Source organism: Enterococcus sp. DIV1279b (assembly GCF_050531515.1).
In the GTDB taxonomy this organism is placed as follows: domain Bacteria; phylum Bacillota; class Bacilli; order Lactobacillales; family Enterococcaceae; genus Enterococcus_D; species Enterococcus_D casseliflavus.
The window spans coordinates 2,037,672-2,499,044 of the sequence record NZ_CP172891.1; the positions used below are offsets into that span (position 1 = coordinate 2,037,672).

General features: G+C 42.2%; 415 protein-coding genes, 2 tRNA genes, 5 pseudogenes, 5 riboswitches and 4 other annotated features (2 of these 431 running past the window's edge). Of the genes and pseudogenes, 93 read left to right on the plus strand and 329 right to left on the minus strand.

Going from position 1 to position 461,373, the window contains the following annotated elements; all coding sequences use genetic code 11:
* From IGI71_RS09625 to IGI71_RS09715, 19 genes are all read right to left on the minus strand, one after another.
* Positions 1–434: the 5' portion of a M23 family metallopeptidase gene (locus IGI71_RS09625; RefSeq protein WP_430615545.1), read on the minus strand. Its footprint begins 259 nt before the window's first position; the window shows 434 of its 693 coding nt (coding positions 1–434); it begins with the start codon at positions 432–434; its stop codon lies beyond the left edge, outside the window.
* Between the two features lie 323 nt (positions 435–757).
* Positions 758–2,731 carry an ABC transporter permease gene (locus IGI71_RS09630; protein WP_270275805.1) on the minus strand — a complete coding sequence of 658 codons (1,974 nt, stop codon included), beginning with the start codon at positions 2,729–2,731 and terminating at the stop codon, positions 758–760.
* Between the two features lie 3 nt (positions 2,732–2,734).
* Positions 2,735–3,493 (minus strand): ABC transporter ATP-binding protein, encoded by a 759-nt coding sequence (locus tag IGI71_RS09635; RefSeq protein ID WP_430615549.1) that lies wholly within the window; start codon positions 3,491–3,493, stop codon positions 2,735–2,737.
* A 93-nt stretch (positions 3,494–3,586) separates the two neighbouring features.
* Complete coding sequence (locus IGI71_RS09640; protein WP_121261140.1) at positions 3,587–4,570, minus strand: sensor histidine kinase; 984 nt, start codon at positions 4,568–4,570, stop codon at positions 3,587–3,589.
* Positions 4,563–5,255, minus strand: coding sequence for a response regulator transcription factor (locus tag IGI71_RS09645; protein WP_016611088.1), 693 nt, complete (start codon positions 5,253–5,255; stop codon positions 4,563–4,565). Before IGI71_RS09645 ends, IGI71_RS09640 begins: the two co-directional genes overlap by 8 nt.
* 109 nt (positions 5,256–5,364) lie before the next feature.
* Positions 5,365–6,195: a prenyltransferase gene (locus IGI71_RS09650; RefSeq protein ID WP_430615553.1), complete on the minus strand. Its 831-nt coding sequence runs from the start codon at positions 6,193–6,195 to the stop codon at positions 5,365–5,367.
* Positions 6,196–6,530: 335 nt separating this feature from the next.
* Positions 6,531–6,959: a VOC family protein gene (locus IGI71_RS09655; protein ID WP_115232443.1), complete on the minus strand. Its 429-nt coding sequence runs from the start codon at positions 6,957–6,959 to the stop codon at positions 6,531–6,533.
* 74 nt (positions 6,960–7,033) lie between these two features.
* Positions 7,034–8,695, minus strand: coding sequence for a phosphoenolpyruvate carboxykinase (ATP) (locus tag IGI71_RS09660; protein ID WP_128432673.1), 1,662 nt, complete (start codon positions 8,693–8,695; stop codon positions 7,034–7,036).
* A 423-nt stretch (positions 8,696–9,118) separates the two neighbouring features.
* Positions 9,119–10,486 carry a 23S rRNA (uracil(1939)-C(5))-methyltransferase RlmD gene (rlmD, locus tag IGI71_RS09665; protein ID WP_128432674.1) on the minus strand — a complete coding sequence of 456 codons (1,368 nt, stop codon included), beginning with the start codon at positions 10,484–10,486 and terminating at the stop codon, positions 9,119–9,121.
* 238 nt (positions 10,487–10,724) lie between these two features.
* Positions 10,725–12,563, minus strand: a complete 1,839-nt coding sequence (gene typA / locus IGI71_RS09670; protein ID WP_016611080.1) for a translational GTPase TypA — start codon at positions 12,561–12,563, stop codon at positions 10,725–10,727.
* A 127-nt stretch (positions 12,564–12,690) separates the two neighbouring features.
* Positions 12,691–14,028, minus strand: a complete 1,338-nt coding sequence (locus IGI71_RS09675) for a sensor histidine kinase (RefSeq protein WP_087627604.1) — start codon at positions 14,026–14,028, stop codon at positions 12,691–12,693.
* 27 nt (positions 14,029–14,055) lie between these two features.
* Positions 14,056–14,757 carry a LytR/AlgR family response regulator transcription factor gene (locus IGI71_RS09680; RefSeq protein ID WP_087627605.1) on the minus strand — a complete coding sequence of 234 codons (702 nt, stop codon included), beginning with the start codon at positions 14,755–14,757 and terminating at the stop codon, positions 14,056–14,058.
* 196 nt (positions 14,758–14,953) lie between these two features.
* Complete coding sequence (locus IGI71_RS09685; protein WP_128488913.1) at positions 14,954–15,415, minus strand: hypothetical protein; 462 nt, start codon at positions 15,413–15,415, stop codon at positions 14,954–14,956.
* Positions 15,412–18,483 (minus strand): glycoside hydrolase family 3 protein, encoded by a 3,072-nt coding sequence (locus IGI71_RS09690; RefSeq protein WP_034858565.1) that lies wholly within the window; start codon positions 18,481–18,483, stop codon positions 15,412–15,414. Before IGI71_RS09690 ends, IGI71_RS09685 begins: the two co-directional genes overlap by 4 nt.
* A gap of 80 nt (positions 18,484–18,563) precedes the next feature.
* Positions 18,564–20,138, minus strand: coding sequence for an MFS transporter (locus tag IGI71_RS09695; protein WP_016611074.1), 1,575 nt, complete (start codon positions 20,136–20,138; stop codon positions 18,564–18,566).
* Complete coding sequence (locus IGI71_RS09700; RefSeq protein ID WP_430615563.1) at positions 20,135–22,696, minus strand: family 78 glycoside hydrolase catalytic domain; 2,562 nt, start codon at positions 22,694–22,696, stop codon at positions 20,135–20,137. Before IGI71_RS09700 ends, IGI71_RS09695 begins: the two co-directional genes overlap by 4 nt.
* A 10-nt stretch (positions 22,697–22,706) precedes the next feature.
* On the minus strand, positions 22,707–25,091 hold the full coding sequence (locus IGI71_RS09705) for a glycoside hydrolase family 2 TIM barrel-domain containing protein (RefSeq protein ID WP_430615566.1): 2,385 nt from the start codon (positions 25,089–25,091) through the stop codon (positions 22,707–22,709).
* Positions 25,092–25,284: 193 nt separating this feature from the next.
* On the minus strand, positions 25,285–26,295 hold the full coding sequence (locus tag IGI71_RS09710; protein ID WP_144809155.1) for a glycosyltransferase family 2 protein: 1,011 nt from the start codon (positions 26,293–26,295) through the stop codon (positions 25,285–25,287).
* A 91-nt stretch (positions 26,296–26,386) separates the two neighbouring features.
* Positions 26,387–28,819: a glycoside hydrolase family 3 C-terminal domain-containing protein gene (locus IGI71_RS09715; protein ID WP_144809158.1), complete on the minus strand. Its 2,433-nt coding sequence runs from the start codon at positions 28,817–28,819 to the stop codon at positions 26,387–26,389.
* Positions 28,820–29,053: 234 nt separating this feature from the next.
* Here IGI71_RS09715 and glf point away from each other — a divergent pair, with 234 nt between their 5' ends.
* Complete coding sequence (gene glf / locus IGI71_RS09720) at positions 29,054–30,181, plus strand: UDP-galactopyranose mutase (protein WP_430615569.1); 1,128 nt, start codon at positions 29,054–29,056, stop codon at positions 30,179–30,181.
* 135 nt (positions 30,182–30,316) lie between these two features.
* Here the strand turns inward: glf and IGI71_RS09725 are convergent, their stop codons facing one another.
* The 3 genes from IGI71_RS09725 to IGI71_RS09735 all read right to left on the minus strand — a co-directional run bounded on the left by IGI71_RS09725 (position 30,317) and on the right by IGI71_RS09735 (position 32,478).
* A complete protein-coding gene (locus IGI71_RS09725) occupies positions 30,317–31,084 on the minus strand; it encodes an inositol monophosphatase family protein (RefSeq protein ID WP_016611043.1) in 768 nt (255 codons plus the stop codon).
* Positions 31,085–31,092: 8 nt separating this feature from the next.
* On the minus strand, positions 31,093–31,365 hold the full coding sequence (locus IGI71_RS09730; RefSeq protein ID WP_008381425.1) for a UPF0223 family protein: 273 nt from the start codon (positions 31,363–31,365) through the stop codon (positions 31,093–31,095).
* Between the two features lie 207 nt (positions 31,366–31,572).
* On the minus strand, positions 31,573–32,478 hold the full coding sequence (locus IGI71_RS09735) for a hypothetical protein (RefSeq protein ID WP_087627612.1): 906 nt from the start codon (positions 32,476–32,478) through the stop codon (positions 31,573–31,575).
* 188 nt (positions 32,479–32,666) lie between these two features.
* Here IGI71_RS09735 and IGI71_RS09740 point away from each other — a divergent pair, with 188 nt between their 5' ends.
* A complete protein-coding gene (locus tag IGI71_RS09740; RefSeq protein ID WP_005230058.1) occupies positions 32,667–33,191 on the plus strand; it encodes a type 1 glutamine amidotransferase domain-containing protein in 525 nt (174 codons plus the stop codon).
* Positions 33,192–33,263: 72 nt separating this feature from the next.
* On the opposite strand, the gene IGI71_RS09745 is transcribed toward IGI71_RS09740, so the two are convergent.
* From IGI71_RS09745 to purC, 19 genes are all read right to left on the minus strand, one after another.
* The gene (locus IGI71_RS09745; RefSeq protein ID WP_430615573.1) at positions 33,264–34,463 is read right to left on the minus strand and encodes an MFS transporter; all 1,200 of its coding nucleotides are present in this window, start codon (positions 34,461–34,463) and stop codon (positions 33,264–33,266) included.
* Between the two features lie 162 nt (positions 34,464–34,625).
* Positions 34,626–35,897: an O-acetylhomoserine aminocarboxypropyltransferase/cysteine synthase family protein gene (locus IGI71_RS09750; RefSeq protein ID WP_430615576.1), complete on the minus strand. Its 1,272-nt coding sequence runs from the start codon at positions 35,895–35,897 to the stop codon at positions 34,626–34,628.
* 50 nt (positions 35,898–35,947) lie between these two features.
* Positions 35,948–36,201 (minus strand) — a binding site (T-box leader).
* Positions 36,202–36,311: 110 nt separating this feature from the next.
* Positions 36,312–37,718 (minus strand): dihydrolipoyl dehydrogenase, encoded by a 1,407-nt coding sequence (gene lpdA, locus IGI71_RS09755; protein ID WP_005230052.1) that lies wholly within the window; start codon positions 37,716–37,718, stop codon positions 36,312–36,314.
* 7 nt (positions 37,719–37,725) lie between these two features.
* Positions 37,726–39,372, minus strand: a complete 1,647-nt coding sequence (locus IGI71_RS09760; protein WP_074932650.1) for a dihydrolipoyllysine-residue acetyltransferase — start codon at positions 39,370–39,372, stop codon at positions 37,726–37,728.
* A 25-nt stretch (positions 39,373–39,397) separates the two neighbouring features.
* Positions 39,398–40,375, minus strand: coding sequence for an alpha-ketoacid dehydrogenase subunit beta (locus IGI71_RS09765; RefSeq protein ID WP_005230047.1), 978 nt, complete (start codon positions 40,373–40,375; stop codon positions 39,398–39,400).
* A gap of 2 nt (positions 40,376–40,377) precedes the next feature.
* Positions 40,378–41,487, minus strand: a complete 1,110-nt coding sequence (pdhA, locus tag IGI71_RS09770) for a pyruvate dehydrogenase (acetyl-transferring) E1 component subunit alpha (RefSeq protein ID WP_005231936.1) — start codon at positions 41,485–41,487, stop codon at positions 40,378–40,380.
* A gap of 434 nt (positions 41,488–41,921) precedes the next feature.
* The gene (gene mgtA / locus IGI71_RS09775) at positions 41,922–44,513 is read right to left on the minus strand and encodes a magnesium-translocating P-type ATPase (RefSeq protein ID WP_010749598.1); all 2,592 of its coding nucleotides are present in this window, start codon (positions 44,511–44,513) and stop codon (positions 41,922–41,924) included.
* Positions 44,514–44,700: 187 nt separating this feature from the next.
* A riboswitch (M-box (ykoK) riboswitch) is annotated at positions 44,701–44,872 on the minus strand.
* A 390-nt stretch (positions 44,873–45,262) separates the two neighbouring features.
* Positions 45,263–46,363: a non-hydrolyzing UDP-N-acetylglucosamine 2-epimerase gene (gene wecB, locus IGI71_RS09780; protein WP_010749597.1), complete on the minus strand. Its 1,101-nt coding sequence runs from the start codon at positions 46,361–46,363 to the stop codon at positions 45,263–45,265.
* Positions 46,364–46,484: 121 nt separating this feature from the next.
* On the minus strand, positions 46,485–47,462 hold the full coding sequence (gene guaC, locus IGI71_RS09785; RefSeq protein ID WP_005230038.1) for a GMP reductase: 978 nt from the start codon (positions 47,460–47,462) through the stop codon (positions 46,485–46,487).
* A gap of 210 nt (positions 47,463–47,672) precedes the next feature.
* Positions 47,673–48,587 (minus strand): aldo/keto reductase, encoded by a 915-nt coding sequence (locus tag IGI71_RS09790; RefSeq protein WP_016611032.1) that lies wholly within the window; start codon positions 48,585–48,587, stop codon positions 47,673–47,675.
* 169 nt (positions 48,588–48,756) lie between these two features.
* Positions 48,757–50,043 (minus strand): phosphoribosylamine--glycine ligase, encoded by a 1,287-nt coding sequence (purD, locus tag IGI71_RS09795; RefSeq protein ID WP_128488416.1) that lies wholly within the window; start codon positions 50,041–50,043, stop codon positions 48,757–48,759.
* Between the two features lie 16 nt (positions 50,044–50,059).
* On the minus strand, positions 50,060–51,595 hold the full coding sequence (gene purH / locus IGI71_RS09800; protein WP_430615582.1) for a bifunctional phosphoribosylaminoimidazolecarboxamide formyltransferase/IMP cyclohydrolase: 1,536 nt from the start codon (positions 51,593–51,595) through the stop codon (positions 50,060–50,062).
* The gene (gene purN / locus IGI71_RS09805; RefSeq protein WP_016611029.1) at positions 51,588–52,172 is read right to left on the minus strand and encodes a phosphoribosylglycinamide formyltransferase; all 585 of its coding nucleotides are present in this window, start codon (positions 52,170–52,172) and stop codon (positions 51,588–51,590) included. The genes purH and purN overlap by 8 nt, the downstream gene beginning before the upstream one ends.
* On the minus strand, positions 52,169–53,215 hold the full coding sequence (gene purM / locus IGI71_RS09810; protein ID WP_074932664.1) for a phosphoribosylformylglycinamidine cyclo-ligase: 1,047 nt from the start codon (positions 53,213–53,215) through the stop codon (positions 52,169–52,171). The genes purN and purM overlap by 4 nt, the downstream gene beginning before the upstream one ends.
* Before the next feature lie 115 nt (positions 53,216–53,330).
* Positions 53,331–54,755 (minus strand): amidophosphoribosyltransferase, encoded by a 1,425-nt coding sequence (gene purF / locus IGI71_RS09815; RefSeq protein WP_016611027.1) that lies wholly within the window; start codon positions 54,753–54,755, stop codon positions 53,331–53,333.
* A complete protein-coding gene (gene purL, locus IGI71_RS09820; RefSeq protein WP_430615587.1) occupies positions 54,740–56,968 on the minus strand; it encodes a phosphoribosylformylglycinamidine synthase subunit PurL in 2,229 nt (742 codons plus the stop codon). The genes purF and purL overlap by 16 nt, the downstream gene beginning before the upstream one ends.
* Complete coding sequence (gene purQ / locus IGI71_RS09825; RefSeq protein ID WP_010749588.1) at positions 56,961–57,638, minus strand: phosphoribosylformylglycinamidine synthase subunit PurQ; 678 nt, start codon at positions 57,636–57,638, stop codon at positions 56,961–56,963. The genes purL and purQ overlap by 8 nt, the downstream gene beginning before the upstream one ends.
* Positions 57,635–57,907 (minus strand): phosphoribosylformylglycinamidine synthase subunit PurS, encoded by a 273-nt coding sequence (gene purS, locus IGI71_RS09830; protein ID WP_010749587.1) that lies wholly within the window; start codon positions 57,905–57,907, stop codon positions 57,635–57,637. The genes purQ and purS overlap by 4 nt, the downstream gene beginning before the upstream one ends.
* Complete coding sequence (gene purC, locus IGI71_RS09835; protein ID WP_010749586.1) at positions 57,898–58,623, minus strand: phosphoribosylaminoimidazolesuccinocarboxamide synthase; 726 nt, start codon at positions 58,621–58,623, stop codon at positions 57,898–57,900. Before purC ends, purS begins: the two co-directional genes overlap by 10 nt.
* Positions 58,624–58,837: 214 nt before the next feature.
* Between purC and IGI71_RS09840 the strand changes: the two genes are divergently transcribed.
* The 3 genes from IGI71_RS09840 to IGI71_RS09850 all read left to right on the plus strand — a co-directional run bounded on the left by IGI71_RS09840 (position 58,838) and on the right by IGI71_RS09850 (position 62,028).
* Positions 58,838–59,272: a hypothetical protein gene (locus IGI71_RS09840; protein WP_016611022.1), complete on the plus strand. Its 435-nt coding sequence runs from the start codon at positions 58,838–58,840 to the stop codon at positions 59,270–59,272.
* Between the two features lie 100 nt (positions 59,273–59,372).
* Entirely contained in the window at positions 59,373–59,978 is a 606-nt protein-coding gene (locus IGI71_RS09845; protein WP_074932671.1) for a DUF1054 domain-containing protein, read from the plus strand.
* 1 nt (position 59,979) lies between these two features.
* Entirely contained in the window at positions 59,980–62,028 is a 2,049-nt protein-coding gene (locus IGI71_RS09850; RefSeq protein ID WP_074932674.1) for a penicillin-binding transpeptidase domain-containing protein, read from the plus strand.
* A gap of 48 nt (positions 62,029–62,076) precedes the next feature.
* On the opposite strand, the gene purB is transcribed toward IGI71_RS09850, so the two are convergent.
* The 9 genes from purB to IGI71_RS09895 form a co-directional block, all read right to left on the minus strand.
* Entirely contained in the window at positions 62,077–63,375 is a 1,299-nt protein-coding gene (gene purB, locus IGI71_RS09855; RefSeq protein ID WP_077453800.1) for an adenylosuccinate lyase, read from the minus strand.
* A gap of 13 nt (positions 63,376–63,388) precedes the next feature.
* The gene (gene purK / locus IGI71_RS09860; RefSeq protein WP_015509893.1) at positions 63,389–64,516 is read right to left on the minus strand and encodes a 5-(carboxyamino)imidazole ribonucleotide synthase; all 1,128 of its coding nucleotides are present in this window, start codon (positions 64,514–64,516) and stop codon (positions 63,389–63,391) included.
* Positions 64,500–64,988 carry a 5-(carboxyamino)imidazole ribonucleotide mutase gene (purE, locus tag IGI71_RS09865; RefSeq protein WP_010749580.1) on the minus strand — a complete coding sequence of 163 codons (489 nt, stop codon included), beginning with the start codon at positions 64,986–64,988 and terminating at the stop codon, positions 64,500–64,502. The genes purK and purE overlap by 17 nt, the downstream gene beginning before the upstream one ends.
* A gap of 329 nt (positions 64,989–65,317) precedes the next feature.
* A complete protein-coding gene (locus tag IGI71_RS09870) occupies positions 65,318–66,622 on the minus strand; it encodes a nucleobase:cation symporter-2 family protein (protein ID WP_010749579.1) in 1,305 nt (434 codons plus the stop codon).
* On the minus strand, positions 66,622–67,203 hold the full coding sequence (locus IGI71_RS09875; protein ID WP_010749578.1) for a xanthine phosphoribosyltransferase: 582 nt from the start codon (positions 67,201–67,203) through the stop codon (positions 66,622–66,624). The genes IGI71_RS09870 and IGI71_RS09875 overlap by 1 nt, the downstream gene beginning before the upstream one ends.
* A 76-nt stretch (positions 67,204–67,279) precedes the next feature.
* A riboswitch (purine riboswitch) is annotated at positions 67,280–67,377 on the minus strand.
* A gap of 82 nt (positions 67,378–67,459) precedes the next feature.
* Positions 67,460–68,137 carry a hypothetical protein gene (locus tag IGI71_RS09880; protein ID WP_010749577.1) on the minus strand — a complete coding sequence of 226 codons (678 nt, stop codon included), beginning with the start codon at positions 68,135–68,137 and terminating at the stop codon, positions 67,460–67,462.
* Between the two features lie 20 nt (positions 68,138–68,157).
* Complete coding sequence (locus tag IGI71_RS09885) at positions 68,158–68,763, minus strand: glycoside hydrolase family 73 protein (protein WP_005229997.1); 606 nt, start codon at positions 68,761–68,763, stop codon at positions 68,158–68,160.
* A complete protein-coding gene (locus IGI71_RS09890) occupies positions 68,760–69,770 on the minus strand; it encodes a M15 family metallopeptidase (protein WP_430616352.1) in 1,011 nt (336 codons plus the stop codon). The genes IGI71_RS09885 and IGI71_RS09890 overlap by 4 nt, the downstream gene beginning before the upstream one ends.
* A gap of 32 nt (positions 69,771–69,802) precedes the next feature.
* The gene (locus tag IGI71_RS09895; protein ID WP_005229993.1) at positions 69,803–70,306 is read right to left on the minus strand and encodes a hypothetical protein; all 504 of its coding nucleotides are present in this window, start codon (positions 70,304–70,306) and stop codon (positions 69,803–69,805) included.
* Between the two features lie 123 nt (positions 70,307–70,429).
* On the opposite strand from IGI71_RS09895, the gene IGI71_RS09900 reads away from it, so the two are divergent.
* Positions 70,430–71,386 carry a Gfo/Idh/MocA family protein gene (locus IGI71_RS09900; RefSeq protein ID WP_430615595.1) on the plus strand — a complete coding sequence of 319 codons (957 nt, stop codon included), beginning with the start codon at positions 70,430–70,432 and terminating at the stop codon, positions 71,384–71,386.
* A gap of 32 nt (positions 71,387–71,418) precedes the next feature.
* Here the strand turns inward: IGI71_RS09900 and IGI71_RS09905 are convergent, their stop codons facing one another.
* Entirely contained in the window at positions 71,419–72,381 is a 963-nt protein-coding gene (locus tag IGI71_RS09905; protein WP_016611010.1) for an aromatic acid exporter family protein, read from the minus strand.
* A 98-nt stretch (positions 72,382–72,479) separates the two neighbouring features.
* Here IGI71_RS09905 and IGI71_RS09910 point away from each other — a divergent pair, with 98 nt between their 5' ends.
* A complete protein-coding gene (locus IGI71_RS09910) occupies positions 72,480–73,079 on the plus strand; it encodes an FUSC family protein (protein WP_005231932.1) in 600 nt (199 codons plus the stop codon).
* Between the two features lie 44 nt (positions 73,080–73,123).
* On the opposite strand, the gene IGI71_RS09915 is transcribed toward IGI71_RS09910, so the two are convergent.
* The 5 genes from IGI71_RS09915 to IGI71_RS09935 form a co-directional block, all read right to left on the minus strand.
* Positions 73,124–76,546, minus strand: coding sequence for an FtsX-like permease family protein (locus IGI71_RS09915; protein WP_430615598.1), 3,423 nt, complete (start codon positions 76,544–76,546; stop codon positions 73,124–73,126).
* Positions 76,547–77,248: an ABC transporter ATP-binding protein gene (locus IGI71_RS09920; RefSeq protein WP_270288046.1), complete on the minus strand. Its 702-nt coding sequence runs from the start codon at positions 77,246–77,248 to the stop codon at positions 76,547–76,549.
* A 195-nt stretch (positions 77,249–77,443) separates the two neighbouring features.
* A complete protein-coding gene (locus IGI71_RS09925; RefSeq protein ID WP_115232458.1) occupies positions 77,444–78,283 on the minus strand; it encodes an SDR family oxidoreductase in 840 nt (279 codons plus the stop codon).
* Between the two features lie 122 nt (positions 78,284–78,405).
* Positions 78,406–79,551 (minus strand): N-acetylglucosamine-6-phosphate deacetylase, encoded by a 1,146-nt coding sequence (gene nagA, locus IGI71_RS09930; RefSeq protein WP_430615603.1) that lies wholly within the window; start codon positions 79,549–79,551, stop codon positions 78,406–78,408.
* Between the two features lie 68 nt (positions 79,552–79,619).
* Positions 79,620–80,465 carry a helix-turn-helix domain-containing protein gene (locus IGI71_RS09935; protein ID WP_015509901.1) on the minus strand — a complete coding sequence of 282 codons (846 nt, stop codon included), beginning with the start codon at positions 80,463–80,465 and terminating at the stop codon, positions 79,620–79,622.
* 159 nt (positions 80,466–80,624) lie between these two features.
* Between IGI71_RS09935 and IGI71_RS09940 the strand changes: the two genes are divergently transcribed.
* On the plus strand, positions 80,625–80,804 hold the full coding sequence (locus IGI71_RS09940; protein WP_005229977.1) for a hypothetical protein: 180 nt from the start codon (positions 80,625–80,627) through the stop codon (positions 80,802–80,804).
* A 55-nt stretch (positions 80,805–80,859) separates the two neighbouring features.
* Here IGI71_RS09940 and IGI71_RS09945 read toward each other — a convergent pair whose 3' ends face one another.
* From IGI71_RS09945 to IGI71_RS09960, 4 genes are all read right to left on the minus strand, one after another.
* Positions 80,860–82,077, minus strand: coding sequence for a pyridoxal phosphate-dependent aminotransferase (locus IGI71_RS09945; RefSeq protein ID WP_375838677.1), 1,218 nt, complete (start codon positions 82,075–82,077; stop codon positions 80,860–80,862).
* A 167-nt stretch (positions 82,078–82,244) separates the two neighbouring features.
* On the minus strand, positions 82,245–83,120 hold the full coding sequence (locus IGI71_RS09950) for an ABC transporter ATP-binding protein (protein WP_144809191.1): 876 nt from the start codon (positions 83,118–83,120) through the stop codon (positions 82,245–82,247).
* Between the two features lie 10 nt (positions 83,121–83,130).
* Positions 83,131–84,345, minus strand: coding sequence for an ABC transporter permease (locus IGI71_RS09955; protein ID WP_430615608.1), 1,215 nt, complete (start codon positions 84,343–84,345; stop codon positions 83,131–83,133).
* Positions 84,342–85,454 (minus strand): hypothetical protein, encoded by a 1,113-nt coding sequence (locus tag IGI71_RS09960; RefSeq protein ID WP_430615611.1) that lies wholly within the window; start codon positions 85,452–85,454, stop codon positions 84,342–84,344. Before IGI71_RS09960 ends, IGI71_RS09955 begins: the two co-directional genes overlap by 4 nt.
* Positions 85,455–85,648: 194 nt before the next feature.
* Between IGI71_RS09960 and IGI71_RS09965 the strand changes: the two genes are divergently transcribed.
* The 3 genes from IGI71_RS09965 (at position 85,649) to IGI71_RS09975 (ending at position 88,836) form a co-directional block, all read left to right on the plus strand.
* Positions 85,649–85,731, plus strand: a tRNA-Leu gene (locus tag IGI71_RS09965).
* A 405-nt stretch (positions 85,732–86,136) separates the two neighbouring features.
* Positions 86,137–87,363: an Ltp family lipoprotein gene (locus tag IGI71_RS09970; protein WP_156235882.1), complete on the plus strand. Its 1,227-nt coding sequence runs from the start codon at positions 86,137–86,139 to the stop codon at positions 87,361–87,363.
* A gap of 201 nt (positions 87,364–87,564) precedes the next feature.
* Entirely contained in the window at positions 87,565–88,836 is a 1,272-nt protein-coding gene (locus tag IGI71_RS09975) for a hypothetical protein (protein ID WP_430615614.1), read from the plus strand.
* Between the two features lie 88 nt (positions 88,837–88,924).
* On the opposite strand, the gene IGI71_RS09980 is transcribed toward IGI71_RS09975, so the two are convergent.
* The 12 genes and pseudogenes from IGI71_RS09980 to IGI71_RS10035 form a co-directional block, all read right to left on the minus strand.
* Positions 88,925–89,152: a hypothetical protein gene (locus IGI71_RS09980; protein WP_005229963.1), complete on the minus strand. Its 228-nt coding sequence runs from the start codon at positions 89,150–89,152 to the stop codon at positions 88,925–88,927.
* Positions 89,153–89,216: 64 nt separating this feature from the next.
* Complete coding sequence (locus tag IGI71_RS09985) at positions 89,217–90,089, minus strand: VOC family protein (RefSeq protein ID WP_430615617.1); 873 nt, start codon at positions 90,087–90,089, stop codon at positions 89,217–89,219.
* Between the two features lie 165 nt (positions 90,090–90,254).
* Positions 90,255–91,088: a sugar phosphate isomerase/epimerase family protein gene (locus IGI71_RS09990; RefSeq protein WP_430615620.1), complete on the minus strand. Its 834-nt coding sequence runs from the start codon at positions 91,086–91,088 to the stop codon at positions 90,255–90,257.
* A 149-nt stretch (positions 91,089–91,237) separates the two neighbouring features.
* Positions 91,238–92,731: an extracellular solute-binding protein gene (locus tag IGI71_RS09995; RefSeq protein ID WP_015509909.1), complete on the minus strand. Its 1,494-nt coding sequence runs from the start codon at positions 92,729–92,731 to the stop codon at positions 91,238–91,240.
* A gap of 3 nt (positions 92,732–92,734) precedes the next feature.
* Positions 92,735–94,328: pseudogene (locus IGI71_RS10000) on the minus strand (glycoside hydrolase family 43 protein).
* Entirely contained in the window at positions 94,325–94,771 is a 447-nt protein-coding gene (locus IGI71_RS10005; RefSeq protein WP_118215156.1) for a DUF4064 domain-containing protein, read from the minus strand. The pseudogene IGI71_RS10000 and the gene IGI71_RS10005 overlap by 4 nt, the downstream one beginning before the upstream one ends.
* Positions 94,768–95,685, minus strand: coding sequence for a pectinesterase family protein (locus IGI71_RS10010; protein WP_118215157.1), 918 nt, complete (start codon positions 95,683–95,685; stop codon positions 94,768–94,770). The genes IGI71_RS10005 and IGI71_RS10010 overlap by 4 nt, the downstream gene beginning before the upstream one ends.
* Entirely contained in the window at positions 95,646–96,536 is an 891-nt protein-coding gene (locus IGI71_RS10015; RefSeq protein WP_128488411.1) for a dienelactone hydrolase family protein, read from the minus strand. Before IGI71_RS10015 ends, IGI71_RS10010 begins: the two co-directional genes overlap by 40 nt.
* Positions 96,533–97,849, minus strand: a complete 1,317-nt coding sequence (locus IGI71_RS10020; protein ID WP_128488409.1) for a glycoside hydrolase family 28 protein — start codon at positions 97,847–97,849, stop codon at positions 96,533–96,535. The genes IGI71_RS10015 and IGI71_RS10020 overlap by 4 nt, the downstream gene beginning before the upstream one ends.
* Positions 97,846–98,967 carry a glycoside hydrolase family 88/105 protein gene (locus IGI71_RS10025; RefSeq protein ID WP_128488408.1) on the minus strand — a complete coding sequence of 374 codons (1,122 nt, stop codon included), beginning with the start codon at positions 98,965–98,967 and terminating at the stop codon, positions 97,846–97,848. Before IGI71_RS10025 ends, IGI71_RS10020 begins: the two co-directional genes overlap by 4 nt.
* 165 nt (positions 98,968–99,132) lie before the next feature.
* Entirely contained in the window at positions 99,133–99,810 is a 678-nt protein-coding gene (locus IGI71_RS10030) for a YesL family protein (RefSeq protein WP_005229936.1), read from the minus strand.
* Positions 99,811–99,825: 15 nt separating this feature from the next.
* A complete protein-coding gene (locus tag IGI71_RS10035; protein ID WP_005229934.1) occupies positions 99,826–100,794 on the minus strand; it encodes an ABC transporter permease in 969 nt (322 codons plus the stop codon).
* Between the two features lie 259 nt (positions 100,795–101,053).
* On the opposite strand from IGI71_RS10035, the gene IGI71_RS10040 reads away from it, so the two are divergent.
* Positions 101,054–101,941, plus strand: a complete 888-nt coding sequence (locus IGI71_RS10040; RefSeq protein WP_015509917.1) for a carbohydrate ABC transporter permease — start codon at positions 101,054–101,056, stop codon at positions 101,939–101,941.
* A gap of 60 nt (positions 101,942–102,001) precedes the next feature.
* Here the strand turns inward: IGI71_RS10040 and IGI71_RS10045 are convergent, their stop codons facing one another.
* Positions 102,002–104,215, minus strand: a complete 2,214-nt coding sequence (locus IGI71_RS10045; RefSeq protein WP_144809207.1) for an AraC family transcriptional regulator — start codon at positions 104,213–104,215, stop codon at positions 102,002–102,004.
* Between the two features lie 162 nt (positions 104,216–104,377).
* Here IGI71_RS10045 and IGI71_RS10050 point away from each other — a divergent pair, with 162 nt between their 5' ends.
* The 5 genes from IGI71_RS10050 to IGI71_RS10070 all read left to right on the plus strand — a co-directional run bounded on the left by IGI71_RS10050 (position 104,378) and on the right by IGI71_RS10070 (position 110,447).
* Positions 104,378–105,358, plus strand: coding sequence for a LacI family DNA-binding transcriptional regulator (locus IGI71_RS10050; protein WP_128488404.1), 981 nt, complete (start codon positions 104,378–104,380; stop codon positions 105,356–105,358).
* Positions 105,359–105,428: 70 nt separating this feature from the next.
* On the plus strand, positions 105,429–106,832 hold the full coding sequence (locus IGI71_RS10055) for a tagaturonate reductase (RefSeq protein WP_128488402.1): 1,404 nt from the start codon (positions 105,429–105,431) through the stop codon (positions 106,830–106,832).
* Between the two features lie 12 nt (positions 106,833–106,844).
* Positions 106,845–108,356, plus strand: coding sequence for a UxaA family hydrolase (locus IGI71_RS10060; RefSeq protein ID WP_430615629.1), 1,512 nt, complete (start codon positions 106,845–106,847; stop codon positions 108,354–108,356).
* 20 nt (positions 108,357–108,376) lie between these two features.
* The gene (gene uxaC / locus IGI71_RS10065) at positions 108,377–109,765 is read left to right on the plus strand and encodes a glucuronate isomerase (protein WP_128488398.1); all 1,389 of its coding nucleotides are present in this window, start codon (positions 108,377–108,379) and stop codon (positions 109,763–109,765) included.
* Positions 109,766–109,775: 10 nt separating this feature from the next.
* Complete coding sequence (locus IGI71_RS10070) at positions 109,776–110,447, plus strand: rhamnogalacturonan acetylesterase (RefSeq protein WP_015509923.1); 672 nt, start codon at positions 109,776–109,778, stop codon at positions 110,445–110,447.
* Positions 110,448–110,707: 260 nt separating this feature from the next.
* Here IGI71_RS10070 and IGI71_RS10075 read toward each other — a convergent pair whose 3' ends face one another.
* From IGI71_RS10075 to IGI71_RS10095, 5 genes are all read right to left on the minus strand, one after another.
* A complete protein-coding gene (locus IGI71_RS10075; RefSeq protein WP_005229917.1) occupies positions 110,708–111,514 on the minus strand; it encodes a gluconate 5-dehydrogenase in 807 nt (268 codons plus the stop codon).
* Positions 111,515–111,536: 22 nt separating this feature from the next.
* Positions 111,537–112,379 carry a 5-dehydro-4-deoxy-D-glucuronate isomerase gene (gene kduI, locus IGI71_RS10080; protein ID WP_005229915.1) on the minus strand — a complete coding sequence of 281 codons (843 nt, stop codon included), beginning with the start codon at positions 112,377–112,379 and terminating at the stop codon, positions 111,537–111,539.
* Positions 112,380–112,391: 12 nt separating this feature from the next.
* Complete coding sequence (locus IGI71_RS10085) at positions 112,392–113,390, minus strand: sugar kinase (RefSeq protein WP_128488396.1); 999 nt, start codon at positions 113,388–113,390, stop codon at positions 112,392–112,394.
* A gap of 1 nt (position 113,391) precedes the next feature.
* Positions 113,392–114,039 (minus strand): bifunctional 4-hydroxy-2-oxoglutarate aldolase/2-dehydro-3-deoxy-phosphogluconate aldolase, encoded by a 648-nt coding sequence (locus IGI71_RS10090; RefSeq protein ID WP_128488394.1) that lies wholly within the window; start codon positions 114,037–114,039, stop codon positions 113,392–113,394.
* Positions 114,040–114,149: 110 nt separating this feature from the next.
* Positions 114,150–114,902: an IclR family transcriptional regulator gene (locus IGI71_RS10095; protein ID WP_026008086.1), complete on the minus strand. Its 753-nt coding sequence runs from the start codon at positions 114,900–114,902 to the stop codon at positions 114,150–114,152.
* Positions 114,903–115,053: 151 nt separating this feature from the next.
* Here IGI71_RS10095 and IGI71_RS10100 point away from each other — a divergent pair, with 151 nt between their 5' ends.
* The gene (locus tag IGI71_RS10100; protein ID WP_128489256.1) at positions 115,054–115,794 is read left to right on the plus strand and encodes a MurR/RpiR family transcriptional regulator; all 741 of its coding nucleotides are present in this window, start codon (positions 115,054–115,056) and stop codon (positions 115,792–115,794) included.
* An 18-nt stretch (positions 115,795–115,812) separates the two neighbouring features.
* Here IGI71_RS10100 and IGI71_RS10105 read toward each other — a convergent pair whose 3' ends face one another.
* The 15 genes from IGI71_RS10105 to recQ all read right to left on the minus strand — a co-directional run bounded on the left by IGI71_RS10105 (position 115,813) and on the right by recQ (position 135,605).
* Complete coding sequence (locus tag IGI71_RS10105; protein ID WP_231435620.1) at positions 115,813–117,186, minus strand: gluconokinase; 1,374 nt, start codon at positions 117,184–117,186, stop codon at positions 115,813–115,815.
* Between the two features lie 220 nt (positions 117,187–117,406).
* Complete coding sequence (locus IGI71_RS10110; RefSeq protein ID WP_034858513.1) at positions 117,407–118,738, minus strand: 6-phospho-alpha-glucosidase; 1,332 nt, start codon at positions 118,736–118,738, stop codon at positions 117,407–117,409.
* Positions 118,738–120,366, minus strand: coding sequence for a PTS transporter subunit EIIC (locus IGI71_RS10115; RefSeq protein ID WP_128432151.1), 1,629 nt, complete (start codon positions 120,364–120,366; stop codon positions 118,738–118,740). The genes IGI71_RS10110 and IGI71_RS10115 overlap by 1 nt, the downstream gene beginning before the upstream one ends.
* Before the next feature lie 161 nt (positions 120,367–120,527).
* Complete coding sequence (locus tag IGI71_RS10120; protein ID WP_060792112.1) at positions 120,528–121,106, minus strand: hypothetical protein; 579 nt, start codon at positions 121,104–121,106, stop codon at positions 120,528–120,530.
* A gap of 13 nt (positions 121,107–121,119) precedes the next feature.
* On the minus strand, positions 121,120–122,763 hold the full coding sequence (locus tag IGI71_RS10125) for an ABC transporter (protein WP_128489250.1): 1,644 nt from the start codon (positions 122,761–122,763) through the stop codon (positions 121,120–121,122).
* An 18-nt stretch (positions 122,764–122,781) separates the two neighbouring features.
* On the minus strand, positions 122,782–123,657 hold the full coding sequence (locus tag IGI71_RS10130; RefSeq protein ID WP_005236529.1) for a carbohydrate ABC transporter permease: 876 nt from the start codon (positions 123,655–123,657) through the stop codon (positions 122,782–122,784).
* A 12-nt stretch (positions 123,658–123,669) separates the two neighbouring features.
* Positions 123,670–124,617, minus strand: a complete 948-nt coding sequence (locus IGI71_RS10135) for an ABC transporter permease (RefSeq protein WP_016610970.1) — start codon at positions 124,615–124,617, stop codon at positions 123,670–123,672.
* Between the two features lie 48 nt (positions 124,618–124,665).
* Entirely contained in the window at positions 124,666–125,592 is a 927-nt protein-coding gene (locus IGI71_RS10140) for an ROK family protein (RefSeq protein ID WP_164890382.1), read from the minus strand.
* A gap of 13 nt (positions 125,593–125,605) precedes the next feature.
* Entirely contained in the window at positions 125,606–126,607 is a 1,002-nt protein-coding gene (locus IGI71_RS10145) for a LacI family DNA-binding transcriptional regulator (protein WP_128489244.1), read from the minus strand.
* 221 nt (positions 126,608–126,828) lie between these two features.
* Positions 126,829–128,973 (minus strand): glycoside hydrolase family 3 N-terminal domain-containing protein, encoded by a 2,145-nt coding sequence (locus IGI71_RS10150; protein WP_128489242.1) that lies wholly within the window; start codon positions 128,971–128,973, stop codon positions 126,829–126,831.
* A gap of 302 nt (positions 128,974–129,275) precedes the next feature.
* A complete protein-coding gene (locus IGI71_RS10155) occupies positions 129,276–131,609 on the minus strand; it encodes a WxL domain-containing protein (RefSeq protein WP_128489240.1) in 2,334 nt (777 codons plus the stop codon).
* A gap of 44 nt (positions 131,610–131,653) precedes the next feature.
* Positions 131,654–132,019 (minus strand): hypothetical protein, encoded by a 366-nt coding sequence (locus tag IGI71_RS10160; RefSeq protein WP_016610961.1) that lies wholly within the window; start codon positions 132,017–132,019, stop codon positions 131,654–131,656.
* A gap of 542 nt (positions 132,020–132,561) precedes the next feature.
* Positions 132,562–133,305, minus strand: coding sequence for a MurR/RpiR family transcriptional regulator (locus IGI71_RS10165; protein ID WP_015509932.1), 744 nt, complete (start codon positions 133,303–133,305; stop codon positions 132,562–132,564).
* A 57-nt stretch (positions 133,306–133,362) separates the two neighbouring features.
* A complete protein-coding gene (locus IGI71_RS10170) occupies positions 133,363–133,782 on the minus strand; it encodes a GNAT family N-acetyltransferase (RefSeq protein ID WP_060793049.1) in 420 nt (139 codons plus the stop codon).
* A gap of 56 nt (positions 133,783–133,838) precedes the next feature.
* Positions 133,839–135,605 carry a DNA helicase RecQ gene (recQ, locus tag IGI71_RS10175; protein ID WP_010749536.1) on the minus strand — a complete coding sequence of 589 codons (1,767 nt, stop codon included), beginning with the start codon at positions 135,603–135,605 and terminating at the stop codon, positions 133,839–133,841.
* A 118-nt stretch (positions 135,606–135,723) separates the two neighbouring features.
* Between recQ and IGI71_RS10180 the strand changes: the two genes are divergently transcribed.
* The gene (locus IGI71_RS10180) at positions 135,724–136,839 is read left to right on the plus strand and encodes an NAD(P)/FAD-dependent oxidoreductase (protein WP_128489236.1); all 1,116 of its coding nucleotides are present in this window, start codon (positions 135,724–135,726) and stop codon (positions 136,837–136,839) included.
* Between the two features lie 90 nt (positions 136,840–136,929).
* Here IGI71_RS10180 and IGI71_RS10185 read toward each other — a convergent pair whose 3' ends face one another.
* Together IGI71_RS10185 and IGI71_RS10190 are read right to left on the minus strand one after the other, a co-directional pair.
* Positions 136,930–137,940 (minus strand): plasmid pRiA4b ORF-3 family protein, encoded by a 1,011-nt coding sequence (locus IGI71_RS10185; protein WP_060793052.1) that lies wholly within the window; start codon positions 137,938–137,940, stop codon positions 136,930–136,932.
* Positions 137,941–138,006: 66 nt separating this feature from the next.
* The gene (locus tag IGI71_RS10190; protein ID WP_015509936.1) at positions 138,007–139,545 is read right to left on the minus strand and encodes a zinc ABC transporter substrate-binding protein AdcA; all 1,539 of its coding nucleotides are present in this window, start codon (positions 139,543–139,545) and stop codon (positions 138,007–138,009) included.
* A gap of 322 nt (positions 139,546–139,867) precedes the next feature.
* Positions 139,868–139,967, plus strand: a riboswitch (TPP riboswitch).
* A 93-nt stretch (positions 139,968–140,060) separates the two neighbouring features.
* On the opposite strand from IGI71_RS10190, the gene IGI71_RS10195 reads away from it, so the two are divergent.
* From IGI71_RS10195 to IGI71_RS10210, 4 genes are read left to right on the plus strand one after another with little or no spacing between them, the layout of a single operon-like run.
* A complete protein-coding gene (locus tag IGI71_RS10195; protein WP_128489234.1) occupies positions 140,061–140,684 on the plus strand; it encodes a YkoF family thiamine/hydroxymethylpyrimidine-binding protein in 624 nt (207 codons plus the stop codon).
* The gene (locus IGI71_RS10200; RefSeq protein ID WP_010749530.1) at positions 140,677–141,279 is read left to right on the plus strand and encodes an ECF transporter S component; all 603 of its coding nucleotides are present in this window, start codon (positions 140,677–140,679) and stop codon (positions 141,277–141,279) included. The genes IGI71_RS10195 and IGI71_RS10200 overlap by 8 nt, the downstream gene beginning before the upstream one ends.
* Complete coding sequence (locus tag IGI71_RS10205; protein WP_123833666.1) at positions 141,276–142,688, plus strand: ABC transporter ATP-binding protein; 1,413 nt, start codon at positions 141,276–141,278, stop codon at positions 142,686–142,688. Before IGI71_RS10200 ends, IGI71_RS10205 begins: the two co-directional genes overlap by 4 nt.
* Entirely contained in the window at positions 142,615–143,295 is a 681-nt protein-coding gene (locus IGI71_RS10210; RefSeq protein ID WP_128489232.1) for an energy-coupling factor transporter transmembrane component T, read from the plus strand. The genes IGI71_RS10205 and IGI71_RS10210 overlap by 74 nt, the downstream gene beginning before the upstream one ends.
* A 62-nt stretch (positions 143,296–143,357) precedes the next feature.
* On the opposite strand, the gene IGI71_RS10215 is transcribed toward IGI71_RS10210, so the two are convergent.
* A complete protein-coding gene (locus IGI71_RS10215) occupies positions 143,358–143,876 on the minus strand; it encodes a S24/S26 family peptidase (RefSeq protein ID WP_128489230.1) in 519 nt (172 codons plus the stop codon).
* 178 nt (positions 143,877–144,054) lie between these two features.
* Between IGI71_RS10215 and IGI71_RS10220 the strand changes: the two genes are divergently transcribed.
* The 3 genes from IGI71_RS10220 (at position 144,055) to proS (ending at position 147,672) form a co-directional block, all read left to right on the plus strand.
* Positions 144,055–144,498 (plus strand): hypothetical protein, encoded by a 444-nt coding sequence (locus IGI71_RS10220; protein ID WP_430615648.1) that lies wholly within the window; start codon positions 144,055–144,057, stop codon positions 144,496–144,498.
* Entirely contained in the window at positions 144,499–145,896 is a 1,398-nt protein-coding gene (locus tag IGI71_RS10225; RefSeq protein ID WP_430615651.1) for a hypothetical protein, read from the plus strand.
* A gap of 96 nt (positions 145,897–145,992) precedes the next feature.
* Positions 145,993–146,197: a binding site (T-box leader), on the plus strand.
* Between the two features lie 41 nt (positions 146,198–146,238).
* A complete protein-coding gene (gene proS / locus IGI71_RS10230) occupies positions 146,239–147,672 on the plus strand; it encodes a proline--tRNA ligase (RefSeq protein WP_010749526.1) in 1,434 nt (477 codons plus the stop codon).
* Positions 147,673–147,717: 45 nt separating this feature from the next.
* On the opposite strand, the gene IGI71_RS10235 is transcribed toward proS, so the two are convergent.
* The 6 genes from IGI71_RS10235 to IGI71_RS10260 all read right to left on the minus strand — a co-directional run bounded on the left by IGI71_RS10235 (position 147,718) and on the right by IGI71_RS10260 (position 154,562).
* Positions 147,718–148,722, minus strand: a complete 1,005-nt coding sequence (locus IGI71_RS10235) for a lipoate--protein ligase (RefSeq protein WP_015509943.1) — start codon at positions 148,720–148,722, stop codon at positions 147,718–147,720.
* An 18-nt stretch (positions 148,723–148,740) separates the two neighbouring features.
* Positions 148,741–149,481, minus strand: coding sequence for an MBL fold metallo-hydrolase (locus IGI71_RS10240; RefSeq protein WP_060793059.1), 741 nt, complete (start codon positions 149,479–149,481; stop codon positions 148,741–148,743).
* A 206-nt stretch (positions 149,482–149,687) separates the two neighbouring features.
* A complete protein-coding gene (locus IGI71_RS10245; RefSeq protein WP_230319135.1) occupies positions 149,688–150,473 on the minus strand; it encodes a DUF975 family protein in 786 nt (261 codons plus the stop codon).
* A 9-nt stretch (positions 150,474–150,482) separates the two neighbouring features.
* On the minus strand, positions 150,483–151,565 hold the full coding sequence (locus tag IGI71_RS10250) for a M42 family metallopeptidase (RefSeq protein WP_010749523.1): 1,083 nt from the start codon (positions 151,563–151,565) through the stop codon (positions 150,483–150,485).
* Between the two features lie 188 nt (positions 151,566–151,753).
* Complete coding sequence (locus tag IGI71_RS10255; RefSeq protein ID WP_128489228.1) at positions 151,754–153,808, minus strand: FtsX-like permease family protein; 2,055 nt, start codon at positions 153,806–153,808, stop codon at positions 151,754–151,756.
* Positions 153,798–154,562, minus strand: coding sequence for an ABC transporter ATP-binding protein (locus IGI71_RS10260; protein ID WP_128489226.1), 765 nt, complete (start codon positions 154,560–154,562; stop codon positions 153,798–153,800). Before IGI71_RS10260 ends, IGI71_RS10255 begins: the two co-directional genes overlap by 11 nt.
* Before the next feature lie 287 nt (positions 154,563–154,849).
* On the opposite strand from IGI71_RS10260, the gene nrdD reads away from it, so the two are divergent.
* Both nrdD and nrdG read left to right on the plus strand, forming a co-directional pair.
* Entirely contained in the window at positions 154,850–157,045 is a 2,196-nt protein-coding gene (gene nrdD, locus IGI71_RS10265) for an anaerobic ribonucleoside-triphosphate reductase (protein WP_034869343.1), read from the plus strand.
* A gap of 83 nt (positions 157,046–157,128) precedes the next feature.
* Positions 157,129–157,725 carry an anaerobic ribonucleoside-triphosphate reductase activating protein gene (gene nrdG, locus IGI71_RS10270; protein WP_005229836.1) on the plus strand — a complete coding sequence of 199 codons (597 nt, stop codon included), beginning with the start codon at positions 157,129–157,131 and terminating at the stop codon, positions 157,723–157,725.
* A 137-nt stretch (positions 157,726–157,862) separates the two neighbouring features.
* On the opposite strand, the gene IGI71_RS10275 is transcribed toward nrdG, so the two are convergent.
* From IGI71_RS10275 to dnaX, 13 genes are all read right to left on the minus strand, one after another.
* Complete coding sequence (locus tag IGI71_RS10275; protein WP_016610941.1) at positions 157,863–158,519, minus strand: DNA alkylation repair protein; 657 nt, start codon at positions 158,517–158,519, stop codon at positions 157,863–157,865.
* Between the two features lie 19 nt (positions 158,520–158,538).
* Positions 158,539–159,663, minus strand: coding sequence for a DNA polymerase IV (gene dinB / locus IGI71_RS10280; RefSeq protein ID WP_005229832.1), 1,125 nt, complete (start codon positions 159,661–159,663; stop codon positions 158,539–158,541).
* 150 nt (positions 159,664–159,813) lie between these two features.
* Complete coding sequence (locus IGI71_RS10285; RefSeq protein ID WP_421757909.1) at positions 159,814–160,155, minus strand: P-II family nitrogen regulator; 342 nt, start codon at positions 160,153–160,155, stop codon at positions 159,814–159,816.
* A 16-nt stretch (positions 160,156–160,171) separates the two neighbouring features.
* Positions 160,172–161,389 (minus strand): ammonium transporter, encoded by a 1,218-nt coding sequence (locus IGI71_RS10290; protein WP_016610939.1) that lies wholly within the window; start codon positions 161,387–161,389, stop codon positions 160,172–160,174.
* A gap of 171 nt (positions 161,390–161,560) precedes the next feature.
* The gene (rsmI, locus tag IGI71_RS10295) at positions 161,561–162,421 is read right to left on the minus strand and encodes a 16S rRNA (cytidine(1402)-2'-O)-methyltransferase (protein WP_016610938.1); all 861 of its coding nucleotides are present in this window, start codon (positions 162,419–162,421) and stop codon (positions 161,561–161,563) included.
* A 70-nt stretch (positions 162,422–162,491) separates the two neighbouring features.
* On the minus strand, positions 162,492–162,839 hold the full coding sequence (locus tag IGI71_RS10300; RefSeq protein WP_430616353.1) for a DNA replication initiation control protein YabA: 348 nt from the start codon (positions 162,837–162,839) through the stop codon (positions 162,492–162,494).
* A gap of 19 nt (positions 162,840–162,858) precedes the next feature.
* Complete coding sequence (locus IGI71_RS10305; protein ID WP_005229821.1) at positions 162,859–163,659, minus strand: PSP1 domain-containing protein; 801 nt, start codon at positions 163,657–163,659, stop codon at positions 162,859–162,861.
* Between the two features lie 29 nt (positions 163,660–163,688).
* Positions 163,689–164,621 (minus strand): DNA polymerase III subunit delta', encoded by a 933-nt coding sequence (gene holB, locus IGI71_RS10310; RefSeq protein WP_015509950.1) that lies wholly within the window; start codon positions 164,619–164,621, stop codon positions 163,689–163,691.
* Between the two features lie 14 nt (positions 164,622–164,635).
* Complete coding sequence (locus IGI71_RS10315; RefSeq protein WP_005229817.1) at positions 164,636–164,965, minus strand: cyclic-di-AMP receptor; 330 nt, start codon at positions 164,963–164,965, stop codon at positions 164,636–164,638.
* A gap of 32 nt (positions 164,966–164,997) precedes the next feature.
* Positions 164,998–165,645: a dTMP kinase gene (tmk, locus tag IGI71_RS10320; RefSeq protein ID WP_005229815.1), complete on the minus strand. Its 648-nt coding sequence runs from the start codon at positions 165,643–165,645 to the stop codon at positions 164,998–165,000.
* A gap of 20 nt (positions 165,646–165,665) precedes the next feature.
* Positions 165,666–166,262, minus strand: coding sequence for a recombination mediator RecR (gene recR, locus IGI71_RS10325; protein WP_005229813.1), 597 nt, complete (start codon positions 166,260–166,262; stop codon positions 165,666–165,668).
* Positions 166,263–166,276: 14 nt separating this feature from the next.
* Positions 166,277–166,591, minus strand: a complete 315-nt coding sequence (locus tag IGI71_RS10330) for a YbaB/EbfC family nucleoid-associated protein (protein WP_005229811.1) — start codon at positions 166,589–166,591, stop codon at positions 166,277–166,279.
* 20 nt (positions 166,592–166,611) lie between these two features.
* Complete coding sequence (dnaX, locus tag IGI71_RS10335; protein WP_060792260.1) at positions 166,612–168,333, minus strand: DNA polymerase III subunit gamma/tau; 1,722 nt, start codon at positions 168,331–168,333, stop codon at positions 166,612–166,614.
* 283 nt (positions 168,334–168,616) lie between these two features.
* Here dnaX and IGI71_RS10340 point away from each other — a divergent pair, with 283 nt between their 5' ends.
* Genes IGI71_RS10340 through IGI71_RS10350 form a run of 3 tightly spaced genes read left to right on the plus strand, consistent with a single transcriptional unit; the run spans position 168,617 to position 171,805 of the window.
* Complete coding sequence (locus IGI71_RS10340) at positions 168,617–169,846, plus strand: SPFH domain-containing protein (protein ID WP_430615661.1); 1,230 nt, start codon at positions 168,617–168,619, stop codon at positions 169,844–169,846.
* 16 nt (positions 169,847–169,862) lie between these two features.
* The gene (locus tag IGI71_RS10345) at positions 169,863–170,984 is read left to right on the plus strand and encodes a hypothetical protein (protein ID WP_015509952.1); all 1,122 of its coding nucleotides are present in this window, start codon (positions 169,863–169,865) and stop codon (positions 170,982–170,984) included.
* Positions 170,981–171,805 carry a TPM domain-containing protein gene (locus IGI71_RS10350; protein WP_016610936.1) on the plus strand — a complete coding sequence of 275 codons (825 nt, stop codon included), beginning with the start codon at positions 170,981–170,983 and terminating at the stop codon, positions 171,803–171,805. The genes IGI71_RS10345 and IGI71_RS10350 overlap by 4 nt, the downstream gene beginning before the upstream one ends.
* A 199-nt stretch (positions 171,806–172,004) precedes the next feature.
* Here IGI71_RS10350 and IGI71_RS10355 read toward each other — a convergent pair whose 3' ends face one another.
* A complete protein-coding gene (locus IGI71_RS10355) occupies positions 172,005–172,973 on the minus strand; it encodes a pyridoxal-phosphate dependent enzyme (RefSeq protein WP_175496481.1) in 969 nt (322 codons plus the stop codon).
* Positions 172,974–173,183: 210 nt separating this feature from the next.
* On the opposite strand from IGI71_RS10355, the gene IGI71_RS10360 reads away from it, so the two are divergent.
* On the plus strand, positions 173,184–174,203 hold the full coding sequence (locus IGI71_RS10360; protein WP_005229799.1) for a branched-chain amino acid aminotransferase: 1,020 nt from the start codon (positions 173,184–173,186) through the stop codon (positions 174,201–174,203).
* Positions 174,204–174,351: 148 nt separating this feature from the next.
* Positions 174,352–174,525: a hypothetical protein gene (locus tag IGI71_RS10365; protein ID WP_005231922.1), complete on the plus strand. Its 174-nt coding sequence runs from the start codon at positions 174,352–174,354 to the stop codon at positions 174,523–174,525.
* A 116-nt stretch (positions 174,526–174,641) separates the two neighbouring features.
* Here IGI71_RS10365 and rplL read toward each other — a convergent pair whose 3' ends face one another.
* From rplL to rplK, 4 genes are all read right to left on the minus strand, one after another.
* Complete coding sequence (gene rplL / locus IGI71_RS10370) at positions 174,642–175,013, minus strand: 50S ribosomal protein L7/L12 (RefSeq protein WP_003127081.1); 372 nt, start codon at positions 175,011–175,013, stop codon at positions 174,642–174,644.
* Between the two features lie 61 nt (positions 175,014–175,074).
* Positions 175,075–175,575, minus strand: coding sequence for a 50S ribosomal protein L10 (rplJ, locus tag IGI71_RS10375; protein WP_016610861.1), 501 nt, complete (start codon positions 175,573–175,575; stop codon positions 175,075–175,077).
* Between the two features lie 65 nt (positions 175,576–175,640).
* Positions 175,641–175,767 (minus strand) — a sequence feature (ribosomal protein L10 leader region).
* 63 nt (positions 175,768–175,830) lie between these two features.
* Positions 175,831–176,520, minus strand: a complete 690-nt coding sequence (gene rplA / locus IGI71_RS10380; RefSeq protein ID WP_005229790.1) for a 50S ribosomal protein L1 — start codon at positions 176,518–176,520, stop codon at positions 175,831–175,833.
* Positions 176,521–176,620: 100 nt separating this feature from the next.
* Positions 176,621–177,043 carry a 50S ribosomal protein L11 gene (rplK, locus tag IGI71_RS10385; protein WP_005229787.1) on the minus strand — a complete coding sequence of 141 codons (423 nt, stop codon included), beginning with the start codon at positions 177,041–177,043 and terminating at the stop codon, positions 176,621–176,623.
* 318 nt (positions 177,044–177,361) lie between these two features.
* On the opposite strand from rplK, the gene sdaAB reads away from it, so the two are divergent.
* A complete protein-coding gene (gene sdaAB, locus IGI71_RS10390; RefSeq protein WP_005229781.1) occupies positions 177,362–178,027 on the plus strand; it encodes an L-serine ammonia-lyase, iron-sulfur-dependent subunit beta in 666 nt (221 codons plus the stop codon).
* A 14-nt stretch (positions 178,028–178,041) separates the two neighbouring features.
* Positions 178,042–178,914, plus strand: a complete 873-nt coding sequence (sdaAA, locus tag IGI71_RS10395; protein WP_074932907.1) for an L-serine ammonia-lyase, iron-sulfur-dependent, subunit alpha — start codon at positions 178,042–178,044, stop codon at positions 178,912–178,914.
* Between the two features lie 153 nt (positions 178,915–179,067).
* Here sdaAA and IGI71_RS10400 read toward each other — a convergent pair whose 3' ends face one another.
* From IGI71_RS10400 to rpmG (IGI71_RS10415), 4 genes are all read right to left on the minus strand, one after another.
* The gene (locus IGI71_RS10400) at positions 179,068–180,558 is read right to left on the minus strand and encodes a DUF1576 domain-containing protein (protein WP_430615665.1); all 1,491 of its coding nucleotides are present in this window, start codon (positions 180,556–180,558) and stop codon (positions 179,068–179,070) included.
* A 128-nt stretch (positions 180,559–180,686) separates the two neighbouring features.
* A complete protein-coding gene (gene nusG, locus IGI71_RS10405) occupies positions 180,687–181,229 on the minus strand; it encodes a transcription termination/antitermination protein NusG (protein WP_005229769.1) in 543 nt (180 codons plus the stop codon).
* 118 nt (positions 181,230–181,347) lie between these two features.
* Positions 181,348–181,518 carry a preprotein translocase subunit SecE gene (secE, locus tag IGI71_RS10410; protein WP_005229766.1) on the minus strand — a complete coding sequence of 57 codons (171 nt, stop codon included), beginning with the start codon at positions 181,516–181,518 and terminating at the stop codon, positions 181,348–181,350.
* A 12-nt stretch (positions 181,519–181,530) separates the two neighbouring features.
* A complete protein-coding gene (gene rpmG / locus IGI71_RS10415; RefSeq protein ID WP_005229764.1) occupies positions 181,531–181,683 on the minus strand; it encodes a 50S ribosomal protein L33 in 153 nt (50 codons plus the stop codon).
* Positions 181,684–181,838: 155 nt separating this feature from the next.
* Here rpmG (IGI71_RS10415) and cbpA point away from each other — a divergent pair, with 155 nt between their 5' ends.
* A complete protein-coding gene (gene cbpA / locus IGI71_RS10420; RefSeq protein WP_005229762.1) occupies positions 181,839–182,477 on the plus strand; it encodes a cyclic di-AMP binding protein CbpA in 639 nt (212 codons plus the stop codon).
* Between the two features lie 84 nt (positions 182,478–182,561).
* Here the strand turns inward: cbpA and IGI71_RS10425 are convergent, their stop codons facing one another.
* The gene (locus IGI71_RS10425) at positions 182,562–183,071 is read right to left on the minus strand and encodes a QueT transporter family protein (protein WP_231435430.1); all 510 of its coding nucleotides are present in this window, start codon (positions 183,069–183,071) and stop codon (positions 182,562–182,564) included.
* A 505-nt stretch (positions 183,072–183,576) separates the two neighbouring features.
* Here IGI71_RS10425 and IGI71_RS10430 point away from each other — a divergent pair.
* Complete coding sequence (locus tag IGI71_RS10430) at positions 183,577–184,029, plus strand: hypothetical protein (protein WP_231435428.1); 453 nt, start codon at positions 183,577–183,579, stop codon at positions 184,027–184,029.
* Positions 184,030–184,203: 174 nt separating this feature from the next.
* On the opposite strand, the gene IGI71_RS10435 is transcribed toward IGI71_RS10430, so the two are convergent.
* Positions 184,204–184,902, minus strand: a complete 699-nt coding sequence (locus tag IGI71_RS10435; protein ID WP_118215482.1) for an Ig domain-containing protein — start codon at positions 184,900–184,902, stop codon at positions 184,204–184,206.
* 390 nt (positions 184,903–185,292) lie between these two features.
* Between IGI71_RS10435 and IGI71_RS10440 the strand changes: the two genes are divergently transcribed.
* Positions 185,293–185,820, plus strand: a complete 528-nt coding sequence (locus IGI71_RS10440; protein ID WP_034858419.1) for an FUSC family protein — start codon at positions 185,293–185,295, stop codon at positions 185,818–185,820.
* A 60-nt stretch (positions 185,821–185,880) separates the two neighbouring features.
* On the opposite strand, the gene bsh is transcribed toward IGI71_RS10440, so the two are convergent.
* Positions 185,881–186,855 carry a choloylglycine hydrolase gene (gene bsh / locus IGI71_RS10445; RefSeq protein ID WP_153883783.1) on the minus strand — a complete coding sequence of 325 codons (975 nt, stop codon included), beginning with the start codon at positions 186,853–186,855 and terminating at the stop codon, positions 185,881–185,883.
* 389 nt (positions 186,856–187,244) lie between these two features.
* Between bsh and IGI71_RS10450 the strand changes: the two genes are divergently transcribed.
* The 3 genes from IGI71_RS10450 to IGI71_RS10460 all read left to right on the plus strand — a co-directional run bounded on the left by IGI71_RS10450 (position 187,245) and on the right by IGI71_RS10460 (position 189,472).
* On the plus strand, positions 187,245–187,766 hold the full coding sequence (locus tag IGI71_RS10450; protein ID WP_153883784.1) for a hypothetical protein: 522 nt from the start codon (positions 187,245–187,247) through the stop codon (positions 187,764–187,766).
* A 16-nt stretch (positions 187,767–187,782) separates the two neighbouring features.
* The gene (locus tag IGI71_RS10455; protein ID WP_074932921.1) at positions 187,783–188,028 is read left to right on the plus strand and encodes a spermidine/putrescine ABC transporter permease; all 246 of its coding nucleotides are present in this window, start codon (positions 187,783–187,785) and stop codon (positions 188,026–188,028) included.
* A gap of 472 nt (positions 188,029–188,500) precedes the next feature.
* Complete coding sequence (locus IGI71_RS10460; RefSeq protein ID WP_153883785.1) at positions 188,501–189,472, plus strand: diacylglycerol/lipid kinase family protein; 972 nt, start codon at positions 188,501–188,503, stop codon at positions 189,470–189,472.
* 54 nt (positions 189,473–189,526) lie between these two features.
* Here IGI71_RS10460 and IGI71_RS10465 read toward each other — a convergent pair whose 3' ends face one another.
* Genes IGI71_RS10465 through IGI71_RS10475 form a run of 3 tightly spaced genes read right to left on the minus strand, consistent with a single transcriptional unit; the run spans position 189,527 to position 192,778 of the window.
* A complete protein-coding gene (locus tag IGI71_RS10465; protein WP_231435426.1) occupies positions 189,527–190,699 on the minus strand; it encodes an ABC transporter permease in 1,173 nt (390 codons plus the stop codon).
* Positions 190,686–191,831: an ABC transporter permease gene (locus IGI71_RS10470; RefSeq protein WP_231435424.1), complete on the minus strand. Its 1,146-nt coding sequence runs from the start codon at positions 191,829–191,831 to the stop codon at positions 190,686–190,688. Before IGI71_RS10470 ends, IGI71_RS10465 begins: the two co-directional genes overlap by 14 nt.
* A gap of 14 nt (positions 191,832–191,845) precedes the next feature.
* On the minus strand, positions 191,846–192,778 hold the full coding sequence (locus tag IGI71_RS10475) for an ABC transporter ATP-binding protein (protein ID WP_015509966.1): 933 nt from the start codon (positions 192,776–192,778) through the stop codon (positions 191,846–191,848).
* An 86-nt stretch (positions 192,779–192,864) separates the two neighbouring features.
* Here IGI71_RS10475 and IGI71_RS10480 point away from each other — a divergent pair, with 86 nt between their 5' ends.
* Positions 192,865–193,974: a sensor histidine kinase gene (locus IGI71_RS10480; RefSeq protein WP_375354794.1), complete on the plus strand. Its 1,110-nt coding sequence runs from the start codon at positions 192,865–192,867 to the stop codon at positions 193,972–193,974.
* Entirely contained in the window at positions 193,971–194,594 is a 624-nt protein-coding gene (locus tag IGI71_RS10485) for a response regulator transcription factor (RefSeq protein WP_010749438.1), read from the plus strand. The genes IGI71_RS10480 and IGI71_RS10485 overlap by 4 nt, the downstream gene beginning before the upstream one ends.
* Before the next feature lie 103 nt (positions 194,595–194,697).
* Here IGI71_RS10485 and IGI71_RS10490 read toward each other — a convergent pair whose 3' ends face one another.
* From IGI71_RS10490 to IGI71_RS10510, 5 genes are all read right to left on the minus strand, one after another.
* Positions 194,698–194,925, minus strand: a complete 228-nt coding sequence (locus IGI71_RS10490) for a hypothetical protein (RefSeq protein ID WP_005229738.1) — start codon at positions 194,923–194,925, stop codon at positions 194,698–194,700.
* A 101-nt stretch (positions 194,926–195,026) separates the two neighbouring features.
* On the minus strand, positions 195,027–197,681 hold the full coding sequence (gene recD2, locus IGI71_RS10495) for an SF1B family DNA helicase RecD2 (protein ID WP_231434803.1): 2,655 nt from the start codon (positions 197,679–197,681) through the stop codon (positions 195,027–195,029).
* 20 nt (positions 197,682–197,701) lie between these two features.
* Positions 197,702–198,355: a histidine phosphatase family protein gene (locus IGI71_RS10500; RefSeq protein WP_015509969.1), complete on the minus strand. Its 654-nt coding sequence runs from the start codon at positions 198,353–198,355 to the stop codon at positions 197,702–197,704.
* Between the two features lie 17 nt (positions 198,356–198,372).
* Positions 198,373–198,876, minus strand: coding sequence for a tRNA (uridine(34)/cytosine(34)/5-carboxymethylaminomethyluridine(34)-2'-O)-methyltransferase TrmL (gene trmL / locus IGI71_RS10505; RefSeq protein ID WP_430615675.1), 504 nt, complete (start codon positions 198,874–198,876; stop codon positions 198,373–198,375).
* Between the two features lie 353 nt (positions 198,877–199,229).
* Positions 199,230–200,072, minus strand: coding sequence for a methyltransferase domain-containing protein (locus IGI71_RS10510; protein ID WP_231434804.1), 843 nt, complete (start codon positions 200,070–200,072; stop codon positions 199,230–199,232).
* A 102-nt stretch (positions 200,073–200,174) separates the two neighbouring features.
* On the opposite strand from IGI71_RS10510, the gene IGI71_RS10515 reads away from it, so the two are divergent.
* Positions 200,175–200,816, plus strand: a complete 642-nt coding sequence (locus IGI71_RS10515; protein ID WP_015509972.1) for a copper homeostasis protein CutC — start codon at positions 200,175–200,177, stop codon at positions 200,814–200,816.
* 61 nt (positions 200,817–200,877) lie between these two features.
* Here IGI71_RS10515 and IGI71_RS10520 read toward each other — a convergent pair whose 3' ends face one another.
* Together IGI71_RS10520 and IGI71_RS10525 are read right to left on the minus strand one after the other, a co-directional pair.
* On the minus strand, positions 200,878–202,659 hold the full coding sequence (locus IGI71_RS10520) for an ABC transporter ATP-binding protein (RefSeq protein WP_060792246.1): 1,782 nt from the start codon (positions 202,657–202,659) through the stop codon (positions 200,878–200,880).
* Positions 202,646–204,397: an ABC transporter ATP-binding protein gene (locus tag IGI71_RS10525; RefSeq protein ID WP_010749432.1), complete on the minus strand. Its 1,752-nt coding sequence runs from the start codon at positions 204,395–204,397 to the stop codon at positions 202,646–202,648. The genes IGI71_RS10520 and IGI71_RS10525 overlap by 14 nt, the downstream gene beginning before the upstream one ends.
* 144 nt (positions 204,398–204,541) lie before the next feature.
* Here IGI71_RS10525 and IGI71_RS10530 point away from each other — a divergent pair, with 144 nt between their 5' ends.
* A complete protein-coding gene (locus IGI71_RS10530; RefSeq protein ID WP_010749431.1) occupies positions 204,542–205,378 on the plus strand; it encodes an AraC family transcriptional regulator in 837 nt (278 codons plus the stop codon).
* A 56-nt stretch (positions 205,379–205,434) separates the two neighbouring features.
* Here the strand turns inward: IGI71_RS10530 and mgtE are convergent, their stop codons facing one another.
* From mgtE to IGI71_RS10550, 4 genes are read right to left on the minus strand one after another with little or no spacing between them, the layout of a single operon-like run.
* On the minus strand, positions 205,435–206,799 hold the full coding sequence (gene mgtE / locus IGI71_RS10535) for a magnesium transporter (RefSeq protein WP_010749430.1): 1,365 nt from the start codon (positions 206,797–206,799) through the stop codon (positions 205,435–205,437).
* 17 nt (positions 206,800–206,816) lie between these two features.
* Entirely contained in the window at positions 206,817–207,716 is a 900-nt protein-coding gene (locus IGI71_RS10540) for an RluA family pseudouridine synthase (protein WP_034858411.1), read from the minus strand.
* A 4-nt stretch (positions 207,717–207,720) separates the two neighbouring features.
* The gene (locus IGI71_RS10545; protein ID WP_026008090.1) at positions 207,721–208,518 is read right to left on the minus strand and encodes an NAD kinase; all 798 of its coding nucleotides are present in this window, start codon (positions 208,516–208,518) and stop codon (positions 207,721–207,723) included.
* A gap of 5 nt (positions 208,519–208,523) precedes the next feature.
* Positions 208,524–209,192 (minus strand): GTP pyrophosphokinase, encoded by a 669-nt coding sequence (locus IGI71_RS10550; protein WP_005229708.1) that lies wholly within the window; start codon positions 209,190–209,192, stop codon positions 208,524–208,526.
* Between the two features lie 196 nt (positions 209,193–209,388).
* On the opposite strand from IGI71_RS10550, the gene IGI71_RS10555 reads away from it, so the two are divergent.
* A complete protein-coding gene (locus IGI71_RS10555; protein ID WP_016610835.1) occupies positions 209,389–209,964 on the plus strand; it encodes a CYTH domain-containing protein in 576 nt (191 codons plus the stop codon).
* A gap of 108 nt (positions 209,965–210,072) precedes the next feature.
* A complete protein-coding gene (locus IGI71_RS10560; protein WP_005229705.1) occupies positions 210,073–210,729 on the plus strand; it encodes a ClpXP adapter SpxH family protein in 657 nt (218 codons plus the stop codon).
* Between the two features lie 130 nt (positions 210,730–210,859).
* On the opposite strand, the gene pepF is transcribed toward IGI71_RS10560, so the two are convergent.
* The 5 genes from pepF to IGI71_RS10585 form a co-directional block, all read right to left on the minus strand.
* The gene (gene pepF / locus IGI71_RS10565; RefSeq protein ID WP_016610833.1) at positions 210,860–212,677 is read right to left on the minus strand and encodes an oligoendopeptidase F; all 1,818 of its coding nucleotides are present in this window, start codon (positions 212,675–212,677) and stop codon (positions 210,860–210,862) included.
* A gap of 68 nt (positions 212,678–212,745) precedes the next feature.
* The gene (locus IGI71_RS10570; RefSeq protein WP_231434805.1) at positions 212,746–213,735 is read right to left on the minus strand and encodes a competence protein CoiA; all 990 of its coding nucleotides are present in this window, start codon (positions 213,733–213,735) and stop codon (positions 212,746–212,748) included.
* A gap of 100 nt (positions 213,736–213,835) precedes the next feature.
* Entirely contained in the window at positions 213,836–214,486 is a 651-nt protein-coding gene (locus IGI71_RS10575) for an adaptor protein MecA (RefSeq protein ID WP_231434806.1), read from the minus strand.
* A gap of 152 nt (positions 214,487–214,638) precedes the next feature.
* Entirely contained in the window at positions 214,639–215,037 is a 399-nt protein-coding gene (spxA, locus tag IGI71_RS10580; RefSeq protein ID WP_003127030.1) for a transcriptional regulator SpxA, read from the minus strand.
* Between the two features lie 709 nt (positions 215,038–215,746).
* Positions 215,747–217,483, minus strand: coding sequence for an ABC transporter ATP-binding protein (locus tag IGI71_RS10585; protein WP_142968251.1), 1,737 nt, complete (start codon positions 217,481–217,483; stop codon positions 215,747–215,749).
* A gap of 244 nt (positions 217,484–217,727) precedes the next feature.
* Between IGI71_RS10585 and IGI71_RS10590 the strand changes: the two genes are divergently transcribed.
* Positions 217,728–218,462, plus strand: coding sequence for an HAD family hydrolase (locus IGI71_RS10590; protein WP_231434807.1), 735 nt, complete (start codon positions 217,728–217,730; stop codon positions 218,460–218,462).
* 47 nt (positions 218,463–218,509) lie between these two features.
* Here the strand turns inward: IGI71_RS10590 and IGI71_RS10595 are convergent, their stop codons facing one another.
* From IGI71_RS10595 to IGI71_RS10605, 3 genes are read right to left on the minus strand one after another with little or no spacing between them, the layout of a single operon-like run.
* Positions 218,510–221,674: an SNF2 helicase associated domain-containing protein gene (locus IGI71_RS10595; protein WP_430615683.1), complete on the minus strand. Its 3,165-nt coding sequence runs from the start codon at positions 221,672–221,674 to the stop codon at positions 218,510–218,512.
* A 16-nt stretch (positions 221,675–221,690) separates the two neighbouring features.
* A complete protein-coding gene (locus IGI71_RS10600) occupies positions 221,691–224,819 on the minus strand; it encodes an AAA family ATPase (RefSeq protein WP_231434809.1) in 3,129 nt (1,042 codons plus the stop codon).
* A 2-nt stretch (positions 224,820–224,821) separates the two neighbouring features.
* The gene (locus tag IGI71_RS10605; RefSeq protein WP_231434810.1) at positions 224,822–225,943 is read right to left on the minus strand and encodes an exonuclease SbcCD subunit D; all 1,122 of its coding nucleotides are present in this window, start codon (positions 225,941–225,943) and stop codon (positions 224,822–224,824) included.
* A 254-nt stretch (positions 225,944–226,197) separates the two neighbouring features.
* Here IGI71_RS10605 and anmK point away from each other — a divergent pair, with 254 nt between their 5' ends.
* From anmK to IGI71_RS10620, 3 genes are all read left to right on the plus strand, one after another.
* Positions 226,198–227,358, plus strand: coding sequence for an anhydro-N-acetylmuramic acid kinase AnmK (gene anmK / locus IGI71_RS10610; RefSeq protein WP_231434811.1), 1,161 nt, complete (start codon positions 226,198–226,200; stop codon positions 227,356–227,358).
* 21 nt (positions 227,359–227,379) lie between these two features.
* Positions 227,380–228,675, plus strand: coding sequence for a PTS sugar transporter subunit IIC (locus IGI71_RS10615; RefSeq protein ID WP_231434812.1), 1,296 nt, complete (start codon positions 227,380–227,382; stop codon positions 228,673–228,675).
* A gap of 117 nt (positions 228,676–228,792) precedes the next feature.
* Complete coding sequence (locus tag IGI71_RS10620; RefSeq protein WP_231434813.1) at positions 228,793–229,884, plus strand: DUF871 domain-containing protein; 1,092 nt, start codon at positions 228,793–228,795, stop codon at positions 229,882–229,884.
* 53 nt (positions 229,885–229,937) lie between these two features.
* Here IGI71_RS10620 and IGI71_RS10625 read toward each other — a convergent pair whose 3' ends face one another.
* On the minus strand, positions 229,938–230,573 hold the full coding sequence (locus IGI71_RS10625; RefSeq protein ID WP_005229679.1) for a lysophospholipid acyltransferase family protein: 636 nt from the start codon (positions 230,571–230,573) through the stop codon (positions 229,938–229,940).
* A gap of 137 nt (positions 230,574–230,710) precedes the next feature.
* On the opposite strand from IGI71_RS10625, the gene IGI71_RS10630 reads away from it, so the two are divergent.
* Together IGI71_RS10630 and IGI71_RS10635 are read left to right on the plus strand one after the other, a co-directional pair.
* On the plus strand, positions 230,711–231,445 hold the full coding sequence (locus IGI71_RS10630) for a tRNA1(Val) (adenine(37)-N6)-methyltransferase (RefSeq protein ID WP_005229677.1): 735 nt from the start codon (positions 230,711–230,713) through the stop codon (positions 231,443–231,445).
* Positions 231,435–231,713, plus strand: coding sequence for a GIY-YIG nuclease family protein (locus IGI71_RS10635; protein ID WP_005229675.1), 279 nt, complete (start codon positions 231,435–231,437; stop codon positions 231,711–231,713). Before IGI71_RS10630 ends, IGI71_RS10635 begins: the two co-directional genes overlap by 11 nt.
* Positions 231,714–231,799: 86 nt before the next feature.
* Here the strand turns inward: IGI71_RS10635 and IGI71_RS10640 are convergent, their stop codons facing one another.
* Positions 231,800–232,492: a hypothetical protein gene (locus IGI71_RS10640; protein ID WP_005229673.1), complete on the minus strand. Its 693-nt coding sequence runs from the start codon at positions 232,490–232,492 to the stop codon at positions 231,800–231,802.
* A 231-nt stretch (positions 232,493–232,723) separates the two neighbouring features.
* Positions 232,724–232,796: riboswitch (Fluoride riboswitch) on the plus strand.
* A 92-nt stretch (positions 232,797–232,888) separates the two neighbouring features.
* On the opposite strand from IGI71_RS10640, the gene IGI71_RS10645 reads away from it, so the two are divergent.
* Positions 232,889–234,100 (plus strand): chloride channel protein, encoded by a 1,212-nt coding sequence (locus tag IGI71_RS10645; protein WP_121260985.1) that lies wholly within the window; start codon positions 232,889–232,891, stop codon positions 234,098–234,100.
* 59 nt (positions 234,101–234,159) lie between these two features.
* Here the strand turns inward: IGI71_RS10645 and efp are convergent, their stop codons facing one another.
* The 19 genes from efp to parE all read right to left on the minus strand — a co-directional run bounded on the left by efp (position 234,160) and on the right by parE (position 260,412).
* The gene (gene efp / locus IGI71_RS10650) at positions 234,160–234,720 is read right to left on the minus strand and encodes an elongation factor P (protein WP_005229668.1); all 561 of its coding nucleotides are present in this window, start codon (positions 234,718–234,720) and stop codon (positions 234,160–234,162) included.
* A 74-nt stretch (positions 234,721–234,794) separates the two neighbouring features.
* Positions 234,795–235,733, minus strand: coding sequence for a cation diffusion facilitator family transporter (locus IGI71_RS10655; RefSeq protein WP_233784951.1), 939 nt, complete (start codon positions 235,731–235,733; stop codon positions 234,795–234,797).
* 103 nt (positions 235,734–235,836) lie between these two features.
* Positions 235,837–236,406 (minus strand): DUF2179 domain-containing protein, encoded by a 570-nt coding sequence (locus tag IGI71_RS10660; protein ID WP_005229664.1) that lies wholly within the window; start codon positions 236,404–236,406, stop codon positions 235,837–235,839.
* 362 nt (positions 236,407–236,768) lie between these two features.
* Positions 236,769–238,340: a WxL domain-containing protein gene (locus tag IGI71_RS10665; RefSeq protein WP_430615691.1), complete on the minus strand. Its 1,572-nt coding sequence runs from the start codon at positions 238,338–238,340 to the stop codon at positions 236,769–236,771.
* A 14-nt stretch (positions 238,341–238,354) separates the two neighbouring features.
* Positions 238,355–239,779 (minus strand): pectate lyase-like adhesive domain-containing protein, encoded by a 1,425-nt coding sequence (locus IGI71_RS10670; RefSeq protein WP_430615694.1) that lies wholly within the window; start codon positions 239,777–239,779, stop codon positions 238,355–238,357.
* A gap of 424 nt (positions 239,780–240,203) precedes the next feature.
* Positions 240,204–240,965: a hypothetical protein gene (locus IGI71_RS10675; protein ID WP_231434817.1), complete on the minus strand. Its 762-nt coding sequence runs from the start codon at positions 240,963–240,965 to the stop codon at positions 240,204–240,206.
* 81 nt (positions 240,966–241,046) lie between these two features.
* A complete protein-coding gene (locus IGI71_RS10680) occupies positions 241,047–243,500 on the minus strand; it encodes a glycogen/starch/alpha-glucan phosphorylase (protein ID WP_231434818.1) in 2,454 nt (817 codons plus the stop codon).
* A gap of 117 nt (positions 243,501–243,617) precedes the next feature.
* The gene (gene glgA, locus IGI71_RS10685) at positions 243,618–245,051 is read right to left on the minus strand and encodes a glycogen synthase GlgA (protein ID WP_231434819.1); all 1,434 of its coding nucleotides are present in this window, start codon (positions 245,049–245,051) and stop codon (positions 243,618–243,620) included.
* Complete coding sequence (glgD, locus tag IGI71_RS10690; RefSeq protein WP_016610808.1) at positions 245,048–246,199, minus strand: glucose-1-phosphate adenylyltransferase subunit GlgD; 1,152 nt, start codon at positions 246,197–246,199, stop codon at positions 245,048–245,050. Before glgD ends, glgA begins: the two co-directional genes overlap by 4 nt.
* Entirely contained in the window at positions 246,189–247,331 is a 1,143-nt protein-coding gene (locus IGI71_RS10695) for a glucose-1-phosphate adenylyltransferase (RefSeq protein WP_016610807.1), read from the minus strand. The genes glgD and IGI71_RS10695 overlap by 11 nt, the downstream gene beginning before the upstream one ends.
* A 31-nt stretch (positions 247,332–247,362) precedes the next feature.
* Entirely contained in the window at positions 247,363–249,309 is a 1,947-nt protein-coding gene (gene glgB, locus IGI71_RS10700) for a 1,4-alpha-glucan branching protein GlgB (RefSeq protein WP_231434841.1), read from the minus strand.
* Between the two features lie 176 nt (positions 249,310–249,485).
* The gene (locus IGI71_RS10705) at positions 249,486–249,893 is read right to left on the minus strand and encodes a hypothetical protein (RefSeq protein WP_060792227.1); all 408 of its coding nucleotides are present in this window, start codon (positions 249,891–249,893) and stop codon (positions 249,486–249,488) included.
* A 94-nt stretch (positions 249,894–249,987) separates the two neighbouring features.
* A complete protein-coding gene (locus IGI71_RS10710; RefSeq protein WP_060792226.1) occupies positions 249,988–250,434 on the minus strand; it encodes a hypothetical protein in 447 nt (148 codons plus the stop codon).
* A gap of 187 nt (positions 250,435–250,621) precedes the next feature.
* Entirely contained in the window at positions 250,622–251,440 is an 819-nt protein-coding gene (locus IGI71_RS10715) for a DUF1803 domain-containing protein (RefSeq protein ID WP_430615700.1), read from the minus strand.
* Positions 251,441–251,528: 88 nt separating this feature from the next.
* A complete protein-coding gene (locus IGI71_RS10720) occupies positions 251,529–252,458 on the minus strand; it encodes a manganese-dependent inorganic pyrophosphatase (protein WP_086295537.1) in 930 nt (309 codons plus the stop codon).
* Between the two features lie 94 nt (positions 252,459–252,552).
* Positions 252,553–253,308, minus strand: coding sequence for a pyruvate formate-lyase-activating protein (pflA, locus tag IGI71_RS10725; protein ID WP_010749400.1), 756 nt, complete (start codon positions 253,306–253,308; stop codon positions 252,553–252,555).
* 104 nt (positions 253,309–253,412) lie between these two features.
* A complete protein-coding gene (gene pflB, locus IGI71_RS10730) occupies positions 253,413–255,641 on the minus strand; it encodes a formate C-acetyltransferase (protein ID WP_010749399.1) in 2,229 nt (742 codons plus the stop codon).
* A gap of 269 nt (positions 255,642–255,910) precedes the next feature.
* Positions 255,911–258,373, minus strand: coding sequence for a DNA topoisomerase IV subunit A (parC, locus tag IGI71_RS10735; RefSeq protein ID WP_016610800.1), 2,463 nt, complete (start codon positions 258,371–258,373; stop codon positions 255,911–255,913).
* A gap of 11 nt (positions 258,374–258,384) precedes the next feature.
* Positions 258,385–260,412 (minus strand): DNA topoisomerase IV subunit B, encoded by a 2,028-nt coding sequence (gene parE, locus IGI71_RS10740; protein WP_074535153.1) that lies wholly within the window; start codon positions 260,410–260,412, stop codon positions 258,385–258,387.
* A 284-nt stretch (positions 260,413–260,696) separates the two neighbouring features.
* Here parE and plsY point away from each other — a divergent pair, with 284 nt between their 5' ends.
* Complete coding sequence (gene plsY, locus IGI71_RS10745) at positions 260,697–261,335, plus strand: glycerol-3-phosphate 1-O-acyltransferase PlsY (RefSeq protein WP_015510003.1); 639 nt, start codon at positions 260,697–260,699, stop codon at positions 261,333–261,335.
* 52 nt (positions 261,336–261,387) lie between these two features.
* On the opposite strand, the gene IGI71_RS10750 is transcribed toward plsY, so the two are convergent.
* The 17 genes and pseudogenes from IGI71_RS10750 to IGI71_RS10830 form a co-directional block, all read right to left on the minus strand.
* On the minus strand, positions 261,388–262,263 hold the full coding sequence (locus IGI71_RS10750) for an aldose 1-epimerase family protein (protein WP_231434821.1): 876 nt from the start codon (positions 262,261–262,263) through the stop codon (positions 261,388–261,390).
* An 11-nt stretch (positions 262,264–262,274) separates the two neighbouring features.
* On the minus strand, positions 262,275–263,066 hold the full coding sequence (gene codY / locus IGI71_RS10755; RefSeq protein WP_231434822.1) for a GTP-sensing pleiotropic transcriptional regulator CodY: 792 nt from the start codon (positions 263,064–263,066) through the stop codon (positions 262,275–262,277).
* Between the two features lie 13 nt (positions 263,067–263,079).
* Positions 263,080–264,477 carry an ATP-dependent protease ATPase subunit HslU gene (gene hslU, locus IGI71_RS10760; RefSeq protein ID WP_010749393.1) on the minus strand — a complete coding sequence of 466 codons (1,398 nt, stop codon included), beginning with the start codon at positions 264,475–264,477 and terminating at the stop codon, positions 263,080–263,082.
* A 14-nt stretch (positions 264,478–264,491) separates the two neighbouring features.
* Positions 264,492–265,034 (minus strand): ATP-dependent protease subunit HslV, encoded by a 543-nt coding sequence (gene hslV, locus IGI71_RS10765; RefSeq protein WP_005229630.1) that lies wholly within the window; start codon positions 265,032–265,034, stop codon positions 264,492–264,494.
* Between the two features lie 22 nt (positions 265,035–265,056).
* Entirely contained in the window at positions 265,057–265,995 is a 939-nt protein-coding gene (xerC, locus tag IGI71_RS10770) for a tyrosine recombinase XerC (protein ID WP_081091721.1), read from the minus strand.
* 195 nt (positions 265,996–266,190) lie between these two features.
* The gene (locus IGI71_RS10775) at positions 266,191–267,627 is read right to left on the minus strand and encodes a flotillin family protein (RefSeq protein ID WP_010749391.1); all 1,437 of its coding nucleotides are present in this window, start codon (positions 267,625–267,627) and stop codon (positions 266,191–266,193) included.
* A 13-nt stretch (positions 267,628–267,640) separates the two neighbouring features.
* Positions 267,641–268,066 (minus strand): hypothetical protein, encoded by a 426-nt coding sequence (locus tag IGI71_RS10780; protein ID WP_231434823.1) that lies wholly within the window; start codon positions 268,064–268,066, stop codon positions 267,641–267,643.
* A gap of 119 nt (positions 268,067–268,185) precedes the next feature.
* Positions 268,186–269,487 carry an FADH(2)-oxidizing methylenetetrahydrofolate--tRNA-(uracil(54)-C(5))-methyltransferase TrmFO gene (gene trmFO / locus IGI71_RS10785; RefSeq protein WP_005229622.1) on the minus strand — a complete coding sequence of 434 codons (1,302 nt, stop codon included), beginning with the start codon at positions 269,485–269,487 and terminating at the stop codon, positions 268,186–268,188.
* 151 nt (positions 269,488–269,638) lie between these two features.
* Positions 269,639–271,717, minus strand: a complete 2,079-nt coding sequence (topA, locus tag IGI71_RS10790) for a type I DNA topoisomerase (protein WP_005229621.1) — start codon at positions 271,715–271,717, stop codon at positions 269,639–269,641.
* A 142-nt stretch (positions 271,718–271,859) separates the two neighbouring features.
* Positions 271,860–272,492, minus strand: a pseudogene (gene dprA / locus IGI71_RS10795) (DNA-processing protein DprA); the annotation flags it as partial.
* 122 nt (positions 272,493–272,614) lie between these two features.
* Entirely contained in the window at positions 272,615–273,802 is a 1,188-nt protein-coding gene (locus IGI71_RS10800) for an IS110 family transposase (protein WP_010748508.1), read from the minus strand.
* Between the two features lie 283 nt (positions 273,803–274,085).
* On the minus strand, positions 274,086–274,358 hold the full coding sequence (locus tag IGI71_RS10805; RefSeq protein WP_430615709.1) for a hypothetical protein: 273 nt from the start codon (positions 274,356–274,358) through the stop codon (positions 274,086–274,088).
* 68 nt (positions 274,359–274,426) lie between these two features.
* The gene (locus IGI71_RS10810; RefSeq protein ID WP_231434824.1) at positions 274,427–275,191 is read right to left on the minus strand and encodes a ribonuclease HII; all 765 of its coding nucleotides are present in this window, start codon (positions 275,189–275,191) and stop codon (positions 274,427–274,429) included.
* Positions 275,175–276,041, minus strand: coding sequence for a ribosome biogenesis GTPase YlqF (ylqF, locus tag IGI71_RS10815; protein WP_231434825.1), 867 nt, complete (start codon positions 276,039–276,041; stop codon positions 275,175–275,177). The genes IGI71_RS10810 and ylqF overlap by 17 nt, the downstream gene beginning before the upstream one ends.
* 421 nt (positions 276,042–276,462) lie before the next feature.
* Positions 276,463–277,362, minus strand: a complete 900-nt coding sequence (locus tag IGI71_RS10820) for a class C sortase (protein WP_179190642.1) — start codon at positions 277,360–277,362, stop codon at positions 276,463–276,465.
* A 19-nt stretch (positions 277,363–277,381) separates the two neighbouring features.
* A complete protein-coding gene (locus IGI71_RS10825; protein ID WP_231434826.1) occupies positions 277,382–279,250 on the minus strand; it encodes a SpaH/EbpB family LPXTG-anchored major pilin in 1,869 nt (622 codons plus the stop codon).
* A 54-nt stretch (positions 279,251–279,304) separates the two neighbouring features.
* The gene (locus tag IGI71_RS10830; RefSeq protein ID WP_231434827.1) at positions 279,305–282,880 is read right to left on the minus strand and encodes a SpaA isopeptide-forming pilin-related protein; all 3,576 of its coding nucleotides are present in this window, start codon (positions 282,878–282,880) and stop codon (positions 279,305–279,307) included.
* Positions 282,881–283,223: 343 nt separating this feature from the next.
* On the opposite strand from IGI71_RS10830, the gene IGI71_RS10835 reads away from it, so the two are divergent.
* A complete protein-coding gene (locus IGI71_RS10835; RefSeq protein ID WP_081116400.1) occupies positions 283,224–284,717 on the plus strand; it encodes a helix-turn-helix domain-containing protein in 1,494 nt (497 codons plus the stop codon).
* 129 nt (positions 284,718–284,846) lie between these two features.
* Here IGI71_RS10835 and lepB read toward each other — a convergent pair whose 3' ends face one another.
* From lepB to IGI71_RS10870, 7 genes are all read right to left on the minus strand, one after another.
* Positions 284,847–285,395: a signal peptidase I gene (gene lepB / locus IGI71_RS10840; RefSeq protein ID WP_005229602.1), complete on the minus strand. Its 549-nt coding sequence runs from the start codon at positions 285,393–285,395 to the stop codon at positions 284,847–284,849.
* A 31-nt stretch (positions 285,396–285,426) separates the two neighbouring features.
* Positions 285,427–286,857 (minus strand): S41 family peptidase, encoded by a 1,431-nt coding sequence (locus IGI71_RS10845; protein ID WP_010749383.1) that lies wholly within the window; start codon positions 286,855–286,857, stop codon positions 285,427–285,429.
* 68 nt (positions 286,858–286,925) lie between these two features.
* Entirely contained in the window at positions 286,926–287,147 is a 222-nt protein-coding gene (locus IGI71_RS10850; RefSeq protein WP_005229600.1) for a YozE family protein, read from the minus strand.
* A complete protein-coding gene (gene msrA / locus IGI71_RS10855; protein ID WP_231434828.1) occupies positions 287,140–287,661 on the minus strand; it encodes a peptide-methionine (S)-S-oxide reductase MsrA in 522 nt (173 codons plus the stop codon). The genes IGI71_RS10850 and msrA overlap by 8 nt, the downstream gene beginning before the upstream one ends.
* Positions 287,661–288,311: a YpmS family protein gene (locus IGI71_RS10860; RefSeq protein WP_010749381.1), complete on the minus strand. Its 651-nt coding sequence runs from the start codon at positions 288,309–288,311 to the stop codon at positions 287,661–287,663. The genes msrA and IGI71_RS10860 overlap by 1 nt, the downstream gene beginning before the upstream one ends.
* The gene (locus IGI71_RS10865) at positions 288,308–289,294 is read right to left on the minus strand and encodes an SGNH/GDSL hydrolase family protein (RefSeq protein WP_121260961.1); all 987 of its coding nucleotides are present in this window, start codon (positions 289,292–289,294) and stop codon (positions 288,308–288,310) included. The genes IGI71_RS10860 and IGI71_RS10865 overlap by 4 nt, the downstream gene beginning before the upstream one ends.
* Before the next feature lie 211 nt (positions 289,295–289,505).
* Positions 289,506–290,348 carry a DegV family protein gene (locus IGI71_RS10870; RefSeq protein WP_231434829.1) on the minus strand — a complete coding sequence of 281 codons (843 nt, stop codon included), beginning with the start codon at positions 290,346–290,348 and terminating at the stop codon, positions 289,506–289,508.
* A 126-nt stretch (positions 290,349–290,474) separates the two neighbouring features.
* Between IGI71_RS10870 and trhA the strand changes: the two genes are divergently transcribed.
* Positions 290,475–291,128 carry a PAQR family membrane homeostasis protein TrhA gene (gene trhA / locus IGI71_RS10875; RefSeq protein WP_005229593.1) on the plus strand — a complete coding sequence of 218 codons (654 nt, stop codon included), beginning with the start codon at positions 290,475–290,477 and terminating at the stop codon, positions 291,126–291,128.
* Between the two features lie 64 nt (positions 291,129–291,192).
* On the opposite strand, the gene IGI71_RS10880 is transcribed toward trhA, so the two are convergent.
* The 11 genes from IGI71_RS10880 to IGI71_RS10930 all read right to left on the minus strand — a co-directional run bounded on the left by IGI71_RS10880 (position 291,193) and on the right by IGI71_RS10930 (position 303,337).
* The gene (locus IGI71_RS10880; RefSeq protein ID WP_005229592.1) at positions 291,193–291,681 is read right to left on the minus strand and encodes a dihydrofolate reductase; all 489 of its coding nucleotides are present in this window, start codon (positions 291,679–291,681) and stop codon (positions 291,193–291,195) included.
* A 5-nt stretch (positions 291,682–291,686) separates the two neighbouring features.
* Entirely contained in the window at positions 291,687–292,433 is a 747-nt protein-coding gene (locus IGI71_RS10885) for a hypothetical protein (RefSeq protein ID WP_231434830.1), read from the minus strand.
* A 44-nt stretch (positions 292,434–292,477) separates the two neighbouring features.
* Positions 292,478–293,425, minus strand: a complete 948-nt coding sequence (locus tag IGI71_RS10890) for a thymidylate synthase (protein ID WP_010749378.1) — start codon at positions 293,423–293,425, stop codon at positions 292,478–292,480.
* A gap of 16 nt (positions 293,426–293,441) precedes the next feature.
* Positions 293,442–295,349, minus strand: coding sequence for an ABC-F family ATP-binding cassette domain-containing protein (locus IGI71_RS10895; RefSeq protein WP_121260955.1), 1,908 nt, complete (start codon positions 295,347–295,349; stop codon positions 293,442–293,444).
* Between the two features lie 203 nt (positions 295,350–295,552).
* A complete protein-coding gene (locus IGI71_RS10900; protein ID WP_005229585.1) occupies positions 295,553–297,589 on the minus strand; it encodes a cation:proton antiporter in 2,037 nt (678 codons plus the stop codon).
* Between the two features lie 3 nt (positions 297,590–297,592).
* On the minus strand, positions 297,593–297,874 hold the full coding sequence (locus tag IGI71_RS10905; protein WP_010749375.1) for a hypothetical protein: 282 nt from the start codon (positions 297,872–297,874) through the stop codon (positions 297,593–297,595).
* 188 nt (positions 297,875–298,062) lie between these two features.
* The gene (locus IGI71_RS10910) at positions 298,063–300,183 is read right to left on the minus strand and encodes a peptidoglycan D,D-transpeptidase FtsI family protein (protein WP_086295557.1); all 2,121 of its coding nucleotides are present in this window, start codon (positions 300,181–300,183) and stop codon (positions 298,063–298,065) included.
* Positions 300,184–300,590: 407 nt separating this feature from the next.
* Positions 300,591–301,616, minus strand: a complete 1,026-nt coding sequence (locus IGI71_RS10915; protein WP_074535133.1) for an LCP family protein — start codon at positions 301,614–301,616, stop codon at positions 300,591–300,593.
* 254 nt (positions 301,617–301,870) lie between these two features.
* Positions 301,871–302,071, minus strand: a complete 201-nt coding sequence (locus tag IGI71_RS10920; RefSeq protein WP_005229578.1) for a cold-shock protein — start codon at positions 302,069–302,071, stop codon at positions 301,871–301,873.
* Positions 302,072–302,212: 141 nt separating this feature from the next.
* A complete protein-coding gene (locus IGI71_RS10925; RefSeq protein ID WP_060792203.1) occupies positions 302,213–302,818 on the minus strand; it encodes a superoxide dismutase in 606 nt (201 codons plus the stop codon).
* 75 nt (positions 302,819–302,893) lie between these two features.
* Positions 302,894–303,337 carry a GtrA family protein gene (locus IGI71_RS10930; RefSeq protein ID WP_010749371.1) on the minus strand — a complete coding sequence of 148 codons (444 nt, stop codon included), beginning with the start codon at positions 303,335–303,337 and terminating at the stop codon, positions 302,894–302,896.
* A gap of 132 nt (positions 303,338–303,469) precedes the next feature.
* On the opposite strand from IGI71_RS10930, the gene IGI71_RS10935 reads away from it, so the two are divergent.
* Positions 303,470–304,279, plus strand: a complete 810-nt coding sequence (locus tag IGI71_RS10935; RefSeq protein WP_231434831.1) for a DUF1189 family protein — start codon at positions 303,470–303,472, stop codon at positions 304,277–304,279.
* Positions 304,280–304,305: 26 nt separating this feature from the next.
* Complete coding sequence (locus tag IGI71_RS10940) at positions 304,306–305,301, plus strand: phosphoglycerate dehydrogenase (protein WP_121262294.1); 996 nt, start codon at positions 304,306–304,308, stop codon at positions 305,299–305,301.
* Between the two features lie 64 nt (positions 305,302–305,365).
* Here the strand turns inward: IGI71_RS10940 and IGI71_RS10945 are convergent, their stop codons facing one another.
* The 13 genes from IGI71_RS10945 to IGI71_RS11005 all read right to left on the minus strand — a co-directional run bounded on the left by IGI71_RS10945 (position 305,366) and on the right by IGI71_RS11005 (position 316,621).
* Complete coding sequence (locus IGI71_RS10945; RefSeq protein WP_162985184.1) at positions 305,366–306,310, minus strand: glycosyltransferase family 2 protein; 945 nt, start codon at positions 306,308–306,310, stop codon at positions 305,366–305,368.
* Positions 306,311–306,367: 57 nt separating this feature from the next.
* The gene (locus tag IGI71_RS10950; protein WP_005229567.1) at positions 306,368–306,667 is read right to left on the minus strand and encodes a HesB/YadR/YfhF family protein; all 300 of its coding nucleotides are present in this window, start codon (positions 306,665–306,667) and stop codon (positions 306,368–306,370) included.
* An 11-nt stretch (positions 306,668–306,678) separates the two neighbouring features.
* On the minus strand, positions 306,679–307,344 hold the full coding sequence (locus tag IGI71_RS10955; protein ID WP_005229566.1) for a potassium channel family protein: 666 nt from the start codon (positions 307,342–307,344) through the stop codon (positions 306,679–306,681).
* Between the two features lie 86 nt (positions 307,345–307,430).
* Positions 307,431–308,060 (minus strand): response regulator transcription factor, encoded by a 630-nt coding sequence (locus IGI71_RS10960; RefSeq protein WP_005236913.1) that lies wholly within the window; start codon positions 308,058–308,060, stop codon positions 307,431–307,433.
* A 3-nt stretch (positions 308,061–308,063) separates the two neighbouring features.
* Positions 308,064–309,131: a sensor histidine kinase gene (locus tag IGI71_RS10965; protein WP_201689550.1), complete on the minus strand. Its 1,068-nt coding sequence runs from the start codon at positions 309,129–309,131 to the stop codon at positions 308,064–308,066.
* Entirely contained in the window at positions 309,128–309,859 is a 732-nt protein-coding gene (gene liaF, locus IGI71_RS10970) for a cell wall-active antibiotics response protein LiaF (protein WP_010749367.1), read from the minus strand. The genes IGI71_RS10965 and liaF overlap by 4 nt, the downstream gene beginning before the upstream one ends.
* Before the next feature lie 152 nt (positions 309,860–310,011).
* The gene (gene greA / locus IGI71_RS10975; protein WP_005229556.1) at positions 310,012–310,491 is read right to left on the minus strand and encodes a transcription elongation factor GreA; all 480 of its coding nucleotides are present in this window, start codon (positions 310,489–310,491) and stop codon (positions 310,012–310,014) included.
* 115 nt (positions 310,492–310,606) lie between these two features.
* Entirely contained in the window at positions 310,607–311,950 is a 1,344-nt protein-coding gene (gene mltG / locus IGI71_RS10980) for an endolytic transglycosylase MltG (RefSeq protein ID WP_231434832.1), read from the minus strand.
* Between the two features lie 61 nt (positions 311,951–312,011).
* Positions 312,012–313,544: a lipopolysaccharide biosynthesis protein gene (locus IGI71_RS10985; protein ID WP_010749364.1), complete on the minus strand. Its 1,533-nt coding sequence runs from the start codon at positions 313,542–313,544 to the stop codon at positions 312,012–312,014.
* A gap of 88 nt (positions 313,545–313,632) precedes the next feature.
* Complete coding sequence (locus IGI71_RS10990; protein WP_060792199.1) at positions 313,633–314,739, minus strand: glycosyltransferase; 1,107 nt, start codon at positions 314,737–314,739, stop codon at positions 313,633–313,635.
* Entirely contained in the window at positions 314,736–315,092 is a 357-nt protein-coding gene (locus IGI71_RS10995; protein ID WP_060792198.1) for a DUF2304 domain-containing protein, read from the minus strand. The genes IGI71_RS10990 and IGI71_RS10995 overlap by 4 nt, the downstream gene beginning before the upstream one ends.
* A gap of 1 nt (position 315,093) precedes the next feature.
* Positions 315,094–315,870 (minus strand): glycosyltransferase family 2 protein, encoded by a 777-nt coding sequence (locus tag IGI71_RS11000; RefSeq protein WP_051095375.1) that lies wholly within the window; start codon positions 315,868–315,870, stop codon positions 315,094–315,096.
* The gene (locus IGI71_RS11005; protein ID WP_060792197.1) at positions 315,839–316,621 is read right to left on the minus strand and encodes a glycosyltransferase family 2 protein; all 783 of its coding nucleotides are present in this window, start codon (positions 316,619–316,621) and stop codon (positions 315,839–315,841) included. The genes IGI71_RS11000 and IGI71_RS11005 overlap by 32 nt, the downstream gene beginning before the upstream one ends.
* A gap of 236 nt (positions 316,622–316,857) precedes the next feature.
* On the opposite strand from IGI71_RS11005, the gene IGI71_RS11010 reads away from it, so the two are divergent.
* From IGI71_RS11010 to IGI71_RS11020, 3 genes and pseudogenes are all read left to right on the plus strand, one after another.
* Positions 316,858–318,660, plus strand: coding sequence for an LTA synthase family protein (locus tag IGI71_RS11010; protein ID WP_071859262.1), 1,803 nt, complete (start codon positions 316,858–316,860; stop codon positions 318,658–318,660).
* Between the two features lie 806 nt (positions 318,661–319,466).
* A pseudogene (locus tag IGI71_RS11015) lies at positions 319,467–319,820 on the plus strand (transposase); the annotation flags it as partial.
* A gap of 146 nt (positions 319,821–319,966) precedes the next feature.
* Positions 319,967–321,261 (plus strand): annotated as a pseudogene (locus IGI71_RS11020) (ISL3 family transposase).
* 169 nt (positions 321,262–321,430) lie between these two features.
* On the opposite strand, the gene IGI71_RS11025 reads toward IGI71_RS11020, so the two are convergent.
* The 17 genes from IGI71_RS11025 to IGI71_RS11105 form a co-directional block, all read right to left on the minus strand.
* Positions 321,431–322,741: a DUF2142 domain-containing protein gene (locus IGI71_RS11025; protein ID WP_060792928.1), complete on the minus strand. Its 1,311-nt coding sequence runs from the start codon at positions 322,739–322,741 to the stop codon at positions 321,431–321,433.
* 20 nt (positions 322,742–322,761) lie between these two features.
* A complete protein-coding gene (locus IGI71_RS11030) occupies positions 322,762–324,009 on the minus strand; it encodes a glycosyltransferase family 4 protein (RefSeq protein ID WP_060792927.1) in 1,248 nt (415 codons plus the stop codon).
* Between the two features lie 46 nt (positions 324,010–324,055).
* Positions 324,056–327,130, minus strand: coding sequence for a rhamnan synthesis F family protein (locus tag IGI71_RS11035; protein ID WP_086295562.1), 3,075 nt, complete (start codon positions 327,128–327,130; stop codon positions 324,056–324,058).
* 26 nt (positions 327,131–327,156) lie between these two features.
* Positions 327,157–328,386, minus strand: a complete 1,230-nt coding sequence (locus IGI71_RS11040) for an ABC transporter ATP-binding protein (RefSeq protein ID WP_010749353.1) — start codon at positions 328,384–328,386, stop codon at positions 327,157–327,159.
* A 1-nt stretch (position 328,387) separates the two neighbouring features.
* Positions 328,388–329,188, minus strand: a complete 801-nt coding sequence (locus tag IGI71_RS11045; RefSeq protein ID WP_005229524.1) for an ABC transporter permease — start codon at positions 329,186–329,188, stop codon at positions 328,388–328,390.
* A 209-nt stretch (positions 329,189–329,397) separates the two neighbouring features.
* Positions 329,398–330,564 carry a nucleotide sugar dehydrogenase gene (locus IGI71_RS11050; protein ID WP_060792925.1) on the minus strand — a complete coding sequence of 389 codons (1,167 nt, stop codon included), beginning with the start codon at positions 330,562–330,564 and terminating at the stop codon, positions 329,398–329,400.
* A 16-nt stretch (positions 330,565–330,580) separates the two neighbouring features.
* Positions 330,581–331,432: a dTDP-4-dehydrorhamnose reductase gene (gene rfbD, locus IGI71_RS11055; RefSeq protein ID WP_060792924.1), complete on the minus strand. Its 852-nt coding sequence runs from the start codon at positions 331,430–331,432 to the stop codon at positions 330,581–330,583.
* A gap of 42 nt (positions 331,433–331,474) precedes the next feature.
* Positions 331,475–332,503, minus strand: a complete 1,029-nt coding sequence (gene rfbB / locus IGI71_RS11060) for a dTDP-glucose 4,6-dehydratase (RefSeq protein WP_060792923.1) — start codon at positions 332,501–332,503, stop codon at positions 331,475–331,477.
* A 12-nt stretch (positions 332,504–332,515) separates the two neighbouring features.
* The gene (gene rfbC / locus IGI71_RS11065; RefSeq protein ID WP_060792922.1) at positions 332,516–333,088 is read right to left on the minus strand and encodes a dTDP-4-dehydrorhamnose 3,5-epimerase; all 573 of its coding nucleotides are present in this window, start codon (positions 333,086–333,088) and stop codon (positions 332,516–332,518) included.
* Between the two features lie 15 nt (positions 333,089–333,103).
* Positions 333,104–333,970, minus strand: a complete 867-nt coding sequence (rfbA, locus tag IGI71_RS11070) for a glucose-1-phosphate thymidylyltransferase RfbA (RefSeq protein WP_060792921.1) — start codon at positions 333,968–333,970, stop codon at positions 333,104–333,106.
* Between the two features lie 106 nt (positions 333,971–334,076).
* Positions 334,077–334,781 carry a glycosyltransferase family 2 protein gene (locus tag IGI71_RS11075; RefSeq protein ID WP_086295564.1) on the minus strand — a complete coding sequence of 235 codons (705 nt, stop codon included), beginning with the start codon at positions 334,779–334,781 and terminating at the stop codon, positions 334,077–334,079.
* Complete coding sequence (locus tag IGI71_RS11080; protein ID WP_060792919.1) at positions 334,778–335,608, minus strand: glycosyltransferase; 831 nt, start codon at positions 335,606–335,608, stop codon at positions 334,778–334,780. Before IGI71_RS11080 ends, IGI71_RS11075 begins: the two co-directional genes overlap by 4 nt.
* Complete coding sequence (locus IGI71_RS11085) at positions 335,608–336,396, minus strand: glycosyltransferase family 2 protein (protein WP_005229506.1); 789 nt, start codon at positions 336,394–336,396, stop codon at positions 335,608–335,610. The genes IGI71_RS11080 and IGI71_RS11085 overlap by 1 nt, the downstream gene beginning before the upstream one ends.
* A gap of 268 nt (positions 336,397–336,664) precedes the next feature.
* Entirely contained in the window at positions 336,665–337,963 is a 1,299-nt protein-coding gene (gene asnS, locus IGI71_RS11090; protein ID WP_005229504.1) for an asparagine--tRNA ligase, read from the minus strand.
* A gap of 43 nt (positions 337,964–338,006) precedes the next feature.
* Positions 338,007–339,200, minus strand: coding sequence for a pyridoxal phosphate-dependent aminotransferase (locus tag IGI71_RS11095; protein WP_086295567.1), 1,194 nt, complete (start codon positions 339,198–339,200; stop codon positions 338,007–338,009).
* 50 nt (positions 339,201–339,250) lie between these two features.
* A complete protein-coding gene (locus tag IGI71_RS11100) occupies positions 339,251–339,751 on the minus strand; it encodes a DUF5590 domain-containing protein (RefSeq protein ID WP_010749344.1) in 501 nt (166 codons plus the stop codon).
* Between the two features lie 48 nt (positions 339,752–339,799).
* Entirely contained in the window at positions 339,800–342,556 is a 2,757-nt protein-coding gene (locus IGI71_RS11105; protein ID WP_231434834.1) for a helicase C-terminal domain-containing protein, read from the minus strand.
* Positions 342,557–342,768: 212 nt separating this feature from the next.
* Here IGI71_RS11105 and IGI71_RS11110 point away from each other — a divergent pair, with 212 nt between their 5' ends.
* Positions 342,769–343,539: an SDR family oxidoreductase gene (locus tag IGI71_RS11110; protein WP_015510036.1), complete on the plus strand. Its 771-nt coding sequence runs from the start codon at positions 342,769–342,771 to the stop codon at positions 343,537–343,539.
* A gap of 99 nt (positions 343,540–343,638) precedes the next feature.
* On the opposite strand, the gene IGI71_RS11115 is transcribed toward IGI71_RS11110, so the two are convergent.
* From IGI71_RS11115 to IGI71_RS11135, 5 genes and pseudogenes are all read right to left on the minus strand, one after another.
* Complete coding sequence (locus tag IGI71_RS11115) at positions 343,639–344,271, minus strand: HD domain-containing protein (RefSeq protein ID WP_010749341.1); 633 nt, start codon at positions 344,269–344,271, stop codon at positions 343,639–343,641.
* Positions 344,272–344,382: 111 nt separating this feature from the next.
* Positions 344,383–344,583, minus strand: coding sequence for a cold-shock protein (locus IGI71_RS11120; protein ID WP_003126918.1), 201 nt, complete (start codon positions 344,581–344,583; stop codon positions 344,383–344,385).
* A 278-nt stretch (positions 344,584–344,861) separates the two neighbouring features.
* On the minus strand, positions 344,862–345,986 hold the full coding sequence (locus IGI71_RS11125) for a hypothetical protein (protein WP_005229492.1): 1,125 nt from the start codon (positions 345,984–345,986) through the stop codon (positions 344,862–344,864).
* Positions 345,987–346,093: 107 nt separating this feature from the next.
* Complete coding sequence (locus IGI71_RS11130) at positions 346,094–346,789, minus strand: ThuA domain-containing protein (protein WP_231434835.1); 696 nt, start codon at positions 346,787–346,789, stop codon at positions 346,094–346,096.
* Positions 346,790–346,885: 96 nt separating this feature from the next.
* Positions 346,886–347,818, minus strand: a pseudogene (locus IGI71_RS11135) (haloacid dehalogenase-like hydrolase).
* Between the two features lie 69 nt (positions 347,819–347,887).
* Here IGI71_RS11135 and IGI71_RS11140 point away from each other — a divergent pair.
* Positions 347,888–347,959, plus strand: a tRNA-Arg gene (locus IGI71_RS11140).
* Between the two features lie 76 nt (positions 347,960–348,035).
* Here the strand turns inward: IGI71_RS11140 and IGI71_RS11145 are convergent.
* The 11 genes from IGI71_RS11145 to sfsA all read right to left on the minus strand — a co-directional run bounded on the left by IGI71_RS11145 (position 348,036) and on the right by sfsA (position 358,276).
* On the minus strand, positions 348,036–349,217 hold the full coding sequence (locus IGI71_RS11145; protein WP_231435397.1) for a GNAT family N-acetyltransferase: 1,182 nt from the start codon (positions 349,215–349,217) through the stop codon (positions 348,036–348,038).
* Between the two features lie 60 nt (positions 349,218–349,277).
* Positions 349,278–349,691: a DUF3284 domain-containing protein gene (locus tag IGI71_RS11150; protein ID WP_005229481.1), complete on the minus strand. Its 414-nt coding sequence runs from the start codon at positions 349,689–349,691 to the stop codon at positions 349,278–349,280.
* The gene (locus IGI71_RS11155; RefSeq protein WP_005236946.1) at positions 349,678–349,872 is read right to left on the minus strand and encodes a hypothetical protein; all 195 of its coding nucleotides are present in this window, start codon (positions 349,870–349,872) and stop codon (positions 349,678–349,680) included. The genes IGI71_RS11150 and IGI71_RS11155 overlap by 14 nt, the downstream gene beginning before the upstream one ends.
* 12 nt (positions 349,873–349,884) lie before the next feature.
* A complete protein-coding gene (locus IGI71_RS11160) occupies positions 349,885–350,106 on the minus strand; it encodes a hypothetical protein (protein ID WP_005231914.1) in 222 nt (73 codons plus the stop codon).
* 68 nt (positions 350,107–350,174) lie between these two features.
* Positions 350,175–351,572 (minus strand): PTS sugar transporter subunit IIC, encoded by a 1,398-nt coding sequence (locus tag IGI71_RS11165; protein ID WP_081116262.1) that lies wholly within the window; start codon positions 351,570–351,572, stop codon positions 350,175–350,177.
* Positions 351,573–351,653: 81 nt separating this feature from the next.
* Positions 351,654–351,971, minus strand: coding sequence for a PTS lactose/cellobiose transporter subunit IIA (locus IGI71_RS11170; RefSeq protein ID WP_005229473.1), 318 nt, complete (start codon positions 351,969–351,971; stop codon positions 351,654–351,656).
* A gap of 37 nt (positions 351,972–352,008) precedes the next feature.
* Complete coding sequence (locus IGI71_RS11175; RefSeq protein ID WP_005229471.1) at positions 352,009–352,326, minus strand: PTS sugar transporter subunit IIB; 318 nt, start codon at positions 352,324–352,326, stop codon at positions 352,009–352,011.
* A gap of 134 nt (positions 352,327–352,460) precedes the next feature.
* Complete coding sequence (locus tag IGI71_RS11180; protein WP_005229469.1) at positions 352,461–355,175, minus strand: sigma 54-interacting transcriptional regulator; 2,715 nt, start codon at positions 355,173–355,175, stop codon at positions 352,461–352,463.
* A 66-nt stretch (positions 355,176–355,241) separates the two neighbouring features.
* Positions 355,242–356,516 (minus strand): DEAD/DEAH box helicase, encoded by a 1,275-nt coding sequence (locus tag IGI71_RS11185; RefSeq protein ID WP_430615726.1) that lies wholly within the window; start codon positions 356,514–356,516, stop codon positions 355,242–355,244.
* Positions 356,517–356,530: 14 nt separating this feature from the next.
* Entirely contained in the window at positions 356,531–357,532 is a 1,002-nt protein-coding gene (locus IGI71_RS11190) for a Gfo/Idh/MocA family protein (protein WP_081116266.1), read from the minus strand.
* A gap of 18 nt (positions 357,533–357,550) precedes the next feature.
* Positions 357,551–358,276, minus strand: a complete 726-nt coding sequence (gene sfsA, locus IGI71_RS11195; protein WP_060792906.1) for a DNA/RNA nuclease SfsA — start codon at positions 358,274–358,276, stop codon at positions 357,551–357,553.
* A 183-nt stretch (positions 358,277–358,459) separates the two neighbouring features.
* Between sfsA and IGI71_RS11200 the strand changes: the two genes are divergently transcribed.
* The 3 genes from IGI71_RS11200 (at position 358,460) to IGI71_RS11210 (ending at position 360,763) form a co-directional block, all read left to right on the plus strand.
* Positions 358,460–358,804 (plus strand): DUF4828 domain-containing protein, encoded by a 345-nt coding sequence (locus IGI71_RS11200; RefSeq protein WP_016610747.1) that lies wholly within the window; start codon positions 358,460–358,462, stop codon positions 358,802–358,804.
* Positions 358,805–359,018: 214 nt separating this feature from the next.
* Positions 359,019–359,183, plus strand: coding sequence for a hypothetical protein (locus IGI71_RS11205; RefSeq protein WP_005229460.1), 165 nt, complete (start codon positions 359,019–359,021; stop codon positions 359,181–359,183).
* Between the two features lie 245 nt (positions 359,184–359,428).
* Positions 359,429–360,763, plus strand: coding sequence for a serine hydrolase (locus IGI71_RS11210; protein WP_016610746.1), 1,335 nt, complete (start codon positions 359,429–359,431; stop codon positions 360,761–360,763).
* Positions 360,764–360,816: 53 nt separating this feature from the next.
* On the opposite strand, the gene IGI71_RS11215 is transcribed toward IGI71_RS11210, so the two are convergent.
* On the minus strand, positions 360,817–361,329 hold the full coding sequence (locus tag IGI71_RS11215) for a GyrI-like domain-containing protein (protein ID WP_231435401.1): 513 nt from the start codon (positions 361,327–361,329) through the stop codon (positions 360,817–360,819).
* A gap of 124 nt (positions 361,330–361,453) precedes the next feature.
* Here IGI71_RS11215 and IGI71_RS11220 point away from each other — a divergent pair, with 124 nt between their 5' ends.
* Entirely contained in the window at positions 361,454–362,653 is a 1,200-nt protein-coding gene (locus IGI71_RS11220) for a YdcF family protein (protein WP_016610745.1), read from the plus strand.
* Between the two features lie 48 nt (positions 362,654–362,701).
* Here IGI71_RS11220 and IGI71_RS11225 read toward each other — a convergent pair whose 3' ends face one another.
* Both IGI71_RS11225 and IGI71_RS11230 read right to left on the minus strand, forming a co-directional pair.
* Positions 362,702–363,211 (minus strand): HD domain-containing protein, encoded by a 510-nt coding sequence (locus tag IGI71_RS11225; protein WP_005229452.1) that lies wholly within the window; start codon positions 363,209–363,211, stop codon positions 362,702–362,704.
* Positions 363,212–363,334: 123 nt separating this feature from the next.
* Complete coding sequence (locus tag IGI71_RS11230; protein WP_231435403.1) at positions 363,335–364,096, minus strand: TrmH family RNA methyltransferase; 762 nt, start codon at positions 364,094–364,096, stop codon at positions 363,335–363,337.
* Between the two features lie 95 nt (positions 364,097–364,191).
* Between IGI71_RS11230 and IGI71_RS11235 the strand changes: the two genes are divergently transcribed.
* The 3 genes from IGI71_RS11235 to IGI71_RS11245 all read left to right on the plus strand — a co-directional run bounded on the left by IGI71_RS11235 (position 364,192) and on the right by IGI71_RS11245 (position 366,572).
* Positions 364,192–364,470 carry an acylphosphatase gene (locus tag IGI71_RS11235; RefSeq protein WP_005236969.1) on the plus strand — a complete coding sequence of 93 codons (279 nt, stop codon included), beginning with the start codon at positions 364,192–364,194 and terminating at the stop codon, positions 364,468–364,470.
* Positions 364,471–364,594: 124 nt separating this feature from the next.
* On the plus strand, positions 364,595–365,524 hold the full coding sequence (gene yidC, locus IGI71_RS11240) for a membrane protein insertase YidC (protein WP_231435405.1): 930 nt from the start codon (positions 364,595–364,597) through the stop codon (positions 365,522–365,524).
* Positions 365,525–365,630: 106 nt separating this feature from the next.
* Positions 365,631–366,572, plus strand: a complete 942-nt coding sequence (locus IGI71_RS11245; RefSeq protein ID WP_123834134.1) for an AEC family transporter — start codon at positions 365,631–365,633, stop codon at positions 366,570–366,572.
* A gap of 126 nt (positions 366,573–366,698) precedes the next feature.
* Here the strand turns inward: IGI71_RS11245 and IGI71_RS11250 are convergent, their stop codons facing one another.
* Positions 366,699–367,049: a hypothetical protein gene (locus IGI71_RS11250; protein ID WP_270792548.1), complete on the minus strand. Its 351-nt coding sequence runs from the start codon at positions 367,047–367,049 to the stop codon at positions 366,699–366,701.
* Between the two features lie 26 nt (positions 367,050–367,075).
* The gene (locus IGI71_RS11255) at positions 367,076–367,276 is read right to left on the minus strand and encodes a helix-turn-helix transcriptional regulator (RefSeq protein ID WP_231435407.1); all 201 of its coding nucleotides are present in this window, start codon (positions 367,274–367,276) and stop codon (positions 367,076–367,078) included.
* Positions 367,277–367,574: 298 nt separating this feature from the next.
* Here IGI71_RS11255 and IGI71_RS11260 point away from each other — a divergent pair, with 298 nt between their 5' ends.
* Both IGI71_RS11260 and IGI71_RS11265 read left to right on the plus strand, forming a co-directional pair.
* Positions 367,575–368,141, plus strand: a complete 567-nt coding sequence (locus IGI71_RS11260) for an IS3 family transposase (RefSeq protein ID WP_016609770.1) — start codon at positions 367,575–367,577, stop codon at positions 368,139–368,141.
* Positions 368,111–368,986 (plus strand): IS3 family transposase, encoded by an 876-nt coding sequence (locus IGI71_RS11265; protein ID WP_430616354.1) that lies wholly within the window; start codon positions 368,111–368,113, stop codon positions 368,984–368,986. The genes IGI71_RS11260 and IGI71_RS11265 overlap by 31 nt, the downstream gene beginning before the upstream one ends.
* Positions 368,987–369,112: 126 nt before the next feature.
* Here IGI71_RS11265 and IGI71_RS11270 read toward each other — a convergent pair whose 3' ends face one another.
* From IGI71_RS11270 to rpsB, 9 genes are all read right to left on the minus strand, one after another.
* A complete protein-coding gene (locus tag IGI71_RS11270; RefSeq protein ID WP_231435235.1) occupies positions 369,113–373,462 on the minus strand; it encodes a PolC-type DNA polymerase III in 4,350 nt (1,449 codons plus the stop codon).
* Positions 373,463–373,580: 118 nt separating this feature from the next.
* Positions 373,581–375,290: a proline--tRNA ligase gene (locus IGI71_RS11275; protein ID WP_005229438.1), complete on the minus strand. Its 1,710-nt coding sequence runs from the start codon at positions 375,288–375,290 to the stop codon at positions 373,581–373,583.
* A 69-nt stretch (positions 375,291–375,359) separates the two neighbouring features.
* Positions 375,360–376,628, minus strand: a complete 1,269-nt coding sequence (rseP, locus tag IGI71_RS11280) for an RIP metalloprotease RseP (RefSeq protein ID WP_231435236.1) — start codon at positions 376,626–376,628, stop codon at positions 375,360–375,362.
* A gap of 149 nt (positions 376,629–376,777) precedes the next feature.
* Positions 376,778–377,584, minus strand: coding sequence for a phosphatidate cytidylyltransferase (locus tag IGI71_RS11285; protein ID WP_010749318.1), 807 nt, complete (start codon positions 377,582–377,584; stop codon positions 376,778–376,780).
* Positions 377,581–378,381, minus strand: coding sequence for an isoprenyl transferase (locus IGI71_RS11290; protein ID WP_015510051.1), 801 nt, complete (start codon positions 378,379–378,381; stop codon positions 377,581–377,583). The genes IGI71_RS11285 and IGI71_RS11290 overlap by 4 nt, the downstream gene beginning before the upstream one ends.
* Positions 378,382–378,572: 191 nt before the next feature.
* On the minus strand, positions 378,573–379,130 hold the full coding sequence (frr, locus tag IGI71_RS11295; RefSeq protein WP_005229434.1) for a ribosome recycling factor: 558 nt from the start codon (positions 379,128–379,130) through the stop codon (positions 378,573–378,575).
* A 1-nt stretch (position 379,131) separates the two neighbouring features.
* Positions 379,132–379,854: a UMP kinase gene (gene pyrH / locus IGI71_RS11300; RefSeq protein WP_005229433.1), complete on the minus strand. Its 723-nt coding sequence runs from the start codon at positions 379,852–379,854 to the stop codon at positions 379,132–379,134.
* A 147-nt stretch (positions 379,855–380,001) separates the two neighbouring features.
* On the minus strand, positions 380,002–380,883 hold the full coding sequence (gene tsf / locus IGI71_RS11305; RefSeq protein ID WP_005229432.1) for a translation elongation factor Ts: 882 nt from the start codon (positions 380,881–380,883) through the stop codon (positions 380,002–380,004).
* A gap of 110 nt (positions 380,884–380,993) precedes the next feature.
* The gene (gene rpsB, locus IGI71_RS11310) at positions 380,994–381,782 is read right to left on the minus strand and encodes a 30S ribosomal protein S2 (protein WP_005229426.1); all 789 of its coding nucleotides are present in this window, start codon (positions 381,780–381,782) and stop codon (positions 380,994–380,996) included.
* A 302-nt stretch (positions 381,783–382,084) separates the two neighbouring features.
* On the opposite strand from rpsB, the gene IGI71_RS11315 reads away from it, so the two are divergent.
* Entirely contained in the window at positions 382,085–382,555 is a 471-nt protein-coding gene (locus IGI71_RS11315) for an arginine repressor (RefSeq protein WP_005229424.1), read from the plus strand.
* An 82-nt stretch (positions 382,556–382,637) separates the two neighbouring features.
* Here IGI71_RS11315 and argS read toward each other — a convergent pair whose 3' ends face one another.
* The 10 genes from argS to IGI71_RS11365 all read right to left on the minus strand — a co-directional run bounded on the left by argS (position 382,638) and on the right by IGI71_RS11365 (position 393,573).
* Positions 382,638–384,329 (minus strand): arginine--tRNA ligase, encoded by a 1,692-nt coding sequence (gene argS / locus IGI71_RS11320; RefSeq protein ID WP_086338047.1) that lies wholly within the window; start codon positions 384,327–384,329, stop codon positions 382,638–382,640.
* A 127-nt stretch (positions 384,330–384,456) separates the two neighbouring features.
* Positions 384,457–384,650: a binding site (T-box leader), on the minus strand.
* A gap of 80 nt (positions 384,651–384,730) precedes the next feature.
* A complete protein-coding gene (gene argF, locus IGI71_RS11325) occupies positions 384,731–385,744 on the minus strand; it encodes an ornithine carbamoyltransferase (protein ID WP_231435238.1) in 1,014 nt (337 codons plus the stop codon).
* Positions 385,745–385,881: 137 nt separating this feature from the next.
* Positions 385,882–386,901 (minus strand): tRNA (adenosine(37)-N6)-threonylcarbamoyltransferase complex transferase subunit TsaD, encoded by a 1,020-nt coding sequence (gene tsaD / locus IGI71_RS11330; RefSeq protein WP_015510054.1) that lies wholly within the window; start codon positions 386,899–386,901, stop codon positions 385,882–385,884.
* Positions 386,894–387,367, minus strand: a complete 474-nt coding sequence (gene rimI, locus IGI71_RS11335) for a ribosomal protein S18-alanine N-acetyltransferase (RefSeq protein ID WP_010749314.1) — start codon at positions 387,365–387,367, stop codon at positions 386,894–386,896. The genes tsaD and rimI (IGI71_RS11335) overlap by 8 nt, the downstream gene beginning before the upstream one ends.
* Positions 387,360–387,902: a ribosomal protein S18-alanine N-acetyltransferase gene (gene rimI / locus IGI71_RS11340; protein WP_142968309.1), complete on the minus strand. Its 543-nt coding sequence runs from the start codon at positions 387,900–387,902 to the stop codon at positions 387,360–387,362. Before rimI (IGI71_RS11340) ends, rimI (IGI71_RS11335) begins: the two co-directional genes overlap by 8 nt.
* Entirely contained in the window at positions 387,886–388,611 is a 726-nt protein-coding gene (tsaB, locus tag IGI71_RS11345) for a tRNA (adenosine(37)-N6)-threonylcarbamoyltransferase complex dimerization subunit type 1 TsaB (protein ID WP_010749312.1), read from the minus strand. The genes rimI (IGI71_RS11340) and tsaB overlap by 17 nt, the downstream gene beginning before the upstream one ends.
* 263 nt (positions 388,612–388,874) lie before the next feature.
* Positions 388,875–389,855, minus strand: coding sequence for a LacI family DNA-binding transcriptional regulator (locus IGI71_RS11350; RefSeq protein ID WP_005229404.1), 981 nt, complete (start codon positions 389,853–389,855; stop codon positions 388,875–388,877).
* Positions 389,856–389,887: 32 nt separating this feature from the next.
* Positions 389,888–391,372 carry a UDP-glucose--hexose-1-phosphate uridylyltransferase gene (galT, locus tag IGI71_RS11355; RefSeq protein WP_430615733.1) on the minus strand — a complete coding sequence of 495 codons (1,485 nt, stop codon included), beginning with the start codon at positions 391,370–391,372 and terminating at the stop codon, positions 389,888–389,890.
* 3 nt (positions 391,373–391,375) lie between these two features.
* Positions 391,376–392,374: a UDP-glucose 4-epimerase GalE gene (galE, locus tag IGI71_RS11360; protein WP_231435241.1), complete on the minus strand. Its 999-nt coding sequence runs from the start codon at positions 392,372–392,374 to the stop codon at positions 391,376–391,378.
* Positions 392,375–392,415: 41 nt separating this feature from the next.
* Complete coding sequence (locus tag IGI71_RS11365; protein ID WP_430615735.1) at positions 392,416–393,573, minus strand: galactokinase; 1,158 nt, start codon at positions 393,571–393,573, stop codon at positions 392,416–392,418.
* 150 nt (positions 393,574–393,723) lie between these two features.
* Between IGI71_RS11365 and IGI71_RS11370 the strand changes: the two genes are divergently transcribed.
* A complete protein-coding gene (locus IGI71_RS11370; protein WP_017144401.1) occupies positions 393,724–393,891 on the plus strand; it encodes a DUF3042 family protein in 168 nt (55 codons plus the stop codon).
* 56 nt (positions 393,892–393,947) lie between these two features.
* Here the strand turns inward: IGI71_RS11370 and IGI71_RS11375 are convergent, their stop codons facing one another.
* The 9 genes from IGI71_RS11375 to IGI71_RS11415 form a co-directional block, all read right to left on the minus strand.
* Positions 393,948–394,304, minus strand: a complete 357-nt coding sequence (locus tag IGI71_RS11375; RefSeq protein WP_016610725.1) for a DUF488 domain-containing protein — start codon at positions 394,302–394,304, stop codon at positions 393,948–393,950.
* Between the two features lie 148 nt (positions 394,305–394,452).
* Positions 394,453–394,854 (minus strand): rhodanese-like domain-containing protein, encoded by a 402-nt coding sequence (locus IGI71_RS11380; protein ID WP_005229396.1) that lies wholly within the window; start codon positions 394,852–394,854, stop codon positions 394,453–394,455.
* A gap of 83 nt (positions 394,855–394,937) precedes the next feature.
* Positions 394,938–395,909, minus strand: a complete 972-nt coding sequence (locus tag IGI71_RS11385) for an ROK family glucokinase (protein WP_005229395.1) — start codon at positions 395,907–395,909, stop codon at positions 394,938–394,940.
* On the minus strand, positions 395,909–396,118 hold the full coding sequence (locus IGI71_RS11390; protein ID WP_005229394.1) for a YqgQ family protein: 210 nt from the start codon (positions 396,116–396,118) through the stop codon (positions 395,909–395,911). The genes IGI71_RS11385 and IGI71_RS11390 overlap by 1 nt, the downstream gene beginning before the upstream one ends.
* Before the next feature lie 30 nt (positions 396,119–396,148).
* Complete coding sequence (locus tag IGI71_RS11395; RefSeq protein WP_096742436.1) at positions 396,149–396,817, minus strand: rhomboid family intramembrane serine protease; 669 nt, start codon at positions 396,815–396,817, stop codon at positions 396,149–396,151.
* Between the two features lie 12 nt (positions 396,818–396,829).
* Complete coding sequence (locus IGI71_RS11400) at positions 396,830–397,369, minus strand: 5-formyltetrahydrofolate cyclo-ligase (protein WP_231435243.1); 540 nt, start codon at positions 397,367–397,369, stop codon at positions 396,830–396,832.
* A 90-nt stretch (positions 397,370–397,459) separates the two neighbouring features.
* On the minus strand, positions 397,460–398,437 hold the full coding sequence (locus IGI71_RS11405) for a FecCD family ABC transporter permease (RefSeq protein WP_060792277.1): 978 nt from the start codon (positions 398,435–398,437) through the stop codon (positions 397,460–397,462).
* Positions 398,437–399,417 (minus strand): FecCD family ABC transporter permease, encoded by a 981-nt coding sequence (locus IGI71_RS11410; protein WP_060792278.1) that lies wholly within the window; start codon positions 399,415–399,417, stop codon positions 398,437–398,439. Before IGI71_RS11410 ends, IGI71_RS11405 begins: the two co-directional genes overlap by 1 nt.
* Positions 399,414–400,205, minus strand: coding sequence for an ABC transporter ATP-binding protein (locus tag IGI71_RS11415; RefSeq protein ID WP_060792279.1), 792 nt, complete (start codon positions 400,203–400,205; stop codon positions 399,414–399,416). The genes IGI71_RS11410 and IGI71_RS11415 overlap by 4 nt, the downstream gene beginning before the upstream one ends.
* Positions 400,206–400,407: 202 nt before the next feature.
* Between IGI71_RS11415 and IGI71_RS11420 the strand changes: the two genes are divergently transcribed.
* The 8 genes from IGI71_RS11420 to IGI71_RS11455 all read left to right on the plus strand — a co-directional run bounded on the left by IGI71_RS11420 (position 400,408) and on the right by IGI71_RS11455 (position 405,701).
* A complete protein-coding gene (locus tag IGI71_RS11420) occupies positions 400,408–401,367 on the plus strand; it encodes an ABC transporter substrate-binding protein (protein ID WP_060792280.1) in 960 nt (319 codons plus the stop codon).
* A gap of 137 nt (positions 401,368–401,504) precedes the next feature.
* Positions 401,505–401,654, plus strand: coding sequence for a 50S ribosomal protein L33 (rpmG, locus tag IGI71_RS11425; protein WP_005229384.1), 150 nt, complete (start codon positions 401,505–401,507; stop codon positions 401,652–401,654).
* Positions 401,655–401,925: 271 nt separating this feature from the next.
* Entirely contained in the window at positions 401,926–402,129 is a 204-nt protein-coding gene (locus IGI71_RS11430) for a hypothetical protein (protein ID WP_060792281.1), read from the plus strand.
* A 320-nt stretch (positions 402,130–402,449) separates the two neighbouring features.
* On the plus strand, positions 402,450–402,701 hold the full coding sequence (locus tag IGI71_RS11435) for a hypothetical protein (protein ID WP_005229381.1): 252 nt from the start codon (positions 402,450–402,452) through the stop codon (positions 402,699–402,701).
* Between the two features lie 70 nt (positions 402,702–402,771).
* Positions 402,772–403,182 carry a FosX/FosE/FosI family fosfomycin resistance hydrolase gene (fosX, locus tag IGI71_RS11440; protein ID WP_060792282.1) on the plus strand — a complete coding sequence of 137 codons (411 nt, stop codon included), beginning with the start codon at positions 402,772–402,774 and terminating at the stop codon, positions 403,180–403,182.
* A 64-nt stretch (positions 403,183–403,246) separates the two neighbouring features.
* On the plus strand, positions 403,247–403,633 hold the full coding sequence (locus tag IGI71_RS11445) for a VOC family protein (protein WP_086338038.1): 387 nt from the start codon (positions 403,247–403,249) through the stop codon (positions 403,631–403,633).
* 254 nt (positions 403,634–403,887) lie between these two features.
* Entirely contained in the window at positions 403,888–405,282 is a 1,395-nt protein-coding gene (locus IGI71_RS11450) for a Y-family DNA polymerase (protein ID WP_060792284.1), read from the plus strand.
* Positions 405,283–405,425: 143 nt separating this feature from the next.
* On the plus strand, positions 405,426–405,701 hold the full coding sequence (locus IGI71_RS11455) for a hypothetical protein (RefSeq protein WP_005229370.1): 276 nt from the start codon (positions 405,426–405,428) through the stop codon (positions 405,699–405,701).
* Positions 405,702–405,736: 35 nt separating this feature from the next.
* Here IGI71_RS11455 and IGI71_RS11460 read toward each other — a convergent pair whose 3' ends face one another.
* The 4 genes from IGI71_RS11460 to IGI71_RS11475 all read right to left on the minus strand — a co-directional run bounded on the left by IGI71_RS11460 (position 405,737) and on the right by IGI71_RS11475 (position 408,190).
* Positions 405,737–406,195, minus strand: coding sequence for a hypothetical protein (locus IGI71_RS11460; RefSeq protein WP_005229368.1), 459 nt, complete (start codon positions 406,193–406,195; stop codon positions 405,737–405,739).
* A gap of 67 nt (positions 406,196–406,262) precedes the next feature.
* Complete coding sequence (locus IGI71_RS11465) at positions 406,263–406,631, minus strand: thioesterase family protein (protein ID WP_005229366.1); 369 nt, start codon at positions 406,629–406,631, stop codon at positions 406,263–406,265.
* 7 nt (positions 406,632–406,638) lie between these two features.
* On the minus strand, positions 406,639–407,853 hold the full coding sequence (locus IGI71_RS11470; protein WP_005229364.1) for a CCA tRNA nucleotidyltransferase: 1,215 nt from the start codon (positions 407,851–407,853) through the stop codon (positions 406,639–406,641).
* Positions 407,840–408,190, minus strand: coding sequence for a nucleotide pyrophosphohydrolase (locus tag IGI71_RS11475; RefSeq protein WP_005231912.1), 351 nt, complete (start codon positions 408,188–408,190; stop codon positions 407,840–407,842). The genes IGI71_RS11470 and IGI71_RS11475 overlap by 14 nt, the downstream gene beginning before the upstream one ends.
* A 137-nt stretch (positions 408,191–408,327) precedes the next feature.
* Here IGI71_RS11475 and IGI71_RS11480 point away from each other — a divergent pair, with 137 nt between their 5' ends.
* Positions 408,328–409,233 (plus strand): YitT family protein, encoded by a 906-nt coding sequence (locus IGI71_RS11480; RefSeq protein WP_060792285.1) that lies wholly within the window; start codon positions 408,328–408,330, stop codon positions 409,231–409,233.
* A 44-nt stretch (positions 409,234–409,277) separates the two neighbouring features.
* Here IGI71_RS11480 and IGI71_RS11485 read toward each other — a convergent pair whose 3' ends face one another.
* From IGI71_RS11485 to IGI71_RS11555, 15 genes are all read right to left on the minus strand, one after another.
* Positions 409,278–409,835, minus strand: a complete 558-nt coding sequence (locus tag IGI71_RS11485; RefSeq protein WP_005229358.1) for a YpiB family protein — start codon at positions 409,833–409,835, stop codon at positions 409,278–409,280.
* Between the two features lie 9 nt (positions 409,836–409,844).
* The gene (locus IGI71_RS11490) at positions 409,845–411,104 is read right to left on the minus strand and encodes a tetratricopeptide repeat protein (RefSeq protein WP_060792286.1); all 1,260 of its coding nucleotides are present in this window, start codon (positions 411,102–411,104) and stop codon (positions 409,845–409,847) included.
* Complete coding sequence (locus IGI71_RS11495; RefSeq protein WP_010749294.1) at positions 411,105–412,151, minus strand: hypothetical protein; 1,047 nt, start codon at positions 412,149–412,151, stop codon at positions 411,105–411,107.
* A gap of 163 nt (positions 412,152–412,314) precedes the next feature.
* Positions 412,315–413,568 (minus strand): threonine ammonia-lyase IlvA, encoded by a 1,254-nt coding sequence (gene ilvA, locus IGI71_RS11500; RefSeq protein WP_430615740.1) that lies wholly within the window; start codon positions 413,566–413,568, stop codon positions 412,315–412,317.
* A gap of 11 nt (positions 413,569–413,579) precedes the next feature.
* Entirely contained in the window at positions 413,580–414,569 is a 990-nt protein-coding gene (gene ilvC, locus IGI71_RS11505) for a ketol-acid reductoisomerase (RefSeq protein ID WP_005229350.1), read from the minus strand.
* A gap of 50 nt (positions 414,570–414,619) precedes the next feature.
* Positions 414,620–415,096 carry an acetolactate synthase small subunit gene (gene ilvN / locus IGI71_RS11510; protein WP_005229349.1) on the minus strand — a complete coding sequence of 159 codons (477 nt, stop codon included), beginning with the start codon at positions 415,094–415,096 and terminating at the stop codon, positions 414,620–414,622.
* A gap of 4 nt (positions 415,097–415,100) precedes the next feature.
* Entirely contained in the window at positions 415,101–416,801 is a 1,701-nt protein-coding gene (gene ilvB / locus IGI71_RS11515; RefSeq protein ID WP_010749292.1) for a biosynthetic-type acetolactate synthase large subunit, read from the minus strand.
* A gap of 2 nt (positions 416,802–416,803) precedes the next feature.
* A complete protein-coding gene (gene ilvD, locus IGI71_RS11520; RefSeq protein WP_010749291.1) occupies positions 416,804–418,492 on the minus strand; it encodes a dihydroxy-acid dehydratase in 1,689 nt (562 codons plus the stop codon).
* A gap of 568 nt (positions 418,493–419,060) precedes the next feature.
* A complete protein-coding gene (locus tag IGI71_RS11525) occupies positions 419,061–419,336 on the minus strand; it encodes an HU family DNA-binding protein (protein ID WP_003126821.1) in 276 nt (91 codons plus the stop codon).
* Positions 419,337–419,570: 234 nt separating this feature from the next.
* Positions 419,571–420,881, minus strand: a complete 1,311-nt coding sequence (gene der / locus IGI71_RS11530) for a ribosome biogenesis GTPase Der (RefSeq protein ID WP_005231911.1) — start codon at positions 420,879–420,881, stop codon at positions 419,571–419,573.
* 163 nt (positions 420,882–421,044) lie between these two features.
* Positions 421,045–422,259, minus strand: coding sequence for a 30S ribosomal protein S1 (gene rpsA, locus IGI71_RS11535; protein WP_005229333.1), 1,215 nt, complete (start codon positions 422,257–422,259; stop codon positions 421,045–421,047).
* Between the two features lie 212 nt (positions 422,260–422,471).
* On the minus strand, positions 422,472–423,143 hold the full coding sequence (gene cmk, locus IGI71_RS11540; protein WP_010749236.1) for a (d)CMP kinase: 672 nt from the start codon (positions 423,141–423,143) through the stop codon (positions 422,472–422,474).
* A gap of 105 nt (positions 423,144–423,248) precedes the next feature.
* Entirely contained in the window at positions 423,249–423,866 is a 618-nt protein-coding gene (locus tag IGI71_RS11545; RefSeq protein ID WP_010749235.1) for a LysM peptidoglycan-binding domain-containing protein, read from the minus strand.
* 72 nt (positions 423,867–423,938) lie between these two features.
* A complete protein-coding gene (locus IGI71_RS11550) occupies positions 423,939–425,321 on the minus strand; it encodes a RecQ family ATP-dependent DNA helicase (RefSeq protein WP_010749234.1) in 1,383 nt (460 codons plus the stop codon).
* Complete coding sequence (locus tag IGI71_RS11555; protein ID WP_194194029.1) at positions 425,315–426,310, minus strand: helix-turn-helix domain-containing protein; 996 nt, start codon at positions 426,308–426,310, stop codon at positions 425,315–425,317. Before IGI71_RS11555 ends, IGI71_RS11550 begins: the two co-directional genes overlap by 7 nt.
* A 26-nt stretch (positions 426,311–426,336) precedes the next feature.
* Between IGI71_RS11555 and IGI71_RS11560 the strand changes: the two genes are divergently transcribed.
* Complete coding sequence (locus IGI71_RS11560) at positions 426,337–426,552, plus strand: ferredoxin (RefSeq protein WP_005229322.1); 216 nt, start codon at positions 426,337–426,339, stop codon at positions 426,550–426,552.
* Between the two features lie 59 nt (positions 426,553–426,611).
* Here the strand turns inward: IGI71_RS11560 and IGI71_RS11565 are convergent, their stop codons facing one another.
* The 14 genes from IGI71_RS11565 to tuf form a co-directional block, all read right to left on the minus strand.
* Positions 426,612–427,205: an ECF transporter S component gene (locus IGI71_RS11565; protein ID WP_010749232.1), complete on the minus strand. Its 594-nt coding sequence runs from the start codon at positions 427,203–427,205 to the stop codon at positions 426,612–426,614.
* 150 nt (positions 427,206–427,355) lie between these two features.
* Positions 427,356–427,480, minus strand: a riboswitch (FMN riboswitch).
* 79 nt (positions 427,481–427,559) lie between these two features.
* The gene (locus IGI71_RS11570) at positions 427,560–428,276 is read right to left on the minus strand and encodes a pseudouridine synthase (RefSeq protein ID WP_010749231.1); all 717 of its coding nucleotides are present in this window, start codon (positions 428,274–428,276) and stop codon (positions 427,560–427,562) included.
* 2 nt (positions 428,277–428,278) lie between these two features.
* Positions 428,279–428,863 carry an SMC-Scp complex subunit ScpB gene (gene scpB, locus IGI71_RS11575; protein ID WP_005229316.1) on the minus strand — a complete coding sequence of 195 codons (585 nt, stop codon included), beginning with the start codon at positions 428,861–428,863 and terminating at the stop codon, positions 428,279–428,281.
* Positions 428,856–429,605, minus strand: a complete 750-nt coding sequence (locus IGI71_RS11580; protein WP_005229314.1) for a segregation/condensation protein A — start codon at positions 429,603–429,605, stop codon at positions 428,856–428,858. Before IGI71_RS11580 ends, scpB begins: the two co-directional genes overlap by 8 nt.
* Positions 429,606–429,619: 14 nt before the next feature.
* Complete coding sequence (gene xerD, locus IGI71_RS11585; protein WP_128488653.1) at positions 429,620–430,510, minus strand: site-specific tyrosine recombinase XerD; 891 nt, start codon at positions 430,508–430,510, stop codon at positions 429,620–429,622.
* A gap of 233 nt (positions 430,511–430,743) precedes the next feature.
* Positions 430,744–431,193, minus strand: a complete 450-nt coding sequence (locus IGI71_RS11590; RefSeq protein ID WP_010749227.1) for a Fur family transcriptional regulator — start codon at positions 431,191–431,193, stop codon at positions 430,744–430,746.
* Between the two features lie 109 nt (positions 431,194–431,302).
* On the minus strand, positions 431,303–432,166 hold the full coding sequence (locus tag IGI71_RS11595) for a CvfB family protein (RefSeq protein WP_231435154.1): 864 nt from the start codon (positions 432,164–432,166) through the stop codon (positions 431,303–431,305).
* 34 nt (positions 432,167–432,200) lie between these two features.
* Positions 432,201–432,518 carry an AzlD domain-containing protein gene (locus IGI71_RS11600; protein ID WP_010749225.1) on the minus strand — a complete coding sequence of 106 codons (318 nt, stop codon included), beginning with the start codon at positions 432,516–432,518 and terminating at the stop codon, positions 432,201–432,203.
* Positions 432,511–433,218: an AzlC family ABC transporter permease gene (locus tag IGI71_RS11605; protein ID WP_231435155.1), complete on the minus strand. Its 708-nt coding sequence runs from the start codon at positions 433,216–433,218 to the stop codon at positions 432,511–432,513. The genes IGI71_RS11600 and IGI71_RS11605 overlap by 8 nt, the downstream gene beginning before the upstream one ends.
* A gap of 118 nt (positions 433,219–433,336) precedes the next feature.
* The gene (locus tag IGI71_RS11610) at positions 433,337–435,232 is read right to left on the minus strand and encodes a cell division site-positioning protein MapZ family protein (protein ID WP_231435156.1); all 1,896 of its coding nucleotides are present in this window, start codon (positions 435,230–435,232) and stop codon (positions 433,337–433,339) included.
* 308 nt (positions 435,233–435,540) lie between these two features.
* Entirely contained in the window at positions 435,541–436,647 is a 1,107-nt protein-coding gene (gene rpoD, locus IGI71_RS11615; RefSeq protein ID WP_005229298.1) for an RNA polymerase sigma factor RpoD, read from the minus strand.
* A 23-nt stretch (positions 436,648–436,670) separates the two neighbouring features.
* Entirely contained in the window at positions 436,671–438,509 is a 1,839-nt protein-coding gene (dnaG, locus tag IGI71_RS11620; RefSeq protein WP_015510081.1) for a DNA primase, read from the minus strand.
* Positions 438,510–438,667: 158 nt separating this feature from the next.
* On the minus strand, positions 438,668–439,297 hold the full coding sequence (locus tag IGI71_RS11625; RefSeq protein WP_231435157.1) for a lysozyme family protein: 630 nt from the start codon (positions 439,295–439,297) through the stop codon (positions 438,668–438,670).
* Between the two features lie 216 nt (positions 439,298–439,513).
* Positions 439,514–440,701: an elongation factor Tu gene (gene tuf / locus IGI71_RS11630; RefSeq protein WP_231435158.1), complete on the minus strand. Its 1,188-nt coding sequence runs from the start codon at positions 440,699–440,701 to the stop codon at positions 439,514–439,516.
* Positions 440,702–440,947: 246 nt separating this feature from the next.
* Here tuf and IGI71_RS11635 point away from each other — a divergent pair, with 246 nt between their 5' ends.
* Entirely contained in the window at positions 440,948–441,307 is a 360-nt protein-coding gene (locus tag IGI71_RS11635; RefSeq protein ID WP_231435159.1) for a YxeA family protein, read from the plus strand.
* 195 nt (positions 441,308–441,502) lie between these two features.
* On the opposite strand, the gene IGI71_RS11640 is transcribed toward IGI71_RS11635, so the two are convergent.
* A complete protein-coding gene (locus tag IGI71_RS11640) occupies positions 441,503–442,507 on the minus strand; it encodes a nucleoid-associated protein (RefSeq protein WP_231435160.1) in 1,005 nt (334 codons plus the stop codon).
* A gap of 163 nt (positions 442,508–442,670) precedes the next feature.
* On the opposite strand from IGI71_RS11640, the gene IGI71_RS11645 reads away from it, so the two are divergent.
* The 3 genes from IGI71_RS11645 to IGI71_RS11655 all read left to right on the plus strand — a co-directional run bounded on the left by IGI71_RS11645 (position 442,671) and on the right by IGI71_RS11655 (position 444,658).
* The gene (locus IGI71_RS11645) at positions 442,671–443,516 is read left to right on the plus strand and encodes an aldo/keto reductase (protein ID WP_376717225.1); all 846 of its coding nucleotides are present in this window, start codon (positions 442,671–442,673) and stop codon (positions 443,514–443,516) included.
* A gap of 26 nt (positions 443,517–443,542) precedes the next feature.
* Positions 443,543–443,824 (plus strand): hypothetical protein, encoded by a 282-nt coding sequence (locus IGI71_RS11650; RefSeq protein ID WP_015510084.1) that lies wholly within the window; start codon positions 443,543–443,545, stop codon positions 443,822–443,824.
* A gap of 114 nt (positions 443,825–443,938) precedes the next feature.
* The gene (locus IGI71_RS11655) at positions 443,939–444,658 is read left to right on the plus strand and encodes a hypothetical protein (protein ID WP_231435162.1); all 720 of its coding nucleotides are present in this window, start codon (positions 443,939–443,941) and stop codon (positions 444,656–444,658) included.
* A 143-nt stretch (positions 444,659–444,801) separates the two neighbouring features.
* Here the strand turns inward: IGI71_RS11655 and IGI71_RS11660 are convergent, their stop codons facing one another.
* The 8 genes from IGI71_RS11660 to IGI71_RS11695 all read right to left on the minus strand — a co-directional run bounded on the left by IGI71_RS11660 (position 444,802) and on the right by IGI71_RS11695 (position 454,089).
* On the minus strand, positions 444,802–445,296 hold the full coding sequence (locus IGI71_RS11660) for a hypothetical protein (RefSeq protein ID WP_430615745.1): 495 nt from the start codon (positions 445,294–445,296) through the stop codon (positions 444,802–444,804).
* 18 nt (positions 445,297–445,314) lie between these two features.
* Entirely contained in the window at positions 445,315–446,463 is a 1,149-nt protein-coding gene (gene dgoD / locus IGI71_RS11665; protein WP_430615746.1) for a galactonate dehydratase, read from the minus strand.
* A 30-nt stretch (positions 446,464–446,493) separates the two neighbouring features.
* Complete coding sequence (locus IGI71_RS11670) at positions 446,494–447,849, minus strand: PTS galactitol transporter subunit IIC (RefSeq protein ID WP_333718633.1); 1,356 nt, start codon at positions 447,847–447,849, stop codon at positions 446,494–446,496.
* 21 nt (positions 447,850–447,870) lie between these two features.
* Entirely contained in the window at positions 447,871–448,149 is a 279-nt protein-coding gene (locus tag IGI71_RS11675; RefSeq protein ID WP_005229267.1) for a PTS sugar transporter subunit IIB, read from the minus strand.
* 19 nt (positions 448,150–448,168) lie between these two features.
* Positions 448,169–448,627 (minus strand): PTS sugar transporter subunit IIA, encoded by a 459-nt coding sequence (locus tag IGI71_RS11680; protein WP_005229265.1) that lies wholly within the window; start codon positions 448,625–448,627, stop codon positions 448,169–448,171.
* 12 nt (positions 448,628–448,639) lie between these two features.
* Complete coding sequence (locus IGI71_RS11685) at positions 448,640–449,257, minus strand: bifunctional 4-hydroxy-2-oxoglutarate aldolase/2-dehydro-3-deoxy-phosphogluconate aldolase (RefSeq protein WP_060792350.1); 618 nt, start codon at positions 449,255–449,257, stop codon at positions 448,640–448,642.
* A gap of 10 nt (positions 449,258–449,267) precedes the next feature.
* Positions 449,268–451,316: a BglG family transcription antiterminator gene (locus tag IGI71_RS11690; protein WP_430615747.1), complete on the minus strand. Its 2,049-nt coding sequence runs from the start codon at positions 451,314–451,316 to the stop codon at positions 449,268–449,270.
* 298 nt (positions 451,317–451,614) lie between these two features.
* Positions 451,615–454,089 carry a hydroxymethylglutaryl-CoA reductase, degradative gene (locus IGI71_RS11695; RefSeq protein ID WP_231473489.1) on the minus strand — a complete coding sequence of 825 codons (2,475 nt, stop codon included), beginning with the start codon at positions 454,087–454,089 and terminating at the stop codon, positions 451,615–451,617.
* Between the two features lie 192 nt (positions 454,090–454,281).
* Here IGI71_RS11695 and IGI71_RS11700 point away from each other — a divergent pair, with 192 nt between their 5' ends.
* From IGI71_RS11700 to IGI71_RS11715, 4 genes are all read left to right on the plus strand, one after another.
* On the plus strand, positions 454,282–455,442 hold the full coding sequence (locus tag IGI71_RS11700; protein WP_074536687.1) for a hydroxymethylglutaryl-CoA synthase: 1,161 nt from the start codon (positions 454,282–454,284) through the stop codon (positions 455,440–455,442).
* A gap of 498 nt (positions 455,443–455,940) precedes the next feature.
* Complete coding sequence (locus tag IGI71_RS11705; RefSeq protein ID WP_151195644.1) at positions 455,941–456,918, plus strand: ABC transporter substrate-binding protein; 978 nt, start codon at positions 455,941–455,943, stop codon at positions 456,916–456,918.
* A gap of 29 nt (positions 456,919–456,947) precedes the next feature.
* Positions 456,948–457,868, plus strand: coding sequence for an ABC transporter permease (locus tag IGI71_RS11710; protein ID WP_005229245.1), 921 nt, complete (start codon positions 456,948–456,950; stop codon positions 457,866–457,868).
* Positions 457,868–458,674 (plus strand): ABC transporter ATP-binding protein, encoded by an 807-nt coding sequence (locus IGI71_RS11715; RefSeq protein WP_005237149.1) that lies wholly within the window; start codon positions 457,868–457,870, stop codon positions 458,672–458,674. The genes IGI71_RS11710 and IGI71_RS11715 overlap by 1 nt, the downstream gene beginning before the upstream one ends.
* Before the next feature lie 75 nt (positions 458,675–458,749).
* On the opposite strand, the gene IGI71_RS11720 is transcribed toward IGI71_RS11715, so the two are convergent.
* The 3 genes in view from IGI71_RS11720 to IGI71_RS11730 are tightly spaced (each overlapping or abutting the next) and all read right to left on the minus strand, a layout consistent with a single transcriptional unit that may run on beyond the window.
* The gene (locus IGI71_RS11720; protein ID WP_005229243.1) at positions 458,750–459,394 is read right to left on the minus strand and encodes a V-type ATP synthase subunit D; all 645 of its coding nucleotides are present in this window, start codon (positions 459,392–459,394) and stop codon (positions 458,750–458,752) included.
* Positions 459,394–460,782, minus strand: coding sequence for a V-type ATP synthase subunit B (locus IGI71_RS11725; protein WP_005237151.1), 1,389 nt, complete (start codon positions 460,780–460,782; stop codon positions 459,394–459,396). Before IGI71_RS11725 ends, IGI71_RS11720 begins: the two co-directional genes overlap by 1 nt.
* Positions 460,782–461,373 carry the 3' portion of a V-type ATP synthase subunit A gene (locus IGI71_RS11730; protein ID WP_231435168.1) on the minus strand. It continues 1,184 nt past the right edge of the window, so 592 of the gene's 1,776 nt are visible here — the last part of the coding sequence; the start codon falls outside the window, past its right edge — the gene reads right to left on this strand; the stop codon is at positions 460,782–460,784. The genes IGI71_RS11725 and IGI71_RS11730 overlap by 1 nt, the downstream gene beginning before the upstream one ends.

Genomic DNA, 461,373 nt, shown 5'->3' on the forward strand with positions numbered 1-461,373 from the left:
TGGACAAATGCCATATAAACGCCCTCAGAAGCTTTTATCACAATGTAGTTGCCAGCTATTTGTTGATAATCATCTTTCTGTTCATTAAAAAACAAACCATTTTTTACAGCGATCGAAAAATCTCTGATCCAGTGAACGATTTTCCGTTCCCGATAGCCATCTCTTGCAACAATTACTTCGCCATCACAAGGCGCATAGATTTTTTCGCCCCAACAATAACAGCTCTCCAGCGGAACCCCTAAGAAGAAATAGCGCAGAAAGCTTCGATTATGAAAAGCTTTGGTTTTCCCCTCAAAATTAACTTGTAAAAAATCAAAGGCATAACGCAACCCCATTCGATCGGTACCATGGCTAGGAATCTTCTCGGCTGGTGTAGTCGGCGCAAGCCACTCACCTCTTAAGGGGAATCCAATGGTTATCGGCTGCTCTTTCATAAGGCTCTCTCCTTTTTGGATCACATGATCTCTTTTATTTTGAAATGACTATCAATCGCGCGGCACTCTATACCCGTGCTTTACTCCTTTTCACTATAGGTCACCTAAGGCTTTTTTTCAACTCTAAAAAAGTGGGCTAGCGGGCGTGCCTATCAAAAAAACACCTCAATCATGTAGTGATTCCAAACTGTTAGACCAAAAATTCTAACTTTTGAGCGTCGCTTCATGGATGAGGTGTTCTTACATTTTATTTTTTTGTAGCTCTTGGCGGTGACGACTAATCCATCTAGCTATCGTCTGACAAAATAACATTTGTCCATCCTCTACTGTTTGCGCTCCACCAATCGATAGTAGACTCTTGCGGTGATGAAATACACCAGCAGATAAATCATTGTAAACAACAGGACAGAAATAATCGTTACCGTAATCAATAAGTTACGATCCGTCAGACCAAAAAGAATCAGTAATTTTCGAATCATTGGTAAAGCAAACGCCAAATGGATGATCGCTGCCACCAAAGGAAATGAGAAGATCATCAAAACTTGCTGCTGGATCACTTGCTTGACTTCCTTATGGCTTAACCCAACTTTTTGCAAGATCTCGAAACGTTCTTTGTCCTCCATCCCTTCGGAAACTTGTTTATAATAAATGATCAATGCAGCAGCTAAAATAAAGATCACACCAAAAATCAAGCCTAAGAAGAAGAAGCCACCTGTAAAGGTTTTTGTTTGAACTTCAAAAAGATCTTTTGACTGAACGCTCGCATGAGCATCTGCTGCTAGAAGTTCGCTGCGAATCTCTTTTGCGATGGCTTCTCGATCGCTTGCTTCTGCTGCTTGAAAATTAAAGACTGTTGTTGTCACTGGTTGCTGGTAAAGTTGAAACTCTTCGTTTTGATACCAAGAGCTTAGCTTTTCGGCAAGCCACTGATCATCCACCACGAGAACAAGATGCTGAACGGGGTTTTCTGTTTTCGTGAATGTTGGCAGTTCTTTCAATTCCCGCAAGCGAAATTGACGATCATCGATCGTCGTCTTTTCTGGTAACGCTTGATGCGTCCAGGTGGCGGGAAAAACGAATAGTTCGTCGTCAGCGGGTCCTGTTTTCCCAGTGATTTCATGGTATTCAGAACTGGTAAGAAAAATAAGATACACGGCTTTATCTAAACTACCGCTATTTTCTTCAAAAGTGGTTGAGGGAACAAAATTTGGTTCCTCAAAGGTATAAAGCAACGGTCTTGTTGTAGTGACTTGCTGGCGCTCTTTGATCGTTAGCTTCTCTTCAAGTCCATCAATTGCTGTGTTGATTTGCTGGGAATCAGCCGCTGACTCAATTTGAACATCGTAAGGAAAACGGGTTTCGATCACATTCTTTTGTCCAAAATAAAGACTGGCGGTCGTAGCAACGGTCACTAACACCATCGTTGATAAAATACAAATGCTTGCTAAACCAGCCGCATTTTGCTTCATCCGATACAACATGGTAGAGACATTGATAAAATGGGTCGTTTGATAATAATAGGTCGTTCGTTTTCTTAAAAACTGCAATGCTTTGATACTGCCCGCAATAAACAACAAATAGGTAGCCAAGATTACGAGGACGACGGCGACAAAGAACAGGCCTAATGCACTGATAGGAGACTTGATCGTCACAGAGATCGTATAGCCTGCCACTAAACAAAGGACACCTAATAGTGCCAAAATACCTTTTGCTCGTGGTTCTTTTTCATTTCGCTTGCTTCCCTGCAGTAATTGAAGTGGATTGGTTTTGCGTACTTGCAGTATGTCAAATAAAAATAAACAACCAAAGACGAACATAAAATACAGGATCACCAAGCCAATACTCTCAAATGACAGTTTGAAGACAAAGAACTCGCCTACGGCTAAGATTTTCTTCAGTATCAAAAATCCTAATCGTGCAAACAATAAGCCACTGATCAGTCCGGCGGCAAGGCTAATGAGAAAACTGTAAAAGAGTTCCCAAAAGACCACGAAGGCGATCTCACGTTTTCCTAGTCCTAAAACATTGTAGAGACCAAATTCTTTTTTTCGCTGCTTGATCAAAAAGTTATTGGTGTAAAAGGAAAAGATCGCCGCAAAAATCATGAGGATGATATTTCCTAAACGAAACATGAAGATGGCGCTTTGACTACTAGGAAGTTCCTTCATTCCTGGATTGTTCACGATGATTTGCGTCATCATCAAAACAGCCACCAAGAAACTCATAGATAATAAAAAGGGTGTGTAAGCTTTGGCATTTTTACGCAAATTGGAGAAGGCGATTTTTTGAAAGAACATTCGTTACTCCTCCTTTGCAAAGACAGCAGTCATTGTTTCGGCGATTGCTTCTAGAAAAGCGGTATTGCTGCGATCCCCTCGATACAGCTGGTGAAACACATACCCGTCTTTGATAAACAAGACGCGTTGTGCGCGACTGGCTGCGATCGAACTGTGAGTGACCATCACGATTGTCTGTCCATTTTGATTGATCTGTTGAAATAATGTCAGTAATTGATCAGAGGTTTTCGAATCCAGCGCTCCGGTTGGCTCATCTGCTAATAGCAGTTCCGGTTTTGTGATGATTGCTCGTGCGACAGCAACTCGTTGTTTTTGTCCGCCAGACAATTCATACGGATAGTGCTGCAATAAATCGGCGATCCCTAAAGTTTGTACGATGGGCTGAAGCTGCTTTTCCATTTGTTTGACGGAAACTTTCGATAAAACTAATGGCAATAAAATATTGTCCTTTACCGAAAAGGTGTCCAATAAATTAAAGTCTTGAAAAACAAAGCCTAAGTGATCCCGTCGAAAACTCGCTGCGTCTTTTTCTTTGATCGTGGACAGATCGATGCCATTCAGCTGCATTTCACCCGCTGTTGGTTGGTCTAACGTCGCCATCAAGTTCAGCAACGTACTCTTTCCCGAACCTGATTCCCCCATGATAGCGACATATTCCCCTTCTTCTACCATAAAGGTAATATTTTTCAACGCTTCAACGGGTTGTCCGTTCAGCTGGCTTTGATAGATTTTTTTTACTTGTTGAATGTTTAAAAGTGTCATCTTGTTCCCTCCTTCCTTTTTAGAATAAGCTGACTGGCAGAAAAAAGCGACTTACAATAAAAACCGCAAACTTACAGTGTTGAAAGTTTGCGGCTATCGGTTATTTGTGGTGGGAAAATGAAGTGTGACGATGGTTCCCTGTCCCACTTCAGAATCAATCGCTAAACGGCAGCCGATTTTTTCAGCCGCTTGTTGACTCATGTATAAGCCTAGCCCGCTCGCTCGTTGCTGAAAGCGACCATTTTGTCCCGTATATCCTTTCTCAAACACCCTTGGCAAGTCTTCCTTACGAATACCAATGCCGCTATCTTGAATCACTAAGGCATTGTCTTTAGTGAAAACGTTGATGCCACCAGTTTCGGTATACTTCAAGCTGTTGAAAAGAACCTGTTCAAAAATAAAAACGAGCCACTTTCGATCGGATGTCACCGTCAAATCCACCGCCATGTCCAGTTGCAGATTCTTTTTCGAGAAAAACAAGGCATACTTTTTGATCGTTTGACGAACGAGGGGCGCTAAAGCAATCGACTCAAAGACAAAATCTTCATTCGCTAAATTTTGTCGTAAATAATTCAACATCATTTGCAAGTAATCATTCACCTTAAATAATTCCGCTTTGACCTCCGTCGGTGACAACGAATCGCTTTGGACCAAAAGATCCAGCGCAGCTAGAGGCGTTTTGATTTGATGAAGCCACAAGCCGAAATCTTCATAAATTTCTTCATTTTTTAACGCTGCCTTGTAATCAGAAGTGGTTTTTTCTCTTGCCAATTGTTTAAGAAGGGCTTGGTATTCGTCTTCTAAACGATTTCCAGTGGCAGGCAAGAACGCCAACGCCGCTTCCGTCATACGTTCTTTTCTTAATAAATGCTGCAGCTGCTTTCTTTTTTGTGCGTAACGAAAATAATGAAAAAGGGAAAGTCCCCCTAAGATCACCCCTGAAAAGACCACATAGTCAATGAAGGGCTCCAACGAAAGGCTGTGGAGAAAGAATAGCCCAAATAGGCCCGCACTAAACAGCAGGTAAACGAGATAAAACTTTCCATAAAGGACGAAATATTCTTTCACGTTAGTCATAGGCGTGTTCCTTTTCTATCAAATACCCTTTATTCTTTACCGTCTGGATCAAATCGGATAGTTCGATCTGGCTTAATTTTTTTCGCAAGCGGGTCATATTGACCGCTAATGTGTTATTATCGATGAATTCTTCACTATTCCAGAGCATTTCAATGATGGTCTCTTTGGCTACGATCTTCCCTCGATGCTGCAAAAGCAAGGAAAGAATCCGAGCTTCATTTGGAGACAGCGGCAACTGTTCCCCCTGTTTTTTTAATACATTTTCTGTTGGATAAAAGGTTACTTGCCCTATCTCAAAGGTCAGCGCTTGTTGGTGGCTATACTGATAGCTGCGCCGCAGCAATGCTTGGATTTTTGCCAAAACGAAGGCTAAATCAAAGGGTTTTGTTAAATAATCATCTGCTCCCATGTTCATCGCCATGATCTGATTCATCTGTTGATCCATCGACGAAAGGAAAATGATCGGCACTTCTGACGTCTTGCGAATTTCTTGGCACCAATGATACCCGTTGTAATAAGGCAGCGAAATATCTAAAAGAACGAGATCCGGTTTGATCTCATGAAACTCTTGCAAGATGCTAGCAAAATTCTTCGCGGAAACACATTCGTACCCCCATTGCTGCAAATATTCTGCTAGAACAGAGACGATCGTTGCATCATCTTCAACAAGATATATTTTTTGCATGTCTTTCTCCTCTCTGTTGATTAATCACTTGCTTCTTTACAGACAGTGTACCAGAAAAGAAAAAGAATCGTCTAGATGGGGGGAACCTTTCAAAAAGCTGTTTTTTTCCTCAATCCTCTTCCAATCGAGCAAGAATTTCTTGGTAACGCTGTGTGGCAAAGGGACTGATATGCCCTTTTTGGCAAAAATTCAGTTTCCCCAGTTTGGGTACGACCCGTTCTACGATGACATTGCCATTTTGAACTTTCGATTCAAACTGCTGCAAAGCCTCCAAAAATCGTGCGTCTTTTCTGGCAGAAGGATAAAAAGACAAGACATACAGATAATAAAAAAGACTGTACCCTCTAAAGGGATATTCTGTTTGCATAAATAATGTGCCTATCCCATAATGACAGGGACTGATTGGCTGACGGATCTCCCAATGAGCAAGCAAAAATTCGCTTGCTTGCTTAAGCGTTTCCATTTGTTCACGATCATGAGTATAGCGAAAAGCATCAAGGACCGTTAACGTCGTCATTGGCGTGGAAAAGTGGGTCTCAGGGCCGCGACCAAAACTATACTTATTGCACTTCCAGCCGCCATCTGCTTCCTGAGTAGCAAGAAAATAGTGAAAGGTCTGTTGCAGCCTCTGGTCCCTTGTGTAACCAAGAGCACACAGCGTTCGCAAAGCCAACGCCGTATGACATGGATAGATCCCCCCTGACGGAGAAATTTTAAATCTGCCGTCTTCTCTCCATCCTTGAAAGATTAATGCGGCTGTCTCTTTTAATAAGTTCTCCTCACGCGACATGCCAAGTTCAAGTAAATAAAGAGGACTTTCTAAGGTCGTAAAGGGTGCTCCTTTTAGTAATTTATGGTCTGGCGTCGACCATAAATCGGCGCCATGATCATATTGATGGGAAATGATTGCTTCGATGTCTTGCTGAACCCTCTGATCCATATTGATCTTCCTCCATCTCTTAAGTGTCGTGCAATCACCCCAATAATCCTCATTGACCCACGGTGCACTCGCTTCTAGAATGATAAAAATTCGAACGTTTTTTAACACATGAGTTAAGTTTTTGTTTTTGAATTGTCCAAATGAATTTTAGAAATCAAATAGTTTTTTCCCGACGGACGTACTTTTAAAAAGAATGTTCTAGTATTCCTGATGACAGGTTTTAAAAAAGTTTGTCTCTGAAATCGCATGATCATCCGAACCCCATAATGAAAGATCACCTGAATAGGAACACGCTCACGCAACAAGTTCATGTCACGCTCTTTTTGTTCAAGGAATCAGGCATAATGAAATAGTTCAAAACGAATGCCTTCTGGGCTTTCAAAAAATAAGGCATAGTAGTTAGGGGCGATGCGCTCTTTGTATTCCATTGGTCGATCATGAAGGATCTTTACCCCTAAAGCTTTTATTTTGGGAAAGATCGCGTCTACGACTTCGCGGCTTTCCGCCTTAAATGCTATGTGCTGAACAGAGCCAGGTTTTCTTGAATCGATTTTCTGGTTCTTCCATTCTTTTCGTGGGGAACAAATGCCGAAATCAAATGAATCGCCTATATATTCTACTACTTCCATATCGGCATGTTCTAAATACCCAGAATATTTCTTCTGGAGGTCAAAACCTAATAGTGCAAATAATTGATCATAAAAGCCTTCTGCTTTTTTTACATCATTGACTGTAATTTGGATATGGTGAAACTGAATGTTCATATTCGCTCCTTTCTGGCAAACAAAATAAGTGTTTCAGGAAGAAAAAACGTTTGTGGGAGATTGATTCAACTAAATTAGCTAGGAAGCTCACTAAATGTAGAAATCACCTTTTCCATTGCCGTTGCTACTTCTTTAGGCAACTTATTATAGCCATCATTTTCTGTCTCTTGAGACAAAATAAAGTCCAGCCGTCCTTGCATCCGCTCTCTTAAATGAGCAACATAGGAGGCATCTTGAAAATCGACTTTAAAGCCTGTTACTGGCAGGAAACTCATTTCGGTGATCCCTCCGAATTTTTTAAATTTAGCCTCACCTTCCACAATTTTTTCAATCGATGTCAGCGTGACTTCAGGCGTGACTTTCTTGTCTTTGTAAAAGCCTGTATTTAGAATGTAACAAGCCGTTTGGTTTTCTTTAAACAAGTGCATGAAATGGGCAAAATCTTCCCCTAAAGGATAGACTCTAAATGGATTGGCATAAGGTTCGATGACCAGTTTATCTATATCCGTGGTCTCGACAATATGTTCAGCTGTCGTGCGCTTCGTAGCTAAGGTCAACCCAAAAACAGCGGCTAAAATCGGATCGTCAATTTTTACTACAGGAGGCAGCGTGTCATCTTTCATGATCCAAAATACTGCATCGATCGGCGAATCTAAATGGTCCACCCGATTAGGTGTGACATATCGTGATTTGACAGTTCGACCATTCCCATTACGAATATCTTGGGTCACGAGGACCTTTTTTCCTTTCTCGTCTAAAGTAACCCCAACATTTTGACAGGTGATAAAGTAGCGGACATTTGGGTTGGTTAATGGATAGTCTTGCGTTTTATCAAAATAAGAAGGTTCCAGAGCAGTGGAGGCACCATTTGTTTGATTAATCACAAATGCATCGTCATGCAGAACCTTGATCTCATATTTGCCACCATGTTCTGCCAATGTGATGGTCGATTTTCCTGATCCTGAAAGACCAAAAGCAGCCATCGTAAATGTTCGATTCGGTAACTGATACTGCTTCATTCCCCCATGACACGCCACAAAGCCATGGCGATGCGCGGTAGCCCAAGCCAAAGTTAATGTCGCTTTTTTCAATTCACCAAAATAGTTTAAACCTAAGACTGCCGCAACATTGTGTTCAGGATCAAAAAGAGACAGTCCATAAGGAAAATCAGGATGAGACCAATCTGGATCAGCGTACAAAAAAATGTCCGTCTCTGGATATTCTTTGGAACGTTGGTACCTTTCTTCCCATGATTTCGTCATCAATTGAAAATTCAACAAATAAGAGTAAAAGTTGGTTTCATAGTGCTCTGGTATCAACAGGTGAGCTTTGACCATAAACGCTTCATCTAATCCTACAACAACTTCACCACCATAAAATTGCTTGCGGGTTCCTTGGTATAAGGCATCTCGCAAAATGTCTTCATATAATTCTCGCTGGATTCCAGGATGCCCGATGATGCGTCGAGCTGCCGCTGTCCGTCCAACCACTTTTCCGTCATTAAACACGATGACTTTTGCATCCTCTGGTAGTCCTAACTCCTTGGTGTGTGTTACCGGCATATCCGTAAGAATAGCGCCAGAAGATTCTTTTGCTAAGTGATAGGCAGTGGCTAGATCATGAATCCAAGTGACATTGTTCCCATAAAAAGCTGACTCTATCAACACTTTAAAACTCGACAAATGCGTATTTTGCGGTGTAATCTCTTTGTGTGAAAATGCACGAATCGTTGCCATGTGCAATCCCTCCTAACAAAAATTTTCTATTCACTACGTTTATTATAATACTTTCTAATCACGCCACGCCATATTTTTATACACATTAACTATAAATTGCTGACAAACCATTTTGTTAAGGATTTGGCTGTCTGCATATTTGTAGCTTCCCTGCTTTTTGCATTGATTTTGTCCCCGCTCATCAATAGTGAGAAAGAACAAAAAAACTGGAACAAAAAAGAATGTCTTTCTGTTCCAGTTTCTGGTTTTATATTTCATCCATTCCAAACGTCACAATCGACGTAATTAGATAGACAGATGGGTTATAGTTGCTTATTTCTCAATTGATTCGCCTTCTCTAATAACTTTGTTATCGTAAGACTTTATGACAATTACCATAAAAAGAACTCACGGTCAAAATCACTGAAAAGAACTCGTTTTTTCTTAACGACGCTCTAACAACACGACACACTCCACATGGGTCGTTTGTGGGAACAAATCAACAGGTTGGACTTCTTTTGTCACATATCCTTCTTCTTCAAACAACGCGAGGTCACGAGCCAAGGTTGCTGGATTGCAGGAAATGTAAACGATGCGCTCTGGTTTAACTGCAGCGGTCGTTTCAATAAAGCTGGCATCTAAACCTTTGCGAGGTGGATCAACGAAGACGACTGTCGGTTGAATGCCTTCGCGTAGCCATTGCGGCATGATTTTTTCGGCTTTACCGATAAAGTAATGCACGTTTTCGACACCATTTCTTTTGGCATTGGCTTTGGCATCGTTCACTGCTTCAGGAATGACTTCCATCCCTAACACTTCTTTCACGCGATCAGCCAAACTGATCCCTATCGTTCCGATTCCTGCATAAGCATCCACAACGACATCATTTTCAGACAGTTGCGCCATCTCGAAGGCGGTTTGATACAAGACTTCTGTTTGCGCTGTGTTGACTTGGTAGAAAGATTTCGCTGAGATTTGGAAGGTTTTGCCTAATAATTGATCATCGATCGATGACTTGCCATACAAGACACGCTCGAACTCGCCCATGATCACATTGGTTTTTTCTTCATTGATGTTTTGAATGACAGAAACAACTTCTGGAATCTCTTCGTGGATCACTTCCGCGATCTCTTCTCCCTTGAAGAATTTCGGTTTACGTGTCACTAATACGACCATCATTTCACCTGAGTGATGCCCACGACGAACGACAATGTGGCGTAAGAACCCTTCGTGGGCTTCTTCATTGTAGGCTTTGACATTGAAGCGCTGCAAAATATCTCTGACTTTGATGATTGCTTGATCGATGTTTGGATCTTGAATATAAAAGTCTTCGATCGGTACCAGAGTATGGCTGTTTTTGCGGTAAAATCCAGTCGTTAATTTTCCATGAATCTTTTGCACAGGGATTTGCGCTTTGTTGCGATAACCAAATGGTTTTTCCATTCCGATTGGTGCATTGACCTTGATTTCAGGCAGTTTGGCGATTTTAGCCAAAACATTCTCTACTTGCTGCTGTTTGAAGGCTAATTGTTTGTCATAGCTCAAATGACTCAATGGGGCGATCCCGGTGCGCAACAATGCTTCATTCGGTAATTCTTGCCGATCAGGACTCGCTTGCAACAGCTTCATCACTTTGGCAAAACCAAATTTGTTGCCGACTTTCAACACTTTGACTAAGGCACGTTCATTTGGCAGGGTGTTTTCAATAAATAATAAGTACCCATCGACTTTGGCGATCCCATTTCCTTCATGGGAAAGGTCCAAAATATCGACTTCAAGTTCCTGATTCTTTTTAACAGGATAATTTTTCATAGATTTCTCCTTTGTGCTTACTTTCTCCATTTTAAAAAGGAATGGTCGAAATTGCAAGCGCTGCTTATTTTAACGGTTCAACAGATCGGGTAGACGTGCAAAAAAGAACCGAAGGAGGGAAATCGGCTGATTGCTTTTCTAGGGGTTGCGGCGAAGAGCCGCTGCACCACAGGAGCAATCCCTTTTCCATCCTTCGGAAAATCGAACAGATCAAAGTTGGTAAAACCTCGATCATTGTTTATTTGTCAGCTGTTTTTTTCTTTTTCTGTGATTTTTCCCGTTCGCTCTTGTTTAAGATTTGTTTTCTCAAACGAATGCTTTCTGGTGTTACTTCACAGTATTCGTCATCGTTCAAGAACTCCAATGATTCTTCTAGTGAAAGGATTCTTGGTTTCTTGATGACAGATGTTTGGTCTTTCGTCGCTGAACGAACGTTGGTCATTTGTTTTGCCTTCGTAATATTGACCGTTAAGTCATTGTCACGAGAGTTTTCGCCGACGATCATTCCTTCATATACTTCAGTACCTGGTTCAACGAAGACCGTTCCACGTTCTTCAATACTCATGATTGAGTAAGTCGTTGCTTTTCCTGTATCGATCGATACAAGTGCGCCGTGGTGGCGTCCGCCGATTTGCCCTTGAATCATTGGCAAGTACTGGTCGAAGGTGTGGTGCATGATACCGTAGCCGCGAGTCATTGATAGGAATTCTGTCGTATAGCCGATCAAGCCACGAGCAGGTGCTAAGAAAATGATCCGTACTTGTCCATTTCCTGTATTGATCATGTCTTGCATTTCTGCTTTACGAATTCCTAGTGATTCAATCACTGAACCCATGTATTCTTCTGGTGTGTCGATTTGCACCCGTTCAAATGGTTCGCATTTCACGCCATCAATTTCGCGTTCGATAACTTCTGGACGAGAAACTTGCAATTCAAAACCTTCACGACGCATGTTTTCAATCAAGATCGACAAATGAAGTTCGCCACGTCCTGAAACAGTCCAAGAATCTGGTCCGATTGGTTCAACACGTAGAGACACATCTGTTTGTAGTTGCGCCATCAAGCGTTCTTCAATTTTACGAGCGGTTACGAATTTCCCTTCACGACCTGCAAATGGTGAGTTGTTCACGACAAAGGTCATTTGTAACGTTGGCTCATCAATGTGTAAAACAGGCAATGAATCTTGGTGATCGATCGGTGTGACTGTTTCACCAACGAAGATGTCTTCCATCCCAGAAACAGCGATCAAATCGCCAGCTTTCGCTTCTTGGATCTCTAAACGTTTCAAACCGAAGAAACCGAATAATTTTGTGACACGGAATTTCTTCACTTGGCCATCAAGTTTCATCAAAGCAACTTGGTCACCAACTTTGATCGTTCCACGGAAGACACGTCCGATTCCGATACGTCCAACGTAGTCATTGTAATCAAGTAAAGATACTTGGAATTGCAATGGCTCATCGCTGTTGTCGATTGGCGCTGGAATATGTTCGATAATCGTATCAAACAATGGTGCCATCGTTTTTTGTTGATCGGCAGGATCATCTGATTCACTTGAGGTCCCGTTGATCGCTGAAGCGTAGATCACTGGGAAATCCAATTGGTCATCGTCTGCACCTAATTCGATAAATAGTTCTAATACTTCATCTACCACGTGCTCAGGACGAGCAGATGGTTTGTCGATTTTGTTAACAACAACGATTGGGACTAAATGTTGTTCCAACGCTTTTTTCAATACGAAACGTGTTTGAGGCATCGTTCCTTCATAAGCATCAACAACTAAAACAACACCATCGACCATTTTCATGATCCGCTCTACTTCACCACCGAAGTCCGCGTGTCCTGGGGTATCCATGATATTGATTTTGGTTCCGTTGTATTCAACCGCTGTATTTTTCGCTAAGATCGTGATACCACGTTCTTTTTCGATCGCATTTGAATCCATCGCCCGTTCTTGTAATTGGGTATGGCTATCTAACGTTTGGGATTGTTTCAATAATTCATCAACTAATGTAGTTTTTCCATGGTCAACGTGGGCAATAATAGCGACGTTGCGGATATCATTTCTAATATTCAATTTATAAACTCCTTTTTTGGTGACATTGCACTCGACAAGCCATTATACCAGAATTTCTTTCTGAAATATAGTGCAAAGTTTTCATTTTTACAGAAAAAGCAGACATCTTGTCGATATCTGCTCCAATTCATCCTCGTTTTGGCATAGAATGCTTAACGGGAAACAGCAATTTCAGTTCAAACCAGCCATCTTCTGTTTGGATCACCATCGTTCCTTTGTATTTATTCACCGTTTCGCGAACACTTTTTAACCCATACCCATGAAAATGTTTGTCTTTCTTGGTGGTGATCGGCAAGCCGTTTTCAAATGTCAAGGGTTCTTCGTAACGATTTTCTAGGCAGATCAAAAGCATCTCCCCTTTACGGCTGATTTTCAATTGAATCAAGCGATTATCTTCTTTGGTGATTTTGCGGACACTTTCAATGGCGTTATCGATAATATTACCGAAAAGCGTACTGATATCCACTGAATTCATAAAAGAAAGGCTTGCCCCATCTGCAATCACGGTGAAGGTGATTTTTTCTTTCTGACAAAAGATTTGTTTTCCTGTCAAAACAATATCTAACACACTATTGCCGGTGTCCATCCTTAAGTCGTACGAGTTGATTTCTTTTTCCATGACAGCCAAATAATCCTGTGTCTCCTGTGAGAGAGGATCATTTTTCAAAACATTGATCAAATGTTTCAGGTCGTGATACTTTTGATTGATGATCTCAATGCTTCTTTCCGAGGTTTGATAATTGATCATTTGATTTTTTAGCAAGCTTTCTAACTTCTGTACTTCAAACTTTTGTTTCATTTCATTCAATTGAACGTGGTAGGCAAATAGCAGCGCCACTCCCCCAAAATCCACCATCGTTCGAATATTAAAAATATCTCTAGCCATACTCCCACTAAAAGGGGTATTTTGATACACATAGCTGATATTGCTCATGGTGAATACCACGATCACGATAATCATCACCGAAGCGATTTCTCGATAGGTGATCACTTGTTCGGCACTTTCGATCACAAATCGTTTTTCCAATTTGTACAAAAGGCCTAACAGCATACTGCATCCCAAAAAAATAAACGCATAGGTTCCGATATAATCGAAGGAAACTTTGAAATCCAATACAAGAAAATAGTAGATTTGATACGTGAGTGATGCAGCAAATTCACCTACGATAAATGCCCGTGCAGTGAAATACAAGGCATTTTTCCACGGAATCTCAGCAGTGGTAAAAAGAAATAGAAACATTATAAGTGCTGAAATGATAATGATCGGAATAAAATAGACTTGTGAGACATCGGAATTAATGATTTCCATATGCAGATACAAGATCAAAAGGAATACAAAAACCCGTCCAATTTTTTTCTTGGTTAGCTTCTCTGTTTTCGTCAGTAATACGAAAAGTAAGGTACTCATCCAATAAGCGATCGCATAAAAAATACCTGGAGTTTCTGATAGTTGATACGGGGACAAAATTGCTTCACCTCATCTAATAGTCATTTAGACATGCCATTGTTTCGCCAGTGTATCCATGATCAATTTGCGTTTTCCTCGGCTGATAGGCAACTCTGCTTCTCCAACGATCACAGTCGAATGATTAATACCCGTGATATGCCTCAGATTGACAATAAACCCGCGATGGATTCTCAAAAAACGATCCGGTTGTAACTGCTGCTCCAATTCCCGCATGACACCGATCGATTCCAATTCTTGATCAGTTAATTTAAAAATCAATTTATGTCCTTGGCTTTCCACGTACTGAATCGCATCTTGATTGACGCGATAATAATTCTGTCCGGCTTTGATACGCAGAAAACTGTCTTCTTTCATCTTCAGTCGCTTGATTGTTTTTTTTAAATACTCCGACAACGAATAATAATTAAAGGGTTTAAGGATATAGCCAATTGCATTGACATCATAGCCTTTGACTGCATATTGCGCCGTACTGGTAATAAAAATGACGAAGACATCAGAATCCCGCTTGCGAATTTCCTCGATCGCTGACATTCCATCGATCAATGGTAGATGGATATCCATCAGCAGCAAATCAAATTCCGAGTCATAACGTTCTACGAAATCATACCCATCATGAAAGGTTTCTACTTGAAAAACGACTCCTTCTTTTTCTTGAAATGTCTGTAAATATGACAAGAGCTGTTGCCGATATTCTTCTTGATCTTCCACGATTCCAACACGGATCATGCGCTCACCAGCCCGCTGCGTTTTTTTATAGTCATAGTGTTTAATCTCCCTTCTTTAAAAAAGTAAAGCGTTTTTTTCGTCGTTTTTCTTCTTTTATTTTAACATAATTTGTTATTTATGAAGCGATTATTTTTACGCAGGAAAAGCATAGAGAACGAGCGCTTTCACGTCTTCTCTATGCTTTATTTTTATCGCTTTACTCGGTAACTGTTTTCTTCTGTCCAACATCGAAAAAGGCTGCGATGACAGAGATCAACCAAGTGGCTACGAAGATAACAATAATCATGATGGCTTGAGAGCCAGCATCGAACGCCGCTTCATTGTTCATTTCAAGGTTAGAACCGAAAATATAGCCAAAGGATTCAAGTCGCATGCTGATGAAGCGCACACCACCTAAGATAATCAATAAACTAGCTACGATACGGCTGATATCAGCTGCCATTAACAGTGATTTGGTTTTTGCATGAAAGGATAGCCCAATCGTCAAAAGCAGGAATACTAGCGCTGCTGCTAACAAATACAAAACATTGACTTGCATGTCTTGATAATACGCTTTATTAACGTTGGAGATATACAAGAAGACCAAACTCGTCGTAAGGACGAAAACCAGCAGATAGATATACAAACTGATTTTTTGTTTCTTTAGCATTGTCATCATTGTTCCGCTCCCTTCTTCTTCATTGAAATAAAGACATAGCCACCAAAGCTAATAACTGCTACTGCAAGGCCACCATAGATTCCGACGGTCATGGCTGTCTCCCACCATGGTGTAATTCGGATCGTCTGAACATTTTGGGCGGCACTTTGGGCATAGGCATATAATTGATACTTCATGTTTTCTCTCGCTTGTTCAACAAATTGCGCATCTTGGGCTGCCAAATCAACGGTCAGATAAGGCCAAGCCTCTAAGACATTCGCCATCGTCTCATTTGAGGCAAAATCTGCCATCATCGTAACGCCTGCCATAATAATGGATTCTGGACGGAAGTAGCCGTTGTTGTTGACCATATCTGTCGTCAGTAAGCCATTGAAGCCCCACTCTTCTCGTAAAATATTGATCAACATTGGGACAGAATTATTCCCGTTCGTTGCACCGATCCGGCTGAAGGTCACCATTGCGCCTAACGCGCCGGCATCTTCAAATGATCCTTGGAAGGCACGTAAATCACCTTCACGGGCTTTTTGCTCCGTCATATAAGGCGCGATGCCACTTCGTTGTGTTTCTTGATCATTAAATGCCAGATGTTTTGGACCAATAATGATTCCGTAGTCCAAGGCACCTTTGACTGTATTTGCCGACATATAATTAGACAACATTGGGTCTTCAGAATAGTATTCATGGTTTCTTCCGTTGTAAGGGGTCCGATGAATATTAGCTGCTGTGCCCCAAATCAAGTAATTCCCACTCCATAGACCGTCATTACCAAGTAAGTTGCCCCATTCTTCTGCCAGCTCATGACTAAAGGTGCTGCCGATGATCGTAGCATTTGCCATCGTTCCTAGATGGTAATCTGCATTTTCATCCTCTTCATTTAACCCTCGACCACTTAGCGTTGTGCCGAAACCATTCGGACCGTCATTTTGATAAACGAGTGGCGAATTGATTTCTTCAATGACATCACTCGTACTTCCACCTTTAGCGATTCGCGGTATCAAGATGTCTAAAGGAATCTGATTAACTAGCTGATCCCAACGAATATCATCAATGTCAGTAACCCCTGCCATATCAGAAAACATCAATGGGTCTTCGATTCCATCTACATTGGCTTCCCCATTTTCTGTAAATTGATAGTTTTCATTCGCAAGGTTTTGGACCCATTCTTCCACTTTGTCACCGTCGATCGTCAAATCGTCATAGGTTCGAGGAAAAGTTCCTGCCCAATCTTGTCGAGTAAGATAGGTGGCATAGTCTGGTTTGTAGTAGTTGATGTCGGCATCTTCCAGCTGATTCACGATCGCTGTGCCATTTTCAGAATAAGCAAATGTTTCTTCGTCAACGGTTCCTTCTTCACCGATCGCCACACTCACAACCTGAGCTTCATTTCCATCGGTATCATGCCCTTTAGCTGCCAATACTGCATTGACGGCTTCGTGTGCTCCATCACCAACAGCAAAATAATAATCGCCGCCATCTAAAATATACCCGCCTAATCCGTCTTTCGCTGTCGAATCCCAGCTAGCCATATATTTCATGTCAACTTCGATCGTAACTGTTTGCGATTCAGAAGGCTCTAATAGCTCTGTTTTCTCAAATCCGATGAGATTGACAGCTGCCTTTTCGATGTTTTGCTCACGATTATAGTCCGTGTATGGCGCATTAAAGTATAGCTGGCTAGCAAATTTACCGCTTACATTTCCTGTATTGGTAACAGTCACTGTCGCAGTTACTTTATTGTTTTCTTCGTCGATATCGATCGCATCTAAACGCTGGTCAAAGGTCGTATAAGAAAGACCAAACCCAAAATCATAGGTCACTTCATTGGCATAATCCCAAACGTCTGCCCCATCGATCGCACCGACGTTGCTATCGGCTTGTCCAGCACCGACCACTGTATCATAATAGCGGGTTTCATAATATTTATAACCGGTATAAATTCCTTCGGCTTGGATCAAGTAGTGGTCGGCAGCTAATGACGCATCCCCACCAAAGCTTCCTAAAGGAGAAGTTGCTGGCAGTTCCCCCATCAAGGATTCCTCAAAACGAATTTGAGATAGATCATCCAACTCAATTTTACCAAAATTCTGCATCGCAGGGGAATTCGCAGTTGCAACAGCATAGGTGTCCGTCAAGCGTCCTGAAGGATTGACTGCTCCCGTCAAAATATCGGCAACACCTAAGAAGCCATAAGCACCAGGGAACCCAACGTACAAAATAGCATCAATGGCATCGTCTTTTTCAAGCTCGTCGATTTCCATCGTCGAACTGCTGTTGATCATAACGATCACGCGATCGAAGTTTTCTTTCGCAAGCTCAATCAAGGCTTTCTCGTTTTCAACTAGACCTAACGGCGTATCCGTACCATAAACTTCTTGATCGATGCCTTTTTCTCCAGGATAGTAATCACTGCCCTCAGAGCCTGGTCGTGAAATCACCACAATGGCGGCATCATTATACTCAGCAAAGCTTTCTGTAAAGTCGGAATCATCATTTTGCGCCGTCTCATAAAGATCTGTTGCTGGTTCAGATGGTTCATAAGGGGTTGAAAAATTAGCTGGACGATGCCCGTAGATCGGAACGGTATTCCCAAAACGCTCAAAAGAGCCGGTCTGGATCTCCCCCAGACCATTGTAGATCTCCGTCATCGTAGGATTTAATTCAAATCCTCGTTCCTCTAAAGCTTCTTGCAGATTGATTTGGGAATCGCCAACAACGGTACTCCCCATTGTCCCACCTAAAAATGGATAAGCACTCCCCATCCCCAACAAGGTGACCCGATTCTCTGTTTCCGCTAGGGGCAACGCTTGATTTTGATTTTTTAATAAAACGGTCCCTTCTGCTGACATTCGTTCACCCAGGTCACGATGTGCTTGGATCAGCTCCGCACTAGTTTCGTAATCAGAAGTGAATTTGTCATCATTGATGATTTTGGTACTTGAAGTCCCAAGGGCACCATCAATGATCGGGCGCCACTGATCCGCAACGCCGGTCAAGCCCATCAAAGCACCTGACATCGATAATGACAGTGCAGTCATCCCTCTGCATAGTCGTGATAGATTTTGATTCATGTAGATTTCCTCCTTTTTTCAACTCATGTTTTCCCTTTGGATATGTTTCTTGAATGGTATTTTCTTATCTACTCCCTCCTTTAGGTTTTCATCGCTTCTTGCGATTGTTTTGCCCGTTGTTCTTCTAAAATCAATCGTTCTTGGGGATCGATCCATTCTCCGCCAGATTGGAGAACCTTTTCCTTCTGACTAGCTAAGATCAGCGCCTGATCTTCTTTCGTGTGCTTTTCTACGGTTAGAAAAAGGAGCAAGATCGCAATACCCGCATAACAAATCAACTCAAACCCTAAAAATGCCCAAACAAGAACGGACGAAACTTGTGCGTTTTGGGTGACAGCAGTCGGGTCATAGCCGCTGAGCGTCAGCAAACTGTTGACTAAGGCATTCCCAACCCCTGTCAGACCTACCATGATCGAACCGTAAACAGACATCGTAAACCCATCGCTACGAAAGCCATTTTTGGCTTCTAAGTGATCCAGTACATCTGAAAGCAGCGCTAGTGTCACAAACATCGCAGGCACAGCACCGATTCCTTTTAAAACCAAACCGATGGCAACCGTTGTGAAATCATGGACATCGATAAAACTGATCAGGCCACCTACCACAGCAAAAACGATCCCTAGCAAAACGGAATTGCGTTTACCCAGTTTGTTTGCCAGCGGCCATGCCACCAACATCCCAATTGCGGTCGGTAAACCAGCGATCAAACCTAGTGAGCCCATTGCGACACCGGCAGAGGCTTCGTCGACCACGGAACTAAACATCCAGCGAGCGTAATACCCCATCGATCCGTTTTTTACGAGCCCACCGAACTGGAACAAGAAGAAATAAGAGATGATCAACCACCAATACTTATCCGAAATACAGGCGGAGAACTGCTTTTTCAAAGAAATCTTCTCTTCTTTGATCGCTAGTTTGGCGTTTTCTTCAGTGATTCGTTCTCGGGTAAAGTAATACTCTAAGAAAATGGCTAGAAACGTCGTGACACATAAAAAGATCATCATCACGCGCCAGTTGTTATAGCTAGCTGCTCGATCGATCACACCCTCCGTCGAAACGAAAAGATAGCTTTGTAACAAGATCGGCACTAAGATACTTCCGCCTAACCCGACAGCCGCTACACCCGAGGCATTAGAAAATGTCGCTAATTTTCCGCGCTGATTACTATCTCGTGTGGATAAGGCGACCATGGAACTATGTGCTGTGTAAAAGAATGGATAGGCTACGGCGTAATAAAAATTATAGGAAAACGCCAGCCAGATCATCTGTAACGTCGGAGATGCATTCGTTGGTGTAATGAATAGAAATACGATCGCTATCACCAATAACGGTGCAGAAATCAACATATACGGTCGAGCTTTTCCCTGGCTGGTTCGCGTATTATCGATCAATCGACCAACGAATAAGTTACCCAAAATGACAAAGACCACTGAGATTAATGGTAATAAGGCTGAAAAATGCCCGAACTGATTTGTATCTGTCCAACCAATCACATCTGAATAATAACGGTTCAAATAGGCACCGAAGATCGCATTGGAAAGCAATGCCAAAAAAGGCCCAATAAAATATCCTAGAAAAACTTCTTTCTTTTCGACTTTTGCGGTGGTGATTTTGGTCTTGAAGGCGGGCGCTTCAAAGAGTGTTTTGACTTTCATGCGCTGCTTCCTCCTATTGCTTCTGAAAAATGATACTGCCCGTTGGTCAACTGATGGCGCTGACCACTAGGCATTTGTAAATGAGCGGTCGTCCCGATAGGTACCTGCACTTCAATCGAAAAGTAACCATCAGCGATCTGCCAATTGCTGATAATTTCGCCATAACTACACCTTACTTTCGTCTTGGCAAAGGTCAGATCACCACCAATGATCGGTCGCACAGTGAACGCTTGATAGCCGCCTTTGATCGGTTCGATCCCGGCGATCCGCCGATAGAAAAAGTCACCGACTGCCCCGCTGGCATAATGATTGAAGGAAACCATTCCATTGGTTCCATCATCGGCACCCGTATTACTAGTACCGTCTTCTCTCAAGGCATCCCAGCGTTCCCAAATCGTCGTGCCGCCAGCTTTTACTTGAAAAAGCCAAGATGGGCAGGTATCTGTTAAAAGCATTCGATAGGCTTCTTCTACATACCCATTATCTGCCAATGCAAACAAAATATACGGGGTACCAGGAAAACCGGTGCCGATATGATACTCGTTTTCTCGTACCAAACGTGCCAGGTTGGCTGCCGCTTTTTTCGCATCTGTCTCTGAAAGCATTTGGTAATACAGCGGTAAGACGTACGCAGTTTGAAATTCTTTTTTCACACGGGCATCTTTGTCCATCAGTAATTGGCGATAAGCAGTGGATGTTTCATGAAAAATTTTCTGATAGTACGTGCTATCTTCAGAATAGCCCAAGATCGCTGCAATCTGTGCTAAAAGATTGCTGGTGTTGGCAAGGCTAGCCGTGCCTGTCCATTTGCCCCGCAGCATCCACGTCCAAAGTTTGCCTTCAGGTGCGACCCAATCGCCATAATGATGCAGCAAACGCCAAATTCTTCGGTGCTTGCCAAAGGAAAATAGTTGTGCCCAAAACAGACACGCTTTGTGGTATTTCTTCATCGCATGGTATGTGGTGCGCAGGATTTCTGGATCACCACTACTTAAGTACTCCGCCCATGGAACCAAAATCACGGCATCTCCCCAGTGATCAACGGCCATTGGGATCATGATCTCCCATTGAAAAGGCACGACCACCAGCGGTACGGTTACTGGAATTCCGCCACTTTTTCTTTGTTCTGAACGGACATCTTGAAGCCACTTCTCATAAAAACGGCGCATATCAAAGTTAGTTGAAGCCGTTCGAGCAAACAAAGCAATATCCCCGGTCCAGCCCATTCGTTCATCCCGTTGGGGGCAATCGGTGGGAATATCGACAAAATTAGATTTTGCTCCCCACAAAATGTTGCTTTGCAGCTGATTCAACTGAGGATTAGAACAAGTAAAAGAGCCGGTTTCCCTTACGTCAGAATACAAAGCGATTCCTTCAATGGTGATTGCTTCCGGATCGATTCCTTCGACACTCAGATAGCGAAAGCCCATGTAGGTCAACCGTGGCTGATAGACTTGCTTTCCCTCCTTGCAGGTGTAAATAATTGCTTGCTTCGCAGTCCTGAGCGGTTCGGTAAACAGTTCGCCATCCATCAAAATTTCAGCATGTCTGATCGTTAGTTTCTGGCCTTCATTTCCTTGAATGGTCAGCTTGACAATACCGGCAAAATTTTGCCCCATGTCATAGAGCCATTTTCCACTCGGTGATCGTGTAATTGACTTTGGCTCAAAAACCTCATGCTCTCGCACAGGTACACCAATTTGGGCAATGATCCGCGGCTTGATTTTGACTGTTTCAAGGGAAGCTGGATGCCACGAGCGTTGCGTTTCATGGAACCGTGCATCGTAAATTTCGCCGTTGTAAAATTCCGCCTCTTTTAGTGGACCCTCCATTGCTGTTTGCCAGTTTGTATCAGTAACGATCTTCTCAAAAGACCCATCACTGTATTCAATGTGAACCTCCGCTAAAAAGGCTTGTCTTTTGGCATAGACGCGGTTGCGTCGTGCGTAGGTAAACGCACCAGAAGCCCATCCTCCTGCCACGACAACTTCCATTTCGTTGCTCTTTGCCAACTGTTTTGTGATGTCATATGTTTGATACTGCAACTGATGTTTATAAGAGGTGAAACCTGGAGCAAAATAGTCGCGACCAATTTTTTCTCCATTCAGGGTCATCTCATAGATCCCTAACGCTGTGGCATAAATCCGTGCCTTGACAACTGACTTTTGACAGGAAAAGGTATGTTTGAAGTACATCGGTTTTGGCGATGCTTTCTTCTCCGTAAAACGATAACTTCCATTGGTGATCCATGATGCTGAAAATGAACCGTCCATCTTCCCCGTCTCAAAATCGCAACTGGCTGCTGCTTGATTTCCTTGATCATCTTCTACTGTCAAATGGACGGTATAGGTGGCGAAAGGCTCCAATGGCGGACCATCGTAATAATGATGGTTCCCACTGGTCGCATCACACGTCCATTCCCCCAGCGTTAAGACTGCTTTTTTGATCGTTGTATTTTGTCTTTGACTGGCAACGGTATAGGAAAAACAAGGATTGGACTTATCAGTGACGCATTCTTTTTCTAAATCTTCAACAGTAAAACGCGTAATCTCTAGCATACATCCTCCTTCATTTCGTGTCATTGCTTTTTTTCACTACTTCGTTTATCTGAATGGCTGTACGCTCAGACCTACTTCCGTCAGCTGCCATCAGTTCGATTTCGTTTGCTTCAGAATCAGCTTGCACGATCGCTAGTGCTTCGCCATAATAGGTTTTCGTTTTCGAACCAGTATAGCCTTCTGGGTTGTAAGGACAAGCATGACCTAACCCTAATAGCTTACCGCCTTTGACAGAAACCGCGACTTCATGGTTTTCCATCGGCTTTAAAATGCCGTTGCGATCGGTATACCGCAAACGAATAAAGGCCAGCCCTCGAGGAGAAACAGTACTACTTTCAGGTTCAAGCGTTAACTGAGTTTCTTTTTGTGCGGTCACTAAAGAACTACGGCCAATTTCTTGCTCATTTTCGTCATAAGCAACAACGGTCAATGTGCCACTTTGATAAGTGGTCTTGACGACAGTTCGACAATCGTTTTTCATTTTTTTCTTAACGACAAGCTGATCATTCAAATAAAGAGCGATTTGAGCCGCTCGAGCATAGACTTCGACTTCGGCTTTCTGACCTTCGCAGCCCGGCCATGTCCAAGAAGGCATCGCATCCGTCAATTTCCATGCGGATGGTGAATGTTTGCCTTTTTGATAAACGGGCTTCACCGCTAAAAGAGGCGTTGTGGTTTTTTCGAATGCCACTTTTGTGTAAAGGGTTTCGCCACCTGCTGCACCAGTGATATCCAAGCGACCGCTTCCAGCGGTCAACCAACCAGCTGGACTGGCATTTTTAGGATAGGCATCTTCATAAACCCACGAACCAATACCGGCTTCACCGATATAGTCCATACCTGCCCACACGAAATCTCCAATAATTCGAGGGTGTTTTTTTGCCAGTTCCAAGAAATAAAAAGCATCCTTACAGAAAGTTTCTGTCCCTAAAATCAGCCGCTTCGGATATTTTTTCAAGTCTTTTTTATAGCGTAAAATGCCGTAATTGTAGCCGGCTATGTCCATATTGGCAAATGATTCATAGGTCGTACGGTCACTTCCTCTGAGGGTTGCCCCCAACTTCATGGTCTTATCGCCCAACAAACCAGCCAGCTTATTATAAAACTCACTTCCGACAGCTTTTTTCTTTTCTTTTTGGGCTTTTTCATCAGTATAGACCCCAAAGCCTAGTGAGCTTAGATAATTGAAAAAGATGTTGACACCACATGTTACCGGTCGCGTTGGGTCCAACCCATGCAAGTGTTCCGTTAACTCTTTCGTCAGCTCGATTCCCCGTGGCTCGGCTGTTTCCGAGACTTCATTCCCCGTCGAATAGAGGATCACGCTAGGATGATTAAAATCTTTGTCCACCATATCAGCAAGATCCTGACGCCACCAATCACTAAAATCATTGGCATAATCGTAACGGGTTTTATGGGTGTACCACATGTCGACATATTCATCCATGACCAGCATTCCCAACTCGTCACAAGCATCAAGTAGTGCTTTTGAGCAAGGATTATGGGCTGAACGAATCGCATTATAGCCAGCTTCTTGCAAGAGTTTGACTTTTCGTCTTTCGGCATCTGGAAAAGCAGCTGCGCCTAACAAACCGTTGTCATGATGTATACAGGCACCTTTTAAAATGCGACGAACCCCATTAATCAAAAGCCCCGCTTCCGAATCCCATGTCAGCGTTCGTAAGCCGAATCGAGTTTGATACTGACTGCCTTCATACTCAATTTGACACTGGTATAAGTTCGGCTCTTCTGGTGACCATGCCTTTGCATTGGGCAGCGGTAGGTTGATCTGTGCTGATCTGTCGATCGAGACATTTGACCTTGCAATCACTTCCTCCCCATCGATAATCGAGACCAGCGCTTCGCCTTTACTGTTGGATTTTAAAGTCAATGAAATGACCGGTGGTTTTGTTGATACAGTAGTGATTTTTATGCCATTTAGCAAAAGATGCTTTTTCGGTAAAACGAGTAGATTGACGGGACGGTAAATCCCTGTACCCGTATACCAGCGACTATTTGGCTGATCGGAATTTCGAGCAATGACCTCTATAGTATTTTCCGATCCAAAATGCAAAAACGCATCCGCTTCAACATAAAAGTTGGTGTATCCGTATGGACGAAAACCAGCCTTTTTTCCGTTGATGATCACTTCGGCGTTGCGATAGACTCCTTCAAATTCAAAAACGACTTTTTTTTCTTGGTAGTCCTCAGGCACGAAAAATGTTTTCTTATAGAGGTAATCAAGTCCTTCATACCAGCCGATGTTGGCAGCGCCTAAACTCGATTCGCTTCGTGGCTCTTCGCGCATTGCATCATGTGGGATGGAAACAGGTTTCTGATTGTTTGTGCCTAAAACACCACAGACCCAACCTTCATTAAAATTTATGATCTCCAAAAGAATCCCTCTTTCTTCCTCAATTCTTTACGAAACCAATTATAGCGTGCACAACAAGCGAAAAAACGCTTTCTCACGAATGGTCGACTTTTTTGCACGAACGGTTATGATTCTAAAAATAAAAAGGACAAACCTCATTTATCCGTAAGGTTTGTCCATAGTATTGAAACGATCTCATCTAATATAAGTTGCATCAATTAAAGCCATAAAATTTTTGAGCAAGGTGGTAAAAGCCTAAGGAAGCTTTTCGCCCGATGGCTCCTGGAAAATGGACGCCGTGTCCTAAGAGACCGAACCGTAAACGAAAATACAACAGCTGATCTCGAGAGCGAATCAACTTCCAAAGATCCTTTTTCTTTAGCAAACTTTCTTTCGACCCTTCTTTGATCAACAAAATCGTTGAAACAGTTGTGATTGCTTCTAAATATCGTCGCATATAACGAGTGACTTCTTTGCCAGCTTGATCCAGTGAAAGATAGTAATCGATCATTGTCCGATTGACTTTCAATTGCTGGTCGATACGACTGATCATCACTTTTTCATTGACGGACTGATCCGATCGACCAATATAATAGCGATAAAAATCGACATTTAAGTAGACCATTTTTTTGACGTACGGCAATGGTTCATAGACATACAGATTATCTACATAAAAGGTATGTTTGGGCAACTGTAGGTTTGCTTTTTCTAATACGCTTTTGCGATAGATCACTGAGTGCATCAATAGGTACTTACTGAACGGAAAACGCACGTCCGCCCAGCCGAATGGTTCATTTTCTGGCAAGAAGCGCTGATAATGGATGCAACGCTTGTTTTTCTTCCACTGGGTTTCATAGACGTAATTACTGATAACCATATCGATCGAATTTGCCTGTGAATCGCTTGTCAAAAAGGTCAAAATTTGTCGATACGCCTCTTCATCTACCCAATCGTCGCTATCTACGATTTTGATGAAGGTGCCACTAGCAACTTCTAAGCCCGTATTGATCGCTTGACCATGTCCGCCGTTTTCTTGATGGACTGCTTTGATTTGCTTTGGGTAAGAACGCTGATAGCGTTCAGCGATCGCTCCGGTTTGATCATGGGACCCGTCATTTACAATAATGATCTCAACGGTTTCCCCTCCTACTAATAATGAATCAATACAGCGTTCCATATAATCTTGCGAATTATAGCATGGAACAATTATACTTAAAGTTTTCACGCTTGATCCCTTCCCCACATTTAACTTTTTTGCTTCTTTCCCCAAAGTGTTGCAGCAGATTTATTTTTGTCTTTTGAAAAACATGAAACCATCAGTGAAGCTGCGATAGTTGTTTCTTATACTTTCTTTGTAGCTTTTTGTTGCGGATAAATGCCCGACAAAGCCCGAAGCTTCCTTTGAAGAAGTGCCCGTTGCATATAATCAACAATTGGTCGATCATTGCCATGCTGACCATCCCATTGGTCATTTTGGCGATGCCACGAAACGGCATGTTCCAAATGAATAATAAGTTTAGATCCAATTTTCCTTTTTTTTCGTTGCGCTTCCTCATGGTATTCAAGACAAGAAAAACCAAACGACCTAGAGGACTTTTTGCCTGCTGCAACTCTGCAATAGTACTGTTTTTGGCTAATGGCTGATCGCTTGATTCTTGCGGTAATGGATGGTTCAAAAACTGTACAAAATCATGTAGCGTTGCTTGTTCGATCCGCTCAGGATAAATAGCTTGTTCGTTCACCGTTCTTGGTCGTAAAGTGGCGGCTTTCTGATCGATCAAAAGCGTGCCTTGAAGTTGGCTCTCTTCACAATTCCCACCAATAAATAGGGTATATTCTCCTGCCTCAACTGCCCAGCAATTTTGTTGGCTGTCATAAACACGAAAGGTCTTATCATCAAAAGGCAATGTGACCGTGCGTTTTTCACCACTGGCTAAGGCTACTTTTTTGAATCCTTTTAATTCTTTTTTCGGTCGCATCAGTTGACTTTCTTTCAAACCAACATACAATTGGACTACTTCTTCACCATCTCTGTCTCCAACATTTTCAATTGTAAATTTTACCTGATTTTCTTCAATGATTAAACCACTATAAGCAAATTCCGTATAACTTAGACCGTAGCCAAACGGAAACAAAATTGGTTTTTTAAACGTGTCATAATAGCGATAGCCGACAAACAGTCGCTCTTTGTAATAGGCAAAGCGGCTTGTTGCTGGGAATTCTTGACCGAACAAAACGTCGTCATAGGAATATGGATAACTTTCTGCTAGTTTTCCGCTCGGATTATATCGACCGAAGATCACATCCAGCATCGCAGAAGCGCCTGCTTGTCCACCTAAGTATCCATGAAGCACACCAGCAGCTTTTTCCAGCCAGGGCATTTCAACAACCCCTCCCGCAGATAAAACAACGATTACTTTTGCAGTCGTCTGACAAAGTTTTTCAATCAACTGATTTTGATTTGCGGGCATCGCCAACGTCTCACGATCGATCCCTTCACTTTCATAACTCTCATCAAGTCCGGCAAAGACCAGCACAACCTCACAGTCATCTGCTAAAGAAACAGCTTCTTCGATCAATGCTGCTTGTTCTGTTGCAGTTTTACTACTACTTTTTCGGACATAGCCTTGTGCATAACCTGCCATTTCAGGAGTATAATCGCCAATCTTTTCTAAAATCGACTCGACTTGTTTCGCATTTACCATCGAAGACCCCGCACCTTGGTACCGAGGTGTTTGAGCAAAATCGCCAATAATTCCGACCTTTTGCTTAGGATTTAAAGGCAAGCAGTTGTCATCATTTTTAAGCAGAACCACGCTGCTTCTAGCTGCTTCCCTTGCGACTGTATGATGGTGTGCCCAATCGATCGCATCTGTTCCAGATTGCTTCTTCGTCTCTGAGAAGACCGCTGCTAGTTCAGCAACCCGTACATCAAGCTCCGACTCAGTCAAACGATTCCTTTCAATTGCTTCAATAATTTCTTGTGCGCCAGCGATCCCTTGCCCTGGCATCGCCAAATGACAGCCATTTCTGACCCCTTCGACATGGTCATTATCTCCGCCCCAGTCGGAGACAACAAAGCCAGCAAATCCCCATTCATCTCGGAGAATCTCTTGTAATAAGCGTTTGTTTTCATTGGCGTAAATGCCATTGATCATATTATAGGCGCTCATGATACTTTTAGGTTTTCCTTCAGTGACGGCGATTTCAAAATTTGTTAAATACATTTCTCGTAATGTCCGCTCATCAACGATGGAATCCGATGCCATTCGTCTCGTTTCTTGACTATTGACAGCAAAATGCTTCGGGCAGGCAATCGTCCCGTTTTCTTGAATACCTCTGATATTTGCAGCCGCCATTTTCCCTGCCAAATAAGGGTCCTCACTGAAATACTCAAAATTGCGCCCGCCTTTAGGATTTCGCTTGATGTTCAGACCTGGACCCAAAACGACATCAACCTCTAACGCTTTTGCTTCTGATCCAATACATTCACCAACCTTCGCAGCAAGTTCACAGTCCCAGCTGTTTGCAATTGTTGCCGCCGGCGGAAAACAAGTTGCTGGAACGCTTTCATTCAGTCCCAGGTGATCTGCTTCTCCCATTTGTTTACGAATACCGTGCGGACCATCTGCCATAAAAATCGATGGACAGATCGCTGGCAGCTCATGTGTCTCCCAAGTATTTTTTCCTGAAACAAACAATGCCTTTTGTAAACGTGTTAATTCTGCGATTTTTTCTTGGCTATTCATCTAAACCCAACTTTCTGCTATGTATAAATCATACGTCTATAAATCTACTAGCAGTAGTTTATCATGGAAACGCCAAGCAATGAGCGCCCTTTCATGAACGGTCGCTTTTTGCTCATGAATAACCAGCCAATTATAAAGATTCTTTGACTCTTTTAGAAAACGCTTGCTTTGATCGGTGGCAGCCTTTATCTTAGAATTTGTATATCTTAAACAAAAGCTGAGAGGAGCGAACACATGAAGACTGGCAACTACCAGTACTTGATCGTTGGTGCGGGCTTATTCGGGTCGATCTTTGCCCATGAAGCAGCCAGAAAAGGGCATCGTTGTCTGGTGATCGATAAGCGTGACCACATCGGAGGCAACTTATATACTTATCAAGAAGACGGCATCACCGTTCATCAATACGGCGCCCATATTTTCCACACGGATAGTAAACATATTTGGGCATACATGCATCGCTTTGCTGACTTCATTCCTTTTACCAATCAAGTCTTAGCGAACTATCAAGATCAATTTTATAATTTGCCTTTTAATATGAACACCTTTTATCAACTCTGGGGGGTACGAACACCGACAGAGGCACAAGCGATGATCGCTCAACAGATTGAAAGTGCTGGAGTGAAAGGAAAGCCTAAAAATCTTGAAGAACAGGCGATCCAATTAGTGGGAACCGATATTTATCGTAAGCTGATTGCCGGCTATACTCAGAAGCAATGGGGAAAGCCCCCTCGCGAGCTGCCGAGCTTTATCATTCGTCGACTGCCGATTCGTTTCACCTATGATAACAATTATTTCAATCATCGGTTTCAAGGAATTCCCGAAGGCGGCTATACGCCGATTTTTCAGAAATTATTAGATGATGATCGGATCGATGTTTGTTTGAAAACGGACTTTGAAGCTGAAAAATCAGCCTATTTAGCACGTTTTCCTAAAATAATCTATACAGGACCGATCGATGCCTTTTTCGACCAAAGATACGGTCCTCTAGATTATCGTTCGCTACGTTTTGAAACAACCAAACATCCATCACCAAACCTTCAAGGAAATCCCGTGATCAATTACACGGATGAACGGATTCCCTATACGCGCAGCATGGAATGGAAACACTTCGATAAGCAAGGTGATCCTGGCACATCCATTCTGACCAAGGAATATCCAGCGCCATTCACGACGGATGCTGAGCCCTACTATCCAATCAATGACGAAAAAAATAACCAGCTGTATAAAAAATACAAACAGCTGGCAGCGAAACAGTCGCAAGTCTTATTCGGGGGACGTCTCGGCTCCTATCGGTATTTAGATATGGATCAAATCGTCAGTGAAGCATTAAAGCTGGTACAAAAAGAACTTACTGCGAACTAAAAAGGCTGGGCTACCGTTTTCGCTACTTAAGGACAGCGTTGACTCCCACCAGGTCCAACGAGTGGGAAACGGAGTTTCCAGCCTTTTTTTCTATGCGTATCAGTTCATCGATTATCAGATAGTACGCAAGCTTTCTTATTGATTGACGATCGCCAATAATTCTTCAAAAGCTTTCGGTGTACCGCCTACGAACAATTCCCGTCCATTCAAGGATAGCGGCTCTCCTTTGATGTTTGCCATTTTTAATCCAAGGGTTTCTAACAAAACGCCCCCTGGCGCATAATCCCATGGCGCAAGATGAGAAAGATAGCCTGCTCTTTGTCCTTTAGCGAGGGCAATCAGCTCTACCCCAGCACAGCCAGTCATACGAATGCCTAATGCTTTGTCACTGACCTCGGTTTCGTGGTGGCGGTTATGGATCAACATGGGTGAATTCAAGCCAACGAGACCTTCGGATAAGGCAATATCTTTCGGCGGTTCGATCTTCTCGCCATTGTTATAGACACCAATCTCTGGACCACCCCATAAGAATTCATCTTTCATAACATTATAGACAAAGCCAAAGCGCCCTTTGCCCTCTTCGTAAATCGCGATCATGATACAAAAGTTTTCTTTTTCTAACACGAAATTCATCGTTCCATCGATCGGATCAATGATGAAGACCCGCCCACTCATGTCGGCAAGTGTGTCCAGTCCGTTTTCTTCACCTAAAATTTTGGCATCCGGATCATAGGATTGGATCTTACCAATCAGAAAATCTTGCGTGGCTTTATCCAATTCTGTCACTAAGTCTTTCCGTCCTGATTTTGTCTCGACCACTAAGTCTTCTTTATTTAAATTGTCTTTGATCGTTTCACCTGCAGCGATCATCCACTGGCGAACTTCATTAACGATTTCATGCATTCGTTGATCTACCCTTTCATTTTTAGTTTTCCCTCAGTCTTTTTCGCTGCCTGCACAGCATGGTACAGCGAATAGCCTGATAGTTCTTCAAATTCTCTGCCTAAACGGCGTTCCTCGCCAATGCTAGGAACGACTTTCTTAAAGGCTTGATACGCCTCAAGAAACGTGCTACTAGGAAGGCCTTTTTCATAGGCTTGTTCTAATCGTTCCCACATCTTCATGACGACGACCATTTCATCTGTCGACCAATCTAAGTCAAGAGGATATTGATAATCCCGCATATTACCACTCCTATTCATCTTATTCAGTGTACCACAAAATTAAAAATAGGTCAGAGCCTCCGCTGCAAAAAAGGTACATCCTAGCAATGAATGTACCTCTTGTATACAAACTATTGAGATTTTTAGAAGCTGAAACCCATGAATCTCAAATAAGAAGGAAATTCCTTTGTTCTTTCAACGAGATTGCTTATTAGAAAATGACCGATTTCAAAAAGGTTCGTCTAGAAAAGCCTGCAAAAACAAAAAATTTTTAATGATAGTAATTGATTTCCACCACTGTTTACTTATGAAAAACTCTGGGTAATCCGTTCCCCATTGCCATGGAATGACAAATGATCCATCTTCTTGTTGGTATTTTAAAATTTCTTGGGCTTCTTTTTTACATAATTCTTCACTAAAGATCCCAAGCAGCTGCTCTCTTGTAAAGAAAAAATTTGAAGGTTTGCTGACATAAGACGTGAACCACTCTTCTGGCTCGTTTGAGACAGTATGGCGAATTTGCTGGAATAAGATCTCGCGAAAGCGTTCATTTGCTAAAACAGGCTGATACTGGATTTCTTCACAGTCTTGTAATAATTCTAGATAGACGACTAATGTGTGCATTTCACTGGTTGGCTCCTTAAGGAAACTTGCAACTGCTGTTTCGACGATTTCTTGTGCTTTTTGATAGAGGGTAGCTTCCCCTGTTTTTAAGATCATACCAGCTAGACTTACTGTTGGATTGTCTGCTGGCACGCCTACAGGACTCTCCCACCAAATCGCATGCGGATAGGATACCGTTGACGGCACTTGGTTGAACCATTTCCCTTCAGAAAACTCTTTTCCACTAGCTAAATACCTTAAAATCCCTTGGACTTGTGGATTTGTCGAATGAAGGCATTCAAGCTCTCTTAAAATTCGACATGCCTCCCACACTGCAATCGGTGTACTGTTGGGATTCCAATGATCAGGTTCCAAACCATGCCCATACCCACCATCTTCATTTTGGTAGAATTGTAACGCCTGTAATACAGCCTCGCGAGATCCATTTTCAAAATGATACTGCCAACGAGCAAGGTCTAAAGGGCGCGCGTTTTTGTAAATAAATTTTCGAGCATTTTCGAATGCTTCCACATCTTCGCCTCCTTTGGCTTTCTTTCATTATCTCTTACTTTCCTAATGATTACAACGCTTACATCAATACCATTTCTCTGAATGACCATTCTCAAAATAGCTTCTTGGCATTTTTTAAGAAGCATACTTTTGGTGTTTCTCTTTGCATGATGTTACAGTAAGAATAACAAGAAAAAGGAGGAATTCTCTTGCGTTTAGAAAACAAAAAAATCATTGCCTTAGTCGACAATGATTTCGAAGATTTAGAACTGTGGTACCCGGTCCATCGGTTACGGGAAGAAGGCGCGCAAGTCGATTTAGTCGGTGAAGAAGCGCATAAAACGTATATTGGCAAATACGGTGTACCCGCAGAATCAGCCTATGCTTTTTCTGATATTCATGCCGATGACTACGATGCCATCTTAGTTCCAGGTGGTTGGGCGCCTGATAAATTACGACGTTTCCCAGAGGTCATCTCTTTCGTGCAAACGATGGACAAAGACGAAAAAGTCATTGGTCAAATCTGTCATGCAGGCTGGGTCTTGATTTCTGCGAATATCCTGCAAGGCAAGACGGTCACCAGTACACCAGGCATCAAAGATGATATGACAAATGCTGGAGCCACATGGGTCGATACACCTGTGGTTACGGATGGACATATCGTTTCCAGCCGCCGTCCCCCAGATCTACCAGACTATATGCGGGAATTTATCGCTGTATTAGAAAAGAAATAGTACCCGTTGATCAGATTCAAAAGAGTTGCGACCGAAGCAAATACGGCCGCAACTCTTTTTTCTACCTATCGATCATTCGCTTAGGATCGCTAGTTTCTTGTTACTTTTAGGGATTTTTTTCACACCGATAAAGGTCAATGCAGCACCTAGAACGGCAAACCCAGTCCCAATCAAAAGCATTTCCCAAACACCGAAGCTTTGGATCAGCATCCCGCCCAAAAGATTGCCAATCACTCCACCGATCGTGGTAGCAATGATAATAATCGTTTGTCCAAAAACCCGATCTTCATCTGCCAAACTATGGTTGAACAAATAAGCCGAAGCTGGAATAAACAAAGCAAAACTAACCCCTTGCATCAAATGGCTCAATTCCATCAAGATGATGGAGCTGATCAACAGCATGAGCACCCCACGAATGGCAAAGGCAACACTGGAAAACAACAGCCAAAAACGGCTAGACCGTATCCTCACTAACTGTTCAAAGAAAATCATGCCAGGCAATTCGCATAACGCCGCAACCATCAGGGCGATGCCAACTTCCTTACTGCCACCGCCAATATCGGCAAAAATTTGTGCCAAAAAGCTGTTGATCATCGTGTGGAAGCTGAAAAGAAAGCTAAACCCGACAAAGAGAAAGAGTAAAAAAGGATATTTTTTCAAAAAGGCACCTGAATGACTTTGTTCTGTATGCATCACGGGCATTTCTGGCTTCTTGATCGCTGGCAGCAAAAGCAAAATAATGAGAAACAAAACGGCCTGCCCGATAGCGATCATTGGCAAAAGGGCTGCCGAAAACTCCTCCAAGAGCTGCCCCAGTAAAAAGGAGGTCCCCGCAAATCCTAGTGACCCACCCGCACGCGAAAAGCCAAAATTGATTTTGTTGCCGCTATTCGTGTATTCAAACGCCAAGGCGTTGAGAAAGGACTGCATGGAAATGAGCAAAATCCCTCCTAAGACATAGGTCAGTATTGATAATGCAGGGAAAATCACACCTGCTAAGAGCACCGCGACCACGCCGATTGTCATCGTTTTCAAGACAACGATCAGCGGTACTTTACTTTTTTTGATAATGACTTGACTGATGAAGGGCTGCAAAATCGTAGACGCAATATTGACTAAGGCTAAAATACCGCCAATTTTTGCTGGATCGACCTTGAAATAAATCAAAAAAAGGGTCGCAAAGCCATAAATTGAGCAAAACATCATCCAATAAAGAAATTGCAAACTTGTGTAGTAAAACCGAATCCTCTTGTCACTTGCATGATTACGCATACATCCCCCACCTTATCCATATTCCTTAGCAACTAAATATAGCATAGAACCGATGGATTTACTATCCTTCTAACAACAGAAACCGCAGTTTTATTTGAAACACTAACCGACAACAAAAAAGCGCAGCATAGTATCCTGCGCTTTTCCTACTGCTTCAACTATTTAGAGCTGTTGGAAGGCTTGCGTGAGATCTTCCAATAGATCGTTGATGTTTTCCAATCCAATGGATAGGCGAATCGTCTCTGGACGAATTTTGGCTGCTGCAAATTCTTCTACGCTAAGCTGGGAATGGGTCGTCGAAGCTGGATGGATGATCAAGGACTTTGCATCCCCGACATTTGCCAGCAAAGAGAAGAGCTTGGTTGCGCCACAAAAGGTTTTGCTTGCTTCTGATCCATCCTTTAATCCAAAGGAAAAGACGGAACTGGTCCCTTTGGGGAAATACTCCTGCGCCCGTTCAAAATAGGGGCTGTCCGGCAGTGTTGGGAAGTGAACCCAAGAGACTTCCGAGTGCTTGGCTAAAAATTCAGCAACTTGTTGCGCATTTTCTACATGACGTTCCATCCGCAACGAAAGCGTCTCGATGCCTAACAGCAACACCCATGAATTGAAGGGAGAAATCGCAGCGCCTGTATCCCGTAAAAGAATCGTTCGTGCTCGAGTGATATAGACAGCGTTACCAGCGGCTTCTACCCATGAGATTCCATGGTAGCTATGATCGGGATCGACCAGCTTGGGAAATTTGCCATTTGTCCAATCAAAGTTGCCGCTGTCGATAATGGCCCCTCCCAAAGCAGCACCGTGACCACCGAGGTATTTTGTCGTGGAATAAACGACGATGTCCGCCCCATGCTCAAATCCTCGAAACAGATATGGAGTCGCAAAGGTATTGTCAATGATGAGGGGAATCCCTGCTTCATGAGCGATCGCTGCAATCTTTTTAAAGTCGGCAATATCAATATCTGGATTGCCTAAAGACTCTAGAAAAACTGCTTTAGTATTTTCTTGGATGGCTGCTTTTAGTGCTGCCAGATCTTCACTATCAACAAAGCTTGTAGTGATGCCAAAATCTGGCAACGTATGAGCGAATAAATTATAGGTCCCCCCATAAATTGAAGCAGCAGAAACGATATGATCTCCTGCTTGTGCAAGATTTAAAATCGCATAGGTGATCGCTGCTGAGCCAGAAGCCGTTGCTAACGCACCGACACCGCCTTCTAAGAGGGCTAGTCGTTCTTCTAGAACAGCCGTTGTCGGATTGGTAATACGGGTATAGATATTGCCATTCTCACTAAGACTAAATCTCGCTGCCGCTTGATCTGCGTCCTCAAACACATACGATGTGGTTTGATAAATGGGTACGGCGCGACTCCCTGTAGTAGGATCTGGTGTTTGTCCTCCGTGTAATTGAATCGTCTCAAATCTTTCTGTCATACTATTCCTCCTTAATAATACAAATAAAAAAGCCCTCTGATATCGAGATATCAAAGGACGTGTTTACGTGTTACCACCTTTATTCAAGCAGACTTTCCAGCATGCTTCTCAGCAAGTACGCGACAAATTAACGTCGTTATACTCTGACGCGATAGCGGGCGCACCCGGATCTTCTTATCTTTCGTACAAGTTCAGAAGATCACCTCTGAGGCCATTTTCGATTGATTCTACAAGTTCTTCTTGCACCCTACGAAGACTCTCTAGGCTTGCCAAATCAATGTACTTTCCTCATCAACGGTTGAAATATTAAGAGCATCGTATCATTTACAGAAGATTCTGTCAATAGCTTAGGATCGCTTTATTTTTGGTGATAAAAAAACTCGTTCACCAAATAATGAACGAGTTTCAAAAAGCTTAAATGTGGATTGGTAAACCTAGAGCTAACTCAGCAGCATCCATTGTGATCTCACCTAGAGATGGATGTGGATGGATGGTTAACGCGATATCTTCTGCGTTCATGCCAGATTCAATAGCAAGAGCAAGTTCTGAAACCATATCGCTTGCTCCTAAACCAGCAATTTGCGCACCGATGATCACATTGTCTTCAACCGTTGTTACTAAGCGAATGAATCCTTCGGTTTTTCCTAGAGATAACGCACGACCGTTACCTGAGAATGGGAATTTGAATGCTTTTGCTTCAATTCCAGCATCCTTGGCATCTTTGATCGTCATACCGACAGAAGCCAATTCTGGGTCAGTAAAGGCAACTGCAGGCATCGCTTTGTAATCAACGGCAACTTTTTTGCCAGAGATTGCTTCAGCAGCGATTTTTGCTTCGTAGCTGGCTTTATGTGCTAATGCAGCACCAGGAACGATATCACCAATTGCGTAGATGTTTGATACGTTGGTACGGCCTTGTTTGTCAACCGTGATCAATCCGCGTTCGCCTACTTCAACACCTGCTTGTTCCAAGCCCATGTCATCAGTATTTGGACGACGGCCAACAGTAACCATCACGTAATCAGCAGTAACTGATTCTTCTTTACCATCTACGGCATATTTCACAGTTACGCTGTCGCCATTGTCAATTGCTTCTTTCGCCATTGCGTTGGTAACGACTGTTACACCTTTTTTCGCAAAGTCTTCTTCAACCAATTTGACCATGTCTTTTTCATAGGTTGGCAAGATTTGAGGAGAACCTTCAAGGATCGTTACTTCTGCACCTAGGTTTGCATACGCTGCACCTAGTTCAGAACCGATGACACCGCCACCGATAACAACGAATTTTTTAGGAACTTCTTTTAATGCCAATCCACCAGTTGAATCAAGGACACGTCCGCCGAATTTGAAACCAGGGATTTCAATTGGACGAGAACCTGTTGCGATGATTGCATTGTTGAAAGAGTAAGTTTGTGCTGAATCTGGGTGGATGACACGCAATGTGTGATCATCAACGAAGAAAGCTTCTCCTTCAATTGTTTCAACTTTATGTTTTTTCAATAGGAAACCAACACCAGAAGTTAACGTTTTAACGACTTTGTTGTCTTTCCATTCTTGTGTTTTGGTAAAATCAAGGGAAACATTTTCACTTGTTACACCAAACATTGTTGAATCCAAAGATTCTTGGTAATGATGACCTGCAGCGATCAAGGCTTTTGAAGGGATACAACCAACGTTTAAACAAACGCCGCCGATGTATTCTCTTTCAATGATTGCTACTTTTTGTCCCATTTCAGCAGCGCGGATGGCAGCTACATAGCCGCCAGGTCCCGCACCGATTACAACTGTATCTAATTCAACAGCAAAATCTCCAACTACCATTTGTTAATCATCCTTCCATCATTAATAGCTCTGGATCAGCTAATAGACGTTTGATATTATTCATTGCTTGTTGCGCTGTTGCGCCATCAACGATACGGTGGTCGAAGCTTAATGAAAGTTTCATCACACGTCCGACAACGATTTCGCCTTCAGCGTTTACGATTGGTTGTTGCGCGATCGTACCTACACCCAAAATAGCTACTTCAGGGTAGTTGATTACTGGTGTGAACCAGCCGCCACCAACTGAACCGATGTTACTGATCGTGATGGTACCATTACGCATATCATCTGCAGCTAATTTGCCGTCATGAGCAAGTTTTGCTTTTTCGTTGATTTCATCAGCGATAGCAAACATGCCTTTACGATCTGCATCTTTTACGTTTGGTACATACAAACCATGGTCAGTATCTGTTGCGATACCGATGTTGTAATAGTTTTTGTATACGATCTCTTGTTTTGCATCATCGATCGACGCATTCAAGATAGGGAATTTTTTCACTGTTGCAGTCAATGCTTTCACAACATATGGTAAGAAAGTAAGTTTTGTGCCGTTTGCAGCAGCAACTTCTTTAAATTTCTTACGGTTATCCCATAGGTTTGTTACTTCAACTTCATCATGCAAGGTTACATGAGGTGCTGTTTGTTTGCTGTTTACCATCGCTTTAGCGATTGCCTTACGTGTAGGTGTTAAGGCAACACGTTCTTCTAAATCACCTAAGTTTGATTTGAAGGCTTTTGCTGGAGCTGCTGGTTTGCTTTCAGTTGCTGCAGCTTTTGTTTCTTCTTTCGCAGGAGCTTGAGTTTCAGCTTTTGCAGCTTGTCCGCCACCTGATAGGAAGTTTTCGATGTCTTCTTTTGTTACACGGCCGCCTTTACCTGTTGCTGATACTTGAGAAATATCAACATCTTTTTCACGAGCAAATTGACGTACAGAAGGCATAGCCAAGACGCGTTTGTTAGGATCTGCTGCTTCAACAACACTTGCTGAACCAGAAGTTTCCACTTTTTCTTTTGGTTCTTCTGCAGATGTGCTTGATGAAGCAGGCGCACTGTTGTGACCAGGTGCGTCGATTTCAACTAAAACATCCCCAACATTTGCGACTGTTCCTTCAGCAACAACGATGTTTTTCACTGTTCCTGTTACTGGAGATGGAATTTCTTCCACTGATTTGTCGTTTTGAACTTCAAGCAACGTATCATCTTCATTGATGGTATCTCCTGCTTTAACGAACCATTTTACGATTTCGCCTTCTGCAATTCCTTCACCGATGTCTGGTAATTTGAATTGGAAAACGCCTGAACCTTCAGAAGAACCAGCTGATGCTTCAGCCGTTTCCGTTGTAGGTTCTGCCGCTGGTTTTGCTGGTGTTTGAGACTCTGCTGCTACACCTTCATCGCCTTCGTTGTCTTCATGTCCTGGTGCATCGATCTCAACAAGGACATCCCCAACGTTTGCGACTGTACCTTCAGGGACAACGATGTTTTTCACTGTTCCTGTTACTGGAGATGGAATTTCTTCCACTGATTTATCATTTTGAACTTCTAGTAAGGTATCATCTTCATTGATGGTATCCCCTGCTTTGACGAACCATTTTACGATTTCGCCTTCTGCAATTCCTTCACCGATATCCGGTAATTTAAATTGAAATGCCATTTTCTATTCTTCCCTTCTTCAACTATTAAAAGTTCACGATTTCTTTCACTTTGTCTTCGATGTCTTTTGCATTTGGCAACCAAATGTTTTCAGCTTGACCGAATGGGAAGATCGTATCTGGTGCAGACACGCGTCCGATTGGAGCTTCTAGTGATAGAACCGCACGTTCAGAAATTTCAGAAACGACTTGAGCGCCAACACCTGCTTGTTTTTGTGCTTCTTGAACGACAACCACACGACCAGTTTTTTCAACTGATTTGATGATCGTTTCAACATCAAGAGGAGCAACTGTACGCAAGTCGATGATTTCAGCGTTGATGTTTTCTTTCGCTAAGTTGTCAGCAGCTTTGATTGCTTCACGAACCATCGCACCATAAGTGATGATGGAAACATCAGAACCTTCACGAGTTACTGCTGCTTTGTCTAAAGGAACTTCGTATGCTTCTTCTGGCACTTCTTCACGGAATGAACGGTAAAGTTTCATGTGCTCTAAGAAAACAACTGGGTCATTGCTGCGGATAGAAGCAATCAATAATCCTTTTGCATCATATGGGTTTGATGGAATAACGACACGGATACCAGGTGATTGAGCGATCAATCCTTCCAAGTTATCTGAGTGCAATTCTGGTGTGTGCACACCGCCACCAAATGGTGAACGAATAGTGATTGGTAAATTACGTGTACCACCCATACGGTAACGAGTACGCGCCATTTGACCAACGATTTCGTCAAAGGTTTCAAATACGAAACCAAAGAATTGGATTTCTGGAACTGGACGGAAACCTTCTAATGCTAAACCGAAAGCCAAGCCGCCGATACCAGATTCAGCAAGAGGGGTATCGAAGACACGATCTTCGCCGAATTTTTCTTGTAAACCTTCTGTTGCACGGAAAACCCCGCCGTTTTTACCGACATCTTCACCAAAGACTAAAATCTCTTTGTCATTTTCCATTTCAACAGCTAAGGCATCTGTAATTGCTTGAATCATTGTTTTTTGTGCCATGACTATTTCGACTCCTTCGCTTCGTAAGTTGCAATTTGTTCTTTAATGTTTTGTGGTTGAACTTCAAACATGTTTTTCAAGAAATCTGAAACTTTTTGTTTTGGCACGCGGTCAGCTTCAGCGATCGCTGCTTTGATTTCTTCTTTTGTTTGTTCAATGACTTGTTCTTCTTTTTCTTCAGACCAAAGTCCTTTTTCAGTTAGGTAAGTACGGAAACGTACCAATGGATCTTTTTGTTGCCATTCGCTGTCCATGTCTTTTGAACGGTAACGGGTTGGATCATCACCAGACAATGTATGTGGACCGTAACGGTAAGTCAAGGTTTCGATCAATACAGGACCGTTGCCGTTTGCTGCCCATTCACGAGCTGCTTTAGAAACATAGTACACTGCCAATGGATCCATACCGTCAACTTGGATACCAGGGATCCCAGCTGCTGCTGCTTTTTGTGCCAATGTTGGTGCCGCACTTTGTACTTCACGAGGTGTAGAGATCGCAAAACCATTGTTTTGGATGTAGAATACAGCGTTTGCATGGTATGCCCCTGCAAAGTTGATTGCTTCATAGAAGTCCCCTTGTGAAGAACCGCCATCACCTGTATAAGTGAATACAACATTTTTCTTATTGCGTTTTTTCAATCCTAAAGCAACGCCGGCTGCTTGGACGTATTGTGCACCGATGATGATTTGTGGTGGCAATGCTTTTAAATCTTCTGGGTAAAGGTTCCCAGCAACGTGACCACGTGACCATAAGAACGCTTCTTTCAATGGCAGACCGTGTTGGATCAATTGTGGTACATCACGGTAACCTGGTAATAGAACGTCTTCTTTTTCAAAAGCAAATTGACTTGCTAATTGGCTTGCTTCTTGTCCAGCAGTTGGCGCGAAGAAACCTAGACGACCTTGACGGTTTAACGCAGTTGAGCGTTGGTCTAATACACGAGACCATACCATACGAGTCATCAATTCAACTAATTCGTCGTCACTTAAATCTGGTACTAACTCTTGATTTACAATTTTCCCGTCTTTGTCCAAAGCTTGGTAAGTTGGAAAATCCGCATTGACTTGCTCCAAAATCGCTTGGAAATCAAGTGCTTTTTGTTTTTTTGCCATCTTGACACACTTTCCTCTCTGATATAAAAATTCACTTTCGTATGTAACAGGGTTTAAATCTGTACTATCGAAATTTCATTTACTCTTATAAATTATCATTTAACTTCGAAAATGACAAGTGAAAAGGGTATTTTTTTTAATAAAACAATTCCCACTGTAGCAACTCTAAAGAAAACATTAGTGAAATTAATCACATTAAAGCAATCGCTTTCTTCAATTTTTTCTTTTCAGATTCTTTTTTTTATTTAAGAATAGTACAGCAATAATCATTTGACTAAACAGATTTACCATTAACCTCCTTTTATTACTTGTGAAGGATTCGACTTGAATCAAAAAGAATTTTCTTAAGATGAGAAAAAAATAATACAGAGATCGGATAAAAAGAAACAGATCGGCAATTCTCCCCTCCATAGGAAGAACGCCGACCTGTTTTTTTAAATCCATTCTTTCGTTACATGAATGTAAATGCGTTTGGCAAATTCAACTGTTACTAAATAAGCGAAATTGATACCAATAAACCATGGCCAGTAGCTTGATGGCAGCGCCGCAAAATCGAAGACTGTGTGCAATGGCGTCAAGATAACTAAGAAGCCAACTGCAATTGCTAGGACGCTGGAGATCAGGACTGCCGGTGAAGCAATACTATTGATAAATGGTAATTTTCTTGTTCGGATCATGTGAACAACTAAGGTTTGTGTCGTTAAGCCGATCATAAACCATCCTGCTTGGAACAAGGCTTGCTCTTGGATCGTATTTGCACTGAAGACATGCCACATCACAAAGAAGGTCAAAATATCAAAGATGCTGCTGACCGGTCCAATGCCGACCGTAAACTTCAATAGTCCGCCCACTTGCCATTTGACTGGTTTTTCTAACTCTGCTTTGTCTACGTTGTCCCATGGAATCGTCAATTGTGCCATATCGTACACCAAGTTTTGAACCAACAATTGAATGGACAACATTGGTAAGAAAGGTAAAAAGGCACTAGCAACTAAGATCGAGAAGACATTCCCGAAGTTCGAACTCAACGTCATTTTGATGTACTTCATCATATTGGTAAATACTTTGCGCCCTTCGATGACCCCTTTATCAAGGACATTCAAACTTTTTTCTAATAAAATGATCGAGCTGGCATCTTTGGTGATATCCGCTGCTGTATCAACTGAGATGCCAACATCTGCCGTGCGTAAAGCAGGCGCATCGTTGATGCCATCTCCCATAAAGCCGACTGTATGGCCTGCTGCTTGAATGGTTTCAATGATTCGTGATTTTTGCATTGGGTTTAATTTTGCAAACAGATTGGTTTTTGCAGCTTTCGCTGCTAACTCTTCATCTGATAGATGATCAATATCGGTTCCCAATAAGTATTCATCTGCATCGATACCAACATCTCGGCAAACTTTTTGCGCAACGATCGCATTATCTCCAGTCAACACTTTGACATTGATGCCATGACCGTGTAAAGAAGCAATCGCTGTTTTGGCTGTTTCTTTTGCTGGATCTAAGAAGCCCATAAAGCCAATCATGATCATGTCTTGTTCGTCTGCTACAGAATAAACGGCATCTGCGTGAGCATCGCGTTTTACGGCAACTGTCAACACGCGCATTCCTTGTTTATTCAAGCGCAGGTTCACTTGACGTAATTGCTCTCTCAATTGAGGAGTCAATTCCATCACTTTGCCATCAACTTCTACGTATTTGCAGACTTGTTCCATTTCTTCAGCTGCACCTTTTGTGACCATCAGTTGATGACCATCCGCATTGACAACAACCGTCAAGCGACGACGTGAAAAGTCAAAAGGAATCTCATCGATTTTTGTCACATCGTTAAATGGCGCTGCCAAACCTTCTTCTTCATAGTAGTTTAGCACTGCGATATCCATCAGGTTTTTCCATCCTGTTTGATAGTAAGAATTTAAATAGGTCATATCAAGAACCTGTTTATCTTCTACGCCAAACGGGTTTAAATGTTGTACCAGCACGACACGATCTTCGGTGATCGTACCCGTTTTATCGGTACATAGGACATCCATTGCACCTAAGTTTTGAATCGAAGGCAATTCTTTGACGATCACTTTTTCTTTTGACAAAGAGATCGCCCCTTTGGCTAAGTTACTGGTAACGATCATTGGTAGCATTTCTGGCGTCAAACCAACTGCTACTGCAATCGCGAAGAACAACGCTTCGCCCCAATCACCCTTGGTTAATCCATTGATCAGTAAAACGATTGGGAAAAGAACCATGACCATTCGCAACAATAGTTTGCTGACTTTCGTTAAGCCATCTTCAAAGGTTGTTTTGCCGCGTTTCGTGGTCGCATTTTTAGCAATATCGCCAAAGAATGTACTTTGACCGGTTTTCAAAATAATGGCTTTTCCTTGACCACTTAAGACATCGGTACCCATGAAAACAAGATCTTGCATATCTAGTGCAGAAATTTGTTCATCGCTTTCTTTGATCCCAGCATCGACAAATTTTTCAACGGGCATTGATTCGCCTGTTAATGAAGATTGATTGATAAATAAATCTTTGGTCCAAATCAAGATCGCATCCGCAGGGATCATGTCGCCAGTTGCTAAGGTGACGATGTCTCCAGGAACGACTTCATCCATTGGAATTTCTCTCGTGATTCCATCTCTGGTTACGGAACAAGTATTTTCAATAAGTTCTTTTAACGCTAAGCTTGCTTTTTGGGAACGGTATTCTTGGACGAAAGTAATCATAACACTGGCTAAAATCATGATTCCCATCACGATCACAGCTTCAATATCGCCTGTTACAAAAGAAATAATCATTAATAGGGCTAAAACTAACACAAAGGGATCTTTAAAAGCGCCTAAGATCATCAACCAAGCGGGTGTTGGTTTTTGTGCGTCGACTTTGTTTGGACCATACTCTGCTAAACGTTCTGCAGCATCTTCTTCCGATAACCCTTGGAAGGAGGTCCGCATCTCCATCAATAATTCTCTTTCGGTCAATTTTGCAAGTAATTTTAGTTCTTGATCTTTCGATAGTTTTTTTAACATCTTTTTTTCCTCCTAGCACTTAGGAGTTGCTTACGCCACCCCTAGCGATTCGATAACTACTCCGCTGTTTCATCTGGGGACTGGGGTATTCCATGTGAATCTTCCTTTCTTTTTATTAGGTAAGTCACTGTGGAACGCGCGCAAAAGACACAAAAAAACGCACGCTCCCAATAAGCATGCGTAAAAAACTCATGATCATTGTAGAGCTTTAGCACTATAGGGCGTAGATAGCAAATTTGCTATCAGCTGCTTTGGGTTTAACCTTCACGATTAGACCTGTCCTACCAACTAAGCATCTCTCGATGCTTTTGCGGCAGCAGCTTGTGTCCATATAGGAGCCTCACCTAACAATTATTTGTATAAAATGTCAGTTCGTCGGAAGTCTTTCTTCCAACTACCCACATAATAACTGCTATCCTAACCAATGTCAACAGCATCTAAGGAAAAAAGTACCCTTTTTTCAAAGTTTTCCATAGGTTTTCAAATGAAAGGTCTTAAAATAAAATAACAACATTAAAGAACCGATGTGATTTTATACTTGATAAACCTTTATATACGAGCAGATGAACAGAAATCCTTTCAAAGCGAAACTCACACTTAATCAAGCTTCTTCGTTTGTCACAATCAACGAAAAAATGGAAACGGCGTTCCCGCAGGTTTCATGTATATAAAAAGACAGCCATGTAACAAACAGCTGCCTCTTTCTCTATGTTCCCCTATACTGGGAGAATTATTATTCACTCTAGCTCTCACGAAAAATGATCGGCTAAAATTTGCAGGATTCGCTGGCTTGCTTTCCCATCGCCGTATGGATTTTCTGCATGTGCCATGGCATTGTAAGCTTCTGGATCTTCTAGCAGTCGCTTTGTTTCTTGATAAACCGCAGCTTCAGACGTACCGATCAGTTTTAACGTACCTGCAGCAATGCCTTCTGGACGCTCTGTTGTATCTCGCAAGACCAAAACAGGAACGCCTAATGACGGCGCTTCTTCTTGGACACCACCGGAATCCGTCAAAATCAAGGTACTTTGATTCGCAACGTTATGAAAATCAATGACATCTAAAGGCTCAATCAACGTAACATTTGCTAGTTCCCCAAGAATCTCCTGAGCAATCCCTCGGACTTGGGGATTCTTGTGCATAGGGAAAACCACTTTGATCGTTGGCTTCTCCTTTGCGATCTGTGCTAAAGCACGAAAGACCTGCTGCATCGGAGCACCTAAGTTTTCTCGACGATGCATTGTTAGTAGGATCATGGTTTGATCTGCTGCGGAAAGTTCTGGATGCTGGTATTCCTCCGAGATCGTATAACGCATCGCATCAATGGCGGTATTACCTGTTACATAAATCGCAGCCTCATTGCGGTTTTCAGCCAGCAGATTTTTTTTGCTTTGGGAAGTTGGCGCAAAGTAAAAATCAGCTAAGACATCGATCAACTGACGATTGGCTTCCTCTGGATAAGGAGATTTTTTGTTCCATGTGCGCAAACCGGCTTCCACATGACCCACAGGAATTTGCTGATAAAAGGCGGCCGTCGCGGCTGCATAAGCGGTGGTCGTATCCCCATGAACCAGCACGATATCAGGAGTTTCTTTTTGCAGGATCGGTTCTAGATCCAGTAAAACTTTGGTGGTGATCCCTGTCAAGGTTTGCCCTAAAGTCATAATATCCAGATCATAGTCTGGTGTGATCTCAAAAACCGTTAATACTTGATCCAACATTTCTCGATGCTGCGCCGTCACCACAACGATCGATTCAAAACGCGGGTCGTTTTCCAATTCCTTTACTAGTGGCGCCATTTTGATGGCTTCCGGTCTGGTACCGAACACTGACATCACTTTGATTGTCATTTGGTCACCCGCTCCTCTACTCTTCGTTGCTTCTATTATAACGAAGAAAACAGAAAAACAAAATGGTTCTTCTTACAAAAAAAGAAACGACCAATAAAAGGTCGCTTCTTTAGTATCCTGTTTAGATCGTATCTCCATTAAAAATCGAATTTTTCACGATTACGTAATCCACTTTACGAATCGATTCTAAATCTTTTCCACCTGCATAAGAGATCGATGACTGCAAGTCTTGCTGCATTTCAACTAACGTGTCTTTCAAAGAACCTTTGTATTGAATCCAAATTTTCTTTCCTTCCACGTTTTTCTTTTCACCTTTTTGAAATTCTGATGCAGAACCAAAGTATTCTTTCATCACAACGCCGTTTTCTACTTTCGTTTCACCAGGTGATTCTTCATGACCTGCAAACAATGAACCGATCATGACCATTGTTGCACCGAAACGGACAGATTTAGCGATATCGCCGTGTGTCCGAATGCCGCCATCTGCAATGATTGGTTTGCGAGCAGCTTTGGCACACCAGCGTAGTGCTGCTAACTGCCAGCCGCCAGTCCCGAAACCAGTTTTGATTTTTGTGATACACACTTTCCCAGGTCCAATGCCGACTTTCGTTGCATCTGCACCAGCGTTTTCCAATTCACGAACTGCTTCTGGCGTTCCAACATTTCCAGCGATCACAAACGTTGCTGGCAAATGCTTCTTGATATGTTGGATCATATTGATCACGGCGTTTGAGTGGCCATGAGCAATATCGATCGTAATAAAATCAGGAACAAGCTCTTTGTCAGCTAGTTCTTCCACAAAGGCATATTCATTTTCTTTGACACCTACGCTGATAGAAGCAATCAAGCCACGGCTCTTCATTTTTTTGATAAATGGAATCCGTGCTTCTTCATCAAAGCGGTGCATAATATAAAAATAGCCATTTTCAGCTAAAAATTCTGCGATCGAATCATCAATAATCGTTTGCATATTTGCAGGAACGACAGGCATCTTAAAAGAGTGTCCGCCTAATGTCACCGTGGTATCACATTCTGAACGGCTGTTCACGATACACTTGTTAGGAATCAGTTGTATATCTTCGTAATCAAAAACTTTCATGTCAAACATAAAAATATCCTCCAAATCTTACTAAGAGTGAAGCAAGCATCAAATGGCATCCGCCTATTTTTAACGCCCACAACAATTTAAACCACCTAGAAGTGAAATACAAGCTTTTTAGAAATACTTTTTGAAAAAAAAGGATGAATGTTCGTCTTTTGCGAACATTCATCCTTATAAGTACTGAAAAAAACGGGATTTACTAATAAATTACGGCAAGATGTTCCCTGCTGCTTTATACACCTCATACCATTCATGGCGGGTCAATACGATCGAAGATGCTTGCGCGATTTCTTCGATCCGATGTGGGGTCATCGTTCCAGCAATCACTTGCATGTTTGCAGGGTGACGTAAGATCCACGCAGAAGCAATACCTGTTGGTGTCGTTTGATACTTGTCCGCTAGTTCGGTCAATTTTTCGTTCAACTCTGGGAATTTCTCGTTACCGATAAAGACACCTTCGAAGAAACCATATTGATACGGAGACCAAGCTTGGATCGTCATCTCATGCAAGCGAGAATATTCAAGAATTTCTCCATCATGATCGACACTACCAGCATCCGTCATGTTGACATGAATTCCTTGATCGATCATTCCCGTATGCATGATCCCGAATTGCAGCTGATTCGCTACTAAAGGTTGGGAAACATATTTTTTCAACAATTCGATTTGACCAGGTTTTTGATTGCTGACACCGAAGTATTTCACTTTGCCGTCTTTTTCTAATTGATCAAAGGCAGCTGCCACTTCTTCTGGTTCAAACAAAGTGTCAGGGCGATGCAATAGTAGCGCATCCAAATGATCGGTTTTCAAACGCTGTAAACTACCTTCCACGGAAGAAATGATATGCTCTTTCGAAAAATCAAACATTTCACCTGGAACGATGCCACATTTTGATTGAATGAACAACTCTTCTCTTTTGGCATCCGTTTTTGCTAACGCTTCCGCAAAAATCGTTTCACACTCCCCGCGCCCATAGATATCGGCATGGTCAAAAAAGGTAATGTCATTTTCAATCGCTGTCGTCAATACTTTCACTGGGTCTTTGGCATTGTTGATTCGCATCAAACCTAAAATCACGCTAGATACTTCTAAATCAGTGGGACCGAATTTAATTTTTTTCACGTAAAGTTCCTCCTTATTTAAACTACATTCTTATTTTAGCACAACAAGATGAGAACGCTACACCAACGTCAAAAAAACCTCCTATAAAATGAAAACCACCAGCACAACCGATTGGTTCTACTGGCAGTCATCCTTTACTTTCAATTTGCATTACGCATTGAAACGTTCTTTACTTCATCGCCTTTGATGAGTTGCTATAGTGTAAGGCTTTGTCACCAATGTCATTTCGATAAAACAAACCCGACAAAGGCAATTTATTGATTGCTTCATAGACGTTCTTTTGGGCAGTAGCTAAATCCTCAGCTGAAGCTTCCACAAGAAAAACACGACCACCAGCTGCCGTCAAATCGCCTTGATCAGCAGTCTCCTCCACTCCTGCATAAAAGAATTGTGTTCCTTCTCCTTGAGGAGATGGAACAGGCATTCCTTGCTGATACTTGCCAGGATATCCTTGCGATGCAATCACGACACCGATCGAAGCCGCTTGATTCCAGCGGATCGCGGGCTCTCGATCCTGCAAGAGATCATCAATGATCTGTGCCAGGCTACTATCTAAACGACTTAACACGACTTGCGTTTCTGGATCACCAAAACGAGCATTAAATTCAATGACTTTCGGTCCATCATTAGTAGCAATCAGACCTGCATAAAGAATACCAGTAAATGGTGTCTTATTACGAATCATCCCTTTTGCTGCAGGAAGTAAAACTTCTTTGACCGCTTGATCGACCATTTCTTGCGGAATCTGCGGTACTGGTGTGTACGCCCCCATACCTCCTGTATTCGGCCCTAAATCGCCATCAAACGCACGTTTATGGTCTTGGGCAATGACCATTGGATAGACGGCTTCGTCCTTAACAAACGCCAAGAGCGAAAACTCTTCGCCAGCCAAAAACTCTTCGATCACCACTTTTGCACCACTTTCACCAAAAGCATTTTGCTCCAGCATCGCTTCAACAGCTGCATTCGCCTCATCAACGGTTTCAGCAACAACTACGCCTTTGCCTGCCGCTAAGCCATCCGCTTTGATAACGATCGGTGCACCTTTAAGTTGGATATATGCTTTTGCTTGCGCACTATCTGTAAAGCTTTGATAGTCAGCTGTTGGAATGTGATTGGCACGCATCAATTCTTTGGCAAACTCTTTTGATCCTTCGATCATCGCTGCTTGTCGATTGGGACCAAAAATTTCCAAGCCCGCCGCCTGAAAATCATCTACGATGCCATTTAGTAATGGAACTTCTGGACCAACGAAGGTCCAATCAACCTCCTGCTCTTGAGCAAAAGCAATCAAACCTTCATGATCGGACTCTTCAATTGCGACTGTCACGATCCCGTCTTTTCGCATTCCAGGATTGCCCTTTGCACAAAAGACTGTTTCAACGTGAGGGTCTTGCAGAAACTTTTTTGCGACGGCATGTTCTCTGCCACCACTACCAATAACAAGTATTTTCATCGTCTTCTCCTATTTCTTAGTGTTTAAAATGACGAACACCAGTAAAGACCATCGCCACACCGTACTTATCTGCCATGTCGATCGATTCTTGATCTTTGATACTACCACCAGGTTGAATAATCGCTTTGATTCCTTGTTGTGCTGCATATTCGACACTGTCATCCATCGGGAAAAAGGCATCGCTTGCCAGCACTGAACCAGCCAATTTATTGTTTTCACGGGCTTGTTCCACAGCGATTTTCACTGAACCAACGCGGTTCATCTGACCAGCACCGATCCCGACGGTTTGCTGTTGATTGGCTAAAACGATCGCATTGGACTTCACGTGTTTCACCGCTTTCCAAGCAAATGCCAAGGCTGCGATTTCTTCTGGTGTCGGCTGTCTTTTGGTCACCACGGTCCAATCTGCTGGTGACTCCATTTGAACGTCTGGTTCTTGCACCAATAAGCCCCCAAGGACAGAGACAACTTCTGGCTGTTTGGCTGCTTTTTCGAAATCAACCACCAGCAAGCGCAGATTTTTTTTCTTCGTTAGGATTTCAAGTGCTTCTTCTTCAAATGCAGGTGCGATAATGATCTCAAGAAAAATCCGCTGCAGCTGCTGCGCAGTTGCCACATCAACTGGACGATTTAAGACGATAATCCCGCCAAAAATCGACACTGGGTCTGCTTCGTAAGCTTCTTGGAAAGCTTCAGCAATCGTTTCTCCACTTCCGATTCCACATGGATTCATGTGCTTTAGGGCTACCGCAGTTGGCTCTGTAAATTCTTCTGCGATCCGTAAGGCAGCGTCAGCATCTTTAATGTTGTTGTAAGACAATTCTTTGCCGTGGATTTGTTTTGCGCTGGCAATCGAATAGGGCACGGCTAATGCGTCTTGATAGAAGGAAGCTTTCTGATGACTATTTTCACCATAACGCAATGTTTGTTTCAAAACATAGGTTTTCGTCAAGTTCTCCGTTTCTGTTTCAGCCACCGCTTTGGTCAAGTATTCACCAATCAAGGCATCGTAAGCTGCGGTATGGCGGAAGACTTTGGCAGCTAATTTCTTTCTTGATGCCAACGTCGTATTGCCTTCCTTCAGCTCAGTTAAGACCCAGTCGTAATCCTTGGGATCAACGACAACAGTTACTGAGGCATGGTTTTTCGCCGCAGAACGCAGCATGCTTGGTCCGCCGATGTCGATATTTTCGATTGCGTCGGCTTCTGTGACATCAGGCTTGCTGATCGTTTCTTTAAATGGATAAAGATTGACGACAACGAGGTCGATCGGTAAAATACCGTGCTCAGCCATTGCCTCCATATGAGAAGGCAGATCACGTCGCCCTAACAGACCACCATGCACCCGCGGATGTAACGTTTTTACCCTACCGTCCATCATTTCAGGAAATTCTGTGATCGCTTCGATGCCGATCGGTTGAAGCCCTGCTTCCTCCAATACGGTTTTGGTCCCGCCAGTTGAAATGATCTCAAATCCTAAATTGGTCAATTCTTGGACAAATGGTACCAGTCCTTCTTTGTCAGACACACTGATTAATGCACGTTTATTCACGATTTGATAGCCCCTTTTCCACAATTTCAGCTAAAACAGCTGGATAGATTTGGTGTTCCACTTGATGAATTTTCTCTGTCACACTTGTTAACGTATCGTCGGTGTCAATCCGAACGATTTCTTGGGCAATGATTGGCCCTGTATCAATGCCAGCATCGACATAATGAACCGTAACCCCCGTCACTTTCACGCCATAAGCGAAGGCATCGGCAATCCCAGATTTGCCTGGGAAGCTCGGCAACAACGAGGGATGGATATTGATGACTCTGCCTTCATAAGCGGATAATAGGGTGTTCCCGATGATCCGCATATACCCAGCTAAAACAATAAAATCGATGGCATGATCCTGCAATTCTTCGATCAATTTCCTTTCAAAGGCTGCTTTTGACGCAAAAGCCGCTGGCTCCAAGACAAGCGTTTCATAGTCTCTTGCGCGGGCTTTTTCTATCACTGGCGCTGCAGGTTTATCGGAAAAGACCAATCCGATCTGCGCCCCTTTGATTTCATTAGCCTGGATCGCATCGGCGATCGCTGTAAAATTGCTGCCCGTTCCAGAAGCAAAGACGGCGATCCTCATCGGACTGCCTCTTTAAAGCAGACAGCTTCGTTGTCACGTTTCGTCACTTTACCGATCCGATACGCTGGTTCTTCATTGGCGGATAGAAGCGCCATTACTGCCGCAACATTTTCTGGCGCAACGGCTAAGACCATACCGATCCCCATGTTGAAAATCTCGAACATTTCTTGGTGAGGAATCGCGCCATGAGCAGCGATCAGATCAAATATCGGCAACTGCGGCCAAGTGTCTAAGGAGATTTCTGCCGCCAGACCTTCAGGCAGCATCCGCGGGATATTTTCAACAAATCCGCCACCAGTGATATGAGAAATTCCAGCTAGCAATCCTTCTGTCAATAAAGGCTTCAATGCATCCACGTAAATTCTCGTTGGCGTCAATAAACTTTCTGCAAGTGTTTGGTTGTCAAGTTCTGCAAATGTTTCTGCTCCTGTATAGCCATGCTGTTCAAAAAAGACTTTTCTGACTAAAGAGTACCCATTCGAGTGAATGCCTGATGAAGGCAAACCAATCAGCTCATCGCCTTCTTTGATGGTTTCTCCAGTGATCAAGCGACTTTTTTCGACGATTCCTACGGCAAAGCCAGCAAGATCATATTCTTCTGGTTGGTACATTCCCGGCATTTCAGCGGTTTCCCCACCAATCAGGGCAGCACCCGCTTGCACACAGCCCTCTGCGACACCAGCAATGATTTGTTCGATCTTTGCAGGATCGTTTTTACCGACTGCAACATAGTCAAGGAAGTAGATAGGTTCTGCCCCTTGAGCGACGATATCATTCACGCACATTGCGACGCAATCAATGCCGATCGTTGTATGCTGATCTTGCTGGATCGCCAATAAAAGCTTAGTTCCTACACCATCTGTCCCAGAAACGAGTACTGGTTCTTTCAATTGGTATGATGATAAATCAAAACAGCCACCAAAGCCCCCGATTGCCCCCATCACGCCTAGACGCTCTGTTCGTTTCACATGCTTTTTGATCCGTTCGACTACTTCATAACCGGCTTCGACATCGACACCGGCTTTTGCATATGCATTTGCCACGTTCGTTCCTCCTCAATCATTCATCCGCTTTTCTTCATTCAGCTCATTCGTCGTTAACGCAAGTAAACCAGCGATCCTTCACTGCTTCGTTTGAAAAACCATTTTTGCCTACAATTTATTCAGCTAAAGACGCGAGATAGTTTTCTTCATAATCATACAAAGGGGTTGGATAATCGCCATTGAAATAGGCCATACATAAGCCTGAGTAAGGTGCGTCAAAATCTAAACCGATCGCTTCGATCAACCCGTCTTCACTTAAAAAGGCCAAAGAATCTGCTTCGATTTTTTCACAAATTTCAGCTTCCGTATATTTGGCTGCGATCAATTCTTTTCTTGTTTGAATGTCGATCCCGTAAAAACACGGATAGCGCAAAGGCGGCGAACCGATACGTACATGAACTTCTTTGGCACCTGCTTCTTTTAGCAGTTGCACGATACGGCGGCTGGTGGTTCCTCGGACGATCGAATCGTCGACTAGAATCACTCGTTTGCCTTCGACTACGCCACGAACAGCTGAGAGCTTCATCCGTACACCTTGTTCCCTTAACTCCTGCGTCGGTTGAATAAACGTTCGTGCGATGTATTGATTTTTTACTAAGCCTAATTCATAGGGAATACCTGATGCTTCTGCGTACCCGCTGGCAGCAGATAAGGATGAATTCGGTACACCAATGACCATATCCGCTTCGATCGGCGCCTCTTGTGCTAAGCGACGGCCCATATTTTTACGGGCACGATGGACGTTGACCCCAGCGATGTTGGAATCAGGACGGGCAAAATAGATAAACTCCATCGAACATATCGCAGGTTGTACTTCTTGGGTATACTGTTCAATTTGAATGCCTGCATCATCAATGATCACGACTTCGCCTGGTCGGACATCACGAATAAATTCCGCACCGATGACTTCCAACGCACAGGTTTCTGAAGCCACCACATAAGCACCATTGACCATTTTCCCGATTGACAATGGCCGAAAGCCATTGGGGTCTAGTGCTGCGATCATGGCATTTTCGGTCAGTAAAAGGTACGCAAATCCACCTTTAACTTGATTTAATGCCTCCTTGACCCGATCCATAAAAAGCGGTTCTTCGCTGCGACGGATCAAGTGCATGAGAATCTCTGTATCGGAATTCGAGTGGAAAATCGCACCAGCCTTTTCTAAGGATTTCCGTAGACTTTTCGCATTCGTCAAGTTGCCGTTATGAGCTAAGCCAATCTGCTGATCAAAAAATTTGAATAAAAATGGTTGAATATTATCAACGCTGCCATTACCAGCAGTTGCGTAGCGAACGTGACCAATGGCAGCCTCTCCTGTCAGACGCTGGAGGACACGTTCATCCGAAAACACTTCCGCTAGCAACCCTAAATCACGGTGACCATTGAGTTTTCCCGCATCATTCGTGACGATCCCAGCACCTTCTTGGCCGCGATGTTGCAAACTGTGTAGTCCGAAATAGGTGACACGAGCGGCATCTGGATGACCCCAAACACCAAAAACCCCACATTCCTCGTTGAGGCTCTTTACTTCATTAAACATGGAATGGCTTCCTCCCATTTCAATTTCGCCTCAGCAAGGGGCATCTCGATCGTATCATCTTGTGCTTGCATGCGAATCTGGCCATCAGCAGTCACTTCCCCGATCGCTGTTGCAGCAGCGCCTACCAGTGCTTCAAAAGCTGCTTGCTTATCAGGTGCGACTGAAAGCACAAAACGGGATTGGGTTTCTGAAAACAATTGTGCTGCTGGCAATGACACGGTCACATGTAGACCAAAGCCCTTGTCAAAAGCGGATTCGGCTAAAGCGATCGCTAAACCACCTTCGGCACAGTCGTGGGCACTTTGAACAAGACCTGCTTGAATCGCTGCGGTAACCAATTGTTGGTTCATTTTTTCTGTATCAAGGTCAAAGGACATTAAACGCCCAGCGATCTTTCCTGTCTGCAGTTTTTGCAATTCAGATCCATTGAAGTCAGCATGGGTTTCCCCTAAGACATAGATCACATCCCCTGCTGCTTGGAAATGCTGCGTCGTGATATGCGCCAGCTCTTCGATCAATCCGACCATCCCAATTACCGGCGTTGGATAGACCGATTGTCCGTCCGTTTCGTTGTATAAGGAGACGTTCCCAGAAATGACTGGTGTCTCTAGCACACGACAAGCTTCTGAGATCCCGTCAGCAGCCGTGGATAACTCCCAGAATCCTTCTGGTTTATCTGGCGAGCCGAAGTTAAGGCAGTCAGTGATCGCCAATGGACGCCCACCGGAAGCGACGATATTTCGAGCAGCTTCTGCAACTGCGATCTGTCCGCCGACTTCTGGATCTAAGTACAGGTAACGAGCATTACAGTCAGTCGTCATCGCCAAGGCTTTATTGGTTCCCTTGATTCGTAAAACAGCGGCATCACTGCCGGGTCCTACCACGGTATTGGTACGAACTTGCGAGTCGTAGGTTTCAAAAATCGAGCATTTTGAAGCGATCGTCGGCTGCTGCAGTAGATCGGCAAATACAGACGTTGCTGAATGAATCACTGGAACAAAGTCTGGTGTTTCCTTAAACACTTTGATCCGTTTCGGTTCTGCCATCTCTTTGTAGTAAGTCGGCGCATCTTCAGCTAAAGCATCTACTGGCAAATTAGCGACTTCCTGTCCGTGATGGAACAAACGATAGTTGCCATCATCTGTTACTTCACCGATCACGACGGCTTCTAGATCGTATTTCTTAAAGAGTGCTTCCACTTCAGTTTCATGTCCTTTTTTGACACAGATCAGCATCCGCTCTTGAGATTCTGACAACATCATTTCATAAGGCGTCATATTGGTTTCTCGTTGTGGAACATCATCTAACGTTAAACGCAACCCTGATCCGGCTTTTGATGCCATCTCGGCACTAGAAGAAACCAATCCGGCAGCACCCATATCTTGAATTCCGACTAAAATGTCCGAATGATCCACGATCAATTCCAAACAAGCTTCCAACAAAAGTTTTTCCATAAAAGGATCACCGACTTGTACGGCGGAACGTTGTTGTTCTTCCCCTTCGACAAATTCTTCCGATGCAAAAGTCGCCCCATGTATCCCGTCGCGTCCTGTTTTTGCGCCGACATACATGATGGTGTTTCCAACACCTTTGGCCTGCCCTTTTTGAATATCCTTGTGAGCAATGATCCCTACACACATCGCATTGACTAATGGATTGCCTTCATAACAAGGATCAAATGCCACTTCACCACCGACGGTCGGAATCCCAATACAGTTGCCATAGCCACTGATCCCAGCAACGACTTCTTCCAAAAGATATTTCGTTCTTGGATTATCTAACTCACCAAATCGTAAGGAGTCTAAAACAGCAATCGGTCTTGCACCCATACTGAAGATGTCGCGGATGATCCCACCAACACCAGTTGCTGCTCCTTCATAAGGTTCCACCGCGGAAGGATGATTATGGCTTTCCGCTTTAAAAACGACGGCTAGATCATCGCCGATATCCACGATACCCGCACCTTCTCCAGGCCCTTGCAGTACTTGCGGCCCTTCTGTCGGGAATTTCCGCAAAACAGGTTTGGAATTTTTGTAAGAACAATGTTCACTCCACATCACTGAAAAGAGTCCAGTTTCGGTATAGTTCGGTAAACGTCCCAAAATATCTTCTGAGATCATCCGATATTCTTCTTGGGTCAATCCCCATTGCTCGTATAATTTCGTGTCTTTGATTTCTTGTGGTGTAGGTTCTTTTACGATCATTTTATCCATTTACCGGCACCTTCCCAAAATTTTTCAATAATGAAGCAAAAAACTTCTTGCCATCTTCTGAGCCTAATAAGCTTTCCATCGCTCGTTCTGGATGAGGCATCATGCCTAGAACATTGCCAGCTTTATTACAGATACCAGCGATGTTGTGTAGGCTACCGTTGACGTTATCTTCATAACGGAAAACGATTTGATTGTTGGCAACCAATTCCTGATAAGTCGTTTCATCACAATAATAATTGCCCTCACCATGAGCGACAGGAAGCGTAATGACTTGATCCGTTTCATACTCAGAAGTAAAAGCTGTTTGATTATTCACTTGCAGACGGACCGGTTTGCAAATAAAATGGAGTGATTCATTTCTTTGTAAAACCCCTGGTAACAAGCCCGCTTCCGTTAAAATTTGAAACCCATTGCAGGTACCAAAGACAGGTTTGCCTTCATTTGCCAAACGAATGACCTCTGACATGATCGTAGAAAAACGGGCAATCGCTCCGCATCTTAAGTAATCACCATAAGAAAATCCTCCTGGAAGCAAAACACCGTCAAAACCGGCTAAACTGTCTGCATCATGGCGCACATATTCTGCTTCTGCCCCCATGATATCTTTGATTGCCCACATCAAATCAACATCACAATTTGATCCAGGAAAAACGATCACTGCAAATTTCATAGGGCCGCTTCCTCCATTTGAACCATTTCATAACGGTAGGTTTCCATATTGACATTTGCCAAAAGCTTGTCGCAGATCGCTTCGATTTCTTCTGCTACAGCTGCTTGTGTTTGATTGTTTGAAGGTGTCACTTTGATTTCAAAGTATTTCCCGATCCGAATATCACTGACATCTTGATACCCCAAGCGATGAACCGCTCCTTTCACAGCTTCTCCTTGAGGGTCTAAAACAGATTCCTTATAGGTTACATAAACTTTGACTAAATACATGCTGAATTCTCCTTTTCTAAACGATTTAAGACTTCTTCATAAACAGGAACGATGTCCCCTAAATCACGTCGATAAACATCTTTATCAAGATGCTCATTTGTCCCCATATCCCATAAACGACAAGTATCTGGTGAAATCTCATCAGCCAGAAGCAACTCGCCCTTTTTGGTTTTGCCGATCTCGATTTTAAAATCGATCAAGCGAATGTTGATGTTCGCAAAGATTTCCAGTAACGCAGCGTTGACTTGCAGCGCCAATGTTTTGATCTGGTCCAGCTCCTCTTCTGAGGCAAGCCCTAGATAAAACACATGATCATCATTGATAAACGGATCATCCAAGCGATCTTCTTTGTAGTAAAACTCTACGATCGGCTTTGGCAGTTTGGTTCCTTCTTCGATGCCCAAGCGCTTTGAAAAACTACCAGCAGCCGTGTTGCGAACAACGACTTCTAAAGGAATCATGGTGACAGATCGAATTAATTGTTCGTGTTTAGACACTAATTGAAGAAAGTGACTTGGGACGTTTTTGTCGGCTAGCCGCTGAAAAAGATGCGCAGTGATCTGATTGTTCAAGGCACCCTTTCCTACAACGGCATCTTTCTTTTGACCATTCAATGCAGTAGCTTGATCCAAATAAACGACTCTCAATACATCCTCTTCGTTGGTTTTAAACAATTTTTTGGCTTTTCCTTCATAAAGAAGCACTTCTGATTCCATAATCCACCTCAGTTAAGTAATATTTTTCACATAGCGATGACACACATCTTTATTTGCTTATTATTCTAACAACGCAGAAAAAGCGGGTCAACGATTATCTGTACATTTACATATTAATAAACACGAATGTTCGCTTTTTACCTAGTTGGTTGAAAGCAGATTCCTCTTTAGAAGCAGTGAAGGATTTATAAAGCGTTTACAATATTCTTTTTTCATGCTATATTTAGGTCGTATTGTAGCTACATTCAAGGAGGAGTACTATATGTGGTCGCTAAAGAATCGTGCTGAACTTTTTTTAGCTCATTTATCAGACAAAGAAAAACAACAGCTCCATAACGAATTATTGGCCGTGCAGCAAATCCTTTCCATCAACCAACAAACAAGTTTCTATTTATTCAGTCCCTTCAAAAAAGGGGCGCGCCCTCATTATGCCGAAGAACAAAAGCGTGTTCTACAATTTCAAAATGAGCGCAATGACGAATTGATCATTCATCAAATCCATCGCCAAAGCTTATTTAAACATACGTATTCTTTTCGGATTTATTTTAATTTAGAAGAAATGGACTTTTCTTTCTTGGATGATCTTTTGCATCTTTTGAAGGAACAAAGCCAGACACCAACGTTTAAATTGAGTCCAGCGGCAAATTGACTGAGTATCCTTCGATAAAAAAAGGTAAAATAAACAAAAGCCCGTAATTTATCGGGCTTTTTTTGTTATACTATTTTCAGACAACAGAAAGGATACGATTATGCTATTTACGAAACAATCATTTGATGCTTTTTCTTTAGAAACATTAGACGAACGAATGGAAAAAATCCGTGCCGAGATTCAGCCGATTTTTCAAACGATCGGTGAGACAGCGATCCCATTAATTGAAGAAAGCTGCCAAGAGCCTTTTTATTTGCATATTGCTCAGCACCGACGCAGAACCGTCTACCCTCCTGCCGAAACCTGGGCAGGGATCGGTCCGAACAAACGAGGCTATAAAATGGATGCCCACTTTCAAATTGGGATCAATCAAGCGTATGTCTTTGTTTGGCTCAGCGTGATCGACCAACCGAAAAATCAGGCAACGATCGCTGAATCTTGGTTGGCCCAAAAAGAATTATTCGATCAATTACCAGCTGACTTTACACTTTCTCCTGATCACACAAAATACGACCACCACCCTATCGCCATGTGGCCAACCTATCTGGAACGATTGAAGAAAGTCAAAAAAAGCGAGCTTCAAATTGGAAAGATTTTTCCGAAAGAAATGATCGAAGACGTTGAGATGGCGGATATTTTAGCAGTTTATCAAACGCTGTTGCCGCTTTATCATGCCCGTATGACGGCTTTGAAGGAGGAACAATAATATGTCAGAAAATCGGCGCTCTCGCAACGAAAAGCCAGCGAAAAAGCCCAAGCGCTTCGTCTGGTTGGCACTTCCTGCCGCCTTATTGGTACTAGGCGGCGGCTATTATGGTTATACCGTCTATCAGGATCGGCAAGAAGAAGCCGCTGCTAAAAAAGCCCTCACTTCCTTTATCGACGCTTTGGCCGATCAGAAGTACAGTGACTTGCCTGCCTTCGTGTCTGAAGACAGTTTAGCATCAACCGGCTTTACCGCAGACGAAGTCTCTGCAAAATACGAAGCGATCTTCACTGGTATCGGTGCCGAATCATTTAAAGCATCTGGGATTGAGGTAACTCCTAATGACAAGGATTCCGATCAATTCAATTTCCAATACAACGGTTCCTTGACCACCTCGTTAGGTGAATTAACCGAGCTTTCTTATAGTGGCACGATCACTGTAGCTGATAACGAAGCCAAGATCGATTGGTCCCCTCAGTTGATCTTTCCAGGAATGGAGGGACAAGACAAAGTCAGTATTTCCGTAGATAATGCCACTCGCGGTGAGATTCTCGACCGAAACAACGAACCACTAGCAGAAAATGGCACGCTTTATCAGTTAGGCGTCGTTCCGGGGCAACTGGGCACGGGAGACGAAAAAAACGCCAATATCAAAGCGATCGCGGAACGTTTCGACCTGACAGAAGAAGCCATCAATCAAGCGTTGGGGCAATCTTGGGTTCAAGATGAGTTGTTCGTCCCCTTGAAGATCATCGAACCAACGGATGAAATGCCAACTGGAACAAGTTTAAAAGAAACGACTGGACGCACTTACCCACTTGGGGAAGCTGCCGCCCAACTGATTGGTTACTTAGGAAATGTAACAGCGGAAGATATCGAAAAAGATGAAACACTAGCAAGCAACGGACAAATTGGTCGTAGTGGTCTGGAAGCTGCCTTCGATAAAGAGTTGCGAGGAGAAAACGGCGGAAAAATCGCCATCACAGATGAAGATGGTGCTGAGAAAGCCGTCCTGTTAGAAAAAGAACGCGCAGATGGCAAGGATATCCAATTGACTATTGATTCCCAAGCCCAAAAGACGGCGTTTGACTCCTTACAAAACCAAGCAGGAGCAACGGTCGTTACCGAACCCAAAACTGGCGATCTGTTGGTACTTGCCAGCTCGCCAAGTTATGATCCCAATAAAATGACCCAAGGGATCTCACAAGAAGATTATGATGCGTATGAACAAAATGAAGACCTGCCTTTCATCAGCCGCTTTGCTACGGCCTATGCACCTGGTTCGACCTTTAAGGCCATCACTGGTGCGATCGGCTTGGAAAATGGCACGATCGATCCTACGCAGAGTATCGCAATCGATGGATTGAAATGGCAAAAAGATAGCTCGTGGGGCGACTACTTTGTGACGAGAGTTACTGATGTAGCTTCTGTGAATCTCAAGGATGCACTGGTATACTCTGATAACATTTATATGGCGCAACAAACTTTATCTATGGGCGAAGATGCCTTTCGTGACGGCTTGTCGAAGTTGATTTTTGGTGAAACATTGGATTTACCGATCGCGATGAATCCTGCTCAAATTTCAAATGAAGACTCCTTCAATTCGGACATTTTACTGGCAGATACCGGCTATGGCCAAGGAGAATTGCTATTGAATCCAATCCAGCAAGCGGCTATTTACTCCGTCTTTGCCAATCAAGGGAAGCTGGTCTATCCCCGTTTAGTGAAAGAGGCAGAGCAAAAAGACAAAGAAGTCTTTAAAGCAGAAACGATCGATCAAATCAATCAAGATTTGACCGCCGTTGTTTCCGATCCAAACGGAACTGCACATTCCTTGGCAGCATTAAACATTCCATTGGCTGCTAAGACAGGAACAGCTGAAATCAAAGAAAAGCAAGATGAAAAAGGCCAGGAAAACAGCTTCTTATTTGCCTTTGATTCGCAAGACCAAGGATTTCTGATGGTCTCCATGCTAGAAGATCGTCAAGAAAACCAATCAGCAACTGGTTTAGCACCTGAGCTATTGACCTACTTAGCTGAACATTATTAAAAAAAGCCGCAACCTTCAGACACGGATCTGAAGGTTGCGGCTTTTTTCTTATTCGGCTAAACCGACACGTTCAAAGATCGTGTCGACTTGTTTTAAATGATGGTTGTAATCAAACGCATCGTCTAAGTCTGCTTTGGTCAACACATCTGTAATGGCTGGATCAGCTTCTAATAGTGGACGGAAATCCGTTTGCTCATCCCAAGCTTGCGCTGTTTTTGGCTGAACCAAGTCATAGGCTTGCTCTCTTGTCATTCCGTGATCGATCAATTTCAACATTACTCGTTGGCTGTAGATCAATCCAAAGGTCGCATTCATATTGCGCTTCATATTCTCTGGGAAAACTGTCAGATTTTTGACGATATTGCCAAAGCGATTCAGCATATAATCGATCAAAATCGTCGTATCCGGAATAATGATCCGTTCTGCCGATGAATGTGAGATATCCCGTTCATGCCACAGTGAGACATTTTCATATGCTGTCACCATATGGCCGCGAACGACTCGTGCAAGTCCCGCCATATTTTCAGAACCGATTGGGTTACGCTTATGGGGCATGGCAGAAGAACCTTTTTGTCCTTTGGCGAAGAATTCTTCAACTTCTCGGGTTTCTGATTTTTGTAAGCCCCGGATTTCGGTTGCAAATTTCTCAATGCTAGTTGCGATCAACGCCATTGCAGAGAAATACTCTGCATGCAAGTCACGAGGTAGTACTTGTGTGGAAATATCTTGCGCACGAATCCCTAATTTTTCACAGACATACTCTTCGACAAACGGTGGAATATTTGCAAAGGTTCCAACTGCTCCGCTGATCTTTCCTGCTTCGACCCCTTTTGCTGCCCGCTCAAAACGCTCGACATTGCGTTTCATTTCCGCATACCATAAGGCTAATTTCAAGCCAAAGGTCGTTGGTTCCGCATGTACACCATGGGTACGTCCCATCATTACGGTATGTTTGTATTCTTTGGCTTTTTCACCAATGATCGTCACAAAACGATTTAAATCTTCCCGAATCAAGTCGTTGGCTTGCTTCATCAAGTAGCCATACGCAGTATCAACAACATCCGTCGACGTCAAGCCGTAGTGGACCCATTTACTTTCATCACCTAAAGATTCAGAGACTGCTCGGGTAAAAGCAACCACATCATGTCGCGTTTGCGCTTCGATCTCTAAGATACGGTCGATATCGAAGGTTGCTTTTTCACGAATCAAAGCAACATCCTCTTTCGGTATCTCCCCTAGTTCCGCCCAAGCTTCATCCGCCAATATTTCTACTTCTAACCACGCTTGGTAACGGTTTTGATCGGTCCAAATAGCACCCATTTCTGGTCTTGTGTAACGCTCTAACATGTTATTATCTCCTTTAATCCCAAATATTGGTTTGATAGATTTCTTCAGTGGTCTCTGCGATATCTTCTGTCAAAACAGTGATATGACCCATTTTACGCCCGGTTTTCGCTTCTTCTTTGCCATAGTAATGGAATTGCCAAGCAGGTTTTGTGGCAATCAACTCATACGTTTCTGTCAATTCATCGCCTAAGACATTGACCATGACTGCTGGTGAAAGCAATGACACTTCTGGTAATGGCCAGCCACAGATCCCCCGGATATGGGCATCAAACTGACTCATGGAACAAGCTTCGATCGAATAGTGACCAGAATTATGCGGTCGCGGTGCCAACTCATTGACATACAAGCCGCCACTTTTAGTCAAGAACATTTCGATGGCTAAAACGCCTTGCAGATCCAAGGCCTTCGCAATAATATGAGCGATCCGTTTGGCTTCTTCGGCAACTTCTGGATCAATGCGCGCAGGAGCGATCGTTTGATGCAAAATATTGTTGCGGTGGATGTTTTCTACCACTGGGAAAGTGGTAAAGGTTTCTCCATTACCAGCAACTAAAATCGACAATTCTTTTTCAAAAGGAATCCACGCTTCTAATTCGCACGTCCCTTCACGCAGTAAGTTCATCGAAGGCGCTAAGTCCGCGGTACTGTATAACACGTGCTGCCCTTTTCCGTCATAACCGCCTCTAGTCGTTTTTAACACACAGGGATAACCGATACTGTCGATGGCATCTTGGATATCCGTTGGACTGATGATCGTGGCATAAGGTGCAATTACGATATTGTTAGCCTCTAGAAATGACTTTTCTAATAAACGGTCTTGAGTGATTGCTAACAGGTCAGTCCCTTGAGGGATATGGGAATAAGGCAAAATGGAATTCAAAGCCTCGACACTGACATTTTCGAATTCATAGGTGATCACGTCGGCACGTCGAGCCATTTCTTCTAAAGCAAACACATCATCGTAGGCAGCAACAATATGCCAATCAGCGACTTGGGCTGTTGGACAATTGGCAGTAGGGTCTAAGACGCCAACCCGAAAGCCCATTTCTTTGGCACTCATTGCCATCATACGACCTAGCTGTCCTCCGCCAACGATTCCGATCGTTGCGTTGGGCATTAAAGGTTTAATCAAGTTGATCACTACTTTCCAATACAATTTCTTTTAATGTATTTCTTCGCGCGTTTAATTTCTCCGCTATCTCTAAATCATACATGGAAAGCATCTGCGCTGCAAGTAGTCCTGCGTTAGTTGCGCCAGCTTTTCCGATCGCTGTTGTTGCCACTGGTACCCCAGCTGGCATCTGCACGATCGATAGTAGGGAATCCAACCCGTTTAATGCGCGAGATTGTACAGGCACACCAATGACGGGCAACGTTGTTTTCGCTGCGACCATTCCTGGCAAATGAGCTGCTCCTCCTGCTCCTGCGACAATGACTTTGATTCCTTCTGCACGAGCAGTTTCGGCAAATTCGAACATCAAATCTGGTGTACGATGTGCCGAAACGACTTTTTTCTGATAAGGTATCGCTAACTCATCTAAAATCAAGCAGCACTCCTTCATTGTTTCCCAATCTGACTTGCTCCCCATAATCACTGCAACTGCTGGTTTCATTTGATTTTCCCTCCAACGATTTTTTACTAGTTTCTTCTGAAACAAGCTCAGAAGTATTTTCTCACGAAATTAGTTTGTTAGCAGCAGTTTGTCACTGCAACCCAACGCCCCATGCATAACACGTTATGACTAACAATCACTTTCACCTTTAAATAGTAACGAGTTGCCGGAGCAATGTCAAAATATTTTCGAACTATTTGCTAGTTTATCTTTATATCGTTCGTTTTTATGGCTAAGAAAACTATTCAGTCTTTCTGTTTGGTAGGAAAAAGACAAATAAAGGAACAATACAAAAAATCCAGACGAATCCTCGTCTGGATCAAATCAACTTACTGTTGCAAGCTCAATTCCGTCACTTCGTCTGTTTCTTTCGGCAATCCATTGAAGAACAGATTCAAAACAATGGCTGTCAAACTACTCATGACGATCCCATTGCCTGTAAACATTTGGACGGTTTCAGGCATCTGACTGAATAAGGTTGGCATCATATTGAACCCTAACCCAAAACCGATCGATACCGCAATCACTAACAAGTTCTTGTCATTCATAAAATCAACTTTGCTCAGCATTCGCATCCCTTGAACAGCGACCATGCCAAACATCACTAACATGCCGCCTCCCAGTACTGCTTCTGGAATGATTTGCGCAATGGCACCAACTTTTGGAAACAGCCCTAATACGATCAAAAAGATAGCTGAAAAGAAAATCGGGCGTCGCGTCTTAATACCTGAAAGTTGAACCAAACCTACATTTTGTGAAAATCCAGTATAAGGAAATGTATTGAAGATCCCCCCAAGGATCACCGCCAAGCCTTCCGCACGATAGCCGCGCTTTAAGTCATTGCCTGTAATCGGTTTTTCAGTAATATCTCCCAGCGCAAAATAAACGCCAGTGGACTCTACCAGACTCACGATGGAAATAATGATCATCAAAACGATCGACCACAGATCAAAGGTTGGTAAGCCAAAATAAAAAGGCTGAGGCAAATGAAACACAGGCGCATGGGCGATGGCAGAAAGATCCACCAATCCTAAGAGCGCTGCTAAAATGGTCCCACCGATCAAACCGATCAAAACGGCAATCGAGCGAATAAAGCCTTTCCCAAAGACCTGCACCCCAATGATCAAGGCAATCGTCACAAAGCCTAACAATAAATTCGTTGGATCACCAAAGTTAGCAGCTGCAGCATCGCCTCCACCGATTTTAGTGATGGCGACTGGAATCAAGGTCAAGCCGATGACGGTAATCACGGTTCCCGTCACCAATGGGGGAAACAAGACTTTGATTTTCGAAAAAATGCCAGCGATCAGAACAATGAAAATCCCAGCGGCAATGATCGCTCCGTAAATCGCACTGATCCCTGATTTGGTGCCAATCAAAATCAATGGGGAGACAGCTTGGATGGCACAGCCTAAAACGACTGGTAGGCCGATCCCGAAAAAGCGGGTAACAACTAGTTGCAAAAGCGTAGCGATTCCGCACATGAAAATATCGATCGAGATCAAATACGTCATCTGAGCTTCATTGAAGCCCAAACCTGTTCCAATCAACAAAGGAACGGCAACAGCTCCTGCATACATCGCTAGCAAATGTTGCAAGCCTAAAACTGCTGAACGGCTATTCGTTTCTTTCATTAGGCATCTCCTTCTAAAAAGCTGACTTGTCCCTCAGACAATGAGGCGATCCGTGCTAGTGAAACAACAGGAATCCCCATTTCTTCAAGTAATTGTCGACCACTTTGGAATGATTTTTCAATCACGATACCGATACCGACGACGTTGGCTCCTGCTTGTTGACACAGTTCGATCAAGCCTTTTGCTGCTTGTCCGTTTGCTAAAAAATCATCAATAATCAAGACCGTATCCTCTGAAGACAAAAATTTCTTGGAAATCGATACTTGGCTGGTCACTTGCTTGGTAAAGGAATAGACAGATGCAGTCAGCAGCTCTTCATCCATTGTCAAACTCTTTGCTTTACGGGCAAAGATCATTGGTACTTGTAACTGTTCTGCAGTATAAAGGGCTGGTGCGATCCCTGAAGCTTCGATGGTCACTACTTTTGTGATGCCGCTTCCTTGAAACCGTTCCGCGAAGACTGCACCGATTTCTTTCATCAACTCATAATCCACTTGGTGGGTCAAAAATTGGTCCACTTTAAGAACCCCTTCGCCCAGCACATTTCCGTGTGTTTTGATACGCTCAACTAATTTTTCCATCCTAGCTCTCCTCGTTCCTTTCTATTCCATCCTGAAAAAAAAGACACTCTTTTTGCCAAAGCAAAAAAAGTGTCTAACAGGCACGATTTTTACTTATAGTCCGATATTTACGGTATCGGGTAGAGACTGTCGACCATATTTCGACGATATACAAGTAATTTTTAAATGATAGATTCGATTATGCCTGTCTTTGATTAAAAACACAAGCATGGAATGCCCTTTATAAATAAAAATATTCTCATTTGTGGATCATTTCCTACTCTGGCTTCTCCATATCGCGATAGTGTTCCATCTTTTTACTGAAAAGCTCCCCATTGGACGGCGGCGTGTAGGTGATGGCATTAGCGCCTGCTTCAATCGTTTCTAAGATGCTTTCATCGGTTGGTCCACCGGTTGCGATGATCGGCAGCTTCGGATATTTTTTACGGAAGAAAGCCACGGTATCTGCTGTGTCCTTGCCAGCACTGATATTGATGACTTTCACACCAGCTTCAAGCTTCGCATCAATTTCGGTATACTTACTCGTTACGGTACTGATAACGGGAATATCTACAACTTTACAGACTTGCTCCACAGTTTTCAGTGGCGTTGGTCCGTTTAAGACGACCCCGATCGACCCTTGGGCTTCAGCAAACATGCTCATATAAGACGAGCGAAATCCTTGGGTCAAGCCCCCGCCGACACCAGAAAACACTGGAATGTCCGCTGCTTCGATGATTGCTTTCGTAATTGCTGGGTGTGGTGTAAAGGGATAGACCGCAATCACAGCATCCGCATTTGTATTACGGATGATCGCAATATCCGTTGTGAAAATAATGGAGCGGATTTGTTTTCCAAATATTTGAATACCGCTAGCCTCTCGAATAACTTTAGGCACTTTCACGATATCTTTACGCAAATCAGTGGTGATTTTTGGCATATATTTTTCTTCCATAAGCAGCCAACTCTCTTTTCTTATTGATCAAATCGATTCAATTGGTAGGTTTCAATTACTTGAATGATTTTGCTGGCATAATCCGGATCCGTTGCATACCCTGCATCTTGTAATGCTTGTGCGGCACTGCGGTAGTCGTTTGCTGTCAAGACATTTACATAAAGTGCAGGATTCCAATCCACACCATTTACAAACAACATCGTATGATCATCCATTGATTCTTCCCAAGTATCATAGACACGAAAATCTCCTTGAATCGTGACCCATTCTCCATTATAAAACTCTTGGGTATCTAATGTCACCTTTTTTGAATGGCCAAATGACTTAATTCCAAATAAATTATTGTATTCACTGGCTAGAGAACTTTGACCCCAATCTGATTCAAGGATTGCCTGTCCAATAATGATACTTGGTAAAATCCCGTAGCCCTTTTGCAGTTCTTGTGCGTAAGGAGCGATGCGATCAATAAATTCTTCATGGGAGATGGCTTCCGTGTTTGTTTCTTCCTCTTTTGGAAGGGGGTCTGCCAAACTATTCAAGGAAAAAATAAAAGCAATCCCAATCAAGAATAACCCTAGAAAGACTAATGGGAAACGAGTCTTCTGTTTTTTTCGTCTTGCGCTCATTTTTTCACTTCCTTTGTCTGACTAAACACATTTTCAGAAAACAAATTGCCTCCATTCAGCAACAACTCATCTTGTGTAAGCTCACTGATTTCCTGACTTTTAGCAAGAGACCCCTCATAGATCCAGTCCTCTGCCAAAGGATCTTCCCATTCGTGAGAGGACAGTTCTGCTTCTTTTCGAGCGATGTGTTCTTTTGCTTCTTCCAGAAACTCTTCAAAGGTCAACTCCTGCTCCTCAATGTAGGTTGCCACTTCGACCCCTACATATCGTAGATGCCAAGGCTCATAATCGATTTGCGTAATAGCATGTTTTCCTTTCGGGTAACGGATGATAAACCCATACTCCCTTGCATGAGCTTGTAGCCATTTTCCACCCTCAGTATCACCGAACCCCTCATTGAGCAGTTCTCCTGTATGATTTTGATACCAATCCTGATCCACAACATCAACAGCAAGCCCAGTATGGTGTTCGCTATAGCCAGGCTCAGTAAAGGTCAGTTTCGTGATCCGAATTGCTTCTTCTTTTGTATGACCTTGACTCATCAGGGTGTTGACATTGGCATTGAATATCTCCTCTTGATACGCGACTGAACGGTAGGCAGAGACCATCACCAAAGGATGTCCTGCAGCTTTTGCGGCATCTGCCAGCTTTTCATAAGCTGAAACGATGCGTTGATCGACGAGATAGCCATTCGACAATTTCCCTAAATCTTTTTGGGCAATTTCGCTTTTGATTTTATTGTTTGGGCCTACCAAAACCAATGACCAATCATCCAATGAGACAGTTGGAAAATCCTCTTCGTTCACTTCATCACTAGCACTTGCTTGTTCTTGTGACTCTTGCGTGTTCCCATTTGGCTCTTTTTCATTTGTTTCTGTTGTTTCACTCGTTGTTGCTTGATTTGTTGAACGAGCGATACTTGCACTCTTTGTTGGGGTGACTGCGGTCACTCGGTTCACTTGAATGGTTAAAAGAACCAGAAACAAGAAGCCCGCCGCCGCAGCCATTCCATAATACTTTTTCAAAAAATATCCTACCTTTAGTTGTAAGTTTCTTCCAGATTTTCTTTGACCCACTCCAACAGTTCGATTTTTTCATTGCGAATTTGCTGCTGAACAAAAGCGGGCAATCGGAAGTTTAGTATATCATCATAACCCCACTCATCATACGTAATACTGACTCTCAAATCAAGGTATTGGGCTGTTTCTTCAGATTCTGTTAACAATTCGACTTTCGCTAAATCGCTTGCTAACCACGTTCTGGCGATTTGGGTCTTCATTTTTTTGAACTCGACGACCGCTTGATTGCGTTTTTCTGGATAAATGACGGTTTGCCGAATGATTTTTTGGATCAACATCCATTCATAATCTGAAAACAGCAGCTTCACTTTCTGATTTTCAGCAGGTGACAGACTCATTGTGCCATTTTTCCATGCCTCCCATTGCTCCTCGGTGATGCCTAATTGTGTTTCATAAAACTGTTTTTCTGATGCGTATTGCTCGATGATGGTATTTAAAATAATTGCAATTGATACATTATGCATATGTTATCCCTCCTCTTCTATATTTTACTGAAAGTCAGCCGTAATGGAAACTTTTTGCGATTGTTTTTGATTATTTTAAAGAATTGATTTCTTTTGTTATACTAAATACGAAGGAGATGATCAATGATGAAAAAATACCGTTGGGGAATGATTGGCCTCGGAGATATCGCAACGCAATTTGCTGCTGGCTTTTCTAATGAAGCAAGTGAACTATATGGGGTCAGTGCCCGGAGTTTCCCTAAAGTCCAAGCATTTGCTGAGAAACACTCTATTCCCCATGCCTATGAAAGCACAGATGCCATGTTAGAAGATCCGCAAATCGATATTGTTTATATTGCAGTACCTAATGATCTTCATCATGATTTTATTATGAAAGCTCTGATGGCAGGAAAACATGTCCTCTGCGAAAAAGCCATCACCACGAGTGCCGATGAGCTAGCGGAAGAACTAGCCTTAGCCAAAGAAAAAAACCTAATCTTAGAAGAAGCAATGACGATTTTCAATATGCCGGTTTATGCTCGGTTGAAAGAAGAGATCGATGCCGGACGCTTAGGAAAATTAAAAATGATCCAAGCACCATTTGGCAGCTACAAAGATCCAGACCCAAGCAATCGTTTCTTCAATCCAGATTTAGGCGGCGGTGCTTTATTGGATATCGGTACGTATGCTGTTTCATTTGCCCGCTTTTTCATGACGGATACACCAGAAGTGACGTTTAGCAGCATGAAGCCCTTCTCTACAGGTGTGGACGAACAATCAGTCACGATCCTACAAAATCCAGCCGATGAAATGGCTAGTGTCACGCTGACTTTTCAAGCGAAAATGCCTAAAACCGGTATCGTCGCTTTCGAAGAAGGATACATTACCGTAGATGAATACCCTCGTGCGGACAAAGCCGTGATCCATTTCCGAGATGGAACAAATGAAGTGATTGAAGCTGGCGACAGCAGTCAAGCCCTTAATTATGAAATTGCCAATATGATCAAATCCATCGATGGCGAGATCGAAGGATCGATCCATTTGACCACCGATGTCATTGACGTTCTTGATCAAATGCAAGCTTTTTGGGAACAGCAGTAAAATGAAAAAGACTCCTTTTTAGGAGTCTTTTTTTAGCGTGCCATTGTTTGCATTTGATCAGAAAAGTCGGCTTTGATTTCAATAAAACTTTTAAAGGTTTGCAGAAACTGAAACAGCTGAGCGCGATTTTCAAACTCTGCTCTTGTTTGGGGCAATGGCTTTTGTCGATAATCTTCATAAAGCGCAGCAATTTTTGCCAAGATCTCTTTCCCATCGTTATTTTCGTGAAAGGACTCGGCAGTAAAGGATAGCAACTCTTGAAACGCATTTGTATAGGCTTCTTCTACCCAAAACAACTGCAATAAGTCAACCATTTCTAAGAGTAAGCGTGCCTGACTTTGGCGCATGGTAAAGTACTCTTCATAATAGGAGGCTTCTCCTCGCCATTGATTTTCACTATGCACCATTGCTTGTTGTTTGCCTTGCTTGATATCCCCCAAAAGCGTTTGGCAGACCTGGGGAAGCGTCGCCTTTTCTTTTTCAGTTAACGCAATCGACATGTCTTTTAAAAGACTTTTAAACGTTTCTTCCACTAATTGCTGTCTTTCTTTCAATGCTCGTTCGCCATCTGGCATATATAAATTGAACAAAAGTGCAAAGCCAATGCCAATACTCATCAATAAAAAAGCATTCCCAATCAGTGGCCAAGCAAACGAACGTTCCATCATATAATGGGTCACCAAGACAGAATTGACGACGATCCCATCCGTCAAATTGAAATAGACAGCGGTTGGGATAAAGAGAAAGAGAAAAAGAACAAATCCTATCGGTCCAAAGCCTAATAAATGGAAGCTGACAAAAGCTAAGAGCGTTGCGATCGCCAAAGAGATCAAACGCCCGATTCCCGTAAAAAGTGACGTTTTCTTTGTATTGCCGACGCTTAAAATGGCGATGATCCCTGCGGCTGGCGCATACAAAAGACCGATCTGTTGTGCCAGAAACATTGATAAACCAGCAGCAATCGCCGTTTTCACGGTCCTCATTCCGATTTTCATTTTTGTCACCTCCTGTGAAAAGTATACTAAATTGTGAGGAATAAGACTAGAATTTCTCAACTGCTTTGGGTATGATTAAGTAAAGGGGGCATTTGACCATGAAACTGGGGCGTTTTCGCTTAGGTATGCGAACGATAAAAACAGCCATCGCTGTCATGCTTTGTATTCTGCTCTTTCATTTTCTTGATCGTGGCCAACCATTGATTGCTGCCTTGTCGGCTGTCTTTTCTTTGCGACAAGACCTGACCACAACGATCTCTTTTGGTAAGTCACGGGTATTAGGAAATACGATCGGCGGCGGTACAGCCATTTTTTACTTTTTGACGAAGCAATATTTTCAAAATGACTTTCTGATCGAATTGTTTGTCTTGCCAGCGCTAGTCATTTTTGTCATCGTTTTTTCAGATGGCATCAATAACAATTCTGGCATTATCTCTGCTATTGCGACGATGCTTTTGATCACTTCCAGTGTCCCTCAAGGGGAATCGATCATCTTCGCCTTAGACCGTGTATTGGACACCTTTATCGGCACGTTAGTTGCACTATCGATCAATTTCGTCATTCGACCACCTGAGGAAGAGAAAAAGGATGAGATCCAAGAAGATCTGGTGGTGCTGAGGCAAAAAGAGCTTGAACTAAAAGCCATGCTAGAAGAAGTCCAAGGTGAGATTTCCGAACAAGAAAAACAAGAAAAATAAAAACAGCCTTTTTCCAGAATCATTCTGAGAAAAGGCTGTTTTTGTTACTCATTGGCTTTCAGTGCATCGATCATATCGACATGTTTCAGTTTGAAATACATTGCGATCCCTACCACGCTTGAAAATAAGCAGGTCAATCCAGCGGCATACACATAGCTCATTGGTTCGACTGTCGGTGAAAACATGGCGATATCGACTTCGATGGTCTGTAAGACAAATTGATGCTGAAGGGCCCCTAATAATAAACCAAATGCAATGCCGAAGATCGTCAGAAAGATATTTTCACGAAAGACGTACATGGTCACTTCTCGATCATAAAAGCCCAATACTTTGATGGTCGACAACTCGCGAATGCGTTCCGCTATATTGATGTTGTTCAAGTTGTACAACACGATAAAGGCTAATGCCCCCGCAGACGAGATCAAGATCCAGATGACGATGTTCAAGGTTGCTGTCGTGTCATCTAAGGCATCCGCTGAAGCTGAGAGGAAGGAAACATTGATGACATTGTCTTGTGCCATCAAATCAGCCGCGATCGCTTCTTCCTCCGATTTCGTCAAACGCTGACTGAATTTCAATAACTCACTGTTGTAAGAAGGGGCGGCCTGAAAGATCTTTTGATACGCATCTGGGGTCAAATAAGCAAAATGCCCTGTGTAGTTTTCTGCGATTGCAGCCACATTCAGTTCAAATGCTTCGCCGCTTTCATTCGTCAACGTTATCGTATCACCCACCGATAATCCAAACAACTTAGCAAGCTTTTCATTGATGATGGCGCCCTCTCCTTCTAGCTCGTAAGCTTCTCCTGAAACCCGATCATTCAAGTGGACAAATCTCGATAAAGCCGCAGGATCTTCTGGCACGGTGACGGTTACTTCTTGCTGCGTGACCCCCGATTGAGCCAACGTCAGACTTTCCGTATGCAAGAATAACCCTGCTTCAAAACCAGCAATATCTTCTGCGGCGGCTTTTGTTTCACTCATTGCTTCCGAATCCTCATCATCAAAGGTGATCACCGCCTGATACTGCCAGATTTTCTCAAACTGTAAAGGAATGATATTGCTGATGGAATCTCTTAGGCCAAATCCAGTCAAGATCATGGAGGTACATCCCGCGATCCCTAAGATGGTCATGAGCATTCTGGACTTGTAGCGAAACAGGTTTCGCATTGTAACTTTTTGAATAAAACTTAAGTGCCGCCATATAACGGTGATTCTTTCTAAGAGAATTCGTTTTCCTGTTTTGGGTGCCTTTGGTCGTAACAATGAAGCCGATGACTGTCTTAAATCAAATCGTAAAACCAGCAGTGCGATACCGATGGTGCAAAGCAAACTGACTCCCACAGCAATCAATGAAAGCCGCAAATACCATGGGGTGTCATACTCCGTGAGATTGTAAAGCGGTCCATAAGCTTGAATGATGATTGCTGGAAAAAAGGAAAAGCCGACTGCTAGACCCAATACAGCACCTGTGATGCCTGCTGCAGAGGAATAAAGCAAAAATTTCTGTCCAATCTCCCAGTTACGATAGCCTAATGCTTTCAATGTACCGATCTCACTACGTTTTTCATCGATCATCCGCGTCATGGTGGTTAGACTGACTAACGCTGCAATCAAAAAGAAGATAACTGGGAAAATCGTTGCTAACGAAGAAACTCGTTCCGCATTGTCTTGGTACTCTGAATAACCAGGATTCGCATCGCGGTTCGCGACACGATAAACTGCCGGTTTTAGATCCAATAATTCCTGCTCTTTTTCAGCAACTTCTTTTTTGGCATCTTCAAGTTTTTCGCGTTCTTTTGGTGCTTTTTCTTTGAATTCGTCAAGCTTTTCTTGAAGGGTTGCTTCGTTTTCTCGATATTCTTGCCAACCAGCAGCTAATAAAGACTGACCCTTGGCTTTTTCAGAAGCTAAGGTCTCACGAGCTTCGCTCAGCTGCGTCTCTCCTTGGGTGATCTGGGTTTGCGCTTGTGCCAATTCTTGGCGCCCAGCTCTGATTTGGTTCCAGCCAGCATTGACTTGCTGTTGTGCCTGCTGAAGTTGCGCTTCTTGGTCATTGATCGCAGCCATTTGCCCAAGTAATTGCGCACGTTGTTGCTCACCTTCGGCAATGAGTGGACGCAATGTATCTTCAGCTGCCGTCAGCATAGTAGCAATCATCGTTTCATCGATTTCCTCCAGATCAGGAATCGGACCAAGGACATCTGTCGGCAGGTTCAACTGTGCCAGAGCGGCGGTTACTTGTGCATAGACGGTAGGCAGCTGGGCCATTTGCTCCTCTGCAGAAAGTTGACCCACACTTCTGATTTGATCCATGCCTTGGTATGCCAGCGCCAGTTGCTCCTCTACCTGCTGGATGCCCTTTTGTAGTTCAGGTCTTTGTGCCAAAACGGGTGCCAACTGAGCTTGGGCTGACTGTACTTGGGCTTCTTGCTGAATCAATGCTTGTTCATTTTGATCTAGCAGGCGTTGATTTTCGATCAATGCCTGTTTCCCCTCAGCTAATTTTTGCGCTTCTCCATTCAATTGCTCTTGGGCAGTTTGAATCTCTGTCTGAAAAGCTGCTTCTTGTTCCGTCAACTCCTGATGCGCCTGCGCCAATTTCTCTGTTGCGTCGTCAAGTTCCGCTTGCGCTTGCTGCAATGCTTCTTCGCCATCACGGATCTGTTCTTTGGCCTCATCAATGGCTGGTTGCGCTTCATCGATCAACTCTTGCCGCCGTCCTTGTGCCCGCGGAGCCAACCGTTCTTCTACTTCATCACTTACTTGATCCCTTTTTGTCTGATATGCTTCTGAATAGCTAGCCACTTGCGATAGCTCATCAAAACGAACTAACAATCTAGCATACGCAGTTTCTTTAAAATCTTCTTCTGGAATTACTGCAAAGTAATCGACCGTCCCATTCCCAACGGTACTATTGCCTCGATGAAAATTCTCAATAAATTCGGGACTATTGACAAAGCCAACGATCGTGTAAGTGTGCGTTTCTAGCTGGTTTTCACCGCTTTCTGGCAGTTCAAAAGTTTCATCTAGTGCAAACCCACCGCTGCTTTGTGCCGCTTGATCCAAAGCAATTTCCCCTGACTTTTGCGGCAATCGACCAGAAGTCACCTGATATTGATTGACTTGCCGCTCCTTCGAAAGGGAAAAGACACGGATCACGGCACGGTGATTTTCGGCATTGATATCGGCGATCTGCTCTGCTTCAACAGACGTGACACCAGGCATTTCTTCAATGATTTCCCGATCGGCAGTCGACAACCCTAATGTTGACGCAATCGTAAAGTCCGCTAATTTCTGGCGAGCAAAATAATCTTCAGCTGCTTGTTCCATATTCGGACCAGTTGCACTGATCCCCACAAAAAAAGCGACCCCTAAAAAGATAATGCCTAATATGGACAAAAACCGCCCGGGTGCTTGCCTGATTTCACGTAAACTGGAACGTAATAATTTTTTTTTCATAGCCATTTACCAAGAAATAGAGGCAATTGGAATCGGATGAGTATTTTTTTCCATCTTGCGGACCTTTGCATCATTGATATGGATCACACGATCAGCCATGGGAGCCAATGCGCTGTTATGTGTAATGATCAAAACGGTCGTCCCAGTCTCGCGAGCCGTTTTTTCTAGAATTGCTAGAATCTGTTTCCCCGTTTCATAGTCAAGGGCCCCAGTTGGTTCATCACAAAGCAGCAATTTGGGCTTCTTCGCAATAGCACGAGCGATCGTGACTCGCTGCTGCTCGCCACCAGACATTTGCGCTGGAAAGTGATCCAAGCGATCACCAAGCCCAACTTGGGTCAAGATCTCAGCTGCATCAAGTGCCTCTGGCACGATTTGTGCTGAGAGTTCAACGTTTTCTCTGGCTGTCAAATTAGGGACCAAATTATAAAACTGAAAGACAAACCCGACATCTTTGCGGCGATAGGTCGTCAATTGTTTGGCATCAAAGCCAGCAATATCTGTTCCATCAACGATCACTTTGCCACTATCACATTGATCCATTCCGCCTAATATGTTCAAAACGGTGGACTTACCAGCGCCACTAGGACCAAGGATCAGTGCGATCTCTCCTTTTTCTACGGAAAACGAAACACCATCATTAGCAGCAATGACCGTGTCGCCCATTGTGTATTTCTTCACTTCTTTCACAACTTCGATATAACTCATTATGTTCCTCCAAGAATTCCAGCGCCGCATGCGCTTTCTCGCTTAATAGTGTATCATACTTATTCCTGCGAAAGAAACAGCAAAAAAGCAGCTCATTTTATCAAATTAAAAAATCTGAGACAAAATGATGCTCATTCTGTCCCAGAATCGATTTTACACTTCCATCTAATTTGATTGACAAAGAACAAAAACCAATCATTGTGCTTGGTCGGCAATTCTTCGCTGGGTTTCTTCCCAAAGTTTTTGCGCTTGCTGCCGCTCATCAAGGATCTCCGTCGGCACTGCCTGCCGATCGACAAAGTAGCGCCCGCTAATGCCAGCCACCTCGGGGCTTAGTGCCAAATATATCGCTGTATCAGACCCTTCCTCAGGTGTTTTGAAAAAAGGCGTGAGCATTTTGTAAACAGATTGACCAAATCCTGTCTGTCGGCTGACCCCTAAGCTCGTCGCCACAGCTCCTGGATGCAATGCATTGGCAGTAACGGTCGTATTGCGCAGTTGAAACGCAAGCGCATCTGTAAATAAAATCAGGGCTTTTTTTGAGCGGCCATATTCCCGCCAAGGCAAAAAATTCGCCACATCGAAAAAGCGCTGATCCTTTTTCTTTACAAATTTGTAAGCACCAGAAGCAACATTAACGATCCTACCAGCATCCGCACGTTTTATTAACGGCAATAACTGACGGGTCAGTTCAAAATGCCCCACGTAGTTTACGCCCAGCATTTGTTCAAATCCATCGGCTGTTCGCTCTTTTTTTAAATTGACGATGCCCGCATTATTGATCAGTACATCCAATTTCTCAAAGCGGGCATTGATTTCAGCGGCTGACTTGCGTACGCTAGCCAACGACCCCAAATCACCGATCACTAGATCGATGCTTGGATTGCCTGTCTCTTCCTTCAAACGTTGCTGTGCTGCCTGTCCTCGTTCGGCAGAACGGCAATACAAAATCACATGCATCCCCAATTCTGCCAATTGTTTGGCTGTTGCAAAGCCCATGCCAGCGTTGGCACCCGTAACTAAAATCGTCTTCAATTTGCCACCTTCCCCTTCTAAGAATACCGTTTTCTTTCATCATAACTGAAAACAAAAAAATCTGCTCAAAAAACAGATCAAGAGAAGCTCTCTTCTTGTTTCTTGAAGCAGATTGTTTCATTTTATGCTTGGTAACGGCAAACACCATCTAAATAAGTGGCTGCTAAATTCATTTCTTGATCCAAAACAATGAAGTCGGCTGGACGACCTTGTTTGATCATACCGCAAGCGTGGTCGATCTTGCAGCTGATCGCTGGGATCAAGCTGGCCATCATGACCGCTTCTTGAGGAGTAGCAATTCCCCACTCTACAACATTTTTCACGGCTTCTTTTAGTTTCAAGATGCTGCCAGCAAGATTGCCTGATTCCATTCGAGCCGTGCCATCTTTTACCACTACTGGAAATTCACCTAAAATGTAATCACCGTCTGGCATACCGCCAGCCATCATACAGTCGGTGATCAAGGCCACATGGTCGTGACCAGCTTTTTCCATCAAAATCTCAGCTGCTTGAGGATGCACATGGTGGCCATCACAAATCAACTCAGAAAAAACTTCTTTTAATGAAAGTAAAGCACCGACCATTCCAGGTTCACGATGGTTTAATCCGCGCATTCCATTGAAGGCATGAACAAAAACACTGGCACCAGCTTCTACTGCTGTTTGCGCTTCTTGTAACGTTCCGTTACTATGCCCTAGCGCAACCACTACACCTTCTTCCGTCACTTGCGAAACAAACTCACTCACACCTTCGCGCTCAGGAGCCAAGGCGATTTTCTTGATAATTCCACCAGAAGCTTCTTGCCATTCATGGAAGGTATCAATATCAGGATCACCAAAATAGATCGGATTTTGTGCCCCTTTATGTTCTTCAGTAAAGAACGGACCTTCAAAGTAGATGCCTTGGATTTTTGCTCCTGTAACTTCGTCTTTGACTTTCCCAACGGTTTCAGCAACATCCCGCAACCGTTCTTTGCTGGATGTTAAGGTTGTCGGTAAGAACGATGTCACACCACAAGACAAAAGACCTTCTGACATGGCTTTGATGCCTTCTGCATCGTTATCCATCACATCATGGTTCATAAACCCGTGGATATGAGTATCCACAAGACCCGGTGCTACCCATTTGCCTGAATAATCTTCTACGTCTGCACCAGCATGGACTTCATCGACGATCGCGCCGAATTTTCCCTCCTTGACCTCCAAGTAACCAGGGCCATGAACCGCTGATTTCAGAAAGAATTTGTCTGCGTAAATATATTTATTCATCTTGATCGCTCCTCTATTTCTTTTCTTCCTTAAAAGTACTCTTATTTGCAGCAGAAGTCAAGAAAGGTCTACACCACTTTGTCAGATTGGCGAATATCCATGACGGCACGATACAGTTGAAAACTTTTTTCAGCTGCTTTTTCTTCTTTTAGTCTTTGAAGCAATTGTCCTTTTAGTTCAAACAATTCTTCTAGAAAATACAAGCTATTTTTCTCTCTCGCTAGAGCAATGCCTTCGTTTGTTACTTTTAGCGCGCGACAGTCTTCTTGTTGCTCCTTTAAAAAGACCGCATAGTTGTAATAAATTTTGGTCAGCGCTGTGGACAGTCGCTCCGGCGGCAAGGCATGCATGGCATCGTAGGCTTTTTCTAAATAAAAACGCGCCTCACCCAGTTGCAGCAAGTCACTATAGACACGACCCATGCAGCTCAAGATACGAATTTCCATCACCGAAACGTTGGTCTTATCCTGTTGATAGGAATAGGCCAATCCTTTTTTCAGCGCCTCAAGGGCGGCATCATAGTTTTGATCGAGGAAATAATCACAGCTACCTAGATAGTAGTAATACATTTGCATATCTGAATCCAGATACAGATAATCCTTGATCGCCTTGTCTTCCATTTTTTCCCGCATTTCTTGAAATTGTTTATGGACAAAATGTGATTCGATTTCGGCAAAGATTTGATTGGTTTTGTTGATCTCTTCCGAATGAAGCATCATTACTTGATCTAAGGTGACGCCTAAGCGTTGGCAAATTTGATACATCACCCAGACATTGGGCAGCTCTTCGTTGTTTTCGATACGACTTAACACACTTTGCGAACAAATATCTTCCGCTAACATCTTCTGGGTCATCTTTCGTTTCAACCGAATTGAACGGATATTTTGACCAAAAGATTCATCTCTTTTTTTCATAATCGTCCTCCAGGGGGAATTCTAAAAAAATCGAACGTTTCTTGTCAAAAATGCGAATTCGCATTTTTAATTTTCTTTATTTTAGCACATAATGACAAAAAGGAAAGCAATTTCAAGAATGTCTTGTTATTTTTCCACAATTTCAAATGAGGTGTTAAGATGACGATCGACAGTACGATCTTTTTTACATGGGAAGGCAAAAAATACCAAGGGATCATCGAACGGGAATATGAAAATTCGGTCCTCGTTCAAGTGACCGATCCTAGTGCTGAAATGCTGGATAAGTTTACCAATCGGATGATTGTCAGCAAAAAAATTTGTCAACCAGTTACCGAATAAAAACATAAGCACCGCTCCCTCACGATCGCTGAAGGAGCGGTGCTTTTTCATGTACTTACTTCTGGCGATACGCTGCCAAGAATTCTGTCATTTTTTCAGCAGTCGTTTTTAAATCTTCCATATTAGGAAGGTAGACGATACGGAAATGATCGGGCTGTTGCCAATTGAACCCACCGCCGTGCACCAACAAGATATGGTGTTCATGTAAAAAGTCGAGAACAAATTGTTCATCATTGGTAATGTTAAAGCGCTGAATATCAATTTTAGGAAAAATATAAAAGGCTGCTTTCGGTTTCACTGCTGACAATCCAGGAATATCATTGATCGCCTTGTAGATAAACTCTCTTTGTTCATAGATTCGACCACCTGGCAGCAGCAGCTCATCGGAGCTTTGATAGCCGCCTAATGCAGTCTGGACGATTTGTTGCGATAAAACATTGGAACACAGCCGCATCGATGACAACATATTCAAGCCTTCGATATAGTCTTTGACATTGGACTTATCCCCGCTGAGAACCATCCAGCCAACTCGGAAGCCTGCCACTCGGTGAGACTTAGACAAACCGCCTAGCGTCACAACGAAGCGATCTGGTGCTAGTGTAGCAATCGGTACATGGACATAATCATCCATGACTAAACGGTCATAGATCTCATCGGAGAAAATGATCAAGTCATGCTCACGAGCAACCTCGACGATTTGTTGCAAAACATCTTTCGGATAAACGGCGCCGGTTGGATTATTTGGATTAATAATGACGATGGCCTTCGTCTTGCTGGTTACTTTGGCTTTGATATCCTCAATATCAGGATTCCAATCTGCTTGTTCATCACAAATATAATGGACGGGTTTTCCGCCAGCTAATGAGATCGAAGCAGTCCACAAGGGATAGTCTGGCATCGGCACGAGCACTTCGTCCCCATTGTTACATAACCCTTGCATACACATCGTGATCAGCTCGGAAACACCATTACCTGTGTAAATATCATTGATGGTCACATCAGGAAATTTTTGTAATTGATAATATTGCTCGATCGCTTTACGGGCCGAGAAAATCCCTTTTGAATCAGAATAGCCTTCCGACTCTCGCACATTCATAATCAAATCTCTAACGATTTCATTTGGGGCTTCAAAGCCAAAGGGCGCGGGATTCCCAGTATTTAATTTTAAGATACTGATGCCTTCTTCTTGCATCCGATCAGCTTCTTCTAAAACAGGGCCGCGTACATCATAACTGACCCCTTCAAGTTTTGACGACTTTGAAAATTTCTTCATATTCCATTTCTCCTTTAACCATAGGTCAACGTCAGGTTATTGGTTCTCGTCGTTGATCTCTTTTCAGATTGAACCTATTATAGCAAAAAAATTTTAACTGTGGCGAAAATTTTTCACCTCTGGATCGAGAGCGCTTGCCCTGCGTTCATCCACTGAATTTGGTTCATTCAGGAATTTTCAGGAAAATACTTCAAGTACAATTCATTTAACGCCAAATGCCCCACCGAAAAATCAGTGATTCCTGCTGCGATAAAACGTTGCGGCAGCTGCGGATCGCTGATTTCTACTAGATAGATTCGCCCTTGCAGATCGATAGTCACTGTCGTTAACTCTGGAAAAGCCACCAGGAAATTCGCCGAGTCCGTCTTTACATACAACGGTTCATTGACCAACGACTTGCGACCAAGGTATTCGTGAATGATCTTACCGTCTTTTAAAAACAAGACCCGATCCGCGTAAGAATCTAAATTCGTCAGAATATGCGAAGCGATCACGATCGCTTTCTTTTGCTCCCGCAAGGCTTTCAACACGTTAGAGATCAATTCGACATTTGTCGGATCTAAGCCATTCATCACCTCATCCATCAGCATGTAAGGCGTATCTGTCACGATCTGCATCGCAAAACACAGACGTTGCCGCATCCCCAGCGAATAGGTTCCCACTGGGCGTTTGATATAATCGCTCATTCGCAAACGAGCAATCGTTTCTTCCACCAAGCGTTCCTCCGAACGCCACATACGCTGATACAGTTTCAGATGCTCGAGTCCGCTTAAATCATTGTACAAATCATTTTGGTCAGGAAAAAATGAAATTTGTTGATGCGCTGCCACTTCTGATTTTTTGGTCACATATACTTGACTGCCGTTTAAAAATACTGCGCCTTCATTCGGCTGGATGAAATTCATCGCCACATTCAGTAGCGTGGATTTCCCAGTGCCGTTAGGGGCGACTAACCCGACGATCTCCCCGGGAGAAAAAGCAACGGAAAGTTGATCCAATACTTTTCTCGTATACGTGACAGTCACATTTTTCAGTTCTAACATATCGTTCCTCCTATGCCAAATGAAATTTTTTGCGTTGGATCGTCAAAAAGAAACACAATTCGATCAGAAGCCAAACCCCGCCTAATAAAAGTAAGCCTTTTTCCATCGTAAATCCTGCAGAACCAAAGTAAAAGCGTGTCCAGCCTGAAAGGACTTGTCCCACATTTTGATACAGATAGACATACAGCGTTTTATCAAGATAGGCACTAAACCAGCGCCGTTGGAAAAGAAAGGGCGAAAGCAAACAAAAACCAGACACAAGCAGATTAATCAATTCTGAGCGAAACAGGGCACTGAACAGCAAGATGCCGCGACAATAAAGAAACTGCAAGAAAAGCGTTGCAAGAAAACATTGACTTAAAAAAAGACCGATGGCTTGTGTTTCAAAAGCATTGAAATCTGTGATCGGGTAGCGGGCATCAAAGGACGATGATAAAATCGTGACTGGCAGTTCCAAGGAACCAAAGCCGAATTGAATACCAGAGCCAAACCAGATAAAGAACATGGTTCCTAGCGTTGCGATTGCAGAACCAACCATCAACGCTGCCGTTTTACTCCAAAGGATCTCTTCTGCCGATAATGGCAGTGAAAGAAACAGGGATTTATGTCTTCGTTCTTTTGGTAAGCAATCGATCGCCAAAAATAAAGAAACAGCAATTAATAGAATCGGTAAATATTCAGTAAAGCTTCGCTGTAATGCTTGCACCCCCGTTTTTTGCTCCATGACTGCTTGAGAGAGTTTGCTATTGGGCAGCTGGCTAAAAGCTTCCATCAGTTTTGCGGTTGATGCATAGCCGAAGCGCCCGTCATACCCAGCATAGTAATTTCGAAACGTGTAATAATCAGGGGTATAAAAAATATTTCGTTCATCGGTAAATTGCAAAGCGAGATGGTACCAAGTACTTGTGCTTTGTGCGTATGCTTGCCAGTCTTTCTCGGCTAGCGCGTCGAGCCGTTGTTTTTCTGCTTCATTCCATGGGGTAAACATTTCGACTGCCATGAATGCCGACCAATGGTCAGAGGGATTGGCTGCTTGTTGATCAAGAAAATCTTGTCGCACGGTATAGCGTTGTTGCATTTCTGTTTTATCTACTCGTTCAATTGGGCGAAAGTCTCTTTGCCAAAAACTGTAAACGCCGCTGTAGATCAGCAGCAAGCAAAAAAGGCCAATGGTTTTCTTGCTTTTTAACAGCTGGCGTAATTCAAAGAAAAAATAGTCTTTCATCCTTTACCTCCTCTCAACAAGCGATTCTGTTTATCCGCAACAAGCATGATGCTTAAACAAAGGAAGATCCACACTAGCGTCAGCAGCCAACTGGCATAGACGCCCCAAGAAGTGCCAGAGCCCAAAGCAAAGGCACCCGAATAAAATTTATCCATAGCAGCTAGATGAACTGGTAATATAGGGATCTTTTGCAGCATCGGAATCAAGCCGAATCCATAAAAAAGCACCAGTAAAAAGAAAGAGACGTATCGATTGGCTGCGACCATGTTCATGACAAAACCTAAGCATTCGATCAAACCAATCAGCAAGGCAAAAGAAACCATACTAGATAAAAGGCTCTGCCAAAAAGGTAAGGCTACCCAATCCCCACTGAGATAGACGGCTACTGGATACTGCCAATCCCCGAACTCCCCCAGAAGGCTCATTGAAAGAAAGACGCCTAAGAAAAACACGAGCAAGATTCCTAAATTGGTGATCGTTTTGACAAAAACCTTACTGACCATCCGAATCGGGAAAATCTGTGGGTATGAGCGGATCAAGGAGAAGTGTTCTCTTTCTTCTAATAAATTGTCACTAGCAAAAAAAGCCCAGAAGAAGAACCCAAAATTCAGTAAAAACGTTATTGCCAAAGCGACAGCGGTCTGGGTATTGGCAGCCGTGAGAACCGGATCTTTTTCTTGCTCGGCTAAGGCTTGATAGACCGTCTGCTCTTGTTCGATCGACCACATCGACGGTAAAAAGGCTTTGTCATCAACTGAAGACGCCCAAACCTGCTTTTTCAGCTCCGCCATTTGAATACTCGTTTGATTAAATCGTTCATATTCCTCCATAATCAAGTTGGACAGCTGCCGTGAGGTCAGAGTATTGTTATCAAGTAATAGCTGATATACCTCTTGCTCATCCGGTGAACCAGATTGATTGGCTTGGTAGCGATCAACAAGCCGTGAAGCCTCCGCTTTTTCTGCGGTAATGGTAGCGGGCAAGTTGACAGGTTCCATTAGTTTCAAATAAATGGAAAAACAACAGCCTAAACTAAAGGCTCCAATGAGTAGGAAGATGAATGTTTTCTGCTTAACAGCTTTTGCCAGTTGGTTTTTAAAATAGTTCATTTGCTCTCCTCTCAAAAAAAATTATTCATTCTTTTAGCATACCTTTTATGGAAAAAAATGCAATCTAAAGTCTGAAAATTCTTTCAAATAGCTTTTGGAAAAGTTATTGACAAACCTGCTGAAAATCAGGTAAGATATTTTCTAGACGCGGCGTGACAGAACTACCTTAGCCTGCGTTTCCTTCTATAGTATTTGCGGAAATGACGGAATGGCAGACGTGCAAGATTGAGGGTCTTGTGAGCAATCGCTCGTGTGGGTTCAAATCCCATTTTCCGCATCCTTACAGCTTCCCCATTGCGGGAAGCTGTTTTTTGTTTGCACAAAAGATCCCCCCTGGTGATCCTTCAATGAATTCCCTCGATCGCTTTGATCTTGAGTACCTACTCCTCAAAAGTTGATAGTAACCTTCCTTTCCCCAAAGATAAAAAATCCAATAAAATTCCTTTTATCGTTGCATTTAGTGATATTTTTCATATAAAATGAATAATATAACGATTATTCATAAAATTCGGTTCGATATTCCGTTTTTTCTTATTAGCGTATCAGAAACAATTGCTTGAATGAACTTGTGATGGAAATCTTTTCAACATTTTTTCCATTCACCTGCCCTCCTCCTTCCCCCAGATGAACCAACCTCTGCCGACCGTTTTCTCAGTTACTTTCGATAGAAAGAAGGAGTCTAATGAAAAAAAGAATACTGATCACCCTATTGTCATTCGTTATTTTGCTTATCGGCTGCACGAAGGCAGATGAAGAACTGTCAGAGACCGTTGCGCTTGGCATCGACGCACGACTGGAATATACAAACCAGTCCGGAACGGGTTGGGCCTATTATCAACCAGCGACCTTAGAATTGCTGATTGCAGGCAGCCAAGCCGAACTGGCTATTTTGGAAGAGCTTGATTCTTCCGACGAAGATCTTCAGCAATTGATCAGCCACACGATTGATTTGATGGCAACCGCTGAACGAGCGTTAGTGGAGCGTCGGATCGATGTCCCTGCTTGGTTTGCTGCTCGCATTGGTCGCAGCCAAGCCCTTGCTGCAATCCATGAAAAAAGTCCGATCATCCTCAGTAATCAAGACAACCTCGACAGTCTACTAGAGGTAGCAAACGAAACGATTCCTGAAGCCGATCCGCGGGAAAAGCTGGGGCTTTTGGCAGACGATATCGAGCAGCTTCAGCAGCTCACAGAAGATGCGCTTACTCTTCATCGCACAATCGAACTTGACGATGGACTCACTGCCACCGTTTACCACACAAGCGAAACGAATGTTGACGTCTTCGTTTTTGCGATGCCCGATGAGGAGTACGCATCTGGGTTTACTGTTCTTAATCGGGAAACTGCCGACGAGCAAAAAGCTGCTTTCTATGAAACGATTTTACGAGCGCTCGCCGTAAATATTCCTCGTGAATCGTTGATGTTTATGAATCGATTCGATCAATCTTCTGATGAACATCAGCTGGCGGTGATGACCTATGGCTTTGATCATGACATTGATCAAGACATGGTCACTACCGTGTATCAACAGCTTCAAGAAGCAAACGCCAAACAAGAAGCAGCTACGGCTTTGCAGCAAGAGCAAAACAATGACGAACAAACTCAGACCGAGAATAAAGGATCTTCAGAACAAAGACGAGCGATCGCTCGTGCCGAATCCTTTACGAACCTCATGGCTTTCTCACGTGCACGATTGATACAACAATTAGAATTTGAAGGGTTTACCCATAATGATGCACAATGGGCAGTTGATCAGCTCACGATTGATTGGAACGAGCAGGCGTTGAAGAAAGCAAATAGTTATCATTCCTTGATGAGTCTTCCTCCTGACAACATTCGCCGGTTATTGGCTTTTGAAGACTTTTCAGAAGAACAAATCGACTACGCGATGACAAACATAGGTAACTAAAAGCTAGCGAAGAAAAGGGCATCGCGATGCCCATATGCTGTTGTAGTGACCTCAAAAAGTTAGGTTTTTTGGTCTAACTTTGGGGGCTCAGTTGATGTCCCTTATATTGTGGCTATGTTTATAGCCAAGAAAGAGCTCGATCTAATGCGTTCATTCGTACAAAATGGCGAGGTTTACTAGAGTCTCACGAGGAGGAGAAAAATGAAAAAACAAGTTTTGTTGCCTTTATTACTAATACTGTCCCTGATTTCAGGATGTGGGACGATAAATTCAGCAAGCCCTGAGGAACTTTCTGAACGCATCGGTGCAGCTTTAGATGCTGGTTGGGAACATACCTATCATGCAGAAAATCTTACTTATGATTTAAGTATTGAAAATCTCGAACTGATGATTCGAGGCAAAGAAGCAGAATTGGCCTTTCTAGACCAGGTCAATAGCAACTCAAAACACAAGGCGGCATTCATTGAAAACACGGAAACAATGATCGCACTCGCTCAAGAAGCGATCGAAGCTCGCTATCTGGATATGCCCAGTTGGGTTGCCGCTCGCAATGGCCGTATCGAAGCCTTACTTGCCATCCATGAGGAAAGCCCAATCATCGTCAGTAGACGAGCAAAATTGCAAGAATTATTCAACGAATACGAAGAGGATTTAGCACTAGTGACCGCTGGAGCAAACAATCCTCTTGCCGATGAAGAAGGAATTAATGAAGATACACGAGAAAAGCTTGGTTTGACACCTGATACACTTGAACACTTACATCAACAAAGCGATGACCAAGAAATCGAGTGGCAGAGTGCGATTGATTTGGCGAACGGTGTGACCATGAATGTCTTTTCAACAAAATATGAGCCAGTGGGGATTCTCACATTTACGAATGCTGGTGAGACCTACCCTTCCGCAATCACTTTGTTTAATGGACAAACGACGGAAATCGTTCCCGAGATAATGACTCCTTACGAAGCCGTTTCCGCTTATTTTTACGAAATTGCCGATGCTGTTTATGAAACGATTCCATACGGTTATCGATTTCTGGTTGAATCACTATGGCTTGAACTGGAAAACGACAATCGTTTTCAATTCAGAACCTACGTGTTTGATAACGAAGTGACCGAGGAAACGATTTTAGAAGGGTTTCATCTCGCCCCGACTGTAGCAGCACGCTATGAGCGCGAAAACAATGCGACAGAACGAGAACATGAAGCCTTTTTCCTCGTTAGAGCGCAAGGAAATCGTCGCTTTTATTCAAAACAAGAGATGGCAGAACTGTTAGAAACAGAAGGTTTTACTGCGGAGGAAACACAATGGGCACTAGAAACCCTAGATGTAGATTGGTATCGCCATGCTTTAGGACGCGCCAATCAATCCCGTCGGGTGTTAGGGATCCGTCAAAGAAATATGGCTGCTCATCTTGAAGGGAACGGCTTCTCACCTGATGAGATCGAATTTGCGATTGAAAACATGGAAAATTAATCTGTAGGGGACGAGACCCCATTTCCCATTTTGTCTTAGCTTAAAAAAAAAACCGACCAATCTTCCTGTTTAAGATTGGTCGGTTTCTTTATTTTTTGGTTTTGATTGGTACCATGGCTTTGCGCCGATGCTGCTTCATTATTGCTTGAAGACCATAGACACCAACTCCGATAATTCCTGCAAAAGCCGAAAAAGCAATAAAAATCACAGGAGACGCCCCACTTTCTATTAATTGTTTCCCTTGGACAAAGAAAAATAAGCCCATGCTGATCAATAATGCTAGAAATAGTGATTGTCCCGCCCCGTTTTTTTTCATGCTTGCTCTCCTTTTACTTGATTATAGGTTATTCTCTCATTTCATGAATGAAAAAACCTCCATCTTAAGGCTGATTCTTTCTTTCGATGATCAGATTGATCCCATTCGGATCAGTCAAATGCAAGCGGCTGTCTGTTTCTAACTCATACGAAACGCCTCTTGCCTTGAGATGACTTCGTAACGTAGAAAAAGCCAAAGCTGGCAAAACGATCGTAAAGTACGCTAAGCCTAGATCCTGTTCTTCCATAGCTGGAACATTTCTTCCCATCCAAATATTCGATCCGATATGGTGATGATACGAACCAGCAGCAAAAAACTTTGCTTGGCTACCAAAATCTGAGGTCAAACGCATGCCTAAAACTTCTGTGTAGAATTCTTCTGTTTTTGCCAAGTCCGCCACTTTCAAATGGACATGCCCCACTGTGGTGCCAACTGGAAAGGTCGTTTGAGATCGGTCAGCGGCTCCCAGCACGCCTTGCGCGTCCATTTCGATAGTAACGCCTACGATCTCACCATCTGCTCGAATATCCCATTCACTCATCGGTTTGTCACGATACACTTCGATCCCGTTTCCTTCTGGGTCGGTCAGGTATAACGCTTCACTATATCCATGATCGCTGGCACCATCGAGGGGAGCTTTGGCTTCCAAATAATGAATCAGCATATTTCCTAGGTCTTTACGGCTAGGCAAAAGAAACGCCGTATGGAAAAGGCCTGTTTTCCGTGTCAAAGGCAACGGATCACTCACCTTCTCTAGAACTAAAAGCGCTTGCGCTCCCACGCCTAATCGCGCGTGATCTACACTTTGCTCCAATAAAGTCAGGCCGATCACGTCCGAATAAAACTGGCTCATTTTTTCTATGTTTGCTACTTTTAAAACGACTTTGCCAATTGCGGCTGCTGCATCGATTTGATAGGTTGATTGAATCATTTTCATCGCTATTTCCTCTTTTCTAAACAGTTAAATTCACTTGTACCTTTAAGTATAACACTAACTTTTAGTAAGTAAATAAATCTGCTTGTTGAGGAAAGGACTCCGTGATCTTCCGTGATTCCTAGAAACAAAGCATTTCCGCATCAGTCACAATCAAAGACATCTGCCTCACTTTTTCAATGCTTCAATCAGTGAAATGGCTGGCTGCATCGCATCTTCGGTCGTCCCTTCTAACACAACATAACAATATGGCTTGTATTCAACGGTGATGACCAATAGTTGTTGATAATCAATCATTCCTTCTCCCAATGGGACTACCTTGATTTTCCCATCGATTACTTGATAGTCTTTCAAGTGCAAGCAAACGATGGCATCGCCAAAGCGGGAAAAAGCTTCCCTTGTCAAAGCGACTTGCTCTTGATAGTTCTTCGCAGTAATCAGATTGGTTGGATCAAAGATGATCCCTAAATAGTCAGAGGGTACCCGTTCCAGCAATTCTTGGATTCGGTCGATCGATGATAGTGGATGATTCAAGCCCGCTTCAATTCCTAGCATCACTTGATGTCTCTTAGCCACTTGGACCAAACGCTTGATCACCTGAACCAAATCATCGAAAACGACGTCACTAAAATTTTCCTCGGTATACCCCATATTTGGCAAAACCGAACCAGTTTCACTTGCGACCATAGCTGCATCAAAATATTTGGCATGTGCGAGATAGGTCTCGAATCTGGATAAAATCGCTTCCCGTTTTTCCAGATCAGGATGGATCAGATTACAATAACAACTTAATAAAGCGACCTGAACGTGAGATTGACCAAAAACTCGTTTGAAAAAGCGGCCTAAACCAGGGCTTAATTGCTCTGGCTCTGCCCATTGTGGGAAGGATTTATTTAATGCAAATTGAATGTTATGAATGTTTTGGGCGGCAATTTTTTGCGCTAATTCTTCTGGGGACCCATAATTCTTTAAATCATGCCCCCGAACAGTTAGTTGAAACATAGCTTCTCCTTTCTTCACTGCTTTTGAAGCAAAAAGAAGACCAAGCAGCGAATCACTTCAACTGGTCTTGGTCTTCAAATCTTTCAGCAGTAGCGGCTCCTCACTTCATCCATTTCTTCTCAATAGATGATCAGAACCTTTTGTGACCTTTATTGTTGTGAACGATAGTCTTCCGTGAACTCGTCAATGATTTGCTGTCCACCATTTCTTAAGAAGGTTTCGATCGCTGTATCAAACCCATCGATCTCGATTTCCCCAGTCATATATTGGTAGTAAGCGTCTGAGATTCCTTCAATCAAGCTTGACCATGAACGATCATAGGTTTCAGAGGTCAGCGATTGTGCAGGATTGATCACCGCAAACTCTTCATTTTCGCGAATCTTTTCATTGGCTAAGTTGACATATGGGTTGCTTGAAGGGAAAACTGTTACTAATTCTGATGGACGAGACGAAGAAAATGGTTGTACTTCTTGTTGCCACTTCGTATCATCTAAACGGACATAGACACCCTCATCATCAATTTCATAATGAACCCCTTCGATCCCTTGCGTCATCAACGTAAACGGCTCTTCGTCCATCAAATCATTGATAAATTTCAAAACAACACGTAAGTCTTCTTCGGTTTCAACATTGTTTTTCGGAATGGCTAACCAGCCGCCCATTCCACCATTGGTATCAGAAAGGATACGACGTTCCACATTTTCATGGACGATATCATTGATCAAGACCCATTCCATATGCTCTTCATCAGTACCAGCTGCATCATCAATGTAGTTACGTACTTCTTGCAAACCACTCAATACGATCCCACCACGACCTTGAACGATATAGTTCTTCTGATCATTTTTCGCCATTACCGCAAAATCAGAATTCATCCAGCCGTTATCATAGATATTACGGAACCATTCCATTGCTTCTTTGTATTCTGGTTGCATAAAGGATGGCATCACTTCATCATCATCCGTGATCGTAAACCAATTGTCTGCACCAAAGTAACCTGAAAGTGAACGGAACCCAACGTTAAAGGACTCATCACGCTCTACGAAACCAACCGTATCATCCGCACCGTTTCCATCTGGATCATCTTCCGTAAAGGCTTGGGCGACAGCTGCTAATTCTTCTAATGTCGACGGCACGTCCAAGCCTAAATTATCCAACCAATCTTTTCTGACAAGGACGCCATAACGCGCGATCGGTTTTAAAAACGGAACGCCGTAGATTCGACCATCAATTCGAGAAGACTCTAACCGATCTTCGGAAATTTCTGCCAAATTCGGGAACTCTTCTAAATAGGGTTCCACATCCCAGAACATTCCAGATGCGAGTGAGCTGCGGACGGTTGTGTTATTGATTTCTGTCAGACTAACGATATCTGCTAAAGAATTCGACGCCAATGCTGCATTCAAGCGTTCTGTTTTTGAAGCATCTGGCACCCACGTAAAGTCGATCTCGACCCCTGTGTATTCTTCTAGCTTTTGCGTGACATCTCCAGATGGTGGGGAAGCAGTATGTAGCATCGCCATCCACGAAATACTTGATTTCCCTTCGCTTTCTGGTCCTTCAGGTGAACCTCCACCATCGCCGCAGCCTGCTAAAAACAGTCCAGCACATAATAATAAACTTGCAACTTTCAACTTCTTCATTTGTTAACCTTCTTTCTCTATTTTTAGGGAGCCATCATCGAGCGGATCTTTCCCTTGATACGTAAAATATTCAAAATCGGCATAGCTTTTGCCAAAGTGATCTAAATCATGGGCACTGATTCCAATGAAATTCCCCGTAAAACCACCAGACAAGAACTGGATGTTTTGCTTTTTAAAGGGATGCCACGTTTGTGATTGCCGATAGAACCATTGGGCTTCTAGATAAGAACCGACTACTTTCAATCCAATCGGCTCACTTGCAGCAGCGAGGGGCAATTTATCTGGGAACAAGTGAAATTCTCCTTCACAACACCGCAGCAACCGAAGGACCTTGTCTTCTTTTTCATCATAGGTTACGTAGAAAAACAAATAGTTTTCTTCATTTAAGAAAAGCGACAATCCAGCCATCTGATTGAACGATTGGGGGTGGTATTCCATCACTGTTTCAGCTTCAAAACAAAAGTCTTGTTGACGAATCGCCAATAAGTGCTTATGAAAGTTCGATTGCATCGATTCTCCGCCGATCAATCGCAAATACCCTGGCCGCTCACTCAGATTGCACCACTCTTCATTGGGCAGCAATCGTCTACCGTTCCATGCTTTTTGCAACGATCCTTTAAAGTCATCAATAAAAACAGCAGGTGATGCCCTTTGCTTCTGAGCGTCGCTAGCGAGCCTGATAGTTTGATCTGGGATCGTATCGTTATTGCTAAGACGCAGCCATCCTTCGTGATCCCAATAGACAGTTTGGAGTGCTGTCTCTCGTCCAAGGATCGCTGCCCCTTCTACTGGCCGAGTCATCAAATAGCTCATGACCCATTCTCCTGATGGCGCAATCGTCAAACTGCCATGACCTTGTACATTGAAAAGGGGAATCTTCGCGCTGATAGGCACGCATCATGGGAAAATGCGGATCTACTTCATAAGGTCCAGTGATGGTTTTACTACGACAAACTGTTACCGCATGACCTGCACCCGTTCCTCCTTCTGCCGTCAGTAAGTAATAACACTCATTGTGGTAATAAAGATGCGGTGCTTCAGTCTTCGCCAGCTGGGTTCCAGAAAAAATTGGCACTCTGTCACCGATCAAGCGGCCTTGTGCTTCAGAGTATTCTTGGAGCACGATCCCCACCGATTTATTTGGTGTATCCTTACGATAATCCCAAAGCGCATTCAGTAACCAGATACGCCCCTCTTGATCATGAAACAAGGACGGATCAAAGCCACTACCATTTAAGTAAATGGGCTCACTCCATGGCCCATGAATGGTAGGAGCCGTGATGAGATAGTTTCGACAGTCTTTGAAGGGGCGTGTCGTGTTGCGAACATTTGTATAGACACAATAGTATTGTCCGTTTGCGTAGCTGATTTGCGGTGCCCAAATGCTGCAATTTGCTGCGTTGCCTAATAAATCCACTTGATTGGTCAGAATATCTGTTTCATGGGACCAATTGACTAGATCTTGAGAACAGTAGACCCGAATTCCTGGCAACCACTCAAAGGAAGAAACCGCTAAATAATAAGTATCCTCGACTTTTAAAATACTCGGATCAGGATGAAACCCTCTTAAAATCGGATTATTGATTATTGCCTTCATGCAACCCCTCCTTGTTTGCTGACTGCGTCCGTTGTTTTTTTCTTGTGTCCGTCATCGTGATGGAGAAAACAAAAACCCGCCGCTAAAAAGAAACAAAAGGCAATCGGAAAAGCGATCATTTGACTACCAATCAATGTCACGACACCAGTCAAAAAATAAATAGCACAAGATTGCTTTCGATAATTACGATAGCGAACAAGCATCGTCGCCACTGAAACCAATATCAGGAGTGCCAACAGCGTGAAGCCAAACCAAGCACCGAGTGTTTGAAATTGCGCCAATGCTGCTTCTGCCGTCATTTGATTCAGTATAGTGGGAAACGCACGTTGAAAGATCTCTTCGAACTGCTGGACAGTCATTTGATTGATCGCCAAGGAAAAGCCGCCCATCAACACCAGAGCGAGAACCATCCCGATCCAGCCAGACCATTTTGCCTTGCTCATTTTTCTATCACTCCTTCGATAGTCACCCATTCAGGACGTTTGGGGCTTGTTTGGTAACAACACATTCGCTCCGTGAATATGACCGTTTGGTGGCTTGCTGTTTTTCCCCAATCAGACCATCCGCAAGGGGTGAGCTGTTGATCAAAGCAGCAGGATAAAAAGGTGACTTTGGCGTCATTACGCCAAGGACGGCCTAAATGATAGGCTTTGTCCCCTGTCACCCGACACCGATCGAAGGTTAACCCGCTTGCTTGTTTGCTGGTTGAGGCAGCAGTAATGTAGTTCGTTTGTGGTGTATTTTTACAATGCAAGCGACACTCTTCAAAGGTGGCGGAACCACCGCCAAAAATAAAATCGACTGTTCCACTGATCCTGCAATGCAAAAACAAACTCTGTTGTTGGTCAAAGATTGTCTTTCGCCAAGGACTGATCATTGGTTCGCCTTCTTTGGTATATTTTGGCAATGGACCCAGGCACAAGGTATCTTGAAAAGCATCGAGATGACAGCGTTCGAAGCGAATGTCATCCCCTTCGATATAGACGGCAACTGCTTGCCCGACTGCTTGCCCATACCCTGCGTCATTGATGATGGTCAGGTTTTTTACAAAGACTTCTCGGCTATTGATAAAGAGCGTCGCTGTTTGAAACGTTCCTCTTTTTTGCCCATTTTCATCGATTTGCTCGGCAGCCAAGTGGTAGCATAAGAACGTGTTAGGTTCCGCGATCAACGTAAGCTGGTTTTTATAAATTTTCACCTGTTCTTGATACACGCCAGAGGCGATCGTGATCTCACAAGGTACGTTTAAGGCTTCAGCAGCCAGCACGGCTGCTTGGATACTCGTAAAATCACCCTTTTGCGGCTCTTTACTAACCTTTAGCTTGATAGGAGGTGTTGTTTTAGAAATTCGATCCACTGCGCTCTCATCTCCTTGGTTTCTTCATGACCACCTGGCAAGCGACACGTCTGCCAATGCTCCTTGTAGCCTATTGCTTCATAATGCTGCCCGACCTGCTGATCCAAACGAGCGACGCCGCTTGAAGGGCAGCCACGATCCTCTTTGCCAACCAAACTTAAACGCGGGCGTGGTGCGATCTGGTTTTGGATCGCCGCAGTCGTAAAGTCTTTCAACACATTAGGAACATAATAGTAAAACCCATGTTTGCTTAGACAGTCCTCTTCGATCAATGCTTGATAGTCCACTTGTGCTGCCATGTCCACCACCACTGATATCCGTTCATCAAGTGCTGCCAACCACCAACTCATCAAGCCGCCCATAGAAAGTCCCAATGTGGCGATAGCGGACTGTTTCACTTCTTTGCGGGAAGCAAGATAGGTCAAAAACTGTTGATTGTCATAGATTCGTTGTCCCCATAATGTTTTGCCTTGCAACAAAAACCGCTTGTAGCTATCATTCTCACCGTTTTTTCGTTCGCCAAAGCCCCACATGTCGATCACCCCAACGGCGACGCCCAACTTCATAAATGTAGCGAATAGGCTTTCTTTTTGCATATAACACGGACTTTGTCGCAGTTCTTCTTTCCCCCTCGTGAAGTCGCCGCCATGAGAATGATTGAACAAAACGAGTGGAACAGGTTGCTGAGAGCTAGGATAAGCAAAGTATGCAGGGACATCCTCTTCTTGATTTAATCGTAGAAGTAAATGTTCCAAGGTATAATTTTGCACTTGCTCTTTTGTTTGCTGAACCACTTGTGGTGCAACTTTCATATCAGGACCTAGCAGCTGAAGTAACTGAGGATCCCTCACAAAAAATCTCCTTGAAATGCCAGAGGCTGACGATTCTCAAATGATTGTGTGACGGAGATTTCCCGACTATTCTCGATATGGAACGCTTCAGTTACGCCTTCCAAATTGATACGATCAAACTGAATATTCCGTCCACAGCCAATATAAAAGCCTTGTTTTGTCATCTCTTCGATACCTGTCATCATTGCAGGCTTTCCTGGAATTGGGTGTTCAGCCATAGAGACAGCAATATCTTGGAAAGTGATATCTGAAATAAATTGTTCAGCCAAGCCATAAACAAATCCAGCGGCCGCATGAACATTCCGAGCCGAGATATTTGCAAAATGGATTCTCCGAAAATGAGGGGTTTCCTCGGTGATCGGGTACGGATTTTTATCCCAAACATACTTTTCTTTGCCTTTCGGTCCACAGAAATAGTAAAGATTTAAAGTGAATGGACAGATAACATTATCCATCACAATGTTATTCACTCGAATATCTTCGATCGTTCCGCCACGTCCCCGACGGGATTTCAACCGAATACCACGATCGGTATCTTGAAAAATACAGTTACTGATGGTGACATTACGAATATCGCCGCTCATCTCACTACCTAGAACGACTGCCCCATGCCCATGAAGCATATGGCAATTTACGATCGTGATATTCTCACAAGCGACCCGTTCTTTGGTGTCCTCCGTTCCTGATTTGATGGCGATACAATCATCACCAACATCGATATGACAGTTACTGATGCGGACATTTTTACAAGATTCAGGATCGATCCCATCCGTATTTGGCGAATCCGCTGGATTTTTGATGCGAAGATTATCGATCGTTAGATCTTGGCAAAGAATCGGATTGACGGTCCAACTTGGTGAATCGACAAGACGGATATCTTTCAACGTAATTTGCTGGCAAGAGTCAAAACTGATTAATTTTGGTCGTGGATAAGCAAGCTGTTCACGATTTTCCCGAAAGGTCTTCCACCATCTTTGCCCTTGTCCATCAAGCATTCCTAGTCCTGTGACAGCGATATTTTCCGCATTCTCCGCATATAAACAAGAGGCATAAACTTCCCGTTTGACCCCTTCCCAGCGAGACACAACGACGGGATAGTCTTTGGGATCATCAGAAAATACTAAGGTCGCCCCCAATAGTAGGTGCAGTTCAATGTTACTTTTTAAAAAGAGCGCACCTGTCGGATAGCGTCCTGCGGAAAAAGTGATTCTGCCTCCTCCTTGTTGATGCAATTCATCAATTTTTTCTTGAATCGCTTCTGTCAACAGACCTTCTTTTTCTTGTAAATCAGCTGTAGTCAATTGGATATTCATTTCTTGCTTCCTTCCTCCATTAGTGGTTGCAGCAGTAAACTCGCTTGTAAAAAGGCACCGTATCCTTTGAAATCATTTGTGATAACGGGTTCACTGATATAGTATACAAACGTACCATCCCGATCATCTGGGCCACCAAGTCCAGCAACTTCACAGTTTCTGATCAGATTCAACCAGCCTTCTTTTGTTAAAAAGACAAACTCATCAAGCAATCCTTGATAGGTCTCTTGGGCAAACACTTGCCATTTTTGATCGATGATCCCTGCTTTGACTGCTTTCGCTGTTGCGTAACAAATCATTGAAGAAGCGGATGCTTCTAAATAATTCCCACGCTCACTGCCTTTATCTAAGACTTGATACCACACTTTTTTCCGGGGATCTCTTACTTTAGCAAGAGCTTCTAGACAGGAGACAAACATTTTTTCTAATGGATTCTTCTGCTCTGATTTCCCTAATAGCACCATCGTATCTGCGAGAGCCATCATGAACCATCCCATTGACCGTCCCCAGAAATTTTTTGAACAACCGGTCTCAGGATCTGCCCACGGCTGGACTTTTTGTTCATCCCACGCGTGATACAAAAGACCCGTTTTTGGATCTAGGGTATGAGTAAAGCATAAGGTGAATTGCTTGATTACATCTTCCAATGCTTCTTCTTTCTCAAATGTCAGTGCGTATTCTGTTAGAAATGGAGCTCCCATATATAAGCCATCTAACCACATTTGATAAGGATAGATTTTTTTATGCCAGAACCCGCCTTCGCTTGTTCTTGGCATCTGCTGTAATTGTTGATACAGCGTGTCCAAGGCGATCTTGTATTTTGAAGCACCTGTTTCTTTGTATACTAAGAATAAACATTTGCCATTATTGATGTAATCGATATTCATCGCATCCATCTGATAGTTTTTGATACAACCGTCTTCGTCAATATAAAAATCCATCGTGTTTTGGATATAATCAAAATAGCGTTTATCACCAGTTTGCTCATAGGCTTCTTTCACGCCTTGTAAAACGACTCCGATGTCATAGGACCATTTTCCGTGATAAATTTTTTCTTTGCATAAGTAGTCATAGCGCTCAAATAATGTGTTCAAAGCAATTTCCGAATAGTTCTTCATGTACGATACTTCCTTTTATTGTAGTCTCCTCAATTCATAGAGCTATTTGAATGAATCCGTTCTACTGGCTGTATTTCATGAGGGTTCAGCTTGTCTTGCTATTTTCAGGTGTTCTCTAGTGACCGTTTTGTTTGCGGACCAGTAAAAGTCTTTGAGCCGTTTTCTTTAGATAATGACCTCATCTCCTTTGCTGGCAACGGTTTGCTCCGTAGTCGATGCCGTTTTTGAAACCACCTGATCTGTTTCAATTGGGTGGATATCTTGAAGAATTTTTTTACCAGCAAGGGCAAAAACACCACCAACTAAGCTGCTACCCATCAAAAAGAGGCCGATCAAGAAATAACTGCCCAGGACTAAATAGCCAACGATCAAAATCGTCCAACTTATGATCGAATAATGCAGATAGCCTAAACCTAACAACGCACTCCCCCGCAGGATCTCAAACACGGTCACAAAGTTGGTGGCTGCCATGACGGTATACACGTGCATGAATAAAAAGAGAAACGCAATCAAAAAGAGGACATTCGCTACTTGGATAAACCATGGAAATGGCGCAAATATGTTGGTGATCACGATCGCTGCAATGATCAGGAACAACCAACTGATCAGCACCGATTGTCGGAACCGTTCTTTACTATAGTAGAAAAAACTTTTGATCAAAGGTGGTCGTTCATGAAGACGAAGCCAGCGATCATAATATTTCATCATGGCATACGACGCAGGGCCAATGCCAAAGAGGACCCCTCCCAGGAGAGTCACACTGAGCCAAAGAAAGTGAAGTGCGATCAGCGTCAAAAATGCGAGTAATCCTTCGTTGATTTTCGTGATCTTTTCGATCGTCATGTGATCCCTTCTTTCTTAATAAATCCCGTCTTCGCCAATTTTTTTCGCCAAACGATTCGCAAAGATAACGAGGATCAAGCCAACAAGTCCTTTAAACAGCCCAACAGCTGTCGAGTAACTCAATTGACCATTTTGAATCCCGGCGGTATAGACAAAGGTATCAAAGATTTGGGCAACTTCACGGTTCATTGAGTTCATCAACAAGAACATATGCTCAAAGCCCATATCTAAGATCGAACCTATCTTTAAAATCAATAAGGTTACGATCGTTGGACGAATACAAGGCAATGTGATATGCCACATTTTTCGTAGCTTGCCAGCCCCATCCATATCCGCAGCTTCATAAAGCTGTTCATCAACATTGGTAATAGCGGCTAGATAGACGATCGTCCCCCAACCGGCACCTTTCCAAAGATCTTGGAAAATGTACATTGGACGCAACCACGTGCGGCTTGTTAGAAACGGGATACGTTCGCCACCAAGACTTTCGATCATGTTATTGATTACACCACCTTCTGTCGTTAATAAAACATAGAAGATGGAAACAACGATGACCCACGACATAAAATGAGGCAAATAAATGATGGTTTGAATCCCTTTTTTCAAACGGCGATTGTTTACTTCATTTAGCATAAGTGCCAATAATATAGGAAAAGGGAAAGAAATCGTGATATTTAAGAAAAACATGATCAGTGTATTGCGCATCAACATCACGAAGGTATCTTCAGTAAAGAGCCGAATAAAATGAGTGAAGCCAACAAAGGGGCTTCCTAGGATCCCCAAGAATGGTTGGTAGTCTTGAAAAGCGATGACCAAACCGCCCATCGGTATGTAACGGAAAATAAGAAAATATAAAATCCCCGGCAATACCATAATATAGAGGGCACGATTTTTTCTGATTTGCGCCCATTTTTTCTTTTTCAGCCGCAGCCGCTGTTCTTCTTCATTAAGTGGTGAGAAGTAATTATCAACTTTTGTTTCCATACTTGTTCCTCCGAATTTTTTTGATTTGATAGTCCCATGGTAGCGTGAAAAAAAGATAACGTATATAATCATTTTCTCAGCTTTGAAAAGGCATACATTTTTTAAGGTTATTTCTCAATCGATTTGGAAAACCCTTGATTTATCAACGTTTATCACTATTGTGAATTTCTTAACATGTAAAAGTGATTATATACGTTGTCCCCGCCTCATGATACGTTGGAAGTACCTATTTAAGTAAAAAAAGATGGAGGTTTTTTCTATGCAACAAACCCTGAAAAAAACGAACCGCCCGAAAAGTGAACGGGTCGTTCAAGGATTTATTATTGGCTTTCTACTACTCTTCACCTTAACGTGTCTCTTACCTTTTCTAAACATTCTCGGAAGCTCCTTTGCTTCTTCTTCTGAGATCGCGACACGAACATTTATCATTATCCCACGTGAATTTAGCTTAAATGCTTACCGGTATATTCTCTCGACACCCACGATTTTTACGAGTATTGGTGTTTCCCTTTTCGTGACCATCGTCGGAACGGTTCTTTCAATGATCTTGACCTCTTTTATGGCCTATGCTCTTTCGAGAAAATATTTGCATGGACGCGGCATCTTCAACTTTATTGTCGTATTTACCATGTTGTTTAGCGGTGGGATGATCCCAAGTTTTATTTTGGTACAAAGCCTCGGCTTGATCGATTCTCTCTGGGCATTGATCTTACCGAGCGCCATCAGTGCATATAATATGATCATTATGAGAAACTTTTTCCAAGGGATTCCTGATAGTTTAGAAGAATCCGCAAAAATGGATGGTTGCTCTGATTGGGGCGTCTTTTTCCGTATCATCTTACCCCTTTCCTTACCATCGATTGCGACGATCTCTTTGTTCTACGCTGTTAGTTATTGGAATACTTATCAATCAGCAATCTTGTACATCAATGATTCAGCGAAATGGCCGATCCAAGTGCTCCTTCGACAAATCGTGATCGTCTCCAGCGGGATGAACGCCGATGCCGCTAGTGTCGATGTTGTCCCCCCAGCACAATCCGTAAAAATGGCCGTGATCGTCGTTGCGACTCTGCCAATGTTGATCGCCTATCCATTTGTCCAGAAGTATTTCGTGAAAGGTGCAATGGTTGGTTCCGTCAAAGGGTAACCAACAGGCAGCAAAGAAAAAAGCGCTTTTTGATCGTCGATCAAAAAGCGCTTTTTTCTTTTAGTCTTTGGATCGTTTGCGATACTCTCCAGGTGTCATCTGTTCTTTCTTTTTGAAAAAGCGAATGAAGTTTTGAGAGTTGGTATATTGAAGGTTGGCTGCGATTTCCTTGATCGTCATATCCGTTTCCCGCAACCATTTTTTGGCGATTTGCAACCGATAGTTTTGTAAGTAATCGGCAAAATTGATGGATAATTCCTTTTTAAACACATTACTTAAGTAATTGGCATTATAATGCAGCTGTTCAGCAATGCTATCTAAGGAGAGATCTTGGTCGTATTGTTGGTGTACGATCAAGACCATCTTTTCAGACAAGGAGCGAATTTCTCGATCTGTTTTGGCTTGCGTCGTTTCAACGATAGGTAAAACTAACTCATGATAGATGATTTGCTCAACTTTGAACAAACTGGTTTGGTTGAGCACGGATTGATAAACTTTACGACTATTCTGCAAGCTGGTATGATCTGCTCCTAAGAGTTGCCCTAGCTGAACGATACTGTTGATCAACTTAAACAAGGCACTTTCAATCGTCAACGGATTTTTGTTTTCATGAATGATTTCCCGTACGACTTCCGTGTAACTCGCTTTGATGGTCGCTAGTTCCCCACTACGCATCGCATCCAAAAAGGTACTTTCTGCTTCTCTAGGGTATTGAACGATCGCGTTATTGTCTAATTGTGCTGCAATGTCGTCAAAAAAGATAATGACTTCTTCCCCTAAATTCATTCGATAGTGCAAGGCTTCTTTGGCGTTATCAACCGCTAGTTTGGTTTCTACGAGGCGGTCGTAGGATTGTGAGACCCCACAACTTATTTTGATTTTCAAGTAATCTTTTGCCGCTTGATGGATCTTTTGACAATAGGTCAATACTTGTTTTTGGTCAACTGATTCAGGAAGCTTTAAAATCGTTCCTTGGGTTTCTTGACTGGAGATGATTGGTTGAAAACGCAAATGTGCTGGAATGATCTCAGAAACGAGATTCTCGATGGCAAGCAAGAAAATATCAATAGTCGCTGTTTCTCGTCCACACAAATCATCGATTTGAATCAGTAATACGGCAAAGTGTTCTGTTTTGGATACTTCATACCCAAATTGTGACAGTTTTAAGTGAATATCTTCTTCTGAGATACAGCCGCGAAACAAGTTTAATAGAAACAAGGATTCTAGCTCGGGCTTTTGATGCTCGACTTTGATGGCGAGATCGTGGTTTTGATGTAAGACCTGGTCGATATCGGAAATCAACTGATTGACTTCTAATTTCTGACCTTGTTTTTTGGGTTTTAAAAGCTCACCGATCCGATTGATGGGTGAGGTAGCCACGATCGCAATGCGATAGGATACTAATAAAAAGAGGATGATCAAAAGACTGCCAATCACGATCAAACCGCTTCTTAATTCACGGATTGCTTGTGAAACGCTAGCAGGCGCCAGACGGATCACATGATACCACTGATTGTAATCCGATTGTGTGACCACATACTTATTGTTTTCTTTGTCAGTGAAGATGCCATCGCCGTGGGCAGCTGCAATCATTGTTTCTTGTAAGGCAGAATCGATCACTTCACCATTATCGAAAAGCAGTTGTCCGTCTGCATGAAAAATATTCAAAAAGGAATCGTCATGATCTGCCACCAACTGAGCAATGGTATGGTCTTGGATTTCAGCGATCCCCAAAGCAGTGGTTTCCTGTCGAAACACAGGCAGCGTCATCACCATTTTTAAATAGCCATCTTCTGGCAACCAATACAAGTAGCGTTGGTTGTCGATCAACGCTTGAAAAGCAGCGAATTCAGTATCATCGATCTGTTTTAAGGAGCCTTCTTCGATTTTCCAATGCTGATTCAAATTCACCAATTGGTAGCTGGCGTTTTCGATCCCCATCACACCAATGTAAGCCAGTTGTGAATTGATCTCTCGCACTTGTCGATAATTCGTCACGGAAAACGGCTGTTCCATCGTATCGGAAAAGCTTTGTGTGCTACTGTATGTAGAAAAGGCATACTCCACCATCTGAATTTTTTGATCCAGATTTTCTTTGACTTGGTTGACCAAATTATGCTGACTTTGCAAAAATGTTTCTTGAATGTTTTGATACGTTCGATGATAAATGACCCCACTAAACCCAATGATTAAAGCGCTACCAATTAGAAAAATCAAAATAAATATTTTATAAAACAAGTTGGACGTTTGATGATAGCTTAAAAAGAATTTCATAGACTCCCTCCCATTACCTAACTATCTTCTTTTATACTAGCACATCCCAGAAAAAGTTCCTATGTTATTTTGAAAAATGTTTCACGTGTGCATCCTTGGTGTATTGACATTCTCGTGGGAACAAGCTATGCTTGAATCAAGCAAAAAGGAAGAAGGTTTTCTATGGTCACGATCAAAGATATCGCCAAAGTCGCTGGTGTTTCACATACAACTGTTTCTCGTGCGTTAAACGATAGCCCATTAATTAAGCCAGAAACAAAAAAGAAGATCGCAGCCATCGCCGAATCTTTACACTATGTGCCCAATGTCAATGCCAAAAGTCTGGTGAATCAAAAATCCTATATCATTGGTCTTTATTTTTCTCATCTATCCATTGGTACTTCCGATAGCTTTTTAGTCGAAGTGATCAAAGGAATCAGTGATACCCTACCATCCGAATATACTTTGGCGGTTCATGAATTATTGCAATCCGATACATTTGATGAAGAGCCGAATCGCCTCGATGGAGCGATCGTGATGAGTCAAAGCAATCGTGATGACGGTTTTATCGCTGCTCTTTCAAAGAAAAATATTCCCATCGTCGTTTTGAATCGTCAATTGCAGGATGCAACCTTGATGAATGTCACTAGTAATGATGCCCAAGGGGTCTATCAAATGATCACCTATGTGCTTGAACAAGGCTTTCGAAAGATCGCCATGATTGAAGGGATCGCTTCCTTTGGTTCCGCTAGAGAGCGCCGCAAAGGATTTATGAAAGCGATTCAAGAAAAGCAGCTTGTCTGCCCGAAAGAATACTTCGTAGCTGGCGACTACTCGTTGGAAAGCGGTCAGCTGGGTGCCCAGCAACTACTCGCTTTACCTGAACCACCTGAAGTGATTTTTTGCGCCAATGATGACATGGCGATTGGTGCGATCAATGCCTGTCATCAAGCAGGACGAAAGATCCCTGAGGAGATCGGTATCATCGGTTTTGATGATAGTTCTTTTTCTCCCTATACGTATCCCCCATTAACAACGATCCGCAAACCAGTCTATGAAATGAGTCAATTGGCAGCAACCCTGCTGTTGCAGGCATTTGCCAATCAAGTAGTTGAGAAACAACATTTCTTTGATACCTCGTTAATCATTCGTCAATCGCTGTAAGCCTCTTGTTTTCAAGAGCGCTTACGCAAAAATGTTAACGTGTGCATAACTATTTTTTAAGGAGGATTCTATGAAAAAAATTACCGAACAACCCCATCAAACCTATCCAGCCCGAGTGATTCAATTCGGGGAAGGCAATTTTATGCGGGGCTTTTTTAACTGGCAGCTGCAGCAATTGAACAAGCAAGGTCTTTTTAACGGCAGTGCCGTTGTGGTACAGCCGATTGATCACGGCTTGAAAGAGCTGTTGGCACAACAAGAAAATCTCTACACCGTTATCTTAGAAGGACTTGTCGATGGCGCTTTATCTCAAACATTTGAAGTCGTCTCCACCATTGATCAAGTGCTGAATCCTTATCAGCAATGGGAAGACTATCTTGCTTTAGCCGAAGACGAGCAACTTGAGATCATCGTTTCTAATACGACGGAAGCAGGTATTGCGTTTCACCCAGAGGATACCTTACACGATACCCCTCCCCACAGTTTTCCCGCAAAACTGACCGCTCTTTTGTATCGTCGTTTTCAACTACGAAAAAAGGGATTTTTGATCATTCCTTGTGAATTGATCGATCGGAATGGGGAAAAACTAAAAGAGATCGTCTTACAATATGCCGCATTATGGTCTTTGGAATCAGACTTCGTCAACTGGTTAGAAAAAGAAAACACCTTCTGCTGCAGCTTAGTCGATCGGATCGTTCCAGGATATCCTCGCGACAAAGTGGCACAATACCAAGAGGTTCTTGGCTATGAGGATGCCGTAATGGTCACTGCGGAACCCTTTATGTTATGGGTGATCGAAGGAAACGGCGTAGCCGAAAAGCTCCCTTTGCAAGAAGCTGGGTTGAATGTGATCGTGACAGAAGATATGACTCCTTACCGTGAACAAAAAGTACATTTATTAAATGGTCCTCATACGGCGATGGTTCCCCTCGGTCTTTTAGCGGGTTTAGAAACCGTTGAAGAAGTAATGAACGACCGTGAATTTGCAGCCTTTTTGGATGGTCTTTTTCAGGAAGAGTTGATTCCAATGCTTGATTTGCCTAAAGCGCAGCTTGCAGCTTATGCGGACCAAATCAAAGAGCGCTTCAGAAATCCTTATGTGAAGCATCAGCTGCAATCGATCGCTTTAAACAGCGTCTCAAAATTCCGTGCGCGTCTTCAACCAGTCTTAAGTCGTTATGTCCAACAAAACCAGCAGGTACCAAAACGAATCACTGCCGCACTGGCAGGATTGCTGACTTTCTATCTCACACGACCCTTTCAAGATGATGAGCTAGTGACAACCATATTTCAGCAAGTGAAACAATTACCAGCAGAGGAACAGATCGCAGCTCTATTAAAAAATGAGCAACTTTGGCATGCAGACCTGAGCTTTATGACAGAGACAATCAATGAAATGTGCGCATGTCTAAAACAAGACGGACCCCGCCAGTTACTTGCGTCGATTGACACCCCTGAGCCAAGTTTGAAATAAAGGAGAATCTTTATGTCCAGCACATTAACAGAAACACCCGCGCAACTATTGAAATTGCACCCTAAAGACAATGTCGCAGTCGCATTAAAACCACTAGCTGCTAAAACGACCCTTGCATTTGAAGACCAAACGATCACCCTATTTGAGGATATTCCACAAGGACACAAAATCGCCCTCAAAGACCTCGCACAATCACAAGACGTGATCAAATATGGCTATCCCATTGGACATCTCTTAGCTGATGTTAAAACTGGCCAATGGTTGCATACCCACAATGTTAAAACCAACCTTTCTGGTACCTTAGCATACACCTATGCTCCCGATTTGCATCCCGTCCGTTATCCAAAAAGGGCTGCGACGTTCCAAGGGTATCGACGGGCAAATGGCAAAGTTGGGATTCGTAATGATTTACTGATCGTGCCAACAGTTGGTTGTATCAATGGCATCGCAGAGATCATTGTTGAAAACTTCAAGAAGAATCATTCAGATCTTGGCACTTTTGATCATATTACGATCCTTAAACATCCCTACGGCTGCTCCCAGTTAGGCCAAGATCATCAAAACACCCGTCAAATTTTAATTGATGCGGTACATCATCCAAATGCCGGTGGCGTCTTGGTCTTTGGCTTAGGTTGTGAGAACAACACCGTTCCCGAGTTTAAGAAAAACCTGGGTGACTACGATCCAAAGCGCGTCAAATTTATGGTGGCACAGGAAAGCGACGATGAAATTGCGGTCGGAGAAAGCTTATTAGAAGAATTACTGGAAGCAGCAAAAGAGGATCAACGAGAAGCCGTTCCCTTGAGTGAGCTAAAGATCGGGTTGAAATGTGGGGGTTCCGACGGGTTTTCTGGGATCACCGCCAACCCTTTGTTGGGGGCATTTTCTGACTTTTTAGTTTCTCAAGGTGGCAGTACGGTCTTGACGGAAGTACCCGAAATGTTTGGCGCTGAACAAGTCTTGATGGCGCGTGCACAAGATGAAGCCACCTTTGAAAAAATTCTCCATCTAATCAACGACTTTAAAGATTATTTCCTTGCATACGGTGAACCGGTCTATGAAAATCCTTCTCCTGGCAATAAGGCAGGCGGTATCACTACGCTAGAAGATAAGTCATTAGGCTGTACCCAAAAATCTGGGACTTCCGCTGTCGTCGATGTCTTAAAATATGGGGAAAAACTCCGTAAGCCAGGCTTGAGCCTGCTGGAAGGTCCAGGAAACGACCTTGTTGCCGCTTCTGCACTGGCTTCTGCCGATTGCCAACTCGTCTTATTTACCACTGGTCGCGGCACGCCATTTGGTGCCTATGTGCCGACCATGAAAGTTGCCACGAATCAAGAGATTTATCATAAGAAACCCCACTGGATGGATTTCAACGCTGGTCGCTTGTTGGAAGAGCCGATGGAGGTCGTGCTGGAAGATTTTATTCAAGCGATCATCGATACTGCCAGTGGAAAACCGACGCGTAATGAAGCCAACAACGTTCGTGAGATCGCCATCTTTAAAAATGGCGTGACACTATAATCAAAGAAAAGAGGTTCAACATGTTTTTAAATGATAACTATTTATTGCCAAATGAAATTGCTCAAACACTATACCATGACTATGCCAAAGAGCTGCCGATCATTGATTACCACTGCCACCTAGACCCGAAAGAAATCTATGAGGATCGGCCCTTTAAAACTATCACCGAGGCATGGCTAAGTGGTGATCATTACAAATGGCGATTGATGCGCGCTTGTGGCGTACCCGAAGAAGCGATTACGGGCAATGCCAGTGATTATGAAAAATTTTTGGCATGGTGTCAAACAGTGCCAAAATTGGTGGGAAATCCCCTTTACAGTTGGACCCATTTAGAATTAAAGCGATTTTTTGAGATCGATCTTCCCGTTACTGAAGAAAACGCCGAAACTTTGTGGAGGCTATGCAACGAAAAATTGCAGCAAAAAGACTTTACCCGAAGAGCTTTGATTGCTCGCAGTAACGTCGAGATCGTTTGCACCACAGATGATCCAGTCGATGATCTTCACTATCATCACCAATTAAGCCAAACAGAACAACGTTTTCGGGTCTTGCCGACCTTTCGACCTGACAAAGCGTTACAAATCGACCATCCGAATTTTCTTACCTATGTTACCAAACTCGAAAAGAGTGTCGAAAACGCGATCACTACCTACGATGCTTTCTTGAGAGCCTTGCGGGACCGTGTAACCTACTTTCACCAGCATCACTGCCGCTTGTCTGACCATGCGTTGGATACTTTAGTGTATGCTGCAGACGAACAGTTATCCCTTGAAGCAATTTTTGCCAAAGCATTAGCTGGAGAATCTTTAGAGGAAAACGAAGTCTCGTTCTTCAAAACCAATGTTCTAGTTGAACTGATGAAGCTGTATCACGAACATAGTTGGACGATGCAACTGCATGTCCATGCGTACCGTAACTGCAATCAACGAATGTTTGAGCGCTTGGGACCAGATACGGGCTACGATGGCATCAATGATCAACCACTGACTCAAAGCTTGCAGAAATTATTGAACGCTGCTGATGCGCAGGACCATTTGCCTCAAACGATTCTCTACTCCTTAAATCCCAATGACTATGATGCACTCGTCGCTTTGATGGGGTGCTTCCAGCAAGAAGGCAATAATAAATTGCAGTTAGGATCTGGCTGGTGGTATAACGACACCCGCGCAGGCATGCGTCACCAATTGACGAAATTCGCAGATGGCAGTGTGATCTTTAACTTTGTCGGCATGCTGACGGATTCAAGAAGCTTTTTGTCTTACACCCGTCATGAATATTTCCGACGCGTCTTTTGTGAATGGCTTGCTGAGATCGTTGTACGTGGTGAAGCACCTGCTGATCTTCGTCAGCTAAAACCATTAGTAGAAAATGTCTGTTATCAAAACGCCAACAACTACTTCAAATTTTAGGAGAAAGACAATGGAAAAAATCGTCATCGTCGGTGATTCCACCGCATCGATCAAAGAGCCTAGCGCTCGTCCAGAAACGGGCTGGGGTGAAAAGATCTCACGCTATCTCCCCCAGCATCAAATCGTCAACTTGGCAAAAAATGGGCGTTCCTCCAAAAGCTTCATTGAAGAAGGACGCTTGTTGCAGGCAAAAAAAGAACTATATGCTGGTGATTATCTCTTGATTCAATTTGGACACAACGATCAAAAAACAGATAGTCGTGGTACGACACCTGTAGAATATCAGCATAATTTAGCAACCTTCGTGCAAACGGCACGCCAGCAGCAAGCGACACCGATCCTATTGACCTCGATCACTCGTTTGCATTACGTGGACCAACAGCAACTTGATCCTTTGGCAGTCGGTCCTTACCCAGAAGCAATGCGTGCTTTGGCTACCTCCTTGGATGTGGTCTGTCTGGATCTTTTTGCCGCAACACAACGGTTCTTTTCAGCACTGGAACCACAACAGGCGAAAACCTATTTTCTTCATTTAGAAAAAAACCAGCACCCCAATTATCCAGCCGGCATTACGGATAACACGCATTTGAATGACCAAGGTGCTACAGCCGTCGCCAAATTAGTTGCCAAATGTTTGTCAAATGCTCCATTACCGCTTGCACAACAAGTTTTGTTAGATTGAAACTCATTGTTCGTGTTGAATCTTCCCCTAACATAAATACGCTACCTGATTTGAAAAAGAGCTACTCAAGCAAAACGCTGCGAAGAACATTTTCCTTCACAGCGTTTTGCTTTTCACTCTTTCTAAAAGATTTGTTTGCCATTCCTTTGCTTCAACCCCTTTATCGCCAAGCTACCTTTTAAAGCCTTGCATTTCTTAGGTGTTGCACCATAAAAAAATGGGAACGATTGCATTCGTCCCCATCCTTACTACTTATTGTTTTATTCAGGTTGTTTCCCGATATACGCCAAGATACCGCCGTCTACATATAAGACATGGCCATTGACAAAGTTTGATGCCTCAGAAGCTAAGAAAACAGTTGGTCCTGCTAAATCTTCTGGCTCACCCCAACGGGCAGCAGGTGTTTTCGCTACGATAAATTGATCAAATGGGTGACGAGAACCGTCTGGTTGGATCTCTCGTAATGGTGCGGTTTGCGGTGTTGCAATATAACCAGGTCCGATCCCATTACATTGGATGTTAGCTGAACCAAATTCAGCACAAATGTTTTTCGTCAACATTTTCAAGCCGCCTTTAGCCGCTGCGTAACCAGCCACCGTTTCTCTTCCCAATTCACTCATCATTGAGCAAATGTTAATGATTTTTCCATGTCCTTTTTTGATCATTGACGGTAAGACTGCTTTTGAAACGATAAATGGAGCGTTCAAGTCCACGTCAACGACTTGGCGGAAGTCTTCAGCAGACATCTCCAACATCGGGATTCGTTTGATGATCCCAGCATTATTGACTAAGATATCGATCACGCCAACTTCTTCTTCGATCTGCTTGACCATTTCGTTGACTGCTTTTTCATCCGTTACATCACAGACATAGCCGTGGGCTTCGATCCCTGCTTCACGATAGTTTGCTAATCCTTTATCCACTGATTCTTGATCCAAGTTGTTAAAAACGATCGTTGCTCCTGCTGCTGCTAGTGAACGAGCGATCGTAAAACCGATCCCATAGACAGCTCCTGTCACTAATGCGATCTTACCATCTAAACGAAATTGATCCATTGAAAAATCCATAATTGATAAACCCTCTTTCTTTTTATTTTAAGTCGTCCATTGCCACCATATCCATGTCGGTATAGGTGATATTTTCGCCACACATTGCCCAGATAAAGGAGTAGTTACTGGTTCCAACACCCGAATGGATCGACCAGCTTGGAGAAATAACTGCCTGTTCTTCACTAACGACTAAATGCTTCGTTTCATCTGGTTTGCCCATCATATGGAACACTTTTGTGTCTTCGTTGGCAAAATCAAAATACACATATGCTTCCATCCGACGTTCATGGGTATGACTTGGCATCGTATTCCAAGCACTGCCTGGTTCTAAGATCGTGTACCCCATTTGTAATTGACAGCTTTCACAAACATTTGGGTGAATGTATTGATAAATTTTCCGTTCATTTAATGTCAAGCCCTCGCCTGTCTCCATTGGTGTGACTTGATCGATACTGATTTTTACATTTGGGTATTTCTTATGTGCTGGCACGCAAGATAGATAGAATTTCGCTGGATTTGCTGGATCATCTGAGTGGAACAAGACTTGTTTGGTTTCCTTGCCGATATAGTAGCCGTCTTGTTTTTTCATTGGTTCTTTTTGGCCATCGATCGTGATCGCACCAGGTCCTCCAATATTGATGACACCTAATTCGCGACGTTCTAAGAAGTATTCCACCCCTAATTCGCTACTTAATTGCACTTCTAACGCTTCTTCTGTCGGTGTCACTCCGCCAAAGATCATGCGATCATTGTGGGTATAGGTCAGCATGATTTGTCCTGGTGTGAAAATTTTCTCTACCAAAAATTCTCTGCGTAATTCCTCGGTACTATAGTGACGAATATCAAGTGGACTATGGGTATAGCGTGTTTCCATGTGTTGCATGTTTTATTCCTCCTATCGGATAATTTTTCCTGAACCTGTTGCAATAAATTCTTGTATCTCATTGGCGCTAAACTGATTACAGTCGCCATGGATCGTATGTTTCAAAGCAGATGCTGCAGTGGCAAAATCAATGATTTCTTGGTCTTGTTTCTTCGTGACAAGACCATGTAGGACACCAGCTGAAAAGGCATCGCCGCCGCCGACGCGATCAACGATGGGATTGATCTCATGGGTAGCAGAAACGACATAATTGCCGTTGTGCCATAGGCTTCCTGTCAATTGATTGTGACTTGCTGAGAGCACCTGACGACTAGTTGAATAAAAGAGCTGGATATTTGGATATTTCCGATGCATTTCTTGATAATAGTAGTCATCTTCGACTTCCTCTGTTGGAGCTGATACATCCATAAAGACTTGGGCATCTAACTGTCCTGCCGAGCAATAATCAACATAAGGGAGTACTTCTTGCAAAAAGACGCGTGCTTCATCTGTCGTCCACAGCTTTCCACGATAATTGATATCGAAACTGATTTTACAACCAGCTGCTTTCGCTTCTTTGATCAACGTCAGCAAAAGTGTCTGCCAAGTCGTTGAAAGAGCGGGCGTGATCCCTGAAAGGTGAACAATGTCAACCCCATCAAAAAGGTCAGATTGCCACTCATTTTCTTTCATTTGAGCAAAGCTTGAGCCTGCGCGATCATAAACCACTCGCGCTGCTCGTTCCCCGATACCGGTTTCAATATAGTAAGTACCTAGTCGGGAACCGCCACGAAGCAAGTGGCGACAATCGACGCCATAGCTTCGTAAATGATGAAAAACGGCATCTCCTAAAGCATTCTCAGGCACTTTACTAGCAAAAGAAACGCGATGACCAAAATTCGCCAAGGAGATCGCAACATTGGCTTCTCCACCGCCATAATGGGCAGCAAACATCGAACTATGGGCGATTCGGTCGCCTAACGTTGTCGATAGACGCAACATGATTTCTCCTAGTGTCAGAATCTTTGCCATCTTACTTTCCTCGAATCTCTTTTAATTTTGCCGCATATTGTTTCGCTACTTCTGTTACTTTGTCAAAATCCCCACTTGCTGCTGGCGCTAACAAATTGCCCCCTACACCAACGGCTACGACACCCGCCGCAAACCATTCTTGCATGTTGTCTAAGCTGACACCACCGGTCGGCATAATGTTTAATTGTGGCAATGGCGCTTTGAAGGCCGAGATGATACTTGGTCCATACGCACTACCCGGGAATAGTTTAATGATATCTGCGCCTGCTTTTAAGGCGTCCTTCATTTCTGAAATGGTCATGCAACCAGGCAGATACGGGATTTGATATAAATTACATAATTCAGCCGTTTCTTGATCAAAGGTTGGGCTTACCACATATTGTGCTCCTGCCATGATCGCTAAGCGAGCGGTCACTGCATCAAGAACGGTCCCCGCACCAACGACTACCTCTGGATTATCTTTGAAGGTTACTACTAATTCAGCGATTACATCCGCCGCTTGAGGCACTGTAAAAGTCAACTCAATGCCAGTGATCCCCCCTGCAACGATCGCTTTACTTGCTTGTAGTGCTTCTTCTTTTGAAGCGCCACGCACAACAGCGATCACGCCGCTTTCCTTTAGTTTCATTAAATTCGCTACTTTTTTCATTGAGACCCTCCATTTATTTCCTATTTGGAAAATGGTATTTATTATAAAGAAACTTACACGTTTATTATACCGTTCTCGTTTTTATTTGCAAGGGCTTTCCACTAAAAAGTTTATAATGCTTGTTCAATTTGTTGTTTTGTCGCAATAATCGCATCGATCAATGTCGATTTGTATTCTGGGGTCAAGCGGTATTTCGGTAGGCTGATAGAAAACGCCCCAACGATCTCCTGATCCTTTATCAGTGAGGCGCCTATGCAATAGATTTCTTGTTCCATTTCTTCATCATCAAACGCTACTTGGTTTTCTTTTGCCTGTTCCAATTCTTTCTTCAACTTCAACTGATTCGTAATGGTGTTTTCCGTATAAGCGGTTAAAGGCGTTGCTGCCAAATATTCTTCCACTTGAGGGGCATCAAACTCCGCTAAAACAGCTTTCCCCATGGCAGAGCTATACAACGGTCTTGTGATCCCTACTTTGGAAGACATGCGGATCGTTTGATTGTGGGGCTCCAATTTATTGACATAAAGAATCTCATTGGCAGTCAAGACCCCTAAGTGGATTGTTTCATCCGCCGTTTTCTGCAATGCTTCCAAGTAAGGCAAGCTGATTTCCACTAAATCAAGCTCTTGAATGTTTTGATTGGCATACTTGATCAGCTTAGACCCTAAGCGATAATTCTTCTCTTTGTCGCGTTTGACATAGCCGATCATTTGCAGCGTTTCTAATATTTTCAAAGCTGTGGATGGGGTCAGTTTCGTTGCTTCTGAAATTTCTTGCAATGGTTTACTTGGCGCTTCTGCGAGATAATCTAAAATGGTTGCTGCTTTTAGTAGTACGGTTCCATATGGTTTTTGCGTCATCATTTCTCCACCTTTATTTTCTATATAAGAAATTATAATATCTTTTTAGGAAATGCACAATCCTTTTTCCTATATATCAGCATGACGCGATTCCCATTTTACTTTCTGTCGTTATTCATTGTATGATGAAGACAAGACAAAGGAGTGCCGAACAATGGACTTAAATGTATTGATCAAAGGAAAAAAATTGACTGACAATGAGCTGCAAATCCTTAATTATTTGCTTGCAAATACCGCTGCGATCGATGGACTGCCCTTAAGAGAAATCGCTAAAGCGATCTACACTTCCCCCGCAACCATCGTGCGGCTTGCGCAAAAATTAGGTTTTTCTGGCTATCTAGAGCTACTTTACTTCTTAAAGAATCGCTTGAAAAATCAGACGATCACTGAAGCCGCCATCGATTACCAAATTGACGCTGCCAGTATTGCAGATACGATCGACGCGATCAAAGAAATCTATGGACGAAACAAGGACAAGTTTATTACGATTTATGCAACAGGTTTTTCTGGGATCGTGGCAGAATACCTCCACAAAAAAATGCTTGTCAACGGCATCAAAACCTTATTAGTCAGTGCTTCTGACTCAGGTGGGATCATTAGTAACAACATCGAGAACATCAGTATGCTGATCACCATCTCTAAATCTGGCGAAACACAAAAAGTACTGGAGAAGATGGCATTAGCCAATGAACATCACATACCAACTGTTTTGTTTTGCGGGAACGGTGATCATCGCGCCAATCAACTAGCGACCTTTTCCTTTGAAGTGACCGATGAACGTCCCTACGACACCCAAAACATCCAGTACACTAGCTTCTTTGGTAAACTGCTCTTATTGATGGAATATATCGTCGACGCTTTTACCCATGTTGAAAAAGAAAACCAGCAACCCTAGTGGATTGCTGGTTTTTGCTTATGCTTGAAAATAGGTTTTTGCCAATTCTTGATAGAGCGCTTGGTTCTGCGGATCAGGAACAAATTTTTCATCTGGCTGATCTTGCCGCACAACAGAGCTTTTGTATAAATCATACAAGCCGAATATCGGTTCGTTTTCATCGGAAAGATAACAGGTCAGCCCCAACACATCCGCGGTCATTTGACCTAAAAGTTTTGTTTGAAAGAAACCACCACTTACAGTGACTGCCCCTTCCAACTGCGCCATTTGCTTTAATAAATCGATGTTCATCAGCATGCCTTCGATGACTGCCCGCAACATGTCTGAGCGATTGTGTTTCAGGGTCAAGCCAGAAAAGCCGCCTGTGATCTCATTTGTCCAAAAAGGTGCCCGCTCCCCGTTTAAATAGGGAAAAAAACGTAAGCCGTTACTGCCGATCGGCGACTCCTCCATGACTTGAGGCAGATAATGATAAAACGCATCAGGATCTTCTGATAAGGTCTCTTTTGCCCAAGCAAGGACACAGCCACCATTATTCGAAGGTGCCCCTACGACATAGAGGTCATCTTGCAGATAGTAGCAAAAATTTTGTTTTTGGCGATCAAAGACGGTGGTCTCACTTACTTTACGAACCGCCGCACTGGTTCCGATCGTCAAGCTGTTGCGGATCCCTGTAGAAATATAGCCAGCATATGCTGCTAAACACCCATCGCTAGCCCCACACATCACTTCTACCTCAGGCTTCAAGCCACACCGCTGCGCCATCTCCTCTGTAATCAAAAAACGATCAGTCGGTGCACATAAAGGCGCTAACTGGGCTTTTGAAAGGGATAAATAATTGAGAATCTTTTGACTCCATTGCTTTTCTTTCAAAGAAAAAAGACCGGTCGCTGATGCGGTACTATAATCGATCCGTGCTTGTCTGGTAAACAACGCCATTGCTAGTTCTTTTAAGCCAAACCATTTCGTCTCTTTGGAATATGAACCATTTGTTTGGAAATAAGCCAGTTTCGCAAAGGGAGACATCGCATGGATCGGTGTCCCTGTCTCTTCATAAAACGTTGCCGCCAGATCCGTTTGACGAAAGGCCGTCATCGTTTGACTCGCTTGATTGTCTGACCAAATGTAAATCTCTTCTGCTGTCTCACCCTCCACTGGCATCAAACTGTGCATGGCGGTACTGAACCCGATCACTGTGATTGCCGCTTTTAATTGAGCGGGAATCGTTGTGACACCACTGATCAATTGGCTACTGATCTGGGTCGCTGATTGGGTCTGTTTTAACCCGTGGCTATGGGTTTTGATTGGTAATGACTGTGAGTAAATGATTTTCCGATCTTCAATGACCCCAAATTTTATGGCTGTCGTGCCGATATCAATCCCTAAAAACATCGCATTGCTCCCTCTCATCTGATTCAATTAGCTTTATTCTACCATAGTTAGTGGCATATTCTAGTATACCTGTCTGATCGTTTTGTTGAGAAGACGTTTCGTGGTGATTTTCTTCAGAGAATTATCCTTCCACAACAAAAATCAAAAAAGAGAAAGATTCTTGGAGAATCTTCCTCTTTCAGTTATCCAACGAGCGAATGTTTCGCAAATGTGAAACAAATCAAGACAATCCTGGCCAGTAATCACCATTTTCCGAGACCAAATCATCGAGCAACTCTTTGGCTACTTTTGCGCTAGGAATCGTTTTGGAAAGGCTTAACGCTTGCCACATTTTTTGATAGCTCTTTTCCACATATGCTTCGACCACTAATTTTTCCACAGTCACCTGTTGGAACATGAGCGCTTGTTGGAAGGCAGGAATTTTTCCTTGAGCGAGAGCTTCTGGTCCATCAGAACCGACGATACATGGCACTTCCACCATGGCATCATCTGGGAAGTTCGCAATCGCGCCGTTGTTTTCCACAATCATGACCATTCGCTCATGCGTATTAAAAGCGATGGCGCGTGCCAAATCAACGATAAAGGTTGCATGGGCATCAATCTCAAAGGCGATCCCTTCAGCAGATCCTTGAGCAGTGATCTTTTTGGCATGATCGAACACTCGTTTTTCCCGTCCTTCCATCACTTCATTGGAACGCGTATACTCTGGATGTTCTTTCATGTGTTCGTAGACGTAATCTGGGTATAAATAATACTTCAAGTACGTATTTGGCAGATATTCTGGTGTGAGCGCCAAGAGGTCTTTGGCTTTTTTGTGGGTGTCTTGCCAACTTGGGTCAGTATGTTGGGTATCCACTTCGATCTGCGTCAAATAGCCGTGTTCTGCAACGTAGTCACGAATGGTTTGAATGTACTCCGTGCCTTCTTTGTCTTTGACGCTGGTCCACCAGCCAAAATGATTCAAGCCAAAGTAGCGAACTTCTAGTTCCTCTGGCTGCTTGCCGATGATTTGCGACATGCGACGCAACGTGCCCACGGGCATGTCACAGATATTCAGAACCTTTGATTTCGGACGCAAGACCCGACACGCTTCAGCTACAATTGCAGCCGGATTGGAATAATTCAGCATCCAACAATCGGGGGAATATTTTTCCATGTAATCAATGATCTCCAGCATACCAGTGATGCTGCGCATCCCATAAGCGATCCCTCCTGGTCCACAGGTTTCTTGGCCAAAGACGCCATGGCGCAAAGGGACTTTTTCATCTTTTTCCCGCATGTCATACTTTCCTACTCGAATATGCGCCATACAGAAATCGACATCGCTGAAGGCTTCTTCAGGATCCGTCGTAAACGAAAATTCGATTTGCGGTGCTTGTTCTTTTAATAAAATCGCTAGGGCTTCACCAAGGATCGCTTGGCGTGCTTCATCATTGTCGTATAGTTTCAGCTTTCTTAAAGGAAAGCGTTCTTGATTGTCAAGCAGCATCATAACGATTCCCGGGGTAAAAGTACTGCCGCCCCCTGCGATCACTACTGAAAAATTTTTCATCATTCAATCTCTCCTTCTCTTCCCAGATAATTTTCTAACTCTTCCCGCACTTTCGGCACGGTCAACCCATAGACGACATGGACATTTTCACCATTTTTGATCACGCCTTTGGCTTGTGTTTCGTCTTTTAGCAGTGCTTCATCCACGAGTTCAGGATCCTTTAGTTTTAAACGTAAGCGGGTATAGCAGTTGTCGATGGTTTTGATATTGTCATCGCCACCTAGCGCTTTGGTGATAATTGCTGAGATACTTGTTTCACTAGTTGGACTAGGGGCGGCTTGGTCACTCGCCATGACCCCGACACCTGCTCCAGCAAGTTGTTTTTCTTTGTACTCTTTCTTCGAATACAGTTTGGTCTCTGTCCCATCTTCTTCACGCCCGACCGTTTTCAAATTCAGTTTCGTGATCAAAAAGCGGAACAAGAAGTAATAAAGAAAGAAGAAGACGACCCCGACGATCAAGTACACTGGCCAGCGAGTTTTCTCGATCCCTAAGGGCAAGTTGTACAAAAGAAAGTCGATGAAGCCATTCGGTCCGATGGCGCGAGAACCAAAGAGATTTAACGCCACCATGCTCAAGCCGCTAAGGGCAGAATGAATGACGAACAAAACAGGTGCCACGAACATAAAAGAAAATTCGATTGGTTCAGTCACACCTGCAATAAAGGAAGTCACAACTGCTGGAATCAAAATGGCTTTGACTTTGACTTTATTTTCTGGTTTTGCCGTTTGATACATCGCCAAACAGGCACCGATCAGTCCAAACATTTTTGAGATCCCACGAGCGTCCCAAATGACACTTTGCGATAATACGCGGACTGCTGGGTCAGCAATTTCCGCAAAATAAATGTTTCGTGCCCCTTCAAAGACTTGACCGCCAACTTCTGCGACACCGCCTAATGAAGTATACAAAAACGGCGTGTAGATCAAGTGATGCAAGCCAGTTGGAATCAATAAGCGTTCTAGCGTACCGTACAAGAAGATACCAAAGTTGCCCGTTTGCTGAATGATGCCGCCTAAACCGTCAATGCCAGTTTGTATTACTGGCCATACAAACGTGGAAACGATGGCTAGCAACACGACGACCGGAATCAAGACAATAAAGACGAAGCGCGCGCCACCATAAACTTGAAAGGCATTGTTAAAGCTCGTATCGATGAAACGATTGTGGACCAATGCCACGACGATTCCTAAAATGATGCCAAGAAAGACCCCCATATCCAGCACTTGGATCCCTAAAACGATCGCTTGTCCTGAACCTTGAAGTGCATCGGCTGGAACCAACATCCCCCGAAGCTCCATGAATTTGTTCATGGCATTTAAGAAGACGAAATATCCCAACAACGCGGTAAATCCCGCTTCAGCCTTTTTCTTATTGGCCAACCCTAGAGCGATCCCAACACAAAAAATAATGCCTAAATTGGTTAAAATCGGTAATAAGGAAGCGGATAAGATACTACCAAAACCGGTGGTTATCGGATTATCCAAAAAAGGAAACTGCTCAAGCAAGCGGACATTTGTAAACACATTCCCAACGGCAATCAATATCCCTGCGATCGGCAAAATCAAAACGGGCACAAACATTGCCTTGGAGAATTTCTGCATCGCATCCATCACTTTTTCTTTCATTGAGGAAACTCCTTTGTAGTTGATTTGTAGGTTCATTATAGGAAACATTTGTTACTAATAGAATAGCAAACGTTTTCAATTCAATGCGTTTCAAAGATTGGAACATGTTTCATCCTGTCTACTTCCTTGCTAGTGGCGAATACAAGCAAAAACAGAGTGAATCAAGATTGATCCACTCTGTTTAGATGCAACACTTTTTGATAAAAATACAAGGGCCCAGACAGACAAAACAGATAGAAGATACTTGGTGCTGATTGCCATGTGAAGAAATAGCCGATCGCTGCTAGGACTAAAATTCCGATCCCTTTATGGTAGTGCATCATCGTAAAGAAAAAACTACTACGAAAAAGGACAAACAGGTTTTGCCGATCTTGCAATTTTGATTGCATCACATACAGGTTAATGTTGTAGGACAACAAAAATGTAAGAAAAATGATGGTCAAAAAAGAGAAAAACAATGAATTCGTCAAAGCAGCAGAACGCCACAAGCTGAGTCCGCATAAAAATGAGAAGAGATTGAAGACCCCTAATGGTAGGGTCTTCAACAATGCGTTTTTGCTGTTTTTCAAGAAGGGGCGTAGCAGTTTTGCTTCAGGATGTTCATAAGCATCTACGACCGCTCGCATAGCTGCAGGAAACGTGATGATCGGAAACGACACCACCAAAAACAAGAGATTCAAAACCAGCATACGAAAAATAACTTCGCAAAGACGATAAAAACGACTCTCTAAAGCAAACATCACACACACACCTTTAGTTTAGTTTTTCAATATTTTCAGCGATTTTCTCATTTCGGTAATCAACGATTGCTGACCACCCATTGTTTTCTCGTTCTTGTAAGTAGTCTTCCCAAATCTGACGTCCCGCTTCTTCAGAGCCTGCTTGAATAAAGTTGACCAACGCTTGCACTCTTGCTGTGTTGATGGAAGTGAGGTTTCTTGCTTCAGAACCGGTGCGAGGATCAATGTCTTCGATCTCAAAACGTGGTGCTAACTTATCTTGAGACCATTCCACCATCTGACGAATCGATGTAGCTGGTTTTTGTCCCATTTGGATAGCATAATTGTCATTCCCAACAAACCAATAAGAACCTAGCCCAACTTCCTTGTCAAAACGAGCTATGTCCGAATTTCGTAAGGCCTCTGTTTCCTCTGAGTATTCAACCACGCCATCTACGAGGTTGTATGTTTCCCCTTCAATCCCAAAGGTCGTGACCATCGTGCCATATTCACTTGCCAAATAGGTCAAAAGCTCCATGGCTTTTTGGGGTTCTTTTGTCGACGTCGTGATAAAGGTTTGTGTCCATCCACCAATATTTCCGCCAGTAAAAGTGGAATCATCGCCATTCGAATTCTTCGGCCCATCGACGGCAATATAGGTTTGTTCAGGATTACGGGCATTATTGTCTGACATGAACTCATTGAGTCCTTTCGTGTTTGTATGCAAGTAAGCAAAGTAACGGCCCTGCCCTAGTTTTTCTTTCATCGTGTTGTCATTGTCTGAAAATTGGTCGTTGGTAATGTATCCTTCATTGTAAGCTTTTCTAAAAGTCTCGATCCACGTGATATACTCCTCATCAGCGTCTCGATCATTGAATTGCCCATCAACACTGGGTGCAATGCTTAGAAAATCTTGCAAAGTACCACCATAAGCGCCATCCCCGCCATTGGAAATATCTAATGCAGTCGAAGCAAATGGGACTAATGCAGCACCATCATCTGCTGTCGGAAATGCTTCTTTTGCCCGTTTTAACGCATCTAAAAATCCTTCGGGCGTCGACATATCAGGTTCACCCAATGCTTCGTAAATATCTTTGCGGACAATGAAGACTTGATCTCCCACTACATTGCCGTCCTCATAATCTTGCGCAGTCGTTGAAAAGCTTGGGTATCCATAGATATTGCCATCTTCTAAAGTAAACCATTGAACAGATTCAGGCTTCGCTGCATGTTCTAGGAAATAAGGATCGTATTTTTCTGCCAAAAGATTCAGTGGTAAAGCAAATTTCGTCGCTTCGTTGGCAGCAGATAGATTTTTATCGAAGGTCATGATATCTGGCAGATCGCCTCCAGCTAACATCGTGTTAAGGTTCTCATCATTCCCTGAAATAAATTCGACATTGATATTCATATCTTCTTTGATTTTTCGCGTCACAGTATCTTTTCCCCACCCTGGCTGAGCATACCAATCAAAGTTGACATACCACTTCAAGGTCGCTTCATGGTCAGTGTCTTTTTGCCAGCTTGGGGTATCTTTGTCTGCTTCAAAGCGAGCTTCTGGCAGATCTTCTACTACAGCAGCCCCTTTTGACTCGCTGTTGGAATTACCACAGGCGCCTAATACCACGACTGATGTACATACGAGACCGATTCCTAAGAATAATTTGCTTGCTTTCATTTTTTTCTCTCCTTTTGTCTATTCTTTTACTGATCCAAGAGTCATCCCTTGAATAAAGTACTTTTGTAAAAATGGATAGATCACGACGACAGGAACCGTCGTTACCACCATGGTTGCTAATTGCAATGACTGAGAAGTCGTATTTCTGACCACATTGGTGCCTGTTGCTACTGCAGGCGATAGATTTTCCGAAACGATCCGAAATAGTAGCATTTGTAAAGGATATAAACTACGATCATCAACATAGATATTGGCGGTCATGTAGTCGTTCCACTGAAAGACGCCGTGGAATAATGCGATGGTTGCCAAAACTGGAAGGGACAATGGCAAAATGATTTTTACGAAAATAATAAAAGGATTGGCGCCATCCATCATGGCAGATTCTTCCAGCGAAAATGGAATGCTCCGGAAAAAATTCATCAAAATCACCATGTCGTAAAAAGAAAATAAAACAGGTATGATGTAAACCCAAAAATTATTTAACAAGCCGAGTTCTTTAAATAAGAGAAAGGTAGGAATCATCCCTCCAGAAACGAACATCGTTAAAATCCCCATGTTCATATAGATTTTCCGCCCCATTAAGTTTCTACGACTCATCCCGTAAGCAACCATCGCCGTCAATGCCGTATGCAAAACAACACCAATCACTGTTTTTGCAACTGAGATGACAAAGGCTTTATAGATCGCAGAATCTTCAAAAACGGTGTAGTAACTTTCTAGTGAAAATTCCCGTGGCCAGAAATAGATCCCCCCTCTTGCGGCATCGGTTGCATCATTGAAAGACAAGGCGACGATATTCCATAGTGGCAACGCAATGATGGCTAAGAAGAACACCATGAAAATCACATTGGCAGTATTGAAGATCTTCTCATCTTTTGAAAATGTTTGTTTCATACTTTCCCTCCTCTAAAAGACTGATTCATCACTGATTTTTTTTGTCAAAAGATGACTACCGACCACAAGGATCAATGAAACAACCGACACAAATAGACCAACGGCGGTCGCATAGGAGAAGTCTCCTTGTTGAATCCCCATTTTATAGACGAATGAATTAATGACTTCACTGGACTGATAATTGACAGGGTTTTGTAAGACGAGTGTTTGATCGAGGTTTGAACCCAATAACCCACCGACTGACAAAACAAATGTCAAGGCGATAATATGACGGATCGAAGGGATCGTGATCCGAGTGATCTGCTGAAACTTCGTGGCGCCATCCATTCTCGCTGCTTCATAAAGAGCTGGATTGATCCCTGTCATAGCAGCAATGTATAAAATCGTATTCCATCCAACTTCTTTCCAAATATCGGAAATGACTGCAATCGCCCAATATTTTTCGGGATCAGTCAAGAAGCGAATCGGTTCATCGATCAACCCAACACCTAACAGTAAATTATTGACCAAACCGGTATCAGACAACCACGTAATAAACATGCCTCCTAAGATGACCCAAGAAAGAAAATGTGGCAAATAAGACACCGTTTGAACAACCTTCTTCAAGCGCACATGAACGATTTCATTGATCAATACTGCTAAGCCAATCGCTGCTGGAAAACCAATCAGTAGTTTAAAAAAGCTGATGCCTAACGTATTACTCATCACCGTCCAAAACATTGAATCACTAAAAAATTCTTGGAAATATTGGGTACCGACCCACTCTGCATTCGCGATCGAATCAAGCACTGAGTAATCTTTAAATGCGATGACGATCCCGTATAGTGGGATAAAATTAAAAATAATCATCAGGATAATCCCTGGCCAAACCATTGCTTGATAAAAACTTTGGCCTTTTAGTTTCTGTAAAAAAGTTCTTTTCTTTGGGGTTGCCTTAAGTACGACTCCTTTAGATTCCATTGTTCCACCCTTTCTAAAACGCTTACTTTTTCATCTGAAGGAAATGAGTTACCTCCTTCGTTGGTTCATCAACTGATAGACCGCACCAATCATACCTGCATCATTTTTTAATTTTGCTCGTCGAATCGGTGCAATCGTGCGTCCTTCTAAGTAACCAATACTTTCATGGCGAGCTTTTAGCTGACAGAGGTTCTCTTCAAGCCTTGCCATAAACCCATCATTTTCACTGATCCCACCACCAATCAAAATCAGCTCGGGATCAAATGTACTGATCAAATTGAGCAAGCCCACCGATAAATCTTGAAAAAACTGTGCAAGCACTTGGTTCGCTACCACTTCTCCTTGCGCTCCTCGCTGAAAGATCTCCACCGCATCTTGAGGGAAATCACTCCGACCAAGCTGTTGAAGTGCCAACTGGTACTGATGGCAAAGACCACCCACGACAGCAGCTCTTTGGTTCAAGGAAACAGTTTCTAAATTTCCTTGGTCAGGTAAGCTATCGATCAGCATCCATCCGAATTCACCTGCCATGCCATGGCTACCGCGATAGAGCTGATCATTAACAATGATCCCACCGCCAATGCCTGTACCGACGACAAGGCATAGATAGTTCTCACAGTTCTGTGCGTGCCCAAGCCATTTTTCAGCGATCGCCGCTGCATTGGCATCATTTTCAACCATGACCGGTAGCTTGACACGTTCTTCTATTTCTTGCATTAAATTGATTCCATAAAGGGATTTGATTGATCCTGCTGTAATCATCGTGCCATCTTTTTGGATGATGCCCGGTGCGCTAATCCCGACACCTTCGACTATTGCTTCTTGCTGCAACGATTTGATCAATGCTGTGATGGATTGCAAAAATCCCTCCTTTTCATGGATCGTCGGCATCTGTCCTTTTTTGACAATTTCACCGTTTTTCAAGATCACACCATATTTGATGGTGGTTCCTCCAACATCGATTCCAATAAACATTGCTTCACCCTCATTATTCATTTACTTGTTTTGTCGATTGATTGATGCACAATTCCCCTGGTAAAACGAAGGAGATCCCAATGGCATTTTCCTCAATCATTTCGATCAAGTGTTTGACTGCCGTGACCCCTTGCAATTGGATGGGATTTTTCACAGTCGTCAACCGAGGCATGAAATAGTCCAAAAGATCGATGCCATCAAAACCAATTACGCTGAAATCATCGGGCACCCGCCACTTGGTCTCATGGATCGCCTTGACCGTTCCGATCGCACTAAGATCATTTCCCGCCAGAAACGCTGTGGGTAAATCTTTCTGCTCTAACAAAAACTGTTGCACACGGACTCTCGTTCGTTCTTCTTCAAAGAACCCCTGTAATTGATAGTCCGACCGTTTAGAAACCCCTGCCTCGTTTAATGCTTCTAAATACCCTCTTAAGCGCTCATCACTATCATAAACACCAGTGATACCACTGATAAAGGCAATTTTTTTGTGGCCAAGTGACAAAAGATACTCGGTGGCTGCTTTTCCTTTTTCGAAAGAATCAAAGACTACACTGCCGAAGTTCTTCTCTTGGATGTTTCGATCGATAAAGACGGCTTTGATTTGTTCTCGTTCCATTGCAGCCAAATCCTGCTTCGTTAAAAAATCTTCAAAGCCAATAATGCCATCAACAACACCGCCTAATATACTATTGAGAACCACTCGTTTATCCGTGGATAAGAAGACATTGACCGCATAACCATGTTTTTCTGCCTCTCTGGCAATCGCTTCAACTAATACGCTAAAGTAAGGCCCTTTCATGCTGGTAGTGTAGAAACCGAGCATTTTCGTTTTCGTGTTTTTCAATTGTTTGCCCATTAAATTGGGAACATAATGCAAACGTTGTGCTGCCGCCACCACACGTTCTTTCGTAGCTGGGCGAACAACATCGACACCGTTGAGTGCTTTGGAAACCGTCGCAATCGACACATTTGCTTCTTTCGCTACTTCTCGGATCGTGATTCGATTTGCCAAATGACCCTCACCTCCTAAACTGATCCCGCAAAAATAAAAACGTTTTTATTTTATCGGAAAAATGAACGACCGTTACCTCACTGGTCATCTGATAATCCAACTATATATAAAAACGTTTTCATCCACAATGATTCTAGGGCTGATTGGCGCTTGTACCAGCAACTTGAAACCTGTGCCATCATGGTACAAGTTGTACCTACAAAAAAAGCCTCGAAAGGCTTTTAAATCGTGAGCGTACCAATCAACTTCGCTGAGGCAGCAGCAAAGCCAAGGTATAAAGAAATCGTACCAGGATCACTTTTTGTCGAGAAATCGGAATGAACGTAAGCAAAATCCTCTGGTGTAACATAGAATGTATGCTGCCTTTCTTCGCCTGCAGCAAGATGGATTTTTTGCCATTGTTTTAATTCCCGCATCGGTCGCGCTACTTCTGTAACATCGTCTCTGCTATAGAGTTGCAGTGTCGTGGTATGCGGTACATCTCCCTCATTTTTCAACGTGCAGCTGACCTCAAATGGTGCATCCTTTTCCTGAGGATTAGTGATTTGGGTGTGGGTGATCGTGCATCGACCATAGCCCATCCCCGAGCCAAAAGAAAACAATGGCTCATTTTTTTCATCCATATAACGCGAAATATATTTTTGATCACTATTCTCTTCAGTCAGTGGACGCCCTGTAGAGAGTTGAGCATAGGTCATCGGTAATTGGCCTTCTGCTCGAGGAAAACTCATAGCTAAACGTCCTTGCGGTTCAGACTCGCCCATCAACAAATCTGCCAACGCATTGCCTCCTTCTGATCCAGGGAACCAGGCAATCATGATGGCTTGGCAAAGAGGCTCGATGGCGGTCAAAACCAGTGGTCTGCCACAGAAAAGAATCGTTGCGATCCTAGGATTGACCTGACTTACTGCTTCAATCAATGCTTCTTGCTTTCTTGATAAAGAAAGTTTGGTCAGACTTGCCGCTTCTCCCGCTTCCTCGCTAGTTTCCCCCAGAGCCAATAAAACAACCTCAGCTTCTTTAGCAACTTTACACGCCTCATCAATAAAGGTGCTCGTCAGCATTTCCCCATCAGGATACGATAAGACAGTTAAGTCAATTTCTTTTTGAGAAAGACCCTCCGCTAAGGAGACCGCAGCCTCCGGTTTGCCGATCCACGACCAAGCCCCCAAAAGATCCTTCGAAGCTGCTTTGGGGCCGATCAATGCGACCTTTTGTTTTTTCTGTAACGGCAACAGTGCTTGGTTTTTCAGAAGAACCGTTGTTTTCTTTGCTGCTTCTCGTGAAAGGTGGCGTGTTTCCTGCACTAATTTTGGTGCTAAGTTGCCCTGCACTAATCCTCTAAAAGGGTCTTCAAAAAGACCCAACTTATTTTTTAAGCTTAACACATGAAAGACAGCCTTATTTAGCTGCTCGTTCATTTCAGGTTCTGCATGAATGATTTGTTCCAATGCATTCAGATAGCAATCGCTCATCATATCCATTTCCACGCCAGCAGTAAAAGCTTTCTTTGCGGCTTCCTTTCGATCAGCAGCTACACGATGCGCCATCAATTCCGCTACCGCTGCCCAATCTGAGATGATCAAGCCGTCGAATCCCAGCTTTTGTCGTAATACTTCCTGCAATAAGGGTTGATTTGCGGTGGCAGGAACACCGTGGATCGTATTAAAGGAGGTCATTACTAATTGCGCCCCTGCTTCAATCGCAGCCTGAAACGCGGGCAAATAATTCTGATAGAGCTCCAGATCGGACAAATCAACGGTATGGTAGTCCCGTCCACCTTCTGCAGCGCCATAGCCGATAAAGTGTTTGACACAAGCGGCAATTCGCTGTTTATTTTCTGCAAGGGAAGCAGTTCCTTGATACCCTCGTACATAAGCAGCCGTCAATACAGAAGATAAGGTGGGATCTTCCCCATTACTTTCCAAGACCCTTCCCCAGCGCGCGTCTTTGACATGATCCGCCATCGGTGAAAACGTGACATGGACACCAGCTTCTGCCGCTTCTTTCGCTGAAGCTTTAGCAACCTCTTCCACTAACTGCGCATCAAAGGAAGAGGCTAAGGCAAGCGGAATTGGGAAAATCGTTTCATACCCATGGATAACATCTGCCATAAAAACAAGGGGAATCTTTAAACGACTTTTCTCAAGATAAGACGTTTGGATGGCATATACTTGTTCAGCAGTATGAGTGCCCAACACAGAACCAATCGTAAATAATTGGTCTTCACTCATTTGCCATTGCTGCATCGGACCCGTGATTTCTCCTCCTTGTGCAAAAAAATCTGGCGTCAGTTGGACTAACTGGCCCACTTTTTCAGCTACGGTCATTTGGTCAATCAGTTCTTTTAGTTTTACGGTCTCCACTATTATTCTCTCCAATCATTCGGTTCTCTTCTTTTGCTTAAAAAAAGCCCTATTTGCGCCTTCTTAGCAGAAGCAAAAAAGTATCTATTCCTTTCATCCAGTATAATTAAAAACGTTTTCAAAAAAAGATAGTGTTCCTACTTTGGTGCAACTCATGGGAAAAAGGAAAAATCTTCATCATGGTACAAGGTGTACCACAAAAAATGGATCGCACCGAATCCCCTGATACATCCGACATTGTCTCTTCCATGATTCTAATAAAAAGAAGCTGCAACTAGCTGCAGCTTCTTTTTACTTTATTCTTAAGGAACAAAGGAAAGTTCCCAGAGGATCGTTGCTGTATATCGCGTGGCTTGAGGTGCTGCACTCACTGGCACCTCAAGTTTCACACTTTGATCCATTGTTTCTCGATCGCCAAAGCGCTGGACCCAAGTGCCTCTACCTTCGTTGGCATTTGCTTGCGCAATCACTTCAGCCTGTCCAACAGTCAGGGTTGCTTGCGGTTTAAACGTAGGGGGATCAGACACATTCTCTCGAGTCGTTGCTACATCGATATTGTTTAACAAAATTCTAGCACCATTCAGTTGATGCCCTTCATCACTTTCAAAAGGGGTTCGTAAGGTTGCACGGAGGGTCCAACCAGAATTTTCCCGCCTCCGATCCGAAACTTGCACATAATTAGGGCGTAGATTATCATTTGGATCAGCCGGATGAAGCAGTTTTTGCGGTAAGGCATCATAGGTCGTCGTTTCTGACCGAATGCCCACTGTCCCAAACTGGAATTGGGAAACAAAATCCAAGCTGACAAACCCTTGTTCTTCATCAATCTCAGGCGGATTCTCAGGGTTTACTTGCGTATCCGGGTCAAGAGGATCTACTGGTTGCGGAGTACTTTCCAAACCATAAACCAGCCAGTATTCTTGTTCATCTCGGGTGACTCTTGTTTCCAGCGGCTGACCGTCCCGCTCGTAAAGATATTGATAATAAGGAATCTCCACAGGCAGGATATCGACCGATTCATTTACGAATTCTCCTTGATAGGTTGGTTCCCTCAGTGTTACCCCTTCTTCATCTATGTGATTGATCTTGATGTTCGATGGCACGCGATCAAATAAAAAAGTCACCTCCTGATGGAACGGCTGCGGCATAATGTCAAATGTATCTGGGTCAAAGTGTTCTGCTTCATACTCAACACCATAATAGTCATACCCTAACTGATAGGGTTCATCGCTCTCTCGGTTCTTGGGGTCCAGTGTATGAAGAAAACGTAACGGCAGATCCAGTGTATCAGCAGGAAGAATAGGCTCTCCTGTCTCTCGATCCAGATAGTTTACATGGACGGTTCCGGTACCAATGTAGTAGTTCATTTCTTCAAAATAAAAGGTATGGCGATCACTTCTCGCTCCCGTACTGCCGGCTATAATAAATGCCATTGCAGAAACATCAGCGGGCTGCCAATCACTAATATCACGTCGCCAAATCCGATCTCTATACGTAACTTGAAACCAGCGACCTTCATTATTTGGCTGATATTCAATCAAGATCGGATCATCTGCCCCATTTCTGGCACCCGTTCTTGCTGCTGGAGCATCATTTCCCATATATGTTTCCAGTAATACTGGTGTCCTATGATAGATAAAGCCAGCAAAGGGTGCATCGCCGACTTGTATTGGATCCCTTTCAACGGTAAACCTATTACTATCAAAAAGACCTCGAGTATCATTATAATTATTATCTAGTTTAAAAGCGAAGGCATCTCTCAGTCCACCGATCCCAAATGCATTGCCCTCATGACCTCTTATGTGAGTCTCAGAATTATGAAAGCCAAATGCCATCCCATCAGCACCACGTGGTTTAGACCCTATATTGGCTCTACCTTTAAGCGTAAATGGCTGATCCAGACTAATTCTGTCTTTTAAGGTAACATAACCGACTGACCAAGTGATATCTTCTGTCAAGACTAATAGACCCGTTTCTTCATTGTAAGTAGCAGTGCCTTGGACATCAAAGTGTTCTCTAAAATTGTTTTTGTCAATCGTCACTTCGACCATCTGCTCACTTCTATCATCCACTTCCGCCTCTTTCGCTGCCGCATCCGAAGCCTCGTCTCCTTCTTCCTCTTGTGCAGCTTCCGCAGAATCATTTTCATCTTCGTCTTGATCAGTATCTTCGATCACCGTGTTTTCCACTATCAGAAGCCGTTGTGACGCAGACTCGGCAACGATGAGCTCATATTCTCCGATCGTATCCACAATAATCGGTAAGACAAAGGTGGTTTGTGGGACCTCGCTGATCAGCTGCCACACCCCTTCGTTTTCTGTTTTTACAGCAGTTAGCCCCTCCATCAATGCTTCCTGATCGATGATTACTTGTTCAGGCAAAGCGAGGTCCACCGTTTCAAGGGCATCTTCTGAGTAAAAGATAAAATCTAGTACATAATCGACTTCTCCTTGGATCAATTCTTCTGGAAAGAAGATTTCTCCGATTACTTCTTCAGCTGATTTCTCCTCTTGCTCATTCTCTGGGGTCCACGAATAAATCGTCTCGGCATTCATGATCGTGAACGTCATAATCAGAGGGAGTAAGATAAGCAAAACCAGTAATTCTTTATTTTTTTTACGAAAAAATGAGTTCATCCCATTCACTCCTAAATGTCATTCTCTTGTTTGTTAAATGGACGCTATTCCCACTTTGGGGAAGTAGCTTTTCCTTTTCGAATGATTTGTTTTAGTACATATAAGTCAAGCGCGATAATTATCAAAAGACAGCCTAGAATCACCCAATCCAATCGCTGAACGGTGTTAGTCTGAGGCAGTTCTCCCCCCGGCTTCACCGTGTCTTGCGGCGGGCGTAGGACTGGTCCTGTTGGCGGTGATGGTTCTGGAGGATCTAGCGGTTCATATACTCCTGTAAACTGCACGGTTCCATCTGTTTCGGTTGATCGCAGCTCATCGCTGAAGCTTGTTATTGGAAAACTGCAAGCGACCCATAAGGCGAGACAGCCTTTTAGAAGTTTTGCTAAAAAACGCGCACCTTTGATGTTCATTCTCCCTCCTCCTTTTATAGAATTCACTTCAAAAACCATCGTTTTTGGGATTATAAAAGGATTTGCAAGAAATGTGGAAGAAAACCATTTTAAAGCATGGTTTATCAGCCTTATTAAAAATATCGCTCAAAATAAAATAACATATCTCAAAAACGATGGTTTTCAAACATGTTCTATTTATTATATCGTTGATTGACTTTTGATAAAATTCACATTCTTCATCAAATGGTGAATATTGTGAATCTCCGTTATCTTTCATGGCTCATTTCTTCCAAAATACGCGTCATTCTATAAAAATCTATTGAAAACGACACGAATTCAGGTCATTCTTGCTGCACACATTGTCTCGCCCCTCAGTTCCTCTTGCTAGTCGCTTTACTTTTTTTAAAAACAGCAAACTTTTCAAGTCGATTCCCATCGATACCTACACCTATTTTTTTCACAATAAAAAAACAAACAGCCAAATCATTCCATCAAAGGAATCCCTTTTGATGGAATGAAGCTGTTTGTTGATTTACGTGTGAATAAAGAGAAAAATCCGTTTACAATTCTTCTGCTGTTAACGAAAACTGACGAACCGTCTCTGATAAAGCTTCCACTAAGAAAAGACAAGGAATTTGCGTCGTCAAATCTTCATACTTGTTGATGCGTTTTACATCAACTGAATAGTCCAAGACATAATCGGACATTCGTCCCAGAGTGCTATTGGCGTCACTGGTGATCGCTACCGTAGTGAAGTCTGGATTGTTACGAAACCCATTGACGACTTCAATAATCTCGGTAGTCGTTCCCGTGATGGACAAGACGACGATCATATTATCCGAAGTATGCTTCAACTTAGCAAAAATGGGGTACGTATTATCCACTAATGCATAGCTATTAAACCCAATCGTAGCAAAACGGCGGGCAGCGTATTCACACATGGAACCAGAGGCACCGATGCCATAAAAAATGATGTTGTCGCATTCCAACATTCTTTCTGCGATCCGACGAATCTTTCCTTCAATATCTCGCGGAAAATGTTCAGCATTCAGGACATTCATGCTGCTATAAAAACTAACGGCATCTAATTCAGGGACTTTAAATTGGGTGCGGAACTCCGTAAAGCTTTCGTACCCTAATTTACGGATAAAGCGCATGACCGAAGAAGCTGAAGTGTGGGATTCAAGCGCGATCTCACGGACACGCATGTAAGGAATTTTATCACTTTGGCTGGACATGTAATGATAGATTGCACGATCGGTCTCTGATAACTCATTGAAATCGATTTTTCCAAAAAAAGACATCTTAAACGCTCCTATTTTTTTGTTCTCCTATCAATGTACCATAAGCTGGCAGAAACATCACAACTGTTTGACAAGAAACAATTCCATCGGCTGTTCAAATCCAGGACTTGTCAAAAGTAACCCACCGGCATCTTGGTAACCGAGTTTGCGATAGAAATGCTGTGCCTGCTCGTCGACTTGTGTGGAAGTCAAGCAAAGCGCATGGCCAGCTGCTTTTTGCTGTTGTTCCCAATAAGTAACCAACCGTTTCCCGATTCCCTTGCCTTGATGCGCTTTTGCGATCACTAACATGGTACAAAAAGGAATCGTGTCCCAGAAAAAATTGTAGCGCAGCAACCCTACTGGCTGGTCGTCTGCAACTACAACATAAGCAGTTTTTTCCATTATCTTTTTGGCGAAGACTTCCGTTGGTAAGTGAGTATCCAAAGAAAACCAAAATGCTTGATCTGCAGCTACTGCCGGTCGAATCGTAATCACTGATGTTTCGTCCCTTCCTGCTGTCTTTTTTGTCTTATCTTAGAAAAATGTCTATTTTAGTCACTTTCCGTCTTTTCGTATTCAGAAAGCAATGCTAAAAAGGCGTCGCCATACTTATCCAACTTGTTTTGGCCAACTCCTTTGATCTGTAAAAACTCGATCGGCGTTTTTGGCTGAACTTCCGCCAATTCTCGTAGTGTTTTATCAGAAAAAACCACATATGGCGGCAAATTTTGTTCTTGTGCAAGATTCAATCGTAAGGTGCGCAGTTGATCGAATAGCTCATCATCCACCACTAACTGTTTGACTTTGGTTTGTTTTCGATAAACTTTTGCTTTTCCAAGCAACACATCAATCCCCGCATTGGTCACACTTAACAACGGGTATTGCCCTTCAGACGGCAAAAGATACCCTGATGCTGTTAAATAATCGATCAGCTGATTGACTTCCTTTTGGGACCAATCTTTCATTAATCCATAAGTCGGTAATTTTTCAAAGCCCCACTGTTTGACTTTTTGATCGCCTGAGCCAGTTAGCACTTTCCCCACCAGGGCTTTCCCAAAGCGTTCGCCCATTCGTTTCACACATGACAACACTTTTTGTGTATCCACTGTGATATCCACTTGTTCTCTTTCATCAAGACAATTGCTGCAACGACCGCAATCGGGACCATCTTCTCCGAAATAACGCAAAATATAGCGCTGCAAACACAATTGGGTATGTCCGTATTGGCTCATCTCCCGCAACTTCAAGTATTCGTTTTGGCGATAAAGAATGTCTGATTCGGATTGATCGATAAAGAATTGCTGGATCTGCATGTCTTGCGGCGCATAAAGCAAGATCGCATCACTGGGTTCCCCATCTCGTCCAGCACGCCCTGCTTCTTGATAATAAGACTCCAAATTACCTGGTATCTGGGCATGGATCACGAAGCGGACGTTGCTTTTGTTGATTCCCATTCCGAATGCATTGGTGGCTACCATCACTTGCAGGCGGTCATAGAGAAATTCTTCTTGGAAAAAGGAGCGCTCTTCTTCTGAAAGCCCGCCATGGTAATACCCGACTGACACGTGTTCATGCTTCAACAGGTGATAGATTCGTTCCACTTCTTTGCGGGTGCTGGCGTAAATAATACCTGATTGTCCTTGGTTCATTTTCAAATACGTCGTTATGTAGGTATCTTTTTGATCCTTGACGACTTGAAAAGCCAAATTTTCCCGCGCAAAGCCGGTCTTGACTTGATTTTCAGCTGGAATCGAAAGTAAGTTTTCGATATCTTCGGCAACTTTGGGCGTAGCTGTTGCGGTAAGGGCTACGATCGTGGGCTTTTGTTCCCAATTGTCGATCGTTTCAGCGAGCCGCAGATAGCTCGGGCGAAAATCGTGGCCCCATTGGGAAATACAGTGGGCCTCATCAACGGCTAACAAAGCGATCGGCATCTGCCGCAGCGAATAGCGAAAAGCTTCTGAGTCCAGACGTTCTGGAGAAACGTACAGCAGCTTGATTCGTCCTTGGCGAGCTTCTTGCAAGCGTTGATTGATCTGTGCTCCTGTCAAGGAAGAATTGATGTAAGCAGCGGGGATCCCCATATCAACGAGGCTGTCTACTTGATCTTTCATTAAAGAAATCAAAGGTGAAATGACCAAGGTGACCCCATCCAGCAAGAGCGCTGGCAACTGATAACAAATCGATTTCCCGCCACCAGTAGGCATGATTCCTAAAACATTTTGTTGTGTTAAAATAGATTGAATAATCGTCTCTTGACCTTCACGAAACTGTGAATAGCCAAAATGTTCTTTTAAGACTGTTTGAATAGTTTGCATAATACCCTCTTTTCCATTTCCTTATTATACGCAATTAAGTACGCAAAGAAAACGGCATTAAGAGAACTTTCGCTTTTTATTCGCTTTTCATTGAAATCAACCAAAGGAGTCTTCTACTATGAAAAAAGTTGTGATTATCGGCGGTGGGATCATTGGATTGACCCTCGCCAATTATCTTGATAAAACCAAATTTGACGTGACTGTCGTTGATTCCCTTATCGGGCAAGCAACGTCTGCTAGTGCTGGCATCATCTCCCCTTGGCTCTCCAAACGCCGCAATAAAAAATGGTACCAGCTTGCACAAGACGGTGCCGCGTTTTTCCCACAATTGGCGCGGGATTTTGCTTTAGATGAATCCATCTATGCCCCCTGTGGCACGTTGGTGGTGCGTCCCGAAAACGCGCTTCAGGAGCTAGCAGATCTGGCTGTGAGTCGGCGCAAAGAAGCCCCAGAAATCGGCGAGATCGATTTGCTGACAGGACCACAAACCAAAGAGGCACTGCCATTATTGAAGGAAATGCCCTCATTACGGATCTCAGGGGGTGGTCGTTTAGATGGTCGTGCTTATCTTGCGCACGTAAAAGGAGTTGCCTTACAGCAGCAAGTCACTTTTATCGAAGAAAAAGCCGAGATTTTAAGAAAGGACAGCCATTGGCAAATCAAAGCAAAGGATCAACTCCTTGAGGCGGAGGTTCTTTGTCTGACAGCTGGACCTGGATTGTTAGACTTGTTATCACCTTTGGGGTATCACGTTGATATTCGTCCGCAAAAAGGCCAATTGCTTTCCTTTGCTGCCAACTTGCCGACAGATAATTGGCCAGTCGCCATGCTAGAGGGTGAAGGCGACTTGATCCCCTTCTCAAATGGTCAAATTTTATTAGGCGCTACGCATGAAAATGATGCGGGTTGGGATCTGACGCCTACGGAAGCTGCCAAGCAGCAATTGATGACAGGAATCGGTGCTTTTCTTGAAGTCCCCGAAGCACTCTTTGCCACGCCTGTGACCATGCGCGTTGGCACACGTGCCTATACTTCTGATTTTGCGCCGTTCTTTGGGGAAGTACCTGATGAAACGAATTTGTTCGCCGCCAGTGGACTTGGTTCTTCTGGGTTAACAACCGGGCCTTATATCGGTTATCTCCTAGCCAATCGGATCAATGATGGTCGATCTCAACCAAAAAATTTCTTGAGCTACACAAAACCGATGACAGAATATATCAAGAAGCGTCTTTGACAGAAGACTAAAAAACCACCAGGACCGCTAGGGTCTGGTGGTTGTCATTGATAGTCTTGCAGAGTTACGATACAGTCTTCTAGCTGATCGCTAAACATATTCTCCTGTTTCCCAATAATCGAGTAACATTTCATTGATGATCTCGCGATCCAGTGGTTCTCGGAAATCGTCATCAAAGGCATCTTCAATTGGAACATCGCCAACAGCTTTAATACAAACTGGAACGACGGGATCTGGGTGATCTTCTGTGGTCAACACTTTTTCAATTTTGATCTTATGTGTCCAATCTGCCCCCATATCATAAATGTAGGTCATGGACTTGCAATACTGAAAATCTTGGTCAATACCGGAAGCATCCGTTGGTACGGAATTGCCTAAGCCGATCGATTTCGAACCGGCAATAAACAAGTACAAATGTTGATTCATCCACTCAAAGGCAATCTGGATCAACATATGCAGCTGCTCATAAGTCAGCCCTGCAGGAATGATCAAACGACGCCAAATTGGCGGACGGTATCCTTCTAAATCAATACGGATCTGATAGGCGACTGGTCTATTCGCCGCTTCATCAAAGGCCGTATGTTTCGTTGGAAATGGGACGATTTTTGGCGAGATTGCAGCAATACGCGGGTCATCAACGGGCAATAGTTCATGTTCTTCAGGATCGGTGTCTTGAATCATCGCTAACATCGCTTCTTTCTTTTCAGCTGACCAAAACTGGGGTTTGGACATCCGTGCGAAAAAGATAGGTTGTTTTTCAGCCAATACAAAGGCGATTTCTTGGTATTGTGATTTGGTGATATGCTTTTCTTTATACATGCAGTAATAAAAGTCTTCAATGGCTGTTTTGGCAAACGGAAGAAAATTTAAACTGTACGGTACTTCTTGAGGCAGCATTTCGGTGTACACCGATTCGACAAAGACTTTGTCTTTTAATTTAGTCATGCCACCATCTGTTTCCGCGCAAAAGATCAAGTAAAAAACAGGATCTAAGTAGTGTTCAAGATCGTCGTCACTAACCACACTTGGTCCGCCATACAAATCAACGTGATCCATCATACGGTCAATCACTTTCGCTAATTTCTTCAATGTTTTTTCCAAAAAAATTCTCGCTCCTTCCTATCAAGTTTACTTTGACGAAAAGAGCGAGGATTGTCAATCTTTTTTTTAATGGGAAAGCATTTCCTGTGCAATTTCTAATCCGCTCATCCCAGTTGGGTAATAGGTTGGCCAATGATCCATTTCTTCTAATAAAGCTTCATGACTATCATTGCCGAAGTAGATATGGAAATGATGGGACGCACTTGGTGCGATCATATGGTCGCTGAATTGGATGTATTTGAATGCCGCATCTTCGTCAGTGCTTTCAAACAAGAAACGTACGCCACGATTACCAGCGGAATAGTTCAAAATCTCTTTGCCAGTATACACATAATTTGCTTCTTTCTTCGTACCATCATCGAAGATAAACGTCATTGTATTGTCTGTGATCTTGATCTGAGCAACATCTGTTTGATAACCGGTCGTATAATACTCTTTGTATTCGTCAGCCGTCATTTTCTTGTCCATTTTTGCTTTATAATCAAACACTTGGTCTAATGTGCCGTCTTGTAAAAATGGATACACGGATTGCCATTCTCCTGCCCAATCAGATAAGGGACGATCTTGAACATCTGCATCCTCGAAATAGCCGTTATAAACCGTTTTTTCTTTTTCGGCTTCTGCTATTTCTTTGTCATTTGCTACATCGGTCGTTTTTCTCAAGGCATCACGGTTTTGTTCCATGATCGAAATATAGTCTTCCCCGTTATCCATTTGTTCTTGGGTCAATCCTTCTAATGGATTCAAGACAGCCAGTTCAACACCTGCTTCTGAAGCTAACGTTCGTGCAATGCTGTCTTTGGCATTTTCTTCAAAGTAAATCGTTTGGATACCTGTTTCTTGAACGAACTCTTTTAGTTCTGCGATTCGTGAAGCGGAAGGTTCCTCGCTTGGTGAAAGACCAGAGATTGGTACTTGGGTCAACCCGTATTCCAATGCCAAATAACCAAAAGCTGCGTGCTGGGTCACGAAGTGATTTTGCGCTGGATTGCTAAACGCTTCTTCATAAGACGCATGAAGCTCTTGTAACTTCGCTAAATAATTCGCAGCATTTTCAGCAAAGGCTGTCGCTTTCGCTGGATAAGCCTCACTTAGTTGGTCACGGATCGCCTCTACTTGTTTCATGGCTAAGCTTGGTGCTAACCAAACATGGGGATCCAATTCATGGGAATGACCATCATCGCCATGATCGTGGTCATGATCATGATCCTCGTCTCCTGGAAGTAAGACCATTCCTTCTGTGGCTTTGACCACTGTCACATCGCCATCATTTAACGTAGCTTCAATCGAAGGAACCCACATTTCCATGTTTTCATTGTTGTAGACAAAGACATCCGCATCTTGGATCTTTGCCATGTCCTTTGCAGAAGGTTCGTAGTCGTGGGAATCAGTGCCTGCGGGCATCAATAATTCGACCTGCCCTTCCTCCCCTACGACTTGGCGTGTAAAATCATACATCGGATAAAACGTGGCCATGACCTGAATTTGTTCATTCTCAGAAGAGGCGTTTCCTGACTGCTCCGTAGCGTCAGAACCACCTTGACCACAGGCAGCCAATGCGAGGGCTACTGCTGATAACATCGTTATTTTAAAAAACTTCTTCATTTTCTAACTACACTCCTTTTATTTTTCCTCTTTTTCTTTCCCTTGGTAAAATACTGATAAATCAATTACGATTTATAAAAACAAAACGTAACGTTTACGTTTTACCATCGGTTTTATACTTTACACAACTATTTGCAACCTGTCAACCGCTTTTTCACTTGTTTTTTTATATGTAAAAACCTTCATATGTACCACCACAGATATCAGTGAAGAAATTTCCTTGAAAGACTTGCTCTGCTGATTTTTTTTCAATCGTCGAACATCTCTTTTTATTGTCCTTTGCTGGGTCCTGTGCTACACTCGAGGGGTAATTGAATAGAAGATTATCCACTAGGGGCGCTTTATGCTGAGATAGACGTAAGTCTGGTCCCTTAGAACCTGATTTGGTTAGTACCAACGTAGGGAAGTGGCAGCGCATGATTTTTCGCGTTCCCATTTTTTCTGTCTACGTGTGGATAGAAAAAGGAGGAACGCTTTTTTTGTAGACAGAAAAACCATCGAGAGGAGAAGAGAAAATGACAAATGAACCAATCGCCTGTGCCGTAGGCGGGATCGATATCACTGGGTGCCGAGTAAGTTTGTACCCCATGAAAGACCACTTTGCGCAACAAATCGTCGCGAGCATTGAGCGGACGGATACAACAGCTGTTTGGCAGCAAACCGATCTGTTCAGCACCCTTTTTCGAGGGGAAGCCCCAAGTGTTGTCGATGCGGCAGCTGGGCTATTTATCAACGCTTACGAATCCAAGACACACCTCGTGGGTGAGTTTACTTTTTCTAAGGGCTGTCCTGGCGATTCTGCAGGTGACGCGTTTTTGAATGGAGAACAGGCACAACCCAATAAAGCAAGCAATCTTTTGAATGGTACGTTTGACGTGGATTGTAAATACTCGTTTTATGTATTTGGGGAAAACAATTATATGGAAGAGATCGCCACCATCGTCCAACTGGCAGAAACCTATGGTTTGGCGCCTCGCTCCGCCCATTATGTGACGATGCTGACGGGAACGGCCAACCAACTCTTTGGGTATTTTGAAGCGGCATTAGCGTATGCTCATGACCATCTTCCCCATTATGTGTTAGAAGCAACGGTCTCAGTCAACAGTCCTTCCAAAAAGAAGGCGGTGTCGCATGACTAAATGGGTCTTAAAAGATGTCATTATGGTGGGGATCGCTTCGTTGATTTTTGGCGTGATCTATTTGGGCGCTGTTCATTTTGGGCTGTTGTTAGGTACGCTTTTAACACCCTTTGGTTTGTCTGTTTTAGCGAATGAGTTTATTTTCGGGGTTTGGTTCATGGCAGCGGCTTTTGCTGGCTATGTGCTGCGCAAACCGGGCGCAGCGACGATCACTGAGATGATCGCCGCACTTTTAGAAGTGTTTATGGGGAATTTTTATGGACCGATTATTTTTATCAGCGGGTTTGTACAAGGGATTGGAACAGAAGCTGGCTTTGCATTAGGTGGCTACCGTCGCTATGGCTGGTTCCCTTTGATCACTGGTGCCATTGGCGCCACGATCACGAGTTTTCTTTGGGGGATCATTCGGTCAAATTTCGTTGACTTGCAATGGCAGTTGTTGGTGGTGATTTTTATTATTCGCTTGCTTTCTTCTTTATTCTTTTCCGCCTTTTTGGTCAAGATCGTCTGTGATCATCTGACACGCATGGGCGTTCTCAACAGTTATCCGATTGCTGAAGACCAAACCATTAGCGCCAAACGAGAAGCGGCATGAGCCTGCTCGTGAAAAACGGCTGCTTTTTCGTGGATCAAAAACGGCTTGATCTGACACTGTCTTTAGCCCCCGGAGAAACAAAAGGAATCTATGGTGCTTCAGGAACAGGAAAAAGCACTCTTTTCCACCTCTTAGCGGGGCTTAACGAGAAAGGGTTTGAAGAAGGAACCTATACGATCGATGACCGAACGCTAAACCAGCTTTCCATTCGAGAAAGAAGCACGTCGATCAGCTTACTGTTTCAAAATCCAGATATGCAATTTTGTATGGCCACGCCTCGAGAAGAACTACTGTTTTGTCTTGAAAATCAATGTATTCCCCAAGCCGACATGCCAAAAAAAGTAGCGGAAGCCTTGACGTTTTGCGAGATCAGCCATCTTGCCGATCAGCCCTTTACGACCTTGTCTGGCGGTGAGAAACAGTTAGTAGCATTGGCTTGTTGTCTGATTTTAAAGAGTCGCTACTTACTTTTGGATGAACCATTTGCCAATTTGGACGCTGACACAAGTCAAAAAATCATTCGAAAACTGCGACAGCTCCAAAAGCAACATGCCATTGGCATCTTACTGATCGACCATCAAATCAAAGAAACTGCTGACTGGGTAGCTGAGTGGCTGCTGATTGAAGAAGGATTCAGATCCGTCGATCAAGAAAAGATGCGTGCACTCGATCAGGAGCTGCGCAGGTCACTACCGCCTGTTGAGATTAAGAAACTTTCTGCAAAAGAGCGGCTATCTTTTCAAGATTTTCGCCTGCCGATCCGTAACCAAGCGATTGTTTTTCCAAATCTTACCTTTGATAGTGGGACAATGATTGGGCTCACCGGACGTAGCGGCAGCGGCAAATCTTCGTTTTTAAAAGCGATCTTGCAGCAGCAGGCGTACTCAGGAACCATTCGCCTGTGCGGGGATCCAATCAAGAAGCATCCCTCCCCTTTTCGGTCCATCAGCTGGATCATGCAAAATCCGCAGGACCAGTTTTTGGCTGCTACAGTGGCACAGGAGCTTAGCCAAGGACGTGCAGCGACCGAGAGTGACAAACTGCTGGAAAAATTGCGACTACAAAACAAGAGCACTCAGTCTCCTTTTCTACTCAGCCAAGGCCAGCAAAGACGCTTGGCAGTAGCAGCTTTATTGCAGCGACCAGTCAAATTACTGTTGGTGGATGAACCGACCTATGGCCAAGATGTCAAGCAAGCTTGGCAGGTCATGCAGCTGTTAGCCGAAAAAGCCGCAAGCGGCACCTTGGTTTTGATCGTTAGTCACGATGTCTTATTATTGGAAGCATTTTGTTCACAAATCATTGATTTTAATCATTATGAAAAGGAGGACATAGATGCGCACCCTCAACCCGACAGTCAAGTTATTCGCCATTTTAGGACTCGCCTTACTGGTTTCTTTTCAAAATAATTTCAGATTGAATCTGCTACTCTGTGTCCTGTTCTTTGCTGTTTCTGTAAACGAACGCTCTTTGAAAAAAAGCCTTTTGCTTGTTTCTGCATTGACCTTGGCAGCTGTGGGGGTCTTTTTCACCGGACTCCTTTACTACCAGGACAACCAAGGTGGCTCCTCCTCAGCAGCAGCTATGCGCTATGGACTTGACATGGCAAGCCGTATCTATTGCTTTGGTATGTTGGGTAGTTCTTTCAGTGTATCGACCACGATCAATGCGCTGATTTATTCGCTGCAGCAACAGCTGCGACTCCCCGCCGTTTTTGCCTATGGTCTGCTCGCTGCGTTTCAAATTGCGCCCATCATTCCAGCCGAGTATCAGAATATCCGTAATAGCATGCGTTCTAGAGGAATCCGCGTCAATCTATTTTCATTCAAGATGCTGATCCCTTTACTGGTCAAATCGATTCGTTGGTCTGAGCTCTTGGCGACTGCGATGCTTTCAAGAGGATTTGACAGCGAGGCAAAGCGAACCTACGCCAAGTCATTTCGCATCACTTTCGCCGATATGCTCTTTCTATCTTTTTGTCTGATAATCGGCCTCGCTGGAACACTGCTCTTATAAAGGAGAAAAAGAGAAAAAGCCAAAGAAACACTGCCGTTTCTTTGGCTTTTTCCTTCTTATGGCTAAGAGATGATTGATTTTTTTATGGATCCAGATTTGATTTGATAGAGCGTTACAAACAAGGTGGTCACTAAAATATACATTGCGAAAAGGAAATACATGTTTTTAAAAAGCTGGATCGTCGTTTGAGTGAGCCAAGCCCCTACTTTAGGGATATAAAAAATGGGTTGCCCAATCAATTGGCTTTTTTGGATTTCTTTTGGTTCCATCTGGCTTTGGTTATCACCGATCGTATAAAGCACCGATTGGTTTTCTCCCACTGCAACGATTCGCCGTGTGCGCATCTGTCTGCCGTGATCAACATAATAGGTCACTTCATTACCAACGACCAAATTGTCTTCTGAAGCCTTTTTAACAAAAAGTAATGTCCCTTCGGAATATGTAGGTTCCATTGCATCGCTGTTAACAATGGCCATTGTGAAACCAAACGCATGAGGAATCACGACCGCTAAAACAGAAATCAGCATAAACAACAATACAAAAAGTGAGAGCATGATACTTTGTTTTGGCAAAAGTTTCATTTTCTTTTCTCCTTCTAAGGCTCAGTTTCTTTTTCGATTCTATAACATAATTAAATTTTTTTCAAATATTTAAAAACGATTCATTGAATTTTTATGCGTATTTTTTCTGATTATTATTTGACTTTATTTTACTATTTATATTATGCTAAAGGCGATTAAAAAACATAGGAGAAAAAGTATGCTTTTTTTAAATAACAAGTTCTTTTTTAAACGTTGGATTCCCTTTATCCTACTCGTTCTATTTTTGCTAGGAAGCATCGGTTTTTTTCTTATACTCTTCTTATCTCCTACTTCTGATAACCATACCGTGGAGAAGAAGGAAGATTGGATTTTTTATGCGGAAGACAATCCTGATTCTACTTTTATTAGCCGTTATGTGAAATATTTACCTAGCGTAAAAGCCAATGATCGATTTGTCATGCAGCGAAAAATGACCAATGAATACAAATATCCAACGATGCTGCTGATTGGCGATCATCAACACATGACCGTCTATCTGGATGATCAAGAAATTTATACCAATGAAGCTGCCGAACATTCATTGACCTTCAACCATCCTGGCAAAACCTTATCTTTTATCACATTGCCAGAGGATTACGTTGGAAAGACGTTGAAGATCTAAGTGACTAGTCCTTTCGACACCTATTCTGGCTTTCCAGCCGAGGTCTTTTTCGGCCCTGCCAATGCATTGATCGGTTATGTTTTTAGTCTTTCAATTTTGAATATCTATATCCTCCTCTTTACCGGATTTATTTGTATTCTTAACTTATTTTATCTCTTCGTTTCTTTTATCAACCAAAGAAAGCTGAAAGTATCTTCCATCTTATTCAGCGCCTTTGCTTTAAGTGCAGGTTTAGAAGCCGGCTTCGGGGATCTGCTGGGCGGACTGCTTTTTTCTCCCCTCGTGAATTCATTTATGTTAAATTTTCTTTCGATTATTACGCCCATGTTTTTGATTGGGTTTTACTACACAAACATGCACTTCGTACGTAAGTATTATCAGAAATGGTTGTTTGTTCACTACTCCTTCGGAATCTTTGCCATGTTTTTGGCACTTTTTCAAAAACAAAGTTTGCCAGTCGGCATGAACTATCTGTTTTTATTAAATATCACCAGCACCTTTGTGACTTCGTTTGCGGCGATTTATGAGGCGTTAAAAAAGAATCAATTTTATGTCCTTTGTGCACCTTGGATCGTTGTCGCGGCAATCGGTCATGGGTTCTTGTATATCCAGGATATTTTAGTCCTCCCGCAATCTGACATCAATTGGCGCTCGATCATCTTTTTCTTACTGATACTTATTTTTACTTGTTATGGGTTCCTCGAACTCTTTTTTGCCAGTGAAGGCAAAAATAAGCAGATCGACACAGCAGACATCAAAGTGCGATTGTATGAAAATCAGCAGGCGATCGGTCCAGATCAAACGGCACAATGGCAGCAAGTTTTACAAACCATCAAAAAGAGAACCCATACCATTAAAGACATGTTAGAAGACGAACAACTAGCGGCTGCGTACGAAGGTCTTTGCGAGATTGAAGAAGAAATCAAGCAGCAGCTAACGATCCCTGCGGTTGAAAAAGAATCGATCACGACGATGCTGCTTGCTGATTATCAACACACCGCCGCTCAAAAAAGGATTACCCTTACCTGCGATGACCTCACGGAACCACTGGAACGATTGGACGAAAATGATCGTCTGTCCTTGATCGCCCATTGCTTAGAGTACGCCATCCGCTACACCTGTTCGGTCACAGATCCTCAAAATCGCAAGCTTTCGTTGAAAGTGACTGACACAAAAGAACAGCTGCATATCGACTGTCAAATGCCGCTTTTAACAGAGGATGAGGCAGAAAAACTGCAAACTGATGAAGCAAAACGACAGGCGATCCATACCGATGTGCAAATGCTAGAACAAATTTGTCTTGTCTATCAAGGAAGTATGCGTATCGAGGATTCAGATGGTTTTCATTTTTTGCGTTTAACACTTGCCGCTAAAGCGGATCTGCTGTCTTTTGACTGACTGCCTTTTCTCCGATACGTTAAACGGTCTATTTTAAGAAAAAGCGAAAAAACTCTTGCTTTTTTCGCTTTTTCGCTTTAGCATGATAAAGAACAGCAACAAGCATTGGAATAGTAATTTTATGATGGTCTTAGAGAGTCGATGGCAGCTGAAAAATCGACACCCGCTGATAAAATGAACCTACCCAATGGCAATGACCGCAAAACGGTCGGTGGAAAGGCCTTATCCTTTACGAGTTGGATTATCCCGATGGATAATCAACAAAGGTGGTACCGCGAAATCCAAGCATTTCGTCCTTTTTTAGGACGAGATGCTTTTTTATTTTTTTAAGGAGGAAAAACAATGACACAAAAAAATGATTTTACAGAATGGTATATCCAAACGATCCAAAAAGCCGAATTGATGGCTTACTCCCCAGTGAAAGGTTCCATTATTTTCCGTCCTGACGGCTTCGAACTTTGGGAGCATATTCAAGAGGAGTTCAATCGTTTCTTGAAAAAAGAAGGCATTCGCAATGCATACTTCCCAATGCTGATTCCGCAAAATTTCTTTATGAAGGAAGCGGATCATATCGAAGGCTTTGCCCCTGAATTACCTTGGGTCACAGAAGTCGGCAACGAAAAACTGGAAGAACCTTTGGCATTGCGTCCAACCTCAGAAACCATGATCGGCTCTGCCTTTTCTGATTGGATCAACTCCTACCGTGACCTGCCTTATGAAATCAATCAATGGGCAAACGTCTTTCGTTGGGAAAAGAAAACATTGCCTTTCTTGCGTACCTCAGAGTTTTTATGGCAAGAAGGTCATACCGCTCATGAAAATGAAGAAGATGCTCGTCAACGCACCATGAAAGTCTTAGATGAATATGCCCGCCTTTGCGAAGAATTCCTAGCGATCCCTGTTTATCGCGGACAAAAAACCCCATCTGAGCGCTTTGCAGGGGCAGTAGATACTTATTCGATCGAAGCGATGATGAAAGACGGCAAAGCAGTCCAAGCAGGAACCAGCCACTACATGGGTACAAAATTTGCTGAAGCATTTGATATTACGTATTTAACGAAAGAAAACAAGCATACCTATGCCCACACAACCTCTTGGGGTGTCTCTACCCGCTTATTAGGTGCCTTGATCATGACCCATGGCGATGAAAATGGTTTAGTTTTCCCACCAACCATTGCACCAACCCAAGTTGTGTTGTTACCAGTCGGTCCTTGGAAAAAGAATCCAGCCATCTTAGAAAAATTAGAAGAACTGTATGCCAACTTTAAAGCCAAGGGCATTCGTGTTCGTTTGGATGATTCTGATAACTCACCTGGCTATAAGTTCAATGAATGGGAACTAAAAGGCGCTTGCTTGAGAATCGAATGTGGCCCAAGAGATTTAGAAGCTGGTAAAGTCATGGTCAAAGTCCGTGACCTAGCTGACAAGCAAACGGTGGCGCTTGAGGAATTAGAAGCGTTTGTTGACCAAGAATTACAAGCAATGACTCCACGTTTATTAGCAGCTGCGAAGGAACGTAACAAAGATAATGAGTACACCAACATCGATACATTGGATGAACTAAAAGCCCATATCGAAACGTGCAAACAAGAAGACAAAGTGACTGGTTTTGTTTTGATCGGTTGGGACGGCTCGGAAGAAACCGAAGCCAAAATCAAAGAAGAAACTGGCTTTACTACCCGAAACATTCCGTTTGAAGCACCAATGGAAAAAACAGTCGATATTGTCAGCGGCAAACCTGCCAAACACACCGTTTGGATCGCCCGCGCATACTAATAAAAAACGAAGCAGCCAGATGGAAAAGGCTGCTTCGTTTTTTTTTTAATAAATCAATGAAAGAAAATCTTCAGGCGTGATGTTGCCAAAATATTTTTTGACATCAATGTTGGCAATGACTTGTGCCAAATCTTCTTTGGCATAACGAGTACCGATCAGTGCTTGTTCTACATCTGCAATGTCCCCTAGGCCGAAAAAGTCGCCAAAGATTTTGGCATCTGTGATTTTTCCTTCTGCCACATTTAAACGAACTTCGATTGAGCCGATCGGGAATCGATGACGACGTTCGATATCAAAGGCTGGTGATTTGCCGTAATTCCAATCCCAGTTACGATAATACTTATCGGAAATCTCATTGATCTTGACCCAATCCTCTTCTGTTAGTTCATAGGTTTTGACGTCTTCCACGGAATCGACACCAAAAATCTTCAATAAGATTTCTTGACGGAACTCTTCAGTCGTCATGTCTTGCTTCTCTTTTGGCAAGAATGGTTTGATGTTGGTCACTCTTGAACGGATCGATTTGATGCCTTTTGATTCGATTTTGTCTTTACGGACTTTCAAGGCGTTGACTACTTCATTGATGTCACTGTCAAACATGATCGTGCCGTGAGCAAACATCCGGCCATTTGTTGCGTACATCGCATTCCCAGAAAACTTCATGTCATTGATCACAAGGTCGTTGCGGCCTTTTAGTTGCGCCCCTTCAACCCCCATCTCATGTAAAGCTTGGACGATTGGTTTGGTCAGTTTTTCAAAATCTCTGAAAGAATTCCCATCGTCAGGCATAATAAAGCTGAAATTCAAGTTTCCGAAATCATGATAGACTGCACCGCCGCCGCTGAAACGACGAACGACATGGATCCCATGTTCATCCACATATTCCTTATTGATCTCTTCGATCGTATTTTGATTGCGTCCAATGATAATCGATGGTTCATTAATGTAAAAAAGTAAGATGGGTTCATCCACTTTCATTTCTTGAAGAAGAAAAATCTCGATGGCTAAATTGATGCGTGGGTCATTCAGTTCGTTCGGTACAAAAAGCATACTATTCGTTCCTCCTAATTAGATGATTTCAATTATTTTTTGAACAGCCGCCAATTCAACGGGGATCCCATTGGCAGCTAGTGCAGCCTCTTCTCGTAACTGTTCTAAATCACCGTGTTGCGGCAAATGCGTCAACATTAATTTTTTTACCTGCGCCGCATGGGCGATCTCGCCTGCTTCTTTTGACGTAAAATGAGCCTTGTGCCGCTCATTGCCTGCAAAAAGATAGGTATCTGCCAAAAACAGGTCAGCTCCTTGTGCAAACGGAACAAAAGATTCTAAGTAGCCAGAATCGCCTGTAAAAACAAAAACCTTGCCTGTGCTTTTCTCAACAAATCGCATGGCATAGCAAGTGACTGGATGGATCGTTTTCATAAAGGTAATGGTAAACGGGCCCAATTCCAATGACTCCGTTTGGAGGTAATCAATTCCTTGAGTCACTCCAGGCATTGTCAGGCTTTCAAAATGAACAGTGTCCTCCCCATGTCCGTAGATCGGCAAAACCTGGCGTTCTTCGTTTCCTGGATACAATTGCCAATAGTATTGCAATACCCCTAGATCCGCAATATGATCGTGATGGTAATGCGTCAGAATCACTGCATCTAAGTCTAAGGGATCAAGGATTTTTTCTAGTTGGACCAAGGTGGTGCTTCCCGCATCAAGCAGCAAATGAAAGCCTTCCGACTCAACTAAATAGCCAGTAGTCCCTTCACCATTATACGGATAGGCACCTAAACAACCTAAGACAGTTATTTTCACTTGTGTTTCCTCCTCTTTGGCTCAAGCTGGTTTTCTACTTCTTTTATGCTATCACATCTCAGCTGATTTGACTAAAATCCGACCATTTTTTTGCAAAAAAAGATCGAGAAAACGAGAAAAAGACGACGTCTATTGGTAGTACCCTATGAATGAGTTTTTTACTCTATCTGCAGGGAGCCAGACCAATGGGCCGTCGTCTTTTTTGTTTATCTGATCATCGCTCGTTGTTCATTGATCAATTCCTCATAAAATACTGCATTGACTGCATAAGCGTAGGCGTTTGCCCATAGCATCCCGATCATCAGTGCCAAAAAGCCGAGAATAAACCAGCCAATCAATGATAACTGTAGCCAAATGTATTGACCCAGATGTGGACGCAAGAGCGCAAAGGCCACTTTAATTGACTGAAGAACCCCTAATTCCGGTTGATCATAGCGCAGATAGATTGCTAATTGAATCACACCAGTAACGACTTGTGACAAAAAGAAGAACAAAATGATGGAGAGAAAGGTCCCAATCACAAAAGCGACCGAGCCATTAAACATCGCCACATCAATAGAGATTCCCCGATTAAAATTGAATACCAAGTCCAAATATTGATTGAGTCCTGATAAGACAAACTGCGGCAAGAAAATCGCAAAACTCAAAAGATAATTTAAAAGCGCGCTCACTAAATTTAGTAGCAAAAACGGTACATACAGACGTTTATCAAAGACTAGAAAAATATCCGCCACCTTGATTCCTCTGCCACGAACCAGATAGAGTGCCATGATACTCAACGCTACCGAAAACGCAAAGAAAACAAAATTGTCCAAGATCAGATCGATCCAGCTCCCTGCATTGTTTGCACCAAAAGAAGTACCAATACTACTAAAAAGCGAGCTGACCACCGCTTGTACCGCAACCGTCGCTAAAATACTTAAGACGAACGTTCCCCAGAATCCGCGCAAGGAGTTTTTGGCGGTCTCTCGAATCATTGTATTTGATCTCATAGACTCACCTTAGTAACTGCGCAATGCTTTAACGGTCTTATCGTCTAAGCGGCGAACCACTTCCGTTACAAGCTTGACTGTATTGAAGTAGTCATCCTCATGAATGACAGAAGTATGAGAATGCAGGTAACGAACTGGCACGGTAATAGCGATCGAAGGGACCCCATCACGAGTCAAATGCATTTGACCAGCATCGGTTCCTCCACCAGTGATCACGGTATATTGGAAAGGAATTTCCATCTCTTCTGCGACATCGATCACAAAATTCAATAATTTCTTGTGAGGAATCATGGAAGCATCGAAAATCAGGACTTGTGGGCCTTTGCCTAACACAGAATCCGCTTCTTTTGGTGTCATTCCAGGTGTGTCCCCAGCGGTGCCAGTATCTAGTGCGATAGCGATATCGGGATTCACTAAGTGAGTGCTTGTTCGCGCCCCTCTTAGGCCAACTTCTTCCATCACGTCACTGCCAGCAAACAAGCAGTTGGGATGTCCTTCTGCTGCCAAGGTTTCTAATACCCGCAGTGATACTGCCGTACCAATGCGATTGTCCCATGCTTTGGCTAATAAAAATTTGCTGTCGTTCATCCGTTTGTATTGGATATAAGGGGTGATCATATCTCCCGGACGGATCCCCCAGCCTTTGGCTTCTTCTTCACTTGAAGCGCCGATATCAATGAACATATCTTTGATATCATACGGTTTATTTCGAGTCTCTGGACTCAAGACATGGGGTGGTTTTGAACCGACGACACCGTGGATCAATTTGCCTTCATTGGTTTTGATCTCGACTTGCTGTGCCAGCATCACTTGCCCCCACCAACCACCAAGGGTCTGGAATTCAATAAAGCCTTTTTCTGTGATTTTAGTTACCATAAAGCCGACTTCATCCATATGTCCCGATATAAAAATTTTCGGTCCACCGCCATCACCAACATGTTTGGCAATGACACTTCCTAAACCATCAAAAAAGATATCTTCAGCAAAGTCTTTGGCATATTCTTTAAAGACTTCACGCACTTCCTCCTCATTCCCAGGAACCCCACGTGCAGTCGTTAGGTCTATTAAAAGCTGTTCTTCTTTTTTCTCCATCTTGCTTCCTCCTTTGTCTCATTGATTATGATTATACCATTCTCTTAATCTGGTGCCAGAGGGAAATACAAAAAGATTGGTTAAATGAAAAAACGATCCTCGTTTTGTAGTGATCCTCAAGGTTAGATTTTTTGGTCTAACTTGCAAGGTTCGCTTCAATTCTAAGGATCGTTTTATCAAGAATTCAATCAAGTTTCAATTATTCGCAGACACAGCTTGACGGTAATCAAATAGGCAAATAGATAGACGACTGCTGCAACTGCCGCAAACAAATGAGCCACCCAATACCCAGGACTGTCGATGATTTGGGTGAAGGTATTAATGGCAAAGACGGCGTGCAAGATCGCCAGTAACGTACCTGGCATAAAAATCCAGATGTTTTGCCAGTAAACGAGTTTACGTACTTCTTTTCGGGTGTAACCTAGTTTGGTCAATAATCGGTAATTGTGTTTCTCCCGCTCGGTATTTGAAAATTGCCGAACGATCAAACTGCTGGATGTCGTGATCAAAACGATCACACCTACAAATAATGACACAAACAAAACGATTCCTGCTTGCCGCCGCACGCCGCGCATCGTTGTAAAACGATTCGCTAAGGTCAGTCGATATGCGGTCATCTGGTTATTCTCACTGGTGGAATCTCGGGCAGTCTCTGGATAAAAACGCACGCTTTTTTGGTCATCGCTAAACTCATAGGTCAAAGGATGCGTCCACTCGATCGGCAGCTCTTCATCTAGCAGCTGAGTCAAGCTCTCCGTTTGCACCTTGTCTGTTTGTAAATAAGCAACGCTATAGGTGAAGCCCTCAACTTGCTGGTACGCATCATCTTGGATGACAAGGACATTCGGCAAGGAATAGCGCAAGGCAGAATCCCCAAAATAATCCTGTTCTGCTTGAATGAGTTTGAACGTATGTTGATTGCCGATTTTGACCTCATCGCGATAGGTGATAAACGAACGAGTCACATCGTATTGACTGTCAAAAAGCACCGCTTGTTTATCAGTACTCAGTTGAATCTCCGGGGCATCGGGAACCAGTTTTCGCAGACGCTGATAATCAGAAAAAGCGACCAGATTCACCATGATATTTTCAATATTTTCGTCTTGCAACTCTCCAAGGTAACGGGTTTGAACCGTCATATTGGTCATTTTATAGGGAATCGATTGTTCGGCAATAATCGGTGTATCGGCTTTTTCTAAAAGGTCCCGCAAGGTATCTGCCTGCTCTTCTGACACTTGAAAGGACGTTGGATAAATGCGGTTCGTTGCTTGATAGTTTAATGAGATGACCCCCATCGTTCCCCCGATCAGGGAGATTGCGATCGCTGTGATGATCGTCAAAAGCGCATAGCTTTTCCACGTTCTTTGCAAGTAAGCCCGCACGTTATTGTAAGCAATCAGTTTCGCCCCTTTGATAAGACGTTTTTTCGGCTTACTCAAAAAATATAACAATGCCGGCAACGAGCAATCAAAAAAAAGATAGGTTGCCGTCACACAACAAAACAGAATCAATAAAGGAATCCATAAAATTGCTGAAAAATCTTGTGTGTACGTGATATAGTTGGTCCAAGTTTCCCGCAGGGTCAAAGACAAATAGTAGCCTACCCCCAGTAGAATCAGACCTAGAACCCCCATTAATGAACGAAACGGGGTCATTTTCATTTTCTTGATCGGTAAGCGGTATTCAGTCTTGATCAGCTCACTCATTGGGGTACGCCAAACAAAAAGGATCACTTGAATACTCAAAATAATCATCGCCGCGATAAAGACAAAAACCGTTGAAAAAATCGATTGGGGCGAATTAAAGAAATGACTCGTTAAATTCAAGCCCATCGCTCGAATCAAAATCATAGAAAAAAATTTCGAAAAAATAATCCCCATAAAGATGCCGGTCACTAAAGAGAAAAAGTTCAATAGAAACGTTTCCCGCAGCAACAGCCAAGCCAGACGACCTTGCCGCAGCCCCAAAAGCTGGTAAACACTGATTTCTTTTTGTCGCTGACTAAGAAAAAAATGATTGGCACTCAGCATAAAAAACAAAACGACAAAGGCAACCACACTGCTGCCGAATCCTAAAACCCCTTCAATGCGGATATCTTGCTGGACCCGTTGATTCAGCAGACGATCATTCATCAAGGCGTTAAAGGAATAAAAAATCATCACGGCGGTCATCATACAAATAAAATACACCATATAGTTGCGAAACTGCCGCAAAAAACTCCGCCAGCCGATTTTAAACAACATGGCGCGGACCGCCTCCAATCGTTGCCTGCATATCGATGATTTTTTCGAAAAATTCCTGACGCCCGCCTTTTTTGACGACTTCTGCAAAGAAGACACCGTCTCGGATGAATAAAATTCGGTTGCAGTAGCTGGCGGTGAAAGGATCATGGGTGACCATCAAGATCGTCGTTTTCTCTTGTTGATTGATTTGCGCTAAATACCGTAACAATTCTGTCGCCGCTTTTGAATCAAGGGCGCCAGTGGGTTCATCAGCAAAAAGGACCACCGGACGACTAATGATTGCTCGAGCAGCAGCGACCCGCTGTTTTTGCCCTACAGACAATTCTTCTGGGTAGCGATCTAACAAGTGCTCGATTCCTAACAAATTGGCCGTTTGTTCAATGCGCTCTTGGGTTTCACTCACGGGCAAACGATCAATGGCAAGGGGAAGCAAGATATTGTCTCTGGCAGTCAACGTCTCTAAAAGATTAAAGTCTTGAAAGATGAAACCGATCTGCTGACGACGAAAATCACTGAGGGCTTTTTCCGACATTCGGGTAATGTCTTTGCCATCGATATAGATCGAGCCTAAGCTAGGTCGCATAATTGAAGACAACAGATTCATCAAGGTCGTTTTCCCAGCACCGCTGGGCCCCATGACCCCGACAAATTCTCCTTGATCCACTGCAAAAGAAAGGTTATCTAATACTTTGGTTTGATTGAAACGAGTGCCGTAACTTTTGGTCAGATGCTTCACATCAATCATATTTTTCACATAGAACCCTCCTTTAATAAAATTCTCTCCCTATGGTAGCATACTTTTTCATTGAATACTTCTGCTTCAAAACAGAGAAAAAATAAATTTAAAAAAGTTTTTTATTCATTATGTGAAACATGGAACAACCAAATCCTTAATCTTATCAGTTTTCCCAGAAAACACCCCAATGAATATACACCATATATTGTGTATATCCAATTTACCACCCCTTATCCACCACTATATATAGTTGCTCATTTCTACAATTTGTTTTATTATATTGAGGAAGATAAGGAGTGGTAGAAATGATGAACATTAAGAGAAATCCTGAGCAAGGGTTGGAAAGACAGTCCGCTTTGCGTCAGTTAAAAATCGTTAAACGTGATGGACGGCTTGTCGATTTTGATGATCAAAAAATTTACGATGCGTTAGTGAAAGCCCTAAGAAAAATCAACGGCGAGCTTTCTCCCATCGACCACGAAAAAATCACCGAGATCGTTGACAGTGTCGATCACGAGATCGCGGAACGTTTTCGTACGAATGTAAAAATCTATGAGATCCAAAATATCGTCGAGCATATCTTATTAGCAAAAAACGAGTATGCCTTGGCTGAAGAATATATCAACTATCGGACCCATCGTGATTTCGAGCGCAGCAAAGCCACAGACATCAACTTTACGATCAACAAATTGATGAATAAAGATCAATCGGTCGTCAATGAAAATGCCAATAAAGATAGCAATGTGTTCAATACACAACGTGATTTGACCGCTGGGATCGTAGGAAAATCGATCGGTTTGAAAATGCTCCCTCCTCACGTGGCAAATGCTCACCAAAAAGGCGACATTCATTACCATGACTTGGATTATCATCCTTACACCCCAATGACCAACTGCTGCTTGATCGATTTTAAAGGCATGCTGAATAATGGGTTTAAAATTGGGAACGCCGAAGTGGAATCGCCAAAATCGATCCAAACGGCCACCGCTCAAATCTCACAAATCATTGCAAACGTAGCATCGAGTCAATATGGCGGCTGTTCTGCTGATCGAACAGATGAATTATTGGCTCCTTTTGCTGAGTTGAATTATCAAAAGCATCTAAAAGATGCCGAAGAATGGATCGAGTCGCCTGAACGTCGGGAAGCTTATGCGAAGAGCAAAACGCGCAAAGATATCTACGATGCAATGCAAAGTCTAGAATACGAAATCAATACGTTATTCACCTCAAACGGACAAACGCCGTTTACTTCCCTTGGGTTTGGTTTAGGAACCAACTGGTTCGAACGGGAGATCCAACGAGCGATTCTCCAAATTCGCATCAACGGGTTAGGAAGTGAAAAGCGTACCGCTATTTTTCCAAAATTGATCTTTAGTATTCGCCGTGGCGTCAACTTGGCCCCTACCGATCCGAACTATGATATTAAAGAACTGGCTTTAGAGTGTGCCACCAAACGGATGTATCCTGATATTTTGAATTATGATAAATTGGTTGAATTGACCGGCAGCTTTAAAGTGCCGATGGGCTGTCGTTCTTTCTTGCAAGGCTGGAAAAACGAACGTGGCGAAGAAGTCAATGTTGGTCGGATGAATCTAGGCGTCGTAACATTGAATATTCCTCGGATCGCCTTAGAAGCAAATGGTGATCAAGAAAAATTCTGGACGCTGCTGGAAGATCGTCTGCAAATCGTCAAGGATGCTCTTGTCTATCGGGTGGAGCGCTGTAAAGAAGCCAGCCCTGCGAATGCGCCGATCCTTTATATGTATGGGGCTTTCGGTGAACGTTTGGATCGCAAAGACAATGTGAATGAACTATTCAAAAACAAACGTGCTACTGTTTCTCTTGGATATATCGGTTTGTATGAAGCTGCTTCGGCTTTTTATGGTGGAACATGGGAACAAGATCCAGAAGCAAAAGCCTTTACCCTAGCGATCGTGAAAGAATTGAAAGCTCATGCAGATGCTTGGGGCGATGAATACGGCTATCATTTCAGCGTGTATTCGACGCCTAGTGAAAGCCTGACTGATCGTTTCTGCCGCTTGGATACCGAAAAATTCGGTGAAGTTGAAAACATTACCGACAAAGAATACTACACCAACAGCTTCCACTATGATGTGCGGAAAAATCCGACACCATTTGAAAAACTTGATTTTGAAAAAGAATATCCAAAATACTGTTCTGGCGGGTTTATTCATTACTGTGAATACCCAGTCTTGCAGCAAAATCCAAAAGCGTTAGAAGCGGTTTGGGATTACGCTTATGATCGGGTCGCCTATCTTGGAACAAATACCCCTATCGATCACTGTTATGAGTGTGGGTATGAAGGAGATTTCAATCCAACTGAACGGGGCTTCGAATGCCCGCAATGCGGCAATCATGACCCAAAAAGTTGTGACGTCGTCAAAAGAACCTGTGGGTATCTTGGAAATCCTCAAGCTCGTCCAATGGTCAATGGACGGCACAAAGAAATTTCTGCCCGGGTCAAACATTTGCAAGAATAAACGAAAAAGGAGTGCTAGAATTCTTCTACACTCCTTTTCTTGAAGACCAATCCCTGTAATTCATGATAGAAAGAAGTTTTCTTATGAGAAATCCGAAACCTAAAGAATGGCAAGCCAAAGAATATAGCCAAAATTATATTGCTGATTACAAAGCCTTCAACTTTGTTGATGGTGAAGGCATTCGAAATAGTTTATACGTGAGCGGCTGTCTCTTTGCTTGTGAAGGCTGTTTCAACAAAGCGGTCCAAAACTTTCGCTATGGTACACCTTTTACGCAAGAACTAGAGGATCGAATCATCGAAGATCTGCGGCATGATTATGTCCAAGGGCTGACCCTCCTGGGCGGCGAACCTTTCTTGAACACAACAGTCTGTCTGAAAGTCGTTGATCGGGTTCGTGCTGAATTTGGGCACAGCAAAGATATTTGGAGCTGGTCAGGCTACACCTATGAAGAATTGCTTTTGGAAACACCCGATAAATTGGAACTTTTATCAAAAATCGATATTTTAGTCGACGGTCGTTTTGAACTGAGCAAACGAAATTTAAACTTGCAGTTTCGCGGCAGCAGCAATCAACGAATCATTGATCTTGCTGCATCTCGGGAACAAGGAAAAGCGGTTATCTGGGCAAAGTGCAAAGATGCTGAAGCAAGCTACGAACAAATCAAAAAACAAATTTAAAAACTAAAAACACCGTGCATCTTGAGGTGACCCCAAAAGTTAGACCAAAAAATCGAACTTTTGACGGTCACCTCCTCTTCCTTCAAAGATGATGCACGGTGTTTTTTTATGTTATCTCAACTCAGTGACCAAGCTTTTTACAGGTACTTACTTGCTTCACGAATCGTCAAAGGCGCCAGACTTGTTTGATAGCGAAGAAGAAAGTCTTGGACCCACTGAGGATTCGTCTTGGCATAATCTCGTAAGCTCCAACCAATGGCTTTGTTGATAAAGAATTCAGAACTCCCCAAATTATTGACGAGGACCTCTTCAAGCAGTGGTTGATCCATCTGTTCTTTTTGCAGCAGTTGATGGAGTATTGCCACTCGCCGCAGCCAAAGATTTTCCTCAAGACTCCAGCGAAGCATTTCAGCTTTTAACGCTGGCAGTCGGCGAACTAGTTTTCTGACAACCTCACTTAGGGCGTCCACGCTATCCCACCAAGCTTTTGTTATGACTAGCTGTTCAATTTTTGCCAGATCGATGGCCGCTAGAAACGGCTCCATCACCACTAAATAATCAATCGCAAGGTATTGGTGTTCCCGATAGCTGCTTTGCCAACAATGATCGATAAAGTCCCAATCAACCGTTTTCGTTTGTTTTGCAGCTTTGAAGGTCGCTTTCTCCTGCTGGCGGCGCAACGGCGTAGGAATGCCTAAAAAATCAAACTGATGCCGCATGTAGGCGGCCATTTTTTCACTTCGCTCCTGATTAGCTAATCCTGTCATCGTGTCATATACTTGATAGAGTGTCATTTTGCTCCTCCTCTTCAGCCTACTGCTCGTCAGATAGTTGCCATAAGGGCAGTACGATATTTTCATAGGTCAGTGGATCAAGATTTGTGACGGTGATCCCCAAAAGACGGATGCCTTTTTCCAGACCTAAAATTTCTTCCCAAATCAGACTTGCTTCGGAAAATAGCTGTTCTTTTTTATGAACATAGGTTGGCAAGGTCACTCGCTTGGTGATCGTAGAGTAATCACTGTAACGAACTTTCAACACGACCGTCTTGCCATGTTTTTGTGTGCGCTTCAGGGATCTTTCGACTTCTTCTGCGATAGCCCGTAACTGGCTCAATACTTGTTCTTCACTGGTTAATGGATTGCCGTATGTATGCTCTTTTCCAACTGATTTCCGTTCTCTGGTCACACTAACTGGGGAATCATGGATCCCTCTAACTTTCCGATACAAGGAATACCCCATTTTGCCAAATTCACGAATCAGCGCCATCTCACTCCAGCCATACAGATCAGCTCCTGTAAAAATACCTAACTCATGCATCCGCGGAACAGTTTTCTTCCCGATCCCGTGAAATTTATCAATGGGTAATTGTTGCAAAAAGGCCACTGCCTCATCTGGCATCACCACCGTCAATCCTCGTGGTTTATGATAATCCGAAGACAGTTTTGCCAAGAATTTGTTGTAACTGACTCCTGCCGAACAGGTCAGATGAGTCTCTTGCCAGATGTCTCGTTGAATCAAACGAGCGATCTTAATTGCTGAAGGACAATTGATCTTGTTGACTGTGACATCTAGATACGCTTCATCAATAGAAACTGGTTCGATGATGTCGGTGTACCGATGAAAAATTTCTCTGACTTGCTGGGACACTTCACGATACTTTTGATGATTTCCCGGTTTAAAAATCGCTTGAGGACAAAGCTCATAGGCTTTTTGCGCACTCATTGCCGAGTGGATGCCATATTGTCGTGCCAGATAATTGGCGGTCGTGACCACTCCTCGTCCGCCAGTATCACTTGGGTGACGGGCAATGACGAGGGGATGCTTGGCAAGCTCTGGATCATCCCGTTCTTCCACCGAAGCAAAAAAAGCATCCATATCAATATGAATAATTTTGCGGCTCGTATCATTTTTTAAGGGAAATTGTAGTTCCGACATCGTTGTTCACCTCACTTCTTATTATAAACGAACAGAGGTTCCCTATCAAGCAAGGAATCGAGGGAAGCACGCAAAAAGGACCAATCTTCATTGGTCCTTCCTTCTACATTCACTGCTTTTGCGGCCCTCTTCATGGTCCAAGAAGTTCTACTATAAGGCAGCTTCCCCTCGTTCATTGGTGCGAATCCGAATCGCTTCTTCCAACGGGTAGACGAATATTTTGCCGTCACCGACTTCATCTGTCCGACAGATCGATACAATCAGATCAATCACCGCATCGACTTTTTCATCTGCTAAAACAAAACGGACATTTACTTTTGGTAAAAGAGTTGTGATCACTTCTTGGCCACGAATAAACTCTTTGAGGCCTTTTTGATTGCCACAGCCCAGCACTTGACTGACTGTCATGCCGCTGATCAAATCAGACTGATCCAAAGCGGCCTTTAGTTCTTCTAATTTTTCTTGGCGAATAATCGCTTCAACTTTTTTCATGACTGCTCCTCCACTCTTAAGAGTCTAACCCCATAAAGGTAGGATAGGCCGTTTCGTCATGTTCGATCCGATCCATCCCCACTGCTTCTTCTTGTTGCGATACGCGAATCGGCATTACCCATTTGATCAAAGTGATAATGACAAAGGATAAGATACCTGCAAATAGAATCGTAAATACGATACTTTCGGCTTGTGCGAGAAAAAGATCAACGCCGCCATAGAGCAATCCTGACCGTCCACCCACTGTTGGATCCGCAAAGATCCCCGTCATCAAACCACCGAAGATCCCGCCTACCCCGTGGCAGCCAAAGGCATCCAGCGCATCATCTAATCCTAGACGATGTTTGATGACAGAAATAAAGAAGTAGCAAAACGGACTGACTAAAGCGCCAATGATAAAGGAAGACCAAAGCGAGACAAATCCCGCACCTGGTGTGATGGCAACTAAGCCCACGACGGCTCCAGTACACGCACCAACGATCGTCGGTTTGCCCAACACGATTTTTTCGATCAGCATCCAAGAAAGCATCGCACTGGCTGCAGCCGTATTCGTGGTCATTAGGGCGTGGATCGCTAGACCATCAGCTGCTAACGCAGAGCCAGCATTAAAGCCAAACCAGCCAAACCATAAAAGGCCAGCACCTAGTACAACAAAGGGAATATTATGAGGACGATATTCGGTTTGATGAAATTCTCGCCGCTTACCGACAACGATCGCTAAGACTAACCCACTGATACCCGAACTGATATGAACGACATTGCCTCCTGCAAAATCGATCGAGCCGATCGCATCTAAAAAACCGCCGCCCCATACCATATGTGCCATTGGAAAATACACGAGAACTAGCCAGAAGCCGATAAATAGGAAAATAGCTGAGAAACGCATTCTGCCCACGACAGATCCAGTAATGATCGCCGTTGTAATCAAGGCAAACATCATTTGAAAGGCCGCAAATAACCCTTCAGGAATCCCTTCTCCTTCTGTCATCGAGACATGATTGAAAAAGACTTTATCTAAATTCCCAATAAATGAGCCTGTGCCGCTAAAAGATAAGGTATACCCTAAAGCGACCCATAGCACAGACGCCAAGCCCATCGTACAAATCACCATCATCATGGTATTGAGGATGTTTTTGCGACGTTCCAATCCTCCGTAAAAAAATGCCAATGCTGGAGTCATAAGAAAAACCATGCCGCTACAAATTAAAATAAATGCAATATTCCCTGTGTTCATTTTTGACGCCTCCTTTTCTTTATGTTAGTTATCCTAACATCATATTTTCAAATAATCTAGATTTTTCTGAGAAAACCGTGAATTTTCTGAAAATAGCTAACTATTGATGTCAGATAACTTAACACAAATCCGAAAAAAGACAAAAAAATACCGAGAGAATTCTCGGTATGATTACGTTTCTAATTGATGGTAGGCTTGATAAACAAGCTGTTTCTTCACTTGATTGCGTTTAGCCACTTCTTTGATGGCTTCTTTCGAAGACAAGTCTGCCTCTTCCATCAAGGCTGCCACCTGTTCAGCATAGCTTCCTTCATAAACGACTTCAGGGATTTCAGAAGCGCCTTCCACTAATAGACAGCATTCCCCTTTGATTGGTTGTTGGTCGAGGTATTCAATCAATTCTGAAAAGGTCCCTCGCAAATATTCTTCGTGGATTTTTGTCAATTCACGGCAGATAACTGCTTGACGTTCTCCCAATACCTCTTTCATCGTTTCGATCGTCGATGCGATTCGATACGGTGACTCATAAAAAATCATCGTAGCTTTTTGGCTTGCCAATTCACTTAACGCTTGCTTTTGTTCTTTTTTCTTACGAGGTAAAAAGCCATAAAAAAGATTCGGCTGCGGTGATAAGCCAGAAGCGATCAGCGCGGTCAAACCAGCCGTAGGTCCTGGGAGCGCAATCACTGCGATTCCTTCGACCAAGCACGCCTTGACTAATTCATGACCTGGATCACTAATGGAGGGCATACCAGCATCACTGCATTGGGCAATAGTCTTGCCCATTTGCAGCTGTTCTATCAGCTGTGGCACCCGTTCTTTATAATTGTGTTCATGTAAGCTTTTTTGCGGTGTCGCAATCTCAAAATGATTCAACAATTTCTGGGTATTTCGAGTATCTTCACTTGCGATCAAGTCCGCTTCTTTTAAAATTTTGACACATCGGAACGTCATATCTTCCAAGTTACCGATCGGTGTTGGAACAAGATACAGTTTTCCAGTGTCTTGTTTATAACTTTGCTGCTTTTGCATGTACTGCTCCTTTCGAAAAAAAGACCAGCAGAAACTGATCTTTTTTCTAACGAACCGCTTCGTCTGTCAGCTATTTGCCGCTTTCACGATAGATCACTTCTAGACAAAACGCACAAGGTTCGTCATGATCTCTGCGAGAACCGTATAAGTCATAACAAACATGAAATCCTTCTTCGTAAATCTTTTCTAAATTCATCCGTGATTTAGAAAGCTCTTGTTTGACCGATTCAGCGGGTGCATCTGCCACTTGGTTCAACTCACGAATGTGTTCACGTAAGCGTTGATTTTCCAATTCTAATGTCGTATTTTTTTCGACGATTTCTTGCAAAGACTGCTTCATTTCCGCTAGATTATTCAAGGAATTTTGCAACTCCACTTCTAACTGATTCAATCCGTCATATATTGATCGTTTGTCCATGCTCATTATGGTCACCTACTTATTTTGTCACTAGTTCTTCATAATCATACTCGATTGGTGTTTGCCGATCATGCAAACGGACTTTGATCACTCGGCTCAACAGATCCAGCCCGACCACACGTCCTTTGCCATCTGGCGTTTCAACTTCCTTGCCGCGATCCGGCAATTCTTTTTTTGCACGCTCATACTCTTCACTTTCGTACTTAAGACAACACATCAAACGACCACATAACCCTGAAATTTTTGCAGGATTCAAGGAGAGTCCTTGATCCTTAGCCATCTTGATGGACACTGGGATAAAATCGCCTAAAAACGTCGCACAGCATAGTTTGCGACCGCAGGGTCCAACTCCGCCTAGCGCCTTTGCTTCATCCCTGACACCAATTTGGCGCAGTTCGATCCGTGTATGAAATTCACTTGCCAAGTCTTTGACCAACTCACGAAAATCAACGCGGCTTTCTGCCGTGAACGAAAAAATCAGTTTTGTGCGCTCAAAGGTATATGCCACCCGAATCAGCTTCATTGGCAGCTGGTGTGCTCGGATTTTTTCTTTCCCGATTTTCAACGCTTCATCTGCTGCTTTTTGATTGGCGGCAGCTTGCTCCAAATCTTTTTTCGTCGCTCGACGCAGGATCGGTTTGACTGCTTGAGGCAAATCGCTCTCATTCATTTTTCTGCTTTTTGTAACCACCGTGGCAAGACATTTGGCATCTTGTGATTCCACGATGACTTGTTCATTTATGGTATAGGTCTGTTTTTTTGGTGTGTAAAAATAAATCTGGCCCACGTCATGATAACGCACTCCGACAACTTCGATCATCTCTGGTCTCCTTTTCCGGCTGCTGCGTTTTATCCATAGATGATTTTCACGGAAAATTGTTCTGCCACTCCTTGGAAAGACACATTGGCTTGCAATTTTTTTTGTGCTTGCAATGCGGCTTCAATGGCACGATTGATCTCTTTTCCCCATAAACCTTGTGCCAACAATCGATCTCGTTCCTCTTGAAAGTAAAATAACAAGAGCAAAAAGATTTCTGATTGCTGATTTTTTTCTTTTGCTAGACCCAATAATTTTTTCTGAACAAAAATAAATGCTTGCGGGTCTTTCTTCAAAAGGTAATTCACCCAACGCTTAACAGCATCCTTAGTTTCATTAAACCATTCATTCTGCGAGATTTCAACTGCTTTATGATAACTATTAGTCAAGTGGCTCAGAAGTCGACTCGTCTCTTTGGAAAGTCCTTCTTCTTGGAGCTTCTCCTGTAGTTTTTCTTTTGACAGCTGCGAAAAATGAATGATCTGACAGCGAGACTGAATCGTCGGCAAAATACGTCCTAAACTCTCAGTTTCTAAAATCGCCAAAAAGTTTCCCACCGGTTCTTCCAAAAACTTTAATAGGCTGTTGGCAGCGCTGTTGTTCATTTTGTCAGCTTGAGACAAAATAAAGATTTTCAGACGACTTTCAAAGCCGCTTTTTGAGAACTCCTCTTGCAGCTGCCGAATCTGGTCGACTTTGATCATCTGCCCATCCGGCTCGATTTGGATGACGTCAGGATGCTCTCCTTGGGCGATCCGCAGACAATTGCTGCAAGTGCCGCACGGGGCTTCTTCTTGCACATTGGTACAAAAAAGGCGTTTTGCGAGCCACAGACTTAATTCGTGCTTGCCAGTCCCCTTGTCCCCTTCAAAAAGATAAGCATGAGCAATGCGCCCATGCTTGATACTTTTTTTTAGTTGGGCAAAAACAAGAGGCTGATATTCTTGTAGAAATAACTCCTCCATGAAAAGCTCCTTTTTTAATATTGATGGAATCCGTCAACCGGTAGCACGAACACAGTTGCTCCGCCGACTTCGACTTCGACTGGATAAGGAACTTGACCGTCTAAGGAAATGTCTAAAGACATCGGTGTCGAGACATATTGTTTTCTTGATTGACAGGTTTTTTTGATCAATTCTAATGCATCTTGTACCCGATCGTCTTCAATACCAATGATAAACGTACTGTTGCCAGCCTTTAAAAACCCACCCGTTGAGGACAATTTTGTAGCACGGATATTGGCATCAATAAACTCATTTGCCAAACGATTACTGTCTTTGTCTTGTACGATTGCCATAATTAATTTCATGGGACCATCTCCTTTGTGTTATCCAACCTACTCTAGATTGACTTGAAGTAAGCAGGATACGATTCAACGATTGCTGAATAGCTGGATTCAACAACTTCTTGTAACCCCATTCTAGCATCAATCTTATGAATGCGTACAGGATTTTCTTCCGCCAGCTTAAGATACGCATGACGAACCCGTTGATGAAACTCCAATCCTTCCGAATCTAAGCGGTCATATTGATGTGCGCGGTTTTCTTGGATGCGACGCAAGCCAGTATCAGAGTCAACATCTAGATACAAGGTAAAATCAGGCGTCGTTCCTTCCGTCGCAAACTCGTTGATCCGTGCGATCTCAGGAATCCCGATGCGGCGTCCAGCTCCTTGATAGGCAAGCGAACTGTCAACAAAGCGGTCACAGATCACGATGTGTCCAGCATTTAATGCCGGCAGGACAACCTCAATCAAGTGTTGGCGGCGGGCCGCTGCATAAAGTAAGGCTTCCGTCCGCTCATCCATTTCTTCATTTCGCGGATCTAAAATAATTTTACGAATCTTTTCAGCGATTTTAACTCCGCCAGGTTCTCTTGTTTTCACGATTTTTCTTGTTGCTTCAAGCTGTAACCGAGGATACAACTCTTCGATCACACTGGTTTTTCCAGCACCATCCGGTCCTTCGATGGTTATAAACAATCCATTCACCCTAATTGCCTCCAATATCTTTATAATTCTCGGCGACCTTCTACTGCTTTTAGCAAGGTCACTTCATCCGCGTATTCAATATCGCTGCCCACAGATAAGCCATGAGCCAAACGCGTGACTTTAATACCAGCAGGCTTGATCAAACGTGACATATACATCGCCGTTGCTTCACCTTCCGTGGTCGCATTGGTCGCAATAATCACTTCTTTGACCTGATCATCATGCAGCCGCTGTATCAGCGATGCAATGTTGATATCTTCTGGACCTGTCCCTTCCATCGGGGATAACACGCCATGCAGCACATGATAAAGTCCATGATACTCCCGGACTTTTTCTAGTGCCATGACATCTTTAGGCTCTTCAACCACTAAAATCGTTTCTTTGTCTCTTGTTGGATCACTACAGATCTCACAAGGATCTTCTTCAGTTATATTTCCGCAAATACTGCAAAAGTGCAAATCTCGTTTGACACTAAGCAACGATTTGGCAAACTCATTGACGACTTCTTCTTTCATATCGATCGTATAAAATGCCAAACGTGTCGCGGTTTTTTGTCCGATTCCCGGCAGTTTCATGTAACTGTCGATCAATCGGGCGATCGGTTCAGGATATTGCACCGTCATTTCTCCTTTTATAGACCCGGAATGTTTCTTGTGTATTTGCCCATCGTTTGTTCCGATTCTTTTTCAATTTTCTTCAATCCGTCATTGACAGCTAAAATGATCATATCTTGCAGCATTTCCACATCGTCAGCATCAACGATCGCTTCATTGATAGTAATGTCTTGTAACGTCTTATCGCCAGTAAAGGTCGCTTTGACATAGCCATTTGTCGATTCGCCGATAAATTGTTTGCTGTTCAGCGCTTCTTGTTCTTTCATCATTTCTTTTTGCATTTTTTGCATTTGTTTCATCATGCCTTGCATATTTCCCATGCCTCGCATCATTATCAATCACTCCATTTTCATTAATTTTCTTCAATGCTGGTTAATTCACCAAATAACTCTTGCGCTTTTGTTACTAAGTCGTCATTTTCAGGTTCGACAGGAGCGGCTTCGGTCTCTTCTTGGTCTACTTCAATTTCCGAATCTGCCGTTGCTTGACCGCCGGCCAAAAACTCTTGCCGTAGTGCTGGCCAACTTTCTTTTGTGATAAAGACAGCCTGTGGGGCGTAGTCTTTGATCATGCGAGACAATTGATTATGGATCATCAATTGAAACTCTTGGTCGTTACTTGCTCGCTGGCATAAGATCTCATAGTCAAAAGCGATCACGACGCCCGATTCGCTGGCAGCTTTTGCTTCACTGGAATGCAGCATCGCTCTTTGCGTCACGGAAAGAGACATCAAAAGATCGTCCCAAACATTGCGAACGTTTGCCAAGTCTTTCTTCGTTGCACTTTTCAGTACTTGGAACACGCGTTCCTTTGGTAAACGGAACGTAGTACTCGCCTTGGCTTTCTTCACTGGCGCAGTGGTTTCCGCAACGGCACCTGCCGGTCGATTCTCCTGCAGTCGTTGCACCTCTGCCTGAAGTTTTTGCAATGCTTGCCGTAACTGCGCCACTTCTTGACTATTATCAGCTGAATTGCTAGCAACAGCAGCACTTTCTGGATCATTGGCTAATTTGACCACAGCCACTTCCAGATAGATCGTAGGATTGTTCGTAAATCGTACTTCATTTTGCGTATCGTTTAAGACCGTGATCCAGTGATAGATTTTTGCTGGCGGGGTATTTTTTGCCAGTGTTTGAAACGCTTCAGTCAATTGCAGCGACTTTTCAGATAGCAGCTGCGGCGCTTGTTGATACATCAGCAAGTCTCGACAATAAACCAACAAGTTTTCCAATAAACGTCGGGCTTCTTTACCAGAGGCTAATAACTCCCGCAAGGTCGCTAACGCATCGGCAACTTCTTTTTCCCCGCAAGCTTGCATCAGACGGTCCATCATTTCATAGGACAAGCTGCCCGTCACTTCAAGAGCATCTTGGGTCGTTACGGTTCCATCACTAAAAGCGATCGCCTGGTCGGTGATACTCAAGGCATCCCGCATACCGCCTTCTGCGGCTCGCGCAATGATCTGTAAAGCTTCTGCTTCGTAATTGATCTCACTAGTAGTAAGGACCGTTTCTAAATGACCCACGATATCTTGCGTATTGATCCGTTTGAAATCAAAACGTTGGGTTCGAGAAATGATCGTTGCTGGAATCTTATGGGGCTCTGTTGTTGCCAAAATAAAGACAACATTTTTCCGTGGTTCTTCCAATGTTTTTAGTAAAGCGTTGAATGCGCCTGTTGACAGCATGTGCACTTCATCAATGATATAAACTTTGTATTCAGCTTGGGTCGGTGCATAGTTCGCACGATCACGAATAAAGCGAATTTCTTCTACACCGTTGTTGCTTGCCGCATCGATTTCGATCACGTCTTCTTGCGTCCCTGCTGTGATTGAGCGACACATATCGCACTCATTGCAAGGCTCACCGTTGACCTGGTTCGGACAATTGATGGCTTTGGCAAAAATTTTCGCTGCACTTGTTTTCCCGGTTCCTCGAGGACCCGTAAATAAATAGGCATGCGAGATCTGGTTTTGATCGATTGCATTTTTTAAGGTTTGGGTAATTGCTTTTTGTCCGACAACATCATCAAAACGCTGAGAACGCCAAACACGATATAATGCTTGATAAGCCATAGTTTTCCACACTCATTTCAAAATTCGCTACCTTCTATTATACGTAATATCAGCCAAAAAAACCACCGTTTGCGTGGGGGAATCTCAAAAGAAATGGAAATTTAATCCGCAATCTCCAATTTGTCTCTTTTATTCAAATCCACCTGCGAACGAACCGTTTATTGATGGATTTTGCGAAAAACTCCTCTCCAACTTTAGACTGATAACGTAAATCTCACCTCCTATGGTATAATGAATCTATGTTCATCTATTGTGATGAAAACAATTTAAAGGAGGACTGAAAATGGGTATTATCAAAGCGGCAACAAGCGCAATTGGCGGCGGATTAGCAGATCAATGGCTAGAGGTGATCGAGCCTGACAATATGAGCGATTCGACAGTAATGACAAAAGGTGTCAAAGTGCGGCGTAATGACAAACGCGGTTCCAACAGAAAAGGCACAGAAGATGTCATCACTGATGGCTCAGTGATCCATGTCTATCCGAATATGATGATGTTATTGGTTGATGGCGGGCGAATCATCGATTATACCGCCGAAGAAGGCTACTATACAGTGAAAAACGAATTAGCGCCTTCAATGTTAAACGGTTCATTGAAAGATGCGATTTCTGAAACGTTTGACCGCTTTAAGTTTGGTGGCGTTACACCGCAAAAACAACAAGTTTTTTATATCAATCTACAAGAAATCAAAGGGATTCGCTTCGGTACTTCCTCGCCTTTGAATTATTTTGACAACTTTTACAACGCAGAACTTTTCTTGCGGGCGCACGGAAACTATTCCTTACGAATTACCGATCCAATTTTGTTCTACACGAATGCGATCCCAAAAAACAAAAGTCAAGTCGATATCAACGACATCAACGAGCAGTACTTAGCTGAATTTTTGACCGCCCTACAAACAGCGATCAACAAAATGTCCGCTGATGGCGAACGAATTTCTTACGTTCCATCTAAGAGCATGGAATTAAGCAAATATATGGGAACAGTTCTTGATGACAGCTGGCGAGAACTCCGAGGAATGGAAATCTTTTCGGTTGCCGTCGCAAGCATCTCTTATACGGATGATTCCGTAAAATTGATCAACATGCGGAACCAAGGGGCAATGTTAGGTGACCCTTCGATTCGTGAAGGCTATGTTCAAGGTTCGGTAGCTCGTGGTATGGAATCTGCCGGTAGCAATGCCGCTGGCGCTACGACTGGGTTTGTTGGCATGGGCATGGGGATGAACGCTGGTGGCGGTTATTTGAACCAAGCGTCACAAAACAACCAACAGCAGATGCAGCAGCAACAAGCACCTGCACAAAGCAACGCAGATCATTGGGACTGCCCACAATGCGGCACATCTAATACTGGTAAATTCTGCAGCAATTGCGGCACGCCTAAACCAACGAGCGATGGACCAAGTCTGAAAATGAAATGCAGTGATTGTGGTGAAGTGATTGATTTAGCCAACGGCATTCCAAAATTCTGTCCGAATTGCGGCAAACCTTTCAAAGGTGTCCCAGTAGACTAATTGAGGAGGATTGCTGATGGATGTTATCACACATAAGTGCCCCAATTGCGGGGGCGCTTTAACCTTTGATCCTGGCGATCAAAAATTTCATTGTCCATTTTGTCTGAGTATTTTTACTGAAGACGAAGTCACTGCCTTTGAAGAAAAGCAAAAAGAAGCGCAAATGGCCGCTGATTCTTCTGTAGATGCCACGGCTGCCTCAGTGACGGAGCCGAGCCTTGAAGAAGAAGTGCAACAACAAGCCAATGCACAAGCGGGACAGATGGACCTTTTCACCTGCCCCAGCTGCGGTGCTGAAATCGTGACGGATGCAACGACGGCCGCAACCTATTGCTACTTTTGCCATAACCCGGTCGTTTTATCTGGACGGCTTTCGGGAGAATTTTTGCCAAACAAAGTCCTTCCCTTTGCGATCGAAAAAGAAGAAGCAACGCAAAAGTTTTTAGAATGGGCGCAAAAGAAAAAATTCGTCCCACGGGATTTCTTCGACCAAGCACAAGTAGAGAAATTGACTGGCGTATACTTCCCTTATTGGGTCGTCGATGCCGAGATGAACGGCTCCCTTTCAGGAATGGGTACCTCCTTGCGAATTTGGCGAGTGGGTGACATTGAATATACCGAGCATAAACAATACGACGTCTTGCGACGAGGCAAAATCAAGGTAAACGAATTACTCAAGCATGCGCTGTCAAAAAACGTCCAGCAAAAAATGGTGACTGGCGTTCAGCCGTTTCCTCTTGAAAAAGCTGTTAATTTTCGCAGTCAGTATTTAGCCGGCTTCCAAGCAGAAAAAAGAGACATTGAATACATTGATCTTTCCGACGAAGTCAAAAACGAATTATCGGGTTATGCTGAAAATCTGCTAGCAGGTACGGTCAATGGCTATACTAGTTTTAAACGCAACAATCGATCCATCAATCTAACAAAAGAAGAAAACAACTACGTTTTGCTTCCTGTATGGCTAGTGACCTATCGAGCCGATGATGAAAACAAGAGTGCCTTTTATTATGCGATGAATGGGCAAACAGGAAAAGTCAGCGGTGTTTTACCGATCAGTTACAAACGCTTGGGAATCGTCAGTGGCGCAATTTTCGCGGCAACGACCATCCTCGCATTGATTGGAGCGTATTTCCTATGAAAAAACTATCTTATTTGTTGCTTCTGCTGGTTGGCTTTTTCTTAACCACCCTGCCCGCCTTTGCAGCCGAAGAGACAGTCGCAGACCACGCTGGACTTTTTACCGAACAAGAAATCCAGAAGTTGAATGAAGAAGCAGAAGCGCTGAATGCAAAAATCAAAGGCGAAGTGTTTATTCAAACAACGAACAGCAACACGGGAGATATCGAGTTGTATACTAATCGATATCTTTCAAGACGGATCGGCAACGACAACAATGGATCCGCTTTGGTGATCGATATGTCGCAACGTAAATTTCACGTTTCGACTTCTGGAAATATGATCGATTACCTCACCGATTCACGTCTAGATAATCTTCTTGATGCGGTATTTGACCAAATGGCAGAGGGAAATTATTACCAAGCGGCATTGGTCTATCTGCAAAAAGCAGCTGGTTTTGTGGAAGCAGGTGTTCCTGCCGATCACTATCGTATCGATCGTGATACTGGAAAAATTACTTATTACAAAGTGATGACGCCACTAGAAATTGCTATTTGCTTAGCGATCGCGGCAGTGATCAGTATCGCCTTTTTCATCATTGTTAAATCCCGTTATCAATTAAAAATGGGCGGCTACAAATTTAACTATCTAGAAAAATCAAGTATTGATCTGACTCAAAAAGAAGATCGCTTAGTCAACTCCTTTGTCACAACCAGACGCATCCCCCGTCCCTCGGATAATAGCGGAGGCGGCGGTGGTGGCGGTTTTTCTGGCGGCGGAGGCGGCAGTACGACCCACTCTTCTGGCGGCGGTACTTTCGGCGGCGGCGGACGCAGTTTCTAATCTTTAAATAGTTCTTTTGAATGTAAAAAAGAGTTCCTTCAAACGGGAACTCTTTTTTTTGCTGCTATTCATACCATGAATCGACAAGATCCTTTAGCTATCGTCACAATGATTTTGACCCTATCGCCGGTAAAGATATAGAGATCCTTTTGATAATTTCAAATGCACCTCATCGATTTTACTTGAGTATGCTTTTTATTCAAATCATTTCCTTAAACACAGAGAAATCAATATTGCCGCCGGAGACCAATGCCACAGTTTTCTTTCCTCGAAGTAAATGATCGATTTGTCCGCTTAAAATCGCCGCTGTACTTAATGCACCAGCACCTTCTGCAATGACTTTTTCCTTCAAAGCCAAGTAATGGATCGCTTGTTCGATGTCGGATTCTTCAACTAAGACCGTTTCATCGATACGGGTCTTTAAAACATCATAGGTCAGCTCCCCTGCTAAAGCAACATCACAGCCATCGGCGATCGTTCTACTGCGGCGATTGGCTACCAGCTTTTGCTGCCAGATCGATGCGATCATACCATAAACGCCATAGGATTGAACGCCGATGATTTTGACTTCTGGACGAAGTTCTTTTAAGGCTAAAGCCATCCCAGCGATCAACCCACCACCACCGATGGGAATAATGACATTATCAACATCTGGAAGATCCTCCAACAGTTCGATCGCAATCGTTCCTTGCCCCTCCATTACTGCACGATCATCAAAGGGAGAGACAAAAACTTCGCCACTGTCTTTCATGGCGTCTACTGTCAGTTGTTTGGTTTCATCAAACGTCTCTCCTGCTAAAACGACTTGTGCGCCATAGCTTCTTGTCGCCTCTATTTTTGTTTTAGCAGCCGTTAATGGCATAAAGATTCGGACATTGATCCCCAGTAACGATCCTGCGAGAGCAACACCTTGCGCATGATTTCCTGCAGAACAGGCGATGACACCGCGAAGTTTTTCTGCATCAGTCAATGAAGCGAGCTTGTTATACGCCCCCCGCGCTTTAAAGGAGCCGGTACGCTGTAGATTTTCTAATTTCAAAAATATCGTGCCCTCTTTTTCTTTGCCTAAAATATTACTTGGTGCAAGTGGTGTATGGATCATGATTGGTTTCAATCGTCGATACGCAGCAGCGATCCCCTGACTGTCCGTCAACACTTCCTCAATCACAAACGTTCCCCCTTTTTTGTTTTTTTATACTCTCATTGAAGCACAGAACTTGTAGAAAAACAAACTGGGGAACTCGTACAAGCAAAGAGCACTTCCCTATCCTTTACACGTCAATGTCACCAACTATTCTTACAGAAGAATTTTCAGAAAATAATGACATTTCTTTTCTGAAGTGCTATACTTAGAAAAATTAAAAAAGGGTGTGAACGAATGACAATCGATTGGTCAAATTTAGGGTTTTCTTATATCAAGACGCCATGGCGTTTTTTGGCAACATGGAAAGACGGTTCTTGGAATGAAGGCGAACTTACCGAGGATAATTATCTGCATATCCACGAGGGATCAACCGCTCTTCATTATGGACAACAATGTTTTGAAGGACTAAAAGCCTACCGAAGAAAAGATGGCGGCATCAATTTGTTCCGTCCAGACGAAAATAGCAAACGGATGAATCGCAGTGCCTATCGCCTGCGCATGCCAGAGGTTCCTGAGGACTTTTTCTTAGATGCGGTAAAACAAGTAGTAAAAGCAAATCAGGAATATGTTCCACCTTATGGCAGCGGCGCCACCTTGTATATTCGTCCTCTATTGATTGGGGTCGGAGAAAACATCGGTGTCAGTCCAGCACCAGAGTATATTTTTACGGTTTTTTGTATGCCTGTCGGTCCTTACTTTAAGGGCGGATTGACACCGACCAATTTCATTGTTTCTGATTATGATCGCGCGGCACCAAATGGTACTGGCGCAGCCAAAGTTGGTGGAAATTATGCTGCGAGTTTGTTGCCTGGATACGAAGCCCATCAGCGGAAATTTTCCGACTGCATCTATCTGGATCCAGAAACGCATACCAAAATCGAAGAAGTCGGTTCTGCTAACTTTTTCGGAATCACGGCTGACAATGAATTTGTGACACCAAAATCTCCTTCTATTTTGCCAAGTATCACAAAATATTCATTGCTGCATCTAGCGCAACACTCATTAGGATTGACCCCTGTTGAAGGCGATGTTTATCTTAATGAGCTGGATCGGTTTGTCGAAGCGGGTGCCTGCGGAACAGCTGCTGTTATCTCCCCAATCGGCGGGATCCAAAACGGTGAGGATTTTCATGTGTTCTATAGTGAAACGGAAGTTGGTCCACAAACAAAAGCATTGTATGATCAATTGACCGGCATTCAATTTGGAGATATTGCGGCCCCAACAGGTTGGATCTTTGATGTCCCATTGAAATAGCCACACCCATAGACCATTATAAAACGAACGGTCCACTGTGATCGTTCGTTTTATTCTCTTTCCGCCAACCAATTCCTTTCCATCAGGAGAGAATTGATTGCCACAACTCTTTCGACTTGTTACAATCATAGCAAAGGGAGGCGTAATGATGGGTAAACGACTCGGCTATTCTTTGCTTGCAACAGCATTGTATTTGGTGGTTTCCAATATCGGTAATCTCGTTTTTGGTATCAACCGCAGCTTTAGCTGGACCACAACATTGTGGGAAGCATTTTTCTTTTTTATTTTTGTGTTCCTATTCCAACAATTCCGAAAAAAATAAGCAGTGATCCTCGCTAGTAAGAAACGGGGATCGCTGCTTATTCCTTTTGCAGGAATTTCATTTACAAAAAAAAGCGCCAAACCCCTTCATACAAAAGGATTTGACACTAAGAAAAATTATTTAACTGTTACTGAAGCGCCAACTTCTTCTAAAGCTGCTTTCAATGCTTCAGCTTCGTCTTTAGAGATGCCTTCTTTAACTGCTGAAGGAGCTCCGTCAACGACTGCTTTCGCTTCTTTCAAGCCTAAGCCAGTTGCTTCACGAACTGCTTTGATAACTTTAACTTTTTGATCGCCAGCTGCAGTCAATTCTACAGTGAATTCAGTTTGTTCTTCAGCAGCACCAGCATCGCCAGCTCCACCAGCTACAGCTACAGGAGCTGCAGCAGATACGCCAAATTCTTCTTCGATAGCTTTAATTAAATCGTTTAATTCTAAGATTGTCGCGCCTTTTAGCTCTTCGACAATGTTTTCAATGTTCAATGCCATTTTGTTTTCCTCCATTTAAGTAAGTAGTTTAGTTTTTTAATACTGAAAAATCATGCGGCAATTATGCTGCATCTTCTTCTTTTTCTGCCACTGCTTTGACAGCGTAAGCCACGTTGCGGATAGGTGCTTGTAGCACAGATAGCAACATAGAAAGAAGTCCTTCGCGGTTTGGCAATTTCGCCAATGCAGTAATTTCTTCCAATGAAGAAACTTTGCCTTCGATGATACCGCCTTTGATTTCTAAAGCTTTTGCGTCTTTTGCGAAATCGTTAATGATTTTTGCAGGTGCAACAACGTCTTCGTTACTGAATGCTACGGCAGTAGGACCAGTGAATACTTCACCTAAACCTTCTAGACCAGCTTTTTCAGCAGCACGAGAAAGAATTGAGTTTTTGATAACTTTCATCTCAACGTTTGCATCACGCAATTGTTTACGTAAGCGAGTTACTTCATCAACAGTTAATCCACGGTAGTCAACAACGACTACAGATGCGGCTGCAGAGAATTTTTCACTCACTTCATCAACGATCGCGGATTTTTTAGCGATAGCTGCTTCACTCATTTATATTTCACCTCCTGATTTTGATGGAAGAGTTTCTTCGAAACGAACGGTTCCTTTGTCTAAAAAAAAGACAATAAAAAACTCTATGCCACCGTAGACATAGAGGGACTATTGAAGGTTCTCAATAAACGTCCTCGGTAGGAAATTAAGGCAAATGCCACCTACTGTCTTCGGTACAGTTAAACTTTTAACCTTGACTACCTTACCATAGATAAGGCAGTCAAGTCAATAAAAGTTTTAAATTTTTGTGTTAAATTAGAAAGAAGCTTGTTCTACATGGATCCCAGGTCCAAATGTTGTTGTAACTGAGATATTTTTCATGTATTGACCTTTTGCTGCTGAAGGTTTAGCTTTCAACAATGTTTCATGGATTGTTTTGAAGTTTTCGATTAATTTGTCATCTTCAAATGAAACTTTTCCGATTGGTACGTGGATGTTTCCAGCTTTGTCAACACGGTAAGTTACTTTACCAGCTTTAACTTCGTTAACTGCTTTTGTTACGTCCATTGTTACTGTACCAGTTTTAGGGTTAGGCATCAAACCTTTAGGGCCTAACACACGACCTAATTTACCAACAGTAGCCATCATGTCAGGCGTTGCAACAACAACGTCAAAATCGAACCAGCCACCTTGGATTTTTTGAACCATATCGTCGTCACCAACGAAATCAGCACCAGCTGCTTCTGCTTCTTTGGCTTTATCGCCTTTAGCAAAAACTAAAACTGTTTGTGTTTTACCAGTACCGTTTGGTAATACAACCGCGCCACGGATTTGTTGATCCGCTTTTTTAGGGTCTACGTTTAATTTGTAAGCAACTTCAACCGTTGCGTCGAATTTTGCAATATTTGTTTCTTTTGCCAAAGCTACTGCTTCTTCAACTGAATAAGCTTTTGTAGCATCAACTTTTTTCAATGCTTCTTGCATTTTTTTGCTTTTTTTAGCCATTTTGTTTCCTCCTTGATGTGGTTATAACGGTAGAACCTCCCACGTGTCCCATATTTTTCAATATGAAGCCGACTGAGAAGCTACTTCCTTAGGGCTGTAATTATTCTACAGTGATCCCCATGCTTCGTGCAGTTCCTTCAACCATGCGCATTGCTGCTTCAACGTCAGCTGCGTTTAGGTCTTCCATTTTCAATTCAGCGATTTCTTTTACTTGATCGCGTGAAACTTTTGCAACTTTTGTTTTGTTTGGTTCGCCTGAACCTTTTTCAACGTTTGCTGCTTTTTTCAACAATACTGCTGCTGGTGGTGTTTTTGTAACGAAAGTAAATGAGCGGTCTTCGTATACAGAGATCACTACTGGAATGATCAAACCTGCTTGATCAGCTGTACGAGCATTGAATTCTTTAGTGAATCCCATGATGTTGATACCCGCTTGACCTAGCGCAGGACCTACCGGTGGAGCTGGTGTTGCTTTACCTGCAGGAATTTGCAATTTAACGATTTTTTCTACTTTTTTTGCCACGAGACATACCTCCTTGAGTCCGTGATGTGGTTAATTGGAGATCCAAATTTCTCCTCCCACTTTGGTGATTCATGTGCACACACAAAAAACGTGTGACGAAAGCACACTGGAATATTATAGCATCTTTAAGGAATAATTCAAGGTTTTTCAGCTGATTTTTTTGAAAAAATACTCACCATCGCTTTTCGTCATTCCTTTGATAAAAAAATAAATAAAAATCCCTTGCTTTTGGTCTGCTTTTTTCATTCTCTCATTTTTTTATGCTACACTACTACTGGAATTCTTCCCTATTCGTTTACTACTATCGAGGTGAAAAAAATGGAACAATTAAAATACCGCAGTGTATTTGATATAATCGGTCCCATCATGGTGGGTCCCAGCAGTTCTCATACAGCCGGTGCGGCTCGGATCGGAAAAATCGTTCGCAGTATTTTTGGTGAACAGCCAGACAGTGTTGATATCCTTTTGTATGAATCGTTTGCCAAAACCTATCGCGGTCATGGAACCGATATTGCGTTAGTTGGCGGTCTTTTAGGCATGGAGCCAGATGATGCTCGCCTAGCAGACTCTTTAAAAATCGCTTATGAGAAAGGGATCGAAGTCCTATTCGTTCCTAAAAAAGAAAAAGCGGAACATCCAAATATGGTCAAGATGATTTTGACAAAAGGTAGCCACAAACTTTCTGTCACTGGTATCTCGATCGGTGGTGGTAATATTCAAATCTCAGAGCTTAACGGCTTCAAAATTTCTCTGACGCTGGGTACGCCAACTTATGTGATCGTTCATCAAGATGTTCCAGGAATGATTGCAAAAGTAACCAATTTACTATCAGAGGCTCAAATCAATATCGGTACGATGACCGTAACAAGAGAAGCTGTCGGTGATAAAGCAATCATGATCATCGAAGTCGATCAGCGCAATGATCAGCTGGCGCAACAAATCAAAGTTTTGCCACACGTTTACAGCGCTGCGTATTTTGATTAAAGGAGAAAAGGCACATGTTCTATACAATAGAAGAATTAGTAACAGAGAGTAAAAATTATCCTTCCGTTGCAGAGATGATGATTGCGATCGAAGCTGAAAATACTGGCCGTAGTCGCGAACAGATCCTTGCAATCATGGAAAAGAATTTAGTTGTTATGGAACAATCAGTCGCTGAAGGTGTCGCTGGTGTAAAATCGGTGACGGGATTGACCGGCGGCGATGCGACACGCATGAACGACTACCTTGCTGCCGGTGATTTTTTAAGCGGAGAAACCATTCTACACGCGGTCCAAAATGCCATTGCAGTCAACGAAGTCAATGCGAAAATGGGCTTGATCTGTGCAACACCGACCGCCGGTAGTGCGGGTGTTGTTTCTGGTGTCTTGATGGCCGTACGTGAACGTTTGGCACTGACTCGAGCGCAACAAGTCGACTTTTTATTTACAGCCGGCGCCTTTGGTCTAGTGATTGCCAACAATGCCTCGATTTCTGGAGCCGAAGGCGGTTGTCAAGCGGAGATCGGTTCTGCTAGCGCAATGGCAGCGGCAGCTTTGGTTTGTGCAAAAGGTGGCACCCCTCACCAAGCGGCTCAAGCGGTGGCGATCACCCTCAAAAATATGATGGGCTTGATTTGTGACCCTGTCGCGGGCTTAGTCGAAGTCCCATGCGTGAAGCGCAATGCCCTGGGATCTTCCCAAGCCTTTATCTCTGCCGACATGGCACTGGCAGGAATCGAAAGTGTTATCCCACCTGATGAAGTGGTCTTAGCGATGTATCAAGTCGGTCGCCAAATGCCTAGCATTTTCAAGGAAACGGCTGAAGGCGGTCTAGCCATGACACCGACTGCCCAACGCTTGCAGGCAGAAATCTTAGAAGCCAATCGTTGATTTTTTTTAGAAACGAACACGAATAAAAACCAACCAAGAACAACCAATCGTTGCTTGTTCTTGGTTGGTTTTCATTTTCCCATGATTTCCAGCGACGAAAAGACAAGTAATCCACACTTGTTAAACAAGTAACAAACAACATTGGCGGTTTTTCTACTCCCACTCGCCTAACCTATAGTGTTTCTTTTGGGCAACGGGTTTTAATACCTTCACAGGCTCGGAAAATTTAGGTTTCCCTTCTGTTTGATCCAACGTGACCAATGGCTGCTCGCTTTCTTGTGCTTTCAAGTCCATTTGTGGTTTTTCTTCCTGGGTAGCTTGTGCCTGATCGGCTGATTTTTGCCAGAGCTGTTTGCTGAGATCCAATAAGGGAATGATCATCATGGCGACGAGCCCGCCAGAAAAACCATTGTTATACAGATTCAAACCTCCATGTAAGAAATCAATATTCAGTACCATTGAGGCGTGGACAAAACCGACCACCAAGCCGCCTTTCCAGCCATAGGCATTTGTTACTGCACAGAGCATCATCGCAAAAATCGCTGACGTGACTGTAACCGTCTCGTTGATGGTGTATACGCTCAATAGATTGGCGATCGTCACCCCTGCCAATAAAGGCAGCGAGTTAAACACATGAGAGCCACAAGCAGAAAAGCCGATGACACAAAAGATCGCACCGATAACTGGTCCATTTAAAACCGCACCAATACTGACAACGTAAGCCACTAACAAGAATGTCATTAACCCCATATTGATCATCGTATTATAAACGCCAGTATCCCTTAAAATATCTCGCTCGATTTTGCCACTATGCGACCAAATCGCTCGCATATTCAATCGTTTTTTCTTGATCGCCATCAACAAGCCATAGCCGACGAATCCCCCTCCTAAAACCAGCATCATAAAAATCAATCGAGGTTGCTGTTCTTGTGACACCATTGTTCGCAGCTCGATCGTTAGGCCAAACATTCGGCAGATGGCAGCGACCAGTGTACATAGCATCCCTGAAGTAAATCCCGCACTGTATAGACTGACGCTTTGAAACAGCGCTTGAAAGTATAAGGCCATAGGAACCATCAAAAAACCGGTGAAGATCCCAATGCCATACCCCATCACTAGACTAAAGTATGGTGGTAAGGAATCATTGAAAGCAAAATAGCTGACGATTGGGGAAACCGATGACCCATAGAGGGCGATCAACAGAAATTTTTTCAGTGGTTCGTTCATAAAATACGAATACAGGCGGACGCCTAAAAATATTGGGATAAAATTCAGGAGATTTTTTCCAAAAAAGCCATAGCCAGTCACCATGAAGATCGCAGAGACTGCACCGCCCGTGATCGGTACCCGATAGTGATAGCAAATCGAGATCGCTACAAAGGTCATCAGACTGCTATTTAACAAAGCCGTCCCTACCGAGGTCATGGCAATATAATCGGTGACTAAATGACTTTCCGAAAACAAAATCAACTTGAGCTCTTCGATTGCCACCATTGGATCAAAAAACAACATAGCAAAGAAAAATAGCAGCAAATTGAAAAGAAATAACAAGCTATATCCATTATGTACAGAGATCATCCCTTTACCATGGGGATGAAAATCATTGTGAAACTTTACTCTAAAAAAAGTGACTAGTTTTGACATAGGACCCCTTCCTCTTATAAAGCGCTTACTGATTTTGAGAAAAAAAGTGGGCCAACGAATTGGTCCACTTTATTCTCATTACTGTTATTTTACCGTAAAAGAGTCATTCTTGCTAGTGAATCCAGTAGTTAAATCTTATCTACTTGCTCAAAATCAAGTTCTGTACTCGTTTCACGACCGAACATATCGATGTTCACTTTTAGTTTTTGTTTTTCTTCATCGATTTCTGCTACTTGTCCTTCTAGACCAGAAAACGCACCTTCGATGATTTTGACGGTTTCGCCAATTTCTACTTCCAGTTCAACTGTCCGAGTGCTCATACCGATCGAACGTAAAATTGAATTGATTTCTTCTTGTAATAAAGGCGCTGGCTTGCTTCCTGCACCATGGGAACCAACGAAACCTGTTACCCCAGGAGTATTACGTACAACGTACCAAGATTCATCCGTCATGACCATTTCAACTAATACATAGCCAGGAAATGTTTTATGAACGATTTCTTTGGTTTTGCCGTTTTTTTCTTCTGTTTCTACTTCTTCGGGAACGACGACACGGAAAATATAATCACCCATACCCATGCTTTGTGCACGTGACTCTAGGTTCGCTTTTACTTTGTTTTCATAGCCAGAATACGTATGCAGTACATACCAATTTTTTTCAAAAGATTCCATTTTTTTCGGACTCCCCATCTTTTTGTAAAATAAAAAAACCTCAGCTGCACCGAAGTTTTTCCTCAAAGCGATTATAGCATGATTTGCGATAAATGACTAGCGCTATCAGTAAGAAGTCTTACTTTAGGATCCAATTGAAGACTGTTTGAATCAGTGTGTCCATCACAAAGAACATCAATGCAAAAATAATGGTTGTTTGAATCACCACAAAGGTATCTTTACGTAATTGCTTTTTCGATGGCCAAGAAACGTTTTTCATTTCTTCAACAACATTTTTCAAAAATTTCATTTGATTCCCTCCTTACTTCGTTTCACGATGCAACGTATATTGATTACAATACTTGCAAAATTTGTTGATTTCAAGGCGTTCGCCTTTTTTACCTTCACTGACTGATTTTGAATAGTTGCGGGATCCGCAGACAGAACAAGCCAAAGCAGCTTTTTTTGTTGCCATCTTAGTGTCCTCCCCCTTTTTATAAAGTTTTCCAACACTAAAAATACCATTTATTTAAGAATGTGTCAATTTTTGATTTTCTGTCGTAAAAATATAGTTTCTTCTAATTTTGTGGTATGATAATGGTGTTAAATGGGTATTTGGGAGGGAAAATTATGTTATTAAAAACAATGGTTTACAAAAAACGCGATTTAACAACGGTAAAAGAAACAGCTACTTTAGAAGAAGCGCTGGCAATTTTGGAAGAATCTGGTTATCGTTGTGTGCCTATCCTAGATGAATCAGGCAAGATTTTCAGAGGAAATATTTATAAAATGCACATTTATCGCCACAAAGCAAACGGCGGCGACATGACTTTGCCAGTCACTTATCTACTAAAAAATGCGACCAAATTTATTTATGTCAATTCTTCTTTCTTTAACGTTTTCTTTACGATCAAAGAATTGCCTTATATTGCTGTATTAGATGAAAACAATCAATTTTATGGCATCTTGACACACAGTTCTTTGTTGAACATGTTGTCACAGTCATGGAGTGTTGAGCAAGGAAGCTATGTGTTGACGATCGCATCAACTGGTCAACAAGGCGACTTAGCAGTCATCGCAAAAATAATCGCAAAATACAGCAGTATTGCCAGCTGTATCACACTGGATATCGGTAAAGATGAATTTATCCGTCGTACGATGATCACTTTACCAGCGAACACATCAAAAGAATTATGCGACAAGATCGTTTCTCAACTGGAAGCAAAAAATTTCAAAGTTGTGGAGATCGAAGACCTAAAAGCAGAATAAAACAAAAGATCATTCCTAAAAAAGAAAGGAATGATCTTTTTTCTTGTTTTTTGAGAACCATCAAAGCAAAAAACAAGATTTTTTTTAAACGCGCTTATCGAAACGAACGGCACGATTGGTGATATACATCACAGGTGCAGTGATCGTCATCACGATAAATTCACTCAATGCCGTTGTTGCAAAGGTTGGCCAGAAAGGTAATGCTAAGGTGATGTTTAGCATAATCGCAATCAGGAACATGCTTAATGAAAAAACAATTGTATTAAATGCGAGTCTTAAGAAAACATTTGGAATCTTCTTATGTACCAAGGCAGTTGCTCCTAAGGCTAAAAAGCTTCCGAAACCGCCGAATACGACATCCAAGATCCCCATTCCAAAGAACAAGTTATACACAACGACCCCACCGACGACACCCCACATCAATTTTCTGTTGAAAACGACTAAGTGATTCAACCCTTCAGATATTCTGAATTGAATCGCTCCTGAGGCGACTGGTGCGACCAGAACCGTTACAGCAACATAAAGTGCCATAATGATCCCATTGGCTGCGACGACACGCAAACGTTGATTGGTTAGATTTGTTGATTTTTCCATTTGATCCCTACTTTCTCCGAGTTTTGATTACGCGGGATGGTTGATGAACCGCGGTGCGCTTCGCACAAGTACTTATTATACACATTAATAGCCATATATCAATGTTAAACCAGCCAAATCCTTTTCTAAATCACCTTAAAAGCTTTTTCTAAGTCAAGTTTCTCACCGATTGCCATTCATTCAGTGCTTCTTTATTCTACTTACACAAGCTAGTCACGGCTCATGGGGTAGCTTTTCTTTTTGGCTTCCAATAAAAGCATACTTTTGGAAAGCAAACTCAATGAGAAATACTCTTGCAAAGCCTACGCTTACTAATAAAAAAGTACCGCTAGTCATGCTGATCTTTCAGATAGCAAAACTAAAAAAAGAAGGGAGAGAAGCACTTGTAATCGATGTCGCAAATCACGTGATGGATAATCATATTTTTTTACTTTAACGAGGTACGCAATAAATATGTTACAATATACTCATATAAACAAAAATAAACGGAATAAAATGTGTAATAATGAAAAAAATAACGATAAACTTAACAACTCTCCTTCTGATGGTCATAGCTGTTGGTTGTGGAAATGGTAATGGTAATGAAAATATCACAAAAGAAGACTTACAAAAAAATGACTGGCTTATTGAGATAGATGATGATGATGGTGAGTATGCAGTGATGACAGCCACATTTAGTGAAACGAATCTTACTATTGGTACTGATAATAGCTCGCTACAATCAGAAGAAGATGATGAACTGGAAGAGCTTGGAGTAGTTTTTGATGGGGTAGTCTGGGAAGAATTCGAGTATACCTACAACTATACCCTTGAAGACAATCAGCTAGTGATGCAAGATCCAGAATATGAAACTGAGATGTCCTACTTCTTCCTTGAAAGAGATGGTAAAAATATTATTTTTACATTTATTGAAGGAATGAACGATGAAGATGGTAGCTTTGTGCTGACACCTCGCTAAAAAAAGGATCAGCCTATAAAGCGGGCAGCCAGTAAACTTACTTTGTGAATCCTCATATCTAGCAAAAAATACTATGGAATAAAAAACTCCTTTCCCGCTGAGGGGAAGGAATTATTTATAGTGATCGAACCAGTTTCAAGTGCCCGATTGTGTACACATTGACTGAGTCCTTCTCTATTTAGCAGGTCGAAAGCCCGCTTTGTAAGCTTCCACCTCTGTCTTGAACATACGAATCGGACTGGTCGTTTTCTTATAGTATTGACTGCCCGGTAGGTGATAAATCTTTTGTTTTGACCCTTTGATCAACCCTTTGCCCCGTTTATCTACATATTTTTTCAGTCCATCTCGAAAGCCATTATTCGTCGTTCCAGGTGCTTTCCCACCTTTTTTTACCAGCTTGATCTGAATTGCTTCCAATTGAAAACCAAAGCCAGAAGTTCCTGAGGACTGCCCGTTTTTTGCCCAGCCCATCCAGCCAAATTGTTGTGCATTGACTCGATAATAGACATCATAATACTTAGCGATCTCACCGGTAAGTTTGATTTGGATCGCTTCCAAACGCTGCCCCTTACCGCTTGTACCAGATAGGGCACCATTTTTTCTAAAAGATTTTTCCCATCCTTGTTTCTGAATGGATGTTTTATATTCAATACTTCCTTTATATTTTTCGTTTGTAATTTTTATTTTGATTGCTTCAAGTCGCTTCCCTTTTCCTGTAGTCCCTGACGTCTGAGCGTTTGTTTTCCATGATTGCCACCCTTGAGACTGGACATTCGTTTGATAGCTCACGCTCGGTGAAGAAGCAGCGAAAACTGTCACTGGAAAAACAACAAAACCAAGTAAGAAAACAAGTAATACAGAAACTTTTTTCATTTTATCCCCTCCTTATTTTTGATTATCTCAATATAATATCTAAAAAACAAACTTTTTATAAACAATAAGTAGTTTTTTATCAAAACAACTTATATAAATGATAACAGGACTGAATAATCAAAAGAAGGATCACTCATGGAAATGGAAAGGAGCTTTAAACGAGGAATGCGAAAATCAATTCATTTTAAGTTAGGTTTACTTATTGTATTCCTTTCAATACTCAAAGTTGATAAGTGCATAGGATAAAACTAGCTTTTCGACTACTGGTAGAATTTACCTCTCAACGCACGATGAAAGAATCGTTGTTCATTTTTCTGAAAATCTAAAATATGAGTGCTTGCGATATGGTATAATCTATTTCGTTGAAATTGTTTTGAGAGGATGGCATGATTGAAATTATTTGGATTGACCTTTGGCTTAAGAAATGTAAAAACTGGCATTAGTGTATTTCTTTGTATTTTGATTAGTTTTCTTCTGAATCGTGAAACGTATGTTGTATCGACGATCACAGCTGTTTTCACATTACGAGAAGACCATGAAAACACCGTCAAATACGGGAAACATCGGATTGCCGGCAACAGCTTCGGTGCAATCGCTTCTGTGTTTTGTATTGCGATATTTAACTTTTTCGGACATTCGTCCGTTATACAAATCATTGCGATCCCTTTAGTGATCATGTTGATGATCGCTTTATTGGTCAAATTTGATTACTCCGAGGGAACAGTTGGTGCTTGTGCCACACTATTGACGATTTTATTCATGATTCCTCAAACTGAATCATACTTGTATGCCTTTAATCGGATTATTGACAGCTTTATAGGCATGACGATCGCCATACTGGTGAATCGCTTTTTCCCATTTCCCAATAAACGCACTGCACAAACGAAGACAACACCGAGTCAGAGCGATTCGGTTTGAAACAAAGCAGAAAAAGAACCCCATCTCAAAACGGCATTGAGATGGGGTTTTAAAAATGGATCAGTTACTGAAAAATACTTGTTGGTCTTCAACTAATGGATAAGAAATCGGTACATTGCCTTCCAAATCTTCTTTATTCATATCAACTGCAACGATTTGACTATTTTCATACGTACGATAGTAATAGATCCCTTTGTCTGTATTGCAGCAAGAAGTATAAATCGTGTATTCATAGTTTTCATTTCCAGTATCACATAGTCCTTTTTGCTGTTCGACAGAACCTAGAATATGGAAAAACTGACTAATGCTTTCGGATTCAGATTCTCCAGAAACGGAATTCAATCGGGTAAATGCCGCTTTGACAAAACGAGACATCGAAGAAAGATCTCCTGGCAGACCTAAGGCCCCCATTCCACGACTGTACTCATCAAAATCCAGCTTGTCAGAAAAATGCGTTTCTGGTGTTTTCGATGATAACACACGGTAGTTATTCAAATTGAATAACTGGTAGTCAAATGGTGGATTATTCGTTAAGACCCCGACCGGATTTTCATGAATATGAAGACCATCACTCATACTCTCAACAACGATGGCACTTTTTTTATCAGCAATCATCCAATGCAATGGCGATAATGGTAGTTCTTCACTAAAATTGATCTTTACCAGATTAACCTTCGCCAACAGGGCTTTTGCCTCTTCCACGGTAGCGCATTGTCCTAGTAACCATGGGATGAATTCAAAAGGCGTGACGTTTTCTTTCCCCTCTTGAAACTCATTGTATACAGCATTTTCTGGAAAATTCAAACCAGCGATACCTAAGCCTTTTTCGTTGACCGCATCATAATAGAGTGGGTATTCAGCGACTCCAGCAGCAATCCCGATCATCGCATAATGGTGATCTATTTCACTTACTTTGCGAAAATTCAATTGGTAATTTCTCGGAGTAATGGTCACCACTTCTTTATAAGAAACATCGTAATCAAAATTTCTGCCAAAATAATGATCCTTCGTTACATACGTTAGCGCAGTACACATCCTAATTCCTCCTAAAATAAGTTTTTACACCTTTAATTTACTCCTATCGCATTTTTTTAACAAGTAAAACGGAAGAAATATTAATAAAAAAATAGTTAGATATATTATGATTGTTTTAATACTACAAAACAACAAAAATCAGCTACCTTGAAAGTCCTCCCACCGATGAAAGCGCAAATTTATTCAAATTTAACAACATTATCACGTATACATTGTTAAATAATGATTAAAAATCGGAATAATTCTTTATTTAAGAAGTGCTTAAATGTAAAATAGATAGAGTATTAGGAAAGAATGGTAACCGTTCTTTTTTTACAATACAAAAATACTAATTCATCGAAAATTATAAAAAGAAATTATAGTTTTCTTTGAACAAAGGGGATAAACAAATGAAAAAGACTCTATTTGGATTTGTGTTGGTAACGGCCTTATTTATGGCTGGCTGCTCGAGTGAAGACGCGGAAAGTGATACTGTCGAATCCTCACAACAAACAACAGAAACCACGACGGCGCCATCTGAAGATGATGAAGAGATAGATGATTCAGACGAAACTGATGATTCTGATGCCGACATCAGTGAAAGTTCTGAAGAAGAAACTGACAGCGAAGCGAATCAAGTGTCTGCTGACGATTTAGAAGTACAACTTGAAAAATTATCCGATACGTACGCTGAAATGATTGCAGAAGTGGAGGGTTATATTGCGAATCCTGACACGTATCACTTAACAGCCTACACCTCTATCATGCGCAATTATACTGATTTGATGAGAGAATTACAAACGACTACAGAAGCAATTGAAGCTGCTGATTTAGGTGACGGCTGGGCCTATCACGATATCTATATGGATATTTTGGAGGACTCTGTAAAACTAACAGAAGCTTTCGGTAATTTACCAGAAATGCAGCCATAATTAAAGGAGAAATGCGATGAAAAAAGTACTAATTAAACTGGTACGAATCTTAAGCATTATCGCGATTATTTTAAATGTGATAGGCACTTCTGCTCTGTTTTATATTGCTCACACTCATAATTTACTGGGATTTATGATTCAAACTTGGCAAAATAATCCATTAAATTTTAATAATTCAGATGTGCTGATAATCAATAATGCGATTATATTTTTGGTGATTCCAATTTTACTTTTAACTTTCGTGAAAAATCCCAAAAAATAATCTTTCGTGGCTCCTCGAGCCGTAAACTTTAAAAGCAAAATCGTTTGTCCATCGATTTTGCTTTTTTTCTTTACCTTTCATTTAGAAAGTTTAAAATTCTTTAAAAAGCACAAAGTAAACATTGTAAGCGATTGCTAAAATAGGAAAACCTGCTATACTGTAAGTGTAAGGAGCAAGGATTCCCAGTAAAGCAGACGAAGCAGGTTCTGCAAGAAAAGAATTGTTGTCAACTTAGAATAAAAGACAAAGGATGTGGGAATTTGAGTTACTCCTTACTAATTGAATAGGATTCGGCGATGGGCATCGTTACCTGAGGATCAAAGTGGACATAAGAACCTTTGAGAACCTAGAAAGCACAATCGTCGAATCTATTTTTTTGCTCTTTTTTTCAGGCATCGTCCCCCCTCCTTCTGTCGAAACATGCTATAATTAATCGCATTGAACGAAAAAACGATATAGAGCTATTCATAAAATGAACTATTATTATCACTTCCTCGTGAACCCTGCCTCAGGCAGTGGACGAGGAAAAAAAGCGGTGGAACGTGTGCAAAAAATTGTAAAAAAACATCGTTTCCCCCATCAAGTCTATTTAACAAAGTCTCCAGGTGATGAACGAACGATCACACGAAAACTCTTAAAAGAACGACTCATTCCTTGGGATGAGGTCTATTTAGAAAATGGCGAGATGCTTTATCCATTATTGGTGGTTATCGGCGGTGATGGAACGTTGCACCAAGTAGTATCAGAGTTACAACTTGAACAACAACAAATCCCCGTTGCCTATATCCCTGCTGGTTCAGGAAATGATTTTGCTCGGAGTATCGAGTTGCCGCGGGAACCAGAAAAAGCATTTTGGAAAATTGCTGGTACTACTAAACCTCAAGAATTGACCATTATCCGTTATGAGGAGCAGATCCAAGAAGAAAATGGCATTGCCCTTAACAATGTCGGTATTGGTCTTGATGCGGCAATCGTCTATACCACCAATCACTCTGTGGCAAAAAGCAATCTAAATAAGTTTAATCTTGGCTCCTTTTCCTATATCGCTGCGATTATTCGGGTTTTGTTTCGCCAAAAAGGCTTCCCGATCTTAGTTGAGTGCAATGGGCAGCAGTTCAGTTACAAAAAAGCTTTTTTATGTACCACGACCAATCATCCTTACTTTGGCGGCGGTGTGGCGATTGCCCCAACTGCTTCAGTCAAAGAGAAAAAGTTTGATTTCGTTCTTGTCGAACGTGTGTCGCTTTTTAAGATTTTTTGGCTGATCGGCTTACTGATGCGAAAGAAACACATGAATTCACGTTACTTTCACCATCTTTCCACTTCGAAGCTGAGAATCATCTCCACCGTTCCTCAACATGGACAAGAAGATGGCGAGGAAATGGGGCAACGCCCCTTTGATATTACCTTTACCACGGCTTCACAACTATTCTGGTGCCCATAAAAAAAACGATACAAATCGCTGCTGATTTGTATCGTTTTTCTATACGTTCGATCATCAATTTTTCGCCGAGTGGTATTGCCAACGACGGCTTCCTTCTCTTCCCAAAATAAATTGGAGCATTGAAAACACGGCAGCAAAAGCAATTAATACGAAGCCATTGAACCAAAAGGATTCCGTGAACGCTTGATTATAAGTGAGGGTTTCACTGATCAATGTATTATTTTGTACAAACCAGTAGGTTGGCGTAAACGCTGCAATTTTATTGACGATATCTGGCAGGAAATTCGCGGATACAAAGACGCCACCGACAAAACAACTTCCTGTTATGAAGATATTGCTGATCCCACCGATCGCTTCTGAGTTTTTCACCAGGGAAGTGACACAAGCTGAAAAGCTGATAACTGGCAATAAAAACAAGAACGTATTCAAAATGTGGTACCAGGCTGCTGTATCCCAAGACGTGCGAATCACTAATAACACCATCAGTAGTAGAAAGCCGAAGGTCAAAAGTAGCGAGTAGCTGATCAAACTTAGAAGGATTTTCCGCTGCAATACACGCTTCGGAAGTGGTGCACTCTGGTTTCGCTTGCTGATTTCTTTGCGATTGAATGCCAAATTGATCACGCCAAACCCGCTAAATACCGAGAGAAAGAGCCCATAAGACAATAAGTTAAAGGTCATGCCAGTCAATAGCTTTTTCATTCGCTGCCCATACTCTGCACTCAGCTTCACATCCCCTGTGACCGCCAATGCAGATTGCGCTTGTTCTATCGCCGCTGCGACGGTTTTACCTTCCTCCTGAAACAAAAGGACTGTTTGTAAAAAAGTGTTCACTTGCTGAGTGACGACTGTTTTAGAAAAGGCATCTGGTCGACTTTGAATCTCGATCGTCGGCATCTTGCCTGCCTCAACTTGATGAGTGAAATCTGCTGGCACATGCATGACGATGTTTACACGATTAAAATAAAGCGCATCATCAATTTCTTTTTGCGAGGTGCCATCCAACGTGACCAAGGTTTGCTTTTCTTTTAAATAGGCTCGGAGACCATCCACGACAGGCGACTCCTCCTCACTGATCAAAGCAATTTTTGCCTCTTGCAAAGAGGTGTTTTCGACATCGATGCTTTGTGCATAAAAGAATGTGACAACAACAGTGATCAATACCCCAATCAGTAAGTTCGACTTATTTGCTTTAAGCAAAGTCCAAATCGTTTTATAAAGCGTCATAGCGCACCCCTCTTTCGATCCAAGCATTCCCGATGGCAAATAGGACGATAAAGCCAGTCAGCCATAGAAGATTGGTATAAAAGCTAGTCAAATCTGTATAGTAGTACAATTGATACAGGCTTTCACTGATCAAATTGACGAGATTCACTTGCCCCAACAGTGGCACATGCAGATCAAGCCAATACTTGATCTGTTCCGAGCCCATCATCCCGGCAAAAAAGCTCATCGCCATCGTCACGGAAATCAAAATTCCGTCCTTTTGCACCAAATTCATTTTTGGTGTCAAATTCCCAATCAATGTCCCTAGCAAAATCGCACACAATGATCCTAATGCGGCAACCAGCAGTAACCACTGCCAACGTTGTCCGAAATCTACTTGATAGACAAAACGAAAGACGGCTAAGATAAGATAGATTTCGACTAACACAATCGTAAAACTTGCCGCTAAATTCGCACTTGAAACCAATGTCCGTTTCCTTGGTATCAAGGAAAGCCGAATACCATTCGCAGATTGATTGGCTTGCTGATCCTGGACATTGCGGACACCCCACATCGTCCCGTAGAGGATCGCCATCCCGATCAACGTAAAGAAATAGAAACTTTTGAAACTCATGTCACGATCAGCATTCACTTCTTGAAAAGTCGCTTCCTGCTCAAAAGCCGATAGAATTGGCGCCAGATCAAGGCTCTCAAGTTCTGCCGCTTTACTAGCAATGATCGCTGTGCGTTGTAAAAATTGATCCATTACGTTTTTCATCAACGACTGGCTCATGCCCGCTTGGCCCACATGCAGAGAAATGGTTTCATCATCAATCAAATAATACCCAGCTAAATCACCAGCAGTCAACTTCTCAGCTGCCTCTGTCTCTTGTAATTCCTCGAGTTCAAATAATGGTTTTTCATTGATTTTTACTTGTTCAAGGACGGTGGAAAAATTTTCCGAAAGCGCTGTTTGATCTCCAGTCTTTACGATCCCCGTTGTGATCGTTTCTAGATTGCCCGCTTGATCGATCTCCCCGAAGGCAGCCATAAACATTAGACCTAAGAGGATAGGAAACGCCAACGTCCAAAACAGCATGGATTTATTTCGCAGCAGCACTTTTGTGCGGTATTTATAAAAATGCCAAAACATTGTGATTCCCTCCTTTAGTCTCTCAATTCCTTGCCCGTAATCTCTAAAAAGACATCATTCAAAGTGGCTTCTTTGGTTGCAATTTTTCCATAAGTGATATGCTCTGCTTGTAAGAGTGTCAGAATCGGTAATAAAACTGTATTCAGCTCCGTCGTTGTTACTTCAAGCTGACCGTTTTTATAGGCGATCCCATCAGAAGCAATGGTTTGCTGAATCGTTGTCAATACAGGCTCAGGTAGTAAAGGGATATCGATGGTCAAACGATCCGCTGTCCGTACCATATCTTTTAGAGATTCCTTGGTTCCTTTAGCAATCACCTGTCCTTGATCCATAATCACGATCTGGTCACAAAGAATCTCCACCTCTTCCATGTAATGGGTCGTATAAACAATCGTCGCTCCTTGACGATTCAGTTCTTTGATACTTTCCAAAATTTTGTTCCGACTTTGAGGATCGACCGCTACCGTGGGTTCATCTAAAAAGATCAAGCGCGGCTTATGAGCGATCCCGCAGGCGATATTCAATCGTCGCTTCAACCCACCGCTGAGCTCGCCTGGGTGAAACGTCACAAAATTTTCCAATCCCACTAATTGAATCACTTCTTCGATCAAGGCTTGGCGTTTCTGTTTGTCAGCAACATATAAACCGCAAAAGTAATCGATATTTTCTTGCACACTAAGTTCTTCAAAGACGGCAACATCTTGAGGAACGACGCCAATCATTGCCTTGACGGCATAATTTTCCGGCGTCATGATTGATCCAAACAGTTTAATGGTCCCTTTGTCATAATTTAACAAAGAGAGCATACAGTTGATGGCGGTGGATTTTCCGCTCCCGTTTGGTCCCAATAATCCTAAAACTTCTCCTTCTTGAACTTGCAGATCAAAATGGTTCAATGCCACAAAATCACCATAGCGTTTTACTAATTTATCAATTTCGATAATCATGATGAAAAACTCCTTCCAAATTTCTTGTTAATCTGACTATAATAAAGTTCAAGGAAAGAAACTAGTGACGATTGGCTAAACCAACCATGACATTTGTCACAATGAAGGAGTCTCCTATGACGAACTATCGACCACTCACCGAAGCGGGCTTTTTCCTCGCTATCTCATTGTTCTTATTGGTAAACCAAGGATTTGTTGCTGTGCAAGTCATCTATCTGCTGATCGCTGTTTTATTTACTGGCGTCAGTTATTTGCTGCCTAAGAAACCAAGCTGGTTTTTTCAAGTTATTCTGTTGCTGCTATGTGCCTTTTGGCCAGCGCTTGCCCTCTTTTTGCCCGCAATGATGCGGGTGATCGCTCCAAAAGAAAGACAAGATGATGGTTTATTCCTATTAGGTTTCTTGTTGATTTCGACGGTTGGCAACCATTCACCCACTGAGCTCGCCTTTATCATCCTGCTACTGCTTTTCGCTTTTTATTTACGAAAAAAAGAGCAGCGAATGATCGATCTTGAGAAAAAATATATTGCTTCAAAAGATACCCATTGGGAAAAGCAGCAGCAGTTATCGGAACAAAACAAAGCATTAGCCCTCTCACAAGAGACAAAATTAGCCTTACAAATCGCGGAAGAACGAAATCGAATCGCGCGAGATATCCATGACAATGTCGGCCATCTACTTTCGAGTGCCATTTTACAAATTGGTGCGCTTGAAATGATCAATCAAGAGCCGAAATTAAATGTGCCGTTAGCAAATTTGAGTGCAACGGTTCACACTGGGATGGATCGCATTCGGCAAAGCGTTCATGATCTCCATGAAAAATCGATTTCTTTTCCGCAAGCCATAGAGTTTCTGATTGCTGATTTCCCCTCTTCCATAACGATTGAAGGAAACTTGTTTGAAGGATTGAGCGAAGCACAGCAAAACTGTTTCTTAATGGTCATCAAAGAAGCCTTGACCAACAGCATCAAACACAGTCATGCCAAAACCGTTGTCGTGCATTTTCGCACGCTGCCCGCCTTTTACCGTTTGCAAATCACCAACGAGGACGTCAATTCACCCCAAACTGCAAACAGCGGAATCGGTCTGAAGACGATGCGTCAACGGGTCCAGGAGCTGCAAGGTCAAGTTCATATTTTACAAGAAAACCAACGCTTTCAGTTGACGATCATTTTACCAAAGGAGGAACACCAATGATTACTGTAGTCATTATTGATGATGACCCGTTTGTGACGACCTCGTTACAAACCATTCTTGAAAGTACAGAAGAGATTCAGGTGCTGGGTATCGGTCATTGTGCCAAAGACGCCATTGCTCTTTACGAAGCCCATCGTCCGGATGTTTTGTTGACCGACATCCGTATGCCGGAACAAACTGGGATCGCTGCTGCCAAAGAAATACTGGCTAAATTTCCGCAAGCGATCCTCTTGCTTTTGACCACCTTCAAAGATCAAGAATACATTCGTGAAGCCTTTTCTATCGGTGTCAAAGGATATTTGATCAAACAGAACCTGCAAGCGATCATCCCTTCTGTCAAAGCCGCATACAATGGGCAAGTCGTGTTTGGGAATGAGATCGTCGAGACCTTCACGCAAATGATGAAGAACCAACCAGCGATAGATAATCAAGCATCTTTTAGCGAACGTGAACTTGCGATCATCAAAGAAGTAGCAGCGGGTAAAAATAATAAAGAAATCGCCGATGCCTTGTATCTAAGTGATGGAACCATTCGTAATTACATCAGTCAATTACTAGAAAAGCTGGAGTTGCGGGATCGCACGCAATTAGCGATCTATTATTATCAGCATTTAAAGTAAACCTCATCGATTGCAAAAAAGCCTGAAGAATGCGAAGCTGCATTCTTCAGGCTTTTTGTTTTCTATTCGAATATCCGACTGTCGTAGTTTTTTGGTGGACAAGCTATGGATTTCCAGGACTGCCAGGATTCGTTGGATTATTCGGTGTGTTAGGCGGAAAAATCGGTGCCTTATCTAACGTTTTTTCTAAGCCAGATTCTTCCCGATCGCCTCGTTCTGACTCAGGACTTTCATCCAATTTGAATTCTTTTTCCATCTCATCTAACTTTTTAAAGTCGTTGCCAGATTCTTTTGCTAATTTTGCTAATTTATCTTCGGTTTCTTTCGCCATAACGTAACGCCTCCTTTTGATTTTAGCTTAGCATAAGAAGCTAAAAAACCAAAAGAAAGCGCTCACTAACGACCCTTTTTTAGTATTTTCTCATCTTTGAATCAACCATTTTTTGTGGGCATAAAGTCGTATGGAGAACAATCCTTCATGCCAATCATTGGATCCACTAAATGCTTTTTGACCATCGTTAAAGTCAATACACCATCGTTCGGCGTTTCTTCGATGAGTGCTTCTTCCCCCGTAGTCCCTTCACTTAGAACCTTATCCCCTGACAGAGGCTTTGCCGTTTCTGTCTGATTTGATGCTGACGGCTCCGTCTCGGCAAAAGCAAACAAATCAAGCCCACTATCTGAGGTCTTTTCTACCGCTTGCTTGTTAGCAGTAACTTCAGTGCTGGATTGCTCCTTTATCTTCGTCGAAGACGTTTTTACTTTCGTGTCAACAGAGGAATCATCATAAAATGGATCATCGGCTTCTTCAAATTGGGCCAATTTTGCTCGTTGCAACGGCGTCATTTTTTCTGTGCCATTGATGCGTTCTTTCAGCGTCGTTAAACGAGTCGCAGATTCGTGGTTGACACAAGTTTGGTACGCTTGTGGTTCACCAAGTAAAATCAGCATCTCTTTGCTGCGGGTCACAGCAGTATATAGCAAATTGCGCTGCAGCATACGTTGGTATTGATGAACCATCGGCAAAATAACCATTTGAAATTCACTGCCTTGAGATTTATGGATCGAACAACAGTAGGATAACGTGATCTTGTTCCATTCATTCCGCTTATAGGTCACTTCGTTGGCATCAAATTGAATGACCAGCTCGTCGATCTTGTCTTCCGACTGTTTGGCTAGAGTGATCCCAACGATTTGACCCATATCGCCATTAAACACGTTATCTTCAGGAGAGTTTACCAACTGCAAGACCTTATCGCCGATACGATACACCGTATCATTGAAGGTCACCTCTTTTTTGGTCCCATCATTGGGGTTAAAAATCTCTTGCATCATTTTATTAAGGGCATCGATACCCGCTGCCCCACGATACATCGGTGCCAACACTTGAATATCTTGCGGCGTATAGCCTTTGTCTTTTGCCCGTTTCACGATTTGAGCGATCAACGGTTCGATTTTGTAAGCATCACACGCAAAGAAAGAACGATCTTTTTGGTTTTGTGTAAAATCAGCAGGCAGCTGCCCGTTTTTTATGGCATGGGCGAGTGGAATAATACTTGACCCATCGCCTTGACGATAGATTTCCGTCAATTCTTGTTTCGGGATCGCAGCGATCGCTAGCAAGTCATGAAGGACTTGCCCTGGTCCCACAGAAGGAAGCTGATCTTTATCCCCCACAAAAATCACTTGCATATTCGTAGGAATCGACTTAAAGAGGGTATTCGCCAGCCATGTATCCACCATAGACATCTCATCGACGATCAGTAAGCCGCCTTCTAATTCTTTTGGACTGATCGATGGCGCTTTTTCACGTCCGTTCAAGCCTAACAAACGATGGATCGTACCACTTGGCAAGCCAGTCGTTTCGTTCATTCGTTTGGCGGCTCGACCAGTCGGTGCTGCCAAGAGAATCGGAAAGGTTTCGTCGCTGTATTTTGATGGTTCTAAGTCCAAATCGTTCAATTCAGCAAACAATTGTACGATCCCATTGATCACCGTCGTTTTCCCAGTACCAGGTCCTCCTGTCAAAATAAACAATGGCGAACGGATGGCTTCTTTGATTGCTTCTTCTTGCGAAGAACCATAGGTGATGCCTAGATGCTTCTCAATTTTTCGCAGCGTTTTGCTGATTTTTTTCTCAGGATACACGATCTCTTTTTTGCGGGAAAGCAAGCGTTCGATGGAACTAGCGATTCCCCACTCAGAAAAGTACAAACTGTTTTCATATAAACGAGTTTCTTCTTGCTGGATTTTTCCTTCTTCCACTAACTGAATGATCGTTGAGGCCAGGTCGTCTGGCGCGATCTCAATAGGTCGACTCGTCTCTAATAAACGCAGTGTCTGCTCTAACAAGTCCTGGGCGTGGATAAAGGTATTACCCGTCTGCAAGGATTGGGCAAAGATCTGATGCAAGACTGCGGCTCGAAACCGTTGCGGTGACGAAGCTTCGATCCCTAGCTGCTCAGCGATGCCATCTGCGCGTTTAAAGCCAATGCCTTCAATGTCTTCCACCAGCTGGTAAGGATTTTCTTCGATAATTGCTAATGCTTCATTTTTGTAGGCTTGGTAGATTGCAAAAGAAATCTGACTACCAAAACCATAACGGCTCAAGCCAACGATCACTTGATCCATCCCATGATTTTGCCGAACGGTATCTAAAATCATTTTTTGCTTACTTTCATTCAATCCTGGAATCTGCTCCAACAATGTTGGTTCTTCCAGCATCCGGTCGATCGCTTCTTCTCCTAAAAGATCAACGATTTTTTCAGCGGTCTTCTTGCCGATCCCAGGAAATTTTTCTCCTGAAAGATAGGCGATCAACCCTTGTTCAGAGGTTGGTTGTTCTTGTTGGTAGCTTTCGGCCTTCAACTGGACGCCATACTTGGGATGATTGACCAGCTCACCAAAAAACCGATACTTTTCCTCTTCTTGGATTTCGCCGAAACTACCAGTAACGACGATCTCCGAGTCTTTGTAGTCGGCATTATTCTCAGTGACTTTAACTAATAGTACTTTATAAAAATTGCTGGGATTCTGGAAAAAGATGGCGGCAACATGGCCGACAAAAAACGTTCTTTCTGGAATCATGGTGCCGCTCCTTTCATGGTTTACAATAAAGCGTCTAATCCTGCCTGATTGCTTAAAAAGCTTGCTTCATTCCAAACTTTTAGTTCAAAAGGCAATACTTTTTGTTCATTCGTCTCTAATAAGCTAACGCTGTTATTGACTAATCCACCTTGCTCTCTTAATTCGGCTAATGGTTTGCCTGCAAGCCACTGTATAGCAGCCGTAAAGGATGCTCCATGACCGACGAACAATAATGGGCCTTCATGCTGCATCACCGCATCCATGACGACGGTCTCGATTCGGCTCAATGTTTCTTGGATCGGCTCACCTTTAAAGGCACTGGGATCGTATCGATCCAGGTGATTACGCAAATCAGTCAGTTGCTGGGGATACTTCTCATGCATTTCATCGATGGACCGACCTTCCAATTCACCGAGTCCGATTTCTCGCAGGTTCTCATTATAAATGATTTCAACAGGGTGTTGGAGTCTTGCTTGGATCTCTTGGGCAGTCACTTTTGCTCGCAAAGATGTACTTGAGTAAATCTTCTCAAAAGGAATAGCTGCCAGATAATCACCGAGTAATTTGATCTCGTCATAACTTTCTGGCAATAACGGCGAATCCCCCAGCATTCCTTGAAAGCGGCGTGCTTGGTTCCACTCTGTTTTTCCGTGACGGGTAAAGTATAATTGCATCGAAAAAGCCTCGCTTCTTAGTCTAATTTGTCGTTCTCGTAATGATGCGTCAATTCCAACTGCGGAAATCCTTGCTGCCGCAAAACTTCATAAATGATCAAGGCCGCCGTATTTGATAGATTTAGGGAACGAACGTGCTCATCATTCATAGGGATCCGCAAGCATTTTTCGGCATGCTCACGCATAAAGCTTTCTGGAAGCCCCGTCGTTTCTTTCCCAAAAATGAAGAACTGATCGTCATCGGCGGTGTAATTGACATCAGAATACACGCGATTGGCAAATTTCGAGATCAGGTACAACGGACGCGCTCCTAAAAAGTCCATAAAAGCAGCTAAATCTTTATGATAGGTAATATTGACATCGTGCCAATAATCAAGCCCAGCACGCTTCAATTGCTTGTCATCCGTTGAAAAGCCTAAAGGCTCGATTAAGTGTAAATGAGTATTTGTTGCTGCACACGTCCGTGCAATATTCCCCGTATTGGCTGGGATCTGAGGTTCAAAAAGAACGATGTGATTCATAGATAAAAACTCCTTTCGATCGGATACTGCCGATCGGTTCTCGCATTGATTTGTGTCGTTAAACGTTACGTTTTCCATTACATGCTCAATAACTACTTCAATAACTTCTATAGTACCATATTTTGGCACGCTTGTTTTTCTAGAAACAACATTTTTTGGGCGCTTTTTTGGGCATAAAAAAAACGTACCAACTCGGTGTCGATCACTGCGAGTCGTTACGTTAGTGAAGCTCTTTTCACTAACTTTTATCAGAACAGGAACCTGATAAAAACCAATGAAAAATGACTTGAGAACAATATATCACTCCCATGGCATGATTGCAAGAGTAAATAACAAAAAAGTTCAAAATATTTTCAGGAAATTTTCGCAATCAACACCTCAACATCAACCGTAATCTGTGTCAAAGGGGTTTGTCGCAGCTTTTCTTTGCGTTCCTCCGAAGCCCCCCACTCTAACGGGGACATGGCAAGTAAATCTTGACGATTTTCTTCAGGGATCGCAAAAACATGCGTCACTCTTTGACGGGATGCGTTGGGATAGTGTTCAAAAAATTTGCTAACGACCCGTTCATTCGAATACTGTTGTTTTGTTTCATCGTCAGGATAAAAAGCGGCTCGTAGTTCTTTTAAATAATCCGCCGCAGGGACCACTTTGATCAGCTGTCCGCCTTTTCTTAAAATGCGGTTAAACTCCCCATAATTTGACGGCGAAAATAGATTGAAAATCGTATCAAAGCTCGCTTCAGCAAACGGCAGGTTGGTCAGATCCGCTACACACCAAAAAGCTGGTACGTTTTGATTGGTTGCTAGATAGACTCCGTCCTTGGCAATATCAAAGCCGACAGCCGCCTGAGTCTTTTCATTGACCAGCTGAGCCAGAAAACTGCCTTCCCCGCAGCCAACATCTAAAAGATGCTTAGCATCCCCTAAAGCTGCTTTGATGCATTCAATGACTGGTGCATACATGCCGCTAGCGATCATTCGTTGACGCGGCAAAAACAGTGCTTGATCATAATCTGCTTTGACTTGATGATCCAAAAAGAAAAGTGTGCCTTTCTTTGATAAGTCAAATCGATGACGATTTGGACAAACCAAGCCATTTTCGGTCGGGAAAAATGCTTGGCGGCACAATGGACATTCAAACAAGTGATAATGGGCGTTTAAAAAAAGGCGCCCGCGATCGATTTTTTTTAACATTCAACTTCCCTCATCTCTGCTCTACTTTAGCATATTCTTGTGGTAGAATGCTAGTGGATAGAATAACAAATCAATTGAACACCCATCTAATGGAGGTAAATCATGTTAAAAGAATTTTGTGCAGAAAACTATACCAATATTCCCTTAGCGATCGCCCGAGGTGCAAAGCGCATCGAACTCTGTGATAATTTAGCAGTCGGCGGAACAACACCAAGTACCGGCGTGCAAGAAGAAGTTCTGCAATATGCTGGCGAAAAAGGAATACCCGTTATGACGATCATTCGACCTCGGGGTGGTGATTTTGTTTACAATGATACAGAACTGAAAATCATGCATACCGACTTGATCGAAGCAAAAAAATTAGGAACAGACGGCGTTGTTCTAGGTTGCTTAACACCTAGCGGCTGGTTGGACGAAGAAGCATTGGAGCTACTGTTAGAAACCGCAGAAGGCTTGCAGGTTACTTTTCACATGGCGTTCGACGCGATTCCTGCAGCGCGCCAATTCAAGGCGATCGATTGGTTAGCTGAGCATGGGGTACAGCGGATTTTGACCCATGGTGGTGCTGCAGGCACTCCAATCGAAGCAAATTTCGATCGTCTGAAAGAATTGATCGCCTATGCTGGTGAGCGTTTAACGATTTTACCTGGCGGTGGCATTTCCTTTGAAAATGCCCAAGAAGTTGCCGATACACTAGGTGTAAAAGAAGTTCATGGAACCAGAATCGTTGACCTTAACGATTGAGCTTGAAGGACACAAAGAAATCCCCACAAACGATGCGCTTCTATCGTTTGTAGGGATTCTTTTAGATGGCTTGCAATAAGTCGTATTGTGATTGATACAAATGGTGATACAAGCCTTTTTGTGCCATTAGCTGATCATGGTTACCCGATTCAGCGATCGTCCCCCCTGCCACGTAAAAGATTCGATCAGAATTTTTGATCGTGGATAATCGGTGAGCGATGATAAATGAGGTTCTGCCTTCTAACAGCTTCAACAATCCTTCTTGCAGCAATTCTTCTGTCTTCGTATCGATACTTGAGGTCGCTTCATCTAAGATCAAAATTTTTGGATCAGCCAACAACGCTCGGGCAAAGGAAATCAGTTGCCGTTGCCCTGCAGATAAAGTACTTCCTCGTTCTTCGACGACGGTTTGATAGCCGTCTTTCAACTCCGTGATAAAGTCGTGGGCACGGACGATCTTCGCTGCTTCGATGATCTCTTCTTCTGTCGCATCTAATTTTCCATAGCGAATATTCTCTATGATCGTTCCTGAGAAAATAAAGGTATCTTGCAGCATGACCCCCATTTGTGAGCGCAGCGATTCCAGCGTCACGTCACGAACGTCCATCCCATCCACTTTAACACTGCCTTCATTGACATCATAAAAGCGGCTCAGCAAGTTGATGATCGTGGTTTTCCCTGCACCAGTAGGACCAACCAAAGCAATACTTTCCCCAGGTTCAATGTGGAAGTTAACATCAGAAAGAATGTTTTTGCCTTCTTCGTATCGGAAGGTCACGTGTTCAAAATCAACGGTCCCTTTCATCGTCGGCAATACGTTTGCATCAGGTTTGTCTTCGATATCTGGGACTTCATCCATCGTTTCAAAAATCCGTTCAAGATAGGCTGTTGCTGTAATCAAAGAATTATAAAAATTCCCGATATTGATGACTGGATTCCAGAAATTATTGATATAACTGATAAAAGCGATCAGAGTACCTGTGCTGACATCGACACCGATCTGACGAATGCCGACAAAATAAATCAAACAAGTCGTAATGACTGAAATGTTTTGCACCCCTGGCCACATCAGAAACTGAATTTTGACAGCTTTCATCCATGAAGTCCGGTAATCATTGCTGACTTCTTGGAAGATCTCAGCATTTTCTTCTTCTCGCGCAAAGGATTGAGTAATCTTGATACCAGCAATACTTTCATGAATGTAAGCATTTAGATTGGATTGTTTATTACTCAACACCTGATAGGCTTTGCGCTGGTTATTCTTGATCACCATCACCATGATGAACAAAATTGGCAGCAACGCAAGGGAATACAAGGTCAATTTGAAGTCGATCGCAAACATAAAGATCAAGGTGATGATGACGTTGAAAACATCCGAGATCAAATTGATCAGGCCGTTGCTCAATAGGTCACTCAGTGTATTGATATAGTTTACGATGCGAATCAAGATCTTGCCGTGGGGCCTTGTATCAAAATAAGAAAAAGGCAGTCGCTGCAGATGTTCAAAAATATCAAAGCGCATATCCTTCAATACGTCTTGACCAATATTCGTGATATGGTAGATACGGTAACGCATGCAGACGCCGATAACGATCAAGGTCACTAGAAAGGCAGCTCCTAGAAGCAGCAATTGGTTGACATTTTTCTCAGGAATCGATGAATCGATCGCGATCTTTGTGAAAACGGGCGCCAACATTCCTGCTAAGTTTGCCAGAATGATCGTAAATAGGACTTTGGCAATACTTCTTTTATAAGGAACGACATATTGTGACAAGCGTTTGAAATCCTTCCAACTAAACTCCTGGTCTAATTCCTCATCCACATCAAATTTATTTCTCGCCATCGTCTTCACCTCCTGACAAGCCTAATTGTTTTTGATACACTTCGTAGTATTTGCCCCGCAGACTGACAAGTTCTTCATGGGTCCCTTGTTCAACGACTCGTCCTTTTTCCATCATCAGAATCTGATCGGCTTCTCGAACAGAGGAAATTCGATGCGCAATGATAAACGTCGTTTTCTCTCCTGTTAATTTTGTCAGCTCCTGTTGGATCTTCGATTCTGTCTCCATATCGACGGCAGACGTCGTATCATCCAAAATCAAGATCGATGGATCTTTGGCTAAGGCCCGTGCTAGGGAGATCCGTTGTTTTTGTCCGCCAGAAAGCCCCACACCTCGCTCGCCCACGATCGTTTCATAGCCTTGAGGCATCCGAGAAATAAAGGTATCTGCATCAGCGACTACCGCCATTTGCCGAATAAAGCCTTCATCAGCTAAAGGATTTCCAAAAGCAATGTTGTCGGAGATGGTATTGGAAAACAAGAAAACATCTTGCATCACCATTGAAATGTTTTCCCGCATTTGGCGCACGGGATACTCTTTGGCGTTTTTTCCATCAATCAATACTTCCCCTTCAGTGGGATCATAAAAGCGTCCAACCAAATTCACTAACGTCGTTTTCCCTGACCCAGTTTCCCCTAAGATCCCTAACGTTTGGCCAGGGCCAATTTTGAAGTTGATGTTTTCCAACACATTTTGATTCGGATCATCCGAAAAGTGGAAGGAAACATCTTTAAACTCTACAAATCCTTTGATTGGCTCTAATTTTTCTTGTTGATGAACAGGAATTTTCGATTCTTGCGCCAACATTTGCCGAATTTTGATACAGGCTGCAGAAAATCGCTGAACATCGTTGATCAACCAACCACTCATGCGCATAGGATTATTCAACATCCAAAGATAGCCATTAAACGCAACAAGATCCCCTAATGTCATCTCGCCGTTGATAACGAAGATCCCACCCAAAATCAAGGCAATGACTGACAAACTTCCTGCTAAGCCATCAAGCCATGGCAGATAGGTACGGGATACTTTGGCAGATGCCATATTGCGGGTCTTAAAATCTTCGTTGTAAGAGCGAAATTTTTCAATCTCAAAATTTTCACGAGCAAAAGCTTTCACCACTCGATTGCCGCCGATATTTTCTTCCACCATTGAATTCAAGCGCGAAAAGCTCTCACGAATGTCAAAAAACAACGGGTGTGCTTTCTTAGACATGCGATTGGTCAACAGAAATATGATCGGTGTGACAGCCACCAGCGCCAACATCAATTTCCAATCAATGAAGCTCATAACCACCACCGCTGAAAAGAACCACAAGATACATTCAGCGATATTGTAGGTCACCCAAGAAACAAAGTGGCGAATGGCATCGGTATCACCAGTCATCCGTGCCATAATATCTCCCACACGAGTGTGATTGAAAAAGTCGAAATCCAATTCTTGCAGCTTCTGATACAAATCTTCCCGTAAATCGTATAGCGTATTTTGCCCGACCCGTTCAAATAAAATTTGATAACTGTAGCGGACAATGGTACGAATGACGGTCGTTGCGATCATGATCAACAATAATGGAATCAATAAGTGCGTTTTTTGCTGATTGATGACATCATCGATCACCATTCCTCCCAAGTACGGATTAACAATGATCAGCGCTGCATTGATCACTAAAAACAGGACTGCCAATATGATTTTTCCCCGGTTCTTTTTGGCATAGCGCCAGATCCATTGTGTATTACTCATCTAATTCCCCCTCTCGTTGTTAAGCTTAGCGTTTTGAAAAGCGATTTGAATGGTTTTTCTTACTCATTTTGATGTAAAATATTAGTAAGAAGCACCATTCCCTTTTTTTACAGGAAATAAGCACCCAATTGGAGTGAATCAGCCATGAATTTAGTTAACCCTCGCACGTTTAATCCAGAAATCATCTATCTCTTTGACCCATGGACGCAATCAGAAAGTCATGGAGAAATGCACCATCATGACTTTTTAGAAATCAGCGTCTTATTAGAAGGAGAAAGTACCTATTATTTTGAAAAAGAACCAGCGAAAAAAATCCGTGCTGGCAGCGTCATGCTTTTCAATCCTGGCGTCGATCACTGCGAATTGCAGCCAAAGGGCACTCGCTCCCATCAGCTGCATATTGGTTTGAAAAATATTTCTTTGGAAGGGTTTAAACGGAATTTTTTCCCGAACAAACACCCCTTGTTGGAGCTAGGCAAATACCATCATCAAGTTTTGGAAAAAGCCTGGCAGTTGGTGAGAGAAAGCAGTGAAGAGCGGGATGAGTTTCAATTGATGCAAAAGGCTGTTTTGATGGAGATGCTCGTCTACATTTTACGTGGACTAAATGAAGACCATATCAATGTCGTGCCTTACCTTTCCAAAAGCCAACGACGACAACAACAGATCGTCAACTATACGGTCTATTACTTGGAAAATCATTACAAAGAAGAAATCACGTTAGAGAAGCTCGCACAGGATCAATTTCTCAGCCCGACGTACCTTTCAAAGATTTTTAAAGAGGCGACGGGTGTCAGTCCCATCAACTACTTGATTGAGATTCGCTTAAAGCGTGCCAAAGACATGTTAAAAAATGAAAACCTCACGATCAAAGAAGTCGCCTCTGCTGTGGGCTATCAGGATGCTTATCACTTTAGCAAGTCTTTTAAAAAACTTTATGGTGTCTCTCCTTCTGGGGTATTGCCAAAACCAAAAAATTAAAGAGCAAGCCGATGACCTTCCTTCGAATGAAGAATCATCGGCTTGCTCTTTTTTGTTCATTGAATAAAATAGTTCATAAAAAGACTGGCAATGTTGAAATAGATCAAAACACTGGTCAAATCGCTAAGGGTCGTGATAAACGGACCACTTGCCACTGCTGGATCAAACCCCAGCTTGTCCATCAGCATCGGGATCAAACTTCCCGCTAAGTTGGCTACTGTGATGGCACACATCATCGCCATCCCAATCACAAACCCTAGAATCGGATTTTGTTTCCAGACAGCTACGATAGCAAAAATCGTCAACCCCGTGATGGCACCTGTGAACAGTCCTGTCAGCACTTCACCAACTACCGTCTTCATAAAGCTGTTTTCTTTGTCGTCATTGATCGCCAGACGACGAACGGCTACGGCTAAGGATTGGGTACCAGCATTACCGGCGGTCCCAGTGATCAGTGAGATAAAGACAGCGAGAATACTTGCTTCGCTGACCAACTCTTCATAATGACTGATCAGACTGGCGGTGGCCATTCCGAGAAAGAGTAAGGTGATAAGCCAAGGCAAGCGTCTCGAAGACGCTTTGATCGGGTTCTCACTGACTTCTTCCACATTGACCCCTGCCAATCCAGAGTAGTCACTGGCTGCTTCATCATCGATAACGTCGATGATATCATCGACGGTCACGATCCCTAATAGGTGATCGTCATAATCAGTGACTGGCAATGCAAGAAAGTCATAATCTCGGAAGGTCTGAGCGACATCCTCTTGGTCATCTCCAACATGGACCGACATCACCCGCTCGTTCAAAATATCAGCGATCATGGTATCTTCATCATTGATGATCAAGTCTCTTAAAGAAATAACGCCCACAAGCTTATTATCAGTATCCACGACGTAAATATAGTAAATCGTCTCGGCAACATCTGCGGCATTTTTTAAGACATACATCGCTGAACGAACCGTTTGGTTGGCAACAATGGAAACAAACTCGGTAGTCATCAGCGATCCAGCAGTTTCATCTTCATAGTGCAGCAGCTCTTTGATTTCGCTAGCAGCTTCAGCGGTCATCAAACTCAAATATTTCGCTGTTTGTTTTTTATCCAGAGTATTCAGCAGGTCAACCGCATTATCGGTATACATTTGCGCCAACATATCAGCCGCATAGGCGGGGCGCATCTCTGAAAGATAGTCCACCATGTGTTCATCATCTTCTTCAATGACGTCAAACATGTCTGCTAATTCTTTCGGCGATAGATACGTATAGACGATTTGTCGATCGGCTGCTTCTAGAGATTGGTAGAATTGCCCCTGCTCGTAGATATGCAGATCCAAGAATGCCTCACGAAATCCCTGGATATCATTGTCTTTTAATGCTTGATTCAGTTGATCAAACCGTTCGGTTAATTCTTGATTTTCATCCAATCTCTTCACCTCATTTGTTATTGCCTATCCATGGCTGAGCAAACAGCGGCCATGTCTGCTGGTAAGGGCAGCTTAAAAGCCAACGGTTCATTCGTAAAGGGATGCTGAAATTGCAGCTGACAGCAGTGTAATGCTTGTCGTTTGATCCCAAGAGCCATTGTACCGCCATACATCTCGTCTCCTAATAAGGGACAACCGATCGCAGAAAAATGGACCCTTATTTGATGTGTCCTGCCTGTGTGTAACTGAATATCAACTAAAGCGCAATCTGAATTGCGTTGTTTTAGCCAATACTCCGTCCGTGCTTCTTTTCCTTCGTCACTGACCTTGCGTTTCAATAGTGAAGTCAGGTCCCTAGCAATCGGCAGCTCAATCTCACCATGGGCAGAAAGTGCGGGCAGTTCACCAGCAACGAGGGCTTGATATTTTTTTACGACCTGCTTCTTTCGCAACTGGCTATCCAGCTTCGCATGGGCAAACCCATGTTTTGCAAAAAGCATCAATCCTGATGTGTCACGGTCTAACCGCGTGACAACATGAATCACTTGATCTTCATAGTGCTGCGCTTGATAGTAGGCCTTAACGCGATTGGCCATCGTGCCAGTCGGATGATATTGCGCAGGAATTGATGAGATGCCAGCCGGTTTATTCACGACTAACAGATGGGCATCTTCATACACGATCTCAATCGGTGTCGGGTCAGCCAGCATCGTCTCATGTTCTCCTTCAGGAGGAATTACAATAGTTACCCTATCATTTTGCGCCAAAGAAAACAAGACGTTTTGCTCGTGATCGTTGACAAATATCTTTCCGCCTTGAAATTTGATTTTTGCTAACAGTCCTTTGGACACCCCTTGTTCCTTCAAAAAATATTTGACTTGCTGTCCTTGTCCAGTATAGTAATACGTAAATTCCATGGGTTTATTCTTCTCCAATAAAGGAATCTTTGACCCGATTCCAAAAATGCATATGCCGATAAGACGCAAAATGAATCCGTTCATCGGCAATACGGTAATAGATAGCATCGATTTCTTCTTGTTCGATGGTAAACTGATCGATCGTTACTAAATAGTCGGTGCTTTGCTGCAGTTGTACTTTGACCCATTCATGGTGACCCACGACGATCGGCGAACCAAGGGTCCGAAAGACACGATTGTTCAACGAAGCAATCTCTGCCAATTGAAAGGCATTGATACTTGGGTGTAAGACTGCCCCACCAACACTCTTGTTATAAGCAGTGGAGCCGGTGGGCGTTGAAATCGATAAGCCATCGCCGCGAAATTTTTCAAAGAGGTCTTCTTTAATAGAAATATCGGCAACCATCGTGCGATTGCCGCGCTTGATCGTTGATTCATTCAATGCAAGGAAATGCTTGTCTGATTTTCCATTCGCATACGTGATACGAACATCTAATAACGGATAGCTGACGCTTTTTTGATGGTCATTGCATAATGACTCGACTAGTTCTTCCAATTCATAATCTCGCCAGTCCGTGTAAAAGCCGAGATGACCCGTATGGACGCCTAAAAACTGCACTTGGTCCAACTTATGATTGTACAAGTGAAAAGCAGAAAGGAGCGTGCCATCTCCCCCAACAGAAATCACTAATTCAGGATTGTCTTGATCGATCTTATTTTCAGATTGTTCTAAAAGCGTAGTTAAACGCTTTGTCACTTCTACCGACTTGCTTTCTTGATTATGGACGATTGCCACGCGGATACCTTTCATTCCGTTTCCCCCTTTGGCAACGGGTTCTGATCATGTCCGCCTCGCTTGCCTTTCCCATGTGAAAATAACCGTTGTGCCTCTTGGATCTCTTCACGGATATTGGACATTTCTTCATCTAGCTGATAGGCGGCTTCTGCCGACCGACGCAGCCGTTCACTGATTTCAGCGGGAAATTCCCCTTGGTATTTGTAGTTTAGTGAATGTTCGATCGTTGCCCAAAAATTCATCGCTAGTGTCCGAATTTGAATCTCAGCTAAAATAATTTTTTCCCCGTCGATCAGTTGAACGGGATATTCGATCACTAGATGATACGAACGGTAGCCACTGGCTTTTTTATTGGTGATATAGTCCCGTTCAATGATCACTTTCATGTCTTTGCGTGTTCGTAAGAGTTCAACGACTTGGTGAATGTCTTCCACAAATTGACACATGATTCGTAATCCAGCGATATCAGACATCTCTTCTTCAAGCCGATCCAAAGCAATCCCACGTAATTTACTTTTCGTTAAAATGCTATCCACTGGCTTGACCCGCCCAGTGACAAATTCAATGGGAACATGCTTGTTTTGTTCCCTATATTGTTTTCGTATGCCTCTTAATTTTACTTTTAATTCTGAAACCGCCTGTTCATAAGGCGCTAAGAATTCTTCCCAATCTCGAATCATTCTTCTCCCTCGATTCTGTTCATAACATACCTCTTATTCTACCATACTCTTGGAATAAAACTGAATGAACAGAAGAGCAGAAACAAAAGATTTTTTGTCTCTCCCCCAACGTCTCAGCTTTTCTTTGTTTGGTTTCTTTGACGGAATAGCTGAAACAGCGTACACTATGGTTGCAACAGAAAGAGAGTGAGAAACGATGGGCGAACAAATAGAGATCGAATATAAAACGATGTTGACGGAAAAAGAATACCACCAGTTGCTTGCTTATTACAATTTGTCAGAAGAAGCATTTAAGATACAAACCAACTACTATTTTGATACGGCAGATCATAAGCTGCGGGAAAAGCAATTCGGCTTGCGTATTCGCACGACTGCTACCAATGCGGAATTAACGCTAAAAACCCCCATTGAGCACGGGTTATTAGAGACGACTGATCCTTTAACGAAAACGTCCGCAGCTTCATTGATTGCTTCAGAAAAAATTCTACCTACGGGTATCGTTGCTCAGCGCCTAAGAGCGGCAGGTATCGAGCCTGACACGTTACGTATGATCGCAGCATTAAAAACGAAACGGGCGGAATTTCCGATTGAAGAAGGATTGCTCGCGTTAGATGAAAGCTGGTATGGTCAACAGCATGATTATGAGTTGGAGTTAGAAGTCAACGAACCGATTAAAGGGAAAGATGCCTTTCACTCCTTGTTACGTCTCTTTGGCGTTCCTTACCGACCAGCGAAAAACAAGATCATCCGAGCCGTTGAAGAAAAATCATAGTAAGCTGTCCTTTTGCTTACTTTTTTCGCGTTTTTTTGCTATATTTAATAAAACATACTTATTTTGTTTTTCAAGGTACAAAAGAATCTTAATTGGGGAGAGATTCAAATGATCGAACTGTTTTTATTTATTAATCCGATTGGGCCTATTTGTTATGATATCGAAAAAGAGATTCTCAATAAATTAAACACCAGCCGCAAAAAAATCCATTTGCAGATCCTACCTTTCGTTAACTTGTTTTCCGTAGGTGTCTCAATGGACTATTTGTCCATGAATAAGACGGATTTGGTCTTGCGAAATGAACAGACCAACCAAATCTATGCTGCATCACTGGACTATAAGGCAGCTCAGTTGCAAGGAAAAAAAATTGCGCGGGATTTCTTGTTGAAACTGCAACAACGGATAGGGATCGAAAGACAAGAATATAGCGATGCCTTAGTGAAAGAATTATTTTCTGAAACGAATGGTGATTTAGAGATGTTCCTAGAAGATCGATCCTCTGAGCTAGTGAAAAAGAACTTTGCCACCGATCAGCGTGTAGCCAAAGATATGGGGATCACGATCACACCCTCTGCTGTGGTGTATGATTTTTCAAGTGAAGAAGAATATGGGGTCCTTTTAGAAGGATCAGAGGAACTGAGAAGTCTTCCGCTCGTCTGTGGTACAGCAACAGAACTCGATACATTTTTACAAAAAGCTCAGTCTTTGAAAGCACCAAAACTTTCCACTATTCATGAAATTGATCGCGGGTTGATTCTTTTATGAAACCCTATTCAATAGCGACGCTGCGCAGCGAGCCAAACGATGATCTTGTATTTGGCTCGCTGCGGAGCGTTTTTTATTGTGGACAAACAAAAAAACAAACCAATCCTTCACGGATTGGTTCGCTTTTCAATTATGCTTCAATTTCTTTGACGAGTTCTTCCAATTCATTCAAGCGTTGCTCAAATACTTTCATCGCGTCTTCAATATAATCTGCTTTTGTCATATCGACGCCCGCTTTTTTCATGACTTCGATTGGATAATCACTGCGTCCAGCTTTCAAATAGTTCAAATAGTTGGTTAAGGCATCTGGTTCACCTGCTAAGATTTTCTTCGCTAAAGCAGAAGCTGCCGAAAATCCGGTTGAATACTGGTAAACATAGTAATTGTAATAGAAATGCGGAATGCGTGACCACTCAAGACGAATCTCAGGATCTTTTTCAACAGAAGGTCCGTAGTATTTTGCATTTAACTCGGCATAGTTCTCGCTTAAGAACTCACTGGTCAACGGTGTTCCTTTCGCATCTTCCACGTGCATGAAGTGTTCAAACTCGGCAAATTGCGTTTGACGGAAAATCGTTCCTTTGAAGCCATCGAGAAAATGATTCAAGACATAAGCTTTGACCCGTGGATCTGTTTCAGTCTGCAGCATATACTCTGTCAAAATATTTTCATTGGTGGTTGAAGCGATTTCCGCTAAAAAGATCGAATAATCGCCATAGGCATAAGGCTGGTTATTACGTGTAAAGTAACTATGCACACTGTGTCCCATTTCATGAACAAGAGTAAAGAGTTGATCCAATCGATCATTCCAGTTCATCAGGATATATGGCAGCGTGTCATAGGCACCAGAAGAATACGCGCCACTACGTTTGCCTTTGTTTTCAACGACATCGATCCACCGATTGCTGAAGGCTTCTTCAACCACCGCAAGGTATTCTTCACCTAATGGTTTTAACGCTTCTTTCGCTTTTTCGACCGCTTCTTCATAGGTATATCGAATGGGTGCTTCCCCTAAAATCGGCGTATAAACATCATACATATGCAACGTATCGACAGCCAACAGGCGTTTTCTTAATGCCATATAACGATGCAACAATGGCAGGTGCTGATTGACGACATCCACTAATGTATCGTAGACACTTTCAGGAATGTGGTTGGCACTCAAAGCGGCTTGCCGTGCCGAATCAAATTTGCGGGCTTTTGCTTTAAAGTTATGGGCTTTGATATTGGTGCTTAATGTTTGGGCAAAGGTATTGCGGAATTGCTCATAGACACCATAAAGACCTTTAAAGGCTGCTTCACGGACAGACCGATCCGTGCTTTCCATCAACTCACCGTATACACCATGAGATAACTGCACTTTTTCCCCGTTTTCGTCTTCAACTACTGGAAAATCCAAATCAGCATTGTTTAAAACAGAAAAAATGTTGCCAGGTGCCCCAAAAATTTCGCCAGCACCAGCTAATAACGCTTCTTGCTCCGCTGGCAAGACATGTGGACGTTCGTTGATGGTTTTTTCGATCATATGACGATAAACAGCTAGTTTCGGCTCTTGATCGAAATAGCCCCAAATCGTTTCATCAGACATTGTCAATAGCTCAGGATCAAACCAAGCAACGGCTTCACTTACTTGCGCAACTAAGTTACTTGCTTTTGCATACAAGCCTTGATACGTCGTATTGGCAGTATCTTGATCGTTTTTCAAATGACTGTATACATAGAGTTTCTCTAAACGACGAGAAAGCGCTAAAACAAATTCTAATGCGGATAAGAAGGCTTGCGGCCCATCGGCTAAAGTGCCTTGGTAACGACTTGCTTCTTTGACTTGTGCTTGGATCTCTTGAAATTCTATGTCAAAAGCCGCATCATCGGCATAGATTTTCGTTAAGTCCCACGTTTTTTCGACTGGAATCGATTCACGTGCTGGTAATTGTTTTGTTTCTGACATTCCCTTCACTCCTTGTTCATTGGTTAAAAATATCTTATCATACTTTTCAGTGAAACCAAATCATTGGCTTAAAAAGAAACCGAATTTTCTAAATATTGGCATTCTTGAAAGAGTCCACGCAAAATTTCCCGTTGATCCAGTAACGGGAATTGCCATTGCCAATCCAGCTGCCGCAGCCGTGCCACCCATTGATCAAAACGAAGTGGACAGTCACTTAAATAAAGAAAGCGAAAAACCAATATTCGATGCTCAAATAAAATGCCAAAGCTGCTTGCACAATAGCACCACATAGGCAGCTGGGAGACATTGCCTTTTAACGGATACAATATTTCTTGGATCATACGGATTTTTGGCAGGTTCTTTCGCAGTTTTTGTATCAACCACACCTGATAGTCTGCAGCAAGCCACTCAGGAGGACGGTGATGGTTTGATCTTTGTCCTTTGCACAAAGGGCGAAGTGTTTCTTTATGGTAAGGCGCCCCTTTTCGAGCATCGCTTTGTTGACTGCTGACTCCTTCTTGATAGTGCCAGTTGATTTGTTCTAACTTCATTAAGGATTGATTTTGCGTATCAATCAGCCACAAACAAAAACCAGTTGCCTGATAACTACAGCAGGCTTTTGCCAAAAGTGACCATTGGCGTTTCGGATGCAATTTCTCCCCTAAGATCCACCATGGTCGATAGCCGTTTGCTAAATACGTGCTGGTTCTTTCAAGAAATCGTGAAAACTTGAGGGAAGAACACTGTACTTCAATGGCGATATTCTTATAACAAAGGTCAGGACGCTGTTGGAGTTTAGGCAAAAAAGCTTCGATCTCAATCCCTGTATCTTGAAACCATTCAAACAATAGTTGTTTGGCTTCCAAGTGTTCCTTCGTCTCCCCTTCGCTGTAAGTCTGACAATCAGCAGTTGCTTGATGGGCAAAGTGGGGCTGTCGTTTGGTTCCTTGCCGCAAAGTCACTTCTTGGTGACACCCTGGGCAATAAAAAGGACCTGATGCTTTCTTTCTCCCTTTCGCTGCAATGACTTCTTTTCCTTGGTTCAATGCTTTCAGCATCTAACTCACCTCAATAAAAGATACGCCATTTTCATCAAACACAATTGAAAAAGCCAAGAACATTAGCAACATGTTCTTGGCTGGAAATGAATTTCATTCATTAATCATTTTTGAAGTAGAAACGAGTCAATTCAAGTGCATCGTTTTCCATGATCAACTGACCATATTCAGATAAAACCTCTGGCGTCACTGATGTCCGTTGGGCAAATTCCATCAAATAAGAAAGTGCGTTCTCCACTTCAATATCAGTAACCTCTACATCCATGAATCGAATTTCAATATAATAATGGTTACCCATTTGGTAAAGATTGGTTGCAACGGAATCCAAATATACTTCGGATGCCAATTGAATCATATCTTCGAATCGCAACAACTCGAATACAAAACGATTGCCGATGTCTTCTGCTTGCTCCGACTCTTGTAATTGAGCCGCCACATGCTTTTTCAACATGTCGGTAATGTCTTCATTCGCTTCATCATTCATCTCATCAAAATTTTCCATTCCTTCTGGTGGAAGATTTTTGCTAATAAACAATTCTAACCCATCGCCTTTAGGCAAGACTTGGAAAGTTACAGCTTCACTGCCCTTAAATTCTTCGTCAATATCAACTTCTTCAAGAATACTGTAAAAGAAGTTTTCAATTTCATTGTGATTTCCTAGAAGGTCAAGAAAAGTGATGCCTCTCGCAGCTAAGTCTTCACTTTTGATCAATACACGAATGGTGTTCTCATTGATATGTTCCATTTCCATATTAGCTACACCTCACTTTTGCTACTCACTATAGGTTCATTGTATCGAAACCTGATAAAAAGTAAAGAGAAAACGAATATCCTCTTAAGAAAAACATAAAAACTCAAAAAAAGACTCACTTTCAAAGAGAAAGCGAGTCGATGAAGTCAAATTTATAATCCTGCCATTAATTGCGCTTGTCTTAATTCCAGTTGGCGAACATCCCTAGGTAAGAACCGACGAATTTCATCTTCGTTGAACCCAACTTGCAATCGTTTTTCATCAATCATGATCGGACGACGCAATAATCCTGGGTTTTCTTGAACAAGTGTCAATAAATCTTTTAGGGGCAGGTCATCTAGATCCATATTCAACTTTTGGAATACTTTGGATCTGGTGGAAATAATTTCTTCTGTGCCATCTTCTGTCATTTGTAGAATTGCCTTAAGCTCAGAAATATTTAACGGTTCTGAAAAAATATTTCTTTCAACAAAAGGGATTTCGTGCTCTTGTAACCACGCACGAGCTTTGCGACAAGATGTGCAACTTGGGGAAGTGTATAGTGTCAACAACGTGCATCTCTCCTTTTTAATTTTCAATCAAGCAAGTCCTGTTCCCTCGCTTGATTTCAATTATACAGGTTTAACTAAAAAAAATCTAGTCTAAATCTCATATTTTTTAATAAAACTCGAAAGTTATATTAAAAGCGAAACCTTTAAGGCAAAAGGTTTCCTTCAAAAAGTTTATTTTTAAATGAGAAAACTCAAATTTTTTTTTAATATTACTCCTTTTATACAACAGTGTGTCAAAGGTGTATCAAAAAGATGTCAGAATATTAAAATATTCTTTTAACAGAAGGCAACGTTTTTTTATTTCCCTTCGACAATTACAGATGTAATCAAAAAATGAGAGAAAAACCAAGGCCATCGCTCAATCGTTTTCAAAAGAACTTTTTCACTATCCTTCCTTTGCCGAGAAACGATCGCGCTACAAGGAAAATGGATGTTATTTTTTTGTACGAGTAATCGCAACCACTCTCTTTCTTCTTGGTTTTATTGTATCACATTCCTTTTTAATCAGAAAACCATAGAAGCATTTCTGTCATAATCTGCTATAAAACAGCAGCAGAAATGAACATCTGCTTATAAATGAAAAGGGTTTCTCACAAAAAACTCAGTAAAAAACGATCAATCCAAGAAGCCAGCCAATTTGTTGCTTGGTCACTGACAAAGCATAATAGACTGTACTATTCTTGAACTGATCGTTTACTATGTCTTTCTTCTAAGCAAGTGCTGGGTCTCGGTCACGAGCGAATTGAGCATCATGCAATGCACGATAATGCCCTTTTCTCGCCATCAACTCTTCATGGGTTCCTTCTTCTAAGATCCCCTTCTCACTAACGACAATGATTCGTGTCGCATGTTTGATCGTTGCGAGGCGATGGGCAATGATCAAGGTTGTACGCCCATCTGCCAAAGAATTCAATGATTCTTGGATCACTTGTTCCGTTTCGGTATCTAACGCTGAAGTTGCTTCATCTAGAATCAAAATCGGCGGGTTTTTCAAGAACATCCGAGCAATCGCTACTCGCTGCTTTTGGCCACCGGATAATTTGACGCCTCGTTCACCGATGACCGTATCCAAGCCATCCGTCATTTGATCAATGACTTTTTCTAAGTGTGCCAATTTGACAGCCTTTAAAATCTCCTCTTCTGTTGCATCAAGTTTGCCATAAGCAATATTTTCTCGAATCGTTCCTGGGAAAAGAAAAACATCTTGTTGCACCGTACCAATCTGCTGACGTAAAGATGCCAAGGTCATCTCCTGAATATTGATGCCATCGATCGTAATGGCGCCTTCCGTGACTTCATAAAATCGCGGCAACAAGTTGCATAACGTTGTTTTCCCCGAACCACTTTGTCCAACGAAGGCGATCGTCTCACCCGCTTTGATCGACAAGTCGATGTGATTCAAGACTTTCGTCGCATCCGCATAGGAAAAAGAAACATCATGGTAGACGATGTCTCCCTTTAAGGAAGTTACTGCCCGTGCGCCTGGCTTGTCTTTGATCGTCGGTTCTTTATCCAACTCTTCGGTCAAGCGTTTGAAGCCAGCGATTCCTTTCGGATAGCTTTCGATCATCGTATTAACCTTCTCGATTGGTCTAACAAAGACATTTGACAATAAAATAAACCCTACGAACTGACCGTTCGTCAGTTCGCCACGAATCACGTAGTAGGCACCAAAGATCAGAGCAAACAAGTTGATCAACCGAATCAAGAAATAATTGTACGCTGAACTGATTGCCATTACCTTATAAAAAAGGATTTTAGACTGCCGATAAATCTCACTTAACCCGTCAAAACGTTTATGTTCAAACGTTTCATTGGCAAATGATTGTGTCACTCGAATGCCACTGACAGATGCTTCCACTCCGGCGTTGAACTCACCGAGATTATCATAGATCTGTGTGTTGACTTTGGTCATTTTCTTATTGAAAAAAACCAAGGCGATCGTAATCAAGGGAATCAACGCAAATGTTGCCACAGCTAATTGAACATGCATATTTAACATCAATAGGAATGAACCGACCAAAGTCATAATGGTAATAAAAACATCCTCTGGACCATGGTGAGCGACTTCAGAAATCTCAAAGAGATCCGTAGTCAATCGACTGATCAGCTTGCCAGTCTTTTGATTATCATAATATTCAAAAGATTGCGTTTGCAGATGTCGAAATAACTCTTGACGCATATCAGTTTCAATATTGACCCCAAGTTTATGACCATAAAAAACCACGATATATTGCAACACAGTATTGATCACATAAAACAAGAACAAGCCTAAGCATGCCAACAGTATTAGGCGAAAGTTGTTCTGAGGCATGATCTTATCGATTACTTGGTTGACGGCAACTGGAAAGGCTAGTTCCAATAAACCAGCAAATACCGCACAAGTAAAGTCGAGTATAAATAGTGACCGATACGGTCGATAATAACGAAAAAACCTTTTTAACACATTTCCCCCTCCTCAATAGCTTTCATTATAAGCAACTCTCAGTAGAAATGCAAAATGAGAAACATGTGAAAATGGGTAAAATTCACTATAATTTTGAAAACCTATGAAGACGCGGATTTCTAAAAACAGTAAATAAAACCTTTATTTTGCAGGGATTTTCCTCTTTTTTTTACAGAAATAATGGCTTATGATTGATTCGAAAACAAACTGAAAATTTTCACTAACTCTGAAAGGCGTGTCTTTTTTGATCACTAGTATTCTTTTTGATGTCGATGATACCTTATATGACCAGCAACAACCATTTCGTAATGCCGTAACCTCATGTTTCCCACAAATAGCCCACAAAGATTTAACTGCTCTTTACTTACGGTTTCGGGTGCACAGTGATGAGCAGTTTGGACGGGTATTGGCAAATGAATGGACGCTAGATCATTTTCGTTATTTTCGACTGACCCATTCATTAACGGATTTAGGGTACTTACCTATTACAATGGAAGAAAGCTGTAAATTTCAGCTGTGTTATGAACATGAACTAGATGCCATCACGCTGCATCCTGAAGTTGAGTCAACTTTGAACTATTTGTCCACATTGCCAGTCAAACTAGGAATTATTACCAATGGTCCCACTGACCACCAGCAAAAAAAATTGGATCAGTTGCAACTGACTCGATGGATCAAACCAGAGCATATGATCATTTCACAAGCAACTGGTTATCAAAAGCCCCAACTTGAAATTTTCCAATTGGCAGAAACCGACTTTGCTCTTGATCCAGAAACGACACTGTACGTTGGTGATAATTTTGATAATGACGTAGTGGGCTGTAAGAAAGCCGGTTGGCAAGCCTTGTGGTTCAATCATCGTCTCCGTCAGGCCCCTAATGGATTGGAAGAATTGCCAGATGTGTCGATCACCGCTTTTTCACAGCTGCAAGACAGTATTGACACACTGATGCAAGTACCTGCTTACATGTATAACTAAAAAAAGATGGACCTTCGCTCCTGCGGCAGGTCCATCTTTTTGATTGGCTAACTTTCTTCGCCGATACTCAATATCAAGCGAATATCTTCTTCTGTCATTTGTTGAAGCTGTGTTTCATTGCCTTGGATCACTTTTTGGAAAAGCTCACGTTTTTCTTGTTGCAACGCATCCATTCGTTCTTCAATGGTTCCTTCAGCAATCATTCGCCAGACTTCGACAACATTTTTTTGACCGATCCGATGGGCTCGTCCAGCGGCTTGTTCTTCCACCGCCGGGTTCCACCACAAATCGTATAAGATCACGGTGTCTGCGCCGGTCAGATTCAGTCCTGTTCCTCCTGCTTTTAACGAGATCAAGAAGACGTCCTTTTCTCCACTATTGAAGGCATCGACCATCGTCAAACGATCTTGCGGCGGTGTGCTGCCTCGCAAGTAAAAGGACTCAAACCCTTCTTGTGCTAGCTCTTCTTCAATGATCGAAAGCATGCTAGTAAACTGAGAAAATAGCAGCACACGACGTCCATTTTCTTTGGCTGCTAAGAGTAAATCTTTGACCTGTTCAAGTTTCCCAGAAGACCCTTCATAATCCTCCACGAATAATCGTGGGTCACAACAGATTTGCCGCAGTCGAGTCAAACCAGCTAAGATACTGATTCGATTTTTACGAAAAGACGTAGAATCCATTTGCGCGATTTCTTCCCGCATTTGCCGCGAGTACGCCAAATAGATTTTCTTTTGTTCTTCTGTTAAAACACTGTAATAATTTGTTTCCAATTTTTGCGGCAAATCATGCAGCACGGATTTTTTGTCTCTTCGCAAAATAAAGGGTTTGATCATTTTCGCAATTTCTTGCGTGGAAAGTTCTTTAAATTTTTGCTTGTTCGGGAAAAAGCCTGGCATGATCATTTGGAACAAGGACCACAATTCTTCTAAATTGTTCTCGATCGGTGTGCCACTGAGGGCGAACCGCTGTGGAACTTCCAAGGAGCGCAAGGCCTGTGCCGTTTTGGTCGCACTGTTTTTGACCATTTGCGCTTCATCTAAAATCAAACAAGTCAGATCTAATACTTGATAGGCATCAATGTCTTGCCGCAAACTTGCATAAGAAGTGATGCGGACGTCCGCTGGCTGCGCCATCTGCCCTTCGCGCTCTTCTTTCGTTCCGCTGATGACAGACGCGGAAATCGTCGGCGCAAACCGTTTGATTTCTTGCTGCCAATTGAATGTTAGACTGGCAGGTGCCACGATCAGCGCATTTAATTTTTGTTTCTCTTGTTTTTCTGAAAGTAAGTAGCTAATCGTCTGAACGGTCTTCCCTAACCCCATCTCATCGGCAAGGATACCGCCAAATTGATAGTGGCTCAACATTTTTAGCCAACGGAAGCCAACTTCTTGGTATTGGCGCAACTCAGCATGCAAGTTTTCTGGCAGCTGCGCCTCAAAGTTTTCTGGGTGGATCAAGTCTTCCGTCATTTGCTGAAAACCGGCGCTAAAGCTGGCTTGATCAGCAAACTGCTCTTGCAGGAGCAGCCCTTGATTCAAAGGAACTTGGATCGCCCCATCCTTCGCTTCTAGTGAAAGACGCAATTTTTTCAGGGCAGCACTTGCTTCTTGAAACTCTTCCGATTCCAATGAAAGGACTTGCCCATTTTCTGTGGTATAAAATTGTGCAGACTGTAACAGGCTGCGCAAGACCTCATTGATCTCTGACTCTTGAATGCCGCTGACATCAAACTTGATATCCAACCAAGAACCATTTTCTTCGATAACGATTTCTGGTCGATGGTGTTGGGCGTCAAGGTAAAGTTCCCGCAGCTTCTTGCCGATACGGACTTCACCTAATTGCCTTAAAACAGGGATCTCCCTTGTAAAAAAGGTATAAAGTTGTTCCCCCGCAGGTAAGCTTTTTTGCCAATTTTTAGTGCTCGCTTGATAGCCAAAGGTTTCAATAATCGCTTCAATTCGTGCTTCTTGTTGAAAATCACGTAAAATCTCGGGATGATTTTCTGGCATATAGTGATGTTTTTCATCACTTGAAAAAACGACTTCTCCATAAGTGAAGTCTACTTGTAAATCGACTTGTCCTTTGATTTTCCGTAACGAAAAGACAGCTTTCAATTCAGACTCTTCGATTTCATTTTGAACTTCAGGTGCTACTTGGACACGCCCGATTTTTCGCAAATAAGGCAATACTTTCATAAAAAGATTCGCTAGTTCTTCTTTCGGATAGTCGATGACTGGCTGTTCAAATCGTTTAAACAACTGTTGCATCGTGACATAGATTTCCTTTTGTTCGACAGTCAGTTCATAAAAGGTTCCATCCAGCAGACCCCAATTATAATAGCTAAGTAAATGGTCAAAATCTTTCACGAATTCCAGCGGAAAATGATCCTCCTGTTTTGTGACTGAAAACGACAAAGGTTCACCGATTTGAAAATCGGCTTCATTGACTTTTGTTTCACCAATGGTTATTTGCGTATAGACTTCGTTTAACTGTAACAACAATTCTTTGCCGAACTCAACTGGTAGCAGCAAATACTTTTTGTCAAGTTTACCACTGATCTGAATACCTGCTTGCCCGATTAACTGTTGCGTTTGCGCGATTCCTGCCAATCGATTCAACAAGGCTCGATTTTTCTCATCAAAGGCATCCGCAGATAGAAAGAAGGTCTGCTGCTTATTCGCTGCGTACTGCTTGTTTTCTTGGTACATCTGCAAAAATTTATAAATGTTTTTAACGACATAGGTCCGTGCGGTGCCACGATGGCCGACTTTGAGGGAAATCCCTAAGATATCCATTTCTTGATGGTAAGGATTGGTGGCGATGGTATCTATCCGAAATTCAACCTGTAAGGGTTGGCTCGTTTCTTTTTCGCTCCCTAAGCGGGCAAAGCCGTTGGAAAACATCTCTGAAGCAGAAAAGGCTTTTTTGATGGGGGTTTGCTCATTGATTTTTCGTGTTTTCCCTTGTTTGCGTAGATAAAGTTCGACTGCCACCGTGTGTTTGCAATAATGATGCTCTTCCCAGTACGGACATTGGCAATAATCTACCTCTTTGGCTGTAGCATCTAAGGTCACTAAATACAATTCTGTCCCCAATACTTCTGCGTGCCACACATTTTTTTCTTTGTCTGGTGTGACAGATAAGACGCGATCTTCGTTGACATACGTTCTGCCACGCTCAATTACTTTTTCTGGAATACTCCACTTCATAATAGCCCTCCTCTCCTTATTCTTTTATTCGGATCCGGCTTTGCCCGCTGCCGTTAGTTTCTACGAAAACTTGCTGCAGGATTCTTGCCCGCAGTTCTCGAACATGACTGATGATCCCAATCATGCGCCCTTCATTTTCGATCATTTCTAATGCTTCCATCGCCATTTCCAATGATTCTTCATCAAGCGATCCAAAGCCCTCATCAATAAAGAGGGCTTCGATCTCGATCCCACCAGCTCGTTGCTGGATCACATCCGCCAAAGAGATCGCCAACGCTAAGGCAGCAATAAAGCTTTCGCCGCCTGAAAGTGTATGAGCTCTTCTGACTTGTCCCGCATTATCGTCATATATGTCAATTTCTAAGCCTGTTGAGCTTCGATAGCTCCCGACTTTATCCGCTAATTCAAATTGATAGCGGCCACGAGTCAACCGAGCCAAGCGTTCATTGGCGACTTCTAAGATCTCTGTCAGAAATTGCTGCAGTACATACCGTTCCAAGCTGGTTTTTTTGACGTTTTCGCCGTTGATGGTTTCTGCCAACTGCTGAAGTTGGCCTAATTGGGCCAGTTCTTCGACATTTTGCTGATAAATGACCTGCAGCTCGTCAAACAACCGTTGATTGACGTTGACTTTCTCCTGTTTGCGAACTGTTTCTTGCTGTAGTTCCTCCATCACGGTCTGCAACTGAAGGTAGTCAGCTTCCAATTGGTTTAAATCTATCGCAGCTTGCTCTTTTAACTGTGCATCTAACAATGCTAGCCGTTGCTGAACAAACACCGTTTCTTGCTCATAGGTTTTGATTTCTTCTGAGAGAACGGTTGTTTGAGCGGCTTGGGCAATCAATTCCCGCATCGTTTCCTCCGTCATACCAGCTTCTTGGAGTCGCTGCGTCAGTCTTTGTTCTGCTTTTGTCTTAGCCGCTTGCTTTTCTTCAAAAAATTGCTGCAGATTTTTCAGCTTCTCTGAAAGAATCGCTTGCTGCTCGTTTAGCTGCGCTTCTTGTCGGGCATCAGCCTCAATTTGTTGCGTATATTCCCTCAGTAAACCATTGGTTTTTGTTAAATCTGCTTGTAATTGTTCATACGTTGCGCCTGCAAGTTGTTCCTGTAAAGAAGCCAATTTCCCCTCCGCAAGCTGACGCGCTTCTTGGGCTTTTTTCGCTTGCTCACTGACTTGCTGAAAGGACTCATTTAACGTTGCTAATTTCTCATTTACTGCCTGATGTTTCTTCTGTGCGTCTTCATAAGAAGCGGCTTTTTGTTGATTGAAAGATTGCCGTTTCTTTAGTTCCGCTACCGTCGTTTCCTCGGTAATCGCCTCTTGGTGTTCTAACGGCTGCAAGGTAGCAAATGCCTGTTGAACTGCAGTCCAAGCGAATTCCACTTGCTTCTGCGCAGCAACACTGGTGGCTTGCCATTCGCTGATTCGCAATGTGGCTTGCTCCTGCAGCGTTTGATTTGCCGATACTTGCTGCTGGATCTTCGTCAATTTTTCTTGTGTTTGCTCAAGTCTTTGTTCACTGGCAATGATGTCTTCGATGCGATAGGTCGTGTGCTCCTGTGTATTCGGATGATCCAATGATCCGCAAACCGGACAGGGTTCATTTTCTTCCAGTAATAGACGAAGCCGAGCAATTTGCATTCGAGCATTTTGACTGGTTTCTTGTTTTAACGTTTTTTGCAGCTCCAGCAAGGATGCTGCTAATTGCTGTTGTTCAAGAACTAACTCCGAATGAATTTGTTGCTGTTCCCCTGCTTTTTGCTCGGCTTCACGAAACTGCGCTTTTGCTTGCTGCCATTTTTCGACCAGAGCCTGCGTTTCTACCAATTTCACCGCTTCTGTTTGAAACCCTCGCAAGGTTTCGATTTCTTCTACCAGATGCTGCGCTTGCGCTTTGGCACTTGCTTGCGCTTGGTTTATCTTCGTTAATTCGGTGGTCTGTTGTTGTGCGGCTTTTTCAAGTTGCGCCACTTCTTCTTGCTGCGCTTGTGTACGCTGTGCTAGCGGGATCTGCTGCTGGATTCGTTGAACTTTTTGACTAGCAGCTTCCTGTTTTTTCTTGATGCCGTCAATCAACGCTCGTTGGTCTTGCCAGCTTACTTGTTGCTGCTGAATTTCTTGCAACTGCTGCTTTGTTTCGTTGATTTGCTGAGCAGCTTGCTGTGCTTCTTTCACTCGTTCTTCTTTTTGCTGCATGATTTCTTGATGTTCAAGCGCCCACACCAACTGGTTCAACTGTGCTTTTTTCTGAGCAATCTCGGTTTTTTTAGCATGCAGCTCTCGGGCTTTTTCTTGTAGACCTTGCCATTCGATCCGTGCATTTTCAATTTCTTTTGCACGGTAAAAAGCATCTTGCGCAGCTTTCATTTCTTGGATCGCTTGGTCTTTTTTGTGCAATAATTGCTGAAGCTGCGCTTGTTGTTTTTCTAAATCCTGCGCCCACAAAGTCAGACCTTCCGCAACCGTTAAAACCTCCTGCGCTTCTTCCCATTCAAAGCGCTCCATGATTTGTGAGGCGACCAGCTGCTGATGCTCAAGCTTTTTACTTTGTGCTTTGACTTGCTCTTTCAACCATTCATTAAATTGTTGATACATTTCCGTGCCAAATAAATTCCGTAAAACGCGTTCTTTCTCATTGCTGCTGGCAATCAAAAAATTACGAAATTCTCCTTGCGGCAACATCATGATTTGAAAAAACTGTTTGGCATCCAGCTGCAGCAGATCCTTGATAAACGCATCAACTTCTGTCCGTTTACTGATTTGCTTTTTCTCTTTGCCCTCGGCGTCAAAAATCGTCAACTGGACTTTTGCCGTTTGGTTGGTGACCCCGTCACCACGTTTTTTTGCTAACGTCTGTTCCGGTTTCCGTTGGATCTGGTAGGTAAAACGCTGATGTTCAAAAGTAAACGTGACGCTGGTCTCTTCGGTTGGTGAAGCAAACATCGAGCGCATTTCTTTTCCTGAGCGCAGATTCCCCGATGTTTCACCGAACAAGGCAAACGTCATGCCATCGAAAATCGTCGTTTTTCCTGCACCCGTTTTGCCGCTGATCAAAAACAAACCGCCAGCTTGCAGCTGACTAAAATCCAATTTTTCATCAATAAATGGACCAAAATTTTTCATTTGTAAAGACTTCGGTTGCATGACTATTCCCTCTTTTCCACGACAAATGCTTCATTTAATCCTTGTTCGATCCATTTGGTTTGTGCATCGAGCAATGAATCTCCCGTCATTTCTTGAAAAAAATGACTGATCAAGGTCTGCGGGTCGGTTTCTCGTGTGGTTAGCTGTCTTTTTTTCGTCTGTTCTCGTCCATTCAACCGTTCGACAGACAAAATAAATGGATAGATTTTTCGCAACTGATTCATCATATTTGGAATCACAGCACGATCCGTCAGCAGAAAATGCCAAAACGCCTCACGATTTAGATCACGGTAAAAAACCGGATCGATCAACTCCTCAAAGGAAGCCGTCAGTTGCTGGATATCCCTTTTTGGTGTGAGGGGAATAAATTCATTGGTGTCTTTTACAGTATCCACAAGATAGACCCCTTTTTGGTTCGTCCGTTCAGAAAGGGAAAATTTCAGCGGAGAGCCACTGTACCCGATTTTCGGATGTTTCAGGGCGGTATTGGCATGTAAATGCCCCAAAACGACTCGATCAAATGGCGCAAAAGCGGTGGTCGGTACGCTGTCCAATCCGCCAACTTGAATTTTTGTTTCTGAATCTGTTTGGCTAGAACCCGCCACAAAAAAATGGGTCACTAGCACTTGCTTTTTGGACGAGTCAAAGTGCTTGGTCATCTCCTCAATGACTCTTTGGACACTATCAGAAATCTTCATTAATGGTTCATCAAAAAACAAGCGCGCCTCGATCGGTTCAAAATAAGGCAGTAAAAAGAACTGTGTATCGTCAAACTCAACCGGGTGCAAACTTTGTTCGATGCTGGTGGACAGGTAAAAGCGTGTTTGTTGAAACCACTGACTACCGGTTTCTAGCCGCGTTGGGCTATCATGGTTTCCTGAGATAGCCAATAAAGGCAGTTCATTCGTTAGATTGATTTCTGCGATTTTTTCATTCAATAATTTGACTGCATCGACAGCGGGAACGGAACGATCATACAGATCACCTGCAATGACGATGGCAGCGACTTTTTCTTCTAAAGCGATCGCAATGATTTGATCGATAATTGCTCGCTGGTCCTCCAGCAAATCATAGCCATGTAGTTTTTTTCCGATGTGCCAATCAGCTGTATGTATAAAGCGCATTTCTTCACCTTCTTAAAAAATATCCTTCCAACCATTATACCACTTTCCCTGATCGTTAGACATCTCTCTGCCAGCGAAATTTCACTTACCACTCATTTTTGATAAAAAGAGCGAACACCTGACATCATTATGTTGAAATGTTTTTTCAATTATAAATTTATATCTTGAAATATAATTACACTTCATTTACAATGAGTGTGAAATCGAATTCAACAATCGCTTTCATCACTATTCTAAAAGAAAGGAGAAACGCTATGCTTGCAATAGGACTCATGTCAGGAACCAGTTTGGATGGGATCGACGCTGCTTTAGTAAAAATCAATGGCAGCGGCACCGAAACTGACGTAAAGCTGATGGAAATGATCACGCTGCCCATTGGTGAAGAATTGAAGGAGCGAATAAAAACCGCTTGTGATCCGGTGGAATCAAATGTTCCCCTCATCTGCCAATTAAATACTGAATTAGGGTATGAATTTTTGAAAGCGTGTCAAATCCTCTGCCAAAAAGCTGGTATTGAAGAAAAAAGCATTGATTTTGTTGCCAGCCACGGACAAACGATCTGGCACTCCCCCGATGCTGACCCAGCGAAAAACAGCACCTTGCAAATTGGCGAACCTTCAATTATCGCTTATGGCTTACAAACGAAAGTCGTCGCCGATTTTCGAGTGATGGATATGGCTGCTGGTGGTCAAGGCGCCCCTCTTGTTCCTTATACAGACTATCTGCTCTATCAATCAGACACCAAAAATCGTTTGCTGCAAAATATTGGCGGCATCGGCAATGTTACTGTACTACCAAAAAGTGGCAGCTTAAACGAGCTGTATGCCTTTGATACAGGTCCAGGAAACATGGTCATCGATGAATTAATGGTTCAGCTATTCGGTCAGCCTTATGATGCGTTTGGTGAAACAGCCCGTGCGGGAGCAATTATACCCACCTTGCAAAAGGAATTAAGAACTCATTTTTATTTGTCCCAGCAACCGCCGAAAAGCACCGGGCGTGAGCTTTTTGGAAAACATTTTGTGCAGCAGTTATTGACCAAGTATCCCGAAGCAGCCCCTGAAGACTTGGTGAGGACTTTAACCGATTTCACCGCTTTTTCCATCGCTGACAGTTACCAACGGTTCATTTTTCCTCAGTTGGGAACAAACGATCTGGAAGTGATTCTCTCGGGCGGTGGTGCCCACAATCATCTGCTGATTGAACTGATCCAAGGCTATTTACCAGAATCAGTAGCCGTTGGAACACAAGATGACATTGGCGGTTCCAACGATGCCAAAGAAGCGGTGGCTTTTGCCATCTTAGGAAATGAAACCCTTCACAGCCGTGTCAATAATGCCCCTGCAGCAACCGGGGCAGCCCAAGGCGTGATTTTAGGGAAAATCATTCCGAATCCATGGGAAGCAAAAATGTAAAACACCTTAGGAGGATAAACCATGTTAGATAAATTCACTCAATTCATCGAGCGCCATTTGGCAGGACCGATGGAAAAACTTGGCAGCCAGCGTCACTTGCGGGCGGTTCGTGACGGGATCGTTTCAACCTTGCCATTGATCATCGTCAGTTCGTTCTTTATGATTTTAGCCTTTCCACCGCTGCCTCAAAGTTGGGGCATCTATCAATTCTTGTCTAGCAATGCCTCAACGATCTTATTGCCTTATCGAATGACGATGTACATTATGAGCTTGTATGCGGCATTCGGGATCGGATACAGTCTTTCTCGCTCTTATAAGCTTGATGGTCTTTCTGGCGGGATCCTAGCTACGACCGCCTTCTTACTGACCTTCACCCCTGTCAATATCCCAGCAGAAGCCTTGGATGCTGCTGGAACGGTCGGCTTTGTCTTGCCAATGGCCAATTTAGGGAGTGCTGGTATGTTCGTGGCGATCATCACCTCGATTCTTGCCGTTGAAATCTATCGGTTAACGGACAAATCGAAATTTAAAATCACGATGCCAGAACAAGTCCCACCTGCAGTCGCTCGTTCTTTCGAAGCCTTGACCCCTACCTTAGTCATTATTTTAGGAATGGGTGCGATCACTTACTATATCGGCTTTGACTGGCACACGATCGTGGCAAAAGTCGTTGATCCTTTAGTCAGTGCCGCAGACACCTTGCCAAGTGTGCTTTTGATCACCTTCTTGACGACCTTCTTCTGGTCATTCGGGATCCATGGTGCTTCTATCGTTGGTTCACTGGCTCGTCCATTATGGTTGCAGTTATTGGAAGGAAATACGACTGCGCTTGCTTCAGGAGATATGATTCCCAATATCGCAGCCGAACCATTTTATCAATGGTTCATCTGGATCGGTGGGGCTGGTTCAACGATTGGTTTGGCTATCTTGTTAGCGTTTCGCACCAAATCGGAATTCGGTTCAAAACTAGGAAAAACAGCCTTGATTCCAGCTATTTTCAACATCAACGAACCACTGATTTTCGGTACACCGATCGTTTTGAACCCAATCTTGATCCCACCTTTCATCATTGCACCACTGATCAATGGCGTCATTGCGTGGGTCGCTACCTCAGCTGGTTTAGTCAATGCAGTTACGGTCAATGCCCCTTGGACATTGCCTGGACCAATTGGCGCTTTCTTAGCGACTGGCGGCGATTGGCGTGCGATCGTGCTGAATGTTCTTTTGATTCTTTTATCGATCCTGATCTATTACCCATTCGTAAAAATCTACGACAAAAACGAATTGGAAAAAGAAAATCAACCAGTCGCACAATAATGTGTAAATAAAGGTCGTACGAAGCACCCACCAAGACAAACAGAAGAAGCCTTCCTCACCAGCTTTTTCCAATGCCAAGAGGTGTTTCGTGCGGTTTTTTAGAAAGAAGGAAAACCATTGAAACGAGAAATTGGCCTTTCGATTTACCCCGACCATAGTGATCCTTTACTGGATCAAGACTATTTAAAAAAAGCTGCTGCCCTTGGTTACTCTCGCTTATTTATGAGTATGCTAGAAGTCAGTGAAGGCAAAGAGACCGTCAGAAAAAAATTCTCTTCGATTATCGGCTTTGCCAAGAACCTTGGCTTTGAAACGATATTAGATATTTCGCCTGCTGTTTTTAGTGATCTGGCGATCTCTTATGACGATCTTAGCTTCTTTGCAGAATTAGGCGCGGACGGTATCCGCTTGGATCAAGGGTTTGATGGCAGTAAAGAAGCCCAGCTGACCTTTAATCCATTTGGCTTGGTGATTGAATTGAATATGAGTAATGATGTGAACTATTTAGAAAATATCCTTTCTTATCAAGCCAATGAACCTTTTTTATATGGCTGCCACAATTTTTACCCCCAACGAGGCACAGGCTTAACGGATGCTTTTTTCCGCAGCTGCAGTCAACGTTTTAAAAAATATGGGTTGAAAACAGCCGCCTTCATCACTAGTCAATCAGCCAAAATCGGCCCTTGGGAAGTCAATGATGGCTTACCGACCTTAGAATCTTGTCGAGATTTACCATTGGCGCTGCAAGGGAAGCTGCTTTTTGCTTCTGGGTTGATCGATACCGTGATTATCGGCAATGCTTATGCGTCGGATGCAGAGCTGAAAGCTCTGGCGGCGATCGATCGTTACAAGCTGACCTTTGGCGTTCTCGTAGAAGCAGAGGCCAGCGAAATCGAACGAAGAATATTAGCCGAAACCAATCATTTTCGGCGTGGTGACAGTAATGCGTTAGTCGCTCGTTCCACACAATCACGGGTGAAGTACCGTCCCATCGAAAACCTCCCTCATACAAACCAAGAACCTTTTGCCTATGGGGACATCGTTATCGGCAATGATACCTTTGGCCAATACAAAAACGAATTGCAGATCGTTTTGACCCCTCACCAAGACACACGGAAAAACAAAGTCGGCGCCATTTCAAGTGACGAGCTGCCTTTGTTGGAATATTTAAAACCGTGGACCAAATTTGCTTTCGAATTATTGGATTAACTCTTTAGAAAAAAGCCGCTGATCACAAAAGGATCAGCGGCTTTTCTTAGGTATTAATCTTCTCTTTTGGACTCATCGATTTGATAAACAAATGACGGATCAATCGCTTGATCCAGTGTGTCAAATGCACCCTGGATGCGCCGTTCGACTTCCGCCAAGCCCTCTTTGTCCATCTTTTTGATGTCACTGATGTCAATGGGCTCCCCAAAGCGGACGGTTACTCGCTTGCGTTTAAAAAGATCTTTTAACGTCAGCGGTCCTTGATAAACAGAGGGAACGATCTTGACCTTAGCCATTTTTGCGATCAACGCCATGCCGCCTTTTAAAGCCGTTGCGTGTCTCGTACCACTTGGAAACATGATCAAGCTAAGATCCGTTTCCTTCAAAATTTTGACTGGCGTCTTTACCGCGCTCGGTCCCGGTTTGTCTCGTTTAACTGGAAAAGCATTGGCATGGATCAAAATGAACCGTAAAATCGGGTTTTTGAACAGCTCTTCTTTCGCCATAAAACTAAATTTCTTTGGTCGAGCAGCCACTGCTAGGTACAATGGATCCCACCAGGTTCGGTGAGGAGCCACTAAAATGTAGTTTTCATTTTTAGGTAAAACCTCTTTGTTTTGATAACGAGCATTGCCGTTGATCAAAAATAATACTACGCGAACCACACCGCGCATAAAGCGAAAAAACATACTCATTTTCCTTTCTATTTCTCTCCTATTCAAGTATGCAAAAAAACGGTTTAAATGACAAGCATTTTTTAGCGTTTCCCATTATTCTTAATCGTAGTATAATACATTGAAATGAATTTAGAACAGGAGTATGCTTCATGTTGCAACCGAACGAACGCATCGACCAATTGTATGCCGATGACATCAAGATCATTCAAAGTTCCGAAGTTTTTTCTTTTTCATTAGATGCTGTGTTATTAGCAAATTACGCTAGAGTGCCAAAAAGAGGCGTAATCGTTGACCTTTGTGCAGGGAATGGCGCAGTCGGTTTATTTATCAGCAAAAAAACGACCGCTCATATTTATCAAATCGAATTGCAAGAACGCTTAGCGGATATGGCGCAGCGCAGTATCGAATTAAACGACTTGCAAGACCAGCTGACGGTCTATCCTTTGGACTTGAAGAACCTCTTTCAAAAAATCAAGCCTGATTCCGTCGATCTATTGGTCTGCAATCCCCCTTATTTTAAAAATGTACCGACGGCGATCAAAAACCCGAATCCCTATTTAGCGATCGCTCGGCACGAGATCACCACAACTTTAGATGAAGTGATCCAAACCGCTAGCAAAGCGTTAAAAATGAACGGACGGTTTGCGATGGTTCATCGCCCGGATCGCTTTCTCGATATTTTGGACCATATGCGCGCCCATCGAATCGCACCAAAGCGCGTCCGCTTCGTCTATCCGAAAGTAGGCAAAGAGGCCAATATTTTATTGATTGAAGGAATCAAGGATGGCAAGGCGGATGGCTTTAAAATTGATTCCCCTCTCATTACCTATGATGAAACGGGTGCCTATAGTCCCGAAGTGAAAGCGATGCTCTATGGCTGCTGAGAATCATTATTTTTATGTGTTGCGTTGCAACGATCAATCCTTCTACGGTGGTTATACCACTGATTTGAGCCGCCGCTTATTAGAGCACAACAAAGGGATCGGAGCAAAATATACCCGTCCTGCTAGTCGCAGACCATTACAAATGATCCATGCGGAAAGCTTTTCCACTCGCAGTGAAGCCACTCAAGCAGAAGCCGCCTTCAAAAAATTGTCTCGCAAAAAGAAAGAGGACTACCTGAGCAGCCATAGCGAGAGTAATGTTATCTGAGCAAGCATACAAAAAAACTACCTGCGCACGGAAGATTCCTGCTTGAAGGAGCTTTCTTTCGTGACTTAGGTAGTTTTCTTTTATGGTTATTCATTCCTATTTGGTAACGCCCATTGGGTTTGACTTTTCCCAAATTCTTTCGGGATCACAGAATCGACGGATTGATATTCGAGGGTTTCTTGAGACTTTGGAATCGTAATTGCCGTCAAATAGTTGTTGGTTTCGGAATAGAAGCCGATCGTTTCAAAGGAAGGATCAGTCAAATGGTATTGAACCCCCTGCAGCTTAGCCGTTGTTTCCTCTTCCACAAATGTCGGTTGATAGCGAGCATAATAAACCTGGGCGCCCATTTTAAAATATACGGAGTTATGAGCAGATCCAAGAAATTCAATCGCCCGTTCCACTGGTACTGCTTGATAGATCCCTAAAGTTTCAATCGCTTTATTGCTTTGGATGCGCTGATAAACTGCTGTAGTATCAGATTCGTAATATTTATAGCCTAAAAACATTTTTTCGCGGTCTCGGATATTCGGTGTGATCAGCGCATTATACGTTTTGAATTCACCATACACTTGATCTCCAATAAAAAAGCCTAGCAGACACGCAACGACTATGCCGCCAAGCAATAGCGTCACTTTCGGGTTACGGTTTTCTCGATAAAGCAGAACCATCAGGAACCCTAATAATGCGATCAGACCAACCACCATGAGAATTGGTAGGATCACATAGTAAAAACGCTCACTTTGCAGCCATTTTTCGATCGTCATAAATGCAATCATTCTTTTTTCCCCTTCGATTCCTCACTACCCACTGTTTTCCCCTTGGTCAACCAGTAGAAGGATCGTCCTTTCATCCCTTTTCTTGCCATTGACTCTTCCGACGCTCAATTCACATGTAAATTCTTATGAAATTAATTTTACCATAAGTATGTATAAAAGATAAGTATTCGTTGGATTGCTTTTCACGACCAGCATCCATTGACAAAACGAGGGTTTTATCAGATAATATTGATGCTAATAGGGAATGAATGTCTCCCTCAGTTCTTACTGAAACCGCAATTTTGCTAATGACTTCTACCACTTTTTTTTAGTGTGTAGTAGTCATTTTTTATTTTCACTCGTTCGTCATAGTTGCAAGAGCATTATTCCTATCTTTTTTAAAGGATCGTGATAGAAATGAAGAAACAAGAAACAACGTATTTTGAACTGACTGCATTAGGTTTGCTCAGTCTGGTGATTGGGGTGCTTGCTGGAGCTGTTGACACTTTCTTTGGCAAAATTTTACTGTTCTTAAGTGCCTTCCGTGAAAGTCATTTTTTGCCATTGATTCTCTTCTTACCAATTATCGGTATTTGCTTTACTTACCTTTTCCAAAAGTATGGCGATCGGAGTCCTCAAGGAATGAACTTAGTGTTTTTAGTCGGGCAGGAAGAAGAAAAAGATATTCCGTTGCGTTTGATTCCTTTTGTAATGGTGGGAACCTGGCTGACGCATTTATTTGGAGGAAGCGCAGGCAGAGAAGGAGTTGCGGTTCAGTTAGGTGCCACCATCGCCAATCGTTTAGGAAATTGGGTGCGACTAGAAAAGTACGCCAGCACCCTGATCATGATTGGGATGGCTGCGGGATTTGCTGGTTTATTTGAAACCCCCATCGCTGCGACGTTCTTTGCATTGGAAGTGCTTGTCATCGGTAAATTCAGTCATCATGCCCTCTTACCTGCTTTGCTGGCTGCTTTCACTGCTAGTACGACTTCTCAATGGTTAGGCTTAGAAAAATTTAGTCTTATGTTGCCTCAATCCGTCGATTTGACGATACCTGTTTTTCTGAAATTACTTGTGATTGGGTTGATTTTTGGTATGGTTGGCGGCAGCTTTGCGGGATGTTTAGAAACGATGAAACGCATCATGAAGCGGCGCTTCCCGAATCCACTGTGGCGTATTGGGATTGGCGCATTGGCGTTAGTCTTGCTTTTTGTTTTGTTGTATCAAGGGCGTTATTCAGGCTTAGGAACAAATTTGATCAGCGCGAGTTTCACGAAGCAACCGATCTATTCTTATGATTGGCTGCTTAAGTTGGTGTTGACCGTATTAACCATCAGCATTGGTTTTTTGGGTGGAGAAGTCACCCCTTTGTTTGCGATTGGCTCTTCTTTGGGGGTCGTGTTGGCGCCACTGTTCGGACTGCCTATCGAACTGGTAGCAGCACTAGGCTATGCCAGTGTTTTTGGCAGCGCCACTAGCACCTTATTTGCACCGATCTTTATTGGTGGAGAAGTCTTTGGCTTTCAAAATCTACCCTTCTTTGTGATCGTCTGCTCCGTCGCCTACTTTATCAGTAAACCTTATAGTATCTATCCTTTACAAAAAAGATCGGCAAAAGGACAATGAGCCACTTCTAAACACAACTTGAGCAAAGAAAAAACCGCGAACAAGTCGCGGTTTTTTTGCTATTTTGCACGTTTTAAATAAGTACCTTCAGCTGTATTGATTTCTAGCATTTCGCCTTCTTCAACAAAGTCAGGAACATTGACAACTAAGCCCGTTTCCATCGTTGCTGGCTTTCCTGAACCAGTCACAGTTGCCCCTTTGATTGATGGCTGTGTTTCAACAACTTTCAAGATTACACTTGAAGGTAATTGCACGCCGATTACTTCGCTGCCGAAGAATTGAATTTTTACTTCCATGTTTTCTAGAATGAACTTCATTTCTTCTTCAACCACTTCAACTGGAATTTCATATTGTTCATAGGTTTCCAGATCCATAAAGAATGCGGTATCGTCCATTGTATATAGGTATTGTACAGCTTTCGTATCGATATGCGCTTTTTCAAATTTTTCTTCTGGACGGAAGGTTGTATCGTAAGTAGAACCAGTCCGAACGTCACGTAATTTCATACGCATAACCGTATTTCCTTTACCTGGTTTGTGGTGGCTGGCATCTAATACTTTGATAAGTTTGCCGTCTTGAACAAACGTCATTCCAGCTCTTAAGTCACTTGCATTGATCATAATTTTGAAATCTCCTTCACTATGTGATAATCCTTGTCTATTGTATCAAAAAAAACAGCTTTATTCTAGCTAAATCAGTGGGAAGGTCGCACAAGTTTGCGCCGCTTTTCCATGTAGTGAGGATCGTACTCATCCGTTTCAATATAAATATAGACTTTTTTATCTGCCATTTGATGTCGAATCTCGGCTTCGATCTCATTAACGATCTCATAGCCGACCTCTTCTTGTTTTGCGGCAATATCGACTTTCGCTGCAATCAAAATTTCTGCTGGCCCTAAATGGACTGTTTTCACATCGATCAAGCGATCAACATCGGGACGTTCAAACGCTTGTTTGATCACCGCTAAATCACGTTTAGTAACACTTTCCCCAATCAGTAGACTGTAAAATTCGCGGGCTAAGAAGATCGCTGCTACCATCAATAAAAGACCAATCAATAAGCCGCTGAAGGCATCAAAAAATGCGTTCCCGGTAATCATTGTTAAAACCGTTCCGATCAGTGCGATCATCAGACCGATCACCGCACAAAAGTCTTCTGTGAAAATGATCAAAATCTCACTATGCCGACTTTCTTTCAAAAAACGATAGATTGGTTGACGTTCGACGTTTAGCTCGCGGATCTCCTTGATTGCGATCCACAACGAACTTCCTTCAACGATCATCCCGAAGATCAAGATAGCGATCACTAACCAAGTATTGCCGACTTCATGGGCGGGATGCAGCAGCTTTTCCACTGCTTCCATCACGCCTAATGCGCCCCCACCAAAGAAGAGCATCATCGCAACGATCGTGCTGAAAAAATATTTCGCCCGACCTTCACCAAACTGATGCAGTTCACTTTGTCCCTTTGTTGCCCGTTTATCACCGATCAATAAAAAGATCTGATTGCTGCAATCCACGACACTATGAATGCTTTCATTCAGCATGGCCGCACTACCGCTCAAGGCATAACCGACAAACTTACTGATCGCTACCAAAATGTTTGAGATCAGTGCAGCGATGACCGCCATCATGCCATTTGCTTTCTTTTCCACACCTAACGCTTCCTCTCATCAATAAACTCCCTGCTTATTATGCAACTATTCTTCACGAATGGATCAAGCTGCCTCTAGTTCCTCAATCAACAGGTGCTTGCTTTTTCAACTTCGCCTCTCTACGGCTGATTTTTTTGGTCCAAAAACCGCCCGAAATATACTTGGGTTCATAGCTGATGATAAACGCTCGCTCTTCCACCGCTTTGATCGTTTGATAGAGCTTTTTCTCACTTTTTCTTTGGGAAAGAATCTCTAAAATCAGTCGCGGGCCTTCCAATCCTTCACCAAAGCTTTGTGTCACACCATAACCCTCTTGTCGCAAAATCTTCGGCAAACTCTTTTCTTCATCCGTATTACTAGGTAGGATCACTGTGACCATTGTATAGCCCAGAGCCAGCTTATCTTCGATTTTGATCCCGATACTGACTCCTGCAGCATAGCCTAGTGCATAGAACAAGAGATTCAGCGGGTTATCCAAACGATCCAATACCATAGATAAGCCTAAAATATAGATCGTGATTTCGATCATACTCACTAATGGGGCAATCACGCGATACCCTTTCATTGTCAATAAAAATCGCAGTGTGTTCAATGTGACATAGGCGAGATTGATAAAGAAAATCATCGCCAGCATTTGTAGATCAACTTCCATCTTTGATTCCCCCTTGTTCTTAGCATATCAAAAGGCAAGCGAAAATTAAAATATTTGAGCAGGATTTAATTACTAAAATAGCTAAATAAAATTTATGCTGGAGAAGACACAGTGCTTAGGTGATTTTGTTGATGGCTACCATGTTATGATTTTGCTCATCGATACACTACCTGTGGTTTCACTCACTTCTATTGATTGAAAAGCGTATCTACCAAAGTGGGAAAAGTAGTGTAAACCACTACTCGTTTGTTTCAGACAAAAAAGAAGTCCAATGGCAAATGGACTTCTTTTTGTCTGATCAACTTTTACAGTGTTCGATCATATTCACGATTGCAGAACATACTTACTTGTTTTCCAAGGGGTTATTCGTCAGCACCAGGTACGAAACTCAGCTCCCAATGGATGGTTCCTTGATAACTTGTTGCTTGCGGCCTCGCGCCAATAGGGATTTCCAGCTCGACACTTTTTTGCATGGTATCCTCGTTTCCATAGCGTTGAATCCAAGTTCCCGCCCCTTGCTTTTCATTGGCACGTGCAATCACTTGGTTCTGCGGTCCCAGCTCGATTGCATCAAAGTAGTCTGGTGCTTCAGAGGGATTTTCTCTAGAGGTAACCATTTCAATATTCGTCAAATGCACACTCGCTCCTTTTAAGTGGTGCTTAAACGCATCCGTGCTAACGAACCCTTCCTCTGATAATCGGGCACTCAAGGTCCAGCCCTTTTGAAGAAATCGACGATCGGAAACCTGAATGTAGTTTGGTCGTTCGGTTGATTCATGATCATCCACTAAAGAAATTCGTTGCGGAAGCGCCGGATAGCGGCTTGTCGACGAGCGAATCGGTACTGTACCAAAATCGAATTGTGAAACAAAGTCTATACTGATAAACCCGCGATTTTCTGGTATCAAGGGTGGATTTTCAGGTAGAATCGGTTGATCAGGATCAAGGGGATCTTTTGGGTCTACGTCACCAATGGGTTCCACAGTGGTTGATGCTTCTGCCCATTTGCCATCAAGAAATGCCTGAGCGGTGACCACCTCACCTTGAGTAAAATACTGGAAAGGTTCTAAATCAGATAGATCAAGTAAATAATGCCCGTTTTCATCCGCTTGGCTGTGAAAATACGTGCTATTGCCAGCATTATCGACTGTCGTTTCAAGCGTCGGTTCTGGCATCAGTCCCTCTCTTTGGAATCGAAGGTAGCTACCAGGATTGGCGGTTCCCGAAATCGTATAGGCATTAGGTAAGGTTCTATCTTCTGTCAAAGGATCGATGGTCACCGTGACGTCTGGTATGTTCTCAAACAATAACCGTTGCGAACGAGAAGCAAACTGCGCGGCAAACCCTCGACTTGTTTCCTCATTTAGCGAAGATACGTTGGTCACATTGGTATTGGTTCCTGAAATCGCCGCAGTCATGGACAGAATCGGTTGCCACTGAAAATCAACTGTCTCTCCTGTATTTCCATGCCGCCACTGGCGAATCGCCTGATTCTTTGCAGTGATTCCTCCCCCTTCAATTAGACCATTTGTGGTGGTCGTTATGGCGCGGGTTCTTTGCAAATTGACACGCTTGGCATCGTCGATCGTCAATCTTGCGGGATTGTTGGCACCGGTAAAGAAAAGTAGCCGTTGGACAGCCTGTGGGCTGTCCGAACGAATATCTAAGGTAGCATCTTTGCCTACGTTGAGATTGCCAGTCGTGCCAGAGAAGTGGAAGATATTTGCGGTTGTATTTTGATTTGTTGCTTCAACCTCTAAGGTGCTGCTGTCTTCTAAGGTGACATGCGTATTGGCACTTAACCAGAAAATATGACTGTACAACGTTCGGTTTGCAGCAGCAACCGACAAGCGACTTTTTTCCATTAAGCGAATATCATGGGGCGTGCCTGATGTGATGACTGCTGGGCTGTTGTTTTGTGTATTTAGTGCCAATTCCGCGCCTTTTCCTAACTCAATGCGTCCATTGCCAGCGACACAAAGCGAATATTAGCACCGCCTGCTTCACCAGCTGAACCGTTGGCATTTAATGATAGTCGGGCATTATCCCCTAATACGAGACGCGCATTTGTATTATAAAAATCAAGATTTCCTGAGCTGATCGTCGACATTTCGACGTTTGCTCCCTCACGAAGCTCTATTTGGTTGATTTCAAAATTCGCCTGAGTATTTGTGTGAATCGTCCAAGAAGCATTGAAGTCTGAGGTATATCTAGGCGTTTGGTGTGAAACCGAATGTCCAGAAAAGCTGGCTCGAGAGTGCAACCCGTAAAACAACTGATTGCCCGTATGGTTAAGATTGTGGTACCGAATGATTGAACGCTGCTGATTTGACATATTCAAATCATGGTATTCAATTGCCCCCCAAAAGTTTCCATGGTAGAGTTTCAAATTTTGCAAAGTAATGTCCCACGGGGAGTCTGGATTGACACTGGAATCGCGAAAACAGATCGCTACGGCTCTAAGATCCATCTGATATTTGTCGAGGCCATCGATGATTAACGTTCTTGAGACTTCCCTGGCATTGATATAAACATAGGCTAATCCGCCATTAGGATTGACGCTGCTGCTCCAGCCGTCAATTCCCGTAATGCCCAAACGAGGATTATCGTTCGTTTGAAAACTGGCTGTCAAATAAATATAATTGACCGTCGGATCGACCATTGCAGCCATAAATTCGACCCAATTGGCAACTCCTCTTTTTTTTACGTCGTCGCCTAAAAGATAAAGATTGCCAGGATCAGATGCTGATGCCTCAGGAAGCTGGCTTTCTATTTCCTTCTCTTCTGCTACTTGATCTTCTCGATCCTCTTGATCCAAATGATCCAATTGACCAGTGGAGTCACTCGAATCAGTTTGCTCATCCTCTTGTGTGTCCGTAGGGTTTGTCTCCCGTGCTTCTTTTATTTCAAGCATTATCATTGAATCTGCTGCTTCAAATGGAAACGATCCTGCTGCATCAACTATCAATGGAACCAAAAAATCACTTCTAGGAGTATCGATCATTAGTTTCCAACCGTTCTCTTCAGTGAGTGGCGTGATCTTGACTCCCTTTGGCAACTCCTCTTCAGCAATAACCGCAGCTTTCGGCAATCGGATCGCTATTTCACTAATGGGACGGTCCGTATGAAACGCAACCAGTAACAGGTCTCCTACAGTCCCGGATTTCGTTGATTCATCAAAATAAATGGCAACTCTTTCCTCAGCCTCTTGCTCTCGTATCAGATCGAATGATTCACTCGCAACCGTTTTTTCCTCCAGCTGCGCAGCAAAGAAAACGTTTGAAGAAAACACACTCATGGTTGAAAAAAAGTAGAGTCCTCCAAGTAAGCCAATAATGATGGTGAAATATACCTTTCTCTTTTTCTTGTTCATTTGTTGATGCCCCACCTTTCAGCGTATCTTTCCCTTGAAATCGATCAAGGATCAGGCCTTCCCAAAGAGCAGCTTTAGCCATCAGGACGCTTGCTTCCCTTTTTCAATTGCAGCTGATCAGAAAACCACTGTCCTGCCACCGTTTGACTTGCCATCGATTTTAAATGACAAAAAAAATCGCCAATTAAAATAACAAACATTATAAATAACGATGGTTTTGATCGTTTCACTTTATTCTATAGCCCACGCTATTGCTTAGTAAAATCAGAATATTCCTCAGGCGGTGAAAAATGTATTTCAACTAATCACTTTGTGAAATCGATAGTTTCGGCACACAAAAAAAACAGCTAGATGTTAGCCATCTAGCTGAAATCATTCATCGTTATGCTCAAAGGACCACTTCTATTAAGAGTAACTGTCACTGCTATTTAGAACGAAAATAGCCATTTGAAGATTCTTCTTGTTGATCGTCTTCAATCATTCCTTTTAATGATCGATCTAAAACGGAACGTTTTTTCTCACCATTTTTTTTATTGCTGGCTCGAAACTCACTGCGTGTCATCCCAACAGAGGGGTGGCGATTGAATTTTTTGACGGTCGGATCATTTTCTTCTTTGACTTGATAAGCTGCTGGTTCAGTATCAAACAACAAATAACTTTCTTGTTTTTTTGCCATTGCATCCATCAAATCGTTCGGCGTAATTTCAGGTTTTTGCTCATCTGGAATAATCGATGCAGGAATATATTTAGGCACGAAATAAGAGCGCCCCGAATATTCTTTTTTCGAAGAAACAGGAACCTCAGCTTTTTCCTTCTTACTGGTCACTTGATAAGAAGAATGGTTCGCCTCTTTGCCAAAAAAGTTGGTTTTTCCTGTTGGCATCTGCTCTTTCACTGGACGTTTTCCGTACTGAGGCAAGTTGGCACGGTGATTGGCAAGCTCTTCTTTTTGACGAACATTGTGCCCCCGATCGCGTTGGCTGGACTGCACTTTACGCTGCAAAGATTGATTTTCTTCCTTGTGAGAATGACTCACGGAATCTTTGATTTCGGTTAAAATCCAATCATCTGCTTTACTGAATGCGGGGCGATGCTCGGATTGCAGCTTCACACCATCTGTATCATCATAAGCAGGAAAACGGAAGTGTTTTCGTTTCACATCTAAATAATTTGCCACTGTACTCATCCTCTTACATGCATTTTTTTCATCATACCATAAATTAAGGAGAATTTCACGAAAGACTACACCATTTCAGATGAGGACACTTCAGCTAAATTCGGCTGGAGGCACCGTCTCAGTCAAGCTTGCTGCATTCGGTTCTTTGACATGGGCAAATAATGGATCGATCTGCCAAATATCTGCAGCATAATTTCGCACCGTTTCATCTGCCGAAAATTTGCCTGCATTCGCAATATTCATTAGGCTGACTTTACGCCAACGTTGCGTATCCTGATAGGCACTATCTACCCGATGCTGCGCGTCACAATAGGCATGAAAATCCTTTAATAAAAAGTATTCATCATTGTATTTCAAAAGGGAATCAAAGATTTCCCGACCTTCAACTTGAATATTCGGGATCGTCCCATCAATAAAGGCATTGACCACCCGTTGCAAGACTGGATCTGACTCATAGTAGGTGTAAGCAGAATAATTATGCTGGGCGTAATACTGATACACTTCTTCTTCCGTCAACCCAAAGATCGCAATGTTTTCATCACCGATCGCATCTCGAATCTCAATATTGGCACCATCTAAAGTCGCGATCGTTACTGCCCCATTTAGCATCAACTTCATATTGCTTGTCCCTGACGCTTCTTTAGAGGCCAATGAGATTTGTTCACTGACATCCGCTGCTGGAATGATTTTTTCTGCTAATGAAACGTTGTAATTTTCTAAAAATATAACCTTGATTTTATCATTGATGGTTTCATCATGATTGATCAGATTCGCCACTTCATTGATGACTTTAATGATCGATTTTGCGTAGTGATAGCTTGGTGCTGCTTTGGCACCAAAAATAAAGACTCTTGGATGAAACGCTGCAGTCGGATCGTCTTTGACCTCAAAGTAGAGCTTCAAGATATGCATTAGATTCAGCAGTTGTCGTTTGTACGCATGCAGGCGTTTGATCTGCACATCAAAAATTGCCGTTGGATCTACTGTAATGCCCGTTGCTTTTTGAATGTACTTTGCCAGTGCACGCTTGTTACTCATTTTTGCGTCGGCAATTTGTTGCAGAACGTTTTCGTCCTCATAATAATTTTTGAGCAGCTGCAGATCCAAGGGGTCATTGCGCCAACTCGTACCGATCGACTGATCCAGCACTTTGGCTAATGGTTGATTGGCTAGCTGAAGCCAACGCCGTTGTGCGATGCCGTTGGTCTTATTGTTGAAACGGGCAGGATAAATGAGATAGAAGTCATGGAGTACCACTGATTTTAGTAAATCAGAATGGAGCTTGGCTACCCCATTGACACTATGGCTGCCGATGATGGCTAGATGTGCCATATGGACTTGATCATCAATAATGATTCGCGTCCGATCCAGTAAGGCTTGCGGATGGACCCCTTGCATTCCTTCGACAAAGCGCCGATCAATTTCTTTGATGATCTGATCCATTCTCGGCAACACTTCTTCAATCATGCGAACTGGCCATTTTTCTAAGGCTTCCGCCATGATCGTATGGTTCGTATAACTCATGACTTTCACGGTGATCGCCCACGCTTGTTCCCAAGCAAGGCCTTCTTCATCAACTAAAATACGCATCAGTTCTGGGACACAAAGCGCTGGGTGCGTGTCGTTGATATGGATTGCTACTCGTTCACTGAGCATCGCTAAAGGCAGATTCGATTTTTTATAATAGCGAATGATACTTTGAATGCCTGCAGAAACAAAAAAGTATTCTTGCATCAATCGTGTGCGTTTGCCAATCTCGTTTGAGTCATCTGGATATAAAACAGCAGTCAAATTTTCTAAGGCTTGCCGTGATTCCAATGTCGCATAATGCGCCTCATCTTCAGCAGGAACTTCGACACTCCACAAGCGCAGTGTGTTGATGTGTTGATTCTGATAGCCAACCATCGCGGTGTCATACGGAACTGCCCGCCAGGTAAAGCCGCCTTCATAGACTGGCGCTAGTTTTCCGTCCTCTCCCGTAACGAGATAGACCTGCCCACCAAATCGAATAGGCACCGCTTTGCTTTCTTTGCGGACTTCCCAGACATTCCCAGAACGTAACCAATCATCTGGTAATTCTACTTGATGGCCGTCAATAAATTTTTGTTTAAATAATCCATAGCGATAGCGAATCCCGTTCCCATTTCCCGGCAAGCTTAATGAAGCCAGCGAGTCCATAAAACAAGAGGCCAAACGACCGAGGCCCCCGTTTCCTAAAGCCATGTCTTTTTCTGTATCCGCAACGTCATCAAGGGAAACGCCTAACTCTTCAAAAACGGCTTCCGCTTGCTCCAACAGCTGCATATTCAACAAATTGCTTTTTAGCATTTTGCCAGGCAAAAATTCGATTGAAAAATAGTACGCTTGTTTTTGATCCTCCAGCAAGAGATTTTTTCTGGTTTGACGCCAGTCTTCTGAATACATTTGCTTCACCACATTGGCTAGTGCTTGAAACAATTCCTGTGGTGAAGCTTCATCCACTTCAATCGCAAAGAGTTCATGAACACTGATTTCTAGCAGTTCACGCAATCGTTCTTTTGTCATAGGGTTACACTCCTTTTTGCATTCAATTTATAAAAAAGAAGAATCCTTGCCGCCAAAATTACTAGTCTTACAACTAGCAGTTCTGTTGCAGACAAGGATTCTTCTGTCTTAAAACAATCAAACTTTGATAGTATTATACAACTGGATATAAAGATCGGAACTTTGATTCCAGCTGAAATCTTTTTCCATTGCTTGCTTGACCAATACGTTCCACGTTGCCTGATCAGATTGATACAATTCGATCCCTTGCTTCAAGGCATTCATCAAGTAAAATGGTGAAAACTCTTGAAAGCCAAAGCCGGTACCTTGTTTCGTGATCGGATTATAGGAATCTACCGTATCTTTCAAGCCACCGATTTCGTGAACGACCGGTAATGTACCATAACGCATCGCGATCATCTGTGACAGTCCGCATGGTTCGAAGGCGGAAGGCATCAAGAAAAGATCCGCTGCTGCGTATAACTTTTGCGCCAATGCAATATCAAAAGAAATCGCGGCAGCACATTTGTCAGGATATCTCTGAGCAAAATAGCGAAAGCCTTCTTCAAAATCATGTTCGCCAGTCCCTAGTAAGATGAACTGAACATCAAATTGCAAGAGATTTTCCATTTCTTCAAGGACCAAATGGAACCCTTTTTGAGTGGTCAAACGGCTAACAACAGAAATCAATGGGACATCTTTACGGGTAGGCAAACCAAATTGTTCTTGTAGCGCTCGCTTGTTTTTAGCTTTTCCTGATAAATCTTCGACACTGAAAGGATAGTCCAAATGAGGATCGGTTTCTGGATCGTTCATTTCGTAATCAATTCCGTTTAAAATGCCGCTGAGTTTGCCGCTTTCCATACGTAAAATCACTTCAAGCCCACAGCCAAACTCAGAGGTTTTGATTTCTTCACTATAGGAAGGACTGACCGTCGTGATGCGGTCCGCATACAAGATTCCTGCTTTCATAAAGTTCAAGCAATCGTTTAAACGTAGTGTGCCATCATCGTATCTCTCAGTCCCCATACCAAAAAGATCTGGTAAAATATCGCGACTATACCACCCTTGAAACCCAATGTTATGGATCGTCAAAACGGTGCGTATGTTTTGATACGCTTGAATCCAATGATATTTTTCTTTGATCAAGAAGGGAATCATCGCCGTATGGTAATCATTGACATGCACGATGTCTGGAATAAATTCAATGCGTTCCATCATTTCGATCACGGCTAATTGGAAGAAAGCAAAGCGTTCCCCATCATCATAAAAATCATAGAGCCGTTCGCGGCCAAAATAGTAGAGATTGTCTATGAAATAATAGGTCACAGAGCCTAGAACTAATTTTTTGATCCCACAATATTGCTTGCGCCAGCCGACCGCCACTTCAAAGGAAAAACAATCTTCCATTTGCTCCTGGTATTCAGCAGGCATTTTCGTGAAATAGGGTAAGACCACAATCGTCTCGACGCCTTTTTTGACCAATTCTTTTGGTAATGCCCCTGCAACATCCCCTAATCCGCCTGTTTTAAAAAATGGGGCGCATTCCGCTGCTGTAAACAGAACCTTCATGCGCTTGCCCCTCCAATAACGTCTTGGGTCACATGAGAATTTTTCTTAATGACGATTGGCGTTTCTTTGGTTCCTTGCACTTTGACACCTTCTGCGATGGTCACATTTTTATCTAGGATCGCATAAGAGACTTCGGCACCTGCTTTGATCTCATTATTTCCGAAGATGATCGCTCCTTTGACTTTTGCTTCAGGATGGATCTTCGTGCGGCGGGCAACGAGTGACTGTTCGACCGTTCCTTCCACGATGCAGCCAGAAGCAAAGTGGCTATTTTTCACGTCAGATGTTTCTGAATAATACGTTGGCACTTCGTTTTTCAGTTTGGTATAGATCTTTTGATTCGAATAAAGCAACGACGTAAATTTATGCACATCGAGCATATCCATATTTGTTTGATAGTAAGAAGAGATGTCATAAATGTTACTTAAGTAACCTGTGTACTCATATAGACCTGTATTTTCAACAGCGATCATTTCTCGTAAAAATTGACCGAGGTCTGCCGTTGCGCCAACTTTTTGCCCCTCTTTTAGCGCAGCGATCAGACGATCTGTTTGAATGATAAAAATATCCGTACATAAGTTGACAAGGTCACTGACCTCACCTTTTTTCGCTTGGATCGCTTCTTCTAAGTGACCTTCACTGTCTACATTGAACAACAGATCACTTTCGCAAACATTGTCACTGCTGATGCGTTTGTATACGACGGTCATTTCATTGCCTTGTAGCTGATGGATTTTCAGCAAGGCACGCAAATCAATGTTGCATAAGACTTTGCTGCCCATAAATACGGTATGATCCGATTTGGATTTTTCCAAATAGTCGATGACATTATAATAATACTCTTGTCCTTCTGCTTGCTTTTTCAATGAGTCTTGGAACAGGTGAATAAAGAAACGATTTTGTACGCCGTCCAAGTTCCACTCTTTTCCGCCACCGATATGATCGAAGACCGACTGCGTTTCTCCTTCATTGAAAATCATATAGACTTGTTTGATATTGGCATTTTCGATACTTGAAAGATTAAAATCTAACAAGCGATATTTGCAGTCAAACAATAAAGTCGACAGCGGACGGTTTTCTGTTAATGGCATCAAGTCTTGGTATCGTTGCAGATTCCCTAAAATCGCACACATTTTATTAGTTCTCATCAATCGTCACCCCTAAAATTTCAGAATAGCCGACTACGGCAATTTCGTCTGTTCCATCGATCTCTGCATCGTCACCAATCACTGCATTTTCCCCAACGATCACTCGGTTTAATTTAACATTTCTACCGATCACCGCTCCAGGCATGATCACGCTGTCCTTGATCGTCGATCCTTCTTTCACCTGCACATTTTCTGATAAAATACTGTGCTCGATTTCCCCTGCAACATAACAGCCATCCATCACGAGAGAGTTTCTCGCAGCCCCGGTCTCAGTCACAAAATGTGGTGGTGCGATTGGGTTTTTAGAAAATACTTGCCAACTTTTATCCCGAATATTCAACTCCATTGCTGGATCAATAAATTCCATATTGGCTTCCCACAATGAATCGATCGTTCCTACGTCTTTCCAATAGCCAGAGAAGCGATAGGCAAAAACGTTGTCGCCGCTTTCGAGATAAGAAGGAATGACATGTTTCCCAAAATCGACCATTTCGCCATCTTTTGTATAGTTACTCAACAGCATACTGCGCAGACGACTCCAATCGAAAATATAGATCCCCATTGAAGCGAGATTGCTTTTTGGTTCGGCTGGTTTTTCATCAAATTCGATGATACGGTCATTTTTATCGGTGTTCATGATTCCGAAACGCGAGGCATCTTTCATCGGTACTTCGAGAACTGCAACCGTCAATGAAGCATCATTTTCTTTGTGTTTTTCCAGCATTTCTTCATAATCCATTTTGTAGATATGGTCCCCTGATAAAATCAAGACATATTGCGGGTCCATCTCATCGATATAAGCGATGTTTTGATAGATCGCATGGGCGGTTCCTTCAAACCATTTTTCGCCTTCTGAATTTGAATATGGCTGTAAGATCGTCACACCGGTACTAATTCCATCCAATCCCCAGCTTGCACCATTTCCGATATGGTTGTTTAGTGCTAATGGCTGGTACTGAGTGACAACACCCACATTTTTGATTCCTGAATTGACACAATTACTCAACGTGAAATCGATGATCCGATATCTGCCACCAAATGGAACCGCTGGTTTAGCAATATTCTTTGTTAATTTCCCTAATCGAGTCCCTTGTCCCCCTGCGAGGATCATTGCTAACATCTCTGTTTTCATTTCGTTTGGTGATCTACTCACCGTTCCCCCTCTACTCTTTTTTTTGTACTTTCTTTACTGCTTTTTTTCGAGTCATTTTGATTTTTTCTGGTTTGATGATTAAAGCCCCAAGTGCAGGCAAAATTGTTTTGATTTGATAGTCGTATTGCTTAAAAGGGGTATTACTGGTCTGGCAGTCTGGGTTATTCGCCACCCAAGTTCCACCAAATACATCCCGTTCCGTGTTTAAAATCTCGCGATACGTTCCTTCGTATGGCACGCCGATCGCAAAATCGTGACGCTCCACTGGTGTCAGATTGACAACCACGATCAAGAAATCTTTTTTCGTTTTTCCTTGTCGTAAGAAAGTCAATGTCGTTTCATCTAAGTTGTCTGCATCGATCACCATCAATGAATCTTCTTGATCATCCAATTCCCAAAGGGCTCGTTCTTCTTTGTATAATTCATTCAAGGTCCGGGTGAAGAACTGCATTTTTGCATTGAATGCGTCGTTTAAATCGACCCATTCAAGACCATGATCATATTTCCATTCTAAAAACTGTCCCCATTCACTACCCATGAATAACAGTTTTTTCCCTGGATGCATCATCATGTACGTATAGAGATTTCGTAGTTGTGAAAACTGTTTGTAGCGGTCTCCCCACATTTTGTGCATCAAACTTTTTTTGCCATGAACCACTTCGTCATGGGAGAGTGGCAAGATATAATTTTCTTGCATCCGATACATGAAAGAAAAAGATAAAAGGCTTAGATGATCTTTACGGAAAATCGGGTCCATTTCGTAAAAACGCAGGACATCATTCATCCAGCCCATATTCCATTTGTAGTCAAACCCGAGAGCGCCTCCTTCGACCATTCCTGTTATTTTGGTCTCGGAAGTACTTTCCTCTGCAATCATGACAACTGCAGGATGGGCTAACTTGATGACTGAATTGAGCTTTTGTAAGAAATAGTACCCTTCAAAATTCCGATTGCCCCCTTCGTGATTCGGTTCCCATGGACCTTCATCATAATCGCGATAGATCATGTTGGAAACGGCATCTACCCGAATACCATCAATGTGGTAAAATTCGATCCAGAACAATGCACTTGAGATCAGAAAGCTTTGGACTTGCGGTTTGCCTAGATCAAAGTTGATCGCACCCCAGCGAACATTTTTCGCACGGTTTTCATCCATGTATTCAAAGGTCGGCGTGCCATCATAATAGGCAAGACTGTCATCATTGACACAAAAATGTCCTGGCACCCAATCAACGAAGACACCTATATTTTCCAAATGACAAGCCTCTACAAAGTCTTGAAATTCTTCTGGTGTCCCATAATAGGAGCTAAGTGCAAAGTAACCAGTCAATTGATAGCCCCAGGAGGTTCCTAAGGGATGTTCCATCAAAGGCATAAATTCGATATGGGTGTAGCCCATTTTTTTCACGTAAGGAATAAGTTCATCTTTTAATTCGGAGAAGCGATAAGGGGTGCCATCTTCGTGGTGCTTCCAGGAGCTGGCATGAACTTCATAAATATTAAGAGGTCGATTAAATGTTTTTTGTCTTTTTTTCCGTCCTTGCCATAACCCATCCCGCCATCTTTTTTGTGGGATCGAATGCAACACGGCAGCAGTTCCTGGTCGAGCTTCAAAATGGACAGCAAAAGGATCGATCTTCAATACTTCTCGTCCATTTGATTGTTTTACTTTGTATTTGTAAAGCTGTCCTTCTTTTACTTGGTTGGTCTCAATTTCCCAAACACCGGATTCCGTCCTTTTGTTCATCGGCAAGGTATCCGTCCATTGGTTGAAGTCGCCAACAAGCCAAACTTGCTGAGCATTTGGTGCCCAAACGCGAAACACGTAGCCATCATCTACTTGATGGGCGCCTAAGAAATGCTGTACATAAAAATTTTCACCACTCAGAAAGTCTTTTTCCGCAGTCAGTACCTGTTGTTTGGTAACCACTCTCTCATCAGTCCTCCTCAAATTCATTTTGATCGCTGACTGAAATGCCAACGACCTTGTTACGCTCTTTCATCTTTTAGAAATCGTTTCAAATCAACTACATCTCTCTATCTAGCATAGCATAAAACACTGCGCTAGTAACGCAATAACCCTAGTTGCCAACAAATAATCTTTGACAGAAAAAACAGCTTGAACGTATCTGTTCAACCTGTTTCAGCTCTACTTTTTAGCTTTTGGAAAATGAAGTATGTGACTACACTTAACTGAAACAAACTTGCCAAAAACAGGATGAAAACAACCATCACCGGAAGTGTCTCAGTTAATTCAACATATGCCAGCAGTGTCCCAAATGCAGAAGAGGCGGAGCAAAAACACCAGAATCGAAACCCATAAAAACTCGTCACTACGGTATAAAGACTAATGATCCCCAGTAAGAAAAACTGAGTAAACCGGTCAAATACCGTGTCGGTATAATAAATTTCACCTAACATGACTTGGATCGTACCAAAACTAGTTGGTACTTTATAAAGCGTCAGCAATGCACCGATCAAACTGAATGCACCAATCAAAAGATGACTGCCAGCTAAGCTGATTCGAATGTTTAGTTTCACGCGTCCTTCACAACCTTCAATCTTCGATCCTTTTATGAAAACAACTGCTTCAACAGCCGTTTTCTTTCTTCGCTAGAGCCGAAATCATCTTCTATTATTTTGCCTGCCAAAGCACTTTTACTTGTCCGTCAGTGTAAACTTTATAGGCTTTATTTACAGCAAATGATTTACCAGTGTGACCAATCAAGTAATAATTCCCATCACAGTCAAACTCAGTCTCACTCAATAGTTTATAACTCGTTACAGGACCATCAGCCATTTTCTTTGCTAAGTAACGCATGGCATGAGCTGGATTCACTAGATAGTTTTGCTTGACTAGCCAATCAATGATCACGGAAACGATCGTATTTGCCCCAAACCGTTCCTTTTGTTTTAACGCAAGAATGAGATCGCCATCAGAAAAACGCGTTTCATCGATCCCCGCTTTTGTAATTGCTTGTCGAGCAGCTTCTATTTCTGACATTGATACGAACGTAATCATTTCTGCTTTCGTTTTGTTTTGTTCCAACTGTTCAAAATCAACCGTTTTATATCCTTCCATTTTTATATCCCCTTTCAAAGTTCTAGAATCATCATATCATCAAGAAATCAAAACTCCAAACAAAACGATTGTTGTTTTTTAATTTTTATTCATCAAATTATCATTTGAAGAAATAAAAAAAAAGCTGCTAGAATCGAATCTAGCAGCTTTTAAATAGTTAGAAAATTTAAAACAAATAACATAATTATTAGAAATTATAATTATTATTGAAATAAAGCGTATTGTATGAACCTGATTTTTTTGCCAAGTGAGCAATCACAAGCCGTTGGACGAACAGATCCTTTTCAGAAGTCTGATAACGACCGTTTTTTAGATTATCACAATTTATTTCTTCCAGCAAGAAATCTACCTCGGAACTAACGATTTTCAACTGTTGAAGTGATTCCAGAAAAATACTCGGACGGACTTTTTTGTTTTTACGAATGCGTTCAAGGATCACACTCACTTGGTCTAAGTAATAGACTGGATCGACATCACCGATCAAATCCATTAATTCATCATAGATCGCAAGAGTACGCAACTGTTCATTCGCTTCAAAAAAAGCCGGCAGTGTCGGTGGCCACTGTGTTTCTGAGTAAGAGATCAACTGAAACTGTTCATGGCTCAATGCATAGACCGCTCCTTGTTCAACCCCTTGCAGACAACCATAAAAGTATTTATTTTCAACACTTGACGAAGCAAAGCTTTTGATAAACCCAGCGATTTCTTGTGTTGACCAATTGCGCGCAGCTTGATAGAAATCATCACTTACTTGTATCTGCTGTTGATCATGTTCAGTATAGATGGGAAAGCCTAAATAATAGCGTCGTTCTTGACGGATGATCAACTTTTCTGCGATCAAGCGGTCAAGAATTTTATCAAATGAACCATCTGTAAACTTCGCTTTTAACGCTCGTAGTGTCGGCGGCTCTTGGCTATTTAATAGCTCCTCTACCAATTCATGGAATTTCGAAGATTCCAGTATCGGTTGCAATGAGCGAAAGTGGGGACTATAAAAAAATTTCACTGCGTGTACTCCTTATCCAAACAATCATGAAAAATGCTGGCTTGATCTACCAAAACAGATCTCACCAGCATTCAGACAGTTAGCTTAATTATCCTTCAAAAACCTCTGTTAATTGAGGTACGATTTGTTTTTTACGAGAAACGACACCAGGTAAAAACGCACGATTGTTGGTTAATGTCGTTTTAAAGGCTGCTTCTACTGGGGCAGTTGGTTCACCAACGACTAGCAGCTCAGAATTACTATCTAAGATATCAGTGGCAACCAGCAAGAACAGATCATAGCCATTTGCTGCCATTGAATCCTTCATAGCCGCTTCCAACTCTGCTTGACGGTCAAAGACTTCTTTTAGATCAACCGTGTTGACTTGTCCGATACGGATGTTTTTAGCACCCATTGGGAAGCTTTTGGCATCTAGGTCCAGCAATTCTGCTGCTGATTTCGTTCCAAGATTCGTACCAGCTTTTAACATATCTAATCCATAGACTTCCAGTTCTACATCTGCTATAACGGCTAGTTCTTTGGCTGCTGTTACGTCTTCGTCGGTACATGTTGGTGATTTAAACAACAATGTATCAGAGATGATCGCTGAGAGCATGATTCCTGCGATCGCTTTTGGAATTTCCACTTGATTTTCTTTGTATAATTTCAACACGATCGTACTTGTACAACCGACCGGCTCTGCACGATAATACAGTGGATTTGCCGTTTCAAAGTTAGCGATACGATGATGATCAACTACTGCCAATACAGTGACATCCGTAATATCCGCTGCACTTTGTTGAAATTCATTATGATCCACTAACATTACTTCTTGGGTTTCCTTTGCCACTGAATCGATCACCCGAGGGGCAGTTAGGCCAAAGGTATCTAACGCAAATTGTGTCTCTTCATTCGGTGTACCAAGCGCTACTGCTTCACAATCTTTTCCAAGTTGATTTTGTAAATTTGCAAAGGCAATTGCTGCACCAATGGCGTCGGTATCAGGATTTTGATGACCGAATACTAATATTTTCGACATTTCTTCATCGCTCCTATTTCAATTGATATTCACTTTCTAATCATAGTAAAAAAACAGGAAAGAAGCAATAGCAATCTCTTCTTTCCTGTTTTGATCAACGGGTTAAGTAACCTTTATAGTCGTCTACATGAAGCAAACGCTTGGCATTTTTCACCCGATCTTCTGTTGGTGGTTCGATCCCTTCAAGGGGATATTTCAAACCAAGCTCATCCCACTTGTATTTCCCCATCGTGTGATAAGGCAAGATCTCTACTTTGTCGACATTCTTCAGTGTTTTGATAAACTCATCCAAACGGATCAAAAATTCATCATAGTCGCTTCTAAAAGGAACCAGCACGTGACGAATCCAGACAGGTTGATTGATCTCTGAAAGATAATTCGCCATATCCAAAATATTATCATTGGATTGAGTAGTTAGCTCTTTATGGGCTTTGTTATCGATGTGCTTGATATCAAACAATAACAAGTCAGTAACGGTCATCAGCTCTTGAAACTTGCTAAAAAATGGTTCTTCCCGTGTAAATGGTTTTCCACAAGTATCTAATGTCGTGCTGACACCTTCTGCTTTGGCTTTACGAAACAGATCGATCAGAAAGTCCATCTGAAGCAATGGTTCCCCACCACTGACGGTGATCCCACCTTTTTGTCCCCAGAATTCGCGATATTTCAATGCCTCTTCTAAGACATCATCAGTCGTTCGTTCGACACCGGTGCCAATCTTCCATGTATCTGGATTATGACAAAACTGGCAACGCATGCGGCATCCTTGCATGAATACAATAAAACGGATACCTGGTCCATCTACTGATCCAAAACTTTCTGTTGAATGTACTTGTCCTGTTACTGCCATAATGCTCTTCCTTTCTTCGAAACGACGGATGACCACGCTCCGTCTGATACTTTCAAAACAAGAGGCGGCGGATTTTCCCGTCCGCCGCCTGAAGTTGTTGCTTATTACATTGCTTCGTGCATTGTACGAGCAATCACGTCATCTTGTTGTTCTTTTGTTAATTTAATGAAGTTTACTGCATAGCCAGATACCCGAATCGTTAATTGTGGGTATTTTTCTGGGTGAGCTTGCGCATCAAGCAATGTGTCACGGTTAAATACGTTGATATTTAAGTGGTGACCACCTTTTGCTGCATAGCCATCTAGCATTGTTGCTAGGTTTTCTTGTTGTGTTTCGTCGTCACGTCCTAATGCTTTAGGTACGATTGAGAAGGTGTTTGAAATACCATCTAATGAGTAATCATATGGTAATTTCGCAACTGATGAAAGACTTGCCAAAGCACCATGCGTATCGCGACCATGCATTGGGTTTGCACCTGGAGCAAATGGTGCGCCTGCACGACGTCCATCAGGAGTGTTCCCTGTTTTCTTACCATAAACCACGTTAGAAGTGATAGTAAGGATCGACGTTGTGTGTTTTGAATCACGGTATGTTTTCGTGCGTTTTACTTTTTTCATGAAGGCTTTCAACAAGTTGACTGCGATATCATCTACGCGGTCATCATTGTTTCCGTATTTCGGATAATCGCCTTCGATTTCGTAATCTTCAACAATGCCGTTTTCATCACGGATCGTACGAACTTTGGCATATTTGATCGCTGATAATGAGTCAACTGCAACAGAGAAACCAGCGATACCAGTAGCCATCGTACGTAAAATGTCTGTATCTTGTAGCGCCATTTCAATGCGTTCATAAGAATATTTGTCGTGCATGTAATGAATGATGTTCAATGTGTTCACATACAGATCACAAATCCAGTCCATCATTGTGTCATATTTTTCCATTACTTCGTTGTAATCCAAGTATTCAGAAGTAATTGGTTGGAATTTTGGTCCAACTTGTGCTTTTGATTTTTCATCGACCCCACCGTTGATTGCATACAACAATGTTTTCGCTAAGTTGGCACGAGCACCAAAGAATTGCATTTGTTTCCCGATGCGCATTGCGGATACACAACAAGCGATTCCGTAGTCGTCGCCCCAATGTCCACGCATCACATCATCATTTTCATATTGAATCGCTGATGTTTGGATCGACATTTTCGCACAGAATGTTTTGAAGTTATGAGGCAAACGTGTTGACCATAAAACAGTCAAGTTTGGTTCTGGCGCTGGACCTAAGTTTGCTAAAGTGTGTAAGAAACGGAAGCTGTTTTTCGTTACCATGTGACGTCCGTCTTCACCCATACCAGCGATTGATTCAGTTACCCAAGTTGGGTCACCAGAGAACAGTGCGTTGTAATCAGGCGTCCGAGCAAATTTCACAAGACGTAGTTTCATGACGAAATGGTCAACGATTTCTTGTGCTTCTTCTTCAGTGATCACGCCATTTTTCAAATCGCGTTCAACATAAATATCAAGGAAAGTTGACGTACGTCCCAATGACATTGCTGCACCATTTTGCTCTTTGATAGCTGCTAAGTAACCAAGATATAACCATTGGAATGCTTCTTTCGCCGTTTGAGCAGGTTTAGAGATATCAAATCCGTAAATGTTTCCTAATTCTTTCAATTCGCTTAAAGCACGAATTTGTTCACTCAATTCTTCACGTTGGCGGATAATGTCTTCAGACATCGTTCCGTTTCCGCAATACAATAGGTCTTGTTGTTTTTCTTTGATCAAGAAGTCCACACCGTATAATGCCACACGACGGTAGTCACCAATGATTCGGCCACGGCCATAAGCATCAGGAAGACCTGTGATTACACCAGAACGGCGCGCTGCTCTGATTTCAGGTGTATAAGCATCAAAAACTCCTTGGTTATGTGTTTTACGGTAGTCACGGAAAATATGTGAGACTTCCGCATCAATTTCATAGCCGTAAGATTCTGCTGCTTGTTCTGACATGCGGATGCCGCCAAATGGTTGCAAGCTGCGTTTAAATGGTTTTTCCGTTTGGAAACCAACAACTGTTTCTAAGTCTTTGTCTAAGTAGCCAGGTCCATGAGAAGTGATCGTTGAAACGACTTTTGTATCCATATCCAATACGCCGCCAGCTTCACGCTCTTGCTTGTTCAGTTCCATGACTTGATCCCATAGCTTCGTCGTTGCTTCAGTAGCATCTGCTAGGAATTCATCTGTTCCGTCATAAGGTGTGTAGTTTTCTTGGATGAAGTCGCGTACGTTTACTTCTTCTTTCCAAGTTTTTCCTTTAAATCCATTCCATTGTTCCATTTGATGGACCTCCTTAAATTTTCTGTTCACTAATGTAACAGCTTTACGTGAACAGTATAACACACACCTTAATGATTGCAAGCATTTTCAAGAATTATTTTTAACAATTTATTTTTTTTTAAGATATTAATTACTAAAAATGTTGATTTATAGGTATTTATTAAATGTGAAACTTTTATTAAAGTACCTTTTTCGTTAATGTGAAAGATTAATTATGAGAAAAAAAACAACCCTTCTGTACTGGTACAGAAGGGTTGTTTTGTTATAATTTATAGTACAGAATCCTCTGCGATTGCAGGACTGATTTGAGTTTTCACTTCGTAGATTTGTCCCCCTGTTTTCTCATCCATGATAAATGAGCCGTTGGAGGTCCGATCATTGATCGGGATTTGGTTGGTGATCACTTCAAAGGATTGTCCTTTTTGATTCGTCACTAGCAGTTGCTGATTTTCCCCACTGCCCATATAGACGACGCGATGAGGATTTTTCTTCAATTCCCGCAAGACCATCAATCCGCGCTTCGCCCGACCTAATTGGTTGATTTCTTGAGCCAACATTCGTTTTGCTGCGCCACGTTGGGTGATCAAAACGATCGGTGTATCCCCTTCTGAATAAACGAGCAACCCATTGATAAGATAATCATCCGCTTTAAGGTTCATCGCTTTGACCCCAGCTGCTTTTGGTCCCACAACAGGCACTTCATTAAGCGGGTAGCGTAAGCCAAAGGCAAGATGACTGACTAAGAATACATCCATTTCTTCCGTTTGATCCGTCAAAAAGACGTTGACCAATTCATCTGATTCATCTTTCAGCTTCATGATCGTCATCGGCCGTGTTTTATAGGTGCGCCAAGGTTCAAATTCCGTCATTCGTGTCTGTTTGATCATACCGTTTTTACTAATCAGCACGAAATTTTTCAATGGATCGATCTCTTTGTAGGCAAAGACCCCAATGATCATTTCATCTTGCGCCAGTGTCATGACTGTTTGCGAAATATGTTCCCCTAAATCTTTCCATTTTAAATCAGGTAATTCATGGACCGGTCGATAGATCGTGTTCCCTTTATTAGTAACCAACAACAGGTGATCCAACGTGTTCATTTGATTACTGTAAAGTAAAGAGTCGCCTTCTTTCATGCCGATCTCTTCTGGTTTTGAAGCACCGTAAGAACGCAAGCTGCTGCGTTTGACATAGCCGTCTCTTGTGACCGTCACGACGACTTCTTCTTGGGCGACCAAGACTTGTGTTTCGATCTTGATTTCTTGAATTTCTGCTTCGATCTCAGTCAACCGCGGCGTCGTATATTTTTTCTTGATCTCTCGCAGTTCTTTCTTGATCACTTTCAGCAATTCATTTTCTTCATTCAAAATTGTTGTCAATTCAGCGATCGTTTCTGCAAGTTCTTTTGCTTCTGCTTGCAATTGTGTAATGTCCGTATTGGTCAAGCGATACAACTGTAAGTTCACAATGGCTTCTGCTTGTTCTTCGGTAAAACCATGTTGAACCACCAGATTATTTTTGGCATCTTTTTTGTCTTTACTACCGCGAATGGTAGCGATCACCTCATCAAGGATCGACAAAGCTTTGATCAGCCCATCAACGATATGCTGTCTTTTTTGCGCTTTTTGCAGCTCAAAACGACTGCGTTTTTCGATCACTTCACGGCGATGTTTGATGTAGCTTTCTAAAATCCGCTTTAATCCGACTTGCTGAGGACGCATATTGTCGATTGCCACCATGTTGAAGTTGTAGTTGATCTGCAATTCGGTATTCTTAAATAAATAATTTAAAATCCCTTGCGCATTTGCTTCTTTTTTCAGCTCGACAACGATCTGCAGTCCAGTACGATCTGTTTCATCTCGTACTTCAGCAATCCCATCAATGCGTTTATTCAAACGGATCTCATCCATTTTTTTAACTAAGTTGGCTTTATTGACCTCATACGGGATCTCATTGATGACGATTTGCTGTTTGCCGCCTTTGATGTCTTCGATCTTGGTTTTCGAACGCAGGATCACTTTGCCTTTGCCTGTTTCATACGCTTTTTTGATTTCTTCTTTCCCTTGTAAAATGCCCCCTGTTGGAAAATCAGGGCCAGGAATGTACTTCATCAGCTGATCTAAAGAAGCTTGCGGATGGTCGATCAAATAGATCGTTCCATCGATGATTTCCCCTAAATTGTGGGTAGGGATCTCCGTTGCATAGCCAGCTGAGATCCCAGTTGAGCCATTGACTAACAGATTCGGGTATTTTGCTGGTAGAACAGTTGGTTCTTTTTCAGTATCATCAAAGTTCCAAACCAATTCCACGGTGTTTTTTTCAATATCTTTTAATAGCTCACCACTTAATTCCGAAAGCCGTGCTTCCGTATAACGCATGGCAGCTGGCGGATCACCATCCATACTCCCGTTGTTCCCGTGCATTTCAATCAAAATCTGACGTAGCTTCCAGTCTTGACTCATGCGGACCATTGCTTCATAGATACTCGAGTCCCCATGGGGGTGAAAATTCCCCATGATATTTCCGACAGATTTTGCTGATTTGCGGAAGCCTTTGTCATAGGTATTGCCGTCTTGGTTCATAGCAAATAAAATCCGCCGCTGAACCGGTTTTAACCCATCACGAATATCTGGCAATGCCCGTTCTTGAATAATGTATTTGGAATATCGACCGAAGCGATCTCCCATCACTTCTTCCAATGTCAATTCTTGTATATTGCTTTTGTGTTCCAAGAGACCACCTCCTATTCCTTAACTAACTGTTTGCTGTCTGCTTGTTCGGTATCCATTAATTTTTCATCAACTAATTCAGGTACCGTATCTTCTTTTTTATCCAAAATACTGCCATCTTCTTCTAAACTAAATTGAACATGACTTTCGATCCACTTCCGACGAGGCTCTACCTTGTCCCCCATCAAAGTGGTGACGCGACGTTCTGCTTGGGCAGCATCATCGATCCGTACCCGAATCAGTGTCCGCGTTTCTGGGTCCATGGTCGTTTCCCACAATTGGTCGGCATTCATTTCTCCTAACCCTTTGTAGCGCTGTAGGAGATAGCCTTTGCCGATTTTTTGGGTCAGTTTGCTTAGTTCATCATCGGTCCAAGCGTATTCGACTACTGCTTTTTTCCCTAACCCTTTTGACACTTTGTACAGAGGCGGCAAAGCAATGTATACTTTCCCCGCTTCGATCAAAGGTTTCATATACCGGTAGAAAAAGGTTAAAAGCAGCACTTGGATGTGCGCCCCATCGGTATCCGCATCGGTCATGATGATCACTTTATCATAGTTGCAGTCTTCAATTGAAAACTCTGGGCCAACACCGGCACCGATAGTATAGATCATCGTATTGATTTCTTCATTTTTCAAAATATCCTGCATCTTGGCTTTTTCAGTATTGATGACTTTGCCTCGCAATGGCAAGATGGCTTGGAACTTGCGGTCTCGTCCTTGCTTTGCTGAACCACCCGCAGAATCCCCCTCCACCAAATACAATTCATTTTTCTTAGGATTACGAGATTGCGCAGGTGTTAATTTACCAGAAAGCAGTGACTCGCCTTTTTTGCGTTTCTTTCCAGTACGGCTTTCTTCTCTCGCCTTTCTGGCAGCTTCACGGGCCTCTCTTGCCTTGATCGCTTTACGAACCAGCATTTGACTCATTTCACTGTTTTCTTGTAGATAATAGCCTAGCTGCTCACCAATCACATTGTCTACCGCATTTCTTGCTAAGGGTGTCCCTAATTTCCCTTTGGTCTGTCCTTCAAATTGCAAAAGATTTTCTGGCACGCGGATCGACAGAACTGCCGCTAACCCTTCACGGAAATCACTGCCTTCAAGGTTCTTATCTTTTTCCTTCAACAAATTGACCTTGCGGGCATACTCATTGAAGGCTTTGGTCATTGACGTCTTCATCCCAACTTCATGGGTACCGCCATCTTTGGTACGTACATTGTTGACAAAGGACAAGACGTTTTCTGAATACCCATCATTGTATTGAAAGGCAAGCTCTACTTCGATGGCTTCTTTCGTGCCAGAAAAATAAACCACTTGGGTCAAGGTATCTTTTTCTTCATTTAAATAATCAACAAATTCTTTGATGCCTTCCTCATATAAAAAGACTTCATGAATCGGTTCTTCCCCACGTTCGTCCGTCAGGGAGATTTTGACCCCTTTCAACAAGAACGCTGATTCTCTCAAACGTTCAGCGAGAATCTCATAGGAGAATTTGGTTGCCGAAAAGATTGTATCGTCTGGTTTGAACGTAACGGTTGTTCCCGTTGGTTTACGGGTTTTGCCGATTTTTTTCAAAGTACCTGCTGGTTTCCCGCCGTCTTTGAAGCTCTGTTTGTATTCGATACCGTCTCGAACGATGACCACTTCTAGCCAGCTGGATAAGGCATTTACAACACTGGCACCAACCCCATGAAGGCCGCCAGAAGTTTTGTAGCCGCCTTGGCCAAACTTTCCGCCAGCATGTAACACGGTGAAGATCACTTCAACAGTTGGGATTCCAGATGCATGTGTCCCGACCGGCATTCCCCGACCATTGTCTCGAACACTGATACTATTGTCTTTATGGATCGTAACATCGATTTCATTGCCGTATCCTGAGAGTGCCTCATCAACCGCATTATCGACGATTTCATACACTAAGTGGTGCAAGCCGCGGCTATCGGTCGAGCCGATATACATTCCTGGCCGTTTTCTTACTGCTTCCAGACCCTCTAAGACCTGAATGGAAGCATCATTATATTCTGTGGTTTTCTTTGCCAAACCCACCGCTCCTTTAATCTTGATCAGTCCTTTTCTAATGCTGAAAGGACTGCAAAAAAAATCTTAACACAAAATACGCTTTTTTCAAGCGAACATTTTTCTAAACTATCTTATCCTTTTTCCTTTGTTTGCACAAGCTAGAGTCGCAAAATGGCTTGTTTGTGTTTCACAGCTCTGAGAAAAGCTGTTTTTATTCTTTGTCTGACCAGCGAAAGATTTTCTTATTGTTGGAAAGGCGTTTTCATGCTAAAATTGCCCTAGCCTTGCAAAGAAAGTTGGTTATTATGAATACGATTCTTTTATTTATTGTTGCTTACCTTTTAGGTTCGATCCCCTCTGGTGTTTGGATTGGCCAACTGTTTTTCAAAAAAGATATTCGCCAATTCGGCAGCGGCAATACGGGAACGACCAATACATTTCGCGTCTTAGGAAAAAAAGCCGGCATCGTTGTTTTATTGATGGATATCTTAAAAGGAACTTTGGCGACCAGCTTGCCAGTCATCTTTGGTCTCCATACTGTCAATCCGCTCTGGTTTGGGGTCTGTGCGATCTTAGGTCACACCTTCCCGATCTTTGCCAAATTTAAAGGCGGCAAAGCAGTGGCGACAAGTGCTGGGATGCTCTTAGGATACAATCCGCTCTTTTTCATTTATTCTTCATTGATTTTCGTTATCTGTCTTTATGTGACAAGTATGGTGAGCCTGACCAGTATGATCGCGGCGTGTTTGATCACCTTATCGACGATCGTCTTGCCTTTTATCGCTCCTGCGATCTTGCCTGAGCAAAATTGGCTGCTGACCTTCATTGCGATCGGCGTAACGATTTTTATCTTTATTCGCCATCGTGAAAACATTACCCGCATCAAAGATGGGACCGAAAGTCGGGTACCCTTTGGACTGAATAAGGGTCAAACGAACAAATAAGCAGAAGCTGAGAAAAGTCATTGCGCTTTTCCCAGCTTCTTTTTTCATACGTTTATTTAACTGTGATGGAGTACTTTGTTTCAAATAATTCTTCAGGTGGAAGTGCTTGAATCCCCAGCTTCTCTGACAGCTCACCGGAGGCTTCTAGCGTATCTGCGATGCCGCACCATGGTTCAATACATAGAAATGGCGATTTCACTGGATATGTGGACCAAAAACCGACATACGGCATATTATTGTAGCTTAACGTGATACTATGAGGCGATTTTTCACTGCGAATCGAGTAGGAATGTAATCCTTTCGTTTCATAAACTAGCGCATCATTTGCAAACATGTCATGGGTCAAGCGTAGATCCGTATTCGTTTGACCGAGTGTGCGTTGCTCATAATCAATATAGTTGCCTTTTAACGGCAATTTCACTCGTGATTTCTTTGGAGAAAAAGAAAGATAATAGTCTTCAAAAGTCAGCCCTTTTTCAAGTGGGACGTTGAATGCAGGGTGTCCACCAATGGAGAAGAATAGTTCTTTTTGACCGCTATTCTTCACTTGGTATTTGACGACTAAACCATCACCGCCTAATTCATAACTGACATACAGCTGAAAATCAAACGGATACTTTGCTTTGGTTTCAGTCGAACTTTCTAGTAAAAACAAAGCGTAATCTGTGCGTTGTTCAACGACAGTAAATAACATGTCTCTGGCAAATCCATGACGAGGCAAATGATAACTCTTGCCCTCATGTTGATAGGTGTCCTCTTTTAACGCACCCACGATCGGAAATAAGATCGGTGCATGCTTTCCCCAGTGGTTTGGATCAGCTTGCCAAATATATTCAAGGTCATTGCTCGTATCGACTAAGCTTTGCAGCTCAGCCCCTTTTTCTGCAATCTTTGCTTGCAGATGACCGGCCGTGATGGTAACTGTCATGGTCTCATCTCCTAATATTGATGTTTCGTCAATTCCTCTTTAAAGCGGCTGTTAAGCACTTTTAAGTAGGTGCCTTTCATCCCCAAAGAGCGGGATTCAATAATACCGGCAGACTCTAATTTACGCAAAGCGTTCACGATCACCGAACGGGTGATACCGATACGGTCAGCGATACTTGATGCGGTCAAACGACCTTCGTCTCCTTCTAATGCCTCAAAAATTGCTTGAACAGCTTTTAGCTCACTATAAGAAAGCGTGTTGATCGCCATTTGAACAGCTGTGGTACTGCGAACATCTTCTTCGATACTTCGGGATTTTTGGTACAAGAATTGCATACCAACAACTGTCGCACTGTATTCTGCTAATACCAAATCATCATCATCAAAGGACTTATCGATTCTGGAAAGAATGATCGTCCCTAAGCGTTCTCCTGCACCGTAGATTGGTACGATGGTTGTTAGTCCGTTGGGATACAGCTCGCGGCCTTCCACAGGAAAAGCCGTCATATCGTTACTGATCGGCACATTGGCTTCTGTGGAAGTCAGGTGATCGACTAAATCTGTATAATTTTTAGGAAACTGTTTTTCGACAAACATTTTTTTGATGCGCTCATTATTGACATCATGGTTCTCAACAAAACCTAACACGCTGCCGTCGACGCTAATAATATACGCATTGCTGTCTAGGATGTTTCCTAAAATGACAGCCATTTTGTCGTAAGGCAAATCAGAAGCTAAATTAAAGGTGTTTTTTTGCTGCAATAATTCATTGATTTGTCTTGTCTTTTCTAATAATGTTTTCATTGGTCCGCTCCCTTTATAAAATATACCGGCTTAAGTCTTCATCTTTTGCGATTGACGCAAGTTTTTCTTCCACATACGCTTCTGTGATCGTGATTTCACCCATTTGCATCTCAGATGCTTCAAACAATAGATCTTCAAGTAGTTTCTCCAGGATCGTATGCAAACGACGGGCTCCGATATTGTCGGTATCGCGATTCACTTGATACGCGATTTCGGCAATTTTTTCGATGGCTTCCATCGTAAAGACCACTTTGACATTCTCGGTTCCTAACAAGGCAACGTATTGTTTGACTAAGGCATTGTTTGGTTCCGTTAAAATTTTAACAAAGTCTTCCTTCGTCAAGTCATCCAGCTCCACGCGGATTGGGAAACGCCCTTGCAACTCAGGGATCAAATCGCTTGGTTTTGATAGATGGAATGCGCCTGAAGCGATAAAGAGAATATGGTCGGTTTGTAACGTTCCATATTTCGTATTGACTTGTGAGCCTTCAACGATCGGCAAGATATCTCTTTGCACCCCTTCACGAGAAACTTCTCCTGATTGCTGTGATTTCGAAGAAACTTTGTCGATTTCATCAAGAAAAATGATGCCGCTAGATTCCGCCAAACGTAATGCTTCGCTATGAATATCCGCGTCGTTGACCAGTTTGGAGGATTCTTCTTGAATCAACAATTCCCGCGCTTCTTTCACGGTTACTGTGCGTTCAATTTTCTTTTGCGGTTTCAATGCACCTAATGTTTCATTCAAATCAATGCCCATTTGTTCTAAGCCATTGTTCATCATTGGCGCTTGATTTTTCGGTTCATCGACTTGGATCGTCACTTCTCGGTTATCCAAAAGGCCTTTTTCTAATTGTTCAAAAATCGCTTGGCGATTGCTGCGAATCTCATCTGTCAATTCTTCTTTTGGTTCTTCTGGTTGTTGTGCGGCGTTGAACATATTCATCATTTGTTCATAAGGATTGGTGTTCTTTTTCTGTTCCTTTTTAATACCAGGAACTAAGACTTTTACTAAACGACGATTGGCTTTTTTCTCCGCTTGGATGCGTACGTTTTTATATTGTTCTTTTTTCACGATTTGGATCGCGTTTTCTACAAGGTCACGAACCATCGATTCTACGTCTCGACCGACATAACCGACTTCTGTGAATTTCGTTGCTTCTAGCTTAACAAAAGGCGCATCAACGATTTTCGCTAGCCGTCGCGCAATTTCCGTTTTCCCAACGCCCGTTGGTCCAATCATCAAAATATTTTTTGGTGTGACATCTTGCTGCATTTTTTCATCTAATTGCAGACGGCGGTAACGATTTCTTAAAGCAACCGCCACTGATTTTTTGGCATTGGTTTGTCCAACGATGTATTCATCTAATTCTTTCACGATCTCTCGTGGTGATTTGTTTTGATTTGTCATATCGTCATCCCTCTTTAAAACTCTTCTACAATGATATTGTGATTTGTAAAGACACAAATGTCTGCTGCGATATTCAAGGCACCTTCAGCGATTTCTTTGGCAGATAGTTCACCGCCATAACGTTTCATCGCACGGGCTGCCGCCAAGGCATAGTTTCCACCTGAACCGATAGCTAAAATCCCTTCATCTGGCGAAATGACCTCACCTGTCCCAGAGACTAAGAGCATCTCCTTGTCATTCATGACGATCAGCATCGCCTCTAATTTTTGCATCGATTGCTGCGTCCGCCATTCTTGTGCCAACTCTACTGCAGCTCGTTGCAAGTTTCCGTTGTATTCATTTAGTTTTCCTTCAAATTTTTCTTCCAAGGTAAAGGCATCTGCCACACTACCGGCAAAGCCAACGATCACTTCACCGTTGTATATTCGACGGACTTTCCGAGCGGTTCCTTTCATAACGACCTGTTCTCCCATCGTTACTTGTCCGTCACCGGCCATGGCAAACTTGCCATCTTTTTCAACCGCACAGATGGTGGTTGAATGAAATTCTGACTTCATTTACGTTCCTCCTGTACCAATTTTACGCACGTGGATGAAATTGGCGATAATTTTTTTGTAAACTGTCTTTGGTGACATGCGCATAAATCTGTGTCGTCGATAGATTGGCATGCCCCAACAATTCTTGAACGGTCCGCATATCGGCGCCGTTGTTTAATAGATGGGTCGCAAACGTATGCCGCAGCATATGAGGATGGATTTTACTGTCTAAACTGCTTTTTCGGATGATTTGATTCAATACATACTCGATCCCAGTTGCAGTGATCCCATCACCAAGATGATTCACGAAGAGAACCTCGTGTTCCTTGTTCTGCTTTGCCATCAGCTGCTTGCGTCCTGAGGTAAGATAGCGCTTGACTGCCGCTTGTGCGTAACTGCCGAAAGGAACATAGCGATCTTTGTTGCCTTTTCCGTGGATCAGCAAAACGCCGCTTTCCCAATCGATCGCGCCCAGCGTCAGACTGCTACACTCGCTGACCCGCAGACCTGAACCGTAAAGGACTTCTAACAATGCTTGATTGCGCTGTTGTAATGGCTCATCACCAGCGACACTTTGAAAAAGAGCATCCATTTCCTTTTCATAAAAAAAACGCGGCAATTTAGCGTTTTTCTTTTTTAAATGAATGTAGGCGAAGGGATTCTCTTTGACGATCTCATGCTTGGTTAGAAATTGGTAGAATGAACGCAAGCTAGCCATTTTCCGACTGATGGAATTACGGCTATACCCTCGTTCCGTCAAATAGCTCAAATAGACACGAACATCACGATACTCCACCGCTAACGGGTCTTCATTGCCAGACTCTTTCAAGAAGTGAAAAAAATCGCTCATATCTTCTTGATACGCTTTTTTTGTCTTTTCCGAATACCCTCTTTCAACAATAAGATAACGAAAAAACTCTTCTTGTAATTGATCCGTTTGCAAAGTAACCCCCCTTTTCATGATTCGAAATAACTTTAGCATAGACCACAAAAAAAAACAAATGAATTGTCAGAATTTAATCAATATTTCAAAGTTTAGACATAATTGTGAAAACTTTCTAAGAATCTTCGTAAGATTCTTATCATTCTTCAGAAAGATCACTCAAAAGAGCCATAAAAACGTACCAATCCCTTTCTCAAAATAGAGAGGGACTGATACGTTTCCACTTATTTGCTTTTATTCGATTGGACCAGTTGTTGGCTGAGGCGAACCATTGCTTTTTGAAACAGCTTGAACTAGCTCTTTGTTTCCTTGTTTTGTGGACATCGTGTCATTGATCAACGCCACTAAGTCTAATCCGGTGGTTTCTTTGATCGTATCAAAGGTTCGCGCTAAACCAGCTTCCCCCATTGATTGAAGCCCATCGTTGCCGCCAAAGCTGACCACTTTATCGATATTGCTAAGGGGCGCATTGACTTCTTTTGCGATTTCAGGCAGCACTTTGATGAACTCCATCAAAATACCAGCTTCGTTCAGTTTGGTCAAAGCAATCGCCATCTTTTCACGGCTTTCCGCTTCGGCTTGACCGACTTTTGCGATTCGTTCCGCATCGGCACTACCTAATTTTTCAATTCGTTCCGCTTCCGCTTGTGCAGCCAATTTGACTTTTTCCGCTTCGGCTTGTGCTCGGGCGATTTCACGGGCTTTGTCTGCTAATGCGTTTTGTTCAACGACATATTTATCTGCTTCGGCTTTTTTACGGACAGTTGCATTCAATTCTTTTTCTGTCAATTCCGCTTGTTTCTCTTGAATCTCAATATTTTTTTCTTGCTCGATCAATTGCACTTTCATTTGTTCACCGACCGCGATTTGCTCCGCTTTCGCATCCGCAACTTCACGTTCTTGTTTGTACTGCGCTTGTTTCAACGCCATATCTTTTGTCGCTTCCGCGATTTCTGTTTGGCGACGGATCTCTTCATGCTGTGCCAATTGCTCATTCTCAGCTTGCTTGATCCGCGTTTCTCTTAAGGCATTGGATTCTGCTACTTCAGCGTTCTTCTTCACTTCAGCAATCTGGGGACGCCCTAAAGCATCCAGGTAACCATTGCTGTCGCTAACGTCTTTGATCGTAAATGATACGATCTCCAGCCCCATTTTTTTCAAATCCGTAGAGGCAACTTCTTGTACTTGTTCCGCAAAATCATCGCGATTTTTGTAGATGGCTTCCACCGTCATCGTTCCTAGAATTGCCCGTAAGTGACCTTCTAAGACTTCTTGCGCTTCATCTTCCAGTTCACCAGTGGATTTACCCAAGTATTGTTCAGCGGCTGTCTTGATCGACTCGGTACTGTTGCCGACTTTCACTAACACCGTGGCACTGGCTTTGATCGGTACGCCTTGTTCTGTATAAACTTCTGGTGTCCCAATCTCTAACTTGTGGGTCAGTAAACTTAATTTATGTGCCTTTTGAACAATAGGAATCACAAACGTCCCACTGTTTTTTAAAATCTTGATGCCTTCTTTTCCTAAAAACGACCCCGTGACGATCAACGCTTCATCGGGTTTTCCGATTCGGTAGCGTATCATCAAAAAGGCGATCAATAAAACAACGAGGACGACGCCCCATAAGATCGGATTACTTAAAAAATCGACTGCTGATCCTGTATCCACCATAACCTAACACTTCCTATTCTATAAAATTTTTACTTTCAACCACCAACGCGATCCCTTTTTTATCAAAATCGACAATGATGACTTTGGTGCCGACTGGCAATCGAACATTGTTTTCACGATCTTCTTCCCGAAAAAAACGAGCAGGATAAACAGAACGTGCACCTTGACTCCCTATTTCCATGACTTCGCCGATTGTGTCTCCGACAATCTTTTCCGTCAGTTCGCCGATCACAAAATCATTGCGGCTAATGACATTGCTGCGGTTTTTGTCTGTGATGCGATTGTAGAGCCACATAAAGGGGCCCAACAGCAAACTAAATGCAACAAAGACAACGAAAATGCCCCCGACCAAGAGGATCAGCAAACCTAAAAATTGGATCACTGTAGGAAAACGCTGTAAATAGTTTTGAATCAAATGAATCCATTCTCCGATCACCATCTTCACCACCTTCTGTCATTGTTACTGTCTATCATAAGTCACCTTGATTAAAGTTTCAAGACAAATTAAAAAAAAACTCTCTCACCAATTATCAGTAAGAAAGTTTTCGATCATCGTGCTTATAATTGTTCCTTGGCTTTTTCTAAAGCAGCTAACGCTCGATTTGCCAATGCTTCATAACGGGATTTCTTGTCTCTGATTCGCTCTGGAAGTTCTGGCAACAACCCAAAGTTTGCATTCATTGGTTGGAAGTGTTTGCCTTCAGCATGGGTGATATAATACGCCATACTACCAATCGTCGTTTCTTGTGGCATAATGATCGGTGCTTCGCCTTTTGCAAGTTTGGCAGCGTTGATGCCAGCCATCAACCCGCTGGCTGCACTTTCCACATACCCTTCGACCCCTGTCATTTGTCCAGCAAAAAAGAGGTCCTCACGTTTTTTCGATTGATAGGTTTGTTGCAAAAGCTCAGGTGAATTCATAAAACTATTCCGATGCATCACGCCATAGCGCACAAATTCAGCCTCTTCCAAGCCAGGGATCATCCGGAATACCCGTTTTTGTTCGCCCCATTTCAAATGTGTTTGAAAGCCAACGATGTTGTAAAGAGAAGCCGCCGCATTGTCTTGACGCAGCTGAATCACTGCGTAAGGACGCTTGCCAGTTTTCGGATCTTCTAACCCAACTGGTTTCATCGGACCAAACAACATGGTTTTCGGACCACGACCAGCCATGACTTCGATCGGCATACACCCTTCAAAGAATTTTTCTTTTTCGAATTCTTTCAAAGGAGCCACCTCTGCATTGACCAAGGCCTCACGAAACGCATAAAACTCCTCTTCATTCATCGGACAGTTCAGATAGGCTGCTTCACCTTTATCGTAACGAGATTTCAAATAAACTTTATCCATATTGATGGTTGATTTGTCAACGATTGGAGCTGCGGCATCATAGAAATAAAATCCTTCAGATCCGTTAAACGCTTGGATCGCTTTTGAGAGCGGTTCAGAAGTCAATGGACCTGTTGCGATCACAGTGATGCCTTCTGGAATTTCAGTGATCTCCTCTTCGATGACTGTAACTAAAGGATGCTCCTTGACACGTTTGGTGACCAACTCTGAAAAATCATCGCGATCCACAGCTAAGGCACCACCTGCTGGAACCGCTGTTTTGTCTGCAGAAGTGATAATCACTGAATCCAAGCGACGCATTTCTTCTTTCAAGACACCGACCGCATTCGTTAAATTGTTGCCTCGTAGTGAATTGGTACAAACAAGCTCGGCAAAATTATTTGTGTGATGGGCTTCTGTCGACTTCTTAGGACGCATTTCATAAAGATTTACTGCGACACCTGCTTGCGCTGCTTGCCACGCAGCCTCGCTTCCGGCTAAACCGGCACCAATAACATTGATTTCTTTCATAGTGCTCTCCTTTTATTTCAAAAGCTCGTCTCTTTTCATAAGAAACAGCTTGTATTAATCAAAAGGACCGGCGCTTTCTTTTGTCAGCCAATAATGAGGCTGACCGTTCAAGAGAATACGCCGATTCTTTTTTAACAGGATATCCTGCTAGTTATTTTTGCACATTTTCTTCATAGTCGCCTTTGATACAAACGACTTGTTTCCCACCTTTGACTTTCTTTTCGACTAAATAATTATCACACTTCGGACAATTACGCCCCACTGGTTTGTCCCAAGAAGTAAAGTCACATTCAGGGTAGCGGGTACAACCATAAAACAACCGGTTTTTCTTCGATTTGCGTTCAACGACTTGCCCTTGATGACAGACCGGGCACTCAACGCCGATTTCTTTCACGATTGGTTTTGTGTTGCGGCAATCTGGGAAATTACTGCAAGCATAAAACTTTCCGTAGCGGCCTAATTTGATCACCATCGGATGACCACAAAGATCGCAATCAAAGCCTGCGGGTTCATCTTTGATTTGAATTTTTTCGATACTTTCTTCTGCAGTCGTCAATTCTTTTTCAAATGGGCGATAAAACTGATCGACAACTTTGACCCATTCTTCTTTCCCAGCTTCAATGCTATCCAAGCTATTTTCCATTTCAGCAGTAAAATGCATATCAACAATTTGCGGGAAGAATTCCTCGATCAACGAATTGACGATCTCACCAAGTTCAGTTGGCTCAAAACGTTTTTGCGTCAATTTCACATAATAACGCCGCTGAATGGTTTCTAACGTCGGTGCATAGGTTGAAGGACGACCCACACCGTTTTCCTCAAGGGTTTTGATCAACGTTGCTTCGCTGTAACGAGCAGGTGGTTGGGTGAAATGCTGTTTCGGTTCGATCGATACGGATTGAACGACATCTCCTTCGACTAACTCTGGCAAGATGTTCTCTTTGTCTTCTTTGCCATCATCGCGTCCTTCCACATAGACCTGCATAAATCCTTTGAATTTGATCTTTGAACCATTAGCAATAAAGATGACACCATTTTGATCCAAAGTAACTTTCATCGTATCCAAAATGGCAGGCGTCATTTGACTAGCCACAAAGCGAGACCAGATCAAGCGATACAATTTTAATTGGTCTTTGTCTAAGAATTTCTCCATGGCTTCTGGCGTACGCAAAACACTGGTCGGTCTTACTGCTTCATGGGCATCCTGCGCCCCTTGTGCATTGGCGCGTTTTTTGCCACCGTGAGCGGAGAACTCTGAACCATAGGTGTTTTCGATAAATTCGGCTGCTTCCCCTTTGGCTGTGTCAGCGATTCGCGTCGAGTCGGTACGCATATAGGTAATCAAACCGACAGTCCCTTGTTTGCCAAGGGCGATCCCTTCATAGAGCTGCTGTGCGACCATCATGGTTTTCCGTGTTCGAAAATTCAGTTTGCGGGCTGCTTCTTGTTGCAAACTACTGGTGGTAAATGGTGCAGATGGATTCCGTTTGCGTTCTTTCTTTTCAACCTTTGTCACTTGAAAGTCTTTACCAGAAAGGCGATCGGTGACTTCTTTAATACTTTCAGCATTCGGTAATTTTTTCTTTTTGCCATCTAAGCCCCAAAAATTGGCTTTGAATTTCTTCGTGGCTTTTTTAAAGTTTCCATCAATGCTCCAATATTCTTCAGGAACAAAATCACGGATCTCTTTTTCACGATCAATAATGATCTTAAGCGCCACCGATTGAACACGTCCAGCACTTAACCCTTTTTTGACTTTGCGCCAAAGGATCGGACTCAATGAATACCCGACTAAACGGTCTAAGATCCGCCGTGCTTGTTGAGCATCGACGAGATCCACATCGATCGTTCTTGGCTCTTTGAAGGCTGCTTTGACCGCATCTTTAGTGATTTCATTAAAGACGACACGATTTTTATCTTTTAAATCTAGTCCAAGTAGAAAAGCTAAATGCCAAGCAATAGCTTCTCCTTCTCTATCCGGGTCACTTGCGAGGTAGACTTTTTCAGCTTTTTTCGCAGCAGAACGGAGACTTTTGATCACGTCACCTTTTCCACGGATCGAAATGTAATGAGGCTCATAATCATTTTCGACATCGATCCCCATCTTACTTTTAGGGAGATCACGAATATGACCGACACTTGCGACGACTTTGTAATTTCGTCCAAGGTATTTTTCAATGGTTTTCGCCTTTGCGGGCGATTCCACGATTACTAAATATTTATATGCCATATAAAGAATGGCTCCTTCCTGAATTTTTCCTACTATTATATTCTATCAATCAGTGAACCTATCGTATGCAGATGAAACATACAAATCGTAGCTTATCATAGCTTTCAAGAAAAGGTTTGTCAAGGAAGGTTGATTGGAAAAATCAAAAAAAGGCTAACTCTTGTAAAATATCCGACACGCTAATCGTACATTTTGCACCATCTTGAATCAAGCGGTGACAACCTTTTGACTGATCCGAAATCATTTCACCAGGCACTGCAAAAACTTCTCGTCCATTTTCCATCGCTAACTGTGCCGTAATCAAAGAACCGCTTCTTTCCTTGGCTTCAATTACGCAGACCCCTTTTGAGATCCCCGCAATAATGCGATTGCGCAGCGGAAAGTGGTATCTTTGCGGTTTGGTATCGTGCGGATATTCGCTTAGCACCAGATGTTCTTGACGGATCTGCTGGAACAAACGGTAGGAAGATGACGGATAACAATGGTCCATCCCAGAAGCAATCACAGCAATGGTTTGTCCACGATTTCTGATGGCTGATTCATGGGCAAAGCTGTCGACACCATTGGCCAATCCGCTAACGATGGTATAATTTTCCGTCACTAGAGGTGGAATCAGCTTTTCGCAAACTTTTCGTGCGTATAAGGACGCCGTTCTTGCACCAACAAAGCCAATCATGGTCGTTTGTAGCAATTGCAGATTCCCTTCATAAAAAAGCATCAATGGCGGGTCCGCGATTTGTCGTAAAAGCATCGGATACTCCGCCGAGAAGAAAGACTAACTATATAGAGTCAAGTGAAAATTAGCTAAATCAAAAAAATATTTTATAACAGTTAAGTCCAAAAAATGAGTACAACAAATAGACCTTTCACTATTAGATTTTTTTGATTGTTCAATAGCTAATCGGAAACAATCTTATAAGGTTCATTTTTAGTTAAAATAGCATGAATCACATAACAAAGCTTACGAGAAACAGCACCTAAGGCCGTCAGATGATGCTTTCCCTCAGAAATTTTTTTCTGATAAAACGCGCGAAAAACAGGATCACATTGAGAAGCAACTAGAGCAGCTGAAAACAAGGCTTTTCGTAAGTATGGAGATCCACGCTTGCTCATAACATTATGTGTTGCTTCGTATTGCCCAGATTGGGACACAGACGCGTCTATGCCAGCATAAGCAACCAGTTTTTTCGGATTAGAAAATTTGCGAATGTCTCCAATTTCACCAAGAATTGTCGCGCCATTTATAGGGCCGATTCCAGGGATTGTGAGAATAACAGAGTCTAAATTACTCATTATGCGCTTAATTTCTTTTTCAGTTTCTTTTACTTGGCTTTCGATGAATTTCAATTGTTCAATCATGGAGCGTAATTGAAATGTAAAAGCTTCTTGAGCAAATTTCACTCCAAAGGAGTTAGAAGCTGCTTGCTTCAATTGATCTGCTTTCTCTGGCTTTATTCGGTTCCTGCTTAACTCAGCTAAGTATTGAGCCAACGTTTCTGCCGAAATTTCTTCTAGCTCTATAGGAGAACTAAACTCAAGCAATAACTCTTTAGACGCTTTTCCGAAAATACCTTGTTTAGAAAAAATTGATGCATATTCAGGAAACACTTGATCTAGTACAGCTATGATTTTTCGTTTGAAGTCGCTTGCGGTACCTACTAAATAGGTTCGGTAACGTGAAAGTTGTTTTAACGAAAAAACATTTTCATCAGACAATACTGTTTCTACAAAGGAACCATAACGCATCAAGTCAGCAATCAAAACAGAATCAATAATATCATTTTTTCGTTTTCTGATTTCTGTTCCTTTGCGCCAGCCATCGGTTTGAAGAGGATTCACAACGTGAATCAAAAAGTCTGATTCGTGGAGGTATGAAAAGATGGAGAGCCAATAATGACCCGTAGCTTCCATTCCGACAATAAAGTCAGCGGGAGTCTCTGAATATTTTGAAAGCCGCTCAATCAGGGAATCAGCTCCTTCAGTAGTGTTAGGGAAAGAAAAACCTTTTAGGATCACTTTACCTTCTTCACTCATTAAAGAAGCCACGTGAGTTCGCTTGCCGATATCAATTCCTAAGAAGTACATACATTTGACCTTTCTAAAAAAATATTTTGGATTGAAACCCGCTCAACTGAAAAGCGTCACTACCTTGTACGAGATACGGAGTAAAGCAAAAACTTTCAACATCTAACTCATACGTAATCCACTTATCAGAGAGAGGTGCCAGTCTTTCGATTACGAGCTTCAAAACTCAAGGAGGCAACGGCATAGCCTCTCAATCCAATAAATATATTATCTCAAAATGAATGAGTTAATACCAAATTAAAATAACGATGGTTCATAGGGTTATCCAATCAAAACCGGAAGGTTAAAACCCTAACTCTAATATACAAGTGAGGTAGTTTTGTGCGCCCATCTTTTGTGCGATGTGTTCGTCTGTCAATCGCTCCCATGATCGCCGAAAAACCGCACGGTGCTGTGGAAGGACCCCGATGGCAATCATCTCTTCCAGCGAACAATTCATCTCTTTTGTTTCCAACCAATGCCAAATGATCTTCCAACAACCTTGCAGACCAATTCCCTGACAGTAGTACAGTTTTATCAACTGTTTTTCAAAATCTGTTGCTTGTTGATACTTCATAAACAAAGCCCTCTTTTCTTAGTAATCTTACTTATAAGATTCGCTAAAAAAAGAGGGATGGATGAAATTTATAGATATTGTTTTACTGGCGCAAATGTTTTTCGATGAATAGGACAGATTCCGCGGGCAGCTAGCCCTTCTAAATGGACTTTGGTTCCATACCCAGCATTTTGATCAAACCCATAAAAAGGATAGACTTCATGAAAATCTTTCATTAAGTTGTCTCGATATACCTTGGCGATGATACTTGCTGCGGCAATGGAAATGGAACGGGCATCTCCTTTGATCAAGCTTTGTTGAGGGATTTCCGTATCGATCGTCATCGCATCGATCAGTAAATACTCGGGCTTGACTGCTAAGTCGATCAAGGCTTCTTTCATTGCTAGACGACTGGCTTGATAGATATTGATCCGATCGATCTCTTCTGGACTGACCACGCCGATACCGACAGCAACGGCTTTGTTTTGAATTTCGATAAACAGCTCTTCTCTTTTCTTGGCAGAAAGCTGTTTGGAATCATTTAGACCTAAGATCTGACATTCCTTAGGCAAGATGACCGCAGCTGACACAACGGGTCCTGCTAATGGTCCGCGCCCCACTTCATCTAAACCAGCAATAAAACGGGCGCCTTGCTGAAATGCTTCGTTTTCAAAACGCATCATTTCTTCGTATTTTTCCTGCAATAGCTGGTGTTTCACTCGCTGTTTCTCATATTGTTGCAGCAGCTTTTGGACCCCCGCTCGTTCATCTGCTTGCAGCGCCTGCAAATACGCTTGGTCATTGAAAGCTGGATCAAATAATCGCTCTTTGATTGTCTTAATCGGTTGTTTCATCTTGGCTTTCCATTTCCTCCACTCGATCTAGTGTATATCGGCCCAATTTCCCTTGCCGAATGTCGAAGACAACGAGTTCGCTTCCTCGATCGTAATTGTCTTTATAGCCACGTTTTTCCGTGATTTTCATCAACAGATCGGGCGCTAACAACGCCTCTTCTTCCGCTTTTAGTTGGTAACGATTCGCGATTCTTTCAGGATAATAGCGGGCAAAAAAATCAAGACCATACAATGCGATATCATCCAAATGGATCAGCTGGTCTTTGATCGCTCCGGTCAATGCCAACTTCTTGCCGATCTCAGGATCTTCAAATTTTGGCCATAAGATCCCAGGCGTATCTAGAAGCTCTAGATCAGTCCCAAAACGCAGCCATTGCTGCCCTTTCGTCACGCCGGGTTTATTGCCCGTCTGAGCGATTTTCTTCCCTACTAAGCGGTTCATCAAGGTCGATTTTCCGACATTCGGGATGCCGATCACCATTGCTCGAATCGCACGAGGCTTCAAGCCTCTCGCTTTGTCGCGAGCAATTTTTTCCTTCAAGACTTGTTTCGCTGTAGGAACAATGGCTTTGACCCCTTGGTTGTCTTGGGCGTTGATTGCCAGTGCTAGATAGCCTTGTGCTTGGAAATATTGCTCCCATTTTTTGGTTTGAACGGGATCTGCTAGATCCGTTTTATTGATTAAGATCAATCGTGGTTTTTGTTGTAATAATTGATCTAACATGGGATTGCGGGATGAAATCGGCAAGCGTGCATCCACGAGTTCAAAAACGATATCCACGAACTTTAATTTTTCACTTACTTCACGTCTGGCTTTCGCCATATGGCCTGGAAACCATTGAATGGTCATTTGAACGTTTTCCTCCTTGGTACTTCTTCGAATTGATAAAAAAGACAGTCGTTTCGATATCCGTGTAATATATGGGTGACAAGAACGAGGATCGCTTGCTTTTTTTGAGTCAGAGAAACCCATCAGTGCAGCAAACTAGCTGAACTGTTTGCGGATCAATGTTCTTTTTCCAACCTGATGCATAGGAAAAGCTTCGAGCGCGTTTGTTTCAACGCACCTTGACTTTTTGATTTTGGGGAAGTGGTTGAATGAAGCATCCTTACCGCTTTGTTTTGGTTTTTCCTAACACACTCGCGATAGACTGACTGCTTTTTTGCTATCTTTTATCTTAGTTATTGTACCATATTTCACACGACATGTTTCATTCTGACTAAGGTTAAAAAGTCATTTTCTTCTACTTATTGAGAAAAACGAACGATCCTTACTTTTCATCAATGGAAGTATTCGAATGAAGACGTTTTTTCCGCTGAATCCTGTTACTAATCAACAAGAGGAGGATAAGAACAGTGATCACGCCTAGCATCAATCCTACTTTTTGCTGCTGTGCTTTTTTGGCGGCGGCTGTTTCTTTTTCTTCAACATAAGGAATTCTTTTGCCCCGTACCAATAAACGATGGCTATTGACCATATAGGGGGTACAGGTCAACAGCGTGACGTAATCGCTGCCTTTCACAATTTTTAATGCCTGAGTATCATCAGGGTCGACCGTTTTTATCTGATCTACTTGATACGCCAATGTATCATCAAACGTTTCAATATAAAACTCATCACCGATCTGCAGCTTAGGCAGATCAGTAAAGAGCGTTGCACTCGTTAACCCACGGTGTCCGCACAGAACTGCATGGGTATCTTCACCACCAATTGGATACGAAGCGCCCTCCAATAATGTTGCGCCTCTTTTTAACAGCGTATCGGTGGTTTGATCAAAAATCGGGAGAACGACACCAATCACCGGGATCTTTAAAACGCCGATCGTATGTCGTTCATAGTAATCAGGTGTATCGCCTGATTCTGAGTCCCTTGTTTCGGGTGAATCTTGCGTTTCTTTGATTCCAGGATTGCTGGGCTGCTGGGCCAGCTCTTGATTTGCTCGTTCCAACTGGTTCCTTTTTTGTTGTTTTTCTATTTCACTCATTTTTTTGGCTTGGCTTTGGTAGTAACTGATCAACTGTTTATCCAAAAACGTGTTGAGCTGATTACTTACAAAAGGATAACTGATGATCAAAACCCCTAGCAGCAGCAGAACACCCATCAAAAAATCCAATAAAGTTACTTTTCTAGTTGGTGCTTTTACGCCATTTCTTCGTCTGATACTCATCATGCTTTTTCATCTCATTTACTTACCCTTTCCGTTTTACAAAATAACCCCCTGCTAAACCAACGATCACCACTCCGATTGCGCCCATTAAATACGTGCCGACACCACCAGTTGCTGGTAAGGTTCCTTTGCGGCGGTTAGGAACTTTTTCGGGCTCTCCCAATTGCTCTTTCGTTCCATAAGACGTTTCATGGACTTCAAAAGCGATGCGATTTGTTAGCAGCACGTAATTTTTCGGTGCTTTTACTTCTTCCAAATAGTACGCGCCAAATTTCAACCCGATGATATCAACCAATCCATCTGTACCTGTGGTAAATTTCGTCGCTTCATCCGCTGTTTGTACCCAAGATACCTGTTTGGTTCCCTCTTCGATTTTCAAGTAGTTGGCATCATCACGGTCTTGATCTCGTACAACAAAAACTGCATCTGCCAGCGCTTCGGTAGCGGTCACAGCCCCATCGACTTTTAAGAAGCGTTTGCCCCCTGTCAAAACTTCCACGCTTGGCGGCGTTTGATCCGTCATGAAATCTGTTTCTACATTTGCTTCATTCTTAAAGCCATTGATAGGCATAGCCTGTTCATTTAAATACATATAATACACAAAGCGCAATTGATTTCCCGGCGTTAATTGCGGTACAAATTCTGGATTGATGGTTACCGTAAAGCCATGCTCTTTTTCCGTTACTTGGTAATTCGTCGCGTCGATTTTCTTTTCTCCATCATACAACGCATAACCCGTTTCTCCTTCTGCTGTATTTTCAAAAGTCAATGCTGGATCATGGGCATCGATCAATTGGAAATGTTTGTATTTGTTTTCTGCTCCTACTTTGTCTTGGATACCTAATGGGATATTAACCGTTAGGTGATATTGGATTCTTTCGCCGATTTCCACGTCTTTGCCGTCTAATTGTGGTGTTGTTTTGGTAACATTTGTCGTGTCATTCTTGACTGTTAGCTCAACCGTGACGTCATTGCCTGCTGCGATCGAAAAATCCTTGATGGTTTCTTGTTCGATCAAAGCGGCTTGACTTGGGGCTTTCGTTTCCTCTAATTGATAGGTGCCTGTTTCTAACTGCTCAACTTTTAACTGTCCTTTTTGGTTTTCATCAACATCGATGGTCGTTTCTCCAGCAGCATATTGTTTACCTGTTAAAAAGCGGTACGCTGCTTGTTTGTCAGTCGTCCACGTATAAAGTCCATCGGCTGCACTTAAAATATATTTCTTGGTCTGTGCGTTTCCTTCTTGCTTTGAGATGACAAATTCCGCATCATTCAGTGGTTCGTTTTCCCCCGTTCCTCGTTTATTCACAAGGAGCGTTCCTTCATTTGTGACAGTATTTTTAGGATAAAGATGAATCGTGTCTAATTCTTCTTCCCCGTAAGCATACGACCCGTCTGCTTGTTGGATCATTTCGTAAACAGGAAAGGCGATCACCATGTTCTCAGCAGTGGTAACACCGGCTTTAGGGTCTTCTACAATGGTGTAAACTGCATCCCGATCGGCTTGTTTTTTCGGCAATTCAAAAACCAAATCACCGGCTGCATCTGTTTTCCCGCTAGCTACAGGGGAACCAGGCGTCAAGGTTTGGACTTGACGCTTCGCTTCTTCAACGGATGCCCCTGCAGATCGTTTTTCATAAAATGCTGTGGTCACATCATAGACAGAAAAAGTGACATCGGCTAAGCCTTGGTATTGATCAAACTCTGCCATCTCAGTCCCACTATTTTGAATCAATGAACCTGGCAAATTGACCATTTTCTTTTTATGCAGATGGACCTGAGCCAAATTGCTCTCTGCGGATACTTGCTGATTTTTCGTTCCAAAAAAGACAAATGGCAGAAGTAAAAATAGGAGACAAACCATTTTCGTATGATTAAAAATCTTTTTCATTGTTCTTTCCTCTCTTCTATGTTTGATATTTTCGTTTTTTCACGAATGGTCAAATTACTTTAATGAAGGCTTATCTTTGCGCGTAACGTACAGATAGCTACCTGTTAAAAGGACTAGTAGACCTGCTGAAAGAATCGCCAGCCACCCATGCCAATTCCCTCCTGTTTCAGGAAGAGACACTTTTACTTGATTGGTGACGATCAATTCTATTTGATTGTTCTTTTCTCCAGAAACAAGAAGATTCGGCTGCAATTTTTCGTCAATCAAGACACTGCCATCCTCTTCGATCCTGATTTTCACAGGTGCTGTTAAACCAGCATAGCCTGCAGGCGTAACAATTTCTTCTAAGGTATAGCTACCCGGTGTTAGATCATGGAAATGAAATACCGCTAGCGATTCTTGGGATTCTGGTAATTCTATCGTCTGACCGTTTCCGCTTAAGCGGAATTTGGCTCCCTCAAGCGCTTGTCCCACTTCATCCTGTTTATTGACCACCAAATCAAAAGGTTTTAACTGATTGCCATGGGTAAGAGTCCAACAGTTGGCATCTGCAGCGACGTTTTCCCCTTGATACTGGATCTTTCCGTCTGAACCAACGACAAACTCATAATCACCAACAATCGTATCGTATCCAAGCGGACCAGCTGTTTCTGAGATGCGATAAGCGCCCGGCTCAAGGATCGTAAATTCAGCCATCCCCACGTCATTCGATGTTTCTGAGGCAATTTCTTGATAATCCCCCGCTGCTGTTTTTTGTTGCAGAGAAAAGACAGCCCCAGCTAACAGTACTTGCTGCTCTTTTTGTACCGTATATTTTCGAATAGCAACTGGAATTTCTGTAAACGGATTGGTGATCTCCAGCGTAATCGTATGATCGTCCACTGTGACGGGTTGCCCATCGATCGTCGTATTCCCTTGCGTATCAATATGAATTAGCCACTGGGTTTGCTCAGCTAAATGGTGTCCCGCCGGTGCAGTGACTTCCTCCAAACGATAGGTCTGCTCTTTTTGCAACGCAGTATCTGCTGGCAGTCCATACGTTCCATCCCCTTGATCCACAAGGGTCACTGTCTCTCCTGCCCCCGTCAATTCAAAAACGGCACCTGTCAGCTTCACCTCTCCTACAGCGGATTTTTTGATCAGGTTTAATGCCAGGGGTATAAACGCCTTTGTATTTTTCCAAGTATAAGCGTCCACTTTTGTTGCTTCATAACCTGCCACTGCTCGTTCATTTGTGACTTGATAATCAAAAGTTTCTCCCTGATTGTTATACAGCGGCAGTAGACGGGTTTCTTCGTACTCCGTCCCATCCTTTTCAGAAAGCGCGTAAACTTTGCTTCGTTCCCAAGTTGTCTGATCTTGGGCATCGGTCTCAGTAAGTTTGAGATACCCTGTTTGCCAGCTTTTCTCATTGCTGACAGGACTCCTGCTTATTTCAATATAGATCGTTTCAGGACGACTGGAGGTATCGCCATCGTATTCTTCCCAGTGCTTTTTGATCGTCACCTCCTTCCCAGGTGCTTTGGCGGATGGCACACCAAACAATGCCTTTTGATCGGACTGATGATTCGGATAAAATACCGTTTCGCCATTCATTTGATACCAAGTATCTGGTTTAAAATCCGCTGCTTCTGTTTGAATCCGCACTTGATAATGAATTTGCAGTTCTTGCCCTTCGCCTAAATAAAGACCTGAAGCATGGATTGTATTGTCAGACATCGAAATGTCAGGCTGCACCGTTAGAGCAGCAGACCCGACACTTTTGACGGACAAGCTATTTTCTTCGTAGACAAATGGCTGCGAAATGGGGTCAGTAATCTCGCCATCGGTGACTGTTGCCGAAATGTGAAGGGCTTTTTTCTCGAGATAGTCGGCAATATCCGCTGCTTCATTGGCTGACTCATAATAAAGATGGCCATCTTCATCAGCAGAAACCATCTGTCTCATTTTTTTCTCGACATCGGCCTTTGTATACCCAGCGGTTTGATCTCCTTGCAGTTGAATCCCCAACCCATGAATCTCGATACCACGTTCTTTTAACGCCATCGCTTCACCAATCGTGGCGATAAAGGTATTGTTGATCCATTTATAATTGTTCTGTTGATCAAACGCAAAATAGCCATTGTAGAGAAACGATGTATTCATCGGCTGGTCTTGAGTAAGAGAAAAGGCGGTTCCATAATAACTGCCGTCTGCCTGGGTATGCACTTTAGACACATGATAACTGTAAGTAGGAACGCCATCCGTTAGCAAAACGATGACTTTCTTATGTCCATTTTGCGTCGATAGCATATCCCCTGCTTGACGTAGCCCCCTTTGTGTAAAGGTTCCCCCAGCTGCTGTTTCTGGCGTCATCGATCGGATCGTCTCTTTGACTTCAGAAAATTTTCCTAATTGGCAGGTTTTGTTTTGATAATTGCTGCCATCACTGGAATAACCGACATAGCCCATGTAGACACTATCCTGAATGCCGCTTCCTTCAATTTGATTCAAAAAGCGATCCACGCCTTTTTTCACTTCTGCGATCCGTCCCATCTCATTCATACTGCCTGACCAATCCACTACCAACACGACATCGATGGGATCAATTTGACGTTGAACATTCCCTCGTACATTTAGGTAGACATCAAATAGTCCTGGGGTATTCGTCTCTTTGGCAAATTTTCGTAGCCCGAAATCTGCTTCGTCTCCTACACCACCATATTCAATATATGAATGGGTCAAATTTGCTGGATCGCCATTCCATGTAGTTATGCCGTCCCACGTTTCGCCTGCATCCTTGTTCCCCTGATGATTTAAGACGTTACTGTTCTCATCAGTTTTCCAGTTCGCCGCAGGATACGTCCCGCTTTGGTCTGTCGTATAATCTGGTTCAATCGAAGCAAAAGTTTGTGAAACAGTCGTTTTTTGATAAAGACGTTCTTGTTTAAATGGTTCAATGAGCGTTTCCTCTTCAGAAGCACTTGTCGCCGTTCCTGTCTCGTTTGTCTCTTCCTTCGTTTCTTCGTTCGAAACTTCTTTTGAACTTTCAGTCGCCGCTTGCTCCGAGGTCGACTCACTCACGGCTTCTGAAGAGGATCCAGTGCCAGAATTGACTTCTGATGTTTCTGAAGAAGCAGAATTTGTGGCAAGTGGGATTTCAAAAACTGATTCATTCGAAGACAGTAGGTTGTACGATTCTTCACCTTCCTTGTCATATTCTTCGATCTGAATCATCAATTTTAGCTTTTTCGTTTCTTCAGGCAGCTGAAAGATTAGTTCTTGTTCCGTTGGTGTTTGCAAGAAATCTTGGGTTGTAAGCCAAGACTGTGCGGAATCATCCTTGACTTGAGTCATCTCTTCATTGCTTGTTTTTAGTAACAACTGTTCCTTCGTTTCATCGATCGCGTATAGTTGTACCCAGAGACGCTGCTGTTTGTTTTTTTGTGGTAGCTGATAGCATAAAGAAAATTGAGTGCCCTCTTGGTGACCAGTCAGTTTGATCTGCTTCGTTTCAGCAATAGTGATCGTATGTTCTTCTTGTGCACTTGCAGTCCCGTTTGTTTGCAAACTCGAATAAATGAAAAATAGTATCCCCCCTAACATACAGAAAATGAAAGAGAACCCGTGGTGTCTCTTTGTCAAAAACATAAAAAGACCTCCTTTCAAAGAATCAAAAATTACAAGCTGATCATACAAGAAAGAAGCAAAAGACACCTCTTTTTTTTATTTTCTGAAAAATAGAACTAATTGGCACACCTGTAGTTATTCATAAGAAAAAAAAGTTGGTTATTTTAAAGTTAATTCATTATCGATATGTTATTTAATAATGTAAAAAAACTATCGTTTTTCACCTGCGATTTCTATTTTTGTTCTTTATGAGACAGTTCTATGAAAAATTTGTCTCAATTTTTCTAAAAAAAAGCAAAAGTTTTGAGACGTGTCTTTACACCGTTATATAAATACGTTATTAATAAAACAAGAAGGTGATCATTTGATTGAAAAAATACTCTTAGATACCCGAGCGTTAGACAAAATCGGACTCTACGGAAAACTATTATCAATTGCTCCGGGTGAATACAACCTAGAGTTCGTGAAAAATCTGACCCACTTAAGTGCAACACGATTGAAAAGTTTACTTTCCTCGATCCAAATCGACTTGCAAAATCTCTCCCCAGTGAATCTTTCATTACATAAAAACACCCTGAATCTTCCTAAAAATTTGATTGAATACAACCAATATCAGCAATTTTTAGCGCAAGAAAGTATTTCTTACAAATTATTGTTAAGCATCTTGACCAATCAAGATGAAAGTTTACTGGCATTTTGCCAAAGAAACTATATCAGTCGTTCGACTTGCTTTCGGCAAACAAAGAAGCTGCAAGACCATTTGAAAGAATTCAACGTGACGTTAAATCAGTCCGCTATGGCACTTACAGGTTCGGAGATGGTGATTCGCATCTTATTGTTTAATTTTATCTGGCACATTTCTTTAGGAGATAGTTTGGCGAAGGCATTTGATCAAGAGATCGAAGAACTTTTTGTGACTTACGAAGGAACGAAGTACAAAAGCAAGTATGAGATTGGCAAAAAAGAAGCCTTGCTTCATTGCAAAATCTGTCTATTTCGTATCAAGAATGGCCACGCGACAAATCTTTATCAGTTAACGAACCAGTCCTTTATTCCCAGTGGTGAAAATCTTGATTTCTTTTCAGCGTTTTTTGAAATCATTGATTCAGCTATAGATATTCTTGAGATCAATGCTTTGTTTTTCCTTTTTTATTACTGGCCAATGCTAACTTCAGCGGCAGACGTGCGCCTTCCGATCATTCAAGACTGTTACAAGCATGAAAAATCGGAGTTAAAGGAACTGATGGCTGAATTTGAAGCACACTGCCAAAAATTTCTCTGTGATTTTGATTTCGACCATCAATCGTTTCTTTATATGAATACATATCTTACATTGCTGAAGTTCTGCATATTCAAGCAAAAAGTTCCTCTTTTAAATTTTTTTGAAGCTACTATAATCAAAGATAAGTACCCATTACATACGATTTTGACAAATACGATTCAGAGCTTTTGGCGTAAAATAGCAAACCGCAAAGGCTACGAGTGGTTAAAAGCCTGTTATACGGATCTTGCTTTTTATCAAGCGTGTTTGCTTTACCCCATTTACATCGAAAAGGAACAGAAATATAAGCTTAAAGTTGCTTTTGTCTATGTATCCAATTACTTGGTCTCAATGGAAGTGTTTAATATATGTGAACGATTGCCCTATGTTGAAATTGAACGGATCACGCTGCCAACAGAGGAACCTTTTGACTTTTATATTCTGAGTTCCCCACAGCTTTTACCTCCTTTTACAACTGAGGAAAACACGGCGATCATTGATTTTTGCCGTTACCGTGATTTTGAAACGAATTTGTGTCAGAAACTTTTGGCTGCTTTTAATGAAAAAATAAAAAGAATAACTGCCAATAGCGCCTAAGTCCACCCTTTTCTCGATACAAACCACATCCTTTTGAAAAAGGATCATTGCTATACAAAATCCCCCCTTGGAATCAACAGATGATTCCAAGGGGGGATGTTTAGTTAGGAACATTCTATTTTTCTCAGTCTAAATCAGCCGAATATGAGTCAATGGATAATAAACAAAGCGGGCATTGCCTAAAATCGCATCGCCTGATATAGGACCAAAGGAGCGGCTATCTTTAGAGGCACGTCGATTATCACCAATGACAAAATAACTGTCTTTGCCTAATTTCTCAACGCCCAATAAAGATTCCAAATCAAAATCATTGGTATAAGAGGCAGACTCATGATCGTTGCTGCGGTTTTTCACTAGAAAATCTTCATCTACCGGTTCATCATCAATGTAAAGCTGATCATTGACATATTTCACCGACTCACCCGGCAAGCCAATCACCCGCTTGATATAGGTCGAACCATCTGGCAGCTGGAAAACAACGACATCAAAACGCTGGATCGGTGAAATCTTTTCGATGACTACCATATCTCCTTGTTGCAACGTTCCTTCCATGGAGTTCCCTTCAACAGGAACCGGAATCAGTAAAAATGCCCGAATCAAGAAGGCTGTTGCAAAGGCGATCAAGGCATATTTCACAACTAGCCAAAAACGATCGATCCACTGTTTCTTGGCATTCACAAATCTACCTCCTCTCCGATTTTTTCCTTACTTATTTTTCTGAAAGCAAGGACAGTGCTTTTAAGTACGCTGGGTCCTCTGCTTTGAGTTTTTCTGCTACTTCTTTTTCAATTGCTTGGGCAGTATCGGCATCGACTTCACCAGTTGCCTTTAGGTCATGAGCTTCTTGGAAGGCTTTCACAGCTGCAGTCGTCTCGTCATTGAAGGTATCGCTGCTCGTGGCATACCCTAACGCTTTAAGAAATTGATTCAAATTGTTGACAGCCGTTGACGATTGTCCAGCTTTTAAGGCATTATCACGAGGTAATGGCGGGAAATACGCATATTCTGGATAATCCTCTTCATAGTCCGGCATCACACCTTGATCGTTGACCCAATTTTCATTTGGTGTCAGCCATTTCATGACCGTCATTTTTAATTCACTATTATCCCCCAGATCTTTCACATTTTGAACGGTCCCCTTACCAAAGGTTTCCGTACCAACGACTGGGATATTCGCTGATTCTTGCAAGGCTGCAGCAAAAATCTCAGCTGCGGAGGCACTGCCGCCGTCGACTAAAACAACGACTGGCTCTGTGACTTTGAATCCTTCATCCAATGCTTCGCTCGCTTTGGTCTCACTGACAACCCCTTGATTGTTAGCAAACTTCACGATCGTTTGACCATTTTCTAAAAACATACTTGCCATGATCTGGACTTGATCCAGCAATCCACCAGGATTTTGTCTTAGATCAAGAACAAACGATTTCGCACCGTCTTCCCGCAACTCGGTGATCGTTTCTTTCAACTCAGCTGCTGTGTTTTCGGCAAAGGAGGTAATATCAATTCGACCGATCGTATCATCATTTTCAACCAGTTCACCATGGACCGTTTCGATTGGGATCACGTCCCGAGTGATTTCCACATCAAAGGTATCTGCTCCACGCTGAATCGTTAAGGTCACCTGCGTGCCTTTTTCCCCTCGAATCTTACTCACGACTTCAGACAATTCCTGTCCTTGCGTATCTTCCCCATCGACTTTGACGATTCGATCATTCATGCGCAGACCACTTTTTTCTGCAGGGGTGTTTTTGATTGGCGCTTGTGCGACCTCGGGATAGTCTTCCACGATCGACAAAGTAGCACCGATCCCTTCAAAACTTCCTGAGAGGGACTGATCCAAGTTATCCGCATCTGATTGGTTTAGATACGTCGTGTAAGGATCGTCAAGCGCATCGGTCATCCCTTGAAGAGCACCCTCAATCAATGCATCCTCATCGACTTCTTGGTAATAATTCGCAAGGATCTGGTCATACAACGACTGGATTTTCTCCATCCCGCTGGCTTCTGTCGTCGTTTCTGTCGCCGGCTGTGTCGTCTGCTGATTTTGCTGGGCTGTTTGCCATAAATAGACACCGCCTCCCGACAAAATCGCGACACAGACAAGAGAAACGATATATCGGCTTGTCGTTACATTTTTCATTCACAACACCTCTCTGAGAAAAAACAACTTCGTTCTGAGCATTTGTGCAGGCAAAACGAAGGACGTTTTTATTTGTTATTTTCGAGATACTCTGCCCAGATACGATCAAAAATATCCATGGATGGCAAATAATCAACATTTAGTTCCAGATAAGAAGAGACTTCATCATAGTCATCGCTGTGCTTCGGAAACTGGATATCATGACTTGCATGAGTAGCAAAGATCTGGGCCTCATCTGTATGACTCGGTCCTTTGACTGCCATTAAATAGCTATAAAAACTTTTACGCATGTTCTTGCTCCCAATGATTTTCTAAAAAGGCTGCTCTACGGGCATGATTGCGAGCAAAATTCTCAGGATTCTTTTTATAATACTCTTGGTGCTCTTCTTCCGCTAAATAAAAAGGTTGGGCTGGTTCGATCGTGGTCACGATCGGATCGGTAAATCGACCGGAAGCCTGAAGCGCCTCTTTGCTGGCTTCGGCTTTTTTCCGCTGCTCTTCATTAAAATAGAAGATAGCCGGACGATAATTGTCGCCGCGATCTTCAAATTGGCCAAAAGCATCGGTTGGATCTGTTTGCTGCCAATAAATCGTCAAGAGCTCCTCATAACTGATTTTTTCTGGGTCGAAAATGATTTCTACTGCTTCAGTATGCCCTGTTTGATGGCTTTTGACTTCTTCATAGGTTGGATTTTCGGTATGTCCTGCGGTATAGCCAGAAAAAATCGAATGCACCCCTTCGAGTTCATCAAAGGGCTGGATCATACACCAGAAACACCCACCTGCAAAAATTGCTCGTTCCATTATTCATCCTCCGTTTCAGCTGGTAAATATAAGCTCATTTGAATTTCATCATCTACAAGATTGATTTTGTTTGCCTTGATGAACAATCCGTTTTGCATGCGGAATTGATCCAATCGTATCAGTATAATTTGTTCATCGGCATTGACATCGATCCATTCGGGAAATTTAAAACTACGTTTGATCATTTTCATTACTTCACTGGTGGGCAAATCCAAGGTGCCAATCGATAAACTTTTGGCTTTTAATTGGACATTGCCTTCTTCTGTCACATAAGGATCAAAATAGAGATAAAACGTGATAGGAAACCCTAATACTTGAAACTCGCCTGTTAAGAGTGCTTCGTTTCTCAGCTCAAAATTATATTTTACCTCTTGATCCTTTTGAAAATCAGATAGATAAAAATCAATCAATTGATTGACTTGGCTTTTGTTGCTGTTAACGGTCAGAACAGGACTGCCCTCCCGTTGAACAAGTTCAGCACTTTCATTTAAGCCAGTTTCTCGCTGCTGAAAAATTCTTGAAGCAAAGAAAACCGTTGTCCCCAAAAGGATGCCGACCAGAACTAGAAAAGCAATTTTCCAGTAGTTGATCGATTTTTTAGTGCTTGCAGCTGTTTTTTCCGGCTGCTTCGTTGATTCGCTTGGTTTCATTTTGCTTCCTCCTCTAGCAACCAATAGTTTTGTGTTTTGATCACTTCATCGCGAACGGCATTTGCCATCAGTTGATACCCAAGATTATTGGGATGGAAGCGATCGCCTTCATACAAAACATTGTTGGTGATATTATTCCCGACAGCTTGCGATGAGTCGGTAGTCGCCGACGTGCTGCTTTGTGTCTCATCAGCATTTGGCGCCGATGACTCAGGTAAACTCCCAGTGTCGGTTGTTTGTGTTGTTTCCTCAGTTGCGTCTTCTTCTGTATCCGCAATACCGACCTCATCACTTAACCCTTTATAGAGCAAATCGTTGATAGGAATAAAAAAGGCATTTTCTTGCTGATTGACGAACGTTTCCGTCTGTTTATTCCAGTTATCAATGATCGTCTGCATGTCGGTGATCTCTGGAAAGTTCAGATAAAATGGATTGTAGATGCCCAAGACATAGATTGGTGCATCACTATTCAAATCGCGGATTTGAGCAAACAAGTCTTTTAAGCGTTCATTATATTCTGCCATCGGTTCCGTAAACGTCTCGATACTCAGCCCGAAGAAATTGCTTTGGATCACTTTTAAGACGTCATTTCCGCCGACGGTCAAAGTAATCAGGTCCGCTTGACTAAGGTCTTGGCGCAAGTCTTCATCATTTTTGACTCGTTTTAAAATCTGGTCGCTTCGTTCACCAGCGACCCCATAATTTTTGGTTACTAAATTGCTCAGATCATAGCGGTCCTCTAGATCTCCTGCCAAAATAGGCACAAAGCCGCCCCGAGCTGTTTCATCCCCAACACCTTCTGTCAATGAATCCCCAAGCGCGAGGTATTCAATGGCGGATTTTTTCGAATCATTGGCTGCTAGCTTGTCCACAGGGGTCAGCAGTGGTTGCGCTTTGGGAACAGCTAGATGAAACAGCACACCTGTTCCAACGGCTATCAGTCCCACAACGATCAAATAAGTTACTAATTTCTTCCATTTCACAGGTATTCAAACTCCTTTGTAATCTTTGCTATTTTAACAAAATTCTCATAAAATTCCTAGTCGCAATCCTTCAAACTTAAGAAAGAAGATAGCTCCCTACTCTTTGAGTAGACAAAGAATCGCAGCTTCATTCTGCTTATTCTTCCTTTCAGCTTTTCATACACCAAAAAGCGATTCGTCGTCAAACGAATCGCTGAAAGGAAGCACCTTTTTATTCCGTACTGTAAGTGATCGCAAACGCACCTCTACCTGTATGAGTGGCGATGATCGGTGTTGTATGAAGCAATGGGAACTCCAAGTCAGGGAACAATTCTGCTAGTTCTTTTTGGAAACGTTCCGTGATTTCTAACCCTTCTGCATGAGAAATACCAATTTTCGTCACTTTTGGCATATTCTTCAATTCTGCTTTTAATTCCTCAAACCATTTATTGAAGGTCTTGACACCGCGTCCTTTGACGACTGGAATCAGTTCTGAATGATCAAAATCCATGATCACTTTCATGTTCAGCAAACTCGATAAAAGACCTTTGGCACGACTGATACGACCACCTTTTACTAAGTTTTCTAACGTTGAAACGCCGATAAATAATTTCGTATGCTCACGCACCAAATCCACTTCTGGTAATACTTCTTCTAGTGTCTTACCGGCTTTAGCCAATTCTGCTGCCCGAATCACTTGAAAAGCCAACGCTTGGTCTGTCGTATCGCTATCGATCACGGTGACTTTGGCTTTTGATAAATGACTGGCTTGACGAGCCGCTTCCACGGTTCCGCTAAGACCTTTGGTCATATGGATCGATAGTATTTCACTGCCATCTTTGCCTAATTCATCATACAGTTCTACAAAATGACCGATCGGCGGCTGGCTAGTTTTAGGTAATTCTTTGGCTTGCGCCATCATTTGCATAAATTTTTCTCCCGGCAGCGTTTCATCATCTGGATAAACGACACCATCGATCATTACAGATAAAGGCACGACATGGATAGCCAAAGCATCACGGACACTTGGTTCCATCGTACTGGAAGAATCTGTCACAATTTTAAGATTTGCCATCATATATTCACTCTCTCTTTAAATCAAGTCTTTTTTCGTGGTAAAATAACCACAGACCATTTATACTAAGTATAACAGAGAGAAAATTTTTTTTCATCTAATTTCGATTCGAAAGGACGGTGCCGAATGCAGCACATGAAGTTTAGTCGCAGATATTTGATCGTCAATGAAGTATTAAATGCAGTAACCCACGGGATCGGATTAGGACTGAGTATCGCAGGACTGGTCATTCTCTTAATCAAGGGGGCAAATCTAGGGTCACCTATCCACATCGTTTCCTATGCCATTTATGGATCGATGATGATTTTGCTCTTCCTCTTTTCTACCTTATTTCACAGTTTGATTTTTACCAAAGCAAAAAAGGTCTTCCAAGTCTTTGATCATGCCTCCATTTTCTTGCTGATTGCTGGAAGTTATACACCTTTTTGCTTGCTTAGTATCCAAGGCTGGCTTGGCTGGTCACTCTTTGTCTTGATTTGGCTACTAGCAATTAGCGGCATCGTTTATAAGTCACTGACTCTTCATAAAAAAGAGACCGTCTCAAAAATCTCCACCCTGATCTACATCATCATGGGCTGGTTATGTGTTATTGCCTTTAAACCTCTGATCGAACATTTAGGCTACTGGGGAACATTTTTACTAGCAAGCGGTGGTGTTTCTTATACTGTAGGTGCGCTATTCTATAGTTTAAAATCCGTTCGGTTCATGCATGTGGTTTGGCACTTATTCGTTATGTTAGGTGCTGGATTGATGTACTTTTCCGTCTTGTTGTATACCTAAAAATGAAGCACTGCTTACAAAAAAAAGAACAGGAAACTTTCGCTGCAGAAAGCTTCCTGTTCTTTTATTTTCTACGATAAAATTCAAATTGATGGGGATAATGGTTCTTTTCATCGACGATCCCATCGATCACATGATCAAGTTTCCATTGCGTCCAATCAATCTCTGGGAAATACACATCTCCGTTAAATTCCGCAGCGATCACTGTACGGTACAATTGATCGCAATCGTCAATCATCGCTTCAAAAACACCTGCTCCACCAGTTAAGAAAACGGGATGCTCTTGCTGCTTCACATACGCCAAAATTTCCTCACGGTCATGCATCACTAAGGCGCCGTTGGCTTGATAATCCCGATCACTCGTCAAAACGATCGTCGTACGCTGTGGCAGTAATCTTTTTCCCATGCCTTCAAAGGTTTTGCGCCCCATTATAATCGTATTATTGATGGTTTGCTCTTTAAAAAATTTCAAATCATTCGGCAAATGCCACGGCAGTGTACCATCCGCTCCGATCAACCCCTTTTGATCTTGTGCCCAAAGTGCGATCAACATAAAAATTACATCCCTTCTGTATAAAATGATTCCGAAATAATAGCAGCAACCTGCAGCCGCCGCATCAGCTGAAAAGCTGATTCATGCTCAAATGGATCTTTGTTGCGCTCCTCAAAGCGCAAGCCATCACAGGCTTGGTAAACAATTGTGCCGCCGCTTCTTTGGACATTTCGCGGCCATTCCCCATCATTTAAACGCGCGTTGTTGTTTTTCAGCAAGGTCGGTATCAGGGAGATAGGAAAGAGAGCACTGCCAGCTGCGACATCAATGTCTTCTATTTGAAAGAAGTCAGCAGCGATCTCGTTGATCAAGCGCTCCGTTCTTTGCCACGTTTGCGGATGACTCGCAAACGCCCTTGCAGTTCGTCCTAGGATACAATACGTATTCGCAGGTAAAGGCTTTTTGCTTATAGCCACTAGTTCTTCTGGATAGGTCTGAATCCACGTCACTACGCGATCAAAATCACAAATATGCAGCGAATCCAGAGCTGGCAGGTGGTGCTGGGCAGCAAAAACAAGCCTTCTGCGGGCATCCGCTGCTCCTTTTGCTGGTATAAAAATGGCAGTACACTGCTGATTTGATCGAATGGCTTCCTTTAGCTCTGGCACTGTTTCTTCGGATACGGATAGCCAAACTGCATCATAGTGCTGATGCAAGAAATCGATGACTTGCTCAATGAGCGATGCATTAATCGATCCAGCATGTCTCTGATGAAAGGTCGCCGCAAAGCCTCGCTTGTGGGTATTTACCATTACGCCTCATTCCTTTCTTTATGAAATGAAACCCAAACAACCACTTAAACTGCGATCGGTGCTTTGATCGTTGGATGCGGATCATACCCTGCCAAGGTAATATCTTCCATTTCAAAATCAAAAATCGACTGTTTTTCAGGATTTAACTGTAAGGTTGGCGCCGGACGTACCGAACGAGTCAACTGTTCCTTCATCTGTTCCATATGATTGCTGTACAGATGAGCATCGCCTAATGTATGGACAAAATCCCCGACTTCTAATCCAGTTTCATGAGCAATCAGGTGCGTTAATAGCGCATAACTAGCAATATTGAAGGGAACGCCTAAAAAGACATCGGCACTGCGTTGATACAGCTGACAGCTTAAGCGACCCTCATGAACATAAAATTGAAACATTGTGTGACAAGGTGGCAACGCCATCGTCGGTACATCTTCAGGATTCCATGCGGAGACGATCAGACGGCGAGAATCCGGCGTCGTTTTGATCATGTCGATCACTTCTTTGATTTGATCGATAAACCCGCCCGTACTTTTTTCCCAATGCCGCCATTGATACCCATATACATGGCCCAAATCGCCGAAAGTTTCAGCGAAAGCATCATCGGCTAAGATTTTTTCACAAAATAGTTTCAACTCATGTTGATACTGTTCATTGAAAGCTTCATCCACTAATGAACGGCGACCAAAGTCTGTCATATCAGGACCTGTATAAGCATCACTTTTAATGTAGCGTTCAAACGCCCATTCATCCCAAATGTGGTTATTATGTTCCAGCAGGTAGCGGATATTGGTATCTCCCTTTAGAAACCACAATAATTCGCTCTTGATCAAGCCAAAAGGAACTCTTTTTGTTGTCAGCAAAGGAAAGCCTTGGGACAGATCAAAACGCATTTGATGACCAAAGACACTGCGTGTTCCCGTTCCTGTACGATCACTTTTATCATTGCCTTCTGCTAATATTTTTCTTCCTAGATCTAAATATGCTTGTTCCATCGTTCTCTCCTTTACTCTACACAAATTCGCTCAAATATTCCCAACGATCCATTTTTTCTGCCAGTTGCGTTTCAACCTCGCTGATTTCTTGCTGTAATTTTTGCAGCTTAGTAAAGTCCGCGCCTTGATGATTCATTTCTTCGGTCAAAGCGGCTGCTTTTTCTTCTAATGCCGCGATATCATCTTCAATCGTCGCCCACTCTTTTTGTTCCATATAACTCAGTTTCTTTTTGACAGGCGCTGCAGCAGACGCCTCACTTTCAGCAGAAAGTGAATCGGTTTTTGTTTCTTTTGCCTCTAGTACACTCGAACTAGCTTTATTGGTGTTGGCTGCTAGATATTCATTGATGGAACCAAAGTAGGACGTAATCCTGCCATTTCCTTCGAAGATCAGCAATTTTTGGGCAACTTTATCTAAAAAGTAGCGGTCATGGGAAACCGTGATGACTGCACCTGGAAATGTTTCCAAATAACTTTCCAAAATCGTCAAGGTATCAATATCCAAATCGTTGGTCGGTTCATCTAACAAGAGAACATTTGGCTGTCCAATCAATAGCTTGAGTAAAAATAGTCGTCGTTTTTCCCCGCCAGACAGCTTGCCGATCTTGGTGCCATGCATGGATCGCGGAAACAAAAACTGTTCCAGCATTTCTGCGACACTGACTTGGGAGCCATCCACTTTTTGCACTTCCTCGGCCGCTTCTTGCAAATAAGCAATCATTCGCTGATCAGGGTTCATCGCTTCAATCGTTTGCGTATAATAAGCCATTTTCACAGTCACGCCCATCGTACGCTCTCCTTCTTCTAAAGGCAGGCGTCCAGCTAAAATATTGAGCAACGTTGATTTACCCGCTCCGTTTTCTCCTGTGATCCCTAAGCGTTCTCTTGATTGAATCAACAAATCAAAGTGAGACAAAATCGTTTTGTTTTCAATCTGATAACTCGCATCTTTTAGCTCTAAGACTTGTTTGCCTAAGCGTGTCGTAGCAACATCGATGGCCACTTCGCCGTTCCGTTTTACTTGATGTAGGTTTTCTTTTAAATCATCGAAACGATCGATCCGGGCCTGTTGTTTCGTTGTACGGGCCTTCGCACCAGTGCGAATCCAAGCCAACTCATGTTTGTACAACTGCTTGCGCTTGTCTTCTTGCGTCTCCTCCACACGTTCTCTTTCTGCTCGAGCATGAAGATACGTCTCGTAATTGCCCTGATATTCATGTAGCTTACCAAAGGACAATTCAAAGATCCGATTAACGACTCGATCCAAAAAGTAGCGATCATGGGTCACCATCAATAATGCACCCCGATAATTTTTTAGATAGCCTTCCAACCATTGAATCGCATCATAATCTAAGTGGTTAGTCGGTTCATCCAATAACAACAGGTCTGGTTCATCGATCAATACTTGAGCCATAGCTACTCGTTTCTTTTGACCTCCAGATAATTCACTGACCTTTTTTTCTAACTCATTGATCCCAAGTTTTTGTAAAATGATCTTGGCAGTTGTATCTGTATTCCAAGCATCGGCTTTATTCATCGCTTCTTCTGCCAACTGATAATTCCGTTGCGTTTGTTGATCCAAGCCATTATTCTCTAAGGCAATCAGCGCTTTTTCATAGTCACGAACAACGCGAATCAGCGGACTGGTGCCTTGAAAAACAGCATCTACAACAGATAATTCTTCTTGTAACTGATTGTCTTGAGTCAAGAAACCGATGCGATAATCTTGGGCGGCAAATACCGTTTGGCGATCGCCATCACCGCGATCCAAACCGGCCAAGATCCGTAACAAACTCGATTTACCCGTGCCATTGACACCGATCAAACCGATTCGATCTTTTTCATGTATCAGAAAAGAAAGCTGATCAAACAGTGTTTTTTCACCATATGTTTTGGTTAATTCACTTACTTTTAATTCTTTCACAGAATCCCTCCTGAGTTTTTTCTTCGCTCATTGTACCACATTTCATCAGCGGAAACGATGAGAGAAAAAAATCAATTTTTGTAAAAAAAGAATGCCTTCGTCAGTCTACTCCTTCTGATCATCGCTGTTGATCATCTTTTAGGAATAACCTGACGAAGACACTCCATAAAACGTGCCTCAAGTTGTGCGCCTCTTGAGACGTATTATCGGCGAAACATTCGCTGCTTCGGCTGTTCTTCTGCTCGAGACATCGCATACGATTCTAACAGATTGACATTGCGTCGGTATTCATTTGCAGAAATCGTTGAGATTTTTTCCGCCACTTCATATTCATCGATCGTCTTGCGCTCAAGGTAATAGCCCCAAAGGACTTTCTTAACAAAAATCGGGTCTTGCTCGATCATGATCGTTTCAATGAAATTGCTGTGTTCAAATCGTTTGATGCTCATTTCTCGTTGACGAATAAAGAAATTGATCAGCGAGGAATCATAGACATCTTCTAAATTGCTCAAACTATGAAAAATATATTCACTGTTCTTTAAGTAAATTTTTTGTACTTCAGAAATGTCTCGTTGCTTCAAGGCAGCTTTTAGCTGCTGCTGTCGCTGTAAAAACAAGCGAGGATGAATCAAAATACGGATAAATCGCTGAATAAAGAAGAGCCAAAAACTAAAGAATGAGAGAATTTGTTTTGCGAGGGAATGCTGTTGCTGAGAAATAAACCGTGAATAAAAACGGTAGCCATTTAAGCTGACTTTCCCATTTCGATAAGCTTCATCCAAGCCGTCTTGTTCGATCGATAGGATCAATCCTTGAATTTCTTGGATTTCTTGTTTTTCTGAATCAGTCAAACTATTGCGATACAACTCCCAGCGCCGATTTTCATAGGAATTGATGACAGCATCGATCGCTAAACGGCCTTTATCCGAGAGTTCTTGCTTTTCTTCTGCTTCCAATTGTTCGATGACGTCTTCTAAGATCAGCAAGTGATTGAAGTCGACGCTTTCGGCAGCTTCCCCATCTGCCAAGTATGGCAAGACCATCACGCTGATGATCAATGTCAGTAAGATCACACAAGCGGTCAAAAACAGAAGCAAGCCTCTTTCATGAAAGGGTGCATCATGCACCATCACAGGCAAAATAAAGATGGCTGCCAAACTGACTGTTCCCTTGACTCCGCCAAAAGTCAACAAGGCGACTTGATTCATTGATACTTGTTTTTTTGACTGTAAAAACCAATAGTAAAACAACAAAAAGAGAAAACGAACAAGGAAGATCACCGCCGTGATCACCAAAATCGTAATCACTAGATGCCAGTTTGCATAATTATTGCTCTCCCAGATTGGTGAAAATACTTGTGACAACTCGATTCCTAGAAAAAGAAACACCAATGCATTCAATGTAAAGACAATGGTCGACCAAGTACTTTCTGAAATGTTCGCCAGCTCTGCATCAAACAATGAGATCCGGCGTTTTCTTTGGGCTTGGGCTACACCTGCCACAACTGCTGCGATAATCCCTGAGACGCCAATCATTTCTGCCAGCAAATAGGCAGCAAATGGCAAGAGCAGTTCAATCAATAAGTATACTGTGACATCTTGTGCCGAGATTTTTTCAATAAAGCGCAAAATTCGGCGTTTCAGCCACACGATCAAGTAACCGACAAGCCCGCCGCCGATACTAGAGAATAGGAGCTGGAACCCTGCGTTGGCTGCTGAAAAGCTCCCGGTGGTCAAAGCTACGATAGCAAACTGCAATGCGGTAACCCCTGAAGCATCGTTCAGTAAGCCCTCGCCTTCCAGAATGTGCATAATGTTTTTGGAAATTTTCAAACGTTTTGCTAATGAGGAGACTGCCACTGCATCAGTTGGTCCTAACGCAGCACCAAAAGCGAAACAAGCAGCCAGAGGAATCGTGGGCATCAACCAATGGAGCGTTCCGCCGACAGCAAACAGTGTCATTAAAACGCCGCCAAAAGCCAAAAACAATACGATCTTGCTGTTTTTGAGGATTTCAGGTACATCTGCTCGTTCTCCTTCACGAAACAGCAATGGTCCAATGATCATTACTAAAAACATTTCCGGTTCAAAAGCGATTTCCTGTCCCATTTCTGTTAAACCTAGTAAAATTCCTAAGATGATTTGAATAAAAAAGATCGGTACCGAGGGTAATATTTTGCTCGCCACATTTGATAACGTGACGAGAATTGCAATGATAATGACGAGTTCAATAAATTCCATCCATTACCCTCTTTTCTTTCGAATAGCTAATAACAGCTCAAGAAAATCTTCTTTTTTCAAAAGGATCTTATCGTTTAAAAGATCTAACTCCTTTTCGTTATTTTCAATTTCGCATTGGACACGCCGTGATTCCAAGCGGTAAAGATCGTGTTTCATTCGCTCAAATTTACGAAAAAGCAATGGATTTTTCCGTTGCAAGTACTCACGAATCTCTTTTTTTTCAGCTGGTGTAAATTGTCCCAACTGTTTCATCAGTTCTTGTTTGCTTAAACATTCCTTGTTCATGATTGTGCTTTGGGCCCCTTTTATTATCAGTTTATCTTTTTATTTATCGTATAAATCAAAATTATCTCTTGACCGCTAGTATTCTAAGCCAATCATTCAAAAATAGCAAGCCTTTCTCACTAAAAGATGATTTTCTATCCGCATTCTTATAAACTAAAAAAACCGCAGCTTTCACTGCGATTTTTTGTTTATTTCATATACAAGTCGTAATAAGCATCCATGATCTCTTTCGCGATTTGAATATTTGGATGCGTATCGGTGTCTCCTTTTAATTGAGGCATCACGATCGCAATCGCAATATCCGCATCACTACTTGGACCGTAGGCAACGATGTTTAAGTTAACTAAGCTGATGGTATTGCCATTACTATCCACGATGGGTGTTTCGGCAGTACCTGTTTTGGCAGAGACTTCCATTTTCGCAGAAGCCAAGCCTTTGGCAGTTGCCCAAGCATCCGTTCCATGAACCGCATCGTAAAAACCATTTTGGATAATTTGCATTTGCGCATCTGATAAACCAACCTCGTTCAATACCGTTGGTTCGATGTCCTCAATCAGCGAACCTAGTCCGCCTGTTTCATCATTGTCGTAGATTCCGTCAACGATGTGAGGCTGCAATCTTTTGCCACCATTAGCAACAGTTGCTGCATATTGTGCCAGTTGCAGTGTCGTATAAGTATCAAACTGGCCGAATGCTAAGTCGAGGATCTTTCCGCCATCACTGACAGGATCCATGTTCTCAATGGATGTGCTGATACCAGTTGCTTCTCCTGGTAAATCGATACCTGTTTCAGTTCCCATACCAAAAGAGGCAAAAGAGGAACGGAGTTTTTCGTAGACATCCCCTTGACGATCCACTGTTGGAATCGAGATGCCTGACTGATAATTGATGCCCATCAAACGTAAAGCGACTTGCATCATATAGGAGTTAGAAGAAACTTCCAATGACTGCTCCGCAGAAAGATTGCGATTATTTGCCCCAGTTGGGTTGAAAATAGAGGCTTTTACATCGGAGCCGATTCTGATTGGTTGATCCAGCAGCACTTCGTTGCCGTTTAAGACGCCATTTTCCCAACCGGCAGCCAAGGTTCCTGCTTTGACGACGGACCCTGGTACAAAGGAATTAATAAAGGTACCAATGGCATTTTCCTGCATTTCATTTGATCCCGTGTCATGATGATACCCGGACATGGAAAGGACACCGCCGGTTTTCGGATTTAACGCCACTGCGTATACCCCTGGGGAATACTCTGCAGCACCAGAATCAATCAGTTTTTGAAAATTGTCTTGCAAAATCTTGTCAACTTTCGCTTGAAATTCAGCATCGAGTGTTAAAACCAGATTATCCCCCTTTGCGCCTGCAAAGGTTTCTTTTTGACTTTCAATATTGTTGTTGTTGTCAAGCGATATTTCAGAGATGGATTTTGTTCCTTGTAAAACTTCTTCATATTGCTGTTCTAAATAACTACGTCCAACGCGATCATTACGTGCGTAACCTTTTTCTAAGAATTCATCTAGAACTTCTTCAGGTATTCCTTGTTCTTCACTAGTCACCGTTCCGATCAAACTAGCCAGAGAACTTCCTTCAACGATCTTTCGTGTCCAATCGGTCCCGGTGGAGATTCCTGGTAAATCGACCATGTTTTCAGCAACAACTGCCAATTCTTGGTCAGACACATCCGACGTCTTAATAAAGACCGTACTCAAGGATTGTGCGCTGTTCATCCGCTTGAAAATCGTGGCTGCTTCTAATTCGGCATCGGAAAAATTGATTTCTTCTTCAGTCACTTTCTCAACGGTTGCCGCATATTGTTCAGAAGTACCTAAAGAACGCTCTTCATCACTCAATCGTTCAGTTGCTTTTTCAAGATTGTCTTCATCTGCCAACCAAAAGTCCTTAAGATCTCGATCAGACAAGTTTTTGTCGACTGGCATTTCGATCAACTCGCTCAATTTTTTGGCCGTTTCTAAAAGATCTTGAGCGGTCATTTTGTTTCCACGGGTAAAAGTGATTGCTGCATTGGCTTGATTTTCCACTAAAGCTTTCCCAGAAGCATCGTAAATCATACCCCGAGGGGCACTTCCTTTTACTTCCACTACAGATGAAGCTTTCAATTGCTGCTCAATATTTTCGCCATTGACGATCTGTAGATAGCCTAATTGGACAATCAATGATACAAACAAAGCAAATATAATAAAAAACAAAAAGTTCAATCGAAATGGAACATGAGATTTGCGATACGATTTGGCCTTTGGTTCTTCTGGCCCCTTACGTATCCCTTGGACAACTTTATCTTTCAAATTCTTCATCTCATCTATCCTTCCAATCTATAATGACTACTGTCCTATTTTACCAAAAAATTCGATCTGAAACAGAAAAAACAAAAAATATCCATTAATCCTTAGAAAAAACTATAAAAACTCAACGATATCTGCCTGAATGTTTCACAGATAGATTGTTTCATTTTCACTCTTTCATGAAAAAATTGTTTTTTTAAGCTTTCTTCTGTTTTTTCATTTGTTGATTTCGTGAAACAAGATATACATTTCAGTTTTTGTGGAAAACTAGATCGATTGAAGCGATGGGATCTTTCATATAAACGAAAAATCGACACACAAGCAGTTGCCCATGTATCGATTCCGCTATCCTATCAAACAGTTGAAGGAGATGTGTAAAGCGACACACCCTCAAATGATCGAAAGACAGCTATATGGTTTTATTCACTCGCATCCTCACCATCGGAAAACACTGCACTGTCATCATAGAACTGATAGTTCACATAGCCTTGCGTATGTTCATCTCCTTGTGAAAGCTGATTGTTTGGAGGGAGGGCCAGTTGTTCTCTGAGTGTATTTTGCATGTGTAAGAGCTGATTGACCCCTAAAAGCTGATAGTAGACATCATTCAACATTTGCCCTTCCCCTTGCAGCTGCTCTTGATGAATCGTCGTAAAAGCCGGTAAATAGTTTTTTCCGATATCCAGCATATCGTCCCATGTCAGATCCGTCTTTGAATTTTTCTCAACTGCTTTTAATATTTTCTGATAATTATTGACTCCGTCCAAACTCATTATTTTTTTTAGAATTTTTGTTACGACCTCACGTTGTCTTTTCTGCCGACCAATATCTCCTTCTGGGTCTTCTTTACGCATGCGTGCATAAGCTAGACCAGTTTTCCCATTTAAAGTGATTTTTCCTTTTGGAACATGAACCCCCTCTAGCGTAAAGTCGATATCATTCGTTACTTTGATCCCACCAACTGCATCAATCAAATCTCTCAGGCCTTGCATGTTGATTGTCACATAATGATCAATCGGTATATCCAAAAGATTTTCCACAGAATCCATTGCCATGGCTTCTCCGCCAAAAGCATATGCGTGATTTAACTTATCTAGCGTTCCATACCCGACGATTTGAGTAAATATATCCCTATCCAAGCTAACAATCGTAGATTGCTTTTTTTCTGGATTTACTGTAACAACCATCATGCTGTCTGAACGGCCTTGTTCGGTCCTTCCTAAAGCTCCGGTATCAATTCCTAGTAACAAGATGGAAAAAGGTTCTCTTTTTTCAATGTTGACAGTTTCTGAACGCCTTTTTGTTTTTCGATCTACTGGTTTAGAAATATGTTCAAAAGTTGAACTTGTATCTTTATAAACTTGCAAGCCGTACACAGTTAATCCGATAATTCCCAGGACTAAAATCCCTAATGTTCCTATTACTATTCTTTGATATTTTCGCATCTTGCACCTCGTCCGATAAAAATAACAATCGACTAAATTTTCGCATAATTTATATCATACAGCAATCTCATTTGTTATAAAACTTTTGTTTTAATAAAAATGTAATGTAAATGAAACAAAACGAAAGTATCCCTCACTTGAAGGAAAGAAATAATTTTCTCATTCTTTTCCTTCATGGTTTTGCCAGAAACTAGCTAGGACGAAAAAAACCTTGCTTAGCTGCAAGGTTTTCAGTCGATTCTGTAATTAAGTAATTAGACTTTGGTTACTTCCGCTGCCTGCGGTCCGCGGGCACCTTCAACGATCGTAAATTCAACTTCTTGTCCTTCTTCAAGCGATTTAAAACCATCTCCTTGAATGGCAGAGAAGTGAACAAATACATCATCGCCACCATCAACTGTAATAAAACCAAACCCTTTTTCGTTGTTGAACCATTTTACTTTCCCATGTTCCATAGTGTGTAAAGCCTCCAATAATTATAATCCGACGATTCCGTCGATTTCATTATAGCGGAATATGTAAGCGTTAGCAATAACGAAATTTCTTTCCATCAACAAAAAAGAAGCCCTTAGACAGGCTTCTTCCTAATAGTTTGATTAAGCTTTTGCGAAATATTCGTTCACTTTATCCCAGTTAACAACACTCCAGAAAGCATTGATGTACTCTGGACGAACATTTTTATATTTTAAGTAATACGCATGTTCCCAAACATCTAAACCTAAAACAGGTGTTTGACCATCCATCAATGGTGAATCTTGATTCGCTGTTGAAGTGATTGCTAGTTTACCGTCTTTAACGACTAACCATGCCCAACCTGAACCAAAACGTCCAGTTGCAGCAGTTTTAAATTCTTCTTTAAAGTCTTCAAAGCTGCCGAATGTTTCTTCAATTGCCTCTTTGATCGCCCCAGTAGGTTCGCCACCAGCATTTGGGCCTAAGATTTCCCAGAAGAACGTGTGGTTAGCATGGCCGCCGCCATTGTTGCGAACCGCTGTTTGAATATCTTCAGGTACAGAAGAAAAGTCTGCTAATAATTCTTCAACTGTTTTTTCACCTAATTCAGGATGTTTTTCAATCGCTGCATTTAAGTTTGTTACATAAGTGTTGTGGTGTTTATCATGATGCAAATGCATCGTTTCTTCATCAATATATGGTTCCAATGCATCGTATGCGTAAGGTAAATCTGGTAATGTGTAAGTCATAAAAAAATCCTCCTCAATGATAATGTTTACATAAGTAACATTATCAGACTATCAGACTTTGTTCAAAAAATATGCTTACTTTTTCTCACTTTTTTTCGTATTGAAAATCAAAAATTTACTAAATACATAATTTGCCAAAACAACAACGACTTGGGTGACCAGCTTGGCAACAAGATCGCCGGTAGCTAAAACTGAGATAAAGAAATACATACAGAGCATGTCCAAGCCTAATGATATAACGCGAAAAAAAATGAACTTTCCAAATGCCGCCCAAGACTCTTGCTTCGTTTTTGTTTTTGCTTCGAAGACCCATAACTTATTTGTAAAGTAAGCGAATAAAACTGAAGCGATCCAAGAAATCACATTCGCTGTCTGGTAATAAAAACCAAACCCTTCACGAAAAATAAGATAGACGACAATATTGACTACGGTGGTCAAACCACCAAAAAATAAATACGTGAGTGGCTCCCACAGTTTTTTTTGTTGTAAGATTTGTTTGTATTCAATTAACTTTTGCATACATATGCCTACTTTCATTACTTTATTTACTTATTCAATAGATATTTGGCTCTTTTTTTGTGAATTCCTTGTAATCCTAAGAACCCTTCGTTACAATTACTCTAGTTATACCACAAAGGAGTTTATCAGCAAATGACTATCGTCCAACTATTTAAAATTGCTTTTTTTCGAATACCAGAACTAAAATTCGTCAAAAAAGCAGAGTTTTCCAAAGTGATCGTTTTTCTATTAGGTGCAGCCGTGATGATGGCTTTGCCAATTACCATCAATGTCTTAGGCGTCTTTCGTGATGTGCAAGCAGATGGACAAAAAATCGGAGAAACAATTCCTGATTTCACGATCGAAAATGGACAGCTTTCTGCCGCTCCAAATACGCAAGGATTCATCTATCAAACCGATTCGATCATCTTTACTTTTGATCCTGATGGCAATCGTACACCAGCGGATATTGCATCTGATGTCACCGGCTCGGTGATCGCAGTAGGTTTGTTAAAAGATCAGCTGGTCATTCGTATCCCTTCTTCTGGTTTCTCAACGTCTATGTTAGACTCAAACCAATTAGAATTTGATTATAGTGAACCAGCACTGCGTAGTCTTAACGGTCAGGCGATTCGTGAAACCTTATCCAACCAAGCGATCCCATGGCTGATAAAAATCATTGTCTTTTTTGTCGCCTTATATCCCACGTTTGTCAGCTTACTGATCACCTTAATCATGGGAACCTTTATTGCAACGATCTATACGAAATTGAAGCTATTCTCTTATACCTTTTTCGAAAATTTAAAGATTCTCATTGTCTGTGCTGCATTGCCTACACTCATTAGTGTTATTGTACAACTAGCGCTGCCTTCCTTTGATGCTACCACCTTTATTTTGTTTGGTTCCCTATTCTTATTTACACAAGGTGTCAAAGATTCCCCAAAAATACAATTAAAAAAATGATCTATGCCATGTTCAATTCATTGAACATGGCTTTTTTCTCATTCTTTGCTACACTTAAGATACAAGGAGGCTTGGCAATGAAAAAAATAATCTTAGCCACTCGCAACTTTCGCGACACTTATGTGGAACAAATGGAAAAAGACTATCAATTTCTCGTGTACTCAAAGGACCAAGCAATTGATTGGTCACAAGTAGAAATCACTATCGGTTGGAAACCAGCATGGAACGAACACCTGTTAACCGAAAAAACAAATTTGAAATGGGTCCAAGCGATTTCGGCTGGTGTGGACACCTTGCCATTAAAAGAGTTTGCAAAATACGACATTCTCTTATCAAATGGCAGTGGCATCCACGCAGAATCGATTACAGACCATTTATTGGCTTTGCTCTTTATGGAAAACCGCGGGATTTTCCAAGCAATCCAACAACAAAGAAAACAACAATGGGCACCGGATACGATTCCTTATGCAAAGCTATCTGATCAAGAGATTTTGATCGTTGGTACGGGACAAATAGGCCAAAGATTAGCCAAAGCATTAACCTTTTTTGGTGTACATCCGATTGGCATTAATACAAGCGGCCATGAGGTGGCGGGTATTGAAAAAACGTTTGCGTTATCTGACTTACACGATTGCGCAAAAACCGCCGATTGCATCATCAATATTCTTCCACTGACAGAAGAAACCACACATTTGTATGAGGAAGCCTTCTTTGCACAAATGAAGCCTTCCGCTTCATTTTATAATGTCGGTCGCGGTCCTAGCGTGGATACTGCCGCATTAACAAAGGCTTTAGAGAAAAAGCAGCTGGCATTTGCCGCACTAGATGTTTTTGAAGAGGAACCTCTACCAGAAAATGATCCGCTATGGCATACCGAAAACCTGTTGATTACTCCTCATATCTCAGGACACACGCCCCATTTTCAAAAGGCATTTATGGATATTTTCTTAGCGAATTTCCAACAATTTTTAACGAAACAAGAACTTGTAAAAAATGAGATAAACTTAAATAAGGGATACTAACAAATTCTTTCCACAAAAAAAGTGTACAGTTGAAGGCAGCCCCTTCAGATTGTACACTTTTATTTTATCGTAGTTTTTCTTGGTCTTTTTCGGTTTCTTTCAAGAAGTACAAAGGTCTATTTTTAGTCTCTAAGAAAATTTTTCCAATATACTTGCCGATGATCCCTAAACAAAGCAATTGCAAACCACCAACAAATAAAAAGATACTGACCATTGAAGGCCACCCTGATGTCGGATCTCCAAAAATAAAGGTTCTTATCACAATAAAGATCAAAGCAATCAGAGAACCAAAACAGGAAAGCGCACCAATAAACGAGGCGATATTCAAAGGCGTATCTGAAAAGTTGACGATACCGTCAATCGAATATTGGAATAACTTCCAAAATGACCAGGACGTCTCACCCGCTACCCTTTCCCGATTCTCATAGGCGATGTATTCAGTGTCAAACCCAACCCAGCTGAAGATCCCTTTTGAAAAGCGATTGTACTCTGACAGCTGTAAAACCGCGTCAACCATATTTCGACGCATCAAACGAAAATCTCGCGCACCGTTTACCATTTCGGTATCGGCAATTTTGTTGATGATGTTATAGAACGAGTTCGAAAAAAAACTGCGAATCTTTGGCTCACCTTTTCTATCGGCACGTCTCGTCCCCACACAGTCAAGCTCTGGTTTACTTCTTAGCAAAGCAAACATTTCAGGTAGTAATGACGGCGGATCTTGTAAATCTGCATCCATTACAGTGACAAAATCGCCTCTAGCAGCTTGTAGCCCCGCATAAAGAGCAGCTTCTTTGCCAAAGTTTCTCGAAAAAGATAGATAGCGAACACTTTTAGGGTGGGCGTGATACAAGTCTCTTAAAACAGACAGAGTTTGATCTGAAGACCCGTCATTAACAAAAATATATTCAAAAGGCATATTTAAGTGTTTCTTCACTTTTTCTGTTTCTTCAAAGAAAATCGGCAAGCTTGCCTCTTCATTAAAACAAGGTACAACAATTGATAACATCGGTTTCATCTCCTAGAGCCAATCGTGGGAAATCGGTCAGCTGGGACCGAATCCACATTATTTTTTATCTTCGCTAAAATCATATTTCGGTTCATCTAACGTTTCATCATAGTCCACAGTTAGATCATAGCCTTTGAAAAACCATTCGTCTGCTTCATCAATAAAAAAAAGCAAGCCATCAATGGTTTGTTCGACGATCGGACGTTCTGGTTTATCCACTGACATTCCCACGGAAAATCCGTCATGCACTTGTGTTTTGCCATAAATTTTTCCGAAAAAACGAATCCCGCTTCCTTGGTCTACCACCAATTCTTTTTTAAACCATTGCATTGCTTCAGGACTTATTGTTAAGTTCATTTTCTTCACTCCTAATCATTCATATGTTCATCAAGTATATCTACATCATCTGTATTACCGATCACGAGTAAATTGTCATTTTCACGCACGATCGCCTCTGCATCAGGCGAAACGATCACTTGTCCTGGTCCCCGACGAATCGCAACGACTGTCAAACCATACTTTTGTCGAAAATTCAGCTCAATCAGGGATTTATTGAAAAAGCGTGGATTGGACACACGAATTTCTGCTAGAGAAAATTCATCAGATAGTTCAATATAATCTAAAATATTTTTGGAAACTAGATTATGGGCGATGCGAATCCCCATGTCACGTTCGGGATGGACGACACGGTCTGCGCCGAGTTTTTCCAGTACACGGGCATGGTATTCGTTTTGGGCTTTCGCTAAGATATTAGGAACACCCATTTCTTTAACCATCAGTGTGACCAATATACTGGCTTGAATATCCTCACCAATCGCAACAATGACATGGTCAAAGTTACGGATACCCAATGAACGTAACGTCATCTCATCTTGTGCGTTGCCGACCACCGCATGGGTGGCGATATTCATGTACTCATTGACACGATCTTCGTTGCTATCGATCGCCAGTACTTCTTGTCCAGATTCAATCAACGTGCGACAAATACTGCCACCAAAACGGCCCAGACCGATTATTGCATAATTTTGCTTCACCACAAACGCTCCTTTTTTACCAGATCATAATTTAGTATAACAAAAACCTCCTCTGCTTGCCATGAGGAGGTATGATTATTAAGATTTTATTTTATCAAACCATGTTTAAAAGCATATATCGTAGCTTGTGTACGATCTTCTACTTCTAATTTTGATAAGATATTTGACACATGTGTCTTCACTGTTTTCAGCGTAATGAAGAGTGAATCCGCAATCTCTTGATTGCTCTTTCCTTCGGCGATCAACAGTAACACTTCTTGTTCCCGATTGGTCAAATCTTCATGTAGGATCGGTGTCCGATTCGTCAAACGATCCATCATTTTCGTGGTGACTTCGGGTTCTAAGACCCGCTCTCCTCGCTGGGTTGCACGAATGGCTTCCGCAATCTCATGAGCAGTAGACGTCTTTAACAGGTAACCTGCCGCACCCGCTTCAATAGCAGGATAGACTTTTTCGTCATCAATAAAACTAGTGACAATAATGATTTTTGCTTCGGGCCAATCATTTAAAATCAATTTCGTAGATTCGATCCCATCCATTTCATCCATCACCAAATCCATCAAAATCACATCTGGACGTAATTCCAATGCCTTTTCATACCCGACTCGACCATTTTCCGCTTCCCCAATTACTTCTATATCATCTTGAATCGATAGATAAGAAGAGACTCCCAGACGAACCATTTCATGGTCATCAACTAACAACACTTTAATCATACCTTATGCCTCCTTCAACAGTGGAACTTTAATTTCAATACTGGTTCCTTGATTTTTAAAACTAATAATTTTCAACGTTCCGCCAACGGCACTTACCCGTTCTCGGATATTCATCAAGCCATAGCTGCCGGCCTTTTGATCTTGTGGATCAAAGCCAACACCGTCATCGATCACCCGCAACAACACGTTATTATCAATGCGATGCAAGTAAACTTCCAACTCATTAGCCTTGGCGTGACGCAGTGTATTAGATAAGAGTTCTTGGATCACACGAAAGAGTTGATCTTCAATCGAACTAGGCATCGTAAAGTCTTCAATATCCCAAGTCAATAGAATTTTGATTTTGGTCTCTAATTCTTTTAACAATTGCTCGATTCCTTGCTTTAGACTCTTCCCTTCCAAAGTAACAGGTCGTAGATGAAGCAAGAGCGCTCGCATTTCAGATTGCGAAGCATTGATAATGTCTGTGACCATAGCTAACTGTTTCTTTTGGCTTTCTGGCGCATCTGTTCGAATCGCTTGCTCATTTAGTGCAGACATCATCATCATGGCGGCAAACAGCTGTTGAGAAACAGAGTCGTGCAATTCACGAGCCAGACGCTGCCTTTCTGCTTCTAAAATCTCTTCTTTCGTCTGACCATCAACAAACTGCGGTTTCGCATTCAATTGCTGTAATTCCATCGACATCTGTTTCATCTTCGATTGGATACTGGCAATATCACGATCCACATTCGCAATCAAATGGTTTTCAGACGCATGGGGGATTTTTGTTTCCAATAAAGGACTATCGATATAGCCACTGGCTAACAGTCTTAACTTTTCTTCCACCGGACCGTATTGACGGTTGCGAAAAAAAGAAGTCAGTAAAAAGACAGCTAAAGCAATCAATGCAGATATTACAAGTAAGTGAAAGACGATTGGGATAAAGAAGAGCTTGATTTGAAAGACTTCAATCAGCCAATTATTTTTCCCACTGGCATACAAATAGGAAAACAGCATCAAAATCATGGTAAAAAAACTTGCTAATCCTGCATAAAAAGCGATCATGCCTCTTGAAAATTTCCCGATCATACCCGAATCACCTCAACATCACCAACAAGGGTATTCGTCAAGATTTTCAAACGCCGACTATTTTCGCCATAATCAGGGCTGTAGATCGTCACTTTTTCATTTTTCAAGCTCGTTTCTTCGCCTTCAAAGATAACGGAGCCAATAAAAGTACTGTGCTCTAATTTGATCGCTATACCAGCAGGCACTAAAATACGAGTTCTGCCAAAGCCTTTTCGTACGATCACGACGTTTTCTTTCTTAGGCAATAAAGTGTTGCCTAGATCGATGAAAGTGTCTCCCGTCAAGATATCTAAATTGATATCGTCCCATTCATAGACTTGACTGCCGATCCGTTCATTGCCTAACCATTGCTGCTTTTGTTTCAGTGGATGATCAGCTTTGGGTTCTTCAGTTTCAACGATAATCATTTGTTTTTTGCGCCAGAACGAATTTTTAGTTAAGTCGATTCCGGTAATCTCGACTCCTTTTAAACCAATAAATAAAATCGCAAAAATCAGCATCAGCCACAGTGCTGGACTATTTAACAAACTGATCAAAATAGCAATGGAACTTGAGACCATCAAGAAATTTTTAAAATTGCTCTTGCGCTCACTTCGGTTCACAAGGACCAAGCACGTCACACCAAGTATTAATAAAAATAATAATGGCGGATTAGATAAAATTTGCCATACCGCAAAAAGCAGTAAGAGCGCTTCAACAATAAAGAAAAAACGCCAAGGACTTTTCATTCAAGCTCCTCCTCTTAGTAATTCTACTCTATCATACCTGAAAAAAATGGTTTGTCCATCCGTCGCTGGTCCGAAAAAAGACCCTGTTTGATCAAATTCCCTAAAGGAGAATGAACAACAGGGTCAACTAGATTGATCGAGTGATCAAGCAATTAGCTTTTCTTTACTTCTGTGATTCTTACTTGCATATCTCCGCCTGGCGTTGAGATCGTCACTTCATCATTGACTTTTTTCCCAATCAAGGCACGAGCGATTGGTGAATCATTGGAAATTTTACCAGAAAATGGATCTGCTTCAGCACTACCGACGATCATGTACTCTTCTTCGTCACCATCAGGCAACTCAACAAAAATAACTGTTTTTCCGATGGAAACTTCATCAGAGTCTACACCCTCATTATCAATGATCTCTGCAAAACGAATCATATTTTCTAAAGTAGTGATTCGGCCTTCGACAAACGCTTGTTCATCTTTAGCAGACTCATACTCTGAGTTTTCGGATAAATCGCCAAAACTGCGGGCTACCTTGATACGTTCAATGATTTCGCCGCGTTTTACCGTTTTCAATTCTTCTAATTCTTGTTCTAGCTTTTCTTTTCCTTCAAGTGTCATTGGGTAAACTTTTTCTACCATAGTTCTTTTCTCCTTTTAGTAACTTCTAATAAATCGCAAAAGGTAATCTTTTGCGATGAGTCCACAAAAGATTACCATGCTTTTTTTTAAATGTAAACTATAAACCTATGAAAATTTAATTTGAGGTATTGTTTACATATTGTTCCACTAATTGCATATGCTGTTCATAGGTTTCCGCAAAGTAAACTTCTTGGGTTTGAATGTCAGCAACGAAATAATAGTAGTTGTTCGGTGTTGGATCTAAGACCGCTTGGATCGCTGCTTCACTTGGATTGTTGAATGGTCCAGGTCCGTAGCCAGTATGCACATAGAGATTATAAGGAGAGTCAACTTGAGTGTCCTCATAAGTAACTAGCTCTTTGTGCTCACCTAACGCGTATAGAATCGAAATATCCGATTGCAGCGGCATATCAATCGCTAAACGATTGAAGAATACCTGTGCGATATTTTTACGATCTTCTAGCTTACTACCCTCTTTCTCAACAAGTGATGCCAAAGTAAGGACTTCTTGAACCGTCATTTCTTTTTGAGCGATTTGATCGAAATATTTTGACAAGACTGAATTTGATTTATCCACCATTTGGGTAACGACTTCTTCTAGGGTATTTCCCGTATAGTAGTCGTAAGTTGCTGGGAACAAGTATCCTTCTAGTCGGTAACGCACACCTTGCGCATCGCCGGCACTTGCTAAAAGCTCAGGATAGGTTTCTTTCATTTTTTCAAAGAACTCATCGCTTTCCATCAAAGCTAAGAAATCGTCTTTCGAGATATTCGTTGCTTCCGCTAGAGCATCACCGATTTGATCAACATCAAATCCTTCTGGAATCGTCACTTTTGCATCAGAGGTGACCGAGCCCTCGCCATTTTGCAACTGCTCACTTATCGCTTCCAGTGTCATATTTGGTGAAAAATGATATGTTCCTGCTTGAAAGCCCGTCAGATTATTAAATTTTGTGTAATAATTAAAAATCATTCCACTTTTAATAATGTTCTCATCCTCTAAGATTTCACCAATTGCTTTATTCGAAGAACCGCTTGGAATAACAATCGTCACCATCTCAGTATCATCGGGATCTAATGGCTGCAAACTTGAAGTAACATATCGATAAGCTGAGAAACCTAATATTCCGCCGATTACTAAGAAAACAAGAACAACAATCAACACGATCTTATTAACTATTTTGTCTTCCTTGCTGCGCTGCAATCTGCGTTGGTTTTTCCCCGTTAAATCGTCATTATTTGGGTCTATTTTATTATTGTGACCAAAAGCTTTACTTTGGCTTCTAGAGCCTTTTTCTTTCTCTGTGCTTTCTTTATTCGACCGAGAAATGATTGATTGACGCTCTTCTTGCTGAGAATTCAATTCGCTTCCTATATCCCGTTCTTTGTTTTGGTTTGACTCTAAAGACTTTAAAACTTCGTCTTTAAACGATTTTTCTGGATGCTGTTGTTTAGACAAAACAACTCCTCCTTAAATTCTTCTTAATTAAATGATATCACTAGTGAAACTGTTTTAGAAATTAATTATGTTTTTTTCTTAAAACAAGGTGTAGGAACCAACGAAATTCTCTTCGTTTAATATTAATAGCAATAAATGAAGATATTAATATTGTACTTGTGATTAAAATTTGGAGAATAAAACCTTGAAATCCTCTAAGCTCTGATGTCAATAGAGCTGTTACAATTGCCAATATTAAGCCTATTACTGTTGTGCCATAATTTTTAACAGCTAATATTGCAAACTTTTTAAACGGTTCAGAAAAACCATGTTTGTATAAAACATATGGTTCAAACCAACATGAAATCGTTATGCTGGATATGATGGTTCCTAACAAAACCCCATCAACGCCTAGATGGAACACTGTGATGAAAAGTATAGAAAGTCCCAAATTCACTATAGATTCGAAAACCGGTTTATACTTCTGGTACCATGCCAATCCATAAGCATCAATAAAGCTAAGCGCACTTTTCCTCGAAATTGTTATAGAAAAATTTAAAACAATTAATATTACTGTAAAAAAACTAAACGTAAATTTACTGCCAAGCCAAAGAATAATAAATGGGTTAAACAACACAATCAAATAGAAACTACAAAAGTAGCCGATAGAATGAACAAAAAAAAGATGATTTTCAAACATACGCACTGAATCTGAACGGGAACCAGTTATTCCGACGTTTCCAATTGTAGCGGTCATTGAATTAATAATCTGATTGATTAAATTTGTAACGGAAGTAACTATTAACGTGTAGTTCACATACATTCCTACTTGAGATAAACCTATAAAAATTGAAATAAGGATGTTGTCAGTTCCGTTAACAACCATAGTTCCTATTTTATTGGTAAATTGACCAATTGTGTTTTTCTTTATTTCAGATTTTAAATTTTGCGGCAACTGTGTATCACTGGGTTTATCCTTAAGATAAGGAAACTTTTTATCCGCTATAAAAGAAATACTTAGATTAGCAGCTATCGTACTTAAAAGTTGAAAGATCAGATACGCAGTAAAGCTACTATATAGCATTATAGCAAAACAACTTGAGATTTGAAACATCATCCAATATAAAAAGTCATTTGAAGCTACTATATAGTTCTTTTGATCTGCTATAATTATACTTCTTTTATAAGTGAAGAAATATGACACTACTGTATTTGATAAAAACAATAAATAATACAAATACAGATGATCAATCTGAGCAGAACTATCTACGATAAAGGGTAAAAAAGGGATTAGAACGAGCCCTAGTCCTGCAATTATTAAGCCAATCAAAGTATATATTTTTTTATAAAATTTCATCAGAATTTTCACTAGTTCGACTTCATTTTCCGCTAAAGGTTTATAAAGCGAAAAAATCAAGGCAGGTCCTATCCCTAGCTCAGCAACAGATAGAACCATCAAAATATTACTTATTACACCATTGAATCCCAGTATTTCAACACCTAAGAATTTAATAAAAAGAGTTCTTGTAACAAAACTCATAATCATCTGAATTACAAAAATAACTCCAGTGATAAATGAGTTCTTAAATAAGTTTTTTGTTTGATTATTTTCCATTAGAATCCTTTCAACTAAATAAATTTTATTTTCTTTACTCAATATCTCGCTGATTGAACCATTGGATAGCAAACCAACAAAGTAAAATTTATTTTCTTTTAGTCTCTCGTTCTTTTAAATAATCCACCACAGGCTGAAACGTTTTTTCAAACGTATAGTTTGACTTACCATATTTGTATATGAAGTTTGTCAGTTCTTTCTTCGACATGTTTTTTCTCAAAGAATCATACCATTCAACGACTTTTTCAATATCTAGCGGTGTATCGTCATTGGGAATTTTGTAATAAAAAGATAAATTTTCTGAATCCAGCTCTGTTTTAACCCCTGATATAATAGGTAAACCTTTTGCTAAATATTCCTTTCCTTTTAAACTACTATTATAAAAAACACCCGATCTATGACGAGCCAAAGAGTCAATTCCAATATCTGCTGTCTGATAAAATCGATCTAAATCGGAAAATGCTATTCTACCATGAAACGTAACCTTGTCTTCTAATTGATATTTTTTAACCAATTGTTCATATTCTTTAAGCACAGGACCATCACCAACTAGTTGAAACTGAATCTGGCGTTGTGATTTACTTGATTGATAATAATTATTCAACCCTTCGATGACTCTATCATAACCATGGTAAAAGCATAGCGCAGCTACGCCTAAGAGTTGTATTGAATCACTCGAACATTTAATTAATGGCGGACGCTCCGGAAAGTCGTATGCATTTGAAATATTTAAGCATGGAATATCATAGATTTTTTTATCGTCGGAATAAGTAACGAACAAATCAACATACAATTTCAACTTAGGAACCCATAATTTTTCTTTGCTTTTTATAATCCATTTAAGCAAACCCTTGAATTCATTTATGTAAGGATATGTCGGAATTTCCATAATAATAAGAATCTGCGGATTCTGTAATTTTATTTTAGTTAATAAGTCAATAACACTTTTGTCTAAGACGGCGCCTTTTCTTATATAAACAAAGTCATATTCAATCCAATTAATATTATCAGACATAAAATATTGTTTAGAAAAAAATGGGATAACATTGCGAATTAGGTGAAATATATTTCTCTTGGGATTAATCGCCTTATATATAGTAAAATTGTTCTTTTCAAATTCTTCGATTTGTTTATAGATTTTTTTCTCTATACCACCAGCATGCGATAAATCTTGCGATAGATATACGCCTCTCATTGTTTCTCCTTTTTTAATTTATTTATTTCATGTTTTAAAAGTGACAATTGCTGTGTCAATGTTTTAATTTGACGTTGGGTATTTATCAAGGCAATACTGCTTGTTAAAGCAATAAATAACAAAAAAGCAGTTAATGTAAACAATGCTAATGAAGTCAGTGTGGTGATACCAAATGAGTGAGCAATTTTTGTTCCTAAACTGGGAAACAAAGCGCCAAAAATCATGATTACGCTTAAAAATAACCACTTATTCATTTGTCTGACTTCTGCATGATCTTTCCGAATTAAAAATATCGTTAACAATAAAAAACCAATTGCTAAAAAAATAGCAATTATTTGGAGCTGTATTGGCATATTACTTATCCTCCCTCTCAATCAAAGAAGCAATCAATATAGAGATCGAAACATTAAACATATAGGCAACTGAGTCCAACAAATGAATGCTTGATTTCCCACTAGTCCTCTCAAACATTCTAACGCCGACTTCTTTTACTCTAATGTTTTTCGCAATTAAATGCATATAACTCTCAGGTTCTGGATATTGACTTGGGTATCTACTAACAAATTGTTCTATAACTTTTCTGTTGCCCGCTCGATAACCGCTTGTAACATCCTTTATTCTTAGACCAGTCAGCATATAAATTAAATTGGATAAAATTTTTATTCCTGCCTGCCTGGCACCAGTGGATTTAAAACTAGATTTACTATCAGAAACAAATCTTGAACCAACAGTAAAATCAGCTACGTCATTTATGAGAGGCTCTATCAAATTAGGTAGACTTTGAATATCATGCTGTCCATCCCCATCAAACTGAACAGCGATGTCGTAATCATTTTCTAAAGCATAAATGTACCCGGTCTGAACTGCTCCACCAATACCAAGATTATTAACAAGTTCAACATGGTTGATATCATTTTTTCGAAGGATTTCTTCTTCATTGTCAGTTGAGCCGTCGTTTATTACAATGTAATCAAGGATATATTTATAATTTTTTCTATAATCATTTACTTTGCGGATAACATCTTCAATACCGTCCGCCTCATTATAGGCTGGAATGATTAACAATATTTTGGGATTCAATTTTATCTCATCCTTATTTTCATAGTTGATTGCTCTTTTGGTTATTAACATAATATTTCATCAATAACTTCGCAATAGTCTTTCCCCAGTAACGTTGGTACAATTCGTATTCCTCAGCTTCTCTTGTCTTTGAAACTGTATTAACCGTTGTTTCTGATTCTGAGTGGATACGATGATACATCAAACGTTCAGGAATGTATAATATTTCTCCATGGCGCTTCATTATGCGTTCCCAAGCATCCCAATCAACCGCCATTCTTAAAGATTCATTAAAAGAAAAATCTTTTAACCGATCTAAATCATATGATACAGCTGGGCAACATATAAAATTACCAAAAGCATATATTCTGCGCTGATATTTCTTGTATGGCAACAAACTCAGTAAATGCAATCCGAAGGTCTTTATTTTCAAATTAACATTCCGTTCTCTTATGTTGTCTTGCTCATCAATTTCTTCATAATCACAAAATACTATATTAAGATTATTGTTTTCTTCGAAAGAATTCAATATTTTTTCTCCATAGTTTGACAAGTAGAGATCGTCTTGATGAATAATTGTCGCATATCTTGTTTCTACCACAGACAAAGCATTGTTCCAATCCTTTCCAATACTGCCTCCCTCTTTTATAAATAAAGGGATCCCATATTGTCCAGAAATTTTCTTTATATATTCGTTTGGCGTGCTTGTGTACATTATTATCTTGGAATTATTATTTAAAACACTCGTCTGATTCTTACAAGATTCAATACATTTTATTAAAAATGGCGATTCCTTATATGCACAAATTACAAAGGTATGCATTCTCTTCCCCTTTCCTATTCTAGAGCTGCCGCTACAAACTCAATCTTTAAAATTATACTCGACTTCTAAATAAATCTCAATAATCAAATAAAATATATAACCTTTTCTTACTTTATCATACTTCATCTTTTTAAGATTGTATTTAATGAAATAATTTACTTAATCGAAGATTTATATTAAACTTTTTGCTAACGACACTTATTTCTAAAACAGTTTTTTCTGGGAGGATTTTTTAAATGCTTATAAGCCTGGGTCTTTTTTTTATTTTGTTTTTTTACTGTCGCTCTACCTTTTTGAAGCGGCTTTTTTTCGCTTTTTTTATTGCTAGCTTTCATTTCACCCTTAGTACTTTTATTTCATCCAATTTTACTCGAGTCGTACTTTTTTTAGAAAGGGTTTCAGAAAATGGTACGGTTGTAAGGACCATACTCTCATTAGTCCTTGCGATAATTTTCTATGCAATTTTTAGATTTGGTTCAAACTATTGGCTTGAGAAACCTATAAAGATTGATAAAAAATATGTTGCACTTTCACTACTACTGATATTGTTGACATTTTTAGGTTTTTTGGCCTCTAATAGCGCCTATTGGACTAAAAGCTACTTCGGAAACGTTGGAATAGATGAAATTTTTTATACACTTTCTCAACCGCTAACTGGAACTGATCAAGGACAGATTTACGCATATCTTTTAGGTCCTTTACTAAACTCTATAGTCATTACACAAATTATCATCATTCTACTCTATTTCATGATTATGATTCGTTCTTCGAAAACCACTAGAATAGTCAAATTTTCAAAAAAATCATGCTTTCTTTCTATTTTTTTTACAGTAATTTTATTGTTAGCAAATATAGTATTAGGCCTTAATAAACTTGGTTTTAATGAATTGAAAGCTTACTTTTTTGAAAAATCAACTATATATGAAGATTTTTATGTTGATCCAAATTCGATTTCTATAACTTTTCCTGAGGACAAGAGAAACTTGATTTATATTTTTGTTGAGTCCTTAGAGACAACTTATCTTTCGTCAGCTGTTGGAGGCGCCCAACAAGAAAATTTAATGCCTAATATCACAGAACTCTCATATTCAGATGGACTAAATTTCTCCAACCAAAAGCTGTTAGGGGGGGCAATTCAAGTTCCTGGTGTTGGATTTACGGTAGGAGGAATGGTTGGACAAAGCACAGGCGTGCCTTTACGTGTGACCGGCGGATATAGTGAAAACGACTATGGCAATACTGAACATTTCATGCCAGGAATTACCTCTATAGGTGACATATTACATGACAACGGATATAACCAAATTTTATTATTGGGGTCAGACGCCGATTTTGGCGGTAGGAAGAAATTTTATGAGCAACATGGAGACTACGAGATACGGGATTATAATTATGCTAATGACCATGGTTGGATACCAAAAGATAGAAAAGTATGGTGGGGATATGAGGATGAGAAACTCTTTGAATTTGCGAAAAACACACTTTTGGAACAAGCATCACTAGACCAGCCATTTAATTTGACTATGCTAACGGCAGATACTCATTTTCCAGATGGATACAAAAATGAAAATACACCTGAGATTTTTGATGAACAGCTTAGCAATGTTATTTATTATTCGGATCAGATGATTGGCGACTTTATTGCTTGGATAAAAGCACAGCCATTTTATGAAAATACAACTATTGTTATTGCTGGAGACCATTTAAATATGGACCAAGGTTACTTCGCTTCAATAGAAGAAACTTACCAGAGAACGGTTTTTAATTTATTCATCAACTCTCCTATTACTACATTAAATAACACTGAGCGTCAATTTAGCACACTCGATCTTTTCCCTACAACATTGGCCGCACTAGGCGTACAAATAGAAGGCGACCGAATAGGACTAGGTACTAATTTATATTCTGATACTAATACTTTAATGGAATTCTTGGGATACGAGACATTTACCTCTGAATTAAGTAAAAACTCAAGTTTTTATAATAAGTATATAATGAAAGGTTCGGATCTTACCATAAATACAAATAGTAATAATTAGTGAAAAATATATCGATCGCTGCTGCATGGAATACTTCATAAATCGCCCCGACAAAAGCATCCAAGTGATGTTTTTGTCTTTTTTTTCGCTTGCTCAAAGCAACATGTCAGAAAGATCACTTTCTTGTTAGCTATATGATTAAGTAGTTTTTGAAATAATATATTCTGATAGAAATCTAATATTTTTTTTAAACACGATTCAAAATCCAAAAATATTTTGCTGGTCTAATCTATAAACTCTTTTTTCAAATAACAACAATATTTCACATCCGCTCTTAAAATAAAAAATATATAGTAGCAACTGGAAGAGGGGAGATTTTTCTTGATTGTCCACAACCACTTTTTATGTATCAGCCAAATTACACTTTCTAAGGTGACCTGCATGACAGAATTGCAAGTCAATCATAATATCCTCTCGTTTATACTACTTTTGTACATAAAAAAGTTTTCTTAAAATACCTTTTTTACATCGATTCTTTAAAGAGCGATTATTACTTTAATATTTATTAAATCAACTATATTGTGAGTAGAGGTAAATTAAAAAAGAATGCTGCTTGATTTATCACCTTTTTTTATTTTAATCATAATATAATTATATGAATATTTTTTTGGTAAAAAAGCGAAATTTTATTTTAACAGACTTCTTATAATCCCATTATCTATAAAGTGAAAATTAAAAGCATTTCAAGTTTCCTGTTACAACATGACATCAAAAGATATTTATATCATGTAATGAGAATAAGGCTTTCTATTTCTCAACCGCCTAATCATTCTCCTCAAAAAATCAGCCTCTATAATTTTTATGGGACAGAAACGATGATGATTGATCGATTGCTTGACTTTTCTACGCCCTGGAAGGAGGCGTATCCCTTTTTTCATGAATTAGTTGAAGCCTTTCGAGACAAAGACCCTGACTTATTTTTCTCCTTATTGGCAGAACTTCCCGAAACGTTAGATGACAGCTTTCGGGAAAAGTTTCAAAACCTCCTTACCTATGAAGAAGGCATCACCAACGCAATGATCTATCCTTATTCCAATGGAAAAATAGAAGCGAAGAATACCCACATAAAGACAATGAAACGAGTATCCTACGGATTTAAATCATTCGAGAACATGAGAATTAGAATCTTTTTGATCAATCAATTAATCAATGTGAGATAACAAAAAATCTGACTCTATAATTTATGGGACTGATGAATCAGAATTGATTCTTCAGTCCCATTTTCATTTTAGGTATTAAAAAATATATCGTTCTCTAGTATGATTAAATCACCACAAAATAAACAACTGAGAGAACGATATGCTATATGAATGATTCTATCAAAAAAATGCTGAGAATAATAGAGAAAGATTTGATGATTACAGAGGTCTCTTACGAGACCCTTCAGAAGAAAAAGACGTTGGTCGTCGATGCGGTTCTCTCGCCTACTCCTCGTGCTTGTAGAAGTTGTGGTACTACTGTGGTAGATGGAAACGGGAAAGCAATTATAGTGAAAAATGGAAAAAAGGAAACGATTGTCCGTTTTGAACAATACAATCATATGCCTTTGGTTATGCGCCTAAAAAGCAACGCTATACCTGTAAAAACTGTCGCACCCATTGGACGGCTCAAAGTTATTTTGTCCAACCCAGACATTCAATCGCAAATCATGTTAGATATAAAATTGCTTCTTTACTAACTGAAAAAGTATCTTTATCTTTTATTGCGAAAAGCTGTCAGGTATCTTTGACCACCGTTATTCGTACGTTGAAAGAGTTTAAAAGCTATTTGCCAAAGCAATCTAAAATGATTCTCCCCAGTGTATTGATGGTTGATGAATTTCGTTCGCACGCTTCCATAGAAGATAAGATGAGCTTTATTTGCGCAGATGGCGAAACAGGAAAATTAATTGATGTTTTGCCTACGCGTAAATTACCCCGATTAACAAGCTATTTCTTAGGTTGTACCAATCCAGAAGAAGTAGAATTCTTGGTTACAGACATGAACGCTGCCTACTTCCAGCTCACCAAACGTGTTCTGCCAAATGCGAAAGTAGTGATTGATCGGTTTCATATTGTCAAACACATGAATCAAGCGTTCAATGAGTTGCGTATCCGTGAAATGAATGAACTTCGTAAAGCTGGGCAGAAAAGCCATGCAGAAAAACTGAAAAAGAACTGGCGCTTTTTGCTAAAAAATCGTGCAAACATCAACCATTATGAATACAAAACATGGAAAAGTTTCCGAGCACCAAAATACCCATTTCTTACTGAAGCAATGATGATTGATCGTTTGCTTGAGTTTTCTACGCCCCTGAAGGAGGCGTATCCCTTTTTTCATGAATTAGTTGAAGCCTTTCGAGACAAAGACCCTGACTTATTTTTCTCCATATTGGCAGAACTTCCCGAAACGTTAGATGACGGCTTTCGGGAGAAGCTTCAAAACCTTCTGACCTATGAAGAAGGCATCACCAACGCAATGATCTATCCTTATTCCAATGGAAAAATAGAAGCGAAGAATACCCACATAAAGACAATGAAACGAGTATCCTACGGATTTAAATCATTCGAGAACATGAGAATTAGAATCTTTTTGATCAATCAATTAATCAATGTAAGATAACAAAAAATCTGAGCCAGAATGTGGTTCATTCTGACCCAGATTTGATTTTACACAACTCATTTCATCTATTATTGAAAAAACAGAATTAGCAAATTTCTATACTGAAAATGAATTAGAAAAGAAAAAAAACTAATCTAAAGATAAGCAACCCTGTTCATAAGTTCTCCCATCATAAAAACCAATAAGTATCCAAAACCAAGCCTGTAGAAACAATAAAATTGAATACTAAAGTTAATATTATAGCAAACCTTAATAGCTTTTCACTCATCTCGACTTTTATGCTATCTTTTAATGAGATGAAAAAAGGAACAAGAAAAATAAGAAACGGAGTAAAGTATCTCCCTTGTGCACCTACCGAAATTATTGCATTCTCTCCTAATACTAGCGGTGTCCAAGCATAGTACATTCCAGCGATTATAGCCAAAATTTGAATTACAATGATTGCTAACGATGAAAATCCGAATATTTTCTTGATTTCAAAATCACTATTCAGAGCAGAAATAAAAGCCAATAAAGCTACATCTATAAAAATAATCCACAAAGGGATTTCTACCGAAAACAACCCAATATAACCAAACATACCCACGGTTAAAATGCTGTTTAAATGTCCATTTAGATTATTATTAAATAGAGTTCTCACCAAAACGAGCAGTAATTCTTTAATTCCCTGTATACCACCAAACATTTTAATACCTACTAATCCCCCAAGAACAAGCAAAAGGACGATCAGTATATATTTGTATTTGAAGATCAACTTTCTTATATGCTGATTAACTTTCTCCAAAGGAGAAAGTTTTCCTGCTAATATGAAATTGATTGGGAACAGAAGCAATAGAAATAAAAAGTTATTACTTTTCGTAATATATAGTGCTAGAGCAAATAGCAAAATTTGAAACAACTTTTTTAAATTGATTTGAGGATTTTCAATCATTAAGCTTAAAAAGGCAAAAAAGCCAAGAATCGCTACGAAGTTTGCAGCATCATAAGATAATGATCCTGCTTGTTGAACCATTATAGGGAGTAAAGATAAAAGCACCATCGACCATTTACCGTATCTAGTCTTTGTAATAATTAAATACATACTGGCTATATAAAATACAGCGTTAAATAAGCGTCCCAATGTTACCATTACGCCTATTGATGGATAAACAATGCTTCCTAGTATCATTCCTAAAACTTGCGGAATATGCATAATTCTTTTCAACTCAAAGCTTGGTTGAAATTTTTCCTCGGATAAATCAATTTTTTCCGTAAACAACTGTTTATATTCACTTTTGTTAATTTCAGTATCTGCACTAACACTATTCATCCAATCAAAACTCGTGTCAGTTCTTACAAATATTGAATTCCATGCCATTCTCGCATGGTTCATCTCATCGGGCACTCTATTAATAGGCATTAAAAATACCGAAATCCCTATAAATAGAGTTGCTAGTACGAGAAAAATCCCTTGCGGTTCTCGTAATTTGTTTCGAACCATTATTTTAACCCCTTAAGTATTTATTTATTTTTAATTTTATACATCACTCTCTGCACAAAGGTTCTTATTTTTATTTCTAGATTTGCTAATTTACTTTTCTTTTCGTTGATTACTAATAAGTTTTTTATGTGTCTTATAGCATGTTCATTTGTCTTTGCTTGATTTATTCTTTCTATTAAAACATGATAAACTGACTTGATTTGATATTTTTCTTTCGCTGTTTTAATGAACATTTCTGATTTACTTTTTACTTCTTCAAAATTGTCTATAAAATAATTAATAGCCTCTACAAGCGAATCAATATTACCTAATGGATATATTTTCCCATGTTGAAACATCTCATATGCAGATAAATGGCCTGGATTGTCCGAAATGATCACTGGAATACCATTGAGTAAAGCTTCTACATAAACTAATCCATATGTCTCTAAACTTGATGTAAATACACAAATATCCTTATCTGTAACTATATCCCATGGATTCTCTACATTCCCGGTAAAAGAAACTGATGCAATAGTATGCTCCTTTATATATCGTTCGCATTCTCTTTTATACTCTTCATCCCAACCGCCAACAAAAACTAGTTCGATATCTTTTCTATTTATTTCATGGAATGCTCGAATTAGCTCCAATTGATTTTTTCTTTTGGTTATTCTTCCAACTGAAACGATTCTTTTTTTCTTTCCTATTTGAATATTTGAACTTTTTAGTTCTGTATACGGCGCAAAAGGAAGTATTTCTCTACTATTAAATAATTTATTCAGATGATTGTTTAAATCACCTGTGACCGAAAATATATCCGTGGAAAATTGATCAATAAAATCTAGTTTATTCTTATAGTAAGCAAACTCTTTTTCTGGATATTCATGAATTAACCAGATATGAGGAATAGATTCTAGACAAGAAGCAAGAGCACCTTGAAACATATTTACCGTATTTGTAATCACCACATCCACTTGTTTTTCTTTTATAATCTCGGTTAATGTCTTAATTGTGTCTCTATATGAAACAACTCTTTCTTCTTCTGAACCAAATATATGTGCGGGAGCATCTTCCCACCACCAACGTTGGTTATTGATCAAATAGCATTCAATGCCATTGGACTCACAATATCTAGAATAATCATTTTCTGTTGCAACTCCATATATCGGTGCTGCATTAACTACATGATATCCTTCTGCAGCTAAAAACTTCATTAAGTTGACGATAGATATTTCTGCTCCATTATCGAGCGTACCCGTTGGTGACACGAAAAGTATTGTTTTCATCTTGTCTCCTTCATTTAAAACATACCTATACTAAAGAATATTTTATTTAATCGTTTATTTTATTTTTTGCCTCTTCAGATAAAAAATCTGTCAATTCATCGTTATGTTGAATTGTCGTACAATTGTTAACAACATAATTATACGCGTTACGTCCAATTTTTTTGCGCAACTCTCCATTCGTTACAAGCAGCTCTAGTTTTTCAAACCAATCTTCAGATGAATCAACTAAAATGCCAGTTTCACCTTCAATTATCATGTCCTTGAATGATCCAATGTTACTGGCAATTGTTGGAATTTTTAATAACCCAGCTTCTAACCACTTAATTTCAGATTTTGCCCTGTTAAATATAGTGTCGACAAGCGGCGCAAGATTTATATCTACATTTTTAACAAGTTGCGGCAGCAATCTCCAGTCAACAAATGGATGGATCACAATTTGTTCACTATATTCTTTTAACTCATTCGGAATATCGATATGACCCGCTAAATGTAATTTCACGTTATTAAAGGAAGCTAAAATTTTCAATATTGCCGGCATAATTAATTCAAAATTTTCGTTATGAGTAATTGATCCAGAAAAATACCCAATATGAACACATGATGCATCACTAAGTTTTTCTGCATTATTGCTTAGCTTTATTAATTCCTCACTGCCTAAGTTACGGTTTAACAACACTTTAGTATTATACTTTTTTAGCTCTTTTTTCAAATCTTCTGTGGAAGCTATTGCAATATCACATAGAACCAGCATTTTTCCATAGTTAGTCACGCCAGCATCATAATTTTGCTTCTCTATTTTAGATAATCCTTTAACATACGAAAGCTGGTCAGTGTATTTCGTATCAATCACTAAATCATCAATATCATATAAAACTGGCTTATTAAATTCTTTGGCCACTTGAATCAAATTGACCAGCATCTCATTATATGGCGCTCTATAAATTATAATATGGCTCGCTCTTTCTGCATCGCTAATTTTCAGCTCAGAAAGTCCCACAGACTTCACTCTAAAATTCAAATTTTTTAATTGTTCAATTTTATTTTCAACACGATATTTTGTCAGTTGTGGAATAACATTTTCAACACCATCAATAATCAATACATACTTTTGTGAATCTTTCTCCTTTATATCCTCTATGATCTCTTTGATGATTTTAACAGGATAATCTGTCTTTTCTTCTATATATTTTACCAAACTAGGGATTTCTGTTTGCCTATTCAAGCCTTGCCAAATAAATTTCTCATTTGTATAGTTTGATAATGCAGTATATTTGATTACTGGTATACCCTCTTTAAGCATCTCAAGAGGATGGATATACATTGCACTATCCTCGTTTTTTTCTGTTAGCGCACCATGCTTAAATCCTAAATCTGAAAAATGCTTTGTGAATACCGTTTCGTGCATACCAATTGCTTTATCTCTTGAATTTGTATCATTCATTTTTTCCCAATAAGAATAAAACCCTGAATAAGAAAGCAATGTCTTTTCTATTACTAAGAAGTAAGACTGTAAGTGTTTAGGAATATAGCCGTATTTGTTTAAATTAGTAAAATCGTTATATTCTTCTCCATAAGTCAAACCCCAAAAATCCAGTTTTTTATCTGCCATTTTTTTAAAAATAGATGATAATTCACCAACAGGTCCAATGTTGGTATCATTTACTAACAGTAACTCATCATATTCCAAAAGCTTCTCTTTACCCAAAAACAAAATTCCATGTCTAAATGCTGCCGTATCGTATCCTTTATTTTCTCTGGTTTCTACACGGCCTAATTGTTCCAACTGCTCAATATCCGAGCTTGGTAAATCACCATTTACTATAATTAAGAGATCTGTACATAGAGCTTTAAATGCTTTCAAGAAAAGAAGTTTATATTCTTGTAATTTCTCTTTGTCTTCATAAATAACAAAAATCAAAATTCTTGATGGAGCAACATAGTTATTATTCTTTCTCTCTACACTCCTTTTAACCCTCATCAGGAGTGTAGAGGGTTTTACAACTTTTGTTGAGTATTTTCTTGTGTTCTCTTTTAATTTACTCCACACTTTTAAAGCAAGAGCTGGATTTTTAATAAAGCGATATCCATAATGTATCGGCTTGATGAAAAGATTCCCTAATTTATATGAATTTGAATTTCGAATTTCATTTTTCTCATTTTCCAAAGTTGCAATAATTTGTTTCATTGTAAATTGTTCTTTTTCATATTTTTCAATTTCATAAGAGAAATGTTCACCCAACTCTTTTCTTTCAACAAGCAGATTTTGCTTATCCAATTCTAAAAGTTTTTTTTCATCGTTTTTCACGATAATTTCGTGATCTTGATTCTTTACATGTTCTGTTAACTCAGTCAAATGTTTTGTGAGATTGCTTAATCTATTTTCCAATATCATAGTATTGTGTGAAACTGCATTAAGAATTTCATTGGGATAGTCTTCAATATGTTTTCTTAATATATAAAAATAAACTTCATAATAAAATTTATCAGAAGAATGCTCTCCGGTCCTAGAAATCGAATTTGCTAGTACTCGATAATTCAGCTTAGCTTCTTCACATTTTTTTGGTTTTGCTTTATTAACTAAAATTAAATTCATGATAAAATCATAATCAACTAATTTTTTTCGGTTTAAATTCAAGTCATAACGAACATCTTTAATGATGGATGCTCGTATTAGTGAACAATTATCAATAAAATTATTTGTTAGATAGGCTTGAAGCTCGAACGGTCTGGCTTTCATGAAAAGTTCTTTTGATGAAGCATTGATTAAGTCGGTATATACTATATCGACCTCTTCGCTTTCAGCCAAAGAAACTAATTTTTCAATAAACTCAGGATCGAGATAGTTATCACTGTCAATAAAAAGAACATATTTGCCCTTTATCCAATCTAACCCACGGTTTCTTGTTACGCAAACACCACTGTTCTCTTGATAAATATACTCATATTTTGTGTTAGAAAGTTCAAGAGTTTTAAGAATTATTTCTTCTGATTTATCAGTTGAACCATCATTTATAACAAGCAGTTCAATCTCAGGATATGTTTGAGAAAGTACACTTTTTAAACATTGTTCAATATATTTTTCGTGATTGTAACATGTCACAATAACAGATACTAACCCCATAAAGTTTTGCCCACCTCATTACCAGACTATATTTCGATTTCTTCCCAAGATCCATTTCGTCTAACTAATCCGCTAGAAGAAATTCTCTCGCTTTTAGACATTTCTTTTTTTGGAGAAATAATTATAATAGGTGAATTCTCCTTATCAGAGAACGCGAATGGTTGGTCTGATTCATTTCTGACTGAAACACCTAACCGAAGTTTGCAACCATTCATTTCGTTCAAATTACATGTATAACGCAAAGTTTTTTTCCCTAAGCCTGTGGTCATATGATCTAATGAATTGTCATTATATACCCAAATATTTCGATCAATATCCGTTAAAGAAAAAGCTATATATGTTTTCATTTCCTCTAAAACTTCATACGAAACTTCAAACGCTATTCTTTTTTGATCTTTCTCTATTAGTTCATCTGATAGCAACCGTACTTTGAAGTCTTTAATGTAATCGTTCTCTTCTTCTTTCTTTACATCGATATCGTCTGTTTTTTCAATAACGGTGGAGGTCCCCGTCTGTGTAACATTGTCTAAAGAATATTGATTTGCTACATCATCTGGGGTCCCGATGATTTTTACTTCCCCTTTATCGATCATCAGTGCTTTATTACAGTATTTACGAACAGATTCCATTGAGTGAGTCACGAGGATAATGGTCTTGTTCTCATCTTTGGCCTTCATGAAATAGTCATTGCATTTTCTTTGGAACGCTTCATCCCCGACAGCCAATACTTCATCTAAGACTAAAATATCGCTTTTCGCTTGAATCGCTACAGAAAACGCAAGTCGAACCTGCATGCCGCTTGAATAATTCTTTAATTTTTGATTCATAAATTCAGTTAATTCCGCAAACTCAACGATATCGGAATACATTCCATCCACTTCTTTTTCGGAAAAACCAAGCATAGCGCCATTCAAATAGACATTCTCTCTCCCAGTTAATTCTGGATTGAATCCAACACCTAACTCGATGAAGGAAACCAATTTTCCGTTCACTTCTACAGACCCTTTTTCAGGTGTATAAATTTGGGAGATAATTTTTAATAAGGTTGATTTTCCACTCCCATTTCTTCCGACAATTCCAAAGAAATCTCCTTTATTCACTTCAAACGAAATATCTCTTAGGACTTTTTGCTCATTATATCCTTTGATTCCTTTAAAATAATTAACGATCGTTCTTTTTAAACTCGTTGTACTTTCTGTAGGAAGACGAAACGATTTTCCTATATGATCAACTTTCACTGCTATTTCATTATTCATATTAAATAATCTCCGCAAATTTTTTCGAATTTTTATTAAAAATCATGTAGCCAGCAACTAATACGATCCATGGCAAAACATATGGAATTGCGACGATCCAATTCGTATTTATTAATTGCCATACCGTAATATTGCTTGTACTTGTTAAGATATGCCGCATATCTTGAATAATTTGAGCCATTGGATTCATCATCAGAAGTTTGGCAATGTTCACGTCCATATTCATTACAAGTGTCAATGGGTAAATTAACGGTGTAAGGTAAAAACCCGCTTGAAGGACAACCTCCCAGATCGGTCCAATGTCCCGAAACCTAACATAGATTGTTGCCAAAATAAAAGACACGCCCAATGAAAAGGCATAGAGTTCAATCAGAAGCAGCGGTGCTAAAAAAGCATAGATTGAAATATCCGCTCCATTGATCATCGCAAATAAAAGAACGATCACAAGGCTGATTACTAGATTGATTAAGGCGTTGATCGATACAGCAATAACAATGATATGTGTAGGAAAGCTTAGTTTTCTAAGCAGATCGCCTCGTGTGACGATTGATGACATACCTAAATTTGTCGTTTCGCTAAAAAAGCTCCATAGAACGGTTCCCAAAAGTAACGCCACTTCAAAGTGAGGAACATCTTGTCCAAATTTAAGAAAACGTACAAAGACCACATACATGACAGTAAACAGCATCAAGGGCTTTAAAACAGACCAAACATAGCCCATAATACTTCCTTGATATCTTAGTTTAAAATCGGTTTTTACTAATTCTTTCAATAAAATTCTATTTTTACGCTCGAACATCATTTTCTCCTTTAAGGTTCCACTAATCTTTTTTACGGTAAAACTTTTTAAAGCTATCCTTAAAAAGTATACTCGACATTCCCCTCTTTCTCAACCTTTACCAGATCATTTCAAAAATTGAGAAAAAAAATTAATGTTTCATTGACAGATTAAACGAAAAAAAGAAAGCCGCATTCAACGAACGAAATTTGGCCTCCTTTTTCTCAAAGTTTTTAGTCTCTTTCAAACAAATCTCTTGTGTATACTTTGTCTTCTACGTCATGCAGTACATCTTCCATACGATTTGCTACAATAACATCAGAGATCTTTTTAAACGTCTCAAAGTCATCAATAACTTCAGAGTTATAGAAGGATTTCTCTTTTAAAGAAGGCTCGTATACTACTACGTTGATTCCATGGGCTTTGATCCGCTTCATAATTCCTTGAATGGAAGAATAGCGGAAATTATCAGAATGAGCTTTCATAGTCAATCGATAGATGCCCACAACTTTCGGTTGTCGATCAAGGATCTGCTCCGCGATGAAATCTTTGCGGGTCGTATTTGCTTCGACGATCGCTTGAATGATATTATTCGGAACCTTATCATAGTTAGCTAGGAGCTGCTTGGTATCTTTGGGCAGACAGTAGCCACCGTATCCAAAAGACGGATTGTTGTAGTGGGAGCCGATTCTAGGATCCAGCCCGACGCCTTCAATGATTTGTCGTGAATCAAGTCCCCTCACTTCCGCATAGGTATCTAATTCGTTGAAATATGCCACGCGCAGCGCCAGATACGTGTTAGAAAACAGTTTTATTGCTTCAGCTTCAGTCGGATTTGTTAAAAGCACGGGAATTTCATTTTCCCATGCATTTCGCTTGAACATCTCGGCGATCTCTTTCGCTCGCTCACTGCATTCTCCAACAACAATTCTCGAAGGATGCAAATTGTCGTATAAAGCTTTTCCCTCACGCAAAAATTCAGGTGAAAATAAAATGTTCTCTGTGTTAAAACGTGCTTTAAGATCTAATGTATACCCTACAGGAACTGTTGATTTAATAATAAACACAGCATCTGGACGCAACTCCAGCGCTTTTTCAATCACCGATTCTACAGTCGACGTATCAAAATAGTTTTTATGCTCATCGTAATCTGTAGGCGTCGCAATAATTAATACATCCCCAAAGTCAACAGCTTCATCAAAAGCTTTGGTGAAATGAACGGACAAGTCTGTCCGCTCCAAAAATTGGTGAATTTCTTTGTCTTCAAGAGGTGAGATTTTCTTTTGCAATTGATCGATTTTTTCATCCACAATATCATAAGCAAGTACTTCTTCTTTTTGCGCCAATAACAAAGCGTTTGCTAATCCTACATAACCTAAACCAAAAACGGAAACTTTCATCATGATCCCTCTTTTTCTAGTTTTCTTCTTTCTCTAAAGATGCAGTCATATCAGCCAATGCTTCTTCCCAAGTAGGAATAACAAAACCGGTATTCTTTGCTTTTGTAAGATCCAACACCGAGTATTGTGGTCGTTTTGCTTTTTGCGGATATTCTGCTGAAGTGACAGGTGCAACCTCAACATCCGTTTCTTTCAGAATTTCTTTGGCAAATTCGTACCATGAACAGCTATTGTCATTTGATAGATGGTAGATCCCATAGTCTGCATTGTTTTCGATAATATAAACCATAAATTCAGCTAATGTTCGGGTCCATGTTGGACGGCCATATTGATCATCAACGACGGTTAAGCGCGGGTGCGTTTGCGCTAAACGTTTCATTGTATATACAAAATTATGTCCATATTTACCAAAAACCCATGAAGTTCGGATAATGAAGTATTCATCTAAAAGATCTTTCACTGCTTGTTCACCCAACAATTTTGTACGACCGTATTCATTTTGAGGATTCGGCTTATCTGTTTCTTTGTAGACCCCCTCTTTTTTCGTTCCATCGAACACATAATCAGTACTGATGTAAACAAACTTTGCTCCTACCGCTTTCGCCGCTTTCGCCACGTTTTCCGTCCCGTTGACATTGATTTTCTCATCAAGTTCCTTGCCTTCATCTTCCGCCTTATCTACTGCTGTGTATGCAGCACAATGATAAATAACGGTCGGTTTTAATTCTTGAATAAACGCAAGAGTTGCTTGTTCGTCCGTAATATCCATTTCCTGGGCATCCGTTGAGACATATTTTAATCCTTTTTCATCTAATAGATGTCGCAGCTCCGTGCCCAGCTGCCCATTTCCGCCTGTCAGTAAAATCATATTTCTCATCCCTTCAAAAAAAGCAGGTTTCCCTGCTTTTATTTATTGTCCATTCGCAGCATAATTTTTCTCTACCGCTTCTTTTTCTGTCTTCCACCATTCTTCGTTGTTGCGATACCACTCAATCGTATCGGCTAAGCCATCTCGGAAATTGGTGAATTCCGGTTGCCAGCCCAATTCTTCTTTCAATTTTGTCGAATCAATTGCATAGCGTAAATCATGACCTGGTCGATCATTTACGTGCTCATACGCGTCTTTGGGCTGATCCATTAGTTCTAAAATCAGTTCAATTACTGCTTTATTATCCTCTTCACCATCGGCACCGATGAGATACGTTTCACCCATTTGTCCCTTTGTTAAAATCGTCCACACAGCTGATGAATGATCATTTGTATGAATCCAGTCACGGACATTTTTCCCGTCACCGTACAATTTCGGCTTGATGCCGCTCAAAATATTGGTAATTTGTCGAGGAATAAATTTCTCAATGTGTTGATAAGGTCCATAATTATTAGAACAATTGGAGATCGTCGCTTGGAGACCGAATGAGCGTACCCAAGCTTTTACCAAAAGATCGGAACCAGCTTTTGTTGAAGAGTAAGGACTTGATGGGTTATACGGCGTTTTGTCCGTGAATTTTTCTCCCGCTCCTTCGCCATGTCCCGGAAGATCTTCTCTCAAAGGAAGATCGCCATATACTTCATCGGTTGAAACATGATGGTATCTTACATTATACTTTCGGCATGCTTCTATCAGCGTATACGTTCCAATAATGTTGGTTTGAACAAACGGAAAAGGATCTTTCAACGAGTTGTCATTATGAGATTCTGCAGCATAATGAACGACAGCGTCTGTATCCTGAACCAATCTATCTACCAGCTCCTGATCAGCAATGTCGCCGACAACTAATTCGAAGCGATTCTTTGGAAGACCATTAAGATTGTTCTTATTTCCCGCATAGGTCAGCTTATCTAAAACTGTTACAAAAACATCAGGATGATTATTGATCACATAATGAACAAAGTTAGAGCCGATAAATCCTGCTCCACCGGTTACAATAATTTTTTTCATCACTTTCACTCCTTATACTTCACCATAGACAAATGTATTTTCTATTTCAAATTCTTTCAGTGTTGGATGTTTTTTATCTTTTTCTGATAGAATCGCTTTTTTCACATCTATAGGCCAAGTAATTGCCAAATCGGGATCATCAAATGCAATGCCGCCATCAGCTTCAGCATTATAATAGTTGTCACACTTATACAAGAAGTTCACATTTGGGGTCAGTGTCATAAACCCGTGAGCAAATCCGCGAGGTACTAATAACTGACGATGGTTGTGTTCGGTTAACAAGTACCCTTCCCACTCTCCATAGGTCGGGCTGCCTTTACGAATATCTACGATAACATCAAGTACCGCACCAGTCACCACACGAATCAATTTTGTCTGTGCTGCTTCACCTTTTTGAAAATGCAGGCCTCTTAACACACCTGCTTCAGCAGATAATGAGTGGTTATCTTGAACAAAATCAAAGTCAATTCCTTGTGCTGAAAATTTTTCTTTTGAATAGCTTTCAGTAAAAAAACCTCGATGATCGCCGTAAACGTCCATCTCTATTAATTTTACATCTGTCAATTTTGTTTCTATAACTTTCATCAAAGCGTCTCCTCTTTATTCAGCAGCTAGTCGTAATAAATATTGACCATACTGATTTTTTTTCAATGGCTCAGCTAAAGCAACCAACTGCTCTCTTGTGATATAGCCCATTCGGAATGATATTTCTTCCAAACACGCAACTTTCAAGTTTTGCCGTTTTTCAATCGTTTCAATAAAAGTAGATGCCTCAAGCAATGTTTCATGTGTTCCTGTATCAAGCCAAGCGAAACCTCTTCCCATGACTTCAACAGAAAGTTTATTTTTTTCTAGATAAACTTTATTGATATCGGTAATTTCTAATTCTCCACGCGCAGACGGTTTGATATTCTTGGCTATTTCGACTACTTCGTTATCATAGAAATACAGACCTGTTACAGCATAATTTGATTTCGGCTTCTCAGGTTTTTCTTCAATAGACAAGGCGTGCATATCGTCATCAAACTCCACTACACCAAATCGTTCAGGATCATTTACATGATAGCCAAAAACAGTTGCACCTGATTCTTTTGCAGCAGCTCGTTGAAGCATTTTCGATAGACCGCCGCCATAATAAATATTGTCTCCTAAGACTAAACAAACACTATCAGTGCCGATAAACTTTTCCCCAATAATGAATGCTTGAGCGAGGCCGTCAGGACTTGGCTGTACTGCATAGTCAATTTGCAGTCCTAAGTCTTTGCCATCGCCGAATAACTCTTGAAAGCGAGGAGTATCTTGAGGAGTGGAAATAATTAAAATTTCTTTGATCCCCGCCAACATCAATGTAGACATTGGGTAAAAAATCATTGGTTTGTCATAAATAGGCATCAATTGTTTAGAAGTTGCTTTTGTTAATGGATAAAGGCGTGTTCCTGAACCGCCTGCTAAAATAATCCCTTTCATTCATTACGCTCCTTAAATAATTTACTTGTATTTCTCACCACAGCATTATCTCATTTCTAGAAAGCTTTGTCATTCAATTCAAAGTTTTGAAATGAAAATGTAACTTTTATTTATCAAATACTTTTCTCATGAACAGGCTTCTTATTAAACCCCAGCGCCACACGAATTGCTGGCCAAATGAAGCGGATGTTTTGATTTCACTGGCATTTTTTTCATGTCTTCGATACAACGTTAACTGCTTATCAATAAGTTCGATACGGTTGCCTGCCATTGCACCGATCCACATATCATGCATTGGAATTGCTTGCGGAAACGGAAGAATAGCTGGCTTCAACTCTCTTCGAAAAGCCATGCCTGCTCCGATGTATTTATTTTTAAGCACATTTCGTAAAAATCCGACTTTTACATTCCGATAGGCAAAATAGGAGGGTTCAATCACTTCAAGCTGCTCATCGACAATTCTCAAATCAGAAATGACTACCTGTGTCTCTTTTTTTTCATCAAATTTTGCTTTTGTATCAGCAACTTTATCGGGAAGCCACACATCGTCTTGGTCGGCCAAAAAAATCAGATCGCCTGAAGCCTGCTTAATTGCGTGTTCAAAATTCTTGATAATGCCTTTTTGCGGTCCTTCCAAAAGTTTGATTCGGGGATCTGCGCGATAAGAATCGAGGATATTTCTTGTCTTGTCAGTAGAGAAGTCATCCGAAATAATCAGCTCATCATCAGGTGCAAGTTGAATTAGAATGCTGTCCAGCTGTTCTTGAAGATACTTTTCTCCGTTATAAGTGGCTACACATACTGATATCATAAATGATCCTTCCTAAATGACAAGTATTCTTTCCATGTTCTTCGACTGAATCGGCACATTTTGGGTGAAAGTGCTTGTTTTATTGTTCGAAAAAAAAGCTGTTTTTCATGTTCCTTTTTCTTTTCTTTATCGAAATCCCTATAGAATTTCGATTCACTGGTAAGAATCTGCTCATATCTTTCCCTAGTCATCGTTTTATAATGCATGACTGAAAGATCATGATTCAACTTTTGGTTTGCGATCAAAAACCGAAAGCCTTCTTGATGTAAGCGAAGAAAAAGCCAATGATCTAAAAAATCCAGCGGAAAAGCATCATTGAATCCGCCGATTTTTTTTATAGCCGCGAGAGTGACTGCGGTGCCGGAATTGATTGCCATAATCCGCTGTTTTTGCTCACCGATAGCAGGATATGCCAGATTTCGATTGATGTAACGATCAGCTAAGACCGGTGATACCTGTGTTGTGCCACTGTAAATCAGCGGCACAACAGCACCTATTTCAGTTCCGATCGTCTCAGTCATAAGAAAGTTTAGGTAGGCTTTTGTCAGCTCCGTATCTTGATCCAAGAGAAGCAGCAAATCAAAATCGCCGCTAGACGCAGACTTAAACCCTTTATTGTATGCTTTGGAGAGGCCGGGATTGGCTGGATCATGGAAATAGGTCACTAATGGATGCTGAAAAAAAGGCTCATCATGACTTTGTGGACTGTTATCATAAACCAGCAATTGGATTTGCTGGTTCTTCACCGCTTTTTCCAAAAGCGGTGAAGCCGACGCTTCTTGCCAGCTTCTTTCATACATTACGATCGTCACAAATAAACGGTTCATCAAAACAGCCTCCAACCCCATTTATTAAAAAATTTCATCATCGAATGCATAAACACCAAAAAGAGTTTTGCACTTCTATGAGCTCCTTTACCGTATAAGTGCACGACTTTTTCAAAGGGCGTATACAAAATGCGGTACCCCGCTTTTTCATATCTCAAACACAAATCATTGTCTTCAAAATACATAAAGAACTGTTCGTCAAAGCCGCCGATTTCTTTAAAGCGAGCGATTTCTACCAACATAAAACAACCAGAGCCCATTCGGATATAACTGGTTTGATCTTGTGGAAGGTCACGGCACTCATAAGCAGACAGTCTTTTTTTAAATACTTTTTTTACCCAATGAAACGGAATAAATCGCAAGAAATAATCGAATACAGCTAATCGTTTTCTTACTAAATACTGAATAGAGCCATCTTCGTTCAAAACCTGAGGAACTACGACAGCTGCTTCATTCTCTTGAATTCTTTTTAATAATCCTTCAATTGATTCTTTCGTGACAAGAATATCAGGATTGCAAATAAATCCGTATTCTTGCGTTGCATTCATTAATAATTGATTGTGTCCATGACCAAATCCAAGATTTTCATTGGCTGAGATCACAGTGACAAATGGATAATCTTGCATTTTAGCAATGTATTCTGCTTTCGAATTATTATCAAATATTTTCACTTCAAAGCGTGGATCCTCTCCTATCTCTTTCTCCAGATGATCCAATGTTTTGAATATATCACGACTATTATGTGTCACAATACTGATGATTATTTTATTCGTTTTTCTATTATCCATAGTGTATTGTCCTTAATGTTATAAAATGAGAGATACTAGTCAATTTGTTATTATATCACATCCCCGCGCGTAAAAAAAGCACACTCGAGCAAGCAAAGCGATTTCTTCTATTCAGTCCCAGCCGCCCGTTGGATTGCTGCTTGCTTCTTTTCTGAAGTAATCCCTCATCATCAAGAGCAGATAAAAACACCAGCCCCGCTAGAGACTTTCTAGCAAGGGATGGTGTGATGAGTGAATCGTTTACGCTTTCGCACAAAATCTTTTTAAATTAAGGATAAATCCGATTCAACAACCGTGGAAACGGAATGGATTCTCTTACGTGCTCGATTCCTGATAACCAGGTAACGGTCCGTTCTAATCCAAGACCAAAGCCGGTGTGAGGAACTGAGCCGTACTTGCGTAGGTCTAAATACCATGAGTATTCGTTTTCGTCCAAGCCGTGGGCGCGGATTTGCTCTAGCAGGTATTCATGATCAATGGCACGTTCAGAACCTCCAATGATCTCGCCATAGCCTTCTGGTGCGATCATATCGGCACAGATCACGACATCTTCTCTCGTTGGATGTGGCTTCATATAGAAAGGTTTGATGGCTTTTGGATAGTTTAAGATAAAGACGGGCTGATCGAATGAATTGGCAATAAAGGTCTCATGTGGTGAGCCAAAGTCATCGCCCCATTGAATATCATCGAAGCCGTTCTTTTGTAATAATGCCACTGCATCATCGTAAGAGATTCGTGGGAATGGTAATTTGGTGTATTTTTTCAAGACTTCACGGTCACGACCTAAGACATCTAGTGCATAGTCACAGTTATCGAGCACATTTTGCACTAAGAATGCCACGTACTGCTCTTGGACTTCCAAGCTTTCTTCCTGGTGCATAAAGGCCATTTCTGGTTCAATCATCCAAAATTCAATCAAGTGACGACGTGTCTTTGATTTTTCGGCACGGAAAGTTGGACCAAAAGAAAAGACTTTGCCAAACGCCATAGCGGCAGCTTCCATGTACAATTGACCAGACTGAGACAAATATGCTTTTTGATCGAAATAGTTGGTTTCGAATAAATCAGTCGTTCCTTCTGGTGCTGATCCGGTTAGGATTGGTGGATCGATTTTGATGAAGCCATTTTTGTTGAAGAATTCATACGTTGCCCGGATGATTTCGTTTCGGATTTGCATGATGGCGTGTTGTTTTGAGGAACGCAACCATAAATGACGATGGTCCATCAAGAAATCTGTTCCGTGTTCTTTTGGTGTGATTGGGTAATCATGGCTTTCCCCAACAACTTCTAAACCAGAAATACCAATTTCATAGCCAAATTTTGAGCGGCTGTCTTCTCTGATTTCCCCAGTGACCAGTACGGCAGTTTCCTGATTTAAATTTTTTGCTAATTGGAAAACTTCCTCACCTACTTCACTTTTTACAACGATCCCTTGAAAATACGCTGTTCCGTCGCGAAGTTGTAAGAAGGCGATCTTGCCGCTGGAACGTTTGTTAGCAACCCATGCTCCGATTTGAACGGTTTCGCCAACGTGTTTTTTTGCATCTAAAATTTGAATAGATTCCACTTGATTCTCTCCTATCTAATTAATAAAGGCACCATAGAGCATTTTAAGCTTTTTGGCGTTTCTTTTCAACAAAATCATGGATTCGTTTGGTAGCTTCCGCTAACGTGTCCCAATCAGTTGCATAGCTGATGCGTAAATAATCTGGTGTACCAAAACCAGCACCAGTCACTACTGCTACGTGGGCTTCCATCAGCAAGGCCTCCACGAAGGCATCAATGGTTTGATAGCCGCACATCGTCATGGCTTCTTTGACATTTGGAAACAAGTAAAACGCGCCTTGGGGTTTCGTCACCTGAAAACCAGGAATAGCGGCAATTAGCGGATATAGTTTGTTCAAGCGCTCTTCGAAGGCCTGACGCATCACTTCGATCGATTCTTGATTCCCAGTCAGTGCCTCAACTGCTGCGTATTGGCTAGCAGCCGGCGGGTTGCTAGTAGCTTGGGAAGCGATATCGATCATCGCTTTGATGATTTTTGCATCGCCGACAGCAAATCCGATCCGCCACCCAGTCATAGAATAGGTTTTAGAAACGCCATTGATCACGATGGTTTGTTTGCGTATCTCTTCTGATAAGCTTGCGATCGATGTAAAGGTATTGCCGTTATAAACCAAACGACCATAGATATCATCGGCAATGATCCAAATATTATTTTCCACTGCCCAGTTGCCGATTGCCGTTAACTCTTCTTTTGAGTAAATCGCCCCTGTAGGGTTGGCAGGCGAGTTTAAAATGATGGCTTTCGTTTTCTCTGTACGAGCAGCTTCTAATTGAGCCACAGAAACTTTAAAATCGGCTTCTTGCTTGGCTTCAACAAACACAGGTGTCCCTTGCGCTAAACGGACTTGTTCCGCATAGCTGACCCAATAAGGCACTGGAATGAGTACTTCATCCTCTTCATCAAGGAGCGCTTGAAACAGCGTATAAAGGGCAAATTTTGCGCCATCTGTCACGATCACTTGGTTTGAATCATAGTCAGCACCATAAAACTCTTTCATATAAGCAAGAATCGCCTGTTTTAATTCAGGAATCCCCGCAGTTGCTGTGTAAAAACTGGCCTTGCCGCTCTCAATCGCTGCGATCGCTGCTTGGCGAATGTTTTTCGGGGTAATAAAGTCGGGTTCACCGACAGTTAGACTTAATACGTCTACACCTTGGTCCGCTAACGCTTTTGCCTTAGCAGATGCCGCTAACGTTGCGGAGGGTTCCAATTTTTCTGCTCTTTTTGAAAGTACCATGTTTATCATCCTTTCTACGATCCAAAATTCATTCTATCATAAGCGTCTTCCTATAGTTCAGTGATCGCTTTGATTTCTTCGCCATCTTTGAAACCAATCAAATAATAGTTCAAACGACCATCGCCATCTTTCGTCATGACTTCCCAAGTTGGCTCGCCTTCAAAAATACCCAATGCGGCCTTTTGGATTTCCTGACCTTGATGATTGTCGCGAACAAATGCCTTAGCTTGTGCTTCCGTCAGCCCATCCGCTTGATTAAAAACAGAAACCTTCTCACCGCTTTTTGGGATGATCACAACGATCTCATTGTTATTCGTATCCTTTCCAACAATGCTAAAGGAGGTTTCCTCACGGGTAAACCAATAAAATTGTTCGACCTCTGCTAAATCGGTGTATCTTTCTGCTATTTCGATTGCTTCGTTTCTTGCTTGTCGCATTGGACGAGAAGAACGGAGATAGAAAATAGAAGCGAAGAGAATAACGACCAGTAAGACTGTGATCGCACTCAGCAAAATAACCACACGCCGATGTTCTTTGTCTTTTGTTTTCACACTTCGTACTCCAATCTTAAATAAAATCCATTATATCAGATGTTCAACTCATTTTTCAAAATCGGCTGCTGCTTTTTCCTCTTGCGCAAAAAAATGTTGGATGTCTTCGGCGATCTCGGTTGGACTTGCTTCAATCAGAGGTAAGTTTTTGGGTAAGCCTTTGACCATTCGTTTGCCATACTTTGTCGATAGCAAGCGTCGATCAAGGACGACCATCACGCCGGTATCCTCCTCGGAACGGATCAAGCGCCCCAACGCTTGGCGCAGCCGTAAAATCGCTTTAGGTAAGGCATCTTCTTTAAAAGAATCAATGCCTTCTGCTTCCAAAAAGGCGTGCCGTGCTTGGACCATGGGTTGTTTAGGGTTCTCAAAAGGCAATCGGGTCACCACAGCGATCTTCAGTGCCTGTCCTGGTAAATCGACCCCTTCCCAAAAACTGCTAGTCCCTAATAAGATACCATTTTCCGCTAATAAAAATTTCTTTAAGATTTTCTCACGGGTTCCGCCAGTCCCTTGAGCAACGATTTCTCTGCCATAATGCAGGGCTTTTTTATTCAATCGATCATAGACATTTTTCAAAGTTTCGTGCGCCGTAAACAACACAAGCGCTGGTTGCGGATTGTCAAACAAAATCGGGACTAACGCTTCGACTAAATAATCCGCGTATTCGGCAGCTGATGCTTGTTGGATCGAGAGACCTTTTTTGATTACATACAGTCGCGTTTGTTTGCTGTAATCATAAAAGGCAGGAATCGTTTTGACTGGCACATCCGTCAAGCCGATCTGATGGGCAAAATATTCTTTGTTGCCTGGGATCTTCAATGTCCCCCCTAGATAAATGATGTGCTGATAGCGTTGGTACCATGTGCTCTCCACGATCGATTGTCCTTCTAGATCAGCTAACTCAATCACAGCATTTCCTGACTGGGGATGCTTTTTCAGCCAATGAACGTAACGAGGATGCCACCAAGTCAACCACGCGGTCACTGTTTGTTCCTGTGCGTCCATTTGACTAAAGAAATCAAATAAACGGGCAATCACGATCCGTTGTCTTGCATACCACCGATCATTGGTCAACTCGAATCGCTGACGCAGCTGCTGTTGAATCTCATTGATTTCCTGATAATAGAGGCTCAATTTTTGATGTAGCTTGTCCTGCTCTAATGACCCATCATAGAGGTCATTATGCTGAACGACTTTTAATTCTGGGGCATCGATCGATAAGGTGCGAAAATACTGTTCTTGTGTTTCGACCAAAACCGACAATGCATTTCGATACAACGAGAACATCCGTTGCAAAAAATCGTCCTCGGTAATGATCTGGGCAATTTCTTCAAATAGTCCTTCTTCATTCAGCTGTAAAAACTGCCGCTTGAAATGAGCAGAGTCAAAGACATGTTGACTAAAGCCTTCTGCTTGCTGCGGCAACTGTTGGGCTTCATCGATCAACAAATAATCACTCGTTGGCAACAGTGGCTGCGCCCGTCGGTTTTCCTGCATTAAAAAGGCATGATTGACGATCAAAACATTGCTTTGCGCCATCCGCCGATATAAATGTCGAACAAAATCTTGTTCATAGAAGGGTTGATCTTTGGCTAAAAAGTCGACCCCGCGATGGCGAATGTCGGTAAATAAAGGATGATCAAGACGAACTAAATTCAATTCATCAAAGTCACCTGTTTCTGTTTTGGTCAGCCAGACTAAGATCCCCATCTGATATTGGGCGTATTGCTTTTGTTCTACCGGTTGATCCAGCGTCGCTTTAAAGCGCTGCAAATCAATGTAATGACGATGGCTTTTGACCAAGACCGCTTGCAAAGGCTGCTGCAGTACTTGGTTCACCAATGGAATGTCTTTGCTAATGATCTGATTTTGTAAAAGAATCGATGAGGTGCTAACGATCAATGGATTTTCTGGCGTCGCTAAATAAGCGGCTGGAAACAAGTAACCGATGGTTTTTCCCATCCCCGTTTCTGCTTCAATAATCAAATTTTTCTCTGGTTGGGTGTAATGCGTATACACCGCATTCATCAAACGTGCTTGTTGTTTCCGATAGATCAAGTGCTCGCCAAAGCGCTGTTCTTTTTCCGTTTTTACTTTCGGATACGTTTCTTGAAAATGCGTGGCTTCAAAAAGCGAAACAGTTTTTTTTCGCAGGACGACGCCGTCGATCACTTCGAAATCTTCCGCCAACTCTGGTCCTTTTTCTTTCAAAATTCCGTGAATATACTCACTCGTTTGCATCCCCATCTGACCGCTTAAAAGCGCAATCTGTTTAAGAGTCGTCCGTGGTAGCTGTCGCATGATTGCTTCAATGTATAAAAATAATGCTGCGGTCACTTCTGCATCACTATCGGCTTGATGCGGGTTGTCATGACGAAAGCCGATGCTGTCTGCCAGATCACCTAAGCGAAAGCTGCTTTCTGTCGGCAAAAACACTTGCGCCAATTCCACCGTATCGATCCCTGGAATCGATAAAGGCGGCAGACCGCAACGAACAAATTCATTGCTTAAAAAATGATAGTCAAAATAAATGTTATGCGCCACAAAAATCGTATTGCTGAGTAAGTTGTAGATCGTGTCAGCTATGTCTTCGAAATAAGGCGCTTTGCTTACTTGCTGGTTTGTGATGTGTGTCAATCGTTGAATTTGCTTAGAAATTCTGCGGTCAGGGTTGATATCTGCGGCAAAACGATTAATGATCTTGCCATCTTGGACTAAGACGCAGCCAAATTGAATAATTCGATCAATCGTCGAATCGGTTCCTGTTGTTTCAAGATCCACCACAGCGTATATGGGTTTCATTGTATTCCTCCTTGCACACTGTCTGCATTATACTACAAAATCAATGGCGATTACATCTGTTTTCCCATCGGATACGAGGGTTCGCAGGAAGAAGAACCTTACTATCTAGTATCCGTATTTATCAGCCAAAGGAATTTGTCACTCGTCGCTGATCGCTTTTTTCGACAAAAAAAGAGATCTTTTTTATAATTTACTATAAGGAGGCGAAAAAAATGAATGATTTCAAAAACAAACGAGTGATTGTAACGGGGGCTGCTTCAGGGATTGGAAAAGCGGTGGCAGAACAATTTCTAGCCCAGGGTGCTCTTGTTGGGTTGATTGATCGCAACGAAGAGGAGCTGCAGGAGTTTCTTGCTGACTATGACGCACAAACCCACTATCGTGCCGTTGACGTCACTGAAGCAGAGAAGCTGCAAGAAGCGATGAGTGGTCTTGTGGAAGAACTAGGTGGTCTCGATGTACTTCACGTCAATGCCGGCATCAACGGTACTTGGACACCGATCGAAGAATTGACGGTGGCGGAATGGGACCAGACAATCAACACAAATTTACGCAGTACCTTTATTACCGTCAAAGCTGCGATCCCATTTATGAAAGCAAACGGCGGCAGCATTGTCATCACGAGTTCAGTCAATGGAAACCGCATCTTCAGCAATTTTGGTGCAACTGCTTACAGTACATCTAAGGCAGGTCAAGTCGCCTTTACAAAAATGGCTGCGCTGGAACTTTCTGGTTATAATATTCGGGTCAATGCCATCTGCCCTGGGGCGATCGCAACGAATATCGATGCCAGCACAGAAATTGAAGAAGAGGTTGCTCGCGTTGAGATCCCCGTCAAATATCCAGAACGTTCTCGACCATTAAAACAAGAAACAGGCGTGCCAGAACAAGTCGCCAACCTTGTGCTTTTTCTATCTTCAGAGGCTGCGGGCAATATTTCTGGAACGGAAGTCTATATTGATGGAGCGGAATCTTTGCTTTAATACAACAAAAAAACGAAAAATCAAACCTGCTCCCCTCACTTGTTTCAAGTAAAACCTGTGAGATGGATCATTTCTTGATTTTTCGTTTTTTCTTTTTGTTTATTTTTCCACCAAAGCTGCGATTTCTTCTAGAAAAGCAGTCTTGCCATAAAAATCTGCATTCAATAACTCGGGAAAAATGGCTTCAAAGAAATAGGTCACACATGGACGATGCTGAAACGCTTTGACCGTCAAAACCGCTTCACGAAACATTTCTTTGAACACTTTGTCGGGGTTGCTTTTTGAGATCTCTTCAAAAGACTCATACAAAAGATCGATCTTATCCGCAATTGCCAACAGCTGTCCTTCAAGGCTGTTGTCTTTGCCATCCGCCAAGCGTCTGCGATACGTCGCTTGAAAGCTTTGGGGGATTTCTTCTTCGATGAAGGCATCGGTCATTTTTTCTTCAACGGTTGATAACATCGCCCGCAATTCTTTGTTTGCATATTTGACTGGCGTTTTGATGTCGCCAATGAAACGTTCCGTGTAATCATGGTTCAAGGCTTTTTCATAAAGAATTTGCCAATCGACTTGATTTCCCGCTTGTTCTTCGATATCGGCTAAGGTCTGGGCAATCATGGTTACTCGAAACGAATGAGCGGCCACGCTGTGCTCGGTAAACTTAAAAAATCCAGGTGCTCGTTGGATTTTTTCTAAATTAGCCAATCCAAGAATAAATTCATTCAATCCCATCAGTTTGCCTCCTTTTTTTCTAAGAGTATAACAACTACTTTCTCCGCAAGCAAATATCACGCGCACAAAAAAAAAAGAGCAGCTAAGCTGCTCTTAAAAGGCATTCACAAATTACGCTTTGTTAACGTTAGTCGCTTGAGGGCCACGTTGTCCGTCTTCGATATCGAAAGTCACTGCTTGACCTTCTTCTAAAGTTTTGAAGCCTTCGCCTTGGATAGCTGAGAAATGAACGAATACATCGTTACCGTTTTCTGCAGTGATGAATCCAAAACCTTTGTCTGAGTTAAACCATTTAACTGTACCTGTTTCCATAATAAAAATCCTCCTTGTGTTTATACACATATTTTGCAATTACTTGTATAAGGTGAAAATGTGGAAGATGTTTAAGATGAAACAAGCTACCATAATTTACCGTAACAAAAACTACACTTTGTATTATAGCACATTATCTTCTTTATGACTAATAGAAAATCAAAAAAAATGAAAACGCCTTTATTTTTTTATGATTCGCAAAAAGACTGCTGCACTAAAGATCTGCAACAGTCTTTTCTTTTTTGGAAACGATTTATTTACGAAGGACGCAACTGCGTTTAGTAGCGCAAAATCGCAGTCAAACTTTTTTCTCCTGGGGCATCTTTTTGTTCCAAAATAGATACCTCGCCGCCATTTTCTAAAACATCGATTGCCAGCGTATTTAACACTTGGCGACGATCGTATTCCGTGTCAGGATCTTCTCCAAACCCATCGGCGAGATTGGAAGTCGCTACAAACAGATTGGCGATCCTGCCTTCTTTAGCTGCAGGTACGATATCAACCAATTGGTCAATAAATTTCCGATCCAACAGCTTGCCGTATTCCCCAACTTCTTTTTGTGTCAACTCCGCAATCAGCTTTTGCGTACACGTTTGGATCTCTTTCAAAGATAACGATGCTGGTGAAGAGGAAATGCTTGGTTCTGCTTTGAAAAAGTTCGTTTTTGCCACTTTTTTAAACAGCGTTTGATTTTCTGGTAAAGCAAAAAGATACATTGGTAAATGCTCTTCGTTTGAAAAATCATTCTTAAAAAATGCATCAACTGCTTGGTAGTAGTTGACGTGATCGATCTCGACTTCTTCATCTTTGGCACTAAAGCCGTGATAAGCGACGCCTTCTCCTCCTGAGTTAGGGCCACCTTGGGCACTGTAATTAAAGTTGCCGCCGCCAGTGATTTCTTCCCCCAGCGCTTTTTCGATCGTTGTCGGTGCCTCTTCTGGCAACTCGACTTCACGCACTTGATTGTTTTCAACTTGATAGACTTGCATTGAATCGCGATTCAACGCTAAGAGATAAAATGGGTAATTAAATTGTGCGTTTTTGATGACAGCTAATACATACGGGGTTTCCCCTACGTAATATTGATCATCCACACGAATACTTAACCGATGAACTAGTACATCTTCTGGTGTGATAATCACCGCCACACTCGTTGTACTGTTACGCCAAAATGATTGATCTGCAAGCAGTTCATCAATTTTTGTTTGAAAAAGATCCCAAGAATGTTCTGGGTATTTCTTTTCAAAGCGGCGCTTCGCATCTTTGGCAAAGTTCTTAAATTTGATTTGATCCTTTTCGACATTCTGGTGGCCGACATGCGTATTGAGCATGATCGTGACAAATGGTCCTTTGATTCCGTCAGATATTACCTGCGATAAAAAACTTTTTCCAAATTTTCCCATTCCACATTACCTCCTGCTTAATCAAATACAAATAAAGTGTACCATGCTTATTTTCTTCCATAAAGTAAAACGATTGCACGCGTTTATTTCTTCATTCGTTTTTCTGATTACTCACTATACTGGCTATTTTTCAGCGGATCAGCCAAGGTATTTCTGGTGGCCCATAGAAAGCCTCGTTTAGTCCAAGTCTGAATGGTGGGCTCTTCTAGCTCTTTTAGACTGTGTCCAATGGATTGAAAAAAGACTCTGCCCTTGCCCCATTTTTTGATCCACATCATTGGCAGTATGACTTCTTGGTTAGCTGCATTCGGATGATCTTTAGCGGCAAATATTGAGGTAGCTAACACAGTGACGGCTGGATCAACCAGACAATAGTATTGCTCCGTCGTCAACTGAGGGATCGATTGCGTATTTGCCGTAATATAGTGATCTGTCGTAAGATCGATGCTATAGGTCGTTTCCAATCCACCAGGATGTGCCAAAAAACAGCCGCCAGTCAGAAACAACCAGCCTTTACTGGCTTGAAAAGCCGAGGCAAAGCCGCCATGAACGCCTGCTAATCCTAACCCTTCTGCTACAGCCTGAGTGACATTTTGTAGCGGCTCATCAGGCAATTCTCCTCGCGTCCAATTCATGATCAACAGATCCAGCCTTTTTAATTCTTCTTTATGATAGAGAGGTTCAAAATCTGAGGCGAGTGTCACCTGATATCCTTCTGACTCCAGCAACGTTTGGTAAAACTGACTGGTTTCTTTTGGGGCGTGTCCTTCCCATCCTCCGTAAATGATCAATGCTTGTTTCATTTTGTGTTTCCTCTTTTCTTTCTAACTTAGCGAAAAAAATGCAAAAAGCGAAGCAGAACGATTCTCCGTTTTCCTTCGCTAGTAATTTTTTCTGATTTAACGGTTGATTGAACGTCCGACACGATTGATCGTATGGCGCATGCCTCTAATCGCAACCGATGTTTCAAAAATATTTTCGGTCGGTGCCATGCCGCCATAACCGGCATCACCGATATGCTGCAGGTCGACCCCACAAGTTTTGTTGATAATGGCTAATTGTCGCAACGTTTCCGGACGCGCACTCTCTTGACTCGTTCCGATCGCTGACATCGTCAATAAGTCATATTGTTTGGCAATTTGAACAGCTTCAATCAGATCCTTTTCTAGAAAGCCTTGAATCGAGCCAACGGAAGGCAGTAACAAAATATCTGCCCCAGCTTCAGCGTAAGAAATGATGGCTTCTCGATCAACCACAGGTTCATCTGAGCCGGCACTGTGCATTTTTCCAGCGATGATCAACCCAGAGAAATGTTCTTTTGCCAATTTTACTGCTTTAGCGATTTCTCGGTTGGTCACACCTGTTCCAGGATTGCCTGTAAAGCAGAGAAAGTCCACCCCGAGTTCTTGGGCTTTTTTGATGGTGTCAACCGAACTTGTTCGGCCTTGACTGATGCTGATCTTTTCACTCATCATCTCCGTCGTAGCTGGGATCGGCTCAAGATTGATGCCGACAGGTCATCCAATCAGTTGTTTTAGTTGAGGAATCGGGTTTTCAATCGTTTGTGTAGGATCAAGCAGCTGCTCCAATGTGATACCAGGCATCCCAAAAATAGCTGGACGATAACAATCAAAGCCATTCAACAAAATCAAGTCAGCCCCAAAAGCTGCCGCGACTTCTGCGTTGGTGATATCGCCAGCTTGCGGCATGGTTTGAACCACCGTTTCACAGACGATCACTCGTCCTTCGCTCGCTTTAATGGATTGCTTTAATTCTTGCGCCGACATTTCTTTGATTTCACTATAGTTTGCACTTATCAATCGTTTGACCATGTTTTTCTTCCTTTCTTTTCCTTCTCATCTTGCGAGAAACACGAATAACAGGTAAAATATAGCTATTGTGTTCCCTTAGTTAAATGGATATAACAAGTCCCTCCTAAGGATTAGTTGCTGGTTCGATTCCGGCAGGGAACGTTTTTTGAAGAAAAAGATTCCTTATTTTTAAGGAATCTTTTTCTGTTGGAAAGTAAATACCTCTGCCTCGATTTGCTTAGAAATAATCTTCCAGAATCGGCTTTCCGTCTGGTAAGTTTTCCTGAATCATCACTGCAGCTTCCTTCTCCGTTTCCATTTGCTGGAAAAAGACCAGAGAATCGAGGGATTGTGCCTGCATGAACAGCTGCACAAAACGCTGAATCGACAAGGTTGCTTTTGGCAGCTTGGTAGCCGTCGTTTTCGTGACCTGATGCTGAGCGGTTTCGATTGTCACTTCATAACAGCCATTATTCCATGGGGCATATTCATCCCCTTGAATTTCTATGGCAAAACCGCCGGCTTTTTTCAATGTGAATGGATAACTTTTTAGAAACCCTTCCACATCGATGACGCGCGCCATCATGTCCGGACGCACTTGGTAGTGAGCCAATGGTTTGGCCGCGTTTGCTTGTAGGACTTCCCCATCAAACCCTGGTCGATAGTTAATCTGTGCTACTGAATCTGCATGAGAGACGATAAACCGATTAAATCCTTGATACGCGTCAGCGGTCAAATAGCCCCACTCTTGAATATCAAAGCGTCCTCCTTCAACAAAGTAGATCAAATACCCTTCAGGAACGCCCGCTTCATTGCGATAAATCGCAAACGTATACGGTCTGCGCAAAACAAACTTGATTTCTTCCCACCAGGCTTGGCGAATCAGCCCACCTTTTTGATGGCGAGGCAATTGATGATAAATCTCGTGAATGATCGGCTGTGCTTCCTCCCAATTCATGCGTTGAATCCTTCCGTTCACTTTCTTGCCATCGGGCCATTGATGCGCATCAACTTCATAAACGGTGCGTTCAAAGGTATATTCATACCCATATCTGCGATAAAACGCAAAGGAGAAAGGTGCCAGATAGGACAGAACGATTTTTTGTTCATAGCAATCTTTAATGATTTGTTTCATGATCCGATCGATCCGACCTTGGCTGCGATACTCTGGATAAGAAGCCACAAAACCGATCCCTGCCATTGGATAGGTCGTTCCATGAAAATTCACATCAAAAATAGTTGCCATGATTTGGCTCGCTAGTTTTCCATCCTCGTCGTAGGAACCATAATTCCATGAATTCTCCGCAAGCTTGCGATAGCGATTGATATTTGTTTCATTCAACTCCCACTGAAAGGCATAAGAAACCAATTCCAATACTTCTTGCGAACCGAATTCGGTCATTTTTTTGACATCTGTCATTCCTTCATCTCCTCTACTTGAAAACACGCAAGAAACGCAAAAAAGGCGTCAGTCGACCCCTTAATATGCTTCTTCCATCATACTCAACATTTTTTTAAATTGCTTGCGTTTGAAATATCCTAGAATGGTGCCTAAGAGCATGTCATTCAATTGTTGGATCATTCCTTCAGAAGTCATTTTTTCTTCATAGTGCAAGGTGCAATGCGCGTCATCTATCGCTTCAATTTGATAGTGTACACGGAAGGTATTTTTTTTCGTCGCCGTTTGGAACGCATAGGCTTGGTTTTTCTTGACTGTTTCAATCGTTATGTTGGCATTGCTATCTTTATAAAATTGTTTTAGATAACTATAGCCTTCTAATTGGTCTTCTGTCAACGTTTGATCTGTCGCTTGTTTAATATCATGTAAAACGGAATCGATGATCGTTTTATATAAAAAGTCAGCGGGTACATTCATTTTTTTAGTGATTTCCATCTTGCGCCTCCTTGTCTTTCTTGTTGCGTTTGTGTCCAATTGAAGCCATGATTCCTCCAATAGCCATTAGAATGACTGACGTGATGAGATTCACCCAGTGGTATTCACCTGACTGCGCATTGGCGCTGTATATAAATAACATACTACCGATACTTATAAAAAACAATCCATTTTTAAACATGATATCACCTCACTATTGACTAACGACGTTGAAGTATAGTACTCGGCCCCAATCGGTATTTTTGATTGCGTCCTTGGCAAGCTTCACTGCTTTTTCTTTGTCATCTGCCGTTGTTTCAAAAATCAACTGAATCCCTTTTTTTTCTTTGAAGGTATACTTGATCTCATCTTCTGACAAAGACTCAAGTAATGCTTTGATGTTGTCTTGCTGCATTGCGGAATTTACGATAATCATTTTTTCTCCTCCTAAAAAAGATAGCTAGATGGGTGAAATCACCCATCTAGAACGTTTGCTTCGTTTGATTAGTTCTCTTGGTCTGCTGGATTGATTTTGTTGGCAGCAATAATAAATGGTGCCCAGATCAATAAAGCTACAGCCAAATTAATGATCGTCAAGATGATTGCACGCCAGTCCCCACCGGTAGCCAAGAAGCCACTTAGGATCGTTGGCATTACCCAGATCACATTTACCACAACTGGTGCAACTAAGCCTAATGTTGTTGCAAAGTAAGCAATTGTCGCTGTAACTAATGGTGCAACAATAAATGGAATGATAAACAATGGGTTCAACACGATCGGTAGACCAAACATTACTGGTTCATTGATGTTAAACAAACCAGGTCCAATCCCTAGTTTACCAACTGTTTTGTAGTCGGCACGTTTAGAAAATAGCAAGATTGCGATCAAGAGCATTAAAGTCACACCTGCTCCACCAGGCCAAACAAACGCTTCGAACGAACCTGCTACCCATTTATAAGGAACTGCTTCCCCTAATTGGTAAGCATTGGTATTTTCAACCATGGCCACACCGTAAATCGATTGTAAAACGGGTCCCATGATATTTGTACCATGTAAGCCAAAGAACCACAAAACATGGACAAGTAATACAATGATAAATACGGCAAAGTATCCTTGAGAAAGACCCAATAATGGTTTTTGGATCGATTCGGAGATCCAGTCAATAATTGGCATACCAACGAAACGTTCAAATAGGTAGTAAATCAAACCTGATGCATATAGCCCGGCGATCCCTGGGATAATTGCTGCGAAAGCACGAGAAACTGCTGGTGGCACTGAATCTGGCATTTTAATAATAATATTTTTTTGCATCAATTTTGCAAAGATAATAACTGAAACGAAACCAAAGATGATTGCGGTGAACAATCCTGAGCCGCCCATATAAGCACTAAATGGGAAATAGCCCCAGCCAGCAGCACTGATCGTTGAACCATCTGCTGCAAATCCTGATGTAGCACTTGTGCTGTTGATCAAGTCTACTACGTTGGTTGGTAGTGCTTCTTCTAATGCTAAAGAAAGAGAAGCTGATTGTGGAATACCCATAATAAATGCTGCTAAAGAAACCAACGCACCTGATAGTGCATCAACATTGTAAGCCTTTGCTAAATTATAGCCAAAAGATGCTGAGAAGATAACCGCCATGATTGCTAAGGTACCTGTCCAAACTAATCCGTTGACGGCGATCACTGGTGTGAAAAATTTGGTGATTGCATTGTCCGCACCTAGATAAGTGTTTGGAAAATCACGCATGAAGGCGTTCAATAATACTGCAATTGCCCCAGCCATCGTTGCTGGCATCATTCCGATAAAGGCATCCCGCAAAGCAACCAAATGCTTTTGCGCACCAATTTTAGCTGCAACTGGGAGAATGTGTCTCTCCATCCAACTTGTTAATCCATCCATTCTTAATTCCTCCTATAAGTTCTATTCGTCAAAGAAGATTTTTTGATTCATCGACAATAACTACTTCTATCCGTTCAAAGATTATTCGTTATTTAGACGTCGATAGACATCAATGATTTCTTTCGCTAAATCGGTAAATGCGATTGACGTCATTAGGTGATCTTGTGAATGCACTGTCAACAATGTCACGGTCATATGATTGCCTTGCGCTTCTTGTGTCAATAATCCTGTTTGCGAATGATGCGCTTCCACAAGAGATGCTTCAGCATCTTTGATTTTTTGGTCAGCTAATTCGAAGTCCCCTTCTTTTGCTGCCGCGATTGCTTCCATTGCGTCACTTTTTGCATTACCACCATACATGATCAATCCCATAATGGCTTCCAAATTTTGCTCATCCATCTTTAAAAATCCTCCTTACACTTCGATCCTAAAAATCTTAGTTCATTAATGTTTCTGCTTGTTGCAATACTTTTTCGCCGTTCATCATGCCATAGTCTGCCATATTGATCACGTCCAAAGGAATGCCTTTTGGTGCTAGCTTTTGTTCAAATTGTGATTTCATGAATCGTACTTGTGGTCCTAATAATAGAACATCGACTGGTTTCGACTCCAAATGTTGGTCGGCTTCTGAAGCTGAAACAGCAAAGATATCTGCTTCCATTCCTTTTGCTTCGGCTGCTTTTTGCATTTTCGTCACCAATAGACTGGTACTCATTCCTGCTGAACAAACAAGCATAATCGTTTTTTTTGCCATCGCGTATCTGCTCCTTTCTGTTGTAAGTTACACTTTACTATAAAGCAAAAAGCGTGCCAAAAAAAAATAAGTCCAGACCTTTATATATCAATGGTCTGAACCAATTTTTCTTTTGCACACTCACGGATTTTTCATTACACACTAATATTGTGTGCGGATTCATCATAACTTTTTATTTCATTTTCTAAGAACATTTGTGTTAAATAGGCGATCTCATCTTCAGAGATTTTGATTTGATAGTTTTTCTCTATCTGCAATAAATGAGTTCGTAACACATCTGTTTCGATACGATAGCGTTTTTGGAAGGCCGCCAAATTGGGGAAGGTACGAGAATGTTCCTTCTTCAATAAACTTTCCACTAGAAAGGCTAAATGAATCACTAAGCCCGCATCAACGGTAGGTTCCACAATCACATGCAATTGATTTTGAATTTGATGAACGATTCGTTGTAGACTTTCGATCAGATGATAGACGGACCCCACATGCGTTAAAGTATTTTCTAATGAACGTACGATTTTTTCAATCGGCACTTCATCTGAAACGATCCGCTTCAGTACATTCAACCGATTGTCATCAAAGACATCATAGGCGGAAAAGAACGGGATATTTTGATAATCGATCTCGACGGTGCCCGCAATGGCTTTGATCTCATATTCTTCTAGCAAGCCATCAATATGTTTCTTGAAGGTTTCTTTTTCAATAAATTGCATTTGAATGATCTCGACTTTTGATTGATCGACGACGGGATAAATTCGTTGATAAAGTTTGGCAGCGACACCTTCTCCAGTAAAGCAAGTGACGATGACTGCCTTTTTATTTCCCTTCGCTTCGCGAACTGTGCGGAACTGTTCTTGCACGATGGTTTCAAAAGAACGCTGAATGTTTTGATAAATGTCTTCTAAACTTCGGCCACTTTCCGCCATTCGCAAAGCCTCTAAGACGATCATCGTACTGACCATCGAGATGGCTTTCGTACGAATCCCGGTCTCTTCGGAAATCAAATTCGCAAATGAATTGAGGGAACCCATATCAGTTAAAAGCAATAAGCCGTTGCTCATCTTTTCCTTATTGTCAGTGACATAGTTCAATAGCTGCTCATACATTTGACCGACTTCCATATCTAAAGACATATTCATCGCTTTGCCGTGGTCAGTTTCAAGCAGCTCTTGTGCCGTTTCCAACATACTGCTGGCAGTCGCCTTGCCGTGCATCAAGACAATGATCTCAACTTTTTCAAGGGGCAGCTGCGAGGGTTGTTTGACTTGAATCGCTAAAAACATACTGATAAAGCCGATCTCATCGAAGGGGATCTCGACATGGCGTTCTTCTTCGATAATGGTCGATAGATCCATTGCCACCTGGAACTCGGATTTCAAGTTTTTTCTGACTGTATTCAAATCTGGGTGAACGATCATATGTCCTTCCTTGACACGTTCCAGTGTACTTTGCAGATGCAGTGCAAAGGCAAAGCGGGCTTTTTCACTATAGGTTCGAGACAATCTTTGCCCAGCTAGATCATAAAGAACATTTGTCAGTTTCCAAATGTCTTCTGGAATCAGTTCTTTATGAACGGGATTTTGGATCAATTCTTCGACATACTTTTCAAAGTACGCATCGACATCTTTAGAGATCAAATTTTCCAGATCGACATTGGCTACGCCCGTTTCAATCAGCGAGCTGACTTTTTCTTCGATTTCGTTATACACTTGCATATTCCGTTGTGGATCACGAGACCAGACGACATCTGGATCGCCAGGTTCAAAACTTAGAAAGTCGCCTTTGCCATCTAAAAACCGATCCAAGCGTTCCGACATTTCTTTGATCTTCAGCAAGCCTTTTTGAACTTGCAAGGAGCAGTCGCCTTTTCGTATCAGCAAGTGTTTTTTTCCATAGGTTCGATAATGCAAAAATGCTTTGGCACAGACGAGTTTAAGGTCGCGCTTGATTTGACCAATATTGCCTTCTGCATCATAGAGCATAAAGGCCAATATCGCATCTCGTTCGACATCGATTCGTTGGTTCAGACGGGTCGCCTCTTGCTTGATAAACAAGGAAATGATTTCATACCGTTCATCTAAGGAACGACTTTCCACATTTGGCAAAGTAATAGCCATGGGAATTCGCCGATTGAAGGTCGTTAAAAAGGTTTCTGATGATTCCGTGGTGGCACCGATGATCTGCACGGCGGCTTCATGAACTTGATTACTTTCCCCTAAAGGACGGTAGATCCCTTTATCAATGAAGGTGAAGAGCATTTCTTGGCCTTCTGGCGGCAGTCGATGGATCTCATCTAAGAACAGGATGCCGCCATCGGCTTTTGCTATCAACCCTGGACTATCTTCTGCCGCACCAGTGTAGGCGCCTTTTTTAATGCCAAAGATGTGACCAAACAACAATTGCGGATTTTGTGCATAATCCGCACAGTTAAAGGATACGAATGGGGCATCTTTTTCTAACATATTTGATTCAACCGCAAAATGGTACATACATTCGGCAAATAAGGATTTACCCGTGCCTGTCTCACCAAAAATAATGGTATGGAGTCCTCTAGGTGGATATAAGATCGCCGCTTTGGCTTGCTGGATACTTACTTTCAAGGAAGCTTGGACTCCAACCAGACTTTCAAAACTAACTTCAGAGGAAACATCCACATGGACCGTTTCTTCTAAAGGCTCATAAACAACCGGACGGCCGGAACGTTTGCCGATTTTCTTTTCTTTATAAAGCTCACTGAGATAACGGCTTGCATTGCTGCGATCGATTTGTAAGATTTTAGCGACATCAACTGCGGTCAACCCTTGCTTATGCAGTTCGATCGTTTGAAAAATCTCTTCTTTTCGCGAATTCATTCGATAGCCTCCTCATTTTTTTACACACTAATAATAAACAACGTTAATGGTAACACAAAAAGACGCTCAATGGCGTCTTTTTCCTTTGTCTTTTTGCTTTTTCGTCTTTTTCTTGCTCTTTTTAACAGGAGTGTGTAAATTTTCAGGCGTTTTCTTGGAAATTTTCTGCACACTTGTTGTTTTCGTTTCTTTCTTGCTTTCTTTTTCGACAACAGGTGCTTCTGTGTGTAACTGTCCCCCATGCAGATAGACTTCCTTGAGTTCTATGGACAACTGATTCGCGATTTTTTTCAAATCCTTCAACGAATGGTCTTGAACGATCGTAACGACAGTTCCTTCTTTGCCCATTCTTCCAACGCGTCCTGCGCGGTGTAAATAGGATTCTTTTTCTAAAGGGACTTCTGTATTGATCACGTAAGGCAGATCCACGACATCTAAGCCGCGAGAGGCGACATCGGTCGTCAATAGTTCCACTAGTTTTCCTTGACGAAAGCTCTCTAATGCACCTTTTCGTGCAAGTTTGTTTTGATCAGATGCCAGAGAGGCCACCGGCAAGCCATGAAACAATAGCTTTTCTTCCGCATTCCCCATAGTGCTTAATTCATTGAAGAAAACCAAAGCTTGAAAGTTTGGTAAATGAGCAAAGCGTCTTAAAGCATCCACGATTCGTCGTTGCGGATAGTTCAAATAGTAATGATGGATGACGCCTTTGCTCTGATCTTCTTGGGTAACATCAATGATCAGCGGCTCTTTTGACACGAATGGTCGAATCTCATCGATCACTTCGTTCGCGGTTGCTGAAAAGAAACTACGCTGGATTTGTTTTGGTAATGTTTGATTGATCTTGGCTGCCAGGGTGAAGGCACCCTCTTTCAATAATTGGTCAACCTCATCCAATACCAACGATTGCAGCTGCTGGGTCTTGATTTTTTTGGCTTTGATCAACTCTAACACACGGCCTGGGGTACCGATCAAGACCTCGGGTTTGTCTTTTAGTTTTTCCACTTGGCGTTTTGTACTTGCGCCGCCAATTAGCGGCAGAACGGTCAAACCAATGGCTTGGCCCCATTCCCGTGCTACTTCTGTGACTTGCATCGCTAATTCTTGTGAAGAAGTCAAGATCAACAGCTGATTGCCTTGCTTTTTTTCAACCTTCGTTAACAATGGCAAGAGATACGCCAACGTTTTACCTGAACCGGTCGGTGAGATTCCTATGACAGACGCGCCGTCTTTTAAAGGACCAAAGGTTTTTTCTTGGATCAAGGACGGTACGTGATACCCAGCCGCTTGCCATTTTTCCTGCCAGACGTCTGGCAATTGTGTCAATTCAAATACTGTCATAAATGTTCCATTCCTTATTTTTTATCTGCATCAAAAATGATGTCGGCCTGCTTACGCATCAAAGAGACGGTTTCATTGACACTGCGGGCAAGTTCCACCCATTCCTCATAGCGTTGTCCTTGTTTAGGATCATCTTTGTTTTCAATGATGTCTGCAAAGTCTTGCGCTTCTTCGATCATCGGATTGTCTAAAGCAGCGACTGCTAATGGATGCGTTTGTTTTGTTTGGCGTTCATAAAATGCTGCTTCTTCAATAGCATTGACGGCATTCAAATCTAATGTCCCGTCTTCAAAATAAATTTCTGATCGTAACTCTGAATCAGCGATTTTGCCTGTTTGGATCGTGACATCAAAATCAGCATAGCGTAGCACAGCAGTCCCGATACCATCTACACCGGTCGGTAATTTGCGCGCAAAATAATGAACGTCCTGCGGTTTACCAAACCAAGCGACCGCCGCATATACTGGATACACACCCAAGTCGGCTAAAGCTCCGCCAGAAAAATGTGGAGAAAAGATATTTGGTTCCTCCCCAGCTAGTACAGCGTCATAACGAGACGAGTATTTCATATAAGAAAAGTTCGCCCCAAGAATGGCACCGCGTGTCGGTAAGAATTCGGCTACGGTTGAAAAACTCGCTTCATGAATGTTGCGAGCTGCTTCAAAGAATAAAACCTGTTGTTGGTTTGCTAGGTCAATGATCTCCGCCATTTCCTCAGGCGTTGAAAAGGCTGGCTTTTCCACAATGACATTTTTTCCTGCCAAAATACCTTGCTTGGCTTGTTCAAAGTGCAAACTGTTCGGAGAAGCGATATAGACCGTATCCATATGAGCTAAGCCAAAAAAAGTGGCCAAATCGGTCGCATATTCGATGTCCCCGTATTTTTCCCCAAAGCGTTGCGCTGTGGCTAATTTCCTTGAGTATACGGCTACCAATTGATACCGTTTGGTTTCGTGGGCTGCTTGTACAAATTGATCGGTGATCCAATTTGTGCCGATAATCCCTAAATGAATCATGTGTTTTCCTTCTTTCTTCTATAGATTGGGGTCGTCAAATTCGACGTTCAAATCAAAAGGGATCGGTTCTTTGACCGCGATCATCCCTTGGTTTACCTGGCAATTATAAGCAAACACTTCGACACCTTTGCTTTGCGCTTCAGCGATCTTATCGGCCAGATCCGGCTGCATCTGTCGATGGATCGTGGCGCTTTGCACCACTTCAAATTGGATCATGAACAAAACCGCCGCATAATAGCCTGCTTCTTTGGCATGGATCAATTCATTGACGTGTTTCAAGCCGCGAATCGTTGGCGCATCTGGGAAAGCGCCGATTTGCTTGTTTTCAAGTGTCATCCCTTTAATTTCTATAAACCCTTTTTCTTGTTCGTCTGTTTCAAAATAAAGATCAAACTTAGACATCCCATAGACGACTTCACGCCGTAAGAGGGCAATTTTCCCTTTGATATTTGGCAACTGGATCGTGCCATCCAAAAGGCCTTCATAGCCTAATCGATTGGGTACTTGACTATCAATATTGATCCATTGGTCTTCTTTCTTGACTGAGATCAAATCGTAATTGGTTTTACGTTTCGGATTGTCCCAATATTGGAGGGTCACGAGTGCCCCTTTGTGCAATAGTTCTTTTCCTCGTCCCGTATTTTTCACATGGACGATCACTTCTTGCCCATCGACTAGACATCGGGCAATGAATCGGTTGTCGCGAACGAGAAACGTGGCTAAGAGGGTATTCGGATAATTCATTTTCTCACCTGCTCTTTTGAATCATAGCATATTTTGATAAAAACTTCTAAACTTCAAACTAAAGTACCATGCTTTTTTACCTTCTCATGGTATACTTATGGCAATTATTTTCTAGTGTGCAGAAGCGGGCATCTTGTTCACAAGGTGCAACTAGATGAATCGTAAGTGATAGGACGTGTATAAATGAAGAAAAGGTCTCTATTGATTGGTTTATCTCTAGCAACGGGCGTGGTCAGCTCCTTGCTGTTGCGAAAGGAAAAACAAAAAAATGAAAACCGCCAAAATTTCATTGGAAATTGGCGTTTTACTTCAAAGACAAAAGAAGATGTCATTTTAGAAATTGCCAATGATTATTCATTGACCATCGAAGGCAAACCGTTGCCTGTTTCCATTGTTGAACTGACTCCGATGCGATTAGTGTTACTGGACACATTTGGCTATCATTTAGTCCTGGAACAAAAAGGCTCCGTTATTACTTTATATGATGAAGCAGAAGATTGCCACTATTCTTTGACAAAAATCGCCTAAGGGACATGAGAAGATCGAGTTCATGTTTTCTTCACATTTTCTTCGGTCAATTCTCAGACTTTTTATCAGCATTTCCTGGCAATCCATGCTATCATTAACTTAACAAGTGGTTGAACAAGGTGTTCCGTTGAGTGATGTTTGATCGTTCATAGATTAAGGTGTAGGTTCGATTCCTACCTTCCACATTTATTTTAAACAGAAAGAAGGGATTTTTATGTTAACGACCTTTATTTCACTCTTTTCCATCTTTGCTTTAGCTGCGTTACTAGCTGGGACATTCTTTTTAGCAAAATTGGCCATGCAACAAGAAACGAGAGCAGTGAAAGTTCCCGTCAGAGCCCAAAACCAAAACCCGAGAATCCATTCCAATCGTCGCTAAGTGAAATCGTTTGACCCGATGTCAATTCAGAAAAACTTGTCTTCTTTATTAAATAGGAAGGCAAGTTTTTTTTGCTGTCTGTTGCCCTTAGGTCTTCTAGTTTGTAATGGTTTAACAACGCCCATTCCCCATTTTAGCGGTCTTCTCGCAATTAAATGCTAAGTTTTCTCTTAGAGTATTGCAACAGCGGATACTCTTTGTTAAAATTTTTGCTTAGATACAACTTAAAAGGAGCTACTACATATATGCAGAAAATAACCAAGTTCGGGTATTCCTTCGTTGCTGCTTTGGCAATCCTCTTTGCTGCTGTCGGCATCCCCCTCGTTTCATATGCTGATGATACAGCAATGAGCATCGAAGAGATCCAAGAGTTTTCGATTGACGCCAAAGCCGCCTACTCCATTGATTTTGACACAGGGAAAGTGTTGTATGATCAAGATGGCGAGACAGCCATGGGTATTGCCTCCATCACCAAGATCATCAGCCTCTACCTTGTCGCTGAGCAAGTAGAACAAGGAACGATCGCTTGGGATGATCCTGTGCCGATTTCCGATTATGCCGCAAATCTCAGCGTGTCCCCTAACTTATCAAATGTCCCTTTGCATCAAGACGTTACCTATACTGTAAAAGATCTGTATGATGCCAGTTATATCCAATCTGCAAATGCTGCAATCGTCGCGCTCGCGGAGCTGATTGCTGGGTCTGAAAGTGCCTTTGTGGATTTAATGCAAGAAAAAGTGCAATCATGGGGCATCACCGATGCAAAGATCGTCAATGCTTCTGGCTTAAACAATGCTTATCTTGGGGAAAATATTTACCCAGGATCAACTTCAACTGATGAAAACGAACTATCCGCAAAAGATGTGGCATTGATTGCCCGTCATTTGTTACAAGACTTTCCAGATGTTTTGGAAGTAACCAGCCTTTCAACAAAACAATTTGGTGAAGGTTCCTATTCGCCTGTCGAGATGGTCAATTGGAACTGGATGCTTCCAGGTTTTACGAATACGAAAGATGGTGTCGACGGTCTGAAGACTGGTACGACAGATATGGCAGGCGCCTGCTTTGTCGGAACCGCCGTTAAAGATGGCCAACGAATCATCACCGTGGTGCTAAACGTCAATGGTCATGCAGAAAATCCTAGTGTTCGTTTTATTGAAACAGGCCGTTTGATGGATTACTCGTTTGACGCTTGGGAACAAGTAGAGATTTTACCAGAAAATGCGCAACTAGAAGATACCCAGACGGTTGCAGTCAAAGATGGGAAAGAATTGAGTGTGCCCGTTGCCTTAAATCAAGGTTTGACCTTATGGGTGCGTGGGGATATGGATGCCACAGCCTTTGAAACAACCATTGACTTTAATGAGCATTATCGTGATTCTGCCCTGCAAGCGCCATTGACTGAGGGCACAGAAGTCGGTACCGTAAGTGCTTCGATTCCAGCTGATACGCTTGGTTATATTGATGATTCCGATCATGACGAGACTGCAGGATTGATCACAACACAAACGGTGGAAAAAGCCAACATCTTTGTTCGTGCTTGGCGCGGCGTATCCAACTTTTTCAGTAATCTTTTTTAACCTAAACGAAAAAATCTGTCCGAAGCAAAAACTGCTTCTCGGACAGATTTTTTTTATTCTACTGTTTCCACCGTTGCTGTTGCCAATGGCTCCACAGGGAAAAACAATTCAACTTCCCCCTCCTTAAAATGAGGAAGATACCTTTCTTGGATGGCTGCTGACAACTGGACGTTGTTTTCTGGTAAAACTTCCATCAGCATTTTTTCAGTCATCATCGTTAAGTTTTTTTCATCCGTTTTTACAACGAGATAGGTCATTGCGGGCATTTCCCAACGGACCCAACCGACAGGAGGAAAATTTTCTGTCTGGACTTGAACGCCTGCCAAGTAGCGACCGGTTTCTTGCCAAGGCTCTAACCAATTGGTGCCATCACTCATCAAGCCCCAAAACTCCAGTTCTTCTGCCTTTTGATCACTTACGAGAAATTCGATCTCTTCAAAATCCTTTTTTGCAAGTTCCCAGAGCGCTGGTACCCAAGAAGCACCTTCTTCTGCTAACCCCTTGCCCTCTTTTCCAATCACATAAAAAGCGGGTCGTTCGACGCGAATCACTTCACCTAATTGCATGTTCCTTCCTCCTTCTTTCCTTCATTTTAGCGAATTGCAAGAAATTCAGCAACTTTGACCTTAGCAACAAGCAATTTCTGCCATTTTTCGGTATACTAAGTGTATCGTTAAAGGAGTGAAAAACATGGATTTTACGCAATTGCTGATTTTTGCCATCAGCTATGTGTCGGGCGTGATCGTCGTTCAAAAATGGCGCAAGAAAAAAGATGATCCGGATATTTTCTTTTTTGAATGTTGTTGGACGATTCTAGCCCTGCTAATTTATTTAGCTGTCTCAGAATTACGGACAGGTAGTTTCTTTATTCTGATACCCGTCGCCTTCGCCGGCCTTTTTTTATTTTCTTATCGGCGCAACAAGCACCAACTTGTAAATGGCTTACTTTTTAATTTGTTCGTGCTGGCTTTTGGCGGCTACTTAGTCATTAATTTATACCGAACCCAAGACATACTCGTAGGTGGTTTACTCGCTGTATTACTGGCAATCTTCGTTGCTGTACTATTATTCGGTTTGGCAACACTCGTGGTCTTTCTTTACTGGAATTCCATTATCGTACTACGAAGAGAATCGCGATCGATCGCCAATTTGTTAACCCTGATCTTAGCGGTGGTTTTGACCGTTTTACTATTTTCAGATACCCTTTTGCACTTTTTCCCAGATTGGATCCGAACCTTATTCGGCATTGTTCCCCTAAGTCTTTTGTATCTGTTTGTAGTCTTTTTGAACTTTTTATCCATTTCAGTCATTTATCAGTTCAACCATCCTCGCTATAATCAGGACTTTATCATCGTCTTAGGTGCAGGCCTTTTGAATGGCACCACGGTCTCCCCTTTATTGGCAAAACGCATCAATACAGCGATCTCGTTCTACGAATCGCAATTCAAAGCGAAAAAAACCGCGCCTCGATTACTGATGTCAGGCGGACAAGGAAGCGATGAGCAGCTGCCGGAAGCTGTTGCTATGAAAGAATATGCGATTGCCCAAGGCGTACCAGAAGGTGAGATTTTAGTGGAAACAAATTCCACGACTACTTATGAAAACATGAAATTTTCGAAAGAAATCATGGATTCGCTTAAGCCAAACGGCTACAAAGCAATCTTTGCCTCAAACAATTACCATATTTTTCGTGCTGGTCTCTATGCAGATCAAGCCCAACTTAAAGCGGATGGTATCGGAGCACCTACTGCCTTTTACTATTTACCGAATGCCTTTTTAAGAGAATTTGTGGCAATCCTTTTTATGCATAAAAGACGACATTTAACGGTATTGATCACCTTACTGATTCTCTATGCAGGAGCAGCGATCCTCCAACTTATTTTTGGCTAAACAAACAAAAAAAGTTCTTTGAACCAGTTGGTTCGAAGAACTTTTTTCTTATTGAATCGTGCGATGTTTCTTCCAGAAGCGTTGTTGCCATTTTTCTTTCATGCTGTCTGTAAGGGGTTCTGATGCTTCTTTGATCGCACAATATTTGTCCACCATCGTGACGATATAGCTTTCTTTATAGCGTGGCGGTGCAATCGTTGCTCCCCACATATGTTTCAAGATGATATCTTTTTCTAGATCACTAAGTTCAGTGATTTTTTCGGCATTTTTTACTGCGATTCGTGGATGCATGTACGCATGGGTACCTTCGTCAAACTTTGTAGTACGCCAATCGTAATAAAATAAATCATGAAGGAGTCCTGCACGAGCTGTTGCACGAGCATCGCCGCCCCATTTCTTGGCCAATTTGTAACTATAATAAGAGACGCTGATCGAATGTTCCAAACGTGTGGAGTTCATATGCTGCACAAAGTTGGCTAATTTTTTTACAGCTTCTGTTTCTAACAGGTCAGCCACGTAAGACATATATTCGCTATCTTCTTGCCATTTTTCTGTCATAAATTTTTGTCTGCCACCTTTTTTGATCTGCTTGATTGTTACAAGACAAAGTATAGCACCTATTCCTGCAAGTTTCTAGGTGAGGTGCAATAGATTCAAATAGTTTAACAGTTCCTTAAAAATCTAGCTGACAGCAAAATACATCAAAATACCTGCCGCAATGGCGACGTTCAATGATTCCGCCTGACCATAGATAGGAATATATAGATTTTTATCGGTCAATGCCAACAGTTCCTGATTGACCCCTTGCCCCTCGTTGCCTAAAATGAAGGCAACCGCTTGTCCTTTAGGAAGCTCGGTATAAGGGACTGCTTCTTTGTTTAACTCGGTGCCATAAATCGCCACACCAGCTGCCTGCAGCTGCTTTAAAAATGGTGGGATCGCTCCTTCTACGATCGGCAGATGATAGTTGCTCCCTTGCATGCTGCGCAAGACTTTGGTACTGTAGAGATCGGCTGTTCCTTCGCCGAGAAAAACCCCGCTGAATCCAGCGGCATCCGCTGTTCGAATCATGGTGCCAACGTTTCCAGGATCTTGCACATTATCTAAAATCAGCCAATTGCCCGTCAGTGTCTGTAAGTCTTGTTCTTGCTTTTCCACCACGGCAAAAATCCCTTGTGGTGTTGGCAAATCAGAAAGCATCGCTGCGATCTCCTCTGTGATCAAATAGCTTTCTTCCTGATAATCATCGAGTTGCCCGTTGGCTTCACTTAACCCTCGCGGGGTCACCAACAATGCTTTGATGGGTACTTGTGCATGCAATGCTTCTTGCACCAAATGCCAGCCATCGATCAAATAGGTATTGGTTTGTGTCCGATGTTTTTTTTGTGTTAGTTTTTTGATTTCCTTGATAAAGGTATTTTTTTTCGATTGAATTTCTTTCATCTTGTCACCTCGATTCATTATAGCATGAGTCAATCGATCTAACTTGTTCTTTTACTGAAAAAACGCTATCATATAAAGCAGAGGAGGGATTGTCCATGAAGAAACTACGAATCCATGTTCAAGGGCGTGTCCAAGGTGTCGGCTTTCGTTATACCACAAAAATGCTTGCCGATCAATTAGGGGTCACAGGATCTGTAAAAAATGAGGCAGATGGTTCTGTTTCGATTGAAGCGATGGGAGATGAAAAAATCATCGATGCCTTTGTTGCCGGAGTGAAAGATTCTCCTTCTCCCGCTGGAAAAGTGAACCAAATCGACATCCAACCAGACGATACCATTAAAGAACGTACTAGCTTTGATGTAGTCTATTATTGATAATTGAATGTTTTCTAAGTCGAAAGATTGATTTTTCAATGAATTTCTCTTTGTACATTGAAATAGTCGGTCTTTTTTAGTATAGTTATTTTTGTCTAAATTTATTGTGAAGAGGAAGAATAGAATGTCTAAAATGAATAAATGGCTGCTTTCATCAGGATTATTTGGCCTGTTATTAGCATTATCAGGCTGTGTCAGTACCAATGCTGATGGTACGCCGAAAGAAACAGGAATGATTTATCGCTTTTTGGTGAAACCTTTAGGTGATATGATCACGATGCTCGTTGAAAACTTCAACTGGTCTTACGGCTGGGCGATCATCGCCGTAACGATCGTTGTCCGCGTCATTATCTTACCATTAGGGATCCATCAGTCTCGAAAAACGATGATTCAAAGTGAAAAAATGCAGTTTCTGAAACCTCAAGTGGATATTGCGCAAGCCAATTTGAAGAAAGCAACCACTCGGGAAGAACAAATGCAAGCGCAAGCGGAGATGCAAAAAATCTATTCTGAAAACAACGTCAGTATGTTTGGCGGTATCGGTTGTTTGCCTTTACTGATTCAGATGCCGATTTTCTCTGCCCTTTACTTCACAGCCCGTTACACACAAGGAATCCAAAACTCTGAGTTCTTTGGCGTATCATTAGGTGACCCAAGCATCCTCTTTGTGGCGATTGCTGGTCTTTCCTACTTGGCACAAGGATACATCTCAACCATTGGGATTCCGGAAGAACAGAAAAAAACGATGAAAACCATGTTGATCGTTTCTCCATTGATGATCGTTTTCATGTCAATGAGTGCACCAGCTGGTGTGACACTTTATTGGGTAGTCGGTGGGGTCTTCAGTTGTATCCAAACGTTTATCACGAATGTCATCATGAAACCAAAAATTCGTGCCCAAGTCGAAGCGGAAATGAAAGCAAATCCGCCTAAAACGGTAGTTATGCCTCGTAAAGACGTAACGCCTGAAAAAACAGAAGCTGTCAAAAAAGCGTTGAACACGACAAAGCCTAACGGAAAAGGTCGTAACGCTGGCAAGCAGCAACGGAAGTAATTCTTGACCAAATCGCTCATTGGGCGGTTTGGTTTTTTGTTGTTTTCAAATGGGATTCAGTTGCTTCTTCTATTGCCTTTCGCTATAGTAAATGAGAGGTGAGCGCATGTTTCAAGCATATATCAATATTTTTGTCATTTTCAGTCTCATGTTTATCGGTTATTGGTTGTCTTACAAACAATGGTTTTCTAATCGAACCGCCGATACGTTTTCAAAACTGGTGTTAAATGTCTCATTACCCGCCAATATGTTTTTGACGATCATTAAAAACTTTACGAAAGACGAGTTTCTCTCATTAGTTTCCGGGATGATCATCCCTTTGCTTTCCATGATGATCACTTACTTCGCCGGTTATTTATGGCGCCGTTTCGCGCAAGTTGAAACCAAACACCAAGGGGCATTTTCCGCCATGTTTACCTTTTCCAATACGATCTTCATCGGCTTACCGATCAATTTAGCCATTTTTGGTGAAAAAGCCGTTCCCTATGTGTTGTTGTACTACATCGTAAATACGACATTATTTTGGACCATCGGTATTTTTGAGTTAGCAAAAGATAACCCCGATTTCGGCGAAGCCCGCATTTCCTTTCATCCATTGGTCATGCTAAAAAAGATTTTTTCGCCAGCCTTGATTGGTTTCATTATCGGCTTGATCTGGATGCTGTTCACATTCCCACTGCCCTCCTTTGTTGATGGCCTTGGAAGCTACCTAGCAGATTTAACGACGCCTCTATCAATGTTTATTATCGGGATCATCGTGTACTTTGGCGGGCTCAAGAACTTGCGAATGACCAAAGACATTGCTGGTGTCCTGTTTGGTCGCTTCATTCTTTCGCCCCTCGTTGTATGGCTATTAAGCAGAATCATCCCTGTTCCTGAATTGATGCTTTCTGTGTTTATTATCCAAGCCTCCATGCCCGTCCAAAACTCTGTCCCAATTCTTGTGCGAAACTATCAAGGGGATGAAGAATTTGCAACTTCTTGTCTAGGCTATTCCGTCTTACTGTACATGGTGTATCTGCCTGTTTTGCTTTTTTTCTTTTTTTAGCTAGTTAACGAATTTTGTCGAAAAATACTCGTTACCAAAGGCATTCGCTTCTTTCGGTAACGAGTATATTTCTTCTCTTTGTATGGTAAAGGTTCGATTGATTCGCTGTCCAAGCGGTAACTCCCCTTATGATTTGTCACTATAGACTACGATTTTTCTGATTTTCGCCAGATTGTGACTGCTTAGGTCGATTTCAATCCGTCCTTCAATGGAAATGCGTTCGTCGATTTTTGATTGCTTACTTTGATACAGATTAACCTGCAATTCATCCTTATTGGATTCGATATAATAGGCGATGTTTTGTGGATGATCTACTGTGAGATAAAGTTTGTCCTTTTTTACCTCTACTCGCTTTACTTCCTCTTCTTTGAAATTTGTCATCGGGAAATGATTAGCGACGTTTTCGTGGGCAAAAACAATTTCAGGTTTCCTCGTCAAAAATAAATAGATGATCGAACTGACGCCGATAAGTAACAAGAAGACCAAAAGCTTATTGACTTTCTTTAGCGCTCTTTCTTCTTGTTGTCTTCAGCGAATTTATTTACTAGATCGATATCATCATAAAACAATTCATCCAAAGAAACTTGATACATTTGAGCTAGCTCGATCAATGTAGTGATATCCGGGTAATTTCTTCCAATCTCCCAGTTTGAAATCGCTGAGCGACTGACATTCAATTCTTTCGCTAACTCTTCTTGCGTCATTCCTAATTATTTTCTTCTTTCTTTTATCATCTGATGGAATACCATTTTTTCCTCCTTCTGATCTTTTCTTATATTAAAACACAAAATCCCTTCTCTTTTGTTGTGAAAATGAAGCATTGACGATTGCCACATTTCGTGACATCCTTGATAACTGCCTAAAGCCTGTAAAAATAGTTACCTTCTTTGTTCACCCCTTTCATACACAAGACAAAAAAAGCCCATCATGCAGAAACTAGCTATATGAAGCGACCCCCAAAAGTTAGACCAAAAAATCTAACTTTTGGGGGTCGTTATTTGTATGGCAAAATATCCTTTTGAATTAAAACTAAAAATCGTTAAAGAATATCTTAGTGGCGTGGGCGGATATCGGTATCTTGCCAACAAATACGGTATTTCAAGCAAGTCTCAAGTAAGTAATTGGGTGAATGCCTATCGTGAATACGGAGAGGAAGGTCTATTGAGAAAACATCAAAATCAGAAATATTCTGTTCAATTTAAGTTAAATGCGCTAGAGTTATATCAAACAAGTGAGATGTCCTATCGAAAAGTTGCTAGCACTTTAGAAATGAACAACCCTGCGCTTATTGCCAATTGGATGCGTAATTTCAGAGAAGCAGGTATTGAGGGGCTCTCAAAAGAGAAAGGGCGACCACTTACTTTGACTAGAAAAAAAGAAAACAAAAAAGAAAATACAACAACTGAAGAACGCGATCGTATCAAGGCATTAGAAAAGCAAGTCCGATCCCTTCAAATTGAGAATGCCTTTTTAAAAGAGTTGAGGAAGCTGCGAAAACAGGAAGCCCAGCAAAGACGCAAGAATCAATCGCACGAATCATCGCCAGCCTCCGAGAATCATTCAAACTAGTTGAGCTTCTTGAAACATTGAAATTTCCTAAAGCAACCTATATGTATTGGCAGAAACGGTTTGACAGACCAAACCCAGACCAAGAAATTGAAGAAAAAATGCTTGAAATTCGCAAAGAGCATAAAGATTATGGTTGTCTGCGACTAAAAAAAGAATTAGAGAATCAAGGGATTCATGTCAATAAAAAGAAGATTCAACGTCTGATAAAAAAACTAGGTATCGAAGTAAAGTCTTACACTCGAAAATCTCGACGGTACAATTCTTATCGTGGGAAGGTTGGCACTGTCGCCAAAAATCGTATTCATCGTCGGTTTTATACAAATATCTGTCACCAAAAAATTACAACTGATACCACAGAGTTTAAGTATTATGAAGTAGACACCACAGGTGTCGTTCGTCAGAAAAAGCTGTATTTAGATCCTTTCATGGATTTCTACAATAGTGAAATTCTATCTTATCGGATTTCTGAAAAACCAAACGCACTAGCCATAATGGAAGGATTAGAAGAAGCAATCCAGATGACAAATGATTGTCCATTTCGTAGAACCTTCCATTCAGATCAAGGATGGGCCTATCAAATGAATGCTTATAAGAATAAATTGAAGCAGCATAAAATCTTCCAGAGTATGTCTCGTAAAGGGAATTGTTTAGATAACTCACCTATGGAAAACTTCTTTGGTTTATTAAAACAAGAGATTTTTCATGGAGAAGTCTATCGGAGTTTAGATGAATTGAAAACAAAAATTGACCAATATATCTATTATTACAACCATAAACGCATCAAAAAGAAATTAAATTGGCGAAGTCCGGTTCAGTTTCGAGAAGCTGTAAAAACAGCTGTCTAACAGTTAATCTTATCGTACAAAAAAGGAGTGGATTTCTCCACTCCATAAAAGTCTAACTTTTTGGGGTCACTACAATACTAGATGCTGCAATGATGGGCTTTTTTTTTTATGTGAACAGCCGTTGGCTTACAACATATCGAACAACGACAACTGATTTTCATCTGGTAGATCTTTTAGAACACCGTTATCCGTCATGTATTCAATCAATGTCTTAGAAACTTTCCCGCGATTGGCGAGGTCTTCTTTCGATAAGAAGGGACCATCTTTTCGTGCTTCCACGATTTGTTTCGCTACGTTCAGCCCTAAACTCGGTACTGCTCGGAACGGTGCGATCAATTTTTTCCCATCGATCACGAAATTTTCTGCATCGGATTTATACAGATCGATCATCCCGAATTCATAGCCGCGCTCCAGCATTTCATTGGCTAATTCTAGAACCGTCAACAGATTTTTTTCTTTCGTTGACGCATCCATTCCCTTGTCATTGATTTCTTGCATCCGTTCTTTTACGGCATCTTTTCCTTTTGACATAGCAATCAAATCAAAGTCATCTGCTCGGACAGAGAAATAAGCACAGTAATAGAGAATTGGGAAGTACACTTTAAAGTAAGCCACCCGCAACGCCATCAAGACATACGCCGCCGCATGGGCTTTCGGGAACATGTACTTGATCTTCGAACAAGAATCGATATACCATTCTGGGACATTGTTCTCCCGCATCGCTTGCAAGTAAGTATCTCGCAAGTCGTCAGGGATCTTGTTCCATTGTCCTTTACGGACCGTCTCCATGATTTTAAAGGCCATCCCGTCATCTAAACCAGCATGGATCAAATACACCATGATATCATCCCGACAGCCGATTACTTCCGCTAGGCTGGCATCTCCGCGACGGATCAATTCTTCCGCATTGCCCAACCATACATCGGTACCATGGGAAAGACCAGAGATCTGCAGGAGTTCAGCAAAGGTCGATGGATGGGTTTGATCCAGCATCCCCCGCACAAAGCGGGTACCAAATTCTGGGATGCCTAATGTGCCGGTTTTCGAATAAATCTGATCTTCGGTCACGCCTAACACATCCGTGCCGCCAAAAATACGCATCACTTCTGGATCATCGGTAGGGATCGTTTTAGGATCGATACCTGATAGATCCTGCAGCATCCGAATGACTGTCGGATCATCGTGTCCGAGGATATCCAGCTTCAAGATATTGTCATGAATCGAATGGAAATCAAAGTGGGTCGTTTTCCACTCCGCATTTTGATCATCCGCTGGGTATTGGATCGGGGTGAAATCATAAACATCCATATAGTCGGGAATAACGATAATCCCCCCCGGGTGCTGACCAGTCGTCCGTTTGACGCCAGTGGCGCCTTTTGCCAGGCGATCGACTTCGGCTGCTCGATAATGAAGATTATGATCGCGCTCAAAGCCTTTTACGAAACCAAAGGCTGTTTTATCGGCTACGGTACCGATCGTTCCTGCACGATAGACGTATTCTTCACCGAAGAGTACTTTCGTATAGTTATGGGCTTCTGGCTGATATTCCCCTGAGAAGTTCAAATCGATATCGGGGACTTTGTCGCCATGGAAGCCAAGAAATGTTTCAAAAGGAATATCATGGCCATCTTTGTTCAGACGAGTGCCGCATTTTGGACACTTTTTCTCTGGCATATCATAACCAGAACCATACGAGCCGTCTTCATAAAACTCAGAATACTGGCAATCGGGACAATAATAATGAGGAGCTAATGGATTGACCTCAGTGATCCCGGTCATAGTTGCGACAAAACTAGAACCGACTGATCCCCGCGACCCTACTAAGTAGCCGTCTTCATTGCTTTTATGAACCAGTTTTTGTGAGATCAAATAGATCACGGAAAACCCATTCCCAATGATCGAATCAAGCTCTTTTTTCAAACGTTTTTCCACAATTTCTGGTAATGGATCACCGTATAGCTCTTTGGCACGGTTGTAACTCAAGTCGGTGATCTCTTGTTCAGATCCGGGAATCTTTGGTGTATACAGATCATCTTTTACCGGAATGACTTTTTCACAGAGATCAGCGATTTTATTCGGGTTCGTCACTACAATTTCTTTCGCTACTTCTGGACCTAAAAACTGAAAAGCGGTCAGCATCTCATCGGTTGTTCGGAAATGTACATCCGGTAAACTATGTCGATTCAAGGGATTGGCGCCCCCCATCGAATTGATCAAGACCTTACGATAAATGGCATCTTCTTCGTTCAGGTAATGGGCATTCCCAGTAGCCACAACGATTTTCCCTAACTCTTCCCCCATCTTTACCAGATTCCGAATGATGTCTTCTAGGTCTTTTTCGCTTTTCACGAGCTCCGTTTCCAGAAGATGGGCATAAACTGCTTTGGGCATGACTTCGATATAGTCATAAAACTTGGCAAGTTCTCGTGCTGCATCGACCCCTTTTTGCATCATTGCGACAAAGACTTCTCCTTTATCACAAGCGGTTCCGACTAACAATCCTTCCCGCAATTTCACCAATTCTGAGCGCGGGATCCGCGGAACTTTATCATGGAAGTACTTCACATTCGACATCGAGATTAGCTTGAATAAATTCTTCAATCCCGCCTGTGTTCGGGCTAAAATCGTGGCATGGAAAGGCCGAGCTGCTTTATAGGAGTTCTCACCCCCCACGTGTCGGTTCAACTCTTCGTGCAGTAGCATGTCATGTTTTTCCATCGCTTCTTTGACAAAGATCCATGCTAAATGACCGGTTGCCTCGGCATCGTAGATCGCTCGGTGATGTTGTTCTAAGCTGACGCCGAATTTTTTGGAAAGGACACCTAAACCGAATCGCTTAAACTCTGGATACAAATAACGAGCGAGTTCCAATGTATCAATGACCGGATTTTCCGCTTCTGGAATACCGTATTTTCGATAACTGGTATTTAAGAAGCCCATATCAAATGACGCATTGTGGGCAACTAAAATGGCTCCTTCAGAAAACTCACGAAACAAACGTAAGACTTCTTCTTCTGATTTTGACCCGCGAACCATTTCATCGGTGATTCCCGTCAGTTCTACGGTCGTTCGCGATAACGGATGACCGGGATCGATAAATTCATCAAAGGATGCCTCCACGTTGCCTTTATGCATCCGCACAGCAGCCAACTCAATAATGGTGTCGTATACTGCAGACAACCCAGTGGTCTCCACGTCAAACACGATATAAGTAGCATCGGTCAGTGGAACAGGCTGAGGATTGTAGGCAACCGCTACGCCGTCATCCACGATATTGGCTTCCACACCGTAAAGAATTTTAACACCAGCCTTTTCTCCTGCATGATGGGCATCAGGAAACCCTTGTGCGCCACCATGATCGGTGATCGCAATCGCCTTATGGCCCCATTTGCCTGCTTGAGCGACAAAATCCGCCACGTTGTTGGTGGCATCCATCGTACTCATATTGGAATGCAGGTGGAGTTCGACCCGTTTCTCGCCTTCAGGTGCATAGTCTTTGCGGGCTTCGTGTTTGACTTCCAGCAAATCTTGCGCATTCATAACGAGATCTCGCATGAAGGTATCTTCTTGGACGCTACCGCGTACTTTGACCCAACTACCTTTGGCGATGGCATCAAAAACTTGTTCATCTTTTTCATTGTTGGAGAATTTTTTCACACTAAACGATGACGTATAGTCGGTGATTTTCAAAATCAAAATCTTCCGTTTTGAACGCAATTCGCGGACTTCTTTATCAAAGACATACCCTTGGATCGTAACTCGGCGTTCTTCCTCGATGATATTGATCATCGGTGTCACAGGTTCATCGGCAGGAATATTACGTCCCAAGGCGATTGGTCCGTCAAATTCGACTGTTTTGACTTCTTTTTTGCGTTGCTCGTGCGCCATTAAGTTCTCAGCAGCTTGTTGTTGGAACGCTGCTGTTTGCTCTTCCTTGCGTGCTTCAAGTTCTTTTAAGGCCGCCTCCGCTTGCTCTTGGTCTAGCTGCGGCAAGATCCGAAATTTTTGAAAGCCGAAGGTACTATAATTTTCCTCAATGATCGGCAAGTACTGCTGCTGCAAAATCGTGATGACCGCATCATTGTTGACTGGCAAAATCACTTTGTTCTCTTGCAGCACAGGCATTTGGTTTTTGATCACTTGATGAACCAGTGGTCGATCACAATTTTGATTGGCTAACGCTAATGGCCAATATTCTTGAATGAATTGCTCATCAAAGGAACCATCTTGAGCTTCAATGATGATACGAACTTCCGCAATCTCTTTAAACGCCAATTCAATATGTTGTTTAAAGGACTGATACACCATCACCGGTAATAAACGTTCAAATTGGAAATAAAACGTCCACGCTTTTGATTGTCGATGCACGGTCACTTGTTTGATTTGGGCAGTCTGCATCAACGGATGCTGCCGAAGATTTGGGGCAGCTGCAATTTGGTCTAATAATATCTCAAAGGTCTCTCTTTCTTTTGACAATTGAAGATCCTCCTTTTCTCAGTACTCACTAGTATACCTCTTTTTGCCCTCATTTTCATTAAAAAATCGAGAAAGGATTTCCTCTCTCGATCTGTTATTCATTCTTGTTCGTTCCTGTTTATTCCTGATTGGCTAACAAAATCGTCAAGGTCGAAGCGACTTCTTCTTTTCTCACTTCAACGGTCGCACCAGTATGCTTGATTTTGATCTCCACGATGCCTTCTACGGCTTTTTTACCGATAGTCAAGCGAATCGGACAGCCAATCAAATCGGCATCTGCAAATTTGACCCCTGCACGTTCATTGCGGTCATCTACCAGCACTTGATAGCCGACTTGGTTCATCATTTCTTCTACTTCTTCACTTAAGGCATTTTGATAGCTATCTTCAATCGACGTTTGAATGATATGCACATCAAATGGGGCAATTTCTTGGGGCCAATCGATCCCAAATTCATTGCCGTATTGTTCGACGATCGTTGAAAGCAGCCGAGAAACCCCCAGCCCATAACAGCCCATGATGATTGGCTGCTCATCGCCGTTTTCATCGACAACCGTCGCTTCTTGCGCCTCACTGTACTTGGTTCCTAACTTGAAGATATGCCCAACTTCGATTCCTCGCGTAAAGGTTAAGGTTCCTTTTCCATCTGGGGAAGGATCACCTTCTTGAACCAAGCGAAAATCGGCAAAGGCTAATGGTTGAAAATCACGCCCCACATTCGCATTGAGATAATAGCTTTGTTTTTCTGCCGCTGGAACGATCAGATTCGCCATATCTTGGACATGCTGATCGGCGTACAACTGGATCGAATCAGCAAGCGCAATGGGACTGCGCAGCTGCGTCTCACTCGTCAGATAAGACTCCGCTTCCTCAACAGTCAGCACCTTCACTTGATCAGCGGCTAAGTAATGCTTGACCTTTGTTTCATTGAGGCTGTGATCGCCTCGTAATAACACCATAATGACTTGCTCGTCAACGAGTAATAAAGATACTTGAACGATTTTTTGCAAGTCTGTTTCGTATGCCTGCGCCAGCTCCTCTAACGTTAAAGGCTCATCCTGAACAACTTTTTGTAATTCTAAATAGGTCTCGTGAGATTTTTTGGCGATGTATTGACTGGTTGCTAATTTCCAATTGGCGACATAATCGCTTTCGGTCGAGTAGCAGATCAGCTCTTCGCCGATCCCCGACAATGCCAAAAATTCTTTCGAATCTCTGCCACCCATCAAGCCATTGTCCCCGACCACTGCCCGATACTCGATCCCACAGCGTTTCAATATTGCATGATAAGCCATTTCGTAACGATTATAGGTTTGATCTAAGCTGGCTTCATCGGCATGAAAGGAATAGCCATCTTGCATGATAAATTCGCGGCTGCGGATCAATCCAAAGCGCGGCCGCTGTTCGTCCCGATATTTCGTTTGGATCTGATACAAGCTCAATGGCAGCCGTTTATAAGACGTGATCTCGTTTTTGATCAATGTCGTAAACGGCTCTTCATGAGTAGGTCCTAAAACGATCTCTCGTTCGTTTCGATCTGTTAATCGATACAAGGATTCACCATACAATGAGGCACGTCCTGACTCCTTCCATGGCTCATACGGAAGCAAAGAAGGCATCGCCATCTCTACGGCATCGATTTGTGCCAATTCTTCACGGATGACCCGCTTGATCTTTTCTAACACCCTTTGTGCTAGCGGCAAGTAAACATAAATGCCTGCCGCCACTTGTCGAATATACCCTGCCCTAACTAACAGTTGATGACTTAACGTCTCCGCATCGCTGGGGGTTTCCCGCAATGTCGGAATCAAACATTTTGACTGTTTCATTTTTTTCTCCTTTGCTACAAAAAATCATGTTCACCCGATCAACAATTGATTTGCTTGTGCGTCTTATTTTTAAAAGAAGAAACGTTGGATATCATTCCAGGTAACGAGAACCATCAGCAGCATCAAAAACCCAAACCCAATCAGAGTAATGATGCCTTCTTTTTCTTGGCTGATTGGCTTGCCTCGCAAACCTTCTAAAATATTTAAAACCAGCTTACCGCCATCCAATCCAGGAATCGGTAATAAATTAAAGATCCCCAAGTTGATAGAAATCATCGCCATCATCGCGATCACCGTTGTTACCCCTTGCGATGCAGCTTGAGAAGACAGTTGGAAAATCGCTACCGGTCCACCCAATTTATTGATATCTGGTTGGGCAATCAAGTTGCCGACTGCTCTAAAAATCACCAGTGAATTGTCAATGGTCGTTTGCAAGCCGCCCAGTAAGATATCTCCGATCCCAGTTTTTAAGGAAGCGGTGATCCCTAAGAAACCAATCGTGGTCTCCCCTGATTCTTGACTCGCAGGAGTTGCCGTCAAATCAAGTGTTTCTGATCCTCGTTTGACTGCTAGAGCAATCTGAGTATCTGGGTACTTTTGGATCTCAGTCGTTAATTCTGACCAGTTAGAAACATCGACACCTTCGACAGCTAAGATTTCATCGCCATTTTGCAGCCCTGCTTCAGCTGCCGGTGTTCCTGCTTCGATTCCTGTCACGATGGTTGCATCTTGATTCGCATCACCACCTTGTGCAAACACCAACCCAGTGAATAAGACCAAGGATAAAATAAAGTTGTTCATCGGTCCAGCAAAATTCGTCAGCATTCGCTGCCAAAGCTTTGCGGACTGGAATTGAACGTCTTTAGGTGCGATCCGAACTTCAACGCCATCTTCATGGATGATCGTTGCATCATGATCCACAGCGTACGTAATCGCTTCTTGTTCATTGCCATTGATGAACCCTGTGATCGTCAACTTCTCCTCCAAGTCAAAGTCGGTCACTTCCATAGGGATCGCTTGCGGCAATTGGATCTTTTTGCTCGTATTGATTTTGATAACTTTGCCAGTTGCATCTTGAACCAAGGAGACTGGCATACCTGGTGTTAATTCTGTTTCATCTTCACCCCAGCCCGCCATTTGGACATACCCGCCTAATGGCAGCATCCGAATCGTGTAGGTCGTCCCATCTTTCGCTTGATGCGCGAACAATTTAGGCCCCATACCGATGGCAAACTCTCTTACTAAAATACCTGCCCGTTTTGCAAAGAAGTAGTGTCCAAACTCGTGAATCACTACCACTACGGAAAAGATAATGATAAATACAAGTATCGTTTTCATGCTCGTTCCTCTCTTTCACAGCATCCCTCTCATTCAGGGCAGCCTTTCCTTATTTTATCACACCGATTCCCGTTGAGGAACTCACATTCCCGTTGTAACAAGAATTTAAAAAAAGAAGCGCAAGCCAAGCCTGCACTTCTAAATAATTTCTAAAAAACACCGAATAAATACATGATTGGAAACACAAACAGCATGCTATCGAAGCGATCCAAGATCCCGCCATGTCCTGGCAAAAGATTGCCTGAATCCTTCACGCCATAATGACGTTTAATTGCCGATTCCACTAAATCCCCGAATTGACCAGCGATCGAAAAGAGGACCGTCAATAAGATCATGATGGCACTACCATGTCCAAAATAATCTTTCCCTGGAAATGCTAGCAGATACAGACCGGCTACGACCACCGCAGCAGCAATCCCGCCTAGGGCCCCTTCGATCGTTTTATTAGGGGAAATCTCTGGCCATAATTTTCGTTGTCCGTAACGCCGTCCCACCATGTAAGCCCCAATATCCGTTGCCCACACGATAAACAGACCGAAAACTAAAACGACTAAGCCATCTGTTGCTGAACGTGCCGTCAAGAAACGTTCAAACCCGACACCCGTATATAAGCTGACGATCACTGGAAAACCAGCTTCATCGATAGTATACGTATTTTTAGAAATAACCGCGATCCCTAGTAATAAAAGGACGATTACATAATACAAGGCACTTTTATCTGTGCCCTCTGGCAAAAAGAAAAACCAGCGTTCTTGAGGTAAAACTAAAATCACCGCACCGATGATTGAAAGAATTCCTTCAAAACTGAAAACAGCTAGTCCTTTCATCCGAAATAATTCATAAACACCAATCCCTGCCATCGCTGCTGCCAGCAATTCGACGGCAATGCCGCCAACGTAAATAATTGGCAGGAAAAAGGCTAATGCGACGACCGCAGTGATTACACGTTGTCTCACTCTTCTTCCTCCTTCGTTTTCAAACCGCCAAAACGCCGGTTTCGTTGTTGAAAGCTCCCGATCGCATCTTCTAGTAAAGCAGCATCGAAATCAGGCCAGAGCGCTTTCGTAAAGAATAATTCGCTGTAAGCAATCTGCCATAACAAGAAGTTGCTGATACGTTCTTCGCCACTCGTGCGAATCACCAATTCAGGATCACGTAACGCGTTTGGCAAAAAACCAGTCATCAAATGTGTCGCCAGCATGTCTTCCGTGAGCTTGGGCAGGGCTTCCTCCGAAGCTGCAAGCTCTTCATAAAGGGCTTGGACCGCAGTCAAAATTTCTGCGCGGCTGCCGTAATTTAAAGCAAAATTCAAGATCATCCCAGTATTATCTTTGGTTTGGTCAATAGCTCGCTTGACCGCTTCTTGTGTGTGTTCGGGTAAAGATTCCGTGAACCCCATCACTTTGACTTGAACATTTTCTTTGATCAGCTCAGGAACAAACGTGTCGAAAAAGTCGACGGGCAGTTGCATCAAAAAGTCCACTTCTTCGTTTGGCCGTTTCCAATTCTCTGTTGAAAACGCATAAAGAGTCAATACTTTCACACCAAGGTGTGAAGCATGTTTCGTGATCTTTTTTACCGTCTCCATGCCTTCTTTGTGACCAGCTACTCTTGGCAAGCGCCGGTTTTGCGCCCATCTGCCATTGCCATCCATAATGATCGCGATGTGTTGGGGAATCGGCAGTGATGGATCAAATTCATGTTCAGCCGCTTCTTTGATATATTTGTCTTTTTGTGGAAAAAAACGCAGCATCGTATTCGCTCCTCTTCCAATTCTTGAAATTCATCTTTTACATTATAACAATAATCAGATTTCTTGCCTATGAAAACCAAGAAAAGATTTCCATATTAAGAAAAAACAAAAAAACAGTCGTGATATTCAAGTACATACGGCACTTTCGACCATAAAAAAAGAGCCGCTGAAGCGACTCTTCGTCATTCCTTTTAAACCTCAAGTAGCTCTTGCTCTTTTTCAGCTGCGATCGCATCGATTTCTTTGATGCTGTTATCTGTAGCAGTTTGCACTTCTTTTTCAGATTCACGCAAATCATCTTCTGTGATATCGCCAGCTTTTTCTTGTTTCTTGTAAGCTTCCATCGCATCACGGCGAATGTTACGGACCGCGATTTTCGCATTTTCAGCTTCTTTTTTCACGTCTTTGGCTAATTCTTTACGACGTTCTTCCGTTAATTGAGGAATCACCAAACGAATGACTGTTCCGTCATTGGCAGGCGTGATACCAATATCACTTTGCATGATAGCTTTTTCTACTTCTTGGATCATTGTTTTGTCAAAAGGTGTGATCATCAAAATTCTTGCTTCTGGAATCGTAATTGAAGCCATTTGGTTCAAGGGTGTTGGTACACCATAGTAAGTAACCATTACGCGGTCTAAGATGCTCGCATTCGCGCGGCCAGCACGGATTTGTCCTAATTCCCGCTGCAAGTTTTCTGCTGCTTTTTTCATTTTGTCTTTTGCTTCTGTTAAAATTTTGTCAGCCATGTTATTTCCCCCTTACTGTCGTTCCAATATGTTCACCTAAAATGGCGCGGCGAATGTTTCCATGCTCATTCAAGTTGAATACGACTAATGGAATATCGTTGTCCATACTTAATGAACTTGCGGTTGAATCCATTACTTGCAATCCTTTAGAAATGACTTCTAAATGGGTCAATTCTTCAAATTTCACAGCACTTTGGTCCGTTTTAGGATCTGCTGAGTAGACGCCATCAACATTGTTTTTCGCCATCAAAATGACATCAGCGTTGATTTCAGCTGCCCGTAAGGCTGCGGTCGTATCAGTTGAGAAATAAGGGTTGCCGGTTCCGCCTGCAAAAATGACGACCCGCCCTTTTTCTAAGTGACGTTCTGCTCTGCGACGAATATAAGGCTCTGCGATTTGACGCATTTCGATCGAAGTTTGGACACGCGTTGGTACACCAGCGTTTTCTAGTGTGTCTTGTAATGCTAAAGCATTCATCACAGTCGCTAACATGCCCATGTAATCAGCTTGTGCTCTTTCCATCCCCATTTGCGCGCCGATTTGTCCACGCCAAATGTTTCCGCCGCCGACCACGATCGCCATCTGTACGCCTAATTCGTGGACTTCCTTGATCTCTTTAACGATCTCTTGGATCGTCGGTGGTTTGATCCCAAAGCCTTCGTCACCCGCTAATGCTTCACCACTTAATTTTAATACAACACGTTGATATTTTGGTTTGCCCATCATGATTCCTCCGTACATTCTCCAATTCTATTGTAGCATATTGGTGCTCTTTCGTTGAAAATTATCTACACTATTTCTTCAAAAACCGTTTTTGCTTAAAAAAAGGGAGCGCACTTCCATGCGTTCCCATCTGTTCGAGGAACAGAATTATTTTTTCACTTGGCTCATTACTTCTTCAACGAAGTTGTCTTCGCGTTTTTCGATACCTTCGCCGACTTCAAAGCGGACAAAAGATTTCACAGTTGCGCCTTTTGATGCAACATATTTTTCAACTGTCATATCTGGGTCTTTAACGAATGGTTGGTCAACCAAAGCGATTTCTGCTTTAAATTTCTTCAAGCGTCCTTCAACCATTTTTTCAACGATGTTCGCTGGTTTGCCTTCGTTCAATGCTTGTTCTGTCAAGACTTGTTTTTCATGATCCAATTCTTCTTGAGAGATTTGTGCTTCGTTCACGTAGCGAGGGTTGATCGCTGCAACGTGCATTGCAACATCTTTCGCAACTGATTCGTCAGTTGTTCCTTCAAGAACAGTCAATACAGCAATACGTCCGCCCATGTGTAGGTAACCGCCGAAAGCAGCATTGTCATCTTTTTCAACAACTTCAAAACGACGGAAGCTGATTTTTTCTCCGATTACTTGTGTTGCTTCGATCAACGCAGCATCCATTGTGCCTTTAGAAGTTTCTAATTTTAAAGCAGCATCCATATCAGCTGGTTTGTTTGCTGCGATTACTTCAGCGATTTCTTTTACTAAGTCTTGGAACATTTCGTTTTTAGAAACGAAGTCAGTTTCTGAGTTCACTTCAACGATTGCTGCTGTGTTGCCGTTGATCGCCACAGATGCTAAACCTTCAGCAGCAATACGGTCGTTTTTCTTCGCAGCTTTTGCCATACCTTTTTCACGTAATAAGTCTACGGCTTTTTCGATGTCGCCTTCTACTTCAACTAATGCACGTTTTGCGTCCATCATTCCTACACCAGTCATATCGCGTAATTCTTTTACTAATTTAGCTGTTACTTCTGCCATTTTTTGTTTCCTCCTAAATGTTTTTAAACAAGATTGCTTGTCTTTAAAAAAAGCTGTTTCAAAGGAGAGTGAGGCTTGGCGCCTAGCCTTTGAAACAGCTCCATCATTTATTATTCAGCTGATGCGTTGTCGCCTTCGACAACATCAACGATTTCTTCGATTGAAGTTGCGTTTTCTGTTGATTCAGCAGCAAAATCTTCTTCTGCTACTTGGTCTTCGCCTTGGTTACCTTCGATGAAAGCATCTGCCATTTTCGCAGTGATCAATTTAACGGCACGAATAGCGTCATCATTTGATGGGATAACAACATCGATTTCGTCTGGATCACAGTTTGTATCGACCATCGCTACGATCGGGATATTTAATTTGCGTGCTTCTTGGATCGCGATACGTTCTTTACGTGGGTCAACAACGTACATTACATCTGGAATTCTTGGCATATCAGCGATACCGCCTAAGAATTTTTCAAGACGTTCGCGCTCTTTGTTCAAGCCAACGACTTCTTTTTTAGGAAGAACAGCAAATGTGCCATCTTCTTCCATTTTGTTGATTTGTTTCAAACGAGCAACACGTTTTTGGATTGTTTCCCAGTTTGTCAAAGTTCCACCTAACCAACGATGGTTAACATAGTATTGACCTGAACGGATTGCTTCTTCTTTGATTGCTTCTTGTGCTTGTTTTTTAGTACCTACGAACAATGCAACGCCGCCTTCTTCAGCAACATTTTTCATGTAGTCGTAAGCTGCGTCTACTAATTTCACTGTTTTTTGCAAATCAATGATGTAGATGCCGTTTCTTTCTGTGAAGATATATTTCTTCATTTTTGGGTTCCAGCGACGAGTTTGGTGACCAAAGTGTACGCCGGCTTCTAGTAATTGTTTCATTGAGATTACTGCCATGTTGTGTTTCCTCCAATTTGGTTTTTTTGTTTTCCTCTCTTGCTCTTTTACTCCTTGAAGAACTGAATCGATCAGCACCGCTTCGCAGATGGAACAAGATGTGGGATTGACGTGAAAAACTCACGCCTTAAACAGTATACAGTAGCTAAAAAAGAAATGCAACTGATTCAAATGAAAAACTACGATTCGTGGTCCAGCTTTTTTTTAACGTTCTAATTCTTTTCTTATTATATCTAGGTTTTTTCGGCTTTATCTGCTATGATAAGGCTGACTTAATCAATCATGCTTAAAGGAGTTTACCTATGCGAAAAGCTGATCGCCATTTACTTATTAGACAAATCATTACTGAACATACTGTACGCACGCAAGAAGAATTATTGCAGCAATTGGAAGCCCAAGGCGTCTCCGCCACGCAAGCGACCATCTCTCGCGATATTCGTGATTTGAAAATCGTGAAAGTGCCCGATGAAACAGGTCAGACGAAGTTTGTCATTTTTCAAGGAATGCAATCGTCAGAAGATGAAAAAGAAGAAGAGCAGCGTTTGATACAGATGATCGAAGACGTTGTCACTAAAGTAGATCGTGTGCAATTTATGACGTTGATCCATACCGTTGCGGACAATGCGCCTTTGCTTTCGGCTGCGATCGATGAAGTGACTATGCCAGAAAAAGTTTGCTCGTTGGCGGGCTTTGATACAGTAGCGGTGATTTCCCGCAGCGACGAAGATGCTGAAACTTTTTATCAATTTATCAGAAACCACGCGGTCTTATAAGACACCGAACAAATGTGACCTATCTGTATTTTTACTACAAAAAAGCTGTGTCTTTGTCGAAACAAGGACACAGCTTTTTTTGTTACATTTTGTCGGGTGCATGTAAACCAAGCAACCGTAAATCTTCTTTTAATAAGGTCGTTACTGCATAAACTAGAGCCAGACGTGCGTCTTTTTCCGCATCTTCAGCCAAGATTTTCACATTGGCGTAATACTTATTAAAGGCCTGTGCCAATTTGATGGCATGTTTAGCAATGACGGATGGTTCATATTTTTCTGCTGCTTGCAGCACGGTTTCTGGGTAGCGCTGAATCAATTTGATGACTTCCCAGCTCTCAGTATCTGCCAATGACAAACTGCTGACAACAGCAGGATCAAAGTCGGCTTTTTCAAGAATGCTCATGGCACGGGCATGAGAATATTGCACATAGGGTCCGGTCTCTCCTTCAAAACGGACAACTTCTTCTAGCGTAAAGTCGAAATTATTCAAACGGTCATTTTTCAAGTCGTGGAAAACGACTGCCCCGACACCGACTTGTTTTGCAACTTCTTCTTTGTTTTCAAGCGTTGGGTTCTTTTCAGTGATTTGTTCTTTCGCCGAATCGATCGCTTCATTCAATACTTCTTCTAAAAGAACGATCTTCCCTTTTCTCGTAGATAATTTTTTCCCATCTTTGGTGATCAATCCAAATGGTACGTGGGTCATATCATCTGCCCACTCAAAGCCCATTTCCTTCAAAACAGCTTTTAATTGCTTGAAGTGATAACTTTGCTCATTTCCTACCACGTACAATGATTTGGCAAAATTGTAGGTCCGTTTGCGGTACAGCGCTGCGGCCATGTCCCGTGTGATGTAAAGAGTCGCACCATCGGATTTGCGGATCAAGGCTGGATTTAAGTCATACGCAGCCAAATCAACGATCTCTGCCCCTTGGTCTTCTTTCAACAAGTGTTTTTCCTCTAATAATTCCACGACTTCTGTCATTTTATCATTATAGAAAGCTTCGCCATTCAATGAATCAAAGGAAACTTCCAACATATCATAGATTTTATTGAATTCTTTTAATGATTCATCACGGAACCATTGCCACAAATCCATTGCTTCTTGGTCACCATCTTCTAGTTTCTTGAACCAAGCTCTCGCATCATCTTCTAATTGTTTATCTGTCTCGGCAGCTTCGTGAAAATCAACATACAAACGCAACAGTTCGTTGATTGGTTCCGCTTTGACCGCTTCTTCTGACCCCCATTTTTTATAGGCCACGATCAATTTCCCAAATTGTGTGCCCCAGTCGCCTAAATGGTTGATGCGAATTGGCTGGTAACCGATTTTTTCTAAAATAAAGCCGATTGAGTTACCGATCACAGTGGAACGCAAATGCCCCATTGAGATGGGTTTGGCAATATTTGGTGAAGACATATCGATGGGTACTGCTTGCTGATTGCCGATGGTTTGATCGCCAAAATGATTTTTTTCTTTGAGAACCATCTCTAAGACGTGGGCAGAGATTGCTTTTTTATCCATAAAGAAGTTTAAATATGGACCGACCACTTCAATTTTTTCAAAAGACGCTTGATCGATTTTTTCTGCTAAGTCTGCGGCAATTTGCTGCGGCGCTTTCCGATAGACTTTTGCTAGCGAGAAGGCTGGGAATGCCACATCCCCATGGTCAGCTGACTTTGGATTTTCCAGTAATTGCTGAACTTGTTCGATCGATAGATCTTCTTTTACTACTTGATGGATGGCTTGTGCGACGATTTCTTTGTTATTCATAGTATCCCTCCTATAATGACTGAGCCCATGTTTTGATGAAAAGTTGTTTGAAGCAAGCAAACAGTTGTATGTTTTTCATGCAAGAAATTATTGATAAAAACAAAAAAGCCTCTAGCGCATAACATGCACTAGAGACGAGATTTCCCGCGGTACCACTCTGATTGTCCTTTTCGGACCTACTTTTTTCTGATAACGGCAGAATTCCGTTTGCTTGGCAAATTCTCACAAGTGCGTTTCACAATCTGATCAATTCGGCTTCCACCACCCCGAACTCGCTAACTGATACTCGAATCGCTACTTCTCTTGTTTCATCAAATCAAGGCTATTTACTTCCCAGAAAGTATAGCAAAGAAATGTTTGTTTGGCTAGCGAGATTTTGGCATTTTCAAAAAAAAATTATTTTATACTTTAGGAATAAATAGATCTCCAGCAGTCACTGCCATGATCGCTTTGATTGAGTGCAAACGATTTTCGGCTTGATCAAATTGACGGGCATACTTGCTACGAAAGACCTCATCAGTGACTTCCATCTCAGAAATTCCATACGCCTGCGCTGCTTTTTTGCCATACGTGGTCTGATCATCATGAAATGCTGGCAAACAATGCATAAAAATCACTTGATCGTTTTGTGTTTTTTTCATCAACGATTGGTTGACTTGATACGGCAGCAGCTGTTCAATCCGCTCTTGGAATTTTTCTTCTTCACCCATTGATACCCAAACATCGGTATACACGACATCAGCGCCTAAAACACCTTGATCCACATCATCAGTCACCAAAATCTTTGCGCCCGATTGCTTGGCATAGGCTTGTGCCTGTGCGATGATGGTTGCTTCTGGCTGCAAGACTTTCGGAGTGACGACATGAATATTGACCCCTAAAATCGCACTGGTCACTAATAAAGAATTAGCGACATTGTTGCGCCCATCCCCACAGTATGCGATGGTCAAGCCAGTCAGCTCACCGAAGTTTTCTTGAATGGTTAAAAAGTCAGCGATCATTTGCGTTGGATGCCATTCATCCGTTAAACCATTCCAAACAGGTACGCCTGAATAGTTGGCCAGATCTTCGACAACCTGTTGGCTAAAGCCGCGAAACTCGATCCCGTCAAACATACGGCCGAATACTTTGGCGGTATCTTCAACGGATTCTTTAGACCCCAACTGAATATCATTGGCCCCTAAAAATTCCGGATGTGCCCCCAGATCCACCGCTGCAACCGTAAAGGCTGCTCGCGTCCGTGTCGAATTCTTTTCAAACAAAAGTGCAATATTTTTTCCTTCTAAGTAGCGATGTGGTTGATTGTTGGCCTTCATCCCTTTCAAGTGCTGGGAAAAATCAATCAAATATTGTAGTTCTTCTTTTGTAAAATCCTTTTCTGCTAAAAAACTGCGTCCTTTAAAAACCGATGTCATTGCATACCCGCCCTTCAATTAACTAATAATTATACACGATAATATCAAATTATGAAATAAAATACAACAAAATCTTCTATTTGCTCATAAAGAAACCAAAAAAAAACACCTAAGAACGGATCTTAGGTGCAATCATCTTAAGAAATCGTATGGGCAAAGCTGACACTTGGATCAGCATTCAATGAAAGATCTGCTAAGCGCTGCTTTTTCAACGCAACATGGGCATAAGCTCCAATCATGGCCGCATTATCTCCGCAAAGACGCAACGGTGGAATCAACAATTCCACTTCCGGCAATTCCTGCATCGCTTTTTGTAAAGCGTCACGCAAGCCTTGATTCGCCGCGACTCCCCCAGCAACGATCAGCTGGTTTACAGGATAAGCTTGGCATGCCCGCAACGTTTTGTGAACCAATACTTCGACAACGCTGGCTTGGAAACTAGCTGCTAGATTTTCTACTGACAAAGCTTCCTCTCTTTGCTGTGCATTATGCACAAAATTGATAAAGGAACTCTTTAAGCCGCTGAAACTAAAATCAAAATTATCTTCTTGTATCATTGCTCGAGGAAAGTGATACGTATCACTGCCTAGATGCGCAAGGCGATCAATTTCTTTCCCACTAGGATAAGGCAAACCTAGAACACGACCGACTTTGTCATAGGCTTCACCAGCGGCATCATCTCTCGTTTCACCGATGATCTCAAAAGAGCCATCTTCTGCCATATACACCAATTCGGTGTGGCCACCACTGACCAATAACGCCATTAAAGGAAAAACCAATGGCTTCACTAGGCGAGCTGCATAAATATGTCCTGCCATGTGATTGACCGGAATCAGCGGTAAGCTGTGGGCCCACGCAAAGGCTTTTGCTGCAGAAAGCCCAATCAACAGTGCCCCAACCAACCCTGGACCATAGGTAACAGCAACAGCTGACAACTCTTCAGGTTGGGTGTCGGCCTGTGTCAATGCTTCTTCGATACATAAAGTAATCTGTTCGACATGGTGACGACTAGCGACTTCTGGTACGACACCGCCGAAGCGCTGGTGGCTCTTGATCTGCGAAGCAACAATGTTACTTAAAATGGTGTCGCCGTTTTTAATCACTGCCACACTGGTTTCATCACAACTGCTTTCAATGGCTAAAATCAATTCATTCATTTGATTTTTGTCCGCCTACTTTCTTTTCCATAATCAACGCATCCTCTTCTGGATGACTGTAATATTTTTTTCTACGACCGATGACTGTATAGCCCATACGTAAATAAAGAGCTTGTGCTTGCAAATTCGACACACGCACTTCAAGATAGATGCGCCGACCATCGGTTTGTTCCACGAGCGATTCCATTTGCTTCAACAATTCTTTCGCCAAACCACGACCTTGATACGCTGGTAAAACCGCTACATTAAACAACTCTGCTTCATCCAGCACTTGCTGAAAACAGAGAAACCCCATTAGCTCTTGATTGGTTTTTCCATAACGGAACAAATAGCGACTGTTGCTGTTTTGCAAATCTTGTTGAAATTGCTGCACATTCCAAGGCGAGCCAAAGGGATAGCTCTGATCTGCCAATGACCAGAGCATTTGCGGTGTCGGGATCGTTTGATCTGCTTGTTCGTTAGTCATTTAAAAATTTCACCATATCCAATGCGTCTTCATTGCCTTCGGTGTAGTACGCCGTTTTGATCGCCTGTGAAACAAACCCGAGGGTCCGATACAAACGTTGCGCATCACGATTGCCCAGGCGAACTTCTAATGTCAAACGGTCGCATTTGTTTTTCCGTGCATAACGTTCGATTTCTCCTAGCAAGAAAGAACCGATCCCTTTTCCTTGATAATCAGGAATGATCGCGATATTGGTGATATGGGCATCAGCGCCTAAAATCCGCACCCCGATAAACCCAATCATCCGCTCATTATGCAAGATGCCCAAATAAAGATGTTTGACCCGTGAATAAAGTTCTGACAAAAAGGCGCTCTTGGTCCAAGGCAGTTCCCCCGCATACACGAGACGCTCCACCTGCAGCAGCTCTTTAATGTCATCTCCGACTAATTCACGAACAACGTACATTTCCCCTCGTATCTCTTTTTTACGCTCTGGGTATTGAATCTGACGGAAAAGGGCCAGCTTTCCCGTCATCGTTTTAAATTTTTTCAACATAGGCATCCACTCCCGGTTCATGCGAGGCTAACCATTTTTCTTCGGCTTCAACTAATTTTAAATAGTCTGGTACAAAATCATGGATCGAAGCGACCGGCGCTTCTTCTTTCGCAATAGCAGCTAAAACAACGCCATTCGGGTAATTCCATAACGATACTTGATTGATATGGGCTGTCGGCAGTTCCGCCTCGATCATGTCTTTAAATTTGATGGTATCGGCGCCGACAAATAGCACTTCTTGACCATCGACTGCTTTTAACTGGGTCAATAATTCAGACAGTGAGATATGCTGGTCTTTGATCCTTGTTTCTAAGGTCCCATTATGCCATTGGTAGGCACCTGCGTAGACATTTTGACGGCGAGCGTCAAACAACGGCACGATCACTTGCGATACGCCCACACAATTGGCAGCGACTGCTTTCAAACTAGAAACACCAATCAGCGGGATGTTCAATGTTTGCGCCAGCGTTTTTGCTGTTGTGACGCCGATTCGCAAACCTGTATACGAACCAGGACCTTTCGCAACAACGATTTGCTCCAGCTCTTTAGGTGCCATCCCCACCGCTTGCATCAATCCATCAATGGCAGGCATCAATGCTGTGCTGTGGTTTTTGATCGCCATCGTCTGGCTTTGTCCCAACACTTCTTGACCATCGACCACCGCAACCGCCAGTGTCTGGTTTGAGGTATCAATCGCTAATGTTTTCATCTATCTTCTCCCCATTCAAAAAACTCTCTCATATTCTACCATATTCTAATCAAATGCCCAACCAAGTCTCCAAAAAGATGCCTGCGTTTAGAAAAAAAGCAATAGGACAACAATACCCGAACCTTTGAAAAAAGCAAGCACGGCTGCAGCTGCAAACCGACGAGGCTGTTTAAAGGTTCGGGTAAGACGATAGTCATTTTTTGTTATTCCATTAAAACTCAGTTGACGTGTGTAACGACATCCTTCGGTGATTCAACTGGTTGCTAGGAGGATTGGCGCGTGATCAGTTCCGTTGCGATCGTAACTTTGCGAGGAACGGGTGCTGCATTCGTAATGATATCCAGCAAGGTCGTCACTGCCAGCTCCCCCAACCATTCCGTATGAACTTTGATGGTTGACAGCGTCGGAAAGACGTACTTTGCAACACTGACATCGTTGAAGCCGATAATTGCGATCTCCTCAGGAATCTTGATGTTTTTTTCTTGCAAAGCACGCATAGCGCCAATCGCTAAGGCATCACTGGAAGCAAATAAAGCACTTGGCAACTCTTTGTTTTGCTGCAAATACTCTTTCATCGCCTCATAACCGCCCTCTACTGTAAACGGTGCGCTGAGGTGATATTGCGGGTGGTGCAGCTTCAACCGACGGAGCCGTTCCTCAAAAATTCGGCGCCGAGGGTCTTCGATTTCTTGGTGATGATCCTTGGTAAACTCAACGCCTGATAACAAGCCGATCCTTTGGTGGCCTTTTGCAATAAAGTCATCGATCACTAAATCCACCGCTTGTTGAAAGTCCACCACCAGAGAATTGACGCCCTGAGCCAATGCGTCAAAATCGACCATCAACAAATTGGCTTGGCTTTTTTTCAATTGTCGAATCTGGTGATCATCAAATTTCCCTAGTGCAATCGTTCCATCGACTGCGGTATCAGTCAATCCTTCGTAGGGTTCTTTCAGCAAACGAATCCCTAATTCTTCGGTTTTGTTTTCAATCCCGATACGGATCGCTAAATAGTAAAGATCTGCTAATTCTTCCTCGGTATCAAACCATTGGATCAAGCGCATACTACTGGTTTCTGGCTGACTCTTTTTTTTATGTTTTGTGTAATTGAGTGCTTCTGCGGCTTTAAAAATTTTCTCTTTGGTTTCAGAACTGACCGATAATTCTGAATCGTAATTCAGCACCCGTGATACAGTGGCTGGCGAGACGCCAGCCTGTTGTGCAATATCTTTGATCGTTGCCATCTTCCAGCCTCCTTTTTTTGCGGGGAACTTTTTTATAAAGTAGTTATAAAGCGAGCAAAGGCCGCTTGCCCTGTCTGGTCTCGCTTGAAGACGCCTGCATGCGTCAATACTTGCGTAAAGACTTCCCCTAATGCATTACGCAAAATCTGCGACACGTTATCGGCATTGCATTCTGGGTGCTGGGCTTTGATCGTATCTGCCCAAGGAATATGGTATGCCGCGATTTGATTGGGCTGATCCAATAGATAAGCAGTCACTTCTTCTAGTTCCGGAGCTAAACGCGGCGGGAGAACTGCCAAGCCCATGACTTCAATCAATCCGATATTTTCTTTTTTGATATGCTGCACTTCTTGATGCGGATGAAAAATGCCGTCAGGATGTTCTTTGGAAACATTATTATCCCGCAAGACTAAGTCCATTTCAAACAGCTCTCCTTGCTTGCGTGCGATCGGTGTCACCGTATGATGAGGCGTTCCATCTTCTGAAAAGGCATTGATCGAAACACTTGGATCTGAGTACTGTTGCCATTGGGCTAACACATATTGGCAAGCGGCGGCTAATTTTTGTTTGTTTTTCGCTTGTAGTCGTATCACCGACATTGGCCACTTCACGATCCCCGCAGCGACATCAGGAAAACCAGTTAAAGAAAAGTGTTGCTCGATCGGCGCTTTTGCCATGGCAAACGTGTGCCGTCCCCCTTGATAATGGTCATGAGACAAGATCGAACCCCCAACGATCGGCAGATCGGCATTGGACCCGACAAAATAATGCGGCATCACTTCAATGATCTGCAACAAGCGAGCGAAGGTTTGCAAATTGATTTTCATAGGACGATGGTCTAAAGAGAGAAAAATCGAATGCTCATTGTAGTAGGCATAGGGCGAATATTGAAAGCCCCATGCTTCATTATCCAAATTCATACGGATGATCCGATGGTTGGTCCGCGCTGGATAATTGACTCGTCCTTGGTAGCCTTCATTTTCCAAACACAACATACATTTCGGATAATCTACAGAAGCAGCAGCTCCTTCTTTCGCTATTTGCTTGGGATCTTTTTCAGGTTTTGATAAATTGATCGTGATCTCGATCTCCCCATATTCGGTATCAACTGGGAACACGATATTCTTTGCGATGGCCCGAGTCTTGATGTAATCATTTTGACGGCACAGCTCAAAGAAATAATCCGTCGCTTCTTTAGGATCATTGGCATAATGCTGCGCAAAAAAAGCATTGACTACTGAAGGCGGTGGCGTCAAAAAGTCCATCAACTGGGCTTCAAAGATTTCTCTTTCTGCGTGAGAATCGCCAATTTGCTGATTGCTCAAAGCGCATGCCACCAGCTCGTCCATCAAATCAATGGAGGAACGATCGACAGAACGAATTTCGCTGGGCTCAAAAACAGCTTCCCCGATCATGGCTAGTACTCGGTTTTGCAAATAAATACGATCCATTTCCATCCAGCCGCCAGCCTTGATTGCTAAAGTGACGAAATCGCTGATTGTTTGGCTGATCGTCATTGGTTATTCCTCCTGCCCTTGATACCCATTTGGATGGCTGACATGCCAATTCCAAGCAGTCTCGATGATTGCTTCGACGTCGGTATAGACTGGTTTCCAGCCTAAAACCTTTCGTGCTTTTTCACTCGATGCCACTAAGGTACTTGGATCACCGGCACGGCGAGGCGCCACTCTGGCTGGGATCTCTTTTTTCGTTACATTGCGAGCAGCTTCCACCATTTCTTTCACAGAGTACCCATGATTGCTGCCTAAATTGAAAACATTGCTCTCATTGCCTTTTTGTAAATATTCTAATGCCAACAGGTGAGCAGCGATCAGATCTTCGACATGGACATAATCGCGAACACAAGTACCATCTGGAGTATCGTAATCCTCCCCAAAAATCGCTACCTCTTTGCGTTGTCCTAAAGCAGCTTGCAAGATGATCGGTACTAAGTGTGTTTCTGGATCATGGTCTTCACCAATCGAAGCATCCGACTTCGCGCCAGCCACATTGAAATAACGCAATGCGACATACTTCATTCCATAGGCTTCATCGCACCAACGCATCATTTTTTCCATGATCAACTTGCTTTCGCCATATGGATTTTTAGGATTTGTTGGGATTTCTTCCGTGATTGGACTATGGTCAGGTTCCCCATAAGTTGCTGCTGTAGAGGAAAAGACGATATGTTTCACTTGATGTTCCTTCATCACTTCTAAGAGGATCTGCATCCCATACACATTATTGTTGAAATACTTCAATGGTTTTTCCACAGATTCTCCCACCAAAGAACTGGCAGCAAAGTGAATCACGCCATCGATCGTTTCTTTTTCAAATACCGATTGTAAAAATGCTTTGTCGCGAATATCTCCTTCATAAAAGGTTGCTGCTGGATGGATCGCTTGGCGATGTCCTGTCAGCAAATTGTCAACGACAACGACTTGTTTTCCTTGTTCGATCAATTGATCGACTGCATGAGAACCGATATAGCCGGCTCCTCCTAATACTAAAATCGCCATATTTTCAGCCTTCTTTCTTCATTCCTTCATCGTTTCTTATTCTACAGTTTTCGTGCACCATCATCAATACTTGCTTGATAAATGTCGGTTGCGTAGCCGATTTCTGCTAAATAGGCTGCTTTGACTGACGCTTCGAAATCAGCCCATTCACTTGCTTTGACCAATGCGATCCCGCAACCGCCAAAGCCCGCACCAGTCATCCGCGCACCTAGAACAGCAGGGTGCGCTTGAGCGGCTGCGACTAGTGTATCTAGTTCATGCCCTGTCACTTCATAATCATCTTGCAATGAAGCATGGGAGGCATTTAATAACTGGCCGAATTTTTCAAGATCACCAGCAGTCAAAGCAGCTTTTGCTTTCAATGTCCGTTGGTTTTCCGTCACCGCATGTTTCGCCCGTTTGATCAAGCGTGGATCATCGATCAATGCTGTATTTGCAAAAAAGGTTGCTTCGTCTAATGCGCCCAATGAATCAATGGCTAATGATTTTTGCAAACGAGCCAATGCTTCTTCACATTCTGCACGTCGTTCATTGTATTTAGAATCAGCCAATTCGCGTCGCTTATTGGTATTCATGATCGCTACGACATAATCGCCAAATGCCGCTGGTACGACTTCATAATTTAACGTGTTCGTATCTAAAAGCAGTGCATGGTCTTTTTGACCCATTCCGATCGCAAATTGATCCATGATCCCTGAGTTAACGCCAATAAACTCATTTTCGACTTTTTTGCCAATTTTAACTAAGTCCAAGGTCGTCAGGGTTAAATCAAAGAGATCTTTTAGACAAACCCCCGTCAGCAATTCAATCGATGCCGAAGAAGAAAGACCTGCGCCATTCGGAATGTTGCCATAAAAAGCGATGTCAAAGCCTCGATCGATCACTTGCCCCGCTTCTTTTAGGAAACGAACGACTCCTTTCGGATAGTTTGTCCAATCATCTTCTTTTCGGTAATCCAGCTCATCTAACGAAAAGGAGATCACGCCTTTTTCTGGAAAGTTCTCTGAATAGAGTTGGATCAACTGGTCTTCACGTTTTCGCGCTACTGCATACGTCCCTAATGTGATCGCCGCCGGGAAAACATAACCGCCATTGTAATCCGTGTGTTCACCGATCAAGTTGATTCTCCCTGGTGCAAAATACATGCCTGTGCCTTCTGTTCCAAATTTATCAATAAATATCTGTTGCAATTGCTCCATTTCTCTCACTCCCACTTTCTTTTTAGTAAACTTATTGTAAAATATTTACTAAATCATTTCAAGCGTTTTCAATCCCAAAAGTGATTTTTTTTGATATTTTTTCCGTTTTCATTCATAATGAACCTATAACTAAAGGCGAGGTGTTTAATGATGAAACGATTTCTTTCAGGATTTTTAGTAGGAACAGTCGCAACGGTTGCTGCAGCTGCAAGTGTTGTTATGACGGTCAAGAAACAAGTGATTGATCCAATTGATGAACAACAAGCGGATCATGATGAAAAACGGAAACGTGCGATGCGTAAAAGCGTTGCCCGTTAATCATTTGCTACAAAAGAGCCGTCAGCCTTCAATAGGCTGGCGGCTCTTTTAGGTAATCATTCTTCCTTCTCCAGTAAGTCCTGCAAAATCACGGCTTGATTTTGTTCTTCATTTTTCGCTCCGTATAGTAAGGTAACGGTCTCTTGTTCAGCAACCAACGCGTTTAACTGTGCCAGGGCAACTTTTGCGGGCGCTTTCTCTAATTCTTGTAGATAGCGGTCTTTAAACGCATCAAAACGTTCAGGATCATGCCCAAACCATTTGCGCAATTCAGTACTTGGTGCGACTGCTTTGAGCCATAGATCGATCTGAGCTGTTTCCTTTTTCATCCCTCTAGGCCAGATGCGATCCACCAATACCCGATAGCCATCTGTCGTTTCCGCCGCTTCATAAATTCTTTTTCGCTTGATCAACGCACACTCTCCTTATTGATAGACCTAAGTTCAAATAAAGGCAAAAGCCCACAATGTAAATTGAACAATGACTTACTTGAAACACTCCGTTTGGTGTTTCGTCACTCATTCAAATTTGCTTGTGTTCTTTTGCCTTGAGTTCTCTGTTTTATAAACTATTTTTCTTTTTCGTCTTGCCGCTCCAGCCTTCATATCCTTCTTTTAGGATATAGACATTGGTAAAGCCTTCTTTACGTAATTTATTCGCTGCGCGAATACTCAACGATTTACGCGTGTCATATAAGTAGATCGGTTGATCTTTACGAAATGCGCTGAAGGAATTGGTTAAAACAGTAAAAGGAATATTACGCGCCCCTAAAATATGTCCACTGTCAAACTCATTTTTTTCCCGAACATCGATCACTTGGGCTTTCTTCATTCCTGCTTTGAATTCATCTTCTGAGATGATCGTTGCTGAACGGCGTCCCATGATTTGAAAATACGCCCAGTTCAAAGCGATTGCTAAGATGATTAATCCCAAAACCAAGTTTAGCCACATAATTGGTGTCATTTCTTCTATTCCTCTCTATTGTAACAATCATTCTTTTTTTGATTTATGCTGCTTGAATGTATCATTGCCTAGCAGCTTGGCATCTAAGCTTTTGCTGCAAATTGCAAAGCTAATGATGCTGCCCCGATCACACCGGCATCATTCCCAAGTTCTGCCAATTTGATTTCGGTACTTTCCGTTACCTGTGGGAAGGTAAACTGAGCAAAGTAGGCAGCAACCCGTTCACGTAAAAATTCACCGGCTGCTGATACGCCTCCACCTAAAACGATACTCGATGGATTTAATGTGTTTCCTAAGTTTCCGCATGCCAACCCAAGGTAGAAGCACACTTTATCAACGACCATCAAGCCAAATGGATCGTTTGCTTGAGCCGCTTCAAAAATATCTTTACTTGAAACATCTTCCCCATTGTCCAGCTGCTGTTTCAATGCCGAATCGCCAGCATATTCTTCTGCCAACTGTCGAGCAACTCGCACAACACCCGTCGCACTAGAAACCGTTTCTAAACAACCACGTTTGCCGCAAGTACATTCAAACCCTTCAGGATCAACAGTGATATGACCGATTTCTCCAGCACAACCAGCAACCCCATGAAGCAATTGCCCTTCCATGATGATACCGCCGCCAACACCTGTACCTAGTGTGATAAAGATGACATCAGGATTGTTATCCCCTGCCCCTTTCCAGCGCTCACCTAAAGCTGCTACATTGGCATCGTTATCGATGGCAAAGGGGATTTTTGTGCCTTTTTCAATCAGTTCTTTGACTGGCTGAAGTGTTTTCCAGTTCAGATTGTAGGCACCGATGACGGTTCCTTTGTCACGATCGACACTTCCTGGTGTCCCCATACCAATACCGATAAATGCTTCTGGCTGTAAGCCATATAATTCTAGGCGATGATTGATCGATGCCACGATTTCTGGCACAATATGTGAGCCTTCATCAAGAATATTGGTGTCAATACTCCATTTTTGCTGAATCTCGCCTTCGCTCGTTAAAATAGCGAATTTCACCGTTGTTCCGCCTAAATCAATTCCGATGATTTTTTTGTCCATCACTTGTTTTCCTCCCGGCTTTCTTCAATTCGATGCTCCCGCGTAAGAATTCGCCGGGCAGTCAGATATACATCCCGATCTATCAAGCGACTGTCATAAAAGTTTTTCAGCTCGATTTGCATCAGTTCTATATCGTAGATCCGCTTGCCGACATATACGTAAACACCAAATTGTTTCAGTAATTGTTGTACGTCATATAACGTTTCCATTTAACCACTTCCTGCTTATTATACAAGTAATTAATATTTTTTAAAACCATATATCACAAAAATAGCCAATAAGAAAACAAAGAGTACGCCAGAGAGGATTCTGGTGTGGATCGAATATTTTCCGTAGTTCTTTGGCAATGCCAAAAGATTCCCTAGTAATAACCCACCGAGGATCCCCCCAATGTGTCCCCACATATCGATCGTTTGATCAAACACACCAAAAACCAGGTTCAATCCAACGAATAGGGCAAATTGCCGTACCATTGCTTGGATGCGGTAATCATTTCTAAAATGCCAACCTAAAATCAAAAATGCCCCGAAAAGTCCGAATAAAGAAGTACTAGCGCCTGCTGATTGAATCCCTATTTGGTTGAAGGCAAAACTCATGGTATTGCCCATGATGCCGCTTAGCAAATACAAGGCAAAAAAACGGCTATGACCATAGATGGCTTCTACTTGCTGCCCCATATAATACAGAATCACAGAATTGATCGCAAAATGAGCCAAACCGAAATGTAGAAAGATCGGGGTAACGAAACGCCAATATTCATTTAAATAAACGACAAACGGACCAAACATCACCCCGCCTGATTGAATAGAGGGACTAAAATAACCTAAGATAAACACAATTGTTTGGATAGCTAAAAACAGATACGTGAAGACCGGCTGATTCAGCCATCTTTTCATTTGAGAATTCATTGACGTGCTCCTTTACGTGCGAATAAGAGAATCCGTATAGATTTTATCGATTGGGATGTCGAATACATCTGGTGTCCATTGATCGTTGAATTGCTCTCCGAAGACCAAAGAAACGGTCTTGCCATCGAAAGCTGACAAGAAACGATCATAATAGCCACCGCCAAAGCCGATGCGATAGCCGTTTTTAGAAAACGCCAAACCGGGAACAATCAGCAAATCCAAGTGATGGGCTTCTTGCTCACAGATCGGCTCTTCAACTCCAAATGCCGACGCTTCATAACGTGTTGTCGGCTCCACATGATAAAACTGCAATTTTTTCTGTTGTGCTTTCGGCACTGCGATTCGTTTGTTTTGTTCAAATCCTTTAGCAAAAATAGCCGCTGTATCAAATTCAAATGGCAACGAACGGATCACACCTACTGACTCAGCTGTTTGCCAAATCTGAGAAGAAAACAGCAACTGCAAAATCAGCGTTTCTTTCTGCTGCTTTTGTTTGATTGGCATTTGTTTTAATGTTTGGATCATGTGCTCTCTAATGACTGGTTTTTCCATTGGATCACTCCTCTCAGAAATAGTACCAAAAACTGTGTCCAAATAGCAAACTAGAATCGCAGATTTCTTGGCAAGATCATGACTAGTTGCTCATTCTTCTTTACGTCGGATCAGCAAAAAGACAAAGTACGGTGCCCCCACGATAGAAATGATGATACCAGCTGGGATCTCGCCGCTTGTCAATAGCAAACGACCGATCGTATCACTGACTAAGACTAGCAGACTGCCGATCATTCCCGCTAAGAAAAAGGCACTGCGAGATTCTCTGCCGATGAGTCCCTTAGCGATATGAGGCGCCAATAAGCCCACAAAGGCTAAATTACCAGTATAGCCAACCGTACTGGCAGCCAAACCAACCGCGATCACTAAAAACCACGTCCGCAAACGGGTCAAAGAAACCCCTAAGCTAATTGCCTGCTCCTCGCCAAAGCCAAGTAAGTTAAACCTTGGTACGGTCCAGAAAGCTGCGGCAGACAATACGATGACCCAAGGAAGCAGACTGGTGATTTGCTGCCAAGAAGTTCCCCAAATCGAACCAGAAAGCCACGCTGTTACAAAGCGATAGCGGTCTTTTGATAATTCCACCGTAAAGAGTAAGGTAGCCGCCGCCAGCCCTGCATTGACGGCGATTCCCGCCAGCAGTACTCGCTCCATCGATAACAATTGGCGGTGCTTATAGGCAATCAAATAGACCAGTACAGCAGCTAATAAACCACCGATGATCCCAACGACAGGCAAAAGCTGCGATCCTTGGGTATAAAAACCTAAGTAGATCAACACAAAGAGCCCTGCCCCATTGTTGATTCCTACGATACTTGCATCAGCCAACTCATTTCTCGTTACTCCTTGCAAGACAAACCCAGAAAAACCAAAGGCACCACCAGCGATCAGCGCTAGACAAGCCCGTGGTAGTCGAAACTCAGTAAAAGTCAGTACTTGACTCGAAGATGCCGTTCCTTGAAAGATTGCCCCTAATGTCTGAAAGGATAAAATTGTTTTTCCCACCATGACACTTCCTAAAAAAGCGACCATCAGCAGTAGGAAAAAAACAGAGAGTGTTTTTTTCATCAGCCTTCCCTCCGTATCTTGATCAATAGAAAAGGCACACCAATCAATGCCATCAGTATCCCAAAGGGTGTCTCAAAGGGCGGATTGATCAGGCGGCCAGCCAGATCAGCGGCCATCACCAGTGTTCCCCCTCCAAGGATCGTCAAAGGCAAAATCAGTTGATAGTTTTTGCCCACCATTCCCCGCACGACATGAGGAACCATTAAGCCGACAAAACTGACCGGTCCAACAAGCGAAACTGCCATTCCCGCCAAAACTACGACTAACAGTAAGGCAGATGCCCGAATCAGATGCGGGTGCTTGCCTAATGAAATGACGGTGTCATCTCCTAGCGCTAACAGATTCAACGCTTTTCCTAGACGTAGCACAAAAACGATGGCAATCAGATAGATGGGGCCCACAAAACGCAGTTGCTGCCAAGTCACATTTGCGGCACCACCGATAAACCAAAAGGCTAACTCTTGATTTAAATCAAATTGCAGTGACAGGGTCTGACTGATGGCTGAGAAAAAAGAACTTAGTGCCACACCAGCCAAAATCAAACCTGTAGGTGACATACCCAATTTGGCATAGCGAGTCAATAAAAAAAGCAGCGCAGTTGCCGCAAAGGCACCAAAAAACGAAAATAGCGCCGCTTGACTCGGTTGAATACTAGGAAATAGGATAAATGCGATCGCTAATCCCATCGCAGCCCCACTGTTGACACCTAAAAGACCGCCATCTGCCAGAGCGTTTTTCGTAATTCCCTGCATGATAGCTCCCGTAACAGCAAAACAACTTCCTACTAGAAAAGCAGCCAACACACGGGGCAATCGAATATTGCGCAAGACTTGATGCAGCTGATTCTCATAATCAAAAGCAAAGATAGCATTCCAGATCGTTTCAAAGGAAAGGTCTGCAGCGCCTTGGGTGATCGCCAAAAAGAAACAGATAATAAAGCAGCCGCTAAAAAGCAGCAGCAACCAAGAAAACTTTTTCATGCTTGGGCTCCTAACTCATAGGTCAAGACCAATGGCTTTGTGCTATTAGGAAAGGTTCCTAACATGGCGTCGATCTCAAACAAACGCTGTAGCCACTCTTTGGTCAGCACTGTTTCTGGTGTACCAGAGACCAACAGTTCTCCACCTTTTAATGCATAAATATAATCAGAAAAACGAGAGGCATGATTCAGGTCATGAATCGACATAATGATCGTTTTTCCGTAGGTTTTATTGATTTGCTGTAATAAGAGCAAAATTTCTAATTGATGCGCTGGATCTAAAAAGGTCGTTGGTTCATCTAAAATCACGATATCCGTATCTTGCGCAAGTGCCATGGCGATCCAAACGCGCTGTTTTTGTCCCCCTGACAGCGTGCTGATCGTTTCATCTGCTAGTGCCGTCAAACCCGTTGCCTGCAAAGACCATTCGATCGCCGCAAGATCTTGTTCCGATAAACTATTTAGTCCTTTTTGATAGGGAAAACGACCATAAGAAACAATTTCGCGAATCGTCAAGCCAATCGATGAATCGCTAACTTGTGAGAGCAGCGCAATCTTTTTCGCCACTTCTTTGGTTTTGATGTTTTGCAGGTTTTGTGCATCTAAGAGGACCTCACCAGACAATGGCTGTAAAATTCGGGCAAGTGCCTTTAAAAACGTCGATTTCCCACTGCCGTTCGGACCAATCAAGCCGATGATTTTCCCTTCTGGCATCTCAATTGTTAGATTTTGCACAATTTTTTGTTTTTGATAGCCGACACTCAAGTCAACTGTTCGTAATTTCGCCATATTCGTCCCCAAAATAAATGATTGATAATGCTTATCAATTATGAATGTAATCCTACTATTCGTCAATAGTTCTAAAAAAAGGAAATAAAAAAATAAGATTGACAAAGAAGCGTTTCTTCGTGATAATAGCTATCAGCAAATGAGAACTATTCTCAATTAAAACAATAAGTGCTCAACATGTAACAAAGGAGGAAGTGTTTTTATGAAACAATGGTCAAAAAGAAGTACTTGGCTTACCCTGCTAGCTGCCTGCTCTCTTACCCTACTGGGTGCTTGCAGCACGAATAATGACTCAACGGATAGCAGTGGATCAGCCACTACTTCTTCAGAAATAGCAACAACCTTTACCGATGCGATGGGAAATGAAGTCACTGTTCCCGAAAACCCACAGCGGGTGATTGGTAGTTATTTGGAAGATTATTTGGTCGCTTTAGAGGTAACACCGGTTGCTCAATGGACCGTCGGCAATGACAGTGATCAAGCATACTTGCAAGACAAACTGGCGGAGGTTCCAAGGATCAACTACGATCTGCCCTTTGAAGATGTCTTGAGCTTTGAGCCAGACCTGCTACTGATGGATAGCAATTCCATGGTGGAAGGTGACAAATATGATCAATACAGTAAAATCGCGCCGACCTATGTGGTCACAAATGGCGAAGACGTGACCTGGCGGGAACGTCTGACAGATATTGCAAAGGTGTTACACAAAGAAGAGCAAGCTGCCCAAGTAGAAGCTGATTATGATGACTTAGTCGCTGCTACCAAGGAAACGTACGCTGATCAAATCCAAGGCAAGTCGATCGCTGCTTTATGGGTGGTCAATAACTCTGTCTTCATGGTTTCAGAAACAAAATCAAGCGGTCAGCTGCTGTATCACGAACTCGGGTTTGAAGTTCCCGCACTGGTTTCGGAAATCAGTGAAAGTGCCACTGCTGATTGGTCTGCCGTTTCTCTGGAAAAATTAGCAGAATTGGATGCCGATTACCTGATTTTAGTGAATAGTGATAAAGGCGCTGATTTTTTCAGTGAACAAGTCTGGCAAAATCTTGATGCAGTCAAAAACAATCATTTATGGGAATTCGGCCCTGAATCAAGCTGGCTCTACAACGGTCCGATCGCCTACACCAAAATGATCGAAGATATCCAGAGCAAATTGGACTAATGCGTTTCAAGAAATTCGTCAAGTAAAACTACTTAACAAATTTCAGGAAAAAGCTAGCATTCCCTCACGAAACATGCTATTATATTTTAGTCTGAGAGATTTCTTAGAGGATTCTTGTATCGTTAGGGGGGAAAATCATGCGCGTAAACATCACATTAGAGTGCACTTCTTGTAAAGAACGCAACTACTTATCAAACAAAAACAAACGTAACAATCCTGATCGTTTGGAAAAGAAAAAATATTGCCCACGCGAAAGAAAAGTTACTTTACACCGCGAAACAAAATAATGCTATTTAAGAAGTTCGCAAACGCTGATAACCAAGGCGTTTGCGAACTTCTTTTTTTGTAAAAACTAGCTTTGAGGTGATGGTTTTGAATGGAACTCCCCTTCTATTAGCCCTTGTTCTTTCAAACTTAGATAGTAATTGCATCGTCTCCTTGATTACTCTTTGTTTTAGCTGCTTCTTGACTTCTCTTCTTTGGACTTTTAAGCCAATTCTTTGTAAAGTCACAAAAATAAATTTTAATGTATAATGTATAGAAAAAAGGAGAAATTAAATGTTTAACAAAGAAGGAAATGAGTTTCGTTGCAACCATTGCAAAAAAGTGATCGACACAGGGGAAGTCGTTTGGACAAAATGGCCGTTTCCGCCGAAAGCTTCTGCTTACCAACTAAAACCCAGAAAAGAATTAGCACTGATAAACGCGCCGATCCTTTGCCTAAATTGCTCAGAAAAGCTTCTCCTGGAACACCTCGAGTAACTATTCTTTTCATCGTTTTATTGTCTCTCTTTGTCCATCATAAAAAAGAGCAGGCAGTAGCCAAATTCACTTAGTGAATGTATTGCTGCTTTTTTGAATAAGCATCAGGAGAACGCATGAGCAGCAACAAAGATTTCAGGGGCGATTAAGCGGCAGCTTTATTTTCCGAAATTTTTTGCAGTATCTCTCCCGCGATTATGCGCGAGATGATTTTGGCAATAACCATAATATGAAGCCGCTCTCTCCCGTTGCCACCTTTTCTGTATACTTTGATCTCCGATCGACCCTTTCATGCTATACTGCCTATAGGAGGTGAACCCATGCTTGGCAATTTTGCGTATCTACCTAGTAACTATCGTCTGTTTTATGGCGCTTTTCTTTTTGCACTTATTGGAAATATGCTTTTCATTTTCATCAAACACCCTGCTTGGACCTTTAGCCTACCGACGGTGATTGTCCTCTTCTTAATAAATGTCTTCTTTTGGACAAAATACACGAAGAAACTTATTCCTTGCGCAACAGATGCACTGTTTTATGTTCTGCTCTTCCTATTGGTATTTCACAATCACTAACATAATGCTTCTTTTGATACTGATTGTTTCTCTTTCCCCTATTTCGTCATAACAAAGGAGTGTTGATGCGATGGAGATTTCCCATATCACGTTGATCGTACAGAATTTAGCAAAGACAACAACGATGCTGGAAACATTGTTTGATGCAGAGGAAGTTTATGATAGTCAAGACCAGGCCCATTCTTACTTCCCAGAAAAATTCTTTTTGATCGATGGCTTATGGCTTGCTGTCATGGAGGATGCCTCCCAGAAGCTGCCGAAAACGTATAACCATATTGCCTTTAAAATCGATCAAGCTCAAATCGATTCCTTGATTACGCGCATCCAAGGACTAGGATTGAAGATCGAAAAAGATCGTTCCCGCATCAAAGGCGAAGGTGCTTCTATTTATTTTTATGACGATGACAACCATTTATTTGAATTGCATACTGGTACGTTGGCTGAACGGTTGCACCATTACCGTCTGACAGAAACGAGGTGATCTTCATTGCTAGCAGCTGCATTGACTGTTATGTAAAGAACGCCCACATGAAAGGAAGTAAACAATGAAACTAGATATGGTCGGTATTATCACAAAAAACATGGAACAGGCACTGGCTTTTTATCAAGTACTTGGCTTCACGCCATTAGGTCAGCACTCAGAAGATTATATGGAATTAGCAAACGACGGGGTTCGTATCTCCTTGAATAGCCGCCAGATGGTTGCTGGGATCTACGGACATGCACCAATGACTGTGGGTGATACGATTGAATTAGCCTTTTTATGTGATTCTCCTGAAGAAGTTGATGCCCTTCATGCAAAAGTCGTTGCTGCTGGGTATCAGTCTTTCAAAGAACCTTGGTCTGCCTTTTGGGGGCAACGCTATGCCATTGTCAAAGACATAGACGGCAATCTCTTAAGTTTGTTTGCAACCCTACCTGCCGAAAATTGATTTAAGCTACGACAGTCGGTCCAATGGAGCGGCTGTTTTTTTATCCGTTTTTCGGGTAAAAAGACAAAACCCCGTATTTATGTCCAATCGAATTCTGATAATCTGAAATGAATGTATTCCTTATAAACCAACGTTTCCCATCATTATAAAACAAAAATAACTTCTCTATAAAAAAACAAATCCCCCTCATCCGCTCCTGTTTGCTTGACAAAAAAGAACAAACGTTCGTATAATTTCGGTAAGGAGTGATAAAAATGGGTGGTTTTAATTATGCGCTCGAGCCAAAACGCGATATCTTATTTATTGATGTCAAAAGTTTTTATGCTTCTGTCGAATGCATCTCTCGTGGATTAGATCCTATCCAAGCGATGCTGGTCGTCATGTCACATTCTGACAATACTGGTAACGGCTTAGTCTTAGCAGCTTCCCCAAAGGCAAAATCGGTATTGGGGATTTCAAATGTGACTCGCAATGACAACCTGCCGACACATCCCGATTTGTACAAAGCATCGCCGCGTATGAGTTTTTATATCAAAGAAAACACCAAAGTCAATAATGTCTTTCGCAAATATGTTGGACAAGACGACTTGCTGCTCTATTCGATCGACGAAACGATGATGGATCTGACCCGTACATTGGATCTTTTCATTCCCGATAAAACGATCTCTCGCGAAGAAAAACGTTGGTTGATTGCCCAGCAAATTCAAAAAGACATTTACGAAACAACGAAATTGTATGTCACCATCGGCATTGGCGACAATCCATTGTTAGCAAAACTAGCTTTAGATAACGAATCCAAACACAATCGTTCCTTGATCGCTGAATGGACCTATGACGATGTACCGACAAAAGTTTGGCAGATCGCCCCTATGACAGAGTTTTGGGGGATCGGTCGGCGCACAGAAAAACGACTTCACTTGATGGGGATTGAAACGATCGAGCAATTGGCTCACGCCAGTCCTGATCTTTTACGCAGTCGCATGGGGATCATTGGCGAGCAGCTCTATCATCACGCCCATGGCATTGATCGCACGATTTTATCTGAACCGACACCACAAGTGATGGAAAAAAGCTACGGCAATAGCCAAGTCCTACATCGCAATTATTATTTACAAGAAGAAATCGAGATCGTCATCAAGGAAATGGCGGAGCAAGTTGCCGCTCGGATTCGCCGTCATCATTGTCAGACCGCTTGTATCAATGTTTACATCGGCGTAGCCTTTGGTGAAACTGCCTCTGGTTTTTCCCGACAAATGAAGATCCCGCCAACTGACAATACCCGCAAACTTGTGGCTCATTGCCTGTTTCTCTTTCGAAAATTTTATACGGGGCAAGTCGTTCGCCACATTGGTATTACCTATTCAAAATTGTTCTATACAGAAAATGTCCAGTTGGATCTTTTTGAGCAAGCAGAAACGCAGTTGCGCCAGCGTAAATTAGATTTGATCATCGATAAGATTCGTGAGAAATATGGCTTCACTTCGATCGTTCATGCCACAAGCCGAATGGAAGGCGCTCGCGCCATTGCTCGCAGCAAATTAGTCGGCGGACATGCCGGTGGTCTAGATGGGATCGCTAATATAGGACCCGTCCATCAGCAAAAGGAAAAAGAACCGTTTGCTGATGGTTCGAAAAATACTGGCACTTGATTCGTTTTTCTTTCCTTTTTGCTGACAAATCTTAAGATAACATTAACAAACGGTCCATTTTTTAAAGATTTATGTAATTTCGATTCGCCCACCTCCCCCTTTGTTCTTTTCTAAGGTACTTTAATAGCAAGGAGTGTGAGCAGATGAAAATTGACAAAATCGAATACAAACGAGTCATCAACGGTGCGGGACACCTTGAGTACGATTTGCTGCAATATTTAGAAAAGAATCGGGCGACTGCTGCACAAAACCTGAAACAGTCTGAGATCGATTACCTTTTAGAAAAAGATATTCAGCATCGTATCATCCAACATGCGCGTAAGAGTTTCTTTGGCGATACGATCGTTTTAAAAGATGAATATGCCGAAGATTATCTTTTATTAAAAAAGTATACGGATATGTTCCAAGAATCATTCTAAAAAAAAACGCAGAACCAACTGGTTCTGCGTTTTTCTTATTCTTCGAAATGTTCTTTATAAACATCATCGACTGTCTGGTTCGGGTCGATCACGATATAAAGGCTCTTCGTTTTCTCACTGATTTTTGTTGATTGGTATACGTTATCCAATCCTTCCGTATCTTTGTCCTTATATGGGAAATACACAAGATCCGGTGTACCGTTACGGTAAAGAATTTCCATCCGTTCGATATCTTCATATTTCAACGCACGGGCAAACATCCCTAATTCAAGCCCACCTAAGTTGATGTCATGCGTTGCCACATGATCGCCTTCTTGGAAGATTTCAATTTTGAACCCAGCACATGGATGAATCTCAACAAATTCGCTTCCGTGGATGCGGCCAAAACTGGTCGTGATTTGTTTGATCCACAAGTCACCGATGTAACGGCGCTCAATCGTCCATGTTTCTCCATTACGGAAATAAAATTTTAAAGCTTTCATTTCTCTAGCCATGACAAAACGCTCCTTTTTATTAGTAATACACTTTAATTCTAACACATAGTCGCCATCGGGACACAAATTAACTTTGTTTTTCGTTGACTTTTTTCATGAACCGAGAGATTTCCACTGCTGCTCGTTGATGCGTCCCATTGGCAATGATCTGTTGTTTCGCGTCTATTACCTGATAATGAAATTGGAGCCCCTGTTCTTTTTCCCACTGCACAAGAACTGTGATTGTCGCTCCAACTGGTGAAGGCTTCAAATGATTGATCGAAAACTTTGTACCGACGGTAGTAAACCCTTTATCTAAAGTAGGCTCAAGGGCTTCCCAACAGGTGTTTTCCACCATTGCTACCAATCGTGGGGTTGCTAAAACGTCTAATCCCCCAGAACCCAAAACAGCCGCAGTGTCTTGCTGTCCCACGATAAATTCTTTTTTGCTTTCCATTTTTCAGTTATCCCTCCTTTGCTAAATACGCTTGGACAAACGCTAATAGTGCTTCTTTTTCATTAGGGATTTTTCGTGTGATGACTGCAGCTTCGGCAGCGGTCAAGACTTCTTTGAGCCACGGACCAGAAGAACGATCGATCGTTTGTAGTAAATCACGTCCATTGATCGCCAACTCCTTCAGTGAATGGATCGGCAGCTGCTGATAGCGCTGACTGATTTTTGCTGGATCGTTGGGCTGATTGTCATAACGCAATAATCCTTCGGCTAAACAGGTTGCTTCTAGACCGAACTGATACAACACTAGGTCATTCCATTCGCCATTTCGACGCGCGAGCAGTGCTTGATAAGCCGTGTGTACTTGGCGGATGCAGTCATTGGAACATTTCCAAGCTTTTAAAAAGCTGCGGACTGCCTCTGGCGCTAAACCCATTTGGTCAATGAGCAAAACCCAGGCCGCCGTTTCGTTTTCTAATGGGATCGCTGGCAGGTCTGCCATCCGCAGTAACGCCTCACCGTATTCCCGCAAGCCTGGGCAATAGATATAGCATTCGGTTTCTACTAGCGCCCGTAGTGCTTGGTTCCGATGATTGCCTAACAGCAATTTCACGAATTCAATCATGATCCGTTCAACAGAGATTTTTCCCAACAAGGCATGATTCGCATGGATAGCAGCCAATGTTTCTGTTTCTAAAACAAAGCCCAATTGACTGACAAAACGCAGCCCCCGCATCATTCGTAGGGCGTCCTCATGGAAACGTTCCTGGGGGTGACCCACTGCTCGTAAGATTTGATTATCGATATCTGCCAGACCATCGAAAAGATCAATGATGACACCATCTTCTTGAAGTGCCAACGCATTGATGGTAAAGTCCCGCCGTTTTAGATCTTCTTTCAGGGAACGGACAAAATCCACTTTGTCGGGTCTGCGGTAATCTTGATAGGCTGCTTCCGTTCGAAACGTAGTGATCTCATACTGCGCCTGCTCCCACAAAACCAACACCGTTCCATGCTCGATGCCAATGTCAATGGTTCGAGGAAAAAGCGCCTTGATTTCGGCTGGAAATGCACTGGTAGCAATATCGACATCATGAATCGGCTGGCCTAAGATCGTGTCTCGCACGCTGCCGCCGACAAAGTATGCTTCATAGCCTGCGGCTTCGATTTTTTTTAAAAGCGGTGCAGCTTCTGCAAATTCTTTTGGTAGTTTAGTCAGTTTCATTTACTTTCCCATCTTTTCTTTCAAAACGATACGCATCCCGCTGATTGAATTTTGCCATATTTTCCTCAAACACTTCAGTCAGGTCGATGTCTAGTGAATTGGCCATGATCATCGTCACAAAGAGTACATCACCGAGCTCTTCTGCCACTGTTTTTTCAACTTCATCGCTTTTTTTATTTTTTTCCCCGTAATAGTGATTCACTTCTCGCGCCAATTCGCCGACTTCTTCGGTCAAACGAGCCATTTGGGCGAGGGGGCTGAAATAGCCAGTTTTGAATTGCTGAATATACGCATCGACTTCTTCTTGCATCGATGCCAAAGAACGTTTTTCTGTCATTTTCTCCACCCTTTCTCGTTTATCTTACCAAAAGAATGGCTGCCTGCCTAGATAGATCCCCCTTCAGGATTTGTTGTGCATTCAATGATTTCGTGCTACATTGATACTTGTGGAAGTTGAATAACGGAGGAAACAGGATGCGGGCATTTTTTTCATGGCGAACGATTCGCGATATTGTTTTGATTATTTTTGGTACAAGTATCTATGGCTTCGGTCTAGTCTATCTAAATATCCCAAATGACTTAGCAGAAGGCGGTGTGACGGGGATCACCTTGATCATGCGAGCCTTATGGGGAATCAATCCTGCCATCAGTACACTGATCTTAAATATTCCGATCATTTTGATCGGTGGCAAAATTCTTGGTCGACGCTCATTAGTGTATACGATTTTAGGAACTTTTGGTTTGTCTTTTTGGTTGGCATTTTGGCAGAGTGTTCCCCTGTTGATCGATCTGCAGCACGATCTGCTGATCGTTGCGCTCTTGGCTGGTTTGATTGCAGGGATCGGTAGTGGGATCGTCTACAAAGTCGGGGGAACGACTGGTGGAGTCGATGTATTGGCACGTATTTTAGAGAAAAACTTTGGGGTGACAATCGGTCGTTCCCTTTTGATCTTTGATGTGTTCGTCCTGTTGCTTTCTTTGACTTATATAGATTTGAACCGCATGATGTATACCTTGATTTTTTCTTATGTCTTCACGCGCGTGATCGATTCGATCCTAGATGGCGGCTATTCAGCCAAAGGGATCTTAGTGATCAGCAATCACAGCGAAGAGATGGCTCCTGTTTTAATGGATGAATTAGAACGAGGCGTCACGTTTTTACAGGGCGAAGGGGCTTACTCAAGAGTGTCGAAACAAATCATTTATATGGTGGTCAGCGGGCGGGAGATTTCTGAAGTCAAGCGCATCGTTCATGACTTTGATCCGCAAGCGTTTGTTTCTGTCATTAATGTCCATGAAGTCGAAGGTGAAGGCTTTACCTACTTAAGACCTAAGTCGCGGTTCTTACAGCGCAAAACCGCTGTTTCTAAAACAAAATAGAGACTGAAAAAAGCAGCCCCGGTTAAAGGGCTGCTTTTTGCTTGTTAACGGCTTTCTTCTTTTTGCTGGAGCAAGTGTCTATTTACTTCATCCGAAAGTTCTAAGAAGGCATCACGATCCCCATTTTCCAAGGCTAGATCGATTTGCCGATACAAGGTATCGATTTTGGTTTTTGTTTCTTCTTTTTCAAGATACTGGGTAACATGTTGGGTCATTTCTTGATCCAAGTGGTCGTTCCAACGTTCATAAGGATTGTCTTCTAAAACTGCTAAATAAAAGGATTGCGACCAAGAATCTGGGAAGAGACATTCAAGATACAAAGGTTGTTTCCAATTCATGCGAATCTCATGAAAAATCTGATCAATGTCATAAAAGGTCTGCCCTTCGATGCTCAAGACAAACGGTTCGCCCCCAATTTCTGTACTGCGGACACTCAAGCCCCGTTTGGCTGCGGCTGCCCCTTCTACAAAATGAACATTGGTCAAGATCGCTTCATGGTTCGCCAGATAGTTTAACACCCAAGAGACTTCTCGGCGGCTGAAGGAAACGGTCGAAACTAACCAATTAAGAAACTTTTTCTTTTCTTGTACATTGATGTTCATTTCTCTCACCTATCTTTCTAATAAGTCCTCCACGATCGACTGTACTTCTAAATCACCTGGCTCATGCGCCAAATAATGCTGCAGCAAATGAAGTGCTTCAGGCAAACGCCCTTCTTCACGTAAGAAAATGCCATATTCTTTCATAAATGCTGGCTCATGGTGCAAATCAGCATTGGCTTCTTCGTAATAGTTTGCTGCTTTGTCAAAATCTTCCAGCGCATTATACGCTTGCGCCAAATTCCAAAGGGCATGCGGCTGTTCATTGTCTTCCATTCGTTCGATGGTCCAGATCGCTTCTTGCCAACGCTCTTCATTCAAGTATAAATTACTTAAGGTCAGTAACGTATCATCTTCTTTGTCACCAGTCTCCAGTGCTTTCAGTAAAAATGATTCTGCTGCTTCACTGTCATGAAGTCGGTAAGCATTCTCGGCAGCAAAATGATAGAAATCCACTTGATATGGATCTTCATGAATCCCTTCTTCGATCACACGCTGCGCTTCTTCCAGCTGCTCTTCTTCTTGCAATGCTTCTGCAAGATAAAGATACAAGGCACGGTATTGCGGATTCATGACCCGCAACTGCTGCAAGTAGCGAATCGCTTGTTCATTTTCTTTTAGCTGCAAATAGACTAAAGCTGTTTGAAAGAGACGCTCATCGGTCTGTTCGTCTTCTAGGCTTGCTTCAAAATATTCCAATGCCTCTTCAAACTTGCCCGCCATACTCAATGATGTACCAGTCCGTTCAACGATCGAGATCCCCGAAATATCCGTGATTTCTTCTTCCAGCAATCCTTGATAAAGGTCAACGGCTTCTTGATAGCGATCAGTCGAAAAGGCTAACTCAGCTAAGGCAAACCGTATCAAAGGTTCATCTGGCACAATGCTTTGCGCTTCTTTTAGTTTGGCTTCACTAACTTCAGGGATACCGATCAATTGGTAAAGATCCGCACTCAATAGCAAGGCTTGCAAATACGCTTCACTGGTCGGTGGTATTTGATCAATATAGGCAAAAGCCGTTTCGATCTGGTCTTCTTCCATCGCAATTTCTGCTAAAGGAAGCAGCAAAGCTTCATTATCAGGATGTCGTTGCTGCAAGGTTTCAAACAACGTTTTCGCCTCTTCCAAAAAGCCGATCTGCAATAGTTCATCACCTAAAGCGCCTAATGTCTCATCATCATCTTTTTGCAGAGCTTCGGTAAAATTTAATTGTGCTTCAGCCAGTTCTTCCGCGGCTAATGCTTTTAACATTTTTTCACTATATGTTTCCATTTAAACCCCTCGAATCTCATTGATTAATCGCTGATAAGTCTCCATCGTCTGGACGAGATCTTTTTCCTCGATTTTCGTTCTGCCCCCTATTGTACCAACTTTTGCCAAAAATAACAGTTTTTTTTCTTTTTGCTGCAATTCCAGTACATGACTGAAATATTCGCTTAATGAAAAAGACTCGGGCAATTCGATAGGAAAACCCAATCGGGCAAGCCATTGGCAGAACACGGGCAGATCGACAGTCAATTGCTGCTGGACGGTCCACATAAAATGAAACAAAAAGCCAAAGAATAATTTCATCGCATCAGACAACAAGTGCCCATTTTCCGTTCGATAAGCAGCATCGGCAAAGAGTTGGCCAAACTCTTCCAATTCGCTGCCTGATTGCTGGTATAGTTGGATCAACCGATCGGTATACGCAGCCAACGAATGTCTCATCAACGCCTGATGACTGGGATAGGTTCGATAAAGCTCTTTTAAAAACTCACTATCGGCAAGCACGCCACAACGAATCAGAGTCAAAAAATCGACCAATTTCCCATCGATCTGTTTTTCTGCGATCGTCTGATCGTAAATAACAAATTCGGGTGTATTAGGATTTTCCAGCATCGGGATATCTGGCTTTTTCACAACGATCGCTGTTTCTTTCACACTTTTAGCTAAGGCCCGCAAGGAAACGGGAATCAGCCAAAGCTGTGTCGTCAGAACCGACGTCGCGTGGATAAAACTGCTCAATGCCAACACGCCTTCATTCCCAAAACCGACGATCAACAGCGGCTCTTGTTTTGAAAAGCGACCGAAGAAATCCATTGCAGCTTTAAACTCGCTAAAGTTGTTGCAATACATTTGATTGGTACAAATATACCAATTGACCTCTCGTGGCAAAAACAGGCGGGTCAATTTTTCTGAAAAGCGGTCATAATAGCGCTGATTCGTCAAAATGATCACCTGCTGCGGCTCGATCGACTGTTCTCTCATGACCGATGCTAGTGTTTCACCATAAGAAATTTGGGTTTCTTGTTCATTTCGGAAAAAAACAGCTTCCATCGGCTCACTCCTTTGCTACTACTTTCTATTATAACAAGAAGCCGCTTAAACACCTACTAAATCGCTAATGATTAGGAAGTATTTTCCTGTGATTGGTTGAACGATCCGATAAAAAGCAAAAAACATGATTTCCTCTTCTTCCAAAGGAAAATCATGTTTTTTCTTAAACCAAAAGTGAGTAGAGTGATTGATTTTGCTGAAGGTTGATATAGTTTTGGTCAAACTGTTCAATTCGTGACAGTAATGCGGGGAGATCTTTTTTGTGTCTCAACAAGATTCCCAGCATTACTGGTCCTGTTCCACGATTGATTTTTTTTGTATATTCAAACCTAGTGATATCATCATCGGGACCTAATACATGGCTAACAAATTCCTTCAACGCACCGGGACGTTGTGGGAAATTGACGATAAAATAATGTTTCAATCCTTGATAGATCAGTGATTTCTCTTCGATCTCTGCCATACGGGAACTATCATTGTTACCACCACTCACAATACAGACGACTGTTTTGCCTTTGATTTGCTCTTTGATCAGATCCAAAGCTGCCACACTCAAGGCACCAGCTGGTTCAGCGACGATCGCTTGCTTGCTGTACAATTCCAGAATCGTTTGACAGATTGCGCCTTCTTCCACAGCTACCAATTGATCCACGTAGCGTTTGGCATGGGCATAGGTTTGAGCTCCGACTTGTTTGACCGCTGCACCATCCACAAAGGTTTCAATATGCTCCAGCGCCACTGGTCCTTGATGATCAAAGGCGGCTTGCATCGAGGCGGCCCCTACAGGTTCTGCTCCAACAACTTTTATCTTCGGTTGCTTTTCTTTCAAATAGGCTGCGGTTCCGCTGATCAAGCCGCCCCCGCCAATCGCTGCCACGACCAGATCGATCGTTACTTGTTTTTTTTCAGCATCCGCCAGCATCTCCACAGCAACGGTTCCTTGTCCTGCGATAATATTAGGATCGTCAAAGGGAGCAATGAAGGCCATTTGCTGTTCTTTTGCAAAGTGTTTAGCCGCTTGGGCTGCCGCATCAAACGTATCTCCCACCAATTCGATTTTGACATAATCTCCACCGAAAAAGAGGACTTGCGCGATTTTTTGCTGTGGCGTCGTTGTCGGCATGAAAATAACCGCTCGGATCTGCTGTTCTTGACAGGTATAAGCAACACCTTGCGCATGGTTTCCGGCACTGGCACAGACGACGCCACGACGAGTCAGTTCAGGATCTGCCTGGGTGATCGCATAGTAGGCACCGCGTAATTTGAAGGAGCGGACTTTTTGCAAGTCCTCTCGCTTCAACAAGACCGTCGCTTGATACTTCTCAGATAAAAAGCGATCATACTGCAGCGGCGTATGACTAACTGCTCCCCGCAGTCGCTCGTAGGCTTGTTCGATTGCAGAAACTGTCACCAACAAACGCGTCCCTCCTAATCTTTCGCAACAAACGGCATCATTTTCCGTAACTCGCTGCCGACTTTTTCAATTTGATGATTGCCGTTTTCCTCACGCATTTTATGGAATTCAGGGAAGCCGTTTTGATTGTCTTCAATGAATCCTTTCGCAAATTGGCCGTTTTGGATGTCTGTCAATACGGCTTTCATGTTTTCTTTGGCTTGTGCAGTGATCACCCGAGCACCAGAAACGTAGTCACCATACTCAGCCGTATTCGAGATCGAATGGCGCATTTTTTTGAAGCCTCCTTCATAAATCAAGTCAACGATCAGTTTCAATTCATGACAAACTTCAAAATAAGCCAATTCCGGTTGGTACCCCGCTTCTACCAATGTTTCAAAGCCCGCTTCGATCATACTGGTCAAACCGCCACAAAGTACGGCTTGCTCACCGAAAAGATCGGTTTCGGTCTCTTCTTTAAAGGTCGTTTCCAAAACGCCGACCCTTGTGGCACCAATGCCTTTTGCATAGGATAAAGCCGTTGCTTGTGCGTTACCAGTCGCATCTTGATAAACTGCAAACAAGGCTGGTACCGCAAACCCTTCGGTAAAGGTTCGACGCACCAAATGACCTGGTCCTTTTGGCGCAACTAGAAAAACATCCACCTCTTTTGGTGGCGCGATCACATCAAAATGAATATTGAAACCATGAGCAAATGCTAATGCATTGCCCGCAGAAAGATTCGGTTCGATCTCATTTTTATACAACGATCCTTGGATCTCATCGGGTGCCAAGATCATGACTACATCCGCTTTTTGAACGGCTTCGGCTACTGGGAAAACCTCAAATCCATCGTTTCTTGCGGCTTCCGCTGATTTTCCTTCACGAATGCCGATAAAGACTTCATGACCTGTGTCCCGTAAATTTTGCGCATGAGCGTGCCCTTGAGAGCCGTAGCCGACGATCGCAATCTTCTTGTCTCCTAGATTATCTGTAACTTCCTCGTTGTAATATACTTTTACCATACTTGTTTCCTCCGAATTCTTTCTTTATTTTAAGCAATTCAAAATTGCACTTACCCTCTTGTAAAGCCAGTGACACCCGTCCGTGCCAATTGTTTGATGCCGTATGGACGTAAAACTTCGATGCATGCTTCTACCTTTTTCGTATCGCCGGCAACTTGCACAACGATCGTTTTCAGTGCCACATCGACAATGTGTGCTCGAAATGGATCGATCACTGCTTGGATCTCCGAACGGCTTGTGGTTGGCGCATTGACTTTGATCAGCACCAGCTCCCGTTCGATATGAGGAACTTCTGTAATATCAGAAACCTTCAAGACATCGATCTGCTTGTTCAAATGCTTAGTCACTTGTTCTGTTTCTGCCAAATCGTTCACGTTGACAATGATCGTCATTCGTGAAAATTCTGGCCGTTCCGTTGTGCCGACAGAGATACTCTCGATATTGACCTGCCGGCGGTTTAAGACACTCGTGATACGGCTCAAAACACCTGCTTCATTATGGACGATTGCTGCTAATACCCGTTTCATCCCCTTAGACCCCCATCATTTCATGATTGGCTTTCCCCGGTGGGATCATCGGTAGCACATGCTCAGATGGCGAGACCATTACTTCGATCAGCTGCGGCCCTGCTTGAGAAAAAGCTGCTGCCAATTGATCAGCCAGTTGCTCTGGGGCATCGATCCGACAGCCTTCAATGCCATAAGCCTGTGCCAGTTTGACAAAATCAGGCTGCTGCGCAAAAACGGAGGCAGAGCGCCGCTTGCCATGGAATGTTTCTTGCCATTGGCGAACCATTCCTAAAGAGCAGTTGTTCAATAACACAAATTTGACATTCAAGCCATACTCATTCAAAATCGCAAATTCTTGGTTCGTCATTTGAAATCCACCATCGCCAACGAACACCACGACCATTTTTTCTGGATGAGCAAATTGAACGCCGATTCCTGCAGGGATGCCATAGCCCATCGTCCCTAGTCCGCCACTGGTGATCAATTGTTTGGGAAAGCGAAAAGGATAATACTGCGCGACCCACATTTGATGCTGACCAACATCGGTGATGACGTAAGCCTCTCCTTTGGTCAAACGCCCTACTTCTTCGATGACTTTTTGTGGTTTGATTTCTTGTGTCTGAGTGCGATCATAGCGATAAGGTTTTTCCTTTTTCCGTTTTTGGCATAGATCCAACCAAGTCGTCCAGGTTCCTCTTGTTGGTGGGTACCGCAGCATTTGCTGCAAAGCAGCCTTGGCATCGCCGACGATTGGGATCTTTGTTTCTACGATCTTGCCGATCTCCACTGGGTCAATATCGATATGAGCAACGATGGCCTGCTTGCCGAACTGACTGCCGGCCGTTGCTAAGCGATCATCGAAGCGAGAGCCGATATTGATAATCAAATCGGCTTCTGATAAAGCCATGTTCGCCGCATAGGTGCCATGCATACCGCCCATGCCTAAGAAAAATTGATGATCACTTGGCAGTAAGCCTAAGCCAAGCAACGTTGTCACTGTCGGCAACTTGTACTTGGCAATAAATGCATTTAGTTCAGCCGCAGCTTCGGCAGCGATCACGCCTGCACCCGCCAATACCACTGGTCGCTGAGCTTTTTCCAAGACTTGCATCAGTTTTTCGATTTGCAGACGGGAAGGCTCTGCCGTTGGTTGATAGCTTTTCCTTGTGATTGGCAACGAGCAGGTTTCAGCGGTTTCTTGTAAGGTAATATCTTTCGGAAGGTCGATGACAACCGGTCCTTTTCGCCCTGTGGAAGCGATATGAAAGGCTTCAGCGATCACTTTTGGCAGCTCATCGACACAGCGGACTTGGTAGTTGTGCTTCGTGATCGGCAACGTGATACCCAGAATATCCGCCTCTTGGAAGGCATCTTTGCCAATTCCTGGTACCGCCACTTGTCCCGTGATAACTACCAATGGTACGGAATCACTCATAGCATCGGCAATGCCCGTGACGACATTTGTAGCACCTGGTCCGCTCGTCACTAAAACGACCCCAACATTGCCAGTAGCTTTGGCATAGCCTTCAGCGGCGTGGATCGCGCCTTGCTCGTGACGCGTCAAAATATTCGGAATCGCTGCATCATATAATTGATCATATAACGGCAGGACGGCGCCGCCCGGATAGCCAAAGATCATTTCGACGCCTTGCTCTTGTAAGCTGTCCACTAATACTTGTGCGCCAGTCCTTAGATGCGATGCTTGATACTCGATATTTTCCATTGCTACTCCTCCTCATCAGGTACTCGCATAATCCCGCCCGTATTGGCAGAAGTCACTAAAGCGGTATAACGTGCAAGCCATCCTTTTTTCACTTTTGAACGAAACTTCGGTCGTTCTTGCGCGCGCTCGGCAAGCTCTTCATCGGATACTTGCAGATTCAGCGTTCGATTTGGTAAATCTATAATGATTTCATCGCCATCGTTGACAAGGCCTAATGGACCCCCTGCAGCGGCTTCTGGCGAAATATGGCCCACGGCGATTCCTCGGGTCGCTCCTGAAAAGCGGCCATCGGTGATCAAGGCGACATCTTTGCCTAACCCACGTCCAACGATACTTGAGGTAGGCGCCAACATTTCTGGCATACCTGGTCCTCCTTTTGGTCCCTCATAGCGGATCACTACAACATGTCCTTTTTGTACGGTATGATTGTCGATGGCAGCAACTGCTTCATCATGTGAATCAAAACAGATCGCTTTGCCTTTGAACACTTGGACACTTGGATCGACCCCACCGACCTTGATGACACTGCCTTCTGGGGCGATATTACCGTACAAGATCGATAGACCACCCACAGGACTATACGGGTTTTCTTTGGGATGAATAACTTCTTCGTTGTGGATCTTCGCTTCAGCGACATTTTCTCGTAACGTCTTGCCTGTGACAGTCGGTCGATCAGGATGAATCGCTCCCTCGATATCACAAAGCTCCCTTATGATTGCCGAAACGCCGCCAGCTTCATGAACATCGTGCATCGAATAGGCTGATGATGGCGCGATTTTTGAGAGATAAGGCACTCTTTTAGCGATTTCATTGACCCGTCTTAAGTCATAATCGATCTCAGCTTCATTGGCGATCGCTAAGGTATGCAGCACTGTGTTGGTGGAACCCCCCATCGCCATGTCTAAAGCGAAGGCATCATCAATAGCTTCTTTGGTCACGATGTCTCGAGGTTTCACTTGTTTTTCAACAAGATCCATCAACTTAAAGGCGGCTTGTCTAACTAGTTCTCGTCGTTCTTCAGACACGGCAAGAATCGTACCATTGCCTGGCATTGCCAATCCTAAGATCTCTAAGAGACAGTTCATTGAATTGGCAGTAAACATCCCTGCACAGGAACCGCAAGTCGGACAGGCATTTTGCTCCATAAATTCAAAGTCTTCTTTCGTCATGTTGCCAGTCTTGTAAGTCCCCACGGCTTCAAACATGGAAGACAAGGTTATCTGGTGGCCCCGTGGATCAATACCGGCTTTCATCGGACCGCCAGAACAAAAGATCCCCGGTACGTTCGTCCGCATCGCTGCTAAAATCATGCCAGGAGTGATCTTGTCGCAATTCGGGATATAAAATACGCCGTCAAACCAGTGAGCATTGATCACGGTTTCTGCGGAATCAGCGATCAATTCTCGGCTGGGTAGCGAATAACGCATGCCAATATGGCCCATCGCAATGCCATCATCCACACCGATCGTATTGAACTCAAAAGGGATGCCGCCAGCTTCACGAATCGCTTCCTTAGCGATATCTGCTAACTCCCGTAAATGCACATGTCCAGGCACAATATCGATATAGGAATTACATATCGCAATAAATGGCTTGTTCATGTCATGGATATTTTTTACTTGTCCTGTGGCATAGAGCAGACTCCTAGCTGGCGCTGCATCGATCCCTTTTTTAATCTGATCACTTCTCACACTCATCATCTCCTGCATTTTGGAATAAAAAAAAGCATCCCGGTTATAAAAAACTGGGATGCTTTGCCAGAATCCCATTTTACTTACGCAAATAGGACTCAAACAAACGGATAATTTTTGCTTCCGTGTTCTAAGTCCTGGTATCAATAATAATGACTAATAAATATTGATTAAAATTGCGCATAGAAAATGGCTCCTTCATTAGAAATAGTAACGTTCTTGTAATTGTTTACCAATATACCCTTTGCAAAAACACTTGTCAACGAATTTTCTGAATTTTTTTTCAATAATGACAATTTCAAGGAACCCTTCCTCACATTAGATGTCATTTAATCGCTTGCTTCTTTTGATAAAAATGACTTTTAAATCACCTTTATTCTTGCTTGAGAATTTAGGGTGTGCCCGCAACCCTTGTTTTTTTTAGATCAAAAGAAAAACAAAAAATATTTTTGAATTTTCTGACAATAATAACCGTTTCTTTTCCCATTCGATCCGCCTGCATGGTGGCAGTTCCTAGTTAGACAAAAGAAAAAACCCTTGATTACTCAAGGGTTTCTACAAGACTCAATTATTTCACTGCGTCTTTAAGAGCTTTACCTGGTTTGAATGCAGGTACTTTGCTAGCAGGGATCTTGATTTCTTCACCAGTTTGTGGGTTGCGTCCTTTGCGTTCTGCACGAGAACGAACTTCAAAGTTACCAAAGCCGATCAATTGAACTTTTTCACCGTTAGCTAAAGCGTCTTGAATTGTTGAGAATACAGCGTCTACTGCTGCAGTTGCGTCTTTCTTAGTTAAGTCAGTAGCTGCTGCAACTTTTTCGATTAATTCTGCTTTATTTGCCATGGATGGTTTCACCTCCTGATATTTTTTTTGATGTCATGCATCAACAAAAATCTTGAGTGGTCCAAGGTTTTTGTCAAATATTGATTACCATCAATATTCTGATATAACGTTATCATAAGAACCTTGTAATATCAAGGATTTTAACGTTTTTAGGGGGTTTTTTTTTGGTTTTTTCCCATTTTTCTAGAAAAGGACAGATTTCTTTGTAAAAAGAAACAAAGTATGATAAAATCTCTATTTTCTTCTGCGAGGAATGATCCGAATCGGCGTTCCTTCAAAAGTGAATGCCTTGCGGATTTGATTTTCTAAGAAACGTGCATAAGAGAAATGCATCAGTTCTTCTTCGTTGACAAAAATAACAAAAGTTGGCGGTTTGACAGCTACTTGCGTCGCATAAAAAATCTTCAAACGTTTGCCTTTGTCTGTTGGGGTTGGGTTGATCGCCACAGCGTCCATAATGACGTCATTCAACAACGCAGATGGAATACGCATGTTTTGATTCATGCTGACTTCTTCAATCAATTGCGGCAGCTTATTCAAGCGCTGTTTCGTCACTGCGGAAACAAAAATGATTGGCGCGTAATCCAAATATTGGAATTCATCTCTGATTTCTTCTTCAAAATCACGCATCGTATTCGTTTCTTTTTTCAATGTATCCCATTTATTGACAACAATAATGATTCCACGGCCTGCTTCATGGGCATAGCCAGCGATCCGTTTGTCTTGCTCGCGAATCCCTTCTTCGGCGTTCAAGACCATCAAGACGACGTCTGAGCGTTCAATGGCCCGCATCGCCCGCATCACACTGTATTTTTCAGTAGACTCGTAGACCTTCCCTTTTTTACGCATCCCTGCCGTATCAATCATGGTAAATTCTTGACCGCTTTCGCTGGTAAAATGGGTATCGATCGCATCACGAGTCGTTCCTTCGATATCAGAAACGATCACTCGCTCTTCCCCAAGAATTGCATTGATCAAAGAGGATTTACCGACATTTGGTCGACCAATCAAACTAAACTTGATGATGGAATCATCTTCTTCTTCTGCTTCATTGGTGAAGTGTTTGACAGCTTCATCAAGGACATCCCCGATCCCTAATCCATGACTTCCTGAGATTGGGTATGGATCGCCTAGACCCAAACCATAAAATTCATAGATGTCGGTACGCATCTCGGGATTATCAACTTTGTTGACGGCTAAAATCACGGGTTTATTGCTTTTGTACAGCAAACGAGCCACAAGCTCATCAGCATCGGTTACTCCTTCACGAGCACTCGTAATAAAAACAATGACATCTGCTTCATCGATGGCGATTTCTGCTTGATGCTTGATTTGATCCATAAACGGCTCATCACTTAAATCGATCCCACCTGTATCGATCACGCTAAACTCACGGCCTAGCCATTCACCAGTGGCATAAATACGATCTCTGGTCACTCCTGGAGTATCCTCAACGATCGAAATTCGTTCTCCAGCTATCCGGTTGAAAATGGTCGATTTCCCCACATTCGGACGTCCAACGATCGCTATTGTTGGATTTGACATTTTTTACCCTCCATTTAAAAAAGCAGTCCTTGTACGCTGCTTCTTGTATTCAATCTTACTTAGTTTACCTAAAGCCATGGAAAGTTGCAAGCTTTCCTGACAAACAAAAAACCAGCTTATAACAAATTCAAACATCGAATCGTTATAAGCTGATGGCATACAATTACTCTTCGTCGCTGTCTTTTAAGGCATCGCCTAAGATATCACCCATAGTAAAACCAGTTGATTCTTCTGGCAATTGATAATCATCCTCTGAAACCTCTTGTGTTTCATTGGTGTTTTCGGCTTTTTCTAATGCTTTGATACTTAATGCGATTCGGTGTTCTGAAGGGTTCACTTCAAGCACTTTCACTTGCACTTCATCACCTTCTTGTAAGACTTCATGTGGTGTCGCAATGTGTTTATGGGAGATTTGTGAAATATGGATCAGCCCTTCAACACCTGGGAAGACTTCCACAAACGCACCGAAGCTTGTCAAGCGTTTAACAGTCCCCGTCAAGACACTGCCAACAGCCGCTTGCTCTTCAATATTGGTCCAAGGTCCAGGCAATGTGTCTTTGATCGAAAGTGACACACGTTCTTTGTCTGCATCAACAGATAAGATACGCACATTGACGGTATCGCCAACAGATAAAACATCACTCGGTTTGCCAACATGTCCATGAGAAATTTCAGAGACATGGACAAGTCCATCGATGCCGCCAAGGTCTACGAAGGCACCAAAGTCGGTCAAACGCGCTACTTTTCCTTCTACTTCTTGTCCTTCATATAAATCAGCTAATAAAGCTTCTTTTTGTTTTGCTTTTTCTGCTTCGACAACTGCTTTATGAGAAAGGATCAAACGGTTTTCTGAAGGCTCGATCTCAACGATTTTGAAGGTCAATGTTTTCCCTTTGTAATCTTCGAAATCCGCAACAAAATGGTCTTCGACCATTGATGCTGGGACAAACCCACGAACACCTACATCAACCACTAACCCGCCCTTAACGACGTTGGTGACTGGTGCTTCAATGATTTTTCCTTCTTGGAAATCTTTTTCGATATCTTCCCAAACTTTTTTCGCGTCTAAGCGACGTTTAGAAAGGAGATAGCTGCCGTTTTCTTTGTCTTTACCAATTGCTGAAATCACAACCAATTCTAAGACATCCCCAACTTTGACTGCTTCGTTGATGTCTTCAACAGGTAAAGTTGATAATTCTTTTGCAGGAACAACGCCTTCAACGCCGGCGCCTTCGATCCCTACGATCGCTTGTTTATCCTCAATGGCCAATACCTCACCTTTAACGATATCTCCAACTTTTACTTCTTGGAAATTGTCTAAAGCGGCTTCCATTGATTCATTTCCACTCTCAACCTGATTATTTTCAAATTCTGTCATCTCTCATGTCCTCCTAACCAACAATTCTGCAATAATTGCACTACATCTTTTAGTTTAAAATAGAATGAAAAAAAAATAAAGCGATTTCTCTTATTTTCCTAAAAAACTACGGTTTTTTCGTTAAAAAAGTCTTTTCACCTCTGTTTTCTTACTCACTTTCATCTTTTGGTTTCGAAAAATAAAAAAACAATGGGGAACACCCATTGTTTTTGTTAATCAATTTTTTCTTTGATGGTTTTTTTGATTGCTTCGACGACTTGCTCGATCGTTAAACCAGACGTATCGATTCGAACCGCATCCTCCGCTTGTTTCAAAGGGGAGACTTCTCTGTGAGAATCCAGATAATCTCTTTGCTGGATCTCTTCTTTCAACGTCTCATAATCGGTTTTGATCCCTTTTTGCTGATTTTCTTTAAAACGGCGCTGTGCGCGTTCTTCCACACTTGCTACCAGAAAAATTTTGACTTCTGCTTGTGGTAAAACCGCCGTACCAATATCGCGGCCATCCATCACGACACCGCCATCTTTAGCGATCATCTGCTGTTGTTGGACGAGTTTTTCGCGGATCGCAGGGTATGCCGACACCTTCGAAACTGCGTTGGTTACTTCTGGCTGACGGATCGCTTCTGTGACTTGCTCTCCTCCCGCAAAGACCTCTTGACCGTGTTCAGTCGGTTCAAAAGTGATGGGGTATTGATCGATCAAAGCAGCGATCGCCGCTTCATCTTCAAGTGAACAGCCCGTTTTTAAAGCTAAATACGTGATGCTTCGATACATGGCACCGGTATCCGTATAAATAAATCCCAGGTCATTCGCGATGATTTTTGCCACTGTGCTTTTCCCAGATGACGCAGGACCATCAATAGCGATGTTGATTTTTTTCATTTTTCTTACTCCTCGTTTCCCAACGATGTGTATTCCTTCATCGTTTCTGCTTATCGTCCACCTTGGCTTCTCTCTTTCAAGAAAAAAAACCGCCAAAGCGGTTTTTTATTTAACTCTTAACGTGTCGCCAGGGTAAAGCATGTAGTTGTTCGGATCAATCCCATTTAATTGATATAGGGTTTCAACTGAGATACCTGTACGAGCTGCCACTTGTTCAGGACCTTCACCTGCTTGCACAGTGGTATACTGTTCATTACCAGCAGCGCCTTGCCCTTGGTTATTTTGGGTAGTATCTTGTCCAGCATTGTTTTGTTCTTGTGCCGGCTCACTGCTTGAAGGTGTTGATGAAGCTGGCGCAGAAAAACTGCTAGAAGAACTTGATTCACTTGTTGACGAACTCGTTTCACTTGTCGATTCCGTAGTGGATGATTCCGTCGTTGATGATTCGGTTGTTGAAGACTCTGTCGTACTTTCTACAGTACTGCTCGAACTTGCTGTGGTTGGGGCATCATTGTTATGGTTCAATACCCAAATACCGGCACCAACCGGAATTGCCACGATCAAGAAAAGCAAAACTAAAACGATCGTCAAAAAGAGTGAATTCCCACGCTTTTGTTTTCTTTGTTGGGATCTTGATGCAGAATCATCGTATTCTGTATCATAGATTGGTTGTTCCCACGGTTCTTGATTTTCTGAATTGTAGTCATTGTCTTTCTTGCTCACTCGTATTCCCTCCTAGTTTCCTTCCGATGTATTATACCATAGGTAAATAAAAACTGTCCTACAAAATACGATTCAATTTATATCTTTAAAAATTTTTATTAAACGTTCCTGCCAATGATGGGCTTCCTTTTTCTCGGGCAGCTGTTCTTCACCCGCTATTTCGATCCCGTCATTGTCGCAACAATAAGGATTCTCCTGGGCTTCCTCTCCGAAATGCGCCAGTAAAAATTGTCGGCGACAACCTGTAAAATGAATATAAGCCAACATTTTCTGTAATTGTTCTTGTTTTTGCTGTTCATTGCGTTTTAATGTTTCCAGCCAAAAGGAAGTTCCCAACTCTTTCATTTTTTGCTGCCACTTTTCTTGCAACGGTGTCAAGGGTTCTTTCCTCTTCTCCTGAACCATTCGTTCTAAAGCAAGGCGTTCTTCTTTGTTTTCTCGCTGAAAGAAGTAATGGATCTGCTCATCATGTTCCTGATAAAGCAAAATCGCATTGCTTTGTTTGCCGTCACGACCAGCTCGCCCGATTTCTTGACTGTAATTCTCTAATGAATCAGGTAGATCATAATGGATCACAAAGCGAATATCTTCCTTATTGATCCCCATCCCAAACGCATTGGTAGCAACGAGTAATTTTAATTTATTCTGAGAAAACTGCTGCTGCAACGTTTTTCTTTGATCACTCGCGAGACCACCATGATAATAGCCTACCAAATAGCGCTGACGCAGTTTGTTATAGACTTCTTCGACTTTGCTTCTTGTGGAACAGTAGATGATCCCAGCCCCGCCTAAGCGGCTGAGATAGTCTGCTAATGCCGCATCTTTGTCTGTCGTTTGCTCTACGAACAAGCCGATATTGCTGCGGTTCATCGAATAACGGTAGACATTGGCGTTCTTTGCTAATAATACTTGCCGTATGTCTGCTTCCACTTGTGCTGTTGCTGTAGCCGTCAATGCTAACGTAACGGGTGCCTTCAAGCGTTTCTTTACTTCACCAAGCTGCAAGTACTCTGGTCGAAAATCAATGCCCCATTGCGAAACACAATGGGCTTCATCCACCACGAGCATGGCGATCTTAACCTGTTCCAATTGATGCAAAACAGCTTCTTGTACGATCATTTCTGGACTTAAAAACAAAAACTTGTACTTCTGCAAATGCTGCATCACATACTGGCGATCAGCAAGGTCCAATTGACTATTAAACGCAATCGCGCGTTTTTCCCCTTGCTTTTGTAAGCCGTAGACTTGATCTTCCATCAAAGAGACTAACGGCGAGATAATGATCACGATCCCGTCTACTAGGTACCCTGGCAGCTGATAGCACAGACTTTTGCCATTCCCAGTAGGCAGAATCGCTAACGTATCTTGCTGTGCTAAAACACTTTCGATGACTTCTTTTTGTCCTTGGCGGAATGTTTTGAAACCAAAATACTGATTCAGTGCATCTTCTAACATCGAATCCCCCGCTTCTGAGCAATCTGTAACAAACGAATCGTCAAAAAATCAGTCGTAAGAAGCGCCTGTAATTCTTGATAGCTATTTTTCCAAGAAGCTTCTGGCAGCTTTTTCAACAACGCTGTATCAAAGCGCTGAAAAGGAAACGTTGGATCAAGCAATGCCCACTCAATCAAATGATCATTAACAGTTCCTCGTTTGATCCTTCTTTTTTCCATAATCTGCTCGACAGAATCGCCTCGCAAAAACAATGATCGGCTTTCCACCATGCTTTGGTTTAAATTTCTCTTTAGAAAAGGCGACAATCCTCGAAACAGGATCGTCAGGGGCGTTTTTTCGATCAAGGTTAAAAATTGATGGATCGAAGCTCCTACATAAAGAGTGTCCCAAGGCTTACTTTGAACATTTTCTGGTAAAAGCTGAAAAAACGCCTGCCCTAGAATATCTGGACCCGATAAGGTGCCCGCTAAAAAATCTGCCACTTCTGCGGGAAGCTGGTCAAAAATTGCTGATAGCTCTTGATACAGGCACTTTTTGATGTCAGGATCGTGACGGATCAGCTGACGGACAGGTTCTGTATAGAGTGGCGTGTTTTCAACGGGAATATACTGATTGGTCACGCCTTGATACGCAGCTGCTTGAACCAGCAGCCGAACAAAACGCCAAGCCTCCTCCGTCGTTCGTCCATAACGAAAGTAATTCGCATACCGCAACAATCGTTCACCTGGCTGCTGGCTGTTTATAGCGGTCGTTTTGAGCAGCAGACCATCTGAATCTCGACTTAGAGCCCCTCGTTGGATCAAGTCCGCGAGCGTCTGTTGATACGCTTTCTCATTGAACTGGGGCAACGCTTGAAAGAGACCTAAGCGATCATAAAAAAAGGCATAACTCAAGACAGAGCTAGTACGCTTACCAATGAGAATTTGATAAAGTGTCGATGGGCGCAGCTTGTCAGTATCAGAAAACAGCGCTAAAATAAAAGAATCCATATTTCCCCTCCAGAAAGGACTAAAAAATGTCACAACGCTGTAAAATTATTCCTGAGCGCTGCATTGCTTGTGGCCTATGTGCGATCTATGCCCCCGAGATCTTCGATTATGATGAAGACGGGATCGTTTTATTTGCCCAAGAACCGAATGCTCGGCAACAGTTTATCATAGAAGACCAACAAGAAAAAGTCAAAACTGCTTATCGCAAATGCCCTACCCGTGCGATTATCATGGAAAAATAAAAAAAGCCGACTTGCCATTGACAGACCTTTCGTCTGCAACAGCAAGTCGGCTCATTTTTTTATTTTCCTATAGCAGAATGATGGGGCTGCTTACGAGCCAACCATGGCAGCAGTTTGGCGTGAAGTGCTAAAAAGACGGCACTGACGATTGCGCCTTTGACCAAATTGAAAGGTAAGATCCCGATCGCCACATATTGCGGCAAAGACATTCCTAAAAATTGATCGGCTGTGACCCCGAAAAAGCGCAGGTAAAGCGGTGTGATCACAAATAGGTTCGCCACACTCATAAAAATCGTTACCGACAAGATACCGCTGATGACACCAACCATTTTGTTTTTGGTGTGAATACCTTTGCGGAAAAAGTAGTACATTGGCAAAGTAAAGGCACATGATGCTAAAAAGCTTGCCGTATCCCCCACCATATCAGCAGGTGAAAAACCAGATAAGAACAAATGCAGCACCGAACGAATGAAAGCAGTCAATACCCCGCTCCAAGGACCAAATAAAAACATCATGATCATCACGGGAATATCACTAAAATCGATCTTTAAAAAGCTGAATGCTGGGAAAATCGGAAAAGCGATAAATTGCAAAATTGTTCCCATAGCAGCACACATGGCGATCGTCACCATTTTTCTTGTTTTGTTGTTCATCAGTATAAATCCTCCTAAGTTCAGGATTCCTCTTCAAACGAACCTATTAAATTTCCTCGGCTTTCTTGTCGGCGCCAGACAAAAAATGCCCTCTTTTTTCCACAGGGAAAAAAGAGGGCATTCGAAATAGCCATAAGCAAATCAAATACGCTCTATCTTCTTTATCCAGACTGTACTGTCGGTATCGGAATTTCACCGATTCAGCTATTTCCGAAGAAATAGGTCGTGGACTATAACCACCGGTCGGGAATTGCACCCTGCCCCTGAAGACGAACCTTTATTCTATTTATTACATGTTCTATTATACACAAAATCTAAAAATTAACAATAGTTACGTTTTCAGATACTTTTCAATTATTTTGCACTGTTTTTCAGCTGGCTGACTTCCTTCTTCGTCAGCTCTCGGTATTCCCCTGGACGAAGACCTTTCAAATCTAACGGACCATAATTTTCCCGTTTTAATTTTTGCACAGGCAAACCAACTGCTTTTAACATATTTTTGACTTGATGGTTGCGTCCTTCGTGGATCGTCAATTGCACAATACTAGATTGCGTCGTTTGGTCTGTCGACAAGATCTCAAAGCGAGCAGGTGCCGTCTTACGGCCTTCGATCCGAATCCCTTTTGTCAATGGGAGCAGCTGCTTTTTATCCGCAATCCCTTTGACTTTGGCAACGTACACTTTGTCGACTTCGTGTTTCGGATGCATCAGTGTCTGTGACAATTCCCCATCATTTGTCAGCAATAACAAACCAGAGGTATCATAGTCCAAGCGCCCGACGGGATACACCCGTTCAGGGACTTCAGCAAAATAATCCAAAACGACTTTGCGTTTTTTATCATCCGTTACAGCTGAGATCACGCCACGAGGTTTGTAGAATAGATAATAGACGTGTTGTTCTTGTTCGATCGGTACACCATCGACTTCAACGACATCTTTTGAGCTAACTTGGACCCCTAATTCTTTGATCACTTGCCCGTTGACGCGCACTCGGCCTTCGGTTATCAATCCTTCAGCTTTTCTTCTTGAGGTGATGCCAGCATGGGCAATCACTTTTTGCAAACGTTCCATCTTCATTCTCCTTCTGTTTCTGCTTGTTTGTAGCGGTCGTAAAAAAGATCAAACGGTGCATCTTCTTCAAGTTCATCTTCCATGGATTGGATATCGGGTAATTCAGCCAAACTTTTTAAGCCAAAATAATCCATAAAGTATTCCGTCGTACCATATAGGATCGCTCGTCCTGGTCCGTCAACGCGGCCTTTTTCTTCAATCAGTCGTTTTGCCACCAATTTTTGAACCGAACCGCTGGATTGGACGCCGCGGATCTCTTCTACTTCCATCCGAGTGATCGGTTGCTTGTAAGCAATGATCGACAACGTTTCTAAAGCGGCCTGAGACAACGAGCTGCCCATCGGTGATTCAGCATATTTCTTCAATAAAGGGGCAAATTGTTTCTTGGTGGTCAAAATGAAATGATTGCCCACTTCAAGAATATGCAACGCAGTATGTTCATTTTCTTCATATTGCTGATTTAGTTCCTGCAAATGCTGATAGACACTGGCAGTATTGCTTTTGACTAAGTAACTCAATTCTTCAAGTCCGATCCCCTCATCACCGACGACGAATAAGATCGCTTCTAATTCACTATATTTACTCATCTTCTTTACCTGTTGGATAGAGCAGAATCGACGCATAATTGTCTGTTTGCTCTACTCGAATCGTTCCTTTTTTCATTAATTCTAATAGTGCCATAAAAGTTACCACAACTTCTGTTTTATTGTAGGTCGTAAAAAACGAATCAAAGCTGCGGCCTTTTTTGGCACTGACATGCTGCATCTCCAGCTGAATCGCCGCCATCTTTTCATCGATGGTGCTTTCATCAGGAGAAATTTTGGTTTCTAGCACTTGGCGATTTTTCTTTTTCTCGATCATTTTTTGAAAAGCCAAAAAGAGATCGATCGTATTGAATTGATTGGCTCTTAACTGATCTTCTTCCTCTTTGTATTCATCGACATCCATCGGATCTTTCGTATAATACAAACTGCGCTCTTCCGCTTTTTCGGAAAGCTGTTCGGCTGCATACTTAAATTTGCGGTATTCTAGCAGCTGTGCCACCAGCATATCCCGTGGATCTTCTTCGTACTCTTCCACTTCAGCAATCAGCTCTTGTTTCGGTAACAGCATCTGGCTTTTGATCGCCATCAGAGTTGCCGCCATGACTAAATATTCACCAGCGACTTCTAATTCTAAAATTTTCATGGCATGGATATACTGCATGTATTGTTCGGTGATGGTTGCAACTGGAATGTCATAAACATCGATTTCCAGTTTTTTGATCAAATGAAGCAGCAAATCCAACGGTCCTTCAAAGACAGCTAATTTTATTTTGATTTCTTCCATTCCATCCTCGATTTCTAGGCGCGCGGAAAGTGCTGCTTGTACACTTCCGTCATCCGTTTCTTCGTTATATGCGTGTAAATCTGAGTGGTCGAGATATCTGCGTGTCCTAACAGCTCTTGAACCGTTCGCAGATCTGCGCCGTTTTCTAATAGATGAGTCGCAAAACTATGGCGCAGCGTATGGGGAGTCACATTTTTGGTGATCCCAGCTTGTCGAACCAAGGCTTTTAAATTTTTCCAGATTCCTTGACGAGACAGCTGCCTGCCATGGTTGTTTACAAACAGGTGGCTTTCATCCGGTGTTTTTCTCGTCAAATACGGACGTGCATCGCTGAGATATGTTTCGATCCATTGAATCGCTAAATCCCCTAGTGGGACGATCCGTTCTTTGTCGCCTTTCCCGGTTGTTTGCAACAAGCCCATACTTAAATGCAAATCATTCAATTTCAAACCGATCAACTCGCTGACGCGCAAGCCTGTCGCATACATCACTTCCAAAATCGCTCGATCACGAATACCCAACACCGCTCGAGTATCTGGTGTTTCGATCAAGCGCTCCACTTCCTGCAAACTCAAAGTATCAGGTAGCTTCTGCTGTTTTTTCGGCGAATCAATATGCTGCATCGGATCATGATCTGTCAACCGTTCTTGACGCAAATATTGATGGAATCTTCGCAAACTGGAAACCATCCGAATCACGGTTGCCGAGGATTTTCCCGCCTCTTGCAGACTTTGCAAAAAAGACAAAACGATCACTCGGTCGATCTGTTGCCACTGCGTCACTTGTTTTTTTTGTAAAAATGCAAGATACTGTTGCAGATCCCGCTGGTAGCTGGCACGGGTATTTTGGGATAGCCCGCGCTCAATGGTCAAATAATGAAGATAATCAATAATTTGTTCGTTCATGGGGCTTCCTCTACTTTCAGCTTTTTTATCATATCAAATTCTGGCTCGTTTAGATAGTAGCTTGCCAACAAAAAAGAGGCATCTACCCGTATCTTTTGCCAAAGGAAACACCCGAATCATAGCAGATTTTTTGGTTTCTTTCAAATCGGAAAAAATAGCTCTCTTCCTATTGAAACCATCTGACTATCATTCGGGTGATAAAAAAATCTTTTCAAATTGCCCAGCTACAGACACTAGGCTTTGTTTTGGCATTTTTGGCAGACACCATGAAATGTCAACCGATGATCCTTCACTAAAAAATGGTACTTTTGTTCGACGATCTCTTCGACACTGCCCAACAGATCCTCTTCAACCTCTTCGATATTGCCGCATTCCAAACACAACAAATGATGATGGAAATGTTTGGCGCCTTCTTTACGTAGGTCATAACGAGCGACACCGTCATTAAAGCTGACTTTATCGACGATTTTCAAATCCGTCAAAATCTCCAATGTTCGATAGACGGTTGCTAAGCCAATCTCAGAATTTTTTTTGCGCACAAAGAAGAAAATCTCTTCGGCGGATAAATGATCTTTCTCATTTTCTAATAAGACCAACAACGTCGCTTCTCGCTGAGGAGTTAATTTGAACCCCGACTCGTGCAATTGTTTCTTGGTCTTTTTTAACGCTGCTGTTGTGTTCATAGTTGCCTCCGTATGCCGCTAATTTATAACGATTCTAATTTGAGTGAGAATCACCCAAGACAAACATTGTAATCATTATAAATTAGAACAGCAAAAGAAACAAGTATTCTCAATTAGGTTTTTTAACAAGAATCGTAAAGCCGTCTTTTTGCTCAACCAAACGCTGTTTCATCAAGGTTCCTAACGCCCGTTTAAATTGGCCTTTACTAATACCAAATGTTTGTAAAATCTCTTCTGGTGCTGATTTATCGGTGAAAGGAATTTTATTTTCTGGTGCTCGTTCTAAAAAGGTTAGGACCATGGCGGCATCATTTGAAATCGCCTCGTGGGCTCTTGGTTTCAACGAAAGGTTCAAGACGCCATCTGGACGAACCCCAATCACTCGTCCTTTGACAACTTCCCCAAGACGCGGCTCTTGATAGCGCTCTGATGGGTGGACAAAGCCAATATAAAAATCATCCGTCAACAAGTAGGTTCCCGCTAGTTTTAAGCGATACACGGTACCTGTAACATCTTGATTCTTCATCTGTTCCGTACCATTCTTACTCAGTGCCTTGAAGATTTTCTCATCTGCTAACGAAGCCCATATACGCTCTTTGTCGTCGACGCGCAAGCTGACCATCAAACGATCGCCTTTTTTGGGCCAAAGTTCCCGCATTGTTGGCAATTCATCTAATGAAACCACCATGTCCTTGTCTTTTAAACCGATATCGACGAAAACGCCTAAGTCGCGACGGCTTCCTGTGACTGTACCAAAGGCATAATGCCCTTTGCGGCTTTTCGGAATATTCGTAGTGAGTACATTTTCTTGCTTTTGGTTTTGATAGCCAAACCCTTCGACGGCTTCACCTAAATGATGTTCGCCTTCTTCCTTGGCTAGTCGGAAGGTAACCCCGCCTTTTTGAACAAAATAATTCTGTTCATTTTCATCAATGATCAATCCGCTAAATACGGATGCTAATAAGTCTTTCATCTATTCTCTCCTTCTTCATAAAAACTGCCCGTTGCTAGAAAAAGAAACGCAGCAGTGCCATAGCAATAACGCCTGTGATAACGATCTTCATCAAATCTTTTGTATAATACCCCACCAACAATGCTGGGATACAGGCAACAGTTTCTTTGACTTTCAAGATGGGAAATTGCCCTTCTCGAAAGATCAGCAAATTTTGAACCAACAATGCCGCCAAAATACACAACGGCAAGTAACTCAAAAAGATGGTGAAAGGTTTCGGAAATACGAGCTTTTTAGAAAATAAAAAAGGAACGATCCGCGGAATCCAAGTAACCAACCCACATGCTAGCATTAGTATAACAAAATTAGTCATGATGTGTCACCGTCCCAACCAAACATCCTGCCAAGGTCGCAGCAATTACCGCGATCTCAGCAGTAGAAAAACGCATAAATAAAATCAATGTCCCCACAACTGCCCCGAGTACGAAGAGCGTTTGCTGGGTTTTCTTCTTGAGGGGTCGCTCTACTTGAAATAAAAAAAGACCAACAAACATGGCTACCAAGGCAAAATCTAAGCCTAACGCTTCTGGATCTGGAATAAACGAGCCTAATAGTCCGCCCAAAAAGGTTGCGAAGATCCAACTCAAATACGCCATCACGTTCAACCCATGGGTCCATTTCGCTGTGACTGGTTTGTCTTGTTGCAGTGCCGTCGTCAAAACGCCATAGGACTCATCAGTCAAAAGCGTCCCAATCCCAATAGCAGAAAGCAAAGGAGTCTTTTTAAAATAGGAAGCCACTGATAAGCTCATTAAGAAATGTCGTAAATTCACTAAAAAGACGGTTGCGACGATCGTCATGAAAGGTGCTTGAATCGCGAGTAATGCACAAATAATAAATTGAGCACTGCCTGCATAGACAATAATAGACATTAAAATAATTTCAAGAATCGACAACCCAACACCTTTTCCTACGACCCCCATCGCAAAACCAATCCCTAAGTACCCAAGAATCGTTGGTACACAAGCAATGACCCCATCTTCAAAGCGATCATATCTTTCTATTTTCTGCACAAAAAAACCTCCCTGTTTGAACGATTATCTTTCATCATATCGAAAACAGGGAGGGGAAACAAGTATTTTTCACATGTGCATGTAATAACTCTGAAAGTTTTCTAGTGACTCAGGAGACTTAGCGAACGGTGTGATCGTTCCCATTGCCTCTGAAATAGCCAGTTTTGGCGTTTACCGTAAATAAGTATAGCGGGAACGCTGAATCATCCGTTCCTTTAAGCAAGCTGCCTTGGGCATTTGTCGCATAAAAATTGTAATAGCCTTCGCCGTTGACGATCCGCACGCGTTCAAAAGTATAACCACCATCAACCACGTAACCACGGGCAATCGCTGTGGCAATGATTTTTTCTTGGACACCATCTGCCCACACCCAAGCGCTATTGTTTACATCATTCAAATCACTTTGACGGGCTGGAATAATTGGCTGATTATTGGTATTTGTTGGCGTATTTGGCGAAAGCACATACTCTTCTTCAGACGTGCTTTGTGCAGGCGTCGCAGCGCTTGTAGAACCGCCGCTTGAAGCGGAAGCGGTGTTCTCAGAAGCCGCCGCTTGTGCTGCTTCTTGGGCCGCTTGTTGTTGTGCCGCTGCTTCTTGCGTAGCGGTTTCACGCTTCGTCAACGCAGTATCGACTTTGCGCAGATCAGCAGTGAGACTTTCCACCAATGAATCGATCGGTAAAGCTTGGACTTTTTTCATCAAGGCATTGTAGTTCTCACGGGTGACACTTGCAGGTGCTTCACCATCACCACTTAAAGCCACCATGCTCTTCACCGCATTTTGAACTTCCTCGATCGCACTGAACTCTTTTTGTCCCATGTCGATGGCTTGATTGATCAACTCATCAAAGGCATCCCCGTTCTCACGCTTCGCCATTGTGACGGCAGCCGCTTCTTTCAATGAGACTTCTTCCAATTGATCTTCCACAACGGCAGGACTGCTAAAATAGCTGTTGATCTCGGTCAAAGTTGCTAGTTTGTCAGCGATCGTCGCAGCTTCTTGTGACAAGGCATCGTACCGTTCATGGTCTTGAAACTCTGCCAACTGATTCGTCACAGCCGTCAGCTGTTCTGATGTTTTGTCGTTTTTAATGAACACTCGTTCATCATTTGTATAAAAATCATTCAGCTCATTTTCAATTTGATCGAGTGTACGGTTTTCCTGCGCCAGTTGCGTTTCTCGGGCTGTTTCTTGTTGCTGCTGTTGATAGTAATACGCCCAACCGCCACCAGCTGCCACTAATAAACAAGCCGCTGTAATATAGAGTGCTTTGCGAGGACTCTTCTTTTTTTCGCTAGGCGTCGACGTTTTTTCTTCAGTAGTCGCCTTTTTCGGTGCTTCATCCGCTGCGGTGATCGGCTCAGGAATTGGATCGATCACTGGTTCTGGCTGCTTCTTCGCTTCTTCAATGACTGGATCCGTCACTGGTTCATCTTCGCTTATCAGTAGAGGTTCCTCACTGGCTTGTTCCTGACTTTCTTCTTCAGTAGCAGACAAATCATCAGTGGCGGCTTCTGCTTCTAGAGCAGCGGCTTTTTCTTCTTCATCAAGTTTGTGTTGGCGGATATAAGCAGCCAAAATATCAGCGTCATGCTGTTCCTCCGTACTTAATGCATCGGTTTCACTTGCTTCCTCACTGGCTGATGTCGCATGCTCTTGCGTTGCGCTAGAACTTTCTACTTCCGTTTTTTCCTCAGCTTCTTTCTTAGAGGCTGATGTGGGGGTTACATGTTGCTCATCGGAAAAAGTCCCTTGCTGCGCGAGGTCGATCGTTTCTTCATTTGAGGATGGCCGATCACCTAAGTGCTCCTCCATTTTTCCGATCGGGACGTTTTTAAAGTCTGACCAGCGAATATCATCATTTTTATTCTGTGGCTCTTCTGGCGTAACGGAAGAGTCAGATGTTGGTTCCAGTTCATTCTCCTTTGCCTGGTTCCATTGGAACCCGCAATTGGGACAAACGGGTGTTTCTTCTATTGCTTGAAATCCACATTCAGGACATGTCTTCTTCATTGATTCAAACTGACTCCTTTTGTTTTTTGCATTTCCTTTTATGAAGCAGTCGCCTCTTTCATCAGACGCTTGCTGTACCTACTGCTTCTTTTTTTAGACCAGCAAATAATGGGTCTTTTTTGACACTTCGTTGTTTGTTACGTTTTGATGCAGATGCACAAAATTAAATTTATCACATTCTTGGCAATTAGCCAACACTTGCTTGGTTACGTTTTTATTAAGTTCTTTACCAATCTTGTGTCGAGAGGACAGAATCTGAATAAAAAAGACTTTCCAAAGGGTTCCTTTGGAAAGTCGATAAACCTTGATTATTCTAAGAAATCTTTCAATTGTTTTGAACGAGATGGATGGCGTAGTTTCCGTAATGCTTTTGCTTCGATCTGACGAATCCGTTCTCTCGTTACCCCAAAGACTTTGCCGACTTCTTCTAATGTCCGAGTACGACCATCATCGATTCCGAAACGCAAGCGCAGCACGTTTTCTTCACGGTCAGTCAACGTATCCAGTACATCTTCTAGCTGCTCTTTCAACAGCTCATAAGCCGCATGCTCTGCTGGACTTGTGGCATCTTGGTCTTCAATAAAATCACCTAGATGAGAATCGTCTTCTTCACCGATCGGTGTTTCTAATGAAACAGGTTCTTGAGCGATCTTCAAGATTTCACGAACTTTTTCCGTCGGCAGATCCATTTCTGCGCCGATTTCTTCTGGTGTCGGTTCGCGCCCTAAGTCTTGCAGCAATTGCCGTTGAATACGGATCAATTTGTTGATGGTTTCCACCATATGCACAGGAATACGAATGGTTCGCGCTTGGTCAGCGATCGCACGGGTGATCGCTTGACGGATCCACCAGGTCGCATAGGTCGAGAATTTGAACCCTTTGCGGTAGTCGAATTTCTCAACGGCTTTCATCAAGCCCATGTTTCCTTCTTGGATCAAATCAAGGAATTGCATTCCTCGACCCACATAACGTTTGGCAATACTAACGACCAAACGTAGGTTGGCTTCTGCCAAACGCTGTTTTGCCTCTTGATCGCCTTCTTCGATTTTCAGTGCGAGCGCCACTTCTTCTTCTGCGGTCAATAACGGCACACGACCGATTTCTTTCAAGTACATCCGAACGGGGTCATTGATTTTCACACCAGTTGGTGCAGACAGATCTTCTTGAGGTTGTGTTTCTTGTCGTTTTTCATTGCTCTTTAGACTATGGACTGAAGGCTCTCCATTTTCATCCACGACACTGATGCCTGAATCCTCCAGTTTTTGAATTAATTTGTCCATTGCATCAGCATCCAAAGTATACGGCGTTGCTAAACGATTCGTAATGTCATCGTAAACAACTTGCCCCTTTGTTTTGTTTTCTCGGATGTATTCGGCAACTGCTTTGTCATACGTTTTTTTTGTTTCTTCTGCCATGAAAGAAAGCCCCTTTCAGTTCGCTATTTAGCTTGTTTCAACCGTTTGGTCAAATCAATGATTTCGATCGCAAGTTCAAGTTCTAATTGCTGGTTTCCTTTTTGTCTTGCTTCTTGCTGCTGGATTCGTTTTTGATTGATTTCTTCAGCAATGCCCGACTTTTGAAATACCTGCAGAATGTCCTGAAATTCTTGTTCAGTCCCTTCCTCAGAAGCTTTAAGATCTGCAATATCGATCACCATTTTTTTCATTGAATCTTCTTTTAAAAAATCTAAGAACTTTGCTAAAACAAAGTGTTCTTCTGTTTCCATATACGCATCAAACAGCAGATAAAGCTGTTGGTAACGATCATGGATAAAGGATATGCCACTCGCTCGAAAGCGATGGTTTAACGTACTGTCATGAAACAAACGGTACAATAATAATTCTTGTGCTTTTTCTACCTGTGTTTTGGGCTGTTGCCGCGTTGGCGGCGTAAAGACCATAGGATTATTGGTTGTTGGCGCTGGCGGCGGTGCATCTTGCCGCGGCTGCTGCTCTTGCCGGTTTTGCTTGAGCTGCTGCTGCAAGGTCTCACGGCTCAAGTTGAACTCTGTGGACAACTGAGTCAAATAACGGTCTTGCTCCAGCAAAGAATCCACCCGCTGTAATTCTTTTAATACTACTTGGACATAATCTAGCTGCTCTTTCTCATTGGCCAAATTTCGATTCGCTCGATGGTAATCCATTTTGAAAGCAAAGACGGTTTCTTTCCCATGTACAGCTAATTTATAAAAAGCTTCTGTCCCATATTTGCGCAAATAGTCATCTGGGTCCATCCGTTCCGGCACTCGAACCACAGATAATTTCAAGCGGCTATTGTTTTGCAAAAGATCGATCCCACGGTTCGTGGCTTCAACCCCTGCACTATCTCCATCGTAACAAAGAATCACTTCTTGTGCCACTCGCTCGATGTGGGCGATCTGCTGATTGGTCAGGCTGGTCCCCATCGAGGCGATCCCATTTTCGATCCCTGCTTGCCAAGCGGCGATCACGTCCATAAATCCTTCAAATAAATACACTTGGCCATCTTTACGCATCGCTCGTCGCGCTTTGTCAAAGTTGAAAAGAACCTCGCGTTTATTGAAAAGAATCGTTTCAGGACTATTTAAATATTTTGGTTGGTCTTGATCACCGACTTTTTCGCTTGCTAACCAACGACCAGAAAAACCAATCGTTTTTCCCTGAGGATTGCGGATCGGAAACATGATTCGCTGGTAAAAGCGATCCGCCAGTGAGCCATCGTTGCGCTGAACAAAGAGTCCTGTATCAGGAAAAAACTCTGCTTTGGCTTTTTCATTCAAAAAAACTTTCTCCAAAAACGAGCGTTCATTCGGTGCAAAGCCAATATTGAACTCTTCGATCAGTGCCATCGTCAAGCCACGATCTAATAAATAATCAAGCGCTTCTTGTCCAGCAGCCGTATTCACCAACATGTGATGATAGACTTCGGCGGCTTTTTCATGTAACGCAATCAATTGACTCGTTTGTGAGGTCGCTTCATTGATGCCTTCAGACTGCTGATATTGCGGATCAAGAGGAATATCGTTCATTTCTGCTACTTTGACGACTGCTTCTGGAAAACTGATCCCTTCAAGCTCCTGTAAGAAACCATACACATTTCCACCACGACCACAACCAAAGCAATGAAAAATTTGTTTGTCCTCTGCAACGGAAAAAGAAGGTGATTTTTCATTATGGAACGGACACAAACCAAAATAATTTTTTCCAGACTTCTTTAACTGGACATACTGTCCCACGATATCGACGATATTGCTACGTTCGCGAATGTCGTCAATGACCGTTTGAGGAATTCGTGCCATCCACTCACCTCCATTTGGTAAGTATTCATCGGTTTACTAGGTAAAAAAACGCACTAATAGATATCAGTGCGAAGAATAATTAGACAGAATCACTCATAATGATTTTACCATATTTTATTTGTATTTCAAGCTTTTTTGTTTCACTTATTTTACAACGCTTATGAAAAGAAACGCGCCGTAACATTGATCTTCCATTGATTCATTTTTATTAAATCAGCGTAGAATAAATTGCCGCCGTTATGATACAAGTGACCACCATTATAAAAAACGGATTGGATGCCCCAATAACGATAGGTTTGTTCTGTATCATTGCCTAACAACGGGGATAAAACCTCTCTGGAATATGTTTCTGCTAATTCTAAGGTGTTCATGCCACCCCGTTCAGCGACATAATCAATATAATCTGTCCCAAAATTATAAGCCTGGACTGCGGTCCAAAGATCACAGTTCATTTGCTCGGCTTTTTCGATCAACTCGGCTAAATAAGAAACCCCTTGTTCGATGCTTTGTTCTGGCGTATCAAATTGATTTTGTTTTCCATATACACTTTCAGAACTTTGCATCGGGTCATTGCCTTGTCCTTTTGACTCCGTCAGCATGATACTCATTGCTAAAGACTGATATTCAGAGATGTCGTGGGCTTGTGTCTGCTGTGCGATTTCCTCTTCATACGCATAGACAGCTTTCAATGCCGTGTAATTTCGATAGCCCCAAACCCCTGCTCCGATCAGCAGCAGCAAGAGCGCAAGCTTCAGTACAAATCCTAGGAAACGTCGAATTTTTCTCATCAAATACATCCCATCTTTTCTAAGTCAGAATCTATCGTACTATGAAATGAACAGGCTGACTAGAATTTTTTCTCTCCTAAAAAATCCTTAATAAAATCACAAGATTATTTAGAAAAAAACAAGCAATCCTAAGCTGATGGAGGGATTGTTGATGGTTTGACATGAAAAAAGGAAACAGTGCTCCTTCAGATAATGGAAGCACTGTTTCACTATTTTTTATTTTTCGATCGTGGTCACGATACCAGAACCAACTGTTCGTCCACCTTCACGAATGGAGAAGGTCGTTCCATTTTCTACAGCGATCGGATGGATCAATTCCACATCGATCGTTACGTTGTCACCAGGCATCACCATTTCCGTTCCTTCTGGTAAAACGATATTCCCAGTTACGTCCGTTGTACGGAAGTAAAATTGTGGGCGATAGTTATTAAAGAATGGGGTATGGCGACCGCCTTCTTCCTTCGTCAACACATAGACTTCTGCTTGGAATTTCGTATGTGGTGTGATGGAACCTGGTTTTGCTAACACTTGGCCACGTTCAATTTCATCACGGGTGATCCCCCGTAACAATACCCCTACGTTATCGCCAGCTTCGCCAAAGTCCATCGTTTTGCGAAACATTTCTACCCCAGTGACAATTGCTTTTTGTGTTTCAGGTTTGATTCCGACGATCTCTACTTCATCCCCGACTTTTACCATGCCACGATCAATCCGACCAGAAGCAACGGTTCCCCGTCCTGTAATCGAAAAGACATCTTCGATTGGTAACAATAATGGTTTGTCTGTATCACGTTCAGGCGTTGGGATATATTCATCTACTGTATCCATCAGCGTTAAGATCGCTGCTTCAGCATCTGGGTCCCCTTCCAAGGCTTTTAACGCAGAGCCCTTGATCACAGGAATGTCGTCGCCAGGAAAATCATATTCAGTCAGCAATTCTCTGACTTCCATTTCAACTAAATCGATCAACTCGTCATCATCGACAAGGTCCGTCTTATTCAAAAAGACGATCAAATGTTTCACACCCACTTGACGAGAAAGCAAAATATGCTCCCGTGTTTGTGGCATTGGGCCATCTGTCGCTGATACGACCAAGATTGCACCGTCCATTTGAGCAGCCCCTGTAATCATATTTTTCACATAATCCGCGTGTCCCGGTGCATCGATATGGGCATAGTGCCGTTTTTCCGTTTCATATTCCACATGAGCAGTATTGATGGTGATACCACGTTCGCGTTCCTCAGGAGCCGCGTCGATACTTGCGTAATCTTGCGGATTGGCAAGTCCTTTTTTCCCAAGAACTGTGGTAATAGCAGCAGTCAAGGTTGTTTTCCCATGGTCGACGTGTCCTATCGTTCCGATATTAACATGGGGTTTGCTACGATCATAATGTTGTTTTGCCATATTGTTTCCCTCCTAGAGAAAGTTGAGTCGTTGGTTGACTCGAATCATATTTTTGCGATTTACGCTTCCAAAGAGATAAGGATTAACTTATTTTTTGTAAGTTTAAATCTACCCTTATTATAGGTCAAAATTAGTCAAAGTCAAGCAAGAGGACTCGGCAGCTAATCCCTAAGAATTTCTTTGCTTTTTGTGATCCATTGGACGCAAGCCTAGTTTTTATGAATAATAGAAGATGAGGTGAGAAATGTGAAGAAAATCATTGCAGCGCTGGTTTTTACAGCAATTTTTCTTGGCGGCTGCTTCCTTACTTATGACTATTACTATGGTGGAAGTGACTACTATACAGTTATCAACGATGCGGGGGAACACGATACCGAAGTCAGTGAAGAGGGGGTCGTTGAAAACATCTATCGTTATACACAAACAGCCTACAGCGCCTCTGGTGACGTCAAAACGGTCAAAATGAATGAACACCGTTCCGCTCCTTTGAAAGAAGGCGCCTATTTGAAACTATTGGTCAATCCAAACAAAGGCGTTATAAGCTGGGAAGAAGTTTCTGAAGAAGACGTTCCTCAAGCGGCTCTTGAAAAGTTGACCCCTCAATAATTGCTGCTGTCGATCAAGCAAGCGTCTGTAAAAAAGCAGGGCGTCCTCTTTCTAAATGAGGACGCCCTGCTTTTTGTGCTCTATAATTTATGGGCCTGATGAATCAGAATTGATTCTTCAGCTCCATTTTCATTATTGACAAAGAGCCGCTTTTTTGTACTTGTTCTGCCATCGTCTGCTTAGAAACAGCTCTTGTTACATCCGATTAATCACTTCTTCTACATTTTTGATCGTTACGGAAATCGTGCCATCGGGATTATTGATAAATTCGATCAAATTCGGATCTCGGTAAACATCCAAAGGAACGATCAATTCGATTCCATTCGATAATTTTAGTTTTTGCTTACCAAATTTTTTCTCCGAGATCTCACGAACATCCCGCATCATCGGTGCTTGATTGACGAATCCTTTTTCAACCACTTCTTCTTGAAATGAAAGCTGAGCAGTAATATTGTCTTTAAAGACTTTTTGCGCCACTTCACTCACATCGATATGACCAGACTCTTCGATCGTGTCGTAGACCGCTTCTTTCAAATCGGCAACAACGTTATAGGTGGGTGTTTCAAATTTCTGACCAATTTTTTCGGCTACTTTTTTGATGACTTTGACATTTTCTTCTAAAGATGGGATCGGTTCGGCATCAATGACTTTTGTTGAAAAGTAGGCGTATTTTTCACCTGAAAAGCTATATTTCTTTTCAATCAGTTCAAAGTCTAAGCTCTCCACATCGATCGTGATCCCTTCATCTGCCTTTTGGGTTTTACCTGCTAGTAAGGCACGATGCAAAATCAAATTATTTTCGATCCCAGCCTCCCCATTATCAATAAAATGCGTATAGCCATCTTGATAATTGACCTTCAAAAAAGCCAGCTGCATTCTTGTATCTAATTCATATAAGACGACAAACGCATCCGCACTTGGCGCATCTTCACTTTCCTTGTACGCTTCATACCAGCGTTGCACGATCGATTCACTGGCTGCGATAAAGTCGTCTGGTGCTTGTTTGACCAATTGAGCGATCGTTGAAGTTTCGAGTAAACGACCTGTTTTGGTTTGCGGTGTAGCAAGTTTCTGTATTTTCTTCGTCAAATAATCACGAATGTATTCCGTTGTTAAATCAAGTTCAACTTGAGAAAAAACTGGATCGCCTGTTTGACGGTCCACAATGTGTAAAATCGCATGTTTCAAATAAATATCCATTGGTTACGCTCCTTATCCATTTGTCTAGTGTACAAAATAAATAGGCGAACTGACAAGAGCGAATCGGCATTTTCCTTCAACATTCGCTTTCTTTTTAAAAGGTGCAATCATTGGAAATTCCTGCCTCGTCTGCTAAACTAGAAGTATCACAGAAAACGGAGGAATGAACATGAACAGCTATACGTTATCAAACAATGTGACCATCCCTGAGCTAGGCTTTGGCACATGGCAAACACCAGACGGCGACGTTGCCGTAGCATCAGTCAAAAAAGCACTAGAAGTAGGTTACCGCCATATTGATACAGCACAAGGCTATAAAAACGAAGCCAGTGTTGGTCAAGCGATCAAAGAAAGCGGCATTCCCCGCGAAGAGCTTTTCTTGACTACAAAATTATGGAATGCGAACCATTCTTATGATCTTGTGATGTCCTCTTTTGAAGAATCTTTAGAAAAATTACAAACAGACTATATCGATCTTTTCTTGATCCATTGGCCAAATCCAGTGGCTTTTCGCGACAATTGGCAAACAGCGAACGCAGAAACATGGCGTGCTTTTGAAGAGTTGTATCAAGCAGGCAAAATCAAAGCGATCGGCGTCAGCAACTTCTTACCACATCATTTTGAAGAATTGAAAAAAACAGCGACTATCTTCCCAATGGTCAATCAAATTTTCCTTGCACCTGGCGAGTTACAAGAAGAAGTCGTGACTTATTCCCAAGAACACGATGTATTGCTTGAAGCATACAGCCCATTAGGTACTGGGAAGATCTTTGATGTACCAGAAATGAAAACATTAGCTGAAAAGCATCAAAAATCAATCGCTCAAGTTGCATTACGCTGGTCTTTACAACATGGTTTCTTGCCATTACCAAAATCAGTCACACCAAGTCGGATCGAAGAAAACATTCACGTCTTTGATTTTGAGCTATCTGAAGAGGACATGAAAACGATCGATCAATTAGATGGTGTGGTTGGGAAAGCGACCAATCCAGATACGACAGGGTTTTAATTTCACTCTCTATAAAGGAGAAGCCTATGAAAAAAACTGATTTGAATCATCTCTCCCCTGCTGTTCAAAAAGCCTTACATGCTGATTTTGTTTTTCTCGTTTGGCCAGACAAAGTCCAACACTTTCCAGCACGTCAATGGACGACCAGCGACTATCAGCAGATGCTGACCGAGAAACTTACTGGGGAACCACGCTTTTTTCTTTGGGAAAACTACTTAGTCGCAACTGGAGAAAATGACCTTTTGGTCCTGATGCCCAAGTACCATCAAATCAATGATCTAGTAGAAACACCAGCGCCGCTTTTTTAGCAGCGTTGGTGTTTTTTCAGGAAGTATATAAATTTTTTTGTATTTTTTCATGAGAATCACTGTTCTTTTCTGCAAATTTTCCTTATAATCGATAGTGATCGAGAGGAGAAGATTATGAAAAAGAAACAATTAGCAAAATTGAAACAACAATTCCGCCCGTCTTATGAAACAGCTCGACAACAGTTGTTTACAGCGATCGAGCGCAAAACAGCAGATAAGTTTGACCTTCCGACGACTGTGTATATCAATCCTAAAAACCAAGAGGAATTATTGATTGAATTGTTGAAGGAAACGCCAAAAGAACAAAAAATCGCTGTTCCTTTAGATGAGAACTTCAAGATCGTCGTGAAACGAATCCAACGCTTAGAAGCTGGTTTGCTTGATCGTTTCAGCGATAACTTAGTCGATGAGATCGCTGCTTACTGGTTGCCGACCAATCCGCAAGAAAGTACGGCACCCGCTCCTGCAAAAGAACCAGCGAAAGTGAAGGAAGAATCAACACCAGCTGAAGCGGCTGCACCGACTACCTCTGCATCAACTAAAGAAGTAGAAAAAGCAACTGAAACAATGGCTGATACTGCTGACAACACAATGACTTTTTCAGCATTTGCTGAAAAAATCGCAGCATTCCCTAAATTTTCTGCCAAACAATCTTCAGGAGAAACGATCGTGATCGAAGCTTCCCCGAAAGAAGATCGTGTTCTAGCAACGATTTCTGAAACAGAAAGTGATACTTTTACCATCGAAACTGCGCTAGAGCGCAAATACAAAGTAAAATTAGAAGTCATTCCATTGATCGAGGCGTATGCCCACACGGCGATTTCGAAACGATAAAAAACTGGGAGAATGGTTCATTCTCCCAGTTTTTTATAACCCGACGATGTGAATAAAAATATAGCTGATTGATTTTTACTCTTTGCTTAAAATCAGTAAGGATTACCACAATTTATTAAATTTGTCCTTCTCCACAAACGAAATTAATGGGATACTTTAGTATTCCTTTGCTTCTTTTGCGTCAATCCTTCTTCCTTAAACACTAGCTTCTCTTCCTTCTTCAATAAACTGAAGTACTCTGCCAAGATTTGCGGTGACTCTGAAAATAAAAGCGAGAAGCGGCTATTTTTGCTTTTATAAAAGGTTACAAAAGTTTGATTATTTACTGTTTGTTCAATCTCTATTGCGGTATATTGATCATATTCACCTTTTAAAACACCCAGTTTGATCAGCTGATCTGCTCCTAAGCCTTCTTTTGAAAAACCAACTAAACAGACTAAGCCGATCAGTGCAAACAATTTCAACTGGTCACTCAACTGATCTGGCCAAAAAATGACGAAAAGAAGCGCAGACAGAATGAAAGCAGTTGCCTTTTTTATAAAGCTCGCTTTTGCCTGCAAAAGAATTTTGCGCTGCTCTTTGAGTTGCATCACTAACAGAACGAGTAAAAATAAGTTGATCATAATTGCTTCCGCCATGAATAACTTCCTTTCAGACTACCATTCTGCAATAGTGCCATCATAGTTCTTCCATTTAGGATTGGTCCAAACCAACCCTTCTTGTGAAATATCTCTAACTCTATCTTCATCCATCTCCAACCCTAAACCGGGCTTACTTGGTAATTCTACATAGCCATCCTTATACTGAAATACTTCTTTGTTTTTCACAAAATCTAACAGATCAAAGCCTTTATTGTAATGGATTCCTAAGCTTTGCTCTTGAATAAAAACATTTGGGGTACAAGAATCAACTTGCAGTGTTGCTGCTAAAGCAACGGGACCATATGGTGCGTGCGGGGCAACAGCCACGTCATAAGCTTCAGCCATGGCAGCTATTTTTCGCATTTCCATGATCCCTCCACATAATGCCACATCAGGCTGGATCACATCTATTGCTCCTTGCTGAAAAAGTGTTTTAAACTGCCAGCGAGTATACAGTCTCTCCCCAGTGGCTAAAGGCGTTGCCACAAGCTGGGCAACTTCTTTAAAATGTTCCTCATTCTCAGGAAGAACAACTTCTTCTAAAAACATTGGATGATAAGGTTCTAATGCCTTCGCTGAAACTTTTGCCATCGGCTTGTGGACTCTCCCATGAAAATCAATTCCAATATCCAATTTATTACCAAAGCGTTCCCTAATCGAAGCGACACGTTCCACCACTTCCTCTATCTTTACATAAGAGTCAATATAGTGCAGTTCCTCTGTTGCGTTCATTTTAACTGCAGTAAACCCACGGTCAACACGATCTTGTGCTTGCTCTGCGACATCATCCGGACGATCACCGCCGATCCAAGAATATACTTTGATTCTGTCACGAGCAGCACCGCCTAATAGTTCGTAGATAGGAACATTCAATGCTTTTCCTTTAATATCCCACAAAGCCATCTCTAGACCAGAAACGATTGTTCCATGTATGGGACCGCCACGAAAGAAAGATCGGTGCATTTCTTGGAACAATCGCTCAATCTCAAACGGGTTTTGTCCTAACAGAAATCTTTCCCCTACCTCATAAGCTCCTGCAACAACTGTTTCGGTTTTTGTTCCAGAAATCATCTCTCCCCAGCCATCGATTCCTTCATCTGTTGACAATTTTACAAAAATCCAGCGGGGTTTTACTTTATATACTGTAATTTTAGAAATTTTCAAAACAATCTACTCCTCTTTTTCGACAATATTTTATTCAATTGCTGCTTCACGATTAATTTTTTTGATTCCTTCAAAGAAATACCATACACCGCCAAATCCTAGAAGAAGAACTGGAATACCAATCATCGGTTCATAGGTGAATGCAATGAAAACCAGGTAACTTTGAATCATTGAAGTTGCTGCAAAAGAAGAAATAAGCATGGCACTGGACCCAAGATCAATCCCTACCTGTTTGGCTATTTCGGTTAGAATAGGTGAAGTGACTGTTCCACACCAAAGCAAAGAGGCTGTGACAACTAAACCGATAATAATGTTTTTCAGCAAGTTTCCTCTAGTCAATGCAACAACCATTGCTACTCGAAATGGAACTACAGCTAAATCGGCAAATGGTAACACACGATTTCCGGGTAAGACCAAAGCCATAGCAATTGTTAAAGGAATAATAATCAGTGCAGTTGTTATAACATCTGGATTGCCCACAACAACCGCTGCATCTAGTCCAATAAATAAACGGCGACCTTTAAATTTCTTTTGAGACCATTTTTGCGCTGCGTCTGAAATAGGCATTAATCCTTCCATAAAAAGAGAGGTCATTTTTGGTATCAGAACAAGGACAGCAGACATAATAACCCCTAATTGAAGAATCTGAGTGATATCATAGCCAGCTAAAAAGCCGATTGCGATACCTATGACACCGCCCATAATCATAGAGTCCCCAAAGAAGCCCAAATATTTTTGTGCATCCTTAATGGTAAACTTGGAATTTCGAAAAAGAGGAATGCGGTCTAAAAGCCAGTTTAACGGCCATGCAATTACTAAAGAAGATAAGGCTGAAACCGTGGGTAATGAAACCCCTGGAATTCCAAAAAAATCTTCAACCAAAGGCTGTGACCAATCAGACATTTTAAATGTGACAATTGCCATTACAACTGATGCGCCCACACCTAACGCTACGTTCTTAGTCACAAAATAAACCATTACACCAACAATAGCCATATGATGATAATTCCAAATATCAACATCCAACGTTTGAGTTCTTTTGAGAACCAACAAGATGATATTAACGATCAATATAGCAAATATAAGCAGTGCAATAATTGGAGATGCCCAAGTAACCGCCGCGATTGAGCCCCATCCTACGTCCAAGGCATCCAGCTGTACGCCGGTCCGCTCTACCATAGCACGGGCTGCTGGTCCGACATTGGTTGTCATAAAATCCAGAATCAGACGAATCCCTGCAAATCCGATTCCTAGTGTTAGCCCAGACTTAAATGCTCTTGAGATTTTCAAACCGAAAATCATGCCGATAATTGTAATAATGACAGGAAGCATCACTGTAGGACCAGCGTCAATAAAGAAATTGAATACATTCATTACATAATTCATTCTTTTTTCTCCTTAAATTTTTTATTTTAAATAATTCAAAATTTCTTCCATAGTTTGTTCAGAACCAATTCCCGTTAAAATAGGCATTCCCTTTACCACAGGAACTTCACCAGTCTGACCTTCAAATTGACCAGTTGTCACTAACAAGTCATAGTCTTGAACTTTACTAGGTACTTCCATCAGTTTGGTTTGGGTTGTGGAAGCCTCAACTCCATGTTCATTCAGATAATCCTTCACTTTTGATGCTACTACGGTTGAAGTCGCAATCCCATTCCCACAAGCAATTAAAATTCTTTTCATTTTCATTTCCTCCTATTTTTTAGGCTATCGCCTTTTTTAATAATGTCAGCAATTTTAGATCCGAATTCGCCGCCGTCATTTGTTCACGAAGTGGCTCATCTTGAATAATACTGACAATCTTTTGTAACATCTCCACTTGGCCGTGCGGTTCACCGATGGCCATCATGATAACGATTTTAGTAGGTAAAATGACTTGATTATCTTCCATATTGCGAAACCCTACAGCTGTTTCTAAGGTTGCAATCGCCAAAGTTGTTTGATTGACCAAATCAAAATTTGCATGAGGAATTGCTACACCGGGCTGTGTCGAAGGTAAACCGGTTGGATATTCGGACTCGCGTAACTGTATTGCTTCGATATAATCTTCTTTGACATAGCCTCGTTGGTATAGTTCATTCGCTAAAAAAGCAAGGACTTCTTTATCACTGCCTGCTTTTATATTTCGAAATACTAGTTCTTCGTTCAGTTGCAATTCCATTTGTTTTCCTCCTTAAATCTCTGTCGCTAATTTCTGTAGTGATAGCGCTAGTTTTGCTGGGTCAGCAGCTTGCAAGTCTTGCGATTGAAAAAGATTGGAACCTAAACCAAGATAACTCGCTCCATGGTCAAAATATTCCTTGGCGTTAGAAATCGAAATTCCACCAACACCCATCAAAGGTAGCTTGCCCAATGGAGCTTGCACATCTGTGAAAAAGCGTGGTGTCACAACTGCAGCGGGGAAAACTTTAACGATATCCGCTCCATCTGTAAACATCTCATTGATCTCAGAAGGGCTCATTGCCGCCGGTACTGAGAGCACTTGCTCTTTCCTTGCAAAATCCATTATTTGCTTCGTAAAACGATGGGGACCTAATAAAAAACGAGCCCCAGCTGCGACGGCTTTTTGGGCGTCAGGTAACGTTCTTACTGTTCCTGCCCCAATGAGAATAGTTTCACCAAATAATTTGCTTAACTTGTTGATATGTTCTAGAGCCCCTAAAGTGTTTAATGTGATTTCAACTGCAAACTCTTTCTCAAGCCCACTCATTGCCGTTAAAACTGCATAAGCTTGTTCATATGTGTAACCCCTCATAATAATTGTAAAGCGTGGGTAATCTTCTACTTTCATCGTTTTCCTCCTAAGTCACTTGTCTAATTAGCTGATAAGCTGTTTTCGTATCTGAGCTTTCCTTCAAACGATTTAAAAACGTAGAATCATTACTAATATCTGCTAACTGATTCACAGCTTTCAAATGTTTCGTCAAATCATAAAACGATAATGGATAAATAAAATGGATTTTTTTACCGTTTGGAAAAGCGATTGGCTCAGCAGCAATCAATAGACTTATCCCATCTTTTAACACGCCATTTTGTGGTGCTGTATGCGGGATACACGTTTGACTCCCTAAATACCCAGCGTATCCTTGTTCTTCGATTTGATCCAAACAATCTTGAATAAACAGCTCTGTAATCATCTGATTTTCTAACAAAGGATGGCAAGCAAATTTCACTGCTTGTTGCCAAGTTAGCTTCTCTGACGTTCTTCTTATAAAATCGGGTTTTAAATAATCAGTCAATGATGGTAACGCTTTAAAATTTTCTGAAGGTGAATCTTGCTTTTGCTTCAATAAAAAGTACTCTAACTCTTCCCTTAGTTGCTTCGTATCATTTACTTGAGCATATGTGCGAATCACCGAAAACAACTCATCAACTGAGCGGTCTACTTCATTTAATCCTAACTCTTTTAACACACGGTATCGCAGACTGATCTGCTGCTTATAAGTCATGATAGGATCAATAATAAATTGCGGTAATTCACTGTTTAATGCAGTAGTTGTAAAAACCAAGTCATAATCCGTTCCAAATTTATAAAAATCTCTTACTGAAAATGAAGCTAAAAAATGTAACTCGGGAAATAGTTTTTTTAAATTTTCTCGCATCAGTTTTGAAACCATAACCCCATTTGCACAGACAACTACTGCCCTTGGTAATTGCGCTGCTATTTGACGAGGACTCATTAATTGAAAACCAAAGTAATAAGATAGAAGTGCCAACTCATCATTTGGAAACGCTCGGCCTAACCAGTTTTCTGTGGGAACAATCAGCTCCTTCATAAGATCCTTCAAAATTGCATGGTTGCTATCTTGAACTAAGCTATCAAGGGAGTACATGCCCAAGCTCAAATTGTATTTTATACGAAAACACGCTGGACGCAGATGGCCCAAAATCCGACGTTCAAATGCCTCTCTATCTTCAATCATAATTAGTGTTTGGTTTTGAAAACTTGTAACCATTTCACTGATCAAACATCTTAATTCACTATCTGAATCAAATACTTGAGTCGTCTTACGTTCAAAAATATTAGATGTTAAAAATAGCAGAGCTAGCCAAGAAAGATAGTTAGGAGACATGCTGGACCAAGGTGTATCTTGAAGCAAAATAGTCAGAACTTTATATTCTGGAGTTTTTCGAATCTCTATTTGTACCATTTCATCTTTTGAAGCAATCGGTGAAGTTGCACGTTGCAAGGTCATTCTTACAGCTGATTGCAGATAATCAATAGATTCATCTGAGTACCTTAAATGAAGCAATTGCTCCATGTTGTGTATCAAATGAACAACCTCTTCTTCGGGAATAGTCGGTGCCAATTTTCCTTTAATATCATCAAGACGAAATAATGAATGCTGATTAATTAAATCAGAGAGCAGTTGTAAGATTCTCCTTTCCAATCCTTGCAGTTGATAACCGCTTTGACGATCATAGTGAATGGACAGGGCGTATTTGCTAACAAACTGCTTCGCTTTCTTTAAATCTTCTTGAATCGTATTGCGACTTACCGATAAGAGCTGTGTAAAATGATCCATACCAATGTAATCGGTATTAGTACATAAATAACTTAACATGATGGCAATCCGCTCATATTCAGAGAAAATAGTAACCATGGCAGAAGAATCTTCTTTATTTTGTTCAATAGAAATCATTCGTAACACTTCTAAAGGAATAATAAAATCTCCCATATGGTTACGCCTGATTTGAGGCAAACCGTTTTCAAGTAACTCCTCATTAAATTGCTTAATGGAATAATTAATCTGTCTTCTTGTTAAAGAAAGTGATGTGGTTAACTCTGCCATCTTTGTCTCGGGTTTTTTTACCAATCGTGTGAGAATTCTTCGGATCCGTTCATTCATTTGATTCCCTCCTGATGAAATCATTATAGCTTTGATTCTTCGTAAAAAGATGTATAATTGAAAGCGTTTTTTGTCATAGTTGTTTTTTCTTTTTGTCCTAGTAAAACTATGTTTGATAAATCGCTGCTTGGAACCGACAAATAAAAAAAGTCCTCTATCAGCAAAAGTACAGCAAGATTTTTTATCTATTGCATTATTATCTCCAAAACAAAAAAAGGACGAACTCCCTTTAATAAGGGGATTCGACCTTTCCATTTATTGTTTAGGATAAAAAGTTTTAAAAACTAGAGAACCTTTTTTAATTGCGTATTTCGGTTAAAAATTTACGGGCTTGCTCTTGGTTCATTTGAGTCGCAGCTCGTAGCTTAGCTGCCAGCTGTTCAATCTCGGTTCCTTTTGCCCCAACTGAAATAGCTAATGAACGAGCTTGCATGCTCATATGGCCTTGCTGGATACCTTCTGAAACCAATGCCCGCAACGCTGCCAGATTCTGAACCAACCCGACACTTGCCGCCAGCGAAGCTAACTCACTCGCCGTTTCAACACCAGTCAATGCCAACGCCGCTTGGGCTTTTGGCAATACTTTTGTGGCACCCCCGACTGTGGCGATCGCCAACGGCAGTGTGATACTACCAATCAAACGGTCTTCTACGATTGCCCAGGAAGTCAACCCTTGCATGCGGCCATTACGGGCAGCATAGCCATGACAAGCGGCAGAAACGGCGCGAGTGTCGTTTCCGGTAGCCAAAATCAGCGCTTCAACGCCATTCATGATCCCTTTGTTATGGGTAGCGGCACGATATGGATCGATCTTGGCAAAATCAGCTGCATGAACAATTTTTTCGGCAACTTGTCTGCCATTCCCGTTCTTGCACAATTTGTCAAAAGGCACCGAGCAAGTGGCTGTTACTAACGATTCCGTAGCGAGATTGCTTAAAATACTAAAGAGAATTTCTACTTCTGGGAACCATTTGCGAAAAAGCTCTGCCACTCCTTCTAAAATCGAATTGATGATATTGGCGCCCATCGCATCTTTGACATCAACCATTAAATCGATCGACACATAAGCGGTTGCTAAGTCAGATTCTGCTGGCGAGAAGTTCCGACCGATCACTCTTCGCAATCCACCGCCGCGTTTCACGATGGAAGGATACGTCTCATTCGCCACTGCAAAGATCGTTGCTTGCTCGGATTCAACTTTTGCCAAAATCGCTTCCGGATCCTGAACATCCATAAAGACGATCTGGCCTCGAAGCAAACGTTCTTGACTGGTCGTCGTAATGGGCCCAGCCATTTTTGCTCCATTGCTCATCGCTGCGATCACCGAGGGTTCTTCTGTGGCTAACGGGACATTGTATGCTTTGCCATTCACTTGCAGGTTCAGCCCTACGCCTAACGGGATCTCTACTTCACTGATTTGGTTTTCGATCAAGTGATTAGCAGTTTCCTTGTTTAGCGTCATTTCTTGAAAAACCAAGGATTCTGCTGCTGTGATCGCTCCTTGTGCTTCAAGAAAGGCTAATCGTTCATTAGGCGCGAGGGCGTAGAACTTTTTTTTTTCTGTTTTTTCTGATGCCGACTCTTCATCAAAATTCGTTTGACTTGCTGTCGCCGAAGGATTTTCTAACAGCATCGCTAGCCCTAATCCGCCACCGACACACAAAGAGGCGATTCCATAGCGCTCTTGGGTGTCTTTTAGCTGATAAGCGACGGTCGTTGCGATCCGCGCGCCAGTCGCTCCAATGGCATGTCCCAGTGAAATGCCCCCGCCGTATCGGTTGACTTTCTTCGGATCCAAACCAAGTTCACGTTCTACTACGATCGAAGAAGCTGCAAAGGCTTCATTGATCTCAAAAATACCGATATCTTCAATCGTCAGTGCTTGCTTTTTCAGTAACGTATCGATTGCTTTGATTGGTGAGATTCCCATGATCTCTGGGGCGAAACCGACTTCGACGATCTCTTTGATCACTGCCAGATAAGGAATCTGATGCTCTTCACAATAGCTTTTTGACGCGATCAAGACCATGGCCGCCCCATCATTGATGGTTGAGGCGTTCCCAGCAGTCACCGTACCGTCTTTTTTGAAAACTGTTTTTAATTCAGCTAATTTTTCGACTGTCGTAGCGGCGCGAATGCCTTCGTCCTGAAGAACGGTCGCCGATTTTTCAGTCAACGGCACGATCTCTTGATCAAATTTCTTTGCTGCTTGCGCTTTGGCAGCTTTCATTTGGGAGTGGTAGGCAAACTCATCTTGCTCTTTGCGAGTGATCCCGTATCTTTCTGCTACCGTCTCAGCCGTCAGTCCCATCGGCTTGCTACTGAATGCATCTGTTAATCCGTCATGCATCATTGTTGACACCGGAGCTGAATACTGATCTTCCGCCTTGTTATAATAACTAAAGAGCGGCGCATTCGTCATACTTTCAATCCCACCAGTCAATACGACGGATGCCTTGTTCAATTGAATTTGCTCCATCCCCATTAGAATCGCTTTCATTCCCGAACCACATACTTCGTTGATCGTTGAGGCTGGAATATCTGAGGAAAGCCCACTTTGCAAGGAAACTTGGCGTCCTGGATTTTGACCACTGCCTGCTTGTAGCACATTTCCGATAATCACTTGTGCGATATGTTCTTTTGCTTGTTGGTTTCTTGCCAACAAGGCTTTTGCAGCGACTGTTCCTAATTCTACCGCTGTATATTCTTTTAATGACCCATAGTATTTGCCAATTGGCGTTCTTAGTGCGTCGATAATGACAACTTCTTCCACGTACGTCACCTCCTCTTGAAATATATCATTAAATCCTCCAAAAAAGAATACCCCACATTCGGTTGTCGCACCCTTTTCTACTTTCTTTAATAAAGTTTAAATTCTAATCAATTCTTTTTCATTTTTTTCAAAAAATATGATACCTTAGAACGTGTAGCCTACTAAGTATGTAGAACATAAAGGAGCGACGGAATGAACGTTGGTATTGATAAAATAAATTTTTTTGTCCCCCCCTATTTTATAGATATGGTTGATCTAGCTCACGCCCGAGAGGTAGACCCGAATAAATTTACGATCGGGATCGGTCAAGATCAAATGGCGGTCAATAAAAAAACACAAGATATCGTCACCTTTGCCATGCACGCGGCAAAAGATATCCTTACGAAAGAAGATTTACAAGCAATTGATATGGTGATCGTCGGAACAGAATCTGGCATCGATGAATCAAAAGCTTCGGCAGTGGTTTTGCATCGCCTATTAGGTATCCAGCCATTTGCACGGTCCTTTGAAATCAAAGAGGCGTGTTACGGCGCAACGGCGGGCTTACAATTTGCCAAAGCCCATGTACAAGCCAATCCACAAAGCAAAGTTTTGGTCGTGGCTTCAGATATCGCCCGTTATGGCTTAGCTTCTGGTGGCGAGCCGACTCAAGGTGTGGGCGCTGTTGCTATGTTGATCTCGGCGGATCCAGCAATTTTGCAGCTTGAAAATGATAATTTGATGTTGACGCAAGATATTTATGATTTTTGGCGTCCAGTAGGACATCAATATCCAATGGTAGATGGTCATTTGTCAAATGCCGTTTATATCGATTCTTTCAAACAAGTTTGGCAAGCCCATTGCGAAAAAAATCAGCGGACAGCAAAAGATTATGCGGCTTTGAGCTTCCATATCCCTTATACAAAAATGGGTAAAAAAGCCTTGTTGGCTGTTTTTGCCGAAGAAGATGAAACAGAACAAAAACGCCTGATGGCTCGCTATGAAGAATCGATCGTTTACAGCCGTCGTACCGGCAACTTGTATACGGGTTCACTGTATCTGGGCTTGATCTCTTTATTGGAAAATTCCTCTAGCCTCCAAGCAAATGATCGAATCGGATTATTTAGCTACGGATCAGGAGCGGTTGCTGAATTTTTCAGCGGCTTGTTGGTACCTGGCTATGAAAAACAGTTGGCGCAAGCGGCACACCAAGCGTTGCTCGATGACCGTCAAAAGCTAACGATCGCTGAATACGAAGCGATGTTCAATGAGACGATCGATATCGATCAAGATCAATCCTTCGAAGATGATCTGCTTTATAGTATTCGTGAAATCAAAAATACCATTCGTTATTATAAAGAAGAAAACGAATGACCCTGAAAAAAACTTTGCTTCTTTTTTAGCTAAAAAGCTTGAAGGAACAAAGTTTTTTTCTTTCTTTGAAAATGATTGAAACAAAACTTGTTTTCCAAATATTTTCTGCGTGTTATTCAAAAATTTTCAGATAATTCAGGAAAAACATTTGACAGTCCGCTTTTTTTTGTCTATACTAAAATCAATTCAAGTTTGGAGGAACTTTTTATGTTAAACACGACCGTATCCCCACAACTGAATACCTTTTACTTTAGCTACTTTAGATAGTTTGTATTCATATCACATTATGGATGCAAACCAAAAACGAGTTTTGTTTGTATCTATGATGGCTAAAGCATTTTAACTTGAACTTGCAGCCATGTAGAAAATCTTCTAAATGGTTGCCAATATACGTTTACGCTTGGTATAGGATCGAATCCATTTAGACGATTGTCTGAATGGATTTTTTTGTTCAGGTAAACCCCAATTAAAAAAGAAACGTTTATAGGAGGAGTTACAATGAAAATGAAAAAATGGATCACAACTGGGTTACTTACGGCTTCCTTGCTGGCATTAGCAGCTTGTGGCGAATCAAACAATGCTTCGGAGGAAAACGATGGAACAAAAACAGTCGGTGTTTTACAACTCGTGGAACACGGCTCCTTGAATGCCGCCTATGAAGGGTTCAAAGAAGGCTTAGCAGAAGCGGGCTACACAGAAGGTGAAAACCTGACGATCGAATACCAAAATGCGCAAAACAGCCAAGATAATTTAAAAAGTATGAGCGAACGCCTAGTGAATGCCTCACCAGATCTTTTATTAGGTATTGCCACCCCTGCTGCTGTATCTTTAGCAAATGAAACCACCGATACCCCAATCGTAGTTACCGCAGTCACTGACTTAGTTGGAGCGAAATTGGCCGATTCAAATGAAGAACCTGGTCGCAACATCACCGGTACTTCAGACATGGTGCCGATTGAGCAACAGATCAACTTGCTGTTAAGCATCGTGCCTGATGCCAAAACGATCGGCATTATGTATAACGCAGGTGAAGCCAATTCAAAAATCCAAGCTGACTTGGCAGAAGAAGCCTTAAAAGCTGCGGGCGTTGATGTAAAAGTATTGACCGCCAATACAACCAATGATGTGCAACAAGTAACCACCAGCCTTGCAAAAGATGTTGACGGCATTTATGTTCCAACAGATAATACCTTTGCCTCTGCTGCTGCAATCGTCGGCGAAGTTGCCAAAGAAACCAAAACACCGATCGTCGCTGGTTCCGTAGAACAAGTCGATGATGGTGCCCTAGCAACTTACGGTATTGATTATAAATCCCTTGGCATTCAAACAGGGAAACTAGCAGCGAAAATTTTGGATGGCGATGCAGAGCCAGCAACGACGCCCGTTGAAACAGCGGATAATTTAGAGTTAGTCGTCAATGAAGAGATGGCTGCTGCTTTAGGGATTGATCCTACCAGCATCACTGCACCAGAATAACCATACTAACTTAGATTTGAGGAAATCATATGAATTTAGTCGACACATTCTTGCTCTTACTACAATCTGCCACCTCTCAAGGGATCCTTTGGGCATTGCTGGCGATTGGTGTATTTTTAACCTTCCGTATTTTAGATATCGCTGATTTAACTGCAGAAGGGAGTTTCCCCTTAGGCGCTGGGATCGCAGCAATCAGTATTACGAATGGTCTCTCGCCTATTTTAGCGAGTCTGATGGGCTTTGGCGGCGGCATGGTAGCCGGCTTAGTATCTGGTCTGCTGCACACAAAACTAAAAATCCCTGCCTTATTGGCGGGGATCATCACGATGACTGGACTGTATTCCATCACAAATCGTGTGATGGGTGCTCCCAACATCGCCTTGCTGGGGCAAGACACGGTCTTCACCCAATTTCAAGCCATGGGACTGACCAAAAACAATGCCGTGATTCTTGCAGGCTTTCTCTTCGCGGCAATCGTCATTTTGTGCTTGTTCCTCTTTTTCCGTACAGAGATCGGCTTAGCGTTGCGAGCGACGGGCGACAATTTAGCTATGAGCGAGGCCAACGGCATCAACACTGATAACATGAAGATTATCGGCTATATGATCTCTAACGGCTGTATCGCCCTCTCTGGTGCCCTCTTAGCCCAAAACAACGGCTTCGCTGATTTGAACTCAGGGATCGGTACGATCGTGATCGGTTTAGCATCAATCATTATTGCAGAAGTTTTATTTGCCAATAAATCTTTGCTTTTGCGATTGATCACCATCGTGATCGGGGCAATCGTTTATCGCTTTATCTTGGCCGTCGTATTCGAATTCAATGTCGAGGCCAACGATATCAAATTGGCATCTGCAATCGTCTTAGTCATCTGCCTCTCCTTACCGCAGCTTCGTTCAAAACTAGGACTTAAAAAGATGCTGCCAAAAACCAAAGGAGGCCAATCCTAATGACTTCAGTCTTAACAATCGAGAATCTACACCAAACCTTTGAAAAAGGAACAATCAATGAAAACCATGTCTTGCGAGGCATTGACCTGACGATGAACGCCGGAGATTTTATTACGATCATCGGTGGCAATGGTGCTGGAAAATCGACCCTCTTAAACAGTATTGCAGGAACGATCCCAACAGAACAAGGAAAAATCACCTTAGATGGGAAAGACATTACCCGTTTATCCGTGACAAAACGGTCAAAGGATATTAGCCGAGTCTTTCAAGATCCACGTATGGGGACCGCGGTTCGTTTGACCGTTGAAGAAAATTTAGCATTGGCTTACAAGCGCGGCCAAGTCCGCGGATTTGCGACAGGCGTCAAAGCGAAAAACCGCGCGTTTTTCCAAGAGAAGTTAGCCAGCCTAAACTTAGGCTTAGAAAATCGACTTTCTGCCGAGATCGGTTTGTTATCAGGCGGACAGCGTCAAGCGATTACCCTCTTGATGGCGACATTGCAACAGCCTAAATTGATTTTATTAGATGAACATACCGCGGCCCTTGATCCTAAGACCTCATTGACGGTCATGGCATTGACTGATCAGTTGATTCGGTCCCAACAGTTGACGGCTTTCATGGTCACTCATGACATGGAAGATGCCATTCGTTACGGCAATCGCCTGATCATGCTTCATCAAGGCAAGATCGTCGTAGACATTGCCGGTGAGCAAAAGCAGCATTTGACGGTCCCTGAATTGATGGAAATGTTCCATCAAAATAGTGGTGCTGAGTTGAAAGATGACCAACTGCTCTTACGCTCTTAATAAGCAAAAAAGGCACGTAGAAGGAATCTCCTTTCTACGTGCCTTTTTGCTGTAATCACACTGCTTGCAAAAGCCTTACTTCGCTTCGTTTTCTGCAATGATGTCCGTTACCTTCATCAAGCGAGTCAATGTTGCTCGTTCGTCTTCTGCCAGATTGCTTTCGATGTATTGAATGGTTTCTGTCAGCTTGGGAATCGTCATATACTCTAACGCATTGACTCTTCGCCTCGTCCGTTCGATCTCATTGGCCATCAGTTGACAGGTTTTCTCGATCTCGGCCAACTGCAGCATCACTGGCAGCATTTGATCCAGATGGGACAACGAGAGATCCAGCTCACTGGTGGTACTCACAAAACCGTAGGAAAAATCATCATCCGAGCTTTCTTCTTCGTAAACAGGGTTCAACACTGGCACATCCATATTCATGATGGTTCGGCTTTGCACATCTAAGGTCACTTTATTCAAAGGGATCATAAATGCTTCTTGCAAAACGACATCGGGAATACTACTAGAAGCTAGCACATACTCTTCCATTCCTGCTTGCAATGCGGTCTCCATCTTTTTACGAAGTTCCTGATTTTTCTTTACTAGCTGAATGAACTGGCGCACCAGCTCATCTTGCTTGTCTTTCAATAATTTGTGACCACGGGTTGCCGTCGTGAGCCGTTTTTTCAAACGACTTAGTTCCATCCGCGTCGGATTGACATTTAAGATCGCCATTAAGAACTCACATCCTCGTCCGTTGGGTAATAGGCGTCGATAAATTCTTCTTTGATACGGCTCAACTCTTGTTTTGGCAAGGTAGCTAATAACTTCCAGCCTAAATCTAACGTTTCTTCAATCGTCCGATTGGTTTCAAATCCTTGATTGACGTACTCTTTTTCGAAAAGATCAGCAAAGCGCGCGTACTTTTTATCAAGATCAGATAAGGCAGACTCCCCTAAAACGATCGATAGCTCTTTGGCAGCTTTCCCATCGGAATAGGCGGCATAGATTTGATTCATCGTTGCCGCATGATCGGCACGGGTCTTACCTTCTCCCGTTCCTTTGTCCTTCAACCGTGAAAGACTTGGTAAAATATCCACTGGCGGGTTGATATTGCGCTTGTAAAGGTCCCGCGACAAAATAATTTGTCCTTCCGTGATATAGCCGGTCAAATCAGGAATCGGGTGGGTTTTATCGCCATCTGGCATCGTTAAGATCGGTATTTGTGTGACCGATCCTTCTTTGCCCATTAAACGTCCTGCCCGTTCATACAGCGTCGCTAAATTGGTGTACAGATACCCTGGATAGCCGCGACGTCCTGGAACTTCTCGGCGGGCAGCGGAGATTTCTCGCAACGCTTCACAGTAATTCGTCATATCGGTCATGATCACTAAGACGTGCATGCCTTTTTCAAAAGCCAAATACTCTGCTGCGGTCAATGCCATCTTAGGTGTAGCGATCCGTTCGATTGCTGGATCATTGGCAAGGTTCATAAACAAAACAGAACGATCTAACGCACCGGTTTTGCGGAATTCATCCACGAAAAATTCAGCTTCTTCAAAAGGGATCCCAATTGCTGCGAAGACGATCGCGAAATTGCCTTCTTGGCTAGGTACTGTTGCTTGTCGTGCGATTTGAGCAGCGATCTCTTTATGAGGCAAACCAGACGCAGAAAAGATTGGTAGTTTTTGTCCACGAACTAATGTATTTAAATGATCGATCGTTGAGATCCCCGTTTGGATAAATTCATCTGGGAAGTCTCGCGCCATCGGATTGATGGCTTCACCGTTTACATCGATGCGTTTTTCTGGCAAGATTCTCGGGCCGTTATCTTTTGGTTTTCCTAAACCGTCAAACACCCGACCCATCATATCTAGAGAAACCCCTAGGGTCAAACCAGTCCCTAGAAACCTTGCTTTGCTTTCTTCTGCACTCAAATTACTGGTACCTTCAAAGACTTGGACAACAGCATTGTCATCACTGACTTCCAGTACTTGTCCTTGACGGATCTCACCTGTGTCCATGCGGACCTCAACGAGTTCGTCAAATTTCACGCCTCGAACATTTTCGACCACCATTAAGGGGCCAGCAATTTCGGAAACTGTACGATATTCTTTTAACATCAATGAACACCTCCAGTTTCAATGATTCGTTGTAACATTTCTTTGATGTCATGCTTGATCGTATCCAAGCGAGTCAATTCTTCTTCAGGAATGTATTTGCTGCGGGCGATGCGCTCACGCAGATCAACCGTTCCTTTGGCGATCTCATCTAAGTAAGCACCTAGCTGCAATGCACGCTGTGCTTGTTCATTAAAGTAGAGAATGTTTTCCAGCATTTTGAACTGCTTATTACGAGATGTATACGTGTCAACGTCATCAAAGGCGTTTTGCTGCAAGTAGTCTTGTCTTAAAGAACGAGCAGTCATCATCGTCAAGCGGTCTTTTTGGGAAAGAGAATCCATCCCTACCAGCTGAACGATTTCTTCTAATCGGCTTTCCTCTTGGAGAATCGCCATTGATTCATTGACTAGCTCCGACCAGCGATCACCTAATAATTGATCCAAATAAGAATTGATTTGATCCTCATAAAGGGAATAGGAATTCATCCAGTTGATGGATGGAAAATGCCGTTTTTGCGCCAGCATGCTATCCAATGCCCAAAAGACTTTCACGATTCGCAAGGTATTTTGAGTGACCGGTTCTGAGATGTCT

Bases quoted from the DNA above. Each gene is read 5' to 3' on its own strand.
- IGI71_RS09630 (WP_270275805.1), bottom strand. From the start codon at position 2,731: ATGTTCTTTCAAAAAATCGCCTTCTCCAATTTGCGTAAAAATGCCAAA.
- IGI71_RS09635 (WP_430615549.1), bottom strand. From the start codon at position 3,493: ATGACACTTTTAAACATTCAACAAGTAAAAAAAATCTATCAAAGCCAG.
- IGI71_RS09640 (WP_121261140.1), bottom strand. From the start codon at position 4,570: ATGACTAACGTGAAAGAATATTTCGTCCTTTATGGAAAGTTTTATCTC.
- IGI71_RS09645 (WP_016611088.1), bottom strand. From the start codon at position 5,255: ATGCAAAAAATATATCTTGTTGAAGATGATGCAACGATCGTCTCTGTT.
- IGI71_RS09650 (WP_430615553.1), bottom strand. From the start codon at position 6,195: ATGGATCAGAGGGTTCAGCAAGACATCGAAGCAATCATTTCCCATCAA.
- IGI71_RS09655 (WP_115232443.1), bottom strand. From the start codon at position 6,959: ATGAACATTCAGTTTCACCATATCCAAATTACAGTCAATGATGTAAAA.
- IGI71_RS09660 (WP_128432673.1), bottom strand. From the start codon at position 8,695: ATGGCAACGATTCGTGCATTTTCACACAAAGAGATTACACCGCAAAAT.
- rlmD (WP_128432674.1), bottom strand. From the start codon at position 10,486: ATGAAAAATTATCCTGTTAAAAAGAATCAGGAACTTGAAGTCGATATT.
- IGI71_RS09680 (WP_087627605.1), bottom strand. From the start codon at position 14,757: ATGATCCGTGTTGGAATCGTGGAAGATCAAGAAGAATATCGGCAACAG.
- IGI71_RS09685 (WP_128488913.1), bottom strand. From the start codon at position 15,415: ATGATGACAATGCTAAAGAAACAAAAAATCAGTTTGTATATCTATCTG.
- IGI71_RS09690 (WP_034858565.1), bottom strand. From the start codon at position 18,483: ATGAATCAAAATCTATCACGACTATGCAGAGGGATGACTGCACTGTCA.
- IGI71_RS09695 (WP_016611074.1), bottom strand. From the start codon at position 20,138: ATGAAAGTCAAAACACTCTTTGAAGCGCCCGCCTTCAAGACCAAAATC.
- IGI71_RS09700 (WP_430615563.1), bottom strand. From the start codon at position 22,696: ATGCTAGAGATTACGCGTTTTACTGTTGAAGATTTAGAAAAAGAATGC.
- IGI71_RS09715 (WP_144809158.1), bottom strand. From the start codon at position 28,819: ATGAATAGCCAAGAAAAAATCGCAGAATTAACACGTTTACAAAAGGCA.
- glf (WP_430615569.1), top strand. From the start codon at position 29,054: ATGAAGACTGGCAACTACCAGTACTTGATCGTTGGTGCGGGCTTATTC.
- IGI71_RS09725 (WP_016611043.1), bottom strand. From the start codon at position 31,084: ATGCATGAAATCGTTAATGAAGTTCGCCAGTGGATGATCGCTGCAGGT.
- IGI71_RS09730 (WP_008381425.1), bottom strand. From the start codon at position 31,365: ATGCGGGATTATCAATATCCTCTTGACTTAGATTGGTCGACAGATGAA.
- IGI71_RS09745 (WP_430615573.1), bottom strand. From the start codon at position 34,463: ATGCGTAATCATGCAAGTGACAAGAGGATTCGGTTTTACTACACAAGT.
- IGI71_RS09750 (WP_430615576.1), bottom strand. From the start codon at position 35,897: ATGACAGAAAGATTTGAGACGATTCAATTACACGGAGGACAAACACCA.
- lpdA (WP_005230052.1), bottom strand. From the start codon at position 37,718: ATGGTAGTTGGAGATTTTGCTGTTGAATTAGATACAGTTGTAATCGGT.
- IGI71_RS09760 (WP_074932650.1), bottom strand. From the start codon at position 39,372: ATGGCATTTCAATTTAAATTACCGGATATCGGTGAAGGAATTGCAGAA.
- IGI71_RS09765 (WP_005230047.1), bottom strand. From the start codon at position 40,375: ATGGCACAAAAAACAATGATTCAAGCAATTACAGATGCCTTAGCTGTT.
- pdhA (WP_005231936.1), bottom strand. From the start codon at position 41,487: ATGGCAAAAAAACAAAAAGCACTTGATTTCCAAGCGATTTTGGAGCAA.
- mgtA (WP_010749598.1), bottom strand. From the start codon at position 44,513: ATGTTAAAAAAACTATCGAAAGATCAAGAACTAAAATTACTTGCAAAA.
- wecB (WP_010749597.1), bottom strand. From the start codon at position 46,363: ATGACAATCAAAGTGATGTCAGTGTTCGGTACCAGACCGGAAGCCATC.
- guaC (WP_005230038.1), bottom strand. From the start codon at position 47,462: ATGAAAGTTTTTGATTACGAAGATATACAACTGATTCCTAACAAGTGT.
- purD (WP_128488416.1), bottom strand. From the start codon at position 50,043: ATGAAAATACTTGTTATTGGTAGTGGTGGCAGAGAACATGCCGTCGCA.
- purN (WP_016611029.1), bottom strand. From the start codon at position 52,172: ATGAGGATCGCCGTCTTTGCTTCTGGAACGGGCAGCAATTTTACAGCG.
- purF (WP_016611027.1), bottom strand. From the start codon at position 54,755: ATGTTTAATGAAGTAAAGAGCCTCAACGAGGAATGTGGGGTTTTTGGT.
- purL (WP_430615587.1), bottom strand. From the start codon at position 56,968: ATGGATAAAATGATCGTAAAAGAACCTACACCACAAGAAATCAAAGAC.
- purQ (WP_010749588.1), bottom strand. From the start codon at position 57,638: ATGAAATTTGCAGTGATCGTTTTTCCTGGATCAAATTGTGATGTTGAT.
- purS (WP_010749587.1), bottom strand. From the start codon at position 57,907: ATGTATTTAGTCAAAGTTTATGTAACCTATAAGGAATCTGTTTTAGAC.
- purC (WP_010749586.1), bottom strand. From the start codon at position 58,623: ATGGAATCAGAAGTGCTTCTTTATGAAGGAAAAGCCAAAAAATTGTTT.
- IGI71_RS09840 (WP_016611022.1), top strand. From the start codon at position 58,838: ATGCTATATTTAGGTCGTATTGTAGCTACATTCAAGGAGGAGTACTAT.
- IGI71_RS09845 (WP_074932671.1), top strand. From the start codon at position 59,373: ATGCTATTTACGAAACAATCATTTGATGCTTTTTCTTTAGAAACATTA.
- IGI71_RS09850 (WP_074932674.1), top strand. From the start codon at position 59,980: ATGTCAGAAAATCGGCGCTCTCGCAACGAAAAGCCAGCGAAAAAGCCC.
- purB (WP_077453800.1), bottom strand. From the start codon at position 63,375: ATGTTAGAGCGTTACACAAGACCAGAAATGGGTGCTATTTGGACCGAT.
- purE (WP_010749580.1), bottom strand. From the start codon at position 64,988: ATGAAACCAGCAGTTGCAGTGATTATGGGGAGCAAGTCAGATTGGGAA.
- IGI71_RS09870 (WP_010749579.1), bottom strand. From the start codon at position 66,622: ATGAAAGAAACGAATAGCCGTTCAGCAGTTTTAGGCTTGCAACATTTG.
- IGI71_RS09875 (WP_010749578.1), bottom strand. From the start codon at position 67,203: ATGGAAAAATTAGTTGAGCGTATCAAAACACACGGAAATGTGCTGGGC.
- IGI71_RS09880 (WP_010749577.1), bottom strand. From the start codon at position 68,137: ATGGAAGAAAAATATATGCCAAAAATCACCACTGATTTGCGTAAAGAT.
- IGI71_RS09885 (WP_005229997.1), bottom strand. From the start codon at position 68,763: ATGAGCGCAAGACGAAAAAAACAGAAGACTCGTTTCCCATTAGTCTTT.
- IGI71_RS09890 (WP_430616352.1), bottom strand. From the start codon at position 69,770: ATGGCTGCGGCGGCGGGCTTCTTGTTTCTGGTTCTTTTAACCATTCAA.
- IGI71_RS09895 (WP_005229993.1), bottom strand. From the start codon at position 70,306: ATGCATAATGTATCAATTGCAATTATTTTAAATACCATCATCGAGCAA.
- IGI71_RS09900 (WP_430615595.1), top strand. From the start codon at position 70,430: ATGATGAAAAAATACCGTTGGGGAATGATTGGCCTCGGAGATATCGCA.
- IGI71_RS09905 (WP_016611010.1), bottom strand. From the start codon at position 72,381: ATGAAAATCGGAATGAGGACCGTGAAAACGGCGATTGCTGCTGGTTTA.
- IGI71_RS09910 (WP_005231932.1), top strand. From the start codon at position 72,480: ATGAAACTGGGGCGTTTTCGCTTAGGTATGCGAACGATAAAAACAGCC.
- IGI71_RS09915 (WP_430615598.1), bottom strand. From the start codon at position 76,546: ATGGCTATGAAAAAAAAATTATTACGTTCCAGTTTACGTGAAATCAGG.
- IGI71_RS09920 (WP_270288046.1), bottom strand. From the start codon at position 77,248: ATGAGTTATATCGAAGTTGTGAAAGAAGTGAAGAAATACACAATGGGC.
- nagA (WP_430615603.1), bottom strand. From the start codon at position 79,551: ATGAATAAATATATTTACGCAGACAAATTCTTTCTGAAATCAGCGGTT.
- IGI71_RS09935 (WP_015509901.1), bottom strand. From the start codon at position 80,465: ATGAAAAAAAGAGATGAATCTTTTGGTCAAAATATCCGTTCAATTCGG.
- IGI71_RS09940 (WP_005229977.1), top strand. From the start codon at position 80,625: ATGACGATCGACAGTACGATCTTTTTTACATGGGAAGGCAAAAAATAC.
- IGI71_RS09945 (WP_375838677.1), bottom strand. From the start codon at position 82,077: ATGAAGAAATTTTCAAAGTCGTCAAAACTTGAAGGGGTCAGTTATGAT.
- IGI71_RS09950 (WP_144809191.1), bottom strand. From the start codon at position 83,120: ATGTTAGAACTGAAAAATGTGACTGTCACGTATACGAGAAAAGTATTG.
- IGI71_RS09955 (WP_430615608.1), bottom strand. From the start codon at position 84,345: ATGAAAGACTATTTTTTCTTTGAATTACGCCAGCTGTTAAAAAGCAAG.
- IGI71_RS09960 (WP_430615611.1), bottom strand. From the start codon at position 85,454: ATGAACTATTTTAAAAACCAACTGGCAAAAGCTGTTAAGCAGAAAACA.
- IGI71_RS09970 (WP_156235882.1), top strand. From the start codon at position 86,137: ATGAAAAAAAGAATACTGATCACCCTATTGTCATTCGTTATTTTGCTT.
- IGI71_RS09975 (WP_430615614.1), top strand. From the start codon at position 87,565: ATGAAAAAACAAGTTTTGTTGCCTTTATTACTAATACTGTCCCTGATT.
- IGI71_RS09980 (WP_005229963.1), bottom strand. From the start codon at position 89,152: ATGAAAAAAAACGGGGCGGGACAATCACTATTTCTAGCATTATTGATC.
- IGI71_RS09985 (WP_430615617.1), bottom strand. From the start codon at position 90,089: ATGAAAATGATTCAATCAACCTATCAAATCGATGCAGCAGCCGCAATT.
- IGI71_RS09990 (WP_430615620.1), bottom strand. From the start codon at position 91,088: ATGTTTCAACTAACTGTTCGGGGGCATGATTTAAAGAATTATGGGTCC.
- IGI71_RS09995 (WP_015509909.1), bottom strand. From the start codon at position 92,731: ATGAAGAAGTTGAAAGTTGCAAGTTTATTATTATGTGCTGGACTGTTT.
- IGI71_RS10005 (WP_118215156.1), bottom strand. From the start codon at position 94,771: ATGAGCAAGGCAAAATGGTCTGGCTGGATCGGGATGGTTCTCGCTCTG.
- IGI71_RS10020 (WP_128488409.1), bottom strand. From the start codon at position 97,849: ATGAATATCCAATTGACTACAGCTGATTTACAAGAAAAAGAAGGTCTG.
- IGI71_RS10025 (WP_128488408.1), bottom strand. From the start codon at position 98,967: ATGAAGAACTATTCGGAAATTGCTTTGAACACATTATTTGAGCGCTAT.
- IGI71_RS10030 (WP_005229936.1), bottom strand. From the start codon at position 99,810: ATGACGATCGAAAAGATCACGAAAATCAACGAAGGATTACTCGCATTT.
- IGI71_RS10035 (WP_005229934.1), bottom strand. From the start codon at position 100,794: ATGGAAACAAAAGTTGATAATTACTTCTCACCACTTAATGAAGAAGAA.
- IGI71_RS10040 (WP_015509917.1), top strand. From the start codon at position 101,054: ATGCAACAAACCCTGAAAAAAACGAACCGCCCGAAAAGTGAACGGGTC.
- IGI71_RS10045 (WP_144809207.1), bottom strand. From the start codon at position 104,215: ATGAAATTCTTTTTAAGCTATCATCAAACGTCCAACTTGTTTTATAAA.
- IGI71_RS10050 (WP_128488404.1), top strand. From the start codon at position 104,378: ATGGTCACGATCAAAGATATCGCCAAAGTCGCTGGTGTTTCACATACA.
- IGI71_RS10055 (WP_128488402.1), top strand. From the start codon at position 105,429: ATGAAAAAAATTACCGAACAACCCCATCAAACCTATCCAGCCCGAGTG.
- IGI71_RS10060 (WP_430615629.1), top strand. From the start codon at position 106,845: ATGTCCAGCACATTAACAGAAACACCCGCGCAACTATTGAAATTGCAC.
- uxaC (WP_128488398.1), top strand. From the start codon at position 108,377: ATGTTTTTAAATGATAACTATTTATTGCCAAATGAAATTGCTCAAACA.
- IGI71_RS10070 (WP_015509923.1), top strand. From the start codon at position 109,776: ATGGAAAAAATCGTCATCGTCGGTGATTCCACCGCATCGATCAAAGAG.
- IGI71_RS10075 (WP_005229917.1), bottom strand. From the start codon at position 111,514: ATGGATTTTTCAATGGATCAATTTCGTTTAGATGGTAAGATCGCATTA.
- kduI (WP_005229915.1), bottom strand. From the start codon at position 112,379: ATGCAACACATGGAAACACGCTATACCCATAGTCCACTTGATATTCGT.
- IGI71_RS10085 (WP_128488396.1), bottom strand. From the start codon at position 113,390: ATGGCAAAGATTCTGACACTAGGAGAAATCATGTTGCGTCTATCGACA.
- IGI71_RS10090 (WP_128488394.1), bottom strand. From the start codon at position 114,039: ATGAAAAAAGTAGCGAATTTAATGAAACTAAAGGAAAGCGGCGTGATC.
- IGI71_RS10095 (WP_026008086.1), bottom strand. From the start codon at position 114,902: ATGATGACGCAAAAACCATATGGAACCGTACTACTAAAAGCAGCAACC.
- IGI71_RS10100 (WP_128489256.1), top strand. From the start codon at position 115,054: ATGGACTTAAATGTATTGATCAAAGGAAAAAAATTGACTGACAATGAG.
- IGI71_RS10105 (WP_231435620.1), bottom strand. From the start codon at position 117,186: ATGTTTTTAGGGATTGATATCGGCACGACAGCCATAAAATTTGGGGTC.
- IGI71_RS10110 (WP_034858513.1), bottom strand. From the start codon at position 118,738: ATGAAAAATTTTTCAGTAGTGATCGCAGGGGGCGGCAGTACTTTTACC.
- IGI71_RS10115 (WP_128432151.1), bottom strand. From the start codon at position 120,366: ATGAAAGAAAAAGTGATGGATGCGATGCAGAAATTCTCCAAGGCAATG.
- IGI71_RS10120 (WP_060792112.1), bottom strand. From the start codon at position 121,106: ATGTTTGCTTTAGAGAGTCGTTTTTATCGTCTTTGCGAAGTTATTTTT.
- IGI71_RS10125 (WP_128489250.1), bottom strand. From the start codon at position 122,763: ATGAAAGCAAGCAAATTATTCTTAGGAATCGGTCTCGTATGTACATCA.
- IGI71_RS10130 (WP_005236529.1), bottom strand. From the start codon at position 123,657: ATGAAACAAACATTTTCAAAAGATGAGAAGATCTTCAATACTGCCAAT.
- IGI71_RS10135 (WP_016610970.1), bottom strand. From the start codon at position 124,617: ATGGAATCTAAAGGAGTCGTACTTAAGGCAACCCCAAAGAAAAGAACT.
- IGI71_RS10140 (WP_164890382.1), bottom strand. From the start codon at position 125,592: ATGTTTATTGGAATCGATGTTGGAGGAACCACCATCAAATATGGTGTG.
- IGI71_RS10155 (WP_128489240.1), bottom strand. From the start codon at position 131,609: ATGAACTCATTTTTTCGTAAAAAAAATAAAGAATTACTGGTTTTGCTT.
- IGI71_RS10160 (WP_016610961.1), bottom strand. From the start codon at position 132,019: ATGAACATCAAAGGTGCGCGTTTTTTAGCAAAACTTCTAAAAGGCTGT.
- IGI71_RS10165 (WP_015509932.1), bottom strand. From the start codon at position 133,305: ATGTCTTTTTTTGGAAAAATCGATTTCAATGAGTTATCAGAGACCGAT.
- recQ (WP_010749536.1), bottom strand. From the start codon at position 135,605: ATGCAAACTATTCAAACAGTCTTAAAAGAACATTTTGGCTATTCACAG.
- IGI71_RS10180 (WP_128489236.1), top strand. From the start codon at position 135,724: ATGAAAAAAGTTGTGATTATCGGCGGTGGGATCATTGGATTGACCCTC.
- IGI71_RS10190 (WP_015509936.1), bottom strand. From the start codon at position 139,545: ATGAAGAAGTTTTTTAAAATAACGATGTTATCAGCAGTAGCCCTCGCA.
- IGI71_RS10195 (WP_128489234.1), top strand. From the start codon at position 140,061: ATGACAAATGAACCAATCGCCTGTGCCGTAGGCGGGATCGATATCACT.
- IGI71_RS10200 (WP_010749530.1), top strand. From the start codon at position 140,677: ATGACTAAATGGGTCTTAAAAGATGTCATTATGGTGGGGATCGCTTCG.
- IGI71_RS10205 (WP_123833666.1), top strand. From the start codon at position 141,276: ATGAGCCTGCTCGTGAAAAACGGCTGCTTTTTCGTGGATCAAAAACGG.
- IGI71_RS10210 (WP_128489232.1), top strand. From the start codon at position 142,615: ATGCGCACCCTCAACCCGACAGTCAAGTTATTCGCCATTTTAGGACTC.
- IGI71_RS10215 (WP_128489230.1), bottom strand. From the start codon at position 143,876: ATGAAACTTTTGCCAAAACAAAGTATCATGCTCTCACTTTTTGTATTG.
- IGI71_RS10220 (WP_430615648.1), top strand. From the start codon at position 144,055: ATGCTTTTTTTAAATAACAAGTTCTTTTTTAAACGTTGGATTCCCTTT.
- proS (WP_010749526.1), top strand. From the start codon at position 146,239: ATGACACAAAAAAATGATTTTACAGAATGGTATATCCAAACGATCCAA.
- IGI71_RS10235 (WP_015509943.1), bottom strand. From the start codon at position 148,722: ATGCTTTTTGTACCGAACGAACTGAATGACCCACGCATCAATTTAGCC.
- IGI71_RS10245 (WP_230319135.1), bottom strand. From the start codon at position 150,473: ATGAGATCAAATACAATGATTCGAGAGACCGCCAAAAACTCCTTGCGC.
- IGI71_RS10250 (WP_010749523.1), bottom strand. From the start codon at position 151,565: ATGGAGAAAAAAGAAGAACAGCTTTTAATAGACCTAACGACTGCACGT.
- IGI71_RS10255 (WP_128489228.1), bottom strand. From the start codon at position 153,808: ATGTTGTTTAAAATCGGCTGGCGGAGTTTTTTGCGGCAGTTTCGCAAC.
- nrdD (WP_034869343.1), top strand. From the start codon at position 154,850: ATGATGAACATTAAGAGAAATCCTGAGCAAGGGTTGGAAAGACAGTCC.
- nrdG (WP_005229836.1), top strand. From the start codon at position 157,129: ATGAGAAATCCGAAACCTAAAGAATGGCAAGCCAAAGAATATAGCCAA.
- IGI71_RS10275 (WP_016610941.1), bottom strand. From the start codon at position 158,519: ATGACACTCTATCAAGTATATGACACGATGACAGGATTAGCTAATCAG.
- dinB (WP_005229832.1), bottom strand. From the start codon at position 159,663: ATGTCGGAACTACAATTTCCCTTAAAAAATGATACGAGCCGCAAAATT.
- IGI71_RS10285 (WP_421757909.1), bottom strand. From the start codon at position 160,155: ATGAAAAAAGTTGAAGCGATTATTCGCCAAGAAAAATTAGAAGAACTA.
- IGI71_RS10290 (WP_016610939.1), bottom strand. From the start codon at position 161,389: ATGAACACAGGGAATATTGCATTTATTTTAATTTGTAGCGGCATGGTT.
- rsmI (WP_016610938.1), bottom strand. From the start codon at position 162,421: ATGCAAAAGCAGCAAAGTTATAAACAAGACACTGGAAAACTGTATCTT.
- IGI71_RS10300 (WP_430616353.1), bottom strand. From the start codon at position 162,839: ATGGACAAACGATCAATATATGACGGATTGAATCAGTTAGAAGTGGAG.
- IGI71_RS10305 (WP_005229821.1), bottom strand. From the start codon at position 163,659: ATGATCGAAGTTGTCGGAGTGCGTTATCATGACGTGGGCCAGATTTAT.
- holB (WP_015509950.1), bottom strand. From the start codon at position 164,621: ATGGAGGAGTTATTTCTACAAGAATATCAGCCTCTTGTTTTTGCCCAA.
- IGI71_RS10315 (WP_005229817.1), bottom strand. From the start codon at position 164,965: ATGAAATTAATTATGGCAATCGTACAAGACAAAGACAGTAATCGTTTG.
- IGI71_RS10330 (WP_005229811.1), bottom strand. From the start codon at position 166,591: ATGATGCGAGGCATGGGAAATATGCAAGGCATGATGAAACAAATGCAA.
- dnaX (WP_060792260.1), bottom strand. From the start codon at position 168,333: ATGGCTTATCAAGCATTATATCGTGTTTGGCGTTCTCAGCGTTTTGAT.
- IGI71_RS10340 (WP_430615661.1), top strand. From the start codon at position 168,617: ATGGGTATTATCAAAGCGGCAACAAGCGCAATTGGCGGCGGATTAGCA.
- IGI71_RS10345 (WP_015509952.1), top strand. From the start codon at position 169,863: ATGGATGTTATCACACATAAGTGCCCCAATTGCGGGGGCGCTTTAACC.
- IGI71_RS10350 (WP_016610936.1), top strand. From the start codon at position 170,981: ATGAAAAAACTATCTTATTTGTTGCTTCTGCTGGTTGGCTTTTTCTTA.
- IGI71_RS10360 (WP_005229799.1), top strand. From the start codon at position 173,184: ATGACAATCGATTGGTCAAATTTAGGGTTTTCTTATATCAAGACGCCA.
- IGI71_RS10365 (WP_005231922.1), top strand. From the start codon at position 174,352: ATGGGTAAACGACTCGGCTATTCTTTGCTTGCAACAGCATTGTATTTG.
- rplL (WP_003127081.1), bottom strand. From the start codon at position 175,013: ATGGCATTGAACATTGAAAACATTGTCGAAGAGCTAAAAGGCGCGACA.
- rplJ (WP_016610861.1), bottom strand. From the start codon at position 175,575: ATGAGTGAAGCAGCTATCGCTAAAAAATCCGCGATCGTTGATGAAGTG.
- rplA (WP_005229790.1), bottom strand. From the start codon at position 176,520: ATGGCTAAAAAAAGCAAAAAAATGCAAGAAGCATTGAAAAAAGTTGAT.
- sdaAB (WP_005229781.1), top strand. From the start codon at position 177,362: ATGGAACAATTAAAATACCGCAGTGTATTTGATATAATCGGTCCCATC.
- sdaAA (WP_074932907.1), top strand. From the start codon at position 178,042: ATGTTCTATACAATAGAAGAATTAGTAACAGAGAGTAAAAATTATCCT.
- IGI71_RS10400 (WP_430615665.1), bottom strand. From the start codon at position 180,558: ATGTCAAAACTAGTCACTTTTTTTAGAGTAAAGTTTCACAATGATTTT.
- nusG (WP_005229769.1), bottom strand. From the start codon at position 181,229: ATGGAATCTTTTGAAAAAAATTGGTATGTACTGCATACGTATTCTGGC.
- secE (WP_005229766.1), bottom strand. From the start codon at position 181,518: ATGAAATTTTTGAAAAATGTTGTTGAAGAAATGAAAAACGTTTCTTGG.
- rpmG (WP_005229764.1), bottom strand. From the start codon at position 181,683: ATGGCAACAAAAAAAGCTGCTTTGGCTTGTTCTGTCTGCGGATCCCGC.
- cbpA (WP_005229762.1), top strand. From the start codon at position 181,839: ATGTTATTAAAAACAATGGTTTACAAAAAACGCGATTTAACAACGGTA.
- IGI71_RS10425 (WP_231435430.1), bottom strand. From the start codon at position 183,071: ATGGAAAAATCAACAAATCTAACCAATCAACGTTTGCGTGTCGTCGCA.
- IGI71_RS10430 (WP_231435428.1), top strand. From the start codon at position 183,577: ATGAAAAAAATAACGATAAACTTAACAACTCTCCTTCTGATGGTCATA.
- IGI71_RS10435 (WP_118215482.1), bottom strand. From the start codon at position 184,902: ATGAAAAAAGTTTCTGTATTACTTGTTTTCTTACTTGGTTTTGTTGTT.
- bsh (WP_153883783.1), bottom strand. From the start codon at position 186,855: ATGTGTACTGCGCTAACGTATGTAACGAAGGATCATTATTTTGGCAGA.
- IGI71_RS10450 (WP_153883784.1), top strand. From the start codon at position 187,245: ATGAAAAAGACTCTATTTGGATTTGTGTTGGTAACGGCCTTATTTATG.
- IGI71_RS10455 (WP_074932921.1), top strand. From the start codon at position 187,783: ATGAAAAAAGTACTAATTAAACTGGTACGAATCTTAAGCATTATCGCG.
- IGI71_RS10460 (WP_153883785.1), top strand. From the start codon at position 188,501: ATGAACTATTATTATCACTTCCTCGTGAACCCTGCCTCAGGCAGTGGA.
- IGI71_RS10465 (WP_231435426.1), bottom strand. From the start codon at position 190,699: ATGACGCTTTATAAAACGATTTGGACTTTGCTTAAAGCAAATAAGTCG.
- IGI71_RS10470 (WP_231435424.1), bottom strand. From the start codon at position 191,831: ATGTTTTGGCATTTTTATAAATACCGCACAAAAGTGCTGCTGCGAAAT.
- IGI71_RS10475 (WP_015509966.1), bottom strand. From the start codon at position 192,778: ATGATTATCGAAATTGATAAATTAGTAAAACGCTATGGTGATTTTGTG.
- IGI71_RS10480 (WP_375354794.1), top strand. From the start codon at position 192,865: ATGACATTTGTCACAATGAAGGAGTCTCCTATGACGAACTATCGACCA.
- IGI71_RS10485 (WP_010749438.1), top strand. From the start codon at position 193,971: ATGATTACTGTAGTCATTATTGATGATGACCCGTTTGTGACGACCTCG.
- IGI71_RS10490 (WP_005229738.1), bottom strand. From the start codon at position 194,925: ATGGCGAAAGAAACCGAAGATAAATTAGCAAAATTAGCAAAAGAATCT.
- recD2 (WP_231434803.1), bottom strand. From the start codon at position 197,681: ATGATTCCAGAAAGAACGTTTTTTGTCGGCCATGTTGCCGCCATCTTT.
- IGI71_RS10500 (WP_015509969.1), bottom strand. From the start codon at position 198,355: ATGCAATTATACTTTACCCGTCACGGAAAAACAGAGTGGAACCAAGCA.
- trmL (WP_430615675.1), bottom strand. From the start codon at position 198,876: ATGAATCACATCGTTCTTTTTGAACCTCAGATCCCAGCCAATACGGGG.
- IGI71_RS10510 (WP_231434804.1), bottom strand. From the start codon at position 200,072: ATGTTAAAAAAAATCGATCGCGGGCGCCTTTTTTTAAACGCCCATTAT.
- IGI71_RS10515 (WP_015509972.1), top strand. From the start codon at position 200,175: ATGTTAAAAGAATTTTGTGCAGAAAACTATACCAATATTCCCTTAGCG.
- IGI71_RS10520 (WP_060792246.1), bottom strand. From the start codon at position 202,659: ATGGCGAGAAATAAATTTGATGTGGATGAGGAATTAGACCAGGAGTTT.
- IGI71_RS10525 (WP_010749432.1), bottom strand. From the start codon at position 204,397: ATGAGTAATACACAATGGATCTGGCGCTATGCCAAAAAGAACCGGGGA.
- IGI71_RS10530 (WP_010749431.1), top strand. From the start codon at position 204,542: ATGAATTTAGTTAACCCTCGCACGTTTAATCCAGAAATCATCTATCTC.
- IGI71_RS10540 (WP_034858411.1), bottom strand. From the start codon at position 207,716: ATGGAATTTACGTATTACTATACTGGACAAGGACAGCAAGTCAAATAT.
- IGI71_RS10550 (WP_005229708.1), bottom strand. From the start codon at position 209,192: ATGATTCGAGATTGGGAAGAATTCTTAGCGCCTTATGAACAGGCGGTT.
- IGI71_RS10555 (WP_016610835.1), top strand. From the start codon at position 209,389: ATGGGCGAACAAATAGAGATCGAATATAAAACGATGTTGACGGAAAAA.
- IGI71_RS10560 (WP_005229705.1), top strand. From the start codon at position 210,073: ATGATCGAACTGTTTTTATTTATTAATCCGATTGGGCCTATTTGTTAT.
- pepF (WP_016610833.1), bottom strand. From the start codon at position 212,677: ATGTCAGAAACAAAACAATTACCAGCACGTGAATCGATTCCAGTCGAA.
- IGI71_RS10570 (WP_231434805.1), bottom strand. From the start codon at position 213,735: ATGCTGAAAGCATTGAACCAAGGAAAAGAAGTCATTGCAGCGAAAGGG.
- IGI71_RS10575 (WP_231434806.1), bottom strand. From the start codon at position 214,486: ATGGAAATGGAACATATCAATGAGAACACCATTCGTGTATTGATCAAA.
- IGI71_RS10595 (WP_430615683.1), bottom strand. From the start codon at position 221,674: ATGAAGTGGAGTATTCCAGAAAAAGTAATTGAGCGTGGCAGAACGTAT.
- IGI71_RS10600 (WP_231434809.1), bottom strand. From the start codon at position 224,819: ATGCAACCGAAGTCTTTACAAATGAAAAATTTTGGTCCATTTATTGAT.
- IGI71_RS10605 (WP_231434810.1), bottom strand. From the start codon at position 225,943: ATGCGCTTTATACATACAGCTGATTGGCACATCGGAAAAAAACTACAT.
- anmK (WP_231434811.1), top strand. From the start codon at position 226,198: ATGCTTGCAATAGGACTCATGTCAGGAACCAGTTTGGATGGGATCGAC.
- IGI71_RS10615 (WP_231434812.1), top strand. From the start codon at position 227,380: ATGTTAGATAAATTCACTCAATTCATCGAGCGCCATTTGGCAGGACCG.
- IGI71_RS10625 (WP_005229679.1), bottom strand. From the start codon at position 230,573: ATGTTTTTTCGCTTTATGCGCGGTGTGGTTCGCGTAGTATTATTTTTG.
- IGI71_RS10630 (WP_005229677.1), top strand. From the start codon at position 230,711: ATGTTGCAACCGAACGAACGCATCGACCAATTGTATGCCGATGACATC.
- IGI71_RS10635 (WP_005229675.1), top strand. From the start codon at position 231,435: ATGGCTGCTGAGAATCATTATTTTTATGTGTTGCGTTGCAACGATCAA.
- IGI71_RS10640 (WP_005229673.1), bottom strand. From the start codon at position 232,492: ATGATTGCATTTATGACGATCGAAAAATGGCTGCAAAGTGAGCGTTTT.
- IGI71_RS10645 (WP_121260985.1), top strand. From the start codon at position 232,889: ATGAAGAAACAAGAAACAACGTATTTTGAACTGACTGCATTAGGTTTG.
- efp (WP_005229668.1), bottom strand. From the start codon at position 234,720: ATGATCAATGCAAGTGACTTAAGAGCTGGAATGACGTTTGTTCAAGAC.
- IGI71_RS10655 (WP_233784951.1), bottom strand. From the start codon at position 235,733: ATGATGGCGGTCATCGCTGCACTGATCTCAAACATTTTGGTAGCGATC.
- IGI71_RS10660 (WP_005229664.1), bottom strand. From the start codon at position 236,406: ATGGAAGTTGATCTACAAATGCTGGCGATGATTTTCTTTATCAATCTC.
- IGI71_RS10670 (WP_430615694.1), bottom strand. From the start codon at position 239,779: ATGAACAAGAAAAAGAGAAAGGTATATTTCACCATCATTATTGGCTTA.
- IGI71_RS10675 (WP_231434817.1), bottom strand. From the start codon at position 240,965: ATGAGTACAGTGGCAAATTATTTAGATGTGAAACGAAAACACTTCCGT.
- IGI71_RS10680 (WP_231434818.1), bottom strand. From the start codon at position 243,500: ATGACAAAAGAACGATTGCGTGAACTGCTAGAAATCAGTGTTCATGAA.
- glgA (WP_231434819.1), bottom strand. From the start codon at position 245,051: ATGAAGGTTCTGTTTACAGCAGCGGAATGCGCCCCATTTTTTAAAACA.
- glgD (WP_016610808.1), bottom strand. From the start codon at position 246,199: ATGAGAACTAATAAAATGTGTGCGATTTTAGGGAATCTGCAACGATAC.
- IGI71_RS10695 (WP_016610807.1), bottom strand. From the start codon at position 247,331: ATGAAAACAGAGATGTTAGCAATGATCCTCGCAGGGGGACAAGGGACT.
- glgB (WP_231434841.1), bottom strand. From the start codon at position 249,309: ATGAATTTGAGGAGGACTGATGAGAGAGTGGTTACCAAACAACAGGTA.
- IGI71_RS10710 (WP_060792226.1), bottom strand. From the start codon at position 250,434: ATGGAAGGATATAAAACGGTTGATTTTGAACAGTTGGAACAAAACAAA.
- IGI71_RS10720 (WP_086295537.1), bottom strand. From the start codon at position 252,458: ATGTCGAAAATATTAGTATTCGGTCATCAAAATCCTGATACCGACGCC.
- pflA (WP_010749400.1), bottom strand. From the start codon at position 253,308: ATGGCAGTAACAGGACAAGTACATTCAACAGAAAGTTTTGGATCAGTA.
- pflB (WP_010749399.1), bottom strand. From the start codon at position 255,641: ATGGAACAATGGAATGGATTTAAAGGAAAAACTTGGAAAGAAGAAGTA.
- plsY (WP_015510003.1), top strand. From the start codon at position 260,697: ATGAATACGATTCTTTTATTTATTGTTGCTTACCTTTTAGGTTCGATC.
- IGI71_RS10750 (WP_231434821.1), bottom strand. From the start codon at position 262,263: ATGACAGTTACCATCACGGCCGGTCATCTGCAAGCAAAGATTGCAGAA.
- codY (WP_231434822.1), bottom strand. From the start codon at position 263,066: ATGAAAACATTATTAGAAAAGACAAGACAAATCAATGAATTATTGCAG.
- hslU (WP_010749393.1), bottom strand. From the start codon at position 264,477: ATGACAAATCAAAACAAATCACCACGAGAGATCGTGAAAGAATTAGAT.
- hslV (WP_005229630.1), bottom strand. From the start codon at position 265,034: ATGAAGTCAGAATTTCATTCAACCACCATCTGTGCGGTTGAAAAAGAT.
- xerC (WP_081091721.1), bottom strand. From the start codon at position 265,995: ATGCTAAAGTTATTTCGAATCATGAAAAGGGGGGTTACTTTGCAAACG.
- IGI71_RS10775 (WP_010749391.1), bottom strand. From the start codon at position 267,627: ATGGTGGATACAGGATCAGCAGTCGATTTTTTAAGTAATCCGATCTTA.
- IGI71_RS10780 (WP_231434823.1), bottom strand. From the start codon at position 268,066: ATGGTGATCGGAGAATGGATTCATTTGATTCAAAACTATTTACAGCGT.
- trmFO (WP_005229622.1), bottom strand. From the start codon at position 269,487: ATGAAAGAAATCAATGTTATTGGTGCCGGTTTAGCCGGAAGCGAGGCT.
- topA (WP_005229621.1), bottom strand. From the start codon at position 271,717: ATGGCATATAAATATTTAGTAATCGTGGAATCGCCCGCAAAGGCGAAA.
- IGI71_RS10800 (WP_010748508.1), bottom strand. From the start codon at position 273,802: ATGTACTTCTTAGGAATTGATATCGGCAAGCGAACTCACGTGGCTTCT.
- IGI71_RS10805 (WP_430615709.1), bottom strand. From the start codon at position 274,358: ATGAAGTATCAACAAGCAACAGATTTTGAAAAACAGTTGATAAAACTG.
- IGI71_RS10810 (WP_231434824.1), bottom strand. From the start codon at position 275,191: ATGAAACAACCGATTAAGACAATCAAAGAGCGATTATTTGATCCAGCT.
- ylqF (WP_231434825.1), bottom strand. From the start codon at position 276,041: ATGACCATTCAATGGTTTCCAGGCCATATGGCGAAAGCCAGACGTGAA.
- IGI71_RS10820 (WP_179190642.1), bottom strand. From the start codon at position 277,362: ATGATGAGTATCAGACGAAGAAATGGCGTAAAAGCACCAACTAGAAAA.
- IGI71_RS10825 (WP_231434826.1), bottom strand. From the start codon at position 279,250: ATGAAAAAGATTTTTAATCATACGAAAATGGTTTGTCTCCTATTTTTA.
- IGI71_RS10830 (WP_231434827.1), bottom strand. From the start codon at position 282,880: ATGTTTTTGACAAAGAGACACCACGGGTTCTCTTTCATTTTCTGTATG.
- IGI71_RS10845 (WP_010749383.1), bottom strand. From the start codon at position 286,857: ATGAAAAATGTAACGACAAGCCGATATATCGTTTCTCTTGTCTGTGTC.
- IGI71_RS10850 (WP_005229600.1), bottom strand. From the start codon at position 287,147: ATGCGTAAAAGTTTTTATAGCTATTTAATGGCAGTCAAAGGACCGAGT.
- msrA (WP_231434828.1), bottom strand. From the start codon at position 287,661: ATGGAACGAGCAATTTTTGCAGGTGGGTGTTTCTGGTGTATGATCCAG.
- IGI71_RS10860 (WP_010749381.1), bottom strand. From the start codon at position 288,311: ATGAAACCAAGCGAATCAACGAAGCAGCCGGAAAAAACAGCTGCAAGC.
- IGI71_RS10870 (WP_231434829.1), bottom strand. From the start codon at position 290,348: ATGGCAAATCTTAAAATTGTGACAGATTCTTCCAGTACGATGGAACCA.
- trhA (WP_005229593.1), top strand. From the start codon at position 290,475: ATGCAGCACATGAAGTTTAGTCGCAGATATTTGATCGTCAATGAAGTA.
- IGI71_RS10880 (WP_005229592.1), bottom strand. From the start codon at position 291,681: ATGTTGATCGCACTTTGGGCACAAGATCAAAAGGGGTTGATCGGAGCG.
- IGI71_RS10885 (WP_231434830.1), bottom strand. From the start codon at position 292,433: ATGGTAAATACCCACAAGCGAGGCTTTGCGGCGACCTTTCATCAGAGA.
- IGI71_RS10890 (WP_010749378.1), bottom strand. From the start codon at position 293,425: ATGGAACAAGCATATTTAGATCTAGGAAGAAAAATATTAGCAGAAGGC.
- IGI71_RS10900 (WP_005229585.1), bottom strand. From the start codon at position 297,589: ATGGAATTTATTGAACTCGTCATTATCATTGCAATTCTCGTCACGTTA.
- IGI71_RS10905 (WP_010749375.1), bottom strand. From the start codon at position 297,874: ATGAACAAGGAATGTTTAAGCAAACAAGAACTGATGAAACAGTTGGGA.
- IGI71_RS10910 (WP_086295557.1), bottom strand. From the start codon at position 300,183: ATGAAGAATTTGAAAGATAAAGTTGTCCAAGGGATACGTAAGGGGCCA.
- IGI71_RS10915 (WP_074535133.1), bottom strand. From the start codon at position 301,616: ATGCGAAAATATCAAAGAATAGTAATAGGAACATTAGGGATTTTAGTC.
- IGI71_RS10920 (WP_005229578.1), bottom strand. From the start codon at position 302,071: ATGGAACATGGGAAAGTAAAATGGTTCAACAACGAAAAAGGGTTTGGT.
- IGI71_RS10925 (WP_060792203.1), bottom strand. From the start codon at position 302,818: ATGACTTACACATTACCAGATTTACCTTACGCATACGATGCATTGGAA.
- IGI71_RS10930 (WP_010749371.1), bottom strand. From the start codon at position 303,337: ATGCAAAAGTTAATTGAATACAAACAAATCTTACAACAAAAAAAACTG.
- IGI71_RS10935 (WP_231434831.1), top strand. From the start codon at position 303,470: ATGACTATCGTCCAACTATTTAAAATTGCTTTTTTTCGAATACCAGAA.
- IGI71_RS10940 (WP_121262294.1), top strand. From the start codon at position 304,306: ATGGCTTTTTTCTCATTCTTTGCTACACTTAAGATACAAGGAGGCTTG.
- IGI71_RS10945 (WP_162985184.1), bottom strand. From the start codon at position 306,310: ATGTTATCAATTGTTGTACCTTGTTTTAATGAAGAGGCAAGCTTGCCG.
- IGI71_RS10950 (WP_005229567.1), bottom strand. From the start codon at position 306,667: ATGAACTTAACAATAAGTCCTGAAGCAATGCAATGGTTTAAAAAAGAA.
- IGI71_RS10960 (WP_005236913.1), bottom strand. From the start codon at position 308,060: ATGATTAAAGTGTTGTTAGTTGATGACCATGAAATGGTTCGTCTGGGA.
- IGI71_RS10965 (WP_201689550.1), bottom strand. From the start codon at position 309,131: ATGATCGGGAAATTTTCAAGAGGCATGATCGCTTTTTATGCAGGATTA.
- liaF (WP_010749367.1), bottom strand. From the start codon at position 309,859: ATGAAAAGTCCTTGGCGTTTTTTCTTTATTGTTGAAGCGCTCTTACTG.
- greA (WP_005229556.1), bottom strand. From the start codon at position 310,491: ATGGTAGAAAAAGTTTACCCAATGACACTTGAAGGAAAAGAAAAGCTA.
- IGI71_RS10985 (WP_010749364.1), bottom strand. From the start codon at position 313,544: ATGGAAAATAATCAAACAAAAAACTTATTTAAGAACTCATTTATCACT.
- IGI71_RS10990 (WP_060792199.1), bottom strand. From the start codon at position 314,739: ATGAGAGGCGTATATCTATCGCAAGATTTATCGCATGCTGGTGGTATA.
- IGI71_RS10995 (WP_060792198.1), bottom strand. From the start codon at position 315,092: ATGCCAATACAGCTCCAAATAATTGCTATTTTTTTAGCAATTGGTTTT.
- IGI71_RS11000 (WP_051095375.1), bottom strand. From the start codon at position 315,870: ATGTTAATAACCAAAAGAGCAATCAACTATGAAAATAAGGATGAGATA.
- IGI71_RS11005 (WP_060792197.1), bottom strand. From the start codon at position 316,621: ATGCATACCTTTGTAATTTGTGCATATAAGGAATCGCCATTTTTAATA.
- IGI71_RS11010 (WP_071859262.1), top strand. From the start codon at position 316,858: ATGCTTATAAGCCTGGGTCTTTTTTTTATTTTGTTTTTTTACTGTCGC.
- IGI71_RS11025 (WP_060792928.1), bottom strand. From the start codon at position 322,741: ATGGTTCGAAACAAATTACGAGAACCGCAAGGGATTTTTCTCGTACTA.
- IGI71_RS11030 (WP_060792927.1), bottom strand. From the start codon at position 324,009: ATGAAAACAATACTTTTCGTGTCACCAACGGGTACGCTCGATAATGGA.
- IGI71_RS11035 (WP_086295562.1), bottom strand. From the start codon at position 327,130: ATGGGGTTAGTATCTGTTATTGTGACATGTTACAATCACGAAAAATAT.
- IGI71_RS11040 (WP_010749353.1), bottom strand. From the start codon at position 328,386: ATGAATAATGAAATAGCAGTGAAAGTTGATCATATAGGAAAATCGTTT.
- IGI71_RS11045 (WP_005229524.1), bottom strand. From the start codon at position 329,188: ATGATGTTCGAGCGTAAAAATAGAATTTTATTGAAAGAATTAGTAAAA.
- IGI71_RS11050 (WP_060792925.1), bottom strand. From the start codon at position 330,564: ATGAAAGTTTCCGTTTTTGGTTTAGGTTATGTAGGATTAGCAAACGCT.
- rfbD (WP_060792924.1), bottom strand. From the start codon at position 331,432: ATGATTTTACTGACAGGCGGAAATGGGCAGCTGGGCACGGAGCTGCGA.
- rfbB (WP_060792923.1), bottom strand. From the start codon at position 332,503: ATGAAAAAAATTATTGTAACCGGTGGAGCAGGATTTATCGGCTCTAAC.
- rfbC (WP_060792922.1), bottom strand. From the start codon at position 333,088: ATGAAAGTTATAGAAACAAAATTGACAGATGTAAAATTAATAGAGATG.
- rfbA (WP_060792921.1), bottom strand. From the start codon at position 333,970: ATGAAAGGGATTATTTTAGCAGGCGGTTCAGGAACACGCCTTTATCCA.
- IGI71_RS11075 (WP_086295564.1), bottom strand. From the start codon at position 334,781: ATGATATCAGTATGTGTAGCCACTTATAACGGAGAAAAGTATCTTCAA.
- IGI71_RS11080 (WP_060792919.1), bottom strand. From the start codon at position 335,608: ATGAACCGTTTATTTGTGACGATCGTAATGTATGAAAGAAGCTGGCAA.
- IGI71_RS11085 (WP_005229506.1), bottom strand. From the start codon at position 336,396: ATGGATAATAGAAAAACGAATAAAATAATCATCAGTATTGTGACACAT.
- IGI71_RS11095 (WP_086295567.1), bottom strand. From the start codon at position 339,200: ATGGTACTTTCAAAAAGAGCAGAAAAATTGGAACCCTCCGCAACGTTA.
- IGI71_RS11105 (WP_231434834.1), bottom strand. From the start codon at position 342,556: ATGAAACCCATATACGCTGTGGTGGATCTTGAAACAACAGGAACCGAT.
- IGI71_RS11110 (WP_015510036.1), top strand. From the start codon at position 342,769: ATGAATGATTTCAAAAACAAACGAGTGATTGTAACGGGGGCTGCTTCA.
- IGI71_RS11115 (WP_010749341.1), bottom strand. From the start codon at position 344,271: ATGGGATTGAATGAATTTATTCTTGGATTGGCTAATTTAGAAAAAATC.
- IGI71_RS11120 (WP_003126918.1), bottom strand. From the start codon at position 344,583: ATGGAAACAGGTACAGTTAAATGGTTTAACTCAGACAAAGGTTTTGGA.
- IGI71_RS11125 (WP_005229492.1), bottom strand. From the start codon at position 345,986: ATGGGAAAATTTGGAAAAAGTTTTTTATCGCAGGTAATATCTGACGGA.
- IGI71_RS11130 (WP_231434835.1), bottom strand. From the start codon at position 346,789: ATGAAACAAGCATTGATCATTTACGGAGGATGGGAAGGACACGCCCCA.
- IGI71_RS11145 (WP_231435397.1), bottom strand. From the start codon at position 349,217: ATGACAGATGTCAAAAAAATGACCGAATTCGGTTCGCAAGAAGTATTG.
- IGI71_RS11150 (WP_005229481.1), bottom strand. From the start codon at position 349,691: ATGGAAATCACTAAAAAAATGAATGTACCCGCTGACTTTTTATATAAA.
- IGI71_RS11155 (WP_005236946.1), bottom strand. From the start codon at position 349,872: ATGTTTAAAAATGGATTGTTTTTTATAAGTATCGGTAGTATGTTATTT.
- IGI71_RS11160 (WP_005231914.1), bottom strand. From the start codon at position 350,106: ATGATTATCGTAAATTCCGCAATGCAGCAAGACAACATCAAAGCATTA.
- IGI71_RS11165 (WP_081116262.1), bottom strand. From the start codon at position 351,572: ATGGATGGATTAACAAGTTGGATGGAGAGACACATTCTCCCAGTTGCA.
- IGI71_RS11170 (WP_005229473.1), bottom strand. From the start codon at position 351,971: ATGGATGAGCAAAATTTGGAAGCCATTATGGGATTGATCATGTATGGT.
- IGI71_RS11175 (WP_005229471.1), bottom strand. From the start codon at position 352,326: ATGGCAAAAAAAACGATTATGCTTGTTTGTTCAGCAGGAATGAGTACC.
- IGI71_RS11180 (WP_005229469.1), bottom strand. From the start codon at position 355,175: ATGAATTCGCGAAAAGAAGAGATTTTTCAAACGATCGAACTGCATAAG.
- IGI71_RS11185 (WP_430615726.1), bottom strand. From the start codon at position 356,516: ATGACAGTATTTGAATTGACACAATTGCCAGACGTCTGGCAGGAAAAA.
- IGI71_RS11190 (WP_081116266.1), bottom strand. From the start codon at position 357,532: ATGATTCATTTAGGGATTATCGGCACAAATTGGATCACCGATCAATTT.
- sfsA (WP_060792906.1), bottom strand. From the start codon at position 358,276: ATGAATTATCCGAATACCCTCTTAGCCACGTTTCTCGTTCGCGACAAC.
- IGI71_RS11200 (WP_016610747.1), top strand. From the start codon at position 358,460: ATGAAGAAAAGGTCTCTATTGATTGGTTTATCTCTAGCAACGGGCGTG.
- IGI71_RS11205 (WP_005229460.1), top strand. From the start codon at position 359,019: ATGTTAACGACCTTTATTTCACTCTTTTCCATCTTTGCTTTAGCTGCG.
- IGI71_RS11210 (WP_016610746.1), top strand. From the start codon at position 359,429: ATGCAGAAAATAACCAAGTTCGGGTATTCCTTCGTTGCTGCTTTGGCA.
- IGI71_RS11215 (WP_231435401.1), bottom strand. From the start codon at position 361,329: ATGCAATTAGGTGAAGTGATTCGCGTCGAACGACCCGCTTTTTATGTG.
- IGI71_RS11220 (WP_016610745.1), top strand. From the start codon at position 361,454: ATGGATTTTACGCAATTGCTGATTTTTGCCATCAGCTATGTGTCGGGC.
- IGI71_RS11225 (WP_005229452.1), bottom strand. From the start codon at position 363,211: ATGACAGAAAAATGGCAAGAAGATAGCGAATATATGTCTTACGTGGCT.
- IGI71_RS11230 (WP_231435403.1), bottom strand. From the start codon at position 364,096: ATGAAAGAAATTCAATCGAAAAAAAATACCTTTATCAAGGAAATCAAA.
- IGI71_RS11235 (WP_005236969.1), top strand. From the start codon at position 364,192: ATGAAGAAACTACGAATCCATGTTCAAGGGCGTGTCCAAGGTGTCGGC.
- yidC (WP_231435405.1), top strand. From the start codon at position 364,595: ATGTCTAAAATGAATAAATGGCTGCTTTCATCAGGATTATTTGGCCTG.
- IGI71_RS11245 (WP_123834134.1), top strand. From the start codon at position 365,631: ATGTTTCAAGCATATATCAATATTTTTGTCATTTTCAGTCTCATGTTT.
- IGI71_RS11255 (WP_231435407.1), bottom strand. From the start codon at position 367,276: ATGACGCAAGAAGAGTTAGCGAAAGAATTGAATGTCAGTCGCTCAGCG.
- IGI71_RS11260 (WP_016609770.1), top strand. From the start codon at position 367,575: ATGGCAAAATATCCTTTTGAATTAAAACTAAAAATCGTTAAAGAATAT.
- IGI71_RS11275 (WP_005229438.1), bottom strand. From the start codon at position 375,290: ATGAAACAGTCAAAATGTTTGATTCCGACATTGCGGGAAACCCCCAGC.
- rseP (WP_231435236.1), bottom strand. From the start codon at position 376,628: ATGAAAACGATACTTGTATTTATCATTATCTTTTCCGTAGTGGTAGTG.
- IGI71_RS11290 (WP_015510051.1), bottom strand. From the start codon at position 378,381: ATGCTGCGTTTTTTTCCACAAAAAGACAAATATATCAAAGAAGCGGCT.
- frr (WP_005229434.1), bottom strand. From the start codon at position 379,130: ATGGCTGACAAAATTTTAACAGAAGCAAAAGACAAAATGAAAAAAGCA.
- pyrH (WP_005229433.1), bottom strand. From the start codon at position 379,854: ATGGGCAAACCAAAATATCAACGTGTTGTATTAAAATTAAGTGGTGAA.
- tsf (WP_005229432.1), bottom strand. From the start codon at position 380,883: ATGGCAGAAGTAACAGCTAAATTAGTAAAAGAATTACGCGATATGACT.
- rpsB (WP_005229426.1), bottom strand. From the start codon at position 381,782: ATGGCAGTAATCTCAATGAAACAATTACTAGAAGCCGGCGTACACTTT.
- IGI71_RS11315 (WP_005229424.1), top strand. From the start codon at position 382,085: ATGCGAAAAGCTGATCGCCATTTACTTATTAGACAAATCATTACTGAA.
- argS (WP_086338047.1), bottom strand. From the start codon at position 384,329: ATGAATAACAAAGAAATCGTCGCACAAGCCATCCATCAAGTAGTAAAA.
- argF (WP_231435238.1), bottom strand. From the start codon at position 385,744: ATGACATCGGTTTTTAAAGGACGCAGTTTTTTAGCAGAAAAGGATTTT.
- tsaD (WP_015510054.1), bottom strand. From the start codon at position 386,901: ATGAATGAATTGATTTTAGCCATTGAAAGCAGTTGTGATGAAACCAGT.
- rimI (WP_010749314.1), bottom strand. From the start codon at position 387,367: ATGACTAACGAACAAGCAGATCAAACGATCCCGACACCGCAAATGCTC.
- rimI (WP_142968309.1), bottom strand. From the start codon at position 387,902: ATGTTGAAAAAATTTAAAACGATGACGGGAAAGCTGGCCCTTTTCCGT.
- tsaB (WP_010749312.1), bottom strand. From the start codon at position 388,611: ATGAAAACATTAGCGATTGATACCTCAAACCAGACACTGGCGGTTGCG.
- IGI71_RS11350 (WP_005229404.1), bottom strand. From the start codon at position 389,855: ATGGCAACGATCAAAGATATTGCACAACAGGCTGGCGTCTCGCCAGCC.
- galT (WP_430615733.1), bottom strand. From the start codon at position 391,372: ATGACGATCAGCCAAACAATCAGCGATTTCGTCACTTTAGCAATCAAG.
- galE (WP_231435241.1), bottom strand. From the start codon at position 392,374: ATGGCGATTTTAGTATTAGGAGGAGCCGGCTATATCGGTTCTCATGCA.
- IGI71_RS11365 (WP_430615735.1), bottom strand. From the start codon at position 393,573: ATGGAGCAATTGCAACAGATATTTATTGATAAATTTGGAACAGAAGGC.
- IGI71_RS11370 (WP_017144401.1), top strand. From the start codon at position 393,724: ATGAAACGATTTCTTTCAGGATTTTTAGTAGGAACAGTCGCAACGGTT.
- IGI71_RS11380 (WP_005229396.1), bottom strand. From the start codon at position 394,854: ATGACACCAATTATGTGGCTAAACTTGGTTTTGGGATTAATCATCTTA.
- IGI71_RS11385 (WP_005229395.1), bottom strand. From the start codon at position 395,909: ATGGACAAAAAAATCATCGGAATTGATTTAGGCGGAACAACGGTGAAA.
- IGI71_RS11390 (WP_005229394.1), bottom strand. From the start codon at position 396,118: ATGGAAACGTTATATGACGTACAACAATTACTGAAACAATTTGGTGTT.
- IGI71_RS11395 (WP_096742436.1), bottom strand. From the start codon at position 396,817: ATGAATTCTCAAATGAAAAGATGGCTGAATCAGCCGGTCTTCACGTAT.
- IGI71_RS11400 (WP_231435243.1), bottom strand. From the start codon at position 397,369: ATGGAAAAACCAGTCATTAGAGAGCACATGATCCAAACATTAAAACAA.
- IGI71_RS11405 (WP_060792277.1), bottom strand. From the start codon at position 398,437: ATGAAAAAAACACTCTCTGTTTTTTTCCTACTGCTGATGGTCGCTTTT.
- IGI71_RS11410 (WP_060792278.1), bottom strand. From the start codon at position 399,417: ATGAAAAAGTTTTCTTGGTTGCTGCTGCTTTTTAGCGGCTGCTTTATT.
- IGI71_RS11415 (WP_060792279.1), bottom strand. From the start codon at position 400,205: ATGGCGAAATTACGAACAGTTGACTTGAGTGTCGGCTATCAAAAACAA.
- IGI71_RS11420 (WP_060792280.1), top strand. From the start codon at position 400,408: ATGAAACAATGGTCAAAAAGAAGTACTTGGCTTACCCTGCTAGCTGCC.
- rpmG (WP_005229384.1), top strand. From the start codon at position 401,505: ATGCGCGTAAACATCACATTAGAGTGCACTTCTTGTAAAGAACGCAAC.
- IGI71_RS11430 (WP_060792281.1), top strand. From the start codon at position 401,926: ATGTTTAACAAAGAAGGAAATGAGTTTCGTTGCAACCATTGCAAAAAA.
- IGI71_RS11435 (WP_005229381.1), top strand. From the start codon at position 402,450: ATGCTTGGCAATTTTGCGTATCTACCTAGTAACTATCGTCTGTTTTAT.
- fosX (WP_060792282.1), top strand. From the start codon at position 402,772: ATGGAGATTTCCCATATCACGTTGATCGTACAGAATTTAGCAAAGACA.
- IGI71_RS11445 (WP_086338038.1), top strand. From the start codon at position 403,247: ATGAAACTAGATATGGTCGGTATTATCACAAAAAACATGGAACAGGCA.
- IGI71_RS11450 (WP_060792284.1), top strand. From the start codon at position 403,888: ATGGGTGGTTTTAATTATGCGCTCGAGCCAAAACGCGATATCTTATTT.
- IGI71_RS11455 (WP_005229370.1), top strand. From the start codon at position 405,426: ATGAAAATTGACAAAATCGAATACAAACGAGTCATCAACGGTGCGGGA.
- IGI71_RS11460 (WP_005229368.1), bottom strand. From the start codon at position 406,195: ATGGCTAGAGAAATGAAAGCTTTAAAATTTTATTTCCGTAATGGAGAA.
- IGI71_RS11465 (WP_005229366.1), bottom strand. From the start codon at position 406,631: ATGGAAAGCAAAAAAGAATTTATCGTGGGACAGCAAGACACTGCGGCT.
- IGI71_RS11470 (WP_005229364.1), bottom strand. From the start codon at position 407,853: ATGAAACTGACTAAACTACCAAAAGAATTTGCAGAAGCTGCACCGCTT.
- IGI71_RS11475 (WP_005231912.1), bottom strand. From the start codon at position 408,190: ATGACAGAAAAACGTTCTTTGGCATCGATGCAAGAAGAAGTCGATGCG.
- IGI71_RS11480 (WP_060792285.1), top strand. From the start codon at position 408,328: ATGCGGGCATTTTTTTCATGGCGAACGATTCGCGATATTGTTTTGATT.
- IGI71_RS11485 (WP_005229358.1), bottom strand. From the start codon at position 409,835: ATGAACATCAATGTACAAGAAAAGAAAAAGTTTCTTAATTGGTTAGTT.
- IGI71_RS11490 (WP_060792286.1), bottom strand. From the start codon at position 411,104: ATGGAAACATATAGTGAAAAAATGTTAAAAGCATTAGCCGCGGAAGAA.
- IGI71_RS11495 (WP_010749294.1), bottom strand. From the start codon at position 412,151: ATGGAAGCTGTTTTTTTCCGAAATGAACAAGAAACCCAAATTTCTTAT.
- ilvC (WP_005229350.1), bottom strand. From the start codon at position 414,569: ATGGTAAAAGTATATTACAACGAGGAAGTTACAGATAATCTAGGAGAC.
- ilvN (WP_005229349.1), bottom strand. From the start codon at position 415,096: ATGAAACGGGTATTAGCAGCAATCGTCCATAATGAAGCAGGTGTTTTG.
- ilvB (WP_010749292.1), bottom strand. From the start codon at position 416,801: ATGGAAAATATCGAGTATCAAGCATCGCATCTAAGGACTGGCGCACAA.
- IGI71_RS11525 (WP_003126821.1), bottom strand. From the start codon at position 419,336: ATGGCAAATAAAGCAGAATTAATCGAAAAAGTTGCAGCAGCTACTGAC.
- der (WP_005231911.1), bottom strand. From the start codon at position 420,881: ATGTCAAATCCAACAATAGCGATCGTTGGACGTCCGAATGTGGGGAAA.
- rpsA (WP_005229333.1), bottom strand. From the start codon at position 422,259: ATGACAGAATTTGAAAATAATCAGGTTGAGAGTGGAAATGAATCAATG.
- cmk (WP_010749236.1), bottom strand. From the start codon at position 423,143: ATGAAAAAAATCAACATCGCTATTGATGGTCCTGCGTCATCTGGGAAA.
- IGI71_RS11550 (WP_010749234.1), bottom strand. From the start codon at position 425,321: ATGTTAGAAGATGCACTGAATCAGTATTTTGGTTTCAAAACATTCCGC.
- IGI71_RS11555 (WP_194194029.1), bottom strand. From the start codon at position 426,310: ATGGATTCTTTTATTTTAGCGCTGTTTTCTGATACTGACAAGCTGCGC.
- IGI71_RS11560 (WP_005229322.1), top strand. From the start codon at position 426,337: ATGTCACAACGCTGTAAAATTATTCCTGAGCGCTGCATTGCTTGTGGC.
- IGI71_RS11565 (WP_010749232.1), bottom strand. From the start codon at position 427,205: ATGAACAACAAAACAAGAAAAATGGTGACGATCGCCATGTGTGCTGCT.
- IGI71_RS11570 (WP_010749231.1), bottom strand. From the start codon at position 428,276: ATGGAACGTTTGCAAAAAGTGATTGCCCATGCTGGCATCACCTCAAGA.
- scpB (WP_005229316.1), bottom strand. From the start codon at position 428,863: ATGAGTAAATATAGTGAATTAGAAGCGATCTTATTCGTCGTCGGTGAT.
- IGI71_RS11580 (WP_005229314.1), bottom strand. From the start codon at position 429,605: ATGGAAGAAATCAAAATAAAATTAGCTGTCTTTGAAGGACCGTTGGAT.
- xerD (WP_128488653.1), bottom strand. From the start codon at position 430,510: ATGAACGAACAAATTATTGATTATCTTCATTATTTGACCATTGAGCGC.
- IGI71_RS11590 (WP_010749227.1), bottom strand. From the start codon at position 431,193: ATGAACACAACAGCAGCGTTAAAAAAGACCAAGAAACAATTGCACGAG.
- IGI71_RS11595 (WP_231435154.1), bottom strand. From the start codon at position 432,166: ATGAAAGACTTATTAGCATCCGTATTTAGCGGATTGATCATTGATGAA.
- IGI71_RS11600 (WP_010749225.1), bottom strand. From the start codon at position 432,518: ATGACTAATTTTGTTATACTAATGCTAGCATGTGGGTTGGTTACTTGG.
- IGI71_RS11610 (WP_231435156.1), bottom strand. From the start codon at position 435,232: ATGAAGAAGACATGTCCTGAATGTGGATTTCAAGCAATAGAAGAAACA.
- rpoD (WP_005229298.1), bottom strand. From the start codon at position 436,647: ATGGCAGAAGAAACAAAAAAAACGTATGACAAAGCAGTTGCCGAATAC.
- dnaG (WP_015510081.1), bottom strand. From the start codon at position 438,509: ATGGCACGAATTCCTCAAACGGTCATTGACGACATTCGCGAACGTAGC.
- IGI71_RS11625 (WP_231435157.1), bottom strand. From the start codon at position 439,297: ATGAGAAAAATTCGACGTTTCCTAGGATTTGTACTGAAGCTTGCGCTC.
- tuf (WP_231435158.1), bottom strand. From the start codon at position 440,701: ATGGCAAAACAACATTATGATCGTAGCAAACCCCATGTTAATATCGGA.
- IGI71_RS11640 (WP_231435160.1), bottom strand. From the start codon at position 442,507: ATGGATATTTATTTGAAACATGCGATTTTACACATTGTGGACCGTCAA.
- IGI71_RS11645 (WP_376717225.1), top strand. From the start codon at position 442,671: ATGAACATGAACAGCTATACGTTATCAAACAATGTGACCATCCCTGAG.
- IGI71_RS11650 (WP_015510084.1), top strand. From the start codon at position 443,543: ATGAAAAAAACTGATTTGAATCATCTCTCCCCTGCTGTTCAAAAAGCC.
- IGI71_RS11655 (WP_231435162.1), top strand. From the start codon at position 443,939: ATGAAAAAGAAACAATTAGCAAAATTGAAACAACAATTCCGCCCGTCT.
- IGI71_RS11660 (WP_430615745.1), bottom strand. From the start codon at position 445,296: ATGGCGGAAGCAATTATGATCAACTTATTTTTACTCGTTCTGTTAGTG.
- IGI71_RS11670 (WP_333718633.1), bottom strand. From the start codon at position 447,849: ATGAATTATGTAATGAATGTATTCAATTTCTTTATTGACGCTGGTCCT.
- IGI71_RS11675 (WP_005229267.1), bottom strand. From the start codon at position 448,149: ATGAAAAGAATTTTAATTGCTTGTGGGAATGGGATTGCGACTTCAACC.
- IGI71_RS11680 (WP_005229265.1), bottom strand. From the start codon at position 448,627: ATGGAATTGCAACTGAACGAAGAACTAGTATTTCGAAATATAAAAGCA.
- IGI71_RS11685 (WP_060792350.1), bottom strand. From the start codon at position 449,257: ATGAAAGTAGAAGATTACCCACGCTTTACAATTATTATGAGGGGTTAC.
- IGI71_RS11690 (WP_430615747.1), bottom strand. From the start codon at position 451,316: ATGAATGAACGGATCCGAAGAATTCTCACACGATTGGTAAAAAAACCC.
- IGI71_RS11700 (WP_074536687.1), top strand. From the start codon at position 454,282: ATGAACGTTGGTATTGATAAAATAAATTTTTTTGTCCCCCCCTATTTT.
- IGI71_RS11705 (WP_151195644.1), top strand. From the start codon at position 455,941: ATGAAAATGAAAAAATGGATCACAACTGGGTTACTTACGGCTTCCTTG.
- IGI71_RS11710 (WP_005229245.1), top strand. From the start codon at position 456,948: ATGAATTTAGTCGACACATTCTTGCTCTTACTACAATCTGCCACCTCT.
- IGI71_RS11715 (WP_005237149.1), top strand. From the start codon at position 457,868: ATGACTTCAGTCTTAACAATCGAGAATCTACACCAAACCTTTGAAAAA.
- IGI71_RS11720 (WP_005229243.1), bottom strand. From the start codon at position 459,394: ATGGCGATCTTAAATGTCAATCCGACGCGGATGGAACTAAGTCGTTTG.
- IGI71_RS11725 (WP_005237151.1), bottom strand. From the start codon at position 460,782: ATGTTAAAAGAATATCGTACAGTTTCCGAAATTGCTGGCCCCTTAATG.